General features: G+C 42.8%; 380 protein-coding genes, 2 tRNA genes, 1 pseudogene and 1 riboswitch (2 of these 384 cut by a window edge). Of the genes and pseudogenes, 198 read left to right on the forward strand and 185 right to left on the reverse strand.

Annotated elements, in window-relative coordinates; genetic code table 11:
• The 3 genes in view from ACNURT_RS08045 to bshB1 are tightly spaced (at most 14 nt apart) and all read left to right on the forward strand, a layout consistent with a single transcriptional unit that may run on beyond the window.
• A protein-coding gene (locus ACNURT_RS08045) for a DUF4294 domain-containing protein (protein WP_370997636.1) crosses the window boundary here: on the forward strand, positions 1-416 show its 3' portion. Its footprint begins 202 nt before the window's first position; only the last 416 of its 618 coding nucleotides appear in the window; the start codon falls outside the window, past its left edge; it ends in the stop codon at positions 414-416.
• Positions 417-418: 2 nt separating this feature from the next.
• Positions 419-919, forward strand: coding sequence for a glutathione peroxidase (locus ACNURT_RS08050; RefSeq protein ID WP_419701284.1), 501 nt, complete (start codon positions 419-421; stop codon positions 917-919).
• A gap of 14 nt (positions 920-933) precedes the next feature.
• Complete coding sequence (gene bshB1 / locus ACNURT_RS08055; protein ID WP_419701285.1) at positions 934-1,656, forward strand: bacillithiol biosynthesis deacetylase BshB1; 723 nt, start codon at positions 934-936, stop codon at positions 1,654-1,656.
• An 80-nt stretch (positions 1,657-1,736) separates the two neighbouring features.
• Here bshB1 and ACNURT_RS08060 read toward each other — a convergent pair whose 3' ends face one another.
• Positions 1,737-2,174 (reverse strand): hypothetical protein, encoded by a 438-nt coding sequence (locus ACNURT_RS08060; RefSeq protein WP_370997640.1) that lies wholly within the window; start codon positions 2,172-2,174, stop codon positions 1,737-1,739.
• Positions 2,175-2,413: 239 nt separating this feature from the next.
• On the reverse strand, positions 2,414-3,745 hold the full coding sequence (lat, locus tag ACNURT_RS08065) for an L-lysine 6-transaminase (protein WP_419701286.1): 1,332 nt from the start codon (positions 3,743-3,745) through the stop codon (positions 2,414-2,416).
• An 868-nt stretch (positions 3,746-4,613) separates the two neighbouring features.
• Here lat and ACNURT_RS08070 point away from each other — a divergent pair.
• On the forward strand, positions 4,614-6,974 hold the full coding sequence (locus ACNURT_RS08070) for an ABC transporter permease (RefSeq protein ID WP_419701287.1): 2,361 nt from the start codon (positions 4,614-4,616) through the stop codon (positions 6,972-6,974).
• A gap of 450 nt (positions 6,975-7,424) precedes the next feature.
• A complete protein-coding gene (locus ACNURT_RS08075; protein WP_419701288.1) occupies positions 7,425-8,075 on the forward strand; it encodes a hypothetical protein in 651 nt (216 codons plus the stop codon).
• A gap of 626 nt (positions 8,076-8,701) precedes the next feature.
• On the opposite strand, the gene ACNURT_RS08080 is transcribed toward ACNURT_RS08075, so the two are convergent.
• The 13 genes from ACNURT_RS08080 to ACNURT_RS08140 form a co-directional block, all read right to left on the reverse strand.
• A complete protein-coding gene (locus ACNURT_RS08080; RefSeq protein ID WP_419701289.1) occupies positions 8,702-9,586 on the reverse strand; it encodes an SDR family oxidoreductase in 885 nt (294 codons plus the stop codon).
• Between the two features lie 25 nt (positions 9,587-9,611).
• Positions 9,612-10,094, reverse strand: coding sequence for a hypothetical protein (locus ACNURT_RS08085; protein ID WP_419701290.1), 483 nt, complete (start codon positions 10,092-10,094; stop codon positions 9,612-9,614).
• A 267-nt stretch (positions 10,095-10,361) separates the two neighbouring features.
• Positions 10,362-11,135 (reverse strand): enoyl-CoA hydratase/isomerase family protein, encoded by a 774-nt coding sequence (locus tag ACNURT_RS08090; RefSeq protein WP_419701291.1) that lies wholly within the window; start codon positions 11,133-11,135, stop codon positions 10,362-10,364.
• A gap of 63 nt (positions 11,136-11,198) precedes the next feature.
• Complete coding sequence (locus ACNURT_RS08095) at positions 11,199-13,031, reverse strand: AMP-dependent synthetase/ligase (RefSeq protein ID WP_419701292.1); 1,833 nt, start codon at positions 13,029-13,031, stop codon at positions 11,199-11,201.
• 112 nt (positions 13,032-13,143) lie between these two features.
• Positions 13,144-14,319: an acetyl-CoA C-acyltransferase gene (locus tag ACNURT_RS08100; protein ID WP_419701293.1), complete on the reverse strand. Its 1,176-nt coding sequence runs from the start codon at positions 14,317-14,319 to the stop codon at positions 13,144-13,146.
• Positions 14,320-14,422: 103 nt separating this feature from the next.
• Positions 14,423-16,798, reverse strand: a complete 2,376-nt coding sequence (locus ACNURT_RS08105; RefSeq protein WP_419702120.1) for a 3-hydroxyacyl-CoA dehydrogenase/enoyl-CoA hydratase family protein — start codon at positions 16,796-16,798, stop codon at positions 14,423-14,425.
• A gap of 107 nt (positions 16,799-16,905) precedes the next feature.
• The gene (locus ACNURT_RS08110) at positions 16,906-17,358 is read right to left on the reverse strand and encodes a DUF2147 domain-containing protein (protein ID WP_419701294.1); all 453 of its coding nucleotides are present in this window, start codon (positions 17,356-17,358) and stop codon (positions 16,906-16,908) included.
• A gap of 390 nt (positions 17,359-17,748) precedes the next feature.
• Entirely contained in the window at positions 17,749-18,009 is a 261-nt protein-coding gene (locus ACNURT_RS08115) for an acyl-CoA-binding protein (RefSeq protein ID WP_419701295.1), read from the reverse strand.
• A 2-nt stretch (positions 18,010-18,011) separates the two neighbouring features.
• Complete coding sequence (locus tag ACNURT_RS08120; protein WP_419701296.1) at positions 18,012-18,470, reverse strand: acyl-CoA thioesterase; 459 nt, start codon at positions 18,468-18,470, stop codon at positions 18,012-18,014.
• Between the two features lie 156 nt (positions 18,471-18,626).
• Positions 18,627-19,601 carry an electron transfer flavoprotein subunit alpha/FixB family protein gene (locus tag ACNURT_RS08125; protein ID WP_419701297.1) on the reverse strand — a complete coding sequence of 325 codons (975 nt, stop codon included), beginning with the start codon at positions 19,599-19,601 and terminating at the stop codon, positions 18,627-18,629.
• 134 nt (positions 19,602-19,735) lie between these two features.
• Positions 19,736-20,479 (reverse strand): electron transfer flavoprotein subunit beta/FixA family protein, encoded by a 744-nt coding sequence (locus ACNURT_RS08130; protein WP_419701298.1) that lies wholly within the window; start codon positions 20,477-20,479, stop codon positions 19,736-19,738.
• A gap of 239 nt (positions 20,480-20,718) precedes the next feature.
• Positions 20,719-22,515 carry an acyl-CoA dehydrogenase family protein gene (locus tag ACNURT_RS08135; protein WP_419701299.1) on the reverse strand — a complete coding sequence of 599 codons (1,797 nt, stop codon included), beginning with the start codon at positions 22,513-22,515 and terminating at the stop codon, positions 20,719-20,721.
• A gap of 527 nt (positions 22,516-23,042) precedes the next feature.
• Positions 23,043-23,951: a helix-turn-helix domain-containing protein gene (locus ACNURT_RS08140; RefSeq protein WP_370997665.1), complete on the reverse strand. Its 909-nt coding sequence runs from the start codon at positions 23,949-23,951 to the stop codon at positions 23,043-23,045.
• Positions 23,952-24,196: 245 nt separating this feature from the next.
• Between ACNURT_RS08140 and ACNURT_RS08145 the strand changes: the two genes are divergently transcribed.
• The 4 genes from ACNURT_RS08145 to ACNURT_RS08160 all read left to right on the forward strand — a co-directional run bounded on the left by ACNURT_RS08145 (position 24,197) and on the right by ACNURT_RS08160 (position 30,412).
• Positions 24,197-25,420, forward strand: a complete 1,224-nt coding sequence (locus ACNURT_RS08145; protein WP_419701300.1) for an OmpP1/FadL family transporter — start codon at positions 24,197-24,199, stop codon at positions 25,418-25,420.
• Between the two features lie 19 nt (positions 25,421-25,439).
• Positions 25,440-26,765 (forward strand): G-D-S-L family lipolytic protein, encoded by a 1,326-nt coding sequence (locus tag ACNURT_RS08150; protein WP_419701301.1) that lies wholly within the window; start codon positions 25,440-25,442, stop codon positions 26,763-26,765.
• Positions 26,766-27,514: 749 nt separating this feature from the next.
• Positions 27,515-28,933, forward strand: coding sequence for a glycosyl hydrolase family 18 protein (locus ACNURT_RS08155; RefSeq protein ID WP_419701302.1), 1,419 nt, complete (start codon positions 27,515-27,517; stop codon positions 28,931-28,933).
• Positions 28,934-29,014: 81 nt separating this feature from the next.
• Complete coding sequence (locus tag ACNURT_RS08160) at positions 29,015-30,412, forward strand: glycosyl hydrolase family 18 protein (protein WP_419701303.1); 1,398 nt, start codon at positions 29,015-29,017, stop codon at positions 30,410-30,412.
• A gap of 60 nt (positions 30,413-30,472) precedes the next feature.
• Here ACNURT_RS08160 and ACNURT_RS08165 read toward each other — a convergent pair whose 3' ends face one another.
• A complete protein-coding gene (locus tag ACNURT_RS08165) occupies positions 30,473-31,360 on the reverse strand; it encodes a 1-aminocyclopropane-1-carboxylate deaminase/D-cysteine desulfhydrase (RefSeq protein ID WP_419701304.1) in 888 nt (295 codons plus the stop codon).
• 334 nt (positions 31,361-31,694) lie between these two features.
• On the opposite strand from ACNURT_RS08165, the gene ACNURT_RS08170 reads away from it, so the two are divergent.
• Positions 31,695-32,753 (forward strand): RluA family pseudouridine synthase, encoded by a 1,059-nt coding sequence (locus ACNURT_RS08170; protein ID WP_419701305.1) that lies wholly within the window; start codon positions 31,695-31,697, stop codon positions 32,751-32,753.
• Between the two features lie 144 nt (positions 32,754-32,897).
• Positions 32,898-33,734 (forward strand): aminotransferase class IV, encoded by an 837-nt coding sequence (locus ACNURT_RS08175; protein ID WP_419701306.1) that lies wholly within the window; start codon positions 32,898-32,900, stop codon positions 33,732-33,734.
• Between the two features lie 39 nt (positions 33,735-33,773).
• Here the strand turns inward: ACNURT_RS08175 and ACNURT_RS08180 are convergent, their stop codons facing one another.
• The 6 genes from ACNURT_RS08180 to ACNURT_RS08205 form a co-directional block, all read right to left on the reverse strand.
• Positions 33,774-34,571 carry a DUF3050 domain-containing protein gene (locus tag ACNURT_RS08180; RefSeq protein ID WP_419701307.1) on the reverse strand — a complete coding sequence of 266 codons (798 nt, stop codon included), beginning with the start codon at positions 34,569-34,571 and terminating at the stop codon, positions 33,774-33,776.
• A 491-nt stretch (positions 34,572-35,062) separates the two neighbouring features.
• Positions 35,063-35,380, reverse strand: a complete 318-nt coding sequence (gene tnpA / locus ACNURT_RS08185) for an IS200/IS605 family transposase (RefSeq protein ID WP_419701308.1) — start codon at positions 35,378-35,380, stop codon at positions 35,063-35,065.
• 85 nt (positions 35,381-35,465) lie between these two features.
• Positions 35,466-35,708: a hypothetical protein gene (locus ACNURT_RS08190; protein ID WP_419701309.1), complete on the reverse strand. Its 243-nt coding sequence runs from the start codon at positions 35,706-35,708 to the stop codon at positions 35,466-35,468.
• Positions 35,709-35,775: 67 nt separating this feature from the next.
• The gene (locus tag ACNURT_RS08195) at positions 35,776-36,438 is read right to left on the reverse strand and encodes a hypothetical protein (RefSeq protein ID WP_419701310.1); all 663 of its coding nucleotides are present in this window, start codon (positions 36,436-36,438) and stop codon (positions 35,776-35,778) included.
• 25 nt (positions 36,439-36,463) lie between these two features.
• On the reverse strand, positions 36,464-37,381 hold the full coding sequence (gene fmt, locus ACNURT_RS08200) for a methionyl-tRNA formyltransferase (protein WP_419701311.1): 918 nt from the start codon (positions 37,379-37,381) through the stop codon (positions 36,464-36,466).
• A gap of 130 nt (positions 37,382-37,511) precedes the next feature.
• On the reverse strand, positions 37,512-38,762 hold the full coding sequence (locus ACNURT_RS08205) for an exo-beta-N-acetylmuramidase NamZ domain-containing protein (RefSeq protein ID WP_419701312.1): 1,251 nt from the start codon (positions 38,760-38,762) through the stop codon (positions 37,512-37,514).
• 85 nt (positions 38,763-38,847) lie between these two features.
• Here ACNURT_RS08205 and ACNURT_RS08210 point away from each other — a divergent pair, with 85 nt between their 5' ends.
• Positions 38,848-40,068, forward strand: coding sequence for an ABC transporter permease (locus ACNURT_RS08210; RefSeq protein WP_419701313.1), 1,221 nt, complete (start codon positions 38,848-38,850; stop codon positions 40,066-40,068).
• 3 nt (positions 40,069-40,071) lie between these two features.
• On the opposite strand, the gene ACNURT_RS08215 is transcribed toward ACNURT_RS08210, so the two are convergent.
• The 9 genes from ACNURT_RS08215 to ACNURT_RS08255 form a co-directional block, all read right to left on the reverse strand.
• Positions 40,072-41,076: a hypothetical protein gene (locus ACNURT_RS08215; protein ID WP_419701314.1), complete on the reverse strand. Its 1,005-nt coding sequence runs from the start codon at positions 41,074-41,076 to the stop codon at positions 40,072-40,074.
• A 56-nt stretch (positions 41,077-41,132) separates the two neighbouring features.
• Positions 41,133-42,644: a hypothetical protein gene (locus ACNURT_RS08220; protein WP_419701315.1), complete on the reverse strand. Its 1,512-nt coding sequence runs from the start codon at positions 42,642-42,644 to the stop codon at positions 41,133-41,135.
• On the reverse strand, positions 42,637-43,191 hold the full coding sequence (locus ACNURT_RS08225; protein ID WP_419701316.1) for an RNA polymerase sigma factor: 555 nt from the start codon (positions 43,189-43,191) through the stop codon (positions 42,637-42,639). Before ACNURT_RS08225 ends, ACNURT_RS08220 begins: the two co-directional genes overlap by 8 nt.
• A gap of 242 nt (positions 43,192-43,433) precedes the next feature.
• The gene (locus tag ACNURT_RS08230; RefSeq protein ID WP_370997687.1) at positions 43,434-43,895 is read right to left on the reverse strand and encodes a hypothetical protein; all 462 of its coding nucleotides are present in this window, start codon (positions 43,893-43,895) and stop codon (positions 43,434-43,436) included.
• 62 nt (positions 43,896-43,957) lie between these two features.
• A complete protein-coding gene (gene mazG / locus ACNURT_RS08235) occupies positions 43,958-44,761 on the reverse strand; it encodes a nucleoside triphosphate pyrophosphohydrolase (protein WP_419701317.1) in 804 nt (267 codons plus the stop codon).
• A gap of 296 nt (positions 44,762-45,057) precedes the next feature.
• The gene (gene mnmD / locus ACNURT_RS08240; RefSeq protein ID WP_419701318.1) at positions 45,058-45,750 is read right to left on the reverse strand and encodes a tRNA (5-methylaminomethyl-2-thiouridine)(34)-methyltransferase MnmD; all 693 of its coding nucleotides are present in this window, start codon (positions 45,748-45,750) and stop codon (positions 45,058-45,060) included.
• Positions 45,751-45,872: 122 nt separating this feature from the next.
• Positions 45,873-47,207: a rhodanese-like domain-containing protein gene (locus ACNURT_RS08245; RefSeq protein WP_419701319.1), complete on the reverse strand. Its 1,335-nt coding sequence runs from the start codon at positions 47,205-47,207 to the stop codon at positions 45,873-45,875.
• 250 nt (positions 47,208-47,457) lie between these two features.
• The gene (locus ACNURT_RS08250) at positions 47,458-47,808 is read right to left on the reverse strand and encodes a DUF2200 domain-containing protein (RefSeq protein ID WP_419701320.1); all 351 of its coding nucleotides are present in this window, start codon (positions 47,806-47,808) and stop codon (positions 47,458-47,460) included.
• A 529-nt stretch (positions 47,809-48,337) separates the two neighbouring features.
• Complete coding sequence (locus ACNURT_RS08255) at positions 48,338-50,410, reverse strand: M13 family metallopeptidase (RefSeq protein WP_419701321.1); 2,073 nt, start codon at positions 50,408-50,410, stop codon at positions 48,338-48,340.
• Between the two features lie 842 nt (positions 50,411-51,252).
• Between ACNURT_RS08255 and ACNURT_RS08260 the strand changes: the two genes are divergently transcribed.
• Positions 51,253-53,925 carry a valine--tRNA ligase gene (locus ACNURT_RS08260; RefSeq protein ID WP_419701322.1) on the forward strand — a complete coding sequence of 891 codons (2,673 nt, stop codon included), beginning with the start codon at positions 51,253-51,255 and terminating at the stop codon, positions 53,923-53,925.
• Between the two features lie 91 nt (positions 53,926-54,016).
• The gene (locus ACNURT_RS08265; protein ID WP_419701323.1) at positions 54,017-55,816 is read left to right on the forward strand and encodes an ATP-binding protein; all 1,800 of its coding nucleotides are present in this window, start codon (positions 54,017-54,019) and stop codon (positions 55,814-55,816) included.
• Here the strand turns inward: ACNURT_RS08265 and ACNURT_RS08270 are convergent.
• Positions 55,813-56,274: a type I restriction enzyme HsdR N-terminal domain-containing protein gene (locus tag ACNURT_RS08270; RefSeq protein ID WP_419701324.1), complete on the reverse strand. Its 462-nt coding sequence runs from the start codon at positions 56,272-56,274 to the stop codon at positions 55,813-55,815. The genes ACNURT_RS08265 and ACNURT_RS08270 overlap by 4 nt on opposite strands.
• Positions 56,275-56,438: 164 nt before the next feature.
• Here ACNURT_RS08270 and holA point away from each other — a divergent pair, with 164 nt between their 5' ends.
• From holA to ACNURT_RS08285, 3 genes are all read left to right on the forward strand, one after another.
• The gene (holA, locus tag ACNURT_RS08275) at positions 56,439-57,461 is read left to right on the forward strand and encodes a DNA polymerase III subunit delta (protein ID WP_419701325.1); all 1,023 of its coding nucleotides are present in this window, start codon (positions 56,439-56,441) and stop codon (positions 57,459-57,461) included.
• 289 nt (positions 57,462-57,750) lie between these two features.
• Positions 57,751-58,314: an adenylyl-sulfate kinase gene (gene cysC / locus ACNURT_RS08280; RefSeq protein ID WP_419701326.1), complete on the forward strand. Its 564-nt coding sequence runs from the start codon at positions 57,751-57,753 to the stop codon at positions 58,312-58,314.
• Positions 58,315-58,363: 49 nt separating this feature from the next.
• A complete protein-coding gene (locus ACNURT_RS08285) occupies positions 58,364-59,194 on the forward strand; it encodes a sulfotransferase (protein WP_419701327.1) in 831 nt (276 codons plus the stop codon).
• A 6-nt stretch (positions 59,195-59,200) separates the two neighbouring features.
• Here ACNURT_RS08285 and ACNURT_RS08290 read toward each other — a convergent pair whose 3' ends face one another.
• Complete coding sequence (locus ACNURT_RS08290) at positions 59,201-59,797, reverse strand: TetR/AcrR family transcriptional regulator (RefSeq protein WP_419701328.1); 597 nt, start codon at positions 59,795-59,797, stop codon at positions 59,201-59,203.
• A gap of 88 nt (positions 59,798-59,885) precedes the next feature.
• Here ACNURT_RS08290 and ACNURT_RS08295 point away from each other — a divergent pair, with 88 nt between their 5' ends.
• Entirely contained in the window at positions 59,886-60,680 is a 795-nt protein-coding gene (locus ACNURT_RS08295; RefSeq protein WP_419701329.1) for an alpha/beta fold hydrolase, read from the forward strand.
• Between the two features lie 27 nt (positions 60,681-60,707).
• Here ACNURT_RS08295 and ACNURT_RS08300 read toward each other — a convergent pair whose 3' ends face one another.
• Together ACNURT_RS08300 and ACNURT_RS08305 are read right to left on the reverse strand one after the other, a co-directional pair.
• Positions 60,708-63,638: a PAS domain-containing protein gene (locus ACNURT_RS08300; RefSeq protein ID WP_419701330.1), complete on the reverse strand. Its 2,931-nt coding sequence runs from the start codon at positions 63,636-63,638 to the stop codon at positions 60,708-60,710.
• 268 nt (positions 63,639-63,906) lie between these two features.
• A complete protein-coding gene (locus ACNURT_RS08305; RefSeq protein ID WP_419701331.1) occupies positions 63,907-64,548 on the reverse strand; it encodes an RDD family protein in 642 nt (213 codons plus the stop codon).
• A 232-nt stretch (positions 64,549-64,780) separates the two neighbouring features.
• Between ACNURT_RS08305 and ACNURT_RS08310 the strand changes: the two genes are divergently transcribed.
• The 4 genes from ACNURT_RS08310 to ACNURT_RS08325 all read left to right on the forward strand — a co-directional run bounded on the left by ACNURT_RS08310 (position 64,781) and on the right by ACNURT_RS08325 (position 69,945).
• Complete coding sequence (locus ACNURT_RS08310; RefSeq protein WP_419701332.1) at positions 64,781-65,749, forward strand: alpha/beta fold hydrolase; 969 nt, start codon at positions 64,781-64,783, stop codon at positions 65,747-65,749.
• A 736-nt stretch (positions 65,750-66,485) separates the two neighbouring features.
• Positions 66,486-68,312, forward strand: a complete 1,827-nt coding sequence (locus ACNURT_RS08315; RefSeq protein ID WP_419701333.1) for a glycoside hydrolase family 9 protein — start codon at positions 66,486-66,488, stop codon at positions 68,310-68,312.
• Positions 68,313-68,328: 16 nt separating this feature from the next.
• A complete protein-coding gene (locus tag ACNURT_RS08320) occupies positions 68,329-69,453 on the forward strand; it encodes a redoxin family protein (protein WP_419701334.1) in 1,125 nt (374 codons plus the stop codon).
• 189 nt (positions 69,454-69,642) lie between these two features.
• Positions 69,643-69,945, forward strand: a complete 303-nt coding sequence (locus ACNURT_RS08325) for a GIY-YIG nuclease family protein (protein WP_419701335.1) — start codon at positions 69,643-69,645, stop codon at positions 69,943-69,945.
• A gap of 4 nt (positions 69,946-69,949) precedes the next feature.
• Here ACNURT_RS08325 and ACNURT_RS08330 read toward each other — a convergent pair whose 3' ends face one another.
• Both ACNURT_RS08330 and ACNURT_RS08335 read right to left on the reverse strand, forming a co-directional pair.
• Positions 69,950-72,868, reverse strand: a complete 2,919-nt coding sequence (locus tag ACNURT_RS08330; protein WP_419701336.1) for a triple tyrosine motif-containing protein — start codon at positions 72,866-72,868, stop codon at positions 69,950-69,952.
• Between the two features lie 963 nt (positions 72,869-73,831).
• Complete coding sequence (locus ACNURT_RS08335) at positions 73,832-74,602, reverse strand: ThuA domain-containing protein (RefSeq protein ID WP_419701337.1); 771 nt, start codon at positions 74,600-74,602, stop codon at positions 73,832-73,834.
• Positions 74,603-74,776: 174 nt separating this feature from the next.
• Here ACNURT_RS08335 and ACNURT_RS08340 point away from each other — a divergent pair, with 174 nt between their 5' ends.
• From ACNURT_RS08340 to ACNURT_RS08350, 3 genes are read left to right on the forward strand one after another with little or no spacing between them, the layout of a single operon-like run.
• Positions 74,777-75,319: a DUF4468 domain-containing protein gene (locus ACNURT_RS08340; protein ID WP_419701338.1), complete on the forward strand. Its 543-nt coding sequence runs from the start codon at positions 74,777-74,779 to the stop codon at positions 75,317-75,319.
• Between the two features lie 18 nt (positions 75,320-75,337).
• Positions 75,338-76,093: a ThuA domain-containing protein gene (locus ACNURT_RS08345; protein WP_419701339.1), complete on the forward strand. Its 756-nt coding sequence runs from the start codon at positions 75,338-75,340 to the stop codon at positions 76,091-76,093.
• A 20-nt stretch (positions 76,094-76,113) separates the two neighbouring features.
• On the forward strand, positions 76,114-76,866 hold the full coding sequence (locus ACNURT_RS08350) for a ThuA domain-containing protein (protein WP_419701340.1): 753 nt from the start codon (positions 76,114-76,116) through the stop codon (positions 76,864-76,866).
• A gap of 166 nt (positions 76,867-77,032) precedes the next feature.
• On the opposite strand, the gene ACNURT_RS08355 is transcribed toward ACNURT_RS08350, so the two are convergent.
• From ACNURT_RS08355 to ACNURT_RS08365, 3 genes are all read right to left on the reverse strand, one after another.
• Complete coding sequence (locus ACNURT_RS08355) at positions 77,033-78,196, reverse strand: glycoside hydrolase family 18 protein (protein ID WP_419701341.1); 1,164 nt, start codon at positions 78,194-78,196, stop codon at positions 77,033-77,035.
• Between the two features lie 35 nt (positions 78,197-78,231).
• Positions 78,232-79,404: a DUF5009 domain-containing protein gene (locus ACNURT_RS08360; RefSeq protein WP_419701342.1), complete on the reverse strand. Its 1,173-nt coding sequence runs from the start codon at positions 79,402-79,404 to the stop codon at positions 78,232-78,234.
• Positions 79,405-79,753: 349 nt separating this feature from the next.
• Positions 79,754-80,146, reverse strand: a complete 393-nt coding sequence (locus tag ACNURT_RS08365) for a hypothetical protein (RefSeq protein ID WP_419701343.1) — start codon at positions 80,144-80,146, stop codon at positions 79,754-79,756.
• Between the two features lie 340 nt (positions 80,147-80,486).
• On the opposite strand from ACNURT_RS08365, the gene ACNURT_RS08370 reads away from it, so the two are divergent.
• Both ACNURT_RS08370 and rlmF read left to right on the forward strand, forming a co-directional pair.
• A complete protein-coding gene (locus ACNURT_RS08370; RefSeq protein WP_419701344.1) occupies positions 80,487-80,957 on the forward strand; it encodes a hypothetical protein in 471 nt (156 codons plus the stop codon).
• A gap of 19 nt (positions 80,958-80,976) precedes the next feature.
• A complete protein-coding gene (gene rlmF, locus ACNURT_RS08375) occupies positions 80,977-81,942 on the forward strand; it encodes a 23S rRNA (adenine(1618)-N(6))-methyltransferase RlmF (RefSeq protein WP_419701345.1) in 966 nt (321 codons plus the stop codon).
• Positions 81,943-82,073: 131 nt separating this feature from the next.
• Here the strand turns inward: rlmF and ACNURT_RS08380 are convergent, their stop codons facing one another.
• Positions 82,074-83,219, reverse strand: a complete 1,146-nt coding sequence (locus tag ACNURT_RS08380; protein WP_419701346.1) for an acyltransferase family protein — start codon at positions 83,217-83,219, stop codon at positions 82,074-82,076.
• Positions 83,220-83,353: 134 nt separating this feature from the next.
• On the opposite strand from ACNURT_RS08380, the gene ACNURT_RS08385 reads away from it, so the two are divergent.
• The 4 genes from ACNURT_RS08385 to ACNURT_RS08400 all read left to right on the forward strand — a co-directional run bounded on the left by ACNURT_RS08385 (position 83,354) and on the right by ACNURT_RS08400 (position 86,225).
• The gene (locus ACNURT_RS08385) at positions 83,354-84,031 is read left to right on the forward strand and encodes a pseudouridine synthase (RefSeq protein ID WP_419701347.1); all 678 of its coding nucleotides are present in this window, start codon (positions 83,354-83,356) and stop codon (positions 84,029-84,031) included.
• A 75-nt stretch (positions 84,032-84,106) separates the two neighbouring features.
• On the forward strand, positions 84,107-84,388 hold the full coding sequence (locus ACNURT_RS08390; protein ID WP_419701348.1) for a hypothetical protein: 282 nt from the start codon (positions 84,107-84,109) through the stop codon (positions 84,386-84,388).
• A 268-nt stretch (positions 84,389-84,656) separates the two neighbouring features.
• Positions 84,657-85,958, forward strand: coding sequence for a DEAD/DEAH box helicase (locus ACNURT_RS08395; RefSeq protein WP_419701349.1), 1,302 nt, complete (start codon positions 84,657-84,659; stop codon positions 85,956-85,958).
• Positions 85,959-85,973: 15 nt separating this feature from the next.
• Positions 85,974-86,225, forward strand: a complete 252-nt coding sequence (locus tag ACNURT_RS08400; RefSeq protein WP_419701350.1) for a DUF1456 family protein — start codon at positions 85,974-85,976, stop codon at positions 86,223-86,225.
• 83 nt (positions 86,226-86,308) lie between these two features.
• Here ACNURT_RS08400 and ACNURT_RS08405 read toward each other — a convergent pair whose 3' ends face one another.
• The 3 genes from ACNURT_RS08405 to ACNURT_RS08415 all read right to left on the reverse strand — a co-directional run bounded on the left by ACNURT_RS08405 (position 86,309) and on the right by ACNURT_RS08415 (position 90,272).
• Positions 86,309-86,686: a hypothetical protein gene (locus ACNURT_RS08405; protein ID WP_370998697.1), complete on the reverse strand. Its 378-nt coding sequence runs from the start codon at positions 86,684-86,686 to the stop codon at positions 86,309-86,311.
• A gap of 283 nt (positions 86,687-86,969) precedes the next feature.
• Entirely contained in the window at positions 86,970-87,647 is a 678-nt protein-coding gene (locus ACNURT_RS08410; protein WP_419701351.1) for a LolA family protein, read from the reverse strand.
• A gap of 69 nt (positions 87,648-87,716) precedes the next feature.
• Complete coding sequence (locus tag ACNURT_RS08415; protein ID WP_419702121.1) at positions 87,717-90,272, reverse strand: DNA translocase FtsK 4TM domain-containing protein; 2,556 nt, start codon at positions 90,270-90,272, stop codon at positions 87,717-87,719.
• 349 nt (positions 90,273-90,621) lie between these two features.
• Between ACNURT_RS08415 and ACNURT_RS08420 the strand changes: the two genes are divergently transcribed.
• The gene (locus ACNURT_RS08420) at positions 90,622-91,269 is read left to right on the forward strand and encodes an ankyrin repeat domain-containing protein (protein ID WP_419701352.1); all 648 of its coding nucleotides are present in this window, start codon (positions 90,622-90,624) and stop codon (positions 91,267-91,269) included.
• A gap of 486 nt (positions 91,270-91,755) precedes the next feature.
• Here ACNURT_RS08420 and ACNURT_RS08425 read toward each other — a convergent pair whose 3' ends face one another.
• From ACNURT_RS08425 to ACNURT_RS08450, 6 genes are all read right to left on the reverse strand, one after another.
• Entirely contained in the window at positions 91,756-92,247 is a 492-nt protein-coding gene (locus ACNURT_RS08425; RefSeq protein WP_419701353.1) for a molybdopterin-binding protein, read from the reverse strand.
• A 10-nt stretch (positions 92,248-92,257) separates the two neighbouring features.
• Positions 92,258-93,400, reverse strand: coding sequence for a cytochrome-c peroxidase (locus ACNURT_RS08430; protein ID WP_419701354.1), 1,143 nt, complete (start codon positions 93,398-93,400; stop codon positions 92,258-92,260).
• A gap of 394 nt (positions 93,401-93,794) precedes the next feature.
• Positions 93,795-95,798: a TonB-dependent receptor plug domain-containing protein gene (locus tag ACNURT_RS08435; protein ID WP_419701355.1), complete on the reverse strand. Its 2,004-nt coding sequence runs from the start codon at positions 95,796-95,798 to the stop codon at positions 93,795-93,797.
• Between the two features lie 107 nt (positions 95,799-95,905).
• The gene (locus tag ACNURT_RS08440; protein WP_419701356.1) at positions 95,906-96,250 is read right to left on the reverse strand and encodes a winged helix-turn-helix domain-containing protein; all 345 of its coding nucleotides are present in this window, start codon (positions 96,248-96,250) and stop codon (positions 95,906-95,908) included.
• A gap of 272 nt (positions 96,251-96,522) precedes the next feature.
• Positions 96,523-97,581, reverse strand: coding sequence for a sterol desaturase family protein (locus ACNURT_RS08445; RefSeq protein ID WP_419701357.1), 1,059 nt, complete (start codon positions 97,579-97,581; stop codon positions 96,523-96,525).
• 522 nt (positions 97,582-98,103) lie between these two features.
• Entirely contained in the window at positions 98,104-99,969 is a 1,866-nt protein-coding gene (locus ACNURT_RS08450; RefSeq protein WP_419701358.1) for a M1 family metallopeptidase, read from the reverse strand.
• A 141-nt stretch (positions 99,970-100,110) separates the two neighbouring features.
• On the opposite strand from ACNURT_RS08450, the gene ACNURT_RS08455 reads away from it, so the two are divergent.
• Positions 100,111-100,350 (forward strand): hypothetical protein, encoded by a 240-nt coding sequence (locus ACNURT_RS08455; RefSeq protein WP_419701359.1) that lies wholly within the window; start codon positions 100,111-100,113, stop codon positions 100,348-100,350.
• A 74-nt stretch (positions 100,351-100,424) separates the two neighbouring features.
• Here ACNURT_RS08455 and ACNURT_RS08460 read toward each other — a convergent pair whose 3' ends face one another.
• Positions 100,425-101,186, reverse strand: a complete 762-nt coding sequence (locus tag ACNURT_RS08460; RefSeq protein ID WP_419701360.1) for an NUDIX hydrolase — start codon at positions 101,184-101,186, stop codon at positions 100,425-100,427.
• Positions 101,187-101,385: 199 nt separating this feature from the next.
• Here ACNURT_RS08460 and bglX point away from each other — a divergent pair, with 199 nt between their 5' ends.
• The 8 genes from bglX to ACNURT_RS08500 all read left to right on the forward strand — a co-directional run bounded on the left by bglX (position 101,386) and on the right by ACNURT_RS08500 (position 119,591).
• The gene (gene bglX, locus ACNURT_RS08465; protein WP_419701361.1) at positions 101,386-103,698 is read left to right on the forward strand and encodes a beta-glucosidase BglX; all 2,313 of its coding nucleotides are present in this window, start codon (positions 101,386-101,388) and stop codon (positions 103,696-103,698) included.
• An 860-nt stretch (positions 103,699-104,558) separates the two neighbouring features.
• Positions 104,559-107,843 carry a SusC/RagA family TonB-linked outer membrane protein gene (locus ACNURT_RS08470; protein ID WP_370998685.1) on the forward strand — a complete coding sequence of 1,095 codons (3,285 nt, stop codon included), beginning with the start codon at positions 104,559-104,561 and terminating at the stop codon, positions 107,841-107,843.
• 28 nt (positions 107,844-107,871) lie between these two features.
• Complete coding sequence (locus ACNURT_RS08475) at positions 107,872-109,692, forward strand: RagB/SusD family nutrient uptake outer membrane protein (protein WP_419701362.1); 1,821 nt, start codon at positions 107,872-107,874, stop codon at positions 109,690-109,692.
• A gap of 84 nt (positions 109,693-109,776) precedes the next feature.
• Positions 109,777-113,397, forward strand: coding sequence for a VCBS repeat-containing protein (locus ACNURT_RS08480; RefSeq protein ID WP_419701363.1), 3,621 nt, complete (start codon positions 109,777-109,779; stop codon positions 113,395-113,397).
• Between the two features lie 6 nt (positions 113,398-113,403).
• Complete coding sequence (locus ACNURT_RS08485; protein ID WP_370998682.1) at positions 113,404-114,723, forward strand: vanadium-dependent haloperoxidase; 1,320 nt, start codon at positions 113,404-113,406, stop codon at positions 114,721-114,723.
• 15 nt (positions 114,724-114,738) lie between these two features.
• Positions 114,739-116,292 carry an FG-GAP repeat domain-containing protein gene (locus ACNURT_RS08490; protein ID WP_419701364.1) on the forward strand — a complete coding sequence of 518 codons (1,554 nt, stop codon included), beginning with the start codon at positions 114,739-114,741 and terminating at the stop codon, positions 116,290-116,292.
• A gap of 47 nt (positions 116,293-116,339) precedes the next feature.
• Positions 116,340-117,917: an FG-GAP-like repeat-containing protein gene (locus tag ACNURT_RS08495; protein ID WP_419701365.1), complete on the forward strand. Its 1,578-nt coding sequence runs from the start codon at positions 116,340-116,342 to the stop codon at positions 117,915-117,917.
• Between the two features lie 363 nt (positions 117,918-118,280).
• Positions 118,281-119,591, forward strand: a complete 1,311-nt coding sequence (locus tag ACNURT_RS08500; protein ID WP_419701366.1) for a flavin monoamine oxidase family protein — start codon at positions 118,281-118,283, stop codon at positions 119,589-119,591.
• Positions 119,592-119,683: 92 nt separating this feature from the next.
• On the opposite strand, the gene ACNURT_RS08505 is transcribed toward ACNURT_RS08500, so the two are convergent.
• On the reverse strand, positions 119,684-120,862 hold the full coding sequence (locus ACNURT_RS08505) for a glycosyl hydrolase family 8 (protein WP_419701367.1): 1,179 nt from the start codon (positions 120,860-120,862) through the stop codon (positions 119,684-119,686).
• Positions 120,863-121,154: 292 nt separating this feature from the next.
• Positions 121,155-122,099: a LysR family transcriptional regulator gene (locus ACNURT_RS08510; protein ID WP_419701368.1), complete on the reverse strand. Its 945-nt coding sequence runs from the start codon at positions 122,097-122,099 to the stop codon at positions 121,155-121,157.
• Positions 122,100-122,188: 89 nt separating this feature from the next.
• On the opposite strand from ACNURT_RS08510, the gene ACNURT_RS08515 reads away from it, so the two are divergent.
• From ACNURT_RS08515 to ACNURT_RS08525, 3 genes are read left to right on the forward strand one after another with little or no spacing between them, the layout of a single operon-like run.
• The gene (locus ACNURT_RS08515; RefSeq protein ID WP_419701369.1) at positions 122,189-123,589 is read left to right on the forward strand and encodes a TolC family protein; all 1,401 of its coding nucleotides are present in this window, start codon (positions 122,189-122,191) and stop codon (positions 123,587-123,589) included.
• A gap of 21 nt (positions 123,590-123,610) precedes the next feature.
• Positions 123,611-126,862, forward strand: coding sequence for an efflux RND transporter permease subunit (locus ACNURT_RS08520; protein WP_419701370.1), 3,252 nt, complete (start codon positions 123,611-123,613; stop codon positions 126,860-126,862).
• Positions 126,849-127,970 carry an efflux RND transporter periplasmic adaptor subunit gene (locus ACNURT_RS08525; protein WP_370998674.1) on the forward strand — a complete coding sequence of 374 codons (1,122 nt, stop codon included), beginning with the start codon at positions 126,849-126,851 and terminating at the stop codon, positions 127,968-127,970. Before ACNURT_RS08520 ends, ACNURT_RS08525 begins: the two co-directional genes overlap by 14 nt.
• Positions 127,971-128,986: 1,016 nt before the next feature.
• On the opposite strand, the gene ACNURT_RS08530 is transcribed toward ACNURT_RS08525, so the two are convergent.
• The 8 genes from ACNURT_RS08530 to ACNURT_RS08565 form a co-directional block, all read right to left on the reverse strand.
• Positions 128,987-130,375: a serine hydrolase domain-containing protein gene (locus ACNURT_RS08530; protein ID WP_419701371.1), complete on the reverse strand. Its 1,389-nt coding sequence runs from the start codon at positions 130,373-130,375 to the stop codon at positions 128,987-128,989.
• A 38-nt stretch (positions 130,376-130,413) separates the two neighbouring features.
• The gene (locus ACNURT_RS08535) at positions 130,414-130,845 is read right to left on the reverse strand and encodes a hypothetical protein (protein WP_419701372.1); all 432 of its coding nucleotides are present in this window, start codon (positions 130,843-130,845) and stop codon (positions 130,414-130,416) included.
• Positions 130,846-130,949: 104 nt separating this feature from the next.
• On the reverse strand, positions 130,950-131,876 hold the full coding sequence (locus ACNURT_RS08540; protein WP_090467170.1) for an aspartate carbamoyltransferase catalytic subunit: 927 nt from the start codon (positions 131,874-131,876) through the stop codon (positions 130,950-130,952).
• Positions 131,877-131,966: 90 nt separating this feature from the next.
• Positions 131,967-132,338, reverse strand: a complete 372-nt coding sequence (locus tag ACNURT_RS08545) for a four helix bundle protein (RefSeq protein WP_419701373.1) — start codon at positions 132,336-132,338, stop codon at positions 131,967-131,969.
• Positions 132,339-132,401: 63 nt separating this feature from the next.
• Positions 132,402-132,950 carry a bifunctional pyr operon transcriptional regulator/uracil phosphoribosyltransferase PyrR gene (gene pyrR, locus ACNURT_RS08550; RefSeq protein ID WP_419701374.1) on the reverse strand — a complete coding sequence of 183 codons (549 nt, stop codon included), beginning with the start codon at positions 132,948-132,950 and terminating at the stop codon, positions 132,402-132,404.
• A gap of 200 nt (positions 132,951-133,150) precedes the next feature.
• Positions 133,151-133,543, reverse strand: a complete 393-nt coding sequence (locus ACNURT_RS08555; protein ID WP_419701375.1) for an ACT domain-containing protein — start codon at positions 133,541-133,543, stop codon at positions 133,151-133,153.
• Between the two features lie 228 nt (positions 133,544-133,771).
• On the reverse strand, positions 133,772-135,748 hold the full coding sequence (rpsA, locus tag ACNURT_RS08560) for a 30S ribosomal protein S1 (RefSeq protein ID WP_370998670.1): 1,977 nt from the start codon (positions 135,746-135,748) through the stop codon (positions 133,772-133,774).
• A 213-nt stretch (positions 135,749-135,961) separates the two neighbouring features.
• The gene (locus ACNURT_RS08565; RefSeq protein WP_419701376.1) at positions 135,962-136,633 is read right to left on the reverse strand and encodes a hypothetical protein; all 672 of its coding nucleotides are present in this window, start codon (positions 136,631-136,633) and stop codon (positions 135,962-135,964) included.
• 158 nt (positions 136,634-136,791) lie between these two features.
• Here ACNURT_RS08565 and tyrS point away from each other — a divergent pair, with 158 nt between their 5' ends.
• The 3 genes from tyrS to ACNURT_RS08580 all read left to right on the forward strand — a co-directional run bounded on the left by tyrS (position 136,792) and on the right by ACNURT_RS08580 (position 139,132).
• Positions 136,792-138,075 (forward strand): tyrosine--tRNA ligase, encoded by a 1,284-nt coding sequence (gene tyrS, locus ACNURT_RS08570; protein WP_419701377.1) that lies wholly within the window; start codon positions 136,792-136,794, stop codon positions 138,073-138,075.
• A 104-nt stretch (positions 138,076-138,179) separates the two neighbouring features.
• Positions 138,180-138,677 (forward strand): antitoxin Xre-like helix-turn-helix domain-containing protein, encoded by a 498-nt coding sequence (locus ACNURT_RS08575; protein ID WP_419701378.1) that lies wholly within the window; start codon positions 138,180-138,182, stop codon positions 138,675-138,677.
• Positions 138,677-139,132: an RES family NAD+ phosphorylase gene (locus ACNURT_RS08580; protein WP_419701379.1), complete on the forward strand. Its 456-nt coding sequence runs from the start codon at positions 138,677-138,679 to the stop codon at positions 139,130-139,132. The genes ACNURT_RS08575 and ACNURT_RS08580 overlap by 1 nt, the downstream gene beginning before the upstream one ends.
• Positions 139,133-139,209: 77 nt before the next feature.
• On the opposite strand, the gene ACNURT_RS08585 is transcribed toward ACNURT_RS08580, so the two are convergent.
• Both ACNURT_RS08585 and ACNURT_RS08590 read right to left on the reverse strand, forming a co-directional pair.
• A complete protein-coding gene (locus ACNURT_RS08585) occupies positions 139,210-139,902 on the reverse strand; it encodes a PH domain-containing protein (RefSeq protein WP_419701380.1) in 693 nt (230 codons plus the stop codon).
• A gap of 157 nt (positions 139,903-140,059) precedes the next feature.
• The gene (locus ACNURT_RS08590; protein WP_419701381.1) at positions 140,060-141,046 is read right to left on the reverse strand and encodes an acyl transferase; all 987 of its coding nucleotides are present in this window, start codon (positions 141,044-141,046) and stop codon (positions 140,060-140,062) included.
• Between the two features lie 218 nt (positions 141,047-141,264).
• Between ACNURT_RS08590 and ACNURT_RS08595 the strand changes: the two genes are divergently transcribed.
• Positions 141,265-141,936, forward strand: coding sequence for a lipid-binding SYLF domain-containing protein (locus ACNURT_RS08595; RefSeq protein ID WP_419701382.1), 672 nt, complete (start codon positions 141,265-141,267; stop codon positions 141,934-141,936).
• Between the two features lie 113 nt (positions 141,937-142,049).
• Here the strand turns inward: ACNURT_RS08595 and ACNURT_RS08600 are convergent, their stop codons facing one another.
• The 5 genes from ACNURT_RS08600 to ACNURT_RS08620 all read right to left on the reverse strand — a co-directional run bounded on the left by ACNURT_RS08600 (position 142,050) and on the right by ACNURT_RS08620 (position 146,554).
• On the reverse strand, positions 142,050-142,388 hold the full coding sequence (locus ACNURT_RS08600) for a hypothetical protein (protein WP_419701383.1): 339 nt from the start codon (positions 142,386-142,388) through the stop codon (positions 142,050-142,052).
• Positions 142,389-142,505: 117 nt separating this feature from the next.
• Positions 142,506-144,944 carry a penicillin acylase family protein gene (locus tag ACNURT_RS08605; protein ID WP_419701384.1) on the reverse strand — a complete coding sequence of 813 codons (2,439 nt, stop codon included), beginning with the start codon at positions 144,942-144,944 and terminating at the stop codon, positions 142,506-142,508.
• Between the two features lie 131 nt (positions 144,945-145,075).
• A complete protein-coding gene (locus ACNURT_RS08610) occupies positions 145,076-145,624 on the reverse strand; it encodes a thermonuclease family protein (protein ID WP_419701385.1) in 549 nt (182 codons plus the stop codon).
• 95 nt (positions 145,625-145,719) lie between these two features.
• A complete protein-coding gene (locus ACNURT_RS08615; protein WP_419701386.1) occupies positions 145,720-146,073 on the reverse strand; it encodes a VOC family protein in 354 nt (117 codons plus the stop codon).
• Between the two features lie 37 nt (positions 146,074-146,110).
• Positions 146,111-146,554, reverse strand: a complete 444-nt coding sequence (locus tag ACNURT_RS08620) for an SRPBCC family protein (protein WP_419701387.1) — start codon at positions 146,552-146,554, stop codon at positions 146,111-146,113.
• A 130-nt stretch (positions 146,555-146,684) separates the two neighbouring features.
• Here ACNURT_RS08620 and ACNURT_RS08625 point away from each other — a divergent pair, with 130 nt between their 5' ends.
• Positions 146,685-147,275 (forward strand): DUF6624 domain-containing protein, encoded by a 591-nt coding sequence (locus ACNURT_RS08625; RefSeq protein WP_419701388.1) that lies wholly within the window; start codon positions 146,685-146,687, stop codon positions 147,273-147,275.
• A 75-nt stretch (positions 147,276-147,350) separates the two neighbouring features.
• Positions 147,351-147,608: a (2Fe-2S) ferredoxin domain-containing protein gene (locus ACNURT_RS08630; RefSeq protein ID WP_370998650.1), complete on the forward strand. Its 258-nt coding sequence runs from the start codon at positions 147,351-147,353 to the stop codon at positions 147,606-147,608.
• A 796-nt stretch (positions 147,609-148,404) separates the two neighbouring features.
• Here the strand turns inward: ACNURT_RS08630 and ACNURT_RS08635 are convergent.
• Together ACNURT_RS08635 and ACNURT_RS08640 are read right to left on the reverse strand one after the other, a co-directional pair.
• Positions 148,405-148,935, reverse strand: coding sequence for a ferritin (locus tag ACNURT_RS08635; RefSeq protein WP_370998649.1), 531 nt, complete (start codon positions 148,933-148,935; stop codon positions 148,405-148,407).
• Between the two features lie 107 nt (positions 148,936-149,042).
• Entirely contained in the window at positions 149,043-149,405 is a 363-nt protein-coding gene (locus ACNURT_RS08640; protein ID WP_419701389.1) for a hypothetical protein, read from the reverse strand.
• A 216-nt stretch (positions 149,406-149,621) separates the two neighbouring features.
• On the opposite strand from ACNURT_RS08640, the gene pgmB reads away from it, so the two are divergent.
• The 10 genes from pgmB to ACNURT_RS08690 all read left to right on the forward strand — a co-directional run bounded on the left by pgmB (position 149,622) and on the right by ACNURT_RS08690 (position 165,925).
• Complete coding sequence (gene pgmB / locus ACNURT_RS08645; protein WP_419701390.1) at positions 149,622-150,263, forward strand: beta-phosphoglucomutase; 642 nt, start codon at positions 149,622-149,624, stop codon at positions 150,261-150,263.
• Between the two features lie 142 nt (positions 150,264-150,405).
• Positions 150,406-152,715: a glycoside hydrolase family 65 protein gene (locus ACNURT_RS08650; RefSeq protein WP_419701391.1), complete on the forward strand. Its 2,310-nt coding sequence runs from the start codon at positions 150,406-150,408 to the stop codon at positions 152,713-152,715.
• Positions 152,716-152,917: 202 nt separating this feature from the next.
• Positions 152,918-153,484 (forward strand): REP-associated tyrosine transposase, encoded by a 567-nt coding sequence (locus ACNURT_RS08655; protein WP_419701392.1) that lies wholly within the window; start codon positions 152,918-152,920, stop codon positions 153,482-153,484.
• Positions 153,485-153,820: 336 nt separating this feature from the next.
• Positions 153,821-155,524: an alpha-amylase family glycosyl hydrolase gene (locus ACNURT_RS08660; protein ID WP_419701393.1), complete on the forward strand. Its 1,704-nt coding sequence runs from the start codon at positions 153,821-153,823 to the stop codon at positions 155,522-155,524.
• Positions 155,525-155,937: 413 nt separating this feature from the next.
• On the forward strand, positions 155,938-158,415 hold the full coding sequence (locus tag ACNURT_RS08665; RefSeq protein WP_419701394.1) for a glycoside hydrolase family 31 protein: 2,478 nt from the start codon (positions 155,938-155,940) through the stop codon (positions 158,413-158,415).
• 904 nt (positions 158,416-159,319) lie between these two features.
• Entirely contained in the window at positions 159,320-161,263 is a 1,944-nt protein-coding gene (gene glgB / locus ACNURT_RS08670; RefSeq protein WP_419702122.1) for a 1,4-alpha-glucan branching protein GlgB, read from the forward strand.
• Between the two features lie 80 nt (positions 161,264-161,343).
• Entirely contained in the window at positions 161,344-161,535 is a 192-nt protein-coding gene (locus tag ACNURT_RS08675) for a hypothetical protein (protein ID WP_370994811.1), read from the forward strand.
• Between the two features lie 182 nt (positions 161,536-161,717).
• Positions 161,718-164,096 carry an FtsX-like permease family protein gene (locus tag ACNURT_RS08680; RefSeq protein WP_419701395.1) on the forward strand — a complete coding sequence of 793 codons (2,379 nt, stop codon included), beginning with the start codon at positions 161,718-161,720 and terminating at the stop codon, positions 164,094-164,096.
• Between the two features lie 146 nt (positions 164,097-164,242).
• Positions 164,243-165,148: an AraC family transcriptional regulator gene (locus ACNURT_RS08685; protein WP_419701396.1), complete on the forward strand. Its 906-nt coding sequence runs from the start codon at positions 164,243-164,245 to the stop codon at positions 165,146-165,148.
• Positions 165,149-165,199: 51 nt separating this feature from the next.
• The gene (locus ACNURT_RS08690; RefSeq protein WP_419701397.1) at positions 165,200-165,925 is read left to right on the forward strand and encodes an SDR family NAD(P)-dependent oxidoreductase; all 726 of its coding nucleotides are present in this window, start codon (positions 165,200-165,202) and stop codon (positions 165,923-165,925) included.
• 207 nt (positions 165,926-166,132) lie between these two features.
• Here ACNURT_RS08690 and gap read toward each other — a convergent pair whose 3' ends face one another.
• From gap to pfkA, 3 genes are read right to left on the reverse strand one after another with little or no spacing between them, the layout of a single operon-like run.
• Entirely contained in the window at positions 166,133-167,128 is a 996-nt protein-coding gene (gap, locus tag ACNURT_RS08695) for a type I glyceraldehyde-3-phosphate dehydrogenase (RefSeq protein WP_370994807.1), read from the reverse strand.
• A 7-nt stretch (positions 167,129-167,135) separates the two neighbouring features.
• Positions 167,136-167,984, reverse strand: coding sequence for a hypothetical protein (locus ACNURT_RS08700; protein ID WP_419701398.1), 849 nt, complete (start codon positions 167,982-167,984; stop codon positions 167,136-167,138).
• Between the two features lie 3 nt (positions 167,985-167,987).
• Positions 167,988-168,974: a 6-phosphofructokinase gene (pfkA, locus tag ACNURT_RS08705; RefSeq protein ID WP_370994805.1), complete on the reverse strand. Its 987-nt coding sequence runs from the start codon at positions 168,972-168,974 to the stop codon at positions 167,988-167,990.
• Positions 168,975-169,104: 130 nt separating this feature from the next.
• On the opposite strand from pfkA, the gene ACNURT_RS08710 reads away from it, so the two are divergent.
• The gene (locus ACNURT_RS08710) at positions 169,105-169,797 is read left to right on the forward strand and encodes an NUDIX hydrolase (protein WP_076374039.1); all 693 of its coding nucleotides are present in this window, start codon (positions 169,105-169,107) and stop codon (positions 169,795-169,797) included.
• A 177-nt stretch (positions 169,798-169,974) separates the two neighbouring features.
• On the opposite strand, the gene ACNURT_RS08715 is transcribed toward ACNURT_RS08710, so the two are convergent.
• A complete protein-coding gene (locus ACNURT_RS08715) occupies positions 169,975-170,835 on the reverse strand; it encodes an N-acetylglucosamine kinase (RefSeq protein ID WP_370994804.1) in 861 nt (286 codons plus the stop codon).
• Between the two features lie 321 nt (positions 170,836-171,156).
• On the reverse strand, positions 171,157-172,092 hold the full coding sequence (locus ACNURT_RS08720) for a Nif3-like dinuclear metal center hexameric protein (RefSeq protein ID WP_419701399.1): 936 nt from the start codon (positions 172,090-172,092) through the stop codon (positions 171,157-171,159).
• A gap of 267 nt (positions 172,093-172,359) precedes the next feature.
• Here ACNURT_RS08720 and ACNURT_RS08725 point away from each other — a divergent pair, with 267 nt between their 5' ends.
• The 3 genes from ACNURT_RS08725 (at position 172,360) to ACNURT_RS08735 (ending at position 173,819) form a co-directional block, all read left to right on the forward strand.
• Positions 172,360-173,217, forward strand: coding sequence for a hypothetical protein (locus ACNURT_RS08725; RefSeq protein ID WP_419701400.1), 858 nt, complete (start codon positions 172,360-172,362; stop codon positions 173,215-173,217).
• Between the two features lie 134 nt (positions 173,218-173,351).
• Positions 173,352-173,425 (forward strand) — tRNA-Arg (locus ACNURT_RS08730).
• Positions 173,426-173,531: 106 nt separating this feature from the next.
• Complete coding sequence (locus ACNURT_RS08735) at positions 173,532-173,819, forward strand: hypothetical protein (RefSeq protein ID WP_419701401.1); 288 nt, start codon at positions 173,532-173,534, stop codon at positions 173,817-173,819.
• Positions 173,820-173,913: 94 nt separating this feature from the next.
• Here ACNURT_RS08735 and ACNURT_RS08740 read toward each other — a convergent pair whose 3' ends face one another.
• The 3 genes from ACNURT_RS08740 to ACNURT_RS08750 form a co-directional block, all read right to left on the reverse strand.
• Positions 173,914-175,368, reverse strand: coding sequence for an alpha-L-fucosidase (locus ACNURT_RS08740; RefSeq protein WP_419701402.1), 1,455 nt, complete (start codon positions 175,366-175,368; stop codon positions 173,914-173,916).
• A 161-nt stretch (positions 175,369-175,529) separates the two neighbouring features.
• The gene (locus ACNURT_RS08745; RefSeq protein WP_419701403.1) at positions 175,530-176,252 is read right to left on the reverse strand and encodes a hypothetical protein; all 723 of its coding nucleotides are present in this window, start codon (positions 176,250-176,252) and stop codon (positions 175,530-175,532) included.
• Positions 176,253-176,406: 154 nt separating this feature from the next.
• A complete protein-coding gene (locus tag ACNURT_RS08750; protein ID WP_419701404.1) occupies positions 176,407-177,126 on the reverse strand; it encodes a DUF4397 domain-containing protein in 720 nt (239 codons plus the stop codon).
• Positions 177,127-177,331: 205 nt separating this feature from the next.
• Here ACNURT_RS08750 and ACNURT_RS08755 point away from each other — a divergent pair, with 205 nt between their 5' ends.
• A complete protein-coding gene (locus ACNURT_RS08755) occupies positions 177,332-178,297 on the forward strand; it encodes a quinone oxidoreductase family protein (RefSeq protein WP_419701405.1) in 966 nt (321 codons plus the stop codon).
• Positions 178,298-178,594: 297 nt separating this feature from the next.
• A complete protein-coding gene (locus ACNURT_RS08760; protein ID WP_419701406.1) occupies positions 178,595-181,720 on the forward strand; it encodes an AsmA family protein in 3,126 nt (1,041 codons plus the stop codon).
• Positions 181,721-181,768: 48 nt separating this feature from the next.
• On the opposite strand, the gene ACNURT_RS08765 is transcribed toward ACNURT_RS08760, so the two are convergent.
• Both ACNURT_RS08765 and ACNURT_RS08770 read right to left on the reverse strand, forming a co-directional pair.
• A complete protein-coding gene (locus ACNURT_RS08765; protein WP_419701407.1) occupies positions 181,769-182,233 on the reverse strand; it encodes a DUF417 family protein in 465 nt (154 codons plus the stop codon).
• A 230-nt stretch (positions 182,234-182,463) separates the two neighbouring features.
• Complete coding sequence (locus ACNURT_RS08770) at positions 182,464-182,853, reverse strand: energy transducer TonB (RefSeq protein WP_419701408.1); 390 nt, start codon at positions 182,851-182,853, stop codon at positions 182,464-182,466.
• Between the two features lie 141 nt (positions 182,854-182,994).
• Between ACNURT_RS08770 and ACNURT_RS08775 the strand changes: the two genes are divergently transcribed.
• A complete protein-coding gene (locus ACNURT_RS08775; protein WP_419701409.1) occupies positions 182,995-183,624 on the forward strand; it encodes a hypothetical protein in 630 nt (209 codons plus the stop codon).
• A 9-nt stretch (positions 183,625-183,633) separates the two neighbouring features.
• On the opposite strand, the gene ACNURT_RS08780 is transcribed toward ACNURT_RS08775, so the two are convergent.
• Complete coding sequence (locus ACNURT_RS08780) at positions 183,634-185,616, reverse strand: phosphatidylinositol-specific phospholipase C domain-containing protein (protein WP_419701410.1); 1,983 nt, start codon at positions 185,614-185,616, stop codon at positions 183,634-183,636.
• Between the two features lie 118 nt (positions 185,617-185,734).
• Here ACNURT_RS08780 and ACNURT_RS08785 point away from each other — a divergent pair, with 118 nt between their 5' ends.
• From ACNURT_RS08785 to lysA, 4 genes are all read left to right on the forward strand, one after another.
• Positions 185,735-187,165: a hypothetical protein gene (locus ACNURT_RS08785; RefSeq protein ID WP_370994793.1), complete on the forward strand. Its 1,431-nt coding sequence runs from the start codon at positions 185,735-185,737 to the stop codon at positions 187,163-187,165.
• A 185-nt stretch (positions 187,166-187,350) separates the two neighbouring features.
• Positions 187,351-188,640 (forward strand): BamA/TamA family outer membrane protein, encoded by a 1,290-nt coding sequence (locus ACNURT_RS08790; protein ID WP_419701411.1) that lies wholly within the window; start codon positions 187,351-187,353, stop codon positions 188,638-188,640.
• Between the two features lie 219 nt (positions 188,641-188,859).
• Complete coding sequence (locus ACNURT_RS08795) at positions 188,860-190,170, forward strand: aspartate kinase (RefSeq protein WP_419701412.1); 1,311 nt, start codon at positions 188,860-188,862, stop codon at positions 190,168-190,170.
• A 219-nt stretch (positions 190,171-190,389) separates the two neighbouring features.
• Complete coding sequence (lysA, locus tag ACNURT_RS08800) at positions 190,390-191,565, forward strand: diaminopimelate decarboxylase (RefSeq protein ID WP_419701413.1); 1,176 nt, start codon at positions 190,390-190,392, stop codon at positions 191,563-191,565.
• Between the two features lie 109 nt (positions 191,566-191,674).
• Here lysA and ACNURT_RS08805 read toward each other — a convergent pair whose 3' ends face one another.
• Positions 191,675-192,328, reverse strand: a complete 654-nt coding sequence (locus ACNURT_RS08805; protein ID WP_370994790.1) for an HAD family hydrolase — start codon at positions 192,326-192,328, stop codon at positions 191,675-191,677.
• Positions 192,329-192,528: 200 nt separating this feature from the next.
• Here ACNURT_RS08805 and ACNURT_RS08810 point away from each other — a divergent pair, with 200 nt between their 5' ends.
• Together ACNURT_RS08810 and ACNURT_RS08815 are read left to right on the forward strand one after the other, a co-directional pair.
• The gene (locus ACNURT_RS08810) at positions 192,529-192,723 is read left to right on the forward strand and encodes a cold-shock protein (RefSeq protein ID WP_076377605.1); all 195 of its coding nucleotides are present in this window, start codon (positions 192,529-192,531) and stop codon (positions 192,721-192,723) included.
• A 385-nt stretch (positions 192,724-193,108) separates the two neighbouring features.
• Complete coding sequence (locus tag ACNURT_RS08815) at positions 193,109-193,507, forward strand: YtxH domain-containing protein (protein WP_419701414.1); 399 nt, start codon at positions 193,109-193,111, stop codon at positions 193,505-193,507.
• Between the two features lie 324 nt (positions 193,508-193,831).
• Here the strand turns inward: ACNURT_RS08815 and ACNURT_RS08820 are convergent, their stop codons facing one another.
• Both ACNURT_RS08820 and ACNURT_RS08825 read right to left on the reverse strand, forming a co-directional pair.
• On the reverse strand, positions 193,832-195,709 hold the full coding sequence (locus ACNURT_RS08820) for a M1 family metallopeptidase (RefSeq protein WP_419701415.1): 1,878 nt from the start codon (positions 195,707-195,709) through the stop codon (positions 193,832-193,834).
• A gap of 472 nt (positions 195,710-196,181) precedes the next feature.
• Positions 196,182-196,688 carry a DUF892 family protein gene (locus ACNURT_RS08825; RefSeq protein ID WP_419701416.1) on the reverse strand — a complete coding sequence of 169 codons (507 nt, stop codon included), beginning with the start codon at positions 196,686-196,688 and terminating at the stop codon, positions 196,182-196,184.
• Between the two features lie 142 nt (positions 196,689-196,830).
• On the opposite strand from ACNURT_RS08825, the gene ACNURT_RS08830 reads away from it, so the two are divergent.
• Positions 196,831-197,778 (forward strand): Smr/MutS family protein, encoded by a 948-nt coding sequence (locus tag ACNURT_RS08830; protein WP_419701417.1) that lies wholly within the window; start codon positions 196,831-196,833, stop codon positions 197,776-197,778.
• Positions 197,779-198,172: 394 nt separating this feature from the next.
• Here ACNURT_RS08830 and ACNURT_RS08835 read toward each other — a convergent pair whose 3' ends face one another.
• The 5 genes from ACNURT_RS08835 to ACNURT_RS08855 all read right to left on the reverse strand — a co-directional run bounded on the left by ACNURT_RS08835 (position 198,173) and on the right by ACNURT_RS08855 (position 204,316).
• Entirely contained in the window at positions 198,173-199,348 is a 1,176-nt protein-coding gene (locus ACNURT_RS08835; protein ID WP_419699657.1) for an IS4 family transposase, read from the reverse strand.
• Between the two features lie 206 nt (positions 199,349-199,554).
• Positions 199,555-200,427: a creatininase family protein gene (locus tag ACNURT_RS08840; protein ID WP_419701418.1), complete on the reverse strand. Its 873-nt coding sequence runs from the start codon at positions 200,425-200,427 to the stop codon at positions 199,555-199,557.
• Positions 200,428-201,197: 770 nt separating this feature from the next.
• Positions 201,198-203,066 carry a tetratricopeptide repeat-containing sensor histidine kinase gene (locus ACNURT_RS08845; protein ID WP_419701419.1) on the reverse strand — a complete coding sequence of 623 codons (1,869 nt, stop codon included), beginning with the start codon at positions 203,064-203,066 and terminating at the stop codon, positions 201,198-201,200.
• Between the two features lie 158 nt (positions 203,067-203,224).
• The gene (locus ACNURT_RS08850) at positions 203,225-203,647 is read right to left on the reverse strand and encodes a secondary thiamine-phosphate synthase enzyme YjbQ (RefSeq protein ID WP_370994783.1); all 423 of its coding nucleotides are present in this window, start codon (positions 203,645-203,647) and stop codon (positions 203,225-203,227) included.
• A 192-nt stretch (positions 203,648-203,839) separates the two neighbouring features.
• On the reverse strand, positions 203,840-204,316 hold the full coding sequence (locus ACNURT_RS08855) for a GNAT family N-acetyltransferase (RefSeq protein ID WP_419701420.1): 477 nt from the start codon (positions 204,314-204,316) through the stop codon (positions 203,840-203,842).
• Positions 204,317-204,470: 154 nt separating this feature from the next.
• Between ACNURT_RS08855 and ACNURT_RS08860 the strand changes: the two genes are divergently transcribed.
• Positions 204,471-204,812: a YciI family protein gene (locus ACNURT_RS08860; RefSeq protein ID WP_419701421.1), complete on the forward strand. Its 342-nt coding sequence runs from the start codon at positions 204,471-204,473 to the stop codon at positions 204,810-204,812.
• A gap of 329 nt (positions 204,813-205,141) precedes the next feature.
• Here ACNURT_RS08860 and ACNURT_RS08865 read toward each other — a convergent pair whose 3' ends face one another.
• Positions 205,142-206,002 carry a hypothetical protein gene (locus ACNURT_RS08865; protein WP_419701422.1) on the reverse strand — a complete coding sequence of 287 codons (861 nt, stop codon included), beginning with the start codon at positions 206,000-206,002 and terminating at the stop codon, positions 205,142-205,144.
• Positions 206,003-206,403: 401 nt separating this feature from the next.
• Here ACNURT_RS08865 and ACNURT_RS08870 point away from each other — a divergent pair, with 401 nt between their 5' ends.
• The 23 genes from ACNURT_RS08870 to ACNURT_RS08980 all read left to right on the forward strand — a co-directional run bounded on the left by ACNURT_RS08870 (position 206,404) and on the right by ACNURT_RS08980 (position 237,783).
• Entirely contained in the window at positions 206,404-208,065 is a 1,662-nt protein-coding gene (locus ACNURT_RS08870; RefSeq protein ID WP_419701423.1) for a capsule assembly Wzi family protein, read from the forward strand.
• Positions 208,066-208,302: 237 nt separating this feature from the next.
• Positions 208,303-209,283: a D-glycero-beta-D-manno-heptose-7-phosphate kinase gene (rfaE1, locus tag ACNURT_RS08875; protein ID WP_419701424.1), complete on the forward strand. Its 981-nt coding sequence runs from the start codon at positions 208,303-208,305 to the stop codon at positions 209,281-209,283.
• A 79-nt stretch (positions 209,284-209,362) separates the two neighbouring features.
• Positions 209,363-209,920 (forward strand): D-sedoheptulose 7-phosphate isomerase, encoded by a 558-nt coding sequence (locus tag ACNURT_RS08880; protein WP_419701425.1) that lies wholly within the window; start codon positions 209,363-209,365, stop codon positions 209,918-209,920.
• A 55-nt stretch (positions 209,921-209,975) separates the two neighbouring features.
• Entirely contained in the window at positions 209,976-210,488 is a 513-nt protein-coding gene (gene rfaE2, locus ACNURT_RS08885; protein WP_419701426.1) for a D-glycero-beta-D-manno-heptose 1-phosphate adenylyltransferase, read from the forward strand.
• A gap of 185 nt (positions 210,489-210,673) precedes the next feature.
• On the forward strand, positions 210,674-213,157 hold the full coding sequence (locus ACNURT_RS08890; RefSeq protein WP_419701427.1) for an SLBB domain-containing protein: 2,484 nt from the start codon (positions 210,674-210,676) through the stop codon (positions 213,155-213,157).
• 41 nt (positions 213,158-213,198) lie between these two features.
• Positions 213,199-214,260 carry a Wzz/FepE/Etk N-terminal domain-containing protein gene (locus ACNURT_RS08895; RefSeq protein ID WP_419701428.1) on the forward strand — a complete coding sequence of 354 codons (1,062 nt, stop codon included), beginning with the start codon at positions 213,199-213,201 and terminating at the stop codon, positions 214,258-214,260.
• Positions 214,261-214,468: 208 nt separating this feature from the next.
• A complete protein-coding gene (locus tag ACNURT_RS08900; protein ID WP_370994771.1) occupies positions 214,469-215,803 on the forward strand; it encodes a hypothetical protein in 1,335 nt (444 codons plus the stop codon).
• Positions 215,804-215,826: 23 nt separating this feature from the next.
• Positions 215,827-216,744, forward strand: coding sequence for a glycosyltransferase family 2 protein (locus ACNURT_RS08905; RefSeq protein ID WP_419701429.1), 918 nt, complete (start codon positions 215,827-215,829; stop codon positions 216,742-216,744).
• A 12-nt stretch (positions 216,745-216,756) separates the two neighbouring features.
• Positions 216,757-217,392 (forward strand): DapH/DapD/GlmU-related protein, encoded by a 636-nt coding sequence (locus tag ACNURT_RS08910; protein WP_370994769.1) that lies wholly within the window; start codon positions 216,757-216,759, stop codon positions 217,390-217,392.
• Entirely contained in the window at positions 217,389-218,612 is a 1,224-nt protein-coding gene (locus ACNURT_RS08915) for a hypothetical protein (protein WP_370994767.1), read from the forward strand. The genes ACNURT_RS08910 and ACNURT_RS08915 overlap by 4 nt, the downstream gene beginning before the upstream one ends.
• Positions 218,613-218,677: 65 nt before the next feature.
• Positions 218,678-219,799 carry a glycosyltransferase family 4 protein gene (locus ACNURT_RS08920; RefSeq protein ID WP_370994766.1) on the forward strand — a complete coding sequence of 374 codons (1,122 nt, stop codon included), beginning with the start codon at positions 218,678-218,680 and terminating at the stop codon, positions 219,797-219,799.
• An 11-nt stretch (positions 219,800-219,810) separates the two neighbouring features.
• Entirely contained in the window at positions 219,811-221,154 is a 1,344-nt protein-coding gene (locus tag ACNURT_RS08925) for an O-antigen polymerase (protein WP_419701430.1), read from the forward strand.
• A 321-nt stretch (positions 221,155-221,475) separates the two neighbouring features.
• Positions 221,476-222,336 (forward strand): hypothetical protein, encoded by an 861-nt coding sequence (locus tag ACNURT_RS08930; protein WP_419701431.1) that lies wholly within the window; start codon positions 221,476-221,478, stop codon positions 222,334-222,336.
• 206 nt (positions 222,337-222,542) lie between these two features.
• Entirely contained in the window at positions 222,543-223,457 is a 915-nt protein-coding gene (locus ACNURT_RS08935) for a glycosyltransferase (protein ID WP_370994763.1), read from the forward strand.
• 342 nt (positions 223,458-223,799) lie between these two features.
• Positions 223,800-225,149: a sugar transferase gene (locus tag ACNURT_RS08940; protein WP_419701432.1), complete on the forward strand. Its 1,350-nt coding sequence runs from the start codon at positions 223,800-223,802 to the stop codon at positions 225,147-225,149.
• 165 nt (positions 225,150-225,314) lie between these two features.
• The gene (locus tag ACNURT_RS08945; protein WP_419701433.1) at positions 225,315-225,902 is read left to right on the forward strand and encodes an RNA polymerase sigma-70 factor; all 588 of its coding nucleotides are present in this window, start codon (positions 225,315-225,317) and stop codon (positions 225,900-225,902) included.
• A gap of 75 nt (positions 225,903-225,977) precedes the next feature.
• Entirely contained in the window at positions 225,978-226,949 is a 972-nt protein-coding gene (locus tag ACNURT_RS08950) for a FecR family protein (RefSeq protein WP_419701434.1), read from the forward strand.
• Positions 226,950-227,137: 188 nt separating this feature from the next.
• Positions 227,138-229,819: a TonB-dependent receptor gene (locus tag ACNURT_RS08955; RefSeq protein ID WP_419701435.1), complete on the forward strand. Its 2,682-nt coding sequence runs from the start codon at positions 227,138-227,140 to the stop codon at positions 229,817-229,819.
• A 3-nt stretch (positions 229,820-229,822) separates the two neighbouring features.
• Positions 229,823-230,647 (forward strand): DUF4249 domain-containing protein, encoded by an 825-nt coding sequence (locus ACNURT_RS08960; RefSeq protein ID WP_370994757.1) that lies wholly within the window; start codon positions 229,823-229,825, stop codon positions 230,645-230,647.
• 284 nt (positions 230,648-230,931) lie between these two features.
• Positions 230,932-231,537 (forward strand): RNA polymerase sigma factor, encoded by a 606-nt coding sequence (locus ACNURT_RS08965; protein WP_419701436.1) that lies wholly within the window; start codon positions 230,932-230,934, stop codon positions 231,535-231,537.
• A 207-nt stretch (positions 231,538-231,744) separates the two neighbouring features.
• Positions 231,745-232,725: a FecR family protein gene (locus ACNURT_RS08970; protein WP_419701437.1), complete on the forward strand. Its 981-nt coding sequence runs from the start codon at positions 231,745-231,747 to the stop codon at positions 232,723-232,725.
• A 130-nt stretch (positions 232,726-232,855) separates the two neighbouring features.
• Entirely contained in the window at positions 232,856-236,257 is a 3,402-nt protein-coding gene (locus tag ACNURT_RS08975; protein WP_419701438.1) for a SusC/RagA family TonB-linked outer membrane protein, read from the forward strand.
• Between the two features lie 11 nt (positions 236,258-236,268).
• Entirely contained in the window at positions 236,269-237,783 is a 1,515-nt protein-coding gene (locus ACNURT_RS08980; RefSeq protein WP_419701439.1) for a RagB/SusD family nutrient uptake outer membrane protein, read from the forward strand.
• A gap of 462 nt (positions 237,784-238,245) precedes the next feature.
• Here the strand turns inward: ACNURT_RS08980 and ACNURT_RS08985 are convergent, their stop codons facing one another.
• Positions 238,246-239,862: a Na+/H+ antiporter gene (locus ACNURT_RS08985; RefSeq protein ID WP_419701440.1), complete on the reverse strand. Its 1,617-nt coding sequence runs from the start codon at positions 239,860-239,862 to the stop codon at positions 238,246-238,248.
• Positions 239,863-240,476: 614 nt separating this feature from the next.
• The gene (locus ACNURT_RS08990; protein ID WP_419701441.1) at positions 240,477-242,027 is read right to left on the reverse strand and encodes a DHA2 family efflux MFS transporter permease subunit; all 1,551 of its coding nucleotides are present in this window, start codon (positions 242,025-242,027) and stop codon (positions 240,477-240,479) included.
• 297 nt (positions 242,028-242,324) lie between these two features.
• Here ACNURT_RS08990 and ACNURT_RS08995 point away from each other — a divergent pair, with 297 nt between their 5' ends.
• A complete protein-coding gene (locus tag ACNURT_RS08995) occupies positions 242,325-243,665 on the forward strand; it encodes a sugar porter family MFS transporter (protein WP_419701442.1) in 1,341 nt (446 codons plus the stop codon).
• Between the two features lie 269 nt (positions 243,666-243,934).
• On the forward strand, positions 243,935-246,775 hold the full coding sequence (locus tag ACNURT_RS09000) for a hypothetical protein (protein ID WP_419701443.1): 2,841 nt from the start codon (positions 243,935-243,937) through the stop codon (positions 246,773-246,775).
• A 119-nt stretch (positions 246,776-246,894) separates the two neighbouring features.
• Here ACNURT_RS09000 and ACNURT_RS09005 read toward each other — a convergent pair whose 3' ends face one another.
• A complete protein-coding gene (locus tag ACNURT_RS09005; RefSeq protein WP_419701444.1) occupies positions 246,895-247,245 on the reverse strand; it encodes an RNA recognition motif domain-containing protein in 351 nt (116 codons plus the stop codon).
• Positions 247,246-247,640: 395 nt separating this feature from the next.
• Here ACNURT_RS09005 and ACNURT_RS09010 point away from each other — a divergent pair, with 395 nt between their 5' ends.
• The 6 genes from ACNURT_RS09010 (at position 247,641) to ACNURT_RS09035 (ending at position 251,580) form a co-directional block, all read left to right on the forward strand.
• Positions 247,641-249,203, forward strand: a complete 1,563-nt coding sequence (locus tag ACNURT_RS09010) for a M20/M25/M40 family metallo-hydrolase (RefSeq protein ID WP_419701445.1) — start codon at positions 247,641-247,643, stop codon at positions 249,201-249,203.
• Positions 249,204-249,308: 105 nt separating this feature from the next.
• On the forward strand, positions 249,309-249,773 hold the full coding sequence (locus ACNURT_RS09015) for a RidA family protein (RefSeq protein ID WP_419701446.1): 465 nt from the start codon (positions 249,309-249,311) through the stop codon (positions 249,771-249,773).
• A gap of 107 nt (positions 249,774-249,880) precedes the next feature.
• Positions 249,881-250,045, forward strand: coding sequence for a hypothetical protein (locus ACNURT_RS09020; RefSeq protein WP_419701447.1), 165 nt, complete (start codon positions 249,881-249,883; stop codon positions 250,043-250,045).
• A complete protein-coding gene (locus ACNURT_RS09025; protein WP_419701448.1) occupies positions 250,042-250,245 on the forward strand; it encodes a hypothetical protein in 204 nt (67 codons plus the stop codon). The genes ACNURT_RS09020 and ACNURT_RS09025 overlap by 4 nt, the downstream gene beginning before the upstream one ends.
• A 136-nt stretch (positions 250,246-250,381) precedes the next feature.
• The gene (locus ACNURT_RS09030) at positions 250,382-250,750 is read left to right on the forward strand and encodes a nuclear transport factor 2 family protein (RefSeq protein WP_419701449.1); all 369 of its coding nucleotides are present in this window, start codon (positions 250,382-250,384) and stop codon (positions 250,748-250,750) included.
• 53 nt (positions 250,751-250,803) lie between these two features.
• Positions 250,804-251,580: an SDR family oxidoreductase gene (locus ACNURT_RS09035; protein ID WP_419701450.1), complete on the forward strand. Its 777-nt coding sequence runs from the start codon at positions 250,804-250,806 to the stop codon at positions 251,578-251,580.
• 22 nt (positions 251,581-251,602) lie between these two features.
• Here the strand turns inward: ACNURT_RS09035 and ACNURT_RS09040 are convergent, their stop codons facing one another.
• Positions 251,603-252,763: a trans-sulfuration enzyme family protein gene (locus ACNURT_RS09040; protein ID WP_419701451.1), complete on the reverse strand. Its 1,161-nt coding sequence runs from the start codon at positions 252,761-252,763 to the stop codon at positions 251,603-251,605.
• 2 nt (positions 252,764-252,765) lie between these two features.
• Positions 252,766-254,103 (reverse strand): APC family permease, encoded by a 1,338-nt coding sequence (locus ACNURT_RS09045; protein WP_419701452.1) that lies wholly within the window; start codon positions 254,101-254,103, stop codon positions 252,766-252,768.
• 276 nt (positions 254,104-254,379) lie between these two features.
• Between ACNURT_RS09045 and ACNURT_RS09050 the strand changes: the two genes are divergently transcribed.
• The 4 genes from ACNURT_RS09050 to ACNURT_RS09065 all read left to right on the forward strand — a co-directional run bounded on the left by ACNURT_RS09050 (position 254,380) and on the right by ACNURT_RS09065 (position 261,051).
• A complete protein-coding gene (locus tag ACNURT_RS09050) occupies positions 254,380-255,426 on the forward strand; it encodes a LacI family DNA-binding transcriptional regulator (protein ID WP_370994739.1) in 1,047 nt (348 codons plus the stop codon).
• 253 nt (positions 255,427-255,679) lie between these two features.
• Positions 255,680-256,360 (forward strand): basic secretory protein-like protein, encoded by a 681-nt coding sequence (locus ACNURT_RS09055; protein ID WP_419701453.1) that lies wholly within the window; start codon positions 255,680-255,682, stop codon positions 256,358-256,360.
• Positions 256,361-256,464: 104 nt separating this feature from the next.
• Positions 256,465-258,750 carry a GH92 family glycosyl hydrolase gene (locus ACNURT_RS09060; RefSeq protein ID WP_419701454.1) on the forward strand — a complete coding sequence of 762 codons (2,286 nt, stop codon included), beginning with the start codon at positions 256,465-256,467 and terminating at the stop codon, positions 258,748-258,750.
• Positions 258,751-258,759: 9 nt separating this feature from the next.
• The gene (locus tag ACNURT_RS09065; RefSeq protein ID WP_419701455.1) at positions 258,760-261,051 is read left to right on the forward strand and encodes a GH92 family glycosyl hydrolase; all 2,292 of its coding nucleotides are present in this window, start codon (positions 258,760-258,762) and stop codon (positions 261,049-261,051) included.
• Between the two features lie 385 nt (positions 261,052-261,436).
• Here ACNURT_RS09065 and ACNURT_RS09070 read toward each other — a convergent pair whose 3' ends face one another.
• Complete coding sequence (locus tag ACNURT_RS09070) at positions 261,437-264,352, reverse strand: glycoside hydrolase family 38 C-terminal domain-containing protein (protein WP_419701456.1); 2,916 nt, start codon at positions 264,350-264,352, stop codon at positions 261,437-261,439.
• Positions 264,353-264,719: 367 nt separating this feature from the next.
• On the reverse strand, positions 264,720-267,044 hold the full coding sequence (locus ACNURT_RS09075; protein WP_419701457.1) for a family 20 glycosylhydrolase: 2,325 nt from the start codon (positions 267,042-267,044) through the stop codon (positions 264,720-264,722).
• Between the two features lie 243 nt (positions 267,045-267,287).
• Here ACNURT_RS09075 and ACNURT_RS09080 point away from each other — a divergent pair, with 243 nt between their 5' ends.
• Positions 267,288-267,656, forward strand: a complete 369-nt coding sequence (locus tag ACNURT_RS09080; protein ID WP_419701458.1) for a SnoaL-like domain-containing protein — start codon at positions 267,288-267,290, stop codon at positions 267,654-267,656.
• 87 nt (positions 267,657-267,743) lie between these two features.
• Here ACNURT_RS09080 and ACNURT_RS09085 read toward each other — a convergent pair whose 3' ends face one another.
• On the reverse strand, positions 267,744-268,571 hold the full coding sequence (locus tag ACNURT_RS09085; protein ID WP_419701459.1) for a hypothetical protein: 828 nt from the start codon (positions 268,569-268,571) through the stop codon (positions 267,744-267,746).
• Between the two features lie 143 nt (positions 268,572-268,714).
• Between ACNURT_RS09085 and ACNURT_RS09090 the strand changes: the two genes are divergently transcribed.
• The 4 genes from ACNURT_RS09090 to ACNURT_RS09105 all read left to right on the forward strand — a co-directional run bounded on the left by ACNURT_RS09090 (position 268,715) and on the right by ACNURT_RS09105 (position 272,420).
• The gene (locus ACNURT_RS09090; protein ID WP_419701460.1) at positions 268,715-269,119 is read left to right on the forward strand and encodes an EVE domain-containing protein; all 405 of its coding nucleotides are present in this window, start codon (positions 268,715-268,717) and stop codon (positions 269,117-269,119) included.
• Positions 269,119-270,264, forward strand: coding sequence for a carbohydrate-binding family 9-like protein (locus tag ACNURT_RS09095; protein ID WP_419701461.1), 1,146 nt, complete (start codon positions 269,119-269,121; stop codon positions 270,262-270,264). Before ACNURT_RS09090 ends, ACNURT_RS09095 begins: the two co-directional genes overlap by 1 nt.
• A gap of 5 nt (positions 270,265-270,269) precedes the next feature.
• Positions 270,270-271,349 (forward strand): family 10 glycosylhydrolase, encoded by a 1,080-nt coding sequence (locus ACNURT_RS09100; RefSeq protein WP_419701462.1) that lies wholly within the window; start codon positions 270,270-270,272, stop codon positions 271,347-271,349.
• An 87-nt stretch (positions 271,350-271,436) separates the two neighbouring features.
• Positions 271,437-272,420 (forward strand): aldo/keto reductase, encoded by a 984-nt coding sequence (locus tag ACNURT_RS09105; protein ID WP_419701463.1) that lies wholly within the window; start codon positions 271,437-271,439, stop codon positions 272,418-272,420.
• Positions 272,421-272,595: 175 nt separating this feature from the next.
• Here the strand turns inward: ACNURT_RS09105 and ACNURT_RS09110 are convergent, their stop codons facing one another.
• The 4 genes from ACNURT_RS09110 to coaE form a co-directional block, all read right to left on the reverse strand.
• The gene (locus ACNURT_RS09110; protein WP_419701464.1) at positions 272,596-273,045 is read right to left on the reverse strand and encodes a MarR family winged helix-turn-helix transcriptional regulator; all 450 of its coding nucleotides are present in this window, start codon (positions 273,043-273,045) and stop codon (positions 272,596-272,598) included.
• Between the two features lie 84 nt (positions 273,046-273,129).
• Positions 273,130-273,306, reverse strand: a complete 177-nt coding sequence (locus ACNURT_RS09115) for a DUF5522 domain-containing protein (RefSeq protein WP_419701465.1) — start codon at positions 273,304-273,306, stop codon at positions 273,130-273,132.
• 349 nt (positions 273,307-273,655) lie between these two features.
• On the reverse strand, positions 273,656-274,591 hold the full coding sequence (locus ACNURT_RS09120) for an MBL fold metallo-hydrolase (protein ID WP_419701466.1): 936 nt from the start codon (positions 274,589-274,591) through the stop codon (positions 273,656-273,658).
• Positions 274,592-274,679: 88 nt separating this feature from the next.
• The gene (coaE, locus tag ACNURT_RS09125; protein WP_419701467.1) at positions 274,680-275,321 is read right to left on the reverse strand and encodes a dephospho-CoA kinase; all 642 of its coding nucleotides are present in this window, start codon (positions 275,319-275,321) and stop codon (positions 274,680-274,682) included.
• Positions 275,322-275,510: 189 nt separating this feature from the next.
• Here coaE and ACNURT_RS09130 point away from each other — a divergent pair, with 189 nt between their 5' ends.
• Positions 275,511-275,864: a four helix bundle protein gene (locus ACNURT_RS09130; protein WP_419701468.1), complete on the forward strand. Its 354-nt coding sequence runs from the start codon at positions 275,511-275,513 to the stop codon at positions 275,862-275,864.
• 83 nt (positions 275,865-275,947) lie between these two features.
• Here the strand turns inward: ACNURT_RS09130 and ACNURT_RS09135 are convergent, their stop codons facing one another.
• From ACNURT_RS09135 to ACNURT_RS09155, 5 genes are all read right to left on the reverse strand, one after another.
• Positions 275,948-276,895: a YbbR-like domain-containing protein gene (locus tag ACNURT_RS09135; RefSeq protein WP_419701469.1), complete on the reverse strand. Its 948-nt coding sequence runs from the start codon at positions 276,893-276,895 to the stop codon at positions 275,948-275,950.
• Between the two features lie 175 nt (positions 276,896-277,070).
• Entirely contained in the window at positions 277,071-277,400 is a 330-nt protein-coding gene (gene yajC / locus ACNURT_RS09140; RefSeq protein ID WP_419701470.1) for a preprotein translocase subunit YajC, read from the reverse strand.
• 15 nt (positions 277,401-277,415) lie between these two features.
• The gene (locus ACNURT_RS09145; RefSeq protein ID WP_419701471.1) at positions 277,416-277,868 is read right to left on the reverse strand and encodes a DUF1573 domain-containing protein; all 453 of its coding nucleotides are present in this window, start codon (positions 277,866-277,868) and stop codon (positions 277,416-277,418) included.
• An 11-nt stretch (positions 277,869-277,879) separates the two neighbouring features.
• Positions 277,880-278,827, reverse strand: coding sequence for a transcription antitermination protein NusB (locus ACNURT_RS09150; RefSeq protein WP_370994718.1), 948 nt, complete (start codon positions 278,825-278,827; stop codon positions 277,880-277,882).
• A gap of 48 nt (positions 278,828-278,875) precedes the next feature.
• On the reverse strand, positions 278,876-279,961 hold the full coding sequence (locus ACNURT_RS09155; protein WP_419701472.1) for a Glu/Leu/Phe/Val family dehydrogenase: 1,086 nt from the start codon (positions 279,959-279,961) through the stop codon (positions 278,876-278,878).
• 256 nt (positions 279,962-280,217) lie between these two features.
• On the opposite strand from ACNURT_RS09155, the gene ACNURT_RS09160 reads away from it, so the two are divergent.
• On the forward strand, positions 280,218-282,005 hold the full coding sequence (locus tag ACNURT_RS09160; RefSeq protein WP_419701473.1) for an ABC transporter ATP-binding protein: 1,788 nt from the start codon (positions 280,218-280,220) through the stop codon (positions 282,003-282,005).
• A gap of 130 nt (positions 282,006-282,135) precedes the next feature.
• Positions 282,136-282,471, forward strand: a complete 336-nt coding sequence (locus ACNURT_RS09165) for a DUF3276 family protein (protein WP_370994814.1) — start codon at positions 282,136-282,138, stop codon at positions 282,469-282,471.
• 145 nt (positions 282,472-282,616) lie between these two features.
• On the opposite strand, the pseudogene sucC reads toward ACNURT_RS09165, so the two are convergent.
• Positions 282,617-283,813: pseudogene (sucC, locus tag ACNURT_RS09170) on the reverse strand (ADP-forming succinate--CoA ligase subunit beta); the annotation flags it as partial.
• Between the two features lie 236 nt (positions 283,814-284,049).
• Here sucC and ACNURT_RS09175 point away from each other — a divergent pair.
• The 4 genes from ACNURT_RS09175 to ACNURT_RS09190 all read left to right on the forward strand — a co-directional run bounded on the left by ACNURT_RS09175 (position 284,050) and on the right by ACNURT_RS09190 (position 287,318).
• Entirely contained in the window at positions 284,050-284,709 is a 660-nt protein-coding gene (locus ACNURT_RS09175) for an ABC transporter ATP-binding protein (RefSeq protein WP_419701474.1), read from the forward strand.
• A 7-nt stretch (positions 284,710-284,716) separates the two neighbouring features.
• Positions 284,717-285,016, forward strand: coding sequence for a hypothetical protein (locus ACNURT_RS09180; protein ID WP_419701475.1), 300 nt, complete (start codon positions 284,717-284,719; stop codon positions 285,014-285,016).
• Between the two features lie 67 nt (positions 285,017-285,083).
• Positions 285,084-285,692 (forward strand): HAD family hydrolase, encoded by a 609-nt coding sequence (locus ACNURT_RS09185; protein WP_419701476.1) that lies wholly within the window; start codon positions 285,084-285,086, stop codon positions 285,690-285,692.
• Between the two features lie 57 nt (positions 285,693-285,749).
• Entirely contained in the window at positions 285,750-287,318 is a 1,569-nt protein-coding gene (locus ACNURT_RS09190) for a S41 family peptidase (RefSeq protein WP_419701477.1), read from the forward strand.
• Positions 287,319-287,385: 67 nt separating this feature from the next.
• On the opposite strand, the gene ACNURT_RS09195 is transcribed toward ACNURT_RS09190, so the two are convergent.
• The 10 genes from ACNURT_RS09195 to lpdA all read right to left on the reverse strand — a co-directional run bounded on the left by ACNURT_RS09195 (position 287,386) and on the right by lpdA (position 300,527).
• Complete coding sequence (locus ACNURT_RS09195; RefSeq protein ID WP_419701478.1) at positions 287,386-288,387, reverse strand: type I glyceraldehyde-3-phosphate dehydrogenase; 1,002 nt, start codon at positions 288,385-288,387, stop codon at positions 287,386-287,388.
• A 268-nt stretch (positions 288,388-288,655) separates the two neighbouring features.
• Positions 288,656-292,198, reverse strand: coding sequence for a chromosome segregation protein SMC (gene smc, locus ACNURT_RS09200; RefSeq protein ID WP_419701479.1), 3,543 nt, complete (start codon positions 292,196-292,198; stop codon positions 288,656-288,658).
• Positions 292,199-292,700: 502 nt separating this feature from the next.
• Positions 292,701-293,492, reverse strand: coding sequence for a PhzF family phenazine biosynthesis protein (locus ACNURT_RS09205; RefSeq protein ID WP_419701480.1), 792 nt, complete (start codon positions 293,490-293,492; stop codon positions 292,701-292,703).
• A gap of 258 nt (positions 293,493-293,750) precedes the next feature.
• The gene (locus ACNURT_RS09210; RefSeq protein ID WP_419701481.1) at positions 293,751-294,416 is read right to left on the reverse strand and encodes an ATP-binding cassette domain-containing protein; all 666 of its coding nucleotides are present in this window, start codon (positions 294,414-294,416) and stop codon (positions 293,751-293,753) included.
• Positions 294,391-294,732, reverse strand: coding sequence for a hypothetical protein (locus ACNURT_RS09215; protein ID WP_419701482.1), 342 nt, complete (start codon positions 294,730-294,732; stop codon positions 294,391-294,393). Before ACNURT_RS09215 ends, ACNURT_RS09210 begins: the two co-directional genes overlap by 26 nt.
• A gap of 22 nt (positions 294,733-294,754) precedes the next feature.
• A complete protein-coding gene (gene nfi / locus ACNURT_RS09220) occupies positions 294,755-295,459 on the reverse strand; it encodes a deoxyribonuclease V (protein WP_419701483.1) in 705 nt (234 codons plus the stop codon).
• A 99-nt stretch (positions 295,460-295,558) separates the two neighbouring features.
• On the reverse strand, positions 295,559-296,764 hold the full coding sequence (locus ACNURT_RS09225; RefSeq protein WP_419701484.1) for a DUF4932 domain-containing protein: 1,206 nt from the start codon (positions 296,762-296,764) through the stop codon (positions 295,559-295,561).
• Positions 296,765-296,960: 196 nt separating this feature from the next.
• Complete coding sequence (locus tag ACNURT_RS09230) at positions 296,961-297,821, reverse strand: sigma-70 family RNA polymerase sigma factor (protein WP_090466905.1); 861 nt, start codon at positions 297,819-297,821, stop codon at positions 296,961-296,963.
• Between the two features lie 238 nt (positions 297,822-298,059).
• Positions 298,060-298,899 (reverse strand): MBL fold metallo-hydrolase, encoded by an 840-nt coding sequence (locus tag ACNURT_RS09235; RefSeq protein ID WP_419701485.1) that lies wholly within the window; start codon positions 298,897-298,899, stop codon positions 298,060-298,062.
• Between the two features lie 236 nt (positions 298,900-299,135).
• On the reverse strand, positions 299,136-300,527 hold the full coding sequence (gene lpdA, locus ACNURT_RS09240; protein ID WP_419701486.1) for a dihydrolipoyl dehydrogenase: 1,392 nt from the start codon (positions 300,525-300,527) through the stop codon (positions 299,136-299,138).
• Positions 300,528-300,890: 363 nt separating this feature from the next.
• On the opposite strand from lpdA, the gene ACNURT_RS09245 reads away from it, so the two are divergent.
• On the forward strand, positions 300,891-304,238 hold the full coding sequence (locus ACNURT_RS09245) for a carboxypeptidase regulatory-like domain-containing protein (protein WP_419701487.1): 3,348 nt from the start codon (positions 300,891-300,893) through the stop codon (positions 304,236-304,238).
• Between the two features lie 115 nt (positions 304,239-304,353).
• Here ACNURT_RS09245 and ACNURT_RS09250 read toward each other — a convergent pair whose 3' ends face one another.
• The 3 genes from ACNURT_RS09250 to ACNURT_RS09260 form a co-directional block, all read right to left on the reverse strand.
• Positions 304,354-305,043, reverse strand: a complete 690-nt coding sequence (locus tag ACNURT_RS09250) for a sterol desaturase family protein (protein ID WP_419701488.1) — start codon at positions 305,041-305,043, stop codon at positions 304,354-304,356.
• A 155-nt stretch (positions 305,044-305,198) separates the two neighbouring features.
• The gene (locus ACNURT_RS09255; RefSeq protein WP_419701489.1) at positions 305,199-306,377 is read right to left on the reverse strand and encodes an AIR synthase related protein; all 1,179 of its coding nucleotides are present in this window, start codon (positions 306,375-306,377) and stop codon (positions 305,199-305,201) included.
• Between the two features lie 312 nt (positions 306,378-306,689).
• Positions 306,690-308,864, reverse strand: a complete 2,175-nt coding sequence (locus ACNURT_RS09260; RefSeq protein WP_419701490.1) for a glutamine synthetase III — start codon at positions 308,862-308,864, stop codon at positions 306,690-306,692.
• Positions 308,865-309,690: 826 nt separating this feature from the next.
• On the opposite strand from ACNURT_RS09260, the gene ACNURT_RS09265 reads away from it, so the two are divergent.
• The 3 genes from ACNURT_RS09265 to ACNURT_RS09275 all read left to right on the forward strand — a co-directional run bounded on the left by ACNURT_RS09265 (position 309,691) and on the right by ACNURT_RS09275 (position 313,401).
• Positions 309,691-311,313: an ammonium transporter gene (locus ACNURT_RS09265; protein ID WP_370994697.1), complete on the forward strand. Its 1,623-nt coding sequence runs from the start codon at positions 309,691-309,693 to the stop codon at positions 311,311-311,313.
• Positions 311,314-311,524: 211 nt separating this feature from the next.
• On the forward strand, positions 311,525-312,562 hold the full coding sequence (locus ACNURT_RS09270; protein ID WP_370994696.1) for a porin: 1,038 nt from the start codon (positions 311,525-311,527) through the stop codon (positions 312,560-312,562).
• Between the two features lie 245 nt (positions 312,563-312,807).
• Positions 312,808-313,401, forward strand: a complete 594-nt coding sequence (locus tag ACNURT_RS09275) for a DUF4468 domain-containing protein (RefSeq protein ID WP_419701491.1) — start codon at positions 312,808-312,810, stop codon at positions 313,399-313,401.
• 491 nt (positions 313,402-313,892) lie between these two features.
• On the opposite strand, the gene ACNURT_RS09280 is transcribed toward ACNURT_RS09275, so the two are convergent.
• Together ACNURT_RS09280 and ACNURT_RS09285 are read right to left on the reverse strand one after the other, a co-directional pair.
• Positions 313,893-315,200, reverse strand: a complete 1,308-nt coding sequence (locus tag ACNURT_RS09280) for an ammonium transporter (RefSeq protein WP_370994694.1) — start codon at positions 315,198-315,200, stop codon at positions 313,893-313,895.
• Positions 315,201-315,526: 326 nt separating this feature from the next.
• Positions 315,527-315,883, reverse strand: coding sequence for a hypothetical protein (locus tag ACNURT_RS09285; protein ID WP_370994693.1), 357 nt, complete (start codon positions 315,881-315,883; stop codon positions 315,527-315,529).
• Between the two features lie 441 nt (positions 315,884-316,324).
• On the opposite strand from ACNURT_RS09285, the gene ACNURT_RS09290 reads away from it, so the two are divergent.
• The 3 genes from ACNURT_RS09290 (at position 316,325) to ACNURT_RS09300 (ending at position 319,158) form a co-directional block, all read left to right on the forward strand.
• On the forward strand, positions 316,325-317,158 hold the full coding sequence (locus tag ACNURT_RS09290) for an energy transducer TonB (RefSeq protein ID WP_419701492.1): 834 nt from the start codon (positions 316,325-316,327) through the stop codon (positions 317,156-317,158).
• A 493-nt stretch (positions 317,159-317,651) separates the two neighbouring features.
• The gene (locus ACNURT_RS09295; protein ID WP_419701493.1) at positions 317,652-318,509 is read left to right on the forward strand and encodes a helix-turn-helix domain-containing protein; all 858 of its coding nucleotides are present in this window, start codon (positions 317,652-317,654) and stop codon (positions 318,507-318,509) included.
• A gap of 58 nt (positions 318,510-318,567) precedes the next feature.
• A complete protein-coding gene (locus tag ACNURT_RS09300) occupies positions 318,568-319,158 on the forward strand; it encodes a cysteine hydrolase family protein (protein WP_419701494.1) in 591 nt (196 codons plus the stop codon).
• A 218-nt stretch (positions 319,159-319,376) separates the two neighbouring features.
• Here ACNURT_RS09300 and ACNURT_RS09305 read toward each other — a convergent pair whose 3' ends face one another.
• Positions 319,377-320,396, reverse strand: a complete 1,020-nt coding sequence (locus tag ACNURT_RS09305; RefSeq protein WP_419701495.1) for an LLM class flavin-dependent oxidoreductase — start codon at positions 320,394-320,396, stop codon at positions 319,377-319,379.
• A 472-nt stretch (positions 320,397-320,868) separates the two neighbouring features.
• On the opposite strand from ACNURT_RS09305, the gene ACNURT_RS09310 reads away from it, so the two are divergent.
• From ACNURT_RS09310 to ACNURT_RS09335, 6 genes are all read left to right on the forward strand, one after another.
• Positions 320,869-321,246, forward strand: a complete 378-nt coding sequence (locus tag ACNURT_RS09310; RefSeq protein WP_419701496.1) for a hypothetical protein — start codon at positions 320,869-320,871, stop codon at positions 321,244-321,246.
• Positions 321,247-321,687: 441 nt separating this feature from the next.
• Positions 321,688-323,910, forward strand: coding sequence for a phosphoribosylformylglycinamidine synthase subunit PurL (purL, locus tag ACNURT_RS09315; protein WP_419701497.1), 2,223 nt, complete (start codon positions 321,688-321,690; stop codon positions 323,908-323,910).
• Positions 323,910-324,299 (forward strand): VOC family protein, encoded by a 390-nt coding sequence (locus ACNURT_RS09320; RefSeq protein WP_419701498.1) that lies wholly within the window; start codon positions 323,910-323,912, stop codon positions 324,297-324,299. The genes purL and ACNURT_RS09320 overlap by 1 nt, the downstream gene beginning before the upstream one ends.
• A 56-nt stretch (positions 324,300-324,355) precedes the next feature.
• On the forward strand, positions 324,356-325,015 hold the full coding sequence (locus ACNURT_RS09325) for a tRNA1(Val) (adenine(37)-N6)-methyltransferase (RefSeq protein ID WP_419701499.1): 660 nt from the start codon (positions 324,356-324,358) through the stop codon (positions 325,013-325,015).
• Between the two features lie 144 nt (positions 325,016-325,159).
• Positions 325,160-325,888: a hypothetical protein gene (locus ACNURT_RS09330; protein WP_419701500.1), complete on the forward strand. Its 729-nt coding sequence runs from the start codon at positions 325,160-325,162 to the stop codon at positions 325,886-325,888.
• Positions 325,889-326,209: 321 nt separating this feature from the next.
• Entirely contained in the window at positions 326,210-326,707 is a 498-nt protein-coding gene (locus ACNURT_RS09335; RefSeq protein WP_419701501.1) for a metallophosphoesterase family protein, read from the forward strand.
• 67 nt (positions 326,708-326,774) lie between these two features.
• Here ACNURT_RS09335 and rnhA read toward each other — a convergent pair whose 3' ends face one another.
• From rnhA to ACNURT_RS09350, 3 genes are all read right to left on the reverse strand, one after another.
• Positions 326,775-327,245: a ribonuclease HI gene (rnhA, locus tag ACNURT_RS09340; protein ID WP_419701502.1), complete on the reverse strand. Its 471-nt coding sequence runs from the start codon at positions 327,243-327,245 to the stop codon at positions 326,775-326,777.
• 112 nt (positions 327,246-327,357) lie between these two features.
• Positions 327,358-328,110, reverse strand: a complete 753-nt coding sequence (locus ACNURT_RS09345; protein ID WP_419701503.1) for a hypothetical protein — start codon at positions 328,108-328,110, stop codon at positions 327,358-327,360.
• Between the two features lie 93 nt (positions 328,111-328,203).
• Positions 328,204-330,294: a heavy metal translocating P-type ATPase gene (locus ACNURT_RS09350; protein WP_419701504.1), complete on the reverse strand. Its 2,091-nt coding sequence runs from the start codon at positions 330,292-330,294 to the stop codon at positions 328,204-328,206.
• 116 nt (positions 330,295-330,410) lie between these two features.
• Between ACNURT_RS09350 and ACNURT_RS09355 the strand changes: the two genes are divergently transcribed.
• Positions 330,411-330,484, forward strand: a tRNA-His gene (locus ACNURT_RS09355).
• Positions 330,485-330,548: 64 nt separating this feature from the next.
• On the opposite strand, the gene ACNURT_RS09360 is transcribed toward ACNURT_RS09355, so the two are convergent.
• Positions 330,549-331,253: a LytR/AlgR family response regulator transcription factor gene (locus tag ACNURT_RS09360; RefSeq protein ID WP_419701505.1), complete on the reverse strand. Its 705-nt coding sequence runs from the start codon at positions 331,251-331,253 to the stop codon at positions 330,549-330,551.
• A complete protein-coding gene (locus ACNURT_RS09365) occupies positions 331,250-332,350 on the reverse strand; it encodes a sensor histidine kinase (RefSeq protein ID WP_419701506.1) in 1,101 nt (366 codons plus the stop codon). Before ACNURT_RS09365 ends, ACNURT_RS09360 begins: the two co-directional genes overlap by 4 nt.
• A 200-nt stretch (positions 332,351-332,550) precedes the next feature.
• Between ACNURT_RS09365 and ACNURT_RS09370 the strand changes: the two genes are divergently transcribed.
• Positions 332,551-335,001, forward strand: a complete 2,451-nt coding sequence (locus ACNURT_RS09370; RefSeq protein WP_419701507.1) for an outer membrane beta-barrel protein — start codon at positions 332,551-332,553, stop codon at positions 334,999-335,001.
• A gap of 1,178 nt (positions 335,002-336,179) precedes the next feature.
• Here ACNURT_RS09370 and ACNURT_RS09375 read toward each other — a convergent pair.
• Positions 336,180-336,887 carry a Crp/Fnr family transcriptional regulator gene (locus ACNURT_RS09375; RefSeq protein ID WP_419701508.1) on the reverse strand — a complete coding sequence of 236 codons (708 nt, stop codon included), beginning with the start codon at positions 336,885-336,887 and terminating at the stop codon, positions 336,180-336,182.
• Positions 336,888-337,069: 182 nt separating this feature from the next.
• Between ACNURT_RS09375 and ACNURT_RS09380 the strand changes: the two genes are divergently transcribed.
• The 4 genes from ACNURT_RS09380 to ACNURT_RS09395 are packed head-to-tail and all read left to right on the forward strand — an operon-like array spanning position 337,070 to position 340,093.
• Positions 337,070-337,204, forward strand: a complete 135-nt coding sequence (locus ACNURT_RS09380) for a hypothetical protein (RefSeq protein ID WP_419701509.1) — start codon at positions 337,070-337,072, stop codon at positions 337,202-337,204.
• A gap of 58 nt (positions 337,205-337,262) precedes the next feature.
• Entirely contained in the window at positions 337,263-337,922 is a 660-nt protein-coding gene (locus ACNURT_RS09385; protein ID WP_419701510.1) for a class I SAM-dependent methyltransferase, read from the forward strand.
• 60 nt (positions 337,923-337,982) lie between these two features.
• The gene (locus tag ACNURT_RS09390; RefSeq protein ID WP_419701511.1) at positions 337,983-338,408 is read left to right on the forward strand and encodes a DUF983 domain-containing protein; all 426 of its coding nucleotides are present in this window, start codon (positions 337,983-337,985) and stop codon (positions 338,406-338,408) included.
• Positions 338,409-338,416: 8 nt separating this feature from the next.
• Positions 338,417-340,093, forward strand: coding sequence for a SulP family inorganic anion transporter (locus tag ACNURT_RS09395; RefSeq protein ID WP_419701512.1), 1,677 nt, complete (start codon positions 338,417-338,419; stop codon positions 340,091-340,093).
• 114 nt (positions 340,094-340,207) lie between these two features.
• Here the strand turns inward: ACNURT_RS09395 and ACNURT_RS09400 are convergent, their stop codons facing one another.
• The 6 genes from ACNURT_RS09400 to ACNURT_RS09425 form a co-directional block, all read right to left on the reverse strand.
• The gene (locus tag ACNURT_RS09400) at positions 340,208-340,444 is read right to left on the reverse strand and encodes a hypothetical protein (protein WP_419701513.1); all 237 of its coding nucleotides are present in this window, start codon (positions 340,442-340,444) and stop codon (positions 340,208-340,210) included.
• A 121-nt stretch (positions 340,445-340,565) separates the two neighbouring features.
• Positions 340,566-340,910, reverse strand: a complete 345-nt coding sequence (locus tag ACNURT_RS09405; protein ID WP_419701514.1) for a hypothetical protein — start codon at positions 340,908-340,910, stop codon at positions 340,566-340,568.
• Positions 340,911-341,125: 215 nt separating this feature from the next.
• Positions 341,126-341,302 (reverse strand): histone H1, encoded by a 177-nt coding sequence (locus ACNURT_RS09410; RefSeq protein WP_419701515.1) that lies wholly within the window; start codon positions 341,300-341,302, stop codon positions 341,126-341,128.
• Between the two features lie 285 nt (positions 341,303-341,587).
• Positions 341,588-342,181 (reverse strand): class I SAM-dependent methyltransferase, encoded by a 594-nt coding sequence (locus ACNURT_RS09415; RefSeq protein WP_419701516.1) that lies wholly within the window; start codon positions 342,179-342,181, stop codon positions 341,588-341,590.
• Between the two features lie 34 nt (positions 342,182-342,215).
• Positions 342,216-342,881 (reverse strand): methyltransferase domain-containing protein, encoded by a 666-nt coding sequence (locus ACNURT_RS09420; protein ID WP_419701517.1) that lies wholly within the window; start codon positions 342,879-342,881, stop codon positions 342,216-342,218.
• Between the two features lie 250 nt (positions 342,882-343,131).
• Positions 343,132-343,419 carry a hypothetical protein gene (locus ACNURT_RS09425; RefSeq protein ID WP_419701518.1) on the reverse strand — a complete coding sequence of 96 codons (288 nt, stop codon included), beginning with the start codon at positions 343,417-343,419 and terminating at the stop codon, positions 343,132-343,134.
• Between the two features lie 337 nt (positions 343,420-343,756).
• On the opposite strand from ACNURT_RS09425, the gene ACNURT_RS09430 reads away from it, so the two are divergent.
• The 4 genes from ACNURT_RS09430 to ACNURT_RS09445 are packed head-to-tail and all read left to right on the forward strand — an operon-like array spanning position 343,757 to position 346,607.
• Positions 343,757-344,194: a thioredoxin family protein gene (locus ACNURT_RS09430; protein WP_419701519.1), complete on the forward strand. Its 438-nt coding sequence runs from the start codon at positions 343,757-343,759 to the stop codon at positions 344,192-344,194.
• Complete coding sequence (locus ACNURT_RS09435; protein ID WP_419701520.1) at positions 344,181-345,137, forward strand: FAD:protein FMN transferase; 957 nt, start codon at positions 344,181-344,183, stop codon at positions 345,135-345,137. The genes ACNURT_RS09430 and ACNURT_RS09435 overlap by 14 nt, the downstream gene beginning before the upstream one ends.
• A gap of 3 nt (positions 345,138-345,140) precedes the next feature.
• Entirely contained in the window at positions 345,141-345,368 is a 228-nt protein-coding gene (locus ACNURT_RS09440; RefSeq protein WP_419701521.1) for a DUF4266 domain-containing protein, read from the forward strand.
• Between the two features lie 15 nt (positions 345,369-345,383).
• Entirely contained in the window at positions 345,384-346,607 is a 1,224-nt protein-coding gene (locus ACNURT_RS09445) for a DUF3570 domain-containing protein (RefSeq protein ID WP_419701522.1), read from the forward strand.
• A 122-nt stretch (positions 346,608-346,729) separates the two neighbouring features.
• Here ACNURT_RS09445 and ACNURT_RS09450 read toward each other — a convergent pair whose 3' ends face one another.
• Positions 346,730-347,407, reverse strand: coding sequence for a cytochrome b/b6 domain-containing protein (locus tag ACNURT_RS09450; protein WP_419701523.1), 678 nt, complete (start codon positions 347,405-347,407; stop codon positions 346,730-346,732).
• A 205-nt stretch (positions 347,408-347,612) separates the two neighbouring features.
• Here ACNURT_RS09450 and ACNURT_RS09455 point away from each other — a divergent pair, with 205 nt between their 5' ends.
• From ACNURT_RS09455 to ACNURT_RS09475, 5 genes are all read left to right on the forward strand, one after another.
• The gene (locus ACNURT_RS09455; protein WP_419701524.1) at positions 347,613-348,287 is read left to right on the forward strand and encodes a response regulator transcription factor; all 675 of its coding nucleotides are present in this window, start codon (positions 347,613-347,615) and stop codon (positions 348,285-348,287) included.
• The gene (locus ACNURT_RS09460) at positions 348,287-349,537 is read left to right on the forward strand and encodes a sensor histidine kinase (protein ID WP_419701525.1); all 1,251 of its coding nucleotides are present in this window, start codon (positions 348,287-348,289) and stop codon (positions 349,535-349,537) included. Before ACNURT_RS09455 ends, ACNURT_RS09460 begins: the two co-directional genes overlap by 1 nt.
• Positions 349,538-349,714: 177 nt before the next feature.
• Positions 349,715-350,449, forward strand: a complete 735-nt coding sequence (locus ACNURT_RS09465; protein ID WP_419701526.1) for a hypothetical protein — start codon at positions 349,715-349,717, stop codon at positions 350,447-350,449.
• 78 nt (positions 350,450-350,527) lie between these two features.
• The gene (locus ACNURT_RS09470) at positions 350,528-351,829 is read left to right on the forward strand and encodes an NRAMP family divalent metal transporter (protein ID WP_419701527.1); all 1,302 of its coding nucleotides are present in this window, start codon (positions 350,528-350,530) and stop codon (positions 351,827-351,829) included.
• A 268-nt stretch (positions 351,830-352,097) separates the two neighbouring features.
• The gene (locus ACNURT_RS09475; protein WP_419701528.1) at positions 352,098-352,964 is read left to right on the forward strand and encodes a universal stress protein; all 867 of its coding nucleotides are present in this window, start codon (positions 352,098-352,100) and stop codon (positions 352,962-352,964) included.
• A 103-nt stretch (positions 352,965-353,067) separates the two neighbouring features.
• Here the strand turns inward: ACNURT_RS09475 and ACNURT_RS09480 are convergent, their stop codons facing one another.
• The 3 genes from ACNURT_RS09480 to ACNURT_RS09490 all read right to left on the reverse strand — a co-directional run bounded on the left by ACNURT_RS09480 (position 353,068) and on the right by ACNURT_RS09490 (position 357,571).
• Entirely contained in the window at positions 353,068-355,554 is a 2,487-nt protein-coding gene (locus ACNURT_RS09480) for a cation-translocating P-type ATPase (RefSeq protein ID WP_419701529.1), read from the reverse strand.
• 112 nt (positions 355,555-355,666) lie between these two features.
• Positions 355,667-356,551 (reverse strand): universal stress protein, encoded by an 885-nt coding sequence (locus ACNURT_RS09485; RefSeq protein WP_419701530.1) that lies wholly within the window; start codon positions 356,549-356,551, stop codon positions 355,667-355,669.
• Between the two features lie 261 nt (positions 356,552-356,812).
• The gene (locus ACNURT_RS09490; protein ID WP_419701531.1) at positions 356,813-357,571 is read right to left on the reverse strand and encodes a CHAD domain-containing protein; all 759 of its coding nucleotides are present in this window, start codon (positions 357,569-357,571) and stop codon (positions 356,813-356,815) included.
• Between the two features lie 341 nt (positions 357,572-357,912).
• Here ACNURT_RS09490 and ACNURT_RS09495 point away from each other — a divergent pair, with 341 nt between their 5' ends.
• The 4 genes from ACNURT_RS09495 to ACNURT_RS09510 all read left to right on the forward strand — a co-directional run bounded on the left by ACNURT_RS09495 (position 357,913) and on the right by ACNURT_RS09510 (position 360,840).
• On the forward strand, positions 357,913-358,362 hold the full coding sequence (locus ACNURT_RS09495) for a pyridoxamine 5'-phosphate oxidase family protein (RefSeq protein WP_419701532.1): 450 nt from the start codon (positions 357,913-357,915) through the stop codon (positions 358,360-358,362).
• A gap of 308 nt (positions 358,363-358,670) precedes the next feature.
• On the forward strand, positions 358,671-359,534 hold the full coding sequence (locus tag ACNURT_RS09500) for a universal stress protein (RefSeq protein WP_419701533.1): 864 nt from the start codon (positions 358,671-358,673) through the stop codon (positions 359,532-359,534).
• Between the two features lie 24 nt (positions 359,535-359,558).
• A complete protein-coding gene (locus ACNURT_RS09505) occupies positions 359,559-359,978 on the forward strand; it encodes a hypothetical protein (protein ID WP_419701534.1) in 420 nt (139 codons plus the stop codon).
• A 16-nt stretch (positions 359,979-359,994) separates the two neighbouring features.
• Positions 359,995-360,840 carry a universal stress protein gene (locus ACNURT_RS09510; RefSeq protein ID WP_419701535.1) on the forward strand — a complete coding sequence of 282 codons (846 nt, stop codon included), beginning with the start codon at positions 359,995-359,997 and terminating at the stop codon, positions 360,838-360,840.
• Positions 360,841-360,899: 59 nt separating this feature from the next.
• On the opposite strand, the gene ACNURT_RS09515 is transcribed toward ACNURT_RS09510, so the two are convergent.
• Positions 360,900-362,681: a hypothetical protein gene (locus tag ACNURT_RS09515; RefSeq protein WP_419701536.1), complete on the reverse strand. Its 1,782-nt coding sequence runs from the start codon at positions 362,679-362,681 to the stop codon at positions 360,900-360,902.
• A gap of 48 nt (positions 362,682-362,729) precedes the next feature.
• The gene (locus ACNURT_RS09520) at positions 362,730-363,701 is read right to left on the reverse strand and encodes a DUF542 domain-containing protein (RefSeq protein ID WP_419701537.1); all 972 of its coding nucleotides are present in this window, start codon (positions 363,699-363,701) and stop codon (positions 362,730-362,732) included.
• A gap of 158 nt (positions 363,702-363,859) precedes the next feature.
• On the opposite strand from ACNURT_RS09520, the gene ACNURT_RS09525 reads away from it, so the two are divergent.
• The 12 genes from ACNURT_RS09525 to hemH all read left to right on the forward strand — a co-directional run bounded on the left by ACNURT_RS09525 (position 363,860) and on the right by hemH (position 375,151).
• Positions 363,860-366,250 carry a heavy metal translocating P-type ATPase gene (locus ACNURT_RS09525; protein WP_419701538.1) on the forward strand — a complete coding sequence of 797 codons (2,391 nt, stop codon included), beginning with the start codon at positions 363,860-363,862 and terminating at the stop codon, positions 366,248-366,250.
• Positions 366,247-366,408: a cbb3-type cytochrome oxidase assembly protein CcoS gene (gene ccoS / locus ACNURT_RS09530; RefSeq protein ID WP_419701539.1), complete on the forward strand. Its 162-nt coding sequence runs from the start codon at positions 366,247-366,249 to the stop codon at positions 366,406-366,408. Before ACNURT_RS09525 ends, ccoS begins: the two co-directional genes overlap by 4 nt.
• 85 nt (positions 366,409-366,493) lie before the next feature.
• On the forward strand, positions 366,494-368,626 hold the full coding sequence (gene ccoN / locus ACNURT_RS09535) for a cytochrome-c oxidase, cbb3-type subunit I (RefSeq protein WP_419701540.1): 2,133 nt from the start codon (positions 366,494-366,496) through the stop codon (positions 368,624-368,626).
• 8 nt (positions 368,627-368,634) lie between these two features.
• The gene (locus tag ACNURT_RS09540) at positions 368,635-368,826 is read left to right on the forward strand and encodes a hypothetical protein (RefSeq protein ID WP_419701541.1); all 192 of its coding nucleotides are present in this window, start codon (positions 368,635-368,637) and stop codon (positions 368,824-368,826) included.
• A complete protein-coding gene (locus tag ACNURT_RS09545; protein ID WP_419701542.1) occupies positions 368,823-369,731 on the forward strand; it encodes a cbb3-type cytochrome c oxidase N-terminal domain-containing protein in 909 nt (302 codons plus the stop codon). The genes ACNURT_RS09540 and ACNURT_RS09545 overlap by 4 nt, the downstream gene beginning before the upstream one ends.
• A gap of 3 nt (positions 369,732-369,734) precedes the next feature.
• Complete coding sequence (ccoG, locus tag ACNURT_RS09550; RefSeq protein WP_419701543.1) at positions 369,735-371,111, forward strand: cytochrome c oxidase accessory protein CcoG; 1,377 nt, start codon at positions 369,735-369,737, stop codon at positions 371,109-371,111.
• Positions 371,112-371,115: 4 nt separating this feature from the next.
• The gene (locus ACNURT_RS09555; protein ID WP_419701544.1) at positions 371,116-371,538 is read left to right on the forward strand and encodes a FixH family protein; all 423 of its coding nucleotides are present in this window, start codon (positions 371,116-371,118) and stop codon (positions 371,536-371,538) included.
• Positions 371,535-372,224, forward strand: a complete 690-nt coding sequence (locus ACNURT_RS09560) for a sulfite exporter TauE/SafE family protein (protein WP_419701545.1) — start codon at positions 371,535-371,537, stop codon at positions 372,222-372,224. The genes ACNURT_RS09555 and ACNURT_RS09560 overlap by 4 nt, the downstream gene beginning before the upstream one ends.
• A gap of 58 nt (positions 372,225-372,282) precedes the next feature.
• Complete coding sequence (locus tag ACNURT_RS09565; protein ID WP_419701546.1) at positions 372,283-372,468, forward strand: hypothetical protein; 186 nt, start codon at positions 372,283-372,285, stop codon at positions 372,466-372,468.
• A 254-nt stretch (positions 372,469-372,722) separates the two neighbouring features.
• Positions 372,723-373,067 (forward strand): hypothetical protein, encoded by a 345-nt coding sequence (locus ACNURT_RS09570; RefSeq protein ID WP_419701547.1) that lies wholly within the window; start codon positions 372,723-372,725, stop codon positions 373,065-373,067.
• Between the two features lie 26 nt (positions 373,068-373,093).
• Complete coding sequence (adhP, locus tag ACNURT_RS09575) at positions 373,094-374,128, forward strand: alcohol dehydrogenase AdhP (RefSeq protein ID WP_419701548.1); 1,035 nt, start codon at positions 373,094-373,096, stop codon at positions 374,126-374,128.
• A 12-nt stretch (positions 374,129-374,140) separates the two neighbouring features.
• Complete coding sequence (hemH, locus tag ACNURT_RS09580; RefSeq protein WP_419701549.1) at positions 374,141-375,151, forward strand: ferrochelatase; 1,011 nt, start codon at positions 374,141-374,143, stop codon at positions 375,149-375,151.
• 20 nt (positions 375,152-375,171) lie between these two features.
• Here the strand turns inward: hemH and hemN are convergent, their stop codons facing one another.
• The 4 genes from hemN to ACNURT_RS09600 form a co-directional block, all read right to left on the reverse strand.
• Positions 375,172-376,542, reverse strand: coding sequence for an oxygen-independent coproporphyrinogen III oxidase (hemN, locus tag ACNURT_RS09585; protein WP_419701550.1), 1,371 nt, complete (start codon positions 376,540-376,542; stop codon positions 375,172-375,174).
• 3 nt (positions 376,543-376,545) lie between these two features.
• On the reverse strand, positions 376,546-377,577 hold the full coding sequence (locus ACNURT_RS09590) for a 2-hydroxyacid dehydrogenase (protein WP_419701551.1): 1,032 nt from the start codon (positions 377,575-377,577) through the stop codon (positions 376,546-376,548).
• A gap of 81 nt (positions 377,578-377,658) precedes the next feature.
• Positions 377,659-378,711, reverse strand: a complete 1,053-nt coding sequence (locus ACNURT_RS09595; protein ID WP_419701552.1) for a response regulator — start codon at positions 378,709-378,711, stop codon at positions 377,659-377,661.
• Complete coding sequence (locus ACNURT_RS09600) at positions 378,708-379,895, reverse strand: PAS domain S-box protein (RefSeq protein ID WP_419701553.1); 1,188 nt, start codon at positions 379,893-379,895, stop codon at positions 378,708-378,710. The genes ACNURT_RS09595 and ACNURT_RS09600 overlap by 4 nt, the downstream gene beginning before the upstream one ends.
• A gap of 394 nt (positions 379,896-380,289) precedes the next feature.
• Between ACNURT_RS09600 and ACNURT_RS09605 the strand changes: the two genes are divergently transcribed.
• The 5 genes from ACNURT_RS09605 (at position 380,290) to ACNURT_RS09625 (ending at position 384,799) form a co-directional block, all read left to right on the forward strand.
• Complete coding sequence (locus ACNURT_RS09605) at positions 380,290-381,009, forward strand: TIGR00730 family Rossman fold protein (protein ID WP_419701554.1); 720 nt, start codon at positions 380,290-380,292, stop codon at positions 381,007-381,009.
• A 241-nt stretch (positions 381,010-381,250) separates the two neighbouring features.
• Entirely contained in the window at positions 381,251-381,475 is a 225-nt protein-coding gene (locus ACNURT_RS09610) for a sensor histidine kinase (RefSeq protein ID WP_419702123.1), read from the forward strand.
• Positions 381,476-381,619: 144 nt separating this feature from the next.
• On the forward strand, positions 381,620-382,729 hold the full coding sequence (locus ACNURT_RS09615) for a sensor histidine kinase (protein WP_419701555.1): 1,110 nt from the start codon (positions 381,620-381,622) through the stop codon (positions 382,727-382,729).
• Positions 382,726-383,160 carry a response regulator gene (locus ACNURT_RS09620; RefSeq protein WP_419701556.1) on the forward strand — a complete coding sequence of 145 codons (435 nt, stop codon included), beginning with the start codon at positions 382,726-382,728 and terminating at the stop codon, positions 383,158-383,160. Before ACNURT_RS09615 ends, ACNURT_RS09620 begins: the two co-directional genes overlap by 4 nt.
• 178 nt (positions 383,161-383,338) lie before the next feature.
• Positions 383,339-384,799: a L,D-transpeptidase family protein gene (locus ACNURT_RS09625; RefSeq protein ID WP_419701557.1), complete on the forward strand. Its 1,461-nt coding sequence runs from the start codon at positions 383,339-383,341 to the stop codon at positions 384,797-384,799.
• A 1,046-nt stretch (positions 384,800-385,845) separates the two neighbouring features.
• Here ACNURT_RS09625 and ACNURT_RS09630 read toward each other — a convergent pair.
• From ACNURT_RS09630 to ACNURT_RS09640, 3 genes are all read right to left on the reverse strand, one after another.
• Entirely contained in the window at positions 385,846-386,931 is a 1,086-nt protein-coding gene (locus tag ACNURT_RS09630) for an alkene reductase (protein WP_419701558.1), read from the reverse strand.
• A gap of 75 nt (positions 386,932-387,006) precedes the next feature.
• On the reverse strand, positions 387,007-387,933 hold the full coding sequence (locus ACNURT_RS09635; RefSeq protein ID WP_419701559.1) for an NADP-dependent oxidoreductase: 927 nt from the start codon (positions 387,931-387,933) through the stop codon (positions 387,007-387,009).
• A 127-nt stretch (positions 387,934-388,060) separates the two neighbouring features.
• A complete protein-coding gene (locus tag ACNURT_RS09640; protein WP_419701560.1) occupies positions 388,061-389,044 on the reverse strand; it encodes a helix-turn-helix domain-containing protein in 984 nt (327 codons plus the stop codon).
• A 525-nt stretch (positions 389,045-389,569) separates the two neighbouring features.
• Here ACNURT_RS09640 and ACNURT_RS09645 point away from each other — a divergent pair.
• From ACNURT_RS09645 to ACNURT_RS09655, 3 genes are read left to right on the forward strand one after another with little or no spacing between them, the layout of a single operon-like run.
• Positions 389,570-390,421: an NEW3 domain-containing protein gene (locus ACNURT_RS09645; RefSeq protein ID WP_419701561.1), complete on the forward strand. Its 852-nt coding sequence runs from the start codon at positions 389,570-389,572 to the stop codon at positions 390,419-390,421.
• 23 nt (positions 390,422-390,444) lie between these two features.
• On the forward strand, positions 390,445-391,416 hold the full coding sequence (locus tag ACNURT_RS09650) for an ABC transporter ATP-binding protein (RefSeq protein WP_419701562.1): 972 nt from the start codon (positions 390,445-390,447) through the stop codon (positions 391,414-391,416).
• Positions 391,406-392,374, forward strand: a complete 969-nt coding sequence (locus ACNURT_RS09655; RefSeq protein WP_419701563.1) for an ABC transporter permease — start codon at positions 391,406-391,408, stop codon at positions 392,372-392,374. Before ACNURT_RS09650 ends, ACNURT_RS09655 begins: the two co-directional genes overlap by 11 nt.
• 168 nt (positions 392,375-392,542) lie before the next feature.
• On the opposite strand, the gene ACNURT_RS09660 is transcribed toward ACNURT_RS09655, so the two are convergent.
• A complete protein-coding gene (locus ACNURT_RS09660) occupies positions 392,543-392,812 on the reverse strand; it encodes a hypothetical protein (protein WP_370994670.1) in 270 nt (89 codons plus the stop codon).
• A 278-nt stretch (positions 392,813-393,090) separates the two neighbouring features.
• Between ACNURT_RS09660 and ACNURT_RS09665 the strand changes: the two genes are divergently transcribed.
• Genes ACNURT_RS09665 through ACNURT_RS09675 form a run of 3 tightly spaced genes read left to right on the forward strand, consistent with a single transcriptional unit; the run spans position 393,091 to position 396,777 of the window.
• A complete protein-coding gene (locus ACNURT_RS09665) occupies positions 393,091-394,869 on the forward strand; it encodes a carbamoyltransferase (RefSeq protein ID WP_419701564.1) in 1,779 nt (592 codons plus the stop codon).
• A complete protein-coding gene (locus tag ACNURT_RS09670; RefSeq protein WP_419701565.1) occupies positions 394,811-395,782 on the forward strand; it encodes a glycosyltransferase family 2 protein in 972 nt (323 codons plus the stop codon). The genes ACNURT_RS09665 and ACNURT_RS09670 overlap by 59 nt, the downstream gene beginning before the upstream one ends.
• Positions 395,779-396,777, forward strand: coding sequence for a glycosyltransferase family 9 protein (locus tag ACNURT_RS09675; RefSeq protein ID WP_419701566.1), 999 nt, complete (start codon positions 395,779-395,781; stop codon positions 396,775-396,777). The genes ACNURT_RS09670 and ACNURT_RS09675 overlap by 4 nt, the downstream gene beginning before the upstream one ends.
• On the opposite strand, the gene ACNURT_RS09680 is transcribed toward ACNURT_RS09675, so the two are convergent.
• The 5 genes from ACNURT_RS09680 to ACNURT_RS09700 all read right to left on the reverse strand — a co-directional run bounded on the left by ACNURT_RS09680 (position 396,751) and on the right by ACNURT_RS09700 (position 402,345).
• Complete coding sequence (locus ACNURT_RS09680; RefSeq protein ID WP_419701567.1) at positions 396,751-397,842, reverse strand: glycosyltransferase family 9 protein; 1,092 nt, start codon at positions 397,840-397,842, stop codon at positions 396,751-396,753. The two genes, ACNURT_RS09675 and ACNURT_RS09680, sit on opposite strands and share 27 nt — an antisense overlap.
• On the reverse strand, positions 397,817-398,398 hold the full coding sequence (locus ACNURT_RS09685) for a D-glycero-alpha-D-manno-heptose-1,7-bisphosphate 7-phosphatase (protein ID WP_419701568.1): 582 nt from the start codon (positions 398,396-398,398) through the stop codon (positions 397,817-397,819). The genes ACNURT_RS09680 and ACNURT_RS09685 overlap by 26 nt, the downstream gene beginning before the upstream one ends.
• A gap of 11 nt (positions 398,399-398,409) precedes the next feature.
• Positions 398,410-399,681 (reverse strand): glycosyltransferase, encoded by a 1,272-nt coding sequence (locus ACNURT_RS09690; protein WP_419701569.1) that lies wholly within the window; start codon positions 399,679-399,681, stop codon positions 398,410-398,412.
• Positions 399,682-399,687: 6 nt separating this feature from the next.
• Positions 399,688-400,659, reverse strand: a complete 972-nt coding sequence (locus tag ACNURT_RS09695) for a glycosyltransferase (protein WP_419701570.1) — start codon at positions 400,657-400,659, stop codon at positions 399,688-399,690.
• 162 nt (positions 400,660-400,821) lie between these two features.
• Positions 400,822-402,345, reverse strand: coding sequence for an MFS transporter (locus tag ACNURT_RS09700; protein ID WP_419701571.1), 1,524 nt, complete (start codon positions 402,343-402,345; stop codon positions 400,822-400,824).
• 516 nt (positions 402,346-402,861) lie between these two features.
• Between ACNURT_RS09700 and ACNURT_RS09705 the strand changes: the two genes are divergently transcribed.
• The 6 genes from ACNURT_RS09705 to ACNURT_RS09730 all read left to right on the forward strand — a co-directional run bounded on the left by ACNURT_RS09705 (position 402,862) and on the right by ACNURT_RS09730 (position 410,050).
• Positions 402,862-405,804 (forward strand): CheR family methyltransferase, encoded by a 2,943-nt coding sequence (locus ACNURT_RS09705; protein ID WP_419701572.1) that lies wholly within the window; start codon positions 402,862-402,864, stop codon positions 405,802-405,804.
• A 5-nt stretch (positions 405,805-405,809) separates the two neighbouring features.
• The gene (locus tag ACNURT_RS09710) at positions 405,810-407,417 is read left to right on the forward strand and encodes a PAS domain-containing sensor histidine kinase (RefSeq protein ID WP_419701573.1); all 1,608 of its coding nucleotides are present in this window, start codon (positions 405,810-405,812) and stop codon (positions 407,415-407,417) included.
• 23 nt (positions 407,418-407,440) lie between these two features.
• Positions 407,441-408,454, forward strand: a complete 1,014-nt coding sequence (locus ACNURT_RS09715; protein WP_419701574.1) for a chemotaxis protein CheB — start codon at positions 407,441-407,443, stop codon at positions 408,452-408,454.
• Between the two features lie 54 nt (positions 408,455-408,508).
• Complete coding sequence (locus ACNURT_RS09720) at positions 408,509-409,159, forward strand: response regulator (protein WP_419701575.1); 651 nt, start codon at positions 408,509-408,511, stop codon at positions 409,157-409,159.
• Positions 409,160-409,332: 173 nt separating this feature from the next.
• A complete protein-coding gene (locus ACNURT_RS09725) occupies positions 409,333-409,710 on the forward strand; it encodes a response regulator (RefSeq protein ID WP_370994657.1) in 378 nt (125 codons plus the stop codon).
• Positions 409,711-409,729: 19 nt separating this feature from the next.
• Positions 409,730-410,050, forward strand: coding sequence for a single-stranded DNA-binding protein (locus ACNURT_RS09730; protein WP_370994656.1), 321 nt, complete (start codon positions 409,730-409,732; stop codon positions 410,048-410,050).
• A 59-nt stretch (positions 410,051-410,109) separates the two neighbouring features.
• Here the strand turns inward: ACNURT_RS09730 and ACNURT_RS09735 are convergent, their stop codons facing one another.
• A complete protein-coding gene (locus ACNURT_RS09735; protein WP_419701576.1) occupies positions 410,110-410,703 on the reverse strand; it encodes a DUF4142 domain-containing protein in 594 nt (197 codons plus the stop codon).
• 1,040 nt (positions 410,704-411,743) lie between these two features.
• Positions 411,744-412,469 (reverse strand): isochorismatase family protein, encoded by a 726-nt coding sequence (locus ACNURT_RS09740; RefSeq protein WP_419701577.1) that lies wholly within the window; start codon positions 412,467-412,469, stop codon positions 411,744-411,746.
• 106 nt (positions 412,470-412,575) lie between these two features.
• On the opposite strand from ACNURT_RS09740, the gene ACNURT_RS09745 reads away from it, so the two are divergent.
• From ACNURT_RS09745 to ACNURT_RS09755, 3 genes are all read left to right on the forward strand, one after another.
• Entirely contained in the window at positions 412,576-413,202 is a 627-nt protein-coding gene (locus ACNURT_RS09745) for a Crp/Fnr family transcriptional regulator (protein WP_419701578.1), read from the forward strand.
• A 520-nt stretch (positions 413,203-413,722) separates the two neighbouring features.
• A complete protein-coding gene (locus ACNURT_RS09750) occupies positions 413,723-414,538 on the forward strand; it encodes a DUF6597 domain-containing transcriptional factor (RefSeq protein ID WP_419701579.1) in 816 nt (271 codons plus the stop codon).
• A 79-nt stretch (positions 414,539-414,617) separates the two neighbouring features.
• Positions 414,618-415,094 (forward strand): YybH family protein, encoded by a 477-nt coding sequence (locus ACNURT_RS09755; RefSeq protein WP_419701580.1) that lies wholly within the window; start codon positions 414,618-414,620, stop codon positions 415,092-415,094.
• Between the two features lie 53 nt (positions 415,095-415,147).
• Here the strand turns inward: ACNURT_RS09755 and ACNURT_RS09760 are convergent, their stop codons facing one another.
• From ACNURT_RS09760 to ACNURT_RS09810, 11 genes are all read right to left on the reverse strand, one after another.
• Positions 415,148-416,653, reverse strand: coding sequence for a lipase maturation factor family protein (locus ACNURT_RS09760; protein WP_419701581.1), 1,506 nt, complete (start codon positions 416,651-416,653; stop codon positions 415,148-415,150).
• A 182-nt stretch (positions 416,654-416,835) separates the two neighbouring features.
• Positions 416,836-417,945 carry an XdhC family protein gene (locus ACNURT_RS09765; RefSeq protein WP_419701582.1) on the reverse strand — a complete coding sequence of 370 codons (1,110 nt, stop codon included), beginning with the start codon at positions 417,943-417,945 and terminating at the stop codon, positions 416,836-416,838.
• A gap of 28 nt (positions 417,946-417,973) precedes the next feature.
• Complete coding sequence (locus tag ACNURT_RS09770; RefSeq protein WP_419701583.1) at positions 417,974-420,124, reverse strand: molybdopterin cofactor-binding domain-containing protein; 2,151 nt, start codon at positions 420,122-420,124, stop codon at positions 417,974-417,976.
• A gap of 29 nt (positions 420,125-420,153) precedes the next feature.
• Positions 420,154-420,762 (reverse strand): hypothetical protein, encoded by a 609-nt coding sequence (locus ACNURT_RS09775; protein ID WP_419701584.1) that lies wholly within the window; start codon positions 420,760-420,762, stop codon positions 420,154-420,156.
• Positions 420,759-421,229 (reverse strand): (2Fe-2S)-binding protein, encoded by a 471-nt coding sequence (locus ACNURT_RS09780; protein WP_370994646.1) that lies wholly within the window; start codon positions 421,227-421,229, stop codon positions 420,759-420,761. Before ACNURT_RS09780 ends, ACNURT_RS09775 begins: the two co-directional genes overlap by 4 nt.
• A gap of 307 nt (positions 421,230-421,536) precedes the next feature.
• A complete protein-coding gene (locus ACNURT_RS09785; RefSeq protein WP_370994645.1) occupies positions 421,537-421,968 on the reverse strand; it encodes a MarR family winged helix-turn-helix transcriptional regulator in 432 nt (143 codons plus the stop codon).
• An 11-nt stretch (positions 421,969-421,979) separates the two neighbouring features.
• Complete coding sequence (locus tag ACNURT_RS09790; RefSeq protein WP_419701585.1) at positions 421,980-425,264, reverse strand: efflux RND transporter permease subunit; 3,285 nt, start codon at positions 425,262-425,264, stop codon at positions 421,980-421,982.
• Positions 425,265-425,269: 5 nt separating this feature from the next.
• Positions 425,270-428,521 (reverse strand): efflux RND transporter permease subunit, encoded by a 3,252-nt coding sequence (locus tag ACNURT_RS09795; RefSeq protein ID WP_419701586.1) that lies wholly within the window; start codon positions 428,519-428,521, stop codon positions 425,270-425,272.
• Positions 428,522-428,569: 48 nt separating this feature from the next.
• Complete coding sequence (locus ACNURT_RS09800; protein ID WP_419701587.1) at positions 428,570-429,754, reverse strand: efflux RND transporter periplasmic adaptor subunit; 1,185 nt, start codon at positions 429,752-429,754, stop codon at positions 428,570-428,572.
• Between the two features lie 17 nt (positions 429,755-429,771).
• Positions 429,772-431,259, reverse strand: a complete 1,488-nt coding sequence (locus ACNURT_RS09805) for a TolC family protein (RefSeq protein ID WP_419701588.1) — start codon at positions 431,257-431,259, stop codon at positions 429,772-429,774.
• 687 nt (positions 431,260-431,946) lie between these two features.
• Positions 431,947-432,828 (reverse strand): glutamate--tRNA ligase family protein, encoded by an 882-nt coding sequence (locus ACNURT_RS09810; RefSeq protein ID WP_419701589.1) that lies wholly within the window; start codon positions 432,826-432,828, stop codon positions 431,947-431,949.
• Between the two features lie 136 nt (positions 432,829-432,964).
• Here ACNURT_RS09810 and ACNURT_RS09815 point away from each other — a divergent pair, with 136 nt between their 5' ends.
• A complete protein-coding gene (locus tag ACNURT_RS09815) occupies positions 432,965-433,666 on the forward strand; it encodes a head GIN domain-containing protein (protein ID WP_419701590.1) in 702 nt (233 codons plus the stop codon).
• An 85-nt stretch (positions 433,667-433,751) separates the two neighbouring features.
• On the opposite strand, the gene ACNURT_RS09820 is transcribed toward ACNURT_RS09815, so the two are convergent.
• Complete coding sequence (locus ACNURT_RS09820) at positions 433,752-434,093, reverse strand: YciI family protein (RefSeq protein WP_419701591.1); 342 nt, start codon at positions 434,091-434,093, stop codon at positions 433,752-433,754.
• 148 nt (positions 434,094-434,241) lie between these two features.
• Complete coding sequence (locus ACNURT_RS09825) at positions 434,242-434,748, reverse strand: DUF6265 family protein (protein WP_419701592.1); 507 nt, start codon at positions 434,746-434,748, stop codon at positions 434,242-434,244.
• Positions 434,749-434,945: 197 nt separating this feature from the next.
• On the opposite strand from ACNURT_RS09825, the gene ACNURT_RS09830 reads away from it, so the two are divergent.
• Entirely contained in the window at positions 434,946-435,791 is an 846-nt protein-coding gene (locus ACNURT_RS09830; protein WP_419701593.1) for an SDR family NAD(P)-dependent oxidoreductase, read from the forward strand.
• Here ACNURT_RS09830 and ACNURT_RS09835 read toward each other — a convergent pair.
• The 5 genes from ACNURT_RS09835 to ACNURT_RS09855 form a co-directional block, all read right to left on the reverse strand.
• The gene (locus tag ACNURT_RS09835) at positions 435,775-436,266 is read right to left on the reverse strand and encodes a nuclear transport factor 2 family protein (RefSeq protein WP_419701594.1); all 492 of its coding nucleotides are present in this window, start codon (positions 436,264-436,266) and stop codon (positions 435,775-435,777) included. The two genes, ACNURT_RS09830 and ACNURT_RS09835, sit on opposite strands and share 17 nt — an antisense overlap.
• A gap of 47 nt (positions 436,267-436,313) precedes the next feature.
• Positions 436,314-437,216: a glycoside hydrolase family 25 protein gene (locus tag ACNURT_RS09840; RefSeq protein WP_419701595.1), complete on the reverse strand. Its 903-nt coding sequence runs from the start codon at positions 437,214-437,216 to the stop codon at positions 436,314-436,316.
• Positions 437,217-437,258: 42 nt separating this feature from the next.
• Positions 437,259-437,651 carry a group III truncated hemoglobin gene (locus tag ACNURT_RS09845; protein WP_419701596.1) on the reverse strand — a complete coding sequence of 131 codons (393 nt, stop codon included), beginning with the start codon at positions 437,649-437,651 and terminating at the stop codon, positions 437,259-437,261.
• Between the two features lie 388 nt (positions 437,652-438,039).
• Positions 438,040-439,158: an epoxide hydrolase family protein gene (locus tag ACNURT_RS09850; protein ID WP_419701597.1), complete on the reverse strand. Its 1,119-nt coding sequence runs from the start codon at positions 439,156-439,158 to the stop codon at positions 438,040-438,042.
• A 569-nt stretch (positions 439,159-439,727) separates the two neighbouring features.
• Entirely contained in the window at positions 439,728-440,633 is a 906-nt protein-coding gene (locus ACNURT_RS09855; RefSeq protein WP_419701598.1) for a DUF2268 domain-containing putative Zn-dependent protease, read from the reverse strand.
• A gap of 292 nt (positions 440,634-440,925) precedes the next feature.
• Between ACNURT_RS09855 and ACNURT_RS09860 the strand changes: the two genes are divergently transcribed.
• From ACNURT_RS09860 to ACNURT_RS09890, 7 genes are all read left to right on the forward strand, one after another.
• Positions 440,926-441,363, forward strand: coding sequence for a MarR family winged helix-turn-helix transcriptional regulator (locus tag ACNURT_RS09860; protein ID WP_419701599.1), 438 nt, complete (start codon positions 440,926-440,928; stop codon positions 441,361-441,363).
• A gap of 63 nt (positions 441,364-441,426) precedes the next feature.
• Positions 441,427-442,686 carry an MFS transporter gene (locus tag ACNURT_RS09865; protein WP_419701600.1) on the forward strand — a complete coding sequence of 420 codons (1,260 nt, stop codon included), beginning with the start codon at positions 441,427-441,429 and terminating at the stop codon, positions 442,684-442,686.
• A gap of 543 nt (positions 442,687-443,229) precedes the next feature.
• Entirely contained in the window at positions 443,230-444,066 is an 837-nt protein-coding gene (locus ACNURT_RS09870; RefSeq protein ID WP_419701601.1) for a hypothetical protein, read from the forward strand.
• 246 nt (positions 444,067-444,312) lie between these two features.
• The gene (locus ACNURT_RS09875; protein ID WP_419701602.1) at positions 444,313-444,990 is read left to right on the forward strand and encodes a hypothetical protein; all 678 of its coding nucleotides are present in this window, start codon (positions 444,313-444,315) and stop codon (positions 444,988-444,990) included.
• A gap of 133 nt (positions 444,991-445,123) precedes the next feature.
• The gene (locus ACNURT_RS09880) at positions 445,124-445,708 is read left to right on the forward strand and encodes a Crp/Fnr family transcriptional regulator (protein WP_419701603.1); all 585 of its coding nucleotides are present in this window, start codon (positions 445,124-445,126) and stop codon (positions 445,706-445,708) included.
• 114 nt (positions 445,709-445,822) lie between these two features.
• Entirely contained in the window at positions 445,823-446,791 is a 969-nt protein-coding gene (locus ACNURT_RS09885; RefSeq protein ID WP_419701604.1) for a zinc-binding alcohol dehydrogenase family protein, read from the forward strand.
• An 80-nt stretch (positions 446,792-446,871) separates the two neighbouring features.
• A complete protein-coding gene (locus tag ACNURT_RS09890) occupies positions 446,872-447,291 on the forward strand; it encodes a DUF1003 domain-containing protein (protein ID WP_419701605.1) in 420 nt (139 codons plus the stop codon).
• Positions 447,292-447,312: 21 nt separating this feature from the next.
• On the opposite strand, the gene ACNURT_RS09895 is transcribed toward ACNURT_RS09890, so the two are convergent.
• Together ACNURT_RS09895 and ACNURT_RS09900 are read right to left on the reverse strand one after the other, a co-directional pair.
• Positions 447,313-448,359 carry a YncE family protein gene (locus ACNURT_RS09895; RefSeq protein WP_419701606.1) on the reverse strand — a complete coding sequence of 349 codons (1,047 nt, stop codon included), beginning with the start codon at positions 448,357-448,359 and terminating at the stop codon, positions 447,313-447,315.
• Positions 448,360-448,533: 174 nt separating this feature from the next.
• Positions 448,534-448,944, reverse strand: coding sequence for a cupin domain-containing protein (locus ACNURT_RS09900; RefSeq protein ID WP_419701607.1), 411 nt, complete (start codon positions 448,942-448,944; stop codon positions 448,534-448,536).
• Positions 448,945-449,182: 238 nt separating this feature from the next.
• Between ACNURT_RS09900 and ACNURT_RS09905 the strand changes: the two genes are divergently transcribed.
• Both ACNURT_RS09905 and ACNURT_RS09910 read left to right on the forward strand, forming a co-directional pair.
• Entirely contained in the window at positions 449,183-450,370 is a 1,188-nt protein-coding gene (locus tag ACNURT_RS09905; RefSeq protein ID WP_419701608.1) for an MFS transporter, read from the forward strand.
• Between the two features lie 36 nt (positions 450,371-450,406).
• A complete protein-coding gene (locus ACNURT_RS09910) occupies positions 450,407-450,760 on the forward strand; it encodes a YybH family protein (protein ID WP_419701609.1) in 354 nt (117 codons plus the stop codon).
• 237 nt (positions 450,761-450,997) lie between these two features.
• Here ACNURT_RS09910 and ACNURT_RS09915 read toward each other — a convergent pair whose 3' ends face one another.
• From ACNURT_RS09915 to ACNURT_RS09950, 8 genes are all read right to left on the reverse strand, one after another.
• Entirely contained in the window at positions 450,998-451,813 is an 816-nt protein-coding gene (locus ACNURT_RS09915; protein WP_370994618.1) for a DUF6597 domain-containing transcriptional factor, read from the reverse strand.
• A gap of 617 nt (positions 451,814-452,430) precedes the next feature.
• Positions 452,431-453,471, reverse strand: a complete 1,041-nt coding sequence (locus ACNURT_RS09920; protein WP_419701610.1) for an NAD(P)-dependent alcohol dehydrogenase — start codon at positions 453,469-453,471, stop codon at positions 452,431-452,433.
• A gap of 88 nt (positions 453,472-453,559) precedes the next feature.
• Positions 453,560-454,447 (reverse strand): helix-turn-helix domain-containing protein, encoded by an 888-nt coding sequence (locus ACNURT_RS09925; protein WP_419701611.1) that lies wholly within the window; start codon positions 454,445-454,447, stop codon positions 453,560-453,562.
• Between the two features lie 237 nt (positions 454,448-454,684).
• Entirely contained in the window at positions 454,685-455,026 is a 342-nt protein-coding gene (locus ACNURT_RS09930; protein ID WP_370994615.1) for a YciI family protein, read from the reverse strand.
• Between the two features lie 496 nt (positions 455,027-455,522).
• On the reverse strand, positions 455,523-457,781 hold the full coding sequence (katG, locus tag ACNURT_RS09935) for a catalase/peroxidase HPI (RefSeq protein ID WP_419701612.1): 2,259 nt from the start codon (positions 457,779-457,781) through the stop codon (positions 455,523-455,525).
• Positions 457,782-457,941: 160 nt separating this feature from the next.
• A complete protein-coding gene (locus tag ACNURT_RS09940; protein WP_419701613.1) occupies positions 457,942-458,064 on the reverse strand; it encodes a hypothetical protein in 123 nt (40 codons plus the stop codon).
• A gap of 48 nt (positions 458,065-458,112) precedes the next feature.
• Positions 458,113-458,292 carry a winged helix-turn-helix transcriptional regulator gene (locus ACNURT_RS09945; RefSeq protein WP_419701614.1) on the reverse strand — a complete coding sequence of 60 codons (180 nt, stop codon included), beginning with the start codon at positions 458,290-458,292 and terminating at the stop codon, positions 458,113-458,115.
• A 126-nt stretch (positions 458,293-458,418) separates the two neighbouring features.
• Positions 458,419-458,700 (reverse strand): 2Fe-2S iron-sulfur cluster-binding protein, encoded by a 282-nt coding sequence (locus ACNURT_RS09950; protein ID WP_419701615.1) that lies wholly within the window; start codon positions 458,698-458,700, stop codon positions 458,419-458,421.
• 157 nt (positions 458,701-458,857) lie between these two features.
• A riboswitch (cobalamin riboswitch) is annotated at positions 458,858-459,061 on the forward strand.
• 165 nt (positions 459,062-459,226) lie between these two features.
• Between ACNURT_RS09950 and metE the strand changes: the two genes are divergently transcribed.
• Positions 459,227-461,373 carry the 5' portion of a 5-methyltetrahydropteroyltriglutamate--homocysteine S-methyltransferase gene (metE, locus tag ACNURT_RS09955; RefSeq protein ID WP_419702124.1) on the forward strand. The gene runs 160 nt beyond the window's last position, so 2,147 of the gene's 2,307 nt are visible here — the first part of the coding sequence; the start codon lies at positions 459,227-459,229; its stop codon lies beyond the right edge, outside the window.

The raw sequence follows: 461,373 nt of genomic DNA on the forward strand, positions 1-461,373 counted from the left end.
CCGACCGGATGGCTTATAACAGGTTACGGTACAATGTGTTCAAAGTGTTGCCTTACGCGCGTTTTGCGGGGCAGCGTTACCGCCAGTTGCAACGCGACCTGGCACTTACAGGCGATAAGCACAAACAGAAAGAGTTGGTAGCCGCCTGTGAAACCGAAATAAAAACATTGTTTAACAAGGAAATAAAAAATCTGACAATTAGTCAGGGTGAGGTATTGATCAAGCTGATTGACCGTGAAACCGGAACCACCAGCTATACGATGGTTAAAGAGCTTAAGGGTGGTTTTAAGGCCTTTATGTTTCAATCTGTAGCCAGCATATTCGGCCATAACCTAAAGGAAACCTACGACCCTGAGGAGCAGAAAGATATCGAGGCTATATTGAAGCAAGCCGGATATAATTCCACTAACAATTAATAATGGATAACAATAGTATCTACAAGTTTAATGTGCAAACATTAAACGGGGAAGAGATTAGCCTGTCGGCTTATAAAAATAAAGTTCTTTTAGTAGTTAACACCGCCTCTCAATGTGGTTTTACCCCTCAGCTTAAGGACCTGGCCAACCTAAAGGACCAGTTTAAGAATACGGATTTCGAAATACTTGCTTTCCCCTCAAACGACTTTGGCGGACAAGAACCATTGGAAGGCGAGGCGATAGCCACTTTTTGCGAAAATGCAGGAGCCAATTATCCCGTATTTGAAAAGATAAGAGTACGGGGCCCCTACGCTCATCCTCTATACCAGTTTTTTGCTAATAAAAAAGATAACGGTAACCTGAAATCTGTTCCGCGGTGGAACTTTCATAAATTTTTGGTAGATCGTACCGGGCATGTAACCGACTTTTTTTATCCTTTTACCAAGCCCACATCTTCAAAGATCAGGAAAAAGATCGAACGCCTTTTACAGGCCTCTTTATAATTCAACCCATATTTATGCTTAAATTAGATATATTAGTTTTATCGGTTCATCCCGACGATGCCGAACTTGGATGTTCCGGTACTATTTTAAAACACATTGCCCTGGGTAAAAAGGTAGGTATTGTTGACCTTACCCGTGGCGAATTAGGTACCCGTGGTTCGGCCGAGATCCGAGACCAGGAAGCAGCAGCATCGGCAAAAATATTAGGTTTAGCTGTAAGAGAAAACCTGGGTTTACCCGATGGATTTTTTGAAAACACAAAGGAATACCAGTTACAGGTAATAGCCGCTATACGTAAATATCAGCCTTCTATAGTAATAACCAATGCTTATCATGACCGTCACCCTGATCATAAGCGCGCTGGTGAACTGGTAGAAACAGCCGCTTTTTTATCGGGCTTACGAAAGATTGAAACTAAAGCAGATGGAGTTTTGCAGGAAGCCTGGAGACCTGAGCTTGTTTTGCATTTTATACAGGACAATTATATAAAACCCGATATTTTGATCGATGTAACCGATTACTGGGATAAAAAGATTGAAAGTATCCATGCGTTCGGATCGCAATTCTTTAACCCGGAATGGGAAGGTGAACCCCAAACCTACATATCATCGCCTGAGTTTATTAACGTTGTGGCGGCCCGTGCTATGGAATTTGGCAAAAGCATCTCTGTTAAATATGCTGAAGGCTTTACCAGTAGAAAAATTTTAGGTGTAGATAATTTATTTTCGTTGAAATAATATCTTTATTAATCTATAATAAATAAGCCGCGGGTTATATAACACCGCGGCTTACTAATAATATGTAAGTAGTTTAATTATTAGGCTTTTATGTATTCAAAGCGATTGTTCTCATGGCTTCTTTCTCTTCTTAGCTTGTTTTCATTAGCCAGTTTTAACAAGATGCCCGAAAGTTCGGATGTTTTAAAATCAGAGTCAAACTGTTCTTTGCAGTAGCTCGCGATAGCTGATATAGAACGCGAAACATCAAAAAAGTCAGTACCCAATAACTGGTTGAGTATTTTGGTGGCTCCTGGCTTTTTACGGCCTGGTATACCAAAATTTTCATCATCTGAACGTATTCTGCGCCCTTTTTTAAGGAATAGTTCAGCTCCGTCCGTATCCACTCTGTCAGATTCAATCATTACATCTAATAACCGATCGATAATCCGAACCTGTACAGATTCTGATTGGAATGAATTAACAACTTCCGCTACTTCAACAAGTTGTTTTTTTAATTTCTCTATGTGTTTGCTCATGACGTAAAAAGGATTGATCTGTACTCTTTTAATAGGGGGATATTACAAAAGTAACGGAAATAATAATTAAAAATATAGCGTATTTTGTCTAAAAAATAGTATATATTAATATATCACTCTTCTTTGCCCTCCAAAAGTATCATTTCACCCTCTCTGGTGCATGGTTGACCACATATTAAATACAAAAAGCCTTTATTCTATAGAATAACTAATTTGCCTGTAACGATATTATTGGAGTATTATAAGGTACGCGATATTTTTTCGAGCATATCCAATCCAAGGTCAATGTGTTCTTTTTCAATGATCAGCGCCGGCCTGAAACGTATACTTTTTTCACCGCATCCCAGGTACATGATATTATTTTGCAGTCCTTGCTGTATAAAAGTATCCCGCTTGTTTTTATCCGGAAAATCAAAAGCGGTTAATAAGCCTTTGCCTCGTACGTTACTGATAATTGAAGTACGGGAGGCGATATCACCCAACTGCTCCTGTAAATACTCACCCATTTTGGTGGCATTATCGCAAAGGTTATCTTCTTCCATGATCTCCATGATCTTTGATGACCGTACCATATCAACCAAGCTGCCGCCCCAGGTGGAGTTGATGCGGGACGATACCCGGAAAACATTATTTTCTACCTCATCAACCCGGTTACTGGCCAATATGCCGCATACCTGCATCTTTTTGCCAAAGGCTAAAATATCCGGACGCGCCTTTTCGCCAAAATGCTCATGACACCAGAATTTGCCGGTAAGGCCAACACCTGTTTGCACTTCGTCATATATCAGCATGGCTTCGTATTCATCAGCCAGTTCCCTTAGTTTTTCCAGAAACTCCCTGCGCACATGATTATCGCCGCCTTCTGATTGTATGGGCTCAATAATAATGGCGCATATATCATCCTTATTCTCGGCAAAGGCAGTCCGGATCTGGGAAATGGAGAATTGCTCTCTTTGTACCAGGTCATCATGATTGGCATCACTGTACGGAAAGTTTATTTGGGGTACTGATACCCGCGGCCAATCGAATTTGGCAAACCATTTTGTTTTGTTGGGTTGGGTATTGGTTAAACTTAAAGTATAGCCGGAGCGACCGTGAAAGGCCTGCTCAAAATGCAGTATTTTGTGCCCTTTTTCTTTCGTATAGCCCTTAGCGAAGTTTTTCTGTACTTTCCAGTCCATGGCAACCTTAAGCGCGTTCTCGATAGCCAGTGAGCCTCCTGCAATAAAAAATGCGTGCGGCAGGTAATCAGGTATGCCTACCCGCGAAAATGTTTCAACAAACTGCGCGTACTGCGTGGTATAGATATCGGAGTTTGAGGGGTTGGTTAACGCGGCCAGCATCAGGTTTTTTTTAAACTCTTCGTCGTTGATCATTTTAGGGTGGTTATAGCCCAAAGGAACGGAAGCGAAGCAGGTAAAAAAATCAAGCAGTGTCCGGTTATATTTAGCATCGTAAATATAAACACCCTTACTTTTTTCCATATCAAACGTAAGATCAAAGCCATCGGCAAGCACATGCTTCTGTAGGGAAGCCTGCACATTTTCGGGAGAAACAAGTAGGTTGTACATATAAATTTGGTTTAAACAAATTTACTAAAATGTGCCTAAAAATAAAAATTAGGCGGTTTTTGAACCGATTGGCAAAAAAGTAACTTTAAACAATTTAAAGTTACTTTTTGTACCAAAGCTAAAAGTAGTATACCGGAATCACCGGCAAATTTTGTTATCCGCACCTCCGAATTATTCCTAAAACCGACGTATTTGGGGAGGTAAGCGCAAAATAATTTATGACAAAATGAACAATATGATAAGCCTTGATCACGCCCTGTCTTATTCATTATCCGCTCCCAAAAACTTTTTAAACCTTAAATTTTAACACTTTTCGTTCCGAACCGAGGAAAAAACGCGTGAAAAATGTTCAAAAAAGTCTCGTTTTAACACTTTTTAACAAATTTTAACCCGGTTTTAAACAGTTTTTAAAACTTTAAAAAGTATTAGGTAATTGACTATCACATAGCAACATATCGAACGGTCGGTTCTTGGAATTTAATTCTCCTTAACCAAACAGCCCGGCTATCTTTTTAAAAGATAGCCGGGCCGCTTACCTTACAATGTACGAAAATTTATTGGGACAATCAAATGAGCTCTTGCAGTTAACAGGGAAAATCGCTTTAAACGACTGATAGGAGGCATCCCCCGGAGCCTTTGAACTAATGTGTTCTGCCTATAAATATGTTATTCCTCCGGAGTTGTGTTTGTGGTGAAAGTTAAGTTATGCTTATTTTGCCAGCCAGATCATCTTTGTAATACAATCGCACGCAACTGTCCGCTTATGAACGGCCAGCGAAACAATAAAGTTAGTAAGATATTGCTAATCAATTAATTGTAAAAATGGCATGATTTTATACTATGATCAATTCAATAACATACTGTTGCCATGCTTAAAAACTACTTTAAAACCGCCTGGCGAAATTTATTTCGCAACAAATTCTATTCATTTATCAATATTGCCGGACTCACTGCCGGGCTGGCCATTGGTATATTGATTTTGCTTTGGGTACAGGATGAGTTAAGTTTTGATAGCTTCCATAAAAACGGCGATAACATTTACCGCGTAGAACTTTTTGGCGGCACAGGCGCCAGCAGGCAGATCTGGGGAACTACGGTAGCCCCAATAGGTCCGCTGGCTAAGCAGGAGCTCCCTGAGGTGCAGGACCAGGTACGCATAACTGGCAACTGGTATTTCTCGTTATATAAATACAAGGAAAAAGTTTTTGGCGAACAAAACGTAGCCTTTGCCGATCCTTCCCTTTTCAAGATCTTTGATTTTCCCCTGGTGGAAGGTAATACTGCAAAGCCTTTTACAAATGATAACTCTGTTGTTATCACCAAAAAAACGGCGCGAAAATATTTTGGCACCGATGATGCCATTGGTAAAGTGCTTGTAGCCGACGGTAAGGAAAACTTTACGGTAAGCGGGGTTATCAATGATTTTCCGCTTAACTCCAGCATCAACTTTGATATGATCATGCCCATGAGTTACCAGGTTAAATCAATGCTGGTAAATAGCAAGGTGGATGCGAATGCTGATTTCGGTAGCTACAATTATCAAACCTATTTTAAAGTAAAACCGGGCACATCGTTAAAAAAGCTCTCGGCCGATTTGTTTAAGATCCACATTAAGCACAAAGCCGAAGACACCGATGCCGATTACCTGCTGCTGCCCATCCATAAAATGCACCTGTACAATGCGGATGGTACCGATCGCGGTATCCAAACGGTGCGCATTTTTATCATTATAGCCCTGGTTATTTTATTAATAGCCTGTATCAATTATGTAAACCTTTCAACAGCACGCGCGTTGCTGCGCGCCAAAGAGATCAGCATGCGTAAAATTATAGGGGCGGCCAAAATGCAGCTGTTTATGCAGTTCCTGGTGGAGACAGCCTTACTGTTTTTTTTCGCCACGATATTGGCATTATTCGCCATTTACCTGCTGATGCCGGTATTTAACCAACTGGCAGGCAAGCAACTGGTGTTTAGCCTGCTTAATCCGCACATCTGGCTCATTATAGCCACCACGGTAACAGCTACACTGGCTTTATCCAGCATTTATCCGGCCATGCTGCTATCGTCCTTCGAGCCTTTAAAAGCGCTGAAGGGTAAAATAAACAGCAGCATTGGCGATGCCCTTTTCCGTAAAATACTGGTGGTGGTACAGTTTACCTTTTCGGTAGTGCTTATTGTGAGCACTTTGGTTATTACCCAGCAACTCAAATATATCCAATCAAAAAATTTAGGGTACGATAAAAGTCGTGTTTTCGGTGTCTGGATGCGCGATGCCGCAAAACATTACGATGCCGTAAGGGCCGAGCTTTTAAAGCAACCCGGTGTAGAGGGCGTAACCCGGGCAACCGGCAACATCATTAGCAGCGGCATGATCTCGGGCGATAATTCATGGGATGGCAAAGCGCCGGGCCAAACCTTTATCCTGCATCCGATGGGGATAGATAAGGATTTCATCCGTTTTTTTAAACTCAAAATGCAGCAAGGTAACGGCTTTAGCGGCGCCGTAGCCGATTCGACCCATTTTATACTTAACGAAGCCGCCGTAAGGGAAATCGGGATGAAAAATCCTATTGGTAAGCATTTCCGTTTCCAAAAAACAAATGGCACCATCATAGGCGTGGTTAAAGACTTTCATTATAACAGCATGCGCGAAAAAATTGCACCTGCTATTTACTTTTATCGCCCGGCTGTTTACCAAACTTTATATATAAAAACCAGTACTAATAATGCCGCAGCTGCCATAGCCGCGGCGGGTAGGCAGTTTAAACAATACAACGGCGAGTTTCCTTTTTCTTATAACTTCCTGGACGAGATATTCAACAACCTTTACCAGGGCGAACAGCGCGAAAGTACCTTGTTTAATTATTTTGCAGGCATGGCCATACTCATCTCATGCCTGGGACTGTTAGGGCTGGCAACCTATACCGCACAAGTACGCACCCGCGAAATTGGCGTGCGCAAGGTATTGGGAGCATCGGTTACAGGCGTTATTGGTCTGTTGGCTAAGGATTTTATTAAGCTGGTACTCATGGGCATTATTGTAGCCACCCCTATAGCGTGGTACGCCATGACCAGCTGGTTGGGTGCCTTTGCTTATCGCATATCCATCCACTGGACGGTTTTTGTACTGGCCGCGGGTATAGCTATCGTTATCGCATTTGTTACCATCAGCTTCCAATCTATCAAAGCAGCGCTGGCCAACCCGGTGAAAAGTTTGAGGAGCGAATAGGAACGCGTTAAGCGTGTGAGCAAGTAGATTATTGGACGTGCATTTGCGCCTGATGAAATAGCGGTCGTACATCCACTTTTGTCCACGCAGGGTCTCTCGTAGAGGACCCTGCGTTATATTATTGACTCCTGGCAACCTCAGGGTCTCCTGAGAGGACGAAACGACACATGATGTGTTTTTGGATGATAAGATATATCGTAAATTAGCGTAAACGCTATGGTATGAAAATTGAATACCAATTTTGTCCACGCAGGGTCTCTCGTAGAGGACCCTGCGTTATATTATTGAGTCCAGGCAACCTCAGGATCTCCTGGAAGGGGCCCTGAGGGGACGAAATAATAGTAATGGAAAGATAGCGTTTATTACCTGGGTTCGACGGCTCATAAGCCTGATTTATACACCGAATGCCGGTGAAAGACCCGAAGGGGCATATCCTGGAGATAGGCCATAATGCCAATTGCGATTAAAAAATACGCTATGCTGCAAAACCGTGTAGACCCGCAAGGAAATATCATTAAAACAAGTGCCCGTGGCGCCTGGCTGGGTAACCGCGGACAGCTGCATGGTGATACCCAAACCATATTGCGTCCCTTTAAACTGAAAGCCTGGTTAATTTGTGTGCTGCAATTTAAAGACAGGCACAGGCAAGTGATGGCGCCCAATTTATATACCGAATTATTTTTTTATGATGAAGCCACCGCGTTTTCGGCAGGGCACCGGCCCTGTTTTGAATGCCGCCGGGACGATGCCAACCGTTTTAAAGCAGCCTGGCTTAAAGGCAACCCCGAATATGGCTTTGACCATAAAGTACTCATCGGAAAAATAGATGAGATCATACACGAGGAACGGATAGATAAAAATGGCCATAAAGTAATGTTTGACGCTGCTATTGAAGATCTGCCGGATGGTGTATTTATACAGGTGAGTGGTGAGCCCTATCTTTTAGCCAACAATATGATCAGGCATTGGACACCCTTTGGTTACGAGCGGGGCGCTCCACTTTTGGCATTGGCAAAGATTACGGTGTTAACGCCAAAATCGGTTGTTAACGCTTTCCGTTCTGGTTATCGGCCGCAGATGGGAATTGATGGTTTGGAATGAAGACCTGGTTATCATTTGACAGATAGGGGTTCATTCGTGATACCTGTCGTATAAACCCCTCCCTGCTTTTGCGCACAGCCGGTCGCACCCCTCCCGTGGAGAGAGAATTGAAATTTAATTGATCTTGAACCAAATTTAAAAAGCCAGGGACAGTGTAATTCCTTCCCTCGGGAAGGGCCAATGTCATTAAGTTAAGGAATTTTGCAAACCCCAGGGGGGTAAAGCTTTGTAGAAAAAAGGCAATTTCCAATTCAGTGCCGTAGGTACTGCACTCAGGTTGCATACCTACGGCATGCTGAATACTTATTTTTGCTTTCTACAAAGCTTTTACTCCTACGGAGTATCCTTATTTAAGTAAACGCCGTAGGTGTTAAAGGTCGGTAGCAGAAAAATAAACCAAAAATTCGTGCCATCAGGTACGAAACTTGTCGAATTGCGTACCTGACGGCACGCTATAATTCTTGTACCTATCTTTTCTACCGACATTTTGCACCTACTGCGCATCCGTTATCGATTAAATAATAACATTGCGGGAAGGAGAGGAGAGGATTTCTTCTCATACCTCCTTAGAAAGGACAGCTTAGTTTTTTTAGAGTTTAGAATTTAGTTTTTAAAGTTTAAATAACCTACTGCGCTTTGCGGGTTGCTTGTTCGATACTATCCCACATTTGATCGGGAACCATTTCCAGGCCGCTGAATTGGCCTGCGCCCTGCAGCCATTCGCCGCCGTCTATGGTAATCACTTCGCCATTGATATAACCCGAAAAATCAGATACGAGGAACGCGGCCAGGTTAGCCAGTTCCTGGTGTTCGCCTACCCGTTTCAGGGGCACTCGGTTTTTGAAATCAAACTTTTGCGCCATGTCGCCTGGGAGCAAACGTTCCCAAGCTCCTTTGGTGGGGAAGGGGCCCGGGGCTATGGCATTGGTACGGATACCGTGACGCCCCCATTCCACCGCCAACGAGCGGGTCATGGCCAGTACGCCGCCTTTGGCACAAGCCGACGGTACCACGTAGGCCGAGCCGGTAAAGGCATAAGTGGTAATAATATTGAGGATGCTGCCGGGCATTTTTTCGGCTATCCAGTATTTGCCCAGGGCGAGCGAACAGTTGACCGAGCCTTTCAGCACAATATCAATAACCGCCGAAAACGCGTTTGCCGAGAGCCGCTCTGTTGGCGAAATGAAATTGCCCGCCGCGTTGTTCAGCAGGGCATCAACCCGACCGAAAGTGGCAATGGATTGCTCCAGCATCTTTTGCACATCATCATAATTGCGTACATCGCAGGAAATGGCTAAAACTTTGCCGCCGGTTTCGGTTTCCATTTCGGCCGCTGTTTTTTGCAGCACCTCCAACTTACGACTGGTGATCACCAAATTGGCGCCCAGTTTTAAAAAGTAGGTACCCATGGCTTTCCCCAAACCTGTACCGCCACCGGTTACAATAATAGTTTTTCCTTTCAGGGCATCATCCCTTAACATACCTGTGGTTACTGCTGTGCTATTGCTCATGATGTTTTTTTTAAGAGAGTATTATTTAAAATGGGTTTTGGCCACTTAAGAGTCGTAATAATTGGTTATCTATAAATTCGGATAATTGTACATTATTATTCAAGCAGTGAATCCATCCTGTTGTTTTATCATACAAAACCGCTTCATACACTAAGGGATCATCTCCTTCATCCAGATAAACAAAAAGAAACTGGTTACTTCCATTATAAACATCTATTACAAAAAATGGTCTGTTAATAGTTTTATTATGCTTTACTAACCATTTTCTACCATCTTCCTGCATTTCTTCTTGGGAATCGCTTAGTCCATAGTCTAATACGTAACAATCATTACCAGCCAAATACAACAGCTCCCGTAACGCGGCAGGGAAGGTTTTTTCATCATTGTATCTGACTTCCAGACTAACAATTTCTGCTTCGGTTAAAGGTTTAAGCTTGTTTACATAATCAGTGCTCTTTTCTTTTATTGTGGGATGGTTCTTTAATTGTATCAAATACTTGATATCCATAACTTGTTTAGCGATTGAATTTTATTTGTAAGATAAAGCATTCTTCTATTTTTTAAATCCCCTCTTGAGAGGGGGCGCGTCTGGCTGAGTAGCGGCAGGGGTGTGTTATTACGCTTAATAAACACACCCCTCAGCCCCTCTCAAGAGGGGAATCGCACAATCCAGCCACCACATCGACTACTTTTTTCTTATGTCAGTTTAAGCGTCTACACTTAAATATGCGATTAATTATTCTCTTGATTCTTGACTCTTATCTCTTGATTCTTTTTAAGCGGCTGTTGTTTTTGATTTTAAATTCTGGATAAGCATTTGCAGCCCTTTGCGTACTTCGGGTGCCCACCATTGTGCCAACATGTGGTTTAGGGCGGTGCTTTGGTCGGCGCTGAGCTTGGTTATAAGTTCATGGCGCAGGTTTAGTTTGCTTTGGCTCCAGGTTACCTGGTTTAGCTGCATATAGGTCCTGATCTTTCTTTCGGCGGTGGTAAGCAAGCTTTCGGGCGCGCTGGCCTCGTCTATCAAACCAACCTCCAGCGCTTCATTAACTTTCAGGAGCTTACCTTCCATGAGGTATTGGTAAGCCCTGCGTTGCCCCAGCCAAAAGGAATAAAGCGTAGCCACGCTATCGGGCACAATGATACCTACAGGAATCTCATTTAAACCGATAATAAAGGAGCCTTCGGCCATGACACGATAGTCGGCACAAATGGCCAGTACGCAGCCCCCTGCCGGACTATGGCCACTAATGGCCGCTACCATCGGTTTCTTAAAAGCTACCAAGGATCGCTGCAGCGACAGGAAATCGGTCCACAAGCCGCGACTTTGTTCCTCGTTATATTCATAAGCCTCAATCAGGTCGATGCCTGATGAAAAGAAGCCCGGTTTGCCGGTGATGATAAGGCCGCCTACGCTCGTGTCATTTTCCAGCGTTTGTACGGCCATGATCAGTTCCTTGACCATCTGGTGGTTAATAGCATTTGACCGGCCACGATCCAGTGTTAAAATAGCCAGACCGTTGTTTATGGTTAATTGGAAGGTTGTCATGCTGTGAGTGGTGAGTGGTGAATAGTGAGTGGTGAATGGGGAACTGTGAGCAGTGAGTTTCCGTTATTTTTTCAAAAGCTCACCACTCACAGCTGACAACTCACCACCATGTTCTTCGCCTGAATAGATCTTATCAATTTCGGTTTTATATTTTTCCATGATCACTTTGCGTTTCATTTTGCCGGTAGGAGTAAGTTCGCCGCTGTCTATCGACCATTCTTCGGGCAGGAGGGTTAGCTTTTTTACCTGCTCCACATGGTTAAACTCGGGGTTAAAGCCATCAATGATGGATTGGTAAAGTTCAATAACCCGGGGATTGCTGATTACATCCCGATGTGAGGTAAAGGGGATATCGTTTTTTTCGCACCATGGTTTTAAGTTGGTGTATGACGGAACGATAAGGGCCGCGGTGAATTTCCGTTCGGGGCCAACTACCATCATCTGCTCAATAAAATGATTTTCCTTCATCTTATTTTCAATAGGCATGGGGGCCACATACTTTCCACCTGATGTTTTGAAGATCTCCTTTTTACGGTCGGTTATTTTCAGGAAACCATCCTTATCCAGTTCACCTATATCACCGGTGTAAAACCAGCCGTCTTTGATCACTTCGGCAGTCATTTCGGGGTTTTTATAATAGCCCACGGTAATGTTTGGTCCTTTGCAAAGGATCTCGCCATCCTCGGCAATTTTAACCTGTACACCACTGATCAGCTTACCTACGGTGCCAAATTTACGGCCGGTATTATAACAGTTAACCGCAATTACCGGTGATGTTTCTGTAAGGCCATAACCTTCCATCACCGTCATGCCGGCGGCAGTAAATATTTTTTCGAGCTTGATGGGGCAGGCGGAGCTGCCAATAACGATGGCCTTTACATTACCGCCCACAGCTTCACGCCATTTGCTGTAAACCAGTTTATCGGCAATTGCCCGTTTTATTTTATACCACAGACTTTGATTTTCGATCTCGAACTCTTCGGCCACCTTGATAGACCAGGTAAAAATTTTCTTTTTAATGCCGGTGAGTTGCTGCCCTGCCGCCATGATCTTTTCGAACACTTTTTCCAGCAGGCGCGGCACAGCGGTAAAAATGTAAGGTTTGGCCTCTTTCATATTGGCGCCTATAGTATCCATGCTTTCGGCATAGGAAATGGAGAAACCATAGAAGAGATAAATATAAGTACACATTTTTTCGAAAATGTGATTAAGCGGCAAAAAGCTCAGGGCCCGTTTTTGTTCAATAGGGATCTGCCCGAGCACTTCGCCGGAGGCAACGACATTGCTCACGATATTTTTGTGGGTGAGCATTACGCCTTTAGGTCTGCCGGTGGTGCCCGATGTGTAAATAATGGTGGTTACATCATCCTCGTTAATGGTTTTGCTAATGGCTGATAGCCTGTCGCGATAGCCATCTGGCAGGGGTTTTAACAATACCGACCAGTGGGGGCAGTTGTCCAGGTGGTCAAAAGTATAAATAGCTTTTAATGTTGGTATATTAGCATATACGGCATTTACCTTATCATACAAGTCCTGACTGCTTACAAACAGGTATTTTACTTCGGCCTCGTTCAATATCTGTTCCAGTTCCTTCGGGTTGCTGTTGGGATACAGGGGTACCAGGATAGCGCCGGTTTGCTGTACAGCCAGATCGGTAATAAGCCATTCGGGCCGGCCATTGCTGATGAGCCCTATTTTGTCGCGGCCCTCGGTTGTGCCATCGCCGCCAGAAACACCCAGATCCAACAGGGCCATGGCTAACTGGTAGATGAGAGTATGCGTTTCCTGCGTGCTATATGCCCGCCATACACCATTCTCCTTGGCATTTAACAGATCGGCCCTGGGCTCGCGGGCCTGAATCTCCATGCAATCAAACAATCTTGCCACTTTTTCCATGTTCTTTTTGGTTAGTGGTGAGTAGTGAGTAGTGAGTGATGAGTGGTTGTCAAATAATTAAATAAAATTTGATATTCACCACTCACTACTCACCATTCACCGCTCACCGTCCTTATAATAATTCAAAAATGCCAGCGGCGCCTTGTCCGGTACCTACGCACATGGTGACCATACCGTATTTTTTATCCCTGCGTTTCAACTCGTTAAACAACTGTACAGATAGCTTAGCACCGGTACAACCCAGTGGGTGACCCAATGCTATGGCGCCGCCATTAACGTTGATACGATCGATATCCAGATCCAAACCTTTGATAACCGCCAGCGATTGCGATGCAAAGGCTTCGTTGAGTTCAATCAGATCAATGTCCTGCTGTTTCATCCCAGCCTGTTTTAAAGCTTTAGGAATAGCCACCAGCGGACCGATACCCATAATACGTGGCGGTACACCAGCAACGGCATAGTTTACCAGGCGGGCAATTGGCTTCAGGTTATTGGCTTTTAAAAAGCGCTCACTTACTACCATCACAAAGGCCGCACCATCGCTTGTTTGGGAGGAATTACCGGCAGTTACTACACCCCTGGCATCAAATACGGGTTTCAGTTTGGCTAAAGCCTCTAACGAGGTATCCGCGCGCGGGCCTTCGTCGGTATCTACTTTAAAGTCGCGGTTTTTCTTTTTGCCGGTTTCGTCAACGTAGGTTTCGGTAACATTTACGGCCACTATCTCGTCTTTAAACTTGCCCTCTTTGATAGCGTTGATGGCTTTCTGATGTGAGTTATAGGCAAACTGGTCCTGCTCTTCGCGGCCAACTTTATATTCTTTGGCTACGGCTTCGGCGGTTAAACCCATGCCCCAGTAATAATCTGGGTGGGCCAGGGCTATATCGGCATTGGGCACCACTCGCCAGCCACCCATAGGCAGTAGGCTCATGCTTTCAACACCGCCGGCAATAATACAATCGGCAATGCCGCTGTGTACTTTTGCCGATGCAATGGCGATGGTTTCCAAGCCCGAGGCACAATAACGGTTCACGGTCATGCCGGGTACTTTATCGGTATCCAGGGCCATGAGCGATATCAGTCTGCCCACGTTTAAGCCTTGCTCAGCTTCTGGGGTAGCGTTGCCTACAATTACATCCTCTATCTGATCCTTATCCACATTGGGTACCGATGCCATGAGATGTTTGATCACATCTGCGGCAAGGGTATCCGGCCGGGTAAACCTGAAGCCTCCCCGGGTAGCTTTTCCAACTGCGCTGCGGCTTGCAGCCACTATGTATGCGTTCATTTCTTTTCTGTTTAGTTTGTTATGGTTCGGGTTTCGAGGGTCGGGTTTCGGGTATTTTAATCTCTCGTACCCGGAGCCACGCAACGCGAACCCCACCACACATTTAATTCCTTAACACTTTACCACCTGTTATGATCGACTGGATGCGTTCCAGCGTTTTGCGTTCGGTGCAGAGGGAAACAAAGGCCTCCCGTTCTAAGCCCAGCAAATATTCTTCACTTACGAGTGAGGGCAGCGACAGATCGCCACCAGCCAGTACGTAGGCCAGTTTTTGCGAAATTTTCACATCGTGCTCGCTTATATAATTGCCGCTGTACATGGTGTTGGCGCCTACATAACCCAAACCCAAAGCCTGTTTGCCCAGTACCCGTATATCGGTACGCTGTACGGGTTGTACATAGCCTTCATTAGCCAATTGTAGGCAATGCTGTTTGGCTTCGGCCAGCAGGCGGTTTTGTGATACTACTACTACGTCGCGACCTTTTTTCAGGTAGCCAAACTCAAAGGCTTCATATGCCGAAGTGGAAACTTTAGCCTGACCAATGGTCAGGAACCTGTCACGGAAATTGTTGAGTTCGATGTCGCCATCCTGTAATTCATCCGATAGGCGAAGGGCAAATTCTTTAGTACCGCCGCCGCCGGGGATCAGGCCAACGCCAAATTCCACCAGGCCCATATATAATTCGGCATGGGCAACTACTTTATCGGCATGCAGGCAAAGCTCACAGCCGCCGCCCAATGCCATCTGGTGAGGTGCAGCTACAACCGGAATGGATGAATAGCGAATCCGCATCATAGCGGTTTGGAAGGCTTTGATCACCATATTCAGTTCGTCAAACTCCTGCTCAACGGCCATCATAAATATCATACCTACGTTGGCACCCGCGCTGAAATTGGCGCCTTCATTAGAGATCACCAGACCTTTGTAGCTTTTTTCGGCCAGGGTAATGGCTTTATTGATACCTTCTATCACGTCGCCGCCAATGGTATTCATTTTAGTATGGAACTCCAGGTTGATGATGCCATCGCCAATATCGGTAATGGTAGTACCGGTGTTTTTCCAGATGGTATTGGCTTCGCGGATATTGCTCAGCAGTATAAAATTCTCGGTACCCGGAATTACCTTATAAGTTTTGGAGGCGATATCATAATACTGACGTTTCCCGTCGGCTATTTTGTAAAAGCTATCGGCACCGGAGGCCAGCATGTCATATACCCATTGGGCAGGTTTGCTGCCCGCGGCTTCCATGTCTTTCACGGTGTCTGCAACGCCAAGGGCATCCCATTTTTCAAAGGGACCTATTTCCCAACCGAAGCCGGCGGTAACGGCCGCATCTATTTTGTAAAACTCATCGGCAATTTCGGGAATGCGGTTGCTGGCATAGGCAAAAAGCTGATAAAAAGTGGAGCGATAAAAATCGCCAGCCTTATCTTTTGCCGCAATCAGGACCTTTAAACGTTCTTTTAGGCTATCTATATTTTTGGTAATATCTAAAACCGGGAATTTTACTTTTTGCGATGGTTTGTATTCCAGGGTCTTGAGATCGAGCGCGAAGAACTGATTGGCTCCATCTACCTTTTCCTTTTTATAAAATCCCTGCCCGGTTTTGCTGCCCAGCCAGTTGTTTTTGAGCATACTGTTCACAAACTCTGGAATAGCGAATAATTCCTTCGCTTCATCATCGGGGGCGTTTTTGCTGAGGCCATTGGCTACATGCACCATGGTATCCAAACCTACCACATCGTTGGTACGGAAGGTAGCTGACTTGGGGTGACCGATCACCGGGCCCGTCAGCTTGTCGATCTCTTCTACCGTCATGCCGGTTTTTTCTACATAATGCAGTATACTCATGATGGCGAACACGCCAATACGGTTGCCGATGAAAGCTGGCGTGTCTTTAGCCAGTACGGTTGTTTTACCCAGAAATTTTTCCCCGTATTCCATCAGGAAATCGACCACTTCTGGTGAAGTATCTTTTGTGGGGATGATCTCCAATAATTTTAAATACCTCGGCGGATTAAAAAAGTGAGTACCGCAGAAATGCTTCTTGAAATCATCGCTTCGGCCTTCAGTCATCAAATGGATAGGAATACCCGAGGTGTTGGAGGTAATGAGCGTACCTGGTTTGCGGTGTTTTTCGACCGTTTCAAATACCTGTTGTTTGATATCCAGTCGCTCTACTACCACTTCGATCACCCAGTCGTACTCAGCAATTTTGGCCATGTCATCCTCAAAATTCCCGGTACTGATGCGCCGGGCAAATGATTTGAGGTAGATAGGCGAGGGGTTTGACTTTAAAGCGAAATCAAGCGCGTCGTTAACAATTTTATTGCGGGCTTTTTTATCGCCTGCAGGGGCATCTTTTGGTACAATATCCAATAGCAGCACCTGTACCCCGATATTGGCGAAATGACAAGCAATACGGCTGCCCATTACACCCGAGCCCAGAACGGCTACTTTTTTTATAGTTCGTTTCATCATGTTAGATAGTTAGTGGTGAGTTGTGAGTGGTGAGTAATTAGTTGGAATTGATCGTTCTTAAAACTTTTATTCAACTCACTACTCCCCATTCACTACTCCCCAATTTATTCCGTCCGTTCCCAAACGGTTGTGCGGCCAAACAGCGATACGCCGATGTAGCCGCGGATTGATAATGTTTTGCCTTTGTAAGTGATATTGCAGGAGTAGGTTTTTCCGTTTTTAGGATCATAGATCTTGCCATCGGTATATTTGTTGTCACCATCGGGTACAAAGCCTTCCAATATGTGCAAGCCTATAATAGGCCTGGTACGCAGCTTTTCGTCCTTGTTTTCTTCGTCTACTTTAGGCTTGCCATTTTTAAGCGGCTCCTTAAGCCATACTATTTTACCGTTAAATTTGCCGTCGGTACCTTTACTGATCTGTATTTTGGCGCTTTTGATATCATTGTACCAAAGTCCCTCAATTTTATCGGTCTGGGCTTTGGCCGCGATATTCACGGATACTACAGTAAGCAGGATAAGTACAAAACGGGCGAAATACTTTTTAGGTGATGACATGGCTTTTTTTGATGCTATTGCCGACTAATTAAATATGTCTTTTTAAAGCTGCCAAATCACGATGTATACAACGGCGAATCAGCATCTCTTTTGCAGGAGACAAACAGAATTAAGCGACAGGGTTAAAAAATAATTTAGTATTGGTTTATTTAAAGAATCAAGATATTAGAATCAAGGATTAAGACAAACAGTAACTGCTGTTATATCTTGCTCTTGATTCCTGGCTCTTAATTCCCGGCTCTCATTTATAGTAAACAAATATCCTTTTTAGCGAAGCATAACAAAGGGCCAAATGGCGGAAACATTTGTCAAAATTTCGGAATTCTATTTATATTACTATAAAATGGTCTATTTAAAGATAAGTGTTTTTTGCGATTATATAGTAACCCTTTACTTTCCTGACAATTCCCTTACCAGATCGATATATTGCTGGCGCGCATCATTGGCCACAACACCTTTTAAGTTTAACCAGGCATCATATTTAGCCTTGGCCACAAAATCAAACATTCCTGGAGGATTATCCGTGTTGATATCGCCTTCGGTGGCTTGTTTGTATAGGCTGTATAAACGCAGCAGCGTTTCATTATCGGGTTTGGTGGGCAAAGTTTTACTATCCGCTACTGCTTTTTCAAAAACTTCTTTTTGATCCATATTTATTTGCTTTGATTTTGTGATTTTGGAAGCTCTTCTACATAATCGTCGCTTTTGGGCGCTTTGATGAACAGTTTGCTTAATTCGGCAGGTAATGGGGTTAGTTTGCGTTTTACGGTATCGATCCAGGCACCCTGTACAATGATCACAGCGGCTTTAACACCGTCACCACGATACACTTCCTGTCTGAACGTCCAGCGCGAACTATCAGCCCGGGAACTGATCACTTCGCAGGTTACTTTGATATGATCGTTAATAGTGATCTCGCGCAGGTAATTAAGCTCTTCCTTAAACAGTACCGGGCCTATTTTAAGTTCAAAAAGTTTGGCGGGCATCGATCCGAGGCTTTCCAGCAAATTTAACCTGGCTTGCGCGGCAACATCAGCATAAGCCGAATGTCGCATGTGTTGGTTGGCGTCCAACTGCGCCCATATCACCTGACCTTCGTAATAAACATTCATCGTTTTTTAGCTTAAGGCTTAAAGCACAAAGCTTAAAGCGTTTTACCTACTATATTGAGGCTAAAAGCAAAATGCGAAAAGCTTAAAGCCAACTATCTATATGTCAAATTTATTTTATTAATAAACTCTACATAAACGTCTGGTAGCTCTCGGCTTTCAGCTTTTAGCTTTTAGCTTTTTCACCGCTTCGGTAAGGCGTGGTAAAATTTCCAGCGCATCGCCTACTACGCCATAGTTAGCCGCCTTAAAAAATGGCGCTTCGGGATCTTTGTTAATCACCACAATGGTTTTGGAACCGTTTACTCCCGCCAGATGCTGTATCGCGCCAGAAATACCTACGGCTATATACAGATTGGGCCTTACGGTGCCACCGGTTTGACCCACGTGCTCATGGTGCGGGCGCCAGTGCGCATCGGCCACGGGGCGAGAGCAAGCGGTACCCGCGCCTAATTCTTTGGCCAGGTTTTCGATCAGTCCCCAGTTTTCAGGACCTTTCATACCACGACCACCAGATACTACCAGCTGTGCATCAGCCAGCGGGATCTCACCTTTGATCAGGTTAACTTCCTTAACTTTTATCCCAAAATCTTTATCACCAAAGCTTACTTCCAGTTTTTCGATAGTGGCTTTGCCTTCACCTTTGTTTAACTGAAAGGTATTAGGCATCAGCGTGATCACTTTTAAATCGCTGGTGATATTCACAAAGGCAAACGCCTTACCCGAAAATACTGCCTTCTTGATCACAAAACCTTTGTCCAGATCGGGATAGGAGAGTGCGCCTGCTACCAAACCTGCCTTTAATTTGGCAGATAGGCGTGGTGCAACCGCACGGCCATTAATATCATGCAAAGCGATGATGATCTTGCTACCTTCTTTTTGCGCGGCGGCCAGCAGGGCGGTAGTATAGGCCCGGGCGTGGAGTTCATCCAAACGGGTATCTGCAACGTGTAATACTTTTTGCGCGCCATATTGACCCAGGCTTTCCATTTCGCTATCGGCAAGTGTGCCTAATACCACTGCGCTTACGGTTGTCCCGGTTTTTTGGGCGATGCCGGCAGCATACTGCACAGCCTCCAGACTCTTCTTTTTTATATTTCCTTCGGTATGTTCTACCAATACGATTACAGACATTTTTATAGGTTTTAAGCCTCACCCTGCCCTCTCCAAAGGAGAGGGTTCTATGAAATTTGTTTTTAAAGTCCTCTCCTTTGGAGAGGATTATTACATGAAGACTTCGTCGTTTAGGTGAGGCGATTAATAATTAATTAAATAACCTTGGCTTCGGTATGAAGCAGCTCCACGAGTTCATCCATATTATCCGGACTAACCATTTTTATACCGGCTTTCGCTGGTGGCAGTTCGTAGGATGAAATTTCGGTTACAGAATCAACAGCCGCTGGTGCAACCACTTTAAGCGGACGGGTACGGGCGGCCATAATACCACGCATATTGGGTATCCGGGCTTCTGCAACACCTTTCTGACAGGCAATCACTACCGGCAGGCTGCAGGTATCTGTTTCTTCGCCGCCTTCTATCTCACGTTTAACAGTAGCGGTATTTCCATCTACCTGAATATCGGTAGCAAAGCCGATGTAATCGGTATCCAGCAGTTCAGCCAGCATGGCGCCAACGGCTCCGTTGTTATAATCTATAGATTCCTTGCCGCAGAGGATCAGGTCGTATCCCACGGTTTTGGCATATTCGGCTATGTAATTGGCGGTTTCGTAAGGGTCATGGCTGTCGGCATCTATCCGGATAGCTTCATCTCCACCCAATGCCAGCGCTTTGCGGATCACCGGCTCAGTATCTGCCTTGCCCACGGTTATCAGGTGTATATCGCTGGCAATTCCTGCTTCTTTCAGTTCCAAAGCACGTACCAGGGCGTACCATTCGTCGTAAGGATTTATTACATAAGTAACACCCTGGTTATTGATAGCTGTGTTGTTATCTTTCAGTACAATTTTGGTGCTGGTATCCGGCACCTGGCTTATACACACTAATATCTTCATGTTTTTATTTTAGGTTACGTAAGTAAGATGAGAATCAAGAGACAAGAGTCAAGAATCAGGAAAAAATTTCTATAATATGTTTGCGGAAGCTGTCTTGATTCTTAAATCTTGACTCTCATGTCTAATCGAAGCCCCTGCGAGTCTCCCCACCGGCCTGGTGGAGGAGACTCCTGAATCCTCTTGTCGGGAAGCGTCGAGTGCAGAGCACTCCCTTTCCTCTGGAGAGGTCGGGGTTTTCGTTAATAGCAATATTTATTTTCTTCGATCAGTTTGGCCGCTATGTTTCTGCGGGCCTGGGTGGTATTGATATCTTCGGTTTTGGTGAAGCGTTTAAGTCCCATCAGCATCATGCGGCGTTCGTCGCCATCGGCAAATGAATTGATAGCTTCGCGGCCCGCTTTGGCTATGTTACCGGCTGCATCGTTGATGTAAACCCGCATAATGTCCAGTTGCTCTTTAACCGCATCTTCACCTTTCAGGTTTACCAGTTTTTCAACACGCAGCTGTAATGATTCGCTAACGTAAAGTTCAATCAGCATATCGGCCAGATACATCAGCACTTCCTGCTCCTTACCCAGTTGGGTCATTAGTTTTTGTACTGCCGCGCCGGCAACCATTAAAATAGCTTTTTTGAAATTGGCAATATATTTTTTCTCGCGGGTGAACAAACCGTCATCATCAGATCCGCCAAAATCGGGTACGCTCACCAGTTCGCCGGCTACTTTCTGGGCTGGGCCCATCAGGTCGAGCTCACCTTTCATAGCGCGTTTCAGCATCATATCTACGGTAAGCATCCGGTTAATTTCGTTGGTGCCTTCAAATATGCGGTTGATGCGCGAATCGCGGTACGCGCGGTCCATCGGCGCTTCGGCGCTGTAACCCATGCCGCCGTAGATCTGTACACCTTCGTCAACCACATAATCCAGTGTTTCCGAAGCATGTACTTTGATAATGGCCGCTTCAATAGCGAATTGCTCGGTACCTTTAAGTTTAGCCTGGATGGCATCCATGCCCGATGCTTCGTACATTTCGGTAGCCTCTTCCATATTCTGACTGGCACGGTATATAGCCGATTCAGAAGCATAAGTGCGGATGGCCTGTTGTGCCAGTTTATAACGAATAGCGCCATATTTAGAGATCGGCCGGCCAAATTGCTCACGCTCATTGGCATAACGGATAGCCGAGGTAATTACTTCTTTACTGGCCCCCACAGTGGCGCCGCCCAGTTTAATACGACCGAGGTTGAGGATGTTAACCGCTATTTTAAAGCCATTCTGCCTTTCTGATAACAGATTTTCAACCGGTACTTTGCAGTCGTTAAAAAACACCTGGCGGGTTGAGCTGCCCTTGATACCCATTTTATGTTCTTCGGTATTCAGGGATAGTCCTTCAAAACCTTTCTCTACTATAAAAGCGCTCAGGTTTTCGTCATTATCGATCTTGGCGAACACGGTAAAAATATCGGCAAAACCAGCGTTGGTGATCCACATTTTTTGACCGGTGAGCAGATAATATTTGCCATCGGCCGAAAGTTTTGCACGTGCCTTGCCCGAGTTGGCATCGGAGCCTGCACCGGGTTCGGTAAGGCAATAGGCGCCTTTCCACTCGCCGCTGGCCAGTTTGGGGATGTATTTTTCTTTCTGGGCATCGGTGCCATAATATAAAATGGGCAGGGTACCAATGCCGGTATGGGCCGAAAATGCTACGGAAAATGAATTGCCCGCGCCCAGTTTTTCGGTAACCAGCATAGATGTTTTAAAGTCTTTACCAAAGCCGCCATATTCTTCGGGAATGGAAATGCTCAGCAAACCTAAAGCGCCGGCTTCTTCCATCAGATGGGGCATCAAACCTTCTTCCTGATCGTCAATACGAGTTAAATTGGGTGCTACGTTTTGGGCCAGAAAATTGGTGCAGGTTTCCGCGATCATCAATTGCTCTTCGTTCCATTCTTCCGGAATAAAAACACTATCAGCCTGTGTTTCCCTGATCAGGAATTCACCTCCTTTTAAGGCTTTTATTGATTCGGTCTCACTCATAGTTATGAAGTTTTACAGTGTTGGTATCAAGTAGTGAGTATCAAGTATCAAGACTGCTGCATTTGTTTATGCTGCTTTTAAAAATCGTGATACTTGATACTCGCTACTTGATACTATAATAGATACTCGTTTTTATTGGTTTTATAATCAGGAGTAAAATTAGAAGCGTTATTGGTCGAAAAAAAGGGCAGCAATGCGGAGGTATTGGTCAAAAAGTCGGAAAGGCGCGGGGATCGGGGTTCGGGATAGGTGACGGGTGTGAGAGCCGGTGTCAGATCTTTGGAATTGGGCTACCTTTATTGGCGCAAGTCTTGTGTGATAGGTTGAGGGTAAAGGCTGACTTGTGATCTCGACGCATTGTACACAAGCACAAGTCATCAACCCACCAGCAGCCGCACAAGACTTGCGCTAAAAGCGGTGTATTGGACGAGGTTCGGGATAGGTGACGGGTGTGAGAGCCGGTGTCAGATCTTTGGAATTGGGCTACACACTCCCGCCCTCACACTCCACACTCGCTCTTAATTAAATCAATGTCCTGTAACCACCCTATAATCAGATGGCGACATCCCGGTGTGCTTTTTAAAATATTTACCAAAGGATGATTGATCGGGGAAATGGATGTCTTCGGCTACACGGGCAATGCTGATATCGTGATTGCGGAGCAGTACTTTGGCTTCGAGTACTACGGCATCATCTATCCATTCGCCGGCCGTACGACCGGTTACTTCCTTGATAGTTTCCGTAAGATGCTTGGGCGATACATACAGCGAATCGGCATAGTATTGTACGTTGCGGTGTTCTTTATAATGATGAAAAACCAGGTCCTGAAACAGCATGTTTAGTTCCTGCTTGCGGGTTTGCTTTCCCTTGATCATCACGTGCTGTTTTTCGTAGATCGACTCCACCTCATACAGCATAGTGGTAAGCATGCTCCGGGATATTTCCATCCGGTAAGGATGATGCTCACGTTCCAGCTTTTGCTGCATAAGCAGGTAAATATCCAGCAGCATTTTAGCGTCTTCATGATCCGGATAGATCACCGGGAGCGAGGCGCTTTTAAAATAACTGAACGACTCCAGGAAATGGCTGCTCACATTGTTTTCGGTTAAAAAAGCTTTGGAGAAAACAATGAACCGGCATAAAAAATCGTCGCTGCTGTTATAGATCCTTAAGATATGAAAAGGGGTGGCCAATAGCATGGCATCAGGTTTGGCCTCATAAACTTGTAAATTGGCCTCAACAAGGGCATGGCCGCGGGTACAGATGCCTATAATATAACCGTCGGAACGGTAGGGGTATTCACTTAAACTGAGTAACTGCTTTTCGTCGGCAATAAAAAATTCAGGGCTTACCAGTTTATCTGCATAGAGGTCGGCAAATTTGGAAAGGCTAAGCTGAGCGATCTTCTTGCTCACGTATCTGGCATTCTTATTCATGTACGGAAAGATATAATTTTATTGTCTAATAATTGATGAAAACTGTTAATTAAACGGTAATAATATTTAATAGTATCGGTATTAATTATACTATCAATTAAGCTTTCTCCGACTTTTTGACCAATACCTCCGCATTATAGCCCTTTTTTTCCTTTCAAAGCCTCCTAATTTTATTTTTTAAATAAATACTGTCTTCTTGCTCTCTCAAAGCAGCTGGCATATTATAAACCAATTATATTTTACTCATGAGAAAACTTATACTATTGCTACTTGCAATAATGCCCGCTATTGCATTTGGCCAGGGTTTCCAGGTTAATCTTCACGGACAGAAACAGATCGGTATGGGCCATACCGGAACCGGCTTGCTGCAGGATGGTGCCTCCGTATTATTTAACCCTGGCGCTGTTGCTATGCTGCCGCAAAATTATGTACAGGCCGGCATGAGTCCGCTGTTGTTTAAGTCGGACTTTAACCCAAGTGGCTCCACAGATCAGTATCGTACCAAAAACAAAATAGCTACGCCATTTACGGCTTATGGTGTTTGGGGGCCAAAAGGCGCCCGATGGAAGATTGGTTTAGGCGTTTATACCCCGTACGGTGGTTTAACCGACTGGGGACAAGACTGGGCAGGAAAATATACACTGGAAAGCCTTAATCTGAAAGCCATTTATTTTCAGCCCACATTGAGCTATAGAGTAACCGATTTCCTGAGCCTGGGTGCTGGTTTTGTTTACAACCATGGTACAGTCGATCTGACAAGGGCCATTCCGGTGACGAATGCATCTGGTCAGGATGGGCAGGCTCAATTGAAGGGCAACGGTCACGGATTTGGCTGGAATGCGGGTGCTTTTATAAAAACAAATGTAGGTTTAACCATTGGGCTTGATTACCGCTCGCAGGTAAATACTACCGTGAAAAATGGCGATGCTATTTTTAAAGTGGCAAGCTCTATACAACCTAATTTTCCGCAACCCAATACCTTTACCACTACGCTTCCTTTGCCTTCCACATCATCTATTGGTTTAGGCTACAAGCCATCAAACAAATGGACAGTAGCTGTAGATGTGAACTTTACCAAGTGGGATGTGTACAAAACGCTTGGGTTTGATTATGCCAAAAACACCCCGACATTACAGGATACCTATTCGCCGCGTAATTATAAGAACGGGTGGAGCTACCGTGCAGGTGCCGAATATAAAGCCACGGATAAAATATTTGTGCGTGGTGGTGGTGGCTACGTAACTACCGCGGTTAGGGATGGCTATGTTACCCCGGAAGCACCGGATGCTAATCGTTATTATTTAACAGCCGGTTTAGGTTATAAAGTGACCAAAAATCTGGACCTGGATGTTTCATTTGAGTACGAACATCTTGATGCGCGCACGCAAACAAATATCGAGTCGCAGTTATCGGGAACGTTTAAAACTAATGTTTATATCCCCGGTTTATCGCTTGCTTATCACTGGTAATATTTAAAATTCTAATCAAATGAAAACTTACAGATCATATTTACATATATTTTTAGTAACGGGTTTATTGGGCTTTGGCGCCTGTAAAACCAGTATCAATACACCAGCGCCTTCGCGCGGAACGGCCGATTTTACCAGGTACATTGCAGTAGGTAATTCACTTACCGCAGGTTATGCCGATGGCGGCTTATACCGGGAAGGTCAATTAAATTCCTATCCAAGCATTATAGCGGCCCAAATGCAAAAAGTGGGTGGCGGTACATTTACCCAACCCTTGTTCAGCACCGATCAGGCTAATGGATCAGGTTATTTAAAACTAACAGCCCTCACCAATGGTGTGCCCACTACCGAAATGCAGCCTGCTACAGGTAAGCGCGGCGAAGCTACAGTGCCAGGTTTTGGTACCGTAACGTTATATACCAAATACAAAGGCGACATCAATAACTATGGTGTACCGTTGATTAAGCTACAGCAGATAACTTTTGGGCAACTGGGAAACTTGAATGGATATTTTGAAAGAATGCTGCCTACTGATTTTCCGACAAATGTAAATTCAACCTACCTTGATTTTGTTACGGCCAAGCCCTACACGTTTTTTACCGACTGGTTGGGTAATAATGATGCCCTGCTGTATGCCATTACTGGCGGCGCTGATCCCAACCTTAGACTGACTGATAAAGCACAATTTTCGCAACTGTACAACCTGTCTATTACCCAACTGACCAAAAGTGGTCAAAAAGGTGCGGTAGCTACCATTCCGGATGTTGTCGCAGTGCCTTATTTTAACACCGTAACGGTTGGCGCTATTTTGGCCGGAGTACAAAAGGTAAACCCGGCAGCAAAGGCTTTGTATGTTAACGCGCTTAATGCGGATGGTTCTCATTCGGCAAGGATAGCTACGGCGGCAGATCTTATCATTCTTAGTTTTCCAACCAGTATGATGGGGCAGCCAGTTGCCGCGGCCGGGAACCTGCCTTATGGCTTAACGCCACTTACCCCTATTGAGGATAAATATGTGCTTGACCAGGGCGAAGTAGCAATGACCCAGGATTATGTGAATGCTTACAATGCAACCATTAAGTCTGTGGCCTCATCAAAAGGCCTGGCCATTTTTGATGCCTATGCCTTTTTGAACGATGTAAAAGCCCATGGCCTGGTAGTTGACGGCGTGAATCTGAGCTCAGCCTTTATCAGTGGCGGTATATTTTCATTGGACGGGATACACCTCACTCCACGTGGTTATGCTGTTGTGGCCAATGAATTTATTAAAGCTATTAATAAGCAATATAACGCGTCGATACCGCTGGCTAATGTTTCCAGTTATAGAGGAGTTAAATTTCCGTAAAAAATATTCAAATAACTATTACTGATCTTACTTGCAGGCCGCTCTCTGAAAAGGGGGCGGCTTTTTTGTTGTTATGGATTTAGCCGAACCAATTCGTCTCCTGAACGAAAAGGCTTTTCATGTGGCATAGAATACCCTGACGTCTCCGTCAGCTGGCGGATTGTCACCCCTCTCGCCGCTTCGCGCATAGAGGGGACTTTGCACATCATAAAAATGCGTCATTGCGAGGCACGAAGCAATCTCTATGCTGTACAGAGCAACCATAAAAGCTCGATCTGCCTGTGTAGAGATTGCTTCGTGCCTCGCAATGACGTTTGAAGAAAAGGGATGTCGGGTGAATCAACTACCTATCCAAGTTTTTGTCTATGTCTTTTTGATAGGCTATTACTCTTAGAAGCCATTGCCTTCCCAATATCCATGTACTTAACTAAAAAGTAACTGTGAGCTAAGCGTATCAGGAAAAATATTTTTCATTAATATTCATAATATACTTATCATAATGATACCCTACAAAAGCACTACAATACTTGTTATTAAAGCGTATTGTGCTGTTTTTAAGCTATTTATAACAAAATATTACATTAGCTTTACTTTTATAAAACATACCCTGAATTTCTTATTACTATAACTATTGATATCATTATTTGATATTATAAGCATGCAAAACGGCCTGTTAACGGGATGCTTTTTTGTTGAAATAGCTTAACAAATCAATCATAAATACATATTAACCAATTAACATTTAACTTATGAAATTAAATTTTAACTCTTTTCTCCTTTTCGTGGTGTGCTCGGTATTATTTGCCTTATCATCTTGTAAAAAAGATAACCGGGCCGATTTTGCTCCCATAAATGATAATAATGCTGCGGTAAATAATAAGCAAAACACAAACGCGGTAACTGCTGCCACATTTAAGGTAGTAGCCTATTTACCCAGCTGGGAGGGCGATGTAAATGCTGTTCAGTACACCAAATTAACCCATATTATTTATGCCTTCATTTCGCCTACAACAAGCGGAGGCTTAACCTCTATCGATAACCCAGGCAAGTTGGCCAGTATGGTTACGCTGGCGCATAATAACGGTATAAAGGCGCTTATCGCTGTTGGCGGTGGTGGCGGCGGCGATGCTTTTCATACCATCGTAGCAAGCTCCAGCTTACGCACCGCCTTTGTGAATACCATGGTTAACTATGTAAATCAGAATAATTTGGATGGTGTGGATATCGACTGGGAGTTCCCTTCTGCCGGTACCGAAGCCAATAACTTTGCTTTGATGATGCAGTCGCTGGCTAATGCCATGCACGGCATCGGAAAATTATGCAGTGCCGCTGTTATTTCAACCGGGGCAACTTATGTAACCAGTACCACTATGACTTCTGTCGACTGGCTGAATATTATGGATTATGATGATAATAACTTTCAGCATTCTACCTATCAATCTGCAGTTGATTGCCTGAACTATTGGAGCGGCAGAGGTTTAGCGCTTGAAAAAACTGTTTTGGGTGTGCCTTTTTACGCACGCGACAACAGGGGCGATTACATCACCAAAAACTATAATGATGTATTGGCCCTTGGCGGCAGTCCAAATTCAGATACTTTTCAAAACTATGGTTATAACGGTATCCCAACAATTACCAATAAAACCAACCTGTCATTTGACCGTGGTATAGCCGGTATGATGATATGGGAGCTGGCCGGTGATGCAACAGGGTCAAACTCCCTGCTGTCAACCATTCATAATGTGATTGTGGCTCATGGTGGTACTACCCCGCCAACCGGCAGCAATCCGCCCATAGGTTCCGTAATATCCCTCAAAGGGTTTAACAACGCGTTTGTAAGCGGTGAGAATGGCACACAAGCCATGACCTGCACCCGCACCACAGCCGGCGACTGGGAGCACTTTACCGTGATTGACGCCGGTGGAGGCAAAATCTATTTGCGCAGCATGGGTAAATATGTATCGTCAGAGAATGGAACTATGGCCATTACCTGTAACCGTACCACCGCCAGCGATTGGGAAAAGTTTGACTGGATTACCACGTCTGATGGCAAAGTAACCCTGCGGGGCAATAACGGTTTATTCATCAGCAGCGAAAACGGTACCAAGGCCATGACCTGTACCCGCGCCACCGCTTCGGGATGGGAAGCCTTTACCGTAGGTAATTAATCAAACTACTCATAATGAATACCGGCGACTCGCCGCCGGTATTCATTAACTATATCTAACTAACCACTAATCTATTCATTTATGAAAACAAAGTTTAACTCGTTCCTGCTGCTTTGTGTGGCGGTGGTGCTTCTGGCACTTTCTTCTTGTCGAAAAGACAACAACCTATCACCTTCTGCTCCAACACCCTCACCTGATGTGCCCAACAGGCCAATGGGCACTTCGGCCATTCCTGCTGGCTTTAAAGTAGTGGGTTATTTGCCCAGCTGGGCCGGGGCTGTTAACCAGGTTCAATATTCCAAGCTTACCCACATTAATTACGCGTTTGTGATACCAACCGCTTCGGGTGGTCTGGGCGCCATTGATAATGTTTCAAAACTACAAAGCCTGGTAAGCACCGCTCATGCCAACGGCGTTAAAGTATCGATCTCAATAGGTGGATGGAATAATGGCGACGACAGCGCTTTTGAATCGTTGGCTGCTAACTCAGGTTCCCGTACCGCTTTTGTGAATAACCTGGTTAATATGGTTAATCAGTATAACCTGGATGGAGCGGATATTGACTGGGAATATCCTAACGACGGCGCTTCGGCCAATAATTATTCAGCCCTGATGCTGGCGCTTAGCAATGCTTTGCATGCCCAGGGAAAATTGTTAACCGCGGCTGTAATTTCAAGCGATGGTTCATCCATCAACGCTAATGTTTTTGGTTATGTTGACTTCCTGAACCTGATGGCTTATGATGGCGACGGACCTAATCACTCTCCATATTCGTTGGCTCAAACCTCTTTGAACTATTGGATTGGCCGTGGCTTGCCCAAAGCAAAAGCCATATTAGGTGTGCCTTTTTATGGCAGGGAGCCGTACACCTCTTATGCCGATATCCTGGCAGGCGGCGGTAGTCCCAATTCAGATACCTGGAATGGTATAGGCTACAACGGTATCCCTACTATTAAAAGCAAAACTTCATTGGCCCTTAGCCAGGGTGGCGGTATCATGATGTGGGAGCTATCGCAGGATGCTACCGGGGCCAATTCGTTGCTTTCGGCTATTTATACCCAGCTTTCGGGCGGTACTACGCCTCCAACCGGCAGCAATCCGCCAATAGGCTCGGTGATATCGCTTAAAGGGTTTAATAATGCTTATGTAAGTGGCGAAAACGGTGTCCAGGCCATGACCTGTACCCGCACCACTGCCGGTGACTGGGAGCATTTTACAGTGATTGATGCGGGTGGGGGCAAAATATCATTACGCAGCATGGGCAAATATGTATCGTCAGAAAACGGAACCCAGGCTATTACCTGTAACCGTGCAACTGCCAGCGACTGGGAAAAATTCGACTGGATAGTTGCAGCCGATGGTAAAGTAACCCTGCGCGGCAATAACGGCAAATTTATCAGCAGCGAAAACGGAACCCAGGCCATGACCTGTAACCGTGCTACAGCCTCGGGATGGGAAGCCTTTACAGCAGGCAACTAAACCATCCCATATTAATTCTAAATTGAATGCCTGGTTTCGGAGCCAGGCATTTTTTTGTGATTAGAATTTATCTTTCATGCCCAGCAAGCCCCAGATACCCCCGCTATGAACAACCAGGATCTTGCTGCCCGGTTCAAAATGACCTTTGCTTATGAGGTCATAAAGCGCGTACATCATTTTACCGGTATATACGGGTTCGATCACGATGCCGGTAGCAGCTACAAACTCTTTTATAAAACCAATCAGTTCGGCATCGGCTTTGCCATAACCACCAAAGTGATAATCAGTATGCAGATCATAATCTACAGGAGTTATCAGGAAACGGTTAATCTCATCCCGGATGAAAGAGCCATTTTTAAATACCGGAACTGCGTGGAAGTGGGTTTTAAGTTGATTTTTGCTCAATCCATTGATAATCCCCGCAGCCGTAGTACCCGTACCACAGGCACAAAAAACGTGATCATAAGTTTCGGTAAGCTCACCAACCAGTTCGGCGCAACCCAGAGCGGCTTCTGTTGATGCGCCCCCTTCGTCAATAAAAAAGGCGTCGTTATCGTCTCCAAAATATTGCGCGAACAAGGTTGGTTTATCGCGATAGCTATCCCTGTCGGTAAATATTAATTGCATGTCATGCAGTTTGCATAAAAACAGGGTATCGTTATTCACCTCTTCGCCCCGTACAATGCCGGTAGCTTTAAATCCGAATTTTGCAGCGGCGGCTGCAGTAGCCAGTAAGTGATTGGAGTAAGCCCCGCCAAAAGTTACCAGGTGGTTTTTGCCCTGGCTCTGCGCGGTTTTAAGCAGGTATTTTAATTTACGCCATTTGTTACCTGATATCATAGGGTGTATCAGGTCGTCGCGCTTGAGAAAAACTTTTACGCCGTGCGCATCAAACAGCGGGTTGCTGATAGCTTGAACCGGACTAAAAATTTCGAGATTGATATTCATTGTTTAATATCTTTTTAGTATCAAGTAGTTAGTATCAAGTATCAAGATATTTTCTTTGCCAGTTTAAGTGTCTGAGCCAGTTCAAGGGTCTACACTTGAACTTTATTTTTAGGTGAGCGTCGACGCTCACCTGTTTGGTATTTAAGCGTGGACGCTTAAATATGCGATATTAAAAGTCGTGATACTTGATACTCGCTACTTAATACTGATTAATTATCAAATATGAGAATTTTCTGATAAGGACACTCAAGCCGCTAATAATCGTGATACTTGATACTAACTACTTGATACTCCCTATTACTATTAACGTAAAAACGATTACTTTTGCCCTCAAATGGCAGACGATACCGAGTTTATAGAGCAGGAAGAACAGGACTTATATGAGCATTTACGCGTTGTGGTTGACAAAGGACAATCCCTGCTGCGTATTGATAAATTTTTGATGCACCGCGTGGAAAACGCATCACGCAATCGCATCCAGAACGCTATTGAGCTGGAAAATGTGTTGGTGAATGATAAGCCTGTAAAATCGAGCTACCGGGTAAAGCCACTTGACGTGATATCGGTAGTATTGCCGCACCCGCCGCGTGATACCGAGGTTTATCCGGAAAATATCCCCATTAATATTGTTTACGAAGATGACGATGTGCTGGTGGTTGATAAAGCCGCAGGCATGGTGGTGCATCCGGGTTATAATAATTATACTGGTACACTGGTTAATGCGCTGGTTTATCACTTTCAGCAATTGCCTACATTGCCGGGCAACGACGGTCGTCCGGGCCTGGTTCACCGGATTGATAAGGATACTTCGGGCTTATTGCTTATCAGCAAGAACGAACGCTCCATGAACTGGCTGGCCAAGCAGTTTTTTGATCATACCATTACCCGTAAATATGTGGCCCTGGCCTGGGGTGACCTGCCCGAAGATGGCACCGTGACAGGCTATATTGGTCGCAGTGTGAACGACCGCCGGGTAATGTCGATATATGATGATCCGGAAAAAGGGAAATGGTCGGTAACGCATTATAAGGTGTTGGAGCGCATGGGCTATGTTACGCTGATCGAATGTCAGCTGGAAACCGGGCGTACCCACCAGATCAGGGCGCATATGAAACATATCGGGCACCCGCTGTTCAGTGATGCCACCTATGGCGGCGATAAGATATTGAAGGGTACGGTATTCAGCAAATACAAGCAGTTTGTTGAAAATTGCTTTGAATTGATGCCCCGGCAGGCCCTGCACGCGCAAACATTGGGTTTTTTACATCCGACACTAAAAAAACAGATCGCCTTTGAATCACCTTTACCTGCCGATTTTGAAAGCGTATTGCAAAAATGGCGGAAATATACTGCTATTGCTAATCAAACAAATACAGATTCCGAAGAGTTATAGATAACTTAACGTGTACACTAAGCATGATTTTTGCACCAGATGCCATGCTATGATTTTACACGAGTATCACACATGAATTACGCTATAAGTATTTCCGCATCTAAAAAATCCGCACATTTGCACATCTGATATCTGCACATCTACATGACACCCGTTTTAATCAATTTTAATGGAAATATAATTCCGGCAAACAGCCAGCTGCTTACCATAGCCAACCGCGGTTTTAAATATGGCGACGGCTTGTTTGAAAGTATGCGCTTAATGAAGGGACAACTTAAATTTGCCGACCAGCACGCCGACCGTCTGCAGCGGGGAATGAAAGCGCTTAAAATTGACGGCTATTCGCAAATGGATGCCTGGTTTTTAAAGGATATTTCAGAAGAGCTGGCCAAAAGGAATAAGGTAAAACATGGTCGCCTGCGTCTTACCGTTTATCGCGATGCCGAAGGTTTGTACACCCCATCGCAAAATAAAATGGCTTATTGCCTGGAACTTACCGCGTCTGAAGAACCGCGCTACTTTTTGAACGAAAAGGGACTTATTATGGATGTATTCAGTGAGCTACCCAAACCGTTAAACTACCTGTCGAACATAAAAACCTGCAACTCGCTTATTTATGTAATGGCGGGTATCTATAAAACCCAAAACAAGCTGGACGATGTATTTTTGCTCAACCAGAACGGTTTTTTGTGCGAAGCCAGTAGCTCCAATATATTCGTCTATTATCAGAATCATTTATATACCCCTGCTTTAAGCGAAGGCTGTGTGGAGGGGGTGATGCGCCAGATAGTGATCAAGCTGGCACAGGATAACCATATTGACATTACCGAAGCACAGATAAATCCCGACATTTTATACGAGGCCGATGAGGTGTTTTTAACCAATGCCACCCGGGGCATCCAAACCGTAATGGGCTTTGGGGTACGGCGGTATTTTAACCGCATCAGCAAGGTATTGATGGATGAGCTGAATAAGCTGTAGGTTAAATAAACAGTAAAAACAGGAGTGGGAAATTTAAACTTATAACTCCGAAGACACCGGTGCTTTAATCGCGGCCAAAATACCATCCCAAAGGGCAATTCTGGTTTGCAAAGCTTCTTTTACAGCTTCGGTGGCTTCCTGCCATTTACTGTCGTCGTCGCCGCAAAGTTCGGCGGTCATTTGGTAGGCTAATTGGGAGTGATGATCTCCATCAACCTCAATATGGCGCTCCAGGTAGTAAAGCAAAATATCAACCTTGCCGGGCAATTGCCGGCTCAGCTCTTTTACAATACTCACAAACATTTCAGGGATCAGATCCTCGCGGCCAAATGTAAATACCGCGGCCTGCACATGATTTTTAGGACTTTCGATCACCTCAAAGGTATGCTGTACAAAGTTGCGTGCCGCTACCGGGATATCGGCAATGATGAGTGCCTCGTCAATATGTTTACCAAAGTTAAGCTCATTAAACAAGTCATTGATAGCAACAGCCTGACTGCCGGCCTGATGCATGGCACGCAGGTACAGCTCAAAATGACTGGTACGGTTACCCGCTTCGTCCACATCGCTTTCTTCGCCGGTAACAATCTCATTGATCAGATAGCGCGTGTTAGAGTTACCTGTAGGCATCCATGGCGTAACCGTACAGGTTAATTTTTGTTGCAGCGATTTTAACAGCGACATAAAATCCCACACCGCAAATACATGATGATCCATAAAAACGGTAAGCTCCTCTAAGGAGTTGATATTTTTATAAAGCTCGTGCTGTATCAGTTGCTTACGCAAAGGCTGGATCTCGGATTTAAGCAGGGTGATTCTGTCGCTGTAATTGGCCATGGATAGTAAAATTTGTGGCTGCAAAAATAGCAAACATGGTGATTGTTAACGAAGTGTTTGTTTTATTTTGACTTTGGGTTGATGGGAGCGATTTTGAATTTTAAAAAAATAGGAGATGGGTTGAGCACCTACGGAGCTCATTCGTTTATATTGTATTTTCTACAAAGCTTTTGTTCCTCCGGAACAGGATGGTGCAGTGTGCATTCCTTTTAGAAGGTAAGCTTTGTTGGAAAGTAGCTTTTGTTCCTCTGGAACAGGATGGTGCAGTGTGCATTCCCCGTAGGGGAATAAGCTTTGTAGAAAAATTGTCTAATTGATTTTTGCTCCATAGGAGCAAAACTTAGCCGTTATTCGGGTAACTTGAAAATGTACTGTTCTTCAAACGCAATACCAAAACTTTTCAAGAGTTGCTGGTATTCATCTATAAATGTTTTCTTTTGGTGATGTTCCTCCTGGGTTAATATGTAATTTACCACTTTATCAACTTGCGATCAACTGTGGCTAAAAGCGCCGTATCCTTCCTGCCATTGAAATTTGCCATGGGTTAATTTTTCTTTATTGATCCATTCTGAAGAGTCACTTTTTATTATGCGTATCAGATCGGAAATTGCTTGTTTGGGATTTAAGCCAACGAATAGATGTAAATGATCGGGCATGTTATTAATAGCGATAACTTTATGCCCATGATTTTGAGTAATCGCTGTAATATACAACCGTAACCGGTCATCCCAATCTTTGTTAAGTAAGGATGCCCGATATTTAACCGCGAATACAAAATGGATATATAATTGTGTATAGGTGTTAGGCATAAAAAGGTTGTGCACCTATGGCGCACAATCAAATTTAATATTATTTTCTACAAAGCTTTTGTTCCTACGGAACAAATATAGTTTACTAACAGGAAAGCTCTCTGTATCTGGATTTTAATACCGATAAAGAAATCAGATCAGATTCATCTTCACTTTCTTCATAAGCAGTTAAAACGTCTTGTTGTTGTTTCGGGGTTAAACCTTGCCAAACAGAGTTTTTAGGTTGCAAGGATTGAGTTATCACATCATAAAATTGCGAAAGCATTTCAAGATCATCTATTTGATCTATGAGGTTTTGAAATTCTGATTTTAACTCTGCAAGTTTCATATTATAAATTTATGATTATTATTAAAGATTTGCAATCTGATCAATCTGCTTACTAAGAAATAATAAGCTACGCAACAACCACATTAAATCTCAATATCTTTTTCCATTGACCGTTGACCAATCTGAAAATATATAAAGCACTTGCGTCGCTGCCGCCCAGCCTGATTAAAACATATTGATGATCTTTTGAAAAAATAGGTTTTGAGAACTTGAAGCTTTGTTTCTCTTCGATGGGTCGGCTTTCGTATTTGAGGTTGGCTTTGTCCTGGGTTTGATTGATCTGTTTTTGAGTCATACCCTTTTTTATTGGAACAGGTACCACACCTTCGTCGTTCAATTTTTTGAGTTCGGCCTGGCTGGTGTTGTAAGGCACCAGTTTAAAGATTCTTATCTGATCGGTATATTTAGGCAAATGAGCTTTATTTACAACGCGTGCATGTAGTAAGTGATAGTCGCGCCAGTTAATTTCTCCAGTATCGCTTTTAATACCCTCAATAAAGTCTTTTAGTGGAACATCTTTTAAAACATCATTCCTACTAACCAGTTCATATTTGATGTCATCCTCATCAAAAATGGGAACGCGGCCAAATTCCTGCAGATAGTAATACTTTGCAGCAGTATCTACAACTTCCAGGTAAACAGCATTGATCAGTTTGGTAGTGAGGGTATCGGTTGCCCCGGCCCGAAAGCATATCAGGATAAATAGAAGCGTATAAAAAATGAATTTCATAGAGGCTGTTTTAATTAATCTTCCCTTACAACCTCATTCCCCTCAAAAAATCTTCAATACCCATGCGTTTTTTACCTTCCAACTGAATATCGGTAACACTGATAAAACCATCTTTGGCGGCAAATTTCAGGTAGGTTTTGTTATCAGTGAGGAAACCGCCGGGCTGTATAGCCGGTTCAGTTAGTTCCAGCTCCGAACCATATATTTTAAGCACCTTACCATTTAGTTCTGCATATGCCGTTGGGATAGGACTAAGCCCGCGGATTTTGTTATAAATGTTTTGTGCCGGTTGTGTCCAGTCTATAAGGCAATCTTCTTTAAAAATTTTAGGCGCATGTTTCAGTTCTTCGCCGGTTAACAAGGCTGTTTGCGGGTGCTCATGGTAGCGGCCGCTTTCCACCGCTTTTACGGTTTTAACCAGCAGACCGGCACCTTTGTTCATGAGCCAGTCATGCAGCATGCCAGCTGTTTCATGGCCATTCAGCGTTACCTTTTCGGTAAACAGCACATCGCCGGTGTCTATCTCGTGTTTCAGAAAGAAGGTGGTAGCGCCGGTTTCTTTTTCGCCGTTGATGAGCACCCAGTTAATGGGCGCCGCGCCGCGGTATTGCGGCAAAAGCGAAGCATGTAAATTGATGGTACCCCTTGGCGGCATGGCCCAAACTACCTCGGGCAGCATCCGGAATGCTACCACCACCTGCAGATCGGCATGTAGGGCTTTCAACTCGGCCAAAAAATCCTGGTTTTTTAACTTTTCGGGCTGCAGTACTTTCAGTCCGTTGGCTACCGCGTATTGTTTTACCGCCGATTCACTTACCTTTTGACCACGGCCCGCTGGTTTATCAGGAGCCGTAACCACGCCTACAATATTGCTGCCTGCTTTAATCAATGCATCTAATGATGCAACCGCAAATTCGGGCGTACCCATAAATACAATTCTCATGCTATTTCTTTAAGTAGTGAGTTGTGAGTGGAGAGTAGTGAGTAACTGGATTTGATTAATGATTTTATTCATTGTTTTTAAAAATCTTAAAAATCAAATACTACCTACTCACAACTCACCGCTAACTAAACTATTCGTATAATAAATATTTGCGCCTTATCGTTTTAAACTTATTTAAACCAGGTTCCCAGCTTTTGCGTATTTCTTCTTCGCTTTTACCCGCTTCAATTTGTTTCCTTAATTCGGGGGTGCCTGCCAGTTTGGTAAAATAGGCGTTGAAAAAATGCGCTTTATCAGGAAAAGCTTTGTATAGTTCCATCAGCAACGACAGATCAAGCCGACCTTTCTTGCGGATCATATCAGTACTCCGTTCTTTTAAATCCACCCCGAAACATTCCTTGTCTTTCTGCGGCGGATCCTCGCTCATGCCTTTGATACTTACGGGAGTGAACGAAAATGTATATTTCCCTTTTAACAAGGGATGACCCACCTCCAGGAAAGGAAAAAATGTGCCACGCCCCAGGCTAAACGTGGTGCCTTCAAACAAACACACGCTTGGGTAAAGGATGATGGATTGATCGGTGTTTAAATTGGGCGACGGATTTACGGGCAATCTGTAAGGTAAGGCGTGTTTGTAATTAGCCACCTTAATGATTTTTAATTTACACTTCAGGCCACCCCTTAACCAGCCTTCGCCATTGATCATCTGGGCATATTCGGCAATGGTCATGCCATGGCTGATGGGGATAGGGTGCATAGCTACAAAGGCACGGGGCACATTGGCCGTATCCAGTATGGGCCCATCAATCAGGTAGCCGTTAGGATTGGGCCTGTCCAGTATCATAAGTTCGATATTATTTTCGGCACAAGCCTCCATTACATAGTGCAGGGTTGATATGTAAGTATAAAAGCGAACCCCAACATCCTGAAGATCAAATATCATCAAGTCGAGGCCCTTCAGGTCTTCAGGTGTAGGTTTATAGTGTTTATTGCCATACAGGGATATTACAGGCAAGCCCGTTTTGGTATCTACAGCATCATTTACGCTGGCGCCGTTGCTGGCATTCCCCCTAAAACCATGTTCAGGACCGAATACTTTTTTTATAGTAATACCGGCATGCAGTAAACTATCCACGCTTGACTTTAAATTTTTGCCAATAACAGAAGTTTGATTTACCACCATCCCAATATTTTTTCCCTTAAGATAGTTAATATACAGCGGAATTTGATCGGCACCGGTAATTATTCCGGGGATTATTTTTTCGACTGAATTGATTTTTGATGAGTCGCAATTGGTGCAAACAGCCGGGCTACCGCAAGCCGTACTTGTCCATAAAACCGTTATAAAAGCACATTGCAAAAAAATACGTGTTCTTAGCATAAAATATTATGGTTAAACAATTTTTAAAGTAGCAGGTTTAGCAGCAAAACCGCATATTTGCGAAGGTACAAAAAATCATTCTGCATTGAGTTTCGCCTCTTTTATATCAGCCCGGATAACATTTAAGTCAAAACGCACCTTTTCAAAACTGATTGTGCGCATTGCCATTATTGGTATTATGCTGGGTTTGGGGGTGATGATACTTTCGCTGGCCATTGTGAAAGGCTTTAAGCGCGAGATCCGCGAAAAGATCCGTGGTTTTGCCGGCGATATCCGGGTGGTGAAATTTGATCTGAACAGTTCCTACGAAAGCTCACCTTTCATGGCCGACCCTAAATTTGAAGGCCGGGCGATGAAAAGTCCGCTGATTACCCGGGTAATGCCCTTTGCTACCAAACCGGGAATTATTAAAGCCAATAATGAAATAGAAGGCGTGGTGCTGAAGGGCGTTGATAAAAACTACGACTGGGACTATTTTAAAAAAACTATGGTAGCCGGCGATGTGATCAACTTTACCGATTCTGTCGAGGCGCAAAAAGAGATCATGCTATCGCAAACCACGGCAAACCGCCTCAAATTAAAGGTAGGCGATAAGCTGCTGATGTATTTTGTTCAGGAGCCATTGCGTAAACGGCAGTTTAAAATTAAGGGCATTTTCAGTATCGGGGTAGAAGAGGTGGATAAAACCTTCGTGATTGGCTCGCTATCACTGATCAATAGGCTTAACGACTGGAAGCCCGGCGAAATTGGCGAGTATGAACTACATGTGTCTGATTTTAACCAGGTAGATTATGCCGCCAACAAGCTAGATGAGATACTGCCGGTGAAATTACGTTCCTATACCGTTGGTGAAGACTATCCGGCCATATTTGAATGGCTTAACCTGCTGGATGTAAATTCGGTGGTGATGTTGGTGCTGATGGTAATTGTAGCGGTGATCAATATGATATCGGCATTGCTCATCATGATCCTGGAGCGCACCTCCATGATAGGTATGTTCAAAGCCATGGGCGCCACCAACTGGAATATACAAAAAGTGTTTTTATTTAACGCAACTTACCTTATCGGCTTAGGATTGCTGTTGGGTAACGCCTTAGGTTTGGGCCTGGGTTTCTTTCAGCAGCAAACCCATTTTTTTAAGCTCGACCAGGCATCCTATTATATGACCTTTGTTCCCGTAGAGTTTAGTTTTTCCGATATTTTCCTGCTGAATTTAGGCACGCTGGTTATTTGCCTGCTGGTGCTTATTATCCCCTCTATGCTGGTGAGTAAAATATCGCCGGTAAAAGCAATCAGGTTTAAGTAGAGGCTAAAGTTCCTCTAAAAAAGTGTAATGATAACCATTATGCGCAAATACGTAGTTATCCCAAAAAGCCTCGTCGTCCATAGTGCATGATGAGTCAAGAAAACCGATATCATCCCAATGGGATATTTGTTTAAGATCTTCAATGATAAGCTGTCCGTAAAAGAAACTAAAATCGAAACTGATAGGAGTAAAGTAGGTCCATTTGTAAAACTTTCGTATCCGGTTGTCAAAAAGAAAGTAATAAAGAGCATAATTCTTATCTGCATCTTTAACCAGGCTGCAAAACAGGGTGTAGCTTTTATGTTCTGGAAATATCGTTGTATATCCAACACGTAGGGCCTCAAATTCTTGATATCGTTGCGAATAATTAATCCTTAGCCGTTCAAAAAATGGGATAATAAACTCAGCTTCAATGTAATTATTATAAAGGCGATTTATCTTTTCTTTTTTCTCTTGTTTTAAAAGAGCAACCAGACTCGGGTTATCTTTAAACTCTTCCATCTCAACGCGGCGTATGGTAATTGTTTCACCATCGCGGTTAATGGTGAGTGGTTCCTGTGGTCTGAAAATTGATTGCTCCCAAAAATCTTCATATTCAGATTTTTTTATTATGCTTTCTTTTATGGCCTGTTCTGATTTTAAATCACCATAAAAACATAATTCTTTTATAATGAACCACTGCTGTTCAAAATAGATGCCTGTAAATATTATGGAAAAATACCGGTAAATGCCTTCTTCGATACATTCCTCAACTGACTTGTTGTGCCATGAATTATTTGAAATGTAATTCCTGGTTAATTCAGGATCAAAGTTTGTAATGGAGCGCCCATTTACTTGTTCATGTAAATAAGCGAAATCGTCATAATCAATAGTGCTTATATCAACCAGTGTGGCTGCATAAAATTTATCATTTTTTTGGCTGAAAGCGCCGCCTAAATAACCGACTAAAAGATTTGCATTTACTCTTGATAATAAAATCGCTTCTAAGTCGCTATTGTAATTAAACATAATAGATGATTATGCTTAAAGATAACTGCTTATGCCGGAAATAAAGGCGGTAATGTCTATTTTTTCTGGGTCGTAAAATTAAATTTCAAATTCAAACCTGCCGAACCGAATTGGATCTGTTGTGAACCCAGGCCATCAATAGGGTATTTTAAGAATGGCTCGATGATCAAACGGTTGCCTTTACCCACAGGGGTACCTATACCGAAAGACACATTGAGGGTTTTGGCAAAATAGAAACTGTTGAAGCTTTTACGGCTTACATCTTCTGTTGTTTGTGTAGAAGCCCCGGCCGAATAACCATAAACGGAGGTATAGGCCTCGTTGATAAATGTACCTGAACTTAGGCCGGCCGAAACATAAGCATCGGTTTTTTGCGGGTTAAATTCATATTTGATATTTATAGGAATATCCAAACCAACTAAGCTGGCATTGTAATTTTTAAGCACCGGGAACGACGAGTTTGCAGAAAACAAGGTCTGCTTGTCAAAAGGGGCAAAAGCCTGGGGGGCTTTGGCTAAAGCGTCAAGGCTGGAGGTTGGAGGGGCACTCCCATTATAACTCAATGTATTTTGGGCCAGCATTACACCGGTTGATAATTTTAAGTTTTTAGTCAGTTTGATATCTGAGGTAACACCCGCGCCGGCATTTACCTGATTACGGCTGCCTTTGGCGTAGTTAAAAAACGTAGCTGCGTACACGCCGAAACGTACTTTTTTATCCGCTGTATAATCCTGTTTGTTTTTCTCTGGTTGTTGGGCTTGTTCCTTTGCAAACAATGCCTCCATACCCTTTTTAGGTGTTTGTACCTGCTGCTGATTTAACATGATCGACCCTTTGGTGGCTGCAGGAGCCGTAACAGGGGGTTGCTGCGTATTAATTTTCGCTATAACAGTTTTAGCGCTATCAACGGGTTGGGTTTTTTTAGCAGGCTGAGTGACAGCTGTATTGGTATTGGAATTCTTTGTAACCGCTATATACTGCTGCGCATTTGTTTTGGCTGCCACATTTTTAGTGCTGTCAACAGTCTGTTGGGTTTTAAACGCAGATGCAGCCGGCGTATTACCAGGGATCTGTGAAGGCTGGTTTACGCCGGTTCTGGCATAAACAGGTGCCTGTGCCTGTGATATTGCTGCACCCGGCACAGGGGGTACCACGTTAGGCTTATAAGGTGCTGCTTTCCGGATAACGAGTCTTTTTGTACCGGCTAAAGGGGCTGCACCAGTATCAAGAGCATTGTTTTTATTAGCCGGAGTTTTTGTTGTAGTCAGTAATGCAGCGCTATCGGCAGTTATAGTTTGTTCTGTATGCTTTTTTATCGGTTTTAAGGCCAGTGTATCAATGGGTTGTTTTTTAAACGTCATCCAAAGGCCAATGCTTAAAAATAACAGTATAGCGGCGGCCGCGCTTGCCCACCATAGCCAGGCAACCGGACGTTTCTTTTCCGTTTCAGGAAATTTTTCCCTGAGCAATAACCAGCCTTCATCAGCAGAAGGAAATGAGGTGTCGTCAAAATTATCAAACACCTCCCTGATGCGGTTGCTTAAGTCGTTATCCAACTGCTCATCCATGGTTTTGTGTCTCTTTTCTTAACATTTTTCTTAATCTTTCTTTTGCCCGGCTCAGGTAAACCCTTGATGAGCTTACCGGAATAGCGAGCATGTTTGCAATTTCGTCGTGATTATATCCGTCTATTTCGTATAAATTAAAGATGGTAAGCTGAATTGCAGGCAGCTCATTCATCAGTTTTAAAATATCCTGCACATTTAAATTATCAACTGTGCCCACATTGCTGCTAAGAGGGGCAGCATTATCCAGATCAACATTAAGCTGAAATTTAAGATCCTTACGCCTGCGGTCAATGGCGGTATTAACCACTATGGTGCGTAACCAAGCTTTAAAAGGTTTATCAATGTTATAATTATGTATAGCATTAAAAACCTTTATAAAGGCGTCATTTACAGCTTCTAAGGCATCATCCCGGTTTAAACTATAACGCAGACTTATACCCATGGCATAGCCATAGAATAGCTTATACAGCATTTCCTGGTACTTTAAGCTGCCTGTTTTGCATTGGCTGATGATCTCTTCTTCAGTAATGCGAGGGGGTGAATGCATTAAATATATTTAATTCCGCCTATAAACGTTGTTGTTGATCTATAGTACCTTACGTGATAAGGAACTTTATTGATACACCTAAAAATAATAAATTTTCAGCTGACCAGTTTTTTGACCCGGTATTTAACGATTAAAAGACCAGCAGTACTTGTTACCACTGGTCTTTACCGTTAAGATAGGTAGATGGTTAATGTAAAAAGCTGCCACCCCTAAAAGCGACAGCAGTTAAATTAAAACAATAATTAATTTGAAGTTTTTTTAAGGTCGTAGAAAAATATAGTGTCCTGTGTTGTGCTGTTATTTGGACGTATAAACTGAAGCTGTGTGGTATTCATCCGGTATTGATAATCACCTGCTAAATGATAACTGGTTTGAGGTCCCGGTACATAAGTGCTGTCAATAAAACGTATAATCTGTCCATAGGGATCATATTGAAAAAGCCCCCTGCTAAGCGCGTGTATGCTCGGAGTAGAGCTGGTTACAACATATTTGCTTGGCGCGGTTATGGTCACAGCGAAAAGAGGATCGTTTTTTACGGTATCGTAACCTGAGCCTGTTGTTTTTTTGACAAGCAGCTTGAATTTTCCACTATAAGAGCCAGTCGGTGCTGCCGGTACAGGAACGGGATCACTTTTAGTTGAGCAGGCTTCACTTAATACAACTAATGCTAACAATGGTAATACTAAAAATAAATTTCGCTTCATAATCTTCATCTTTTTAAACATTACGTGTGCATTTACTGAAACGATACATCAGGTAAAAATTTTTACAGTTTTTTTGCCTCGTCCCAAAATATATCCATCTCAGCCAGGCTCATGTCCTGTAGTTGTTTTCCGTTCTCTTTGGCTTTAAGTTCCAGGTACTGAAAACGTTTGATGAATTTTTTGTTTGTTTTTTCCAAGGCGTTCTCGGGGTTGATATTGATAAAACGGGCATAGTTGATGAGCGAGAATAACAGATCGCCAAACTCGCCTTCGGCTTTTTCATGGTCGATGGTGCTTTCATCCTCAGCATTAAACTCGTTCCTGAATTCCTGCATCTCTTCTTCAACCTTAGCCCATACCTGGCTTTTTTCTTCCCAGTCGAAACCCACACCGCGTGCTTTTTCCTGTATGCGTGATGCTTTTACCAATGCCGGTAAGGAAGCCGGCACGCCACCCAGTACCGATTTGTTGCCTTCTTTCAGTTTGATCTGTTCCCAGTTGCGTTTCACATCCTCCTCGTTTTGTACCTCTACATCGCCATAAATATGCGGGTGCCGGTTGATGAGTTTTTCGCATACGCTGTTGAGCACATCTGTAATGGTGAAATCATTAGTTTCCGAAGCTATTTTGGCGTAAAACACCAGGTGCAGCATAATATCGCCCAGTTCCTTTTTTATTTCGGGCATGTCGGCGCCTAAAATAGCGTCACTCAGCTCATAGGTTTCTTCTATAGTAAGGTGCCGCAGGCTTTCCAGTGTTTGTTTTTTATCCCATGGACAGTTGGCCCTTAGATCATCCATAATATGGAGCAGGCGTTCAAATCCGGTGGCAGGGGTATTGGCGGTAGCTGGTGCTTGTAGCGGCATATGTTTTTGTTTTTATGCTGCAAAGATAGGGGTTTTGGGATGCAAGAGGTAAGAATCAGAAATCAAGATAGAAAAGGAAATTAATGCGTAGTTCGAAGTCAGAGACTTCGAACTACTATGCCTGTAGTTTATAACTACAGTAATGATGGTTTGTATTGATTATGCCTGTAGTCTGAAGACTACAAGCATAATCGTCCAAAGTCGGAGACTTCGGACAGCGCACGGTTTGAGCAGTGAAAAAAATGCATAATAAGTTAAGCAAATTCTGAAAATTTTAAAATTCTGTTAATTCTGATTCAGACAATACTCACTGCTTCCTTCACTCCGCGCAGCATTTCGCGTTTGCCGGGAGCGCCGGGTATTTTTTGTATGCTAAAGCCTAAGCTTTTCAGCATCCGTTTCAAATTACCGGTTATGGCGTAGGTAACAAATACGCCGCCGGGTTTTAAAAATTGGGTAACATGGCTTATAGCAGGCAGTTCCCACATTTCGGGCTGATGTATGGCGGCAAAGGCGTCGAAATAAATAATATCGTACTGATGGGTTGTGGTAAAGTCCATCAGTTTGCAGTGTGCTATTTGCAATTGGGTATCAGCATCGATACTTACCTCATTTTTTAAAGCATCCGGATAATGTTGCAGATAGGCATCCCATAGTGTGGCAGGGATATACTGCTCGTAGCCTGTTTGAGCCATCATATCCGTTGTAAGCGGATAGGCTTCGATCCCGGTGTATTGCAGATTTATTTGTCGATCGATACAGTAAGCTGCGCTCAACAGAAAGTTAAGTCCGGTACCGAAACCAACTTCCAGTATGCTGGCTTCGTGAACATTGTTTTGAGCTAAAAAATAATCCAGACCGGCATTTACAAATACATGTAAACTCTCCTGCAAAGCACCATGCCGCGAGTGGTAATGCTCGCCCACAGCGGCATTATAAATGGTTTTGGAGCCATCGGCTGTGGTTACTATTTTTAGTTCATGGTTCATGGGTAATAGATCATGGTTCATAGTGTTTTTAGGCACCGGAAATTATTAATTTTTAGTGCCAAATTAGCTAATAGGTTGATGTTCAAAAACCATGATCTATGAACCATGAACTATCAACTTCTTTACGCAAACTCCACAATCACCTCGCCCAGGTCATAAACAGGTACCTGTTTTATTTTGGCGGCTACTATGCTGGCTGCTGCTGCCGAGCGATAACCCGCGGCACAATGTATCACTACGGGTTTATCGGTTGGTATTTCGTTGATTCGTTCGCGCAATTCGGGCAGGGGTATGGTGATGGAATCTTTAAATACCTTGCCATCGTTTACCTCACCCCGGTTGCGTACATCAACAATATGATAGTTGTTGGGGTTGGTCCTGAAATCGTCCAGGTCAAGCGTGGCAGATATTTCGGAAGCATTAACTGGTGCCAATAACGCTGCCTTGATATTTTTTTCGTAGCCTATTTTAGCTGCTTTTTTGATGAGGGTGTTTAAACTGTCCTCGTTTTCAGCTATCAGGTAAAAAGTTTCATCCGGACCTAATATTGAACCCAGCCAGGTTTCAAATTTTTCGCCATCCTGCAGGTTAATTGCGCCTTTAAGATGACCGTTTCTGAATTGTTGTTTTGGACGTGCGTCGATCAACAGTATATCTTTTTCAAGCCTTGTTTCAGGACTTATCCTGGGGATAGTATCTATACTTTGCTGCAATAGCGGCGCGCCACTTTTATTCAAATCAACATCATAACCAAAATATTTGGGCATGAAAGGCTGATCGGTAGTGAGGGTTTTAACAAAGGTCATTTCGTCCATCAATTGCAGGGCGTAGTTTTCGCGCAGCTCGCGACCGATGGTGCTCTCCAGGTCCGGACTCATGTTTTTACCGCACAATGAACCAGGCCCATGTGCCGGGTAAACCACCACGCTTTTAGGCAGGGTCATCAATTTATGACGGGTGCTCTGGTACATTTGTTTGGCCAGTTCTTCTTTTTTAGCGGTAATGTTGCCCACATTCTCGCGCAGGTCGGGTCGGCCTACATCACCTACAAACAAGGTATCGCCGGTAAAAATCGCGGCGTCCTTGCTCTGTTCGTCTTCCAGTAAAATGCAAATGGAATCGGGTGAGTGACCGGGGGTATTGATGGCTTTCAGTTTGATATCGTTCAGCTGTATCACATCGCCATCGTCAAATGTTTCGTGCGGATAGGTAGCACCTGTTAACTTACTGCAATAAATTACGGCATTGGTAGCCTGGTGAATTTCCAGGTGCGAGCTTACAAAATCGGCATGGGGGTGCGTTTCAATAACGCCTACAATATCGGCATCGTGCTGACGTGCAAAGTCATAATAAGGCTGGGGATTACGTGCCGGATCAATAACGATCATTTTACCTGTACGGATCACGGCGTACGATGCATGCGCCAATCCTTTATCGTAGAACTGTTGAATTATCATATTATAAGCACAAAGATAAAGGTTTTGGCGGGTTGTTTTACGGCTGAAATGTTTACGCGCTGTAAATATTAATACGATTAATACGATGGAATATGCAGTAATTCAGATGTTTTTGAAGGAAGAATGGAGCTAGTCTTCATTTTTTTTTGTCATCCTGAGCGGAGCGAAGGATCTTCTTCAGTAGATACATTGCAAAACAGATGCTTCACTCGTTCCTCGACAAAACCTTGTTACGTTCAGTAATCTTTCACTATTTTCTCAAAATCTTTTCCATCGCTTTTCCCTTCGCCAGTTCATCAACTAACTTATCCAAATAGCGAACCTTCTGCATTAGTTTATCTTCGATCTCTTCCACACGATACCCGCAAATCACCCCCGTGATCTTGGAAATATTCGGGTTAATTTGTGGTGCCCGGGCGAAAAAAGTTTCAAAATCAGTTTTATTGTCGATGAGTTGTTGCAAGGTTTGTTGATCATATCCTGTCAGCCAGAATATAATTTCATCTACCTCTTCTTTAGTGCGGTCTTTCCTTTCGACTTTTTTGATATAGAGCGGATAAACACTTGCAAAAGACATTCTGTAAACTCTTGTATTATCCATGGTATTGGTTATTAATAGGTATGTAAAGTTACAAAATCGGTGAACATTGACCATAGGCTGAAAGCGCTGGACTGGTGCGATTCCCCCCTGGAGGGTAATAGCCCATGAGTAGACATAACGGAAAAATAATATTAAAAAGGGAGCTGTCACCCTGAGCTCCGTCGAAGGGTCGCGCGCAGAGGCCTGCCCACCATGCTTCGACGAGCTCAGCATGACACCCTTTTTTGAACAAATGTCTAATGATGGGCAATTACTCTCGGGAGGGGGTAGGGGGTATTCGTGATGCATGTCGTATACCCGCTCTTGGCCGCGGGAGGGTGGGGAATATGTAAAAAATAACGTCATTTGCGAGCGCAGCGTGGCAATCTCCTACTTACAGAGCGGACCTGCCTTTCGGGGATTGCTTCGTACCTCAATGACGGGTGGAGAGAGGGTTGGGTGAGGCATAAAACAAACAAAGCCCGGCTTTCACCAGGCTTTGTTTTATACTTAGTACTCAAGACTAACAACTTAAGATTCAAACCCAGCACTACCAAACCTTGATCCGGTCTTCGGGTTTTTTGTACATTTTGTCGCCGGCTTGCACGTTAAAAGCCTTGTACCAGGCATCGATATTGGTGAGCGGCGCGTTGGTGCGGAACTGTTCGGGCGAGTGCGGATCGGTCAGGATGCGTTGCGCTGCCGACTCGGGGCGTTGCCTGCTGCGCCATACTTGTGCCCATGATAAAAAGAAACGCTGATCGGCAGTAAAACCGTCAATTTTTTTATTTTCCTGACCCTGTTTGGTTTTTTTGTAGGCTTCGTAAGCTATGTTTAAGCCGCCCAAATCGGCCAGGTTTTCGCCAAGGGTTAGTTTGCCGTTCACATGCAAGGTATCTATCACGGTAAAGGCATTGTATTGGTCAACTACCTGGTTGGCACGCACTTTAAATTTATCGGCATCGGTTTTTGTCCACCAGTCGCGCAGGGTGCCATCGGCATCATATTGGCGGCCCTGATCATCAAAACCGTGAGTCATTTCATGACCTATTACCGCGCCTATGCCACCATAGTTTACCGCGTCATCAGCCTTAAAATCAAAGAAAGGGAACTGCAGGATACCAGCCGGGAAAACGATCTCGTTGTTGGTTGGATTGTAATATGCGTTCACGGTTGGCGGTGTCATACCCCAGCGGGTTTTATCAACCGGTTTGCCCAGGCGGCTCAGGTTAAAATTATAGCGCCATATAGATAAGGCTTTCAGGTTACCGGCATAATCGTTACGGTCAATCACCAAACCTTCATAAAGTTCCCATTTATCTGGATAGCCTATTTTTACAGTAAACGCGGCCAGTTTTTTAAGCGCGCGGTCTTTGGTCTCGGGGCTCATCCACTCCAGGCGTTTAATACGGTCGCCCAGGGTGCCTTTCAGGTTATTCACCAGGTTGATCATGTATTGTTTGGCGGCCGGTGTAAAGTATTTTTCTACAAAAAGCTGACCTAACAATTCGCCAATGCTGCCATCAACCAGGCCGCTCATGCGTTCGTTACGCGGCGTTTGTACTTTTTGGCCAGTTAATACCTTGCTGAAATCAAAAGTAGCGTTTACAAACGGCGAGCTTAGTGATGATGAAGCTCCTTTCAGGATGCTCCATTTGAGGTAAACTTTCCAGCTATCAACAGGGGCGGCTACCAGCAGCGAATCGGCCGCTTTAAAAAAACCGGGCTGGCCAACCAAAACCGTATCCTGTCCGCTGGCTTTTAGCTGCGGTAATAAAGTGTTCCAGTTTAAATGCGGGGTGATCTTGCTGAAACCATCAACCGAAAATTTGTTGTAGGTAACGTTAGGATCGCGCATGGCCACACGGCTCAGTTGTGCTTTGGCCAGGCTGGTTTCCATGCTAAAAATAACATCGGCATTTTTAACAGCTTCTTCGTTACTCGTACCGGTTAAGGTAAACAGCGCAACGATATATTTTTTGTAAGCATCCTGGATGCCTTTGGTGCGGCTATCAGCTTTCAGATAATAGTCGCGATCGGGCAAACTGGTACCGCCCTGGTTAAAACCCACCACGTATTTGTTTACGTTTTTCTCGTCCTGCCCAACACCGAACCGGAAAAGCGGGCTGCCTTCGCCATTAACACGCTGATAGGTCATCTCGCCGATCACGCCGTCGAGGTTATTGATTTGGTCGATACGTTGCAGATCGGGTTTTATAGGATCATAACCACGTTTTTCGATAGCCAGGCTATCCATGCCGCTGGCATACAGGTCGCCAACACGCTGTCTTAAGCTGCCCTTAGGCTGTGAGGCCGATGTTTTGCTCACTTCATTAAGCAATCCTAATAATTTATCGGTATTTTCCTGCCGCAGGATGTTAAAGCTTCCCCAGCGGGTTTCTTTGGCAGGTATGGCGTTTTGTTTGATCCAGTTGCCATTGGCGTAATCAAAAAAATCATCGCCAGGTTTTACACTGAGGTCCATATTGGCCGGATCAATGAATTTTTTAGGGACTGCAGGTTTGTGTTTTGGTTTGGGAGATGTGCCGCCACCGGCAGCGAAACTGTTGGCCGACAAGGCTAATGCGCCCGCCAACATTACATAGGACAACTTTAATTTCATGTTAATTGTTAAAAATTAAAGTTAATAAATTATGCCAGACATACGCAAACCGGCTAATGAAATGCTTAGCGATTAAACCAGTTGATGAAAAAGGAAAGCTTTGATTTTTTCAGAATATCAAGCCAAAAGCGATGCAAGTCCATTGATTTCATGGCCATTTACGGTTGTTCTTATACTAAACGCCTCTATTGTAAAATTATTGTGATGAAGCGGAGTAAGGATAGAAGGAGCAAAGACAGAAGTAGTCAACTCACCCCGCCTACGCTTCGCTGGGTGACCCTCTCTTCCGCTTTGCGGTAAAGAGGGTTAGAAAATTCTTTTTTATAGTCCCTCTTTGCGCCGAAGGCGGAGAGAGGGATGTCGAGCGAAGTGATGACAGAGTCGACTCCGCGCTTGACAATTAGAATTGCAGGCATCAAATAATTTCTGTATATTTCAGTAAGCCGACGCGGCATTCTGCCCTGTTTGAAAAACATAATTTTATCCCTCAACTAAAGAATAAAAAAACCGACCGTTAAGTAGGTTAGCTATTTTAATAGCTGTTATTCGATACTTTTTAAAGTTTTAAAAACCGCCGAAAATTTGTTAAAAAGTGTTAAAATAGATGGTTTTAATCAAATTTCAAGCAGTTTTTGATCGGTTTTTACCCTATTTTTGAGCCGAAAAGTGTTAAAATTGAGACTTTAATAAGTTTTTGCTATTTGAATTTTATAATTTTCTGTCTGATATGAAGAGCCGGTCATGGCAAAAAAACGTGGGAGTATATCGATACTAAAAATGGTTATATAATCCCTGAACTATCGGCTATGAACTAAGCGGGCAAATCCCTATTTTTGCGCGTTATGAGTATTGCTAAAACATATTTGCCCAAAGAAACCGAAGAGAAGTGGTATAGTTACTGGTTAAAGCACGATTTTTTTAAATCGGTGCCCGATGAGCGTGAGCCTTATACCATAGTCATTCCGCCGCCCAATGTTACTGGCGTTCTGCACATGGGCCATATGTTGAATAATACCATACAGGATGTATTGGTTCGTCGCGCCCGCATGAAGGGCAAAAATGCCTGCTGGGTTCCCGGCACCGATCATGCCAGTATAGCTACCGAAGCAAAAGTAGTAGCCATGCTCAAAGAACGCGGCATCAGCAAAGCTGATTTGACCCGGCCCGAGTTTTTGGCTTATGCCTGGGAGTGGAAAGAGAAATACGGTGGCATTATCCTGGAGCAGCTTAAAAAATTAGGCGCATCCTGCGATTGGGACCGCACCAAATTCACAATGGATGAGGACCTGTCCGAAGCGGTAATAGATACCTTTATCCACCTGTACAAAAAAGGCTTGATCTATCGCGGTATCCGCATGGTGAACTGGGATCCGCAGAGTAAAACGGCTGTATCCGACGAGGAAGTTATCCGTAAGGAAGTTAATCAGAAACTGTATTATATACGGTATGTAGTTGCGGGTAGCGAGTTGCCGGGTTCGGGTGAAGCTGCAGGAACCACGCAACACGCTACAGGCAACTATCTTACCATCGCTACCACCCGTCCGGAAACTATTATGGCCGACGCGGCTATCTGTATCAATCCGAATGATGAGCGCTATGTGCATCTGCATGGTAAAAGTGTTTATATTCCCTTAATCCACCGTACTATCCCGGTTATCCTGGACGAATACGTGACCATGGATTTTGGTACCGGTTGTTTGAAAGTAACTCCGGCGCATGATTTAAATGACTACGAACTGGGTCAAAAACATAAGCTGCCCGTTATTGATATTTTAAATGACGACGGTACCCTGAACGATAAAGCCCAGATCCTGATCGGGGTTGACCGTTTTGCAGCCCGTAAAAAGATAGCGGTGTTGCTGGAAGAAGCCGGCGCGCTGGAAAAAGTAGAGGACTATAAATCGCAGATCGGTTTCTCGGAACGTACGGATGCGGTTATCGAGCCAAAACTATCTATGCAATGGTTCTGCAAGATGGGTGAAATGGCCAAACCCGCGCTTGACTATGTGCTGAACGGCGACATTAAATTGATACCTGATAAGTTTATCAATACCTACCGCCATTGGATGGAGAATGTAAGGGACTGGAATATCAGTCGCCAGTTATGGTGGGGGCAGCAGATCCCGGCCTGGTATTTACCAAACGGTGAGTTTGTTATCGCCAAAAATGCCGAAGAAGCATTGGTTGAAGCTAAGCTCAAGAATCCTGCATTCACTGCTCAGGATCTCACACAAGATCCTGACGTTGTTGATACCTGGTTTTCGTCATGGTTATGGCCTATATCAGTATTCGGCGGATTTAAAGATCCCAACAATGCCGATATCAATTATTATTACCCAACCAACGACCTGGTGACAGCACCTGAGATCCTGTTTTTCTGGGTAGCCAGGATGATCATGGCCGGGCATGAGTTCAGGGGCGAAGCGCCATTCCGGAATGTATATCTTACCGGTATTGTGAGGGATAAACTGGGCCGTAAAATGTCAAAACAATTGGGCAATTCCCCCGATCCGCTCGACCTGATAGCTCAGTACGGTGCCGATGGTGTACGTGTGGGTATGCTGCTTTGCTCGCCTGCAGGTAACGATCTGATGTTCGATGAAAGCTACTGCAAACAAGGCAGCGGCTTCGCCAACAAAATATGGAACGCGTTTAAGCTGGTAAAAGGCTGGGAGGTTGATGATACCCTTGCCAATCCCAATACCATAGCGATAGATTGGTTTGCCAGTCGCTTTGACCAGGCATTGGGCCAGATAGAAGATAACTTTGCACAGTATCGTTTGTCGGAAGCCTTAATGGATACCTACAAACTGGTATGGGACGATTTCTGTGCCTGGTACCTGGAAATGATCAAACCGGTTTATCAACACCCTATCGACCGGGCTACTTATACCGCTACGATACAATTCTTTGAAAATATACTGAAGGTTTTGCATCCTTTTATGCCTTTCCTGACCGAAGAATTATGGCATGATGAGCTGTTTGGTGAACGTGCCGAAAAAGAGTGCTGTATTGTTGCACAATTGCCAGTTATTGGGGAAATTAATGCACGGCTACTAAGCGAAGTAGAAACGGTGAAAGAAGTTATTGGAGCAGTAAGGAATACTCGGCAAACAAAACATATTGCTGATAAAGAACCGCTTGAGCTTTTAGTAAAAACAAACTCTGGTATAAATTATCTGCATTATCAGGCTATTATAGCCCGGCTTGGAAATATAAGCCGGTTTTCGGAAGTTACTGATAAAGTAGAAGGGGCTATTAGCTTTTTAGCTTCAACGGATGAGTTTTATATCCCTTATAAAGAAGAAATTGATCCGGTAGCAGAGCGCGCCCGTCTTGAAAAGGAGAAGGAATACCTTTTAGGTTTTTTAAAATCGGTAAATGCAAAGCTCACTAACGAACGCTTTATGAGCAATGCCAAACCTGAAATTATTGAAATTGAACAGCGTAAAAAAGCTGATGCCGAAGCCAAATTACAGATCATTCAAAAGGCACTTGACGATTTGGCTGGTTAATTGCATGTAAAAGTTCGCTGCAAACAGCGGTAAGCTAAAACGATACTACCCGGTTAGCTTACCGCATTAGTAAAATGTTTGCTGCCCTGATATGTGCCCAAAAGCGAGTTTTTTTAACTTCTCCATCTACAAAATCATTTCAAAGGAGCAATCCTTTCTTGATCAGGCACGTATACGCTTGTTATATTATGGTTTCTTCCTGGTGTTTGTGGCTTCGGCTGCATTACTAACCAGTGTTTATTTCCAGGGACAGATGATGCTGGCCTACACCTGTGTATTTTTAATGCTTAGCATCGTTGTGCTGTTTAAAGCCTTAACGTATAAGCCCAACTGGCTTGCCATATCACATGCCTTGCTCATTGTAGGTACATTGGTCAATGTGAGTATTGTATATTTATCCTTGCAAAGCATCAATATAGTTACAGTGCAGGTGGTTATCATTGTAATTGTATTTAGTTATTATATGCTGGGCCAAAAATGGGGCTTGATATACTCCTTGCTAAATACGGTACCCATATTGCTTTTTTTGTTTATTGAGCGCAATTACAATTATGCCATACGCATAAAGCCCGATAAGATAGACCAGTCAACCATCGTGATCAGTCTGTTTGCCAATTTTATCATACTCATTTTTATCCACAGCCACCTATATAACGCGTTTGTAAAAAATCTGCGGCAGCTAAGAGAAAGCGCTCATGAACAAAAGACCCTCAATCAAAAATTAAAAAAGGCCATTGAGAAGGCTGAAAAATCGGCACATGCTCAATCGGAGTTTTTATCAACCATGTCGCACGAGATCCGTACACCCTTAAACGCAGTGATCGGAATGAGCAATCTGCTGATGATGGGTAATCCAAGACCAGAACAAAAAGAGAACCTGGAGATATTAAAATTTTCGGCAAATAACCTGCTGGCTGTAGTAAATGACGTGCTCGACTTTAACAAAATTGAATCAGGAAAGCTGGTATTTGAAAACGTTCGCTTTGACCTGGTTGAGCTGATGTATAATATTTGCGGAGGGCAGATGTTAAAGGCACATGAAAAAGGTTTGCAGTTTACGCTTACTGTTGACAATGCCTTAAAAAGCAAAGTTTTTTTTGGCGATCCTACCCGTATCACCCAGGTGATTTTTAACCTGGTTAATAATGCTATAAAATTTACACCCAAAGGGAATGTATGGGTCAATGTTACCTGCCTGGAGGATAGACATAATAACCTGATCGTTAGATTTTCGGTAAAGGATACCGGTATAGGTATTAAAGAAAGTGGCCTGAAGAATATATTTGAACCTTTTACCCAGGAGTCGTTAAACACCACACGGGAGTATGGAGGTACCGGTTTAGGTTTGGCCATTGTAAAACGCCTGCTCGAATTGCAGGGCACCCATATTGAGGCGATCAGTAAAATTGGTGAAGGGTCTGAGTTTTTATTTAATATGGAGCTTTCCGTGTCAACAGAGGTGATTGCCGAAGGGATGACCAAGCACCCGGAAATAGGCGAAGAAGAGAGTTTGGAATGCTTAAAAGTACTTATTGCCGAGGACAACATGGTGAACGTTATGCTGATGAAGAAGCTGTTATCAAAATGGAAAATAGTACCCACTATTGCCGAAAATGGCGAACGTGCTGTTGAATTTATGCAATACGGTAACTTTGATATTATACTGATGGACCTGCAGATGCCGGTAATGAACGGATTTGACGCGGCCCGGGAGATCAGAAAAATGGCCGACCCTAAAAAGGCAAAGGTTCCCATCATCGCGCTTACCGCCTCGGCGTTGGTTGATATCAAGGACCGGGTATTTAGGGTAGGGATGAATGATTATGTATCAAAACCATTTAAACCTGACGAGTTACTGGAGAAGATCCAAAACCTGATAACCCTGATTTAAATAGTTCCGGGGTAAACAGGCATATCCTCTAAAAACAGATATTTTTTGTTGATGTGGTCAATACGGCAATAGTAATGCTGCAAACCATTGCTAACTGCCAATAGCGAAACCTGGTGGACCATATTGTACCGGGCTATCTGGTCAAATGTTTTCTGATCAATGGCTATTGATGGGGCCTTGCATTCCACAATCAATATTCTTTTGCCTTCGGCATTAAATACAACAATATCTGTGCGTTTTTGCAGGCCGTTAAGCTTCATACCCCCCTCCAGCTTAATTAATGCGCGCGGATAGTTTTTATGTTTAATCAAATATTGTACAAAATGCTGGCGTACCCATTCTTCGGGGGTTATAATAATATTTTTCTTCCTGATTTCGTCAAACAAACTGAGCTGCCCGTTTTGATCGGTAATTTTAAAAGCATAAGGCGGAAGATTAAGCGGCTGCAGCAGATCCATTCTTTAAATTCAAAATTCAAAAGTAAAAATTCAAAAGGATAAGCAGGCTGTCTCGTAGTGTTTATTTTCGTTTTGTAGTTCAAGAGTGCCCGGCAATTTTTACTTTTGAAGCCTAAATTGAAAAGTATTTTTGACTTTTTAATTTTTAATTTTGACTTACCAACATGTCCGCAGCAGAGTTATTAAAAGATATTAAGAACCGTAAGTACAAACCCCTGTATCTGTTGCATGGTGAGGAGCCTTATTTTATTGACCTGGTAAGCAATTATATTGAACACAGCCTGTTGTCCAATGCCGAGAAAGGGTTTAATCAAACTGTAGTATATGGTAAGGACACCGATATGATGACAGTGCTCAACGCCGCCAAACGTTACCCCATGATGGCCGATTACCAGGTTGTACTGGTAAAAGAGGCCCAGGAGATGAAATGGGGTAAGGATGATGACGGAAAAAAAGGTATAGATCCGGTGTTAAGCTATCTTGAAAACCCATTGCCAAGTACTATACTGGTGTTCTGCTACAAATATGGCAAGTTTGATAAGCGGAAAAAAACATATAAGGCCATCGAAAAAAATGGGATCGTTTTTGAATCGGCTCCTTTGTATGATAATAAAATACCGGCCTGGATAGAGGGCTATATCAGCGAAAAGGGCTACAAGATCAACGCGCAGGCATCGGCCATGCTTTCGGAATACCTGGGCAATGATCTTTCAAAAATTGCCAATGAGCTCGAAAAACTGATGCTCAATGTAACTGCCGGTCAAGAAATTACCCTTAAACATATCCAGGATAATATAGGCATCAGCAAGGAGTATAACGTATTTGAACTGCAGGCGGCCCTGAGTAAAAAGGATGCCTATAAAGTTAACCAGATCATCAATTACTTTGAAGCTAACCCCAAGGCCAATCCCATTGTACTGGTGCTGGGCAACCTGAATAATTATTTTAGCAAGGTGCTGGCCTATCATTATGTGAAAGATAAATCGCAGCAAAACCTGGCCCGGGAGCTGGGGGTGAACCCGTTTTTTGTAAAAGATTATGAACAGGCCGGTCGTAGCTATAATTATCAAAAAACTATGCGGATCATCAGCTATCTGCGCGAGTATGATTTGAAAAGCAAAGGTGTGGAATCAAACGCCCCGCATGGCGAATTGATGAAAGAATTGATGTTTAAAATTCTTCATTAAGCAACCCTTATTGTTTACAGCCTGGTAAATGCACGTAACATTTCTGTTAGGTGTATCAATCTGCCATTGTTGTTCGTAGTGATCAGGGTTGCATAAAAACCGCCTTTAAAGCACTTCTGTACAATTTTAAGTATCCTGAAATTACCTCCAACGAAAGTATTGTACCTGATTGTAAATAATCTTTTACAATCACACGCCTCCTAACAGGTAAGATATTTTATAAGTTCACGTTCAGAAAGTGTCCTGCAAAACTTTCGCAAGATGATGTTTATTAACTTAATTAACGGGTATGATACTTTTATTTTGCGGTCTGTCAGGAGCCGGCAAAACAACATTAGCCAAAAATGTTGCTGCCGAATTAACAGAACTTGGCATAAAGATCGAGATTATTGATGGTGATGAATATCGGCAGGAAATCTGTAGAGATCTTGGATTTTCAAGGGAACACAGGAGCGAAAACATCAGAAGGCTGGGATTTGTGGCCAGTCGTTTCTCAAACCAGGGTATAGTTACCATTATCAGTGCCATAAATCCATACGAGGATGTTAGGCGGGAATTGGTTAACCGGTATGACGATGTAAGTATAGTACACATTGATTGCCCGGTTAACAAACTAATTAGCCGCGATACCAAAGGCCTTTACCAGCGGGCACTTTTACCAGAAGGCCATCCCAGTAAACTTTTAAACTTAACGGGTATCAATGATCGGTTTGATGTACCGTATGATGCCGATCTTTATATTAACACCAGCGAAAATTCTATACAGCAAAGCACCTCTTTATTGGTTTATTTTATACTAAATAATCTTTACGCTACCGAAAAAGCTTCTAATAAAATGACAGATAATTTTTAAGCTGACTACCTGCTTAAGCATTTTAAAACGATCGTCCTTTTATAAAACTATGCAAAAAAGAACCCTTATCATTGCCGGAATGCACCGGTCCGGTACCTCACTTATCTCTAATTGGCTTACCAAATGCGGTTTGCAACTTGGCGAACAAATGGTTGGTCCGGGTTGGGGAAATGAAGATGGCCATTTTGAGGATGTTGAATTTTTAAAAATTCACGAAGAGGTTTTGACCAACAATAACCTGCCATCCTCGGGTTTAACGGATGTACAAATTGATCACTTTTCTATATATGAAAAAGAAAAGTTGAAAAGCATCATCAAAATTAAACAGCAGTTGTATGATCAATGGGGATGGAAGGATCCGCGTACATGTTTGTTTTTAGATGTTTACCAGGAATTGCTGCCGGATGCCTTTTACCTGATCATCCTGCGCGATTATCAATCTGTAGTAAGTTCACTACTCCGGCGGGAATTTAAAGATGTAGAGCAAAAATACATGAGCCGTACTTATGTATCCAGACTGATATGGCAGAAATTCAGGAGATCACGTAAGCTTAAAAAATTTTACGCTGATTCCGCATCAAAGTTTTTAAAGGTTTGGATAGCCTATAATCAGGATATTTTAAACTGTGTTAAAAAGCTTAACAGTAATTCATTTATTGTAGTTAACTATTCCTTGTTGAATAAAGCTGACACCCAACTTTTCTCGTTTCTTGAAAATAATTGGAACTTTACATTAAAGTATTTCAAATTTAAAGATGTGTTTAAAGAAAGTCACATTGGTAAAGATATTGACATTGACCTGCATATTGCTGACAAGGAGCTTATTGAAACTGCAAAACAATTGCAGGATGAATTAAAGAAATATATACAGTTTTCGTGATAATGTTTAATCTTTAAAAAACACAATACGATTTACCGACCATTTCCAGGTTTGTAATATTTCATCGTTGGTTAACCGGCATACATCCTTTAAAACGGTTATAGATTCGATGCCAAAAAATATACTCAATGAATTAACCATGTGATTAAAAACAGCCGGAGTTAATGTTGATTGTAATGGTTTAAGAGCCTCCCTGATCAGCAGGACGCGCCGGCCAGCTCTTGATGGTGCCTCCTTCCTGATAACTGATTCACCAATGATCGAGCTCAAAAAAAGACGAAACTCGATCTCATTGTTAATAAATAAATTAAAATGATAGTCAATTAACCGGTCCAGTCTTCCGTTCAGGTCGGTAGTACTTAAATCTGCAAAAAGGTCATCGTTTGTTTTGGCCTTTAGCTGCAGCGATGCTTCGCGCTTTAAAGCCTCCGAACTGGAGAAGTACCTGTAGGCTGTAGCTTTTGAAACACCGGCTTCGCGGGCTACCATATCAACACTGATCTCGGTGCGTTGCTTTAATAATTCATTTGCTTTTAAAAGAAGAACCTCGCGGGTTTTCATTTTTTGGTTAATTCTTCCCTTGTCTAAAGATAATTTTCCCATTGTGATACTTTTTTCTCATAAGATTCTCTGATAAGATTAAAATTAATATTTTTGTGAGATATTAGTATCATAAACGTAACATAAAGTAATGGCAAGCAGATTAAGGATTCGGGGCATTAACCTGGTGTATGAAGATCGGGGTGTAGGCGACGTTGTTGTATTTATACATGGACAGCCCTTTAACCGGAGCATGTGGAATTATCAGTCGCTGGTATTTAGTAAAACAAACCGGCTCATTGTTCCTGATCTGCGGGGATATGGTGAAAGCGTCACTACAGAATCCATAGTGCTTTTAGATGAGCTCGCATTGGATATTATATATCTGCTTAATGAATTATCCATTGATAAAGCCGTATTGGTAGGCTTGTCCATGGGCGGACAGATAGCGCTTGAAATATACAGGCTTGCCCCCCACTTAGTGAAAGGCCTGGTACTGGCCGATACTGATGCCAGAGCCGAAACTGCTGTCAGTTATTTAAACCGGAAGGCGCTTGCAAAAAGGCTGTTAGCGGATGGGATGGAAAGTTATACTGCCGAAAATATAGCGCATTATCTTTGTAAAAACACTTTTGATACTAAACAAGAGGTAGTTGATCATCTTAGTAAGATGATGGCAGGTACAGATGCGGCTGGAGCTGTGGCTGTTCAGTTAGGCCGGGCCGAAAGGAGGGATCATTCTGGTATTCTTTCAAATATTGATTTCCCGGTGCTGATCATCGTTGGAGACCAGGACGCATTTACTCCTGTTGCTACCGCTGAATATATACAAGCGCGCATAAACGGAGCAGAGCTTGCCGTTATAAAAGATGCAGGTCATATGCCTAATATGGAGCAGCCAGAACAGTTTAATCAATTATTAAAGGATTATCTGGATAAGGTTTAGCAGAAAAAGGATAAGGATTAAGAAAAGCTATTGTTCATTTATCCATGCTTCGGCTGTTATTACATCAGTAAAAAATCTGATGGCTATTTTGTTTGGAAGGGTGTTCACACTTTTACGGGCCGATAGCTGGCTGAATACACTTGGGGAGTTAACCCATGCAAAATATTTTAAACCGGCTTTGTACATGGCCGGGAACCATTCTTCGGCAACCCATTCAACAGCTTCAGACCAGTTGCCCAATACATGAATGTTATTATTAAGTACTTTGTGAACATGATTTTTTACCATCATGTTTAACAAACGGTGACAGCCCTGCTGCACCGATTCCAGGTTTTGAAAACCAGTCCAGTCGGCATCAATACGAGAATGGACGTTATTATAGCTGAGGGTAATGGCGCTGTCATGATAATACAGGTCGCCTTGTATAATAGCCGCCTGTTTTTGGATCTGATGCGTTAGTAACCTAAAAAAGAAAGTAGATCCTTTGCCAGGCACACTCTCTATCCAAAAACTACCATTGTGGCGTTTTAAGATCTCGGCCGAAATAAATAATCCCAAACCCAGGCCTTCAAATCGCATTGCCGTGTTATCTACCCGATAATACCGCTCAAACAAACGGCTCAGGTTTTTTTCTTCGATACCAATACCAAAATCCTGTACAGATACGATCAAACTGTTATCCTCATGTATTGCACAGGTAACTATCACCTTATTAGCTTCGGGCGAATATTTGATGGCATTTGTTAGTAAATTGTTTACTACCTGCTCAAGCCTGAAACGGTCGCCGGTATAGGTTATATTTTCCGCGCTTTTCAGAATGATCTGATGAGATGCTGTGGTATGCTGTACACTATCAATAGTATCTTTGAGCATTTCATAAAAATTGAAACTCTCCATGTTATAATCCATTTTCCCGGCGTTGATGCGTGAAACATCCAGCAGATTGCTGATCAGTTTTTCTAACCGTAATACATGCGCGGCCGACTTTTGGATAAGATCATTTAGTTTTTGTGGCTCATTAATACGCATCATAAGCTGGTTAAAAGCCTTAATGCTGGTAAGTGGTGTTTTTAATTCATGACTGGCAATAGAAAGGAATTCGTCCTTTTTTTGTTCATTGTTTTTTTGAATATCAATATTGGTATTGGTGCCTAACCATAGTTTGATCTCGCCATTTTCAATCAAGGGTACTGCCCGGGCAAGGTGCCAGCGGTATTGCCCATCCTGAAACTTTAAGCGAAACTCCACCAGGTACTCATGGCCTGTTCTTAAAGCATTAAGCCATTTTTTCAAGCAACTTTGCTGATCATCAGGGTGTATGAAAGCCTGCCAACCCTGGCCAATGATATCTTCAGCACTTCGTCCAAAGTCTTCACAGATCACTTCATTTACATAGTCGAGCTTACCACTGGGGCGGGCGGTCCATACCTGCTGTGGCATAGCATTCAGTAAAAAACGAAAACGCTCTTCATTTTCCTTTTCTTTTTGCCTTACCAGCACAGCCTCGGTAACTTCAAAAGCAAAAACCATTATACCATCTACTTTATCGTTAGCATCATATCTGGCCTGGTAAACAAAGGTAAAATAACGGTCTTCTAATGGGCCGTTTGCCTCACGTGCCATGGGCATCAGTAACTCTTTGCCTTCAAAAGTGTTGCCGGTTTTATATACATTTTTTAAAATATCATATATCAGCTGGTCTTTAAGTTCTGGTAATGCTTCCAGTAACGGCTTCCCGGTAAGTTTACGTCCGGGAAAGAGCTTTTGATAAGATGGGTTAACCAATTCAAATACAAAATCGGGCCCATCAAGTATACAAATACCGGCAGGGGCCTGCATAAAAAATCTTTTCAGCCGCTCGGTTTGGCCAGAAGCATCCGCTTTCGCGGTTAACAGTTCAAGCGTACGCTGCTCAACCCGGCTTTCTAATTCGTTATTTAATTTAAGCAAGTTTTGCTGCGCCTGAAACAATTCTTCATTGGTGGTACTTAACTCTTCATTAGCCGATTGTATTTCCTCGCTGGTAACCTGTATTTCTTCGTTGGCATGAGCCAGACCTTCATTAAGTGCTAACAATTCTTTACTGGTTTGCTCCAGACGTTTTCTGGCCAAAACCAACTCGGTTATATCATATTTAAAACTTAAAACGCCGGTGATGTTATCTTTTTCATCTCGGATAGCCTGGTAAATAAAATTAAAATAATGATCATCAGGCGGGCCGCCAATTTCGCTGACCAATGGTACACAGATCTCATTGCCAACATAGGTTTTACCTGTTTTATAAACTTGTTGAAGTGCATCCCAAACAGGCAGAGCCGCGATTTCTGGCATAGCCATAAGTAAAGGCTTGCCCAGTATTTTACGTGCCGGGAAAAATTCTTTTTCGTACAGTGGATTTATAAATTCATATACCAGGTCGGGGCCCATAAAAATGGCAATTTGGGCGGGTATCTCGTCAAACAAATTCTCCATTTGCCTGCTTAACTGACCCGCTCGGGCCGCTGCTGCCTTTTCTTTTTCTACGCTGGCAATCAGGTTCCGTTCTGCGATAACTTTTTCGGTAACATCCTGGGTATGGTGTATGATGTAACAGATATCTCCATCAGGGTCAAGTACCGGTGTATGCGCAGTATCCCAATAACGTTCCTGCAATTTACCTTCATGATCAGGAATATCAAAGCGTGTTATTGGTAACTGATGGGGTTTATTGGTTTCTAATACCTGTTCTAATGAAAAAGCTATGCCTCCTTCGTTTGTTGCCCAATCCGGTTTTTTGGGGAAAACATCAAACAGATGCTTTTCAAGCAGTTCGGCCCGCATTTTGCCCGTTAATTGCAAATAAGCATTGCTGGCAGTAAGTATATACAGTTCCTTCGAAAGAATAAGATAAGGGTGAGGTAAGGTCTCAAAAACCCTTAACATTTCTGGTGGTAAAGCGGAACTGTGTTTAATGGGCATGGGGATACAAAATGAACAAAAGCAAGATTACTAAACCTTTGGTAATTATTACAATATTATCTTATAGGAAAATGTTTTGAATGAAAATAAATTAAATGCTGCATCTGTCATTATTTAAGCATGCACCGGTTTACTATCAGGGAACAAAAAAATGGCCCAACGGGCTTAAAATATTTACTTTTATTTATAATGCCTGATTACCTGGAAAGCGTTAAAATAATTTACCAGAAGCATTTACCGATGAATTTCGGAGGATAAAGATAAACCGTTACTTTGGTTTTTTGACCACATAGGTTTTGGCCCGTTGGTCATGCCAGCATTGTTTCATCGGGCTCCATAGCATTGCAAAATAACCAATACAAAAGAAAAAGCTGGATAGAATTTTAAATAGATTACGCGATAATGAGGTGCCAAAACTTAATCTTTCACCATTAGCGTTAACTACTACCAGCCTGCAAATAAACTTACCAATACTCCCCTGCATTTTAGTGGCCTCGAAAGCTGAGTTATACGAAATTAAAATCAGCAGGAAAATGAGCCTGAACAAAAAATCACCTTCGGCAGATGAAGTAGATGATAAAGAATCGTCGCTTATGGTACTGGATGCCAACCGCCCGGTAGCAACAAATATACCAGCTATTACCCCTAAGCCAATGGTTATGATGACATAGTCGATAACAAAAGCCAGTAACCGCCATCCAAAATTAGCTACGTTCTGTTGGGTGGGTACATATATCCCAATCGATTTAAAATATTCATCCAATTCTGGCAATTCAGCGGCCTCCTGCCAATCGGTAGCTAATGGTGATAATACCAGCTCAGTAGCATTTACTTCCATATCCATTAACTCGGTATGACTGTAAGGGCCGTGTTTTTCGTTGTCTCTTAAAATGTAGTACTCGTTGATCATGATATGCAGGTTTGAGGTATTGAAAAATAAAGAAAATATCTGTTTTGAGCAACAGTAAAATGAATAAAAGCAAGATTGCTAAATCCAAAGTAATTATTAAGATATTATCTTATAGGGAAATTTTTGGGTGCAATAAGAATACTTATTTTGGCTAATGCCAGAGCAAGTGTGGTGCGTATAATTTGTAACAATGCCTGTATCGTTAAATCTAAAACATCATATAAGATAGTAAATGAAATATAATACCCTTTATAGCGTAATTCTGTTTATGGCCTTAATAGTTCCTGGTTATACAACCTGTGCGCAACAGATAAGGCTTAAAATGGGAGAGCAAATCATTGTAACATCTGATGGTATTAAACTGGCGATTAAAGTAGCGGGAAAAGGACCGGTATGTATATATATACATGGCGGCCCCGGGCAGGATTACCTGTCGTTTGAAAAAATGGGTGGCTCCAATCTTGAAAAAAAACTAACCATGGTTTACCTTGACCAGCGGGGCTCTGGCCATTCTCAAAACGCGAAAGATTATAGTTTGAACCGGCTGGTTAATGATATTGAAGAAACCCGGAAACAATTGGGTGCTGGTAAAATTTATCTGCTCAGCCATTCATTTGGTGGAGTATTGGTGGTTAATTATGCTCAAAAATATCAGGAACATGTGTCTGGATTAATATTAGCCAATTCAACACTCCACTTTTTTAATAACAGTTCATTAAGAGAACAGATCATGTATTCTTATCGCCTGTTGCATAAAGATACTATCATTACCAGCGATAATACCCAGGTGCTGTTGCGGCAAAATTCCATCGTAAGGAAAAAGTTAAACAAGGTACATCTGGGGTATAAATTATTGGCGGATAGCGTAAACACTATCGAAAAAATGGATAGCATAGAATCAAGTTATAAACGCACCTCTGATTTTGGTTATGCCGTTATAGCCCATCTGATAGATACGACCAAACAAAACCGCTATCCGGAATACTGGAAAGATTATGCTACGATCAGCAGTCAGATCCATGTGCCTGTACTGGTTATTACCGGTACCCGCGATTATGCTATCGGAACGGCACATTATAAAACTTTCAGGTTCCCTGATCAGCACGTAATGAAGCTGGATGGATCACACATGCTTTATTATGAAAAGAATGCTGCCTTTACAGCCGCTGTATTTAGATTCATTTGTAAACAGAGCGAATAATTTAAGCCTGATGTACAGATTTCTTTCCATGAACAAAAAAGTCTTACAACAATTGTTATAAGACTTTATGATAAAGGTTTAGGGTGGGAAAATCTTTAAAAATTATAACCCCGTTGTTTCACGCGTTCATGTATCAAGGGTGTAGCTGTACTACCGATGCAGTATGTGGGTAGTTATGGGGCCTAAAATGGCTTGTTCAATAAAATCCGGACTTTATGGGTACCCTTAGCTATCAATATCTGCAGATATGCATAATATTTTTCATACCGCGAGTTAGGCCACCCCATACAGTATGTTCCGGCACTTGTGTTTCGCGATGTCGAAAGCGGTTCCTAACACGCCGCCGGTAATAATATCGGGAGTGGAAGAAGCGGGGATGGCAAACTTTATATACAAGGTATATCGCTCTGCTCTTTGTAACTAATTTGATATAATATCCGAGTATGGATATCCGTAGTGGTGATGTAGTGTTATTAAAATAGCACTTGGGAAAACTAATATCGAGCTTTGTTCAGATATGATAGCACTGATAAACAGATCAGTGTAATCAAAGTACCGGAACGTTCAACATCCATTGCTTTTAGTAGGGATGGGAAAACGTTGTATGTTACAGGGCATAATGCTTTGTATGCGGTGGTTGTTAATTAAAAAAGACATTGTGCGCTGTCCGAAGTCAGAGACTTCGGACAGCGCGATTGTTTTTATAAATTTATATAACGTATTAATACCCTGATCTATGAATAAAACGAAACTGAAGTTTTTGATCCCGATGGTTCTGCTACCCATAATAACCTTTGCCCAGCAAGTTAAAGTGGTAACCAACCAGGTAGGTTACGAAGATACGAAAGCTAAAAAGGCCATCGTAGTGACGGATAAAGCTTACCCCATTACAACATTTCAATTACTTGATGCGGATGGTAAAGTGGTATTCTCTGATAAACCTGTATATAACGGTAACGTAAAAGGATGGAAAAACCGGGAGTTTTATACGCTTGACTTTAGTGGTTTTACTACTACTGGTACATATCAGGTACAGGTAAGTTTATCAGGTAAAAAAATAAATTCCTATCCGTTTAAAATAGGGAAGAACGTGCTGGAGCAGGCTACGCTATCAGATGTAGTGTATTACTTTAAAGGGCAGCGCGCAGCCGGCGAAATTGATAAGGCCGATCGTCATTTACTGTTGGCTGGCAGAACCCAGGATACGATTGATGCCCACGGTGGCTGGTATGATGCTACGGGCGATTACGGCAAACATTTTTCGCACCTGTCGTTCTCCAATTATTTCAATCCGCAACAGATACCGCTGGTGGTATGGAGCCTGTTAAAAACTAAAGAGATCCTCGACAAAAAAACAACCACAGATTTCAGGCAGATCAACCGCCGTATTTTGGATGAGGCTACTTATGGCGCCGATTACCTGGTACGGATGCAGTCCAAAAACGGTTCCTTTTACCGTTCGGTATCGGCGCCCGGCCCGGGCAAGCTGGCAAAGGATAGGGTGATCCGCGCCGAGGATGCGTCTTATCGCATCAAGCAAACCAAAGATCAACCTTTTAGTAATAGCTCTGCAAATAAGGATTGGCACCGCTACCAAACAAGCTACCGCTCAGGTGGCGGCATAGCCATTGCCGCATTGGCCATGGCATCAACCATCAAAGTAAATGGCGATTTTACCAGCGAACAGTATTTGAAGGCTGCCGAAAGCGCTTTCCAATTCCTGGAAGCTAATAACAAGCTTATGACCTTTGACGGCCGCGAGAATATCCTCGATGATTATTGCGCCTTAAGCGCTGCCACCGAATTATACAAGGCCACAAAAAAAGCAGAATATTTAGCGGTAGCAACCAAAAGGGCTACCAACCTCATTGGTCGGCTATCAACCTGGAAAAACTATCAGAACTACTGGAAAGCCGATAGCACCGACAGGCCATTCTTCCATCCATCAGATGCGGGCTTGCCGGTTACCAGCCTGATCTATTTTTATCCCTATGCCGATCAGGCTATGCAGGCATCTATCAAAATGGCCATTAAAGTTTCGTTTGATTTTGAGCTGAGGGTTACGCATGAAGTTAATAACCCATTTGGCTATAGTCGCCAATTGGTGCAGGATACCTTGGGCAACAGGCGTACATCGTTCTTCTTCCCGCAGGGTAGCGATGCTTCGCCGTGGTGGCAAGGTGAAAATGCCCGATTATCTTCTATGGCTACAGCGGCTCGATTGGCAGCTGGTTTGTTTGCTGATGATAAAGCTTACCATGATCAGCTGGAAGATTTCGCGGTTGATCAGCTCAATTGGATACTGGGCCTGAACCCTTTTGATGCCTGTATGTTGCAGGGTACGGGGCATAATAACCCGGCCTACGGGTTCTTTGGTACGTTTGAGTATACCAATGCGCCCGGCGGTATTGTAAACGGTGTAACCGGCGGACTGAACGACGAAAATGACATCGACTTTAATTTATCCTATGCCCAGATCCATAAAGATTACGACTGGCGCTGGGCCGAGCAATGGCTGCCGCACACCGCCTGGTACTTATTGGCAGTGGCCGTACATGAATAATTAGCTGAAGAAGCATATGAAAAAGTTTTGTTTAATAACCCTGGCCGCTTTACTAACCCTGCCGGGGTTTACTTTTGCGCAGGTTACGCATACCACCTTAGCTACAGGCGCACAGGCACCTGATTTTAGATTGCCTGGTATCGATGGGAAAATATATACACTGCAATCATTCAAAGATGCAAAAGTGCTGGCTGTAGTGTTTATTTGCAATCATTGCCCAACGTCGCAGGCTTATGAGGATAGGTTGGTTAAGCTTACCAGCGATTATGCTCCTAAAGGTGTAAGGGTAGTGGCCATTAATCCCAATAACCCTGCTTCGCTGCGTTTGGATGAATTGGGTTATAGCGATGTGGGTGATTCGTTTGAGGATATGAAAGTGCGTGCCAAAGATCGTCATTTTAATTTCCCTTATTTGTATGACGGCGAAACGGAGATAACCAGTAATAAATATGGTCCGGTAGCTACGCCGCACATTTTTATATTTGATAAAGACAGGAAACTGCGTTACAACGGCCGTATTGATGATATGGAGAACCCCGCCAAAACACCACAGTCTTTAGATGCCCGCAACGCGATTGATGCTGTATTAGCCGGCAAGGAAGTAGCCGTACCGGTAACCAAAACTTTTGGCTGTTCCATCAAATGGGCCGAAAAACAGGACTGGATCCAGAAGGCGGCTGTAACCTGGGCCAATGAGCCGGTAAAAATTGATACTATCGATGCCGCTGGCGTAGCCAACCTGGTAAAAAATAAAAGCGATAAACTAAGATTGATCAATTTGTGGGCCACCTGGTGCGGCCCTTGTGTGGCAGAGTTTCCGGAACTGGTAACCATCATGCACCTGTATCGTGATCGTGGGCTTGAACTGGTGACCATCAGCGCCGACGATCCATCCCGCAAAGATAAAGCGCTGAGCTTTTTAAAAGGTAAACAGGCATCTGGTCCTAACTATATTTATACCGGCGATGATAAATACAAAATGATCGAAGCGGTTGACCCAAAATGGGATGGCGCGCTCCCATACACCATGCTGGTTGATCCGGATGGCAAAGTGATTTACAGCAAACAAGGTATCATCAATCCCGAGGAACTCAAAAAGATTATTTGGGATGACCCTACTATGGGGAGGATTTATAAGTAGAGCCCCTGATTATCTGCTAAAAATAACCACCACGTCATTGCGAGGCACGAAGCAATCTCTTTAAGTAAGTTCTCCACCATACAAGTGTGATTTGCATGAGGAGATTGCTTCGTGCCTCGCAATGACGCATTTTTTTATTAAGGTTAATGAAAAAAATCTCTAAAGATTATTTTCTTATTTTGCATTATTATGGTAGCACAAAGAGGTGGATGTGTTTACATTATGATCAATAAGATCAATTCGGTTTTATACACAGGCGTTACTTCGGATTTGGTAAGTCGGATTTGGGAGCATAAAAATAAAGTGTACCCAGAAAGTTTCACTGCTAAATACAACTGTGAAAAATTGGTTTATTACTTTTTCTATCATCATATAGAAGAGGCTATTGCAGCAGAAAAAGTAATCAAAGGGAGTAGCCGTAAAAGCAAAATTGATTTAATTGAGAGCATTAATAAACCGTGGGCGGATTTGTACGATTCTTTAATAGACTAAATTTCTACTTCGTTATATCGATCAAAAAATCATACAAATTAACCTCCGTGGCTAAGCCCAGTTTTTTGCGTACCCGGTACCGGCTGATCTCAACGCCTTTGAGTGAGATATTCATGAGCTGCGCTATTTCTTTAGAAGTAAGGTTAAGCCGCAGATAAGCACACAATTTCAGATCGGTAGGACTGAGGCCCGGGAAACGGGTTTTCATGATAGAAAGGAAATTGTTGTGCACCTGGTCAAAGTAAATGGCGAAATGGTTCCAGTCGTCGTCCTTTTTTTCGGTATCGGTTACCAGTTTAAATACATTCCGGAATTCATGGGTCAGATCGGGCATGTTCACTTTTTTGATGGCTGCTACCAACTCCTCGCGGATGTTGAGGAGGATCCGGCCGCGCTCCACCAGGTGCATGGTGATGGTAGCCAGTTCCTTATTCTTATAGTTTAGTTCCGATTCCAGGTTATTATTTTTCAGGGCGATGATCTCTTTTTCGTTCCGGTCGAGCTCCAGGTTGTGCAGATAACTCAGGCGGCGCTGTTCTTCCTCATGTTTCTGCTGGTGCAGATCAAAGCGTTTTTGCTGTTCTTTCATCGCTAAGTAAATGGCGCAAATCACCAGCAAAAGATAGAAAAGGTAAGCCCATATAGTTTGATACCAGGCGGGATCTACCACAAAGGTATAACTAACGGGTGCTGAAGCATTACCCAGGTTGTTGCGTACCCTTACCGAAAAAGTGTATTGCCCATAAGGTAAATTAGTATAATCCTTTTCTGTCCTTACAGACCATTTCGACCATTCATTATCAAAGCCTTCCAGCTTGTAGGAAAACTCTTCGTTACTTTTTTGCGCAAACAGGGTTGAAGAGTATTCAAAATGAAAGGAATTCCAATGGTTGGATAAGGTAACAATCTGCTTTTTACCCTGAACACCGGCCACATCATTATCCTTCATAAAATAACCGCCAAAAATCAGGCTGTCCTTTTCGGCAATAGCTTTTACCGTAGTCAGGAGTACGTTCAGTTTAGTTTCCGATTGTACGTATTGCCTGTAATTTAAATGAAACACACCATTGTTGGAGCCTATGAAGATGTTTTCCTTATTATAGGGATAAATGTAACCGGCGCCCTTTACGGTTTGCCCGGCAAGCTCCGGGAAATAGATCACGGTATAAGGTTTACCTCCCGATGGTTTGCTAAAATCTACGACCCCAACCCGCTGATCACTGATGAACCAGATATTGCCCGTGGAATCGGCAGTCAAATACTCTACATAGCTATTATCAAAAACAGGTTTATAAAACGGCGATGGCTCAAATCTGTTTTGATGGACATTATATTCATAAACACCTTTTTCGGTAGCTGCCAGGATTTTACCCCTGATAAAGTAGACATGGTTATTCAATACCGAAGGTAGTCCGTTACGATCGGTATACTGTGTATAACGGATGATCTTTCTCCTGTCGGCGGATAGCTGGATCTTATAAACACCCCGATAGGAGTGTGAAGCCCATATCACATGATCATCATTGTCTTTCGCCAACGTGGGTAACGACTCGTACAGGGCGTCCATTTTAACATCTGCCTTAAAATCATTATTATTATTTTTGATCAGTTGTAAACCTGTATAGGTGCCGGCTATAATATCTGGCGATGATGGTATAGGTACAAACCTCCAGGCACCTTCGCGGTTGGTGATCTGTTTTACACGGTTGTTATCAACCACTAAAGCGCCGTCCTCATGCCCAACTAACAAGTTATGATTTATTTCGCGCAGGCTCCATACCTGGCCCTTGGTATTTTCTACCTCGGTAAATACTCCTTTAGTATTGCTGATATCCGTTTGCCGGGCATCAAGCGGAACGCTGTATAGCCCGTTGGAAGTACCAATGAACAGCTTGTTGTTAAACACGCTTACCGCATTGCTTTTTAGCTGATTATCTTTGTTAGCATAAATACGCTTAACCGAAGTGTTATAATTAATGAAATCAATGCCACTTTCCAGCCCGAGCCAGAGGTTCTTATCACGATCCAGCAAGAGCCCGAGCACGTTGTTATTTTGCAGGCCCTCGTTGTTGGAGAATCGTTCTACCACGTTGCCCTTGCCATCAATAATGATCAGGCCACGGGCTTTTGTGCCGATAGCATAACGGTCGTCGCCTATTTTTTTGGCGCAGTTTACCAGGTCGTTCTGTAAAATAGGGTCAATGGCGGTAGGTTTTTTGATCAGGGTTGATCCGGTGAATAAAAACAAACCTTGTTTCAGGGTAGTCAACAGCACCGTATCGCGATTGTAATCCATCACCCCGGTAATGTGCAAACTGGCTGTTGGCAATTGAGTATGGCAAAGCTGCCATTGATGATCTTTAAAAAACACGAGCCCCTCGTCCTTATCCTCGGCAAACAATTGTGATCCCGCATTTGATAACAGTCGCCAACCACCTGGCGCGTCAAATGTTTTGATCTCGTTGTTATTATATTCAAAAACACACTCAATGGTACGAAAGAACACCTCGTTTTTGAACAGTACAATGCTCCATATATCAGCAAACTGCCTGGCCTTCTGTGGCATGAGCTGTTTAATGGAATGATATTTCAAGATGCCGTTCGCATCCGGGAAAAAGTAGCCTATCTCATCCTGTCCGCCAACAAATATCTTTCCCTCTGGATCAATAGCCAAAGCCTTGATGGTGCCCTTGTTGGGTAAGGGGTATATTTTCCAGTAACTGCCGTCAAACGTTAAAAGTCCGTCGTTATTGGCAAAATAAAGTATGCCGTTACGGTCTTGTTTTACATCCCATACTTCGGTACTGGCGTTATAATCTGTATGGGTGTAATTTTTGATAGCCGGTACACCGATGGTGGTTTGTGCTGTGGCCGTAAAAACCAAGGCACGGCAAATAATAATCAATAGAATGATTTTCTTCATCAACAAAGCTTTCCCCGCAGGGTATTTTTAAAATGTTTTATAAAACCGGCAGTATCAGGCGGGCACGGTAATTGGATTAAAAAGGTAATTTAAAAAACATTTTAATATAAAGGGTAAATGTTTTGTTTGTAGTGGGAGAGATAAATTGATTATGGGCAGTATTTAAGTTGTTTGAAGGTTTCTGTAGTGTTAATGTAGAGGTAGCACATATTGGTATTGGTATTGGTAAGGGATGCTATTTTGTGGGCTGGGTCTAAATGGATTTAGTGGCATATACCCACGCGTCATTGCGAGGAACGAAGCAATCTCTAAACTATATAGAGTGTCTCTACAAGGCGTATACCCGCTCTTGGCCGCGGGAGGGCCAGTTACTTTGTAGCCACAAAGTAACCAAAAGGCTGTCAGCAGAAATGCTTCTTTGCCGCACATGGCCTTTGCCCTGCAAACCGGGCAGAACCAGGGCTGCAATTATTTTGCTCCACGTTGTTCGCACAGTCCCTCGCTTCAGCAAAAACTTGCTATGCCCCACATCCGCACCGCCCACCATCGTTCTGCCCGTTTTCGTCCGAAGCTTATCTGCTGACGGAAAAGAAGGATTCACTAATTCACTAAATCATTAATTCAAAATCATGGTAATCCCTTAACGGTGGAGCCCTCTTAGATACCAATGAAAATAAACGATAAGTGAAAAATTAAGGTTCAGACAAAATTATCGTGAACTATTATGCTCTTTTGGGAAGTAATAAATTATGGTTTACACTGTAAATCGTTTTTTTATGACAAATAAATAGCAGTTAATTGATTATCAGTTAATTGAAAAAATGTAACCATAAAAAGTGTAAACCATGTAAACCACTTTTGTAACCTATCAAGCAGTTCTGTTCAGGTTATACCCAAAGCTTATCTGTTGAAAAAAAAGAAAAAAATTGTTCCCAATCACTAATTCACTAAATCAATAATTCACTAATTAAGTTTCGCCACCCAAAATATCGTATTCCTCACTAATGTAGTAAAATTGCTGTCCTGGAAAAGCTCGGGGAAGTGCCCCATGGCAATGTATATGTTTTTGGCTTTGATATGCTCGTTGGTCCATATTACGGGGTGATCGCCCATTTTAATGGGCTTATCAGGGACGTAGGTACTTTCGTCAATACTGGCCAACACGTGCACATTGGGGCGCGGACTTTTATTGTAAGTATACCATTCGTCTTTGGTAGTGAATGATGCCGGTAATCCGGCCATAATGAGGTGGTTTTTATCCTCAACGGTAAGCAGCGCGGTTGTGCCGCCGTGTATGGTATCCTTAAACTCAATGCCGCCCATAAACTGGCAGTACCATTGCCACATTGGGTAGCCATCAAACACACCCAGCAGGGTAGGATGGTGAAAACCCATCCAGCCACCTTTGCCTTGCTCCAGATATTCGGTAAAAGCTGCCTGTGCTTCTGGTCCCCATGGATAGGGCGGGTAATCCAGTTGGATAAACAATTGGTATTGTTTCAGAAAGTCTTTAGTTATGGGTTGGGTATCGGTAATATAGTCAATCGTGAAATTACTATCGATGGCCAGCTTATCCAGCCATATTTTGGCCGCGGCATCAAACAGGGCATGGCCCCCGCCAACTTCGGCAATGGCAATAGCTTTGAAACGCGGATGCTTATTTTGTGCAAGACTGATCATGGTATTGCCAACCATGATCAACATAATAATAGAAATAATTTTAAATGTTTTCATAGCACGACCTTCGGTTTAGGCCGGGCAATTATAGGGGAAACTTTTTGTTCAGAAATGGCAATCGGCTTATCGTAGTGGTAAAGTAGGGCAGCTATAAAGGCTTTATATAGGTTCAAATTAAGATATTTGGTTGTTGTAGTGCTGCTGACGTACTGCGCTCTATTTACCGCTTACATGAAAAGAAACCCTCTTGTGATCCTCTGCTTTATGGTATGCTGCTTAGTGCTGCCCGCCGTTGCATTTGCGCAAACAGATACTGCTAAAATTGCTATCCCCATGAAAAAAGGGAAAGTAAATTATGAAAGCATCTCAAAAAATATAGCAGGCAAAGCCGAACTGTTTAAGCGGGCAAATAAGTGGTTCAGCACGGTGTTTCCGGATCAGTCGGAAGGCAAAGCGGTTGTTGATCAGCAGGCAGGAACTATCAACGGTTTTGGACTGTTTAAAGTGGTCACCAGCGACTCAGGCAACTACTACTGGTTAAAATTCAATGTAAGCATTACGGTGACCGACACCGGGTATATCTACCGTACCTATAATTACTATGAAAAACCGATAGAGAAAGGCATCACCAACGAATACTCCAAAATTGAATATCGTTGGTGGGATTATCGCCAGGGCCACCCATGGTCGGCAGAGGATAAGCGATTGTTTACCGGCTTAAATAACAACTCACGCACGCTGCTAACCTCGTTTAAAACCATTATGGACAAATAAGATCTTACTCAAAAACATATGAAAAAAATACTGCTGTTCATTTGCCTTGGCCTATTTATCTGCTTTAACCTCAACGCGCAAACCAAAGATTTTAAAGTACTGGCCCTGTATGAGAATGGCGGGCACCATATTGAGTTTTCCAAACGCGCCAAAGTATGGCTGGATAAGCTGGCCGCGGAAAAAGGGTTTACTATCGATTATATACAAAACACCGATAAAATTGACGATGCCTTTTTAAGCCGGTACCAATTGTTTTTGCAGCTGGATTACGTTCCTTATGCCTGGACTGATAAGGCTATGACTGCTTTTCAAAAATATATTGATGAGGGTAAGGGTGGCTGGGTAGGTTTTCATCATGCTACACTTTTAGGCGAATTTGATGGGTATCACGAGTGGCAATGGTTCTCGAACTTTATGGGCGGTATCACCTACAAAAATTACATTGCCACCTTCGCTAAGGGCAAGGTGAACGTAGAAGATAAAAAACACCCGGTAATGAAAGGGATTCCGGCATCATTCCTGATACAACAAGAGGAGTGGTATACCTATGATAAAAGCCCGCGCCCTAATGTGCATGTATTGGCCAGTGTTGACGAATCAACCTACGATCCGCAAGGCGATATCAAAATGGGTGATCACCCGGTAGTTTGGACAAACGAGCATAAAAAAGCCCGTAATGTTTATATTTTCATGGGCCATTCGTCAAATCTGCTGGATAACCCGGCCTGGGTAAAACTGGTAACTAACGCCATTTTTTGGGCTGCGGGTAAATAATATCGATATTAAATAACCATATGATGTTTAAAAAACTGTTTTGTCTACTGATAGCCATTGTTTTCTGTACCTCGGTGTTTGCCCAGAGCTCTAAATTTAAAATGCTGGCGCTTTATACTACCACGGTTGAATCAGACCATGTTGACTTTGCTAATGATGCCATTAAATACTTTACCGATCTGGCAGCTAAAGATGGTTTTGCTTTTGAGGCTACCACCAATTGGAAAGATCTAAATGATGATAACCTAAAAAACTACCAGCTTATCATCTGGCTGAACGATTTCCCGCAGAATGAAGAACAGCGTGCCGCTTTTGTAAAATACATGGATAATGGCGGCGCCTGGATCGGTTTTCACGTGGCAGGGTATAACGATAAGTATACTAAATGGCCCTGGTTTGTGAGTTTTTTGGGCAGCGCAGTTTTTTATAATAACAGCTGGCCGCCACTACCCGCAAAGTTGGTGGTTGATGATAGTAAACATGCGGTGACTAAGGGTGTCCCGGCTCATTTTGTATCGCCTATTAATGAGTGGTATGGATGGAAACCAAGTCCGCGGTTAAATAGGGATATTAAAGTTTTGGTAACGCTTGACCCGGCAAATTACCCTCTGGGCAAAAAGGATATCATCCGCGAAGGTGACATCCCCGTAGTGTGGACAAATACCAAATACAAGATGTTGTACATTAACATGGGCCACGGTGATCAGATATTTACCTCGGATACCCAAAACAAACTGTTTGAGAACGCAGTGCTGTGGTTGGTCGGGAAGTAGATGTGCAGATGTGCGGATTTCAGATGTGCAGATGAGCGTAATTAACTAACTACAAAAAGTGCGTCATTGCGAGGTACGAAGCAATCTCTAAACTATACAGGGCGACTCTGCAAATCGGGGATTGCTTCGTACCTCGCAATGACGTGTTTGAATAGTAGAAGGTCAATTACCTCGTTATCAACCTTGCATCAATCTCATTTAGCAGGTATTCCTTTTTGTCGTCAGCATACTCCCAAAACATCACCCCGGCCATTTTATGTTTGATGAGATAATGACATTTGGCTTTTATCGACCATTCGTCATCGTATGATATAAATTGCTTGGTAGCTGCATTAAATAGGTAAGGAGCCTCGGCATTGCGGTCGCGGTAATATTTAAAACCGTTGCGGTTCAGCAGGCTGTCTTTGATCAGCGTGTAACCACCCACATGTACGTATTCGCCACGTTTCATTCCCAGTCCGTTTTGGGCAATATCCAGCACTTTTGATGAACGACCATAGAAAGCCACACCTAATACCAATTTACTGGCAGGCACACCGGCAGCCATAAAATCGGATGCGGCCTTATCGGCATAATTTTCTGTTTGGTATTGTTTGGAGGCATACAGGTTGGTATGATGAACAGCAATACCTGATCCATCCTGGAAGTAATCATACGTCATGAGGTTGATGTAATCCAGATACTGTTGCACTTTGTCCATTTCGGTGTGATCTAAAAAACGCTTAAAACCTCCAACAGCCGTAGTAAGCAGCAACTTTTTGCCGCTCTGTTTTTCCAATATATCCAGGTGATGTCGCAGAGCCTTAAACATCAGGGTATAATTTACTTTATCTTCAGGGCGATAGATGTTGCCAGTGTTGCCCGCGATACCGGGGTACTCCCAGTCGATATCAATGCCGTCAAGATCAAATTTTTTAATAATGGCTACAGCGCTTGCCGAAAAAGCTTCGCGGGCGGTATCGGTTAAAACAGCGTCAGAAAAGTTGCCGCTCCAGGTCCACCCACCTATGGATATAAGTACCTTAAGGGCCGGATTACGCTTTTTAAGCTGTACCAGGTTCCTGAAATTAATGGTATCGGTTCTTTCGTGACTTAAAAAGGCCCGGTTGTTTTTTACGTTTACAAAAGCGTAGTTAATGTGGGTAAGTTTTTCTGGATTTACCATTTCCATATTGGCTACACCCTTGTAACCGCCTACATATCCAATAATTACATATTTGGGTTTTTTAGCTGCTTTTTGTGCCTGGAGTGTAACCGCTGATGATAAAAAGGGTAATAAACAAAGCATGGCTTTGGCCGCTGCTTGTTTATGAAGTTTTAGGTTGATCATTTTATAATAAGGTTTAAGTATGGTATAATTAGGTATTAAATTTTAAGCCTGATCCGCTTTTTTTCCATGAGTCCAACCAGTGCGATCAATATAAACGCGGTAGCCATAGAACGGGCCAGACCAATGATGCCTGAGTTAAAAACATCGGGATAGTTAATGTGGAAAAGCATCAGCAGGAAAACCTGGAAATAAGGCATCAGGTAACAGGTAAGCGTGCTGGTGCCTGCCGGCCAGATCCATTTGAACCAGTCTTTCTTGCCTTTTACATCAACCAGGTAAATCATCAACTCAAATACCAGGATGGTGATACCGCTGCAAATAAATATCCATGCAGGTGTAGAGCGGATCTTGGAGATGCCTTGCGTATAAGGCCGTATTGCCAGTCCCAATACAATCAACAATACCCCTATAAGTCCGAAAATAAACCACATACGCTGCGTTTTGCCCAACGAAACCAGGCGCGCGTATAACTCTGATATCACTATGCCACCCATGGTTAAACACAGGGAGGATGCATCGCCGATGAGGAATAATCTTTTATGGATAACGCCGGTATGCCGTGCTATATTGATGGCTACAAATAACAGGAGTACCGGAAAAAGGATATTCAATTTTCCTTTGGCCAGCAGGTAAACAATAGCGCATATGAGGTAAGCCCAGCCAATGATGCCCAGTATTCCCCACCACTCGGGGCGCATACCTGTAATTTCGCCGTCATCATTTCCTTTATATACAATAGCCATGGCAATCAGTATGGCTATGCCCAAACCCTGTAAAGTGTATCTTTTAGCTTTGGTCGCGGTTTCGGGATAATCCAGCCATATCAGGAAAAAAGCCAGGGAGATGAGTATAGCCCATAAAGCTTTAGATAACAGCGAGGTATTGCTGTAACTTTCCAGGTTCACATGATAAAACCCCATGATCAAAAGCGCCGCGCTCCGGGTAAGTATATAAACTAAAATAGAGGTAAAAGAATCACCTTTATTAAGCCTGTTTTTGATAGCAAAGGGTAAGGACAAGCCTACGATAAATAAAAATGCCGGAAATATGGTATCGGCAAAGCCCATGGCATCAGCCTTACCAGGCGCATGATCTATCCATTCGGGGATATTTTTTACACCACTGGCGTCATTAACAAATATCATCAATAGCATGGTGATGGCTCGCAGCACATCGATGGATAAAAGGCGCTTGGGCAGCTGTTGCATTTAAAAGGGTTTAACTGTGAAATATGAATAAGGTATGGTACCTCTCTGAATTTCCAGCAATGCAGGCTTGCTTTCGGCAGATAAATACACGAGTTTAAGTTAAGCAAATTTGTTTTATTGCCTGTAAGCAAAACTAAAAGGGAAACCGGCCGGATTATATTAATGAGGCACTACTTTACCACTACGATAGATAAAAACAAGCGGAATGCGAGAAATAAACAGGTTTAATCGTTGGTATCCGGAAATAAATAGTTTGATGATGACCTAAGATTGAAATTGTGCAAAAAAAATAAGCAAGACACTTTGGGGTCTTGCTTATTTTTTTGCATAAGTATGCTATATATACAACTTATGCCTTAGGCGTTGTTACCTTTTTAGCTGCTGGTTTGGCTGGAGCTGACTTTGCAGGAGCTGGTGTTACTGCTGGCTTTGTAGCTGCGGCAACTTTCGGTGCGGCTGCTTTAGCCGCTGCTGCGGCAGGTGCTTCTTTAACAGCAAGTGCAGTTGTGTTTTTTGCTTTCACGGCTTTCACGGCAGGAGCCGGGCTCTCTGCACCTATTTTTGCGGCTAATGTTTTGGCCAGGTTTTTAGCCGCTTTTTCAATGGCCTTGTTCACTTTTTTCTGATCGGATTCAAATTCGGCTACCACAGCTTTGATCTGGGCAAACAGTTTATCGTTCAATTGTTTTTTAAGAGCCTTACGGGCTTCCTTAGCGGCGGTTTTATTTTTATCGTTTTTCATATTATTGGACAAGGGAATTCTGAATTATTTTTCGGCACAAAGCTAAGTTAATAAACAGTGATTTTAATATTATGTTTATGTTAATAAAGATAATCAATGTTAACTAAGCATTAACAAAATAATTGAACTATTCCGTTCATTCTTAGGGCTCTAATATTAATTTTTAATATTAATTGTGTATTATCAATACGATTATTTAGGTCTGGTGCCGATTAAATGGGTGAATATGTATGGCAGTGTTTTTAAAAATACAGTAACCATCTACGTTTTAAACACAATCATTTTTTGAAAGCTTTTGGGTTAATTGATAACTTAGCAGCGCTTATATTGCTTTAATATCATGATCAAAGATTTAAACTCGTTAAACCAGGTAGCCGAATTTCATACCACCTTTAAACATCCTATAGTTGCCCAACCGGCTATCCCGTCAAAAGAACGCAGTCAATTACGTATTGAATTACTGGCCGAAGAATTAAAAGAGCTTCAGCAAGCGGTTAATGACAATAACCTGGTAGAGATAGCCGATGCTCTTTGCGATCTGCAATACGTACTATCTGGCGCGGTACTGGAATTTGGACTGGGCGAAAAGTTTAAAGAGTTGTTTGATGAGGTACACCGCTCCAACATGAGCAAGGCCTGTAAAACTATTGAGGAAGCTAACCAAACCATTGAGCATTACCGCAATACAGCTGGTACCGAATCGCACTATAAAGAGATCGACGGATTATTTTTAGTTTACCGCACCACGGATAATAAAACCCTGAAATCAATAAACTATTCACCTGCCGATTTGGGCAGCATTGTAGGATAATTCATCAATAAATAAGAACTTGCCAGAATCAGCCCCAAACCAGCCCGAAGCGAAAGAAACCATGCATCCGCGTAACCAGCACCGCCTGGGATACGATTTTAAAGCACTGATGAGGGCCACGCCAGCTTTACGGCCTTTTGTTACGGTGAATAAATATGATAACCAAACTATCAATTTTGCCAATCCTGATGCGGTAAAAATGCTTAATAAGGCATTGTTAAAGCATCACTACCAAGTTGTTAGTTGGGATATTCCTGAGGGCTATTTGTGCCCACCTATACCGGGTCGGGCCGATTATATCCATTATGTGGCCGATCTTTTGGCGACATCAAACGGAGGCGTTATTAGAAAAGGTAAAAAAGTGCGGGTGCTGGATATTGGTGTAGGCGCCAATTGTGTTTATCCTATTATTGGCGTACAGGAATATGGCTGGAGTTTTGTTGGGGTAGATATTGATGAAGCCGCTATTGAATCGGCACAAAAGATCATTGATAATAATGATCAGTTAAAAAATGCGGTTGAATTGCGCCTGCAAAAGCATCGTGCCGATATTTTTACATTTGCCATAAAGCCGGGTGAGGTTTTTGATTTGACCATTTGCAATCCACCGTTTCATGCCTCTATCAAAGAGGCCGCCGAAGGATCGCGCCGTAAATGGAATAACCTGGGCTTACAGAAAGCAAAAGGTAAAGAGGAGCCTTTATTGAATTTTGGCGGCCAAAATACCGAACTATGGTACCCTGGTGGCGAGGCCTCATTTTTAAAGGTGATGGCTACGCAAAGTACCCGCTTTGCCAAACAATGTTTATGGTTCACCTCACTGGTATCAAAAAAAGAAAATCTTCGTGTTTTATACAACGCCCTGCAAAAGGCCGGAGCAAAAGAAGTGCAAACCATAAACATGTCGCAGGGCCAAAAAGTAAGCCGAATCATGGCCTGGACATTTTTTACCCCCGAAGAGCAGCAGCAGTGGCTTAACCGTTGATTATTTTTTGATGACGTTGATTTCGCTGATATCTTTGCTTCAACCGAGCTTAAATTCCTGATCAGGTATAATCCTATAAATCAGGTTTCAGACAATCAACGAAATCAACGTCATCAAAAAATAATCAACGGTCACACCCGCAAGAATGTCTTTTTCTGATACAGATAGTAAAGGAAGATCCATTTCACCAGAACAAAACAAACAGCCATCACCACAATATTATACGGGTCGCCAACCAGCTGACCTACCCATCCAAAAAAGCCGTTGGTGGTATATTGCCATTTAATGAATTTTCCGGAGATATAGATCAGGATGGAGTTCATGCCAATAACCTTAAAAAAGAAGGCCCACTTTTTATAACCCAGCACATCAATAATATAATAAAACAGGGCCATCAATAATAAACTGATGCCGCCTACATGCATCACAAATGAGCTTGTCCACAGGTTTTTATTGATCGGGAAATCAAGGTTCCAGATCTGGGCTATGATCAGGAATATGACCCCGGTAACCGCCATAATAACTACTTTTCGGGTTTGGGCAATACCCGTTTTTTTCAGAAGCTGACCAGTTAATATACCCAGCAAGCCGGTGCTGATGGCCGGTATGGTGGAGAATAAACCTTCGGGGTCATGGATGCCCAAATACAACCTGCCTGGTAATATCAAACGGTCCATATAGGATGCAAAATTGCCTTGCATGGTCAAATCGCCATGTGGAAAACCTGGTGCCGAGGTAAATTTGAGCAGCAGCCAATAGCCGATTATGAATACCCAGAACCATACCATTTGCATGCGTTCCCTGCTGTACAGATAAATGATGTTGGCAAACATATAAGCGATACCAATACGGCCAAGCACGCTGGCAAAGCGAATTTGCGATATGGGCATAATGTTTAACCCATTGTTAACCACCAGGCCCAGCAATACCAGTATAGCCGCTCTTTTGATAACACGCCAGGTTAATTGGCCGCGACTTTTACCTTTTTCCAGTTCGCGGCCTACCGAAAACGGGGTGGATACACCGGCCATGAACAGGAACAGCGGAAATATCAGGTCGTACAGGTGAAAGCCGTTCCAATCGGGGTGGGTAAATTGTAAGGCTATGGCCTCCCAAAATGGCGATTTGGTGCTTTTGGCCAGCGTATGGAAAATCTCTTCGCCGCCCATTATCCAAAACATATCAAACCCGCGCAGGGCATCTAATGAAAATAGGCGGGTTGATGCTTTATTGATATCATCAGCAGGAGCACCCTCTGCGGTTGCGGTAGTGGCCATATTGCAAAAAGATTTTAGTTTGGTACTAAAGATATAAAAAGCGCACTATTTAAAATATTTTTTTTAGTTAACCATACTTTATAAAATGAAATTGTTACATAGGGTTGTACCTTCGCGTTTTGAATAAGTGCTGCATGTTAGAGATCATATACCGCGATGAACACCTTATCGCCATTAATAAACCACACGGATTGTTGGTACACCGGTCGCCCATAGCTGCCGATGCATCGGAATTTGCCCTGCAGTTACTACGCGACCAGATAGGTCAAAAGGTAAACCCTGCTCACCGCATCGACCGTAAAACCGGTGGGATACTGCTGTTCGCACTGGATAAACCCACTGAAATAGCCATGCAGCAACAATTTATGGAAAACCGGGTGCACAAAAAATACCTGGCCATTGTTCGCGGCCATACACCTGATCAGGAAGATATTGATTATCCGTTACGCAAAGAGAATGGCACCTTGCAGGATGCTTTTACCCAATATGCTACTTTAAAACGGGCTGAACTGGATATACCATTAGGCAAGCATCCCACGTCCCGCTATTCGCTGGTAGAGGCGGTACCGACTACCGGCCGCATGCACCAGTTACGCAAGCATTTTAGTCATATTTTTCATCCCATTATAGGCGACCGTACCCACGGCTGCAATAAGCAGAACAAATTGTTTAAAGAAACCTGGGATATGGAAACCATGCTGCTGCATGCTTCGCACCTGGAATTTACCCACCCGGTTACCGGCGAAACCATACAAATTGATGCAGGCCTGCAGCCCGAATTTAACCGGGTAATGCAAATTATGGGCTGGTAAAAGCTTCATTTTTAGGTTGATAAAATAAACAAAATCGTATTATGATTGTCTTCTTGTACGTAAATACATAAAGAGATGATCAAACCGGCAGAATATAAGTTATACACCGCAGATGGCGAACGCGTTGTCACCATAAAATCTGTAAATCAAACAATACCGGGCGGGACAGTATATATAACCGGTGTATTTAAACTGAGTGAGGGTGAAGTAGGCTTGGGCGACATTGTTTTTGACGATGATCTGCGCGAATGGGAATACACCGGCTTTGGCGACCTAACCCATGAACAAGCGGCGGAAATAGCCGAATATATTCAAGACAAAACCCGACAGGAACTGGAAGAAGAGAAGATGGGGTAAACAAAATTGGCCTGTCTGATATAGACCACGCACTCCGTTGGCGCGCTTCGCTGAACGTTTGAAGTCATTAACACAGGCGTCATTGAGGATAGCGTGGCAATCCCTAAAATACAGAGCGGCTCTACAAATCGGGGATTGCCACGTCGTTCCTCCTCCTATGACGCGGTTTTTATTAGTCGTAAATAGAGTCACCTTCACTCCGTTCAGCATGACAAAATTTAAAGCCCCGCTTATTTAGCTTATCTTTGCGCATACTCCAGCACCAATAATGATCAAGCAAGCCCTTCTGAATCTTAAGATAAACGCCCTTAACCCCATGCAGGAGGCCGCCATCAGCGCCGCCAAAAAAAGCGATGTAATATTATTGTCGCCTACAGGCTCGGGCAAAACGCTGGGTTTTTTGTTGCCATTGTTGAGTTTGCTGGATGCTAAGATCCCAACTGTGCAGGCGCTTATCATGGTGCCATCGCGCGAGCTGGCTTTGCAGATTGAGCAGGTTTTTAAGGCTATAGGCAGTGGTTTTAAAGTGAACTGTTGCTATGGAGGTCACGCCGTAAAAATTGAGCGCAACAACCTGTCCCAACCACCAGCGGTATTGATCGGTACGCCTGGCCGTATCGCGCATCACCTGCGCCGGGAAAGCTTTAGTACAGATACCATCCACACCCTGATATTGGACGAATTTGATAAAGCCCTGGAATTTGGTTTCCAGGAGGATATGACCTACATCATTAAACAGATGCCGGCCATAAAAAAGCGCATCCTGACATCGGCCACCAAAATGGATGAGATCCCGGCTTTTACAGGAATGATAAGGCCCACGACGCTGGATTATCTCACTAACGCTACCTCGGTGCCTGATATCAAACAAAAAGCTGTTATAGCCGAAGCCGCGGATAAGCTGGATGCCTTGTTTGCCCTTATTTGTAAAATAGGCGATAATGCCACGCTGGTTTTCTGCAATCATCGTGATGCCGTTGAACGCATCAGCGATCTGCTGTTTGACCGTGGTCTGCCGCATGATATATTTCATGGTGGTATGGAACAGGAAGACCGTGAACGGGCGCTGTTAAAATTCAGGAATGGCAGTCACCGTCTGCTGATCACTACCGACCTGGCATCACGCGGGCTGGATATCCCCGAGATTGACCATGTGATCCATTATCAACTACCGCATAATGAAGAAGCCTATACGCATCGTAATGGTCGTACCGCACGTATGCATGCCAAAGGAACATCATACCTGATCCTGGCGCCAGATGAAAGACCATCTTATTTAAAGGAAATGCCCGAGATAGAAGAATTGCCGGAAAATCCGGTGATACCGCCACTATCGCCATGGGCCACGCTCTATATAGCCGCGGGTAAAAAAGATAAGGTGAACAAGATTGATATCGTAGGCTTGCTGCTCAAAAAAGGTGGATTGGATAAGGAGGATGTAGGCCTGATTGAAGTACATGATTACGCATCATACGCGGCGGTAAAACGCAATCGCATTGAGCGCGCAGTACAAGCTGTAAAGGGCGAGAAGATCAAAAACAAAAAAGTTAAAATAGATATTTCAAGATAATAAAGAGAGAAGAGCATGAGCAATAATGATATCATGAAAAAGCTACGCGTAGCAATGAAATTTACCGATGATGATATTATAAAAGTTTTGGAACTGGTTAACTTCCGTATCACCAAAACGGAACTGGGTGCCATTTTCCGCGCAGATGACCATCCTAATTTTAAGCCCTGTGGAGACCAGATCCTGCGCAATTTTTTGAATGGGCTAATCATTCATCAACGAGGTCCCATGCCCGATAAAAGGGCGCCGAAGGAGGAAGGGAAGTAGGTTTTACATTTTACGTGATACGTTTTTTATAATACGATTCCGCCGTCACTCGACTGGAGCCAAGCGACTGCATTGAGTTTTCTTTAATCTAATTGTAATTCAATTTCTTTCTTGTCTAAGTCAAGCTTAACCCAATTTAATGATCGATCATCTGGCAGGCAATCATTTAGACTTAGTCCTTGACGGCATTTCTCTGTTGAGCATTGGCCGAATTTAATAGTCATTGTATATATGTCCTGTCCACTGGTGCCTATCCAGGCTTCTGTTACAAGTTTTTGTTTTTCAATTATATGTTGTTTTAGAAGCTGATCTTCCATAAAAGGAACCTTAATCCCATCACACCAAAGCCATTTGAACTCTTTATTTAATGAGTTTGTAAATGCTCTTGACAAGTGATATTCCAATTGAGTGCAAAAATCTTCGTTAAATGATTTTTTTATATTGTTTTGATCTTCCGGCATAATTAAAAATAAGATAAAAGTATTGAATGTAAAGAGCTCCCTCCCGTTGGCTGTGTCCCCACAGACAACTACCTGCATCAATGCAAATCGCCTGTGTCCTCACAGGCGATAGGAGAAACTATAAAAGAAAAAGAGGCTGTCTCCTAAGTATGAGAACAGCCTCTTTTTCTTTAATTTATTCGGGTAGGTGGTGGAGAACGTTTTCATATAGACAATTCTCAGAGCCTCCATTTTACTTATGAGACAGCCTCTTCTTATTTTATATCAAACGTCCAACATAATTTTATCGCAGGTCAACCAGTTCCACACCGGGGTGGCCTTTTGCGTCCCATGCAAATGTGGCATCGGCAACCGGAGCATTAGGTGTAAAGCTGCGTACGGTGTAGGTGTACTTATTGCCGTTTTTGTCAAACAGTTGCGCACTGTAGATCTGTTTTTTTACCTTGTCTATCAGCAGGCGAACCTTGAAAATATTTTGTTTTTCGTTCTCCGGTGTCAGATCAATGGCCTGGTATACTTTGCCGGCTATTTTTTGTTCGCCGGTGTACAGGTATTTGTAGCCATGCTCATAAATGGTAAAAATTTGCGATGGGTTGTTGATACCGTCGGCACCTTTAGGCGCGTCGCTTACCTGTACCTCTTTATCTTTTTTGAGGTAGGTCCACTGGGTTTTGCCATCGTTAATGATCTCTTTGTCTACATCTTTACCAGCGGCAGAAGTGTAAAGCGTTACCCGGTATTTGCCCGATTTGGCTCTTGAAATTAAAGTACCGCTCTGGGTTTCTTTAACGCCGGCTTGTGGATTATCCAAAGTAAAAGAAAAATCGGTTTTGATCACATCGTACGATTTGTACTTCTGACTTACCTGGTTTAATATAGCTTTAGCTTGCGTATCTTTTTGGGCGAAAGCGGTGCTGCAAGTGCTTATTGCTAAAATGGAATATAAAAATAATTTCTTCATTGTGTTTTTTACGTCAACAACTATCAGGGGGAATAGTTACTGGTTTAGAGCAAATAAATTTGAATAGGTTTAATCTTTTGGTTTTTGAAGGGTTTCCAGGTAGCGCTCCAGACTGTACTCATCAGGGTAAAGTACATCACGGGCTTTGCTGCCTTCAAAGGCGCCAACAATGCCTGCGGCCTCCAGTTGATCAATGATCCTGCCGGCACGGTTATAGCCCAGTTTCATTTTACGCTGAATGAGCGAGGTTGAGCCCTGCTGGTGCATCACGATAAGACGGGCAGCGTCTTCAAACATCGGGTCGCGATCATCCGGGTCATATTCTTTAGCGCTGCTGGCTTCGCCTTCACCCACATATTCGGGCAGGAACATGGCGGTTGGATAACCTTTTTGGTTGCCTATAAAGTCTGAAATGGCTTCAACCTCCGGTGTATCCACAAAGGCACATTGCAGGCGGATCAGGTCGCTACCGGTTGAGAACAACATATCCCCGCGACCGATTAATTGATCAGCGCCACCTGCATCCAGGATGGTGCGTGAATCGATCTTGGACAATACCCTGAATGCCAGTCTTGATGGGAAGTTGGCTTTGATGGTACCCGTAATGATATTAACCGATGGCCTCTGCGTGGCGATAACCAGGTGTATACCCACCGCACGGGCCAGCTGAGCGATACGGGCAATCGGCATTTCTACCTCTTTACCGGCGGTCATCATCAAATCGGCAAACTCGTCAATTACCAGTACAATGAATGGCAGGTAACGGTGTTTTTCAGGATCGCTGATCTTACGGTTTACAAATTTGGCATTGTACTCTTTCAGGTTACGTACCTGCGCGTCTTTCAGCAGGTCATAACGCTGATCCATCTCGATACAAAGCGAATTGAGGGTATTTACTACCTTTTTAGTATCGGTAATAATGGCATCACCTTCATCGGGAAGTTTAGCCAGGAAATGCCTTTCAATTTTGCGGAAAAGCGTTAGCTCCACCTTTTTAGGGTCTACCAGTACAAACTTTAATTCGGACGGGTGTTTTTTGTACAGCAGCGAAACCAATATGGCGTTGATACCAACTGATTTACCCTGACCAGTAGCACCAGCTACCAGTAAGTGAGGCATCTTGGCCAGATCGGCAATGAATACCTCGTTGGAGATGGTTTTACCCAGGGCGATGGGTAGGTCCATTGTAGTATTCTGGAATTTCTCGGTCGATAGTATAGAGCGCATCGATACCATCTCGGGGTTCTGGTTGGGTACCTCGATACCGATAGTTCCCTTGCCCGGCATTGGCGCTATGATACGGATACCTAAGGCTGCCAGACTCAGGGCGATGTCATCCTCCAGGTTCTTGATCTTGGAGATACGCACACCCGGCGCCGGGATGATCTCGTATAACGTAACCGTTGGTCCGATGGTAGCCTTGATCTTATCTATCTCGATATTATAATGGTTCAGCGTTTCAACAATTTTGTTCTTGTTGGCTTCCAGTTCTTCGGCGTTAACCGATATTTTGTTCGATCCATGATTCTCCAGCAATTCCAGGTGAGGCATTTTATAGGTTGCCAGATCGAGCTTATGGTCATAGATACCAAACTGGCTTACCAGGTCTTTGGCCTTGTCGTCGTCGGTCTTTTCCACATTCAGCTCAGGCATCGGACGGTTGGTATCAATCGTGAGCGGTATCTCCGTTTCCTCCTCGGGTTCATGTGATGGCTTAAGCACCACAGGTTCATGATAAATGGGCGTTTGTTCCAAAGGCTGTTGCTGCTGCCTGGGCTCCGGCATAATTGCGTTCACATGCGTTTCTTTAATGCGGTTATTGCCCCGCGGCCATTCGAGTGGGATAGATGGCTCTTCCTCTGTCATTTCAACCGGCTCGGGCGATACCTCGTCAACGGCTATTTGTGCTGCCGGTCTGTTTTTACGCTGCGGCAGTTTAAAATCAATATTATAGGCAATTACCAGTACGGTAAGCGCGGCAAACACCAGGAAGCCACCTGTACCTGCCGGACCGATCTGTGCATCCAGCAAACGATTGGTCCAGTAACCAAAGCCACCTTCCAGGTAATGCGGATAATCGATAATAAAAGCGTGAAAATAGGCTATGGTGGTTGATATAAACACAATACCAAACAAGGTATAGCCTAATGTTTTGATCATGGAGAACAACCTTACCTTGAACAGCAGGCGGTAACCGATCACAAAAAATATGAACACAAACAGGAACGAGGCCACGCCAAACCATTCATAAATAAATTGGTTGCTGAGCAGTGCGCCAAATTTACCCAGCCAGTTCTGCGCTATTTGCGGGTTGCCGGTATCGGCAATTTCCTGTACGGTTTTGCCGGTGGCCAGGTTGTGCCAGCCGCCGTTGGTGGTTGATATATAACTCTGGTCTTCCTGCCAGGTGAACAGGTAAGAAGTGAAGGCTATCAGGAAAAAGATAGACATTAAAAGCGACAGCAAACCTGCTATCTTAACTGCCTTGCCATTCTCCATATCCAATCGCGGCATGCTGGGCATCCTGCGCTTCGTCACACGTTCCTTTTCAGCTTTTCCCGTTTGGCGGGGCTGATTATCGTCCTTAAAACTATTTGATTTAAATTGATTTCCTTTTACCGGCATCGCTGATGTAACATCCTTTAAGTGCAAACTTACATAAAATTTCACGGGATTTGGACTTGGAATTTCGGATGTCGGATGTTCGATTCGGGATTTAAGTGAATGTAAAAAGGGTGCTCAACATCTTCAAACCTGATAAATCCGAAATCGAACATCCGACGTCCCAAATCAAAGTAAATCCGAAATCGAACATCCGATATCCGAAATCCTTTCCCATAAAGTTAGTAGATTAAACAATTAATTAATCGTATTTTTATTTTTTAGTATTATTGAAAACCATCTGGTACCATCCTCGTAAAAGAACCTTATTAAAAGCATAGCCTGCGTAATTGCGGCTTGCGCCTTGTAACCTATGAGTATAGAAAAGCTGGAACAATACATCACTACCGCCGATCTGGGTAAGCTGGAAGCTTTACTGATGCAAAGCCCCGCGCTTGCTACCACCATAACCAGTCACCATGTTTCGCCCCTAATGTTATCGTGTTATTATAAAAAGCCGGAAGTTACCGACGTATTGTTAAAATATGTTAACCAGATTACGCTGTTTGAAGCTGCGGCTGCCGGGAAGTTGGAAGTAGTAAGTCATTTTGTGGAAACTGCTCCCGATACCATTAACGATCATGCCAGTGATGGTTTTACACCGCTGGGTTTGGCCTGTTATTTTGGTCACGAAGCAGTTGCCCGTTACCTGGTAAGCAATGGCGCCGATGTAAACCAGCCGTCAAACAATGGTTTCCAGGTTTATCCCATACACTCGGCCTGTGCCGGAAATTACACTGCTATTGCCCGCTTGCTGGTCGAAAACGGTGCCGGGGTAAATGTAAAACAACAGGCGGGCGCCACGCCGCTGCATACTGCTGCTCAAAATGGTAATATCGATTTATTGGTATTACTGCTGGAGCATGGCGCCCTTACTAATGTGCGCATGGAAGGCGGCAAGCTTCCCGCCGATTTGGCACGTGAAAAGGGCTTTGAGGAGATTGCGGAAATTTTAGGCTGATTTCTTTAAACGCGTCATTGCGAAGTACGAAGACAACCGACCGAAGGGAGCTCATTAATACCGATAAAAAACAATTCAAATATTAATAATCCCCTTTATACAGAGCGAATAAGGCATATCGTAGAGCGCTCAATTTCCACTGTGGCTGTCACTTTTGTCGCCACAAAAGTAACCAAAAAGGCTGTCAGCAGAAATGCTTCTTTGCGCTCCTGGCCTTTGCCCTGCAAATCCGGCAGAACCACGGGCTGCTAAACCTTACCTCCACTTCGTTCGCTTTATCCCAGACTTCGGCAAGGTTTGCTAATGCCCCTCCGGTAGCACAATGCCAACATATTCTGCTTGATTTCGCCCGAAGCTGTTCTGCTGACGGGGAAAAGAAAGATTATAAATACAAAAAAGTTTATCATTCTGAGCGGAGCGAAGAATCTGTTAATTGATTGCTAAGTTCACGAATAGATTCTTCGCTCCGCTCAGAATGACAATCCTTTACTTCACAAAATGTACCTGCATGGCGGTTACCTGTTTAATACAACGGGCGGGTTTCTTTTCGTCCTGTACAATAATGCGGTAGGGGCCATCGGCAGTGGCAAGAGGGGCTCCGTCCACCTTATCTGCCAGGATAATGGTTCTGTCTGTAAAACTTTTATCCAGCTCTGCCAAGGCGAAGATCACCTGGTAACCGTCGCTGGCTTCTACCAGCAGATATTTGGTGAGGTTTTCACCTTTTAATTCCGGCCCCAAGGTAACGCCGGCAGCTTTCAATATCTCCGATAGGATAACCCCGCTGTAGGTATGATCTTTCCTGTCCTTGTCTTTACGCGTTACGGTGGTTTGGGTGAATTTTTGCAGATAAGCGGCATCAATAGTTAAGGGTGTGCTTACCTCGCCGCTTATTTTAATGGTTTGCGCCTGCGATATAAAGCAGATGCTTGTAAAGCTTAATAAGGCCATACAGGCTATCAGGAGTTGTTTTTTCATGTATATAAATTTAATATTTTTTGTTGTTGGTACTGATTAAATGCGGATTCGAAAATGCGGGATTAGTGATAAATGCTGAATCTGTAAGCATGTTCAGAAAGGCGATCAACTGTTTTTTCTCCACCGGCAGTAGCTTTAGGCTTTTACCCCCAGCTTCGTTGGATTCGCCCCGCAGAAAGGAACTTAATGCGGCTGACTGCCGGAGATGTTCGCTGTAATGATCAACTATCTCTTCCAATGTTTTAAAACGGCCGTCGTGCATATATGGGGCTGTAAGGGCTATGTTGCGTAGGGTGGGGACTTTAAAACGGCCCCGATCGGCTGGTAAACCGCTCAGTTTTTCCATGCCGGAGTCTTTGGGCAGGCTGTCCAGTCCGTTATTATGAAACAGTTCCATATAAGTTTTGGGCCCGCCATGGCAATGACTGCAATTGGCCCCGCGGATGCCTTTTTCTGGCTGTGGACCTGTATTAAACAACTCCATGCCTTTCAATTCATCTGGTGTAGGCTGATAAGCACCACGCAGGTACTGGTCATACCTCGAATTGGCTGATATCAGCGTACGCTCAAATTGCGATATGGCCTTTACTATCCTGTCGCCGGTAATCCGCTCATCGCTATAAACCAATTTAAACAGGGTAGGGTAATTGGTTGTTTGCGTGAGTTTTTGTGCTGATGTAGTTAACGATTGACCCATTTCATGCGGACTGGTAAGGGGGGTAACAGCCTGTTCTTCCAAACCATTGGCCCGGCCATCCCAAAAGAATTTACGCCCCCAAAGCAAGTTGACCAGCGACATAGAATTGCGCGGCGTCAATACACCATCCACTCCCGGACTAAACGCCCGTCCATCAGTAAAAGCTTTATCCTGCTGATGGCAACTGCTGCAGGCAAGCTTGTTATTAGCCGAGAGCTTAGTCTCATAAAAAAGCATCCGCCCCAGGTAAACACCCTGTTTGGTGGTAGGGTTATCGGCCGGAATATTAATACGACTGCCAAAGTTGGCCGGATAAACCAGGTTGTACGGGCCGGTTTCAATGGTATCGCCATCTACGTAACACCAGCCCGATAGGATCGTGAAAATCAACAGCAAAAACATAACCCTGGCTTTTTTAAGCTGGTTTAAAAGCGGATTATGTTTGTGATGGTTCATATACAAATTTAATAAATAATGGCCTTGCGTGGTTCCCCTCTTGAGAGGGGTGGAGGGGTGTGTTCTGTTAATAGGATAACACACTCTTGCTATCGCACTATATTTTCGCACCCCTTCCCAAGAGTAAATAGCCCATGAAGAGGAAGCGTTGAAACCTACAAGGTTAAAAACAAGTCGCATAGCCGACTCACCCGGTCTACGCTTCGCTGGACCACCCTCTCTGCGGCTTTGCCGCAAAGAGGGTAAAGAAAAAAAGAATTAAAAATCCCCTCTATGCGCGAAGCGGAGAGAGGGGTGACGAGCGCAGCGATGTCGGGGTGAGTCGATAGGTGCCTAATTTTCGCCTTATGTCTTTTCATGGGCTATTACTCTCTAAAGAGGATCTGAAAATATATCAATAACTAAATATCACATTAGCAAAATAGTTACGCCCGGCTTCCGGGAAACCTTCAACCAGGGTATAGTTCTTATCAAACAGGTTGTTTACGCCGCCCTCGATCGAAAATCCTTTAACCAGTGTTAAATGTGCTTTTACATTGGTAAGGGCAAATTCGCCGGATACCGTGCCATAGCTGGTACTGTACCTTTTGGAATTATACTCTTCCGATGCCATCACGTACAGCTTTTTGATCGGCGTATACTGTATCGAACCAAATACCTTGTTTTGAGGTACATCGGTTAGGTAAATGGATGGGCTCGAGAGGTTCTTGCGTTTAAGGTAAGTGTAATTGGCGTCTATCCGCAGCTCGTCGGCAATAGGATAACCAATGGCCAGTTCGGCGCCATAATATTCCGCGCGACCCACGTTTTGTACTTGCGACAAATTAGTGCCTGTTTTGGGATCAACCTGCACATTGTTTACCGTTTGTATCAGGTTGCCGATTTTGCTGTAAAACAATGATGCCTGTACCGATAATTTACCCATAAGTAGGGTATGATAGCTCAGATCATAATTTAAAGCGTTCTCGGCTTTCAGATCAGGGTTCGGGATAAACGTGCCGAATTTGTAAGAGTACCTGTCTTTAATGGTAGCGAAACGGGTTTTGCGCGCTACCGAAAGCATAATGGCGTTGGTACTGTCGATATCATACTGTAACAAACCTTGCAGGTTCCAGGCGCTGTTGCTGTTGGCTGGCAGCTGGCTTACCACGTTGTTGGTGTATTGCTGTGCATCGATGCTGTGCCTGTTCATATAGCTTACACCGGCATTGGCTTTTAAGGCCGATGTTAAATGATAAGTATCCTCGGCACCAACGGTGAAGTTATTATCCGCATCGCGACGAACGGGTTCACCTATATTGTGTTCGCGGTGCACATCCTGTTTAAAATGACCAGCTACGCTAAAGCTGTTATTTTTCAAGTCGGTGTTTTCAAACATGATGCTGCTGCCCAGGGTATAGTCATTATAAATGCTGGTGAAGGCATAGGGTTTGGTCATGCTGTTATAGGAAGCGTTGTCAAAACTTTGCAGGTTGTTTTTAAACTGATCATAGTACCAGCGGGTTTTAATTACGTTGGTGCTATTGATGCGGTTATTGCTGATGAGATAAAGGCTTTGTGTATCCCAGTTGGGCCATTTCCAAAACCGCGGACTTTTAAACAAGGCATTTGCAGCATCGTTGCCGGCGTAAACAGGTGTGCCTTTGCTACCATGCTGATAGCTGTAACCTACGGCATATTCTTGGTTAGCGGTTGGGGTAAAGCCAACTTTGCCGCTTACGGCTATGTCATTATTATAGGAATTATCGCGGTGTCCGCCATCCTCGTTCTTGGTAGGCGCAAAATCATGCGACAGCGGGTACCAGTTGCGTTTTAACTGTGAAGCCGAAATTTCATAATAAACCTTGCCCAGGTTAGAGCCTATATTGGTATTTAACCGGTAGCCGCCGCTTAACCAGCCGGAAATGGCACTCAGCTCAAATGGTTTTACCGGTTTACGGCTGATAAGATTAATAGCGCCGCCCTCGGCATTTGGACCGTATAAAACGGAAGAGTAGCCCTTGGCAACCTGTATTTCTGATAAGTTAAAGGTATTGAAACGTGCCAGATCTACATAACCATCATAAGGCACATACAAAGGCACGCCATCCAGGTAAATGGGAACCGAACGTACATCGAACCCACGAATGCTCACCGCCGATTCATTCCGGGGACCTACAGCGGTAAGTGTTACCCCGGGCAATAGGTTTAAGGCGCTTGATACAGTTAAGCGATTATACCGGTTGATGGTACCCGAGCTCAACTTATCAGATCGTAAACTATCTTTTGTACCGATGATATTAACTTGCCCCAGCTGGAAAACATGTTTGGATGTGTCCTTATCCTGGGCATTTACGGTAAAATGAAACGAAGTAATGGAGATTAGAACGGTGATAAAGAAAGGTAGAAGTTTTTTCATGTGTATTTTGCGTTATATAAAATAAAATATAACGCAAAATGACAATTTAAGCTGATTTTTGAAAGTGAAATCAAAGATTTTATTATCTGTGTAAGAATTTCGAACAGTTAAAGTATAAGGTCTGTTGAATTTTCTTTCAAAAACTCCTGTAGCTTTTGGTGCAGTAAATGAAACTGGGTGATAACCCTTATACCATACTCCGTTACCACCGCTTTGCCGCCGCCCTTACCACCGCGATGCGATACCACCAGCGGTTGACCAAAGTGCTCATTCATGTGGTTTACCAGATCCCAGGCTTGTTTGTATGACATTTTCATTTGCAGGGCCGCCTGCCTGATGGAACCGGAGGCCTGGATGCGTCCCAGCAGTTCCACACGCCCGTGACCGAGGATTTTTTCGTCCCCGGTCTCTATCCAAACCCTGCCATTCAATTTAAAAATAGGATCACTCATTATTAATAATGAAAGTAAGGCTATTTTAATAAAAAGGCAAACGAGGAGCAAATTACCGGTGGTATTTTGCTGATTGTCATATGCCCTCAGTTTGGCTAAAGCCCTGGTTTTATATTATTTGTTACCCGTTGGCTAAAGCCAACGGCAATGAATAAACAGGACATGTAAATTCATTGCCATCCCATTTATGGGGCGGGTGAATAATAGCGGATTAGGGCTTTAGCCCAAGTTGGATGCTGAAAATATTTCGATTTGCATTCTGGCAAGCCTATTTATGACAACACAGGTTCGTTGCTTTGGGTACCCGCCTTATCTGTATCATTTACAGGGTTGGCTTGTTGTTGCTGCTGGAGCTCTTCAAAGTATTTCTTTTTTACAACGGTAGTCATTTTATGGTCGCCGGTATGGCTCCATCCCGGAGGCATTACTATATACAGAAATTTGTTCTTGATGCCCGGCGCTTTGTAAACATCCTTGGCAAGAGCCACTATTTCACCAAAATAAGCGTCCAGAAAGCTGTTTTTGATCATCGGGCGACTGATCCCGTATTCGATAGGTATATTACGGTCTTCCACCTGATAAGTACCAAAAACCTTATCCCAGATGTTGAGCAGGTTGCAAAAATTGGTATCCATATAAAGTGGATTGCGGGCGTGGTGTACCCGGTGGTGCGAAGGGGTAAGGATGATATTGTTCAAAAATCCCAGGCGGCCATCATGTACCAGGTTTTCGCCAATGTGGATCATACCACCCCAAAAACCATCAATAAACATGATCACAAACAGCATGGCTGGCGGAACGCCCAGTAAGATACAGGTAGTGGTACGGATGAAATCGGCATAGGGGCCTTCTAAAAAGAAGTGGGCGTAACTTACCGAAAGGTTCATGCTTTCGGGCGCGTGGTGGGTGGAGTGCAGGCACCAGAACAGCCTTACTTTGTGCCCAAAATAATGATATAAAAAATGGCCGAATTCCCACACAATATAACCATAAATAAACCAGTACCAGGTAAATGATAGTTTAAAAATAGCGTACTTTTCAAACAGGCCAATACAAATACCTACCATGGCAATGGATATTACCCGGCCAATAAAGGCGTTGAACACATACGAGAAAAAAGTTAGCTTATAACTGATCACCTTAAAACGCTTGTAAAACGCCGCGCGGATAATTTCGATCACCAGTAAAAAAGGCATAACAGGAACCAGCAAAGCGGTAAAACCCTCGTAAGTAAGCAGTTTGTCATAATCACCCGATTTAAGGATCTGCAGTAAATGATTAAAGCCAAAGAAGCCGGTGAATTGATGCCATACAGCGTTTAAGAAGTCCATCCGTTAAGTTTTTATGCTTGGTTTATAAATGTAAAACGTAATTAATATGTAATTATGTATGTACATAGAAATTTTTTATAAAAGTCCGCAAAATAAATTTACCCTGCAAGTTAAAATCTAAATTTCATGGGCCGACTTTTAAAGATCGAAAAGTAATCGTCATCCCGAACGTGGCACGAGGAGAGGTATTTTGAGAGGGGAATGGTAATTGCTATAGAACTATGCCAGCAGACATTATTGTAATTTTTCGTATATTTATATCAACCAACAGCCCGGTTCCTTTTTTAGGAAAACCGGGCTGTTTTGTTAATACCAAAGCAAGGCCAAAAACTGGTCGCTTGGTATGTAGTTTATTTGACAATCAGAAAATTAATACTTTTTAAAGTTTTAAAAACAGCTCAAAAACCGTGTTTAAATTTGTTAAAAAGTGTTAAAACGAGAGTTTTTCAAACGTTTTTCATTTGTTTTTGCCCTCTTTTTGGCCAGGAAAATGTTAAATTTATAGTTTAAAAAGTTTTTTGATCAGGGTTTCCAGATGTTATCTTTCTTATCAGTATCCGGATCATAAGTTGTGCCTAACACCAATTGCTTCACCGGTTTTTTGGCCACGAAGGTAACATTGGTAGTTTTGTTGCCTTTGGCCCAGCAGGCAATACTTTGATGCAGCAATTGCGAGCTGCCATCTTTGTAATATACGGTGAGGTTTATGGGTACAGGCTTGTTGCCAATACTGTTGATGGTCACACTATATTTTTGCAACTGATGGCTTACCTTGCCAATAGCCAGGTTGGGCTGCCCGTTATCAAAAAACCAGCTCTTCCAAAACCAATTGAGGTTGATGCCCGAGCCGGTATTGATACAGTTGAAAAAGTCATAAGGCATAGGGTGTTTACCATGCCATTGGCTAATGTAGTAGTGTAATGCCTTGGTAAACAGCTCATCGCCCAGCATGTCTTTTACGTATAAATAGCCCAGGGCAGGTTTAGGGTAGGTGTCAATAAATTTAGCCACGCCAATAAGCTGCGGGGTAAGGGTCATGATAGGTACATCCTGCTCGATGCCGGCGGCGTTCTCGGTTGTAGATACGCCATAAGGGTCCACAATACTGGGATCTATAACCGGACTGATGAGCCATTCGCCAATGGTGGCCCAGCCTTCATCCATCCAGCCGTACTTAGTTTCGTTAACGCCCATGTAGAAAGGGAACATGGTATGAAATATTTCGTGGTCGGTAAGTTCAATGGCATCAGTTGTATTTTCGAGCGGGTTATCGTTCACCATCATGGGGTATTCCATCTGGTCGAGCCCGTCAAATACGGTTTCATGTGGGTAAGGATACGGCCATTTAGGGAATTGGTAGCTCATGGTTTCTACCGTTTTACGAGCATAATTGATTACCTCCAGATAGTCCTTATGCGCGGGATTAAAAACGGCATCAACGCACGTACGGCGATTGGTTTTGGGATCGACCACTAAACTTGATGCCTTCCAGATGTAATGGTTGCTGGTGGCAAAAACAAGATCGGTAACGCTGTCAGCCTCAAATTTCCAGGTATTGGTAGGGTTGTTCCTGGTGATATCGGCGGCCTCAATATCGGCTTTGGTAATAATATCGGTTACCTTATCGCTGATGCCGGCTTGGTTGATCAGTTTTACGTATTTGGGGTTATAAACCTGTTCTGGGTTCTTTAAGTTCCCCGTGGCCCAAACCTGGTAATTGCCAGGCACGGTGATCTCTGCGTTGAAATGGCAAAAATCATTGTAGAATTCCTGCGAACCGAGATAAGGAAGTTCGTTCCAACCGTCAATATCATCATAAACGGCTATCCTCGGGAAAAAATAAGCTATAAAGAAAGCACCAGTGTCGATTTGTCCGGTACGTATGTGCGATGTTTGATTGAGCGTATAAGCGTATTCGATATCAAAATGAGCTTTTTGCCCGGGTGATAAAGGAACAGCCAATGTCATGTTAGTACCTTCTATATGGTGTTTGGCACTGTCCTGTAATTGATTATTAACACTGATTGATCTGATGTGTACGCCATCGGTCAGGTCATTAGCAGATACAGGCATATCACGAATGGCGCCTTTTTTATATAAATTAGGGTAAAGCTTAAATAATATCGTGTTAAGCGTATCCGGACTGTTGTTGGTATAGTCAATGGTTACTGTACCCGCAAGATTGCGATTTTGAGGATTAAAACTTATTTTAATGTGATAGTCGGCGGTATTTTGCCAGTAATTTTTACCGGGGGCGCCCGCTTTAGTACGCGTACCTTTGGTATATGTATTTTGCAGATTTGCAGCCATAGGCAGGTTAACCTGCGCATAAGAGATTGTACTGGCGGATAGTAGTGCTATCGTGAGTAATTTTTTGAGGTTAAGCATTAAGCGAAATTATATCAGTTATATTTGAAGGTAAATATAATAAACTCAACAGGCAGCAATATACATCAGGCAAATAAGTGATTTTAGCATGTTTAGGATTAACAACTCAATACCACCCTTATATTCTATATAAACAAACCAATGACCGCAGAAAAAATGATTATGATAACAGGTAAGCAATACCTGGAACTAAAGCAAAAGCTGGAAAGTGGCGAAGGCCTTACCTATAATATAGGCACGGACAAACATCCGGAGGAGGTGAAAATTATTAATATGTATATGGATACCGATCCTGATTTTACGCGTAACCCACGCCAGTTTGCCAAAATGCACGAAGATTTAAATATACAGGTAAAAATGGAGTATATAATTGAGTCTTAAGTCCCAAGTCGGAGTTCAAGGCCTCAAGTGTTTTTTTGACTTAAAATTTAGAAGCTTAAGGCTTCACCTTAAAACTACCATCCGCCTTTAAAGCCTTCGGTTAAGGCATTTTGGTATTTCTCCAGATCAAAAGAATACAGGTATGGAGCTTTATGGGCTCCTCCTTTGCGGGGTTGCTCGGCCCGGTTCAGAATGCCAAAACCTAATATACGGCGCTGAAAGTTACGTCGGTCCAACTTTTTGTCCAGTATGGTTTCATATAGTTTTTGCAATTCGGGCATCGTAAACTCTCCAGGCATTAGGTTATAACCTATAGGCTGGTAATTTAGCTGAAGTCGTAGTGTATCCAGGGCGGTTTTAAATATAAGTTCGTGATCAAGCAGAAGTGCAGGCATATCGTCCAGATCACGCCAGGTACAAAGTTCAGAAAACTCATCGGCTTGTGGCACCACACCAAAAAAATCAACCAGGGCATAATAACCAATCGATAAAAAACGGTTGGCAAACCAGTTTTGCTCATCGGGTAGGGTATCTCTGTACAGGTCGTGATGGAATTTTGCGCGATCAGGATCGCCAAAAACGTGAAACTGTTGCAAAAATATTTTATCAAGACCGGTACGTTCTTTCAATATACGATTTGCGGCCATTTCAATAGGTTCTTGTTTTTGCACAAAACCACCAGGCAATAACCACTTAGTTTCATCATGGGGTTGCAGCAGTAATACCTTCATTTGCCCTTCATGAAAACCAAAAACAACGCAATCGATAGAAATATTACCGAGATAATTTTTACGCGCGTCTTCGCTATATTCAAAAAGTTGTTCTTTAGTTAACATTTGTGCTATTGTACAAATAAAGTTTGATTATTTAATTATAATAATTACAATTGTGTACTTTATACACCATTGTTTTTGTTTTATTGCAACCAATTTTTATCTGTAACTTTTTATTGAAATAAGCAATTAGTATTCAGTTACAATGGCTTTTATTTTGTTGATATTTGTTTATCAATTCTCTTATATCTAAATTAAAAAAATGAAAAAGTGTTTTTCAGCCCGAATCACCAATAAGGTTATTCCGCTTTGTTTTGTGGCATTGATCGCCTTTTATAAAGCATCTGCCCAAACCAAAACCGAAGATGCCAAAATGAATACTTATGTTACCGGTTTGATGAGTAAGATGACCCTTGATGAAAAAATTGGGCAGCTTAATCTGGTAACTATAGGCGCGGCAACTACAGGTTCGGTAGTAAATAAAGGTGTTGAAGAAAAGATAAAAAATGGCGCAATTGGCGGGGTGTTTGGTATATGGGGCGCCGATCAGGTAAAACAGATCCAGGACCTGGCGGTAAAAAGCACCAGGCTTCATATCCCGCTTATTTTTGGATTGGATGTGATTCACGGGCACCGTACCATTTTCCCTATTCCATTAGGGCTTTCGGCTACCTGGGATATGGGCTTGATTAAGCGTTCGGCGCAAATAGCAGCTAAGGAGGCTACTGCCGAAGGTTTAAATTGGGTATATTCACCCATGGTTGATATCGCGCGTGATCCGCGCTGGGGCCGTATCTCAGAGGGCTCGGGTGAGGATCCGTGGTATGGTTCGCAGGTGGCTAAGGCTATGGTACAGGGCTACCAGGGTAGCAGCATGAAAAATGCTGATGCGGTGATGGCCTGTGTAAAACACTTTGCCTTATACGGCGGCGCCGAAGCTGGTCGTGAATACAATACTGTTGATATGAGCCGTATAAAAATGTACCAGGATTACCTGCCGCCCTATAAGGCCGCAGTTGATGCAGGCGCAGGTAGTTTTATGAGCTCATTTAATACCGTTGATGGAGTGCCGGCTACCGGTAACCAATGGTTGTTAACCGATGTATTGCGTAAACAATGGGGGTTTAAAGGTTTTGTGGTATCTGATTATACCGCTGTTAATGAAATGACCGCGCATGGATTGGGCGACCTGCAAACCGTATCGGCACTGGCTCTTAAGGCCGGCCTGGATATGGATATGGTAGGCGAAGGCTTTTTAACCACGCTGAAAAAGTCACTAACCGCTGGTAAAGTAACACAGCAGGAAATTGACCTGGCCTGCCGCCGTGTGCTGGAAGCCAAATACAAATTAGGATTATTTGACAATCCTTATAAATCAATTGATGCAAGCCGAGAAACCAAAGATGTGCTGACAACAGAAAACCGTACGGAAGCACGCAATATCACCAGGCGTTCATTTGTACTGTTAAAAAATAGTAATCAAACTCTGCCCCTTAAAAAAACAGGTTCAATTGCCTTAGTTGGCCCGCTGGCCAATAACCAGCGAGATATGTTGGGTACCTGGGTAGTTGCCGGCGACTGGCAAAAATCAATCAGTGTGATGCAGGGTATTAAAAATGTAGTAGGTGATGGCGTTACAATTAACTATGCTAAAGGAGCCAACATTACAGAAGATAGCTTATTTATTCAGCGACTGAATTTTTTTGGCCAGCAAATGGTAACGGTTGATCCTAAGCCTGCCGATGAATTGCTGAAAGAAGCAATTGAAGCCGCTAAAAAATCAGATGTGATTGTGGCTGTGGTTGGTGAATCACAAAGTATGTCGGGCGAATCATCAAGCCGCTCAGATATCGATATTCCCGAAAGTCAAAAAAATATGCTGAAAGAACTGGCTAAGCTGGGTAAGCCGTTGGTTATTGTATTATTTAATGGCCGTCCTCTTACTTTAACCTGGGAGGATAAACACGCCAGTGCCATACTTGATGTTTGGGCTCCGGGAACCGAGGCGGGCAATGCGGTAGCCGATGTATTGTTCGGTGATTATAACCCTGCCGGGAAAATCACAGCTACCTTTCCGCGCAGCGTAGGTCAGATACCTATTTATTATAACCACAAAAACACGGGCAGACCATACACCGGCGGCCCGTCAAAATTCAAATCAAATTATCTTGACATTTCAAACGACCCGCTTTATCCTTTTGGTTATGGTTTAAGCTACACCACTTTTGGATACAGTGATGTTAAACTTAGCAAAACAATACTAAAGGGTAATGAGAGCCTCACAGCAACCGTTACCGTTACTAATACAGGTAAATATGCAGGCGAAGAAGTAGTTCAGCTTTATATCAGCGACCCTGTAGCCAGCATTAGCCGGTCGGTAAAAGAATTGAAAGATTTTAAAAAGATAAGCCTGCAGCCAGGAGAACAAAAAGAAGTGTCATTTACGGTTACTCCAGATGAGCTTAAGTTTTATAACAGCCAGCTTAAATATGATTGGGAAGCGGGTAAATTCGTTATCCAGATAGGTACAAATTCCAGTGATACACACAATGCTTCAGTACAATGGAATAAGTAATGAATTAAGCATTTTTAATGAACTACAAAGAGCGGAGATATTATAATATCTCCGCTCTTTGTAGTTTTATGGAATAAGGATTTTAAATGCTGATAATTGTTTTATTGACAATTATATAAAATTGTAAAAAGTTGTAAATGTTTGTATAACAGTTATATATAATTTTTTATAAATGTAATAATGACATTATTAGCGATTTTAAGGATATTTTTAACACTTAAAAATGAAATCGATTGCGTGAAAAACCAGATGGCTCAGCGCCGAAAAAAATATAGTTTTTATACTCGTCTATTAATAATTATTGTTCTTCATCAATTTTTGGAGGTATAGAATCGTTAGTAGCAACAATTTTACATTGTTATATTTTTATAGAAATAAGTATTTTATTGATGATTTGTTAATAAAGGTATCTCAAATCATCATGTTTTACTGCTATAATGATTTACTAATAATTAATTTGCAAATCTGTATTTTTCACTTGTGTAAACAATACACTCTCATTACATTAGATGAATAGCCAATATAAATTTCTGAGGCATCAGAAATCACACTGAATCTAATATTATTATAACATTTTAGTCTTAAATAACTCAACCCAAAAGGGCGAGCAAAAGTGGATGATAGCGGGGAATAAGTTTAAAATTTATTACGGGAAGATCATATGATAAAACTTTTACACTCATTATTTTTCGAATCTTTAAAATTTAGTTGTCGCTATTTTAAAAGCCACATTACTAAGTTTTCTGTTTCCGGCCAGCAATTCATCCCAGAATATTTTATAGTCCCATTATTAACTTAAAACTTCATTTATCGACTTACAATCTTAAATCAAATATATTAATCAACTAAATCTCAATCTCATGTTTAAAAGTTTACTCCTAAAAGGAAGATTCCTTGGTGTGCTGTTATGCTGCCTGGTTTCTTCGTTGGTAGTTACAGCACAAACAAAGTACAAGGGTAAGGTTATCGGCAGCGACGATAAACTACCCGTAGTAGGTGCGTCGGTACGCATCAAAGGTACTACTACAGGTTCTGTAACAGACGTTAACGGCGAATTTACGCTAAGCCTAAGCCCGGGCAATACGCTGGTAATTTCATACATCGGTTATCAAACAACCGAAGTAAAAGTGGGTACTGATGCTAATATCAGGATCACGCTGCAAGCGGGCAGCAATTCACTGAACGAAGTTGTGGTTACCGGTTACGGCTCTCAACGTAAAAAAGACATCACCGGTTCGGTAGCTATTGTTAACGTGGCCACCATGAAATCGGTACCTGCAGGTAATACATCTTCTTTATTGCAAGGACAGGCATCAGGCGTAACGGTTACCAACTCTGGTCAGCCGGGCGCTGCAACCTCGGTAAATATTCGTGGTGTGGGCTCAATTTTTAGCACAGCACCATTAGTTATTATTGACGGTACGCCTGGTAAATTAGATGATATCAACGTAAACGATATCGAATCTTTACAAGTGTTAAAAGATGCAGGTTCGGCATCTATCTATGGTGTACGTGGTTCAAATGGTGTAATTGTTGTTACAACAAAAAAAGGTAAATCAGGTAAGGCTACCATTACTTATGACGGTTTTTATGGTACCACAAGACCACTAAAAGATGGTTTTAAACTGGCGGATACCAAAACCTACATGGAGGCCGAGTTTGAGTCGTACAGAAATGATGGAAAAATAGGTGGTGGGCCGAAAGGCAATCCGAGCGCCCAATTTGATCCACAGGGAACAGGTACATGGACTATTCCTGACTTTATTTCTCCTGCAGGTGCCAAAATAGGTGATCCAGGTACTACGGCGGCAGATTATACCTTAAACCCTTTAACCGGCGTAGGTAACCAGGTAACTATGGCTAATAAACAAGGCACCGACTGGTTTCATGAAGTATTTAAACCTGCTCCAACCACTATACATAATATTACAGCCAGTGGAGGTAATGATAAATCAACCTATTTAATGTCTGTTGGTTATTTAAACCAACAGGGTACATTGATTGGTACATACGAAAAACGTTACTCTACAAGGATCAATACCAACTTTAACCTTGGAGATCGCGTACGTGTAGGCGAAAATGCTTATTTGTTTAACAAGAACAACCCTACAATGGGTACTGCTAACCAGAATGAAGGTAACCTGGTTTCTTATATTTATCGTGAACCACCTATAATCCCGGTTTATGATATTAAAGGTAATTATGCAGGGTCAAGATCAACCGGGTTAAGTAACTCTTCAAATCCTGTTGCTATTGCTCAGCGTAGCCTGGCCAATAGCAAGTTGAGAGGTAATAACCAAGACTGGCAAATACAGGGTAATCTTTTTGCAGAGGTAGACATAGCTAAGCATTTTACTGCCCGTACACAATTTGGCGGTACTGTTGATAACTATTATAATCGTTATTTTAACCCAACACCGTATGAAAATGCTGAAGGTAATACAGGAGCAAATTCATACCAGGAAATTTCAGGGTACCGTAGCAGCTACACCTGGACTAATACTTTAAATTATAACCAACAATTTGGCAAACATAGCTTAAAGGTATTATTAGGAGAGGAGTCGATCAATAACTATGGCCGTCAGGTACAGGCTGGCCGGGGTAATTACAATATAATCGATCCGGATTATATACAATTAAATACAGGTTCGCCTTCCGGGCAAACAAATACCAATAATTTCCTGGATTATAACGTGTTTTTCTCCAATACTATCCAATCATATTTTGCAAGGTTAGATTATGCATTTGATGATAAGTATTTGTTAAGTAGCACAATAAGACGAGATGGTTCGTCTTATTTCGCTCCGGGTTACAGATACGGAACTTTCCCTTCAGTAACTTTAGGCTGGAGAATTTCAAAAGAAGATTTCCTGAAAGGTGTTAGTTGGATAAATGATCTGAAATTACGCGGTGGTTATGGTTCATTAGGGTCACTGAGCGGAGTGGCAACGCAGCCTTATAATGCATACGATCTATATACAGCAGGGCCGGGTACACAATATTATGATATTAATGGTACAGGTAACATCGCAAATTTAGGATACTCACTTACACAAAAAGGTAATAAACAAACTACCTGGGAAACTGATAAAGAGTTAAATATTGGTATTGATGGAACAATCCTGAATAATGCGATTGATTTTTCATTTGAGTATTATAAAAAAACAACTTCAGGGTTATTATTTAGATCACAAAAACCTGCCCCTGCCGGTATTCCAAATCCTCCTTATATCAATGCTGGAAATTTAGTAAACAAAGGTTTTGATGCCAGTGTAAATTATCATGGTAATATTGACCAGCTCAAATTTACGGTTGGGCTTAATTTTAGCCATTACAGTAATTTAGTGAAGTCGCTAAATTCAGGTGTGCCTTATCTTGATGTTAATAGTGCAGGCTCAACCCGTTTGCAAAATTTTGTACGCTTGCAGCCAGGTCAACCGGTTGGGGAATTTTTTGGCTATCAGGTATTAGGATTATATCAAAGTCAGGCCGATGTTGATAATTCTCCTGGATATAGCGGTGCTAAACCTGGTTTATTCAAATTAAAAGATGTTAATGGCGATGGAAAAGTAAACCAGGATGATCGTACATTTATTGGAAATCCAAACCCTAAATTTACAGGAGGCTTAAACTTAGGCGCCAGCTATAAAGGGTTTGATTTTAGCGCCTTCTTCTACGGTGTTTACGGTAATAAAGTAGCTAACTATGTTAAATACTGGACCAGCTTCCCGGCCGTATTTGATGGTAACGTAAGTGCCAACATCTTGACTGATTCATGGCATGCGGGTGCTGATAACAGTAAAGCCACTATCCCGGTTCTAACCAGGGCCGCTAATATTGGTAACACTGGTGCGTTTAACTCATTTTATATTGAAAATGGTTCGTTCCTTAGGTTAAAATCATTACAAATTGGCTACACCCTATCTCCTGAAGCATTAAGAAAAATTGGTTTATCCAAGGTACGGGTGTTCGTATTAGGAAATAATCTTTTTACAATTACCAAGTATACTGGTTTGGATCCTGAATTACAGAATTCAGCTCTTAACAACAGTACTGCAGGTGATAACACCAGTTTTGGTATCGACTTCGGAAATTATCCGGCAAACGAAAAGAGATACAGTATAGGTGTACAGGCGACGTTTTAATGTTTAATGTTTTTAGCGAAAAGAAATTATGAAAAAAATACATTTAAAAGTCATAGTACCTCTGGTTTTAGTGGCGCTATGCTTAGCATATAGTTGTAAAAAGAATCTATTAAGTCAAACACCACAGGGGCAATTACTACCGGCCCAAATTTCAAATGCTGCGGGTGTAAACGGTATTTTAATTGGGGCTTACTCCTTATTAGATGGTGTAGGTGGTATAGGAGGTGGTTCAAACGCTTCCGGCTCAAACTGGATGTTCGGTAGTATAGCTGCAGGAGACGCCTATAAAGGTTCACAACCATCAGATGGTGGTCAGGATGCATTACCTGTAGGTAATTTTACAGCAAATACCTCCAATGTTTATGTAAGAGACAGATATACTTTACTGTTTGACGGTGTTGCCAGATCAAATGACGTGTTGCGCACTATTCCTCTGGCTAAGGATTTGGCTGCTTCTGATGCTAAAACTATAGCAGCAGAAGCTAAGTTCCTCCGTGGTTTTTATTATCTGGAATTGAGAAAAATGTATGGTCAGGTACCTTATGCGGATGAAACAACAACCGATTACAATTTGCCCAATACTGCCGAAATCTGGCCAAAAATAGAAGCCGATTTTAAAGCAGCAATAGCGGATCTGCCTGCTACTCAACCGCAAAAAGGCCGTGCGAACAGTTGGGCTGCCATGGCATATTTAGCAAAAACCTACATGTTTGAGCATAAATATGACGATGCGTTACCATTGTTTCACCAGTTGATTTCAAGCGGTGTGACAGCACGTGGCCAAAAATATGCGTTAAACCCAATTTTTCAGACAAACTTTAGTCCGGAAGGCTCGCAAAAAAACAGTGCAGAGTCAGTATTTGCTGCTCAAAACTCTGTAAATGATGGCTCAAACGGTCAAAATGGTAATGCAGGTGATGACCTGAACTTTCCATACGGTGGCCCGGGCGGTTGCTGCGGTTGGTTTAACCCTTCACAATCATTAGGTAATTCATTTAAAACCGATGTCAATGGTTTACCTTTATTTGACACCTTTGATACAGTGGGCCAGGATGTAAGTAATGGTGCCACTCCCTGGACCGGGAATGTTGACCCTCGTTTAGATATCACTGTTGGCCGTCCTGGTATTCCTTTCCTTGATTGGGGCAACCCAGCTCCGGGATGGATCCGTGACCCTACAGATGGTGTGTTTAATCCGCGTAAGAATGTTTATTCACAATCTGAAAAAGGATCTAACTCAGATAATACTCCGGGTGTATGGAACAACGTACAGTTAACATCAAATAATATTAACCTGATGCGTTATTCAGACATCCTTTTAATGGCAGCCGAAGCTGAAATTGAAGCTACTACAGGCGGAAACCCAGCCACTGCATTAGATGATGTTAACCAGGTTAGAACAAGAGCTGCCAACCCAGCCGGTTGGGTTTATAAAAATTCAACTTATGCACCAGGGACATCAACCTATACGGTGAATGGTACGCCTGCTGATAAGTATAAAGTTAGCCCATATCCGGCAGGTGCTTTTGCTGATAAAGCTTATGCCCGTAAAGCTATCCGTTTTGAAAGAAAAATTGAACTGGCTATGGAAGGCATGCGTTTCTTTGATTTACAACGCTGGGATGGCACTTCTGTTGCCCTGCCTAACGGTGCAGCTACGGGCGACGGTAGCATGGCTGCCGAGATCAATGCATTTTTTACTTATGACGTGAGAATTAACTCACAATTACAGGGAGCTAAATTTACCAAAGGGGTAAATGAATACTATTTTATCCCTCAGTCGCAGATTGACTTGTCAAAATCGTTAGCCGGCGGTAAAGGTGTATTGGTTCAAAATAAAGGTTATTAACTTAAACCTGTTATAAATTTATAATTGTAATTTTAGGTGGAGATATTTATCTCCACCTTTTTTATAGCCTGATCGTAAAATTTCATGAAGTACAGCGCCCCATTTTTATGTCTTTTCCTTTGTGCGTTTATGGCCTGTAAAAAGCCAACTCTATTTGAAAAAATACCCTCATCATATTCAGGGATCACCTTTAGTAATACCATAGTTGAAAACGAGAAAATAAACCCGCTCACCATGCTTAATATTTATAATGGCGGCGGTGTAGGCATAGGCGATTTTAACAACGATGGTCTCCCGGATATTTATTTTATAGGTAATGCCGTGCCTAACCGTTTATACCTCAATAAAGATAATATGAAATTTGAGGATGTTACTGTAAAAGCAGGGGTAGGCGGCAAAGGCGGCTGGGGGCGTGGTGTTGCTGTTGTGGATATAAACAATGATGGGCTGCCCGATATCTATGTATGCAATACTTTATTGGATGACTCTGTTAAAAGAACCAACCTTTTATATGTAAACCAGGGAGTTGGTACCGATGGTATACCCCGGTTTAAAGAGATGGCCAAAGAGTACGGCCTGGATATTAATATACACTCCACCATGGCCTCATTTTTTGATTATGATAATGATGGCGACCTGGATATGTATCTTACCGTTAATGAAGCCGTAGCCAGTGATAACCAGAGCACTTTCAGGCCAATTATAACAGATGGTAGTCATCGCAGTACCGGCAGGCTTTATCGAAACGACTGGAACCCGGTATTAAAGCACGGTGTATTTACCAATGTATCTAAACAGGCGGGTATCACAATTGAAGGCTATGGACATGCCGCAAGCATAGCCGATATTAATAACGATGGCTGGAAAGACATTTACGTAACCAATGACTTTTTACCCAATAACATATTATACATCAATAATCACGATGGTACCTTTACCGATAAAACGAAGGAATATTTTAAACATACTTCTTTCAGTTCGATGGGTCAGGATATTGAAGATGTAAATAATGATGGGCTGCCCGATGTGTTTGAGGTTGACATGAATCCCGAAGATAATTACCGGAAAAAGATGTTCATGCCGCCAAATAATTACCAGATATTTCAAAACTTCGACCGGTATAAATACCAGTATCAATATACACGCAATACCTTACAAATCAATCAGGGATCACGGTTAGGACAAAATGACTCTATTGGTGATCCTGTTTTTAGTGAAACGGCCTTTCTTAGCGGTGTAGGACAAACAGACTGGAGCTGGGGACCCATGCTTACAGATTTTGATAACGATGGCTATCGTGATTTGGTGATAACAAATGGTTATCCACGTGATGTAACCGATCATGATTTTATTGTATTCAGGCAGCAGGCCTATTCCGTAGCATCAACCAAACAAGTACTTGATCAAATACCCATTGTTAAAATACCTAATTACGCATTTAAAAATACTAATGGCTTACAGTTTGAAGATGTAACCAAAAGCTGGGGTTTGGATCTACCGTCATTTTCAAACGGAGCGGCCTATGCCGATCTTGATAATGACGGCACCATGGATATGATCATCAATAACATTGACGATGAGGCATTCATCTATAAAAACACCGCACGTGAAAAAGATAAAAGCAATAATCACTATTTACACATACAGTTTCATGGCGGCAGTCAAAACCTGGGTGGTATAGGAGCCAAAGCCAATATTTATTATGATCATGGTAAACAGCAGGTGTATGAAAATATACCTTACCGGGGTTATTTGTCAACCATACAAAATATCGCTCATTTTGGTTTGGGTAAGATAACCCGGCTCGATTCGGTTGTGATCAGATGGGATAATGGCAAAAAGCAGGTATTGTTAAATGTAAAAGCCGATCAAACATTGAAGGTAAACATTGCCGATGCTAAAGAGAACTATAATTATAACCATCCGGTCATCAATAAATCATCTTTGTTTAAAGAGGTAACTACATCCGCGGGTATCACCTACAAGCATCAGGATAAGGACTATGTAGATTTTAACGTCCAGAAGCTGATACCTCATAAGTTATCAGAATACACACCCGCAGTGGCAGTTGGCGATGTAGATGGCAATGGTTTTGACGATATGGTGATTGGAGGCACAACCCAATATCCGGCCCAGGTATTATTGCAGCAGGCCAATGGCAAATTTATACAGCGTGATCTGCTGCCGCGAACAATGGATGTGCCGTTAACTGTCAATTCAATCTCGGCTCATAACGACTTTTTATCGCAAAAGGTTAGGGTTAGGGATGAAGGGATCCTGCTTTTTGACGCCGATGGAGATGGTCACCCCGATTTATATATTGCCAGCGGAGGTTTTGAAAGTGAACCCGGGTCGGCAAATTATCAGGACAGGGTGTATCTGAACGATGGTAAAGGAAATTTCAAACTGCAGCCAGATGCGCTGCCAAAAAACTTCACCAGCAAATTATGTGTTAAAGCTGCTGATTTTAACAGGGATGGCAAACTTGATCTTTTTGTATCCGGTCGTGTTGATCCCTGGAACTATCCCAAACCTGTTTCAAGTTTTGTTTTACGTAACGACAGTAAAAAAGGCGCTATAAAATTTACAGATGTATCGGCAACAGTTGCCCAGGCATTAAAAAACGTTGGTTTGGTATGCGATGCCACCTTTACCGACTTTAATAATGATGGCTGGCCCGATCTGATGCTTACCGGGGAATGGATGCCTGTCACTTTCCTGAAAAACGATCATGGCACTTTCAAAAATGTAACCAATAATACCGGGGTTGAAAATAAACTGGGTTGGTGGAACACCATTGCTGCCGGCGATTTTGATCATGATGGTGATATTGATTATATAGTAGGTAATACAGGCTTAAATACTTTTTATAAGGCTACCGATCAGTATCCAATATTTATTACCGCGAAAGACTTTGATAATAACGGCAGTTACGATGCTTTTCCATCCGTTTTTCTGAAAGATCAGCAGGGAGAAATGAAAGAATTTCCGGTTAATGGGCGCGATGATATTGTAAAACAAATGATCAGTATGCGTATCCGGTATCAGAATTACAGATCTTTAGCAGTAGCGACAATGGATTCGGTGATAACCCCCGAAATGCGGAAGGGCGCTATAAGGGTAAAAGCAAATTACCTGCAGTCATGCTACTTGCGTAATGATGGTAATGGTAAGTTTACTCTTATACCGTTACCACTGGAAGCCCAAATGTCTGAACTATGTGGTATTACGGTTGATGATTTTGATGGTGATAGTAACCTGGATGTGGCCATCAGCGGTAATGATTTTGGCACAGAGGTTACCACCGGCCGTTATGATGCCTTTAATGGTTTGATACTCAAAGGTGATGGCAAAGGCGGCTTTAAACCGCTTACATTACAGCAAAGCGGTCTTTACATACCAGGTAATGGCAAAGCATTGGTAAAGCTAAAAGGGGCAAGGGGTAATTATTTGCTGGCCGCCACCCAAAACCGTGATGTGATGAAACTATTTGAATTAAAACGACCGGTTAAAACGGTTACCCTGCAGCCATTGGATATGTATGCGGTTATTAAATACAAAAATGGCAAAATGAGCAGGCTGGAGTTTTACAACGGTAGTTCTTTCTTGTCGCAGTCTGGCAGATTTTTTAATATTGAGAACAATATGGCATCGGTGACTATAACTGATAGCAATGGTCACCAAAGAAACATACAGCTTAATTAACCATACATGAAGTGCTTTAAAATAGTAACAGTCTTAGCCGGTATTTTTTTACTTTTTAGTTGCAGCGATAAAAAGAAAGCCGCGTTAATGAAAGATGCCGATGTAATACATCAAAACGTTGACCAGTTAACGCAAATAATCATATATGATGTATTTACCCCACCGGTAGCCAGTCGTATTTATGGTTATACTACGCTTGCAGCTTATGAAGCTGTACGTTATGAAAACCCCGATTATAACTCAATTACCGCGCAGCTTAGAGGTTTTGGTGAACCACCTAAGCCGCAAAAGAATAAAAAGTACAATTTTACCCTGGCCGCTACAAAGGCATTTTTTACGGTAGCACATAAGGTTACCTTTTCTGTTGATACACTGAAAAAGTATGAGAATAAGGTATTTACCAGTTACAAAGACAACCTTGACGATTCCACTTATGCGCGTTCTATAGCATTTGGCGAGCAAATTGGTAAATACATATTAAAGCGGGCCTCTGTTGACAATTACCCCCAAACACGCGGCAAACCACGTTTTTTAGGCAACGATAACCCTGGCCAATGGCACCCAACTCCTCCAGACTACCTGGATGGGGTAGAGTTTTGCTGGGGCACCATGCACACTTTTGCGGTGGATACCTCAACCAATTTCCCGCTGCCGCCTCCTCCGCCATTTAGCGAGGATAAAAACAGCGCCTATTTTAAACAGAATGTAGAGGTATATCAGCAAAGTAAAAATCTGACTAAAGAACAGATCGATATAGCCAAGTTTTGGGATGATAATCCCTTCGTAATTCAGCATAGCGGGCATGTGATGTTTGCCAATAAAAAAATTACACCCGGGGGGCACTGGATAGGCATTACCGCCATTGCCTGTAAACAAACACATGCCGATGTGGTGAAAACAGCACAAGCCTATGCTTTAACATCCATAGCGCTTTTTGACGCGTTTATATGTGGCTGGCAGGTGAAATATGATCTTAACTATATCAGACCGGTAACTGTTATTAACGATAAAATCGATCCTAATTGGTTACCCATGCTGCAAACGCCTCCGTTCCCTGAATTCCCAAGTGGGCATAGCGATATCAGTGGTGCATCGGCAGTGATATTAACCCACATTTTTGGCGATAACTTCGCTTACCAGGATACCAGCGACTTGCGATATATTGGTATGCAGCGCCATTTTGATTCGTTTTTAAAAGCTTCTGACGAAACTTCAATCAGCCGTTTTTATGGAGGCATACACTATCGTTACAGTGTTGACCAGGGCGCGGTGCAAGGCCGTCAGGTTGGTGAATACATCTGGAAAAAACTAAAACTTAAAAAATAGCTGGCAGACAATTCTATGAGAAAAAGCTATTATGTAACATTTTATATGGTGTTGTTTATTGCAGTGTTGTCTGGTATAACTTTAATGAACAGCTGCAAAAATAAAACCAAACAGCCTTATCAATTAACGGGTAATGTACTGGTAGATGGGCAAAACCTGGCCCAGGCAAAATGTACAAGATGTCATGCTTTAGTACCCGCCAATGCCTTGAGTAAAGATGTTTGGGAAAGGCATGTGTTGCCTTATATGGCAAGTTTTATGCATATTTCTATTTATGGGTCAACCTATTTTAAACAGAATATGACCGATACTTCTGGTGCATCCTTACAGGAATGGCTTGCTTTGGTTGCCTATTATAAAAAAGCCGCACCTGATACGGTTGTTTCTGCACCAAAGCCCACTCCATTGATCAGTGATTGGGCAGGGTTTACGCTAAAAAAACCAGAGCCTGTAAATTATAACAGCTTTACCACCATGGTAGCGGTAAATCCTTACACGCATAAACTGTACAGCGCCGATTTTACTAACAATAAACTACTTAGCTGGGATAATAGTTTAAAACCAGATTCGCTGGGTACATTACCGTCACCTGCGGTCAGTGTGAATTTTACAAAAGATACGGCGGGTAACAATGCCGGTTATTTTACTTGTGTTGGCCGGTTGGAGCCAGCCGATTTCCCCAACGGTAAAATTGTAAAAGTAAATCTGGATGCCAAAGAACTAAACAGCGATCAAACCTTTGTAGCGTCGGACTTACCCCGGCCCCAGCAAACCGCGTTTGCCGATTTTAATAAGGATGGGCTTACCGATATGGTAATTTGTGGGGCAGGCAAGCTGAAAGGTGGTGTATTCCTGTTGAAACAGAATGCAGATCACACTTATGATCAGGAGACAATTTATGATAAACCTGGGGCTGTTCAGGCCATTACAGGCGATTTTAATAAAGATGGCTGGCCCGATGTTATGATACTCATCGGTAGCGGTGATGAAGGCCTATGGCAGTTTTTAAACGATCATAACGGGGGCTTTACTAAAAGAAACCTGCTGCGTTTTCCGCCTGTATATGGATCCTCCGGCTTTCAGCTGGCTGATATGGATCATGATGGCAATCCAGACCTGATCTATACCTGTGGCTATAACTATCGCGACTCCCGGCGGATAAAACCCTTTCATGGCCTGTATATCTATACTAATACCGGCGACTGGAATTTTAAACAGCGCTGGTTTTATCCTATCAATGGTTGTACTAAAGCCATAGCTACGGATTTTGATGGTGACGGCGACCTGGACATTGCCACCATAGCCTTCTTCGCCGATATGAAGAATATCCCTGCCGAAGAATTTATATATTTTGAACAGGTTAAACCTTTTGATTTTAAACCACATGCCATTCCGGTAAGCCAGTACGGTCATTGGATGTGTATGGAAGTAGCCGATCAGAATAACGACGGAAAGCCTGACATTATATTGGGCAATTATTCGAGCGGATTTTTATTTATACCAGGATTTAAACCCACATGGGATAAAAAGTTACCTTTGATAGTGCTCGAAAATCACATCAAAAAATAAGTATAAAAGCTGCACCCTGCTTGTGTTTGCCAAATGGAAATGTGTACATGACTAAAAACTACAGGATGCCGGTAAACAGGTTGTGTTTACTGCCAACTATAATGCTATGCCTAACGCTGCTAACCAACGGCTGTTCGAACAATAACAATACCACCACCCAAAGTAATAACAAATACTTAGCCGAAGGGAAAAAGCTGGCCGCAACGCATTGCGCAAGTTGCCACCAGCTTCCGGATCCCTCACTATTAGACAGTGCAACCTGGGAAACAGGCGTTATGCCCGCCATGGCCCCAAAATTTGGTTTCAAAAGCTTTATGGGTAACTACCTGGTATCGGCAAACACCAGCATATCCAAGGAAGATTGGTATAAGATACTGGCTTATTATAAAAACACCTCTCCCAAAAAACTGGTCATACCCAAGCCTAATGCAGTAAAGGATTGGGCTTTATTTAGTCTCAGGCAACCACAGAACGCAGATCGCAAAGGATTGCAGGCTATGACAACCATGGTTGCTTACAATCCCAATGATGATTTCATTTACACAGGCGGTGCAGGCAATAACCTGTACAAATGGAACAGCAACCTACAACCTACTTTGGTCAAAAAGTTTCAATCGCCGGTTACGGATATCAATTTTTTTAAATCAAAGAACGAACCCAACGGGGCTGTTATTACCTGCATTGGTATACTGCCGCCTAATGATGCCCTGAAAGGAAAGCTGATCAATATCAACCTTGACAAGCCTGCCAAAAACGACTCAACCCTAATTACCGATAGTTTACCCAGACCTGTAAAAAGTGCTTATGCTGATTTTAACCGGGATGGACTTACCGACTACGTATCCTGCGGTTTCGGGCGCGATCGTGGCGGTTTGTATGTGATGCAACAACAGGCCGGGGGCAAATTCAGCAAGAAAATATTACGGGCATTACCCGGCGCTACACAGGTTTTTACCGGTGATTTTAACCATGATGGCTGGCCCGATATTGCCTGCCTGTTTGCCCAGGCCGACGAAGGGATCTGGATGTTCCTGAATGATAAAAAAGGTGGTTTTACCAGTCAGAATTTATTGCGTTTTCCCTCAGTATATGGCTCCAGTAGTTTTCAACTCATTGATATAAATCATGATGGCCTGCTGGATATTGTATATACCTGCGGCGATAACAACGATTTTTCGCCGGTATTTAAACCTTACCATGGCGTGTATATTTTTACCAACCAGGGTAACTGGAAATTTAAGCAAACCTATTTTTACCATATCAATGGCTGCTCAAAAGCCATTGCCGCCGATTTTGACCATGATGGCGACCTCGACATCGCGGTGATCGCTTTTTTTCCTGATTTTAAGTATCATCCCGAAGAAGGTTTTACCTATCATGAGCAAATCGCTTCAGGGAAGTTTAAGGTTCATGCTATACCGATTAACCAATACGGCCGCTGGATAGCTATGGATGTAAATGATATAGACCATGATGGTTACCCGGATATCATCCTGGGGAATTTTTCATTTGGAACGAAGGGACTGATGGTACAAAAAGATGTGGAACCCAGTTGGGACCTTTACCAGCCTTTTATCGTGCTGCACAATAATGCCGGAAGCAGTATGATGCCAAAGTATAAGTAAAAAACTTTTTAAACCTTTAATTTTAACAATTTTCTGTCCAAAACCGGGCTAAAAATGCTTGAAAATTGATCCAAAACCATCGGTTTTAACACTTTTTAACAAATTTTGATCCCGTTTTGGAGCGTTTTTAAAACTTTAAAAAGTATTAACTTATTGATTGTCAAATAAAGCGTGAAAATGGCCGGTTTTGGCCTTGTTTTCTCTTAGCACAACGGCCCGGTTTGCTCATAAAAAAGAGCAAACCGGGCCGTTGTATTGATATAAAAGTACGAAAATTTATGGTCAAAAGCAAATAGAGTAGTACCCAAACCGACGTATTGCCATCACCAATACAAAGCCTAACTTTGCCTGTAAAATAATTGAATGAACACTGCTGATATACTGATCATAGGCGCCGGCGCCGCAGGTCTGATGGCTGCCCGCGAACTGGCCATCACCGGTAAAAAAATAATCGTACTGGAAGCAGATAACCGTATAGGAGGTAGGATCTATACAAAACATGATGCTATTACAGGAAAATATATGGAGCTGGGGGCTGAGTTTGTACATGGCGACCTGCCGGTTACCCTCGGTTTATTAAATGAAGCCGGTATTAAATACCGTTCCGCTTCAGCAGAAATGGTGCAGTATGCCAATGGCGCATTTTTGGAAGATGAATCATTTATAGAACATTGGGACCTGCTCATCGACAGATTGAACAGTTTGCAGCAGGATATCAGTATCGAGGAATTTATGCAGAAGGGGTTTCCCGGAGATAAGTATGCCCGGATGCGGACCTCGGTACGGCAATTTGTATCGGGTTATGATACCGGTGATCCGCAGAAGGCCAGTTGCTTTGCCCTGCGCAAGGAGTGGCAACATGAGGATGACAGCGCCCAGCACCGTGTGGAAGGAGGGTATGTAAGCCTGATGAATTACCTTGCTGCCGAATGCAAAGCTCATGATGGCGAAATATTGTTGCATAGCATTGCAAAAGACATTTACTGGGAACCCGGGAAGGTGAGCGTAATCACGGTTGACGGTACAGCCTACCACGCCCAACAGATGATACTGGCTGTACCGCTTGGCGTTTTAAAAGCAAGCGAAGGGCAAACCGGCGCGATAACTTTTCATCCGCCGCTTAAAGCGCACGCAGAGGCTATACAGCGGATGGGTTTTGGCGCGGTGATCAAAATATTATTGGAGTTTGACGAGCCTTTCTGGTATAGTGAACAAACCAAAGAACGTATTGGCCGGAGTCTTGACAATATAGGCTATCTGCTTTCGCAGGAAGAGATACCCACCTGGTGGACACAGTTTCCTGAACGCTCCAGCGTATTTACCGGTTGGATAGGCGGCCCAGATGCCGAAGCCAAAAAGGACATGACCGATGAGGACATATTGCAGCAAAGCCTACAATCGCTGGCCAATATTTTTAAGTTGGGGGTAGACGAATTGCAGCAACGACTTAAAACCTGGCAGGTAATGAACTGGACAGCCAAACCATTTACGCGGGGCTCATACGCTTATGATACGGTTAATGCATCTGCCTGTCGCCATACGCTGAATGCCCCGGTTGATAATACCCTGTTCTTCGCCGGCGAATACCTTTACGAAGGCACAGCCATGGGGACGGTGGAGGCAGCGCTAACAAGTGGAAAGGGCGTAGCGGGGGTAATATCACAAGTGCACTGAAGGATACCAGCAGAGGCCTCACCCAACCCTCTCCAAAGAGTAATAGCCAAACCGACGCGTTAAATCCGAAATCAAACATCCGATATCCAAAATCAGGATGCTTTCCAATAATTGCCCGATACGATGATCATGTTCAGCATTTTAATACTGTTATCATAATAGTCGTAGTCCTTCAATTTAAAGGACACCAGATAATCCCACAGTTTATTGAGCCATTGTTGGTTGCTTTTATCAACCGTGGCAGATACGGCAAAGGGCGCTATAAAGCTCAGCGCTTCAAAATAGCGCCCTTTAATATCATTACCAGCCAGCGTGTATCCCGCCGAAATATTATCGGGATTGCCTTGGGTGGTTGCGCGGATCCAGTGGTTTATTTTATCGGCGAAAGTCTTGGCCCTTTTATCGCCGTAAAGAAGATAGTCACTGGCTACGCGCCAGGGTACACGGCAGGCATTGTAATTATAAGAGCCATCATACGGTGATTCGAGGTAATTGCGCTGTGCTGGGTGAGGGGTTTTATTGATGCTGCGGATAAAGTCGGGCACCAGGCCTGCATCGGGACTGTATTGGGCTTGCATAGCCGCAAAGAGGCGATAAGTATTGTCGGTTACTGATTTCCATTTGCCAGTATGCAAAGTGGCCTCAAAGGCTTTAAAATGGCTCGGCATAAAGTCGGATGAGCGCATGTCAAAGTAATCGGCACTATCGTATTCAATGGCATCGCTCAGCAAAACAGAATAGGTTTTCTGGTTGATCTCATGCTGCATGATGGCCGCTATGATGCGCTGGGCTTCGTGCAGGTAATTGATTATTCCGGTATTGCCCCATTGCCTGGCGGCCAGCAGCAGGGAATAAGCAATGTCCATATCGCCGTCGGTGGCGGTGCTGCGGTCCAGATCCTTGCAGCCTTTTACCTGCGCCCAGGCCATGATGTAAGGCGATGTTTTGGCGGGATGAGCTTTGTAATAGTGGTAAAGACCATTGAATGTATTCTGAGCGGTTTTGTCGTAACCGGCCATCAGTACCGTGATGATCATACCATAACCCTGGCCTTCAGATACACATTCCTTACCCTTTCTTTCAAACCAGATGTAATACTGACCAGGGGTACAGCCGGGTTTTACATAGCGCTTTTTCCATTGGTTATAAAATACTTCCACCTGTTTGTCCAGTTGCTGCCGGGACAGGTGGTTAGGCCTGATGGTTCCTTTGGTGTAGGAATAATGCTGGGGGAAGGGTCGACTCACCCGACCATCGCTGCGCTCGGTCACTCTCTCTTCGCCTGCTGCGGAAAGAGGGGATTTGAGAATGATCGTAGAAAAAAGGAAAAACAGACAAATTCCCAACCCGCTATGCCGCGAAGCGGGAGAGAGGGGAAACATGGTGGGTCGACTCACCCGACCATCGCTGCACTCGGTCACCCTCTCTTCGCCTGCGGCGGAAAGAGGGTGTTGGAAAATAGAAAAAAATAAGAGCAGACCAGTTTTACACCCTCTATGCCGCGAAGCGGGAGAGAGGGTCGTCCAGCGAAGCGCAGACGGGGTGAGTCGTCTGCGTGTTGTATTAAACCACCTGTTCCAGTAATTCTTCAAAATGTTCGTCTTCCATGCACATTTGGTTCTCGGCAAAATACACTTTTAAGCAAGTCAGGAAGTTCTGTATCACCGGGTTATCCTTGCAGGTTGCGGCATACCAGGTTCTTTTGGCTACGCTGTGGTGAAGGGGTTTAGCTACTACATTTCTGTTGGCCAGGTAAGGTTTCACAATCCAATCGGCCATTACACTGATGCCTAAACCGGCGTTTACCATTTCGATGGTGGCATCGGTGTAGTGGATGCGGTTGAGCGTTTTGGGTTTTACATGCTGTTCCTGGATCAGTGTTTCAATCAACGGGGTATCCTGGTAACTGGGATCGTAAAGGGCCAGGATCAGGTCCTGATCCTGAAAATCGCAGATATTGATCACGTCCTTTTTAGCAAGGGGATGATCTGCCGGTAAAATGGCATTCAGGCGGTCCTCAAAAATGGGTTCATAGGTTATTTTGGTGTTCACCATTTGGGTACGTACGATGCCCAGATCCAAGTCACCACGCATTAAATATTCCAGCGGGCGGCGGGTAGCGTCTGATACGATATTGATATGGATATCGGGCCATTGGCTTTTAAAATCCTTAATAACACCAGGCAGCCAATGGTAGGCCGTATAACACTGCATGCTGATATTAAGCTTGCCGGTTTTGCCATTTTTATAGTTGCGGATATCCTCTTCCATCGAACGTATTTCGGCAATGATCTTTTCAGAACTGCGCAAAAAACGGTAGCCAATTTCAGACAAATGTAATTTTTTGCCTTCGCGATGAAAAACTTCAATATCCAGCTCTTTTTCCAGCTCCTTTAACTGGTGGCTCAGCGCCGATTGTGTGAGGTGCAGCGTTTCGGCCGCTTTAGTTAAAGTACCCTCTTTTGATATGGTATCAACTAAGCGGAAGTGGTGGAGTGCTATATTCATTATGAATTTTACTAATGATTATGACAAAATTAATTCATTTTTTTCATACATCCTATAGGCCTACCTTTGCCGTGTATAAAATACACGTTATGTATAAGCTACCTTCAAAACAATTACTTCTGTTTTTAGGTGTTTTATTTGTCTTCCAGGCTCAGGCTCAGCAAAAAGTTTTAAATATTAAAGATGCTGAACAAATGGCACTCGCTAACTACGGTACCATCAAATCCAAAGCTAACCAGTTAAACGCTGCTAAGGCATTTCTAAAAGAAACACGCACAGAATATTTACCAGATGTAAGCATCTCGGCACAACAGGATTACGGAACGGCCAACGGTCAAAACGGGCCTTTGTATGGTTACCGCGGTTTATCTGTGGCCTCATCCGGCCCGGCCCAGGCCAAACAAAACTGGAACGCGGCATTCGGTTCCTTGTATCTAAGTAACGTAAGCTGGGATTTTTTCAGCTTTGGCAAATCACATGAGCGCATCAAAGTACAAAAGAACATCGTTAACCGTGAAGAGACCGACCTGACACAGGAGCAATTTCAGCACGAAGTTCGCGTGGCCAGCACGTATCTGAATTTACTGGCAGCCCAGCAACTGGCAAAAGCCCAGCAGGATAACCTGAACCGGGCTATGGAGCTGCAAAAGGTGGTAGTTGCCCGTGTAAAGAACGGTCTGAACCCGGGAGTCGACTCGGCTTTGGCCAACGCGGAAGTATCCAACGCGAAAATTTCGCTGACCAATACGCAGCAAACTGTTCAGGATCAGAGTAATCAGCTTTCTGTATATTTAGGCATCCCTGCGCAGGATTTTTTGCTGGATAGCGCCTTTGTTACCAAGCTGCCTGCAACGCTTGATGCCGCGAGCTCGGTACAACTGGCAGATCACCCGCAATTACGCTATCTGCAAAATCGCATCGGCGTAAGCGACGAACAGGCCAAATATTTAAAAACCTTCAGCTACCCTACATTTACCTTGTTTGGTGTGTACCAGGGCAGGGGCTCGGGCTTTAACTATGACTACACCACCAACCCTAACAGCATTAACAGCAGTTACGGCGCCGGTGCCAACCCAACGCGGTACAATTACCTGTTTGGTGTGGCTATGGTTTGGAACATTACCAGCCCGTTCAGGGTGCATTACCAGGTACAATCGCAAAAGTATACTTCGGAACAGTTTAAAAATGATTATGACCTGGTGGAGCAGCAACTGACAGCACAGCTGGCATTGGCTCAAACCCGTATCGGTAACTCGTTAAAAAACTACCGCGAGGTACCGGTTGAGGTTTCTGCCGCGAGCGATGCTTATAAGCAGAAATATACCTTGTATAAAAATGGACTGGCCAATATTGTAGATTTTACTCAGGCCCTTTATACCCTGAACCGTGCCGAGGTTGACCGCTACATTGCCTTAAACAATGTATGGCAGGCGCTGCTGTTTAAATCGGCTGCAACCGGCGATTTTGGCATATTCATTAATAATTTTTAATAACAGTAATACACATTTATAATGGGAATGATCAAAGGGGCGCTACAAAAACCAATTACCATATTGGTTATAGTTGCCGGACTGTTTTTTTTCGGGATCAATGCGGTACGTACCATCAAGATAGATATCTTTCCTGATTTGAACCTGCCGGTTATCTATATATCCCACCCTTACGGAGGTTTTACCCCCGACCAAATGGAGGCTTATTTTGGTAAGCAGTATGTGAACCTGCTGCTTTTTGTTTCGGGTGTTAAAACTATCGAAACCAAAAACGTACAGGGTTTAACACTGATAAAAGTTACTTTTTACGAAGGTACTAATATGGCACAGGCCGCGGCGGAGGTCACGGCGTTCACCAACAGAGCCCAGTCGGCATTCCCGCAGGGCTCGCAGCCTCCGTTTATTTTGAGGTTTGATGCCTCCACGTTACCCGTTGGTCAGCTGGTACTCAGTAGTCCCACCCGATCGAACAACGAATTGCTTGATTTCGCGTTGGTTTACATCAGGTCGGCATTTACATCGGTTCCCGGACTGGTAGCGCCTGCCCCTTTTGGCGGTAATCAGCGTACCGTGGTGATCAAGGTTGATCCAGGACTGTTACGTTCGCACAACTTAACGCCCGACCAGATCGTGGCTGCTTTGCGCGAAAACAACCAGAACACTCCCGCAGGTAACGTGCGTATAGGCGACTATAACTACCTGGCACCATCAAACACTACCATTAAAAAGATCCCCGATTTTGGTAATATCCCATTATACAAAAATGGTGTACAAACCGTTTTTTTACATGATGTAGCTACCGTGGAAGACGGCGCGGATATCACCAATGGTTACGCGCTCATTAACGGCAAACGTTCGGTTTATCTGCCTATCACCAAATCGGCCACGGCTTCGACCTGGGATGTGGTTCAGAATTTAAAAAAGGCGCTTCCCCGTTTCCAGGCTCTCGTTCCGGATGACGTGAAATTGTCGTTCGTGTTTGACCAATCGGTTTATGTAATTAACGCGGTGAAGAGCTTGGCAGAAGAGGGTGCCATAGGCGCGGTACTCACCGGCTTAATGGTATTGCTGTTCCTGGGTGATAAACGCGGGGCGCTCATTGTAATATTAACTATTCCAACCTGTATTATATCGGCAATATTTTTCCTTTCGCTTTTTGGGCAGACGATCAATATCATGACGCTGAGCGGTTTGTCGCTGGCTATTGGTATCCTGGTGGATGAGTCGACAGTGACGATTGAGAATATACACCAGCATTTTGATATGGGTAAACCCAAAGCCCTGGCTATATGGGATGCCTGTAAGGAGATCGCTTTCCCTAAATTGCTGATCCTTTTTTGTATCCTGGCAGTATTTGCACCAGCTTTTACCATGAAGGGTATCCCGGGAGCGTTGTTCCTGCCGCTGGCGCTGGCCATTGGTTTCTCCATGATCGTATCTTACTTCCTGGCGCAAACCTTTGTACCTATTATGGCCAACTGGATCATGGTGAACAAACACGAAGACCACAGCCATGCCGACGGTTTTGCTTTGGAGGATGAAGGCGAACCATGGGAGCAAAAAGAAAAAGCCATGAAAAGAGCTCTGGAGCATACCGGTGCGGAAGTAACCCGTTTTGACAGGTTCAGGGATAGCTTTATGCGCCTGATGGACAGGATGCTGCCCAATCGGAAGATCCTGGTAACGGTTTATGTAATTGTTGCCTGCGGTTTAGCTTTTATACTCCTGAACATTATTGGCCGCGACGTATTGCCGAAAGTAAACTCCGGAACTTTTCAGGTTCGTTTACGTGCACCGGATGGTACCCGTTTGGAACGTACCGAAATAGAGGTGGTAAAAGCACAGCGTATATTAGGTAACATTGTGGGTAAAAACCACATTGCTATTACCTCAACCATGGTAGGCACGCACCCTTCGTCGTTCTCTACCAACCCAATATATATGTTCATGGCTGGTCCGCAGGAAGCGGTGATGCAGGTGAGCTTAACAGAAGATTATAAAGTGAACCTGGACGATCTGAAAGAAAAATTCAGGGATTCCATCGCTCAAAAAATGCCCGGCATCCGGATCTCATTTGAGCCGATAGAATTGACCGATAAGATCCTGAGCCAGGGATCGCCTACACCGATTGAGATCGCATTAACCGGCAAAAACAAAAAACAAAACCAGGAGTATGCTTTTAAGGTGCTGGATAAATTAAAACAGATCAAATATTTACGCGACGCACAAATAGGCCAGTCATTCAATTATCCGTCCTTAGATATTACTATCGACAGGCAACGTGCCGCACAACTGGGTGTGGGTTTAAACGATATTTCCCGCTCGTTGATCGCCTCCACTTCATCATCAAGGTTTACCGAAAAAAATAACTGGATAGATGAACGTGCCGGTTTAAGCTACCTGGTACAGGTGCAGGTGCCCGAATACCAAATGGCCAGCCTGAACGATGTAAAGGAGATCCCGGTATTAGCTAATCAGGCACGCCCAACATTGGGCGATGTGGCCGATGTAAAAACCGGCGTAACCAATGGCGAAAATGATAACATCGGCGCTATACCCACCTTATCGGTAACGGCGAACATCAACAAAAAGGATCTGGGTACGGCTACACATGACGTGCAGAAAGCTATTGAATCCATTGGTAAGTTACCGCATGGATTAACGATAGAAATGCGCGGCCTGAGTCAAACACTAACCGATACACTGGACAGTTTGCAGTCGGGTTTGATAGTAGCTATTATCGTAATATTCCTGATGCTGGCAGCCAACTTCCAGTCGTTCAAAATGTCGTTTGTGGTATTATCAACGGTGCCGGCGGTATTGTTCGGATCGTTGTTTTTAGTGAAAATAACCGGGGCAACGCTTAACCTGCAATCCTACATGGGTATGATCATGTCGGTAGGTGTATCCATATCCAACGCGGTATTGCTGATTACCAACGCCGAAGAGTTACGTAAACATAACGGCGACGCGTTAAAAGCTGCCCGTGAAGCTGTAGCCTTGCGTTTGCGCCCCATATTAATGACCAGTTTAGCGATGGTTGTAGGTATGATCCCGATGGCATCAGGCCTGGGTGAAGGTGGCGACCAAACATCGCCACTTGGCCGCGCGGTTATTGGCGGGCTTATTGCTTCAACATTTGCAGCCCTGTTAATATTACCATTGGTTTTTGCCTGGGTACAAGGCAATGCCAGCACACAATCCGTATCATTAGACCCAGAAGATAAAGAAAGTAAATTTTATGTCCCTTTGCATCATCATGAAAAAGCTTAAAAATAGATCCACTATTATGCTTGCCGTATTAGCGGTAGCCATAAGTTTCCTGAGTGCTTGCCATTCAGAGGAAAAAGAAAAAGAAAGCGCCGAAGAGCAACAGCAGGAAGCGGTAGAAACACCGTCGGTTGATCTGGTTGCGGTAAAAAAAGGAAAATTAAGCGGCTCGGTTACTATTCCCGGCGAACTTATCCCTTATCAACAGGTTGACCTGTATGCCAAGGTGAACAGTTATGTGAAAAAACTATTGGTTGATATCGGTTCCGAAGTTCACCAGGGACAGTTACTGGTTGTTTTAGAAGCACCGGAAATCAACTCCCAATTGGCAGGGGCGCAATCCAGAATAAAACAGCAGGAGGCCATCTATTATGCCAGCAAAGCTACTTACGACAGATTGCTGAGCACCAGCAAAACTCCCGGCACCGTATCACAAAATGACCTGGAGCAGGCCGAAGCCAAAAAGAATTCTGATCTGGCTAATGTTGAAGCTGCAAAATCTTCCTATAAAGAAGTTGCCGCTAACCTGGCTTATTTGGAAATACGCGCTCCGTTTGATGGGGTAATTACCAGTCGTAATGTAAACCTGGGTGCTTATGTAGGTCCAGGCGGTAAAAGCGCCGATCCGCTGTTCACCTTGCAGGATCAGAAAAGACTGCGTTTGGTAGTATCGATACCAGAAAGCTCTACCGGCTCATTAAGTAATAAAAGCGAAGTGGATTTTACAGTGAAAGCATTACCTAACCAGAAATTTACCGCGCAGGTGAAACGTTTAGCCGGCGCTTTGGATGAAAAACTAAGATCTGAGCGTTTGGAAATGGATGTTTACAATAAAGATAAAAAGCTTTTGCCCCACATGTTTGCCGAAGTAAATGTACCACTGCCAGGAGGCGATAGCGCTTATGTAGTGCCCAAAACCGCTGTTTACACTTCAACCGAAAAGGTGTTTGTAATTAAGGTGGTAAACCATAAAGCCATATGGGTTGATGCTAAAAAAGGCTTAACATCGGGCGATATGATGGAAGTTTACGGAGACATTAAGCCTGATGATAAACTGGTGAAAGTAGCTTCGGACGAGATCAGGAACGGATCAACAGTAAAAGATAAATAATTAGTTGATAGGATAAAGATTGAGTTAATTCAGTTGACTGATTACTTTTGTTTGCATCCCGCTTTGCTATAGCAAGGTGGGATGTTTTTTTAAGCTATAGTCTGAACGATGCCATTTCGAACGAACAGCAGTGGCAAAAAGAGCGGAGCGAGGAGAAATCTTTGCCCGCCATCTGTAATATATGGCGCAAAAGATTTCTCCTCACCCCAAAGCTTGATCCCGCCCTTGTTCGTTCGAAATGACATCGTTTTTTGGCGCAAGTCTTGTGTTGTGGGTTTGTGAGCAATGGCTGACTTGTGACATTTAAACAAGCACAAGTCTTCAACGCGCTAACAGCCGCACAAGACTTGCGCTAAAGGCGCAATGGGAGTGGGCGAGGAGAATTTTTTTGTTTTTGCTGCCGCGGGCTTCCAGCCCGTGGTTCCCATGGCTTCAGCTTTTAGCTGAACAAAAGCTGAAAGCTTTAACCATGCCACCCACGAGATACGCTGCGCTAATCTCGCGGGAGTGATGTTTAAAAGCGAGGGTGTCAGCCTGAGCTTGTCGAAGGACAAGCGCAGAGGCCCGCCCACCATGCTTTGACGGGCATAACACCCCTTTGAAACAAGTTAGACATAAAGTATTTAACCGTTTTTTGGCGCAAGTCTTGTGTTGTGGGTTTGTGAGCAATGGCTGACTTGTGACATTTAAACAAGCACAAGTCTTCAATGCGCTAACAGTCGCACAAGACTTGCGCTAAAGGCGCAATGGGAGTGGGCGAGGAGAAATTTTGTCCCCTCAAATTTTGTCCCCTCAGGGTCTCTCGCAGAGGACCCTGAGGTTTGATCCTGTCATGTACATACGGGATGTAAGCAGCCTCAGGGTCCCTTTCAGGAGACCCTGAGGGGACGAAATGTTTAAAAGCGATGTGTCACCCTGAGCTTGTCGAAGGGCCGAGCGCAGAGGCCCGCCTACCATGCTTCGACGGGCATAACACCCCTTTAAAACAAGTTAGACATAAAGTATTTAACCTAATCTTATTTCTGCAAGGCTTGCAGCATTTTAACACCAATGGCATCTGTATTTTCGGCCGCGTTGGATAATATCACTACCGCCAGGCCTTTTTGAGCGTTAAAAGCCAGGAAACTGCTGCTGCCATAGGTGCCCCCGTTATGAAAGTAATATTCCACGCCATCAATAACAATAATATGCCAGGCCAGGCCCATTTTGGCATCTTTGCTGAAGGTGATCTGGTGGGTTAGCTCAAAGGCTTTTCCGAGCTTGTCAGGAGCCGGAGCCATATTGGCCTTTGCATATACCAACAGATCATTTACAGAGGAACGTAGGGCTCCGCAAGGGGCTAAAACGTCAAAATCCCAGGCGGGGGTTTCGTTGCCGGTAGCGTTATAAACTGTTGCAAAGTTGTTTAGCCTTGCCGGACTTAGTTGCTGGGTAGTACTCGACATTACCAAAGGACGGCAGATGATCTCGAGTACCATTTGCTCAAATGTTTTACCGCTTACTTTTGACAGGATGGTACCAAGCAGCCCAACGCCTAAATTGGAATAATCATATCTTTCGCCTGTTGGGTTGTTAAGCTTACAGGTCTTCAGGTAGGCAAACAGCTGTTGTTTGGTATAATCTTTATAGGGATTAAGCTCATACGTGGCGCTGGCCTCCAGGTTGTCGGGGATACGGGCCAAACCCGAGGTATGATTGCTTAATGACTGAAGCGTGATCAGCTTTAATTCAGGGTTTTTGGCGACAGAATCCGGCAGATATTTGGTAACGGGATCGCTCAGTTTTACTTTACCCTCGTTTACATAATAAGCCAGTAATGTGGCAGTAAACGTTTTAGTGATAGAACCTATTTCATAAATGGTATGGAGTGTAGGTAGTTGCTTGTTGCCTTTGGTAGTTTCGCCATAGTTGTAAGTGCTTATTTTACCATCTTTTAAAACGCCTACACTTAAGCCTACGGTATTGGCTTTTTGGATGTAGGGGCGTACAGCAGATTCGATCACTTTGTCCATGGAGGTTAATAGCTTATTGGTTGAGGCAACCTGACTCAATTTATCAGCGGTTACCTGGGTAAATGGTTGAAACAGGAAAAGATCCAATTTATTGTCCTGATCAAGACTCATTTGCAGTTGTAAAGTAACTGCCCCAAATATCAGTTTATAGGTACTTACTTTGTTATTCACGAAACTAACCAGCGATGAGCCTTTAATATCGCCCAATGGAAAAAGCTGCTGGGTGGCCACCGACCGGAAGCCTTCGGGCGTTAAGGTTCTTTTGAATAATTCGCCGCCAAGGGAATAAAGAGAATCGGCTTTTTGAGCATTAAAATATTTTTGAACCAATGCGAACACCGAATCCGTTTTTACCTGCTGGCGGCTTTGGGCCCGGACTGATGAAAATGCCATAATAAGAATGGCACCGGTGAAAAGAAAATGATTAAACTTCATGAATGATTTATCAGGAGAGGATCGGTTAAACGTATAAACTTACGCTGGTTATACGGCCATAAAACTCTGTTTATTATAACGCCGATAATAGCTCCTGCTATATAATTATAGCCAATAAAACCGAACATGTTACCCGGATCATCAACCAGGGTTTGAAGTTTAATTATCGATGTGGCAATAAGCAGTATACTGATAATTAACCACAAATATGCCCCAAGAATTATTCCACCATCATTAATGCAATAGCGCCAGATCCCTTTTTCACGGATTTCTTGCCATTTTTTTACAAAACGGATATTGTGTATATCTTCTTCGGTAAGGCCTTTGTTTTTTAACTGATATTGCTTAATCGTCCAGGTTTTTCTTCGTTCTGTAAGAGCTGCAAGAAAAAGAAGTGTACCAATACTCCTGGTTATTTCTATACTCATGGAAAAAAATACATTTAACAGAAATGCAATCACACCACAGCTTACAAGTATGGAAAGTAGATTGCCTTTTATAAACTTGATAGCCCTGTCCATGATAAACAAAGTTAAGGTGTTTGCCCCGCCAGCAAGTACAGCACCGCCATACGTACAGCCACGCCATTTTCTACCTGGTCAAGGATGATGGATTGTTTGCTGTCGGCCACATCGCTGGTGATCTCCACACCGCGGTTGATAGGCCCGGGGTGCATTACGGTGATCTCTTTATCCAGGGAATCCAGAATGGTTTTATTGAGACCGAAGAGCATGGTATACTCCCGTAGGGAAGGGAAATATTTAATGTCCTGGCGTTCCAGCTGTATGCGCAGCATATTGGCTACATCGCACCAGTTAAGGGCTTTAATGAGGTTATGCTCAACTTTTACACCTAAGGAGCCGATGTATTTCGGGATCAGCGTAGTAGGGCCGCAAACCATTACTTCGGCGCCCAGTTGTTTGAGACAAAGTATGTTGGAAAGCGCTACCCGCGAATGCAGTATATCACCCACGATCACCACTTTTTTACCGGCCACATCGCCATATTTTTCACGGATAGAGAAAGCATCCAGCAGGGCTTGCGTTGGGTGCTCATGTGCACCGTCTCCGGCATTCACAATCTGGGCCTTTACATGTTTTGACAGGAAGATGCCCGCGCCTGCATAGGGATGGCGCATCACCACCATATCCACCTTCATGGCCAGGATGTTGTTCACCGTATCTATCAGTGTTTCGCCTTTGCTTACCGATGAGGATGATGCCGCAAAGTTCACCACATCCGCCGAAAGGCGTTTTTCGGCCAGTTCAAACGACAGACGTGTACGGGTGGAGTTTTCAAAGAATATATTGGCAATAGTTACATCACGCAACGAAGGCACTTTCTTGATCGGCCGGTTCAAAACCGATTTAAAAGTATCGGCAGTTTCAAATATCAGTTCAATATCTGCCCGGTTCAAATCTTTTATGCCTAATAAATGCCTTGTGCTTAGTCCTGCCATGATTTTTTAATAATATCGAACACTGAATTTTGAATGTCGAATAATGAAGTAAGTAAGAAGTGCTTTACTATTCGATATCTCTTTGTTTCGTTATTGTGGTTTTAAATTGTTCTTCTTAGCTGTTTCTATACTTTTTACAAAAATTGCTATCAGCTGATTGCATTCGTTTATTGCTGCTTCAGTATTATCCAAGTTATGTATATCCCGCCTTTTAATAATTTTGAGGGAAACCATTGACTCTCGTAATTCTTTCAATATGATTTTCATTTTATGAATGAAATCGTTCCTTGATTCAGCAGATTGAGCTTCACCATAATTCAAGGCAGGTGAGCATCCTGATCGTACTAATTGTCCGGCAATGTAATTACCAAGTCGTGTATTAGGTAAAGCTTCAATAATATCAGCAATAGTAACAGCAAAATCAATGAGCCTTTCCTCTAAATCATACTTGCTGTTGTTCATCCACTCCTTATTTAAACTTCAATATTCGACATTCAACATTCAGTGTTCGATATTATCAAACCCTTATTCCGCTGCTTCCGATACCAGCACAATTTTATCTTCGCCGTCGGTATCTTTCCAGCTTACTACTACTTTTTGCGATGCGATGGAATCCACTTCTATACCTACATAATCTGCCGATACCGGTATATGGCGCGAATAACGGCGATCAACCAGGGCCAGTAATTCTACCTTCTCCGGCCTGCCAAAAGCCTGCATAGCATCCATAGCGGCACGAATGGTTCTGCCGGTCCAGAGCACATCATCCATCATGATCACTTTTTTGCCTTCAATAATAAAATCTATCTTGGTTTGATTCGGTACCAGCTGCGATTCGCGCCTGCGAAAATCGTCGCGGTAAAAGGTAATGTCCAGATCGCCCTGTAAAATGGTTTTGCCGGATAATATTTTTCTGAGTTCCTCGGCTACACGTTTGGCCAGATATATGCCTCGGGGCTGAATACCAATCAACACCGATCCTGAAAAATCATCGTGATTTTCAATCAACTGGCGACATAAACGTTGTATGGTGATCTGAAACTTTTGTCCGTCGAGCAGTGTAAGATTTTGCATCGTATGGGTGGATTTGGGCAAAAATAGTAAATAGTTTTGAGTTTTCGGTGATGAGTTTTAAAAGCGGTTAATGGAAGTATGGTAAGTAAAGCAGTAGTCGTCCCGAATTTATTTCGGAATCTCATCAGAAAAGCAGCCAATATACTTTTATAAACCTTGCAAATTAGATGCTGAAACAAGTTCAGCATGACTCATCATGTTTAAATTGATAACTTTTTAAGCGCGTCCATGGCCCTGTCTGCATCCGCTTTCGCCACAAAAATATGATCATGATAATAGGCGGCAACCACATTACAGCTGACCCCTTCGTGTGCCAGCGCTGTAGCAAATGCAGCGGTTAACCCAGTAGCCGCTAATGAGGAATGTATAGTAAGTGTGATCCAGGCGGCAATATAACTATACTCCAGTTGAAGCTGATCGGCGATCTCTTTTTTAAGAATAACGGTAAACCCTTCCGCTTCTTTAAAAAGACCTAAAATATCATCAGGATCGATGGATTGGAGGGATGATACAGTACAATAAACATAATCGCCTTCGTTTAATACGGGTGTCATGTTTTTGAGTAAGGTAGTGAGGTTGGTTTCGCCGGTCATGGTGTAAATATAAAAATTAAAGAATGCTTGCTTTGGAGATTAATGATCTATGGGGATAACTGCAGTCCCCAAAAGGGTGTCACCCTGAGCTCCGTCGAAGGGTAGAGCGTAAAGGCCGGCCCACCATACTTCGACGATGCTCAGCATAACAACCTGTTTTAAAGAGGCAACAAAAAAGCCCTTCCGAATAAACGGAAGGGCTTTGTGAGAATATGTTTCAGTTAAAGCTTATGCTTCTTCTTCAGATCCTTCAGCTTTTTTAGCGGCTGGTGCAGCCTTGCGGGCTTTGTTTTCAGCACCTTCCATTTGCTCTTTTAACTGAGCTAATACGCTAAGATCGCCTAAGGTTGATTTTTCAACTGATTCTTTCACTTTTTTCACCGCGTTACTTGCAGATTTTGCTTCTTTTTTGCGGTTTTCAAATTCCTGTACACGAGCGTCAGCGCGAGCTTCTTCCCAGATACGTGAGTGTGAAATAACGATACGTTTGTTCTCTTTGTTAAATTCAATGATCTTGAATTCAGCGGTTTCTTCAGCTTTTACTGATTTACCATCTTCTTTAACCAGGTGTTTGGTTGGCGCGAAGCCTTCAACACCGTAAGGTAAAGCTACGATAGCACCTTTGTCTGTTACTTTCAATACAGTACCTTCATGAATTGAATCAATGGTAAATACAGTTTCGAAAGTATCCCAAGGGTTTTCTTCCAGCTGTTTGTGACCTAAGCTTAATTTACGGTTCTCGATATCAAGTTCTAAAACAACCACGTCTAATTTCTCACCAACTTTAGTGAATTCGTTAGGGTGATTTACTTTTTTAGACCAAGAAAGATCAGAGATGTGGATTAAGCCGTCGATGCCATCTTCCAGTTCAACAAACACACCAAAGTTGGTCATGTTTTTAACTGTAGCGATGTGCTGAGTGCCGATAGCGTATTTTTCGCCAGCATTTTGCCATGGATCAGGAGTTAATTGCTTAACACCTAATGACATTTTGCGTTCTTCGCGGTCAAGTGTTAACACTTGTGCTTCGATCTCATCACCAACTTTCAGGAATTCCTGAGGGTTGCGCAGGTTTTGTGACCATGACATTTCTGATACGTGGATCAAACCTTCAACACCAGGGATGATTTCAAGGAATGCGCCGTAATCAGCGACGGTAACAATTTTACCTTTAACCTTTGAACCAACCTGAATATCTTCAGAAAGGCTTTGCCAAGGGTGAGGAGTTAATTGTTTTAAGCCCAGAGCAATACGTTTTTTCTCGTCATCAAAGTCAAGCACAACAACGTTGATTTTTTGATCCAATGCCAGAATTTCGCGTGGATGCTCGATACGGCCCCAAGATATATCAGTAATGTGCAGTAAGCCGTCAACACCACCAAGGTCAATAAATACACCAAAGTCGGTAATGTTTTTAACGGTACCTTCCAATACCTGTCCTTTTTCAAGGCGTGCAACAATTTCTGTTTTTTGGTTTTCCAAATCGTCTTCGATCAGCACTTTGTGTGATACCACTACGTTTTTAAACTCATGGTTGATCTTAACAACTTTGAATTCCATTGTTTTACCTACGTACACATCGTAATCACGGATAGGTTTGATATCGATTTGTGAGCCAGGTAAGAAGGCTTCAACACCCATGATGTCAACAATTAAACCACCTTTAGTTCTGCTCTTCACAAAACCAGTGATGATCTCATCATTGTCAAGGGCTGAATTAATGCGCTCCCATGATTTTTGAGTTTTTGCACGTTTACGTGAAAGTACTAACTGACCGTTAGCATCTTCCTGTGACTCTACAAATACGTCAACTTTGTCACCGATCTTCAGATCAGGTGTATCACGGAATTCTGATACTGAAACTAAACCGTCTGATTTAAACCCTACGTTCAATACCACATCTTTGTTGTTAACATTAACAACAGTACCGGTGATGATTTCGCCTTTGGTGATAGAGCTGAAAGTTCCATCATACATTTTCTCGAATTTCTCACGGTCGCTATCGGTATAGTTACCAAATTTTTTGTCATCTGCATCCCAGTCGAAATCCGCACTTGGAGTAGCTGCAATTTTTGATTTGATCTCTTCGATAGATATTGAATCAGCTTCTGATTCAATGGTTTCTTTTTCGCCAGATGCGGTAACTGTGTCCAGTTCAGCTTCTTTCGCTTTTAATTCTTTTTCTGCTTCTTGTTTTTTTGCCATTAAATAATTTTTCTCCTTTTCCCAATTTGTTAATTGGGACTGCAAAGGTAGGTATATAATTTTATTAAATAAAAGAATTTTTAAATGTTAATTGCTGATATTTAAGCCTTTTTGATATAAACAGGGCCTTTGTCATGGGGTTTTTACCATTTGAACTCTGAAAAAGACTTGGGTAGATGGGTTTTAACGATAGATCAAATAATAACCCAGCTGTTAAATAGCTATGAGTTTATTGGCTATCTCTTCAAATATCGACATGAAATCGGGGAGCAGATAGTCGCGGTAATCGTTCAATACCTCGTTCATTTGAGCCTCATGCTCCGGGGTAAATGGGTTTTGCCATATGCGCATGCAAATGCGTTTTAAGGCGTAGGCTATCTGGTGTGTTTCGGCGTAGGTATGCAGGTACTGACTGCTTTTAAAATCGTCAAAAAAATTTAAGAAAACAGTGCTGTCCGGTAATCCAGAAAAGGTTAAAAACTCGTCGATCACCGATGTTTTACAGCCAGCCAGGTGTGCATAAAAATCATCAACCTGTATTTTGCCGGTGGTGAGCAGCAAGTTATCAATGATCAGTTCTAACGCTACATGCCCCAGGAAAAACGGCTTTACCGGCGAACCTTCAATGGCAGGCAATAATAGTTTTTTTAACCGGTGCGAATGGATGGTGAAAAAATCGGAGGAGTGAAAATAACGGTCGACCGCGAGGTGTTTATTCCAGCCTGCAATGATGGAATTGATGTTTTTATCGGTATGGTGCAGTTTTTCTGGATGAAGAATGATGTTTTTATCGGCATTTTTTAAAAGATCGGGTAAAACGATACCTAATATATGGTAACAGTTGTTTATATCACGATCAAAGTAATAATGCGATAAAAAATTCATAGGCGCTGCTGTGCAAAATAGTGGCTTTTGCTCAAGGTACAAAAAATAAGTAATTATTTGAAATGGATTTTACCTTTAGTTAACCCTGCTTTGGCATAATATAGCTATTCGGCTCAGCCAATTATTCTCTTATATTTGCAGCCTTTGAAATATTGAATATGAACTTTGTTGAAGAATTACGCTGGCGCGGTATGCTGCATACCGAAATGCCGGGTACCGAAGAAAAGCTGAATAAAGGCATGACTTCGGGATATATAGGATTTGATCCAACCGCCGATTCCTTGCATGTGGGCCACTTAACCCAGATCATGACACTGATCCATTTTCAGCGCGCTGGTCATAAACCTTATGCTTTGGTGGGGGGCGCTACCGGTATGGTTGGCGATCCGTCGGGTAAATCGCAGGAGCGTAATTTATTGTCGGAAGATGTTTTGCAACATAACCTGGAGTCGGTTAAAAAGCAATTGACCCGTTTTCTGGATTTTAACAGCGGTGTCAATAGCGCCGAAATGGTGAATAACTACGACTGGTTCAAGAACTTTACTTTCCTTGATTTCATCCGTGATGTAGGTAAGCATATCACCGTTAATTATATGATGGCCAAAGACTCGGTAAAAAAACGGCTGGAAGGTGATACCGGGATGTCATTCACCGAATTTACCTATCAGTTGGTGCAGGGATACGATTTTTATTACCTGTGGAAACATCATAACTGTAGTATCCAGATGGGAGGCAGCGACCAGTGGGGTAATATTGTTACCGGTACCGAGCTCATCCGTCGTAAAGATAGCGGCGAGGCATTTGCCTTAACCACCAACCTGATCAAAAAGGCCGATGGTACCAAATTTGGAAAAACTGAAAGCGGCGCGGTTTGGCTGGATGCCGAGCGCACATCGCCATATCAGTTTTACCAGTTCTGGTTAAACACCACCGATGTTGATGCGAAGGCATATATCCGCATATTCACCCTGTTTGAACGTGATGTAATTGAAGCTTTGGAAGTGGAGCACGATGCAGCGCCGCATACACGGATATTACAAAAAGCACTGGCAAAGGATATCAGCATACGCGTACACGGCGAAGCTGAGTATGAAAAAGCCATTAAATCGTCTGAATTTTTATTTGGTAACGTAGGCATTGAGTTTTTAAATGAGTTGAATGATACCGAAGTACTGGACTTATTTGCGGGTGTGCCTAATTTTACAGTGGCTTTAACGGAGTTACAACAAGGTATCAATGTTAGCGATCTGCTGGCTGTTAAAACAGCTATATTCTCATCAAAGGGTGAAGCTAAAAAAATGATACAGGGTGGAGGTTCGGCAATTAATAAAGTTAAAATAGGTACCGCCGATGATGTTTATACCATTGATTCACTGATCAATAACAAATTCCTGGTGGTACAAAAAGGCAAAAAGAACTATTTTTTAATTATTGCTGAATAAGAAGGCATTAAATTAATAATCTGGAAGCGATGTGTTTTACACTCATCGCTTTTTTTGTTGTTATAAATTTTGAAATACGACAAATGGTAATTATATTTGTATATATGTCGTACAAAACAAAAGTTGATAGCAAAAAAAATGAGGTAAATGAGCCCATGGCAGCGTACGTTGTTCAGGCTCCGGTTCCTTCATTTTACCATTTACTGGAGGGGGCAAAGTCTGTCAAATTCTCTACAGATTTTGATATCATTAATCTGGCACGTAAAGGTTTCCCAAAAAGCGTTTTACTTTCATTAGCCAAAAAAATATCCCTCAATATACAGGAGCTGGCCAATATATTACATATCTCGGAGCGCACCTTACAGCGTTATGATGATAACGCCATCATTAAAACAGAGTACGCCGAAAAGGCCGTTGAGCTTGCCCGTCTGTATACCCGCGGCGAGGAAGTTTTTGGTTCCATGGATAAATTTAAAATTTGGGTAAAAACGCCGGGTTATGTGTTTAAAGGCGAGGCACCAGTAACTATCCTGGATACTTCCGCCGGTTTTGATATGGTTTTCAGGGAGTTGGGGCGTATTGAACACGGTATTTTTGCCTGATGGTTTTATATCGTATTGCAAAATGCCATTATGCCGATGACCTGAGCGGAACGGGTGCCCGTTTGTATGGCGGCCGCTGGAACAGTGAGGGCAAGCCAATGCTTTACCTGGCATCATCGAGGTCACTGGCGATTTTGGAAGTACTGGTGCATTTGGATCCCCTGATTGTCCCGGCCAATTTTTGCATTGCGCAAATTGATGTGCCAGATTATAGTTTCACACAATTAAACCACGCTTTGCTGCCTGATAACTGGCAGGATGTTTCGGGTCCGGTAGCATTAAGAAAACTGGGCGACGAGTTTCTGAAAAAACAAGAATACCTGGCTATGCGGGTACCATCGGCTATTGTACCGGCAGAGTTTAATTACATCCTTAACCCTTTGCACCCCGAAGCCAGGAATATCAAAATAGTGAATAAAGAATCTTTTAGTTTTGACGACCGGCTTTTAAATTGAGAATAGCTCAAATTATTTATAACAGAAAAGGCGATGGATTTTAATCCATCGCCTTTTCTGTTATGCTTTAATGATAATTACAAATCGCTCAACAGGTCGAGTTTTTTGTGATTGTACTCTTCCTGGGATATCAGGCCGTTATCAAACAATGTTTTTAATTTTTTTAGTTTTTCGGTAAGTTCATCTGGCTTTGGCGCTTCGTGCATAACAGGGGCCGGTGCTGGCGCTGGCGGCGCAACGGGAGCTGGTTGTTGCGTTACTACTGGAGCTGGTGCAGTATAAGTTTGTTGTGCTGTAGCAGCATGCGCAGCAGCAGCAGGATTATCAAACTGGATAGAACCAGATTCGGCACGTTTTTGTTCCAGATCGCGTTGGCGACGGGCCTCACGTTCAATTTCCTTACGTTCCTGTGCGTATTGATATAATTTACGACCCTGGATCTTTGGCAGGTAATCAACAGCCATTTCGGCGCCGTTGGTTGTTTTTACACTGAATACAGCACCAATGATCTCTTCCTTGGTATGTACATCAACAATATCTTTCCAAACAAAATCAACAAACTTGATGGATAAACCCAGGTTTGCCGGGGTAAAAAACAATACCCGTTTGTTGGTAATGGCAATACAATCCGGAAATAAGTTTACCAATGGCTTTTTTTGAACCGCTATATAAATGATCTCTTCGCCAGAAGATAGCAGATCCACCAGGCGGGAATATACTTTTTCAACTGCTTTAGGATCTTGTTCCTCGTTTAAAAATTTCTCAATCATGTTTTTAGCATTTATGATGCGTGCAAAAATAATAATAATACCTGTCAAAAGACAAGATTTTAGTATTGAGTATCAAGTATCAAGATTTTTTGAAAACCGATCTGGTCACAAGGGAAAGTCGTGATACTCGATACTAATTACTTGATACTAAAATGGACTAAGCAATCAGCAAATTACATCCGCGAATGTCTGACTGGTCAAACCTGCCCAATACTTCAAATGCGCCATCGCTGTTGATCTTGCCCAGATCCTGCGTAGCAATAAATGAGCAGGAGTTGATATTAGCCAGATCGATCACATTGATGCCGCCTGTTTTGCCCTTTGCTAACGTACTGATGGGATCATTAGTATCGCGAATGATAATTTTCATCCAGGGAGGGCATTCAAAAATACCATCACCTTTGGAATAGGCCTGTGATAGCAGTTCGGTCATGCCATATTCTGAATGGATATGGCTTACACCGAAGCCTTTACATAAAGTATTATGCAGTTCCTCGCGAATCATCTCTTTACGCCGGCCTTTCATGCCGCCGGTTTCCATCACAATCAATTCCGGGAAATTAATCTGATAGGTTTCGATAAAATCAAGCAGGCCAAAGGTAACACCTATTAAAAGGATAGGTCTGTTAGCTGCCTGTTGTTTTTGTAGTTGCTGGTATAGTTCGTTGTGGTTATATAAAAAAAAACCACTGTCGGGGTTTTCGGATTGTTTGATCAGATCATCAACCATGTAAATAAGCGATGAACCTTCGCGCTCCAGGTAAGATGGTAGCAGGGCCAGCACGGTATAATCCCTGATATCGCCATAAAACAATTGGAATGCATCGCGGAAACTATTCTCATACCAGGTTTTATCGCTTACCAAATGGCTGCTGGTAACCATGCCTGTGGTGCCAGAGCTGGTAAAGATTAATTGAACCGGGGCTCCGGTACTCAGTATCTGGTGCGATTTAAAAAATTCTATGGGTAGAAATGGAATCTGCTCCACCGAAGTGATTTTATCTGCATTTAACCTTAGTCCCGAAATAAATTGCCGGTAAACGTTGCAATTTTTAGCCTGGTGGCGAAAGATCTGCAGGGCTGTTTGATCAAAATCGTCGGTGCTGTTAATAGAAAATACCTGCTGTTTAGTCGGTGTGCTCATTGTTAGCAAAGATAGTTTATTAGATGTGCGGATTTCAAATTTCAGATGTGCAGATTATCCAAATCTTCATTGTTAAAGAATTCTGAAATTCGCTAATTCTGTTAATTCTGATTCACACAAAAAACAAATGACCATGCGCTTGCACAATTATGTAAACAAGTATGCGTTTTGGGGGTTAGTAATTAATATAACATTGTACAAATTGTAATTTTACCCCCATGAAAACATTAAAATTTTTGAGGTTCCCACTAATCCTGAGCTTGTTTTTTGTCCTGATATCGGCCAAAGCAGGCGATAAGGAAACGGAACGCGTACATAATGCAGCAAACGTATTAAAAGAGTTCAGCAAAATGAGTGAAACCATTCCGCATCAGTTGATGGAGCAGTCGGAAGGAATTGTTGTTATCCCTAAAATGATCAATGCCGGTTTTGGCATTGGCGGTAAACGGGGCAGAGGCGTTGCCATGGTAAAACTGGCAAGCGGCAAATGGAGCGACCCGGTGTTTGTAACTTTAACTGGTGGTAGTTTTGGTTTGCAGATTGGTGTGCAATCTGTCGATCTGATCCTGGTATTTCATCACAAGGGTGTATTGACTAAGGTTGAAAATGGCGACTTTACCATTGGTGGCGACATTTCGGCGGCGGCAGGCCCGGTTGGCCGAAGCTCATCTGCCAGTACCGATTATAAGCTGGAGGCCGAAGTTTACTCGTATTCACGCAGCCGCGGTTTATTTGCCGGTATAACTATTAATGGTTCAAACCTGGCTATTGATAAAAATGCCATCGCTAATTTTTATGGCGATAAATCAACTTCGCAGGAAATCTTTGCTTCATCAAAAAGTGATAAAGATGGAGTTGCTGTGTTGAAAGAGGCTGTAAGCGCATTCTAAGATTATGCACGAATTCCATGATGTAACACTAATTTCACGAATTTTTTCGAATTTCACGAATTATACTTTTCAATTCGTGTTAATTGATTCGAAGTAATTCGTGTAATTGGTGTTCATTCTTTTCCGAAGGCTTTTTGTAGCAGCACGCCCGAGAGCGCTGCGAAGCCACTCACCAACCCGCCGATTATCCCGGTGATCACCAGCAAATAACCCCAGCCCGGTAAATGTAATAATACAGCCACTTTTTTAGCCAGCATATGATCATTAGGGATGCTTTTAAATAGTGCCAATACTATCCACACAGTAAACACCGCTAAAAAACCCGACCAAAACGCCTGGCCTGATGTTTTGCCAATAAAAAATGCTGCCGAAAATGCCGCTATAGCCACTACCCACCAAGGCAAAAAGAAACCGCTTGCAAATGATAGTATGAGTATGATGAGGAATAACATAATCTTTTATTTTTAGTTTTGGGTATCAAGTAGTTAGTATCAAGTATCAAGATACTTGTATTTGTTGATAGTTTTTCAAAAGTCGTGATACTTGATACTAACTACTTGATACTTTTTTTATTTACTGCCTATTGTTAGTGTTGTTTTGATACGGTTTGACATTTCATCGGGCGACTGCAGGAACAATAGTTCTTTTAGTTGGCCTTTTTGCCAGGTTTTTAGCATATCGTCATAAAAAAAGCTGCCTGGATTGCCCGATTCGCCGCCGGGTAAAATGCCATAGCCTTTTACTGTTGGCCCCATTTGTACCACCATGCGCCAAGATGGGCCGTGCCCGTTGTTCAACGCGTTAATGGTTGAGCCTGTACCGCCTGTAGCAAAATTGCCAGAGCTGAATGCTTCCTGGCGGGTGAGGTGCTTGATCTCCATTTTTTTGACCGAACCCCACTGCCATTTTTCGCCCGGTTTACCGTATTCATGAGTTAGATCATTTATAGCGGTTTTAAAGGCCAGGGTTACTATATCGGTACGGGTTTCTTTTGTTGGGGTACGGATATCATCAAACCATTTGGAATTGGGCTCTTTTAGTAAAAGTTGCTCAGTACGGTCAACCGATGGATAGTTTTCCTGCAGGTCTTTAGCCGCAAAATCATCGCTCCAGATCATTTTGTACATTTTAATCCACCAGGCATTAAATATAGAGGCCCCGGTTGAATTGATGCTAAAATCTTTGTTCCAGCTTTTGATCATACTGAGAGCTTCAGACTGGGTTTGATCAAGTTTGGAGGCGTCGACATATTTTAGCATAGCAGGTAAAATATCCTGCGCCCGGATGCTGTAAGTATCGGTTTGCAGGATCCGCATACTATCAACGGTAGCTTTTTGCATTATGGTAAGCCGGTCATTAATGCGCTTGCCACGCTCATACTGAGCAAACGACCAGTTGATATAATATGGATAGGTTGAATCTGTTGAGGATTGATTGGCCGAGCTTACAAAACCACGTGGCGGGTTTTTGACGGTAGGATCCTGTTCAAAGGGAATCCAGCCATGCCAGTCATCGGCCGGGTCGGTACCATCTAATATAAATTTACCCTGATCACGATATTTCAAAGGGTATTTACCGTTAGGGGTGATGGCGATGTCGTTATCCTTACTGGCAAATACAAAGTTGGATGCAGGAGCGTTAAAATATGTAAGCGCCTTACGGTAATCGGCATAATTTTTTCCCTTGTTTAAAATATACATGGTCATTAGCTCGTCCGATTCATCATGCGCAATCCATCTTAGCGCGGCGCCTACAGGTGCAAAATCATATGAGTCTGAAGTTTTTTTGGTTTTATCTTCATAAACCACCGGGCCGTGATGAGTGTATATAACCGTGTCATATAAAGGTTGTTGCCCGCGGATGTTGATCACTTCCACCCGTCTGTTGGTTTTGTTCCATTGGTTATTGTACCAATATTCTTCCTTTTTATTATCTCTGAACTTTACCTGGTACCAATCCAACACATCGGCATCTACATTGGTAATGCCCCAGCTAATATTATTGTTAAAACCTAATATAACGGCGGGCGAGCCCGGTAACGAAACCCCATAAACATTTACAGATGGCGCCGAAAGCTGTATTTGGTACCATATGGATGGGAAAGTAAGATTTAAGTGTGGGTCGTTGGCTAAAATAGGATAACCATTGGCTGTTTTACTGCCAGATACCGCCCAGTTATTACTACCAATGCCTTCTTCCTTTATCACGCTTTTAACACTATCATTCATCAAAGCCATAAAATTTGCCGACGGTTTGGGAATGGGCAGCGGTTTAAAATCCCATTTGGTACCCACCGGAATGATCGGATCCTCGTGCATGGGGTAATCCGGAAACAGATCATTAGTAGTTTTAGCCCCAAAGCGTTTTAAAATATTGGTCATGGCAAACTCGTTGGAGCCACCGGCCAGGGTTTCGCTCATGAGTTTGAGCAAAAAGGCACAGTTGATCGGTTTCCAGTCTTCTGGTGCATAATCCAGCAGTTTAAATTCAATGGGATACTGGCGTGGGTGCAGGCGATGGATGTAAGCGTTAATACCGTCGGTATAAGCCAGTATCATCTGGCGTACGGCCGGTTCGCTCATCATGGCTTTTAAAGTTTTTTCGGCGCCATAAACCATACCCATACGGCGGTGATAACGGTCGACCTCCAGTAATTGCGGGCCAAGTACCTCTGCCAGTCTGCCTGCGGCCTGTCTGGTTTGTATATCCATTTGCCAAAGGCGTTCTGTAGCAGTTATATAGCCCTGTGCATAATACAGGTCGTGCTCGTTATCGGCAAAAATGTGCGGGATACGGTTCTCATCGTACTTAATGGTTACCTTATCCGTAAGGCCCGGAAGCATTAAATGGGTGGTTGATAAAATATTTTTGCTTTCGGCATTTTGCCAAAATCCATCCGCCGGACTTAAAAAATCGCCGAATGGTGGTACCGGGCCAAATTTATGTTGCAATGCCCAAATCAATACAAGGGTAAAGGCGATGGATAAAAACGCTTTTGTAAACTTCATGTGGTTTCAGTATCAAGTAGTTGGGCAGTGAGCGGGGACTGGTGAATAATGAGTAGAAAATTATGACTATTAATAATCATGATGTTAACTACTCACCACTCACTACTCACCACTTAACCAAAGTTAATGTTTTAATATACATCCTCAAGTTTTGGTTTATGCTTATAGTGTTTTTTGTAGGGATTATTATCATAACCGGATGAGCGACCTTCTTTACGATACTCCCAGGGTGGGGTAGGATTGGCATCCTGCCATAGGCCCAGCTTATTTTCGCGGGCATTTTGCTCCAGGCTGGCTAATTCGGCGCTTTGGGAATAGGCTTTGTATTGCCACGCGAAACCATTTTTTACCAGCTGATAATTTACATTGGTGCCATCGGTCAAAATAACCATAGCAACGGTGCGGCCATAACGGTCTTTAGTGTTGCCTATCAGGGTAACATCCTTGCCAAAGCAAAGATCGGAAGTGAATTTTTTGGCCGCTTTACCAAAGGCTTGCGATTTTTCGGGGCAATCTATTTCGGCCAGGCGAACGGTAATTTGCTGGTTCTCGTTACTGAGCAGGCCCAGCGTATCACCATCTTTTATTTTAACTACTTTATACTGATTCGCAGGCTTGGGGTTACAGCCCCATAGTATGAACAGACAGATGAGAAGGCAGGTGTGATACTTTTTGAACATTTTTCAAATGTGCAGATTTTTTGTCTGAATCAGAATTAACTTCGTTGAGGGCTTCGCTGTTTACATGATTGTCAAAATTCTGATTCAGATACTCTTTATTCCGCATGCAGGCTCATCACATTACCATCCGGGTCTTTTACGGCCAAAAACTTCCCCCATGGGGTCTCATCAATTGTACCCAGTTCAATGCCTTTGGCGGTGAGATCTTTAATATCGGCATCCAGGTTATCGGTTTTAATCACAAAGCCACGGATGCAGCCGGGTATCATTTCAGGGAACCATGTAACCAGCGTAATAGAAACCGGCGAACCGGGGAAACCCAACTGCACCCATTGCTGACCCGGAGCAAAAGGGGCATCGACTAAGATTTCGAAACCCAGTTTTTGATAAAACTCCTTGGCCCTGGTTTGGTCGGTAACCGGGATAGAGATAACTTCAATTGCTTTCATTTGAGTTGGTTTTATGTTGGTGTTTAAAAGCTAATGTCTAAGCTCCTGGCATTTCATTTAATATTTGAATCATTCTGCGGGTAATACCTTTTTTCCATCCGGATTCCATAAATATACTGGAGAACATATTTTTAAGCCCTTTGAAGCCACTATGTTCCAATACCAGACGGGTGCCATCGCCATCGGGGGTTAACGTCCAGGTAAGTAAAGTATCCAAACCTATAACACCAGGCCGGGGACCGCCTTTCCAGGTATATACAAGCCTTTGATTAAGTATCACTTCCAGTACCTCGCAATAAACAATACCATCCCAACCCATTTTGGGCAGTGGTTTGCTATGAAACTGAAACTGATGACCAACTACAGGCTTAAAATCATTTTTCATGAGCCACTGGCTAACCAGATCGGGGTTGGTGAGGCATTCCCAAACCTTTTCAGGAGCATGGGGAAAATGCCACTTGATAACAAGATCTCTTTTCATTTATGTGTAACCTTTGGGTTACGTAAATATATAAGTAACTTTTGGGTTACGCAAATAAAATTTATTTTATTTGAAAAGTTAAATTGTAACTATATCTTTAGTTATATATTATCTTATGAAAATATTATTGATGAAAACATTCCTTATCATAGCGCTTCTTTCAGGATACTTCGCTATAGCTCCTTCAGCACAGATTGTTAAAAAGGATACCGCCTTAATAAAACAGATCGACTCCATGTTTAAAACCGATCAGTTTTGGCGTAAAGAATTTGCGAAAACGCAGCGAAAGGAAAAATCGGTCTATAGTGATGAAACTATCCAAAGCAAATGGGAAGAAGCGGATCGTATCAACGAGTTAAAAGCCAAGGCTATTATCAAAAAGTACGGCTATCCGGGTTATGACCTGGTTGGCGGTTCAAGCGATAGCTTTTGGGCCATTGTACAACATTGCGATGATGATATCCCCTTCCAGGAACAGGTGCTTATTTTGATGAAGAAGGAGGTAGATAAGAATAACGCCGACAAAGAAAATTATGCTTTACTGACCGATAGGGTACTTGTTGGTAAACATCAAAAGCAAATTTACGGTACCCAGGTAAATGTTGATCCGAAAACACATAAAGCCACACCCTTCCCTCTGAAATACCCCAAATCTGTTGATAAGCTTCGTAAGGAGGTTGGTCTTGAGCCACTTGCTGCCTATCTTAAAAGTTTTGAATAACCCGTAGATTATTCAAGTGGAACTTTATTAGCTTATCTTTGTTGCTTTAATGTTAACCATAAATTAAGTATCCTGATGGGGAAATTTACCATACCAGACAAAGTACTGTATGTATGCGTTGGTAGCAAATGCGGCAAGAGGGGTGGCAAGGATATGTTTAAGCTGGCTAAATCATATGCCAAACATCATCACGGTCCCGAAGAGATAGAAGTGATAGAAACAGAATGTACCGACAGGTGTAAATATGCCCCTGTTTGTAGTATCCAGCCGGGTAATACCTGGTTGAAAGAATATCACCCTAAGGACGTATTGAAGCTGATGGATCTGATATAGGCTCTATCCAATCCTTCCCGCAAGTTAAGGATACTCCGGAGGAGTAAAAGCTTTATAGGAAACAAACAACAATCATGTAGCATGCCGAAGGTATGCAACCGGGTACAGTACCGATGGCACTGAATGGTAACCGAATTTTTCTACAGTTTTAACCCCCATGGAGTTTGTAAAATTACTTACTGAATGACATTGAACCCTCCCCTGAAGAGTAATAGCCCATGAAGGCGGGGTTTAAACCTGCAAGATTAAAAACAAAGTCGCATAGCCGACTCACCCGGTCTACGCTTCGCTGGACCACCCTCTCTGCGGCTTTGCCGCAAAGAGGGTAAAGAAGAAAATCCCCTCTATGCGCGCAGCGTAGAGAGGGGTGACGAGCGCAGCGATGTCGGGGTGAGTCGATAGATGCTTAATTTGCGCCTTATGCTTTTCATGGGCTATTACTCCCCTGAAGGGGAAGGGTTTAATAATTAGAAAGCCCCTCGCTAAATGGAGGGCACTGAAAAAGTGGCTATTTATCAAAAGAGGTCGTTTTCAAAATTGAAAACAACCTCTTTTTCGTTGGCGTATTCGGGTAGGTGGTGGAGAATGATTTCGTACAGGCGATTCTCAGCGCCTCCATTTTATCTGTAAAACTACCTCTTTAATTTTAAAGGACTTTTTCAGTGCCCTCGCTAAATGCAAGGGGCTTTCTAATTTTCAATTTTGCTTATCAAAAGTCTCACCCTTTAGGGGCAGATTATTCACAATATTATTTGTTTTGGCGTTCATGAGGACTACGCCATTTAGAGAGCGCTTTTTACGCTTCGCTGTCATATTTGATCTGACCAACGTGTTTGTCGATCTGCCATCTGCCGGTACCTTCTTCGCCAATAACTTCAAACAGTTCAAGGGCACGACGGGCTTTGTATTCTTCTTCACGTTGTTCTTTCAGGAACCAGTTCAGGAACTCCATAGTCACAAAATCCTGCTCTTTCATGCAACGGGCATAAATGTTTTTGATAGATTGTGTAACGCTGATCTCCTGGTCCAAAGCTTCTTCAAACACTTCGCGAAAAGAGTTATATTCCTGTTTGATGCCGGTAACTTCCGGAGATATAGCGTTGCCGCCCATATCCAGAATGTATTTATAAAATTTTAACTGGTGAACCCTTTCCTCTTCAGCCTGTTTAAAAAAATAGTCGGACGAAAAATCATAACCATTACGGTTACACCAGGAAGCCATGGATAAATATATAGATGAAGACAAAGCTTCTTTTCTAACCTGTTGATTTAAAAGCGCTTCAATTTCTGTTGAAATAAGGCTTTTTATGCGGAGCAGATCTTTCATAGTTTTAAATTAATAACTTGTTGCAGGTATTATGATGCAATAATAGTGCTATATGTTAATATAACTATAATTTAAAGATAATATGAATTTAGTATTAGTCTAAATAGTTAACTAACTATGTTACAGAGACGTTCGTGCAGAATATGATTTAACTCCAGCATCACAAAAGTGCCTTCCAATAATTCTTTCAGGGCTATGATTTGTATGAGTGATAATACATAGCAATGATCGCAGGCGCAGATAAAGATGATCTCTACATCGGGATCTTTAGTAGTATTGAGCAGGGCTTGCTCAATATCGATATGATAAACCGACTTGCGCAGCTTTAACAGGCAACGATAATCGAATTTGGCCACCTTACCCGCAAAATCAACATACCAGCAACGCTCGGCGTCGCATTGGTAAATGGCCCCTGCCGATGTTTTAAAAACATCTGTCCATGGAGTGCTTGTTGTAATGGTGCTGATCATATCTGGGCACAAAGATTATTATTATTTATAATTAATCCAAATAAAGTACTCGATTTTTTATTAACATGGCTCGGGGTGGTATGGAAAGCTGATGCCGGATGCTGGACTTTAGGATTTTTGGAGCAGGGAACAATAAAAGAATCTTTGTTCCTTGCTCCAAAAATCCTTATTCCAAAAAAGTTTTTAATACTTTAGGGTCCACATACTCAGTATAAAATGAACAACATTAAAGCCTGTATTTTTGACCTCGACGGTGTAATTGTTGATACAGCCATATACCATTATAAAGCCTGGCGTCGCCTGGCCAATTCCCTGGGTTTTGATTTTAGCGAACAGCAGAACGAACAATTGAAAGGTGTAAGCCGGGTGCGGTCGTTAGAGATTGTGCTGCAAGCGGGAGGGATAACAAAAACTGATGCCGAAAAGGATCAATTAGCCGCGCAAAAGAATGCCTGGTATGTTGAAATGATCAATCAGATGACCACTGACGAAATATTGCCCGGCGCACGCGAGTTTGTGCAAAGCTGCCGTGATGCGGGCATCAAAACTGCCCTGGGTTCGGCCAGTAAAAATTCCATGACCATTTTGGAGAAACTACAGATAGTAAACCTGTTTGATGCTATTATCGACGGCAACAAAGTGACCAAGGCCAAACCCGATCCGGAGGTTTTTTTAAAAGGAGCGGAAGCGCTGGGCATCGAACCGCAATATTGCGTGGTATTTGAGGATGCTATTGCCGGTGTGGAGGCCGCCAAAGCAGGCGAGATGAAAGCCATCGGCATAGGCGACCCTAAGGTACTATATGAGGCGGATCTGGTGGTGAGCGGGCTTAACGAGATGACTTTAGACAAATTATAATAAAACGCGTCATTGCGTAGCAAGAGCCCCACTAAATCTCCCCCAAAGGAGGAGACTTTAAAAAAACGCTTTAAGCCCTCTCCTTTGGAGAGGGTTGGGTGAGGCTCCAGCCTCGCAATGACGGTCGTGAAAATTGCATCAAATGAAAAACTACATAAAACCTGCTGAGTGGAGCATTATTGAAGAAGGCTTCGACCCACAGCATCATCAAATATCGGAGAGTATATTTAGTCTGGGCAATGGCCGCATGGGTCAGCGGGCTAATTTTGAAGAAGCTTACAGCGGACAATCGTTGCTGGGCAACTATGTAGCGGGGGTTTATTATCCCGATAAAACCCGTGTAGGCTGGTGGAAGAATGGCTATCCCGAATACTTTGCCAAAGTGCTCAACGCCGCAAACTGGACGATCATCGACGTAAGCATCGACGGCGAACAGCTTGACCTGGCTAAGTGCGAAGTAAGCAACTTTCGCCGGGAACTGAATATGAAGGAGGGATACCTGAAAAGAAACTTCAGCGCTAAAACAGTCGGTGGCAAAGCGGTAAAGGTAGAAGCCATTCGCTTTTGCAGTATGGTTGACGATGAGGCAGCGGCTATAAAATATACCATCACCCCGGTAAACTTCAGCGGAACCATTACGCTGACACCCGCTATCGACGGCGATGTGGTAAACAAAGACTCCAACTACGACGAAAAATTTTGGGACGAGGTAAGCAAAGCCAACCAACCCGATGGTGGCTACGTGGTGATGCGTACCAAGAAAACAGGCTTTGAGGTTGCCACAGGCATGAAGTTCAGTCTTTTGCAGAATGAGCAGCCTGTGCTGGCCCATGCAGAAGCCATCACTAAAGAAAAATATGTGGCTTCGGCTATAACTGTACAAGTGCAGCAGGGCCAAAGCATCAGCCTGATAAAATATGTGGCTAACTTATCCTCCCAAAATCACAAATCCGGGGAATTGGTAGCCCATTTGAACGATACCCTTAACCGGGTAGCCTCTAAAGGCTTTAACACCCTGCTGGCCGAACAAGCCGCTGCCTGGGCCAAAAAATGGGAACATAATGATATCATTATCGAAGGCGATGTATCGGCGCAACAAGCCATCCGCTTTAACATATTCCAGCTCAACCAAACCTATACGGGTGAGGACGACCGGCTCAACATCGGCCCTAAAGGTTTTACCGGCGAAAAATATGGCGGCTCTACCTATTGGGATACCGAAGCCTATTGTGTGCCATTTTACCTCGCCACTGCCGATCAAAAAGTAACCCGTAACCTGCTCCTGTACCGCTATAAACAATTGGGTAAAGCTATTGAGAATGCCACCCTGCTGGGTTTTAAGGATGGCGCGGCTTTGTACCCCATGGTCACCATGGATGGCACCGAATGCCATAATGAGTGGGAGATCACATTTGAAGAGATCCACCGCAATGGAGCCATCGCCTATGCCATTTTTAATTATGTGCGTTACACTGCTGATGAAGCCTACCTGGCCGATTATGGCCTGGAAGTATTGATAGCCATTGCCCGTTTCTGGTCGCAGAGGGTGAGCTGGTCGCAGGCAAAGCAGCAATATGTAATGCTGGGTGTAACCGGGCCAAACGAGTATGAAAATAACATCAATAACAATTGGTATACCAGCACGCTGGCTACCTGGTGCATGGGCTATGCTATAGAAGTTATTGAAAAAGTAAAAGCTGCTGATAAAGCCAAATATGACGCCTTAGCTGCCAGGATCAATTTTGACGAAGCTACCGAAACATCCAGGTACAAACATATCATCGAAAAAATGTACTATGGTTACGACGAAAAGCTGCAGGTGTTTTTACAGCAGGACGGTTATCTTGACAAAGAACAGATCCTGGTAAAAGATCTGCCCGCGGCCGACCGTCCGCTCAACCAGAAATGGAGTTGGGACAGGATCCTGCGATCGTGCTATATTAAACAGGCTGATGTGCTGCAAGGCATTTACTTTTTTGAGGACAGGTATGATCTGGAGACCATCCGCCGCAATTTTGATTTTTATGAACCACGTACTGTGCATGAGTCATCATTATCGCCCTGTGTGCACGCCATATTAGCCGCCAAATTGGGCGATGAGGCCCGTGCCTATGAGTTTTACCTGCGCACGGCCCGCCTGGATCTGGACGATTATAATAATGATACCGAGGATGGCTGCCACATCACCTCGATGGCCGGCACCTGGATGTCGGTAGTAGAAGGTTTTGGGGGGATGCGTGTTCGTGATGGTAAGCTGTCGTTCCAGCCTTTTATCCCCGCAAAGTGGTCGTCGTTCTCGTTCCATATCGGTTTCCGTGGGGCATTGCTGAATATTAAAGTGAGTAAGGATGGCATACAGATCAAAAATGCATCGGATAAGGAAACAAGTGTGGTGGTTTATGGGAAGGAGCAAGTGGTAGAAGCTGGTAGTGAGGTGTTGATTGAAAAGTAGATTGATTACTGTAGTCTGAAGACTACAGGTATAGTCGTTCGAAGTCAGAGACTTCGAACAGCAACCTTTTGATATTAGATAATAAATTATGGGCTGTCCAAACAAATTCAGCGCTGTCCGAAGTCTCTGACTTCGGACGACTATGCCTGTAGTTTGCAACTACAGTAATGCTTTGATATATTTAAACAAAGCTTATAACTATATGACGCGAAAAGGCTATATCATTCACGATCAACAAGCCATTTATTATATGACATTTACGGTAGTTGGTTGGATAGATGTCTTTTCCAGGCAGCAATACCGAGATATAATAATTGAATCGCTAAAATACTGTCAAACGCACAAAGGGTTGCATTTACATGCTTACGTAATCATGTCGAATCATATGCACCTTGTAGTTTCTGTAGATGAGAAATTTACCATAAGTGATTTTGTGAGAGATTGCAAAAAGTTTACGGCCAAACGTATCCTGGATGATATAGAAGTAAATGATGACGAGAGTCGTCGTGAATGGATGTTGCACCAGTTTAAATATTATGCCTCAAGACATAGCCGTAATGAACGGTATCAGCTATGGGAGCATGATAATCATTTTATTGAACTGAGTTCACCGGCTTTTATGCAGCAAAAGATTGATTACATTCACCAGAATCCGGTTAAAGCAGGCCTGGTTTATCGGGCTGAAGATTATGTTTATTCAAGTGCCTCAAATTATGCTGAAGTTGACAAGATCATAGACGTAGATTGTTTGTATTTGAATATACTATAGTCTGAAGACTACGGGCATAGTGGTTCGAAGTCAGAGACTTCGAACAGCGCTATTAAACAATATAAACAAAAAAGCGCTTGCGCTATTCGAAGTCTCTGTAGTCTGAAGACTACAGGCATAGTAGTTCGAAGTCAGATACTTCGAACGGCGCCTGACTTTTAATGATATAAGCTAAGAAAATAATTATACATGCGCTGTCCGTAGTCTCTGACTTCGGACGACTATGTCCGTAGTTTGCAACTACAGTAAACGCCGAACAACAAAACAATCATTTTAAACAAAATCCCGGAAAAAAGTCTTGATACCTGATACTAACTACCTGATGCTAAAAGAAAAATGAACAAACTCATCATATATCAACTATTGCCCCGCCTGTTTGGCAATACCCAAACGCGCAATAAAGTCAATGGTTCTATCGAAGAAAACGGCGTAGGCAAACTGAACGATATCAACGACAAAGCCCTGCAGGAAATTAAGGCCATGGGTTTTACCCATGTATGGTATACCGGCGTTATTGAGCACGCCACCATGACAGATTATACTGCCCATGACATCGCCAATGATGATCCGGATATTGTAAAGGGCAGGGCAGGATCACCTTACGCCATTAAGGATTATTATGACATCGCACCCGATCTGGCTGTTGAGGTGAACAACCGAATGGCCGAATATGAGGCTTTGATACAACGAACCCATAATAATGGATTAAAGGTGATCATGGACCTGGTGCCCAACCATGTGGCCCGTACCTACGCTTCGGATGTAAAACCACCCGATGTTCGCGATTTTGGGCAGGATGACAACAAGGGCAAAGCTTTCGATCCACGGAACGATTTTTACTATATCCCCGGTCAGCCTTTTGTAGTGCCGGCTGGTTATAACCCAGGCGGGGATGAATTCCACAGTCCCTTGAAAGATGGCCGTTTTGACGAGAATCCCGCAAAAGCTACAGGTAATGATGTATTCAGCGCCACGCCATCTATAAACGATTGGTTCGAGACCATGAAACTGAATTACGGGGTCGACTATATGAACGGCCGCTATGGTCATTTCGACCCTATACCTCCGTTGTGGAACAAGATCTATGATATCCTGATCTACTGGAGCCGGAAAGGCGTTGATGGTTACCGCTGCGATATGGTAGAGATGGTGCCCACCGAGTTTTGGGCCTGGGTTATTCCTAAGTTAAAAGCGGCTTATCCCGGCACTATATTCATCGGCGAAGCCTATGATAAAAACAAATACGGCGACTATATTTCCAGAGGCGGATTTGATTACCTGTATGATAAGGTTGGTTTGTACGATGCCATACGGCGCTTAACCCGTAACGACTATGGCGCCAGCACCTGGGAGATCAACAATGTATGGAATACCCACTGTCATGGTATCGACCAGCACATGCTGCGCTTTATGGAAAATCACGATGAGCAGCGCATTGCCTCCCGCTATTTTGCCGGTGATGCCTGGCTGGCCGTGCCCGGCATGATTGTAACCGCTACCATGAACACCGGTCCGGTCATGATCTATTCGGGTCAGGAAGTGGGCGAACCGGCCCTGGGTAATCAGGGTTTCAGCGGTGATGACGGTCGTACTTCCATCTTTGATTATTGCAGTATACCCTATCATCAAAAATGGCTCAATAATGGGGCATTTGATGGCGCAAACCTTTCCGAAAGCCAAAATAACCTGCGTGGTTTCTATCAAAAATTATTGGTCACTGTAAGCAATAACGAAGCTTTAAGCAACGGACTTTTTTATGAACTGATGATGGCCAATGAGCATCAGCCCGGCTTTGACCAATTATTATATATCTATCTGCGCTACACCGACCAACAACGTGTACTGGTCATCACCAACTTTAACCGTGCCGAACGTAGGCTGGTTGTTAAACTACCCGATGACCTGCTTGGTAAACTAAACGTAAACGGTAAAACAGCATTTACCGATCTGCTTAGCGAAGCAAAGTTCAATACCGATGATATCAGAAATGGCGTCGATGTAAAAATACAGGCCTCAGGTGGCCTGTTGCTGGCGTTTTAGTGGTACGATACTCCCCAAATCCCCTTTATGTCATTGCGAGGTACGACGAAGCAATCTCGTAGCTATTCTTGCCGATGAGAACGCGAGGGGATTGCCGCGCTACGCTCGCAATGACATATTTTTTATTTTGTTTCAGCCCCCTCTTTCAGCCTTGTGCTCGTTTGCAACGAGTGCTTATTGTGGAGAGGCGATTGCATCGCCCTTGCGTTTTAAACGCGAACCCATGTTAAGCACTCGTTGCAAACGAGCGCAAGTAACCTCCCACCAATAAAAAATCGATATGAAAATTTAATTAAATTTATGAGAAATCACGTTGAATGGCACGGTTAATGATTTTTCATTAATTCAATAGTCGTATATTGCGTAGTAAGTACACTTTATACATATTTGTAGCAGACCCCTAATAGATTTGAATGGAAAGTAATATACCAAATGAGGAGCTGATACCTCGCAAATTAGTTGAAGCCGAGCACATACTTGAAGAAGAAGACGAAGAGTTTCACCATCTCAATAACCCGGCTGATGCTATAAAACCCATCATCAAGAAGTACCTCGGTACGCCTAATCATGCCGATCAGCTGGGGAATAAATTCTACTTTACCGATGGCGACGCGAAAGTGGAGGTGGTAGTAGTAACGGACGAGATCATCCGGATCAGGGTTGCTCCACACGGCGTTTTCCTCGAAGATTTTTCCTACGCGGTTCCAAAACTGGAACATAAAGCCGCGGAATTTACGCTGTTTGAAGATGAGCTGGAATTTCGCGTAGCCACTAAATCGATAAACTGTCATATCCGTAAAAAGGATTTCTTTATATCATTTTCTGATAGCAATAACCACGTAACCAGTACCGATGCTGTACCTATGCACTGGGAAGAGAATGTCAAGTTTGGCGGTTATTATGTTTTTTGTACGAAAACCTGCCATCCCGAGGAAAGCTTTTTTGGACTTGGAGATAAGCCAACCGAGTTTAACCTGCGGGGCAAACGCCTGAAAAACTGGAATACTGATGCTTATTCTTTTCAGTGGAACCAGGACCCGCTTTACCGTAGTATCCCCTTTTACATCAGTGTAAATGAAGGTATTGCGCATGGTATTTTCTTTGATAATACCTTTAAGGCGCAGTTTGATTTTGGAGGCGAGGATACCACCAAAACAAGTTTCTGGGCCGATGGAGGCGAACTGCAATACTACTACATCCACGGTCCGCATATGATGGACGTGGTAAAAAGTTATCATATTTTAACCGGAACCCATCCTATGCCGCCGCTTTGGGCACTGGGCTATCACCAATGCCGCTGGAGCTATTATCCCGAGGCTAAGGTGAAAAAGATCACTCGTGGTTTCCGTGATAATAAAATTCCCTGCGATGGTATCTACCTGGATATTGATTACATGGATGGCTATCGCTGTTTCACCTGGAACCGCAAATATTTTCCTGATCCTAAAAAAATGATCAGCGAACTGGCGGCCGATGGTTTTAAAACCGTGGTGATCATTGATCCGGGGATCCGGGTTGACGATAATTATGCGGTGTTTAAGGAAGGTAAGGAGAAAAGATATTTCTGCCGCCGCAGCGACGATTACTTTATGGAGGGCCACGTTTGGCCGGGCCGTTGCCAGTTCCCCGATTTTACCAACCCCGAGGTACGTACCTGGTGGGGTGGTTTGTTTGACGAACTGGTACAGATGGGCGTAGCCGGTGTTTGGAACGATATGAATGAGCCTGCCGTGTTTGGCGCCGGTACTTTCCCCGATGATGTACGCCACCAGTACGATGGTTTCCGCGGATCGCACCGTAAGGCACATAATATATATGGTATGCAAATGGTACGCTCAACCTATGAGGGTTTACGTAGCATCATGAAAAATAAGCGTCCTTTCACCATTACCAGGGCAGGCTACTCGGGCGTGCAGCGTTTCTCATCCGTTTGGACGGGCGATAACGTAGCCTCCTGGGAGCATCTTAAATTGGGTAATATCCAATGCCAGCGCCTCTCTGTATCGGGTATACCTTTTTGCGGTACCGATATCGGCGGCTTTAGCGGTGAGCCCGATGGCGAACTGTTTACCCGCTGGATCCAGATGGGAACATTTTCACCTTTCATGCGTGCACATTCGGCAGGTGATACCAAGGAGCGGGAGCCCTGGAGCTTTGGCGAACCATTTACAGCCATCAACCGTAAGTTTATCGAGCTGCGCTATAAGCTGATGCCATACTTTTACTCTACCTTTTGGGAGCATCATCGTTATGGCTTCCCGATATTAAGGCCCATAGTAATGCATGAGCAGGATGTGAAACTCAACCATTTCCGCCAGGATGAGTTTACTTATGGCGATAAGATTTTGGTTTGCCCCGTAATGGAGCCAGGCCAAACCAACCGCAACGTGTATTTGCCAAAAGGCAAATGGTTTAACTTTTGGACCCACGAAGTTGTAGAGGGAGGCAAAGAAGTAAACGTAGCCACGCCGCTGGAAACTATACCCTTGTTTGTAAAAGCCGGTTCGGTAATACCCGAATACCCGGTAATGCAATACGTTGGTGAGCACGAAATAGAAGAGGTTAAACAGAACATCTATTATTCAGACTATGAAGTAAACTCCTTCCTGTTTGAAGACTACGGCGAAACCTTTGCTTACGAGCAGGATATTTACCTCGAGAAAAAGTTTGTGGTCAATGGCAATTCCCGCCAGATGACTATTCACCAGAGCATGGAAGGTCTGTATACCCCGCGTTATGAAGGCTATCACCTCAACATTATCGGCTTGCCATTTAAACCCGGCAAAATACTGGCCGATGGCAAAGTGGTAAGCGATTTCATCATCAATACCGATGGAACGGTAGAGTTTAAGTTCAGCAAGAATTTCAAGCACATCGAAATTTTAAAATAAAGCAAAAGGCCCCAAACGGGGCCTTTTGCTTTACATGGCTTTTCTCTCCCCTTTTCGATACGTCATTGCGAGGTACGAAGCAATCTCTTTACTGTACAGAACCCTCTGCTAATCGGGGATTGCTTCGTACCTCGCAATGACGCGTGAAGAAAAATACTCGGCGCTGTCCGAATGTCTCCGACTTCGGACTACTATGCTGGTAGTCTTCAGACTACATAAAAGGCAGCCATTTAAACTTCCAACTTCCAACTAAATTTCGTATCTTTATACAAACACCAGCCCGGTTTCCTCAAAAAGAGAAAACCGGGCTGGTTTGTTAAGACCAAAACAAGGCCAAAAACCGATCGTGTTGTATGTAGTTCTTTGATAGTCAGAAAATTAATACTTTTTAAAGTTTTTAAAATCACTCAAAACCGGATTGAAATTTGTTAAAAAGTGTTAAAATCGATGGTTTTGAATGAATTTTCGAACGTTTTTACGCTGTTTTTGAGCAGAAAAGTGTTAAAATTTAAGGTTTAAAAAGTTTTTCAGGTCATCGGATGGTGAGGGGTGGTGGATTAAAATCATGGATCAAAGTATAATCTTTTAAATCCAATCAAAATCTTGTAAATCCTGTTATATTTGATAGTATATAAACCAAACATTCCCGTACATTGGGTTATTCTAACATGCCTTAACAGGTTATTATATCATGGCTAAACAAACAAAGAAAACCGAAACCCCGTTACCGGAAACAAAACCTGTAAAAGAGAAGAAAGTCGTAAAAGCGGCTGATAAAAAGGTAGTTACACTGGCAGAAAAACCTGCAACGGCTAAAAAAACTGCTCCAAAACCAAAAGCTGCAACCACCGAAACGGCGAAGCCAGTTGCAAAAGCAAAGCCATCCACGCCTAAAACTCATATAATGCTGAATGCGGTAGAACCCTACAGCCGTTTTACTGATTTTGATATCAGTTTGTTTAAATCGGGCAAGCATTATAAGCTGTATGAAAAATTTGGCTCGCACGTGCTGGAGCATAATGGAGTTATCGGTACCTATTTTTCTGTTTGGGCGCCAAATGCGCAGTATGTATCAGTTATAGCCAACTTTAACGGCTGGAACCGGGGTTCGCACAGCTTAAATGCCCGCTGGGATTCGTCGGGTATCTGGGAAGGGTTTATCCCGAATGTGGGCGTGGGCGAAACCTATAAATATTATATCAAGGCATCAACAGGGGAGGACCTGGAAAAGGCCGATCCCTTTGCGCTTCGCTGGGAAGTGCCCCCAAGCACGGCTTCTATTGTGGCCGATACTTTTTACGAATGGAAAGATGCCGATTGGATGGCCACCCGGCAGGAACATAATGGCCTGGATAGGCCATACAGCGTTTATGAGGTGCATCCGGGTTCATGGGCACGCAGCCTGGAGAGCCCAGATGAGTTTTTAACCTATACCCAACTGGCCGATAAGCTGGTACCTTACGTTAAAGAAATGGGCTTTACCCATGTGGAGCTTATGCCGATCATGGAATCGCCGTTTTACCCAAGCTGGGGCTACCAGATCAGCGGGTATTTTGCGGCCGCATCACGTTATGGCGATCCAAAAGGGCTAATGTACCTGATTGAAGAATTTCATAAGGCAGGCATTGGCGTAATACTGGACTGGGTTCCTTCACATTTCCCGGGCGACGCCCATGCCTTGTACAAGTTTGATGGTACACACCTGTATGAACATGCCGACGACCGCAAAGGCTTTCATCCGGATTGGAAATCGTACATATTCAATTATGGTCGTAACGAAGTAAGGGCATTCCTGATCAGCAACGCGCTGTTCTGGCTCGATCGTTATCATGCCGATGGTTTGCGTGTGGATGCGGTAGCCTCCATGCTGTACCTGGATTACTCCCGTAAACATGGGGAGTGGGAACCTAATATTTACGGTGGAAATGAGAACCTGGAAGCTGTTTCATTCCTGAAAGAGTTTAATGAGGCCGTTTACAGTCATTTCCCATCGGTACAAACTATTGCCGAAGAATCTACCTCATTCACTGGGGTTAGTCGCCCGGTTTATTTGGGCGGATTAGGCTTTGGTATGAAATGGATGATGGGCTGGATGCACGATACCATCGGCTACTTTAAGGAAGATCCGATCAACCGTAAATACCATCACAACGAAATTACTTTTAGTACCATATATGCCTTTACCGAAAACTTTATGCTGCCTTTTTCGCATGACGAGGTGGTATATGGCAAGGGATCTATGCTGCGTAAAATGCCTGGCGACGAGTGGCAGCAGTTTGCCAACCTGCGTTTAATGTACAGCTATATGTTTACACACCCAGGTACCAAGTTACTGTTTATGGGCGCCGAATTTGGCCAGGGCGACGAGTGGAACTTTGCGCAATCCTTACAATGGCATGTACTGGAATATGCCAACCACCAGGGCATGAGCGAAACGGTAAAAGCGCTGAATCATTTGTATCGTGATGAACCGGCCCTATATCAAAAAGCTTTTGATTTTAGCGGCTTTGAATGGATAGACGGCGGTAATGCCAACGATTCTGTATTGGTTTACAGACGTATGGGCCATAATGAAAAAGATGATCTGGTTATCATTTTAAATATGACACCCGTGCCTCGTCATAATTATCGCATAGGTGTACCCGCAGGTGGCCAATGGAAAGAGATATTTAACTCCGATGCCGAAAAATTCTGGGGCAGTGGCTTAACCAACGCGCCCGAGGTAACAGCCGAAACCGTAAAATGGCATGGCAAGGATAATTCAATTATTATTACGCTGCCGCCGCTTGGCGCTACCGTGTTTAAGATAGCTAAGGACGCGCCGGCCAAATATGAGCTGAAACGGTAACAGATTAAATTTCGATCAACAATGTAACCATTAACCGGAAATACCCGTTTAGCTTGGTTACATTGTTAATTGAATACCTTATGAATCCTAAATTCCGTTACCTGTACATCGCTATTGGCAGTTTGCTGTTCATATCATTAATAGTGCAGGTGATCATAACTTATCCCGAGGTCAGTGCTCAAAATGTATTGCTGAACGCTATACCGTCCTTATTGTTTTTTTACCTCGCTTACAAAACCTATCACGAAAAAAAGGACAGCGAGCTGATGTGAATAAGCTTTAAGTGATTGATATCGAGTGATATGTAACTTTGTTTCCCTGTTCAATACTGAACAATAATTGTAACGAATTCGAACAGTTATTAAAACGGAGTTTATTATAAATTATTGAATTTCAGTAAATTATAATCAGGGTATACTTTTGGCTGTAATTGCGACATAAAACCTGATTGATTATGTTGAAAAACTACCTGCTTGTAGCTTTTAGAAATCTCTCTAAAAACAAGGCCTTCTCATTTATTAATATTGTTGGTTTGGCAATAGGTATGACAGCCTGTTTCCTGATCTATATCAATATAAAGTTCGAGCTGAGCTATGATAGTTTTAACAAAAAATTTGATCAGATCTATCGTGTTTCAACTGATATAAAACATACAACATTCGCTATTAAAACACCGTCATCATTTTTGCAAATGGGGCCGTCGCTGCAGCAGGATTATCCGGAAGTAAAAGCTAACACACGGATAAGTAACGGACATTTTTTAGTGCAGTATGGTGAAGTAAAATTCCAGGAAGACAACGGGATATTTGCTGACCCATCCCTGTTTACCGTATTTACCTTACCGGTTGTAAAAGGTGATGTTAAAAAGGGATTTAAAGCGCCATTTACAGTGGTAATAACCGAAACCACGGCCAAAAAGTATTTTGGCCGTACCAACCCTATTGGTAAATCTTTATTGCTTAATGATAAATACGCCGTTTTGGTTGCCGCAGTGGTAAAAGATATGCCGCCCAACTCTCATTTTAAATTCGATATGGCAATTTCCTTCGCCACACGCGAAAAGCTATATCCCAACAGTGCAGATGTTTGGGCGGATATAGGTTGCGTTACCTATATCGAACTGCCAAAAGGATATGACTATCGCAAATTGCAAAGCCTGCTACCTGCTTTCGCAAGCAAGCATTATACCCAGACTGATAAAAAGGAAGGTACTGAGTATAGTTTTCTTTTGCAACCTTTAAAGGATGTTTACATGGATGCTGAAAGAGGAGGGGCAGGTGACTTGCATAACATCCGTATCTTTTCAATTATAGCCTTATTTATTCTGCTGATAGCATGTATCAACTTTATCAATTTAACCACGGCAAGGGCTACAGAAAGAGCTAAAGAGGTAGGTATTCGTAAGGTGATCGGTGCAGCAAGAAAGCAGCTGATCGTCCAGTTTTTAAGTGAGTCTGTAATTATTTGTTTGATCGCTTTTCTGTTTTCAACGCTGTTTAGCTACTTATTGTTGCCATTGTTCAACCAATTATCGGGCAAAGTAATCAGTATCAGCATTTTTTCGCATAGTTATGTGTTCCGGTTTTTTATACTATCCTGTGGCATAGGTGTTATTGCCGGTTTATATCCGGCATTGGTGCTTTCGGGCTTTAAACCCATAACTACCCTAAGAGGGAGGTTTAGTAAATCGAGCGTTGGTGTTTTACTTCGTAAAGGGCTGGTGATAACACAGTTTACAATATCTATAGTGCTTATTATTGGTACTATAATAGTTTATTATCAGCTACATTACATGCGCAGCCAGGCGCTTGGTTTTCAGAAGAATCAAATGCTCGTTATTGATTTTCACATGAACAAAGCAATACAAAATAGCGCAGAACTAATAAAGAACGAACTAAAAAAGGTGCCTAATGTGGTATCTGCTACGGCATCCATGGGGATTCCGGGCTTCGGTTATAACAATCGCGATTGCAAGATAGAGAATAGCGCAGGTACTATGCAGCAGATGCTTATTAATTTGTACGAGGTGGATTATGATTTTATTCCGCAGTTTGAAATGAAGCTGATGGCCGGGCGCATATTTTCAAAATCATTTGGTACCGATACTGCACAGGCCATAGTAATTAACGAGACAGCCTCTAAAATACTTGGCTACCGTACCCCAGCCGAAGCCATAGGTCAAAATTTTTCGCAGGATGAACGAACAGGTAAAATAATTGGGGTATTGAAAGACTTTCACTATGAATCATTGAAAACAACAGTACAACCTTTATGTATGCGCATTAATCCAGCACGAACCGTTGCGTTTACTATTAAAATTAAGTCAAAAAATATACCCGAAACTATAGCTGGCATCCAAAGCAAGTGGAAGGCCCTGGCGCCTGAACGTCCTTTTAACTATGCGTTTGTTGATGAAACATTTAACAAGCAATATGCAGCACAGGAAACTTTCGGTAATCTGTTTCTTTATTTTGCTGTGCTTGCTATACTTATTTCATGCATGGGCTTGTTTGGTTTAGCATCATACAGCACCATTCAACGTAGCCGCGAAATCGGCATTCGCAAAGTCTTCGGAGCTTCTGTAACCGGTATCGTAAATATGCTGTCTGTTGAATTTTTACGATTGGTGATCATATCATCACTAATAGCATTCCCGTTAGCATGGTTTGCAATGAGCAAATGGCTGCAGGATTTTGCCTACCGCATAACTATAGACTGGTGGGTTTTTGCATTGGCAGGAGTAATGGCACTTATTATAGCCTTTACTACGGTGAGCTTTCAGGCGATTAAAGCTGCGCTTGCTAATCCCGTTGATAGTTTAAGAAGCGAATAGTTGATGTATAAGATAAATATCAGTAAATGGTATTGTTATACTGAATGTAGTAAAGCCTTCCATGCTGCAAAGTATGCCTGTTTACGGATAGAGCCTTTGTACCTTAGGATGACCGATTTTTATTGGTAATTCCGTTATTTTGCGGTATGTCAGTTTTAACTACGCCCGAGAAACCAGCAATACCAACCTATTCACTGCTACAAAACAGCTCCATTGGCAGCAGCATGATCGAAGTACGTGAGGCCAGCGAAAATTGTGGTGTGTTTAAGCTTGATCCGGCTTTCCTGTTACCTCACCGAAAGGATTATTACCTGTTTGTTTTAGTAAAGAAAGGGGATAACCGCCATTGGGTAGATTTTACGCCTTACACCATTAAGCCAGATACTTTTTACTTTACCGTGCCCCAACAGGTGCATCTTAAGGAACATGCAGGACAAATGGAAGGCTTTATGGCCAGCTTTACCGATGAGTTTTTGCAGTTAGAAGAGAATCGTACCTTAAAGCAGCTTCCTATTATCCAAAACCCTGCCGGGGCCCATGAACTGCTGCTGACCACCGCCGATGTAGACTTTATTGAGGATGTAATGCGCAAAATGGTGGCAGAATTTAATGCTGATGGCACCTGGCGCAACCAGATGCTTACCTCATGGCTTAGGGTATTGGTGATATATCTGAGCAGGCTATACGCAGAACAATTCAGCGAAAGCTGCCTCACCCTGAGCTATTGCCTGTTGAAAAGCTTCCAGGAGTTTATTGGCAAGCACTATGATACCCTGCATGAGGTTGCCGATTACGCAAATTTGTTAAACCTTACACCAGGCTATCTGAACGATGTAATAAAGCAGCAAAGCGGTAAAACAGCTATTACGCACATCCATGAACGCCTTATTGTTGAGGCCAAGCGCCGTTTATTGCATACCGAACTTTCGGTAAAGCAAATAGCCGATGAGCTTGGGTTTGATGACGCGGCCTATTTTAATCGTTTCTTTAAACGTATTGCAGGTACGCCGCCAGCAGGCTACCGGGAGCAAATCCGGGAAATGTACAGTTAATGCCCGGCAATGTGCAGCAGCTATTTAAACCGGCCTCAATAGCTTTGCTTTATGAATAAACAAACAGTTTTAATAACCGGCGCCAATAAAGGAATTGGTCTGGAAACCGCACGCCAGCTGGCCAAAGCGGGCTATCATATATTTTTAGGCAGCAGGGATAAAGACAACGGCGACAGGGCCGTGGAGCAGCTAAAAACCGAAGGTTTTAACGATGTTGAATTGTTGCTGATAGATGTTACAAGCGAATCTTCTGTTCAGCAGGCTCATGATGATCTGATCAAACGCGTTGACAAATTAGATGTGCTGATCAATAACGCCGGCATTCCGGGGGCTTTCCCGCAAACACCTTCAAATGCCGATGATGAAACGCTGCACAACGTTTTTGAGGTGAATTTTTTCGGTCCGATCCGTACGGTAAGGATTTTTATTGATCTGCTGAAGAGGGCCGAAAACCCAAGGATAGTGAATGTGACATCCGATCTGGGCTCGCTTACCTTGCATAACGATCCTAACTGGGAGCATTACCATTTTAAATCAGCCGCTTATGGTCCGTCAAAAACAGCTCTGAATGCTTACACCGTTGCTTTAGCCGCTGAGTTGAAGGACTCTTTTAAAGTAAACGCGATAAACCCCGGCTATACCAATACCGAATTTAACCACAATCAGGGTCCTAAACCGGTAGAAGACGGCGCCGCACCAATTGTAGCCTACGCCATGCTGGATAAGGACGGCCCTACAGGCAAATACATCAGCGACTATGGAGAGACGCCCTGGTAGGTTTTGGGGAGTAAGGATTTTAGGAGTAAGGAGCAAGGATAAAAATAGGGGGATTGTCAGTCTGAGCTTATCGAAGACTCGTGTGTAGAGGCCTGCCCACCATGCTTCGACGGTGCTCAGCATAACAGTCTTTTATAGGCTACAAAACAACAAAGCCCGCGGTAAACCGCAGGCTTTGTTATATAAATTAAAATTGATGAGTCAGGATTAGAACTTACCCAATTCCTGTACCAGGTCGATCAGTTTGTTTGAATAACCCCATTCGTTATCGTACCAAGATACTACTTTAACAAAGTTATCATTCAGACCGATACCTGCTTTTGCATCAAAAATTGAAGTGCGTGCATCACCTTTGAAATCTTCAGACACAACTTCATCTTCGGTATAACCTAAAATGCCTTTTAATTCGCCTTCAGATGCAGCTTTCATAGCAGCTTTGATAGCCTCGTACGAAGCACCTTTTTTCAAACGTACAGTTAAGTCAACTACAGATACGTCGGCAACTGGTACGCGTAAAGACATACCTGTTAATTTACCTTTTAACTGAGGTAAAACTAAGCCAACCGCTTTAGCAGCACCGGTTGATGAAGGGATGATGTTTTGGTAAGCACCGCGGCCACCTCTCCAGTCTTTAGCCGATGGGCCGTCAACTGTTTTTTGAGTAGCTGTAACAGCATGTACGGTGGTCATCAAACCTTCTTCGATACCAAAGTTATCATCCAATACTTTAGCGATAGGTGCTAAACAGTTAGTAGTACATGAAGCGTTTGATACGATAGTTTGATCGGCTTTCAGTTCTTTATGGTTAACACCCATTACAAAGGTAGGGGTGTCATCTTTTGCTGGCGCGCTCATTACAACTTTTTTAGCACCGGCATCGATATGTTTTTGTGCGGTTTCCTGAGTTAAGAAAAGGCCGGTTGATTCGATAACCACCTCGGCACCTACTTCGCTCCATTTAAGGTTGGCAGGATCTTTTTCAGCAGTAACACGGATGGTTTTACCGTTTACAACCAAATGTCCGCCTTCAACAGCAATAGTGCCTTTGAATTGGCCGTGAGTTGAATCGTATTTCAACATGTAAGCCATATAATCAGGCTCAACAAGGTCATTAATACCAACAACTTCAATGTCGGGTCTTTCAATTGCGGCTCTGAATGCCAGGCGTCCAATACGGCCGAAACCGTTAATTCCTATTTTCATGATTTTTTTAATTTTTATTAGAATAGTAGGTTAATAAATTATTTATAGGTTCTTTAATGATATTTGCTATTTGAAGGTGTGCCTCAGATGCAGCTTCATGTAAATACTCCTGAAAGTTGGCAGCTACCGTGCCTGCAAAATGAATAGAGGCACCCGGATGTTGCTTTGATAAAGGTAGTAAATATGTTGAAATTAGCTTGCTAAAACCTTTTTTTATGACGTTTTGCAGATAGTGGTCGTGCAGGTTATCCTGGTAAAATTCGGTGAACGAACTTAAAAACAAAGCGGGTTGTTTTTGCCGGTAAACTTTCTCTAACAAGGTTTTTCTGTCTACATCATACTTGCTTACAAACTTCTTTTTGAGGTTAGGCGGCAGGGTTTCGTTCATATAGCCTTTGATGAGCTGTCGCCCCAGCCAGTTACCAGAACCTTCATCGGCCAGGATATAACCCAGGCCATAATTGTTGTCCAATACCTTTTTGCCATCGTACCAGGCCGCGTTGGAGCCACTGCCGCAAATGCTGATAATGCCTGGCGAGTTTTTACAACAGGCAATTGCTGCTGCCGTAATATCATGCTCCACTACTACTTTGCCAAATTTAAAAAAGGCCGATAGCGCGTTATATACAATTTGCCTGCGCTCGTTGGAGGAGGCGCCGGCGCCAAAAAAATAAATGCGTTTTATTTCTTCGGCATGGTGTATCAGGTTAATGTTTTTGTTGAGCAGCTGCAGGATATACTTTTCGTCGTTAAAATAGGGATTGATGCCATTGGTTTTAAAGGAAGCAATAGTTCGGCCTTTATCGGCAAGCCGCCAATGTGCAAAGTACGATCCGCTATATACAACTGCAATCATTAATTATATCGATAATATATCTGCCATTTCCAAAAGATCGGCCTCCAGCTTAAATTCATGTTGGTTAAGGGCTTCTTCTAAACTGGTAAGCAGAATATGGTTGGCCTGCAAACCTACCATTTTTTGTGTTTCGCCCGCAATTAACGCATTTACAGCGGCATAGCCAAGCCGGCTACCCAAAATACGGTCAAAACTTGATGGACTGCCACCTCTTTGCAAGTGGCCTAATATAGTTACTTTAATATCGTAATCTTTAACTTCTTTTTGCACAGCCTTGGCCACATCATACACCCCTCCATTTTTATCGCCCTCGGCCACAATAACAATGCTTGATGATTTTTTGTTAGATGAACCATCCTTCAGATTCTTGATCAGGTCTTCAATAGCGGTTTGTTTTTCAGGAAGCAGGATAGCCTCTGCACCGCAGGATATACCCGCGCGTAAGGCTATAGCGCCAGAATCGCGACCCATTACTTCAATAAAAAATAAGCGGTCATGTGCGTCGGCTGTATCACGTATCTTATCAATGGCTTCAATAACCGTGTTGGTAGCCGTGTCAAAACCCAGGGTATAGGTGGAGCCGCACAAATCGTTATCAATGGTGCCCGGTACGCCCATAACAGCAATGTCCGGATATTTTTTTGAGAAACGCAGCGCACCGGTAAATGTACCATCGCCTCCAATAACCACCAGGGCATCAATGCCGTGTTCTTTCAGGTGTTTATAGGCGGTGGCCATGCCTTCGTCCTCCTTAAAAGGTAAACAACGGGCTGTTTTTAAAATAGTACCCCCCAAATTAAGTATGTTACTTACCGAACGTTTGTCCATATCGTACATATCGTTCTCAATAAGTCCTTTGTAACCCTGCCTGATACCAACAACCTCAAGGCCATTGTATAGTGCTGTTCTAACAACCGCCCTGATACAGGGATTCATTCCGGGAGCATCACCGCCAGAAGTTAAAACCGCAATTTTTGAAATTTTCTGCATTTTTACATTACTTAGATTTGCGCTACGAAGATAGTGTGTGTAAATTACACCATTAAATTTTATTTGTTTTTTTTTGGATTAGGAATTAAGGTCATATATTTAACAATTAAACTTAAATCCCAGTACCGTTTTGGAAGTAATGCTACCCAAGTTTGATTCCGTATTCTCTATTGACTGCGTAATTTTTGGTTTTGAAGCCGGTGAGCTTAAAATCTTGCTTATTGAGCGTAACGAAGAGCCCTATAAAGATGAACTCGCGTTGCCTGGTTATATTGTGGAACAAGACGAAAGTATTGACGATGCTGCCGAGCGTATTTTGTATGAGCTTACCGGCTTGCGCGATCTGCACATGCAGCAGTTTCATACTTTTGGCGAAGTGAACAGGCATCCCCAGGGCCGGGTTATCACCGTGGCTTATTATGCGCTGATCCGTATAAATGGGCAAAAAGAACTACGACCGGTTACCCAGTATGCAAAAAAGGCTTTCTGGCACCCTGTTAACGAGCTGCCAAAGCTCGCGTTTGACCACAGCGAGATATTTAATACCGGTTTTAACAAGATCCGCAGGAGGCTACACTATCAGCCGATCGCGTTTGAGTTATTACCCGAAAAATTCACATTAACCCAATTACAATCCCTTTACGAGGCAGTGCTGAGTAAAAAGCTGGATAAACGCAATTTTAGAAAGAAAATGCTGAGCTATGGATTTTTAAAGGAGCTTGATGAAAAACAAAAAGGAGTATCCTACCGCGCCGCTAAATTATATAAGTTCGACAAGCGTAAATACGGCAAAATATTCCAGGGCGAAATGAATATTGGATAAGGGGGCATGGAGCAAGGATTTTTGGAACAAGGAGCAATGATAAAGAGCTGATAAATCATTCTAATCTCTGAATTTTACTAATCAAAGGTCCGAGATTTAAAAGTAAAATATAAAGGGCCGGAAAAAATTTCCGGCCCTTCTTTTTGTCCTTTATCCTTGTTCCAAAAATCTTTATTCCTACAAAGAGCTCGGAGCCAGTTCCAGGTGGTATTTTACCAGGTTATCTATGGGCGAGCGGATAATGCTGCCTACTACCATGCCATTTTCTGTAGCTACTTCTTCCAGAACGTTTCTGAAATTGTAACCTACTGAACCAATACAGTTAAAGGTGTATTTTTGATAATCGGGATAATGCGTTACCAGGTTGCGGAAAAAATCTTCAAATGAGGTACGTACCAGGTTGCGCGAGTATTCGATATGTACGTTGTTATCATAAACAAACTTGCTGAAGCTGGCGCAAAAACGATTGGCACGCGGCTGTGTATAAACCTGTTCGTTTATATCATCAGGTGTAAGTTTAAATGTTTCCCAGAAAAGGTTACGTACCGGCTCGGGCATATAACCGCGCAGATAGTCAACTAAAAGCTTTTTGCCTATGTAGCAACCACTGCCTTCATCGCCTAAAATGTAAGCGCCAGAGTCGATATTGTTGATCACTTCTTTACCATCGTAAATACAGGTATTGGTACCGGTGCCTAAAATAGCGGCGAAGCCTTCTTTGTTACCTAACAGGGCACGGGCAGCAGCAAGCAGGTCATGACCAATGTTCACCTTTGCTTTGGTAAAAACCACTTTCATGGCTTCCTCAACAATTTTACGCATCTCGGGTGTCGAACAGCCGGCGCCGTAATAATTTACTTCGGTTATTTCATCCTTCTCCAGGTCGGTTGGCAAACTTTCATTTAAAGATTGTATGATATATTCCGTACTTGAAAAATAAGGGTTATAACCCTCAGTGTTAAAATACACTTTTTTACCTTCTTCGGTAACCAGACACCAATTTGTTTTAGTTGAGCCACCGTCAGCAATTATGATCATAAATTAAGTTTTATTAAAAAAATTGGGTTAAAAGTATGATTAACTTATTGTAAAAAAAACACTTTCCATTTTAAAAAACAAAAATTGCGATTTTCAAGTCAATCAGGCTTTGTTTTTACATAAATTATCGCTTAAAAACACATTAAATATTAATGTTGATACATGTTTAATCAAAAAGACCATTAATTATAACAAGTGTATGATTAACATGTAATTAGCACACCGGTAATTAAAGTACTTAATTTGCAATTGTACGTAATGTTAAATTATTTAGCAACAAATAATGTTTACTTCTGCTTTATTATTCATTGTGCCTAACAACTACAAAAATGAAAGAGAATTGTTGGATAATAAGTGTGTTATTTTCATACCAGGTAACTTTTCTTTTAACCAGTTTGCCATAAATTCAGAACCGGGCTCTTCGCTGGCAATATGTCCCAGTACGATGAGCGATAGTTTTTGGCCTTTAGCTTGCGCATCACGAACATATTCGGCAGTTTCCCATTCCTGTATCTCGCCGCATATCAACACATCTGGTTTTTCTTTGCCCATGGCTTGTATTTGCCTTGTGCCGCCTGCAGCGCCGGGCATCAGCAATATTTTTTGACAGTTTTGCTTCAGATCGCCAATATATCTCACCTTATCAATAAATAATTTCTGCTTTAAATGATCAATTAACGAGCTTAAAGAGGTTGTTGGAAGCATCAACACATTAGTGGCGACCGGATTATAATAGCTCTGCCAGCCCAATTGTTTCAATAGCCCCATCCTAACGCCATCGGGATTAATACTGTGTATATAGTCATGATTACGCCATACGGCTATGTTATGTTGTTGAAGCAGGTCTGCTTTATAACGATAAACCTCGTCATTAGCCAGCCAGGCTGTTTGGTCCTGATGATTGTAAAAAGTAGGTTCATGGGCAATAATAAAATTGGCTCCCAAAGCAATACTTTTCCTGATCACTTCAATGGTAGCAAACATGGTGGTAACAATACCGGTAACCTGAATGTCGCGGTTGCCAGCTTTCAGTGTATCAACGGTACTGTTGAAAGGAGCGCCGGGTACCTGATTGATGAACATATCCATAACTTCCCCAACAGTTACGGGGGCAGGTGGAACAAAAAAACTATCAGCATGGCTTATTACAGGAGAGGTTAATAGAGTGGCAACGCCGGCTGCTTTAGTAAAATTATAAATGAATTTGCGCCTGGACTGATCCTGACCCAGCTGGAATGGATAATTGTTTGTGCTCATGATATTTGGTTGTGGTAATAGTCAAATATAAAGAATAGACAAAGGGTTTATGCGTAATATTTTGCCCGATGTTTTCCCCATAGTCCATTGTTTTACTCATGTCAGGAGTAACTTCAGCATTTAGTAAACCGGCACATCATTGCTTTACGGTTAAATTGACTTTTTTGTTTGGTTAACCGGTAAACGGCATTTCAATTGCTTGCTTCGCGATAAATCCACAAATATCAAATCGTAACATATTAAGAAAAATCTACACCTTACCTTATCATGAAACTAAAGTTCAAAAGCCTTCTTATTGTATTAGCGGGTGCCGCGCTATTTTATACTGCCTGCAAGAAAGAAGTGAAACTAAATCCAAACAATAAACCACCGGTATCTACTACAGACACGGCAAGCCTTGCTACCAACCAGATCATCAAAAATATAACACAAACCCTGTCTGGTGCTTATGGAGGTGTGGACATTAATAAGGGGCTGATCCTACCCGATCTTACTACCATTAAACAATCAAAACCACTCATAATAGGCCTTGTCAACCTCTGTTCTTTCTTTCCGGATACGGTGGTGAATTATAAAACAGTTATAGGTGATACCACTACCTCGCAAACCACCGGATTGTTCAAATTTTATTTTAGCTGTGATACTGTAAGACTTCCGGGAAAAAAATACCCTGATTTTACAGGTTTAAACGGATACGTAGCTTATGACTCTCTGGCAACAATGGGCCAAACCCCCAGCGGACTTTTTATTCATAATATAAAAGCTTTTTATCAGGCAAAGGCTTTTGATAGTAATGTGCCTCTGGCTATTAATGGCAGCAGTAGCAAACTTATTTCTTTTAATGGAAGCATTAAATCATTTGTTGATACCGCGTCGACTAAGAAAACGCTGATCCCATCATCTGTACATGCTTATTATACGTTGAAGGATGTAAGTATTGATCTGTCAAAAAATAATGATATCACAAGAGGCACCATAACTTTTGCAGCTGTAGGCGAGGCCAATAGTATCAAGTGGTATTATGAAGGTCTTGTTACTTTTTTAGGTGACCACAAAGCAAGTGTAGTTATTAAAAATAAAACCTATAATGTTGATTTGCGTACGGGCAAAATAACCAAAGCGTAGATATTCAAAATACCGGAACGTTTTATAAAAGGAAAGGAATAAGCAGTATTCCGACCCAAATGGTAACTGAATTCAAAAATTTGATTGATATTTTCGTATAATTTTGCATCTTTGCACCGCGAAAAACTCGCGATGGTCCCATAGCTCAGCTGGATAGAGCAACTGATTTCTAATCAGTAGGTCTCAGGTTCGAATCCTGATGGGATCACTTTTAAGTCAGAAGCCTCAAGTCGAAAGTCTTGAGGCTTTTTATTTTTATACACCATCTGATTTTTTTATTTTAGATCGAAGACTGTCAAAGAAATTAATGCCCTATGAAAACTTTAAACGAATTTAAAGAATCATTAACTTTAGAACAACCCGTGAGCGGGCTTTCGGTGCAGTTGAAAAGCCTTTGGTATGATGGCAAAGGCGATTGGCACCAGGCGCATGCCCAGGTTGATCAGCTCAATGATCAGGCATCGGCCTGGGTCCATGCCTACCTGCACCGTAAGGAAGGCGATATTTGGAATGCCGATTACTGGTACGGCAAAGCAAGACAAATTCGCCCAGGTCTGCCTTTGGAGGAGGAGTGGGAGCAGTTGGTATTACAATTTCTTTGATTGTGTACCTGCCCTTTGGGTTTTAAAACAATAGACTGAGACTAATTTATATCAAGATCTTTAATTTCGGGTGGTAAAGCTCATTTGAAACGATCTATAAAGCATCCTTGATCTTCAGTACCAGGAGCTCAGCTGGAACTTCCCCCGGCTTCAAGCCAGAGAGATCAATGATGCAATCATTACCGGCATTTTTTATCACCAATGACTTTTTACTTCCTAAAATAGTAACTGCCGCCTTTGCCGGAACATGGATATTTTGCAAACGTATTTGTGGTACATAGGCGGGAAGTATACAAAACAGATCTTTTCCTTTTTTTGTAAAAAAGGCTGCTATAGATGCCGTATCTTTTTTAGGTACAACCAACTCCGCGATGCTGTAGCCGGCCATGTAACTTTCTTTCTTTTTTTGTGGTTTTGGTCCTGCACTCCATTGATACGGATATTGGTACGCGGTAGTGCCATATATCGCTTCTCCGTTAATTTTTAACCAATTGCCTATATCGGTCAATCGCTGCTGCATAATTACCGGGATACGCCCGTCGGCAGTAGGCCCGATATCGAGCAGTAAATTACCGCCTCTGGAAACAATATCAATCAGCATTAAGATAAGGTCGTGACTGCTTTTATAGTCTTCCAGCTTCTCATTCCGGTTGTATCCGTAGGAATGACCGATGCCCTGGCTTTCTTCCCAGATAACACTGGCATCCATACCACTGCCATATTCGGAAGTGGTATAAGTGGCCCCGTTGTTTTTTCCGCGGGTATTGCTGCCCCAGCGATCATCGACAACTACCTCCTTGGCTACCGGCGACTCATTGAACAACCAGGCCAGTAATTCGGGGCTATGCCAGGCGGTATCGGGCAATTCCCATTCGCCGTCAGAAAAAATAATAGAGGGTTTATATTTTGTTATCAGGTCCTTAAACTGTGGGAACATGTGTTCCGAAACAAAGCGTTTCTTGTCTTTCAGCCACAGGGGATTGAACCATTCGTACAAAGAATAATAGTATCCCATTTTTAGTCCTTCAGCCCTTACGGCATTGGTAAGGTCGCCTAACAGATCACGTTTTGGTGTGCCTGTTACCGCGTTCCATGGACGCCCCCAGTCACGGTCGGCTTCAGCGCTGTTCCATAAACAATATCCTTCATGATGCTTTGAGGTAAGCACCACATAGCGTGCGCCTGATTTTTTTAAAACATTGGCCCATTGTTGGGGATCAAACATCTCTGCTTTAAACATTGGCTCAAACTGCGGATACAAAAAATCGGTGCCATAATTTTTATCGTGAAATGCTACATAATCTTTTTGTTTATCCTGCTGTACGCGGTACCAGTACCATTCGGCATAGCTGTCGCCGCTGTTGGGTATTACCGGCGCGTAGGAGGGTACCGCATACAGCCCCCAATGAATAAAAATTCCAAACTTATCGTTATGAAACCATTCAGGCATTTTTCGTTTATTGAGCGATTCCCAATTGGGCTCAAACTTTTGTGCGGCGGCCATATTAATATTGAAAAGGAGAAGGAGCAAAAACAATAAATTTTTCATAAAAGCATTTTTAAGCAGGAGTGATAACAAATTTAATGATTGGAATGGTGTCTTTATCTTACTACGGGAAAGAATTATATCTGCATAAAAAAAGCACCTGCCAGATAGCGTTGATAGGTGCTGATAATTAAAGAAGATAGTTTTGCCGGTTTAAATTAAATTTAGTTAGGTATCTTAATATAAAAATGATCGCCCCGGTTATCACCAAAGTTCGAGAAATTCTCAGGACCCAGGGATGACCTGAAGGCCTCTGAAACATAAAAATCGTTCTGATAAGTAATAAGCTTTTGCACATTGTTATTAAGGGTGTACAAAGTTAAATAGCTTTTGAAAAACAAGGGACTATTCTCCTTTTCAAACCTGGCTATTTTTACTTTGAGATCGCTGCCGCCATAACCCGATGGCACTTTTGATTTAGTAAAAAGCGTATCGGCAATATATTGGAATTCCCGGCTATCAACATTGGTAATGGTTTTACTAACCTGGGAATGCGGAGGAATAAAAGCTACATTTTGCGGCAGGGTTACCTGTGCGCTGATATTTTCATCAGAATAACGGATCCCCCGCCCTATGGATGTTGAGGACACTGTACCATTTACCTGTAAAACACCATCGGCATAACTGGTGCTTTTTTTGTCCATAACAAAGGCCGAGCGTTCCCAATCCGCATAAATAGGCTCGTTGAGCTTGTTATAAATGCTTACGTGGATAGGCACATTTTCACCTGCAAAAGAGTAGGTGATCTTTACAGAATCGTTTTCCAGTTTAAACTCACCGGTTTGCTCGTTATGAGCAGTGTTGGTACTGCTGAGGGTGTTCATTTGGTAGGTACTGCATGACGATAATAAAGCAATAGCCATGCTAATGATAAGTAATGTTTTCATAGGTTGAAGTTTTGTACGCGTTTGACTTAAAAGTCGCTATGGGGTTTAATCAAAACCGGAATTTTTATGGGGCAGAAGACGAATACATTTCAAAACCAAAAGCCCCTGCAATACATTGCAGGGGCTTTTGGTTTTGAAAAACGATACTTAATAATCAATAATAATATGCGTTGGTTTGTACGTTGGCGCTCAATTTCTTTTGATCGGTGGCAGCAGCCAATCCCTGCAACCATATGGTATACACCGATCCACTGTTTAGTTTTAAGTCTGCCAAGGTAACCAAAACCGTGGTAGTTCCTTTTTTGCGGACTTCCAGTGTATACGTGCTGTTACCCTGTACCGGTACAAAAGCCGAGGCTCCTTTATAAGCCTGGTTACCGGCCAGTAAGGCACCGGCTTTTATCCCCAGGTCAACCGCGCCGGCATCCGGACTAACATTCACCAGGCGAATAGTAGCTTTTCCTGCATCCGGTCGACTGATAGAGTCGGTGGTTAATATCATATCCGGAGTAGCGGTTACATTGGATAAGTACATAGAATAAAATTTTTGGGCAGTAAGGTTTATGGTATCTGCTTTAAGCTTTTGCTGCGTACCCGCTACATAAAAGCTGGCTACCCGTTTACCAGGGAATGCCCTGATATAATCAATCCCATGCCCATAATTGATGGGGAAATCATTGGCACGGTTCTGATCCAAAAAGAAATTTACGGGTTGTGAGTCAGGCGAAGCATTGATCACCGAAAGATATGCTACCGGTGGTTCAACATAGTCATTATCGTGATTTTTTAAGCAGGATGTAAGCAGCCCAGCCAGCAAACACATCATCCCGACAATGCCTGCCCGCCTTTTTAAATTTTGTTGAACGTATTTCATAAAATTAGTTATTGTAGAGATCATCATATACTTAACCTTACGTATACCGCTGGTAAGAATGCTACAGATACCCCAAATTTTATCTGTAAATTAAATGTTACGTTCATAGTGTGGTTGTTTTTCAAAGTATCATGCTAATGTCTGTTTATATTGAATTATTCGCCATGTTAAATAGGTGACCCAAAAAAGATTGATATTAGATGATATGAAAGCATTAACATTTTCCACATTCGGAGACCCCGGAGTTCTTCAATATCAAGAGATCGCTCCGCCTGTATTAAAGGCCGGGGATATACTGGTAGAAATGAAAGCCATCGGTCTTAATTTTTCTGATACGGAGCGGCGTAAAGGGAATTACCACCTGCTGGGAAAACCTCCTTATATTGCTGGCTATGAGGGCGCTGGGATAGTAGCCGATAATAATGGTCATCCTGATTTTAAGCCAGGTGACAGGGTGAGTTTTGGCGATGTACCCTTTGCCAATGCCGAGCTGGTTGCCGTACCGGTAACACACGCTATCCCATTACCTGCCGAAATAAGCTTTGAAACCGCTGCCGCTATACTTTTACAAGGCATGACGGCGCATTATCTGGCAACAGACAGCCATTTGGTTAAACCCTGCGAAACGGTGCTATTGCATGCAGTGGCTGGAGGCGTTGGTCAGTTGCTTACACAAATATGCAAGTTGCTGGGTGCAAAAGTTATAGGCCTTACCTCTTCTGAAGCTAAAAGAACTGCCGCGGTCGCTGCCGGAGCCGACGTGGTTTTTTTATACCAGGACAATTGGAAAAAACAGGTATTAGATTATACAGGAGGTAAAGGTGCAGATGTAACCTACGATAGCGTAGCAAGCACCTTGAATGACAGTCTTGCGGTAACCAGGATATTAGGCACGGTAGTATTATATGGTAAAGCTGGTGGATTACCTGAGCCGCCACCATCTTTAGAGCTCCTGATGGATCGTTCGCAAACCATTACCGGCGGCGACCTTTGGAGTTATCTGGATTCAAAAGAAGAACGGATCAAACGAGCGGGCGTATTGTTTAACTGGATAACCTCGAGACAGCTGGTGTTACAAGCTCCAAAATCTTTTAAGCTTTCCGACGGCAAATTGGCCCATGAGTACATGGAAAGCAAACAAAGTACCGGGAAGATCATTTTAATTCCCTGATCAAGGGCTGTTATTTTCGGGCTTTTACCCTGGGCTAAAATGTAAAATAGTTTGTTATAAAAATATCCCTGCCCCCGGGCCCTTTAGAGGGGCCCGTAATGGGGACAAGGAACTTATAGTACCGACATTATACATTACGCCGCTACCCGTGTATTTGATACACCCCATTAATAATATTTCTGCATTTAATCATCAGTTAAAACATTTTACCAACAAAGCTTAATAATAATTTTACCCGCGGCATTTGGCTTTTATCCTTATCTTCATTGCGCCCTATCTGCAATTATTTTTATGCCGATGCCGATTAAAAAAATCATATTTAAAACACTTAAAATAAGTGGTATAACACTGGTAAGCTTACTGGCGCTGATGTTTCTGTTGCCGTATCTTTTTCCGCAAACTATAACCAACAAGATCAAACAGTGGGCGGGAGGCAGTATCAACGGTAAACTCAATTTTACAAGTACGCGCTTATCATTCTTTAAAAGGTTCCCGGCGCTTACCCTTACGTTAAATGATTTTTTGTTGAATGGCAGTGCACCTTTCCAGAATGATACGCTGGTAGCTGCTAAGGAAGTTTCATTGGCTATAGATCTTTCGTCGGTGTTTAAAAGCAAGATCAATATCAATAAAATATACCTGAGCCAGGCGCTTATCAATATTAAGGTTGATAGCAGTGGCAAGGCCAATTACAACGTATATAAATCAAAAGACAGCAAACCTGCGAACGCGGCTGACACCAGCAGCGCATCTTTAGGTATTGAACAGATACTGGTTGAAAAAAGCCGGTTGGTGTATGATGATAAGTCGGTACCAACGCAAATCAGTGCCAGCGATTTTAACTATAAAGGAAGCGGCGATTTGAGCAAGGATATTTTTGATCTGTCGAGCCATATCGCGGCAGCCTCTGTCGATTTTATTTATGCCGGCAAAAGCTATGTTCATCATAAAAAAGTAAATGCCGACCTGGTCACCAGCATCAATACCAAATCCCTGGCTTTTGCCTTTCAGAAAAACGACCTGCTCATTAATAAACTCCCGGTTAAGTTTAAGGGCAGGTTTGAGTTCCTGAAAGATGGCTATGATATGGATTTCCGGATCACTTCTGATCAGAACGACCTGGGTGATATTTTTACCGCCCTGCCCGCCGAGTATGAGAAATATGTTGATGATACCGATATCAGCGGCAACGGTAATATCCAGATTGCGCTTACCGGCAAATACATTGCCTCCAAAAACATTATGCCCGATCTTACTTTCAATATGAAGGTACGCGATGGTTCCGTAGTAAATAAAAATACACCAGAACCGGTGAAAAACCTGTTTATCAATATGGATGCTAAACTGCCGGGCCTTAACCCGGATAGTTTAAATCTTAATATCGATTCGATCTATTTTAACATTGGTAAAGATTATTTTGGCTCGGTGATCAAAGTAAAAGGGATCAAAGAACCGCAGATCTTCGCCAAGATCAATACCGAGATCGACCTGCAGAAATGGAACCGCGCCTTTGGCGTTAAAGCAGTTGATCTGAAAGGGCGCTATTCGCTGCACCTGCTGGCCGAGGGCAAATATGCCAAAGGACTGAAAAGAACCGGCGGGTTAAGACCAAAGACAGAAACGGTGATCACCAGCATCCCTAAATTTACGCTGCATTCCTCTTTTACCAATGGGTATATCAAATACGCCAATCTGCCGGAAGCGTTAAAAAATATCAGCTTTAACCTGAATGCTGCCTGTCCAGATCACGATATAGCTCATGCCACCCTGCAGGTAGATAACCTGAACGCCATTGCCCTTAATAACTATATAAAAGGGTATTTGAAACTAAGCAACACGGCCGGCGCGATGATCGACGCGGGTCTTCAAACCAAATTTCACCTGAGTGACGTGAAACAGTTTTTGCCAGCTGACAGCGGTATGGATGTGCGCGGCGATCTGGATGCGAATTTGCAGATCAAAGGCCGGTATATCCCCCAACGCGGGATCTTCCCGGTTACCGATGCCAAACTGGAGCTGAAGAACGGTTATGTGCAAACCAAATACTACCCGCACCCGGTGCAGGATATACAGGTGAGCGCGGATATCACCAACAATACCAGCTCATTAAAAGGACTGAAAGTAAACATTAAACCGGTGTCCTTTAATTTTGAAGGGCAACCTTTTATGCTGAAAGCCGATCTGCATAATTTTGATGATCTCAACTATCGCATAGCCTCACGCGGCCAATTGGATATTGGTAAGATATATAAAGTATTTGCGATGAAAGGGTATGATGTAAAGGGCTTTATCAGTACCAATTTTTCATTAAAAGGTAAACAAAGCGATGCCCTTGCCGGGCGGTATAATCTATTGGCTAATTCTGGCACCATGAAAGTAAGGGATATTACGCTTCGGTCGGAGTTATTTCCCAAACCATTTCTGATCAAGACAGGTCTGTTTAGCTTTAACCAGGATAAAATGAAGTTCGATCAGTTTACGGCCAACTATGGTAAATCGGTGATCGTTTTGAATGGTGCGTTATCAAACGCGATCGATTATGCCGTCAAACCAAATTCGACATTGAAAGGGCAGTTTAATCTGCAAAGCGACCTCATCATTGCCGATGACTTTATGGCCTTTGCAGGAACTCCGGCATCGGCTAAACCTACCCCTACCAAATCAAACGGGGTTATCCTGGTACCCGCCAACCTCGATCTTGATTTTACCGCCGATGTAAAAAAGGTAAAATACATGGGACTCGACATTAGCGATGCCAAGGGGCAAATGAGCATCAGCAAGGGGCAGATCATACTGAAACAAACCGGCTTTACCCTGATAGGCGCGCCTGTAGTTATGGATGCAACTTATGGCAGCACCACACCGCAAAAAGCTTATTTTGATTACCACATCAACGCCAAAGAGTTTGATATACAGCGCGCTTATAAAGAAGTAAAAATGTTTCATGACATGGCTTCGTCAGCGGCGCATGTGCAGGGTATTGTATCATTGGATTATAAATTGAATGGTAAACTCAACGGTGATATGAGGCCCATTTATCCTTCCATAAAAGGAGGCGGCGTGCTTTCGGTTAAGAAGGTAAAACTGTATGGTTTTAAACTGTTCAGCGCCGTAGGTAAACAAACCGGGCACGACAGTCTGGCCAAAGGCGATGTATCCAAAGTGGATATCAAAAGCACCATTGCCAATAATATTATGACCATTGAACGTACTAAAATGCGTATGGCGGGTTTCAGGCCGAGGTTTGAAGGCCAGGTAAGTTTGGATGGTAAGCTGAATCTGCAATTCAGGCTGGGACTACCACCATTTGGTATATTCGGCATCCCAATGACCATTACCGGCACACAGGAAAACCCAAAAATAAAAATGGGCAAGGCCAAGAAAGAAGACGAGCTGAAGGAAACGGCGGAGGATGATAAGTAATAAAAAGGGGCGCTTAAAATCAGGAGCGCCCCTTTTTATTACACCTAATTATGCGATCTTCCTGCTGAAATGCCCTGCTAAAAATAAAGACGCGCCCAGGATGCTGATATCTTTAACAAGGAAGGAGCCAACGCCTGATGGTACTACCAAACCATCCACATGTTCAACTACACCGGGTGTGCTTAATAAAAACGTGCTGGTTACAAAAAAGATAAGCACACACAACAAACTGCCCCATAAACCTGCTTTTGGTAAAAAGTTGCCCAGCAATATACCCAGGGCCGCGGCAATTTCCAATATACCAATGATGGCTGATGTTGTTCTGATACTGAAAATGGAATACATCCAGCTCATGAGCGGACTATTTTTTACCAGTCCGGCAATGCCGTTGCTTTCTGTTGGGGTAAATTTAAAGGCGCCTATCCATAGGAGTATCAAAGCGATACCGAAACTTGATACAATAAATGCGATGTTGTTGTCATTGAGCCATTTGGCAAATTTTAATACTTTCATTTTGATTATTTTAATGATGATTTGGTTAACGAACTGCCTGATGACATTTGCCTGGGCAATTCAAAAGGCTTAGTCGCAAGGGAGAAAACATCCTTACAATGTTTTGTGGTAATTTTTGGGGTGAGTGTTGAAGCCGAAGATGGATTTGCGACAATTTTATCTAACCTTGGTTAAAGGCAAACAGATTGGTGTAAAATGGCTTGGATAATATCCGGTTAACTATAGCTGCGTTATTCTGCTTCCCAGGTGAAATTTATAGGCATGGTATAAATCATTTCAACAGGCTTCCCTTTAATATATGCTGGTATCCATTTGGGCATCAGCTTGATGACCCTTAAGGCTTCTGCATCAACAGACTCATATAGTTTCCTGATAATGCGGGACTGCTTTATTTCGCCGGTTTTAGTCACTGTAAATTGTATTATCACCTTACCTCGTACATCTATCTCCCGCTCAGGGTAACGTAAATTCCTTGCTAGGAATGAAGCTAAACTATCCTGGCCGCCTGGAAATTGAGGAGGGGAGTTTTCTTTTTTAGAGCTCATCTGTGCTACACTTGTCAGTGTGGTGAGCAGGCTACTGATCAAGAGTACGATAGTAATGGGCTTTGGTACTTTCATACTTAACGTATGTAAAAGTAATATAAAATTAGCATTTAAAAAATAAAATTCTGTTAAAATTGATTTAACGAAATAAAATTTCAAACTAAATATTAATGCGTTGTTGGGAAATATGTTACTTTAGATTTTAATCTTATCACGATGAGCATACTGATTAGTATTTTAGTTTTTGTATTGGTTATTTTCTTAATATCGAAATTTAAAGGCATTAAGTTTGGTGCTGAACCTTCAGATAACACCTCGAGGCCGGATGCGGGTGCAAAGCCAACTACGGAGAAAGATAATGATAAGCTTATTGTTGTAAGTAATGTAAATCGGGATGATATAGAGCTTGCCTTAACCAGGTTTTGTAATACCTATAATAAGGCAGATTATGCAGCTTTGCCAAGATTGTCGAATGTTTCGCCAGATACATTTGCTATAACTTTCCCTTACGATATTGACTTTGTTACTTTTTGCTTTGCCATAAACTTTATAAAATATCCAACGGATATTAAATGGAATGCAAAAGTAACGGCCTGGACAACGGCTAATAGTGGAGAGGCTTGGATAGCCGATTCCAGTGTAGGGAAAAGGATAATGCTGTTTATACCAGACGATGATAAAGAGTATGATAATGTGTTTTTTACCACGGCTGATAATACTGGATATAAGCTTGATTTTGCTGCCAGAAAAGCCAAACCACCGCTTAATATACCCAAAATGCAATTTGCAGAATCATCGGTTGATTTGGATAGCCTGAAACAGCTTCAATTTAAAGATATTGAGTGATCTCTTTTTTTAATTATAAATCGGCGTCCCGTTCAGCTCAATACAATAATCGGTTATCCAGGCTCCGGCCACGTCAACATATAAAATATTGGGTTTATTGCTTTTGTTGATGGTACCTGTGCTTATCCATTCATTCAATTTTGCTGGAAGATATTTATTGCCAAACATGGCCAGGTCTGTTATGCTTTGGTTTTTTTTGATCACATTGGTGAGCAGCATCATGCCGTTAATTACAGGGTTTACCTTTTCATCCTGAAAATCATTACACACCAGCGCTGCCTCGTCGCTGCTTTGGGTAAGCTGCCAGTCGAGCCGTACCAGGTCGTTACCATTTATACCGTTCTTCATCGAATTGAAAAATAGCTCCTCCGTACTCAACAATCTGTTGATCTGGTTGGTAGCGGCATAGGCCCTGCGGATATTAAGAAAAGTTTTCCCTTTGTCAGCCATGGAGTTGGAGTCGATGAGTTTATCGGGATTGGCGTATTGCTCAAAAGTTACGATCACCTTGCCCGCCAGTTCGTTCAGTTTAATACGGTCAATGCTTTTCGATTGGTTATTATAGATGCGCTCCTTACCCAGGACCTGAAAAATAGAGTCGGCAACTTTACTTGCCGACGCCTCTTTTGGGCAGAAATGACTGAATGTTAAAATAATGAACTCCTTTTTATTACGATTGAGGAAGGTTTTAATGGAATCAAGGATATCCTTAAAACGCTCGCCATATCCGCCACCCATGGCATCGGCCATGCAATCGGAAGAGCTGTGCTTGGTGTAAATGCTGTTTTTAAATGACCCCACCCGCAGATCGAACATCCGGATACCAGCATTGAGCTGCTTGCCAATATTTTGTTTCTGGGTAAGCGTATTGCAGGGGTTGATGGAGCTTGCGTGCTGCCCTCCTGTACCGTTTAACGCCGACATACCAGCATCATGCGAGCCAGGTATCACGATATCTTTAAGGGTAAGGTTTCCTTTGGCCGGAAACAGTGTATCCTCCATCCACCGGGCAGGATTGTAATTGGAAAAGTAGCTTAGATAAAGTTTTTGATCTTCGCTAATAAAGGCCATGATGAATTTTTTGGTATCTACATTACAAACAGACACGGGATAAGGTGTTTTAAAATAGTCGGGTAAAGTATGCCCGGCAGCCGATCTGGTTTGTTCATCACCGGTAACATAGTAAATACGGTTATCCTTTTTATTGCCCTTCCAGATATAAAACAGGCGGGTAGTATTAAACAGGTGATAAACGGCCGGAGAGGCTTTGGTTTTTGAGCCGGATACAGGAAATTGATCTGTCCATATCCCGGTATCCGTATTAAGATCAGTATAATAAATACCCTGATCGTTATAATAGCATAATCTTACCGTATTATTGGAAAGCGTGACTATAAAAGGATAGTCCGGGCTCTTTTTATTGGGTACTGTTTGCAGCGTAGCCGGTTTAAGTACCCCACTGTCATCTGCATCGATCAGGGCTACTACCATATCATTCTTATTATCGGCATGTGAGGCAATCATCATCCGGTTGTTTATAACCGTGGCTGTAATGCCCGATCTTAGTTTAGGTGAATTTTCGAAGTTTACTGTACTTATAGCTTGCGTATTAAAAGTAGTATCGCTGTTATTAATAATATATTTTAATGATCCATCCGTGCCCAGCCATAAAACGTATATATGGTTGTTAACCACTCTTAATACCGGTGCAAAGGCGCTTTTCTCGGTGCCTGCTGTGGTCTCGTTTTGCGAAAACCGGGTATCATGCTGTTTACCCAGATAACATACATGGATATTGCCGATTGGGCCGGTATCTTTCCAGGTAACAAAATAGCCACCTTTAAAATTAGTAATGTCAATTGCCTTATCGGTACGGGCAGCTGGCAAAAAATTAATAGGCTGGCTAAAGCTCAGGTTTTGTGCCTGTGTTTTTTTTGACACGGAGAGGATCAAAAATAAAATGAGTGCTGTGTTAAGAAACAGAGACTTCATAATAGCAGGTTTAGAGGGGTTAGTAGGGGCATATTTAATAATTTCAATATTATAAATTTTCAGCTAATATTTTTCTTTACAGTGAATTTATAATATTTTTATTTGAAAAAACTAACCTATGCTAAAAACACTTATCATTTTTTTAGGTGTGATTTTATTCCTGCAGGAAGTAAAAGCACAAGACGCCAACTATTGGTCGTCGAGTTATAACCCAGCCGGCTACCTAACCCCCGGGGCAGTGATCGCTTTCAACCGTGACAGCGGAGTGATGTTTTTGAACCCGGCTTTACTGGCTTACAACAGTAAAAGTTCGGCTTCCATCAGCGGGTCAATTTACCAGTACGGTACTATCAAAATAAAGAATGGGGTTGGCACCGGGCTCGATCTTAAATCAACATCGGCCAGTATCATCCCGCAAATGATATCGGCAACAATATCTTTAAAGGGTAAACACCCCTTTACGGTTGGTTATGCGCTTACCCATAACCCGGTTATGAGCTACCAGGCTACACAGCAGCGCGATGGTAAGTTCAATGTGCTTGATGATTCTTATAGTCCTGGTAATGAAACATTTCTGGGGCAATTTAAAAGACTGAACAGTATCAATGAAACTACGGGCATTATAAGCGGTGGTTTTAAAGTATCAGATCATTTTGCATTGGGTATATCGGCAGAGGCACAGCTGCGTAAGCAAAGTTTCAATTCCGATTTCAGTTCAAGGGCTTTGTATAATACCAGTAGCCTTACAAGTCTGCCACCAGTTGCAAATGCCGAAGAGTCATACCTGGCATCGTATTTTCATGCGGGAATAAGGTTTAAGATGGGGTTGGCTTATGATGCGGATAAGAGCCACCTGGGGCTTACGGTATCGTCACCGCTGTTACATGTAACCGGCAGCGCAAGCATACTAAGTGATAATGTGGCCAGTAATATAAGACTTGCCGGCGATACACTTAATATTTTAGCTAATACGAGGCAGGATAAGCTTAAGGCAACCTACAAAATGCCGTTGAGTATAGGTTTTGGCTATGCCTATGATTTAAAAAACGGGCAAATTTATTTTGCTGCCGAGTATTTTAACAAACTGAATGAATATAACCTGATAACCCCGCGTGATGTAAGCTTTGTAAGAGGAGACATACCTGATATTGCAACTTCGTCATTACTTAAACTTAAAGATGTAAGGAAATCAGTGTTCAATTTTGGGATAGGGCTAAGCTATTTGCTGCAACCAGATGTAACCGGCTTTGTATCATTACATACCGACTTTAACTATGCCGATAATGCTTTGTATAAAAACGATGATGGCCATACTGCTAATACGGCCTATTACAATATTTACCATTGCCAGTTAGGCGCCAACCTAAAGAAACGGAAATTCAACTTCCGTACCGGGTTATTGCTATCCTATGGTACAACCAATAAATACATGCAGTATATTAATTTTGATAATCCAAGCGAAAGTAATGTATTGGCTGGCCAGCCAATAAACACCAGTGCTTCTCATTTTTCAGTAGGTGTAATGCTGTCATATATTCATAATTTGTAAAACCGGAGCCAATACAGGTAAGTTTACAATAGAGGTTTGCCAAACATTTCGAGGATTTTAGGGTTTAAATTTTGATTTAACTAATCACAACGGGTTTATTAGTAATTGAAAATTAAATATTTATCATCCTGGAAACGAAATATATAACCAAGCGAAAATTTTATTTAGCATTTAATATTTTATTATTGGCGCTATGTGCAGGCTTAGCCAATAATGCCTACGGTCAGGCAGTTGGCGCCGATTCTTTAAAAAAAGATTCTGTACAAAAACATGCCCTGAAACTGCAACGCAAGGAAGCGGTTGCGCTATCCAAACAATATGATGTGGGCGATCTGGCAAATGCTATTTTTCATCCGCATAAAAGGCCAGATTCTGTTCTGAAAAAATCATCAGGTATTACCGTTATCCCCAATGTGGCGGCAAACCCTACTATCGGTTCGCAGATCGGGATCAAGGCTGTGGCCGGCCGTAAATTAGGGAACGACCCGAACACGCTGTTATCAGTAGCCGCTACGTCGGCTTCCATTACCACCAAGGGCATTATTTATTTTTATGTAAATCATAACGTGTATACGCCGGGCAATAAATGGAACTTTCAGGGAAGTTTGGTTGCTGCTAAAACCGTTACGCCCGATTTTGGCCTGGGTATCGGCCGTCAAAATGTGGAAGGCAGCGAAGCGGATAAAATACTGGCCGATCCGCAGCGCAAAGTGTATACGCTTAAATCGTTGTATTTCAATTTCAGGGAGAAGGCTTATAAGGAGATTCAGAAAGGCCTTTTTGTTGGGGCTGGAGTATCGTTTGATATCAGGCGAAATATTGAAGCTAAGGACACCACCAATAAATTAACCCCATCGCGTATCTATAACGAACAGCATGGGCTTCCGCAGGACCGGTATTCGGCCAACGGACTACTTTTTAATGTGCAGTACACTACCCGCGATAACCAGAACCGCGCTTACAAGGGTATTTATGCCGATGCCGGTTTCCGTATCAATCAAACCTGGATGGGCAGTACCAAAAGCGCGGTACAATTCACCACCGATTTCAGGAAATATTTTAGTCTTTCCGAAAGTCATCCCGAGCATGTGATCGCATTCTGGAACTGGGGCTCGTATTTGCTCGGTGGCACATTGCCTTACCTGGAGATCCCGGGAACAGGCCGCGATGGCAGCTTCCGCAGCGGCAGGGGGTATACGTCTACCTATTTTAAAGGTACCCAATATAATTACTCCGAAGTGGAATACCGTTTCCCGATACTGAACAATAAGTTTGTAAGCGGGGTGACTTTTTTTAACCTGCAAACAGCCAATGATGGGTTGGGCACCAAATTATTCCGGGTATGGCAGCCGGGTGGCGGTGGCGGCTTACGGGTGCTGTTTAACAAGGCCACGCGAACCAACCTGTGTCTGGATTATGCCTGGGGTAAATATGGCTCCAAAGGTTTCTTTTTGGGTTTGAATGAGGCGTTTTAAAGGCGGGATAAGGTATAATCAAATTCATGCTTTAAAAATTGGATTTTCTTAACTTAATATCATTGATGATACCACAGACGGTATAAAACAGTGAATTCATTTTATAAAAGATTTAATTTGACCTGATATAGGCTATAAGTATTTTAAAATCTTATTTTTAGCGCCTCAAATACCGGTGCCTGTTTAACGCCGGTATGCAATGGAAAATACAGCTAAAAAATGAAAGTTTTAAAATTTGGCGGAACATCGGTGGGTAGCCCCGCACGCATGAAAAATCTGCTCGACATCATCAATCCCTCCGAACGGCAGATCGTTGTGCTTTCGGCAGTATCAGGCACCACCAATAGCCTGGTTGAAATTGGACAAGCTTATCTCACCGGCGATAAGCAAAAGGCCATAACCCTTATTAAGCTGCTGAAGGACAAGTACGAACTGTTTATTAAGGAATTGTTTACCGATGACGAATTTTTAAAACAAGGCAAAGAAGTTATCGATTACCATTTTTCGGTACTCAGCAACCTGGCTAATGACCTGTTTACGACTATTGAAGACAAGGTCATCCTGGCGCAGGGCGAATTACTGTCGACCACGCTATACCATGTTTACCTGAAACAGATCGGCGTGCCATCGGTACTGTTACCCGCGCTCGATTTTATGAAGATAGATGAGGATAACGAGCCTGTTGTTGATCATATCACTGAAAAGTTAACTCCTTTGCTTGATAAGCATCCCGAAGTAAACCTGTTTATTACTCAGGGCTTTATTTGCCGCAATTCCTTTGGCGAGGTAGATAACCTGCGCCGCGGCGGCAGTGACTATACCGCGTCATTAATAGGCGCAGGTATCCGCAGCGAAGAGGTACAGATCTGGACAGACATCGATGGCATGCACAACAATGATCCGCGCATTGTAAAAGGTACGCAACCCATTGCACAGCTGTCATTTGATGAGGCTGCCGAGCTGGCTTACTTCGGCGCTAAAATATTGCACCCGCAGAGCGTATTCCCGGCACAAAAATATAAGATCCCGGTTCGTTTGCTCAATACTATGGATCCCAAAGCGCAAGGTACGCTCATCACCAACACCAGCGAAAAGGACAAGATCAAATCCATTGCCGCTAAGGATGGTATCACGGCTATCAAGATCCAATCAAGCCGGATGTTATTGGCACATGGTTTTTTACGTAAGGTGTTCGAGGTATTTGAGCGTTACAAAACATCTATCGATATGATCACCACCTCGGAAGTGGCCGTGTCCTTAACCATTGACGATACCACTTACCTGGGCGAGATCACTACGGAGCTTAACGCCTTTGGTTCGGTAGAGCTGGATGTGAACCACACCATCATTTGTGTGGTAGGCGATTTTGGTGCCGAAAAACATGGTTACGCGGCCAGGGTGCTGGAAGCCGTAAAACATATTCCGTTGAGGATGATATCATACGGCGGCAGCGATCATAACCTGTCGTTATTGGTAAAAACCGAGGATAAGATAGAAACATTGAGGAGCCTGCATAACAGGTTGTTTTAAGATTTCGGATGCCGGAGTTTCGATTTCGGATTTGAAAACGGGATTTACCTCGATAAAAAGTAAATACCAATAATAGCAAATACAGCCGCTATACCGGTATTTAGGAGTAAAAGTTTTAAAGTAAGTTTTCTGTCGTGGTATAATTTATAGCTGGATAAAAGGCCAAAAAGTACAGAAACGGATAAACACAATATAACAGACAGATTATTGATCATTGCTATGTTTAGTAAAGCTAATATAAATAAATTTCAAGATTTAGATACACCGTTCTACTACTACGATCTGGAGGTGTTGCGTCAAACGCTTACTGCCGCCAGCGATGCTTCGGCTAAGCATGGTTTTCATGTGCATTATGCCATGAAGGCCAATTTTAACCCACGGGTGCTGGATATGATCCAGTCATTTGGGTTTGGTGCCGATTGTGTGAGTGGTAACGAGGTAAAAGCAGCTATTGACCGTGGTTTTGACAAAGGCAAGATCGTATTTGCCGGCGTAGGCAAATCAGACAGGGAAATAAACCTGGGTCTTGATACCGATATTTTTTGCTTTAATGTGGAGTCGGTACAGGAACTGAATATTATTGACGGCCTGGCTGCTGCTAAAGGAAAAAAAGCCAAGGTGGCTATCCGCATTAACCCTAATGTTGATGCCCATACCCACCATTTTATTACCACCGGTCTCGACGAAAATAAATTCGGTATCAATATATGGCAACTGCCCGATGTGGCCACTGCTTTGCGCCAGTGCAAAAACCTGGAGTTTTTAGGCATCCATTTCCACATCGGTTCCCAGATTACCGATCTGGAAGTATACAAAAATCTGTGCACCCGTATTAACGAGATGCAGGATTGGTTTGAAGATCACGGTTTCCTGGTTAAGGTACTTAACACTGGCGGCGGCCTGGGTGTGGATTATTATAACCCCGATGGCAATATTGCCGATTTTGAGAACTATTTCCAGGTGTTCAAGAATTTCCTAAATGTAAAACCTGGTCAGGAAGTCCATTTTGAATTAGGGCGTGCCCTGGTGGCCCAAAGCGCGTCGCTCATATCAAGAGTGTTGTACGTGAAAAATGGTTTGAAGAAAAACTTCCTGGTACTGGATGCGGGCATGACAGAACTTATGCGCCCCATGCTTTATCAGGCTTATCATCAGATAGAAAACTTGAGCCGGGAGTCCGAAAGTCCGAAAGTCCAAAAGTCCGCAACTCCCAACTTAAAATACGACGTAGTTGGTCCTATCTGCGAAAGTACCGATTGTTTCCAGAAGGATGTGGCGTTTCCCGAATCATTCCGTGGAGATCTGATCGCCATACGTACAGCCGGTGCTTATGGCGAAGTAATGGCATCGGGCTATAACCTGCGCGATAGGGTAGGGAGTATATATTCGGAATAACACCCCTCCCAAACCTCCCCAAAGGAGAGGGCTTTGATAAAATTTACCAAGCTGCCTGTGTCCTCACAGGCGGCTTTTGTCCTTTTATCTTTATTCCTTGCTCCGATCCTTACCCCAACAGCTCCTTAAAATACCCATCTGTAAAATCTGCCGCGAAATGCAGTACATTGGATAGCTTTTCAAATTCATGTTGTTCATGGGTGGTAGTGATCACCACGGCATTCATCCCGGCGTTCGCAGCCGCTTCGACACCTTTAGGTACGTCTTCAAATACGATACAGTCGTTAGGGTTGGTATCAAGCTGGGCTGCTGCCTTTAAAAAGGTTTCGGGATGTGGTTTGCTTAACAATACATCGTCGGCGCTTACAATGGCCTTAAAATAGTGCCTGATGTTCAGGTTATCTAACACAAAGTCGATGTTAAAAGGAATAGCCGCCGAGCCAATCGCCATTGGGATACCCCGCTGATAAGCCGCTTCTAAAAATTCAGATAAACCGGGCAAAAGGGCCAGGTGCGGTAAGAATTCCTGCTGATATTTTTCCTCTTTCTGGTACGATAGCTTGTTCATTTCGTCTAAAGTGAACTTGTCGGGGCCAAACATCCGTACCAGTACTTCGGGGTTTTTGCCATACATCTGCTGCTTTACTTCGTTCCAGGTAAAACTGCCCCCCAATTGGTCATTCAGTAAGGTTTGCCAGGCTTTGGTATGGTAAGGCATATCATTGATCATGGTTCCGTTAAGGTCGAATATAAAGGCTTTCATGCACGTGAATTTTTTTGGCAAACATAGCCATTTTAGAAAATAACCCGGATAAAGGATGGCTCATGGCCCGGTAATTTTTTTTAGACAATATTGCGATCTGTAAATGAGGTGGTTAGCTATCTATAGCAATGATGCATTGGCTCCCCAGACTTGGGTTTATAAAATATTGTTGTACCTTGCGGCCTTTAATAAATAAAATAATGCAAAAAGAAGGAACAGTAAAATTTTTCAATGAAACAAAAGGTTTTGGTTTTATTACACCAGCAGGTGGTGGTCAAGACATCTTTGTTCATTCAACAGGCCTGATCGATGAAATCCGTGAAAATGATAAAGTAGAGTTTGAAGTAGAGAACGGAAGAAAAGGCTTAAATGCGGTAAATGTAAAAGTTATTTAATTATAATATAACCATTAAGCATACAGGCATCCACTTAGTGGATGCCTTTTTTTGTGAGTTGAAAATGGATGTGGGGCCTCCTTATCTCCATTATGTCATTGCGGAGGAACTACGAAGCAATCTCCTCGATGGTTTCAATGCGATGAGATTGCCACGCTACGTTCAATGACATAACTTTATTTTTTGTTAAAGATTTTCAAACCCCCTCTTTCCGCCGCAGGCGAAGAGAGGGATGTCGAGCGAAGCGATGACAGGGTGAGTCGATTCGCGCAAGACCCGGACCCAAATCTTTGTTCCTTGCTCCCCTAATCCTTCTATCTCCAGAAAACTGGCATTGTTGTTGTTTATATCATTCAGATTAAATCATCTAACTAAAAAATTGAACATGAAAGATCAAGCAAAAATTATAGCAGCACTTTTAGTAGGCGCGGCAGCAGGTGCTGCATTAGGCTTATTACTGGCTCCTGAAAAAGGCGGAGACCTGAGAGAAGACATTGCCGATTATATCAATGACCTGGTTGGTACCGCAAAAAATAAAGCGCAAACAACCGCTCATGATCTTAAAGAATATGGCAATAATGCCGTCGATAAGGCAAAATCAAGGTTTAGCGGTACTGTTAATGATTTGCGCGAGAGAGGCGAACATGCGGTTGACGCTGTGCGCTCAAAGGTGAATGATGTAGCGGGTAAAGCAAAAGAAGCTGGTGATGACGCTGTAAATGAGGCTAAATCAAAAGTAAAAAATACTGCCGACAACTGGAACGATTCTGTACAGGGCGCATAATTTTTAGGACTATATTATAGAAGTTGAAAGGTAAAAGGCGAAAGGCAAAAGGTTGGAAAATACCTTTTTTACCTTTCGCCTTATTTTTTTAATACTATAGAAGGTTAAAGGCGATGGGCGAAAGATGGAAAGGCACCTTTCATCTCTTCACCTTTAACCTTTCGCCTTTTCCTTTCGACTTTGACCTTTTGACCCTGTTTTAATAATTAAAGGCGAAAGGCAAGGGCTAAAAAAAGCCTTTAACCTTTCGCCTTTCACTTTTTACCTTATTTTAAAGATGTGAACTGAAAAAAGCCTTTCACCCTTCGCCTTTCACCTTTTACCCTACTTCTTCACTAAAAATTTATTGTTGCTTACATCGGCATCCATAAATATGCCGCCGTCTAATTCGGCCGATTGTATAGCCTTGGTAGTTTTGATATTTACACTTACCTGTTTTTGATTTTTTTCCCAAATACCTGGTGTTTGGTGTATGCTTTCGGTTGTGCCATCGGCATAAGTAACCTTCACATCAAACGGAACGGCAAAACCGCCAATGTTTTTGATAGATGCGGTATAACCACCATTGGCTTTGCTGATGTTTAACAGGGCCAGGTCGATATAATAATTGGTAAAAAACCAGTTATTAAAAAACCAGTTGAGGTTGCGGCCAGATACACTGCTCATGGAATTGAAATAGTCCCATGGAATTGGGTGTTTGCCATGCCAGCGATCCATGTAACCATGCAAGGCTTTTTTAAACAGGGCATCGCCCAGCATATCTTTTAACGCGAAATAGCTTAAGGATGGTTTACCGTAAGAATTATTACCATAACCGCCCCGTAACTCGCTCGATGGGGTTATTACCGGCAGATCTTCGGCTGTGGAAGCGTCATTGATCCATCTTTCAACCCTGAAGTTTTTATACAGGGCGTCGGCTTTTTCCTGGCCAACTTCGGCAGCGCCTATCAAACGCTCAAAAGTAGTAGCCCAACCTTCGTCCATAAAGGCGTAACGGCTCTCGTTGATACCCATGTAAAAAGGGAAATAGGTATGTGCTATTTCATGATCCTGTACAAATTGCGAAAACTGGTTGTCGGCATTATGACTGTCGTTCACCATCATTGGGTACTCCATATCGGCAAAACCCTGAAAAGAGGTCATTTTAGGGAAAGGATAAGGCACGCCCGGCCAGTTACGCGATAACCAGCTTAGGGAGTTCCGGCCATTTTGAACCGCATGATGAAAATCGTCGGCATTATCCAAAAAAGCCGCCTGCATACTGGCCCTGCGATGGGTAGCATCATCAACAATAGCGCTGGCAGCATCCCAAACATAATGATCGCTGATACCTACAGCCATATCACTAATGTCATTGGCTTTCCATATCCAGGTATTTACATCGTTTTGAGCCGTGATGTTTTTACCGGCCAGGTCGGCAGCGGTAGCTACGTGGATTGTGGAGTCGCTGGTCATGGATGCCTGCAAACGCTTGGCATACTCGGACTGCAGTACCTGGTTTGGGTTTTGCAGGGTTCCGGTAGCCCAAACAATGTAGTTTTTAGGCGCTTTTACCTGCAGGGTATAATCGTTAAAGTCGTTATAAAATTCCTGAGCATCTATAAACGGAAGCCTGTCCCAGCCATTATAATCATCATAAACAGATACCCGTGGATAAAAATAAGCCAGATAATAGGTGGTAGAATCGATCATCCCTTCACGACCGCTCTCTTTGGAGATCTCAAAATGCCAGGCAATTTGAAGCTTAACCGAATCATGAGGCATCAATGGTTTTAGTAAACCAACCATTTGGTTTGTGGAGGCTGTGGCGTTGTTTACCTTTTTTACCTTGCCGTTAATCAGGAAGGTATCAATTTGTAGGCCCGGGGTTAAATAATCGGGCTGGGCATTGCCCATACGGGCGGCACCGGGTTTGTGAATGTTTAATATGAGCTTCATATTAAGCGACTTCAAGGTATCCGGACTGTTATTAATGTAAGTGATTTGCTCGGTGCCCCTAATTTCCCTGCTGGGTGGCAGGGCGGTAATGGTGATGTTATACCGGCCATAGTTTTGCCAGTAATTTTTTCCGGGTTTGCCATCGGCAGAGCGGGTTCCTTTTTTATAGGCTTGCTGTATATCGCGCGGCATATACAAACTTTGCGCCTGTACCTGTGCCAGCATCAGGCAGGCAAAAGCTGATAGTAGTATGGATTTGATCATGTTGTTAGTTAATTCAAATGCAAATTAATGTAAATCAATTGATAATTAATAAGCGATTATCATGAATTTAAAATGCGGATATACACGATCCGGAAATGCCGGCTAAACCCAGTATTTATGATTTCGTAACAAATTTGTAACAAAGGTTAATTTCACACTAAATCGGTTGCACAGGTAGGGTATATTTTTTTACCTTTGTTTAAGTTATTTTAATAGGGGTATTAAATAACTAATATTTAAGCCATCTGCTTTAGTGCGGATGGCTTTTTTTATATGATCAAGCTCATATAAACTCATGAGCTACTAAAATTCTAATGAAGCTTTATCGACGCTGACAAACGTTAAAAAATAGCGCCATTGCGAGCGCAGCGTGGCAATCCCCGATTTACAGAACGGCTCTGCCTATTAGGGATTGCCACGTCGTTCCTCCACAATGACGCGTGTAATAATTTTATTTTCCCGCTTTCTCCCATCAGTTTTCTGTCAAGTATTCCTTAGATATCAGCATAAAAAGCTGGTCGTTATCAATGGATTCGTCAAAGCATTCGGTCAATAATTGCCGGGCATCGTCATATTTTAACAGTTTGGCTACCATCATGAGCATACGGCAGGAGGTGATGTTGATATGCTCCAGCAATTGCAGGTACATGATAAGGTCCATATCACTAAGAATAGACATGCTTTGCTTTTCATCCAGACAAAACTCATCCTTCACGATTGATTTGATAGGGTTACAGTTTTTGTCGGACGGGGTTTCGTTAATCAACTTGTATACCTCCTCCATCCGGGCTATGTGTTTTTTTACATCGTCCCAAAATTCCTGTATGGCTTGTTCCAAAGCAGTAAATGATGCCAGTTTTATCAGATGGGCCAGGCTTTTGTCCAGATAGCGTTTGCCAAAATATATCCGGTTAAGGTTGTGTACAAATACCTGTTTTAATAATTGCGGTTCTAAAGGTTTAGTGCTCGAGTTATCCATGATATGAATGAGTTTTAATTGTTGCGGTAATCAACCTAAAAAAGGCCAAATTGTTTAGGGTAAAGCGATATTAACTCACATTGTTTTATTTATATATCCGTTTGGAGATATACAGTAACTTTGCAGCCAGATACATACTGCTATGAAATATAAATTGGGCGACTTTGTACGCTTTGTTGACGAAAAAATGGAGGGTTTTGTAACCCGGATAATTGACGACCAGATGATAGGGGTTACCGGCGAGGATGAGTTTGAGATACCCGTGCTGGCCAGCAAAGTTACCTCGGTACATGGTTATGAACCTGCCGGCGCAAAAAAAGCCGCTATTGATAATGAAACACCGGTACCTGCCGGCGAATTTGAAAAGAAAGGGATTTACCTGGGTGTGATTGCCGATGCCAAAGCCAACTCGGTAGTACATTTACATTTGGTGAATACTACCTCGTTCCAATTGCTGGCAGCGCTTACCACCGAAAAACAACAGGTGTTTAAAGGTGAATTTGCAGAAGCAATAGCGCCGGGATCGGCCATAAAGATCTACTCGGCTCAATTGGCCGATCTGCAGTTGTGGCCCACTTTTATTTTTAATGTGATTTACAGCACCAAACAAAATATAGAACCGCCCGCGCCATTGGTGCTGCGCGAAAAGTTTAAGGCTAAAGATTTTTCGACCGCCAAAAAGCAGATCCCTTTACTAAAAGATGCCGGTTGGCTTATTCGCCTGGATGAGCCTGATCTGGTGATCGACGCGCAAAAACTGAAGGAAAGCTTTTTTAAATCGCCCGAGGAAAAAGTGGTATTGGACAAGCCATCCAATGAGGTGGATCTGCATATTGAAAAGCTGCGTGATGACTACCAGTTTTTACAAAACAGCGAAATGCTGAACATACAACTGGCGCACTTTCATAAAACCCTCGACGCGGCCATTGTACACCAATTGCCCGATATGGTATTTATCCACGGAGCCGGGAACGGTGTATTGCGCAGCGAACTGCATAAAGCCCTGGGCAAACACCCCAAAGTACAAACCTTTATGGATGCCCGTAAAGAAAAGTTTGGCTACGGCGCTACTAAGGTGATATTTAAGTAGATTTTGAGTCTTGAGTTTGAAGTTCTGAGTCGGCAAAAATAAAACTTCGCAGTCGCTCGGCTCCAGCCCACAGGTGTTGGGGAGACTGTTTTTGGGCTAAAGCCAGGAAATACAGCTATTATCCGTCCCATAAATGGGACGGCAATGAATAAAAAAACAGTTAATTATCTTTCATTTGCCGTTGGTTTTAACCAACGGACTGCAAGGATACAGTTATTGGCTTTAGCCTAACCTTGTATCCTGCTCTTATTTTATCTCTTCCCAACACTTGTGGGCTCCAGCCGAGTGATCGATATTACCCGGCCTCCGGCCGATCTGTTGTACCGTTTATTTCGCAGGCCAGAGGCCTGGAGATAGTCGTCACTCGGCTCCAGCCCACAGGTGTTGGGAAGAGTTACCAGAAAGGGGTATGATGGCCGTTCGGAGGCGGTTTGTCAGGGTCTCCACCATAAAGTCTTACAATAAACTTCATGAGTTCGGCCTCCATTTCCAGGGCAAACTGTTGTTTGGCAGACTTGCTGCTTTTGATCTGATTTAACTTTTGATAAGTTATGATCAACAGCGATAATATCATCCTGACATATAATACAGACTTGATACCATTGATACTTCTGGATAGTAAATGAGAAAAGTTAAGTTCCTGTTTAATGAACTTGAAAAACACTTCGATATCCCACCGTTTTTTATACAGTCCAGCAATCTCATGAGCTTGAAGATCAAAGATATTACTCAGGAAAGCAAGGGTTGTATTATCAGGTTTGACCGCCTCGATATAGCGATAAGCATTCTTTGTCTTTTTGCCGTTCCTGTTATATAAGTAAACCTTACGGTCTGCTATCAATTGTAATCCGTTGGCTTGTGGATTGGCTTCGGGTAAGCTGTTTTCTTCGATAACTACACTTCTCGGGTTAGGATTGACCCGGGTAATGAAACTGATACCCTGGTCGAAAAGCTGGTCATAAGCATCCCTTGACTGTAAGCCGGCATCGACAACAACAATACATTTATCCGATATAGGACAGTTCAGAATAGCCGGTTTCAAAGCCACGTTTTCGCTGTTAAACGTAGCTTCGTGATGAAAGGACACATATTCAGGTAGTTCTGAAAAACCGACGGTGAATTTGAGCTGCTTTACATGTTCCTGACTGCCTCCTGAACGGAATCCGATCTTGATCAGCTTAGAAGAAAGCGATATCAGGGTTGAATCAAAACGCAATAATTGATGTCGCTTATTACCTTTTGGAGGTAATTGTGCTGAAAAACGTTCGAGACAATCCGTGTATAAAGCTTCGAAAAAGCTCGCATCTGCGCGGCTTAGGCGTTCACTTATAGAACTATAGTGTATCTTTTGCGTTGTCGGTTTGTCAGATAGATGACTGAATGCATAAGAGTTAAAAATATTCTCCATTACTCTCAGACTGTTCTGTTTTACCTCGAACTGACTGTAAAGCAATAATTTAAAAAGTAAAGAAGCCGGCAGCTTCTTTACTTTGTGGTCGGTTTTATGATGGTCAACCAAAAAAGAAAGACGTTCCTCCGGAATCAACTTCAACAAGTCGGGTACTCGCATATACCCCTAAAGTTAAGGTTATCCATTCGTCTTCCCAACACCTGTGGGCTCCAGCCAAGTGACTGCGTATAGTGTTATTGTTAAGCATGTCAAAATTGGGCTGTCACCCTGAGCTCCGTCGAAGGGTGGAGCGCAGAGGCCCACCCACCATGCTTTGACGGGTCTTAGTATGACAGACTTAAGACTCAAAACTCCGAACTTAAAACTTACTTATTCAGCTTATCAACCCGGTCAAAAAACTCGTTTTGTAATTGCAGGGTAGCCGTATCAGCTTTGATCATTTTTAGGGCTTTTACAAAGGTTGCTATCTCATGCTCGGCTATAAACTTGCCAAATTCTGGTGTGGCCTTAGCGCCTTCGCCGGCGTAATGATTGGAGAAACCCGCATACCACCAGATAGGGGTATATACATTTTGTAAATTCAGGCGGTGTTGGTTAGCTCCTGATTCAGACGCGGCGCGATCCATCCGCATCAGATCGGGTCGGTAGTATAAAAGGGTAGAGGTTTCGTCCTCGCCGGCATGCATATCATTGCGAGGGTCCGATTTATGCATTTTAGCATATTGTTTTTCAAATTCCTCATCGTTGCGGGGCGTATAAAAATATACGGCGTAGTTATGCCTTTTATTCAGCAGCGATTGCATAAAAAACTGGATAAACTCCGGGTTGCCACCATGGCCGTTCAAGATCACTATTTTTTCGAAGCCGTTGCGGGCTATTTCATCGCAGGTAGCCTCCAGCAGGTCCCAGATGAGTTTGCTGGGCAGGGCGAAGGTGCCGGGCTGGTGACGTGCCTCATTGATCTGCCCATAAAAATAATCTGGGAATACCACGGCATATTCCGATTTAACCGCATGGGCTGCCCATTCCCTAACGTGTATCAGGTCGGTACCGATGGGTGAGTGAGGGCCATGTTTTTCGAGGATGCCAAAAGGCAGGATGCAGGTTTTAGCGGATTTTTGAAGTGCCTGCGGAAAATCAGATGCTACCAGTTCGTCCCAGCGGGCCGGCAACTGCTGCTGGGCGCGTGCAAAAGCTGTTAATAATATTAAGCAAAATAAAAGCAAATAAGGTTTCATCGCTGTACAAATTATAGGTTAATGGAAGGGTGTTTATTGATGCTGAAATTTACACATTTATATAGCAGCATAAAGCGTTATTTGCCAGTAAGTAATAAGGATTTTACATGCGAAAATTATAAACGTAAATAATATATTATTTTATTATCGTTAATATTGATATTATAAAACCAATTTATAAACCGAATATTTAGCTTGTATGAAAAAAATGCAAATGAATGCCTTGAATATTGGCAGAGCTCTATCAAGAGAACAAATGAGAAAAGTGGCAGGTGGTGGATTTCTGCCATGCAAAAGCCAATGTGTTACAGATGTTGATTGTGTGCAAAGTGGGGGCGGTAGCCAATGTGTGGTAGCACCTGACCAAAATTGTCATAACAGGGACGGTTCAATTCAGTCTGTCGGATCCTGCGTGTAGTTGTAATTTCGTAGGTATCATATTTCATACCCCTTGAAAAGAGGTTTTGAAACTTTTATCCCACTAAAAAAATCGGTATATTTGTATACACAACGGCCCGGTTTTCCTGTAAAAAAGGAGAACCGGGCCGTTGTGTTAAGGATAAAACAATCCAAAAATCGGTCGTTTTCCATGCAGTTATTTGACAATCAAAAAAATAATACTTTTTAAAGTTTTTAAAACTGCTCAAAATTGTACTGAAATTTGTTAAAAAGTGTTAAAATCGATGGTTTTGAATCAATTTTAAAGCGTTTTTAACCCGTTGTTGCCCCGAAAAGTGTTAAAATTTAAGGTTTAAAAAGTTTTTGGTGAGCTATTTTAAGCTGGGGAGGGAGTAGCAAAACGCGGCGCCTTTTTGGTTGCCATTTTCTACCCAGATGCGACCGCTCATTTTTTCGATAAAATCTTTGCAGATCATCAGGGCTACACCGGCACCTTTTTCTTTTTCGTTGCTGTAATGCATAGTGGCTTTGAAATTGAATATCGATGTCATTTTTTCCGGAGAGATGCCCTTGCCTTCATCCAGGATGCAAAGCGTAGTTTCGCCTGAATGCGTCGACGCCGAAATAGAGATAGTGGAATAGCGCGGCGAAAACTTGATGGCGTTGTGTATAAAGTTGCGATGGATAAATTGTACCAGTTCTTTATCGGCATGTATTACAATGTCGCTATCTATATTGTTCTGAAACTTAAGCTGGTATTCCTCCCCGATGACATTAAAAGGCTGGAGGGCTTCATCAATCAGTTCTTTTAATTTTAAAGGTTTGGGCTCATAGTTAAAGCCCGAAAGCTGTTGTTTTATCCACTGCAAAATATTCTCGAATATTTCGAGCGAGATAGTGGAGGAATGTTCCATGGTATCAACCAGTTCCATGAGCTCCTCGCGGGTTAACGCGTCGGTATCTTTTAAAACCGCGGCCAAAGTTTTAAGGGTGCCTATCGGTTGCCTGAAATCATGCGCCAGGATAGATACCAGGCGGTTGTTAAACTCATGGTCTATCTCCAGCTTTTCGTTACGCAATAATACCGACCGGTTGAGCGCTTCGAGTGTGCCCGCATGTTTCTTTTTCAGACGGTATAAGCGGTAAATGAAAAGCACGGTTACTACAGTGAGTAAAAAAAGTACGCCCAATATAATAGCCACTATCTGCCGGTTTTTACTCCTGATGGTTATGGCTTCCAACTGTTGGTCTTTTAAGGCATAATCAATATAGTCAAAACCCGAGGTATTGTTGAATTGCTCTTCATCTTCATACAGCTTAAGCAGTTTTTCGCCATATCGATGAACTTCTGGGAGGTTGTTACGGGCTATGTATATATCGTACAGGTGCTTGCCAAATATCTTTTGATACATATGATAGCCCCTTGCATCGGCAATATCAAGCCCTCGTTTGTAATGGGCGATAGCCTTAGCAGTATCCGTATTGTTGTACAGTTCGCCGAGGGACTGGATAATGTCGAGGCTCAGATAATTCAGGTCCATGGCTATGCCCTCAGCGGCAGTTTTTTCCAGCAAACTGATGCCCTTTTCGCGCTGCTTGTTCTTTAAATAGAGTTGTGCCTGTATTTGGTCGGTAACCAGCAACGACCGGTGGTCATTATATTTGGAAGCTATTTGCCGGGCTTTGGCTAAGTAAATTGGAATAGAATCTTTTGGGATACGATTTGGATATAGCAGCAAATAATCACAAAGCACAAGCGACATGATCGAATCTTTTTTTAGCGTGTTGCCTAAATTTAAAGCTCTTCTAAATATCTCGATGGATTTTTTTTCTTCATTATTTTCGCTGAAAACAAGCCCTATATTCATCAGGGTTTGCACCACATTTGATGAATCATGTATGGCCATGTAATGGTTACGGGCGTCATTATAGTATCGCAGTGATAGTTGAAGGTTACCCCTCAGGTCATAAACTATACCCAATGTGTTCAAGGCATCGGCAATGCCCTGTTTATATTTTAACCGCTCAGAGATGGACCTGGCATGTTTGGCGTAATAAAAAGTGCTGTCGAGGTTGCTTTCATACATTAATATGGCTAACCGGTTAAGGGCATCGGCATACTTAACACTATCCGTAATATGAGGGAGCGCCTTTTTAATTTTAGCAATATCACTTACCTGGCTATAACTACAAATAGCGGCAAGCAATAGGAGTATAAAAAAAAATGTGCGTTTTTGCATTAAGCCGATATTATATTACTAACCACTTTTGGTGATGTTGAGACCTATAATCTAATCTATAAATATAATGTATACGAAATAAACTACGCAGAGTTGAAAATATATTAAATAAAAATAAAGAGGATGAATTGAATGGCCTATATCTATAAAACAAAGGGTTATTCGCCCCAGGCGGTGATGATCAGGTTACGCTGGCCGCCGTAATTGCGATGTTCGCACAGATAAATGCCCTGCCACATACCCAGGGCAAGTCTGCCGTTACGGATGGGGATCATGACCGAACTGCCCAGTAAAGCAGCTTTTAAATGCGCGGGCATATCGTCAGGGCCTTCATCATCATGATGGTAGTCCGGATCATTTTCGGGTACGGTTTTGCTGAAGTACATTTCAAAATCACGCCTGACGGTGGGGTCGGCATTTTCATTGATCGTTAAAGAGGCCGAAGTATGCTGAATAAAAACCTGCATGATACCGGTTTTAATCAGGGCCAGTTGCGGCAGGGCATGTACTACTTCGGCAGTGATCAAATGGAAGCCCCTTTTCCGTTCTTTGAGCAGAAGCATTTGCTGGTGTATTTGCATGGGATATAATGGGGGGGTATATCGGAATTGTTATTAAAGATGCTTAATATAGTATATTTTTTAATGAGCCCCAGTTTTACTTTACAAATGCCCTCTACTAATACCGATTATATTTCCAATAAAACGGTTGCAGATAAAAAAGGCCGCCTATCTGGATTGAGCACCGTGAAAAAATTAAGAAAGAACAATAGTTTAATTCTTTTCATCCTCTAAACCCAATCGCATGGTGAGCATGTGTGGTGTAAACCCTACCTTTTCGTAGGCTTTTAACGCAGCAGTGTTAACGGCATAAACCTCCAGCCGTATTTCGGTAATACTCTGTTGTTGCGACCATTTTTTAAGCGCGTTTATGATTAATTTGTTTACACCTTTACCCCTATGTTCAGGCATTACATACATAAAACCCAGGTTAGCATGCTGTTGATGTTTTAAATAAGGTTTGGAATCAACAATGCGGGCGTAACCACAGCCGATTACGTTTGAAGCGGTTTCAGCTACTACTACGCGTGCATCAGCTGCTTCAATTAACTCGGGAATGTTATAATAGTAAAGCGGCCCTGGTTTTAAGGTTGGGTCAAAAGGGCGTTCAGATTCTACTAAGGCCTGTTTAAATTCAAACAACACATCCAGATCTTTTAATTCCGCTTTCCTGATATTTATTTGCTCCATTTTATGGTCTCGATATCTGGTAAAATTATAAGTTTGTTTTGAAATTCGGGATCACTCCATGATTTTCCATTGTCCTGAAAATATTTTAACCAACTTGTCCAGTTTTGAAAATGATGTTCGTCATCTGTTTTTAAAACTTTAAAACTTAATAAAAATGAAAGATTTCCTATTTGTATTCAGAAACGATTTTGTTGGCGCGCCACAAGGTTCACCAGAAGAAATGCAGGCCGTTACTCAAAGATGGATGGATTGGGTTGGTGGTATAGCTGCCCAAAACAAACTGGCTGATCGCGGAAACCGTCTGTTCGGAGATGGTAAAGTAGTAAGAGGCAATAATATTGTTACGGATGGCCCTTACACCGAAATTAAAGAATTGATTGGTGGTTACACCATGGTTAAAGCCGATTCATTAGAAGAGGCTGCCGAATTGGCCAAAGGTTGCCCCATTTTAGATTTTGGCGGCAATGTAGAAGTAAGAGAAGTTAACCCTTTATAAGTATATAACTGGGTTAAAACTAAAAGCCTTTATAAAAGTGAAGGCTTTTAGTTTTTAGTAGTCGCCTGCCCAATATCCAGGCGGCTGATCTTTCCTTCAGGGTTAATGATAAACCTGAAGTACGTTTTAAAATCGCTCTATTGATCCACAGTATTAACCATAAGTGCCCACACTTGGGATAGGTTCAAACCTGTGCCCAATGCCATTGGCCAGATAGGCCAGTCGGATAGTTTCATATGCAAAATAGATTGGTAGGTGAATACACTTTTAAGCGTAATAAAAAAAGCGGATAAGAATGTTCTTACCCGCTTTTTTATCAGGAAATTAAATTAATTAGGTGCAACGGCTGAAGTAGCGTTAACATAAGGCCATATACCCGGAGTTGGGACAGATACACCTTTATTATTACCACGCTGGTTGTTATCGGCACCGAAGTAATATAAGGGCCAGCCTTTATAAACCAGTTGTGTTTTTCCGAATACTGTTATGGTTTGAAACTGGGTTTTATCCAAAACAGAAGGGACATTCAATACTGCTTTAACCGCCGTATCGATAGGCCATACTTTGTTATTGCTGAAAGTAGAGTTAGTAAAATTGTTAATTTTAAACTTATCATGGCTGAATGAATATAAGGTTTGACCACGATCATCAACAATGTACTGGGTTACGCCATCACCGGCTTTAAGATCACTGTTATATTTAACGCCATCATTGCCAATTAACTGGCTGTTGCTTACCATAACAGTATAATCGGGTTTGGCAACAAACCAGGTGTTGCCTACTTTATCACCATTGATATCACCGGCATTGGCATCATTTTGATAGTAATAGAGCGGCCAGCCTTTATAAGTGGTTTGTTTGGATCCATCGGTACGGGTTATAGTACCAAAATCCTTACTGTCCAAACCTTTATCTAAAGTGAGATCTGCCTGGTAAAAAGTAGGCCAAGCAACCGAACATCCGCCGCTGCAACCTGAGCTGCCGTTGGCATCAATGGCAAAAAAGTAAAGGGCTTTTCCTTTGGAATCAGTTAGTACATTGCCAAATTTTGCATTGGCTGATAACCTAACGGCATTAGCCGGAGCAGGCTGGTTTGGGGTGTTGTTACTGTTATTTTTGGAGCATGACCAGCTGGCAAACATAACCGCAATGCCTGTAATTGCGAGGGGCAGATTTTTAAGTAAATTCATTGTACTGGTTAAAAATGATTAATAATAATTCTTTATAACTCCAATACGTTGTGAAAATGGCATTTGGTTGCCTGCAATAAAAAATAATATCGCTAAAAAAATAAATGTTAATTTATTGTAAATAGTAAGGTCAAATTTGGGTTTCTCTGTTATCAGCCAGGGCGAAGTAAACCACCCCGATAATTTAATGCCTTATCGTTAATTTGTTAATAGCCAGGTGTTAATATTTACATCCTTTTATCTTTTGTGACAGATTAGTGTAATTTTGTTCCCATCATGTCGTTTAATCGGCAAATACTTTAAACTTTATAGCTGCATTTATACTAATAGAGCAATGGTTTTTATCAGAAAAAAATGGCTTTGTTATATTTAGATGATTTACTATGTCCTTATCAATAATTATGAAGAAAATTTTACTATTACCCATTGCCTTGCTGTGTTTAAGTATAAAAACTTTTTCACAAACTATACCAGTAGGGAGTTATACAGAAGATGTTGCCAGGAGAAACCAACTATTAGGCAAAAGTGATAATACATCATCTTTTACTGTAAGGCCGGTAAATGGCGATTGGACTGATACCGACTCATCTTTTAAACAATTGGTAGCCAGCAAACCATACGCCAGTTTTCAGTTTATGGGAAAACCATCTGGTATTCAAATATTACCTTTTAACTGGCTAAATGATTATAATGTTAAAAGACCTTATGGATATAATAACTCTTCATTGTACCCGGCCGCAGGATACCAGACCAGGGTTAGCGGAGGTTTTTTATTAAAAGCCAGTATATTTAGGGTGCAGATAAAACCAGAGTTTGTATATGCACAAAACAAAAGCTTTAACACGTTTGCCGACATACAGTCCAATAGTACCAATATACAACTATTAAGGGCTTATTATACCAACATCAACGGTATCGATGCTCCGGAAAGATTCGGTAATAAATCATTACAGCATTTGTATCCGGGACAATCAAAAATAACGGTCAACTTTAAAAATATGGAAGCAGGTGTTTCAACAGAAAATATGTGGTGGGGCCCGAGTGTTCAAAACTCCATTATGATGAGTAACTCGGCACCTGGTTTTTTGCATTGGACATTTAATTCAGTTAAACCTATTAAAACTATAATAGGGTCATTTGAATGGCAGATAATAGGGGGGAATTTAAAACAGTCGGGCTATCTTCCAATTGATACTAACAGAATAGTGAATGGAAAAGGTTTATTTAAACCCAAGCCGGAAATTACCCGCTATATATCAGCTTATACGGTTAACTGGCAGCCCAAGTGGTTAAAAGGTTTGTATCTGGGAGTTACAGGATACGATTATTTGGATAAAGACTCACTTTATCATAACAAGAATATTTTCCGGAAATTATTTCCGGTAATTACCGGTTCATCCATTAAGGCTAACGATGCTTCTAATAGTACTGGTGGAGATAGGCAAGATTTTGCCTTTGCACTTAATGTACGACAATTATTACCTCTATATAACGCCGAACTTTACTTTGAATGGGCAAGGAATGATCGAACCGGTAGTATTAACGACTTCTTGCAGGAGCCCGGTCATTCGGTTGCTATCACTTTAGGTGGCCGTAAATTATTCGAATTATCTAAAGATAGATACATACAAATAAAAGCCGAGTTAACCCAATTACAATGGTCACCTACTTTTTTACTAAGAGATGAACCTACCTGGTATACGCATATCATAAGCCCGAGGGATGGGTATACTAATGAAGGAAGATATATTGGTGCCGGTATTGGACCGGGGGGCAACAGCTTTATGTTTGATATCAGTTATCTAAAGGGGATGAATTCCTATGGCTTAACATTGGAACGGCAACTTCATAATAATGATCTGTATTATAGCGCCTTTAGCGGTACAGGTAATTTTAATTCGCATTGGGTAGATATTAACAGCACTTTTTACACTAATATCAAATTGAAAAAATACCTGATCTCGGGCGAATTAACTCCTGTTTACTCTTTAAACTACCAGTATAATCACGGTAATAGTTTTAATTTACATGCAAGGCTCAATCTTACCTATTACTTTGAATAATTGACCAGAGTAAATTTATTGAAAATAATATGTTATGTTTTGTTTTTACGTTACGTAGTGTAACTAACATGTTTTTAAAAATCAGATGAATGACTGCCGAAATATTATTAGCTCAAAAAAATAGCCTTAAAAAATTATCTTTGCGAAATTTTTACCAACTTTTAATAATACTACATTATTAAAACAAACTGTTAATAAATGGTTATTAATAGTTAACGGTCTGCGAATTTTAAATAAATGATAAACAAGATATATTCTATACAATCGTCTACCCATAAACCAAATATACTCGTTATCGGTGATCTGATGATTGATCATTATATTACCGGCAGCGCATCCCGATTATCGCCAGAAGCACCTGTGCCTATTGTAAATGTGAAAAATGAGTCGGTTACCCTGGGAGGTGCGGGTAACGTTGTACAAAACCTGGTAGCTTTAGGTGCGCAAGTGGCTGTTGCCGGCGTAATAGGTAATGACACTGCGGGTGCTCAGTTAATAGAGATACTTAGCAGCGAAGGGGTACAAACACATACTATAATTAAAGATGAATTTCGGCCTACTACCGTTAAAACCCGGGTGCTTGCGGGCAGCCATCAACTGGTTCGGATAGATCGTGAAATTACCGATGCAGTATCTGAGGCTATTGCTGATAAGCTGCTTAATGAATTGGTTAGTCACTTTGAAGAAGCTGATATTGTAGTCCTGTCAGACTATAATAAGGGTTTGTTTTCCCCGTCTCTTACCCAAAAACTAATCCAGGAAGCTACACGTTATGGTAAAAGAGTGATCATTGATCCCAAGGGATTAAATTACGACAAATACAAAGGTGCATATATCATCAAACCCAATCGTAAGGAACTGGCTGAAGCGGCCCAGCTTGAAAAGGTTGATTCCCTGGAAAGCCTGCAACACGCGGCAAAAATTATTTTAAAACAAACAGGAGCTGCTTATTTGGTTGTAACACTCTCAGAAGAAGGCATGCTGATATTAAGTGAATCAGGATATAAGTTATTACCGGTAAAAGCCACAGAAGTATTTGATGTTACAGGTGCCGGCGATACAGTGCTGGCTACGATGGCTTATTTTATTGCAGCGGGTTTAAGTATTGAGGAAGCTGGCGAACTGGCTAACCATGCCGCTGCTATAGTAATACGCCAGGTAGGGAGCGCCACAACAACCATTGATGAGATCATTCTTGATATGAAAAGGGAAAGCTAAGCTTTATACTAAAACAAATAATAAAGGAAAGGACAATAAGTTGTATAAGTACAACATATTGCAACTAACATAAACAATAATGATTTTAGAAGCATTAAAGGATCATCAGCATACAACGCAAAAAGTAATAGATACACTTACTGGAGATATTGAGCAAGCTTGTAAAATGATATCGGATACCATAAAAAGTGGCAATAAGGTTTTACTGGCCGGTAATGGTGGCAGCGCTGCAGATGCCCAGCATATTGCTGCCGAGTTAAGCGGAAGATTTGTTAAAGAACGAAGAGCTTTGCCAGGTATAGCTTTAACGGTTGATACATCGGCGCTTACGGCCATAGCTAATGATTACGGCTACAATCATGTATTTTCGCGCCAGGTAGAGGCTTTTGCACAGAAGGGTGATTTGTTTATAGGTATATCAACCAGCGGCAATAGCCAGGGCATACTTAACGCCTTTGAAACCGCCGCAAAATTTAATTGCAAAACATTAGGATTATCTGGGCGCGACGGCGGAAAAATGAACGGTATATGCGATCTGAATATCGTTATACCATCAAATGTAACCGCACGGATACAAGAAATGCATATACTGATAGGGCATATTCTTTGTCAATCAGTTGATGCCTTGTTTGAATAGTATATTTTCAGCATAATCATAAATTGAATCGTATAGAGACAATAAAAACAAACAGATGAGGATCAACCTTGAAAAGACATTAGTAGACAAAATAACTACCATTCCTTTGCTTAAAGCACAAGTACAAAGCTGGCAAAGTATGGGTCAAAAAGTTGTTTTTACCAATGGCGTATTTGATCTGCTGCATATTGGTCATATCACTTATCTGGCTAAAGCAGCAGAACTTGGCGAAAAGCTCATCATTGGTCTTAATGCAGATAGTTCAGTTAGGCGTATCAAAGGCGAAAGCCGGCCGGTTAATGATCAAAATAGCCGGGCCGCTATATTGGCCGCCATGTTTTTTGTTGATGCCATTGTAGTTTTTGAAGAAGATACGCCGCTTAACCTCATCAGTACTTTATTGCCTAATATCCTGGTAAAAGGTGCCGATTATTCTGTTGAGAATATTGTGGGAAGCAAGGAAGTACTGGCCAATGGCGGTGAGGTAAAAACCATCGATTTTGTGAAAGGCTATTCGTCAACTTCAATTATTGAAAAAATCAAGCATCAAATTCCAGGTAAGGGATAGAGAATAAAAATACTGGTTCCCTTTTATCGAGGATATGGTTGGTTTAAATGCGTGATTAATAAAACGATAAGGATATATTAAATAATATAAAATTTTACGGCTGTCTTCAATAGCAAATTGATTTACCTTTGCAAAAAACCTAAATTAATTTATTGCAGGATTTTAGGCTCCGATATTTTTCAAATATGATTAAAACTAACTTTCTTATATTTCTGTTTATTGTTGCGTTTTGTTGCGGGGTAATTAACCATGCGGCTGCTCAAACCAGTATTAATCCCCAAAACCTCTCTACTATCAACGTTGATGCTTTAAGTGATCAGCAGATAAAGCAGTTAATGCAGCAAGCCCAAAGTTCCGGATTGAGTGATGATGATTTGATTCAACAAGCTCGCGGACGGGGTATGCCTGATGCTCAGATCCAGAAATTGCAGGCCCGTGTTGATCTGATCAGAAAAAGTGGGGGCGTGGGGCTGACCAATAGCGCTGATAGTAGTGTATCTGGCAAACGAAGCTTAAATTATAGGGTCGACTCGCTTGAGAACGCAAAACCAATTCTGAACGTTAATTATCCTGGCCCCAAAATATTTGGTTTGGATATATTCCAAAACAAAAGTTTAAAGTTTGAACCCAATTTAAAAATAGCCACACCTTTGAACTATATTGTTGGTCCTGAAGACCAGCTTGTTATTAATGTGTACGGAAACTCTCAGGTAAACTGGAAACTGGACGTCTCGCCCGATGGTAATATTAATATTCCGGGAGTAGGGATAGTTAACGTTGGCGGTAAAACTATTGAGCAAGCATCAGCCACTATAAAGGGCAGGCTGCAAGCCAGTAATTATGCTATAGGGCGAGGTACAAATGTACAGATTACGTTAGGTAACATTCGTAGTATTAAAGTGATCATGGTAGGGCAAGTGACCAAACCGGGTACATATACTTTATCATCATTGTCTACTGTTTTTAATGCACTTTATGCCGCGGGCGGCCCAAACCGTATAGGCAGTTTAAGGCAGATAGAAATCATCAGGAACAATCGTATGATCAGGCATCTGGATGTTTATGATTTTTTGGTTAAGGGAAGTCAAAAAGATAATATAACCTTGCAGGATCAGGATATTGTGAGGGTACCTACCTACAGAACACGCGTTGAAATGGCCGGACAGATTAAAATACCTGCACTGTTTGAGGTTCTGCCAGGTGAGAACCTGCAAAATGTAATTGATTTTGCCGGTGGTTTTACGGATAGTGCCTATACAGCACGTATTAAGGTAATGCAGGTGAGCGATCAGCAACATCGTTTAACTGATGTTTTGGAAGCGGATTATAAAAATTACATACCATTAAGGGGCGACAAGTATACAGTAGAATCGGTTTTAAGCCGCTTTGAAAACCGGGTGGTTATTAATGGAGCGGTTTTCAGGCCCGGAGAGTATGAACTGCAGAATGGGTTAACACTGGCACAGCTGATTGAGAAAGCGTCTGGATTAAAAGAAGACGCTTTTATGGAACGTGGAAATATTATCAGGTTAAAACCCGATAATACAACGGAGCTTATTTCATTTAACGTAAAGGATATCATTAGTAAAAAGTCTTCTATTGCTTTACAGCGTGAGGATATCATAACTATATCGTCAATTTTTGATTTGCGCGATATATACCAGGTTACTATTAATGGCTCGGTGCGGAAACCGGGTGTATTTGCTTATGCAGAGCATCAAACAGTAGCCGATCTGATTCAAAAGGCGGGTGGTTTTGCCGAAGGCGCCAGCACTAACAGGATTGAAGTGGCCAGGAGAATAAACAACGGCGATCCATCATCAAGAAATAGTGCGGTTGCACAAGTATATAGCGTTAATATAGATGGCCCTTTAAGCGCAATCGATACTGGTTTTGTGTTAAAACCTTATGATATTGTATCGGTTTATAATTTACCAGGGTTTGAGAAACAGAAGATCGTGCACGTAGAGGGCGAAGTTCTATATCCGGGGTCTTATACTATTAAAAATAAAAATGAAAAAATATCTGACCTGGTTGCGAGAGCCGGCGGCTTAACCGCCTCAGCAGATGCAGACGGCGGATCATTAAAAAGGAATTACATAGCCATCTTAGGTATCGACAAAAATAAATCAGATACGGCTGCTATAGCCCGTGAACGAAGCGAGCAATTGAACAGGCTTAAAAGAACCTATAGTGACTCTACCGGTGTTAATAATGACGCACAACAGCGGAATAATTATGTGGGGATAGATCTTACCAATATTTTAAAATCTCCGGGTTCAAAAAGTGATCTTTTGCTGGAAGATGGTGATGTGCTGCGTGTGCCTAAACAGCAACAGGTGGTACGTGTTAACGGCGAGGTATTATACCCAAGCGCCGTGGTTTACAATAATTCAAAATCTTTTAATGATTATATTTACAATGCGGGTGGTTATTCGCCGCGGTCATTAAGAAGAGGTGCATACGTTGTTTACCCTAACGGTACGGTAAAAGGAACACGTAAATTCCTGTTCTTTAACAATCACCCCGTTGTAAAACCCGGATCTGAAATATATGTACCTAAAAAGCCTGAACCAAAAGGCGGCGGAATACAGAATTTTATTGGATTAGCAACAGGATTGGCCTCCTTAGGTGCAATTATTTTTGGAATAGTTAGTTTGAACAAATAAGCTGTTGTTTATTGAATTTTCACCACTTTATCGGATACTAAATGGATAAACCTGAAACAACTGAGCCTGATGAATTATCTTTAAAGGATGTTCTGTTGAAATACAAGTTAGTTGTCAAATATCTTAAAACCAAGATATTAATTATTGCTGTCTTTGGTGTTTTAGGCGGAGCCTTGGGGCTTACCTATGCCTTTATAAAGAAACCTGTTTATACGGCCACATGCACATTTGTTTTAGATGAAGGTAAGGCTGGAGGGGGCCTAAGTCAGGTTGCTGGGCTTGCTTCGCTGGCAGGTATAGATCTGGGTGGAGCTACAGGTGGGGGTGGCGTTTTTCAGGGCGATAATATTATGGAGCTTTACAAGTCCAGAAATATGATCGAGAAAGTGCTTCTAAGCGAAATAACAGTTAACAATAATAAACAGTTATTAATTGACAGGTATATCAAGGTATTAGGGCTTAGAAGGAAGTGGAAACAAGATGATATAGATACTATCAATTTCCAAGGGGCATCAGGTAGCTTTAGCCGAAAGCAGGATAGTATTATAACTGATATAGCCAAAACCATTAATAAAAAGGTATTAAAAATAAGTAAGCCAGATAAAAAACTAACTATTATAGAAGTTGATATTTCGTTTGTTGATGAAATCTTTGCGAAAGAGTTTAACGATAAACTAGTTACAACAGTAAATGACTTTTATATTAAAACTAAAACAAAAAAAACATTAACTAATGTAAATATCCTTCAGCGCCAGGCCGATAGTGTAAAAAATGTTTTAAATAACAGTTTAGGTGGCGTAGCTTCATCTATTGATGCTATTCCTAATGCCAATCCATTGCAAACTATTCTTAAAGTACCATCTCAGCGAAAGCAGATAGATGTGCAGGCAAGCTCAGCTATTTATGCAGAAATAGTTAAGAACTTAGAATTGTCTAAAATCACACTTAGGCAGGAGGCTCCTTTAATACAAGTAATAGATAATCCTGTATTACCACTTGTTGTAACTAAAATAGGTAAAATAGCAGCAGCTATTATTGGTTTGTTTTTGGGCGCTTTCTTGACTTCGTTAGTATTAGCCACTAAAAAGCTATTTGGGAATTAATTACAACTTCAACAGAATAGCAAATTATTGTTATTCCTTCTTTAATTAAAGAAACCCACCAATCAACTGGCATTTAATACAACTTGGAAAATCAAAAAATGAATAAATCAAACATTATTATTGCTTATGCAGGGGGCCAACTTCAAACTGATAGCGGCGGGCCATATAAATTTAAATCAGAAGTAAGTTAGGTTCTCAATAAAAAGCAATGGTTAAAGAAAAGAGCAGTTATACATTTTACCTTTATAAGATAAAACAATTTCTTAATTTAGATTCTACCGTATACTTGTCAATAGGTTCAAAGGCTTGGAGTGTAATCAAAACACCTTTATCGGTTATATTTATTACCAGATATCTGAGCCCAGAATATCAAGGCTATTGGTATACGTTCTTAAGTATGGCTGCTCTTACTGTATTTGCCGAGTTAGGATTTACTTCTATAGTCATTCAGTACGTTAGCCATGAATTTGCTCATTTACAGTTGAATGAAGATAATACAGTATCTGGAGATAGTTTAAAACTTGAAAAGTTTATTGGTTTAATAAAATTTTGCATAAACAGATATCTAATAATCATACCTATAGGTGTGCTCATCGTTTTATTAGTAGGTTTTATATTTTTTAAAAATGCATTGTATAACACTCACTTAATTACAGTTTGGATCATTTATGCTGTTTCAGGAGGACTTACCCTTTTCACCTCTTTGCTTTCGTCCATTATACAAGGGATCAATAAGGTTAAACATGTACTTCAAATTAATTTGTACGCTAATATTGTAAGTACAATAACTATATGGGTAGTATTAATTAGTGGAGGCGGTATTTGGGCGCTAACTATTAGTAGTTTAATGCTTTGTGCAGTTTCATTTTCGTTTTTCTTTAGTAAATACTATCATTTTTTTTCCCAGGTTTATTCGTACCCCATAATCAATAAATTCAACTGGGGTAAAGAGGTTTATAGTTTACAGATGCGTTATTCTATTAGTTGGATAGCCGGATACTTTGTTTTTAATTTCGTAACACCTGTAACCCTATATTTCTTAGGACCGGTTATGGCTGGAAAGGTAGGGATTACCTTTACCTCAACCTCCGCAATTTTGCAAATGTCGTATTCCTGGGTATCGAATAAGATACCAGAACTTAATATGAACATTTCGTTAGGCAAAAAAAATGAAGCTAAAAATCTTTTTAGATCCCTGAATAAAAGCAGCTTGTTTTTCTTCCTTCTATGTTCAGCTATAGTATTGATAGTTTTACAAGTTAATTTATTTAATTTAAGCATTAAATTTTTACCGGTATGGGTTACAGCTATTGTTCTGATATCAGAGTTTGCAAAGTTGTTATTTGGCAATTGGGCAGTTTATTTAAGGGCATATAAATCAGAACCCTATTTATTTTTATCGGTTGCTAATGGCTTGTTAACACTGGTAACTTTCCTTGTATGTTTAAAATTTTATCATTCTTTCAACGCTGCGATTATTATTTTTACTATCCTTCAGCTCGTTACATTGCTTGTTGGGAGAAAAAAGTATGTTCAAAAATAAATTGATATCATTAAAAATAAAAGATGAGTATTTGCCTTTCTATATGTATTCCCACTAAGGGTAGGTTAGAAATTTTGAAAAATACATTAGACAGTATTTATTCGGATTACGAGGGTAATTACGATGAATTTGAAGTCGTGATTTCGGATAATTCAACCGACGAATTATTACCCCAAATGTTGAATGCATATAAACGGCATCCTAATATTGTTTATGAAAAAACCAATGTGGAAGGTTTTTTAAATTCAATAAATGCTTTAAAAATGGGAAAGGGACTATTTCTAAAGCTTCACAATGATTATACAATATTAAAAAAAGGAGCTTTAGCCGAAATTATATCATTTGTCAAGACTGAAGCAGAAAAAAAACCTTTAATCTTTTTTTCTAACTACGAGCGAAGGCGAAATGATATAGCCAGATATGATTCATTTGATTCATTTATTTACGATTTGTCTTTTTTGAATACCTGGAGTACCGGTTTTGCTATTTGGAAAGAAGATTTTAATGTTTATTCAAAAATGGATCTAAATGAAGTATTCCCACATACATCATTATTCTTATTTCAACATGAAAAAAGGTCATTCGTCATCAATGATATATTATTATTCAACAACTACGAGGTTAATAAAAAAGGGGGATATAATCTATTCAATGCCTTTGCTGTTCAATATTTAAGTATGGTTGAAGATTGCCTAAAGAAAAATCAAATTACCCAGCATACTTTCAATCATATTAAACAAGATCTGTTCAAGAATTTCCTTGTGGTATGGTACTATAACACCAAAGTGGCAATCAACCAATACACATTTGATTTATCAGGTATCAAGGCCTCAATAAAAGTATATTATTCCGAACTCTGTTATTATCAGATGATTATATTGGCATATAAAAGAGCTTTTCTTAAAAATGCAAAAAAACGTTTTTTTGCATTATTGAAATGAAACTAAAATAATATGTTAAAAAAAGCAGTTATAAACATAGCTTCTTCCGTTGGGTACATAGCTTCATTTCTTTTAACAAAGAAACTATTTTGGTTTTTTGACTTAGTTAAAAATGCTATTTATTCTGGTTGGATCAAATCATCATTAAAAAAAGTAGGTGAAAATTTTTCTGTACAATATCCCATGAACCATGTTGGATTGAAATTTATTTCTATTGATAATAATTTTAGTTGTTTTTCTCGTTTAAGGCTTGAGGCTTTTGATAAGCATTTGGATAATTCTTATACACCGATTGTTAATATTGGGGCTAACGTTAGTATCAATTTTGATTGTCATATCGCGTGTATAAATAATATCGAAATTGGCAATAACGTATTGATAGCAAGTAAGGTTTTTATCACTGACCACTCCCACGGTGAAATTAACACTTTGGCGCTTGAAACTCCGCCTTCCGCAAGAAAGGTTGTATCAAAAGGACCTGTAATAATTGAAGATAATGTATGGATTGGAGAAGGAGTTGCCATATTGTCTAATGTTACAATAGGGAAAAATTCTATTATTGGTGCCAATGCTGTAGTTACCAAAAGCTTCCCTGAAAACTCATTGATCGGTGGGAACCCAGCTAAACTCATAAAAACTATTGAATGAAAAATGCAATATTTACAATTTGCGCTAAAAATTACATGGCTCATGCAAAAACACTGGCCGATTCTGCAAAGAAATTCCATCCTGAATGTGATTTTTTTATTTTACTATCTGACGAATTGGATGGAAACGATTTAAATTGTGATTATAAAGTTATCGAATCAAAAGATATCGGAATAGTGGGATTTGAAAAAATGGCTTTTCAATACGACGTTATTGAGTTTAGCACATCTATCAAGCCTTATTTCATTAGTAAGCTTTTTAACGAGGGGTATGATAAAGTACTTTACATAGATCCAGACATGGTTGTTTACAGCAGCCTTAATTTTATATTTGATCATTTGAATGATTATGATGCTGTTTTAACACCACATTTATTAAAGCCCTATATAAAGTATACCGGAGCTACATCAGAAGAGGAGTTATTATTTGTTGGCATATACAACCTCGGCTTTTTTGCTATAAAAAACTCAGTGACAGGTAATCATATAACTAATTGGTGGATTGAGAAGTTAAGTAACCAGTGTTACGCCGACAAGGAAGATGCATTACATGTTGACCAAAGATGGATGGATTTTCTGCCATCGTTATATACTCGCGAAGTATTAATATTAAGACATCCTGGGATTAACCTTGCATTTTGGAATTTTCATGAGAGAAAACTTAGCAAAGTAAATAACGACTATTTTGTGGATGAAGATTACCCCTTAGTGATCCTGCATTTTTCGGGCTTAGAGGCACACAATGTTGAAGCTGTGTGTAAAAAACAAACAAAGTATACCCTGTCAATTATTCCTGAATATAGGGCCTTGTTTGAAGCTTATGTTGAATGTCTGAAAAATAATGATTTGAACAGGCTAAGTCAATTAAGTTACAAATACAATGAATTTGATAACGGAAATAGCATTTTAAAATATCATAGACGATTATTTAGAGGATTAGTAGAAGAAGGTCACATTTTCCATGATCTTTTTTCAACAACTAATGAAAATTCGTATTACCAATTATTGGTAAGAAATAAAGCAATGCTATTTGATAAAGAAGGCAAATTCAAAACTCTAAAGAAAACATATGGCAGTCAGCCTCCAATATTCAATAAAGTTTTTAAACTACTCCGTATTTTCAAGTTTTTATTTGGCATAGAAAAGTATTACCTGATGATGCGTTTCTTTTCAATATATAACAGGTTTGAAAAGCAAACATTTATTTTAAAAAACAAATAGATTATATTTTAGTAACTGTGATGATTGGTTTAACAATCATAATAGTTTGCATGATGGTGTGAAGTATGAGAATAGCAGTGGATGGGGTCCGTTTATCCAGAAAACCGTCGGGAGTAACATTTATTGTAATCTCGATTATTAAACAATTGGCAATTCAATGTCCATCATGGAATATTTATGTTTTGCTACGCGCCGAAATTCACCCCCTGTTGAAAGGTGTTTTAGTTGAAGATAATATCAAATTTATTATTAGTCGCCCGTCTCTTCTTAATAGTAAGAGCTTATTTTGGTCACTGTTTCAGCTTAATAGAATGATAAACAATCTAAACCCCGATTATTTTATCGCTCCTAATACGCTACTTTATCCATTCTTCGCAAATAAAAAGGTAAAAAAAATAATTTTTGTACATGATTTAGTTTTCAAAACCTGGCCGGCAACAATGTCTTTTTTGAATAAAATCCAATTGATTATCTTATTCAAATATTCGATAAAGAAGGCCGCCATAATATGGTGTAACTCGAATTACACCAAACGAGAGTTATTGAATTACTATCATTCTCAAACCGATACAAAGCCAATCTTCGTAGGCGCAGGCTTAAATATTGATTTTAAATTAGCGTTGGCTAAATATAACACTACAAATGCAGCAGCAGTAAAAAACAGTGTGAAGCCCTATATTATATTTGTTGGGACCATTGAACCAAGAAAAAACATACCATTTCTGCTTACGGTTTTTAAAAAACTATCAAATCAATTTGATTTAATAATTTTAGGCGGTAAAGGATGGGGCAATGCAGAAAATAAAATATCGAGTATTCTTAATGCCGAGGACTATCCGAAAAACAATGTAAGGGTTATTAGCAATATTGATACTGATCATTTAATAGCGTTATATAAAAATGCTGCACTTTATTTAACAACTTCATTTAATGAAGGCCTGGGACTACCATTGCTTGAAGCAATGGCTTGTGGCTGTCCCGTTGTTTGCTCGCATAACTCCGCAATGATTGAAGTTGTACAAGGTGTGGGAATAACTGTAAATTCATGGGATGTTAATGATTGGCTAAATGCTATATCAGAAGTTAAATCAAATAGGGAATATTATGTTGACCGTGGTTATAAAAGAGTAGATAATTTTAATTGGGAAAAAGTTATAACATCATTTGTGAAATTGTTAAATAGTTAGATGAACAAAGAATGTTTACAGAATTTGCCATAGGTATTAGCCTTAGTGTTTTCCTGGTAGGAACATATCTAATATGGTTCAGCAAAAAAAACATTTTCAATCATTCTGTATTGGGGTTGTGTTTTGTTGCTTACCTGGTTCCAGCTTTTGTAATTAAATATGATGATTATTCAACACCTGATGTAATACGCCTATATGTAATAATTAACCTTTTGGGGTGTTTCACCTATCTTAGCGGTATGCTATTAGGGTATCGAATAAAAACGCTCATAGCTGTTAATACCTTACTACAATTTCGCTTTTTAAGCACGGTACATGATAATGAACACGGTATACAAAAGATTAGAAAGGTATCATCTATTATATACGTTGCGGCCCTTGGTGGTATTATCATAAGTTATATTTTGATGGGTTTTGTTCCGTTGTTTGCAGCCAATCCTTTTATGGCCAAATTTTTTAAGGGCGAATATCAAGCCCCCTATGAAAGGGTTGCATTTTTATACAGAACGGCAAGACAATTACTTGAATTCTTAATGCCTTTACGAATATTGGAACTTTTTATAAACTTTAATCTCAAGAGCGTTATTTTGGTTTTATCGGGCATTCTACTAATTGCCGTAAGTTTAAATAGAGGGCCAATTTTATCGGGATTTTTGGTAGCTATTTCCATATTTGTCGCTTTGAAAAAGAACAATGGACCGTTTTGGATATATTTGATAATAGTGTTCTCATCCTATATATTGGGAAGTGGCGTATACTATTTACTCGGGTTGGCCTTTCCTGACAGTTTTTTTGGCGATGCCGCAAATGTCGGGTTTTTTGAAGCCGTAGCTATGGGAGCACCAGATATAACTGATCAATTATCATTTTTAAGTGCATTTTTAGATTCTGGCAGCCACTACTCATACGGTTTAACTTTTTTTGGGGGGCTTATACCCTTTAACTTTCCCTGGAACCCCTCTGTATATACATTAACCATTTTAAATAGCAGTAATGATATTTCCGAAGTAGCGTCAGGCGGCTTAAGATTACCTGTTTCACTTTGGGGCTACGTAAGCTTTGGATGGATTGGAGTAGCCTTGGTTCCATTTTTTTCCGGCGTCTTTACGGGCTATATTGTAAAAAAAGTCAAAAGAATCATTAATACCCTACGTGCAAATGAGAGCGGCTATGTCTCATTCTTTTTAATTCAGTTTGTGTTTAGCAATATTGCCGTTGTATTTACGAATTTTTATTTCCTTTCTATTTATTCTCTTCCAGCCTTTGTGTTGTTCTATACAATTATAATGGCAGGTAAAACAAAAAACAAGGAATTAACTGGCAGTAGTATTGTAACGTATCATAATAAACAATAATTTATGTAAAAATTAATCTTCAATATTGAAAGCCGATAATATTATTTGTAATCTTAAAAGTATGGAAGCGCTGTTAATGAGTATTCTATAAAAAACCAGTTTAAACAGAGTTAAAAAAAGTGGTTTCAAAGGTTAAAAATTGTTTCGGTATGAAGAGTGTCTTTGAATACAATTATGCCCTACATCATTATTGAAATCGTGATCCTTACTCAGTCCAGGTATTAAAGTCCGATTACAGTCAATATAAAATTTAATATGCAAGTTATTTTGTATTAAATATAAAGGACAGATTGTAAGGCATCAATGTTTATAATTTAGTTAATGAATACATTTTATTTACCCATACGATCATTTGGCGATTTTATAATTACAGCATCAGTTGTAAAACATAACTTTGTTAATAAAATTCCTATCATATTGCCTGATTACTTTAAAGAAATATTCAGTGCCATCAATGCAGAAAGCCTTTTTGAGATACGGAGTACAAATAATTATAAAAATCAGCCAGCCTTTTTTGAATTATACAAGGTAAAAGATTTTAAAAACTTTACAAGGCTTATTAATGACATAAAGATACTTATTTCTACTGTTAATCATAATGATAGGTACCTTGTTGACTATAGTAGTAAAAGGCTTGCATTTACGAGAGCTAATTTAGTTTGGCCCAAAAAAAAACTAAATGCTTATGAAGGAAGGTTGAAATTATTTTCGGATTTAAATCTGATTCGTGATAATTCGTCAGCAGACCTGATAAATACGGTTGACCCTGATAAATTAACGAGAATACTTATCTTGCCTGATAGCAGGATAGAAATAAAAAGCATAAGCCCTGATCTGGTACAATTGATCAGAAACGAATTTAAAAGCATTGTTACCAACGTAGCACATTTTTCTACAAATAATAATAGAGTTAATAATGACTGTTTATACTACTCAAGTTTTAATGAACTGATAACACTAATTTCATCATATGATTTAATTATAAGTGCCGAAAGCTTACCCTATCATTTGGCTAGCCATTTAAAAAAGGCACATTTTGTTATTTATAACCAATCACGCCATTTCGATGCCAAATTCATGACGCCTTTTATGGTTGCGAATAATTATTATTCATTGTTTACTGGTTCCAATGCCAAATCAATTATAGGTGATTTAAGTAAAATCTTACTTGGAAATGCTTGATTCAATAAACAAATTGCATTTAAATGCATCTGCTAAGCAAACGACTTCGATGGGTATCCTTTGCTATAATTTTAAGCTTTATTTATAGCATTCAAAATTTACAAAAAGTACGTATAAATCCTATGCTATAAGCAAATCATTAACAAGAACTATCAACCATATGTGTATTTCATTTCTAACCAACAAACAATTCGGCCAAATAAATTATGAATTATAAAGTTGCCATCTTAATTCCTACATTAAATGCAGACCAGCACTGGCTTAACACGCTTGAAAGTATTAGCAACCAAACATATAACTTAATTGATAAAGTTATTATTGATTCTGGCTCAACAGATAATACGATACCGTTGGCACATAGGTTTGGATTTAAGATAGTTGAAATTAATAAAAGTGATTTTAATCATGGTAAAACCCGGCAACAGCTTATTGATCTTTCAGATGAACCTGATATATGCATTTTTTTAACACAAGATGCGATTTTAGCTTCGCAGGACAGTATATCAAATCTTGTTAAGGTCTTTAATGATTCGGAAATAGGTATGGCCTATGGCAGACAATTACCACATAAAAATGCTAAAACACTGGAAAGCCATGCCCGTTTATATAATTATCCGGATCAAAGTAATGTACGCTCTTATAATGATAAAGACCGACTTGGTTTTAAGGTTTTTTTCTGTTCAAATTCGTTTGCTGCATACAGGCATAGTGCATTGATGGCTGTAGGGGGCTTCCCATCTGATTCAATTATGGGGGAAGATGCTATCGTGGCCGCAAAGATGTTAAAAGCAGGCTTTAAAAAAGCATATGTAGCCAATGCTACGGTTTATCATTCACATAGTTATAAACTAAAAGAAGAATTTGAACGATATTTTGATACCCGAGTTTTTCATGAACAAAATAAATGGTTGATTGAAACCTATGGGAAACCTATTGGAGAAGGTATTAAATTTATGAAATCGGAATTAAAGTATGTATTTAAAAATGATTTAAAGGCTGTTTTTAAATCCACATTTTCATTGGGTGCCAAATGGTTAGGATATAAAGCTGGAGGCCTCTATAAAAAAATGCCATTATGGCTCCTCAGAAAATTTTCAATGCATAAGTTTTATTGGAAATAAAGTCTTATGTTTTATTCAATTTTTCATACAAAAGAATCTGATTTTAGACTATTAATATCATGGTGTGATATTAATTTATTGTTATTTAATTATAAATATTAAAAGAGATCGGATCCTAATCATTCTTTGGGAATAGTTTTTAAAAGAAGATTTTTTTAAAAAAAATAACGGATTGCAAAACAAAAAGCAGGTTTAAAGCCTTTACTATAGTAAGTAAATGTGGAAAAAATAATTTATGGTGTAGCGTTTTTTATTTAATCATCGTATTGGTATTAAAACGCAATGTTTATCGTTATGTAAATAATATAACAGATAAAGTGCTATATTTGCAAAACTATACCTATGGCAATACGATACTCCAAATTTCTACCGCCCGTTACTTTTATAAGTGATTTAATAGTATTAAATATTGCTTTACAGTGTGCACATACGCTGGTATTTACATACTACTCATCCCAGATACAATCTGTAAATTTTACGCTACTTGTTAATTTGGTTTGGGTATCGGTTTCAACCATTACCAAAAATTATATTATCTCCAGACCGTTGGTATTAAAGGATAACCTGAACCGGTTTTTATCGTCCTTGCTTTATCATCTGCTTGTGGTTCTCGGGGTTATCTACTTTTTCAAGCTGTACGAGGTTAGCCGCTGGGAAATGTTTTTCACTTATTCCCTGTTCTTCTTTTTCATTATTATACAGCGATCAGTTATATTCTTTATCCTGGATTATATCCGGAAAAAGGGATACAACAGAAGGCATGTACTGGTTATAGGAGATCAGGACATTGCCAATCGTCTCATCAGGTCATTCTCCAAACATCCGGAATACGGTTACTACTTTACCGATTTTATTTCGGAGGATATGATAAAGGACTTTCCTGAACAGGTTTTGATGGAGAAATTGATTGACAAAAGCCCGGATGAGATATTTGTATGTTATAAATACCTTCACCCATTATTACTGCAAAAGCTGGTTGATTTTGGTGAACAGAACGCGGTTAAAATTAAATTGGTGTCAGATCTGATATTAAATAATAACTATGCCAGTATAGTTAATTATGAAAACCTTCCGGTTATTCAGCTGTCTGCCAATCCTGAGCTTAGCTTTAAAGTAATATTTTTTAAGCGGAGTTTTGATATCATATTTTCGTTATGTGTAATGATTGTTGGCTTCCCGGTATTCCTTTTATTGATGTTAATTACAAAACTCACATCAAAAGGCCCGGTTTTTTATAAGCAGGAAAGAATAGGCCGGAATCATCGACCATTTACCATATACAAGTTCAGAAGTATGTATGTAAATGCCGAAAAGGCTGGTCCGCAGCTATCAAGCGAGTGGGATCCGCGCATAACTGGATGGGGTAGGATATTAAGAAAATCGAGGCTGGATGAGCTGCCCCAATTCTGGAACGTGCTTAAAGGCGAAATGTCTGTAGTAGGTCCGAGACCAGAGCGGCAGCATTTTATTGAACAGCTTATCGAAAAATCGCCCAGTTATAAAAAATTGTTACGTATTAAACCCGGTCTTACCTCTATTGGCCAGGTATCTTACGGCTATGCCGAAAATCTGGATCAAATGCACAGCCGCATCCGTTATGACCTCATCTATCTCAACAATATCAATTTCAACAGTGATATGGGGATAATTTTAAAAACCATCAGGGTAATGGTACAGCTAAAAGGCAAATAACCCCGTACGTTATCTGTACTTGTTATTTTGGCAATGTTGTTTTAAAATAAAGTATCGAAATACTTAACAAGGTACTCTCCTGTATACAATATAATCAGATGATTTCTTGTAAACTTGCATACTTGCTATGTAACGAATACAGGAATTGATCGTCATAGTTTATATATGGAGCGCTACCAACCAGAAACAGCAACAGATAGCCGGTTATTGGAATTGATCCGCAAGGATGACCGTGTAGCCTTTACAGAACTCTATAATCGTTATTGGGATAAACTGTTCACCGTAGCCATACATCGCTTAAATGATGAACAGGAGGCCGAAGAAGTAGTACAGGAAATTTTTTTGAGCCTTTGGCAGCGGCGCGCAACTATCCAACTTACCCATAGTTTAAATACCTATTTATCGGTTGCTGTTAAATACCGCATCATTAATCATCTGGATAAGCAGTTTCGTAAAAAGCAGCATATTGACCACCTGACTATTCACGAGCCGCGTGAGGCGGATAGTACCAGCCAATGGTTATCTGAAAAGGAACTTCGTATACAGCTTGAACAAAGCATCAGCCGCTTACCCGAAAAGTGCAGGATAGTATTTTTACTAAGCCGTGAACAAAACAAAACAAACGCCGAAATTGCCGCCGAACTCAACATTGCCGAAAAAACGGTAGAGGCACATATGACCAAAGCATTAAGCACGCTTAGGCAAACATTAAACATCACCATTCCGCTGCTGCTTTACCTGCTCGAAAAATAATTTATTTTTTTTCATCTACCACTAAGGGTAAACCGCACTATAGCTGACTATATGTGTAAACATACCAGATAAACCATGGATAGTAATAGCTTTAACCCTGAAGAGCTGGCCCATAAATGGCTGACAGGAACACTTACGCCCGACGAAAAGTCGCGGTTTGAGCAGTGGTATGCCGATTTTAATGATGAAGAACTATTGCTTTCAAATGGTCGGTATACATCAACCGAACAGATCAGGGAAACTATATTAAACCGGATTAACGCCGGTATAAATGAACAGCCGGCACCTCCAGTGAAAATATATAAGCTATGGCGCAATTTGGCCGCCGCGGCAGCCGTTGTTGTTGCCATAGGCATAGCGGTATTATACAGGGCGCCCATACTCAACCTGGTTGATCCGGTAAAACAATTAAAAATGACTACCAACCCGGGAGAATACAAACAGATATTCCTGGCCGATGGTACCCATATCTGGCTTAGTCCTGCAACTACGCTTAGTTATCCCGAAAAATTCAGAGGCAAATTGCGTGATGTAAGTATCGATGGCGAAGCTTATTTTGAGGTTAAGCACGATACCGGTCATCCCTTTGTGATACAATCCGGAGCTGTAAAAACGGTGGTACTGGGTACCAGTTTTGATATTCAGGCTTATGCACACGCTAAATCTATCGATGTAACGGTAGTGAGCGGTAAGGTAGGGGTATCTGCAAAAGCAAGTGCTAACACAGCCATGGTAACCGCCAATCAAAGAACGATATACCAAAAGGCTACAGCCAGGCTGGTAAAGGAAAACTATCCAAACGCTGCCAAATTTCTTGACAGGCGCAAAGGGATCTTTGATTTTAGCGGCGCCTCATTGGCCGAAGTTGTTCGTGATCTCGAAATTCAATATGGCATTCCCATCAATTTGGGCCCCGGTTTAACCTCAAAAACTTTTTATGGCCGTTTACAAACTACCGAGCCAATTAACCGTACGCTTGAAAAATTAAGTACAGTTATGGAGATACGCTGGGAAAAACAAAACGGAACTTACCTGCTTCACCCTTAGTATAAATATGATTTATTTACCCCTATTACCCCACAAAACTGCAACCATGATGTCTTAATTTCGCCCCTGCACACGTACCTATGAAAAAAAGCCCGGCTCAGGGAAACAGAACCGGGCTTGTATTTAAAACCTTTGATCAGTCATGGCCTTTGAAACTAACGACTGATTATTTTAAACCTGTTAAATTTATGAAAAAAAAAGAACCTCTGTGGTTCCCTAACCCGATTTATCCATTAAAGAGATTATACCAAGTTTTACGTGTATTTTTTTACATAAACCTTATCATTGCGTTTGGCAGCTTACAAACTTTCGCCCAATCGCCGCTTGATAAAACCGTTACCATCAATTTAAATAACGTACCATTAAGGCAGGCCCTGGACATGATCACCTCGGCTACCGGCGTACGCTTTACCTATAACGAAGCTGTAGCTGCCAGCAATATCAAATTAACCATTAAAGCAAAGTTGCAAAGCCTGAAGCAGGTACTTGATGCAGTCCTGGCCAATTATCCATATAGTTATTCCCAGCTTGATCAGGATATACTGATCCGCTATGACGCTGCGAAGCTAAAAAAGCCGGTCGCCGAACCGGCGGCAAAACCGGCAGCAGGAAAGTTCACCATCAGCGGAACAGTGACATCAAAACAGTCTGGGGAGACGATAATAGGAGCCAGTATACGACTGGTAGATGGGGCTCAGGGCACTTCAACCAATGGTTATGGCTTCTACTCGATAACACTGCCGGCCGGTGACCATCAGTTGCTCATCAGCGCTATCGGGCAGAAAAGCCTGATTGTACCGGTTGCGCTGACAAGCGATCAGCGGTTGAATATTACTATGGACGATAATGCGCAGGAGCTGCAAACGGTAATTATAACCGCCACGCAAAAAGGCGCCCGCGATTTAAAAAGCCCGCAAATGGGTGTCGAAAAATTAAACATCCGTGAAATAAATGATGTGCCCGTATTATTGGGCGAACATGATGTGATGAAAACCATACAGCTGTTCCCTGGTATTAAATCGGCAGGGGAGGGCAGTGGCGGTTTTTATGTACGCGGCGGCGCTACCGATCAAAACCTACTGATGCTGGATGAAGCTACCGTATATAATGCCTATCACCTGTTAGGTTTCTTTTCCACGTTTAATTCCGATGCGATTAAAAACGTAAGCATTTACAAAGGCGATATGCCCGCGCAGTACGGCGGCAGGCTATCATCGGTAATTGATGTGAAGATGAACGATGGTAACAACCAAAAGTTTGGCGTGAGCGGCGGTGTGGGCATGATAGCAGCCCGTTTAAATGTAGAAGGTCCTATCCAGAAGGGTAAATCATCCTTCCTGATTTCGGCCCGGCGTACTTATGCCGATGCTTTCCTGAAACTGTCAAAAGATACTGTGGTTAAAAACAGCCGGCTTTATTTTTACGATATTAACGCCAAGGCCAATTTGGTTTTGGGTGATAAAGACCGGGTTTATATTTCGGGATATTTGGGCAAGGATGTGCTTTCGGCAAATAATGTGAACGGCATCAATTGGGGCAATACCACGGCAACCCTGCGCTGGAACCACATTTTTAACAATCGTTTTTTCTCAAACACCTCTTTCATCTATAGTAATTACGACTATGAGATCAAAGTAAAGCAGGATGTAAATACCTATAATATTACATCGCGCATTAAAGACTGGAATTTTAAGGAAGATATGCAATATGATATCGGTGCGGATCATTCCCTGAGTTTTGGTGTCAACAGTGTTTATCATACCATTAAACCCGGTGAGATATCGGCCACGGGCAACTCAGGTTTTATATCCCAAAAGCTCGAAACCCGGTATGCCTGGGATAATGCCGCCTATGTAAGTGATACCTGGAAAGTTACAGACCGCTTTAGTTTGACCTATGGTACACGGCTTTCTGCCTTTTCGGTAATAGGACCCGGTTCATATTATGACGTGAATGCCGATGGCGATATAACCGGCTCAAAACATTATAACTCTGGCCAGATAGTTAAAAACTATGTAAACCTGGAACCCCGTGTAGCTGCTGCTTTTCAACTCAATGATATCAGCTCGGTAAAGGCTTCTTATGCCCGCAACGCGCAAAATCTGCACCTCATCAGCAACTCCACACCGGGTTCGCCAACTGATAAATGGGTAGCCAGTACCAATTTGATCAAGCCGGAACTAGCCGATCAGTTTTCTGTTGGATACTATCGCGACTTGGCCGGGCATAAATATGAGTTCACGTTTGAAACCTACTATAAAAAACTGCAAAATCAGTTAGATTATCGTAACGATGCCAATATTTTCACCAATCAGCCAATTGAAACGCAGTTGTTGTATGGTAAGGGGCGTGCTTATGGCGCCGAGTTTTTGCTGCGGAAAAAGACAGGCCGTTTAACCGGCTGGATCAGTTATACGCTATCCAAATCAGAACGGCTGATTGATGGTATCAATAATAATCAATGGTATAATGCACGCCAGGACCGTACCCATGACTTGGCCGTAGTAGGTGTTTATAAGCTGAACGACAAATGGACGTTATCCGCCAATTTTGTATTCTACACCGGCGACGCGGTTACTTACCCAAGCGGTAAATACCAGATAGATGGGGCTACCTATTATTATTATACCAATCGTAATGCCTCAAGGCTGCCTGCCTACCACCGGCTCGACCTGGGCGCTACCAAGCAGCTTAAGAAAACCAAAAAATACAGCTCGGAGCTTAACTTTAGCTTGTATAACGCTTATGGTAACCGCAACGCTTACCGTATATATTTCAGAGATAACAAAACAGATCCTAACAAAACAGAGGCCGTGCGTACCACTTTATTTACCTATGTGCCTTCTATTACTTATAACTTTAAATTTTAACAGATGCATACCATACGTTTTTCGGCCATATTGATGATCCTGCTGGGGCTGCTGAGCTCCTGCGAAAAGGTTATCGACCTGAAATTGAATAACAGCGCCCCTCAAACGGTGATAGAGGGTACGGTGAGTAATGAAGCTGGCGGCGCCAAAGTATCTATAAGCTTGTCTAAAAAATTTACCGACGACAGTTCCTTTGACGGTATTGGCGGCGCGCTGGTAAGCGTGGAGGCTGATGGTACGGTTTATAATTTTGATCCTACCGCTACAGGTGTTTACCAAAACAGCATCCTTGTGGGTATACCGGGGCATACTTATCATTTAACCGTTAAGCTGAATGATAAAACTTATACCTCAACCAGTACTATGCCCCAGATTACTAAGCTGGATAGTATTTATGTTGTTGACGATGAGTTGGGTACCAATAAAGACAAAACCAAACTGCGGGTGGCTGCGGTAAAGTATCAGGATCCTGCGAATGAAAAAAACTATTACCGCTTTATTCAATATATTGACGGTAGAAAGGAAAAGAGTTTAATGATAGATGATGATGAGTTTACCAATGGTCAAACCGTAAACAGCCGCATTAATTTCAATAATGATAATGATGATCCCGCTCGCGAGATCAGGACCGGCAAACAGCTCATGGTAGAGATGGAATGTATTGATGCCGCGGTTTACAAATACTTTTTTAGCTTAAATTCCGGCTCAACAGGTAATGGCAACAACGCTGCGCCATCCAACCCCACCAGTAATATTACCGGCGGGGTGCTGGGTTATTTCAGCGCCTATCCCATCACACGTAAAACCATAACGGTACCGGCTAATTAAAGCTGACTGCAAAAAGCCTCCTTCAATTGAAGGAGGCTTTTTGTTTGAGGGTATACAGCCAGGGTGACGAGTCTACTCACCCGGTCTACGCTTCGCTGGACCACCCTCTCTGCGGCTTTGCCGCAAAGAGGGTTAGAGGAGAATAAAGAAAGAAATAAAAATTCCCTCTATGCGCGAAGCGGAGAGAGGGGTGACGAGCGTAGCGATGTCGGGGTGAGTGGAAAAACCGTGATATTTTATGCTGAGCTAACATTGAGTTAAAGGTGTAAATATAAGTTTGCGCCATGATGCGTGGCAGGTTTATTTCGGATACTGATTTACTGGCCCGGCTTCAGGACGATGACGAACAGGCCCTGCTGGCGCTGATGCAGCGGTACGATAAAGCCCTTTTTCGATATATACTCTCCAAAACCAACTCGCTCGAAACTGCGGAAGAAGCCGTTCAGGATATTTTTATTTCCCTTTGGCATAACCGCTACGCCGTGGCTATAAACGACACGCTTTCGCCCTATCTATTTAAGGCCGCCAAAAATAAAACCATTGATTTTTACCTGGCAGGTAATAAAAAATTAGCTCATTTTGAAACGCTGCTGCCTGATTATGAGCACCTGGTATCCCCATCGCCAGAAAATGAAGTTATTGAAGCCGAACTGGAAGACTGGCTAAGCTCCGAAGTAGATAAAATGCCCGACAATATGCGGGATGTATTTAAACTAAGCCGGTTAGAGCAATTGCCGGTTAAGGAAATCGCCGGTCGGTTGGCCTTGTCTGAGCAAACCGTAAAAAATAATCTCACCATAGCACTCAAGCGTCTCCAGCTAAGGTTGAAACGGATGGAAAGTTTTCCATTGTTTTTAATTGTGGTAAAGATCATGCTTCATCTCAAGTGATCGATTTTAGATTATGGGATTTTAAGACTATAAGACTTGGGGATTATGGAACTGTCTTTGCTCAATCTCCAAAAAATATAGCTCCTTGTTCTCTCAATCACATAGTCCAAAAATCTCATAATCTAAAATTTGGGTAACATTGATTTAATAAACACTTGATGATTATTTAACGGTACCATTTTCGGTAAGCACCGATTATATGGGCAGATGAACACAAAAGAATCTGCAGAGATCAAAGCATTATTACAAAAGTACCAGAAGGACGAATGTACACCCGACGAACGGGCACGGGTAGAAGCCTGGCTCAATAAATTAAACAATCCATCACAAACCGGTATTACGTCATCGGCAGAAGACCGCATCTTAAACCGGATCAGGAAACGCGTGCTCAAAGGCATACCATCACGATCGGCCGGGCGAAAGGTATATGTACTCCAATATCTTAAAGTAGCAGCGCTGTTGTTACTGGCACCCGGCGGCTTTTTACTGTATTCTAAATTGAAACAGCCAGTTCCGCAGGCTTTGCAGCAATATTCCACAGCACGAGGTGAGCGTAAAGTGCTAACCCTGCCCGATAGTACGGTAGTAACCCTGAATTCCTCATCTGTTTTAACCCTCAGTGCCGATTTTGGCGAAAAGAAGAGAATAGTGAAACTCACCGGCGAAGGCTTTTTTCATGTAAAGCACGATGCTGCCAAACCCTTCATCGTGACCACCGGGGACATACAAACCCAGGTACTGGGAACCCAGTTTAATGTGCACGCCTATAATAACGAAAGCGAATATAAGATAGCCGTAGTAAGCGGTATGGTAAGCGTTGGCGAAAAGAAGGCATCCGATAAAGTGGTAACCATCGGCAAAGTGCTTACACGCAACTTAATGCTGGTTTACAACCGCCAGGCACATCAGCATTATACTAAAACTGCCGATGCCGACAAGTTAAGCGCCTGGCAAAACGGCGGGCTTTATTTTGACGAGGCCACCATACCCGAAATAAGCTCAACACTATCCAGAATGTATAATATAGATGTTCAGCTGCAGGATAAACCCGGTCGCAACTGTAAATATACCATTGGTTTTAACAGCCAGCCTTTAGATAAAGTGCTCCGGGTGTTAAGTCAGCTTACAGGCATTACCTATCAGTACACCAACCATAAAATTTTTATCCAATCACAAAATTGCCGTTAAGCTATGTAACCGTTCCCCCCAAACAAAAAACAGGCAGATGCGCGAACACCTGCCTGCTATATGGCTGCTGTAGCAGCAGACCATGTCATTTTTAACGATTCTTTTTATCACATAAAATAACATTATAAAAATGAGAAATCTATTACACATATTATCATTAAAAAATCACCTCAAATGGCTGGCAACCTACTGCATTGTTCTGGTTATTATTGGAGCCTGCTCAACCCCGTCATTTTCGGCGGCGGCACAAACCATGAATACTGTACGTATCAGTCTTACAGCTAAAAATCTAAGCATCAAAAGTGTTTTTAGACTGATAGAACAAAAAACGTCTTTTAAAATAGGTTACAACTCTACCAGCTTTGACGCTGATAAAGAAATTTCCATATCAGCCAATAATGAGTTGCTGATTGATGTGCTAAAAGAACTGATTAAAGGCTACAAAGGTAACATCAGGCAGGTTGATGAGGAGCACATTTTATTACAGGTTGAAAAACAACAACCGGTAGTAAAAACCAAAGAAAAAGAGCTGGTGGTAAAGGCCATCACCGTTACGGGAAAAGTAACCGACGAAAGCGGTGAAGCCCTGATCGGCGTGAGCGTTGCCGTAAAAGGAACAAGCACCGGTACCATGACCAATACCGAAGGCAAGTATTCCCTGAGTACCGATGAAACTTCGATCCTGGTTTTTAAATACATTGGTTATGACAGCCAGGAGGTAGCGGTAAAGGGCCAGCAGAATATTGATGTGGTGCTGAAGGCCAACAGCCAATCGTTAAAAGAGGTGGTAGTTGTAGGTTACGGTACACAAACCCGTTCAACCTTATCTGGAGCGGTATCAACCGTTGGTTTGGATAAAGTATCATCACGTTCATTCAATAATCTGCAGGAAGCTTTACAAGGTAAAGCCGCCGGTGTAGTAGTTAATAACAATGGCGGCGACCCTACCAATGCACCGCAGGTAAACATCCGCGGCCTGGGTGGTATCAACGGCGAACAACCGCTGTATGTTATTGATGGTTCGGTTTTTTATCCGGGTACACCTGTAGTTAACCCGAATGATATAGAAGCTATTTCGGTATTGAAAGATGCTTCGGCTGCTATTTATGGCGCCCGTGCATCTGGCGGTGTTATCCTCATCACTACTAAAAAGGGTACCAAAGGCAAAATGAACATCTCTTTTGATGCCAAGCAAGGTTTTGCCAATGCCTGGAGAAAACTGGAAGCATTGGATGCCAAGGAATATGCCGATGTATATAACACAGCTGCGGATAACGCCGGCAAGCCACGCCTCCCGGCTTTTGATGCTACCAAATATCCCGACGGACAAATAACCCGCACCAATTGGGTAGACGCGGTGTTCAGAACAGGGCATACCCAGGATTATAGTGTGAACCTGAACGGAGGCAACGATAAATCCAGCTACTTCATGAGTTTCAACTACCGCAAAGGAACCGGTATATTATTGAATACCTATTCTGAGCGTTATGCTTACCGTATCAACTCCACCCATCAGTTAAATAGCTGGTTAAAAGTTGGTGAAAATTTATCATATACCTACTCAGATGGGCGCGGTACCAACACATTCAGCGGTTATACCGGCGCTATCCAGGCTGCCATATTTTATCCGCCAAGTATTACGGTACGTACCCCATCTGGCGCTTATTCAGGTTTGCCTTTAAATTATGCAGGTTCATACGGCGATGTAGTTAACCCCGTTGCCAACCTGGAGCGTATTGATACCAGCAACCCGGTAAACACCATTATTGCCAATCCTTATTTTGAGGCCAGCATTATTCCCGGTCTTAAATTCAGATCGAACTATTCGGTTACCAAAAGCTTCTATTATTTTAAAGGTTTTTCACCTATCGTACCCGAGGTTGGTAAACCCAGCTTAACCAATACCCTTAACGAGTCATCATCGCAGGATTCAAGGTTTCTGACCGAGCAAACCTTAAATTATAAAAAATCATTAGGTAAAAACAACCTGGATGTGCTGGCTGGTTACACTTATCAGAAAAACAGCAGCATGGGTTTGTCGGCTTCCCTTTCTGGTTTTAGCAATGAAGATCCCTTGTTTCGCTATTTTGTAAACGGTACCGGTACCCCGGTTCCAAAACCTGGCGATTATAGGACCGATGAGGCTCTGATCTCCTACCTCGCCCGTGTTAATTATGATTACGATGGCAAGTATCTGTTATCATTTACCGGTCGTAGAGATGGTACATCACTGGTGGCCCCCAAAAACAGGTTCCAGAACTTTGGCTCGGTATCTGCTGGATGGGTAGTAAGCCGCGAGAATTTTATGCAAAACCTAACCTGGCTGAGCAATTTAAAGATCAGGGGCAGCTATGGTGTATTGGGTAACTTATCATCTGTTAGTACAACAGCTGTGAGTCCTAACCTGAGTGTAGGTAGTGTTTATCTGGGTTCAGACCCGGCACAACTAAACGGTTATTACAGCTATGACAGGGCCAGCCCGAACCTGACCTGGGCCCGTTCAAAACAAACTGATATTGGTTTAGACCTGGGTTTCCTAAATGAACGTATCACCTTAACCGCCGACTATTTTGTTAAAAAAACCGAGAACATGCTGATGAACATACCTGCAGGTATTGGCCTGGGTAATGTATGGGTTAACGGTGGCGAGGCACGTGATAATGGTATTGAAGTAAGTCTGGGTTATAATAGCGATCCTAAAAAAGCATTCCGTTATGGTATCAATGCCAATGTGAGCACACTCACCAATAAATTACTGTCATTACCTAATGGCAATACCACCATCCCGGGGGTAAGCCCAAGCGTACGTGGCTTGCTGGCACCGGCCTGGGTGCAGGTTGGTCAGCCGCTTTATTCGTACTACGCTATCAAAACCAATGGTTTGTTCCAGAACCAGGCAGAGGTGGATGCTTACAAAGGCCCGAACGGTACACCTATCCAGCCAAATGCCAAACCAGGTGATATCCGTTTTGTGGATGCCAACGGCGATGGCAAAATTAATGATAGCGACCGTCAGTTCCTGGGTAGCGCGTATCCTAAATTCACCTATGGCCTAAGCCTGAACGCCAGCTACAAAGGTTTCGATCTGAACATTTTTCTGCAAGGCGTGCAGGGTAACAAGCTGTACAATGCTTTAAAATATACCAGCTTAAATGCAGGTGGTTTGGGTCAAAACTATAACCTGTTGAAAGATGTGCTGAACGCCTGGACACCACAGCATACCAACGCCACTATTCCGCGTGTAACCGCCAGCGATGCCAATGGCAACTTTGGTACTAACTCCGATTTTTATATCGAGAATGGCTCATACCTGCGGTTTAAGAACGTAACCCTGGGTTATACCTTTTCGCCCGCGTTGTTAACCCGTGCCGGTATCAGCAGTCTGCGTATATACACCACATCAAACAACCTGTTCACCATTACCAAATACAAAGGTTTTGATCCGGAGGTTGGTTTTGATAACTACGGTATCGACGTAGGTAGGTACCCGCAATCGCGCTCATTTATTTTCGGTATCAATTTAAATCTGTAAGTAAAGCAATCATGAAAAAGATCAGCAATATTATATTAGCAATATCGGCAAGCATGCTTTTGGGTGCCTGCTCCAAAAATCTGGATATCAAGCCACAAGGCGCGGTGTCTGAAATTAATTTCTGGCAAACCGGTGACGATGCCCTGTTGGGAGTAAACGCCATGTATGAGCCTTTTGACGGCGAAGAGTTTTACGGTCGTGGTTATATGTGGTTCATTAACGCCAGCGACGATATGGTGACCGGCCGTATCAATACCAATGCCGATGCTATCAAAAATTTCAGTCCTACTTATTACTCAGGGGGGTACACGGTTGATCAATGGAATATGCGTTACTCCGTGATCAGGCGCGCTAACGACGTGATTAACAAGGTGCCTGCTATTAGCATGGATGCCTCTTTGAAAAACCGTTACCTGGGCGAGGCTTATTTTTTAAGCGGATTGATGTACTTTCAAATGGCTTATAACTATGGCGACGATCGCGCCGGGTTACCCATCATTACCCGTGCCAACAATAACGACCCCAACCCTACACCAAGGGCGGCCAACGTTGGCGAAAACTATACCTACATTGAAGGCGAACTGAAGAAAGCGGCTAACTTATTGCCATATTTTGATCAACTGAGCCCAGCAGATCAGGGCAGGCCACACAAGGTGGCCGCCTGGGCTTATCTTTCAAAAATGTACCTGTTTAAAAAGGATTATGCCAATGCTCAAAAATATGCCGACTCGGTGATTAATCAGGGCAAACGTGCTTTGTTGCCAAACTTTGCTGACGTTTTTAAAGCGGCCAATAACTTCAGCTCAGAATATATCTGGTCGGCAGTGAGCACAGCGAAAGGTGCAAGTGGCTGGGGCAGTATCCTGCCGGGCGTAATGCTCGAGAACAAAGGCTGGGGATTTTATAACGGCTGGGGCTACTATCAGCCAACCAAAGAACTGTATGATGCCTTTGAAGCCGGCGACAAACGCCGTGAAGCCACTATTCTGAAACCGGGAGATGTGTTTCAGTTTTTCGGCACCTCAAGAACTTATTCTTCGGTAAACAGTCTTTCGGGTTACCAGTTCAATAAATACATGGAGCCATTTTCGTATGCGAGTCCGGTAGGGGCTTCTATCAGTCCAAATGGTGATCATCCTACAACCAATCTGAATGTACCATTAATGCGTTATGCCGAGGTTATCCTGATCAAGGCGGAGGCCGAACTGATGCAGGGCAAAAATGCCGATGCGGAGATCAACATGATCCGTCAGCGTGCCGGCTTGAAAGTTATTCAGGGCGCTACCATGGCCGATCTGAAAAACCAGCGCCGTTGTGAACTGGCCGGCGAATGGTCCGACCGTCACCGCGACCTGGTACGCTGGGGCGATGCCGCCGCAACCTATGCCAAACCATTGCATGGTTACAGTGGCTCGGTAATATGGCCTGCACGTAACTTTAACCCGGCTGTAAACGGTGTTTGGGCTGTGCCTCAAAAAGAAATTGACCGCAGCAACGGCGTTATTAAACAAAATGCTGGCTGGTAATAAATAAAAAAGGAGGGGTTGTGTGTGGATCCCCTCTGGAGAGGGGGCAGGGGTGTGTTATTATGCTTACATAAATACACCCCGCCACCGCTCAAGCTCACGCGCCTCTCTCAAGAGGGGAATTGAAACATAACAAGAAAGGCCACCGGTTATCCGGCGGCCTTTCTTGTTTAATAGCCGGCTGTCATGCTGAGCCGGTCGAAGCATGGCGGGTTAGCCTCTGCACGCGTCCTTCGACAAGCTCAAGGATGACAGGCCTTCACCTTCGGCGGAAAGAGGAGATTTGAACTTTTTATCCCACACGTCATTGCGAGCGCAGCGTGGCAATCCCCTACTTACAGAGACGCTCTGCCTATCGGGGATTGCCACGTCGTTCCTCCTCGGCAATGACGCGCGAAGAAAAGCTACCCTCTTTACGCTTGCGTAAAGAGGGTCAACAAGCGCAGCGATGCCGGGATGAGTCTACTCCTCCTCGAAAGAAAAATGCTGGCGCAGCTTCTCCTGTTCCAGGTCGAGCAGGGCGAGTTGCTGCTTGATGATATCGTCGTTGATGTTTTCTTTCTTATTCAGTGTTTTCAGCAGATTACGTTGTTCCTGCATCATATCTTCCAGTATCATAATATAATCGCGGTAAAACTCTTCAGCACGTCCTTTGCCATCGGCTTTGTCCCAATCGGCCAGCAGTTCCATATCGGCATCAATTTTTATCTTGATGGCCTTTACCATATCATTTTCTTTGAGGTGTTTGGGGTATTTATTTTGGAGCAGATCCAATGTTACCATCGAAAGTTTTTTACGTACCAGCTGCCTTTGCTGTTCGAAAGAAACAGTATAATCCGGGTCGGGCATATTAACCCATTTGATGAGCAGGGGCAGGGTAAGTCCCTGTAATATCAGTGTAACCAGGATAACCGAAAAGGTAATGAACAAAATAAGGCTCCGGTTAGGGAAAGGTGCTCCTGATTGAAGCGTTACCGGAATACTGAGCGCCGCCGCCAGAGATACCACACCGCGCATACCCGCCCAGCCCAATAACAAAGGACCCCTCCAGCCGGGGCGGTTATCGGCAGTGGTAATATACCGGCTGATGAATACCGTAAATACCCCTGCGCCAAAGGTACTGGCCAAACGGGTAACGATCAAAACCCCCGAAATAATAGCGCTGTAACGGATGGCAGGCTCTAAACCATTTGGTCCAAGGTCTTTGATCACCACCGGGAATTCCAGCCCGATGAGTATAAATACAAAACCGTTCAGCACAAAAGCCACGGCTTCCCAAACATTAATACCCTGCAGCCGGCTGCTGTAGGTTAAAAAGCTATCGCGCCTGATAGAAAGGAACAATCCCCCGCTTACCACCGCCAGTACGCCCGAAAAATTAAAGGCCTCTGCCGCCATATACATAGCATAGGGTGTAATAAACGTAAGGATGATATCAATATTGGTAGTAGTTGGCAGCCAGCGGTGAATGACGTAGAATACTATGGCCACGGCCAGGCCTATGAATATGCCCATTACAATCACCAGCACAAAACTCAGGGCAGCCTGGCCAAAGGCAAAGGAGCCCGTAACTATGGCGGCGGCGGCAAACCTGAAAATCACCAAACTGGCCGCATCGTTCAGCAAGCTTTCGCCTTCCAGTATAGTGGTCAGTCTTTTGGGTACTTTTACATTTTTGAGGATTGCAGTGGCCGATACCGCGTCGGGCGGTGATATAATGCCGCCCAGCAAAAAGCCCGCGGCCAGTGTAAAACCCGGAATAACATTACTGGATACCAAAGCCACCACACCTGCGGTCAAAATAACGATAACGAACGCGAAACTGCTGATCACCCGCCGCCATTTCCAGAAATCTTTCCAGGAAGTTGTCCATGCCGCCTCGTATAACAGCGGCGGCAAAAAGATCACAAATATCATGTCGGGCTCTATCTCAATGCCCCTTAAGCCGGGTACAAAACCCAGGCCCAATCCGGCTATCACCAGTAATATGGGATAAGCAATCTTGATTTTCTGGGCCAGCATCACTATGGCTATAATGATGGCCAGCAAGCAGGTATATTGAATAACGAGATGATGCATGCCAGTTTAGATGAATTACTAAAATACAATAATATCTTAAAGGTACACCTGTATAGGCTGATGAAATAAAACCCATGTGGTATCGAGGGTAAAGTAAAAGGCAAAAAAAACACGTCATTGAGGAACGAAGCAATCTCTACATAGGCAGATCGACAATGCTTGTTTGCTCTGTACAGCATAGGGATTGCTTCGTACCTCGCAATGACGCGCGTAGATGATTAGTTCGCGCTGTCCGAATGTCTCCGACTTAAGACTACTATGCCGGTAATCTTAAGACTGTATAAGAAGCAGCCACTTAAAACTAAAGACTTCCGAATCCTGACTATTTTTCGTATCTTTATACAATCACCAGCCCGGTTATCCCATAAAAAGGATAACCGGGCTGTTTTGTTAAAGCCCAAACAAGGTCAAAAAACAACCGTTTGGTATGTAGTTATTTGACAGTTAATAAATTAATACTTTTTAAAGTTTTTAAAACCGCTTAAAACCGCGTTAAAATTTGTTAAAAAGTGTTAAAATGAGGTTTTTCCAATAGATTTTCACCCGTTTTTACCTCGTTTTTGAGCCGAAAAGTGTTAAAATTCATGGTTTAAAAAGTTTTTTGGCCCTAAATGTTAATGATCTGAGGATGGGATAACCAGGGGTTTCTTCTTATCGCGTTTAGCCACAAAAAGCAACAGCGGCAGCACGATCGCGAAAAAGGACCCGATCAGGAAAAAGCTATCGAGGTAGCTGGAAAAAGATGATTGCTGCACTACTACTTTTTCTACCAGCAACATGGCTTTCTGTTTGGCATCCAATAAACCGAATCCTTTTTGCATAAAGGCTGTGGCATAGCCGTTTATACGATTAATAAAGGCAGGATTATCGGGCGTAATATGGGTGATAAGATCCATCCGGTGCGAGGCAATGCGCCGGGCCACATAAGTATTGATGATCGAGATTCCGAACGAGCCGCCCAGTTGCCGCATCATATTGTTGAGGGCCGTTCCCTGGGGCATATCTTTAAGCTCCAGGGATGATACAGCCAGCGTACCCAAAGGCACGGTTAACAAAGCCATGCCTATTGCCCTGAAAATGAGGTTCAAAGTAAGATCAATAGCCGACGATTCCAGGTTGATCCTTGACATCGACCAGTTGAAATAGATAAAGCACAGAAAGCCCAAAAACACGATCAGCGCCGCCGGAACGCCCTTTTGCAATAGCTTACCGGTGATCACCAAAGCCAATACCGCCACAATGGAACCGGGTAAAAGCAAGAGCCCGGATTGGGTAGGGGTAAAATTAAGCAGACGCTGTGCTACCACGGGGGTAAGATAAATGGAGGTATACATACCCATGCCGGTGATAAAAGTAAGCACAGCCGCTATGCTTAACGATCTGAACCGAAGGATGCGCAGGTTCACCACGGGATTTTCGGTATACAGCTCCCAGATGATAAAAGCAGTAAGGGCAAGGGTAGCCACCACGGTTAAAAAAACAATATAGCCGGCTGCAAACCAATCGTCCGTTTGGCCGCGTTCCAGTACTACTTGTAAGGAGCCTATGCCGATGATGAGCAGGATGATACCCGCCCAGTCTACGTGTTTGATCTTTTGCCTGATGGCGGGTTCGTGCAGCAGGAAATAGCAGGAAATGGCAGCTGCCACGCCAATGGGAATGTTGATATAAAAGATCCAGGGCCAGGAGAAGTTCTCAGTGATATAGCCACCCAGTGTAGGGCCTATAGTTGGCCCGATGAATACACCAATACCAAACAGGGCGCTCGCAGTAGCTTGTTTCTCCTTCGGAAAAAGCTCATAAACCACGGTTGCAGAAACAGAAAGCAAGGCACCGCCACCCAAACCCTGCAAAAACCGGAAGCTCACCAGCTCCCATATATTGGTAGCGTTACCGCACATAAAAGAGCAAAAGGTAAACAGGATGATAGAGCCGATATAATAATTCCTGCGCCCCAGGTTGTTCACCAAAAAGCTAGTCATGGGAATGATGATCACATTGGCAATGGCATAGGAGGTGATCACCCAGGAAATATCTTCGAGGGTGGCGCCCAGGTTGCCGCTCATATAGTTGAGGGCTACATTTACAATGGAGGTATCAATCAGTTCCATAATAGCGGCGGCTATTACCGTGATCAGGAGGATTTGTCGTTTGATGGGGTTCATAATATATTATACCAATCGGTATATTTTATGGTAAATTTTTTTATGTTTGAATTATACAAATAGATGGAGCATATGACCAGATCTCATTCATGAAGCAAATATATACCAATCGGTATATTTTAATGCACTTCATCGGGTTAAATAACAATTTACTGACAAAAAGCGGGTGACGGAAAATGAACGGCTTAAATATGCCAGGGAATTATATATTTGTAAAGCAGCGAATTTAGTGTTGCTAAATCGAGTTTATAAACCAATTATCCCGGCTTGGGACTTTACTGTTAACCGATCTGCTTTATGAAAAGTTATACCATTTTAATTTCCATCGTAGCTGCCTTAGGCGGACTATTGTTTGGTTTCGATACCGCCGTAATTGCGGGCTCCTTACAATACCTGAAACCCGTTTTTCATTTGAATGATGCCGAAATAGGTTTGGTAGTAGCGGCTGCCTCGATAGGCTGTATCCCCGGAGCCCTGTTTGCCGGTGGACTGGCCGATAAGTTCGGGCGTAAAAACCTTATGATCGTGACTTCGATATTGTATATTATAGCGGCTTTGGGAAGTGGTGTCGCGGGCAGCTATGTTCAGTTGGTGGTATATCGCTTTATAGGCGGAGTTGCTATAGGCATGGCATCAACCCTGGCACCTATTTATATATCAGAAGTAGCTCCGCCAAAATTTCGGGGCAGGCTGGGGATGCTGCAGCAGCTGGCTATTGTAACCGGTATTTTGCTATCGTTCATATCTAATTATATTATAGCCAAAGCACCTTTTGCGTTTTTAAACGATGGCAATATCTGGCGTTATATGCTGGCCGCGGCGGTTGTGCCTTCGGTTGTTTTCTTCATCCTGCTGCTGCTGGTACCCGAAAGTCCGCGTTGGCTCATTGCTAAAAACAAGATCAAAGATGCCCAAAGGGTATTTGATCATATCTATTCAAAAACAGAAAGTATAGAACAGGTTGACCTCGTTACAAAGGACATCGCGTCGGAAGAGAGCCCCGCGCTGAGGGAAGTATTTACGCCGCGCTACCGTAAAGTAGTGATCATCGGCCTGGTATTTGCCTCCATAGCCCAGCTTACGGGTATCAATATTGTGTTTTACTACGCCCCATTGATATTTGAGAAAGTGCATGTGGGCGGCAGCGTTTTGTTTCAAACCATGCTTACCGGGGTGGTTAACCTAATATTCACCATCCTGGCTTTCCCGCTGATCGATAGGTTGGGCCGTAAAAAGCTGCTGCTCATCGGTTCGGTAATCATGGGGCTTTGCATGTTTGTGCTGGCTGCCCTGTTTCACTTTAACCTGCTGCAAAACTACTTTGTGCTGGTCACTATATTTGTTTACATAGGCGGTTTTGCCTGTACATGGGGCGTGGTATTGTGGGTTTACGTGGCCGAGATATTCCCTAACAGGGTTCGCGGCACGGCCACATCTATAGCGGTGTTTGGCAATTGGGTGGCCAATTCTATCGTTTCACTGACGTTCCCGGTAATGCTTGCGCAACTGGGGCCGGTGTATACGTTTGGAGTTTATGGTATTATCAATATCAGCATGATCCTGTTTGTGAGCCGTTATGTGTTTGAAACTAAAGGCGTTCCGCTTGAAAAAATAGAGGAGTTGTATGCTAAGGTTTAATAGTCTTAGCCTTCTCTTCACGCGTCATTGCGAACGTAGTGTGGCAATCCCCAAGTAGTAGAGCCGCTCTGTAAGTAGAGGATTGCCACGTCGTTCCCTCCTCGCAATGACGCATGGAGAAAATAAAAGCCCCTCTATGCGCGAAGCGGAGAGAGGGGTGACGAGCGCAGCGATGTCGGGGTGAGTCGAAACCTTGAGACAATTTAAAATACACCCAAGTAACTCCGTGATCATTCTTTTTTCTGTAACTTTAAATTATTCACATTTATATGTTCCGGCGTTTACAGAATTGGGTCAACCGTCATTTTTCGTCTGTTTTTTCACTATTGCTGATGGCCTTATTGGTTATCGGCAGTATGACGCTGAAGGATAATTACCTTATTGTAACCAAGTATACCCCTTCGGGCATCATCAATTGGGAGATCAATGCCAGCAATGCCCGCAGGGATTCCATCTTAAAAGAATGGCAGGCCGGATTTAAGAAAAACCAGATCTATACCCGCGAAACCACTTATCCAGAAACCGTCACCGGTATCGAAACCGCGGTTTTCCGGAACAATGCCGACTATACTTTCATCGGGATTTATGTAGGTATCCTGCTCATTCTCATCTTCCGGATAGGGAGCCAAAAGGCCAATCGTCGCCGCCGGGTGATATCACAACGCTCAGTTGCCATATTAAGCGCATTAGTGCTCTTTGCGGCACTGCTGGATGTGTTTGAGAATATCATGACCAACCGGGCTCTGCAGCATTTTAAACTGAAACTGCCTTTGCCCGATGCCTGGCTTATCGGCCTGCCGGCTTGTATTAAATATCTGCTGCTGGCGTTTGTATTTGGAAAACTGCTGTATGAGGGTTTTAAATTGGGTAAACCCCGGTTTTGGCTCGACTATACAACGGCCTGGATAGGGCGCCTGCTAACCTATTCCTGGCGTTTTCGTATTGTATTGATCACGCTGTTAATTTTTTTCCTGGGACTTTTTATCAGCGCGCAGATCCAGGATATGCTGCTCTCTATCAATACCTCCCGCTGGGCCAGTTTTTACTTCCTGGTGGCCATAACTTTGCTGGCGCTCATGTGCTGGCATTTGCCCAAGGCTATTGATAATTCCCTCAGAATAAGTTATAAGTGCTTTTTTATAGGCCCGATTGATTTTGACACCAGTCGTTTGCCCGCTGGTTCCAGACCATCGCTCAAGGTAGATACGGCCAGGCTATTCGGGGCTGCCGCTTTCCTGATACCGGCCACAGGCATCCTGCAAACCATGAATGCCTACCAGATTGATTATATGCTGAAAGATGTGCCCCCGCTGATACTATTGCTGGCTTCCATTATTTTTTATAAGATCATTTTGCGCTATAAATGGATAGATAAGCTATTTAAATCGGATGGTAAAGTAGTTGTATGGCGTTTTTGGCTAAGCATGGCAGCTTTAATATTGCCTATGATCATCTGGGGTAGTATTTATGGAAAGCGTAACCGCGAACCACATTTTTTGGCCTATTTATCGCTCGACCTGTTCTTTTTATCGGCCATGTTTGTGATCACTGCGGCTTTGCGTACAGGCATCCCGGGCATACGCAAATGGCACGTGGCACCCTGGATAACCTTTTGTGGAATGGTAGCTATGCTGTTTTTTATTCTATGCAACTTTCCGCCATTTTTAAATGAACTAACCAGCGGCAACCGCTACTATACGATGCCTATTGTATTATGCGCGGCCGCGGGCTATCTGTTGTTCTTTTCGTTTTTATTATTCGCCGGTAAAAAAACAGGTTTTAGTTTGATCACCTTTTTGCTGGTGTTTACGCTGTACCGGTCCATAAGTACAATAACAGCTTATCATGAGGCCTATATCCAGAAACAAGACAACTATCACAAATCGCTGGACTCTTTAGACCACTATACCGAAAACTGGCTCAAAAGCCGTAAACAGGAAATTAAAGCCTTTGTTGCCCGGAATCCAGGTACACCTTACCCGGTGTTTTTTGTAAACGCTTATGGCGGAGGACTAAGGGCAACGGTTTGGACAACCATGGTGATGGGAACGCTGGATAGCCTGGTAAAGGAACGTTATGATAATGGGCCAAACACCCACGACTTTCAGCATTATGTTTTTTCCTATTCCGGAGCATCAGGAGGTACTATTGGGCTATCGCTGCTTTGCAATGCCCGGTATCAGCATCAACAAAATATGGCAGGCGATACCGTGTTTTACCCGGCTAACTCACTGGCCATCTATCGTAATGATTATCTTACCTCAAACATTGTGGCTTTATTAGGCAGGGATATGCTGGCCTCGTCATTAGGGATTGCTCCCTGGGCCGATAGGGCACGATTGATGGAGGAAGATTGGGAAAGGCATACCCACGCACATCACCTCAATATGAAAGTTACTATGGGAAGGATGTGGAAAGGCGGACATTATGAAATACCCTTACTTTTTGCCAATACCTTTGATGTAGATAGTGGTAAAAAGGGTATATCAGCCCCGGTATTACTGGATAGCCTTGATTTTCCTTCAACCATATTTTTAGAGCAGGAAATTGAAGATCCCGGCGATCTGCGCCTGAGTACAGCTACTTTTTTGAGTGCCCGGTTCCCATATGTAAGTCCTACAGCTAAACTTAATGGAAAACATCATTTTACGGATGGGGGTACCTGGGATAATTCGGGCGCTGAAACCTCGTTGGGCGTACTTACGGTGTTTGAACGGGTGCGTAATAAACTGATCAGGGAAGATACTATATTTAGCCATATTCAGCCGCAATTCCTATCGCTGCCCAACTCGGTTAAGCAGACAGAAGATGCGGGTAAACCCGGTAATTTATTTGAACCATTGGCGCCGCCCGTAGGAATATTGAATAGCCGCGTGGGGTACATGAAAAAATCAGAAGATTGGAATTACTCCATTTCGAGAATAAAGCATTATGGATTTTACCTGTTCCGCCCAACTGCCGAAAGGGTGCCAAATACGCGGATCTGGCCTGTGTTGCCTCTCGGCTGGCAAATATCAGACTATGCTATGACCCGGATGAGGCTAAGCGTATTGCGCGACAGTGTTACCATTAACAAAGTATTGGACCGCTTTGGTACTGCAAAAAAATAAAGCGGGGGAGCCTGTCATCCTGAGCTTGTCGAAGGGCCTTGCATAGGCCAACCCACCATGCTTCGACGGAGCTCAGCATGACAGACTTTTTGAACAAAGTCTTTTAATGGGCAATTACGCTATATCCTAGGCCGCTTTTTAGCCACAAAATCTTTTTCCGGCCTGGGACTGGCATAGCCTCCTTGTTGCGGGCGAAAACTACGCTGCGGCATTGGAGGTTTGGCGGCAGGTTTATCAGCAGCTTGTTTTACACTGAGTACGCGGTCGCCCATTGGGGTACCATCAAGTCCTTCAATGGCGCGGTCGGCCCCGGCTTGGTCGGTCATTTCCAGGAAGGCGTATCCTTTGCATTTACGGGTTTTTTTATCCCGCACTATCTTGATGGTATTAACCGTGCCATAGGAATTGAATATTTTAACTAATTCAATCTCTGCTATATCAAGAGGAAAGCCGCCGACAAATAATTTCATGGTAAATTTTGATGTTTGGAATTAACAAATATAGGTTATCCGGACTAAAAAGTATGATAAGCTACAAATTGTTTGCCCCAAAGTTAATTTATAGTCAAAAAAACTTATTAATTAAGTAAAGAAAATGCCAAAATATTCGACAAAAGTCGGTATGTCGGCGACCGACTTACCCCGCCTGCGCTTCGCTGGGCCACCCCCTCTGCGGCTACGCCGTAAGAGGGTAAAAAGCTTTCTCAGACCCACTTTATCGCTTGCGGAAGAGAGGATGGTAGAGCGAAGCAACGACAGGTGAGTTACTATACAAGTACAAGCGATGGGTTGCGAAATTTATTTTGAAAACTTCCCATTAAGAACAAAATTATAAAGGGCTGTTCAAATTTTTATAAATTAGGTTTATGAAAACAACTGATCTTAATCTACTCACTAATTGTTGGCGTAAAGCCGTTCCGCTTATGGTAAGCGCTTTGCTTTGCTGCGGTATGAGCCAGGCACAATCCAGCAAAGCGGTCATTGACGGCATGATGCAGGAAGAAACCAATAATTCGCAACTTGAAAAACTGGCTCATGAGCTTTTTGATGGCATTGGCCCCCGTTTGGTTGGCACACCCCAAATGAAACAGGCCAATGACTGGGCGGTTGCCAAGTATAAAAGCTGGAATATAGATGCCCATAACGAAAAATGGGGCGAATGGCGCGGGTGGGAGCGGGGTATATCACACATTGATATGGTATCGCCACGGGTAAAATCATTGGAGGGTACGCAATTGGCATGGAGTCCGGGTATGGGTAAAAAGACGGTAAGTGCCGAGGTGATCATCATTCCCGATCTGGCCGATTCTGTAGCTTTTCAGCAATGGCTGCCTAATGTAAAAGGTAAATTTGTAATGATATCCATGTGCCAGCCAACCGGCCGGCCGGATTATAACTGGCAGGAATTTGCCCTCAAAGAGTCATTTGAAAAGATGAAAGCCGAGCGTATAGCAGCAACCGATGCCTGGCGTAAACGCATCAGCAAAACGGGATATACAACGCGTACGCTTCCTGTAGCGCTCGAAAAAGCGGGGGCAGCTGGTATCCTGACCAACAACTGGTCGGCGGGTTTTGGGGTTGATAAAATATTTGGCGCTTATACCAAAATAATCCCTACGGTTGATATCGCGCTGGAAGATTATGGGATGTTGTACAGATTGAGTGAATCTGGCGGTAAGCCGGTAATCAGCATGCATACTGAATCGAAGGAGCTGGGTGTGGTGCCTACATTTAATACTATTGCCGAAATAAAAGGCAGCGAAAAACCAAATGAATATGTGATGCTATCCGCCCACTTTGATTCCTGGGATGGCGGTACCGGTGCTACAGATAATGGTACCGGAACGTTGACAATGATGGAAGCCATGCGTTTACTGAAAAAATATTACCCTCACCCAAAACGTACCATATTGGTTGGTCACTGGGGCAGTGAAGAAGAAGGCCTGAATGGCTCGCGTGCTTTTGTGGAGGATCATCCTGAAATTGTACAGAATCTGCAAGCCCTGTTTAACCAGGACAATGGTACCGGCAGGGTTGTAAACCTATCGGGACAGGGTTTTGTGGAGGCTAAGGATTATTTAACTCGTTGGTTAGCAGCCGTGCCCGATACTATTAAAAACCGCATCAAAACAAACTTCCCCGGTCAGCCCGGAGGCGGTGGATCTGATTTTGCTTCATTTGTAGCTGTTGGGGCGCCTGGCTTTTCGTTAAGTTCACTGAATTGGTCGTACGGCTCTTATACCTGGCATACCAACCGCGATACCTATGACAAAGTAGTTTTTGACGATCTGAAGAATAACGCCATACTGGCCGCCGTTATGGCCTACATGGCCAGCGAAGACCCGGCTAAAACAACCAATACAAAAACAGAAGGCATTAAATGGCCTGTCCAGGTTAAGGCGACCCGCCGTGGTGGACTGGATAAATAAACCTGAAAGAATAATCATTGGTTGGCATCCTGAATAGAAGGATGTCAACCAGTTTTGCTAAGCTCAATTACCACAATAAGCAAATAATTGTCAAATACTTACGCTATGAAAAAACATCTTTATTTATTCCTGCTATTCATCTCATCAGCAGGTTTCGCCCAAACAAATAATATCACATTTATAAACCCCTCATCGGTAAGCACACCTAAAGGATATTCGCAAGCGGTTACCGTTGATCTGGGAAAAAGTACTATGCTCATTCTTTCCGGGCAGGTGGCTTTAGATAAAAGTGGCCAACTTGTAGGTAAGGATGATATCACGGCTCAAATTCAGCAGGTATTTACCAATATCAAAAATATAGTTGAAGCTGCGGGAGGATCTATGAGTGATGTAGTAAAGCTTAATTATTATATGACCGATGTTTCGCAGGTACAAGTGCTACGTGGTATCAGGGATAAATTTGTGAATACCACTCACCCGCCTGCCAGTACCTTGGTGCAGGTTAGCAAACTATTCAGGGATGATATTCTGATCGAGATAGAGGCTACCGCTGTTATCCCAAAGAAATAACATCGTCTATGTTCTTTATTTGTTTGTCTACATAGTTTCCTGTTTAGTCTATTCTATGTCTGTGTAAATTTTTATGCGGGTAGCTTTACATCATAACAAGCTATCTATTGTATGAAAAAGCCAGCACCACCCCTCGTTTATTATATGGCATCATTGCTTTTCTATCGCTCATTGGAATTGCTATTGTAGTGCGCCGAATGCTGACCTTAATACCTGTGCTGATCAATGACTATCATCCATCATCATACGGATATTGTTTATTACCTGTATGATATTTATTATCGGTTATGTTTTTGGTGAGTTTTCAAAAAAGCCTGCTTTAACCATCATTACAAAGGTGGCCGCTATTTTGGTTATTGTACTCTTTATTGCTGCTAATATGCCGTTTATGATAAACAGATTTGAGTATTTAGGAGGTAAAGATCGCAGGCAGCGGTGCGATACTGTTTACAGGCAGGGGAAACATCCTTAACAAACCTAACTTCTTCATAACAAGTTAATATTGGGTATGTTAATGTTTAGGCATTAACATACCCTTTTTGTTTTTTATGAAACATTAAGGGTGTTTTATTTATTGTTATATAATAATGATTTGTCTGAATAATAATATGGAAAAAGATACAGTAGAATTAACCAGGAATGCTAAAGAAGTGGTACTGGCTTTTATAGATGCAATGAATAAAGAGGATTTTGCCACTGCCCGCAAATATTTAGCAACAGATATGACCTTTAAAGGCGTACTGGGGTCACGTGATGGGGCCGAGGCGTATATGAACGATATGGAGAAGATGAAGTTTAAATACGACCTGAAAAAGGTCATTGCTGATGGAGATGATGTATGCTTGTTTTATGATATTGATATGGGGCGTGTTGCCATATTCAGTTGTGGGTGGTACCAGGTTAAAGACGATAAAATAAGCTCTTTTAGAGTGATATTTGATCCTCGTCCTGTTTTGGAGCAATCCAACAAAAACTAAAATAATTTATCGAACCTATACCTTATCAATTATTTATAAGAAAAGCTTAACAGATGAAGAACGTATTAGTAACGGGAGGTACCGGCCTGCTGGGAAAAGAAGTTGTAGATCAGTTACTATCCATTAATTATGGAGTTACTGTATTAAGCTCAAAAAAAAATGCTATTGTCCCCACCGGTGTGCAGTTGGTAAAAGGTGACCTGGCTTCGAACAGAGGTCTGGAAGAAGCCACAAGGGATGCTGATATTATTATCCACTGCGCAAGTAATCCTAAAGACACTCAAAGCGTGGATATCAAAGGCACACAAAACTTGTTGGACGCAATAGACCGGGATAGAACCCTGCATTTTATTTATATCTCCATTATTAATGTCGATAAAAGTAATTATGCTTATTATCAAACTAAAATAAGGGTTGAACAAATGATTGCCGCCAGCGGCATACCATTTTCTGTTTTACGCACTACCCAGTTTCACAATTATGTACTCTCTATTTTAAAATCATTTGATAAAAAAAATGGCACCCTGGCTATTCCCGATGGTATGCATTTTCAATCTATAGAAGTAAAAGAAGCCGCAACATTGCTGGTTGATTTAGCGCAAAGAGAACCTGTAGGATTGGTTCGTGGAGTAGGGGGGCCTGAACTGCTTAAATTTGAGGAAATGGTAAAAACATATCTCCATGTACTTAGCCGTACGGATGAACTAAAAGTACGGCCACTTCAGAGCGAAGAATACGACCGGTATCGTTCTGAAAATAATATCTGGCCAACCAATAGTTACGGGCGGATAACCTGGGAAGCTTTTTTACGGCACGATCTGGCGAGTTAATATGATTTGGAGGCGCTGATAACTAAATTTTGGCCAATGCCTGCTGAAGATCCTGAATCAGGTATGCAGTATCTTCTAAGCCAACATACATCCTGATCAATTGAAGGCGCTCATCTGTTGCAGTATACTCCTGCTCTGAAATAGCGGCGATTGATGGTAGCATTAAACTCTCGTGCCCACCCCAGGAAACGGCCAGTAATATATGTTGGAGACTATTGCAAAATGTCTCTATTTTTTTAAATGAAGAATTTTTCAAACAGAAGCTGAATAACCCGCCACAACCCTGCATTTGCTCATGTGCCAGTTGTGTTTGTTTAAAGTCCGTGCTGAAAGGCCATATCACCTGGTGAACGTGTTCATGTTCTTGTAGCCATTTGGTAATAACCCCGGTACTTTCAGAGCTGCGTTGTAAACGCAAGGGCAAAGTTCTTAATCCTCTGAGCAGTAACCATGCAGAATGTGGCGAAATGGCAGGACCCAGGTTCATGAATTCATGATCAAATATCTGTCTGATCAGCTCTTTGCTACCTGTAAGCACACCCGCTACTACATCAGAGTGCCCTCCGATATACTTGGTGGCCGATTGGGCTACCAGGTCGATACCCATACTGATAGGTTGCTGATATATAGGACTACAGTAGCTGTTATCGATCATGGTTACAATACCATGCGATCTGGCAAATTTGGCGATCCTTTTAATATCCTGTAGCTCGTAACTAAAAGTATTAGGACTTTCTAAAAATATCAACCGTGTTTGGGAGGTAACGGCAGTTTCAAAATTGTCATAAATGGTGCCGTCAATAAAAGTGGTGTTAATGCCAAATTTGGGAAAAAATTCTTTGAAAAGTTTTATGGTCCAGCTATAAGGATTCTCTACAGCCACAATATGATCGCCGGATTTAAGCAGGGAAAGTAAAGGAACACTTATGGCTCCAATACCGCTGCTAAATACCAAAGCATCGTCGGCACCATCAAGCGCGGCCAGTTTTTTTCGTAAGATGCTTAGTGTTGGATTTTGCCCCCTGGAGTACAGATTGGTATCAAATTCATCGGCCATAGCCTGCCTGAGCCCGGTTACGGTATTAAAAGTGAAATTACTTGATTGTATGATGGGAGGCGAAACCGCGTTAAAGTAATTTTCTCTTTCTTCTCCCAATTCATTTAATATAAATGAAAGCTCCATAGTTAAGGTATTATAATGGTGTTCTGGCTGTTTTTAGTAATAAAATATATAATGAGGCCGGTAACAAAAGCGCAAAGACAGATCAATGCAGCCATTGGATTTTCGATAAATATGCTTATAGTAACAAACCAATAAGCGGCAATAAAAATAATAGGGATGGCAGGGTACCATTTCATGGTGTAAATACCCGTTCTGTCAAGATGTCTGGTTTTTCTTCTTAAAATGAAAATGGTGACTGCTGCTGTAGAAAGTCCTATGGTATCAAAAAACATCACGTAGCTGAGTATCTTTTGAAATGAACTTATAAAAAACAATATAAGGAGTATCGCAGTTACAAAAAAGCTTAGGCCAAACTCTTGTACCTGTGTTTTTTGGTTAACACGCTTAAAACGATGTGGTAAAATTCCATCTTCGGCCATGGCATAGTAAACTCTGGGATTGGCCATAATGTTAACATTGATGAAGGCGAGCACAGAAACAAACATCAGCAATGAGATGATCTTATAGCCAACGGCGCCAAAAATAGCACCCGCCAGAGTAGCTGCCAGTGCGGTTTTATGTTGCAAGCCCTTGATGCCTAATACGGAATAATAAGCAAAGTTAATAAGCAGGTATAGAAGTATAACGGTTATCATCCCTGTAAAAATTGCTTTAGGGATGTTGGTCTTGGCGTTAATGATGTCTCCTCCAAAATTAATGGTTTGTTGATAACCGCCATACGTGAAGAATACAGCCACTAAACTTATCCCGAACGCGCTCAAATCATAATTATTATTATCAGGTGGTACAATAACTCTGTAAGCACCGGGTGTTATATGACTTTTGAATACGGCGGTACAAAGAATAAGGATCATGCTTATTTTAAATATGGTAAGTGCATTTTGAGTTCGTGCACTCATTTTAATGCCTAATAAATTTATGATATATAAGATAAGTACCGACGTGATAGTCGTGATCTTAATACCCATGCCATTTTGCAGACTGGCAGGCATAATTACAGGGTTTATATACTCGGCACCTATGAGTGCCACAGCAGCTACCGAGGCGGCATTGCTGATCACCAATATCCAGTTGATCATAAAAGCGAATGCCGGGTGAAAGCAATAGGAGAAAACCTTGTAAAACCCCCCGGTAGTGGGATAGCGTGCCCCTATTTCTGCAAAAGTAAGGGCCCCGCATAAGCTAATAGCCCCCCCAAAAAACCAGGCGCCAAAATATAGGAAAGGATTACTTGAATTAATAGCTACTTCTCCGGGTGTTGCAAAAATACCCATTCCAATCACCAGACTGATAACGATCATCGAGAGATCAAAACGGGTAAGTTTGGGCGTAATGCTCATAGCAATTTTTGTCTGTCAGTGTTTAATTATTAAAGGGACGTCAATTTAAAATGGTAAATTAAGCATATTTATTAACTATATCCGTATCACTAAAAGGATTTAGTAAACAGCAACAAGTATATTATTTATAGAAAAAAACGTTTATCAATAACGCCTATAATCATAAGTAATAGATGTAGCAACATTGTTGTAAATTTATATTTTTGATAAACTGGGTATTTACCTAAATTGTTGCGGATTATACAATAAGCCTAAAATCACGAGAGACTACAAATAATGATAAATAAAAAAATATCCATAAAGGATATCGCAAAACTAACCAATACCTCTATTACAACGGTATCATTTGTTTTAAACGGCAAAGGCCGTATTAGTAAAGAAATAACCAAAAAAATCCTGGATGTAGCCGCCAAAAATGGATATGAGCCTAACAGGATGGCAGTGGGTCTTCGTACAGGTGTTTCAAAAGTAATAGGCTTGGTAGTTGAAACCATTGGAGGTCCATTTTTTGGGGCTATGGCCAAAGTAATAGAAGAAGAAGCTGAAAAAGAGGGCTATAGAATTATTTATTGCAGCACTAACAATAATGTTCAGAAGGGAAAAGATGTGATCAGAATGCTTTCGCAGCAATTGGTTGATGGTTATATCATTACCCCCATGAAAGGATTAGAAAAAGATATACAAAATCTTATCGCCAATGAAAAACCAGTAGTATTAATTGACGGTTATTTCCCTGGGCTGGATATTCCACATGTGCTGGTTGATAATCATGAAGGCGCTTTTAGTGCGGTTAGTCATCTTTTAAAGGCAGGGTATAAAAAGATCGGCCTGGTAACGGCTGATCTTGACCTTATTCAATTACAGGATCGTACGAGGGGATATAAAGATGCTTTAAAGATGAATAACATAAAGGAGGATAAAAAACTACTATTCAAATTGCCTTTTGATACTGATAAGGATAAAGCCATAGAAGCTATAAAGGCTTTTATAAAACAGCAAAAGCAAATGGATGCTATATTTTTTACCACCAACTATTTAGGTACAATGGGTCTGGAAGGTATTAAACAGCTCGGGCTAAATATTCCTAAAGACCTGGCTATGGTAAGTTTTGATGATAATGAAATATTTAGTTTGTATCCGCCAGGAATCACAACCATACAACAACCTACTTATGAAATAGCAAAGTCGGCTATTGACCTTCTGTTGGCAGGAATAGGAGGAGACAAGAAGAGTAATTCAAAAATCCAATATCAAATACCATCCAAACTTATAGAAAGAGGATCGACACCTCTAAAAAATAATGCCATTATTGAAGTAAATTAAATTCATTAAATCAAATAAAAGTGAGTTTTAAGGTAATTTGACGCAACATGTGCTTAATTGTATGTGGTTTTATCGATTTTTTAACTCTTTAATAATTAGTACTCAAAGCGTTTATCGAATAAGCGATGAACGCTTATTAAAATCATAATTGTTACAATCAAAAAAGATAAATAATACTATATATATTGGTAAAACGTTTTACTTTTGGAAAAACATCTAAATAATCATTATCGCAACATTAACCAAAGCATCCATGAAAAGAATCTTACTTCTAAATTTCCTGATCATTTTAGGGCTTTCAAGCAACAGCAATGCACAGCCAACCGAAGTGTTTAACAAAAAAGGTTACCAATTAACCTTTGAAAACCAGGATGCCAATTTCAGTCCCGAGCTTAAGAATAAATTGGTTGAAACGTTTTACACCGTTTATCCTAAACTGGCAAAAGCATACAATAAAAAAACCTTAAAAAGCGTAATTTTTGTTATTGATACCGCTTATAATGGTGTTGCTGCCACAGATAACGGCCGTGTTGTTTTTAGTTCAAAATACATGACCAAGCACCCGCATGACATTGATGTGGTTACGCATGAAGTAATGCATATTGTGCAGGATTATGGTAGCAATAACAACGGACCCGGCTGGTTAACCGAAGGCATTGCCGATTATGCCCGCTATAAATTTGGAGTCGATAACGAAGGCGCCAAATGGGCATTACCTGCGTTTAAAGCAACCCAAAGCTATGAAAACAGCTATCGTATTACCGCCCGTTTCCTGGTGTGGATAGAGAAAAACATTAAACCGGGGCTGGTAAAAAATTTGGATGCCCAACTACGCAACCATACCTTTACTAATGATAGCTGGAAAAAAGAAACCGGCAAAACATTAGATGAACTTTGGGCAGCCTATGCGGCCAATCCGGTTATTGCAGCGTAACCTATTCACACCATCATATATATGAAATTAAGTAATAGTACAAAAGCAATTTGCCTGGGATTGTTATGCAGCCCTGCAGTTTCATCACAACTAAATTATAACTAATGAAAGCACTTTTTAGCGCCATTTTGGTTTCACTTTGCCTGAGTACCTATGCACAACAAACTGGAAAGATCAGCAGTCCTGTTGATTATATTAATCCCTTGATGGGCACTGATTCTAAACCCGATCTGTCAAACGGAAATACTTATCCGGCTATAGCATTGCCCTGGGGGATGAATACCTGGACACCGCAAACCGGCAAAATGGGCGATGGCTGGCAATACACTTATGCGGCCGATAAAATACGAGGCTTTAAACAAACCCACCAACCAAGTCCCTGGATGAATGATTACGGGCAATTTGTAATTATGCCGGTAACCGGCAAACTGCGTTTTGACCAGGACGAGCGTGCCAGTTGGTTTTCGCATAAATCAGAAACGGCCAAACCTTATTACTATAGTGTTTATCTGGCCGATGCTGATGTGACTACAGAGATAACCCCGACAGAACGAGCCGCCCAATTTAGGTTCACTTTCCCTAAATCTGATAGCTCATTCATTGTAGTTGATGCTTTTAACCGGGCGTCATACATCAAAATATTGCCTAAGGAGCAAAAGATCATCGGTTATAGTACCCGCTATGCACGCGGTAAAATGACCAATTTTAAAAACTACTTTGTTATTTATATAGATAAACCTTTTACATTGGCCAAAGCATGGCATGATAAAACACTTGCTCATGATTCATTAGAGATCAACAGTGCTCATTCCGGAGCAGTTATTGGTTTTAAAACAACCAAAGGTGAAAAGGTACATCTGAAAGTAGCCTCCTCATTTGTAAGCTTTGAACAGGCTGAACTGAACCTGAAACGCGAACTGGCAAACGATAATTTTGATGCTACCTGCCAAAAAGCTAAAGCGGTATGGAATAAAACCCTGAGCCGTATTAATATAGAAGGCGGCAGCATTGACCAAACCCGCACTTTTTATAGCTGCATGTACCGCATGCTGTTTTTTCCGAACAAGCTGTATGAGCTGGATGCGCAGAATAAGATAGTGCATTACAGTCCCTATAATGGAAAGGTAATGCCAGGCTATTTGTTTGGCGGTACCGGCTTTTGGGATACTTTCAGGGCGCTTTACCCATTCCTGAACCTGGTTTATCCGTCCATCAACAAAGAGATGCAGGAAGGTTTGATCAACGACTATAAAGAAGGTGGCTGGCTACCAGAGTGGTCGAGTCCGGGTTATGCTGATATCATGGTGGGCAATAACTCAGCCTCGGTTGTTGCCGAAGCTTATCTGAAAGGCTTGCGCGGGTATGATATTAATACTTTATATGATGCCCTGGTACACGGCGCTAATAACGAAGGCCCGATATCTGCCACAGGCCGTTACGGCGTAAAATATTATAACGAATTGGGTTATGTTCCTTATGATGTAAAGATCAATGAAAACGCAGCCCGCACATTGGAATATGCTTATGATGATTTTGCCATTTACCAATTGGGCAAAGCCCTGGGCAAACCAGAATCTGAAATTGGCATCTACAAAAAACGCAGCCAAAATTACCGTAATCTGTTTGATCCATCAACCGGTTTAATGCGTGGCAAAAACAAGGATGGATCTTTCGAAACACCTTTTAACCCTTTCAAATGGGGCGATGCTTTTACCGAGGGTAACAGCTGGCATTACAGCTGGAGCGTTTTTCATGATATTCAGGGACTCATTAACCTGATGGGCGGCAAACAAAAATTTGTGACCAAGCTTGATTCGGTATTTACCATACCGCCGGTATTTGACGATAGTTATTATGGTGGAGTGATCCACGAGATTCGTGAAATGCAGATAGCTAATATGGGTCAATACGCTCATGGCAACCAGCCTATCCAGCATATGATATATCTGTATAACTATGCTGGTGAACCCTGGAAAACGCAGTACTGGGCTCGTGAAACCATGAACCGGATGTACAAGGCTACACCAGATGGTTATTGCGGTGATGAAGATAATGGTCAAACATCGGCCTGGTATGTGTTCTCGGCTATGGGTTTTTACCCGGTTTGCCCTGCCAGCGACCAATATGTGCTGGGCGCACCATTGTTTAAAAAACTAACCCTTACATTAGAGAACGGCAAGCAGGTAGTGATTAACGCCCCTGCCAACAGTGCGCAAAACCGCTATGTTCAAACTTTTAATGTTAACGGTAAAACATATACTCCAAACTGGTTGAGTCACGAAGCGCTGATGCAGGGTGCGGTGATCAATGTTGGTATGGGAGCGACACCAAACAAAAGCAGAGGTACGCAAGACAAGGATTTTCCATTTTCTCTGTCAGAGAAAAACTAATTATATCATATGAAACATTTATTCACTGTTTTTTTATTGGGCACCGCTTTTATAGCAGGTGCACAAACACATCCGGCAGAAAAACTGGTACAGTACGTTAATCCCATTATAGGTACCCAACGTATGGGGCACACTTATCCTGGAGCTACCGTGCCTTTTGGTATGGTGCAGTTAAGTCCCGAAACAGATACGGCCAGCTATGAACTCAACGGTCATTATAATCCTGATGTATATAAATACTGTGCGGGTTATCAGTATGATGATAAAACCATTGTTGGTTTTAGCCATACCCATTTCAGCGGAACAGGGCACTCCGATTTGGGCGATTTCCTGATCATGCCTACCGTTGGCGCTTTAAAACTGAATCCGGGTACTGCAGACAAACCCGGTAGCGGTTACCGTTCTGCGTTTTCACACCAAAATGAGGTTACCGAGGCCAACTACTACAAAGTGAAGCTGGATGCCAGTAACATCATTGCCGAAATGACCACCACCACGCGCGTGGGTTTTCACCAATACACTTTCCCGAAGTCGGATCAATCACACATTATTTTGGACCTGATGGCGGGCATCTATAACTATCCCGACAAAAACGTGTGGACTTACCTGCGAGTATTGAATGACTCCACCGTGATAGGCTATCGCCAAACTAATGGTTGGGCACGTACCCGCTCACTGTACTTTGCTATGAGCTTTTCAAAACCGTTCTATCAGCATGGTTACAAAAAATACGATAAACGTGAAGTTTACGGAGGTTTCTGGGGTAAGTTCAATCAAACCAAAAACTTTCCTGAAATAGCGGGTCGCCAAATTAGAAGTTACTTTGATTTTAAAACCGAAGAAGGCGAAAAAATCAAGATCAAATTTGCCATATCGCCGGTAAGCATGGATGGCGCACTCAACAATATGCGTACCGAGCTACCAGGCTGGGATTTTGAGAAGGTGAAAAACGACGGGCAACAACAATGGGAGCAGGAACTGCACAAAATTGTGATACAAGGCAATAAAGAAACTAAAGAGAACTTTTATACCTCGATGTACCACGCCATGATCAACCCAACCATTTATATGGATGTGGATGGCCAATACAAGGGCCTTGATCAGAACGTTCATAAAGCCGATGGTTTTACCAATTATACCACCTTCTCTATGTGGGATACTTACCGTGCCTTGCACCCGCTTTTCAATATCATTGACCCTAAGCGGAATGCGGATATGATACAATCCATGATGGTGCACTTTGATCAAAGTCCGGAGAAGATGCTGCCCATATGGTCAAACTCTGGGAACGAAAACTGGTGTATGAGTGGTTACCACAGCGTAACGGTATTGGCCGATGCGGTTGTAAAAGGTAATGCTCCATTTGATGCCAACAAAGCGCTGGATGCCTGCATTGCAACTGCCCGCCATCGCGATTATGAAGGTATAGGTGAATACATAGATAGGGGATATATTCCGGATGAAAAAAGTGGTGTATCGGTATCATCAACCCTGGAATATGCTTTTGACGACTGGGCTATTGCACAGATGGCTAAAAAGTTGAACCGCAACGATATTTACGAAGAGTTTATCAAACGCTCTCAAAACTACAAGAATGTATACGATGCCAAAGCAGGCTTTATGCGCCCCAAACTGGCTGATGGTACCTTCCGTCAAAAATTTGATCCATTGAGTACCATTAACGAAGGATTTATTGAAGGTAATTCCTGGAACTACACCCTGTTTGCCCCACAAGACCCGGAAGGACTGATCAAGCTGATGGGCGGTAATAAACGCTTTGTAGGTTACCTGGATTCCTTATTCACTATGAACCTGCCTGATAAGTACTTTGCCGAAACCGAGGATATTACCCGCGATGGGATCATCGGCAATTATGTACATGGTAACGAGCCATCACACCACGTGGCTTATTTGTACAACTGGACAGATAAACCATGGAAAACACAGGAACGCATCCGGATGATATTACCGCGCATGTACAAACCAACACCAGATGGTTTAGGCGGTAACGACGATACCGGCCAGATGAGTGCCTGGTACATTTTCAGCTCATTGGGTTTTTATCCGGTAGCGCCTGGGTCTGACCAATATTCAACCGGCAGCCCGGCGGTGAATGGCGCGATGATCAACTTGGATAATGGCAAAACGTTTACCATCAATGTTAAAAACCAAAGCCCTAAAAATGTATATGTACAAAAAATGGAACTGAATGGTAAGGTACTTAACGGTCTTTTCATAAGCCATGCCGATATCATGAACGGTGGCGAGATCACTTTTTATATGGGATCAAAACATCAATAAAACCATAGATCGTGATATAAAAAAGAGGCTGTATCATACATCATGATCAGCCTCTTTTTCTTGATCCATCCGGATACTCAATTAACAAAAAAAGTGGGTTGGTCAATGTCATTATTTAAGGATCGACCCCAGTGGGGCAAATGTCGGTAGAAAAATAGCATGTAAAATACCGTGCCATCGGTACGCAACTTGGCGAGTTGCGTACCGATGGCACGCTAAAATGTTAAAAAACTTCGCTGTTCGAAGTCTCCGACTTCGGACGACTATGCCTGTAGTTTAAAACTACAGAAAGCCGGTTGGTTCTATGTTCTCCTGTAGTCTTAAGACTACAAGCATAATGGTTCGAAGTCAGAGACTTCAAACAGCGCGAGCAACTTGAAGATAATTATTTATCTATCCGAATACTCAATACTCCTTTGGCTGGAATAGTAAAATGATTCCCTAACTCCTTTAGCCTGTCTTCCATCAAATTACTTTCCCAAACTTTAATAATGGATACTGTATTTAGAGTGATGCCCGCTTGACTATCGGTATCGCTACTATTCACTAATTGAGCTATCACGCCTTGTCCGTCGTCAGTTGGTTTGATAGCTTCTACATAAATGTTATCACCAGTGATCTTAAAGAATAAGCCTTTTCCCGGCGCGCCTGTGGCTGCGGATACGACCAGTGGTTGATGATTATTCAGGCCGGTTTGGTCAGCTTTAAAGCTGTTAAAACCGCTTTCATGAACCTGCATAAAGTAGTGGAAAGTAGCTTTACCTTCCTGATCTGCGCGGAAATTGGTATGCCACAGGTTGTTCATCACCCAGGAATACAAAACTGATGACTGTGGAGTGAAGGAAAGCCATTGCGGCGCATGATGCAAACCACCCAACAGATTGCCGGTAGTAATGTTACCTATCTCAAATAAAGGCGCGTCCGGGCTCGACCAGGTAATGCCATAGTTACTGTTAGATACATCAACCCAGCGCTGCATGGTAAACCAGTTGTGATTGGCGTAGGGTAACTGATCGGCTTCCACACGGGCGCTGCCCCAGGGAATACTGTAACGCACTTGTGCACCCGGTACATTAAACGGAAATGCAAAATGTACGCTCTCTTTACGCCTGATAGCTGTTTTATCGATCGTGTTGATGAGTTCCACCTGATCCAGTCCGCTTACCAGTCTAACCTCACGGATAAGACCTTTAGTGCCAGGAGCATCCGAAGTAATGAGCATACTTACTACCAGCGGCCCATTTTCTTTGATGCTGATATGGGTATTGGAAGTACTCACGAGTTTCTTTAATGAATCACCCGGCATATACATATATTGGTTTAGCCCGACAGAATCCGCAGCAACATAATTACGACCAGATGTTCCCTTGGTAAGCTTTACAATATTGCCGCTTTTGGTATCCACAGCGAGGGTATAAATACCATTGCTTAAGCTATTCCCTGTGATTTTAGCCTGACCATTGCTGAAGGCTTTGCCTGCATAAATGGTATAGGTTTTTTTACCCAGGGCTGGTACGGCATCCGCCACAAAAGCCAGCTCGCCGCTGCTTAAACGTTGTGAGGGGATCTTTTTACCCGTAGCATCCTTAACCAGGTCGCCGGTTTTGCTGAGATTGGCAGGTATATAAACTACGTCTGTACGGGGCCAGTTGGTGGTGTTGTAGATATCAATGTCATTGGCTTGCGTTGCAGTTGGTTTTAAGGCCTCGGTCATTAAAGAATCCACCTGTTTTTCGGCGCGCAGTACATAGCCCTGCTTTACATTCCATTCGCTTTTTACCTTTTCGTTATCGGGTTCGCCTACGCTGTTATAGGCCCCCCAGGTATGTTCGTTATAAAGCAGTAGGTTTTTCCAGGTATCATCGAAAGCAATAGCGGGGTAGGCTGGCGTATTACGGATGGCCCAGATAGCTCCTGCTTGTTTCAACCTGTCGGATGTAACCCGGCTCAAAGCGGTTTCCCGTGCGGCAGACGATACCCCGTCTGTCCAGTACTCGGTATAATCGCCGGTAAAAGATGGGATCTCATTTTTGTATTGCTTTTCCAGGTCATTAAAAAACTGTTTTACCGAGGTGATGATCAGTTTGGGTGAAGTATAATGCTCGTTCCAGGCTTTTACCGCATCGGGTAGTTCCGGGTCGATAGGTGCGTTATCGCTCATGGCCCAGGTAAGTATGGTCATGTTGTATGGGAAATTGTTTTGTTCCAGATCGCCCAGGTATTGGAAAAGGTATGGGTTCAGGAAGTTTTCTTCGGGATGACCGGTATAATAAGGTTTGGGATCATCAATGGTAAAAAAGTTGGGTATTTTGCTGCCTTTAAGCCGATAACCGATGGAATAAGGCTGGCATTGCCAGAACAGCAATTTCTGCTTACCGGATGGGGATAACCAGTAAAAAGGTTTATCCTGCCATTTGGCCAGGTTACCGATCCGGTCAGACGCGTTAGGGCCTGATAAAAAGTAACGGATGCGCGTTTGCTCAGCCTGGGCCGCCAATCCCCAGGAAGCCCCCGGCACATCGCCCTGGAACATGGTATGGATCCCGATACCCTGCTCACGCGCCAGTTTTTGCGATTTGGCAAACATCTGCATCAGCTGCCGGGAATCGGTCATGCTGGTATTGATATTACCGTAAGCGCCATCCAGATTTATCCAACCTTTTTTGACGGCGTTCCAGAAGCGGGCTTTCTTTTCGGCATTGGCTTGTTTCAGATAATTATCTACTACCCATATGGCTTCGGTTGTCCATTTAAAACGGGCCTCAGTAGGGTAGTTCTGTGTTTTTTCGGCCAGGTCAATAGATTCGTCAATATTATCTATATGCAGTTTAAGCACCTTGACTTGTGTATTGGTATAGCCAATATCAACATGCGAGTGGGGCAACACATACACACTCCAATTATCGCGGGCTGGTTCCATAATGCAGCGGGCCGTATAAGTTTGCCCCTTATATGCTAAAGTAACAGTAGCCTGGGTAGCTATTTTAATAGCAGGGCCAGGCAGGGGCACTTCAAAAACTTCCAAGCCAGCAGTACTGGCGGGAATGACGATATTGTCTGTATGGTTATTAAATGAAACCGACAAGGTACCGGCATTATAACTTTTGCCATTCCTGAACAGTAACCTGGCTATTCGCCTGTTTTCGCCATGATATTTTACATAAGCCACCGTAGGCTGCAAGGTTATGGAGGTAAAAGCAGGTTGCGCTTTTTGACCATAAGCGCCTGTAACCACGGTGCTCAGTAAAAACAGAATAGTGATAAGGCAGAAGCTTTTTATACCGAATTGTCGTCTTTTCATTATAATGAGGATGATTAAAATCTAACGGGATAACTCAATATGTTATAATGTACAAACATATAATATAAAATGAATAAATCAAGATACTTAGCCATAAAATTATAGGCTAAGAACAAAGCCCTTACCGGGGGCTTTGTGATTGCCATCGCCCATTCAGGCGTCCACGCTTGAATGTAAGACGAGTGAGCGTCCACGCTCGCGAAACCCACTATTTATTCAGTAACGGCTTCATATGATCTTCTATTTGAAAAACGATTTCCCTGACGTTTTGGGTAGCTGTGAGCGTAGACGCTCACAGTTTTGTTAGTTCAAGCGTGGACGCTTGAACTGGCGTTTTTCTAATCACTTTTTATAATGGGTAACCGTATCAATTAAACAGCATACCCGGCATAATTTCCTTTTTGCCTGCCGAACCCGGCGGCGCTATAAAAACGCGTAACGGGGTTTGCCTTATCCGGTATGATCCGGGAACGGGTACTGGAGCATTGTAAATATATTTTACCTTGATAGTATGGAAGCCCTTAGCCAATGGAAGAGCGGGTTCGCTTTCGGTTATTTTTTCGCCATCAATAAATACCTGGGTATCTGTGTAAGATGCCGTACTGAAATTGTAAGCCCCATCTGCGGGGATGTTGATATAACCGCTGTACACTATACCAAAGCTGGGGTTATCCTTTTTAAAGGTTTCGGCATTTAACCTATCGGTAATGGCCGAATCCGGCGCGCTGGTATAATCCAGTTGCTCGGGCACGGTGAATTTGCTTTTGATGAGTTTATAGCTTAAGCCGGGTTTATTGGCGGTATAATTTACCCCTGGCATCAAGGCACGATTGTACATCAATATGCGGGTAGCTATACTGCGCCGACCTGTTGGCGTGATCACACGTGTTTTAAACTCGCGCTTTTCATTAGGCGGTACTACAATAGTTACGGGTGACGTATATTCCCAATCGGTATCCAACGGGTCGCGGCCGTTATAGGTAATAAAGATCCGGGCACCCGGTACTACAGATTTGGGCGTAAAGGTAAATTTATCGCCAAAAACCATCGTGTCAATAACCGGCAGTGCGGTAGGTACACGGTAGTTATAGTGCATAGCCTCTAAACGTGCAAAATGTTTGGCCAGTCGTACCTCGGCAAAATTGGTATAGTCTTTATTTTTAGGCTGACTCCAGGCTACTTCTGACAGCGCAAATAAACGTGGCAATATCTGGTATTGTAATTTGGCCACGGTGGGTACATATTCTGTCCACAGGTTACCCTGGGTACCTATCACATATTTTTGTTCATCAGGTGTTAATTCCTTGGATACGGGATCGTAATTATAAGTTTCATCCAACGCCGCATAACGACCAAACGAAACCGGCTCCTGCGGTGATCCGCTTTGATAATGGTCAAAGTAGTTGCCGGTGGTTTGCGGCGTCATGATCACGTTATGTTTTTGATGCGCGGCGGCAATGCCACCGGCTTCGCCCGTCCAGCTCATCACGGTGGCGTTAGGGGCCAGTCCGCCTTCCAATATCTCATCCCAGCCAATAATACTGCGGCCCTTGGAGTTCAGGAATTTTTCAATGCGTTGTATAAAATAGCTTTGAAGTTCGTGCTCGTCCTTTAACCCCTTTTCCTTGATCAGCGCCTGGCAAAAGGCCGACTCTTTCCAGGGTTGTTTGCCAGCCTCGTCTCCGCCTATATGAATATATTTGCTCGGAAAAAGTTCCATTACCTCGGTCAGTACATTCTCCAGGAAAGTAAAAGTTTCTTCGGTAGGGCAATAGATATTGTTGATGTCACGCGCGGGGATCTTGGTATCGGCGGGTGGCTCGCATTTGAGTTCGGGATAGGCCCGCAAGGCAGCTTCGGAGTGTGCGGGCATTTCAATTTCAGGGATCACATTGATATAGCGCTGGGCTGCAAATTTAACCACATCGCGAATATCATCCTGGGTATAAAAACCGCCATAAGATAATGAATCGGGCCAATCGCGGTTAGTACCAAAGGAAGTTTGCATCCTGTAGGCGCCAACTTGGGTTAGCTTAGGATATTTCTTGATCTCGATGCGCCAACCCTGACCGTCAACCAAATGCCAGTGGAAGTTGTTCAGTTTATAGGCCGCCATCAGCTCAATAACCTTTTTAACCTGGGGTACGGTAAAAAAATGACGCGATACATCCAGCATCATACCCCGGTAGCCAAATCTGGGACTGTCTTCAATGGTTATGCAACTAAATTTTTCGGTTCCCGAAGTCTCCACCGGGAATAATTGCATGAGGGTTTGAATGCCATAAAACATGCCGGCATCCTTACCAATAATAGTAATGCGGTGCGGGGTGATGGTTAACTTATAACCTTCTTTAGGCAAGGTGGCAGCTCCTTTAGCGGTTAATATGAGGGTAGTTCCTTTGGTAGATTTTACTTTAGAATTGTATTTAGACAGTTTGTTATTAAAATGCCGGCTGTTCAACAGAAAATCTTTCAAAAAAGCAACGTTCCTGTCTTTGATATTGTCCGCTTTGATCTGGGTTAGCTGGCTGAATATAAATGTACCCTGGACTTTTGTTATGGAAGCCGGCGCCGGGATGATCCCCAAATGTGGGTCATCAACGGGTGTTTGTGCCCTTGCCTGGAATGTTAACATCAGGAAGCTTAAAAAGGTTAACAGGAAGTTTAGTCGTGCGGTATAATTTTGATTCATGACAAAGGTAAAATGATGAATAAACCGGGTTGTTCCCCGCTAAAATAGTTCATATTAATTTAATCATCAGTATAATGCCGGATGTAACAGATTATTGACAATTAAAACCAGATGTATCTGCGGATGAAACGTGTCGCATAAAATTGAGCAAAAGGTAATCTAAATTTAAAATACCTGCTCTGCATAATGAACAGATTATTAATAACTTTAACATAACGAACCACCAATTAAAATCATTCAATTATGAACACACAAGAAGTAGCTAACGCATTAGTACAGTTTTGCCGTGAGGGTAAAAACTTTGACGCCATGAATGAACTGTATGCCGATAATATAGTAAGTCAGGAACCAAAAGGGGCCTATGAGGAATTTACAAATGGCAAAGAAGCTGTGATAGAGAAATCAAAACAGTGGTTTGAATCGGTAGAAGAGATCCACGGTGGCACTGTTTCCGATCCAATTGTAAGCGCAAACTTTTTTGCAATCACCATGGATACGGATGTCACCTTTAAAGGAATGGGGAGAGTAAATATGCAGGAGATCTGCGTATATGAAGTTAAAGACGGTAAAATTGTTTTTGAAAGATTTTTTTACAGTATACCTGAGCAATAAACGAATCAGACCAATTATAAAGCTAAAACCCCGCAACATCTGTCGCGGGGTTTTTTGTTGGAATTTTGTATTTTAAGGACTTGCCTTTTACCTGTAGATAATTTCTCTTTTGAAAAGCTTGTTAAGTTGCCTTTCCTTTTTACCATTTGATTTTAGGGTAATTATATATGTTTTTTGTTCAATCCAATTACCGGTTTTATCATATCGGTATTCGCATTCATAAAGATTTACCGAACCATTTAAATTTTTTGTGGAATAACTAATAGCATCATTATATTGATTATAGTTGCTTTTATCCTCTTCGCTTATAGTAGCAGGAGTAAAACGAATCTTTGCTGTGTCGGAACTAAGCTTTGTTCCATCATTTTTAAATACAGAGGTCACCACTGTGTTTTTATCATAGTTATATTCAGCTGTCTCTTTTCCGAATGGATTATTATTGGCATCAAAAAGAACCAGTTCAATAGGATCACCTTTGCCGTTATTAACTATTTTCACCACATCAATGATCTTTCCATGCGCAGTACTATCAATGGTTCCTATCAGAAAGCCGTGTTCATCATATTGATTAGTAGCGATTTCTTTGCCGCGGCCGTATTTTAACCACCTTTCAAAGATCCTGGAGAGCTTAAGGTGCCTGGTCGTATCATTGACATAGGTGAGTTTAGCAGTTAATATCCCATCCGGAGTGTACCGTTCTTCTGTCAATAACATCCCGGCGGCATCAAATACTTTTATATTTTTAGCTGTCTCCGTATGGCTTGACGAATAAAAGGTGTTTTCCTCAATGATCTGCTTCGGCCTCCCAAACTTATATTCTTTACCATCATTCATATGCAAAGCCGTATAAAGACTTTGGGAGTAACAAATTGTTGAAACAGAGAGTAAGAATAGTAATACTATAGATTTTGTCATGTATCAAATTTAAACAATAATTTATCTAATGTATGATACCATTCAAATTCTTGTCCCTCCATGTTTTTTACAAAATGCTGTTTTAGTTTATCGGTGTATTTTAACATCTTTACGGTTACAAAATATATAATTCAGAAACATTTATGCAGCACTGGTTAGTCAAATCGGAACCCGTAAAATACAGTTGGGAAAAGTTTAACAAGGATGGACGTACTTTTTGGGACGGCGTGCGTAATTATCAAGCCCGGAATAATTTACGATTGATGAAGGAAGGTGACCTGGTGCTGTTTTATCATAGTAACGATGGTAAAGCCGTGGTAGGCATTGCTAAAGTAGTAAAAGAGGCCTATCAGGATCCAACAACTTCAGACCCTAACTGGGTAGTGGTTGATCTGTCGCCGGTTGAGACCCTAAAGAAACCAGTGACCCTGGAAACCATTAAAGCTGATGAACAATTAAAAGATGTAGGTTTGGTTAGGCAAGGCCGCCTGTCGGTAATGGGTTTAAAACGCGAGGAGTTTGACCGTATATTAGAACTGGGCAGTTAATGAAAATCTATATCGTTACTTCCAATTTATTAAAAAGCCGTCGTAAAATGATGGCTTTTACTGTTTTTGTGATTTTAATGCCCTGGCAGCTCAAGGCCCAGGATGTTTTTAAAGGCTTTGAAAACCTGTTTACCGTTCCCGAAAGTTATGTGGTAAAACATACCAGTAAGGCTCCCGCAATTGATGGGGATATTGACGAACAAATATGGCAACAGGCCAAATGGACGAAGGATTTTGTAGATATTGAAGGCAGCCTGAAACCGAACCCTCCATTGCAAACCAATGTGAAAATGCTTTGGGACGATAGCTGTTTGTATATCGCCGCCAGGATATACGATCCGCATGTGTGGGCTAACTTAAAAAAACATGATGAGGTTGTATACCGGGAGAATGATTTTGAATTGTTTGTTGATCCCATGAATACCGGGCATCAATACTATGAAATAGAAGTTAATGCTCTGAACACCATTTTCGATTTATTTTTGACAAAGCCCTATCGTAACCAGGGCGCCGCCATCTCTGGTTGGGATGCTCCTGGTTTGCGTACCGCTGTAAAAGTACAGGGCACGCTCAATAATGCTGCCGATACAGACAAGGGCTGGACAGTTGAAATGGCTATTCCATATAAAGCTATTAATCCCGGTTTCCGGAGAACGGTGCCGCAGAATGGAACTGTATGGCGGATCAATTTTTCGCGGGTTGAATATGATACAAACATTCAGAATGGTCAATACATTAAAGTAAAAGATGCAGCCACGGGTCGTGATCTGCTGGAACATAACTGGGTATGGTCGGCCCAGGGCTTGATCAACATGCATTATCCGGAGCGTTGGGGTTATCTGTTGTTCAGCGATCATCAGGCTGATGATGTGGTGTTTGAAATGCCTTACGCCGAACTGCAGAAAAGATATTTATGGCTCGTTTATTTCAAGCAAAAGGAATGGCAAAGGCAAAACCATAGTTACGCGCAATCATTAAAAGAATTGGGATTGGAAAGTAGTTATAACATTTTAAAAAAATTTAATAACTTACAGCTCGAAGCTACTAAACATCAGTTTATGGCTTTAATTAACGATGAGGAAAATAAAATAACATATACCATTAACCAGGATGGATTTGTTGAACCCTTAACCACCAATCACTAAACGCCATGAATAAGCGCGAATTTTTAAAAGCTGGTTTAGTAGCCACCGTTGCCGCTCAATTACCTGTAAAAGGGCAGGCAAAACCTATTGCTGTAAATAAGAAAAAAGCCATGAAAAACTGGATCTGGATCAATCCTAACCTAAAGGATACGGATGAGGATCTGAAAACCAGTTACACGGCTTACAAAGCAGCCGGTATTACCGGGATATTTTTCGAGAATGATAGCGAAAGACACTTCCGCGCCGCGAAAGCTGCTGGTATTGAGGCTCACCGCTGGATCTGGACTTTTAACCGTGCCGAAAAAGTAGCTGATCATCCGGAATGGTACAGCAAAAGCCGCAATGGTGATTCCTGTGCCGATAAACCACCTTATGTTCAATATTACCGCTGGCTTTGCCCATCGCGCCCGGAAGTTCAGGATTATCTGACCAGTACCGTTAATGATATATTGACCAAGGACTATGTGGATGGCATCCACCTGGATTACGTGCGTTATTGCGATGTGATACTTCCTGTAAACCTGTGGGATAAATACAAAATTGAACAAACTAAAGAACTACCCGAATATGATTTTTGCTATTGCGAAGTTTGCCAGGCTAAGTTTAAAGAACAATACGGTAAGGATATTAAGGCCATCCAATACCCGGATGCCAGTCTTTCCTGGCGCTTGTTCAGGTATGGTAATATCATCAGGGTGGTGAATGCGATATCGGCAGTAGCCCATCAGCATAAAAAACCGATCACCGCAGCCGTTTTCCCAACGCCTGAGGTGGCACGCCGTAATGTACGCCAGGACTGGACAAACTTTAAATTGGATGGCGTTTGCCCTATGATATATCACGGCTTCTACAAAGAAAGCGTAAGCTGGATAGGCGATGCCGTTGCCGAAGGGATTCACGTGCTTGATGGTAAATTCCCGTTGTACGCAGGCCTTTATCTTTCTGATTTTAATAATGATGAAGAAGTGCGTTCGGGTATTCAGTATGCCTTAAAAAACGGAGCATCCGGAGTATCCTTCTTTGGCCGGGTTACACCATCGGTATTGGATATTTTGAAACAGGAGAGCGCGGCATTTAAAGCATAAGTCAAAGAATATTTCGATCATACTATCTGCAAAGCCGTTTTGTTTATCCGAACGGCTTTGTACTTTTACAGCATAGCAAACTACACGATGAACTACAGGGATTTTAAAGGCACAGCCATTGCCGAAGTTGGATTAGGTACCTGGCAACTGGGCAGCGCAGACTGGGGCAATGTAAACGAATATGAAGCCATCAATATTTTAAAAGCTTATACCGATGCTGGCGGCAACTTTTTGGATACTGCCGATGTATATGGTATGGGGGTTAGCGAAACCGTGATCGGCAAGTTTTTAAAAATTGTTGATCATAAAGTATATGTTGCCACCAAGCTGGGTCGTCGTGGTGATGACCCAAATGGCTGGCCCCAGAATTTTACTTATGATGCCATGAAACGTCAGGTAGAAGATTCGCTTCGCCACCTGGATATCCCCCGTATATTCCTGGAGCAGCTTCATTGTATACCTACCGAAGAAATGCGCTCGGGGAAAGTGTTTGATCATCTGCGCCAGTTACAGGAACAAGGTCTCATTACTCATTTCGGCGCCAGTGTGGAAACATCCGAGGAAGCACTGATCTGCCTGGACCAGGAGGGTTTGGCTTCGTTACAGATCATCTTTAACCTGTTTAGGCAGCATGTAGCCGATGAGGTGTTTGCCAAAGCCGCTGAAAAAGGCGTGGCTATCATTGCGCGCGTACCATTGGCCAGTGGTTTATTATCCGGTAAGTTCACGACACAAACCCAGTTTAGCCAGAACGATCATCGTCATTATAATGCCAATGGCGAAGCGTTTAACGCCGGTGAAACATTCTCGGGCATTGAATTTAGCGAAGGTGTAAAATTAGCAGGTAAAATAAAAAGCATGTTTCCTGATGACAGAATGCCGCAATGGGCCATTCGTTGGATCTTGGATCATCCGGAGGTTACTACTGTAATACCCGGGGCATCCAAAGTAACGCAGGTTAACAGCAATGTAGAGGCGGTAAAACTGCCTCATTTATCAACAGAGGTTCATCAGCAATTAAGATCATTGTATGATGCTGAGATAGTTGATAAAATAAGAGGGCATTTTTAAAATATAACGATCAACTATTAGTACTTGTCATTCTGAGCGGAGCGAAGAATCTGTTTTAAAGTATGCAAAGTTCGCGAATAGATCCTTCGCTTCGCTCAGGATGACAAATAAAGTTTTTGAAGTTTCCCCTTCAGGGGGAGATTATTACATGAGGGCTTCGCCGTTTAGAGGGGGCTTACCCTCTCAGCTTATCCAGCAGGTCGCTGAGTATAGCGGCTTCCTCTTCGGTCATATGATCTTTCAGCATATCTTTGGTTTTAAACTCCTTATCCATTTTTTCCAGAATTTGTAAACCCAGCTCGCTGATGCGGATATCAACCGCGCGCCTGTCTTTATTATTGGTACAACGCGAAACCAGTTCCTTTTGGATCAATCGGTCAACAATACGCGATGCATCCGACATTTTATCAACCATGCGTTCTTTCAGCAGATTGATAGTTGCTGGTTTAGGATACTGTCCTCTTAATATCCGCAGGATATTAAATTGTTGTTGGGTGATATTATATTTATCAAAGCTGCATTTGAAAGCGTTGGTTAACCAACTTGCTGTATACGCAATGTTAATTACCGCTTTATGATAGTTATCTTCAAAGTTTGAACTTTGTATTTCGTCGTCAATGCGCATAATTGGTAACAATCAATAAGAATGTAAATATGTTTAATTATTTTTAATTTGAGCTAAGTCTATACGTATGCCGGGGACTATTCATTACAGCTCGTTTTTATTTAATTCATTTTGAGTATCAGTAATATCTGTTTTTCCATAATTCCAGGGGCAGTGCAGGCATTTATTTTTACAACAATAGCCCCGTTTTAAATGATACTCTTTTGTGAAAACAAAATTGCCATCCTCATTGATGTAATAATCTATCCCTTCCTGTAACATTTATTTAAGCTGTTTAGCATAGCTCTTTAACAAGCCATGCCATTTTTAACACTTGCTGCCGCGATAAAACTTTTTAAACCTTAAATTTTAACATTTTTCGGTTCAAAAACGGGGTAAAAATAGTTTAAAAACGCTCAAAAGGCGCCAATTTTAACAATTTTCAACACGGTTTTGACGTGTTTTGGATAGTTTAAAAAGTTGCTAATTGGTTGATAGTTTATATAAATATTACCCTTCTTTTTGATCGTATTTATGCTTAGTTCAACAATCAGCCTCCTCTGAAAAAGAGCGTTAGGGCTATCGTTTATACAAATTTACTAAAAAAATTGGTAATCGTAAACGTTTTGCTTTAAAGCAGTTTTACAAAAATATCATTGTTAAAATGCGCTTTTAAATGCCGGCCATCGCCATGGAGGGTCCATATTTGTTTGGGCTGAGTGCGGGCTATGGTTTCCAGGATATCGTTCCAATCCACGTGGTCTGATATAAATAAGGTGTCGCGCTGGTTAACCTGCAGGTTTTTCCAGCCTGAGGCAAAAAGTCGGGTTACACCTGTAGCCCTGATATAGCTATCAAACGTAAACGGCGGAACGATATAAACAAACTCATCTTGCACCTTCATCAGCTTGCGGCCATAAATTTGATGCGGTCCCAGTACAATACCCATTTTTTGATAAATAGCGTTGATAGGCATAATGCGGTGATGCACTAGTATCTTTTTTTGAGGTGCATGGGTACTGATGAGGTTGATAAGCCGCTGACTTTTCCCCAGGCCATAAGCACCCAGCAGGATATTGGTTTTGATGGAATTGATCTTCTGTATTTCGGCAACCGGGTCGGGGTGTATCACTTCAGGATCGGCAAAAGTGCTTTCGGTGATCAGTACATCGGTGGTTACCCATTCAATAGGTTCGCAGGTATCATCAGGCTGTAGTTTATAGTCGCCGGTGTACAGGTATCGGGTGCCTTCATATTCCATCAATACCTGGGCCGAACCCAGCATGTGACCAGCCGGTATCAGGGTTATAGTTACCTTACCAATAGTAAAGGGTTCATTAAAGCCTACTATATTAAAAACCTTAGCCGCGGTACGGTCATAACGCAGCTGCATAACGCTGGCCGTTGCACGGGTACAATAAACATCATAGTTCCCGCTTACCGCATGATCGGCATGGCCATGGGTTATCACCGCTGTTTTGGCGGGTAGTTTTGGGTCCAGATAAAAATCACCGTATTTACAATACAATCCCTTTTCATCTATTTGTACAAAATCATCAAGTATCATTGGAGCAAGGAGCAAAGATTTATGGAGCAAGGATTTACAGAGTAAGGAGCAAGGATTTTTTGTTGTGCATTCATTTTTACTCTTTGTTCTAAAAATCCTTGTTCTTTGTTCCAAAAATCTTGGTTCCTGATTCTTGACCTGCGGCGAGGGCTAAATATTGCTGGTGTAGAGTCAGTATTTGCGGAATCACCAGCTGTCGGCCGTCATTAACGATCACATCATTGGCCAGTTGTTTCTTTTTTTCTTCGGTAAGCTGGCGTGCTTCGCGGCTTTCCACTTCCGTACGTGAAATATGGTCACGCTGTATAACACGTGCTATGCGGTTCTCTAAAGGGGCTGATACAAGCAAGCTGCGGTCGCACATTTTATAGGAGGCACTTTCAAACAACAAAGCGGCTTCTTTGATCACATAAGGCGCCGCATGGATGCTGGCTATCCAGTTATCAAAAGCCCTGAAAGTTGCCGGATGTACCAGCGCGTTTAGCTTTTTAAGTTCGGCTTCGTTATTAAAAACTATACCGGCAATATATTTACGGTTCAGGCTGCCATCATCAAAATAAGATGCGGCTCCAAAGGTTTGTTTTAAGGCATCAATTAATATGGCATCGGTCACCATTACTTTTTTTGCCTCATCGTCGGCATAAAAAACGGGTATACCCAAAAGCTCAAAAACTTTGGCTACCGTAGTTTTACCGCTACCTATATTACCTGTTAAACCTATTTTAAGCATTTTTTTGTTTTGGGAGCAAGGATTTTTGGAGCAAAGATAAAGGATTTTTCTTTGGAGCAAGGACAAGGGGAGCAAGGAGCAAAGACTTTTATTTAGGGCAAAGGTAGGGGATTTTTGGAGCCGGGAGCAATGATTCTTGGGATGGTTTGGTAAAAGGAGTATCTTGAGATAAATTTATAGGATAAGTTTATGCATAATTTCAGACAACTAAGAATTTGGATAGATTCTGTTGAATTGGCAAAAGATATTTATTCGCTTACCCAGAAATTTTCGAATGAGCATAAGTTTGGAATTGCAAGTCAGTTATACAGGGCGGCTGTTTCTATTCCTTCAAACATTGCCGAAGGATCAGCAAGAAAATCTGAAAAGGATTTCCGCCATTTTTTATCAATGAGTTTAGGCTCCACATTTGAATTAGAAACACAATTGATTATTGCTGAACAATGTAATTTAGCTGCGCATAATGATTTTGAGAATTTACTTGCCAGAATCCAATCCCTACAAAAGCAAATAAAAGCATTTTCAAATACGATATCGCCATAATTACTGGTCCCAAAATCTTTTCCCCAAATCCACACTCCAAAGAAAGTCCTTACTCCTTGCTCCAAAAGTCCTTATTCCCAAAATCACTTTTTAATAATAAAATCAATATTAGTTGGACTCACCTTTACAATTTTACAAAACGGGGGTACCCGGGTCAACTTTACCGGGAGGGTAGTATAGCCATGGTCACGCCACAGGTCAAGATCGGCTGTAGCTTCAAACAGGTCCTCGTTCATATCCGGATACCTGCTCAGCGAGGTGGTAAAAGTAACCTTAACCCGTTGCGGAAACACTTTTACATTATCGTAATTATGATTGTTGATGAGCTTAACCGGCAGATCCAATGTTTTTTCGGTAAATTCATCAACCGGTATGATCACCTGTACCGTTTTGGGATAAACATTTAAATTTCCTTCTTTAACCGCTTGCAGGTTTACACGGGTATTCACGGTTTCGCCCACATCATTTCTCAGCAGCGAATCTGTTTTCCATACGTTTATTTGTTTTAAACGTTCGGTAGGGCCACTTACGGTTACGTATGCAGGTTTAATGATCAAATTGCCAGATATAGCGAACTGCTTGCGATATTTGATGCCCAGCATCAGCTGTACCGGCACCTTTTTTACCAAACGGTTCGAAAAATCAAAATACAGTGTATCCGGGTCGATAGATATGATCTGCTGCGTAATATCCTTGTTAAGATTGATCTGTTTGAGCTGAGAATTAAGCACCACGTAATTACGGTTTTCCAGCGTCGAAAGATCAATGGTAATGGGCTTGCTTTCTTTATTCATGCTCGAAAAAAGCATTTGCCAGCCGGTACCCTGTACGGTAGCGTTCACCGTATCTGGCTGCAGGGAGTGAAAAGCGCGTTTTTGAGGCGCGTTTTTATAAGTAAGTACTTCCTGAATAGTATAGGGTTGTGGAGTAGAGAGCGTAGTAAACAACCAGGCCAAAACAGCCAGCACCAGGCAGGTGAAAAATGCCGATAACCGCCTGCGTTCCGTAGCCGATAATTTTACTATTGCCATTCTTTTAGATTAAGGAGCAAAGATAAAAAGACAAAAGATTATTCAGAATGAAAAGATAAAGGCGAAAGAATAAAGGTAAATACCAGTTATCTTTCGCCCTTTTATCTTTTTTATAGCAGTAAAGAACTTTCGGTCCTTTGTCTTTGTTCCATTTGTCTTTTATCAACAAAAAGTTTTAGCTTTTTGTTACAGCCGGAGGTGTGTTTAGTGCTTTTGAGGCATCTAAAGAAACGGCTGATTTGTCAAAACGGATTTTGCCGTTCTCTACTTCCACTAAAAAAGTAGTCTCGTTCAAATCAATGATACGGCCATGTATACCGGCAGTGGTAACTACCTTATCGCCTTTTTTTAGTTCCTCAACATATTTCTTTTGATCTTTTTGCTTTTTAACCTGCGGACGGATCATGAAAAAGTAAAACACCACGATGATCAATACCATTGGTATCAACATCCCGAACTGACTTGAACCACCTGCTGGTGCCTGTAATAAAATAGTAGCTATCATTTTTTTAATTAATTGTTATTTTGTTAATACCTCGCCAATCAAATGTACCATAGTTTGGGCGGGTACGGTATTGGCGGTAATGGTTATTTGTTTATCCTGCAAACCTGTTTTACCGGCGCTGTTAAATACCACCTTAATTAAACCGCTTTCGCCTGGTTTAATTGGGGTTTTAGGCCACTCGGGAGTGGTACAGCCGCAGCTGGCAACCGCGTCGGTGATAATCAATGGCGATTTGCCTTCATTCGTGAACTTAAAATCATAACCAACTTTATCGCCCTGTTTGATCTTGCCAAAATCATGGCTTTCTTTTTCAAACTTCATAACAGGGGCAGTAGCGGCGTTTGCCGTAGTAGCAGCTGTTTTGGTTGCAGAACTGTCGGCTGTGGTTGCTGCCGCGCTATTGGCGGGTGTTTGGTTACAGGCCGATAATACGCCTGCGGTTAATAAGCTTAAAAATAATCGTTTCATCGGTTAAAATATTATTCTATTAATCCTCGTCCTATTTTTTTGATTTTTTGCTCGGCTTTCAGGTCAATTAAAATCTTGTCTAAGATACCGTTTATAAATGAATTACTTTTAGGAGTGCTAAACTCTTTGGAGATCTCCAGGTACTCATTAATAGTTACTTTAACCGGGATGGAGGTGAAGTTAATAAACTCGGTAATAGCCATTTTCATGAGCAGGGTATCCATCATAGCAATACGCTCAGGCTCCCAGTTTTGGGTTTTGGCGGCTATAAGTTCCTGGTAAGGCTTATCAAACCTGATGCTTTGATCAAAAAGGGTTACCACAAAATCGCGGTCCTCTATCCAGTTGCCGGTAATTTCGGCCAGGTGGTTCTGCTTGGCATCTTCTGATGCAAAGTTTTTGAATGTTTTAGCGATCAAAGCCTGCAATACATCGCGGTCAACCGGCCAAAAAATAAATTTATCTTCAAAAACCTGTTCGGCTAATGACGATTTCAGGATCACTTTTTTGAAAATGAATTTGATGATGTCTTTATCTGTATGGATAGTGTCGTCGGTTTTAGCCAGGTATTCGGCGTATTCCGGAGAATTTTTAAGCGTGATGAACAGCGTTTTAGCCAGCTCGGGCTCAAAGTGCCATTCTACTTTGTATTTTTTTAAAGCGATGAGGTAATCGCGGTTATCATTAAGGGTAACGATAAACCTGTTGCTCAATATTTTACGATTAGCATTCAGGTCTTCGGCGGTTGGCAAATGTTTATTGGCGCGTTCTTCGGCATCATTAGCCGCGTAATTCGCCACTTCTGAAATTAAGGATAGCATCCAGATATACATTTCAAATACCTGGTCAATGCCATGCAGCATGTTTTTTTCGTGTAGCCTTACGTCTTTAGTATCTGACTGATGATACGCGTAGAGTGCCTGTAATACCTTTACCCGGAGGTGCCTTCTGTTTAACATGTGTAAGAACGATTTGATCCGTCAGCTGGCGGATGGTTAAGTATGATTTTAATAAGACGATTTTACTTTTTTAATATCCGCTATCCGTTTTTCTGCTATTTTATTGGCAGCATTTACGGTAGAAATGTTTTCTGATTTAGAAAGTTTTAAAATATTACGTGTTACCTCGTAAATGTTCTCGGTAAGCTGCATGGTGCGTTTTTTGCTAAAACTCATCAGCTCCGAATAGCAATTGATAATACCTCCCGCGTTAATCACATAATCGGGCGCAAACAATATTCCTTTTTCCAAAAGCATGGCGCCATGTTCGGCTTCATCAAGCAGCTGGTTATTGGCCGAGCCTGCTATAATGCTGCATTTGAGCTTATTGATGGTTTGTGTATTGATAGTACCACCCAAAGCGCATGGCGCGTAAATATCGGCATCGATATCAAATATACTATTATTTGATACAGCTTCGGCACCGTATCTTTTGGCTATCTGGCCAATGCGCTCTTCCTGGATATCGCTCACGTAAACTTTTACATTTTCATCCCGAAGCAAACGTACCAGGTGTTCACCAACATGGCCAACGCCCTGCACAATAACCGATTTGCCGGTAAGGCTATCGCTGCCGAATTGTTCTTTTACACAAGCTTTGATGCCCTGAAAAACACCTTGCGCAGCCACAGGCGATGGATCGCCGCTGCCACCCAGGCTTTCTGGTATACCGGTAACGTGTTCGGTTTCCATGCGGATGTATTCCATATCGCGCGGGCTGGTACCTACATCTTCGGAAGTGATAAACTCGCCATTCAGGTTTTTGATGAAACGGCCAAACTTGCGCATGAGCGCTTCTGATTTGTCCTTGCGCGAATCGCCTATAATTACAGAGTAACCGCCGCCCATGTTCAAACCGGCGATGGCACATTTATAGGTCATGCTTTTTGAAAGGCGCAATACATCGTTTAACGCATCAGCCTCGGTTCTGTAACTCCACATACGGGTACTGCCAAATGCAGGGCCCAGCGTAGTATCATGAATAGCTATAATGGCTTTTAAACCCGTGTCCGGATCGCTGCAGAATACAACTTTTTTGTGGCCAAAGGCGTCGAGCTGATTGAATATGGATTCCGGTTGTTGTTGAACGGGCATTAGTTATACGATAGTAAATGTTTTAAGGCGTGGACAAAAGTAGAGGTTTTTTTTATTCTGACAAAGTTTATTAGCGGGGAAGTGGGCAAAGTAATAAGCCCGGCAGGTTTTGGGCTGCGATTTTATCACTTTAAGACTTTTAACTGACTTTCTGGTTAATCCACTCTGCCAACTTTTTAATACTTTTGATTGAAAGATATCTGGCAACGATATCCTCCGGATTTTTGGGGTTCCCGGCTATCCGGACAACATAAATATGAAAGACCTTGCTTACCTTAATAAATTCTTTTACAAATATCGCTGGCGGCTGATACCCGGTGTGCTGTTTGTGATCATCTCTAACATTTTCGCGGTGCTGCCGGCACAGGTGATCAGGGTGGCGTTTGACCTGGTGACCGAAAACATTGGAGCCTACCAGCTTTTTGCCGGTTTTAACAGGCAAAACATGATCTATGATATTTTTGGCAGCAGCCTGATGCTTTTTGGTGTGCTGGTATTGGTGCTGGCGCTTTTACGCGGTTTGTTCCTGTTTTTTATGCGGCAAACTATTATCCTGATGTCGCGGCATATCGAGTATGATCTGAAGAACGAGATCTATCATCATTACCAAAAACTTTCCCTGGCTTTTTACCGCCGCCACAATACCGGCGATCTGATGAACCGCGTTACCGAAGATGTGAGCCGGGTGCGTATGTACCTGGGGCCAGGCATTATGTACACCGTTAATACGGTGGTGCTGTTTGTATTGGTGATATATGCCATGCTTACCGTGAATGTAAGGCTGGCCATTCTTTCCGTATTACCTTTACCCATACTGGCGGGCGTTATATATTATGTAAATAATGTGATCAATCAGCGCAGCGAGCAAATCCAGGAGCGGCTATCGGCCTTGTCGAGTTTTGTGCAGGAGAATTTTTCGGGTATCCGGGTTATCAAATCGTACGTGCGGGAGGGCTTTGTACGTAAGAATTTTGCCGCTGAGAGCGAAAACTACAAGACACACTCTATGGACCTGGTTAAGGTACAGGCTATGTTTTATCCAGCTATGCTGTTGCTGGTGGGTTTAAGTACCGTGATCACCATTTATGTTGGAGGGGTTGAGGTGATGAAAGGAAATATTACTTCTGGCAACATAGCGGAGTTTATTGTATACCTGAACATGCTTTCTATGCCGGTGATATCACTGGGTTGGGTAACATCATTAATTCAACGTGCTGCGGCCTCACAAAAGCGTATCAACGAGTTTTTGCATGAAAAGCCTGAGATCATATCTCCCGATGTGCCGGTGCGTACGGTTGAAGGGGGCATCGCGTTTAGTAATGTATCATTTACCTACCCCGATACGGGCATAGAAGCTTTAAAAGATGTGTCGTTTACGGTGGAGCCGGGGCAAATGGTGGCTATTATCGGTCGTACGGGGTCCGGGAAATCAACTATCGCCAATTTGGTAATGCGCATGTATGATACTACGGCCGGAGAAATTACTATCGATGGTGCCCCGGTAAAACAACTGAACCTGGAAAGTTATCGTTCGCAGGTTGGCTTTGTGCCGCAGGAGGTTTTCCTGTTTTCGGATACCATTGCCAATAACATCGCGTTTAGCGCCGATGTGCTTAATCTGCCATTGGTAGAACAGGCGGCTAAAGATGCCGCGGTATATGATAATATCGTAGAACTGGAGCAGGGTTTTGAAACCCTGATAGGGGAGCGCGGTGTAACTTTATCAGGCGGGCAAAAGCAGCGTGTATCCATAGCCCGTGCAATTTTTAAGCACCCGCAGATATTGATCTTTGACGATTGCCTCTCGGCAGTAGATACCCGTACCGAGGAGGAGATATTAAACAACCTGGGTAGGGTAATGCAAAACAAAACCAGTATTATTATAGCTCACCGCATATCAACCATTAAAAATGCCGACAAAATTCTGGTAATGGATAATGGCCGGATTATTGAACACGGCAACCACGACCACCTGATGCAATTGAAAGGCACCTACTTTGAGTTGTACGAAAAACAATTGCTGGAAGAAGAACAAGACGCCTGATTTTTTTGCGTAAACACAATAAAATGACGAAAATGTTTCAAAAAGTTCAATAAAATTGAATAAAATACTTGCACTTTCAAATTTTGATTTATATTTATGCCAACCAAAACTAATTACAGGTATATTCATTATGGGAGATTTTGACAATAGAGAGCGAGAAGAGGTTTTTTCAAAGAAGGTGAGAGCCGGGAAGAGGACTTATTTTTTTGATGTGAAAGCAACCCGTTCAAACGATTATTATGTTACAATAACTGAAAGCAAAAAACGTTTGGAGGATGGTGTTTTTATTAAACACAAAATATTTTTATACAAAGAAGACTTCGAAAAATTTGCCGAAGGTTTAAAAGAAACCGTTGAGTATATCAAAGCGAATCAGGAAGTAGTTGAAAAACGCTACGAATACAGCGAAGGCTCTGAAGTGGCCAAAACTGCCGGCGCCGATGATGACTTCTCATTCGAGATATAGAATAGAACAAAACTAAATTAATACCATAAAGAAAAACCTGCTTTTTACCAGAAGCAGGTTTTCTTGTTTTATTCTATTAGGAACAGGAAATAAAAAAAGCGATAGGTAAACCCATCGCTTTTTTTATGTTAAATGTCAGCTTTAATTACAAAGCCAATACTTCTTTTACTCTTTCGGCAGCTTCTTTTAACAGGATAGCTGAGTATACTTTCAAACCTGAATTATCGATCAGTGCTTTGGCTTCGGCAGCGTTGGTGCCTTGCAAACGAACGATGATAGGTACAGGGATGTTGCCAATTTCTTTATAAGCATCAATAACACCTTGTGCCACACGGTCGCAACGTACTATACCGCCAAAAATATTGATCAGGATAGCTTTTACGTTCGGGTCGCTCAGGATGATGTTAAAACCAGCTTTAACAGTTTGCGCGTTTGCGGTACCGCCTACGTCCAAAAAGTTAGCAGGCTCACCACCGGCCAGTTTAATGATGTCCATAGTAGCCATAGCTAAACCGGCACCATTAACCATACAACCTACGTTGCCATCAAGTTTTACATAGTTAAGGTTTGATTTACCGGCTTCTACTTCTGTTGGATCTTCCTCATCGGTATCACGCATAGCGGCGTAATCCGGGTGACGGTATAATGCGTTATCATCCAGGTTCACCTTAGCATCAACCGCTAAAATTTTATTGTCAGATGTTTTTAATACCGGGTTAATTTCAAATTGTGAAGAATCGGTAGCATCATAAGCTTTGTATAAAGCGGTGATGAATTTTACCATATCCTTAAAAGCATCGCCGCTTACACCCAGGTTAAACGCGATTTTGCGCGCCTGGAATGGCTGCAGACCAACTTTAGGATCAATTTCTTCTTTAAATATTAATTCGGGGGTTGAGTGCGCAACTTCTTCAATGTCCATACCACCTTCGGTGCTGTACATGATAATGTTACGGCCTTTAGCGCGATCAAGCAATACGCTCATGTAAAACTCTTTTGTTTCACTTTCGCCCGGGTAGTAAACATCCTGTGCTACTAAAACCTTTTTTACTTTTTTACCTTCTGGTCCGGTTTGCGGAGTAACCAGTTGCATACCTATAATATTACCGGCGATCTCTTTAACCTGATCGTGGTTTTTGGCCACTTTTACGCCGCCGCCTTTTCCACGGCCACCGGCATGTATTTGTGCTTTTATAACTACCCAGTCAGACCCAAAGTCTTCCTTCATTTTTTGCGCAGCCGCAACAGCCTCTTCAGGATTGTCGGCAACAATGCCTTCCTGAACTCTAACGCCAAAGCTCTTTAATATAGCTTTACCCTGATATTCGTGAATATTCATGTTTTTTGAAGAATTTGCGGTAAAGCTACAATTTTGTTTGAAAGGTTAATACCCTAAATGGAGTTTATTTACCCTTAATACTTTTATTAACATTGTCTTTACAATAGGGGGAAGTATCAAGTAGTTAGTATCAAGTATCCCGACCGTTTTTCTATATATCAGTTGTTAGATTTGAATTCCTTTGTAAAAAATCTTGATACTTGATACTAACTACTTGATACTAATTCTACATTTGTAAAATGCTTAAAGCTACATCTATCCATAAATCATACGGGCAGCTGCAAATATTAAAAGGGGTTGACCTGGATGTACAGCAAGGCGAAATTGTAACCATTGTTGGCGCATCCGGCGCGGGTAAAAGTTCATTGCTTAATATTTTAGGTACGCTTGACAGGCCCGATTCCGGTCAGTTGTTTATCAATAATATTGAACTAAGTAAGCTAAGCAACCGGCAGTTGAGCGATTTTCGGAACCGTAAAATCGGCTTTATATTCCAGTTTCATCATTTACTGGCCGAGTTTACGGCTGTAGAAAATGTGTGTATTCCCGCGTTTATAGCCGGCTTTTCGCGTCCCGACGCCGAAAAAAAGGCCACGGAGTTGCTGGAACGCCTGGGTTTGGCTGATAGGGTGAACCATAAACCCAATGAACTATCAGGCGGCGAACAGCAAAGGGTAGCCGTAGCACGCGCGCTTATCAATAACCCGGCCTTGATATTTGCCGATGAGCCATCGGGCAACCTCGACTCGGTAAACGCGCTTGAACTGCATGAATTGTTCATCAAACTACGGAAAGATTTTAATCAAACCTTTGTGATCGTAACGCATAACGAGGATCTGGCTAATCTGTCCGACCGTACAATTTTAATGAAAGATGGTTTAATTGCCGAACAACCTTAGCTTAAACGTGAGTATACTGATAACCGCGGCCAACTCCGCACCCGCTTATAAATTAAAAAACCTGCTGAACGGCGATAATGTGGTCATGGGTGATCATATGGACCTGCCCGATTTTATGCTGAAACCGGGTAAGTTTATTCGCCTACCCGATCCAAAATCAGTAAGTTATACGCATGAAATGCTTACCTTATGCCTGGATATGGGGGTTGAAGCGGTTTATCTGTTTCGCCAGGCAGAAATTGACCTGTTAATAAAGGTCGAGACATTATTTAATGAGTACAATATAAAGATCGTGGTGGAGAAGTAATGCGCGAATGTGCAGATATGCGGATGTGCAAGATTATCCGCATCCTGACCAATGAACTAATGAACCAATGAACTATAAGGACATCGACGGGCGCAAGAGCGCTTTTATTTTTGAACTGGATAATGTACTTTATCCTGAAAAAGATTATTTATATCAGGTTTATTACCTGTTTGCCAATTTACTGGAATATACCGAATTAGTTGACGCGAAACAGACAACCGATATCATGGTTGATACGTATACATCCGTAGGAAAAGATTCGGTTTTTAATAAAGTGGCCGAAGCTTTCCCGATTGCTGAAAAGTACAGGGACAAATTTGAAAATCTGCTGGTTACGGCCAAGCTGCCTTTGAAGCTGTTGTTGTATCAGAATATATTGACGCTGATGCAGGAAATCGTTGTTGATCGTAAAAAACTGTTTATCGTAACCAACGGACACATTTCGCAGCAGATAAATAAAATTAAACAAACAGAATGGCATGGGTTGGAAAAGTACCTGGCCTGCTATTTTGCCGAAGAAACTGCCTTAAAACCTGAACCGGACGTTTTGCACCTGCTTATGCAAGACCATAATTTACAGAGAAGGGATATTGTGATGATCGAAAACTCCGAAGTTGACCGGATGTGTGCCGAAGTAGTAGGAATAGATTCTATCAATATCGATAAATTTTTATAAAACCAATGTAACATAGTTGGTTATATGGCGTTAAGCATTTAAATAAACTGATCCTATATGAAAAAATTATTTTACCCAATACTTTTTTCCTGCATAATGGTTGTTGTTTCGGCATGTAAAAAAAGCAGTCCCGATAATAATAAACCTACCGATAATACCAAGTTTCAACTTACCCAGGACTCCATTTATATGATAGCCCAGGAAGATTATTACTGGAATAGTTCTTTGCCTTCCTATAATGATTTTAATCCAAGGAAATATACCAAGCAGAGCACGGATCTGCTTAATTTTGGCGACGAAATTGATCATTATACCCAGTTATCGGCAAACGCTGCAGATCATAACCTGCCTTATGAATACGATCCTTTTAATCCGGGCAGCTCCAAATATTCATTTATTGATGATGGTACTATTAACGGCGAGTTAAATGCTGTAAAAGGTGATTTTGGTTTCAATTACTTTTATACATACGCTAATGTGATCAGGGTAAGCCTGGTTTATCCGGGTTCGCCGGCGGCTGTGGCCGGATTGCAACGTAGCGATCAGATCACTGGCATTAATGGCCAAACAGGTAATAGTATCTACATTACTAATCTTAAAGACCCGGCAAATGATGCGGGCTACAAATTTGTAAGTAACGCGGTTAATAATGGCAGCACCATAACGCTTCAGATCCGTAAGGCAAACGGTACCGAGAAAACGGTTACTATAAATGCCAAAAGTTATACGGTTAACCCAATTGTTTATACCAATACCTATGCGCTTAGTGGTGGTAAAACAGCCGGCTATATGGTGTTTAACAGTTTTGTAACTTTGGAAAAAAATCCAGATGTACAGGCCAGACTTGATTCTGTTTTTAATGCTTTTAAGAATAAAAATGTGACCGACCTGATCATCGACCTACGCTATAACGGCGGGGGTGATGTAGATATGAGCGTTTACCTAACCAACCTTATAGCACCGGCAAGCGTAACCGGTAGTGTAATGAATACTACTTATTGGACAGCCAATATGCAGAATGATAAATACCCCATTATCCAAAAAAAATTAGGCCCGTTTTCTGCCGGATATTTTAAGCCGACTAATGCGGCACAGATAGAAAAATTTGATAAAAAAGGGCCTTTAAACGTAAATCGCGTTTTCTTTTTAGTAACAGGTAATACGGCATCGGCCAGTGAGCTTACCATCAATAATCTGAGGCCTAAAATGAATGTTCAGTTAGTGGGTGATACCACTTTTGGTAAACCAGTAGGCTTTCTGTCAGATCTTAAGGTGAACGGATATTATTTTTATACACCAGAGTTTGAAACAAAAAATTCAAATGGCGAAGGCGGTTATTATACCGGTATGCCGCCTGTAGGCAGTTTATCAGGCGGTGGAACATTCCAGGGTAAAAGGATCTTAGAAAATATTCAGAATGATTTTGGTGATACCAATGAAACTTTATTGGCCAACGCCCTGGGTTATATTGAAAATGGAATTTATCCGTCAAGTACCACATTAAAGGTTCAAAGCCTGGCTACCAATGCCATAACGATGAGCGATTATCAGCGGAGAGTACTTTCGGTAAACAAACAGTCGTCCCGTAAGAACTCGATGTTCCTGACGTTAAAAGGAAGGAAATAAAAGAGCTGTGGTATACAGAGAAGGAGCAACCAATAAATCGGTTGCTCCTTCTTATATTTAAACATTTTTAAATTTTCGAGGCAATAAATTGGGTTACTTCCGCCAGCCTGTTGCTAAATCCCCATTCATTGTCGTACCATGAGGCGATGGAGAGCAGATCTCCCTGTTTGATTGTCAATGGAAGGTCCATTATAGCGGAGTGGGTGTCTCCAACTACTCTTGCTGATGACCATTCATCTTCGAGCACATCCAGCACTCCATGCAGTTCTCCTTCGGCTGATGCTTTGCGAAACGCATCATTTACCTCTTCCACGGTACAGGGCTTCGTTGTGATCAGATTCAATTCGGCAATACTTCCTGTTCTTGTCGGAACGCGGTAGGCTTTGCCGGTCACCTTCAGATCATTCCAAATGAATTGGAGGGCTTTCGCCGCACCTGAAGAAGAGGGTATAATGTTTTCCGCAGCTGCCCAGGAGTCGCGACGATCCTTCATGGGCTGATCGGTTAACGATTGAGAATTTGTATAAGAGTGAACAGTTGAGAACAAGCCATATTCTATACCGAATGCCTCGCGTATAACCTTGATTGGTGCAGCCAGTGCATTGGTGGTGCAACTCCCCATGCTAACGATATGATGTTTTTCTGCATCGAAATGATCCAGGTTAATGCCTTTCAAAAGAACAGCATCGCAGTCGGCCAGCGATTTGCTGGGTGCGCTAACCAGGACATATTTTGCGCCTTTATCCAAATGGGCCTGCGCGCCTTCCCTTTTAGTTGCGCGACCTGAGCAATCCACCACCAAGTCGACGTTTAAAGATTCCCAGTCAGGTACACCCGCCGCGGAATCCACATAAGCTATTTCGTGGTCATTCAATACAAAACCATTATTATTTGAAGCTGCCTTGCCTTTCCAGTGTCCATAATTTGTATCGACGCTGAATAAGGCGGTAAGTGTTTTCAGATCTTTCACATCGGCAACCGCAGACGGAACAAAAAGATTCCGGTCGAGTCCAATCCGTAACAATTGGCGGCCAATCCGTCCAAAGCCATAAATTGCAATTTTTTTCATAAACAGAAATTTAAGTTATCGTTCTATAAAGTTAAAGCCGAGGTATCTGGAAATGTTTCCATCATTTCAGGATAATTACTAAGAAATGTTAAATCGATGACAGATTTGTTCGGTATCAATAGCCTATTAAAGACAATAGTCTTGGTTGGAGTATGGGAATTTCAGATGTTGTGCGGTAAAAGCTTCTTGTGGTCTGAAGACTACAGACATATTCGTTCGAAGTCAGAGAATACGAACAGCGCATACCTTCTAAAAGTAAGTTAAAAACCTAATCGGCCAATTCCCGGAGGTCAACAGGAACCACGCGTGAGATACCTTGTTCAACCATAGTCACCCCGTAAATTACATCGGTGCTGGCTATGGTTCTTTTGTTATGGGATACGATGATGAACTGTGAATCTTTGGAGAAAGTGCGGATGATATTATTGAATTTATCAATATTGGTATCGTCCAACGGCGCGTCAACCTCATCAAAAATACAGAAAGGGGCAGGCTTCAGCAGGTAAAGCGAAAACAGGATAGCCGTTGCGGTCAGTGTTTTTTCGCCACCAGATAGCTGGTTGATAGACAGCGGACGTTTACCTTTTGGCTTGGCAATAATATCGATGTCAGATTCCAGCGGATGATCTGGGTCGGTAAGCACCAGATCGCAGGAATCCTCTTCGTTAAACAACGAGCGGAATACCTTAATAAAGTTTTCACGAACCATAATAAAGGCCGTCATGAACTTTTCTTTGGCGGTATCATCAATCTCCTGTATGGTGGCCAGTAAAGATGCCTTAGCTTCGCTCAGATCCTTTTTTTGCGCCTGGATGAACGTATAACGTTCATTCATTTCGTTATAAGCTTCTACCGCCATGGGGTTGATGGCGCCAAAATCATCCAGCTGGCGTTTCAGCTTTTCGGCTCTTTCGCGTAGATCGTGCTCGCTTTCGTCAGCCGGGGTCTCGGTTTCGGGAAGGTCCTCAATATCGATGTTAAACTCTACCGAAAGTCGCTCTTTCAGGGCGTTCAGTTCCAGTTTCAGGTTGTTGCGCTCTTCCCGCAGCTCGTTCTCAATAACCTCGCTGTTATCTTTTTTACGACGCAGGGCAGTTATTTCATTCTCGTTCTCGGTAATAACGCCGCGCCATTGGTAATATTCCTGTTCGGCCTGTTGGGTGGCTTTTTCCAGGGCTTCTTTTTGCTCATACATTTCCAGCAGGCCTTCATCGGAATTGTCGGCCTGTTTCAGGTTTTCCTGTATGGCTATTTTTACGTTTTCAAATTCGGCGCTGTTCTGCCTGATGCGTGCTTCCAGGCTTTCCTGCTGAGTATCGCGATAATCAAGATCTTTTACTAAACCGGATACCTTATTTTGCTGCTGATGAAAGCGGATATTCTCCTGGTTGTAAGCATTTGATTGTACCGATACATACTCATTCAGTTCATTAAAAGCGGCTTGCTTTTCGACTAACAGATCGTTCTGGATCTGTTTTTGTGTTTTAAGTTCGGCCAGCAGGGGGTGTAGGTTCTGCATCTCCTCGGTAATAGTGGCTATTTTACGGGCGATATCCTCCTTGCGGTTCAGACTGTTTTCAATAAAGGTCTGGTATTGCTCCTGCCGGGTTTTAACCGTAATAAGCTCCGTATTTAAGCGATTGATGATCAATTGCTGCTCATTCAACTCCGCTGTTTTGGTAGATGCTTTGAGGGCGGCCAGTTTGCTCTGCAGATCATCAACGCGGGTTTTTAAGCCATTCACCTGGTTCTCGATCCCTTTGATCTCCTTGGCCAGGTTCTCGAGATTTTTAGCCCGGCCTATTCTTTTACCCTCAAACAAACCTACCGAGCCACCGGCCATGGTATATTTTGATTTGTTGAACTTGCCGCTTTTACCAATCAATACCACGCCCTCGGGCAGCTGTGCATTATTGATCTGCTGGTCTTTATCGTCATCAACCAGGTACACATTTTTAAGCAGATGGTTACACAGGTTGGTGTAGCGTTTATCTACCTCGATCACCTTGAGAGCAGATACCGCGCCGGCATTTTCAAACGCGGGCTCGGTTGGTGTGGTTTCGCTGTAATTTTCGAGGATAAAAAAATGCGCCCTTCCCCTTGACGCGGTGCTGAGTAAATTGATGGCCTTTATAGCCTCGTCATAACTTTCAACCACATAATGGTTCATCAGTGGTTCCAGATAGTTTTCGATGGCTACACGGAACTCCTCGCGGCAAAACAGTACATCGCTAAACAGCGGCGCGTTTTTGGCCCAGTCGGTATTTTTTTTCAAAAAGCGGATCGACTCCGGGAAACCTTCCAGGTTATCGACCATACTTTTGGTGAGGTTATATTCGTTTTGCTTGGCGTCCAGCTTGCGGCTTTCCTTAATAATGGTATCCTTTATCTCGGTAAGTTCGGTTTCCGTTACCGTGATCTGCTCCTTTAACTTATTTTCAGCCTCCAACGATGACTGGTATTCATCATCAAGCGTTTCCTTGCGGGTTTGCAGCTCAGCAACCACCTGGTTAAAATGCGAAAGTTCAACCTCCTTATTGGTGGTATCCTCCATATTGCGCTGGCTTTCCTGCTCCAGGGCCTGCTGCTGGATCTGTAAAATATCAATATCCTTTTCGGCTTTGTACGCCTGATTTTGTAACCGGGTATTTATATTGGTGAGCTCATTGAGCTCGTTACGGGCCTCGGTTTGTTGCTGCCGCAGCTCATCAACCGCCTCTTTGAGGTCGGTTACCTTGCTTTGGATGGCCTGCAGGTTCTCGTCCTCGATAGCCTTCTCTTCGCTCAGGCGCTTGATGTTGTATAGTACGTGGTTCAGTTGGTTCTTATCGCGTTCCAGTTCTTCACTTAAACGAGCTTCTTTATCTTGCTGAAATTTAAGCTGCTCGTTCTTGATCTTTTTCTCGCTCTCATAAGCGCGGATCTTGGATACAAACTCATTAGTAGTTTTTTGCTGAACCGACAGGTTTTTTTCTTTGGTGATACTATCCAGCTTTTGTTGTTGCAGGGCAGCCTCCAAAGTATCTATCTGGGCAACAATACCGCCTTTTTCGGCTTTTTGCTGTTGCTCCTGGTCTTCAATTTTCTTTAACGATTCGCTGAACGATACAATGCGGAACGAGGCCAGCATAATGCTGAGCGTTTTATACTGCTCCTTAATGCGGTAATAGCGCTCGGTTTTTTTTGCCTGGTTCTCCAGCGATTTCAGGTTCTTTTCGATCTCGAACAGCAGGTCTTCCACGCGTTCCAGGTCGGCCTCGGTGTCTTTAAGCTTACTAAAAGTTTGCTTTTTGCGGAGCTTGTATTTAGATATGCCTGATGCTTCTTCAAACAGGTTTCGGCGCGAGCCTTCCTTGTTGGTAATGATCTCGTCGATCATCCGCAGCTCGATAATGGAGTAGGAGTCGGATCCGATACCGGTATCCAGGAACAGATCGGTAATATCTTTCAAGCGGCACTGTACATCATTCAGGCGGTACTCGCTTTCGCCGGTGCGGTAAAGCTTGCGGGTTAGGGTAACCTGCGAGTAATCGGTAGGCAGTACATTCTTTGTATTATCAAAGGTGAGGGAAACCTCGGCCAGGTTGGCCGACTTCCGGCTCTTGGTTCCGTTAAAAATAACGTTGTCCATCTTTTCGGAACGGAGCATCCGGGTGCTCTGTTCGCCCAAAACCCAGCGTATGGAGTCGACCACATTTGATTTTCCACAGCCATTTGGCCCCACAATAGCAGTTACACCCTCATTAAAATTAATGGTGATCTTATCTCCAAAACTTTTAAAGCCCTTGATTTCTAAGCGGGTAAGCTGCATTTATATTATTGTGTCCGTATAAAAGATCGAACCTTCAAAGTAATCATAAAAAAATGATTTTATTAAACTTTTTTTGAGGATGTAGACCGAAAGTTGGGAAGACCGGAAGTCGCGAACCGACGGGTTAGTTTATCTTGCGTCATTGCGAGGTACGAAGCAATCTCTAAGCTATACAGGGTGAATAAGTATATCGTAGAGCGCTCAATTGCCGCTGGGGCTGTTACTTTGTCTTGATACAAAGTAACCAAAGATCAAGTCAGCAGAAATGCTTCTTTGCCGCTCATGGCCTTTACCCAGCAAACCGGACAGAACCACGAACTGCAATTATTTTGCCCTACTTCGTTCGCGCGTTTTCCTACGCTTCAGCAAAAACTTGCTATGTCCCTGCAACCGCACAGGCCAGCATTGTTCTGCCCGCTTTCACCCGAAGCTGTTCTGCTGACGGGGAAGGAAAAAACTAAAACTTTTCAGCGTTACTCAGTTTTCCTAATGAACTAATGAACTAATGAACAATCCTGATCTCGCCTTTTAGATAAGTAACCGCTTTGCCGCTCATTTGAACGCGGTCGCCTTTGAGTTCGCACCAGAGTTCGCCTCTGCGGGCCGAGATCTGGTAGGCGTGCAGGCTGTTCTTGCCCAATATTTTCGCCCAGTAGGGTATCAGGTTGCAATGTGCCGATCCTGTTACCGGATCTTCTGGTATACCTGCGCCGGGTGCGAAGAACCGCGATACAAAATCGGCATTATCACCGCGGGCGGTTACAATAACGCCAACGGTGTCCATTTTTGATAGGGCAAAAAAATCAGGAGTAATATCTTTGATATCCTGCTCGCTTTCATAAACCAGGAAATAATCCCTCGACCTTAAAAAGGCTACAGGTTGCTTATCACCAAGGGCTTCGGCCAATCCCATCGGTTGTTCAATGGGTATAGGCGGCCTGGACGGGAAATCCATGGTGTATTTATCGCCGTCTTTTTTTACGGTTAATGTGCCCGCTTTTACGGTTTCAAATTGCAGGGTATCGCCCGCAAAGCCCAGTTCAGTAAACAGTATATGTGCCGATGCCAGGGTGGCATGGCCGCAAAGATCAATTTCATATTCGGGGGTAAACCAGCGCAGTTTGTAACCGGTAGCGGTTTTCACGAAAAAGGCGGTTTCAGCCAGGTTATTTTCGATGGCTATTTTTTGCATAACCTCATCGGGTAGCCACTCGGTAAGCGGACAAATAGCCGCGGGATTGCCGCCAAATAATTTATCGGTAAACGCGTCGGCCTGGTATATGGGAATGGTCATAATTGATATTCTAATGAAGCTAAATTACTTTTTTATTATGTGAATATTAAATCATGGGAATGTAAATCAAATTGTCGCGCTGTGCCGACTCACCCTGTCATCGCTCGCTCGACATCCCTCTCTTCACCTTCGGTGTAAAGAGGGACTTGAAAAAGAATTTCCCAGCCCTCTTTGCCGCAAAGCGGGAGAGAGGGCCGCCCAGCGAAGCGTAGGCGGGGTGAGTCGACACCGTGCGGCAATTGAATTATTCTAAGAACGCTAATCTAAATGACTCACGTAACCCCAGGTGATCAGATCATCTTTGCTTTTAACGTGTTTGGTGCTGCCATCTCTGATGAGGATGATCCGGTCACTTACATCAATAATATTGCGGTATTGGTGGTCGGTAATAATAAAACCTTTGTGTTGGGCGCATCTTTTGATGATAGGTTTGAACTGTGCGGCCTGTATGGGCGAAATGTGTGTGAAAGGTTCGTCAAGCAGGATAAAATCGGCTTTGTTGTAAATGATCATCAGGGTTTCCAACTGCCGCAGTTCACCACCAGATAATTGCCCGACGGTTTTGTTGAAATGATCCTTGTATATATCCAAACTGCTAAACTCATCCCAGAAAAAGGGATCGATAAAATTTTTGGCCAGTTTTTTTATCGAAATGCCGTGGGGCAGATAATTGTGCTGGGGCAGATAAGCTATCCAGGTATGGTGATAGCCTTTAGCTATGTACTGATCATTGATACTTACATACTTAAAGCCAGGTGTCAAAATGCCAAATATGATACGCAACAGGGATGATTTTCCGCAACCATTACGGCCCAACAGACCAACGATCTCACCCTGCTTACAGTCGAGGTAAACATCCTGCAGGATCATCCTGCCATTAAATTCCAGCTGAACGCTGTCAACCTTTAAGGTGGAGGGCTGCATATAATATGATTTTGAATAAGATGATCAATAATACACAGACAGAAAGATCAATGACAAAAGCACTGATGAACATACGCTTCATACCATAGCCGGCATTGCGGAAATAGAAATAGTTTTCTTTAGCCGAAAAATAATGAAGGACTAATGCACACATGAACCCTATAATTTTGGCAGGTATTAATAAAAGTACAGTTGCTCCGGGGTTAATAGTTCCCGCATTGAAAATTAAAAGAAACAGCGCCAGTACGGTGAACGCTATATTATACAGCAGGAGCAACCAGTAAAACTGAAAGGTAATAGTGCCTAAACGTTTCAATGCGATAATAGATAGGTAACAGCTAATCAAACAGATTAATCTGCCGATTATTGTTGTCGCCATCATCAATTCGTATTTTATTTACCAGCAGGTGTGCCTGGCGTGTAGGTTCGGGGATGCGATAACCCCGGATGCAGGTTTTGATGATATCCACGCTTTGCTCCATGCTCACCCGATGCCCGGGCGAAATATAGATGGGATTACAGTTGGCTTTGCTGCGCAGGGCAATGCCAATCACTTCGCCTTTATCATACATGAAACTTTGGTCAAATGGATGGTTACCGGGCTCGTCATAGCGCCCCGTAAGGCGGCTTTTGGCACTGCCTATGGATGGTGTATTGGTAATAAGGCCGAAATGTGTAGCAATGCCGGTTCGGCGTTCATGAGCGATGCCCTGACCGTCCAAAACCATCAGATCGGGTTTTATTTCCAGTTTGTTCCAGGCTTCCAGCAGGGCGGGCACTTCGCGAAAGGCGAGCAGGCCTGATATATAAGGGAATTTGGTTTTACTGATGGCTGTTGCTGTACCGATAACTTTCAACTCCGGATAATTGAACAGGACGATACCTGCGTAAACCACCTCTGAGTATTTGTTGAATGAAATATCAGCACCGCCAATAATTTTAATGGATTTATCCAGTGGTGTAAGATCGATCTGCCTGCACAATTCATGCTGATAGGCGATGGCCTGTGCCGCTGTAAGGTTTTCATACTGGGAGGATTGCATGGTTTAAGAACGCAGGTAGATGTTGGTTTGTTTGTATGAGGCCATGTATGTTCTCTACTGTTAATGAGTCTCCAATTGCTCAAAATTCCTACTGTCATTTCAATTGAACTTTTTAACCTGCTCATTAATTATAGCAGGCGTTAATGAGTGGAAATAAGAAATAAGTTGTGGAACATAGCTCTCAAAAGTAGGGTACTGCTTACGATTAAGTTCATAACCCCTGATCTGAGTTTCAAGCAGCGGAATTAACACGCATTTTTCACTGTAAATATGCAGCTTGCGTAAGCGTTCTGCTTCCTTCAAATCTTTCATAGATACTGCCGTGCGGATTTCGCCTAACCGTACCAGGTGTTCTATCACGCATACATACCAGTTATTAATATAATGAGGGGCGAGTATTTGTTTAAGCTCGGGGGTAAATAAGGCCGAGTCTTTTTGAAGCTGGGCTGAATACTTTTCAATGACAGGATTGACAAAAGAGTGGCCAATTTCATGTTTAGTTAAAAAATGGGTGACCGCGGGGTTATCAAAGCCGAAATGTTTATAAGATGCCAAGCCAGGTTCTGGTAGCAACATTTGGTCAGAACTCATGATCATAGCAGGAATAGTGCCCTCGGAAGAGAGGATGTTTGGGCCAAATCCACGGTAATTGTCTTCGCCTTTGGTAATTGGCATTGCAGGTGTTAAATAGATGCAATATTGCGGGAACCTTTTACCATACCATTTTTCCAAAGCCGGAAAAGAAGGAACATCTATGTCTTTCTCCACTTCTTTTAATGCACCTTGATAAAATGGAGCATTCTCTTTAAGGAACTCACCTACTTTGGCTAAATGATAAAAACTGTTCAAGCTATCGGTAAGTTCAGCAAATAAAACTGACGTTTCGGGATGATTTGGGTTGTTTGGAAGACCTTTAAACAAATGTCCTCTGGAGGGGAATTCTTTTTCATTTAGCAAATAGTTCATAATAGAGCCATTATCATGATAAGTGTCCTTTATTTGTTTAAGCAGATCTGCGATTCTTAATATAACCGGAGTATTTACGTAGCGATTAAAATGCAGAAAGCCATAATGAACAATTGGTTGATGTGCGTAATCGCCTCCTTTTTGATCAAACACATAATCGTTGATGTGTTCAACAGCAAGCTTTTCGGCAAAAAAATAGGTTTCGAGATTGGTATTGATGATGACAGAGACTTTTGGTGATAACTGGTCTTTATATTGAGCAAAAGAACATGGAGCATAAAAAAAGAAGATGAGTAAAAGGAGGTTTTTCAAGCCATGTATTTTGTATTGTGAAGCCATAAGAATCTGATTAAAGGTAAATAAGTTTGAGTATTATCGATGACGCATTTAAACCTATAATTGTTGCACTAATCATGTAACCATAATGATTATACGCGTTCGCGCTTGATTGGTCAAAGGATAGTTATGGTAGGTAAATAACAAAAAAAGCCACCAGGATCACCGGTGGCTTTTCAATAGGATTGGGGTTTATAGATTAACCCAGGTATGATTTTAATATTTTGCTTCTGGAGGTATGACGTAAACGTTGTAATGCTTTGTCCTTAATTTGACGTACACGTTCACGGGTAAGATTAAATTTTTCACCGATCTCTTCTAATGAAAGTGGGTGGTTGGTTCCTAAACCGAAGAATAACACGATGATCTCGCGTTCACGTTCTGTTAAGGTTGAGAGCGACCGTTTGATCTCTTCAGATAACGATTCGTTGATCAGGATGGAGTCGGTATTGGGCTCTTGATTTTCCAGTACGTCAAGCAGGGTGTTTTCTTCGCCTTGTACAAATGGCGCATCCATAGATACGTGACGACCGGAGTTGCTCAACGTGTCAGAGATCTTATCGACAGTAGTTTCCAGAATATCGGCCAACTCTTCTGGTGAAGGTTCACGCTCATATTCCTGCTCCAGTTTGGAGAATGCTTTACTGATCTTGCTCAATGAGCCCACCTGGTTCAGTGGTAAACGCACAATACGTGATTGCTCGGCAATAGCCTGCAGGATCGACTGACGGATCCACCATACCGCGTAGGAGATGAATTTAAAACCTTTGGTTTCGTCAAAACGTTTAGCGGCCTTGATCAAACCAAGGTTGCCCTCGTTAATCAAATCGCCGAGCGTTAAACCCTGATTTTGATATTGTTTAGCAACAGACACCACAAAGCGTAAGTTAGTTTTGGTCAATCGTTCCAAAGCTGCCTGGTCGCCCTCGCGTATTTTTTGAGCTAATATTACTTCTTCTTCGGCAGTTATCAGATCAACTTTACCAATCTCGTGAAGATATTTGTCCAGCGATTGTGACTCGCGATTGGTAATGGATTGCGTTATTTTGAGTTGTCTCATTTATTTAATAAACCTTCGGTACTTTCTATTTAGTACAGAACGTGCAAAGTTATAAAATTGTTCTAAAAAAATATAATTGCAAATTGTATTTCGAAAAAAAGCACGTCATAAATTGCATTTATAAGTGGTTGATTATGAGTTATTAACTATTTTAATGTTAACAAATTGTTCGTTTTTGCATTATTAATTGTTTAAACCTGCAAGCGGTATGATTTTTGTGGCATTCCTGAAATACCTATTAAATATCACTTAATTTAAACGCCTCTTTTAGCCTTGGTCCCCTTTCTGTTTGCTGCAATGTACAGCATTCATTAACAGGATCGTGTTCAAAATACAAAATATAATTCTGTTCTACGGCTTCGTTCAAAAATAGTTTCTTTTCGCCCAAAGTTTTAAGCGGAAACATGTCATAAGCCATCACATAAGGGAGCGGCAGGTGCCCCACAGATGGCAGCAGGTCTGCCATATATAGTATCTTTTTGTCTTTATAACCAATCAATGGCAGCATCATGGCATCGGTATGGCCATAAACAAAACGTATATGAAAGTTTTCTGTGAATTGTACGCCGTCCGTACTATCCACAAATTGTAATTGGCCGCTTTGCTGTATGGGCAGTATATTTTCTTTCAGGAATGATGCTTTTTCGCGTTCATTGGGGTTTACTGCCCACTCCCAGTGTTGGGGGTTGCTCCAGTAAACAGCATTTTTAAAGGCCGGGGTCAGGTTATCACCATCGCGTATCACCGCGCCGCCAACATGGTCAAAATGTAAATGGGTTAAAAATACATCGGTAATATCGTCACGGTGAAAGCCAAGGGCCGCCAGCGAACTGTCTAAAGTGGCAGTGCCATGCAGATAATAATGGCTGAAGAATTTTTCGTCCTGTTTATTGCCGATGCCGGTGTCGATCAGTATCAGCCGTTTGCCATCCTCTACCAGCAGGCAGCGCATGGCCCAGGTACACAAATTATTATCATCGGCAGGATTGGTTTTGATCCAGATGGTTTTAGGCACTACGCCAAACATAGCGCCGCCATCTAATTTAAAAAAACCGGTATCTATTGTGTGGAGTTTCATGTTTTAGTTCATGGTTGATGGTTCATAGATCATGGTAGTCGGTAGGGAAGCCATATCATCAAAAGCTAAAATAACACAATCTTTTTAAGTTGGTGTGTGGATAGTTCAAGTTTTATGATCAGATAAAAAGAAAATCGCCATAAATTAAATGTTATGCATTCATTTTATGACGATTAAGAATAATAACAGATCTGATTTCAGCTATGAACCATTAACCATGATCTATGAGCTAAAAATTACAAGTGTATACACTCACCGTAAGCTTCGGCAGCAGCTTCCATTACGGCTTCGCTCATTGTTGGGTGCGGGTGTACCGATTTAATGATCTCGTGACCGGTAGCTTCCAGTTTGCGGGCGGTAACTACTTCGGCAATCATTTCGGTAACGTTATAGCCCAGCATGTGCGCGCCCAGGAACTCGCCGTATTTGGCATCAAATATCAGTTTTACAAAACCATCTTTGGCTCCGGCAGCGCTTGCCTTACCCGATGCCGAGAATGGAAATTTACCAACCTTAATTTCGTATCCGGCTTCTTTAGCCGCTTTTTCGGTATAACCTACAGAGGCTATTTCCGGTGAACAATAAGTACAACCCGGGATGTTGTTATAATTTAACGGCTCAGGGCTATGACCTGCAATTTTCTCTACGCAAATGATGCCCTCGGCCGATGCTACGTGTGCCAGTGCCTGACCTTTTACGATATCGCCAATGGCATAAACACCTTCCACATTGGTACGGTAAAAATCATCAACCAGCACCTTGCCTTTATCGGTTTTTACTCCGGTTTCTTCCAGGCCAATACCCTCAATGTTAGTGGAGATACCAACGGCTGACAATACAACCTCGGCCTCCAGTACTTCAATCCCCGATGCAGTTTTAACGTTTACTTTGCAAAGTTCACCGCTGCTGTCAACAGATTCCACATTGGCGCTGGTCATAATGGTGATGCCTTGTTTTTTCAGGATACGGTTCAATCCTTTTGAAACTTCTTCATCCTCTAAGGGAACAATGTTATCAAGGTACTCCACCACGGTAACTTTAGTACCTATGGAGTTGTAGAAATAGGCAAATTCGATACCAATAGCGCCGGAACCTACAACCACTATTGATTTTGGCTGTTTGGGTAATGACATGGCCTCGCGGTAACCAATTACTTTTTTGCCGTCCTGTTTCAGGTTTGGCAATTCGCGTGAACGACCGCCTGTGGCCACAATAATATGTTTAGCGGTGATCTGTTTAGTTGAGCCATCAGCGGCTTTTACTTCAACAACACCTTTTGATTTTAATTTACCAAAACCAAGTACTACATCGATCTTGTTTTTCTTCATTAAAAACTGAACGCCTTTGCTCATGCCATCGGCAACACCACGGCTGCGTTTGATAACCGATTCAAAATTTACCTCGCCGTTGCCGTTTACGTTAATGCCATAATCGGCAGCATGATTGATATACTCAAACACCTGCGCGCTTTTTAATAAGGCTTTAGTAGGAATACAGCCCCAGTTAAGACATATACCGCCTAATGATTCTTTTTCAATGATGGCCGTTTTTAAACCAAGTTGGGAAGCGCGGATTGCTGCTACGTAACCACCCGGGCCTGATCCTATAACAATTAAATCGTAGTCCATATTTTTAATGATGTATAATTTAAATTTTCGCTTTGTACGGATTAAAGCTAAACCGTGTTGTTAGCACCGGCCTTAATTTTAATTGGCCCAAAGCTAAGTAAAAGGGCTGAAAAGCAAAAATGGAATAAGGCACCCCGTAGGCATCGTGTTATTATTTACAATTAAATGCCATTTACCGGATTAAGTGTACGGATTATTATAAATATTATATAATATCTATCAATTTACTTGTAATTAATGTTATGTATGAATGAAAGTGTTGAAAAATATATAATAATTGTTAACATAAAATTAACATTGACAATCAGGCTATTACTTATCTTTGCGGCTAATCAACAGAAAGTATAATTAAAAAAGCAATTTATGAGGAAGCCTTTACTTCTTTTATTATTATTGGCCGGTTTTATGTTCCTTAACAGGAATGCCTTTGCACAGGGTGTAACAACAGCCAGTGTAAACGGTATTGTTACCGATGCCAAGGGTGCCATTCCGGGTGCTACCGTAACCATTACCCACGTGCCAACGGGTACTGTATACTCTACAGTAAGCCGTGCAGATGGCCGTTATAACATCCCAAACTTAAGAGTAGGTGGTCCATACACCTTTAAAGTAAGCTTTGTTGGCTACAAAAACTTTGTTCAGGAAGGTATCACCCTTTCCATCGGTCAGGATCAAAAGATCAATACCAAACTGGAGGATAATCTGACTGCATTAAAAGAGGTAGTAATTACCGGTTCGCAAGGTAAAGTGATCAACTCATCACGTACCGGCGCGCGCGAAACTATCAGCCGCCAGCAAATTGAAAACCTGCCTACTGTGGCCCGTTCATTACAGGATTTTACCAAATTAACTCCTTCTGCAAACGGTTTAGCCTTTGGTGGTCGTAGCAGTAACTTTAATAACGTTACTGTTGACGGTGCATTGTTCAACAACTCTTTTGGTTTATCAGGTACTTTAGGCGGACAAGCCAGTTCACAGCCTATATCATTAGACGCGATCGATCAGATCCAGGTTGATATTGCCCCTTATGACGTACGTCAGGGTAACTTTACCGGTGCAGGTGTTAATACCGTAGTAAAATCAGGTACTAACCAGGTAAAAGGTACAGCTTACTATTATGGCCGTGGTGTAAGATTAACCGGCTACCATGCGGGTACAACTAATCTTCCTATCACCCCATTTGATTACCATACTGATGGTGTTGCCGTTGGTGGCCCGATCATCAAAAATAAATTATTCTTATTCGTATCAGGTGAGCAGGAAAGAGTTAGCGCGCCACCAGCAACCGCTTATGTTGCCGGTCGTCCGGGTTTAAGTGGTGCAAACGTTTCAAACGTTCAGGCAAGTACTTTGGATGCCCTTAAAACTAAATTGGCAAGCTATGGTTATGATCCGGGAGCTTATGAAAACTATGTTTACAGAACTTCAAGTAACAAATTAACCGCTAAATTAGACTGGAACATAGACAAGAATAATACCTTGAGCGCCAAATATTTCTACTTAAAGTCATATAAAGATCAGCCTGCAAGTAACTCTGGTATTACCAATGCTGGTGTAGGTTACGGTACAACCCGTACTCCTGGTCAAAATACTTTACCTTTCTACGGTTCGGGTTATACCATTAACAATAACTTTAATATTGGTATAGTAGAGTTGAATACTCGTATCAGTAACTCTATGTCCAATAAACTTACAGTGGGTTATTCAGCACTGAGAGATTATCGCGCGTTTTTAGGAAATGGTTCATTACCAATGGTTGATATTGGAAATGGCTCTAATATCTATAATGAGGCTGGTGTACTTACAGGCTCAACTACAGCTTCAGCTACTGCCACCAGTTTTGGTTCTGAGCTTTACACTGCCGGTAACTTGTTAAATACTAACATCTGGCAGTTTGCTGATGACTTTACCATTTATTCAGGCAAACATGAGTTTACTTTCGGTACCAGCAACCAGATCCAGAGTTACACTAACGGTTTTGCTCCTGATTATAACGGTTTATATACTTATAACTCGGCCGATGACTTTATTAAGGGCTTGCCTGCACAGGCTTATACCTTACGCTATTCGGCCGTAGGCAGCGGGTTTCCATTCGCTAAGATCAAAGCATCTATCTACAGCGTATATGTACAAGATAAATACCATGTTACTGATAACTTCAGGTTAACTTATGGTTTAAGGGCCGATTATAACGTATTCCCAACTTCATTGGCACCTAACGCTAATGCAGCAGCGCTTACTTTCCAGGGAGGTACACATGTGGATGTATCTAAACTGCCAAAAAACAGGGTACAACTTTCACCTCGTGTAGGTTTTAACTGGGATGTAAATGGCGATCAGTCTACCCAGGTACGTGGTGGTTCTGGTTTATTTACCGGTCCGGTACCATTTGTGTGGATATCTAACCAGGCTTCAAACAACGGGTTGTTATTTGGCGCAAATACTATTGTAAATGGTGTTAAAACAAATACTCCTGAACAAAACCAGCAGTTAATATTTAACCCTAATGTTAATGCCAACCGCCCTGCTGCCGGAGCTGCCAGTACATCTTATGAATTAGATGTTGCTGATCCGAACCTGAAATATCCAAAGATATGGAGAACCAACTTAGCTGTTGACCAGAAATTACCTGGTGGTATTATCGGTACCATCGAAGGTGCTTATACCAAAGATATTCGTGCCATTTATCACCAGAACCTTGTATTGTCTGACGGCTTTAGCACACTTCCAGGTGTTGAAGGTCAAATTCAGTACGACTCTAAAAACACTACGCCGGCAGCTGCTAACTCGACTGCTCAAAACCCATCAATTACCGGTTTATATTATATGAAAAACACCAACAAAGGTTTCTCATACTTTGTTACCGGTCAGTTACAAAAAAGCTTTACTAATGGCTTTGCCGCCAGTGTAGCTTATACTTACACCAAATCAAAAGATGTTAATGATGGCGGTTCAACTGCTGCAACCATCTGGAACACCCGTTATGTTGCCGGTAACCCCAATGCAGATAACCTGTCAAACAGTACATATGTGCAGCCAAACCGTATCATCGCAACCGTATCATACCGTAAAGAGTATGCTAAAAACTTAGCTACCACTATCGGTTTAGTATTTGAAGCATCAAACAACGGTGCTCAATCATATATTACGGCCAATGACCCCAATAATGACGGTGCCACCAACGATTTGATGTACATTCCTAAAACTCAAAATGATCTTATCCTGGTTGCAGCCCCTAAGGCACAAAACGGAACTTTAGATACACGTACACCTGCTCAGATCTGGACTCAGTTAAACAACTTTATTAACCAGGATTCATACCTGAGCCAACACAGAGGTCAGTATGCTCAAAGGAATGGTGCTATATTGCCTACTTATAAAAGACTTGACTTACACTTTGCACAAGACTTTTATGTAAAAGCAGGCAAAACCAAAAACACCATTGAAGTTACTTTTGATGTAATTAACTTTACTAACCTGTTGAACCGTAACTGGGGTAATTACCAGGTATCAGCAATTAGTGGTAATAACTTTGGAGCAGCAACTGTGTTAAGGTATATGGGTAAAGATGCTACTACAGGTAAAGCTACTTATTCATTCCCTTATCTTGATGCCAATAACCAGATACCTGTTACCAACTCATATAAAACAGATATCAGTCAGTTCTCTCGTTTCCAAGCTCAGATCGGTGTTAGATATATATTTAACTAATCCGTTTCTTTCCTGAAACAGGGATATAAAAGAAAAAGACCGGCCAATTTGGCCGGTCTTTTTCTTTTTATCTGGAAATCCTTGCTCCTTGTTCTCCAAATCCTTACTCCCAAAATCATCCTTTATAAGTTCCAAAAATCTTATCCCAAATGTTGGTATAAAAGCCGTAATTGTGATGAATATCCGAATGATGCCGGTGATGAAAGGAAGAGGTGCCTAAATATTTAAAAGGCACCGTATTTCTGATACCTGCCGGAATAGGCTCTATCCCTAAATGCCCCATGATGCCAAAAAATACATTAACGACGAGGTAAATAAAGACAGCATATAAGTTAAAGTTGAATAATACGATGATCATGATCCATAAAGTGCCAAAGCCTACTGTTTCGAGCGGATGCAATACAAACAGGTCAATAGGGATAGGATCTGCATAGTGATGATGGAATTGGTGAATGGCTTTATACAATACAGAACGGTGTATGGCGTAATGAAACAGGAACATGGCCAGGTCCATCAACATAAAAAGCGCTAAAAAATCAAAAATTATGCGCCAGGATACGGAATAACTAAACCGGATATAGCCATGTTGCCATAGCCAGAAGCCTGCGTAGGTTATAACCGTATTAATTACGTTGGTTAAAATACAAATGAATACTTCCTGACGGGAAGCGGCTTTAATAGGCTTGTGGTTTAATTTGAGTACCAACCAGCCAAATAGCAAAGCCAGTAAGGTAACCAGCAGATTCTCAGCCAAAAATATCACCCAAAGGTTAAAGGATGATTGTGCCAACAGGAACCTGAGCATAAGCGGGGGAATATGTATGTTGTTTAGGAGTCAAGATATAAGAGGCAAGATGCAAGAAAAATAACAGTAGTTGGTAGTTTTTAAAACGCAACCTTTGAAACATGGTGTTATGTGCAGATAATTTTCCTGTCCTGATTCTTGACTCTTGATTCTTATTAGTATTCAAATACCCCGAATTCTGATGTTACGGTTACTTTTTTGGTATCAGCTTTTTCAACGCGACCGATGATCTGAGCAGCTACACCAAAGCTTTGGGATATAGCTATCAGCTCGGCGGCTATTTCCTGGGGTACATAAAGCTCCATGCGGTGACCCATATTGAAAACTTTGTACATTTCCTGCCAGCTGGTTTTTGATTCTTCCTGGATGAGCTTAAACAACGGAGGAACCGGAAAAAGGTTATCCTTAATGATATGCAGATTATCAATAAAATGCAGCACTTTGGTTTGCGCGCCGCCGCTGCAATGTACCATGCCATGCATCTGGCTGCGGTAAGCATCGAGCATTTTTTTAATGATGGGGGCGTAGGTACGGGTAGCGCTCAATACCAGTTTACCTGCGGTAATACTTTGTCCATTGCCAATATCAACCAGATCAGTCAGGTTTTTACTGCCGCTGAAGATCAGTTCATAAGGAATGGCCGCATCATAGCTTTCCGGATATTTATCGGCTATGGTTTTGTTAAATACATCATGACGGGCAGATGTAAGGCCGTTAGAGCCCATGCCGCCGTTATATTCTTTTTCGTAATTGGCCTGTCCGTAGCTGGCTAAACCAACTATCACATCGCCAGGTTGAATGCGGTGATTGGATATCACATCCTCCCGTTTCATCCGACAGGTAACGGTGGAATCGACAATGATGGTACGCACCAGGTCGCCCACATCAGCGGTTTCGCCGCCGGTGGAGTATATGCCAATGCCTGCATCACGTAATTCGCTCAATATTTCTTCGGTACCATTAATAATGGCGGCAATCACCTCGCCGGGTATCAGGTTTTTGTTGCGGCCAATGGTTGATGACAGCAGGATATTATCAATAGCGCCTACACAAAGCAGGTCGTCCAGGTTCATGATAATGGCATCCTGCGCGATGCCGCGCCATACAGATATGTCGCCGGTTTCTTTCCAGTAAGTATAAGCTAAGGATGATTTGGTACCCGCGCCATCAGCATGCATAATATTACAGTACGCGTCGTCGCCGGTTAATATATCAGGTACAATTTTACAGAAGGCTTGGGGGAAAATACCTTTGTCGATATTTTTTATTGCATTGTGTACATCATCCTTGGAGGCAGATACGCCACGTTGATCATAACGTTGTGAAGAAACCATGGCGCAAAACTAATTATTTTAACACGAATTGCACGAATTTTAGCGAATTACACGAATTGTGCGCGCGCTGTCGACTCACCCCGCCCACGCTTCGCTGGGCGACCCTCTCTCCCGCTTTGCTGCAAAGAGGGTAGGGAACTTTTTTCAAATTCCCTCTTTACGCCAAAGGCGGAGAGAGGGATGTCGAGCATACCGATGACAGAGTGAGTCGACACCGCGTGCTGATCCGAATAATTTTAAACGAAAAGGAGTCAGCCATGGCCGACTCCTTCAAAAATTAGTGGAATTCGTACTAATCAGTGTAATCCGTACTTATTTTATAAATAACAGCTCCCTGAATTTTGGCAGCGGCCAAAGGGTGTCATCAACCAGTTGTTCCAGTTTATCTACATGGTAGCGGATAGGCTGGAAGAATGTTTTTACCTTTTCGTCATAATCAATGGCGCGTTGGCGTAAGTCTTCGATCACGTTGGCTTTTTTGCGCTCATTAACCATTTGTTCTACATTGGTTTTAATAAAGTTCACGTGCTCGGATATCTTGTTAATAATATCCAGTTGTGCAGCGTAAGTGGTATCGGCCAAACCAAGGTCTTTAAGCCCTTTTACATTCTCGATCAGTTTAGATTGATAGGCAATAGCCGATGGGATGATCACATTGAGTACCAGTTCGCCAATAACGCGGGCTTCTATCTGTAGTTTCTTATAAAAGGCATCCAGCAAAATTTCATGGCGGGCATGTGCTTCGCGTGGAGTAAATATGCCGGTTTCTGCAAAAAGGATATCTGTTTTTTCAGAAAGCATAGCATCCAATGCCTTTGGCGTGGTTTTTTCGTTTGCTAAACCTCTTGCCTCTGCCTCTTTTTCCCAAGCCTCGCTATAGCCGTTGCCCTCGAAGCGGATATTTTTCGACTCTTTGATGTATTTTTTGATCACCATTAATAAGGCCACATCTTTTTTCTCGCCTTTTTTGATCAGCTTATCTACATCATACTTGAATTTTTTAAGCTGATCAGCCACAATCAGGTTTAATACTGTCATCGGGCTGGCAGAGTTTGCTGATGAACCAACGGCACGCAGCTCAAACTTGTTACCGGTAAAGGCAAAAGGCGAGGTACGGTTGCGGTCGGTATTATCAGGCAATATTTGCGGTATTTTAGGAATACCTTGCCATAACAGGTTATCTTCTTTGATCTTTTTACTGATCCTCGATGTTTCTATCTCATCCAGTACATCATTCAGCTGGCTGCCCAGGAAAATAGAGATAATAGCAGGAGGGGCCTCATTAGCACCTAAGCGGTGATCGTTATTTACCGAAGCGATAGATGCACGTAACAGATCGGCATGTTCATAAACCGCTTTGATGGTATTTACAAAGAAAGTGAGGAACATCAGGTTGTTCTTAGGCGTTTTGCCTGGCGACAACAGGTTTTTACCCGTGTTAGTTATTAACGACCAGTTATTGTGCTTACCCGAGCCATTGATGCCGGCATAAGGTTTCTCATGCAATAATACCTTAAAGTTATGTCGGCGGGCAACACGGTCCATCAGGTCCATTAACAATTGGTTGTGGTCAATGGCCAGGTTTATTTCTTCATAAATAGGAGCACACTCAAATTGCGAAGGTGCAACCTCATTATGGCGTGTTTTTAAAGGTATCCCTAATAATAATGCTTCAGCTTCCATATCCTGCATGTAAGCATATACCCGTTCAGGTATGGATCCAAAATAATGATCTTCCAGTTGCTGGTTTTTGGCAGATATGTGGCCAAACAAAGTACGACCGGTTAAATACAGATCGGGACGGGCATTAAATAAAGCGATATCAACCAGGAAATACTCTTGTTCGATACCTAATGATGCGTTTACTTTTTCAATGCCTTTATCAAAATAATGACAAACATCTACAGCGGCCTTATCTAAAACGCTTAATGCTTTTAATAAAGGTACCTTATAATCCAGGGCCTCGCCGGTGTAAGATACAAATACGGTTGGTATACATAAGGTACGTGCCATCAAAAATGCAGGTGACGATGGGTCCCAGGCAGTATAACCACGGGCCTCAAAAGTATTGCGGATGCCGCCGCTCGGAAAGCTTGAAGCATCAGGCTCCTGTTGTGCCAGGGCATCGCCCGAAAAACGTTCGATAGCGCCCCCGTCGGCGGTGGGTTCAAAAAAAGCGTCATGTTTTTCGGCGGTAGTGCCGGTAAGCGGCTGAAACCAGTGCGTATAGTGCGTTGCCCCTTTACCCAATGCCCATGATTTCATGGCAGCGGCAATTTGCTCGGCCAGGTCGCGTGGAATTGGTTCACCTTTTTCAATAGAGTTAATAATTCCCTGGTAAGCCTCGGTAGAAAGGTACTCCTTCATTTTCTTTTTATCGAAAACATTGGCGCCAAAGTAATCTGAAATTTTTGAAGAAGGTGGTTTCACTTCCGGGATGGTCCTGCCCAGGACGTCCTGTAGTGCTTTAAATCGGATGTTAGACATAAGATATGCGGTTTAAATAAAGGTCAACTTTCAAAAATAGAACTATCATTTAAAATATACACAAAAATTAAAGGAAATATGATATAAGTAGCAAATAATGCAAGTAAAACGCCTTTTTTTCAAAGAAAAACGCGTAACGCCGAATTTATTTCGGCACCCGACAGGATATTTACACTTGTCGGGTCAGGAATTTGCCTGTTATGGAACGTATTTGCAAGTGAGATGCCAAAATATCCGGCATAATCTCCGCCATTTAGCTTTCGTCCCCTTTTCAGCCAATAAAAAACACAATGGGCTTTAAAAAGCAATTGCCCCCCAATCAATAAAAAGTTAGTTGCTGAATATTTCAAGAAAAGTATGGTTTTAATGTGCTGAGCTTAGCTAAAATTGAATTTTTATAGGCTTTTTAGTTGATTTTTGCTCTTAAATACCTAAAAATTGACTTTTTTTCTAAAAAATGCCTCTAATTTTTATGTTGATAGAATTTATTTGGATTTACAAAGAAATAAAATTTCAAAATCATCAATAAATGGTACAAAATTTAGTTTTGATTTACAATTTTCGTAAATATTTCATTTTTTAACGTTATTTTTTTGTTAAAAATTTGTTATTGTTAAAATAACTACATAATTTCAGAAAATAATTTACAGAAACATCATAATTATTGTATTTTTTATAAAAATGTCAATAATTAAAAGACTAAAAGAGGGGATTTGTGAGTGAATGTGGTGTTTTTGTTAAATTTTAAACCTGCAATCAAGCTTAATTAAATAAACAATCAAACTAAATTAAACTTTTAAAAACAATCAAACTAAATTAAAGACAAATGAAAGTAAGTTCAACAAAACACAACCTCCTGAGTGCAGTCCGACAACTGTCACGTGAAAAATGGGCGCTGGGAGCCACCATTTTAACAGGAAAGATGATTGGTTTAGGGTTGGTGCTCGTGGCTATGTTCACTTTACCTGGTCTATTAGGTACATCTGCACACGCTGCCGACACTTATACCGCTCATGAAACAGCACTCATCAATACCGTTAATACGGTATGGACCTTGGTTGCTGCCTTTTTGGTTTTCGGTATGCAGGCTGGTTTTGTGATGCTTGAAGCTGGCTTTGCCCGTAAAAGAGAAACGGTTAACGTTTTAATGGAGTGTATTTTTGATACATGCCTATGCGGGTTATTGTTTTATGCAATAGGTTATGCCTTTATGTTTGGTAACGGTAATGGCTTTATTGGCTGGGGCGGCTTAGGCGCCGATGGCAAAACCATTACTAACTGGTTCTTTTTACAAAATACCCCTGCTACTTATGGCGCAACGGGTATCCCGATCCTGGCACACTGGATATTCCAGTACGCGTTTGCCGATACCTGCTCAACCATTGTATCTGGTGCTATGATCGGTCGTACCAGTTTCCGTGGCGATATATTGTACAGTATAGGTATTACAGGTTTTATTTATCCAATAATTGGTCACTGGGCTTGGGGGCCTGATGGTTTCCTGGCTACCATGGGTACTTCAGGAGTTTTCGCTCACTTAACCGCTCAGCCTTTCCGTGACTTTGCCGGTTCAACCGTGGTGCATACCATAGGTGGTGTGGCTTCATTGGCTGGTGCCATGGTGTTAGGGCCACGGTTAGGCCGGATCTTCGCCCGAGATGATAAAGAAAAAGGCGGATTACCTGCTGGTCATAACTTATTGGTAGCTGCTGTAGGTGGTTTTATATTATGGTTTGGCTGGTATGGTTTCAACCCGGGATCAACCCTGTCTGCAATGGATATGCAGGGAATTGGCCGTGTTGCCGCTAATACTACCCTTGCTGCCTGTGCCGGTGGTTTTGCCGCTATGCTTGCCGCCCTTTGGTGGGGCCCAACAAAAGGCAAGTTCGATCTGGCCTTTACTATCAATGGCTTTTTAGGTGGTTTGGTTGCAATTACCTGTCCATGTTACTGGGTAAGCCCGCTTGGCGCTATTTTGCTTGGCGCGGTTGCCGGCTTCGTGATTTTTGCAGGTGTTTATATTATTGAGTGGTTCCGTATCGACGATCCGGTTGGCGCGGTTTCTGTTCACGGCCTTTGCGGTATCTGGGGCACTTTATCATTAGGTTTATTTGCATCTGGTCAGTTTGGCGCTACAAGCCCAACAGGTGCCGATAATTCGGCCCCGGTTGCCGGTTTATTCTACGGTGGTGGTTTTGGCGTGTTGAAGGCCCAATTCATTGGCAGCTTTGCTATTACAGCTTCGGTTTTTGTGGTAACCTTTATTATGATGTATGTGCTTAACAAATTGCCAAATCCATGGAGACTGCGTGTTGAAGAACATGGAGAAGCTGGTTTAGGTGGTCTTGACGTGTTTGATCACGGTATTGAGGTTTACCCAGCCCAGGAAGAAGAGATCAGCTTAAGCGGTCTTTTTGACAAAGGGGTTAAGTCGACTTCTGAAGTTTAAGACGAATAAATAATAATAAAAAGATCCCTCATGGGGATCGGTAATACCTTGTGTGGTTGGTGTGTGGCTTTAATGTAATGGCATCGCCAACTGCACAGGGATTTTTTATGCCGACAATAAAAGATCCTATAAGGTAATAACTATTTGTATATCAGTATTTTAAATCAAAAAAATTAACAAACCCAATTTTATTAACAATTAAATCGTTATCATGAAAAAAACAGCTTTACTATTATGTTTCTTTTCTATCGCGGCTTTTACAGTGAAAGCACAGGACACCACAAAAACAGCAGCGCCAGATCCGCCGCTAACTATTACCGGATCTGTTGACGCTTATTATAAGTATGATTTTTCTAAACGTGCCAACATACCAACCAGCTTCGCCACAGATCAAAATTCGGTTTCGATAGGTATGATCGATCTTGGTTTGAAGAAAAAGGTAGGGAAAGCATCGTTTGTAGGTGAATTGTCTTTTGGTCCGCGAAATGATCAGTCCATCCCCAACCCAAATTACCACATTCAAAATCTGTATGTGTCTTACGATGTTACCAGTCAGTTTAATTTAACAGCTGGTTATATGGCTACATTTGTGGGTTATGAGGTAATAGCGCCAACAGGCAACTATAACTATTCAACCTCGTACCTGTTTACTAATGGGCCGTTCCAGAACGCGGGTTTCAAAGCCACTTATGCTTTTTCTGATAAAGTGAGCTTAATGGCCGGTATCTTTAATAACTACTGGAATACTTATTCCTCTTTCAGAACAGTAGGCGAGGGCGCCACAACCTCGGGTGATGTGTCAACCTTTGGCGCGCAATTAATGGTTGCTCCGGTTAAAGGCTGGACAGCTTATCTGAACGTATTAACCGGCTCATACTCCGGAACAGAATTTGACCTTACAACTGCCTATCAGATAACCGATGCCTTTAAATTAGGTTTAAATGGCGCTACCTTCTCTGCTCCTAATGATGGCGGCGGCTTTGAAGGCGTCGCGCTTTATCCACAGTATGCGGTATCAAAAGCGGTTAGCTTTGGTTTAAGAGGTGAGTATTTTAAAGTTAAAAAGGATGGTGGCGATGTAAAAGCGATCACTATAACTTCAAATATCAAGGCGGGTCCGCTAACACTGATACCTGAGCTTAGGTTTGATAATAAGAGCGATAAATTCTATGCGCCATTTGTTAACAGCAGCGGTGTATCAACCAATAAAGCTTCGCAGTTTGTGTTAGCTGCGGTTTACGCGTTCTAAAGAAAAAAATAAATTCCAAATCTTTTTATGAAAGCCGTTCCTATTACCGGAACGGCTTTTATCTTTGTTTTCAGGGAGCAAGGATTTTGGGAGTAATGAACAAGGACTTTTGATTAAAGATAAAAGGAATAAAGAGCAAGGACTTTGTCTACTCGGATTTGATTTTTTTTATCCTTGCTCCTTGTTCTCAAAATCCTTGCTCTCAAACAAAAATCCTTGCTCATTTAATTTAATAAAGTATAAAAATGAAAAATATATTGATAGCGCTTGTTTGTGTGTTGTTTGTGAAAAGCGCTTCGGCTCAGACAGATTCGCTGGCTTTTGATGAAAATGACAAGTATATCTACTATCAAACGGTAGCCCAGGAAGGTCTGAGCGCCGATACTTTGTATAGCCGCGGACTTTATTTTTTTAAGTCGGCATACCCCAAAGGCAAACTAAAGCTGTCAACCGCCGATAAGGCCCAGGGTGTGCTGGTGGGTACCAGCGGTTTCTTGGTATCCAAAAAGTCGTTTGTTACCACCCATGAAGATGGGGAGATAACCTACACCCTGCGGGTTGAAGTAAAGGATAATAAATATCGCTACTGGTTTACCGATTTTGTGTATGTGCCGTATCAGCGCAATCGGTATAATGTGTATGAGGCTGTACCGGGTGTTACTATCCCCATGGAAAAAGCCAAAGATAAACTGGATAAGCGCGACGTAACCGAGTTTTTGAACCGCATGCTATTGAATAGCCGTAAAGTAGGAGCTGTACTGAGATCATACATGCTCAAAATATCTGCCCTGCCCAAAGAGCAGAAAAAGATCAATAAGATATCGACGAAGGAGTGGTGAGTGGTGAGTGGTGAGTAGTGAGTAGTGAGTTGTGAGTGGTGAGTGGTGAGTGGTGAGTGGTGAGTGGTGAGTGGTGAGTGGTGAGTGGTGAGTGGTGAGTGGTGAGTGGTGAGTGGTGAGTGGTGAGTGGTGAGTGGTGAGTGGTGAGTGGTGAGTGGTGAGTGGTGAGTGGTGAGTGGTGAGTGGTGAGTGGTGAGTGGTTTGAAAAAATGACGTGCAATTTAATCAAATTCTGAAGATTTTTGAATTATGAAAACGCTTAGCCCTCAAATGGAGTTAATTCTTATTCGGACAAAAAAATTCCGAAAATTCTTTAATTCTATAAATTCGGGTTCAGACAAATAATCCTGCAAATCAAGGTTCAGACAAGCAAATCACTAATTCACTAATTCACTAAATCAATAATTCAATAATTAAAAAAAGCTGCATCTTTAAAAATGCAGCTTTAGTTTTTTCTTGTTGTTTGGTTTGATAGATAGTGTAATGCCGGATTAAAGACCTTCGTCGTGCTGACTTACATCAAGACCGGCGAGTTCTTCCTCTGGACTAACACGTAAAGTGCTGATCATATCTGTGATCTTTAGTAATAATAGTGAGCCAAAAAAAGCAAAGGCCGAAACACCTACCAGCGTAATAAGGTGGATGAAAAATAAATGGGTTTCGCCATAATATAAGCCATTGCCGGTAGTATTACCCGCGTTTACATTTTGATGCGCGAATACACCGGTTAATAACATGCCCACCATGCCGCCTACGCCATGGCAAGGAAATACATCAAGGGTATCATCAATGCTGGTTGATGTTCTCCAGATCACGACAAGGTTACTTACTACAGCGGCCACAATACCGATGATCAAAGAGTGGGGTATGGTTACAAAACCCGCTGCCGGTGTAATAGCTACCAGGCCTACTACCGCGCCAATACAAGCACCCATAACGCCTGGTTTTTTGCCGCGTAATATGTCAAAAAACATCCAGGCCATAGCTGCAGCTGCAGATGCGGTGGTTGTTGTAGCCAAAGCTGTGGCGGCTAATGTACCCGAGCCTAAAGCCGAACCCGCGTTAAAACCGAACCAGCCGAACCACAATAAACCTGTACCTAATAATACATAGCTGATACGTGCCGGTGAATGTGCTTGATCGTTACGTTGTTTTAAATATAATGCCGAAGCTAACGCAGCCCAACCTGCCGACATGTGTACTACCGTGCCACCGGCAAAATCCAATACGCCTTTGCCAAACAGGAAACCATCCGGGTGCCAGGTAGAGTGTGCCAGCGGAGCGTATATAAATATCATGAACAGGCAAAGGAAAATCACATAGGAGTTGAAACGGATACGCTCGGCAAAAGCGCCGGTGATCAAGGCGGGTGTAATTACCGCGAATTTTAACTGGAACATAGCGAATAATACCAATGGTATAGTTGGCGCCAGTTTCCAGGTGGCATTACCCAGTGTACCTTTCATCATAAAAAAGGTACGCGGATCGCCAATAAAACCGCCAATAGAATCGCCAAAAGCCAGGCTAAAGCCAAATATCACCCATATAACGGTAATTACGCCCATACAAACAAAGCTTTGCAGCATGGTTGATAGTACATTTTTTTTGCTCACCATGCCGCCATAAAAGAATGCCAGTCCGGGAGTCATGATTAGTACAAGGGCGGTACTTACTAATAGCCAGGCGGTATCGCCGGTATCAATTTTACTGTCTTTTATAGTAGTGAGGGTAACCGAGGGGTATACAAGCGCAAGTATAATTACCAGGATAAGTACGCCAAAGGGTATGAATTTTTTCATGTTTCGGGTTTAAGGGAGTTTTAATAAAGTTGATAAGTACTGCCTGGTACCCAATCAAAATACCAGGCAGTATGAAGAGTCAAGATTTTAGAATCAAGAGCTAAGAAAACAGCAATAGCTTAATGTTATCCCTGATTTGAAGAATGAACATTCAAACGAAGGATTTTAAAATCAACTATTTTTTTGTCTTGACTCCTGATTCTTGGCTCATGATTCAAATAATCTCCCGGCACCCAATCAAAATGCCGGGGTATTAAACTAAATTTTTAAAAACAATAAAATACCGCTTGCCTAATCAGGGCAGCGGGATAGCATTGTTTTTTCTACTACCAAAAAGCGTGAAACGGAAAAAGGATGAGTTTGCGGAAACGCGACAGCTGACTTGTGCCGCGGCCGCAAGTAAAGGTGATGTATTTGATCCCTATCGAGAAAAAATTGGGACTGTGATCAAAGCCTTGTAATGAATGCGCCCCGCGGTGTTGTTGAATATTGATAACCGGCAGGGGTACATTATTAAGACTGTATTCGTAATTGGATGGGCGATGATTAGGGCTTGCGGTTTTAAAAGAAGCTTTTTTTTCGTTCTGATGATTAATATGGTATGATCCTCCCCGTCCGGATGCTACAAATCCGGAAAAAAGGAAAAAAATTAAGGCAGTAAATTGATAAATCCTGCTAACCATGTTTAAAAGTAGTAAAAAATTAAAATAAACACACTTTTTTTATAAATATTTTAACTTTTTGTTTGTTTATGTAGTAAATATATAAGTAAAGTGTTTTTTAAATTATGCTTTTAATTGAAAATGCAAGAAAAAGTATTCGTATTGATGTTTATATAGAATGTTTGCTCGGTATTTTGAAAAATATCATAATTCCTGGCCGCGGTTAGCGCGAGAAATAAAAGATTTCTCTTAGTTCCTCGTCGAAATGACATTGTTTTTGGGTTAACAATGATTGTTTTCAATTGCTAAATACTTTCAGCAAAAAAGCTCTTATTTGAAAATTTAAATTTTACCGGGTTTGGCGCAGCGTAATACGAATGAAAATTATTTTTAAAATAATTCTTGTTTTGTAAAATATTATATATGTATATTCGTTTAATTAGAAATTTAATTCTGAAAATTATGAGTATTGCCAAATTTGATTTGTACAACGCCGAGTGGCTCGACCTTGTATTTGACCATCGTAACAAAGAGTACGGTGCTTATGATCTGAGAAAGAATTATGGCCGCACCATGGGCAAAGCCATAGGATTTGCCCTTACAGGCGTGGCTATTTTGGTTGTGGCAAGCATTATATTCAAACCCAAAATTGATCATACCAGAATAATCGCAGATATTCCAATAATTGACATGAAGACAATTAAGACGGAAAAAATCATAGAAAAGCCCAAACAGGCTGAACCTGCAAAGCCTGCGGCTCCTGTAAAACCTGCTGCACCTATACAAACAACAGCATTTACAACTCCGCATATTGTTCCAACAGATCCACCGGTTGATCCTCCTGTGATTAAAAATATTACTGGGGCAATAGGTCCCGAAACAGTTAAAGGGCCTGTGGGTGGTGATAATGCTACCGCTAAAACTGAAACGGGATCTGGTGGTAACGGTACTGCGGCTGCAAATCCAGGTATAATTGATGCCAACGAGGGTACACTCGAAGTAATGCCCGAACCGATTGGCGGAGCGGCAGCCTGGGGGAAATTTCTGCAAAAAAACCTTCGCTTTCCGGCTGTTGCGCAGGAACAGGGGGTATCAGGAAGAGTGATCATGAGTTTTATTATTGAGAAAGATGGTTCTTTGTCCAATATCAAAGTTGAGCGTGGCGCAGGGTATGGGTTTGATGAAGAGGCCCTGCGCGTGCTTAAGCTGGCCAAAGCCTGGAAACCCGGTATCCAGAACGGTCAGCCGGTACGGGTACGGTATAATATCCCTATCAATTTTCAGCTAAGTGAGTAATAGGCACTCAAGATAAAGTGGTTGTATAGCGTCTCCGGGGGGACAGAAATCGTTAGATGACCACCGTGGGCAAGCGAATATTTTTCGTTTGCCCTTTTTTTGTTTGTATAAAGTTGTTGTAACTCTTTTTGCGGATGATAGCCCATAGGTAGACATGTATCTCAAATTCTGACGAGCAATAGGATGAAGCATAGCAGACTCACCCGGTCTGCGCTTTCGCTGGACCACCCTCTCTGCGGCTTCGCCGCAAAGAGGGTAAAGAAAAAAAGATTAAAAATCCCCTCTTTGCCCAAAGGGCAGAGAGGGGTGACAAGCGCAGCGACGTCGGGGTGAGTCAATAACGCGCGTTTGATCCTTGCATCCTGCCTACTCACGGACTATTACTCTCAAGAGGGATTAGTAAGCGACCTTTTATCATCGTTTTGTTACAATTACCCCAAAAGCTAAAAAAACCGCCCTACAACCCGTAGCTTAGTGTGAATAAATTGTAAAGATGATACAAATTCCTAAGGATCTGGTTGGTTATCACGCGCATGTGAAGCTGCGCATGTGCGAAATGTATGGTTTTGTTATTGACAAAAAACGGCCTTTCGGCTGTGACGATACCCTGCAAACCATGCATTGCCTCGAAGTGGTTTTAACCGGATGTATCGATGTTTGGTATGGCGGTTATGTGCAACATTTAAAGGCCGGTGATATTCAGTTCAGGAGGCGGGGCAATTACCAGATATTCCCGTCTGATGATTACACCAGCATGCTCATTTTTATGGAAAACGAGTTTGTGGATTACTTTCTGGAAAGTCATGTACCTGAGTTTAGACAGGAAAAACTGAGCGACGATCTGCTACCTTTTATTTTTAAAACATCCGAATTTATAAACGCCAACATAGCACAGGCCATTCACCATATTTTACATCCGCAGGATTACTCGCGTTGCATTGTGAAATTTATAACGCACCAGGTATTGCTTCAAATTTTATCGAACGACAGTTCGAAAACCTTTGTTTCGTTTTTAAAACATATGGTAAGCGAAAATAAGATAGACCTGGCCTATTTTATGGAGCAAAACTTTAACCGGCAGCTTTCATTACAGGATATGGCTAAACTGACCGGTAGAAGCGTGAGTGCTTTTAAAAAGGAATTTACCGAGCGCTTTAATACCACGCCTGTAAAATGGCAGATTAACCGCCGGCTGGAGTATGCCGCCTACCAGCTCAAAAACTCCAACGACTCCGTTTCGAGGATAGCATACAGTAGTGGGTTTGAAAATATCTCGCATTTTTCAAAAGTGTATAAGCAAAAGTTTGGCGCGCCACCCAGCAGCGAGCGTAACGAACCGGTGTTATCATAACAAACAAATAAAGCCTCACAGCAAAAACCGGGTGCCGGTAAAGCTGCAATTTTGAGGTATGAAAACATTAACAAATACCAACCCGGCGCTGATACTGATTGATATACAGCAGGGTTTTGACGATATTCCTTACTGGGGCGGCGAACGCAACAACCCGGATGCCGAAGCAAATGCCCGTAAACTGCTTGATCACTGGCGGGCAAACAACCTGCCGCTTTTTCACATTCAGCATTGCTCCACCAACCCCAACTCCCTGCTGGTAGAAGGTAACCCAGGCAATATCCATAAAGAAATTGTAAAACCTTTGCCCGGCGAGCCGGTGATCAAAAAATCGGTGAACAGCTCTTTTATCGGTACCGATCTGCAACAGCGACTGGATGCTGCCGGTATTGATACCCTGGTTATCGTGGGCCTCACCACCGAACATTGTGTATCAACCACCGCAAGAATGGCAGGCAATTTTGGGTACAACACCTTTGTAGTAGCCGATGCCACAGCTGCCTTTGCCAAAACAGGCATCAAGGGGGAACATTACGATGCGGAAACCATCCACTTAACTGCCCTGGCACAGATAAACGAGGAATTTGCCACTGTATTAAATACCGATGAGGTGATCAATGCTTTAAAAAAAAACGATGATTTTCTTTAGCAAGTTTGTCAGGAAACTTTTAGCACCCTATTTGCCGGTTGCGCAGGTGCTTGCGGTAATGAAGTAAGTTAGAGAGTCAAGAGGTTAGAATCAAGAATCAGGATAAAAGAATTAAAAAGGTGTCATTTCTTCTCGTTCGAAATGACACCTTTTTATTGAGCTTCTGCGCACGAGTCTTCGACAGGGCTCAGACTGACAGGCCTTTTATATCCTTTAGCTTATGATGCATTCACCAACGGCATCACTTTCTTTCCGATCAGTTCAATGGAACTCATTAACTGGGTATGGGTTAAACCTGCGTTATCCATCTGAAAAGTAAAACGATCCACACCGCCCAATGCTTCGCTATGGCGCAATAGTTTTTCGGCTACCTGTTCTGGCCCGCCTACTACCAATACACCTTTTGGTGCTACCAGACTGTCGAATTGTGCTTTGGTTACCGGCGGCCAGCCACGTTCCCGGCCTAATTTTGTCCAGAGTTCGGCATAGCCTGGATAATAATCGGCAACAGCCTGTTCATTGGTCGTGGCAACATAGCCCGGCGAATGCAGCCCAACTTTTAACTGATCGGGTGTAAAACCTGCTCTTTTTCCGGCTTCGCGATACAGATCTATCAGTGGTCGGAAGCGATGTGTTTCGCCGCCTATCACGGCTACCATTAAGGGTAAGCCCAATGTTCCGGCACGGGCGAATGATTCAGGCGTGCCGCCAACACCCAGCCAAATGGGCAGTTTTTGCTGTAAGGCCCTTGGGTATACAGGCCTGTTATTTAAAGGCGCGCGGAATTTACCAGACCAGGTTACAAATTCATTATCGCGTACTTTGAGCAATAAGTCCAGCTTTTCTTTGAACAGCGCGTCGTAATCGTCCAGGTTAAAACCAAACAGGGGATAGGCTTCAATAGATGATCCCCGGCCAACAACCATTTCGGCGCGACCTTTAGATATGAGGTCTAAGGTGGCAAAACTCTGGTATACACGTACCGGATCGGCAGCGCTGAGTACCGTTACCGCGCTGGTTAATTTAATATTTTTGGTTCGTGCCGCGGCAGCAGCCAGGATCACAGCTGTTGCCGAATCCAGGAACTCCTTTTTATGGTGTTCACCGATACCGAAAACATCCAGCCCAACCTCATCGGCAAAGGCAATGCGGTCAAGCAATTGTTCCATGGCATCCACGCTGCTCAATTCCTTACTGCCGTACATCGCCGAGGCGAAACTATCTATTCCTATTTCCATCTTGTTATTTCCAAATAAATGTTTAAACATCTAATTCAAAGATCGGAACAAACTTTCGCCTAAACAAATATACACCGTCATAGATGTGTTATTTCCTATAGTGCGTTTTATTATCAAAATATAGATGTCAGGATGGCTTTAAAGTCGGGGATATGTGCGACTCCTTCCTTGGAGAAGAGGCAATGGCATTAAGTAAGGTACTCCGTAGGAGTAAAAGCTTTGTAGCAAACAAAAAACACGCATTAAGCATGCCGTAGGTATGCAACCTGAGTATAGTACCTACGGCACTGATTGGATAATCTGCATTTTTCTACAAAGCTTTGACCCCGATGGGGTTTGCAAAATTCCTTAATTTAATGACATTGGAGAAAGAAGGGGTTTCGACGGCTTAGGAGTCTAATACTGACTCATTCAGGCGGAGGACTCCTAAACTGATAGCGATTATGTGTATATTTAAATGAACCTTTTAGCCATGAAAACTCTTTATCTGATCCTGATCATATGTAGTTTAACCCTTGCCAAAGCAGCTGCCCAGGATGCAGTGGGGGCGAACAGCCAGGAGAAGAAAGTATTAAAACTGATCAATTCCTTACCTGAAATTATTTCATCAAACCAGCAGAGACCGAAGGAAAGACAAGTAAGTGCCTATGTAGAAAGTACACCAACGCCAACGCATAAATATTACGCCGTATTTGTATGTGATTCTTCCGCCAATAGGTTATTTACCTATTATAGGTTTAGGGTATATCTGCCTAACTATACTATTTACTATGATGATTTTGATACCGGGAAATTAGTGTCCTTAAAAAAATGGCAAAAGCATCCTTATGGGATTTACAGTAAATTATAATTAATAACAATCCGTCTTTAACCGCATAATAGGTGTTCGGAAAGCTTTTAAAAGTGGAGGAATGTGAGATCCTTCCTTTGGGGAATGGCGTAGGGAAGTGGCCTCTGCAGCTCACATACTTTTTAAAGTTTTAAAACCCATCAAAAATTTGTTAAAAAGTGTTAAAATTGATGGTTTTGATCAAGTTTTGAGCGTTTTTTAACTCGTTTTTTACCCAATTTTGAATAGAAAAGTGTTAAAATTCAAGATTTAAGAAGTTCTTATTGGGTGAATTATATAAGCTGAATTTTTAGGCGATGAAAGTTAGTGAAGCATTCCGGCACTGGGACACGCAACCCGTAACCCGAACCCAATACAAGTCAAAACCTTTCGCCTTTTACCTTTCAGCTTTCAGCCTTTTTTCCTACTTTTGCGCATCCTTTCAAATAAAACAATAGTACATTGGAGCACCAGGAATTAACCACCGTTGAAACCGCCAAAGATTTAGGCTTATTACCCGAAGAATTTGAACGTATAAAAGAAATATTGGGCCGCGTACCCAATTTTACCGAGCTCTCTATATTCTCGGTCATGTGGAGCGAGCACTGTTCCTATAAAAATTCCATCACCTGGTTAAAAACTTTGCCAAAGGATAGTCCGCGGATGCTGGCTAAGGCGGGTGAAGAAAATGCCGGTCTGGTTGACCTGGGCGATGGCATCGGCTGCGCTTTCAAGATCGAGTCGCACAACCACCCATCGGCGTTAGAACCTTACCAGGGCGCTGCAACCGGTGTAGGTGGTATTAACCGTGATATTTTCACCATGGGTGCACGTCCTATCGCGCAACTCAATTCTTTGCGTTTCGGCGATCTGAGCCTGGATAAAACCAAATGGCTGGTAAAAGGTGTGGTAAAAGGTATCAGTCACTACGGTAATGCCTTTGGCATTCCAACTGTAGGCGGCGAGCTGTTTTTTGACGATTGTTATAATGTAAACCCGCTGGTCAACGCCATGTCGGCAGGTATTGTAAAAGCGGGCGAAACCGTTTCGGCAACCTCCTATGGCGTAGGTAACCCGGTATATATAGTAGGTTCTGCAACCGGTAAAGACGGTATCCACGGCGCGGCTTTCGCATCCAAAGATATCACTGCCGATTCTGTGAACGATCTTCCTGCTGTTCAGGTAGGCGACCCTTTCCAGGAAAAACTGTTGCTGGAAGCTACCTTAGAAGTAATTAAAACCGGCGCCGTGGTAGGTATGCAGGATATGGGCGCTGCCGGTATCATCTGCTCCAACTCCGAAATGAGCGCTAAAGGCGAGCATGGTATGCGTATCCACCTGGATAAAGTGCCGACCCGCCAGGATCATATGAAACCTTACGAAATTTTGCTGTCTGAATCACAGGAGCGTATGCTGATTGTGGTTCATAAAGGTCGCGAAAAAGACGTAGAGGCAGTTTTTGACAAATGGGATCTTAACTGCGCTGTTATTGGTGAGGTGACCGATACCAAACGCCTGGAATATTTTGTGAACGGCGAATTGGTTGCCGATGTACCTGCAGATGACCTTGTTTTAGGCGGCGGCGCACCGGTTTACCAGCGCGAATACCGCGAGCCTGCTTACTTTGCCGAAAATCAAAAGTTCAACATCGATGATGTAAAAGAGCCTGAAAACCTTGTTGAAGTGGCCGAGCATCTGGCTGCACACCCTAACCTGGCTTCTAAACGTTGGGTAACCGACCAATACGATAGCATGGTAGGTGTACAAACCATGACCGCCAACCTGGCCTGCGATGCAGCTGTTGTGGCGGTTAAGAATACAGATAAAGCTATTGTATTAACAACAGATTGCAATTCGCGCTACGTATATGCCGATCCTTATAAAGGTACCGCAATAGCTGTTGCCGAAGCTGCACGTAATATTACCTGTGCCGGCGGCGAGCCAGTGGCTATCACCAACTGCTTAAATTTTGGTAACCCTTATAATCCAGAGGTTTACTGGCAGTTTGTAAGCGCTATAAAGGGTATGGGCGACGCCTGCCGCAAGTTTGAAACCCCGGTTACGGGTGGTAATGTGAGCTTTTACAACCAATCGGCAGATGGTGGTTCGGTATTCCCGACGCCGACTATCGGTATGCTGGGCGTAATGGACGATGTAGAAAACATCATGACCGCTGATTTTAAACAACCCGGCGACCTGATCTACCTGATTGGTGAATCGGTTAATGATATCGCTTCGTCACAGTACCTGGCTTCATGGCACAAAATACTAAAAGCACCTGCTCCGCATTTTGATATCGACCAGGAATACGAGGTACAGCAAGCTATCAAAGGCCTGATCAAACACCGGGTGATCGAGTCGGCACATGATGTGGCCGATGGCGGTTTATATATCGCGCTGCTGGAGTCATCTATGCCGAATGGACTTGGTTTTGACATTGAAACAGATGACGATATCCGTAAAGATGCCTTCCTTTTTGGTGAAGCGCAAGGCAGGGTAGTGGTAACCGTGGCTCCAGAAGAGCAGGAGCGCTTTATTGAATTTATGGCTACCAGCGATGTTGAATTCAGCTTACTGGGTACCGTAAATAATGGTTTCCTGAATGTTGACGAAGTGCCATTTGGCCACGTTACCGACTTGAAAATGGTTCATAGCAACGTATTACACTCTATTTTAGGCGAATAATGCTGAAGCTGAACCGGGTACATCATATCGCTATTATTTGTTCCGATTACCAAAAGTCGAAGCATTTTTATAGCGAGATACTGGGTTTCAAAATATTATTGGAAGTATACCGCGAAGAGCGGCAATCCTATAAACTCGATCTGGAAGTGGGTAACCAGTACCAGATCGAGCTTTTCTCTTTCCCGGAGCCGCCTACCCGTTTATCCCGGCCCGAAGCTGCCGGTTTACGCCATCTGGCTTTTGAGGTTGACGATATTGATGAGGCGGTCTATAGTTTGCAAGCTAATAGCGTAATTACAGAACCTATCCGCATTGATGAATTTACCGGCAAACGCTTTACCTTTTTTGCAGATCCGGATGGTTTACCGCTGGAGCTTTACGAAAAGTAGTCATGGCGAATATGTTTCGCTTTAAACAATTCAGCGTCGACCAAACCGGTTGTGCCATGAAAATCAATACCGATGGTGTTTTGCTGGGTGCTTTGGCCGATGCTGATAAACCATTATCCATATTAGACATAGGCACCGGTACCGGCGTAATTGCCCTCATGCTGGCCCAGCGCTTTACAGATGCCCAGATTGACGCGGCGGAGATTGATGAAAGCGCGGCTAAAACTGCCGGGAGCAATTTTAAGAATTCGCCTTTTGCTGATCGACTTACGCTGTTTCCGGTTGGGTTTGAGGATTTTTTCGCCGGCCATCCCGATAAAAAATATGACCGGATCGTATCCAATCCGCCCTTCTACATTAATTCCCTGCAATCGCCGGGCGTGAAGAAGAACTTGGCTAAACATGCCGGGGAAGGATTTTTTGAAGAATTGATAAAAACGGTTTCCAATCATTTAACAGAGAATGGAACTTGCTGGTTGGTGTTACCAATTGATACCGCCGAGGTCGTGAAAGCTTTCGCTGTGCAGCATCAGCTTCATTTACAGAAAGTAATAAAGGTGTACTCTTTTAAGAATGATGAACCACATCGGGAAATATTGGCACTGGGTTTTTATGCCATCGAATCGGACGAAGAGAGATTGGTTATCTATGATGAACCTAAAGTTTACAGCAGGCAGTACCAGGAAGTATTAAAGGGCTTTTTGACGATATTTTAATCTCAGTAGTTTGTCATCCTGACAAGATTTATACTGATTCCTAAGACTCTAATATCAGTAGGCCATTTGTTGGCGCTCGATATGAGATTGTATGATTCTGAACGTAAGAGAATTAGTCCCGACTTATTAAGTTATATTTAGACCATGAAAATAGCATTTGTCTTTTTATTATGCCTTCTTTCGTTGAATTGTTATGCAACATGCATAATTATTGCAATAACGAAAGATGGTATTTATGTTGCGGCAGATGGTAGAAGAAACCTTCATCAATATAATTCTCAAGGAATATTGACCACTCTTCCTCAGACTGTATGCAAAATACACAACGTTGGCAAAGATTATTTTGTTGTGGCAGGAGTAGATGATTCACAACTTGCCAGAGAAATAACTCATGAGCTAGATACAAAGCGGAGTTGGGATGACATAACGAATTCGTTCCAATTACAAATGAAGTTACATTATAACAAGTTGTTTATTGATGACCGTAAAGATTTCAAAAAAATCCTACTTGAAAGTAAGGGTAAGTTAGCTGAAGTTGCTTTTTTTTGCTATTTCGGTAATCAACCGTCAGTTAGGAAGATTACTATTTCTGGCAAATTAAACTCTATAGGGCAACTGATTATTTCCAGTAAATTGGTTGAGCCTAAAGGTCAAATAATCTTAATCGGTATATACGGTAATCTTCTTTTTAAAACCCCACCGAGTTATTTTGCTCACGTTAATCAGAATGACATACCCGCATTAATAGAGGCCATGGTAAACTATGAAGCTAAATTTCACCCTAATGATATAGCAGGGCCAGTAGATGTCCTGTTGTTGACACAGAATGGTTCTCACTGGATTAAGAAAAATAACAACATAGTATCATATTAATTTAACTATATTCAATCTTCAGTTAAATGTATCATCAGTTGCGTAATCCCCCTCCCGTCGCAAGTCTTGTTTTATCAGTTTTTTGCGCAATGGCCGACTTACGATATTTGACCAAAAACAAGCCCAAAGTCGGTTAACATAAAATAAGGCTTGTAAGCATTTAAACTATTGATTATCAATTAAATAAATCAATGTTAACCATGAAAAGTGTAAACCATGTAAACCCACTTTTTTAACTTTACTCAGGTGTTTTTGTGGGCAATGACAGATTTATTACCTCCCTATTCTTGACTCTTACCTCTTGTATCTATATTTGCTCCGATGACCCGCATAGGCTTAATATCCGACACCCACAGTTACCTTGACGACGCTGTTTTTAAGCATTTTGAAAATTGCGACGAGATCTGGCATGCCGGCGATTTCGGCACCCTGGAATTGGCCGATAAACTGGCCGCTTTTAAGCCATTAAAAGGCGTATACGGCAACATCGATGGTAAGGACGTACGATTGGTATACCCGGAAAATATGCGTTTTAACTGCGAAGGCGTTGATGTATGGATGACGCACATTGGAGGCTATCCAGGTAAATATAGTCCGGCGGTAAAAAAGGAGATTTACTTAAATCCGCCTAAGCTGTTTATCTCGGGGCATTCGCACATACTGAAAGTAATGCCCGATAAAACGATAGGCTGCCTGCATCTTAACCCTGGTGCGGCAGGGCAGCAGGGCTGGCATAAAGTACGCACCCTGATGCGGTTTAATATCGATGAAGATAAAATTCAGGATCTGCAGATTATAGAACTGGCGGGGAGGTTTTAATTATTGAGTTATTGATTTATTGAATTACTGAATAAGCCCAGCCAATTTAAAATTTAGCTTTTAGAATTTAGAGATTAACCCCCTTCGCATTCTCCACTTCAAAAACAGAATCTATCAACAGGGGTTTCTGCTTGCCGGCTGCTACAGCCAGTTCATCGCAACGCTCATTTTCGGGGTGACCGTTGTGGCCCCGTACCCAGGTGAATTTGATCTGGTGGTGTTTGCTGACATCGAGATAACGCAGCCACAGATCCTTGTTCTTTTTACCGGCGAAGCCTTTTTGCAGCCAGCCATTTACCCAGCGTTTCTCGATGGCATCGATCACATATTTAGAGTCGGAAAAGATCATGACCTGCTGATTGGGGGTCTTCAGCGCTTCCAACCCCTTTATTACAGCCAATAGTTCCATGCGGTTATTAGTGGTTTTGCGAAAGCCCTCGGAAAGCTCTTTATAATGTTTGCCCGAACGCAGAATTACCCCGTAACCTCCCGGACCCGGATTTCCGCTTGATGCACCGTCTGTGTAAATTTCGATCATAAGCCCCCTAACCCCCTAAAGGGGGAACAAAAGTAGCATAAGTTACATTAATTGCCGATAAGATTTTCAAAAATTCCCCCTTCAGGGAGGTAGGGGGATATATTTAATAGAACTAAATGGATTTTAATTGTGGTTTTACTTTGGCGTAGAAGTCCTTATAACTCTGATGTTGCCGGAAAGCAGAGTCGCCAGGAAAGCCACAGTTTTCCATACATATCCTCAGATAGTCAATAAAGGTTGTTTCGTTGGGCTCGTTTAAAAATAAACTGTCTATGCTCTCATTGCGAGTGATCTGCAAGGAATAAGCCGGACCTCCACTAATATTGTCTTTATGTAAGTAATCAGCTGCCAATTCTAAAGTAGGTACTTCATCTTCGTTATATTCAAGGGATTCCCTTATGTATTCTTTCCAGTCATCAGTAGTCACATAAACTACAAGATCATCGAGACTATCAATTTGTATCGGGTCTGCGCCTTCCCATAGCAAATCAGGTTGGCTTTCGTAATCCCATGCAAAGTTACATGTGCCCACAATTTTATAAAATAACTTTAACGAAAGTGGGATTTTTCCGAAATCGGCAACTGCATTTTCAAGATCTGAAATTAAATTATCAGAGTTGGGTAAAGGAGCTACTAACGGTTTGTCGGAATTATTTGTAAAAGTAGTTTTGAATACATAATTGATTTTATTCAATTCGTGATAAATTACCTGAAGATTAAAAGCTACTCTGTTAAAGGTCTCAATAAGTACTGCCTGTACATCATCAAAATGTTCAATGCCAAAGGCTTTTTTCCCTAAACCATAAATGTCATCATATACAGCAGTACTATCTTCGCCGCCTAAATAACGCTCAATAAATTTCATAATAGCCGAATATCAATATAGGGCTATATTAACGAAAAAAATGAAATCGTTACCGTCACATTTATCAAAAGCTCTCCCTTCGGGGGCTGGGGGTTAATCAACCTTTTTAATTTTCAACCTCAGTGAGTTCCCAATTACTATAACATCAGAAAAGGCCATAGTAAATGCGCCGATCATCGGGTTTAGAAAGCCTAAAGCAGCAAGGGGAATGGCGATGATATTGTAGGCAAATGCCCAGAACAGGTTTTGTTTAATGGTGAGCAGGGTATGCTTACTAATCTGTAAAAACTTAATAACCGAGTGCAGATCGGTATTCAACAGTACCACGCTGGCTGATTGTATGGCTACCTGGCTGGCATCGTTCATGGATACGCCTACATCGGCTTTGGTTAATGCGGGTGCATCATTTATACCGTCGCCTATCATGATAGTTTTACCCTTCTGCTTGTACCTATCAATTACGTTGAGCTTTTCGTCGGGCAGTTTTTCGGCATGTACCTCTTTAATACCAATGGTGGCTGCTACTTTTAAACACCGGTCTTTTTTATCGCCACTCAGCAATATAGGTTTAATGCCCATTTTTTTGAGTTGGGTTATTAAGGCAGCGGTTTCGGGTTTTATTTCATCGTCAATGGCTACTTGTGCCAGCAACTGCTGATTTTTATAGAGCGAGAGATTAAAATGATCGTCCTTATTTAGTTTAGCCGTACCGAGAAAATAGTTGTTGCCTTCCACGTCTTCTGCGCGCATACCCAGGCCTTTTTCTTCCTTGGCTACTTTAAGTATCACCTTTTGCCGGGGTAGATTTTTTAGTCCACTTACTAACGATCGGGCTATCGGATGATTTGAGCGCTCTTCAATGGCGATAATGATGCCGCGAATCAATTCTATATCGATGCCGGATTCAGCCTTGATCTCATTGATGTTGAATTTGCCGGTGGTTAAGGTGCCTGTTTTGTCGAATACTACATATTTGGTATGAGCTACGGCTTCAATGGTATCACCTCCTTTGATGAGGATGCCGTTCTTAGCCGCACGGCCCAGTCCTACCATCACAGCGGTAGGGGTAGCCAAACCCATGGCACAAGGGCACGATATCACCAGTACGGCAATAGCATTCAGCAAGGAGTGCTGTAAGCCTGCCTGGCCTACGTAAAAAGTAAGTGCAAAAGTAAGCAGAGAGATACCCAGCACTGTCGGTACAAATATAGAAGCAACCTTATCACCCAGTTTTTGAATAGGAGGCTTTGCAGCCTGGGCTTTCTTCATCAGTTCGATGATCTGCGATAGTATAGTATTGGAACCAACCTTGGTAGCCAGCATATGTACATTGCCGTTTACTAATATAGTGCCGCCTATCACTCTATCGTATTTTTTCTTTTCAACTGGTAAACTTTCGCCGGTAAGCATGGCCTCATCAACGGAGGCGCTGCCGGATAGAATCTCGCCATCAACGGGTATTTTATCGCCCTGGTTTACTAATAAGGTATCACCCGGACGTACTTCTTTGGCGCTGATCACTTCTACGCCGCCGTTAACAACACGGTTGGCGTTTACCTGCTGAAACCTGATCAGATCTTTTACTGCGGATGTAGTTTGGGTTACGGAACGTTTTTCGAACACATTGCCCAATAGTACCAGGGTTATAATAGTAGCACAGGTTTCGTAAAACTGATATTTGGGACCTAAGTGCTGCAGCGTACCTGTGAGGCTATATACAAATGCCGATGTTGAACCGATAAATATGAGCACATCCATATTGGGTACACCTCCTTTTACCGAACTCCAGGCACTTTTACTAAAATGCAGGCAGCCCACAATAAATACTGGCAAGCATAATAATAGTTGTACAATAGGTTGATGTAATACATGCCACAGCAACCACATGCCGAGCAAAAGAGGTACGGTAAACAGTGCACAAAAGATAAATTTGTTCTCTACTTTATCATAAAATGAAGGCTGATGTTGTGAAATATCGTCAATCACTCTAAAACCTAAGCTTTCTATTCCTTTTTTTATTTCGGGGAGTTTGGTTGTGTCGCTGGTTGAAAATTTTACCTCTTCGCTGGCAAAGTCGACCAGTATGTTGTGTAAGCCCCTTTTTTCAAGTAGTTTATGTACAGATAAAGCGCAATTATTACAATGCATCCCTGTCACATTCAATTCAATTAATTGCTCAGTCATAAATACAAATCTAATAATTAATTAAAATCGTTCTAAATTAAACAGGTAAGCCAAATGTAATTTTAAAAAGAGTTTGCAAATAGCCGTAAGATTTCTATTTTTGCACTCTCCAAACGGTAGATGTAGCTCAGTTGGTTAGAGCATCGGTTTGTGGTACCGAGGGTCGTGGGTTCGAGCCCCATCATTTACCCGGATGTAGCTGGCTATAAAGTAGCCAGCTACATTTTACATAACCCTTAAGTCATTCGCATCACTCAAAAATTTCCTAGTATTTTTAATACAACAGCTTTATAACTTTCGCCTATTGGTATTTCAGTCGTACCGATCATAATGTCATTCGCATTAAAAGCGGCAATATTTTTAAGGTTGACGATAAAAGAGCGATGTGTCCGCAAGAAGCCCTTGCCGGATAGTTCGGTTTCGATGTCGCTGATCTTGTACTTTGCAGTGATCTCCTTTTGCCGGGTATGCAACCTGATATAATCCTTTACGCTTTCAATGTACAATATATCAGCAAGTTCAATTTTTACCTGGTTATAACCCGATTTGATAAAAATAAAGCCAGTTTCCGTATTTGGAGGTACAGGGGTTGTATTTGGACTGCTACTGCGCAGATAACGCTCAATGGCCTTAAAGAACCGGTCAAAAGTTATGGGTTTTAACAGGTAATCTATGATGTCCAGGTCATAACCATCCAATGCAAATTCCCGGTAGGCGGTCGTAATAATGGTTTTTGGAGCATTCCTAAAGGTTTTTAAAAAATCGATTCCGGTAATGTCAGGCATTTGAATATCCAGGAAAAGCAGGTCAATCTCCTGCTGTCTTAAGGCATTCATAGCTTTCGTTGCGTCGGGACAGGTCGCCGATACTTCCAGGAAGTCCAGTTTGCCGATATGGTTTTCCAGCAAGCTGATAGCCAGCGGTTCATCATCTACCAGTAAGCAACGGATGTTTTTCATATTTGCCTTTGATTTGCCTTTAGCGCAATTTGTAAAAATACGGCAAATTGTTTTTCTGTTTGCTCAATTTCCAGCCGGTAGTTGCTCCCGTAAATTAACCCGAGCTGCTGCCGGAGATTATTCAGGCCGATCTTTTCCTGCTTTTCACCAGCCTCTTGCGGGCGGCGGGTAGCCGAATTGACCACCCGGAAATTCAAAAACAATTGATCCGCCGTCAGGTCAATCCTGATAAACGGATTGCCGGAATCCCTGGCGGCACCGTGCTTGAAAGCATTTTCCACGATGTTCAGCATGATCAGCGGCGCAATTTCGATGTTTTGGTCAGCTTCTACATTAAAAGTTACCTTCAGCCGTTCATCATACCTTAACTTTTCCAGTCCGATGTAATTATTCAATAACGCGATCTCCGAGCATAAGGGTACAAATTCTGTATTACAGCGGTACAGGATATGATCCAGTATTTCTGCCAGCCTTGCAATAGATGGCGAGGTCGCGGGCGATGCCGTTATGGACAGGGAATAAATATTATTAAGGGTGTTGAACAGGAAATGAGGGTTCAGTTGGGTCTTCAGCAATTTGAGTTCTGCCTCCGCCTTTTGCTTTTCCAGGGTCAATGTGCGTTTCTGGATGTCCAGTTGGTCTTTGAGCAGCTTGATGAACATGAAGACAAAAGCCAGGGAAAAAATATTGAAGAAGTACCTGTAAAATAGCTTGGAAAGGTCGGTCAGGATCTCCCGGTTGGTTTCAAAGGCTGCGGGTGGCATCCCGGCAAGCGGCTCTGCCACTCTTACCATTAAAAAACGGGCTAATACGCAGGTGAGATAACTGCCCGCAAAAAAACTGCCCAGGGCCAGCACGTATTTTTTACGGAAAAAAAATTGCGGAATAACCCAATAGGTCAAAAGATATGAGGCTACGATCTGCGGAACCAGGTACAAGGCATTACCTGTGAAAGCAAAGCCATAACTAAATTCTTTTCCGTCCTCATATTTGCTAAGGTTGACACTGATCAGCAGCACTGCAAGCCAGAACAACACATGGCTCAGCACCCGGTTCGTCTTTTGATAATAGAATATCTTTTCAAAAAAGCGCGTCATAAAACAATATTAACCATTTTAAATATCCTTTTCCGCAACTGTCGATGAACAGGCCAAACTGCCCCCTGAATATCGTTGAAGTCCCGCCCGGCAGGGTCTGACAGGCAGTTTAGCCTGTTTGCCGATGAGGCTAGCCTTTCCGGCGACGATCCAAATTTCGTGTCCGTTCCTGCCTGATTATTGGGTAAAACAAAGAAATCATGAGCAAATATATTACCCGTACAGGGATGATCATTGCGGGGCTGCTGCTTTCCGCCAGCCTGATAAAAGCCCAGGCTCCGGCGAACCGGGTGATCAAAGGCCGCATTGTAGACGAAAAGAAAGCCGCGCTGCCTTTTGCAACGCTCGTCTTAAAAAACGAGCAGGATACCACCCTGGTAAAAGCTGCCTTAAGTAGTGATAAAGGCTTCTTTTCTTTTAATAATATAAAGCCGGGGACTTACCGGATGGCAATCAGCATGGTCGGTTTCCAGACCCTGAACAAAGTGAATATCGTTGTGGATTCCGGCGGCAAGCCCGTTGACCTGGGGGCTTTGGTATTAACCGCGTCGGCAAAGATGCTGAACAGTGTCACCATCAGGGGAAAAACGCCGCTGGTGGAAAGGCTGATCGACAAAACGGTGGTCAATGTTAACCAGAACATCACCAATGCAGGTTTAAGCGTTTTAGAAGTGATAAAGAAATTGCCGGGCGTTCAAATCACCGATGACGGCCAGGTGTTTCTAAACGGGAAGGCTGGCATCAATGTGCTGGTAGACGGCAAGCCGACGTATTTGTCCGCGCAGGACCTGGCTTCGCTTTTGAGAGGGATGCCTTCCTCCAATGTTCAGAAAATAGAGATCATGACCAATCCTTCGGCCAAATATGATGCTTCCGGTAACGCCGGAATAATCAATATCGTCAAAAAGCGAAATCACCGGGAAGGTTTTACGGGCAGTGTAAATGGGAACCTCGCGCAAGGATACTATGGCAGTTATGACGGCGGGATCAACCTGGGTTACAAAACAGAAGCCTATAATCTCACCCTCTCCAACAGTTATACTTTTAACAAGGACTTTTTCAATCGCTCGGTGACAACCGATGCGCTTGGTAACAATAACGCGCTGTCGACCGAAAAAGCCTCCAATAATAATAATATCAGCAGCAACCGGACTTATTCGCCATCGCTGGGACTTGACCTGTATTTATCCAGGCAAACCACTTTGTCCCTTACGGGTAATGCGAGTGTCCAGTCAGGCAGCGACCTGACCATTTCGAATATGAACATTCTCAATGGGAACCGCGCGCTGACGAATACAGAGCAATTCTCGGCCCTAAATAAAGATAAGCCCTTTAATTATACGACCGGCTTGTCGCTGGTTCATAAGCTAGATACGCTTGGAAGGGAGTTTTCGATTGACCTGGATTATTCCAATTACCGGAATAACCCGCGACAATTCAATTATACCATGCTAAATGATGCCTCCGGGAGTTTTTTGAGCCAATCAAACGTATTCCTTGATCAAAGCAGGCGACTGCATATTTATGCAATTAAAGCCGATTATACGCAGCCTTTAAGCGGCAAAGGCCGCCTGGAAGCAGGGTTAAAGTCCAGTTACGTCAAAGCCAATAATAACAATACTTATTATAAGCAGTTAAATGGCCAGAACCTCGTTGATTCCACGCAAAGCGATTATTCCATCAATTCCGAAAATATCAATGCCGCATATATTAATGTCACCAAACCTTATAAAAAGTTGACGGTAGAGGCTGGCCTGCGTGCCGAGCAAACCGTTACCAAAGGACAACAAAAGCTGACGGGGCAATCGGTCGATCAGAATTTCCTGTCATTATTTCCGACCACCTTTTTTGATTACAAACTGAACGATAACTATGGGTTTACGTTTCGTTTCGGCAGAAGAATAGAACGGGCCAATTACCATGAACTGGTTCCGTTCCGCCGCCCGCTGACACCCACGCTTTATTTTGAAGGCAACCCCAATTTAAAACCTCAACTTACCTGGCATTCTGAATTAACCTGGTCATGGCACCAGGAACTATCCGTTACCTTCGGCTATGACATCGATCGTAATTATGTAAAGACCCTGCCCTATCTCGACAGCAATAAAGTGACCGTTACCAGGATACCCACCAATATCCAGCACTCCGGTTCCTGGAACATCGACTTTAACTATTCAAAAAAACTGGTCAAATGGTGGTCTACTGACAATATCGTTTCGTTCTATCGGAATCATTTCAGCGGGCAGGCGGGAAACTTCAGCCTGAACAACCCGGGGATCGTTTCCGTTTATTTCACATCCAACAATAGTTTCCCTTTAACGGATAATTTATCTGCCGAAGCCGATTTTGAATATGATTCGAGGCGTCAACTGATCACTTCCTCTTTTGGTGCTTACTCTGTGGCAAGTGTCGGCGTCAGGCAGCAACTGTTTGGTGGACGGGGTTCCATCTCTCTTAACGCCCGCAACATCTTCCAAAGTGAAAATCACAATGTGATTGACCGGTATGAGAGCTTATACCAGTATTCCTATTTCAACTTTTATACACGCGCTGTCAGGTTGAATTTCAGCTACCGCTTCGGGAGCGGAAAGACGGCTAAATCGCGCACTGAATCAGGCTCAGCGGATGAACAAAAGCGGGCAGGCAGTTGAAACATACAATATCTTACTTTTATTTTAATAGCATACCAATACAAGTAGAATGGAAATTACACGAAGATTATAACTTTGGAAAAGCCGCGAACACCAGCTACACCATTTTCAAGCCTGAAAAAATTGTTACCTTTTAGCAAGTTGGTCAAAGTGCATTGGTCATTTATGATTTATGGAATAAAAATAACGCTGATCGGGGGTAAACGTGTATTTATAAACCGTTACGAAATACCTATGGCAAAAATAGAGGATTAATTTTTTAAACCGACTGAGGATAACCAAATAAGTCAACAAAGAGCTAGCATTGGTATTTGAATAAATATTTTGTAATCGGTTCGAGTTTGCCCCATGACTGTACTCATATTCGAGCAATTTTTTGTAAATCAGCTATAAACTGGTTCGAAATTTGACCCATGATCGACCCATTTCTAAAAAGCCTTTTTACAGCAGTAAAAGGGCTTTTTTTATGCCATTAAGGCAGTTTTTCGATAAAAAATGAAGTTCGTCGGTTGAAAACTGATGCGTTGTGTTTAACACGAAAAACTGCCCAACTTGACGAAAATGTTTTCCAAATGTTTTACAACGGATTTCGTCAGGATGGCTACAATCAAGGAAGTGGTTCTCAAACACCACAAAAAAGAAGACGGTACTTACAACATTAAGTTTCGATTGACTCACAATCGAAAGGTTACTTACATTAACACAAACCATTTCGCCGGTGAAAAGCAACTTAAAAAAGATTTTACTGTAAAAGACAGGTTTTTGCTCTCAGTGATTTCAACCGAAATCGCAAAATACCGAATGAGGTTGCTGGAGTTGGACCGTATGCTGATGCATTTGGACATAAAGCGATAATATCAATTACGGCGTTTTCATCGGGTTGAACTAAACGATTTGCCAATTGCTTTATTAAAGAAATGGAGATAAGCATTAACGTGGATATTGTTAGTAGCTGGACATGCCATTGTCGATTTTGTTATTCATTATATACTGTTGCAATGTTTAAAGTTAATATACTGAAGAGGATCATCCGTCTCTGCTTCTTACGATTACATATCTATTGCATTGAATAACTTCTGGCATTTTACCATAGTATATCCCTTTGTCCGAAGTATCCTAATAAATAGACAATCCATGCATTTTCATAGGTTTGATATCACTTCTTTATGAGGCAGGTACTATGCATAGTTTGATATCTTAACCAATCGCTTAATATCTTTGATCCATATTTTCCGGCCATCCGTTTCCAAAATATCATCTTCTTTAAATTCTTTTAACAGGCGGATCACATTTTCCTGTGCGATCCCGGCCAGACTGGCCAAATCCATCCTGGATATATTTAAAATAATCTCTTGTTCACCAGATCCTTCATCCTTAAACTTTTCCCTCAATACGATCAGCGCAATGGCAAGCCGTTCTGTCGCGGTTCTTTGCGAAATTACAGAAATACCATTGGCCAATACACTAAACTCATGGCTCAATGTTTTCAATAAGCGCCGGGCAAAAAGCGGCGATTTATCCAGAATAGTTAAGAAATCCTCTTTCGGAATAAAACTAATCAGGCTATCTTCCAATGTAGCAGCAGAATCAGGGCAACGTTCTTCGGCTAATATCGCATGGTACCCGATCAGTTCACCTTTATTGGCTACATAGATAATCTGCTCTCTGCCACTCTTGTCAACTTTATACTTTTTTATCTTCCCATGGTGAATAAAATAAATACCGGATGGCACAACACCTTCCTTGAAAATAATTTCCCCTTTTTGATATTTCTGCGCTCCTTGCCGGGAGATCAAAAAATGGTAATCTTCTTCTGAGAGGGTATTAAGAACAGACTGCGTTGTGAATTCCCATTTGTCAATCGGAAAAATTCCAGATAGGCTCATATTACAAAGATACGAATTTATTAAGGCCTATCTTATAAGCTCCTGCACACTGCATGAGCCAAAAGTGAGACTCGCCGGGAAGATATAAAGCTCCTGTTTATTGGCAAAAACTGATAAATATCAGCCCGTATGCTGATGTCATACCATGACATTGCAGCTGCTATGGCCTAAATTTGTATACGATGAAATATGATCCATTTTCGCCCGCACCATTCCGCCTACAGGATCAGATCAAGCCAGAAATAACCAGATCGCCGGAAAACATCCCGGTCAATAAACACGACAGTTTAGGACAGGAGATCCCACCGGATCATTAGCTGACAAGTGCCTCCTATAATACTTTGCTAAAAATGTGTATAAGGGAATGAAATCCAAATGAATGTGTTCAAATTTTTAACCGCTCCCTTCAGGAGTCTTGAAACAGATAAAAAAAACGGCAGCATGCTTCATGATACTTTAAGTCAGTCCCTTTTCCGTAAAGACCATGTTTTTGATGAGCTGTACCCCGAGCATATCCAGGCTTTGTCAGCCATGCACTGGACCTCGGTTGACATCGCCAAAAGAGCGGGTGAGTTCCTGGCCATTCCCAACGCCAAAGTCCTGGACCTCGGGAGCGGAGTCGGAAAGTTTTGCCTGGTAGCCGGCTTTTTTCATCCGGAAACAACATTTTACGGTATTGAACAGCGAAGCGAGCTATTTACTATTGCAGAAACGGCCAGGGAAGAGATTGATTTACCCAATGTGAATTTCATTCATGGCAATCTGACCGAGCTGGATTTCGATGATTATGATCATTTTTATTTTTATAATCCTTTTTATGAAAACATCGAACCCGACAGCCGGATCGATTATGCAGTAAAAACATCCTTTGAGCTTTATGATCGTTATAGCCGGTTTGTATATGAAATGCTGGACAAAAAGCCTCCGGAAACAAGGCTGGTGACATTCCATGGGGCTGATAGCCAGGTTCCATCGGGTTACCAGTTGGTCAGTAATTCTTATAGCAGGTTTCTGAAAATGTGGATCAAGGAATGAGTTACTGATCAGCATCGAAATTCAAGGATTTAAAAGAACACCGTATTGATAAAATAAATCATGGTAAAAACACAAAAATCATGGGCCATGTTGCACGCCAAATGCCCGCGCTGCCGCAGGGGGAATATGTTTGAGGGGGCAACATACAGCCTGGTCTCCAACAGGATCAATCTGAATTGCCCGCATTGCCAGATGGTCTTTGAGATTGAACCAGGTTATTTCTATGCGGCGATGTATGTGAGCTATGCCATGAATGTAGCTGAGGGTGGATTTTTATGGGTGGCTACCTTTCTGATCACCCACAATAACGACTCACCCTGGTTATATCTCGCCACCATCCTGGGCGGGCTGTTCATCCTTTCACCCATAAATTTCCGGTACTCCCGGGTTATATTGCTTTACTGGCTGTCACCCAAGGTGCATTATCATCCCGAACTGGATACGGATATGCCGGTTGACGGTAATAAATATAAATGGTTTAAATAATGAGCAGTATGACAAATTTGTTCAGACCAAAGCTGATTGATACACTGAAAAATTACACCCTGGCGCAATTTTATAAAGATATTGTTGCCGGTATAATTGTAGGTATCGTGGCCTTACCTTTAGCTATTGCTTTTGCCATAGCCTCTGGTGTATCCCCTGAAAAAGGGATTTTTACCGCTATTATTGCCGGGCTGGTCATATCGGCTTTAGGTGGCAGCCGGGTGCAGATCGGCGGACCCACGGGGGCTTTTATCGTCATCGTTTACGGCATCGTTCAGCAGTTTGGCGTCAGCGGTTTGGTTATCGCCACCTTTATGGCCGGAATCCTCCTGGTCATTATGGGCGTTGTCAAATTGGGCAATACCATCAAATACATTCCTTATCCCCTGATCATTGGTTTTACCACCGGGATAGCTGTGATCATTTTCTCCTCTGAGATCAAAGACTTTTTAGGTTTGAAAATGGGAAGCGTTCCTGCTGATTTTATCAGCAAATGGATAACATATAGTCAGCACCTGGCCTCGGTGAACCTATATGCCTTGTTCATTGGGGTTTTTACCGTACTGGTTGTTTTGCTGTGGCCTAAAATAACACACAAAGTCCCAGGATCGTTATTAGCCATTATCATGACCACTTTTGCCGTTAATTTTTTCCACATTCCCATAGAAACCATTGGCAGCCGCTTTGGGGCGATCCCATCGTCTTTACCATACCCGGTTATTCCAGGCGTCAGCCTGGCAACCGTCCAGCAATTGATTCGGCCAGCTTTTACCATCGCATTGCTGGGTAGTATTGAGTCTTTATTATCAGCAGTTGTCGCAGATGGCATGATCAGTGGAAACCACCGGTCTAACACAGAACTGATCGCTCAGGGACTGGCGAATATATGTTCTTCACTTTTTGGAGGCATCCCAGCAACCGGCGCGATTGCCAGAACGGCCACAAATGTTAAAAACGGTGGTCGAACACCCATTGCCGGGATCATCCATGCCCTCACCCTGCTCCTGATCATGCTTTTTGTAGGCAAATGGGCGGCGCTGATCCCGATGGCAACACTTGCCGGGATATTGATCGTGGTCGCCTGGAACATGAGCGAACTGGGAAACTTTATAGCCGTCTTAAAAGGATCCAAAAGTGATGCCGCTGTTTTACTGACCACTTTTGGACTGACCGTGCTGGTGGACCTGACCGTAGCTATTGAAATTGGAATGATCCTGGCTGCCTTTCTGTTTATGCGCAAAATAATGCAAACAAGTTCTGTACAGCAGACTGTTTTTTCCGCAGACCAGTTCCCTGACCAAGAACTTACCCCGGAAATTATCCCTGCAGGAGTTGATGTCTTTGAGATTAATGGTCCCTTGTTTTTTGGTGCCGCCTATAAATTTAAGGACGCGATGAAAGTGCTGGAGAAGCCGGCCAGAATATTGATCATCCGGATGCGGAACGTACCGGTTATTGACGCGACCGGTATCCGCGTATTAAGGGATGTTCAGCAGGAAATAAAAAGAAAAGGAACTAAACTCATCCTTTCTGAGGTGAATAGTGAACAGGTAATCGGGGAGTTAAAAAAAGCTCGTTTGTTATTCCAAATAGGGAAAGGTAATATTACTAATACGTTTGAAAAAGCTTTAAAAAGGGCGAACGATGTTTTATCAGAAGCGATCATTTATCAGATACATAAATAGCACAAGCATAATTTATTCTCAACATTCTTCTTGTACAACAGACCATAAATGGGTTAGTTAGGGCGGAATTTGGTTAAAAAAAGTCATGCAGGGCCAGTACCATGGTTCCCGAAATTAAATAGGATAGCGCAAGGTTACAGCCCGGCTAATGGCCAGGATCAATCCGGGTTCGAGCGATCTGTTTTCTTCGGGCTCTTTTTCGATCCACAATTTATGCTCATCCAGGATAAGAGTGTAGTTTTTTGAATCTAAAAGAATTTCAATGATCTTGTTCTTTTTACTCGGTGCAGAAATAATGTAATAGACATAGTCCTGCTGATTATAATTTAAGCGCAAAGGAAATCCGATCATAGGCAAATAGGAATAATATTAAATCTGTAATTACGTAAAGTAAGCAAGTGGATAGAACAATTCTGATTGCAATCTTTATCAGGAAAAGCTGTTGATATGATTTCGGTGATGACAGGCATAATCAATGATTAAAAGATTCGTCAAATAATTCATTAAACAGGTGACTTCCTCTACGGGTTACTTTCCCTGCTATAGCCCTTTTTTTATCGAGAGACAAGACCACAATAAAATCGTCCCCGTTAACCGATGGTAAAAGTTTAAGTAGCTCAGCTATGATGTCGTCTTTATGGATATTAACCCCCGCTCGGGAAGTAGACACTTTTACAAAATCAGCTGCAACGTCACACAATAAGCCCAGATTAAAATTACAGGTTATATGAGGCGGCTCAAAAATAAATCCGGCTTTATGCAAATCATACCCCATAAAGAAATGATCCTTGATGTCACCGTCTTTTAATAAACTCATTAGTTTTTTTATATCCGGTTCTCCTTATTACCTTCAATGGCTTCAGTTTCCCGTAGTCAAAAGTACTTCAAACACCACCCGCTATAGGAATAAAATATCAGCGTCAATACTGATATTTATCAGTATATGTTATCTGTTAAGCACTTGAATCACCATCATAAATAAGCCCGGTCAGTTTTGACCGGGCTTATTTTCCCAAAACAATTTTTAAACTATTATTGATTGTTTTTCTTTTCTGTTACTTCTTTACGAATGTCCGTTGCAATAACTTTTAATTGTTGCATGGCATTTCTAACCCTTGTCCCGGCCGCTTTATTGCCTTTTTCGTAAAAGCTGACCACGTCGCTTTCTATAGATGCTACCAGATCTTTTAATGATTTGAATTTTTCCATATGTTTTTTATTAAGTAAATAAATAATGTTTGTTTTTCATTCCTTTCTGAAAACAAACGCACAAAACTAAGATTTTTCGATATAAATAGCTTTTCTGACAGTCATTGACCGCTTTTGCGATCGTTGGGCCTAATTCTTATCAGCAAGTTACTGGGTTGAATGGATGTTATTTTATTTGACTTCGCAAAGGATATCTTGCGGATGCAAGCGCTCAGCAACTGGCCCCAAGTATCTATCCGTGCCGCTGTTCTTCGTGCCGCGGCGTCCCGGAAACATAGTCCGCCTTTACTCCTTGACCCACATTTTCAAAACACTATTGTAGGAATTGTCCATTAATTGATAACTGGCCGGAACTTGATTATCCGGAGCATGAAAAGTTACCAGTTTGGTCCCGGCCGGTCTTTTGTTCAGCATCCCGTAAATGAATAAGGTATAGCGACGATATAATTCAGACGAGGTCCAGACCGTATGATCGATCCGGCTTCTTGGTTCTATATTTTCATAAAAAGGATTGTAAAAGTAAAAATGATCATACAAGTCATAATCCAGATCCATGAGGTTACCATAGATAAACTGGACGTTAGAAACGCCAATCTGTTCTTTAGCTATTTGGGCATGATGGAACAGTTCCTCCCTTTGTTCAACGCCATAAAAAGTAGCTTCCGGATGATATACACCAGCAGAGATACAAAATTTACCTACGCCGCTGCCGATATCCAGGATCCGGGCCCCAGGTGTCGCCAAAAAGTTGCTGGCTTCCAGGGAAACATCCAGAGTGGTCCAGTGCATTTCTGACAATTCACGTATATGCTGAGGATATAGGGTATCGAAGGCTGCGTCTTTGCGGAAATAGGAAATATTTAAGGTATCGCTGTACATTTAAAGAAGGTGTGTTAGATTTTGTTGATGTTAATTATTCCTTGATCCATAACCGCAACAAGGAATCATATGACAAATCAATGAGTTTATAATCTGAAGGGATAACTTCTCCAAGACTTTGGTAGGTTACCACCCGGGTGCCTGGCGGCTTTTCATTTAATCCCGACATTAAATATTGCGAATAATAAGCATAAAGGCTGTAGGAGGTTGCAATGGTGTCGTCAATGGCGTTCTTATGGTCTATATTCTCGTAAAAGGAATTATAGAAATAGAAATGATCAAATTCGCGAAAGTTGACCTGGGTCATGTTGGCATGCAGAAAGTTGGCGTTATCAATGCCCAGGTATTTTTTGACGGTCCTGGCGTAATATACCAGTTCATGCCGCTGCTCAACCCCGAAATAAAAAGAATCGGGATTAAAATGTGCGGCGGTCAGGCAGAATTTTCCGATGCCACTACCTACATCCAGGATTTTTGCCCCTTTTACAGCTAAATATTCAGCAGCTTTTCTGGCAATGGCAACAGGTGTCCACTGCTTGAGCGACATCAATTGAAAATGCTCCGGATAAAGCCAGTCAAATTCCGCATCATTACGAAAAAAACAATCGTTGGGATTCTTTTTTTGGAAAGGTAAGACGATACCATGCTGCCGCTCTTCCGGCTCAGGGGGAAATGATGAAAACGGATATGGAGTAAGCACATACAAATATATGCGCCCATATGAGGGTTTTTACCCGCAAGAAATCAATAGGAGAGGTGATATTTATCAGTTTTTACCCAGTTATAACCGCATAATGTGCTTGATTTAGCGCCGTAATAATTGATTCGTACCTGGGTATGGCCAGTAACAGGCATCATATACCACAAAGTTAGCAAACCACTAAATCGCAGGGAATCCTTTCCGACTGTCCGTATACCTTAGGTGCTTTTAAGCGGCCTAATGGTGATGATTATAAGATAATGAGATTAGGGGCTGTTCTATAAAAATGTTTATTATAATTCAGCGATATTTTTTCAATAAGACCAGCGCCCACCAGTTTTTTCAACCTGGTATTAAATGAACTGATGCTCATGTTACTCCCTTGATCCTTCATTCCAAACCAAAGTGTTTCCGCATCTTTTGCCTCGTTAATACTCTTTATATATTCGAGTATTTGGGTATTTATACGATTCCAGTTTTCTTGCTGGTTGGTAATTCGAGATTTAGAAGACCTGTATTGGGGGATAATCTTCATCATTTTAAACTGTTTGTCTACGATTACTTGCTCAAAATGGCATAAGCTCACAAATTTAGCAAGCAAATTTGAAGGAAATCTGAAGTTGTGTCCAGCTAATATTTTTCATTTTTCAATTCCAAATCGACTGGAAATAATTCTTTACCTGGTTTTGGCTGATTAGTCTTTTTTATAATCTAAACGACGGATGAATCTTGTTAAAATCTGTTAAACGAAGGCAATTTCATGTCAACTACAGAATCTCCTGATATTATTGTTCCTATAGTGATATACAGGCTCCCGCGCATCAAACTATTTTAACGGGAACACCGCTGATGGGCCTCTCTTAAAACTGATAAAAATGAAACTATTAACCATTTTTCTTTTCTTATTGACCAGCAATCTCCCTATATGGCTTGGCGATTTTAACAAAGCTCAAACTGAAGCAGCAGCAGCACATAAACTAATCCTGGTGAATTTCTCCGGATCCGATTGGTGCGGACCATGCATAAGGCTGAGGAAGGAGATCCTGGAATCGGAAAAATTCAATGAGTTTGCCACAGATCACCTGGTGTTGGTTCGTGCCGATTTCCCCCGGCAAAAGAAAAATCAACTGAGCAAAGAGCAGGTAAAACTAAATGAAGCTCTCGCCGAAAAATATAATCCTGATGGTAAGTTTCCATTTACCCTGCTAGTTGATGACCATGGCAAAGTATTAAAAGAATGGGACGGATACCCTGACGAAACGCCTGACCAGTTTATTAATCAAATCAAACCTTTTGCAAATGCCGGTCATTGAAACAATAGAAAAAATCGCAACTGTTCATAAGCGGATACTGAAGCTGATGGGCAATCGCTTCGAGATCAGCGTAGTGAGCGATAATATTGATTGGGCAAATAGCCGTATTGATATGGCTGTTGCCGAGATAAGCCGGATTGAGAAATTGCTGACTACTTTCAGCGATGATAGCCAAACCAACCAGATCAATGCAGCCGCAGGTATTCGCCCGGTAAAAGTTGATCAGGAAGTTTACCAGTTGATAGAACGTTCGCTGAAAATATCTGAGCTTACTCAGGGGGCATTCGATATCACGTACGGTTCGATAGATAAAAGCCTCTGGAACTTCGATGTTAACATGAAAAGCTTACCAGATGCAGAAACAGCTCGTGAAGCAGTACGCCTGATCAATTACAAAAATGTAATCATGGATGCAGTGAATACCGCCGTTATGCTCAAGGAAAAAGGTATGCGGATAGGTTTTGGAGGAATAGGGAAGGGTTATGCGGCTGATCGTGCTAAAGCTATACTGCAGCAAGACGGCGTTAACAGCGGGATTGTAAATGCAGCCGGCGACCTGATCACCTGGGGAACACAGCCTAATGGCAACCCCTGGACGATAGCTATTGCCGACCCCGATAAGCAAATGACGCCGTTTTCTACACTTAATATCAGCAATATGGCCATTGCTACATCCGGAAACTATGAGAAGTATGCCATGATCAACGGTAAAAAATATTCCCATACCATTGATCCTAAGACCGGCCTACCGGTAAGCGGCATTAAAAGCGTAAGTATCATTTGCCCCAGCGCCGAGTTTGCTGATGCCATGGCCACACCTGTAATGGTAATGGGTATCTGCGTGGGGTTGGATCTGGTAAACCAACTACAACAACTCGGCTGCGTCATTATTGATGAGGATAACCGCCTTTACACGTCCAGAAATATAAACGTTAAAAATTAACACATGAAAAAGTTTCCCCTGATTAAATTATTGCTGGTCGGCAGTATACCGGCTCTTGGATTGAGTTCTTGCTCATCAGTAAAAGCGTATCAAAAGAACAGGTTAAACGACGCGGAAATGGAGCTTTCGGCCCGTAAGTCACAGAAGTTTGAACAAAGTTTTCAATTGTATCGCGAAGGCGGTTCGGGAGCTAATGGTGGAAAAAGCGGCGGCGGCTGTGGATGTAACTAAAAGCGTGTTACTTATATGAGGAAAATATACCTGTGTGTTGCCGCCCTATATTTAGGGATAGTTGCTTCACATGCGCAAACCAAAGCATTACCGGTTAAGGATACCAGTAACTATGAAGCCCGCAAACTTAAAATTGAAGAGATCAACATCATCTCGGCTTACTATCACCAGGATGGGAATAACTCTGCAGTTACCGGCGGTATAGGTACTGAAAAGCTGACTGATTTTGCCAATACCTTTGATCTGCAATTATCAAAATATGGCGCCAGTGGTAAGAAACACACCTTTACCTTTGAACTGGGTGTGGATCATTATACTTCAGCATCGTCAGATAAAATTGACCCGAACAGTATCTCCTCAGCTTCCAGGCAGGATACCCGTGTATACCCATCTTTGAACTGGACGGTTTCAAACGATAAAACCGGTAATGCTTTCGGACTAACAGGATCTTATTCGCACGAGTTCGATTACCAGTCTTTCGGCGGTGGAATAAATCTTACACGGGTATCTAAAGATAAAAATACGCAGTTTGATTTTAAGGGCATGGTTTTCCTGGATACCTGGAAAGTGATATTACCGGTTGAACTGCGACCGCCGGGCTACGGTTCGGGATCTGATCGGGAAGGTAAAGGACCGGTTGACCACAGTCCGCGGAATTCATTCAGTACTTCGTTCTCCCTGTCGCAGGTGCTGACCTCACGGCTGCAGGCCTTACTGATCATCGAGCCTTCTTATCAGCATGGTTTGCTGGCCACCAAATACCAGCGTGATTATTTTACCGATGGATCTGAACGGGTAGAAAATCTGCCAGGTAGCCGGTATAAGCTTCCTATAGCTGTACGGTTTAATTACTTCCTGGATGACCATTTTGTGATCAGGACATTTTACCGGTATTATATGGATAACTGGGGTATACGCGCCCATACGGCGGAAGTGGAAATACCTGTTAAGCTGACTTCATTTGTATCAGTGAGCCCTTATTACCGGTATAATAACCAACAAGGTACACGCTATTTCGCTCCATACGGACAGCACAATCCTACGGATACCTATTACACCAGCGATTATGATCTGTCTACGCTACACAGCAATTTTGTTGGGGCTAATATCAGATTGTCTCCACCAACGGGTGTGTTTGGCTGGCAGCATTTCAATTCGCTGGAGATCAGGGCCGGCCACTATATGCGTTCTACAGGGTTGAATTCGAATATTGTAACCCTGGCCATGAAGTTCAAATAGGGATTGGTATTCAAATACAAGATTAATTGCACGACACTCTGGCAACCCATTTAAAACCATCAGGAATATTGTAATTAATATGTCTGATGGTTTTTCCGTTTTAATTGGTTGCTGTAAAATGATTACGGATGACTTCCTCCGCCATTGATCATATCAGAAACAATACCTTTATTGTCCCCGCGTTCGGCTAAAAAGACACCAGCCAGATGAACAAAGATAAAAGCAAGGATCAGGTACATGCAAAAGCCATGAACTTCTTTAACGCTGTGCCTGATAGATTTGAAAGATGCTAAAAGGTCTTCAAATGCCAAAAATAGTCCGGTTACAGCCATGATGATGAGCAAAATATAAAACGCGGCGTAAATAGCTTTTACAGTAAGCTCATGTTTGGCCAGTTCTCTTTCTTTTTTGATAGATTGGAATTGCCGGTAAGCGCTTTTCATCTTACGGATGAATTTTTGATCGGCGAGCTGAAAAGACTCAAGCCCTAAACGAAATAAAAGTAAACCAATTAATACATATCCAAAATAGATGTGTATGCTCCAGACGCTATCGCCAAGCGCGTGTGCAACTGAACCAGCCTGCTCATCGCTAACTGCGGCACCAGCATTCTTTAATTCGGTTTTGACCAAGGCTGATATTGGCCTTTCATCCGTTATAGTTGAATTGATCAGTACTGTAAGCAGTGAGCCGCTGATAACGATGGTATTGGCCCAATGCCATAGACGTAGGGAAGCTGAATATTTTTTAATACGCCCATGGTGCTGGACATCTTTACGAACAGGTGTTATAATTGCCATAGCGAGTTTAATAAGTACAGGCGTCCAATATTGTTTTGAGGTTAATCAGATTTGATAAGTTAGTCATGATCAATTGTTTGTAAATTACGGAATAAATATGAAGTAAATCTGTAGTTGCATCATGGTTACCCATTAATAAATTAACAGAATGCATTTACTTCAAGTTCTCTTCAATTTTGAGTTTTATATTTGAATAAAAGCAGATTTGAAAATCCTGGTAATAGAAGACGAGCAAAGTTTACGTGAAAACATCACAAACTATTTGAATGTAGATGGTAACATCTGCGAGAGCTGTGGCGCACTAAATCCGGCCCTGCAGAAATTATCAGACTATGACTATGATTGTGTTTTGCTGGATATCGGACTGCCTGACGGAGAAGGGCTCGACGTACTGGAATACCTTCGGACCAGCCAGAAGAACGAAGGGGTATTGATCATCTCTGCCCGGAACTCCCTGGAAGATAAATTAAAGGGACTGGATGTTGGAGCCGACGACTACCTGACCAAACCCTTTCATTTAGCAGAACTCAAAGCCCGTCTGATGGCAGTTTATCGCCGAAAGGCCTTAAATACCAATAATAAGTTAATATTTAACGAGATTGCCATCGATGTACAGGGCCGGACGGTTGAAGTTAATGGAATCGCTATTATCCTCACCAGGAAGGAATATGACATGTTATTGTATTTTATTGCCAATAAGGGAAAGGTTATTTCAAAAAATGCTATTGCTGAGCACTTATGGGGCGATGAGATGGATATGCATGATAACTTTGATTTTATTTATACGCATGTCAAAAATCTGCGTAGGAAGTTATTGGATGCAGGTGGTAAGGACTATTTAACTTCCATTTATGGGATTGGTTATAAATTTATAGGTTAATGAAATTATCGGCACATTATACCAGGACAAGTATTTATATAACCTTGTCTGTCTTATTAGCGGGTGCCGCCATTTATTATTTTGCTATTAATTACATTGCCCAGCAACAACTGGATCAGGGACTTCAGCAGCAGTTGATAGAAGCAGAAGAGTATGTGAGGAGCAGTAACCGGGGCCCGCAACAGTATGATCTTGACCGGGATCATGCCGTATTTACCAGAACCAATAAACAGGAACTGAAGAAGCGTTTTTTTGATACCACTTATTTCAACCCGAAAGAGCAGCGGAAAGAAGCAGGACGTGCCGTTGAAGACCTGGTCAAATTAAAGGACACGAATTACAAAGTCGTTATCACCATTTCCAGAGCAGGGCAAAAATATCTCATAGAAGTTATTACCATCATTACATTGGTGTTGCTTGCTGGCCTGTTATTGGTGCTATTTATCATCAATAAGTATATGCTGAACGGCCTTTGGAAACCATTTCAACTTACATTAAAAGAGATCAAGCAATTCAATATAGCGGATGTTGACCAGTTTAAAGGAAAACCAAGTAAGGTGGATGAATTCACTGAACTCAACGAAGCTATTAGAGAAATGTCGTTAAGGGTAACCTATGATTACCTGAACCTGAAGCAATTTACCGAGAATGCCTCTCACGAAATGATGACCCCTTTGGCTGTAGTGACCACCAAGCTGGATACCCTGATCCAGGATGAAACATTAAGTGCCGGGCAATTGGAGCAGATCGCGGACATTTACGGCTCGATCAATAAATCCACCCGACTTAACCAATCGTTATTATTGCTGGCTAAACTGGAAAATAAATTGATTACCGATAACGAGTCAATTAATCTGGAGGTTTTGCTGCCCGAAAAAATGCTGCAGTTTCAGGAACTGATGCAAACTAAAGCCCTTTCGTTTGAGCATAACTTACAACCCAAACAGATGCTGGTAAGTAAATATCTGATCGATATCTTATTAAATAATCTCTTTAGTAATGCGATAAGGCATAATAACCCTGGCGGCCTAATTATTATTGAATTGAACGAAGAGCAATTACTCATTAAAAATACCGGAACGAATCAGTCATTAAATGAGCAGTTGATTTTCGAGCGTTTTCAAAAAGGGAAGGAATCGCAGGGGACTGGCCTTGGGTTAACGCTGGTTAAAAATATCTGCCAACATTATGGTTACGGTATTCACTATGCGTATGATTCAGGGTGGCACACTTTTATCCTCAAGTTCTGAGGAACCTTAGATAATCCAAGATTAAAAGTCCCTGTTTTGTCAATTTTTTAATACAATTAAGATCTGCCATCCAACTACAATTTTGCTTCAGATTGCGGGAATAGTTTTAAGGCGAATGTGATTTTACATGCGTTTTAAAGCTGAATACTAATGAAATATCTATGCTTGCTAATCCTTATGTTTCCTATCCTGAAACTTAAAGCACAGGACAATTACGAAATCCAGGTTTATGGTTCTGAAACAGTTGAAAAGGGTAGAACAATGTTGGAGCTGCACAGTAATTTTACCCTGAATGGAAGTAAAAATATCACCAATGACGAGCTTCCAACAAACCATGTAGAACATGAAACGATTGAGATAACCCATGGCTGGACTACCTGGTTCGAAACAGGTTTCTATTTCTTTAATTCTGTGGGAGATGCCGGACGCACGGCCTATGTTGGCTCACATATCAGACCAAGAGTCGCCGCACCGCAGCGTTGGAACTGGCCGGTAGGGGTTAGTATTTCAACCGAATTTGGCTTTCAGAAAAGTGCATTTTCGGCAAATACCAGCACGTTAGAAATAAGACCTATAGTAGATAAAAAATGGAATAAATTATATATTTCTGTTAACCCAACACTGGAGAAAAGCTTCAAAGGCCCTGATGAGCGTAGAGGATTTACTTTTTCGCCAAATGTTAAAGGTAGTTATGACGTAACCAAAATTGTTGCCCTTGGATTGGAATATTATGGGAGTACGGGCCCTTTCTTTCACTATGATGCCTTTAAACAACAGGATCATCAGTTATTCATAGCAACAGATTTGAATTTTGACCCTAAATGGGAGTTTAATGGTGGGGTAGGTTATGGTTTTACACAAAATGCGGATAAGGCCATCGTTAAAATTATCGTGGGTAGGCGGTTTGAGTGACGGCATACTATTATATGATAATTGTCACCATTTGATGAACACTTATACTTTATTTTTACAGAAAACTAATAAAGCGGAATGAACCTAAAGCCGATCATCAAACGACCTAAAAATAAACTGATCCGGTTTCTAAGGATTTTAGGACCTGGTTTGACAACGGGTGCAGCCGATGACGATCCTTCTGGTATAGCTACCTATTCTCAAACTGGTGCGCAGTTTGGCTATGGGCAATTGTGGACCGCCCTGTATATGCTCCCATTTATGATTGCGGTTCAGGAGGCCTGCGCGCGCATCGGGATGGTAACAGGCAGAGGCATTGCCTCTGTTGTTAAATTACATTATAATAAAACGGTGTTATACGGGGTTGTGACTTTGGTACTTGTTGCCAATGTGATCAATATCGGCGCCGATATTGGTGCGATGGCATCGGCCGCACGGCTGTTAGTGCCGCTCCCTTTTGTGGTACTGACCTTGTTTTTTACGATCATTATTCTTTTATTAGAGATTTTTACCAATTACCATACGTATTCGAGGATATTGAAATGGCTTGCGCTGGCTTTACTGGCTTATCCTATAACTCTGTTCATTGTACACCAGCCCTGGGCTACGGTTATGAAAGCGACGTTTATTCCTCATTTTGAATTTACATTTAGTTTTCTCTTCATCATTACCGGAGTTTTAGGGACAACGATATCACCCTATATGTTCTTTTGGGAGGCGTCGCAAGAAGTGGAGGAGGAAAAGGAACACAACAAACTGGTCGATGGAAAGCCGCTGATCAGTAATGCTGCTATCCGGAATATGCGCATTGATAACGGTTCAGGGATGTTGTTTTCTGAGTTTGCTACCTGGAGCATTATTGTTGTTGGTGCAACAGTCCTGCATCAAAGCGGTATCACGGATGTAAAGACGGCTGCCGATGCCGCTAAGGCGTTGGAGCCACTGGTGCATAGCTTCCCCCATGCCGGATTCCTGGCTAAACTGATTTTTTCTGTCGGGATCATTGGTTTGGGTCTGTTGGCGGTACCTGTTTTGTCGGGCTCCGCGGCATATGCTGTCTGTGAGGCTTTTGCCTGGAAATCTGGTCTGAATCTTAAATGGAACCGTGCCAAAGCATTTTACCTGGTCATTTGTATAGCTACGCTCATCGGCATGCTGATCAATTTTATTGGGATTGACCCAGTGAAGGCATTGGTTTATGCTGCCGTATTAAACGGAGTTGCCGCTGTGCCTTTATTATTTTTAGTTGTCAGAATTTCAAGCAATAAAACGATCATGGGTAACTATACAAACGGCCATCTATCCAATACACTGCTTTGGTTTACCTTTTTCGCTATGGGCGCGGCAGCAATCGCGATGTTTTATACCATATTTAGATAACCGGGAATCCTGCGTGCCAAAAATTGCTTCTTCGTGCGCCTCTTCTTTGGAGAAAACTTAGTTTTTCCACGCTTATGCAGCGGGTGCCGGGGTTACCGATTTTATTGTTGTCGAGATCCCAGCCCTGAATTATTCATGCCAAAAGTGCCGTAAATCAGTTTTCAGGGTGATACCAGTCATGGACTGTGGATAGACGATTGATCATTTTTGTTATAGGTACCTCAGCTATGAGGAAAAACACAAATTTAACGTTTAATACATTTTGATCATGAAAAAGATTCTGGTGCTAACCGACCATACGGATAACGCGGATCATGCCGCTGCCGTAGCTGTTCCGCTGTGCGCTAAATTGAATGCAAATATTTTATTGTTCAATACTTTTATCAGTCAGCCCGTTCTGTCCGAGTTTGGCGGGGCACCTTATGCCGTGGAGCGGATGATCTGGGTGGACGAAAGCAAGAGGAAAATTATTTATCTGAAGGAGAACCTGGAGAAACTTTGTGCGGAAGTCCCGCATGGAGCACACCGGCCAAGCATTAGTTGCCAGCGGGAGGAGGGAAGCCTGCAGTATCAACTGGAGTTCTTGCTGGAAAGAAGAGATATCGAACTTATTGTTATGGGAGCCCGGTCTGGAACAACCATGGAACATTTATTGATCGGCAGTGATACCAACATGGTAATCAATGAGACAAACAGGCCGATTTTGATTGTTCCTGAAAGTGCGGATCTAAGGGAGATAAAGAAGGTCACCATTGCCTGTGACTTTGACGAAGGCGACCTGCATGCTGTACATTATCTCACCAAACTCGGCCGCCTTTTTAATTTTCACCTGGAAATTCTTCATGTATCCCTTTGGGGCCATGATGACACCCGCGAAATAGAAATGAGAAATAAGTTTTCCAACCGGGTGAAAAGATACCGGTATCCTGATATATCGTATCAGAACATCTCAGGCAAGGAATTGCCCGCCCGCCTGAACCGACATTGTGAAGAGAATAGGTCAGACCTGCTTGTCCTGGTACATGACCAACATAGTTTTTTAAACCGCGTATTTAAAGGCAGTCATACCAGTGAGCAGTTAAAACACCAGCAGATACCGATGATGGTGATCCCTGCTGGTATGAAAGACAGGTAAACTATCAAAATATCTTGGAAGGCCGTGGACAACTTAGCTTCTGCGGCTTTTTTATGGATCATGATTTAATCTGTCATACTCCGTCTTGATCTTCATCATTTAATTATTGATTTGCCTTTGAAGCAAGAACAGCTCTTTTGCCAAGTTTCAATAGCTCAACCCAGATTACCGATAGTATGCCCACTCCAGAACTAAGCGACAGCCGGGCAAGGCTTAAGGGTTCAAATCCAAAAAAAGTTGACAAAGGATGGATATAGAACAATGATCCGGAAACTATGATCGTGATGCCGAGCACAACGGGCACGAGGTTATTCCTGTACTTAATGGTAGTTAACAGTGAATAATAAAAAGAACGGTTTACCAAAGTCAGCAGAATATTGGCGACGATCATGGTACTGAATACCATAGTACGCGTAGTGGTTTCATTGAAATGCCGGGATACGGCAAACAGGTAAATACTTAAGGTACCCGCCGTGATAACCAGTCCCTGAATGACACTTGTCAGGAGTTCCTTTCCGTTAAAAAAGGTTTGGGTAAATGCCCTGGGTTGCTGCATCATGGTATTCTTTTCCATAGGCTCATTTTCATAAACGATGGAACAGGTGGGCCCCATGATCAGCTCGAGAAAAATGATATGTACTGGTGAAAAGATATTGGGATATATCCAGCCGAGGAACAATGGAATAAATACAGTAAGGATAATAGGGATATGGATGGAAATAATATACTGGATGGCCTTTTTAAGATTAGCGTATATCCTTCTGCCCATGGCTATCGCATTTGTCATTTTTGACAGGTCATCATCGGCAAGGACCAGGGAGGCGGCTTGTTTGGCAATCTCTGTTCCTTTTTTGCCCATTGCAATGCCAATATGTGCCGCTTTTAATGCGGGCCCGTCATTTACGCCATCTCCGGTCATGGCCACAATCTGGTTGTTAGTTTTCAAAGCCTGAACGACCCTCAGTTTCGCCTCTGGGAACATTCGCGTAAATATGTTGGTGTTGAGAGCGGTTTTCTGTATTTCTTCATCGCTCTGTATCATTAGGGCCGCACCATCGATACATTTATCATATCCCTTGAATCCGATCTTTCCGGCGATGGATGCAGTTGTCGCCGCATTGTCACCGGTAATGATTTTAACCGCTAAACCCGCTTGATAGAATGCTTTTAGCACATCTGTAATATTTGCTTTTGGGGGATCGTAAAAAGCAACGATCCCTTTAAATGTAAATCTGAATTCCTGCTGGTTGGTTGGGTACTCCTCTTTTCCGAAGATGGCCTCTGCAACGCCTAAAACCCGGTATCCGTCATTAGCAAACGTGGCAATGGCAGCCAGGGTACGCTGGTGCTCCTCTTCGCTCAACACGCTTACATGGATGATGGCTTCCGGCGCTCCTTTGGCGGCAATGATCCGGCGCCCCGAACCATCAGCGAAAATATGAGTCATCATAGGAGGTTTGCCGCCCAGCGGATATTCATGGATCATGTGGTAAAATGGCCTTTCATCAGTCGCAAATAGTTGCGTATAAGCATGATGCAGGGCAATCTCCATCGGGTCAAAGGGCATAGGCTCACTGGCCCACATGGCCATTCTGATCAAATCCTGTTCATTTGGATCAAACAAAGCTACATCCTTAGCAACCCGATTTGATCGCAAGGCGAAGACACCGGCCAGGCTCATCCTGTTCTCGGTGATCGTTCCCGTTTTGTCTGTACAGATCACCGTTGCGCTGCCGAGGGTCTCCACCGTTTTCATTTGTTTGACCACCACCCCCATCTTCATCAGACGCCAGGCGCCGATGGCCATAAAGGTGGTAAATGCCACTGGTATTTCTTCCGGTAAAATACTCATTGCCAGCGTAAGCCCTTTCAACAGGCTATCCAAAATGAGAGCCGAACGGTAATAATTGATCGCCCAGACAATCAGGAATATGATGGCGCCGGCGATCACCATCTTCCTGACAAAGCTACCGATCTGCAGCTCGAGCGGCGTCTGCTCCTCGGGTATGGTTTCCAGACTTTTACCAATTTTTCCCAGCCTTGTTTCATGGGCAATAGCTGTTACCGTAGCAATCGCAAGTCCGCTGGCGACCGTTGTTCCCTGGTAAATAAAGTGGTCACTTTGTTCCGGATCTTTATAAACGGGTAGCGATTCCCCGGTGAGAATGGATTCATTCACCGAGAAATCATTGGCTTGAACAATTACAGCATCGGCCATAATAGCCGCCCCCTCTTCGATAACCAGGCTGTCACCTACGACCAGTTCCTCGGACCTTATACGTACTGTTTTACTATTCCGGATAACATCGCAGCCGGTTTGTGTGTAGTGCCTGAGTTGTTCCATGGCATTGCGACTCCGGGAGTCCTGATACAGGGAAATAGCAGAAACTAATATAATCGCAAAAGCGAGGAAAAAACCATCCCCGGTATTGCCAGTGACAAAATAAATTCCTGAGGTGGCCAGCAGCAACATGACCATAGGCTCTTTGAACAGGCTTTTGACCGCATCAAAAAAGCGATTCTCCTTTTTATGAACCAACTGGTTAAGACCGAATTGTTTTCGGGCTTCGATTACCTGTGCATCATTCAATCCCTTTATGCCGACTATTTTTGCAGTTGGAGATTCGAGACGGAGAGTAATTGGAGTAGCTTCCATCATTTATTTTTAAGTATTGATGTGACTTGTTTGCTATGCACATGTTTTAAATAGGCGTGCAGCAATCGGGCGGGAATACCAGTAATGGAATGGTAATATGTTTAGCCAGCCGCTGCGTATGACTGCCGCCGATCAGTTTCGAAAGGAAGTGACGAGGACGATGGACCATAGCCAACATATCAATCTGGCTGTGTTCATAAAGCCAGTTCAGGCCGAGATCCACATCGATACTCTTGACATGGCGGTAATAGATTTTTGGATAATTGACCTTATCCGACACTTCAGCCAGGAAATCGTCGATCTCACGTTGTTCCGCATGTTTTTCATATTTTTCGTCAGTAATATGATTAACGAGAATCTCCGCGTTAAAATAGCGCGCCATGCCGGCCAGGGAATGAATCACTTCAATATCCCCCTTGCTCAAATCGGTGGCAAAGGCGATCTTTTTTATAGGTTGGTAAATAAAATCTCCCGGAATAAGCAAAATTGGGAACGTGGCTTTTTCAATCATGTCACGGCTATTACTGCCCAGAAAAAAACGACTGAAGCCGCCTGCTCCCGACATACCCATTACAACCAGCGACATTTTCTGTTCATCCATTGTATTTCTGATCACCTCGGTTACCGAGCCAACTTCACTGCTGTAACCAATGGCAGGTTGATAACCTGGAGACAGACCCTCCACTTGTTCTTCCAGTTTTTGCTCGAGCTTTTCGACAGACAGTTCCAATTGCTCTGTTACAAAACTTTTTATAGAGGTGTAATCTTCCAGCGGCCATGCAACCTGTGGTGCCATCGGGGCCTCTGCAGGCACTGTAATCGCGCTGCATAACCGGATGCCGGTTTTCATGCTTTTAGCCAGATGCAGGGCGTAGCATGCGGCATTGCTTGCAGGCGCGGAAAAATCGGTGGGAACTAATATCGTTTTCATATAGGGTGGTTTTAAAGTTTTATCCTGTACAAAGTTTGCTTTTTCCTCCTTACCCATACGTGCCCCTGGTCACCTGAATAAATGATATCGGACACAAACCTTTGATGCCGGTTTGGCCTATTATTCACGCTGTTTCAATCAGCATCAGACAATGAGCTGAGCATATGATTTTTTAAGATCACAGGAGACTGCAATTTTGGTGGACCGATCAAAAAATCAATTGAGTTACGGAAACAGATAAAGAAATCCCAAAACTTAGTTTCACATCCCTGCAGTAGTTGCCCGATAATAAAAATCATGGGTGAGGCTGATGATATCCTCTTTAAGTTTCTGTTGTTGCTTATTCATAACATTTACGGTGGTATCTGTTGTATGATCTCCTGACAGACGAGTTGGGGACAATAAGTAATCGTGCCAGTTGCCGATTGCTTCCTGTAGCTGTTTCAGGTAATCTTCATTCAGTGTTATGCCAAGCGTTGCTTGAACAAGTTGATAATTGTAGAGCAGAACTTTAATCCGTTTCCGGCACTCATGTAATTTTTCGTTGAACTGAAGCGGCGCTAATGCACCTGCAATTTGTTGAAGCTGGTCTTCGTAAAATTGATGGACAGACGAGTTTTTGATGGATTTTATATTCTTTTTAAGTACTCCATGTACACTTTGGGTCTTTTTTAAATATTTGAGGACTTTCAACCTGAATTTTCTGCTTGCCTTTGCTATCGGCAAATCCGGAGATGTTCTTGTATTGGGCTCTGGTCTGTCAGCTAATTTATGTTTGATATAGGTGTTTCGCAACTTGCCGGCTTCTTTAAAGATTTTCTTTACCAGCTTGAACTTTTTGTTCATATTGGAATGAGGAGACAGGGTATCGGATAAGGTGAAGAAAGCCCTTAGCTTTTTTACCTGTACCCGGAACCGATGCAAATCTTCCTGTTGCCCTTTCTTTAAGTAGGATTTAAGATATGCCTTCATCCTCTTCCATTCCTCTTTGAAATATTTAATACCGTTCTTCTTTTTCATGTGGCGAGACCAAATTTCTATAAGATTATTTTATAAAACTAACGAACGGGTAAGGGTCCTCCTATGACTATGATCATCCTGGTCTCCCGCTCAGGTCACCTATTGAAGTGATGATTATCATTTTATGGCGAGGCTTCTTTCATAATCTTTGTAATGAGCGTTTACGGGATACTAAAGAACCACCGGATGAACCATATAGTAAAAATAAGAAAGAAGGGGACAGGAAGGATAAATCCTTATGTACTATTTCTGTTGGTCGAATTACTGCTGCTCATTCTTTTGGTGATCTTCCACTTTTTTAACCCGTCAGGCTTTTAACTATAATCATTAATAGGCAAAAAATGTTAGGTAAATTGACAACAAAGGAAACAGAGGACTTGTTAAGGCAACAGGTCACCGGTCGTATCGCCTGTTACGCGGATAGTCGTCTTTATATCGTCCCGATTAACTACGTGTACGACGGTGTACATATATACGGCCATGCCGCCCAGGGAAAGAAAATTGACATGATGCGCAAGAATCCTGAAGTGTGCTTTGAGGTTGATGATATCCAAAGTATATTCCGCTGGAAAAGTGTGATCGCCTGGGGACGGTTTAAAGAAATAACTGATATAGATGAAAAGCAGCAGGCGATGCAGTCCATTATCCACCGGATCATGCCGCTGGCTGAAAATGCACCTGATCACCCGTCTCATGGTATCACAGAGAAGGAAAGTGATGTGGGTATAAAGGTGGAACTAATTGTTTATAAAATAACCTTGACAGAAAAGAGCGGGCGATATGAGTATTGAATCTTATATTTAGTTAACGGGGCCGGTCTGCTTATTGCATTTGCCGCTCTGTACTAACAAATGCGGGGGCAAAGCCGAATGTTTCGGAATTTATTTACCGCGCTTATCCTTACTTCGGGATATTGTTTTTCAATACGGCAAAAACGCAGCGAACGGCTGCTTTTCATGATGAGCCTGGTTTTTAATAAAGACCCTAATATCAGCATCACCACTTTTCTGATGTAGGATCACCATAATATATGACCATTGTCAGTTTTTTACTGCGTGCTATTGGCCAGCTTTACATCACAAATTAGAAGTGTAAAGTCATGAGAGCAATAGTAATTACCACTGATTTTTCGGACGGTTCAAAACAGGTAGCCCGCTTTGGGTTTGAGCTTGCCAAACAACTAAGAACCGATGTGACGCTATGCAATGCCATGATCATTCCGGCAGAGATCCCTCAGGCAGGGATTGTAGCCTGGCCAGTGGATGTTTATGATGATTTAATGGAAGACAGTACAAAGGAATTAAGTCATCTCAAAGAGACCTTGCTTTCTGGTAATCAACCAAAAGATGCATTTAAACCGACAATTACCTGTTTCATTGAGTCGGGTACTGTATGTGATGTTGTTAACCATGCTGTTGATCTTCAGTCCCCTGGTTTAACGGTTGTCGGTTCTCATCAGCATGAGGGTTTAGGTCAATGGATGATCGGTAATCATGTCCGGGGGGTAATTGACACCAGTAAAATTCCCTTGTTGCTGGTTCCGGCTGGAACTCATTTTAAAAAAGTCAAAAAAATAGCGTTTGCCACTGATTTTAGTGATATGCGGCAGGATTTGAATTGCATTCGTAAACTGGTTACGATAGCCGAACGGTTGAATGCCGGCATTTTGTTGATACATGTGAATAATGAAGATCAAAACACGCCTCAGCATTACCTTACTCAAATATTAAAGGAACTGACAGAGAAAGCAAGTTACCCGAAAATCGATTATCAGCTGATTAAGGATAGCCGTGTGGTAGCAGGTCTGGATTGGCTGATCGAACACGGCGATATTGAAATGCTGGCAATGGTACATCATACACACGGCTTTTTTACCGGCTTGTTAAAAGGCAGCCATACTCAGAAAATGGCTGGACATATACAGATCCCCTTGCTGATTTTTCCCGATACTCTATTTGTTTAAATTCAACACTTATTAAATATTATTATGAACACAGCACCAACCGATAGCCAACTGGAGTATGAACTACAGGAGCTGTATATTCTAAGCGAGCACTGGCTGCAAGACATTTCTTTTTTGGAGGATGAATTGCGGTTTTTTAACCATATTCTAAGCGAATACCGGGAGCCTGGAATGTCATCAACAGTGGTGGACTTTACAACAAAAGTTCAGGAGCAGGAAAAGCATGTGAATTTCCTTAAGATAAAGATTCCGGAGTTTCTTCATTTTCTAAAGCCGTTTATCAGCGACCAGAAAAAAGGTATGGATCTTGGTTTTCTTGAAAAATACAATAAACTGGAAACTGAATTACGGCTTTTATTTGCTGCGGTTAAAGCGACTAAGAAAGAGCTGTTCAGACACACGGAAGCGATCATGACCACGGACAAAACATTACAAACGAGGTAAACTTCCATCCATTGATATGAATACGATCGCTGTACTGACTGATTTTTCAGAAAGATCTGTCCACGCCACACGTTTTACTTTGCATATGGCAAAAAAAATGAAGGCAAAAGTATTATTGTTCAGCATGAATACTGTTCCTGCAAACCGGCGGCTGGTAACAGCCGATGGACCGCCATATTTAATCAACTCCTGCAATGAGCTGGCAGATTTTACCCGGTGTATGGAACTTGACCTGCAAAACAAGTCATTTCCGGGTGCTTATTTACCCGGATTGACGTTCCAGGATGTAGGCCCTGAACTGGTGGACATCATGACCGCCATCATGAAAAATGAAGAGGTAAATATGATCGTTACTTTCCCACCCGGAGCGGACGACCTGGCAACTTACATACTCAGCGATGTCTGTACCCGGATCATCGATTGGGCCGCTGTTCCGGTGCTTGTCATACCTGAAAACGCGGTAATCAAAAATTTTGAAAAGATTGCTTTTGCGTCGCAACTCCACGAGGAGGATATTCATTCTGTTGCCGAATTGGGTGAACTGATAGAAGGTTTCGCTGCGGAACTCATGATTGCCCACCTGAATGAGGATCCTTCGGACGTTTGGGTGCAAAAGGATGAAGAGCAACTTAACCGTGATTTATATCAAAAACTGAATTGCGGCGGGTTTTATTTTCGCAGTATTCCCGATATGGGAGTGCAAAAAGATTGGGGCTGGTTGAATGCCAATAAGAAAACGGATCTGCTCGCTGTTGTCCAGCAACCGGGAGAACAAATGACCAGGTTTTTTAAAAGAGGGCAGCATAGCCAGGTGACCTATCATATTGCGATCCCGGTGATCATTCTTCCTAAGCGACCCTGAAACACAAAAAGATATATCAAAGGGGCTTTACCTGAAGTACCGCCCCTTCGTCTTTTAGCTCATATCGCTATCCCGCTTAATTTCGCTTCTGAATGGGTTAGCTCCCTGATCCAATCCAGGAAAAAGAGGTTCGTTTGGCTGGCGGACTCAGTGAAAAGCGTTTTATAATAGTCGATACCATCCTGTAACTGCAGCTTGAACTTGGTCAGTTGTTTCTTCTTCTTATCGCTCAACTCCTTTAATTGAGATTGGAGGTCACGCTGCAGGTAGTCGATATACAGGTTCAACTCCTTGATAAACATATGAGGCCTCCTGACCTTATCCAACAGGTCCACTGTACCATAAATATGCCTGATCATTTCTTCCAGCGTATAAGTTCTGGAGAAATAGGCCAGGTTAGGGCCGGGGCAGATGGCAACCGCGTTGTTTTCCCTGGGTTTCAGCATATCATACTTGATATACGCGGAAGCACAAAGTCCTTCGCAAAGGCATATTTTTTCAACTACGGATTGGTATTGTTGTTCATACTCCGGCTTTGGAAGATCCTGGGTACGTAGTTGTGCTATTTTTAGCTGCTGATATTTCCGGGAAGCAGTGCAGATGGGCTTTTCAGTGAATTCTGTGTTTGTGCATAAATATTTTTTGGTACATGGGCTGCCTGGCCGATTATTGTCAAGGCGCTTTTGGCGGAGTATTTCAGACGTACTCTTTCCAAAATTATTGAACAAAATGCCAAGAGGAGACGCGCCACTTAGATAATAATCTTCTTCCTCCGCCTGTTCCAGTTGCTCCAGGGTTTCTTTGTCCACATTCGTGACTTCCGGGACCAGTAAAAAAGGGCTGCCCCAGCCGGTCGCGTCCAATTCGTAATGGTCAAGCAGAAAATCGTTTTCTAAAGCTGTGCCGATCCCGCCCTGAACACTCAGCCGTTGTATAGGGGCTTCAGCACAGGTAATCCCTTTTTCCAACAGTGCGTTTTGGTAACTCTTAAAAAGCTCTTCTGCCATTTCCTGTCGCTTCTGCCTGAATTCTTCCAGGATAGGTCCAAGCAGGTATCCTTCCGTCGCAAATGCATGGCCGCCGCAATTAAGCCCGGATTCCACCCGGAACTCGGATATCCAAATCCCTTTTTTAGCCAAAAATCTGGCCTGGATAAATGCGGAACGAAAATCACTCACCTTCAAGATAACCTTTTTATGGAGTAGTCCGTTTTCGTCAGGATAAAAATCCGCAAAAGTTTCCAGGTAACTGTATAACCGCGGGTTCATGCCTGCGGACAGGATCACTGAAGATTGCAGGTTGCTGATGGCAAAGCCGCGAAGGGCAGCTAATGCATCTGTATTCAGGTCACCACTGGAATCTCCGTTTGCAGCATAATTCATTTTGTCGACTTTAGACATGATATTGACATCAATGGCGCCCGGTTTCATTTCCTGTTTGAGTAATCCCTGAAGGTGTTTTTTTTGCCAATTATCCTGGAGTTCCAACATCAGATCATAACCCTGTCTTAAACGCGAATATTCGGGAAGCAACTCAAAATAACGACATAGATCGTTCCCTGTTTCAAATGGTAAAGCTTTCAATTCTTCGAACTGTCTGTTAATCAGACGGTCAACCAGGTTCAGGTAAGCTGTGATTCTCCTGGCTCTTGCATCATCCTCTTTTTTTAAAATAGGGGTAAATGTTTCACCGGCGAGCCGGGTATGATATTGGCGCATTCTTTCGATCAGTTCATCGTCGACAATAGACAAGGTAGAGGATATGCCGTAACGGGCAATTTTTAAAGGTGTATCAATAGAATAACCTAATCCTAAAACAGGGATATGAAACGTATGGCTCATGGTGATATAAATTAACTTGCTTTTATTAAATTTTAAATATTCGGTTTATTAATAAATCATTTGTTTTCCCCACAACAGATCCTCCATTTCCTGGGCTTTCGGAAACAGGATATTATTTTTCAGGTGGAAATGAAGAACAGCATCAGCTTCATACTCAGCCAGCAACTTGTACAATATCGGGCAGGTACTGGACGTATAGGCAGGGGCAATATAACCGTTGGTTAACAACCTTATTTGCTTTAGATTTTCTGCCACTTTTGCGCTGTCAGCCTGTAGCGGGTATAACAAGCTGGCTATTGGCCCAAAATCAGCAGCGCTTATTTTTACCTCGGTTTTACAAGCTGTATTTAACTGGATTATATAAGGAAACAGCATGGCTTGTTCATGGGCACTTTTCAACTCGAGTAGTCTGCCGGTGCTGGAAAATAGATCTGCGATCTGCTTAATTTCGGGATGGCGCACCCGGTCAGATTCAGCGACTTTATGCGCCAGCTCGGTAATGAACCTGGTTTGTGTATTGATAAAACGATGATGAAACTCGATGATATAATTGATCAGAAAAGCAATGTCCCAGCTGATGTAGTTTGTTTCTTTTTCAGGTACAATGGCGTTTATTTTGGCCAATTGCGAAAAAACCTTTTCATAGGGTAGTCCATTTTCTCCACAGGCTTGTCGGAGCGTTTTATATCCAGCGAAACTAAAATCGATATTCAAGCTTCTGAGCACATGAGCTTTACGGTAATCTTCTGAAATGATCTTTCCTAACGTTTCTTCCTGGTAGCTTATCTCATTTTTTATAATTTCTACGCTCCAGATGGCCGGGCCATTTTCAAGCATCTTCCATTGAAAAGCCGCCGCGCCGTGCCTGGCCAGTAGCGGGGGATAAAGCTGCGATGGTTCATGATCATCGGTAACAATCATGGCATTTTTCGGTCTTAGGACATCAAACTTTTTGAAGATGACCTGGTATTTTAAACCGGGGGTAATGTTAGCTATATCTATTATCTCGGGTGTGTCCATCAAAAGAATTTGACTGCAAAGCTATTCCGTGACGGTTGTTCAATAAATGATCAAGGTCATATATCACTGAAAGTGATGGGAATCACTTTTTTAACTAATTCCAATCATTCCAGGGGGATTGGATATCCTTCATTTTTGGGCAAGAAAATGAAGGAAAAATGCCGGAAATTATAACCCACGTCAAAGCCAGCTGCTATCATTGCGGTGACGAATGCCTGACCACCTCCTATAAAATAGAAGAAAAACAATTCTGCTGTCAGGGTTGCCAGAGCGTCTATGAAATATTGTCCGGCGCCGGGCTTTGCAGCTATTATAATTATAATGCCCACCCTGGTACCACGCGTATAAGATCGGATAAAAGGTTTGATTACCTGAGTGATCCGGTGATCCTGGCGGAGCTGCTGGATTACACGGATGAACATTTATCGATTATTACGCTGTATATTCCGCAGATCCATTGCAGTTCCTGTCTTTGGTTATTGGAACAATTGAACCGTTTTAATCCGGCCATCTATTATTCAAGGGTGGATTTTCTAAAGAAGCAGCTGATTGTACGGTTCGATCCCAGGGAGTTCAGCCTGCAGCAACTGGTGGAACTCCTGTATGACGTAGGTTATGAACCCCTGATCAGTCTGCAGGATATTATCCAAAAGCAAAACAAAGCAGAAAAAGGCGACCTTGTACAAAAGATCGCTGTGGCGGGTTTTTGTTTTGGTAATGTCATGCTGCTCAGCTTTCCGGAATATTTCGGACTTTCAGGCTATGAACAGACATTCAGGCATTTTTTTGGTTACCTGAACATCCTGTTTACCTTGCCGGCCGTATTTTTTAGTGGTCGCGGTTACTTTATTTCTGCCTGGCATAACTTAAAAAATGGGATACTGAATATCGATTTTCCGCTGGCGCTGGGTATTGCCGTACTGTTTCTGCGAACTGCCATAGAAATTATTACCTATACGGGGGCGGGCTTTGCGGATACTTTGTGCGGGTTGGTGTTTTTCCTGCTGGTCGGAAGATTTGTCCAGCAGAAAACCTATCATCATATTTCCTTTGAAAGGGACTACCGTTCCTTCTTTCCGGTAGCGGTTCAAATCGTCAAAGAGGGGGGAGAGAAACCTGTACCGCTTTCCGGCCTGACAACCGGGCATCGCATGGTGATCCGCCACAATGAGATCATTCCTGCTGATGCGATCCTGCTGAAGGGACAGGGCCTGATCGATTTCAGCTTCGTAACCGGGGAATCGGTACCTGTCAATAAAACATTAGGTGAGATCATTTACGCAGGGGGGCGACAGACCGGCGAGGCTATTGAACTGGAAGTGGTCAAGCCTGTATCTCAAAGCTACCTGACCCAACTGTGGAATAATGAGGCGTTTACCCGCAGACAGGATAACCGCATGAAAACCTTTAATGAAACCGTCAGTAAATATTTTACGATCGTTTTGATCACTATTGCGGTTGGCTCTCTGCTGGCCTGGTTGCCGTTTAACTACAGGCGCGGGATTGACGCTTTTACCGCTGTGCTCATTGTGGCTTGCCCCTGTGCGTTGGCATTAAGTACCCCATTCACCATGTCGGCTGCGCTAAGCATTTTTGACCGCAACCTTTTTTACCTCAAAAATACCACGGTGGTGGAACAAATGGCCCTTATCGACACGCTGGTTATGGATAAAACGGGCACGATCACTACCGGCCGCGGCAAGCGTATCGATTTATCCGGAGCGTTGACGACGGATCAGCAACAATTGATCTACAGCGCCTGTGTTAATTCGATCCATCCCCTGAGCCGTATGATCTGCAAATACTTCGGCGCTTTGGAAAAACTTCCCGTGACGTATTATCAGGAATTACCAGGGAAAGGGATTACGGCCATCATCAACGGACATCTGCTGCGCATTGGCAGCGGTAAGTTTGTCTTCGGCTGTTTTGAAGAAACCAAACTGATGACCCGGGTTCATTTAATGATGGATGGGAGCTATCTGGGCTATTTTACCTTTTTACAGGAATATCGTGAGGGTATGGAACGGATAGGGCAGTTAAAGTCTGCCTATTCCCTTTATCTGCTGTCCGGCGATCAGGACCATGAACACGACCAACTGCTCCGGTTCTTTCCTGATGAGGGACACCTGTACTTCAGCCAAACCCCACAACAGAAACTCGACCGGATTGAAGGGCTCCAGCGGCAGGGTCACAAAGTCATGATGCTGGGTGACGGTTTGAATGACTCCGGGGCTTTGAAACAAAGCGACCTGGGTGTAGCAGTCACGGATGATGTAAATAATTTTTCGCCAGGTAGTGACGCGATTCTTGACGGTCGTTCTTTTCACAAATTGCCTGCATTTCTGCGTTTTTCAAAAGACACCGTTCACATCATCCATACCTCTTTCCTGATCTCACTTATGTATAACCTGGTCGGTCTGAGTTACGCGGTCACCGGCCGCCTGTCACCTCTGGTGGCAGCGGTACTGATGCCGCTAAGCACCGTGACCATCATCTCATTTACCACGCTCGCCACTCATTTTGCCGCGAAAAGGAGAAAACTCCTATGAACATCATCTATTTCCTGATCAGCTGCAGCGTCTTGCTTGCCTTGATCTTCCTCTGCGCATTTTTCTGGGCCCAGCGCAGTGGACAAAATGATGACCTCTATACACCATCGATGCGGATCCTGCTGGATGATGACGAGCCGAAAGCCGACGAAAAATGATTTCAATCATTTTTTAAACCCACCGCCGTCATGCGGTCACCCAATAAGCCTTAATAATTTTACCACCATAAACAGAGAACAATTTATGCAACCCGAAAATTTTTACTATGACAACAAAATCGTCCGGAATTTTGGTATTGCTACCGTAGTTTGGGGGATCATCGGTATGACTGTCGGCCTCGTCGCGGCCATCCAGCTATTCCACCCAGGGGCCAATATGCACAACCAGTACACCACTTTTGGGCGCATACGGCCACTGCACACCAACGCGGTAATTTTTGCTTTTGTGGGCAACGCTATTTTTATGGGCGTGTATTATTCCCTGCAGCGATTGTTGAAGGCAAGAATGTTTAGTGATGTGCTTAGCCAGATCCATTTCTGGGGTTGGCAGCTGATCATCGTTTCCGCCGTCATTACCCTGCCGCTCGGTTTTACCACTTCACATGAATACGCGGAACTGGAATGGCCCATAGATATCGCCATTACCATCATTTGGGTGGTGTTTGGCTGGAATATGTTCGGCACCATTTTTAAACGCCGCGAAAGACATCTTTACGTAGCGATCTGGTTTTACATCGCCACGTTTGTTACCATTGCAGTGCTGCACATCGTCAACTCTTTTGAGTTGCCGGTGTCTCCCCTTAAAAGTTATATGGTGTACGCTGGTGTGCAGGACGCGCTGGTACAATGGTGGTACGGCCATAATGCCGTTGCATTTTTCCTGACTACACCTTATTTGGGTATGATGTATTATTTCCTGCCGAAAATGGCTAATCGTCCGATCTATTCTTATAAACTAAGCATCCTGCATTTCTGGGCGCTGATTTTTATTTATATATGGGCCGGCCCTCACCACTTGCTGTATACCACACTGCCAGGCTGGGCCCAATCATTGGGTGTCGCCTTTTCCATCATGCTGATCGCTCCAAGTTGGGGCGGTATGATCAATGGTTTATTGACCCTTCGCGGAGCCTGGGATAAGGTAAGAGATGACGTGATCTTGAAATTTATGGTTGTCGGGCTGACAGCCTATGGTATGGCCACCTTCGAAGGGCCGATGCTTTCCCTAAAGCAGGTGAACGGTATCGCGCATTTCAGCGACTGGATCATTGCCCACGTGCACGTCGGTGCCCTGGGTTGGAATGGTTTCCTAACTTTTGCTATCCTGTACTGGCTCATACCCCGTATTTATAAAACAGAATTGTTCTCCAAAAAGATGGCTTCCTTCCATTTCTGGATCGGGACGCTTGGCATCCTTTTCTACGCCATCCCGATGTACTGGGCAGGTTTTACGCAAAGCCTGATGCTGAAGGAGTTTACCCCCGAAGGTATGTTAAAATATCCCAACTTTTTAGAAACGACCCTCCAGATCCTGCCCATGCATATGATGCGCGCTGCCGGGGGAGCCATGTACCTGTTGGGTGTTATCGTAATGGGATATAACCTTACACGTACCGCCTTACAGGGTAAACTGGTGGCTAATGAAGCAGCGCAAGCCATGCCGCTGGTACCTGCTCACGAGATCGTCCCGGAAAGCAGCTGGCACCGCAGGCTGGAGCGCAGACCCGTCCAGATGCTGATCGCGGCACTACTCGTTATCCTTGTCGGAACCTTTGTGGAGCTGATGCCCACCTTAACGATTTCTTCTAATATTCCGACTATCGCAGCGGTTAAACCTTATACACCACTGGAATTGCAGGGTAGGGACCTCTATATCCGGGAAGGCTGTTCTAACTGTCACTCGCAAACAGTCAGGCCGTTCCGCTCAGAAACAGAACGCTACGGAGAATACAGTAAGGCGGGCGAGTTTGTTTATGATCACCCGTTTTTATGGGGGTCCAAACGTACAGGACCTGATTTGGCCAGGGAAGGACAGAAATATGGTAATGCCTGGCACTATAATCACCTGATGGACCCGCGCCTGATGTCTCCAGGTAGTGTTATGCCGCAATATGACTGGCTGATCTCGCAGAAACTAGATACGACCACGACACGGTCCAAAATACATGCCATGCGCATGTTAGGCGTCCCTTATCCTTTAGGTTATGAAAATACGGCTAACCGGGATCTGGATAAACAGGCAAAACAGATCAGTGAGAACCTGTATCTGGACAAAATCAAGGTTAAAAACAACCGGGAGATCATAGCGCTTATTGCCTATCTACAAAGATTAGGAACAGATATCAAAGCCAATAAAACAGCCGATAACGCTAAATAAGAAAGACCATGTTTAAGCAATTTACCGAAAATATCAACGCCAACCAAGCCTACCTGCTTTTCTCCTTAGGGATATTCTTTGTGTTCTTTATTGTTGTAACGGTCATGCTGATCCGCATCCGGAAACAACATGTGGATCACATGCGTGATCTTCCCCTGCACGATAGTTTAACGGATTCAACACAACCTTTACAATCATGAAATACCACCGGATACTCTTATTTGCCGTTTTGTTGCTGTTTGCTATGCAGCCGGCCATGGCCAACGATGACAGCCTGATACCCGGGAATGTTATGAACTATATCGGATTTGGTGCCATTGTAACCATGTTGCTGCTCTTCGTTATCGTCATGCTGGTGTTGCTAAAAACCTTTAAGATACTGACCCGGGTCGTATTAAAGCAGCAGGGTTTGACAGCGGCAGAAATAGACGCCGAAATGAACCCGGTAAGACCTAAAAAGGAAAAGAAACCAGGGACGGAGGTATGGCAAAAGCTTTTATCCCTCAAGCCATTGACCGAAGAGCAGGAACTGCTGATCGCTCATGATTATGATGGCATCCAGGAGCTCGATAACCCGATCCCGGCGTGGTTTATGTACCTGTTTTACGGCACGATCATTTTCGCTGCAGGCTACCTGTTGAACTATCATGTAGTTAAAACCGGGCAGCTGCAATATGCAGAATACCGGACGGAAATGGCGCAGGCAGACATTGAAAAGAAAGCCTTTTTAAGTAAAGCGGCGAACCGGGTGGATGAAAATACAGTGAAGCTGGTGCACGATCCGGCGGTGATCGCTTCAGGGCGGGCTATTTTCAAAAATACTTGTGCCCCCTGCCATGGTGACCACGCCCAGGGAAACGTGGGGCCTAACCTGACCGACGATTACTGGTTGCATGGCGGAAAGATCAATGACCTCTTTAAAACCATTAAGTACGGGGTTTTATCTAAAGGTATGCCAACCTGGGAAAAGCAACTATCACCCAAACAAATTTCGGATGTAGCCAATTACATCGAATCGCTGCATGATTCTAAGCCCGCAGGGGCCAAGGCACCTCAGGGAATCAAAGAAGCAGATAAAGATCAAAAACTCGTTGCCAATAAATAAATCATGGACGGACTACTGGTAGCAAAAGAAACCCAAAAACGTCAATGGCTTTATCCGCTTATCCGGAAAGGCAAGCTGTATCATTGGCGTTCCCGGATCAGCTATGTTTATCTGGCCTTGTTTTTTGCCGGCCCGTTTTTGCGCATCAACGGGCAGCCGTTTTTGTTGCTGGACTTTATAGACCGCCGGTTTGTTATTCTTGGACAGGTTTTCTGGCCTCAGGATATTTTCCTGTTTGTACTCGCGTCTCTTGTCTTTTTTGTATGCATTGTCTTATTTACCATCGCGTTCGGCCGGATATTTTGTGGCTGGATCTGCCCGCAAACCATTTTTATGGAGCTGGTATTCCGGAAAATTGAGGTCTGGATCGAGGGCAGTCCAGCGAAAGCTAAAAAACTGGATGTCGGCCCCTGGACAAAGGAGAAAGTTTTTAAAAAAGGTTCAAAGCATATCCTGTTTATTTTTATTTCTTTTTTGATCTCCAATACTTTCCTCGCCTATATCATTGGCAGCGGGAGTTTGATCCGGATCATTATTGAACCAATAAACGTCCATTGGGTAGGGTTTATGAGCATCTGGGTGTTTACGCTGGTCTTTTATTTGATTTACAGCCGGGTACGCGAACAGGTATGTACGCTGTTCTGTCCCTATGGACGTTTACAGGGCGTCATGATCGATCAGCATACGCTGGTTGTTGCTTATGATGAGGGCAGGGGCGAACCCCGTGGGAAATTAAGCAAAAAGAACCAGCCCCTACGTCAGCAAAAAGGGGATTGTGTGGATTGCGGCCTATGTGTGGATGTTTGCCCGACGGGTATCGACATCCGGAAGGGCACCCAGCTGGAATGTATCAATTGCACGGCCTGTATTGATGTTTGTAATGAGGTGATGATCAAAATAAACAGGCACCCAAACCTGATTGGCTTCTACTCTGAAAATATGATCCGGGAAAAGGAAAAACCATCCTTTACCGGGAGAATGATGGGATATGGAGGGGTTATCGTCGTGATGATGGCGGTATTGTGTTATTTTATTTTCAGCCGGGGCGACATGGACCTGACTATTTTACGCAGTGCGGGGATGCTTTACCAGGAGCAACCTGGTCATTATATCAGTAATATCTACAATGCAGAAATTATCAATAAATCCAATAGTAGGAGGAGGGTTTCCATTGTTCCGGCTGACCCGGCGATTAAAGTGAAGTATATCCAGGCACCAGGAGAGGTTAACGCAGGTGCCTCAGCAAAAACGGTCTTTTTCCTGATTATTCAGGACAAGAATATTAAGGCCGAAAAAACGAATGTGAAAATTAACCTGGTCTTCAATAAGAGAATTATACAAACGGTCAGTACCACCTTTGTAGGACCATCAAACGATTAAAGAAATGAACTGGGGAAAAGGAATTATGTTGGGCATGGCCCTGTTTATGCTGTTCATCATCGGTATGTGTATACACATGTTTAGGATGCCTGCCGATGAATATGATCATCACTATTATGAAAAGGGCCTGAATTTCGATCAGGATTATAATAAAGAAAGGCAGGTCGTCATGGATAAGGCCTGGCCACAAATCAGGATGAACGGGAATTCTGTCCGCATTGACTTTAAGAAATCCGCAGAGGGAAACATCCGGTTTATCAGGCCTTCGAGTGAGGGGCTTGACAAAGTATTTCCCCTGAATACCACTGCCGGGAAAACAGCGACGTTTTCTGTCGCCGCGCTCGTTAAAGGACGCTGGCAGCTGGTTTTGCAATGGAAGAGCGGCCAAAAGAACTATTTATATGAAGAGGAGGTGGATCTTCGGTGAGCAGCAATCAGATCGCTTTTTTTATTGGCCTGTTTGGCAGCGTGCATTGCATCGGTATGTGCGGACCGCTGGCTTTCGCGATACCTTCGTTTGATATACGCTGGTGGCGGATCATCATCGACAAAGTGATTTATAACGCCGGGCGGGTGCTTACATACTCTTTTTTGGGTTTGCTGATCGGTTTGCTGGGGCACCAGCTTTGGCTGGCCGGATTGCAACAAGGTGTCAGCATGATCAGTGGCCTGCTGATTATGGGCGCCGGCTTTTCCAGGCTGATCAAAATCAGATTTTCCAAAAGCCGGCTGGTGTCTGGATTTCTGGCACCGGTTAACCGGCTGATCAGTTATGCATTAAAACATAAAGCAGGGCACTTCGCTGTAGGTGTGCTGAACGGATTCCTGCCCTGCGGTTTTGTTTATCTGGCATTGATCGGCGCGGTCAATACTTCCTCGCCTTATTCATCAGCTTCATATATGTTCTGGTTCGGAGCAGGTACCTTTCCCCTGATGCTGCTGGCTACGGCCGGTTCAGGATTTATCGGCCCGCGGGTCCGCCGGCGGATCAATGGCGCCATGCCTTACCTGATGGTTTGCCTGGGCTGCTGGTTTGTACTGCGCGGCCTGGGCATGGATATCCCTTACCTGAGCCCGGCAAAGCAAGCGTCCGGTATCACCAGCTGTCACTAACGTTATCCGGCAGCTGAAAATGACAATGCCTGAAGTTTTTAAATTAATATGATCCCCTATGAAAATCCCAGGTAAAGAAGAATCCAAATTTAACAAGGAATGGCACCAGGCAAACCTGATGCCTAAAAATGCAACATTTGCACAAAGGGTGAACTGGCACCTGGAACATCTGAAAAATTGTTCATGCAGGCCTATACCGGAAAAACTGCTTGGGGAAATGAAGCAAAAGGGTATGAGCTTCTAATTGCTGCGTGGTTTTTAAAACGATTATCCCTGCAGAGACCGGTGATAGATCCTAATGGCCTTTTCCTTGGCGGATTTTAAAAACGACCTCTTTTATACGCCTCCACCAGGCGGTCCTGTTCGTCATTGAAACGCCATACCAACAGCTTACCAGTAGATCGGATGAAAGGTGATCCATATCATATTTATACAGGACCTTCATCAGGGAATGGTCCTGAGCCGCAACTGATATTTGTACTATTAAAAATATCAGTTATGGCAACCTTAACAGCATCTGCCCAATGGAATACCAAAGCGGCAGTAAAATCTAACTCCAATAACCTCTACAGTAAATGGACCGCTTTTATGGAAAGTCAGTCCGGAAATAAAACGCTATGGTTCCTGGTATCCCTGGTTGTTCAGGGTATCTTTTTCCTCCCGGTTCCGGCGGTACTCATTTACTATTATGACGCTTCCATACTGGTGCTGACAGTTACACTGACGCTCTTTTTTGCGAATATTATTGCAGGAATGGGCGGAGCCGGAATCAAGACATTGCTCCGGTTGTTTGCAGGCAGTATCATCATTCATATCCTGATGGTGCTGATCTGTATCTTATAAATCATAAATTTTCTAATAACTCCCGTATGATACCTCAGAAAATGAAAGCGGCAGTGATCCATCAGTTTGGTGCGCCCTTACAAATAGAAGAAGTGGAAGTTAAAACACCACATAGTAATCAGCTATTGGTAAAAGTAATCGCCTGTGGCGTTTGCCATACTGATCTGCACGCCTGTAATGGCGACTGGCCTGTAAAACCCAAACTTCCGCTGATACCTGGACATGAAGCCATCGGTTATGTTGTCGCGATGGGCGCTGATGTAAAAGACATTAAAGAAGGTGACATCGTTGGTGTCCCCTGGCTTTACAGCGCCTGCGGTTGCTGTGAATTTTGTATCACCGGCTGGGAAACGCTGTGCGGGACTCAGCAGAACGGCGGTTATAGTGTTGACGGCGGTTTCGCGGAATATGTCCTGGCTGATCCCAGGTATGTAGCACGCTTTCCGGAAGGGATCAATTTTACAGAAATGGCGCCGATCATCTGTGCCGGCGTAACGGTTTATAAGGGACTGAAGGAAACAGAGGTTAAGCCGGGAGAATGGGTCGCCATCTCCGGCGTTGGGGGGCTGGGGCATCTGGCCGTTCAATATGCGAAAGCGATGGGCATGCATGTTGCTGCCATAGATATCACCGATGATAAGCTGAACCTGGCCAAAAAATTGGGCGCCGATCTCATCGTAAATGCGGGAGAAGAAGATCCCGGAGCTTTTCTTCAAAAAGAAACAGGAGGGATGCACGGGGTGTTGGTTACCGCAGTTTCCCCGATAGCCTTTCAGCAGGGTATTTCGGCGCTGCGCAGAAAAGGCACTATCGCCCTGAACGGATTGCCCAAAGGAAATTTCGATCTTTCGATATTTGACACGGTATTGAACCGCTATACGGTCCGCGGATCCATTGTCGGAACCCGTAAGGATATGCAGGAAGCTATTGCCTTTGCCGTAGAGGGCAAGGTGAAAGCAACGGTGCATACCGCAAAACTGGAGGATATCAATATGGTATTCGATGATATGAAAAAAGGTCTGATCGACGGACGTGTGGTGCTGGAAATCGCCAAACCCTGAACCGGTACACATATGCGAAAAGGAATTTTACTGGTCAATTTAGGTACGCCAGATAGTCCGGCAGTCGGTGATGTACGGAAATACCTGGCCGAGTTTTTAATGGATAAAAGGGTGATCGATATTCACCCTTTTTTTCGCTTTTTACTGGTGCGGGGGATCATTGTACCCTTTCGCGCACCCAAATCTGCCGCGCTCTACCAGCAGATCTGGGATAACCGGAACGGTTCACCCTTACTCCACTTTAGTAAACTCCAGCAACAGATGCTCAAACTGGCGCTGGGTGACGATTACGTCGTCGAACTGGGCATGAGGTATCAATACCCGTCTATTGAACTGGCATTGAATAAACTGAAAGCCGCTGCTGTTCATAGTATCCTGGTCATTCCGCTTTTTCCACAATATGCTTCGGCTACCACGGGCTCAGTAGTTTCCGAAGTGATGCGGGTGATGCGCAGGTGGCCGAATATTTTACCGCTTGTTGTTAAGGGAACATTCTATAATCGTCCGCTATTCATTAATGCTTTCAAAGAAAAGGTGCAACGTTACAGCCGAAGTTCTTATGATCATTTACTCTTCAGTTTTCATGGCTTGCCGGAAAGGCAGTTGAAAGCCTGTGATGCCTCAAAAATGTATTGTCTGACGAAGAAAAATTGCTGTGAACTATTAACAGAAACAAACGAGAACTGCTATGCGGCTCAATGCTATGAAACAGCCAGGCTGATCGCGGCGGAACTGAACCTGTCGCGGGCGGATTATAGCGTGTGCTTTCAATCGCGGCTCGGAAAACGCGAATGGATAAAACCGTACACTTCTTCGACTATTCAACAAATAGCGAAAGCGGGTAAAAGAAGATTACTGGTGGTGTGCCCGGCCTTTGTTTCCGATTGCCTGGAAACCCTCCAGGAGATCGCCGTGGAATACCGGCAAGAATTTACTGCAGCCGGCGGTAATGAACTGTTATTGGTGGAAAGCCTGAACGATTCGCCGTTATTGATCAAGGCGTTGCAGGAAATAGCAACGTAAAAGCCGGTCTGACCGCTCGTTTAAATAGCCATACTAAATAACCGGGAGGATGGTTTATCCGCCCACAGCCTGGTATCAAAGCACATACAGATATTGCGCAGAAATCGTTTACCCAATGGCGTTACCGTTAGCCCCCAAAAATCCAGGATCACCAGGCCATCCTTTGCCAGTGGGTGCAGCCGGAGCAATATCTTTGAGAATTCGTCGTCAGCTCCATGAAATTGTTTCCAGGTGGTATATCCCTTGCACATCATATTTAAAATCTGCCGGCGGATAGCCAGGTCCGTTTCATTAAGCAGGTGCCCTTTAACAACCGGGAGGTCATCCTTGAGGATCGTCTCTGTATATTCTTCTACTGTCTTTGCATTTTGCGCAAACCCATACCAGGAATCACTGATAGCGGAAACTCCCAGGCCGATGAGCAATTGAGTATGCTGTGGGGTATATCCCATAAAGTTCCGGTGCAACGTTCCCTGCTTCTCGGCATGGAATAATTCATCTTCCGGCAGTGCAAAGTGATCCATACCGATCTCCTGGTAGCCATAGCCAGTGAGCAGATCCCTGCCGGTCTCCTGCAGCTTGCTTTTCATTTCCGGGTCAGGAAGGTCGTCTTCCGTAAATTTACGTTGCCCGGGTTTGATCCAGGGAACATGTGCATAGCTGTAAAAGGCGATCCTGTCTGGTTTTAGCTCAGCGGTTATGCTCATAGTTTTGCGCAGCCCGTCCATGGTTTGTAGCGGCAGGCCATAGATAAGGTCATAATTGATGGACGTATAGCCGATTCTCCGCGCTTGCAGGGTAACCGTCTGCACCTGTTCAAAAGTCTGTCGCCGATTGATCATCAATTGTACCTGAGGGTCGAAATCCTGAATGCCGAGACTAAGCCTGCGAAAACCCAGGTCGAATAAAGTTTGGAGATGGTCCACTGTCGTGTTCGCTGGATGTGCTTCAAAACTAAAATCCGCTTTTTCGTGAATATGGACGTCCTTCAGCAAACCGTTGATCAGCTTATGCAGGTTGTGTACGCTAAAAAATGTCGGCGTGCCGCCGCCCAGATGTATTTCCCGGATAAGGGGTGTTTTTTTGAAAATGTCGCGGTATAACTGCCATTCCTTTAATACCGCGGCGATATAAGGTTCTTCGACCCGGTGATTTTTGGTGATTCGCGTATTGCAACCACAATAGGTACATAAATTTTCGCAGAAAGGGAGATGAATATATAAACTGATGCCGGAAGCTTCATTGCTTTCATCAAATGAACACTTAACGGATTCTTTCCAGGATGCAGTGTTAAAAGTATGACTGTCCCAATAGGGCATCGTCGGATAACTGGTATAGCGCGGCACCGCGACATTATATTTATCGCTGAGTTTTTTTAATCGGTTTTCCATAATTCAGGAATGAACGGAATCTTCGGATTTGGTTGTTTTATCGCAATCATGGGCACAGGCGCAGGCCTTTCCCACACATTTGTTTTGTTGCCAGAGGTCCAGGCTTTTGATGGTTTGATCAGCGATCTCCTGCAAAGCTTCTTTGGTTAAATAGGCCTGGTGTGGGGTGATCAATACATTCGGGAAACTCATCAGGTTCTTTAGTAAAGGATCTTTAACCATGTCTTTCTGATGGTCCCCGAAAAACAGGCCGTGTTCAAATTCATAAACGTCCAGTCCGAGGTAACCCAGCTTTCCGCTGTTCAGGGCCGAAAGTATATCTGTTGTATTTAACAGCTCTCCCCTGGCAGTGTTGATCAACATCACTCCATCTTTCATCTGGTTAAGTGTCTTCTCCTGAATCAGGTGCTTGCTTGAAGGAGTAAGCGGTATATGGAGGGAAATAATATCAGAACTGTTTAACAGGGTTTCCAGGGCAACAGGTTTTATAAAACGGTTATGATGAACATTGTTGACATCGTAACCAATGACATGGCAACCCATGCCATGATAGATCGTTGCCGCTGCCTGACCGGTCTGCCCCATGCCGATGATACCAACGGTTTTGCCTGAGAAGTTGAAACCGATCAGGCCATCATTAGAGAAGTTAAATTCATGACCACGCAGATCGGCCTTGATCAAATGGCGGCTGAGTGCAAGGGCCAGTGCTACAGAGTGCTCTGCAATCGCTTGTGGAGAATATGCAGGTACACTGGCTATTTTGATGCCATATCCGGCGGCTGCCTCTTTGTCGATATGATCCGTCCCGGCAGAACGGGTAATGATATATTTAACGCCCAGCATTGCGAGTATATCGATAACAGGACGGGAAACATCATCATTAATAAACACGATCACCGCATCCTTTCCCTCCGCGTAAGTGGCCGTATCCTGACTTAACGGGTTTGAAATGAGCGTAATGTCGTGTTTTTTCTGGTTGGCTTTCGCCAGATATTCCTTTTCAAATGGCTTGATACTATAGGCTACTGCTTTCATCAGTTATCGTTTATGAAAACAAAATTACCGCAAAGCCTGGCAGCCTGGTATGAGCGGCGTCAGCAATAATAATGATCTGTGTCAGTTTTTCATTTTTGCCAGTTTATCCGGATTAAGAACCTGGATCAGGCTGCCTTTCTTCTCGATGAGTCCTTCCTCTTTAAAATCGGACAGGGTTCGGCTTACTGTTTCGGTCGCCATTCCTGCCATGGCGGCGAGGTCTTCCCTGGTTATTTTAAAACCGTCATTTTCATTGCTCTGCTGCCGGTATAAGCGGGATAAAGCCTCTGCCATCCGTTTCCGGACAGAATGGTACGCCAGTTGCATCAGCTGATCTTCCTTATCGCGGATATCATTGGCCAGCAGTTTAATAAATTCACGTGCTACTTCCGGATACAAATGCAATAATTGCTCTAACTGGTCTTTGGGGATCAGGCAAAGGGTGCTGTCTTCCAAAGCTGTAGCGGTGTCGGTATAAACTTCGTTGGCTAACAGCGCATTGACACCCAGGTATTCATCTGTACCGTAAATTCCGGTCATGAGTTCACGGCCGTCTTCGGCCAGTTTAATCGTTTTGATCTTTCCGCCGGTAACGAGATAAAGGCCGTTGCCCTTATCGCCATCATAGTATATCACCTGGTTCTTTTTGAACGGCCTCACCTTACGATCCTGAATGATCTTTTTAAGTTCCGCCAATCCATCGTTTTTCCCGATCAGGTTGTTTAAACGGTCCAGGGATTTACTGTAGAAATTCTTTTGTACCTCCTGTTTCTTCAGCCGGCTTTCGATCGCGTTCAATAAGTCCATGTCATCAAATGGTTTGGTCAGGTAATCATCCGCGCCCATTTCCATGCCTTTTCGCAAATCCACCCGTTCGGCCTTGGCTGTCAGAAATATGAAAGGTATGGCGCTGATTTCAGGATTCTTATTCAGCATATATAAAACACCATAGCCATCCAATTCCGGCATCATGATATCGCATAAAATAATATCGGGTGGATTTTTAAGTGCGAGTTCCACTCCTGTTTTACCATTGTTGGCCCCGGCTACTTCGTAACCGGCCAGTTCCAGTATTTCAATCACGTTTTCACGGATGTCATTGTTGTCTTCAATGATCAATACTTTTTTGCTCATGATAAGGGAAATTTAATGGTGAATATGGTGCCTTTGTTAATGTCACTTTTAAATTCGATCTGGCCGTTCATCAGATTGCTATACCGGGCTACGATATTCAGACCCAATCCTGTTCCCGGGATATTGCCGGTGTTATGTGCACGGAAAAATGCTTCAAACATGTGTTTCTGATCGCTTTCCGGGATGCCTATGCCATTATCTTTGACCGCAATCAGGCAAAATTGCTCATTGATCTCCGTGTTGAATTCTATGAACGTATTTTCCCCAGAGTATTTAATGGCATTGCCAATGAGATTGATCACACAGTTCCTGATAAGGTTCTGGTCGAGTATGGCCAGGCTGCTGATGCCGGTATGCTGGTAAATAATATTTTGATTCTGCTTGGCTACCATTTGCATTTCCTCGGTAATTTCTTCCGAAAGCTTCACCAGGTCGAAGGCCTCGAACGAGGGGGTAACTTTTCCTGCTTCCAGTTTTTCCAATGATAAAAAATCATTCAGGATAGCCGTAAGGTTGCCGATCGCGGTTTTGATCTTACCCACATGCTTGCTTATATTCGGATTATCAAAAGGCTGAGCGTATTTTTCTATTAAGGAGGATGACAACTGTATGGTGCTCAGCGGTGTGCGGAACTCATGGGATGCCATGGATACAAACCGGCTTTTTAACTGACCCAATTCCTTTTCTTTTTCAAGGGAAAGGCTGACTTCCTCTTTGGCCTCCTGTAAGGCCGCTACCGTTTTCTTCAGGGACAGGGTCCGTTCCTCAACCAGGTCTTCCAGATGGGCGGCATATTCCTTTAACTGTTCTTCCGCCTCCATTTCGCGGCTAAGATCATGGATAAAACCGGCATAAATCTTTCTGCCGGAAAACGGGACATCGCTCACGCCCAGCTTGAACGGGAACGTAGTGCCGTCTTTGCGCAGGCCGGTCACTACCCGGCCGATGCCGATGATATGCTGTTCGCCAGTTCGCTGGTACCTGTTGATATACTCATCGTGCTGCTCCTTGTATGGTGGCGGCATCAATGTCGAGATATTTTGGCCGATCACTTCTTCCTGTGTACAAAGAAATAGTTTGCAGGCTGCAGGGTTAATGCTCTCTACAATGCCTTTTCCGTCGATCGTAATAATACCATCGATGGCGTTTTCAATGATTGCTTTTAACAGGGCGGTGTTTTCCATATGCTGGTTTTATCAAATACTGATTGTGATCACAAATATTGGTAATCAGAACCGGATAAAATATAATTCTTTTCACGCAGAAAAGTGACGATGGTCATTTTTTACCCATGGCAGTTCATAAGAGCCATCATGATCACAAACGTGACCAGGATCAGCTTTGCAGTGAACGGTAGGCATTTACCAGGCGACGGCTTGACCGTAGCTTAGTCCTGGCTTAAAGCGTGTTTAATCAGTGTAAATTATGACAACATGGGTAATGGCTTCTTTTATTGCTGGATGTTACTGATCATTGTTTGCTATATGTTCAGCGCTGAGCTGGCTAAATATTGGTTTTACCATGGAACTCAGTGCCTTTTGAAAAAGCGGCGCTTTAATCTATTTTAATTTTTTTGTCATGAATCAAACTGAAATCCGTTTCCTGGAAGGACCGCATTCGCGCCTGCAGGAGTTGAAGTTCACCTTACAAACCATGATCGACCTGATCCATGGTTTGCGGGCGCTGCATTTTATTGGCCCTTGTATTACCATATTTGGTTCCGCAAGGTTCAAAGAAGATCACCCGTATTATGAGCTGACGAGGCGTGCGGGTGCGGCATTTGCCGGTTTGGGTTTTACCATTTTAACCGGAGGAGGCCCCGGTTTAATGGAGGCCGCCAACAGGGGTGCAAAGGATGTGGGAGGCCGCTCCGTTGGCTGTAATATACAGCTACCGGTGGAACAGTTGCCTAATGTGTACCTCGACAAGTGGGTATATATGAAGCATTTTTTCCTGCGTAAGGTATTGCTGGTTAAGTATTCCTTTGCTTTTGTGGTGATGCCCGGAGGATATGGAACGCTGGATGAGTTTTTTGAAGCCCTGACGCTGATACAGACCCACAAGATCCATAATTTTCCGGTCATCATATTTGGGAAGGAATATCATCGGGAGTTGCTTAATCACATTGCGGTGATGAAAAAGGATGCGACGATAGGCAATCTGGACGCACTCCTTTATCTGGTTACCGATGATATCGAAGAAGCGGTAAATCTGATCAGGGAAAAAAGCATCCGGCAGTACGGATTGAAACCCAAACGCCTGGCAAAACCAAGGAAATGGTTGTTTGAGGTTGATTGATGTCCGGTTGGATTGTCGTCCTCTGCGGGCGCCAACGTGACTAAGGTCAATTGGAACAGGTCTGCGTCAATTTTGATACGCATCCAGGAGCTCATTTGAAAAGACTGATCTGACATCCCGGATAAGAAATCGCTCCCTGAACACTATTTTATTAAAGATGACCATGAAAGAAAGTAATCAGCCTTTGGACAGCAATGCATAGGCACTGCAAGAGGTACAAGAAGAGTTTATTTCCTATGCCATTAAATATTCTCCGGAAAAAGAACAGTCCCGGTTGTTTGAAACTTTTTTCCGGGCGGATAACGTGAAGGATATACAGGGGACAGGGTTGGGCCTGGACATTGTGAAACGTTATGTGGAACTCATGAACGGTACTGTCTGCTTCAGCAGCATGGAAAATGCGGGAAGGGAATTTATGTTGAGGTTTCCGAGACTGTCGGATGATTTGAATCAGTCCAGAAAGTGATATATATCATTATTGAGGCGCTTACTTGATTTGATATTAGCATATGCATTTGCTAACCAGGAAGAACACAAAATCAAACTTGATACTGTATAACAGCTCGACAAAGTTGATTATAAGCTCATTAAACCGGTAAAAATAAACCCCATGGACCCTCGCAGTAAACAATTGCAGTTATTAAAATTAGTGGAAGAAATTGAGGGATATGCCATCTTAGCTTTGGACACCAAAGGAAATATTGAAAGCTGGAACAAGGGGGCGGAAAAAATCAAAGGCTACCAGGCTGAGGAGATCATCGGTCAGCATATCAGCGTCTTTTACACCGAGCTTGACCTCATAATCGGTCTGCCGGAAAAGCTGCTGGCGGAAGCAAGCCTGAAGGGAACGGCTTATAATGAAAGCTGGCGGGTAAGAAAAGATAAAACCATGTTCTGGGGTTCCGTAACCATTACAGCACTGCATGACGATGACGGTAATATCACCGGCTATGCCAAAGTAACGCGCGACCTTACTGAGAGAATGCTCGCCGAGACGACCATCAGGCGACATGCGGAGGACCTGGAAATCAAAAATAAGGAGATCGAGCAATTCGTTTATATCGCCTCTCATGATCTTCAGGAACCTTTATTCACCGTTAATAGTTTTGTCGAATTCTTTCAGACCGAATACCATCATTTGTTTGATGAAAATGCTAAAACCTATTTGAATTTTATTGTCCAGGCAACTGACCGGATGAAAAACCTCATCAAAAACCTCCTGGACTATTCCCATTTAGGCTCGGAAAAAACGGTGGCGAACATAGATTGTAACCAGCTTTTAAATACCCTGACAGCCGATCTGGCAAACCAGATCAAAAAATCAGGAGCGAAGGTTTTATATAACGATCTGCCAGTCATCAAAGGTTATCCGACAGAATTAAGCCAGTTATTCCAGAACCTGATCAGCAATGCTATCAAATTCAGGGACAAAAGAGAGCTTCCGGAAATTGAGATTTCGGCGATAAAAGAATCGGCATGCTGGCGTTTTAAAATAAAGGATAATGGAATAGGTATAGACCCCAGGTTCCGGGAAAAGATCTTTTTGATCTTTCAACGGTTACATGGCCGCAGCGAGTACGAAGGTAACGGCATAGGCCTGGCTCACTGTAAAAAAATAGTGGAGCTGCACGGGGGCAGAATTTCCGTGGAGCCGAACGATGGCCAAGGATGTTCCTTTGTCTTTACCATACCTTTTAAACTTAATCTAGTTACCGCATGAAAAGATACGAAGGCCTTGAAGGTATCCTGCTCATTGATGATGATCTTCCCACCAATTTTATACATAAAAAAATAATTGAAAGGGTTTCGGTGGATGCAGCGGTAAAGTCGATCACTAACGTACAGGAGGCTTTGGACTTTATTACCTATTCCGGTATTTATGAGGACACCCCTGAAATCCCAAGGCCCGGGCTGATTTTCCTGGACATCAATATGCCCGGTTTAAACGGATGGGATTTTATGGACACCTATAACAGGCTGGACAAACATTTTAAAGCAAGGCTGATCATCATCATGCTGTCGACTTCACCCGATCCCGAAGATAAGGAAATGGCACTCGTTGACAACGAGGTGGTGGCCTTCCTGAGTAAACCCCTGAGACCCGAAATGGTGACCTCGTTATTAGATCGGTATTTTAAGGAAGTAGGGTAAAGAGACGATAGTTCAGGATGAATTGGGAATGGGTGACAGGAAAGCGGCGGTAATTACCGCCGCTTTCCTGTTTAAAGGCTTAGATATTGGCAGATGTGCCGACGATCAAAAATTCAGATGAGTCCCGTCATTATTTAAGAGGCCGCCTTCATCGACCTTTAGATCATAATTCAATGTTATGAAAACCAGATCCCTCCAATATTTATTATCCTTTGGGGTAGTGATATTAAGTGTATGCAATTTACAAAACTGTAATGCCCAAACAAGGTTTGTGCAAAAGACCGGCGCCCTTGCACCTGATACCGGGTTGAGCCCGGAGATCAGAAAGCAGGTCGGGGGTGGGCGCCTGGATGTACAGCTATATTATCCAAAATCTGTACAGCGCTTTTACCAGCAAAACAGGTTTAAACCGGCCTGGATCAAACCGCAAAGTGGGACCGGGCCGGCCTGGCAAACCATGCTGATGCTGGATTGTGTATTACAGTTTGGGTTGTCACATGCGGATTATCATCCGCAGGAACTGCAGTACAGCCGCTTGCATGATATATTGGATATCCCGGGAAAGGTAAAACCGGATCTTCAGGCTCGTTTTGATATCATGCTTACGGACGCGGCGATCACTTTCATGAACTATCTGCATTACGGAAAACTGAACCCTGAGTTCTCCGCAAGCCGGATCGATAAGGGGATTGACATGGAATTTGAAGCAGTTTCCTATTTAAGCACGGTCCTCAAAGGAAAAGATGTCATGGCCGCTATGGCCAATGTCCAGCCCAAAGCAAAAGAATATAAAGCCATGCAATACCAGATGCATCTGATGGAAGGACTTTACCAGGGCGATTGTTACGAAATACCACAGGAGAAAGTAAGAAAGGTCGCCATCAATATGGAACGTTTACGCTGGGCCAATACAGGGGATAGTGTTTATGTGCAGATCAATATACCATCATGCAGCTTAAAATTAAGTTTTCCCGATTCTACATACCAGTTTAAAGTTATCGTAGGCAAGCCGGAAAATCCGACACCAACCTTATTAAGCAAAATTACTTACTTTACCACCGCGCCAGAATGGAAGATCCCTGCCAGAATATTCAAATACGAAGTGCTGCCTAAAGCACTTGCCGATAATGTATATCTTGAAAATAGTCACTTCGCGATCTATGACCAAAAGGGGAACTATGTAGAACCGCTTAAAGCCAACCTGGCAAATGTCAAACGCAACCCGGATTCGTATTATGCCAGACAGTCTGCCGGATGTGATAATGCGCTGGGTTTGCTCGTTTTTCGGTTCCCTAATATTTATGACATCTATCTCCACGATACTCCCGAACAATCACTTTTTAAAAAGGCGGAACGGGCGCTTAGTCATGGCTGCATCAGGGTTGAACAGGCAGAGCGACTGGCCACTCTTTTATTGAAACATGATGGCTCAGCAGCAAAGATCACTGCCTTGCATAACGGCATGACCAAATACATCAGACAGGATATCTATTTGAAAAAACCGGTGGCCATTAAAATTACCTACCTGACCTGCGAGATAAAAGAAGGGGAGTATATCACTTACAATGATATTTATAACCTTGATCAAAGCCTGGAAATGGCTTTGTATGGCGTGGATCAGCCCTTGAGCATGCGATAGCGCGGTTTATCAAATCTGGGCGTTTTATTTTCAGATAGTTACACTTACTTTAAACAACGTTCTTTTTAACCCTTTAGTTATAATGATCTTTATTGTACATCAATAGTAAAGCTAGATATGTTATCTCTCCTATAACGGCGTACCACGGTAACAATACTATCGCCCTGTACTGTTGTTTGGTTTGTATATCCAATGGCCTTTATCTAATATCTTCCCGGTGTCAGGTTACTGAAAGCAGCAACTCCACCGCCGCTTGCAGTGAGGATGCCATCATACTGGTTCCGTATTATTTATGTAAGGAGGAATTGAATATTTGGGCGATATGTAACACTTTAGACATTCGGCCGGAAATACGACATCGTTTTTAAAATATAGTTTACTTTAATACCAAAACATTTATGGGCAGCTCAGCTATAAGAATATGCGTTATAAGCCCCCTTGTTAAACGTCAACCATTCGATGTATTCTACATCGGGAATGCTTCGCATCATCGAATTGATCCATGGACTGCGTCCTGGCATGATGCTGCTGCCACTTCTATGTGGAATTGTCTCCAGGCTATCCCGGATAATACTGTCTATAAAGCCCATGATGCAATTGTAGATGTCAATCAACGGAACACTGCATGGAATAAGGAAGCTAAACAATCGGCATTATTTAACTTTGCCAAGCAGATGCGGTTCCGGACTGACTGCTAAATGAAGTTATCTGAAAAGTGATAAAAGGATCACAAAGCCGAATGCCTGAACCACGAAAGAGTGTCTATAAAGTTATCCTCAATTAAAGAGGATGATGATTAAGTTTGATTTTCTATTCTGTTAACATTTTGATCAAGAATTTTTGAAAAGCCGCCTATTTCAATCAATTCGTCAATAAAATGGTGCGGATTCTGCACCGTTATCCACCCGAAAGCCTCTCATGAAAATGAGAGGCTTTTTTATGTAAATAGTAGTTTTAGCTAAGCTGATAAAAAGCAATGACAAGGTATCATAACAATCCTTGTCATTTAATTTGCTAAGATTACCATTATTTCAGGCAATGTAATTTTATTGTATTTCTGTTAAGAATGGATAATCGGTATATCCTTTTTCTCCTCCACCATACATAGTTGCTCCGTCCGGTACATTCAACTCAGCATTTAATTCAAACCGTTTAGGCAAATCTGGATTGGCCAAAAATAATGAACCGTAAGAAACCATTTTGGCGATCCCCTTTTTCAATTCGGCTTCCCCGCTTTCTTTATTGAACCCGGCATTGGCCATGACCAGGTGTTTACTTATGCTGCCAAATGTTTCAATTGCATTTTTAGGATAGCTTGGGTAATTATCCAAAGGTAAAGTTCCATTCATCAGGTGGATAAAGGCCAATGGCATATCGTTCAATGCTTCGATCAGAGGTATGAATTGTGCCACCGGATCTCTGTTTTCGATATTGTTGTAATAGATAGTTGGCGATAGTTTAATGCCGACCTTATCGTTGCCTAAGGCATTAACCAGTTCCTGCATTACTTCTAACACAAAGCGGTTCCTATTTTCAATGCTGCCGCCATATTCGTCAGTTCGGAGGTTTGCACTTTCTGATAAAAATTGGTTTGGCAAATACCCAAATGCCGCATGTAGTTCAACGCCATCAAAACCGGCCTCTATAGCATTGCTTGCAGCCTGGCCGTAATCCTTTACTATTTGTTTGATCTCTTGGGTAGTTAATTCCTGGGGTGTTTCGTAATCTTTCAATCCCTGGGAGGTATAATGCTGCTGCCCTTTTATCCCAATTGCCGATGGCGCTACAGGGACATTTTCTTTTCTATCTACCGAATGCCCAACGCGGCCGGTATGCCAAAGCTGGGCATAAATCACACCTCCCTTATCATGAACGGACCTGGTTACTTTCTTCCAGGCATCAATTTGCTCCCTGCTGTATAGGCCTGGTGTATAGGGGCTACCCAGCGCCTGCTCAGAAATGTTTATGGCCTCGGTAATGATCAGCCCTGCACTTGCACGCTGTGTATAGTATAATACGGTCAGGTCGGTTACCACACCTTCGCCGTTAGCTCTGCTACGTGTCATTGGCGCCATCGCAATGGCATTCTTCAATGTTTCTTTTCCTAATATTATATTTTCTAATAATTTCATGATGTTTTTATTGTTTTTTGGGTAGTTGTAAACTGTATTGTTTGATTTCTTTAAATGAGCTGCTAATCGATTCTGTTATTGAGCGACCACAAGAACAACTTTACCGTTAGCTCCACCAGCCGACAAAAAGTCTTGAGCTTGCGCGGCTTCCTCTAATGGGAAAGTTTTTGCAACAATGGGGCGTAGTTTTCCTTCATTGACCAAAGCCAAGCCAGTGGTCAAACTATCCGCTGATATATTGGAACGGATAAATCGTGCATCAACTTTATGTTTTTCTGCCAATTCTGTAGACGGTGAGGCTGCTATGCTGAATAATTTACCTCCGGCCTTTACTACTTCAAAAAGCTTATTTTGAGATTCACCGCCGGCGCAATCCGCCACCAGGTCAACATCTTTAACCAGCGCCGTAACATCATGCAGTTTATAATCTATTACTTCATCTGCACCGAGGCTTTTTACCAGGGCTATTCCTTGACCGGATGCTGTACCTATAACATAGGCTCTGGCACTTTTTGCCATTTGTACCATGGTGGCCCCTGTTGCGCCAGCCGCTCCCTGAATTAAAACTTTCTGGCCTCTCTCTAATTTTCCTTCATTGAATAATACAGACTGGGCAGTTCCGATATTGACAACCAATGAGGTTGCTTCTTCGAATGAGGTATTGACGGGTTTTATGGCAGCATTGCTCTCATTTACCAACGCATACTCTGCATAACCGCCTGCTGAAGTCACACCGATCACCTGATCGCCCGCTTTAAATTGGGTTACCTTTTCTCCGGTGGCAACAACAATCCCCGATACATCTGCACCTGGTATAAAAGGCAGAATGACAGGACGGATCTGTTGCATAATACCGCTGCGTAATTTGATATCCAAAGGATTTACGCTGGCTGCCTTAACTTGAATTAAAATCTGGTTTTCATTGCTGATTTCAGGCTGAATGGTTTCTGTCACCTCTATCACATCGGAATTACCAAATGCCTTATATTGTATTGCTTTCATTATTTTTTATTTTGTCATATTTAATTATATGACAAATGTAGAGGTTGATAAATGGGTAAAATAGCCGAAAAAGACACAAGAATAGCTCTATCCGGCAATTGGCATTTAATATGAAAGAAAAGAGGTTTTATGAAGTGTAAGAGAACTTCTTTGGGGTAATGCCATACTGCTTGGCGAATAATCTGCTGAAGTGGCTGAGGTTTGAAAATCCTAACTCATAACCAACCGCAGAAACGGAATGTTTGGCCTGTTTTAACAGAAAAGCGGCCTCTTCCATTCTTACCTTCTGATAATAATTATAGATGGTATCTCCAAACGTTTGCTTAAACAGTTGCTTAAGTTTCGTCTCGCTCATGGAAGCGATAATAGCTAGTTCGCTTAAAACCGGCGGAGTACTCAGATCATTCAATATTTCGTTGCGAATGACCAAAAGTTTTTCCGCATCGTTACTATTTATATTCTTAAAAGTGATATGCTCCCTGAGCGACAGCTTACTAAAAAGCAGGTACATCAATTCCTGTACCTTAATTTGTACATAGAAATTATTCAAGGAGTTATTCATATCAACGGATACAATATTTTTAAGCAGCAATTGCATTTCCGCATCCAAACTCTCGAAAAATAGAAAGGAAGTGTTTTCTGCTGTAATGGTTTTTAAGTTACCGTTAGGCTTTTCAATAGATAGGACTGAGCGCAATCGGTTAGCGGTAATCCCAACTACTACATATTGAATATTGCTGCCGGCAGGGAAACGGATCTCCGTGCGCAAATCATTTGATGACAGGAGTATAGAAGAATCATTTTTTTGTGAGCCTGGTATGTTTGCTTCATTATGATATTTAACTTCAAGATCTTCCCTGTCGTTATAAAAGAAAATGGTACGGACATCATTAGCTATCGCAGCCGGATTGCGTTTAACAATCAGGTCTTCTTTCAATCTATAACGGTGGATCGTCAATTTGAAATCATCTCCAAACCCAATTTTACGTACATAACCTTCTCCAAGTGTCTTGGGTATTTCCAATACATTATCCCTTACTGGCGCATTGATCTGCTTTGAAAACAGTGTTATAAAGTCAAAACCAGGGGCTGTGGTAAATTCAAAAATCATTGCAGGAAATAAATGGTTAACATGTCTAAGATTAAGTAAATCTTTTAAATTTCAATTCAGTATTTACATAATATCTTGCTTTACATCGCAGGAGAGACATAAGGTATAAAACCTCCATGTTAGGAGATATTAAAACGCTCTATTATAGATATCAATTTTTGTGATTTAATGATGTTCCAAATTATGTAAAAAATCTGAATTATTGCCTATTGGGAGTTCGTCATATTCCTTGATTTTTTATGAAAATCAGTCAGCCGCTTTACACGAACAATTGCCCAACTTGATGGAGAAGCTATCAGTTTTGACATATAGATCTTTGTAAATTTTTCTAACATCATCAGCCGGCTGATATAATTCGGAATAGTTGGGCTTACGCAATTTCATGTCCCAATTGTTAAAAAATGTTAAAGGCATTTGAAAATTTCATTTTGCTTTTTTTATTTGAACCATCAATTTTTAAACATTAAACAATTATCGAAAAAGCATTTTTTGAAAGCTATCATTAATTATTTTAGTTATTAGATCATGTTACCCCAATTCACTATCACCCGCTTCAGCGCAGCGCGCAGCTTTACAGTTCTTTTATTATTTCTGACATTCGCATCACAGGCACAGCAGCAGCCAGTCACCTGGCCGGTTGGTAAATCAGGCTTTACCGCTAAACTGATGAACATCGAAGCTGCCACCAATGAAACCTTCCGTTACAGTACAACGCTGCATAACGGTTCGGCCAGTGCCAGGATATACGAACTCAAAGCCGATCTTCCGGTTGGCTGGATGATCGCTTATAAAGTGGACGGCAGCCAGGTTACTTCGATCAGCGTAGATGCAGGAAAAATGCAGGACATTGCCATCGAGATCAATGCCACAGCCATGGCCTCTCCAAAAAAATACACGATCCCGGTCAAAGCCATAGCTGGTTCTGATACCTTGTCGCTAAACCTTGAGGCTGTAGTCAAAGGTTCTTATGGTCTGACGCTGAGTACACCAACCGGAAGAGTGAGCGACGAGGTAACCTCCGGCAGTCAAAAAGAACTGCAATTGACTGTCAGGAACAGTGGTGCCCTGCCATTGAACGACCTGCAAGTCACCGCTCAGCTGCCTACCGGCTGGGAATCTACTTTTGAACCGGCCAGCATTAAACAACTGGAAGCAGGGAAATCGATGGATATTAAAGTAACTGTAAAAGTACCTGACAAGACCATCTCCGGTGATTATGCCGCCAATTTTACGGCAACAAACAGCAACACCAATTCACAAATCGCCTTCCGGTTGCTGGTAAAAACATCTCTGCTCTCGGGTTGGGTAGGTTTTTTAGTCATTCTGGTGGCTATTGGTGTGGTATATTACCTCATTCGTAAATATGGCAGAAGGTAACATATTCATTCCAGTTATTACAAATGAAAGATCCTATCATACAATTAAATGGTTTAACCAAAAACTATGGTTCCCGTAAAGCAGTTGATGATCTGACCCTTGATGTTTATAAAGGCGAGATCTTTGGATTGCTGGGACCTAACGGCGCAGGCAAAACTACCACTATATTAATGATGCTGGGGCTTACTGACCCAACAAGCGGAACAGCTTTTGTTTGCGGGTATAACGCTACCAGCAGCCCTATTAAGGTTAAGAAAAGAGTAGGCTATATGCCCGACAGCGTTGGTTTTTATGATAATATGACAGCGTTAGAAAACCTGGTATACATTGGCAGGTTAAATAGAATGCCTGAAAATGAGCTTAAAACACGATCGGCAAAGGTACTGGAAATAGTAGGGCTTACCGCAGACAGCCACAAAAAAACGGCTGCCTTTTCCCGGGGAATGAAACAGCGGTTGGGCCTGGCCGATGTGTTGATCAAGAACCCCGATGTTATTATCCTTGATGAGCCGACACTGGGCATCGACCCCACAGGAGTTAGAGAATTTTTAGCGCTGATCAGGCAGTTAAGCAGGCAACAAGGACTTACTGTTTTACTTTCATCGCATCATTTGCACCACGTGCAGCAAGTGTGCGACCGGGTAGGGATTTTTGTTAACGGAAAATTGCTGGCACAGGGAAATGTCGGCGCGCTGTCCAGTCAGGTATTCGGCACCGATAGTTATGTCACTACTATCAGGGTAGCACAACCCATACAGAGGCCTTGGTTACTCGAACCTACACTTCAGGCATGGGAAGCGATCAACCAAATCACCATCAATAAAAATGAGCTGGAATTTACCTGCAGCCATGATGTGACGGCCTCCCTGGTTCGATTTCTGGTTGAAAAAGGCTATGACGTTATCGGCGTAAATCAAAAAAATTATGGACTGGATGATATCTATCAAAAATATTTTGAATCCAACAGCACTGAAAATACAAGCTATGAAAAGTAAATCTGTTGCAACGGGGCCTTTTGGTGTCATCGTTCACAAAGAAATAACGGATCACATACGCAGCTGGCGCTTTGCAATATTGATTGCGCTCATCGTTCTTACTTTTATTGCTGCCATGTATGTATCGTTGACGAACATCAAATCAGCTATTGGCAATACAAAAGATCCAGACCATCTGTTTTTATACTTGAAGCTACTAACAACAACAGACAATTCTATTCCGCCGTTTCATGTATTTCTGAGTTTTCTGGCTCCTTTGCTGGGCATCAGTTTAGGATTTGACGCGATCAATTCAGAACAAAATAGCGGCACATTAACCCGCCTGATGGCACAACCGATCTACCGGGACAATTTGTTGCTGGCTAAATTTGTAAGCGCCCTGGTTATGGTGAGCAGCTTGTTTTTAGCATTGGCTTTGTTGATGATAGGAAGCGGACTGATCCTGACAGGGGTGCGCATGGAACCTCAGGAATTGCTCCGGATATTGGGATTCATTGTGATCACGATCGCTTATGTGGCTTTTTGGTTAAGCTTATCCATCATGCTGTCCATTTTGTTTAAGCAAGCGGCAACTTCCGCGCTTACGGCAATCGGGATTTGGCTGTTCTTTACGATATTTTATCAGATCATAATAAACCTCGTTATTAAATCTTTCTTACCTGATCCGGCTTATCTAACCCCAGCCGAAATTATCAGTTATAACGATCTGATTTTGAATCTGCAACGTATAGCGCCAAACCAGCTTTACTCAGACACAGTCACCACCCTGCTGATGCCTTCCATCCGCAGCCTTGGCCCTGTAACCATGGAACAAATGGCGGGTGCAATACCAGCTCCATTGCCTTTTAAAGAGAGTGTAATGCTCGTTTGGCCGCAGGTAAGTGGTTTGATGGCATCAACGGTAGGATGTTTTGCTCTTGCTTATTATTTTTTTATGCGCCGTGAAATACGTAGCTGATAAAAACATAATGCGCTAAGTAGGTTAGATATCGTATTCAAGGAACTTGCAGATCAAGTTAATATGATATCACTTTGAGTTTATAAGTCATCCTACTTACCCGTCATTCATTAGTAAGGAGACTGAAAGCAGCCGGCTTTAAACCTGATAAATGTAAGGATTCGTAATCTATTTTTTGGGTGAATTTCCGGATGTATGTCCAGAAGGATCGACGTTTCCTTTGCTCATCGAGTCGCTCGCCGGCCGGTTAGTCGAATCGCGGCGGTCTTTGTTGATGGTTGCAGTATCCTGAATAGAAGGGCCACCCCCTTTGTTTACACTGCTGGTATCCTGACTATTGCCGACCTTTTTATGACTATCGGTTGGGTTACAGGCCGCAAGCATTACTATGAACGCCATTGAAAAGCCGAGGTAAGAGATGCTCATTTGATTTTTCATAGGTTTATCATCATAAACAGCCGGCTTTTAACCGGCTGTTCCGGTTTATAAAATTTAAAATTTCCGACTTGATTTTTGCCTTTCAGGAATCAATACAATATATGAATTTGATAATTAATTTCTTAAAAGTAAATATCATTGTATTTAATAACTTGAAATAACGAGTGATGTTTTAAATATGGTTAAAAAATAGATTTTTAGTTTCATAAAACTATAATTTATTTCCTCTGTTGAAACTAAGAAAAAACTATAACAACGGGCAGTTAAATCAAAAGAGGATGATCTACACATTAGGCATAAATGCAGCTTTTCACGACTCGGCTGCATGTATATTAAAAGATGGTAAGCTGTTAGCAGCTACTGAAGAGGAGCGTTTCACTCATTTCAAGCACGGTAAACGTCCGGTTCCTTTCTCTACCTGGGAACTGCCTTTCCATGCTATTGATTACTGTTTAAAAGTGGCTGGTATCCATTTAAGGGATGTAAATCATGTTGCGTATTCATTTGATCCGTATTTACTTTTGGGTGATGAGCACGCAGGCATGTCAACCATAGCCATACCTTTAGAGGATACTGGTGATCAATTGTCAAAGAAATGGGATAATCCATGGGATCCATTATTTTTAAGTTCTATTGTGAATGCGCCTCGCCAGCTGGTTGATGGTTATCCACATCACTTGCAGCAACGGTTTATAGGCGCCTCGGTCAACGACTTTGAATGGCATTTTGTTGAACATCACATTGCTCATGCTGCAAGCGCCTTCCATTGTTCGCCTTATAACAGCGCAGCGGTGATGACCATGGATGGCAGGGGAGAAAAAGCAACTACATCTTATTTTACGGGAAATGGTAAAGACTTAACCTTGATAGATCAGGTATATCTGCCTAATTCGTTGGGGCTGCTTTATGAGCAGGTAACAACCCACCTTGGATTTCTGCATTCTTCGGATGAATATAAAGTGATGGCGCTGGCTTCATACGGTAAACCTGAATTTGTGAATGACTTCCGGGAGATGATCAGGTTAGATAAAAACGGTCATTACACCATAACAGATCAAAACCTGGAACAGCGCTTTGGGCCAAAGCGGTTACGGCACGAGGAATTCACCAGTCATCATTTTAATATTGCCCATTCTCTGCAAGTAGTACTTGAGGAAACGGTTCTGAAAATAACAGATTGGCTATACCATAAAACGGGTGAAAAAAACTTATGCATGGCCGGCGGCGTGGCCCTTAACTGTGTGTTGAATGCCCGCATTCGCGATCAGGGGCTATTTGAAAATATCTGGGTTCAGCCTGCCTCTGGTGATGATGGTACCGCGCTGGGCGCCGCCATATGGGTTGATGCACAGCAGAGGCAAAACTACAATAAAGACTTTGTTATGGATCATGCCTATTGGGGCCCTGAATATAGTGATGAAGAAATTGAGAAATTTATGATTTGGGCTAAAGTGCCTTATAAAAAACTGAATAATATTGCCGAAGAAACCGCGGAGATCCTGGCGCAGGACAAGATCATTGGGTGGTATCAGGGACGGATGGAATTTGGTCCGCGTGCTTTAGGAAGCAGGTCAATTTTGGCTTCGCCTATCAACCCAGCCATGCAGGCACGGTTAAACGAAGTAAAAGACAGGGAAGATTTCAGGCCGGTGGCCCCGGTAGTACTGGAGGAAGAAGCCGCTAACTGGTTTGAAAATGCAGGCTATTCACCTTTTATGTTATTTATTTATAATGTAAGACCGGAAAAGGCAGACCAGATACCGGCTGTAAGGCACACAGATGGCACTGCACGGATACAAACCATTAATGAACACCAGCATAAAAATTATTACGAATTGTTAAAAGCCTTTCAACGTAAAACTGGGGTACCCGTACTGGTGAACACTTCCTTTAACACTTTAAGCAAGCCTATCGTTTGCTCACCGCGTGATGCGATCGAGTGTTTCTGGACTTCGCCATTTGATGCTTTAGTGATCGGATCTTTTTTAATTGAAAAAAATGGAGATAAAACTGTCAGTCGTGATTCCTACCTACAGGCGTCCGAAATTACTGCTTAATTGTTTAAATGCTTTAACCGCACAGAATTTTGATCCTGGTGCTTTTGAGGTCATTGTAGTTAGCGATGGGCCCGATAAGCTTACAGAAACAATGTTGACTAATTGGAGTAAGTTGAATTACCCACTGGTAAGATATTTTCATACCGATGAAAAGAAAGGGCCTGCAGCTGCCCGTAATTACGGTTGGTTAAATGCCAGAGCTAAATTGGTTGCTTTTACCGATGATGACTGCTTACCGGATGAAAACTGGCTGCAGGCTTTTTATAGCCACTATCAACAGGAGCATATAGCAGCTTTTAGCGGGAAAACCATAGTGCCGTTACCCGAAAAACCTACCGATTACGAATTGAATACCGCCGGTTTACAAAGCGCCGATTTTATAACAGCCAACTGCTGTTGTACAAAAAAAGCTCTTGCACTTGCAGGCGGTTTTGATGAACAATTTACTATGGCTTGGCGGGAAGACAGCGATCTGGAATTTAAGCTGATCCAGGCCAATATACCCATAATTAAGGTTAACGGCGCAATAGTTACCCATCCGGTAAGGGAAGCCCCCTGGGGCATTAGTATTAAAGAACAGCGGAAAACATTATATAATGCATTATTGTATAAAAAATATCCCGCACTCTATCGGCAAAAAATTCAGCCAGTTCCACCAGTTCACTATTATACAGTTGTAGTTTCTTTTCTGATCATGATTATTGGATTGGCTTTTCGTCAGAATACTATGCTGTATGGAGGATTGCTTTTCTGGGCAGTTTTATCATTGTGGTTCGTCTTTCAACGGCTTCGGGCTACTACGTTGCAGCCCCGGCACGTGTTGGAAATGATGGTGACATCATTGTTTATTCCTTTTTTATCGCTCTACTGGCAATGGTATGGCGCCATCAAATACCGCGTTTTTTTGCTATGAAATTACCAACAGATATCAAAAAGATCATTGTGTTTCGGGCTTTGCAACTTGGCGATATGCTTTGTCATGTGCCGGCGATGCGTGCCTTGCGTCATGCTTATCCCAATGCCAGTATTACCCTGGCAGGTTTGCCCTGGGCTAAATCATTCACAGAACGTTTTAATAATTATTTCGACGATTTTATTTGGTTTCCAGGATATCCGGGTTTACCAGAGCAGCCTGTTGACCCGGTGCTCTTTGCTTCCTTTTTGAATAAAGTGCAAAACCGGCATTTTGATTTGGCTTTGCAGATGCAGGGTAATGGCACTATTGTGAACGCCATGATAGCGCTTTTTGAAGCGCATTATACTGCAGGATTTTTTCTTCCGGATGATTACGCGCCTAATCTGGAATATTTTTTGGCTTATCCTGACTATGGATCAGAGATTGAAAGACATTTGCTGTTAATGGACTACCTGGGTATTCCATCACAGGGAACCCAACTCGAATTTCCAATAACTCCCCAGGATCAACACGATTATGAGACATTACAATTAGCGCTTGCACCCAAACAGTATGTATGCATCCATCCCGGATCTCGTGGTGCCTGGCGGCAATGGCCCATAGCACATTTTGCCGCCCTGGCTGATTATGCCGTAGAATGCGGTTTTAAAGCGGCTATTACCGGTACCAGGGAGGAGGCTGATATTGTAGCGGCAGTTATCGGTCAAATGCGTGAACCAGCCATTAACCTCGCCGGCCTTACCAATTTAGGTGCTATGGGTATCCTGATAAAAAATGCTTATGCACTCATCTCCAATTGTACAGGTGTATCTCATATGGCGGCTGCATTTCAAACCCCCAGCATTGTGATCAGTATGGATGGCGAACCGCAAAGGTGGGGACCGCTGAATAAGAAGCTCCATCGCACTATAAACTGGCTCGAAAATGATGATTTTGATGCGGTCAAGAAACAAGCTATCGACCTGCTATCGGTAAGCCAGGTTAGTTTGTAAAAGCGTTTTCACCGCCTTCAGGACCTGCTCGCTGTCGGGAATAGGTACAAAGTCCTTATATAACTGTTCGTGAACAAACCTGATCACCTCGTTGCTGCTTTGCAAATTCTGTGGAACGCTAAAAGGTAATACGCAGTTTGGTACTTTCCAGGGGGTATGCTGGGGATTAGTTTGAGCATAAAGGACCACGCAAGGTGTTCCGGATGCAGCAGCAATATGAACAGTGCCCGTATTAACAGAGACCACCGCGACGGCCATTTCTATTAAAGCAATGAACTCTTCTAAAGTAAATAAGCCGCCCGTTGCATAGCTGCCTTTGCCGATTGCTTTTTGCAAATCTTCAGTGAGTTGCTTTTCACCTGTTGAGCCGGTAATAAGAAGTTGGTATCCCAGTTCATTCACCAGGCTGTGTCCCGTATCTACCCAGTTTTTTTTAGGGTACTGACGTTTAACTTCACTAACGCCGGGATGCAAGATAAGCCAGGGCTTATCGGTGTTGATAGCCTTTTGTTGGAGTTTACTTATAACTCTTTCTTTTGCATCCGTCGCAATTTTTAAGTTTAAGCTTTCATCCTCTGTGCTGGCACCAACACTCCCGACAAGATCAAGATCCCGCCTCACCTGGTGCTTAATTATTGAATAGGGCTCTTTATCCGGCACCCATTCGGTTAACAGTAGGTATGGATTTTCACGGCAATAAGCCAAACGCCTGGGAATACCGGCCAGGTAAGCCAGCATAACGGTTGGCAAAGGGTTTTGACTGTAAACGGTAAAGATAACCGCGGCATCAAATTGTTTTTGTTTAAGCAATGCAACAGTTTGTTCAAATATCGATATGTCAACTGGCGATTCAGTTTTAACCCAGGGAAGATCACAGGTGATAACTTCATCAATTTCAGGCATAAAACGAGCAATGCCGGCCGCCATAGAGGAAGTTAATACAGTGATCTTTGCTCCAAAAGATGTTTTTAACGCACGTAATGCCGGGCCGGTCATGAGTAGGTCGCCCATATTATCCGGGCGGATGCATAAAATATGTTTACAATCCTGCCAGTTGTTGAACATGGGTGAGTATATGCGCTGCCGCTTCGTTGATGTTGTTGACCTTTATTTCCGGTTCACGTATTTCGTTCAGGTGCCATTCTGTTTCATTGCCATTATCGATCAGGATACTTTTACAACCCGCCCGGTTACCGGCTTCAATGTCATTCAGAATGTCGCCAATCATCCAGGAGGAATTTAAATCGATAGCTAATTCCGCTGCCGCGCGATGCAGCAAACCCGGCGCTGGCTTGCGACAGTCGCAGTCAACAGCCCATGTTTTAACGATCCCCTCAGGATGATGAGGACAATAATAAAAACCACTTAACTGGATGTTTGCCTGGGCCAGCATCGACCTGAGTGTATTTTCGACCACCATGAGTGCTTTTTCATTGAAGTAGCCACGGGCCACGCCGGCCTGGTTGGATATAACAACCAATAAATAGCCTTCGGCTTGTAAGCGATGCAAGCCGGTCAGACAATGGTCGCTCAATACAATCAGCCCTGGGTTTACATTGTAGGGGATATCAACAATCAAAGTACCATCCTTATCCAGAAATACCGCTTTATTCTTGTTCATTCTTATCGCGATTAGCCAGCTTTCCTTAGTTTTTTTTCGGTTGCTGTTTCTATGATCTTCTGATAAAGACTACTTACCCTGCGGGCTACGCTGGCCCATGTAAAATAAGCATTGACCCGGTTTATAGCGTTTAAACTTAACTCAGCTATCTTGGTTTGATCAAAAATTAATTCGTCTACCTTTTGCGCCAGTTCAGCAGGGTTATCCGGCGATACCAGTGCTCCGGTTTGACCATCCAGTACAGAATATTTAATTCCACCTACATTAGCTCCTATCACAGGCGTACCACAGGCCATGGCTTCTAACGGAGTTATCCCAAAAGGTTCATACCATGGGGTGGTTACAAAAATATCAGCGGCGGCATAATAATATTTAAGCGCTTCCCGTTGTTTACGGCCGGCAAAATGGATCTGCTCAGCTACATCACTCTCGCAAGCAATCTGGTAAAGCCTGTTGAGTTCCGGACATTGTTTAAGATCAGCACGTTCATTTTCCCCGCCAACAACCAGCAGACGAACCTTTTTGCCTTTTTTCTTTAATTGTCCCAAGGCTTTAACAACATTATCCACACCCTTACGCGGCACCATGCGCCCTAATTGCAGTAATATGGGCTCATTTGGATGCAGCTGCAATTTTTTACGGGCTTCTTTCTTTTTAATCGGGTAAAATTCGTCCTGACTAAAACCGCAGGGAATTATAGTGATCTTATTCGCAGGCACCTCATAGTAATTGATCAGATCCTCCTTGTCCTGCGGACATTCAGCGATCACCCAATCGGCTGACTCTGCTACATGTTTTTCGATCCTTAAACGTTCCGGCGGAAATTTGTCGTTATTACCCTGATGCAATTGGCGGATGTAACCTAATGCATGAAAAGTTATAGTGTAAGGGATACCCAATATAGATTTAACTTCCGCTGCTACCCAGCCCGACATGAAAAAGTTGGCATGAATCAGTTGGTAGTCGATTCCTTGTTCAGCAATAAATGCTAACATATTATCCCTGAACTCTGGCATAAAGGGTAATATTTCTTCTTTGGGTAAAACCCGTGCAGGACCGGCTTTGACATGGATCACCCGGATCCCTGGCAGCCAGTTTACGATTTGTTGCTGCCCTGCGTCTTCCAGCCTGGTGTAAATATCGATCTGATAATTTTCATTGGCCAGGCATTTAGCCAGTTGTGCCACATAAACATTTTGTCCGCCGGTATCTACGCCTCCCAGATCAGCTAACGGAGAGGCATGTTCGCTAATGAAAGCAACGTGATGCATGGATTTATTCATAATGGTTTATTTTTCAGTAATTAATAAAGATTGTTGTTTATTGATTACGGCTAAAAAGAGTTGTTCCCATTGCTGGGTGAATCGGCTGATATTGAATTTTTGGCTGGCTATTTCCCTGCCTTTTTCGCCCAGTTGCCTGGCATGTTCTACATCCCTAAGCAGTAACTTCATTTGAGCGATCAGATAATTGATATCGGTATGAATATATCCGGAGTGACCGTTTTCGATAACGGTAGCCAGCTCTGTGGTAGCCAGACCTACTACCGGAATTCCCATCATCATGGCCTCACATACGGCCAGCCCTAAACTGGTGTAGCGGATAGGATTAAAGAAAAATCGGTACTGACTGATAAATTCCGGTAGTTGAGGATGCAAAACTTCGCCAAGGCCAAGCTCTCCGGTTCCCATACCTACCAGATCAAGCGGGATATGTTTGCGCACTTCAAGAAAAACATCAAGGCCAAGCAAACGGCCGCGTGAGGGCAGGTTATTGATCACCACAATACCTTTATCCAGTTTTCCGGTATAGGTAGTTTCAGGTTGTATAACACCGTGTTCAATAACTGTAGCAGATACTTCGTTATTATCCCACATTAGCTTATTGAAATGAGTTACATGAACCAGGGTAATCGTTGGATCTTGCACAATATGCCTGGTATCCGTTGGATGCCCGCGCGGCGGGTCGTGTTCCAGATAGATCTTTGGTAAATTTCTTTGTTCCTCCGATAGAATTTCGAACTGGTCAACCAGATAATTCTGATTGGTTTGAAAAAGAATACAGTCAAATTGTTGATATTTTACCAATTCTGCAGGAACTTCGATAACGTTTGGACCGAAAGGGAACGTTTCCCCACGGCCATAGTACCCCTCCGTTTTTTCTTTGTTGGTAGGAATATAAATATCATAATTACCCTGTGATAAATAAAAAAGATAACTGCCGTGAATGTGCCACGCAAATATTTTAGGCCTTTGTTTCATAAATAGATGTTTATGACCCAAACGTTTCAAAAATAAAACCAAAATGTCAGAAGCGTTTTAATCTTTTGAAACACTGCTGACAACATTGCAGGAGTGTTTACATACCTCTACAAGGTGTATAGTAAAATGCACTTTTATGATAATTTATTTCTTTAAAAGAAATTAAGTTAGATTTTTGTCTGGTAAAACAGGAAAAGCGGAGTACCGTTTTTGTTTGAGTAGTTTTTTACTTCTACGTCTGGCAATAATAGCTGGTAGGTATACATGGTCGGCCACCTGGCGGCCAAAACGGTTTCGCAATGTTTTTCTGAAATCGGCCCGCAGATGGATGATTGCTCGCATCTTATCAACTTCTCCGTGTTCTTTAACCAGCTTAAGCAATCTTAGCGAAAGCAAGGCCAACAGCCCGCCGAAAATAAAAAAGTAGTTCCATCCCCGGAGATTAACCAAGGTGAAATTTGTAACGGAGGTGGTACTGATAAACTGCATATTCCAATTAAATTGATGGCTGGAAAAAAAGTCGGCCAGCAAACCGCCAACAAGCGGTGCTATAGTTGAAAAAAAAGCCGCAAACATATTTTTTACAGACAAGTAGGCAATAGCCTCATTCTTTGAGGCCAATTTCAATCCGATATTACTTAAAGCGAGATTTATCCCTGCGACAGACCAACCGCTTACCAGGTAGATGAACACCAATAAACCGAGCCGGCCTAACCAGGTAGTTGGCATGGCCGTAAAAGCGAAAAACAGGATACAAAAGGCATATAAAGGGGCACATATGCTGAGGATGGTCTTATTACTAAAACGGTCGGTATATTGTCCCCATAATTTAAAGGACAGGATGCCGCTGAGTTGACTCAAAATACCCAGAGATATCACATATGACAACGGCATCCCGAGGGTTTTGAGCAGGTAAACCGAAAAAAATGGCGTAGCTAAATTTAAAGCAAATGCCCAAACTGAGTTAAATGCCAATAGGTTTTTAAAATTCCGGTTTCTTAAAGGCAATGTAAATAAGGTGAGCAGTTTGCGGTTTATTTTTTTTGCCCGTGGTTCCGGGGTACGTAATAAAAAACCTACGCTTAATAAACCAAGCCCGCCGCCAATCAGAAATAAAATATTATAGGTGATGATCTCCTGGGAAGGATAATGTGCTTTGATATAGTCTATACCAAAAGCGGTTGCCAGGCTTAGGGTAACGTTCAGGGTTTGGGCCATCCGGCTTCGCCGGGAAAAAAATACGCCCAGCTGTTTTTCGGGCACCAGGTCTTTGACCCACGAATTCCAGCTGGCTCCGGCAATATCTCCAAAAATATGCTGAAAGAACAGCAATAGAAGTAATACCTGTACGCTGGTACCGCCGGTAAACAAAAAAGGCATCAGGCCAATGGATATAATGGGCAGCCGGGCCAGCAGATTAAATATGGATGTGATAACCCTGCGGTTGTTGAAACGTTGAACCAGCCAGATGGCCACCAGCTGAAAAATGGTGGTAAAAGTAGGCAATGCGGCAAAAAGACCTAACTGGAAATTTGTTGCGCCTAAACTGATAGCCATGGCCGTAAGAAAAGTACCGCTGGTAAAAACCACCATAGCTTCGGCAGTCATACCGTCAGCGATCACCAATTTCAGTCCGGATTCGGTTTGATCTTTGGTTAACGATTTTGACGGCTGTAATTTCATCATATCGATCGGCTACTTTAACAAAACCCTATTAAACTCAAAAAGTTTATATTATTACTCATCCAATTTTATTCCACTTAAATAGCCGCAGCAGTTTCGGGTTAATTTAATAAAGACAAATTATGCACTACCATGTACTGACAACGGATTATGACAGAACGCTCACCAGAGCTTTTATGCAAAAGCTAAGGGAGCAAAATACACAGCCGCCTGGCCGTACGCACTGTGCAAATTGAGGATAAAGAAAAAAATGCGTAAAACATTTTGCAACTCATCAGGAAGCTTTATACAGCGCTGGCTTAGTTAAAATAGGGATGTTGTTAACGCGGTTAACATTATTATATTTACATACCGTTTAATAACGGCAACAGGGAGACCAGCCCTTGCTTTATTATATAAGCCGATACATCAAAGTTCTTCCGGGGCGAACCATGCGTTCGCCCTTTTTAATATTTTAATTGCTCTTTCCCATTTATAACTATTTTTGAAAATCTACCCGTTATTTTTATTTGATCTGTCATGCCAGAAAAACCTGTTAAGCCTTTAAAAAAAACTAAGCCAGCTGTTATTGCCGTTGATGATAACGCCGTTAAAAATAAAGGCAGATCATTTCCTGTAGTCGCGATTGGAGGTTCTGCCGGAGCATTCGCCTCCTTTAAGCTTTTCTTCACCCACATGTCTGCCGAAAGCGGGATGGCATTTGTCATCATCATTCATCTCGATCCTAACCATAAGGGCCACGTTGCCGATTTAATAAAAACTTTTACCGTTATGCCTGTCATTGAAGCAGCTGATGGTATGCAGTTGGAAGAAAACAAGGTTTATGTGATACCTGCTAATAAGGACATGGGACTGCACAACCGCCGGCTGCTGCTGCTTAACCCAACAATGCCCAACGGTTACCGGCAGCCTATAGATTATTTTTTGCAAAGTCTTGCCGATGATCAGTGGAACAGAGCGGTAGGCATCATATTCTCGGGAATGGGATCAGACGGTGAGACGGGTGTACGCATGATCAAAGAAAAGCTGGGAATGGTGATGGTGCAGGATCCGCAAACCGCTCAGTATAACAGCATGCCGCTAGCGGCGATCAGCACCAACCTTGTAGATTACGTATTATCGCCCGAAGAAATGCCGGTTAAGCTGATCCAGTATATGAACCACCCGGTTTTAGCAGAAGAAGCCTCTGAACATGTTCGGCAGGCCATCCAAAATTCCAATGCTATTCAAAAGATCCTGATGCTGCTGCGTTCGCATACCGGGCATGATTTTTCCCTTTATAAAAAAAGTACCATCACCCGCAGGATCGACCGCAGGATCGCTTATCACCAGATTGCTGATTACGCAACGTACGTGACGTTTTTAAGAGAAAACCCCCAGGAAACGGACGTATTATTCAACGAATTACTAATAGGCGTTACCAAATTTTTTCGCGACTCGGCAGCCTTTGATTCCCTTAAAAAACGGTTGAACCTGCTGATGAAGGATAAAAAGAGCAATGAGCCTGTAAGGATCTGGGTGGCGGGATGTTCTACCGGTGAAGAGGCTTATTCTATCGCCATGCTCCTGATGGAAAGTCTTGACGAAATTGAAAAAAATGATTGGCCAAAACTGCAGCTCTTTGCCACCGATCTTGACGCGGAAGCTATTGACCATGCCCGCGCAGGTTATTATTATGATAATATCGCGGCTGATGTTTCACCGGAACGCCTTGGGAAATACTTTATTAAAAATGAACACACTTACCAGGTAAGAAAAGAACTGCGGGAAATGATCGTATTCGCGCAGCATAACCTCATTAAGGATGCACCCTTTACCCGTCTTGATCTGCTTTGCTGCCGCAATGTGATGATCTACCTGACTACCGAACTTCAACGAAAAATCATCCCGGTATTTCATTATGCTATTAACCCCAAAGGCCTGATGTTCATGGGGCCGGCCGAAACCATTGGCGGCTTTACAGATATGTTTACCTCGGTTGATCCCAAATGGAAAATTTACGAGCGGAAGGGTAGTAATGTTTCACCGGGAAAAATGATCGATTTCCCGTTTAACGTAGCCAGGCAGCTGCCTGCCCAGGCTGTAAAAGCAGATGACATGGATAAAATAATAATCAAAAGATCTGTAGCAGATACTTTTAATAAGATCCTTTTGGAACATCACACGCCTGCGGCCGTTTTGGTGAATGACCGGGGGGATATCTTATACAGCAACGGTAAAACAGGGAGATTCCTGGAATTGCCGCATGGTGAAGCAATAATGAACATACACCGTATGGCGCGCGAGGAGCTGCGTTATGTTATTGGTAACGTAATACACCGGGCGCGGGGCCAAAAAGAGCCTGTTGTTGTTGATGATGTCAAATTGAAAGAAGAAAGACAGATCAGGCTGGTATCCTTGAAAGCAAGTGTGCTGGAAGATACCGGGCTGCAAGGGTTGGTGTTGCTTGTTTTTGATGATAAAGGCTTGCTAAAAAGAAAGAAGAAAGCCCGTGCAGGTGGCGAGCAAAAAGATGTGGCGGTAGAGGAGCTGGAGAAAGAACTGGTATATACCAAACAACAGCTTAACAGTACCATTGAGCAAATGGAAACCTCCGTTGAAGAACTGAAATCAACCAACGAGGAATTACAAAGCACTAACGAAGAGCTACAGAGTACCAATGAAGAATCATTGACTACCAAGGAAGAAATGCAATCGCTGAATGAGGAGCTGATGACCATCAATATGCAGTATCAGGCCAAAACAGATGAACTGACAAGGATCAACAATGACATGAAAAACCTGTTGGATTCTACAGAGATCGGCACCATATTCCTGGATAATAACCTCGATATCCTGCGTTATACACCCCAGGTCCGGAAGCTATTTAACCTGATTCCTACAGATATTGGCCGGCCGATATTGCATGTGGTATCCAATTTTGATAACTCCAATATTGAAGACGACATTAATGAAGTAATTGAAAAGTTAGTAGTTAAGGAGCTGGAGGTAAAAACAAAAAACGATGAATGGTACCGTGTACGTATTATGCCGTACCGCACACTTGATAACTTTATATCGGGGGCCGTTATTACCTTCACACTGATTACCCAATACAAGGAATTAGAACAAAACCTTCAGTTACTCCGGAAATATGCGGACAATTTCGTAGATATTTTGGAAGTTCCAATTGCTGTTACAGATCAAATGTTAAAGATAACGCATGCAAATGCCGCGTTTTTACAGCTTACTAAGCTGCGCGCCGAAGAAGCTATACAAAAACCGGTTATAGGATTGTTAAATAATTATTTCAAAAACGAAAAACAGATTGGGTTGTTCAACTCTATAGTAGGAACAGATGACCAGGAAATTGTAGAGTTGGAATTTGACAATGGGCTTTATCGGCTTACTGTGAGTCAATTGAAAGGTCCTGACAGAAGTGATTCAAAACAATTTGTGGTCACCTTAATAAAATCCAGTTAATACAGATGAAAGATGAAGTTTCATTCAGCAATTTGCGTAACCAGGCAGAAAAAGTACTGCAAAAGGTAGGCGATGGGGCAACCGCATTGAATGAAACGGATATGCAGGTCCTTTTTCAGGAGCTGCAGGTGCACCAGATTGAGCTGGAAATGCAAAACGATGAATTGAATCTTGCAAATGAAGAGCTTGAGCGCCATCAAGCCCGTTTCGCTGATATTTATGACCTGGCTCCGCTCGGTTACTTTATACTCACACATGCCTGTGTTATTGAGGAAGTCAATTATGCAGGTACTGTATTGCTGGAAGCAGGACGGTTTAGTCTGATCGGAAAGCCCTTTAATATTTTTATAAGTGCCGACCAACAGGAAATTTTCCGGAATTTTTATAAAGCTATGCAATCCGGCGAACGCCAGCGCTGCCAGTTAAAAATGATCACCAAAACGGCTTCGCCGTTTTATGCGCAACTGGAAGGCATCCTTACTAAGAGATACGCAGAGCATTCCCAACAATATTATATTGCGGTAATAGATATCACTGAACGAATCAAGACTGAAAAGGACCTGGCGGAAGTTAAGGAAAGACTGGAGCTTTCGTTGGAGGCTTCTTCCGCTGGCACATGGGAGCTTGATCTGGAAACCATGAAGTTTTACCTTGATGAATTCAATTACCGCATTTGCGCGATACCCGGTGGTAAATTTGACGGCCAGTACCAAACCTTCATCAACCTGATCCATCCGGATGACAGGGAAATGGCCGATCAGCAATTTCGCAACTCTATTAACCAGGAAAAAGAAATAGACCTGGTATGCAGGATGATCAACAGCAAAGGGGAAACCTGTTATGCGGCTATAAGGGGGCATGTAATTGATGAGCCTGGCCCCCAAAAACGTTTGGTTGGTATCATGATGGATATCACGGAGAAAAAAAGGCTGGAAGACGCTGCTTCAAAGTTGGAGCAAAATCAGCAAAGAGCCATCACACTGGCCACCTTAGCCGCCGGAGAAAGTGAGCGCCGGCGTATCAGCGACGCGTTACATGACAGCGTTAGCCAGTTACTTTATGGGATTAAAATTAAATTGGGTATGCTTGATCAAAGCGCTGCTATGAAACCAATTCATGAGATTAATGAATTGCTTGCTATGGCCATCCGCGAAACGCGAAATATATCCTTTGAGCTTGCACCGTCCATTTTAATTGATTTCGGCCTTCCGGCTACGATAGATGAATTGGCCAAGCGGCTTTCAGGGAAAAACATGGTTATTAAAGCCAAAGCATCCGGTTTTAATGAACGCATGGACCTGCTTTTGGAAACAAGTATTTTCCGGATCATACAGGAGCTCATCAATAATTGTATGAAACATGCCGAAGCGAGTTTGGTAAAACTGGAAATAAAAAAAGGCAAAGATATATACATAGAAGTAAGGGATAATGGCAAAGGTTTTGATGTTGCTGAACAGGAACGTTCTCCGGCAGGTGCTGGTTTAAGCAGCATAAGGAACAGGTTAAGCCTTTACAATGGTCAAATGAAGATGTTATCTGAACCCGGAATGGGAACAGCAGTTATGATTAGCTTACAATACAATACAATACAATACAATACAATACGTAGGTAGGTGAAGGTAGAAAAGCGGTAAATATGGAATTAAAACAGATCATTGTTATTGGATCATCGGCAGGAGGTATCAAAGCGGTAGACCAACTGATCGGCAAACTATCACCGGATCTGCCAGTAGCCATATTTATCGTCATTCACATGTCCATAAAATCACAGGCCGAAGTTTTGTGCAGGCAATTTCAACGGAAAACATCGTATGAATGCCTTATTGCGGCAGATGGCCAACCAATAACAGTTGGTAAAGTTTACCTTGCACCGGCCGACAGGCATTTGTTCATAAAGCGGGACATCGTCCGCTTAACCCACGGCCCCCACGAAAACCGCTGGCGGCCTTCTATTGATGTTTTATTCAGATCGGCAGCGGCAGCATATGATTCAAAAGTAATAGGGATTATACTAAGTGGTCTGCTGGATGATGGAACCTCTGGTATGTCGGCCATAAAAAGGAGCGGTGGTGTGTGTATTGTGCAGGAACCTGATGAAGCCGAGTTTGATGATATGCCAAGAAGTGTGCTCAATAATGTAGATGTAGATTACCGGGTATTGATTGACGATATGGGTTATATTATCAACGAGATAATTTCCAAACCTCCAACCGGGATGTTACCAATACCGGAGGATGTGAAAATTGAAGCCGAAATCACCGAGAGAATGATTAGCAGTATTCAGGAGATGGAAAAAATAGGCACCCACAGCAACTTCACCTGCCCTGATTGTGGTGGTGGGCTTTGGAAAATAAAAAATGAGGATCTGGCAAGGTACCGTTGTCACACCGGGCATGTATATACCGAAAATGCATTGGTTGAAAAACAGAATGAAGCACTGGAAGAATCATTATGGGTATCTGTGCGAATATTGGAAGAGCGTCGAAACCTGTTTCTGAATATTGGCGGCCGGGAGAAGGGACTGCATGAAGGTGAGCTCTCATCTACCTATCGGCAAAAAGCAAAACAATTATCAGTGCATATCGAACGTTTAAAAGCTTTACTGGTGGCTATCAGCAAAACCGGGCCATTAGATGAAGGCTATCTTTAATAGTCTAAAGTATTCGTTTTAAGGTCAAATGAATAAGACATAGATAACAGCAACATGATTCAGATTATCCTGGCAGAAGACCACAATATCGTAAGGAATGGCATCCGGTCTCTTTTAGAGAAAGAGAATGACTTTGAGGTAACCGGCGAGGCCGTTAATGGGAGGGAGGTTTTAGAATTACTTGAAAAGGGAATCCCTGCCGACATTGTATTGGCTGATATGAATATGCCTGAACTGTCTGGCATAGAGCTAATTTCAAGGCTGAAAGATCAAGGGGCTTTTTGCAAGGTTATTGTTTTAAGTGCACTTGATCATGAAAAATATGTAGTACAGGCCTTTCATACCGGCACAAGCGGTTACCTGCTGAAAAGCGCAAGTCCAGACGAGTTAATTTTTGCCATCAGACATATATATGCCGGTTCACAATACATTTGTTCAGAACTTACCTCACGTTTTTTAAACCGGTTATTATCCATTCCAGATGTGGCGCTTACCGAATTTTCTGAGGGGATAGAGTTTTCAAGCCGGGAAATAGAAATATTGGGCCTCGTAGCAGAAGGTTACACCAACCAGGAAATTGCAGATAAAATATTTACCAGTAAACGAACCGTGGAAGGGCACCGCCAGGCGCTTATTGATAAAACCGGTGCCCGTAATACGGCCGCATTGATCCGCTTTGCGTTGGTAAACGGCATTATCAATTAATATTTATCATATCGTTTATATTTTTTCGGAAAAATAGTACTTATTCCTCTCTATTATAAGTATTAATACTTAGTGGTTAAAAATACCGCTCGCTATTTTTGAATAATCAGAGTTGCCCGCATGAAATAATTTACTGTTTTTAAAGGGTACCTGCGAAAATTCAACAATAAGTTATGGAAGAACTGAAAAAAGTAATGATTATTGATAATGATCTTGATGTACTTGATATAATGCAGGAAGCGCTTGTTTATGAGGGTTTTACTGTAACCGCTTACGAGCATACCAATAATATACTTTCTATAGTTGAACAGGAGAAGCCTGATGTGATTCTGATAGACTATTTATTGGAAGGAATCAATGGCGGCGAGATATGCCATCAAATGAAAGTTAATCCCACTACGAGTGACTTGCCCGTGATTATAATCTCTGCCTATCCTAAAGTGATCCTGTCACTTGGAACCTATGGTTGTGATAAATTTATCGCCAAACCTTTTGACCTCGATGAGTTGGTATCCAGTATAAAAGATCTTCTTGTACCATTCCGGAATTAAAGTTTGCATTTTGATAAGTATGGGAATCAATAAGGTAATTTTAGTAGGATATGTTCATGACAGGGCACAATCAGGGTATCAAAATGATAATAGTAAACTTTTCCGGTTTCAATTTAAAACGCTTGAAAAAATATCAAAAAAATCAGGGGATGAATCCCATGAGGAATATCATATAATTCAAATCCCAACGCATCTGTTATTTGATGAAAAGGGCCTTTTCGGAGAAGATCAACTGATATGGATCGAGGGCAAACTTCAAACGAAAAGAAATGTTGGAATAGACGGGGTTAAAAGATATAGTACCGAAATAATGGTAACCCGTTATAACCTCATTGGTTAAACAAACTAAATGTACATCCAGTTCTAAAACCGTATAGACGGTAACTATTCAATAGCCGCCTACCTTTTGTTCATTTTTTTGCTGATGCTTTCTATAGCCTGCAGATGTTTTTTAAGCATAGGGAGCGATTTATCAATGAATGCCGTCATTTCTGGATATTTTACCTTTCCACGCGCCTCCTCAAAAGCAGCTATATCTTTCTGATGATCCTTAACCATAGCATCCACATAAGCCTTATCAAAATCGGATCCTGATTTGGCTAACAATTGTGTTTTAAGCTTCTGCTCTTCGGAGTTGATAGAATCGGGCAGGGTTATCCTTTTACTTGAAGCTAATTCTTTCATTTCCATGTTAGCCATTGAATGATCTTTGACCATCATAGCCCCAAAGCTTTTAACCTGGGGATCAAGCGCTTTCTCCTGTGCCAGTTTACCGAGTTCAACTTCGGTCATGCCGCCGTTGGCCGCTTCTACAGCAAACTTTGCGTCAGCCCCACTGAGTTCCTTGTCGCCGGTCCCGCCATTTTTATTATTCAATGAATCAAATTTATTATTTACACTATCCGCTTTTTCGGTGCTATCTTTATTTGCGCCATGGCAAGCTGAAAGCAATGCAATAGCAGCCACCCAGATGATTTGTTTATATCTATTCATAACTACAATTTTTTATATCAAATACTGTATATAATCACAACTATAATAAGAACACTGTTGATTTAAAGTGGTTTTTAAAATATTAAATTATTTAATTTATAATTAAATTACGTTGCTCCTTTTTTAATTTTTTCAACCTTCGATAATAAGGTTCAAGATCATTTAGCATTTCAGCACCATTGCGATTTTTACGTATTTACCACGCTGCCACGTGGTATTAATACTTTGAGGGGATTTATCACAAAATATACTTTTGTAATGCACCAATGTCTTATCTTATGAAAGTAAAAGGAGTGCGAAACGCCACTTTGAAATGCGATGGCGAATGGTATAAGATTGTTATCAGAGAAGTTGATTTTATAAATGGTTATAAACTTGTCAAACTGCTGGTTAACAATCGCAGATACTGGGCGATAAAGAGTAGTAACAGCTGGAGGTTGATGTCTGATTACCCTGTTTCAAATACGCTTAGGGAAGCCTTATTGAAAAAAGTGGGTTCAAAAGATACCCCTGCATTGCGAATTGTATATAAATCCTCAAATTTAATATAGCCGGAACCCTTCTGGGGCATTAGCACTTTGTTAATGAAACAGCATACCGATTTATCTTTCAGCTCCAATTGGAAAAGTGGCTATTTGTAATGCATTGCGGTTACGCCGTTATAGGTCCCCCCTGCTTGTGGTAGGGTGCAGAGCTTGATAAACCATGTGCTGATTAAAGCTTAAAATTGGGTTTACATGGTTTATACTTTTTATGGTTTATATTTATATATTTAATTGTTAATCAAATAGTTAATTTTTATTTGTGTCATTTTGTGGGTTTACACTGTAAACCATCTTTGGGGGCATCTGAGCTTGATTCTGGCTCAACTTTATAAATGTCTTATTGAATAAATCGTAATGTCATAGTTTTGAGGGGCATGGGTTTGAGGCTCATCATTTACACAAAAACCTCTCATGAAAATGGGAGGTTTTTGTGGCTGGTGCGGTGATAACACCGACCAAAGGCTGAATGTATCATTAGGATACAAGGGCCACGTGTTATTTTTCTGATTTTGCAACTTCCTGGGCTTTATAGTATTGTTCAATAACAGCCTGGAAATTAGGCACCATTTCTGCCAGAAGTTTGGCAAAATCTCCTGCTTCTTTCCTTCTCCAATCTTTCATCAATTCAGGAAGCACGGCGCCGCAGGTTACAGGGATAGCGCCTGCCTGGGTAAGGCGGAGCATAGCCAGGTTATGAGCTTCAGGCGTGATATCTCCGCTGGCATCAGCAACTGCATAAACAGTATAACCTTCTCCAAGGGCAGACAAGGCAGGATACACCACACATACGCTGGTCCACATGCCGGAGATAATGAGGGTCTTCTTACCTGTAGCTTTAACTGCATTAACGAATTCTTTGCTATCCCAGGCGTTAATTTCTCCTTGTCGGATAATATACTTTGCATTTGGTGCATTGTCTTTTACCTCAGGAAGTGTAGGACCGTTTGGTCCTGTCGGAACGGATGCAGTATAAATGGCAGGGATATGCAACAATTGGGACGCTTTCGCAAGAGTGGCAAGATTTTTCCTTAATTCTCCAACCGGCATACTGTGAATGGTTTGAACTAAACCACTTTGATGATCGACAAATAAAAAAACAGCATCATCCGGATTGATCAGCGTAGTTTTTTTCTGCTGTGCGTTAGTTACTGTAAAACACACGCTTAAAACGATTATGATAGATAGCGCTTTTAGAACTGATGATTTGATTAATTTTTTCATAAATTTATTTTAAAAAGTTATAGTTATTTACTGGCTCAAAATTAGACCTTCGCATGCGTCACTGAAATAATGTACCTTATTGAATTGACTTAATCTACATTAAGAAATGACTAAACTTACCCTGACGACTGGTTCAAAAATTGACACCGCTTCACTCGAAAACCATGTTAAAACCTATGTGAGTTTGAGCGAGAATGAAATCCTGGCGCTAAATTCCCTGGCTCAGTATAAAAAGGTAAAAAAGAATCAATACCTCATCCATGAGGGTGGAATAGCAGCTATCAGTTGCTATGTATTGAGCGGGTGCCTTAGGACTTACCTATTAGACAATAAAGGGATAGAGCACATTCTTGGATTTGCGACACCTGGCTGGTGGACAGGAAGTTTGCAAAACTTCTACAATGACAAACCGAGCCAGCTGAACATCCAGGCCACAGTTGATACGGAAATCTTATTCTTTACAAAGGAGACTAAAGAAAAGTTATTGTTATCAGGTTCAGTTTTCGAACGATACTTCCGGATTTTGACTGAACGTTCATTAATTGATTTTCAGGCACGCACGATGGAAATTCTCAGCCTCAGTGCAGAAGAGCGATATTGGAATTTCTATCACAAATATCCTGACCTGATGATTAAATTGCCACAAAAGTACATCGCCGGTTATATAGGTGTCACACCTGAATTCTTAAGCAAGATGAAAAGCAATGGCTTACGCGCCCAGTCAACAATTTAAAGATCAAAATATACCAATTAAAAAAAGCTGCTCATTTTCTAACTCAAAATAACATTTAGGTGCATGACAACGAAGCCAGTATTGTTTTAGATTTCTTTATCCTGTTGCTAAATTTAGTAAAAAGCTGACGATAGAATGCCTATTGATCTCCACTACCGCAAGCGTCCCGCCATAAGTGTTCGAAACCTTAGAATAACTAATAACTGGCTTTTTGGGCTAAAGCCAATAGCTGATCATTTAAAATTCGTTGGTTAAAACCAATGAAAGGTAAATGAATTCGTCGTCTATTCATTGCCGTCCCATTTATGGGACGGATAATGGAAAGATTTGCTGGCTTCAGCCGAAAAAACAAGGTTTCGAACACTTATGGCGTCCCGCTTGTGGTAAATGTGCAAGGGTTTCACTTACTTGGTATGAGAACCGCGAGCGGGACGCTTGCGGTAACGGCGAGCTTCAAAATGTTAACTTTATTTAAAATGCCTCGGTTTTATATTAACTTAGATATAGCTATTGCTTATATATGCGCTACAGAGAATTTAGTCCGAATAGCTTTTTAAAGGATTATGTACAATGTTACTTTGTATGTGAAACAGATACTGCTGTACTTACCCAGGATAAAGTTTTCGCGACAGGTTTCATCGAGATCATGTTTAATTTGGGAACGGATAGTCCGCAACAACTCATTAACGGTGATCTAATAACTCAGCCCGATGTCCAGCTGTGGGGGCAAACTATCCAGCCATTTACTTTTACCTCTTTCGGAAAGCATACTATGTTTGGCGTTCGGTTCTTTCCACATACTGCGGCTTGCTTTTTTAATGAACCGATAGAAGAGTTTAATGATCAGGTAATTGATTTTAAAGACATAGCAGGGAAGGAGGCCGTTTGGCTGCATTCGAAATTATGGGAAGCTAAGTCTATAGATCGGAGAATTGAATTAATAGAAAAGTTTTTACTGCAAAAGCTTTCGCTTTCCCGGAATAAATATACCAGATTAGCGCTGGTTAACAGTATTATGCATGATTTAAACCAAGATAACTTTTTTGAAAATATGAATTCAGTGGCGTCCAGATATGGTATCTCATCGCGTTACCTGCAAAAAATATTTTTAAATTATTCTGGTCTTACCCCAAATCTGTTTAGTAAGATAGCCCGGTTTCAGAAAAGTATTCATCTGGTTGCCGGCAAAGATTCATCGCTTACAGCAATCGCGCATCAATGTGGCTATTTCGATCAGTCGCATTTTATAAAGGACTTTAAGTTTTTTACGGGTTCAACACCCTCTCAGTTTTCTCCTGAAAGCTCAAGCGATTTTTTTGTAACTCTCCATAATTGACTGTTCCGTTTTTTACAATTTATATTCTTTTTGTGGTGGTAGTTTTGTTTTAATTATTTAATCAATTAATTGAAAGATCATGAAACAAAACAACCTGGTATTAGCTATTGCATGTATTGTCCTTTTTTTCGTTTATGACAATTGCCGGGCTCAGATCGCCGCAAGCCCAGGTTTAGTTGCAGTTAAAAAGGCCATTGAAAACACCAACACGCTTTATTTTAACCTGTTTGAAAAAAACGACAAATCCATCGTGAACCTTTATACCGAAGACGCAAGTTTGTTAGCCCCAAACACGCCTCCTATAGCTGGTAGAAAAGCGCTTGAAAAAGATTTTGAAGACACGTTTGCAGCAGGAAAGGTTAAAGGTGTAAAGTTTCAAACCAGTAATGTTTATGGCGACAGCAAGGAATATGTGACCGAGGAAGGTACCTGGCAGGTTTTTGATCTGCAGGGAAAACTTCTGGACGATGGTAAATACTTAAAACTGTGGAGAAGAACCAAGGTGGGCTGGAAGATATTCAGAGATTTGTTTAACAGTAACCACAAGGCGCAGTAAATTTCTGTAGTCGAGTACATTCTGAATCAGAAAGAGTTGAGGATCCCCTAAATTCAGGGAAGCCAACGCTGTCCTCTCAGAAAAGCGATCAGCTGTTTATTGTCCGCAGTTAAAACCGGCATCCAATCGCCAATGCGTTCCCGGGTCCAGTATTGCCCCTGTGGATTGCCATTCCCTGCAAACCGGTAACGGTACAATACTGCGCGGATGTAGCGGGGCGGCTTTTCTGGAAAAGGATTGTTGGCAAATAAATCAACCGCCTCCGGGTCATTGTGCAGCAGCTTCCATACCAGGTTATAGGTCCAGGGATACTGTTCAGCTGTGGACATCGAAGCAAACCACATTTGCCAGTCCAATCGTAATTGGTAAGGTGCAATCTGGGGCGGCCGCTTATTCAGCAATACCGGCAGACCCTTATAAATATAGGATTTCCAGTGTGCTTTATTATTAAGAGTATCATCCATCGTTCCTTCAAATACCACGTTCAGTCGTTCCTGTCCTACGCTGCCAAACGCGCCATAGGTATTTACCAGATCAAGCGGGTCAAACGATGTGTTCATGACCTGGTTTGGTGATAACATGTTGAGTGCCGGCTGTAGGCTGAGCAGCACTACCAAACTGGTAACAATCCAGACAGTGACCTGCATGGGTTTGGATTCTTCGGCCTTGCTCGCGGCAGCCTCGCTTTTACGGACGAGCTTGCCTGGCAGAAGTTTCGACCAAAAGCTATCATCAAAACAAGCTAAAGCCGGTATAATCGTTAGCCAGTTTAAAAACGAAAGATTACCGCTTAGAATAATAGCGAACTGAAACAATACAATTATTGATCCGGCAATATGTCGCGATAGCCGTGGCCACCAGATAAACCAGGGGGCCACCAGCTCGGCCAGCCAGTTAAACCAGACGCCGATTCTCAATAACGCATGAGGTAAAAAATGGAACCACCGGGTCAGCGGACCGGGAATGGGTTGTGTTTCAAAATAGTAATAAAGCGCGGTTGCATTACGCCAGGTCGCATCACCACGAAACTTGATCAGCCCGGCACCAAACATGATGCGGAAGATAAGCCACCGGAATAAAATAATAATGAGTACAGGAGGCGGCCGGTTAGGGAATGGCCGCAAATCCCATAGCGGGGAAAGAAAGATTGCCAGAAAACCGGTCTCCGTTAGCTGGATTTCCCAGCCATAGCCATACCAGTCTTGCCCTATGTGAACGATGCTCAGGTAAATGAACCACAAAATACCCAGCAAAGGCGCATTGGCATAGCCTGCCACCACAATAAGCGAGAGAATAAAACCCGTCCAGGCCGCCATTAGAAGGGCCGTATCTGAATGCCAGAACCAAAACAAGGAGGGCAAGCGTATAAAACCAGCGCCTATTGAACCGAGCGCTGTACTTACTTGCTTCAGATAGAGATCTGCTGGAAGCAAGCCCTTAGACCCTATTAACGGAACGAGTTGATTAATGGCGATCAGAAACGCTACTGCATAAACCAGCCCCAGTAAGCGGAGTATCATAAAACGGGTAAGCCAGTAGGAGGGTGCTCGGTTTTCCATGCCTTGAGCAGTTAGCCATTTTAATATAATACAAAAAAATGAGCTGATTGTTATTTCTTCACTGCATAACCCTTGTATGAATATTCATATCGTTGTTCTCAACTAAAAGAAAATTTTCACCAAACTCAGCAGAGCTGGGTCAATTTATTTCTGTTGGAAGTATAGGCATTAGGTAATGCCATTTAAATGCTATGAATAAGGGTGGTTTTATATTTTAATGATCTGCCATTTCGCTTGGTGAATACGGCTTTGATTTCTGCGATAATGGATAGCGCGATCTCTTCGGCAGTTTCAGATCCTATATCCAGACCTACAGGGCCGTGGATAGTTTCCAGGTTGCGTTCTGTTATGACAGATCCATTCTCCTCCAGTTCATCCAGCATGCGTTCCAGTTTTTTCCTGGGACCCAAAATTCCAATATAGGAAGGGTTTACAGGTAAAAGGTCTTTCATAAACGCAATCTCATAGTTATAGTTGTGAGTCATCAGTACAAAAGCCGTCCACTCGTTTACTTCCAGGTTCTCCAAAACTTTTTCCGGTTTGGCAATCACCAGTTTTTGGGCTGATGGGAAGCGTTCAACGGATGCATAATTAGGTCTGCCGTCAACAACTGTGATATTCCAGCCCAATATGGCGGCCATCCGGGTTAAGGGAATAGCATCATTCCCGGCTCCAAGTATTACCAACGAGATCAAGGGTTTAACACACTCTACAAATGCGGTATAACCTTGGTAAGCCCTAATAACAGAACGCCGGCTGTTCAATGCGTTTTTGGCGTCTTCCAGTAATTCATTTTTATAGGGCAAAATCGCTAAGCCATTTGGCAGAATTTGATCATTTGTGAGGTATAAACAGGAGCCCGGCTGTGGTGCTTTTCGGTCTTCAAGAGAAAATAAAGTAACCAGAACGGCGTTATCCCTCGCGGTTATTGCGGCTTTTAACAGGATGATCGGGTTTATCTTATGATCATTAACAGGCTCGATGAGGATATGTATAATGCCATTACAGCCCAGGCCAACACCCAGTTTGGCGTCATCATCGTCCATTGTATCATAAGTAACCAACAAAGGCTCCTGCTGCATGATCACCATTCTGGCTTTGCGCAAAGCATCGCCTTCCAGGCATCCACCGCTAATAGCACCTGTTAATTGTCCGTCTTCTGTGATCAGCATCCTGGCCCCGGCTCTGCGATAGGCAGATCCTTCCACAAGCACAACAGTGGCTAACGCGGTTTTTTTTCCCTCTTTTACAGCGATTTCATAAGCCGCTACAATGTCTATAATTTCTTTCATTCTTAAACCGGCCGACCTATCGATTAATTTAAACAGCGTTTAAATTAAATGGCAGCTTCCTTATTCTTTTGCCCGTCAAATCATAAATGGCATCTGTAAGTGCTGGTGCAAATGGCGGCAGGCCTGGTTCGCCTACACCCCCGGCATCCGCAGTATTATCCATAATGTGTACCTCCACAAGCGGCATGTCACTCATGCGTGGCATCAGGTAGTCGTAAAAATTATTTTGCTCAACTAAACCGTTTTTAAAAGTGATTTCATGTATGGTTGCTGCGCCAAGAGCCATCACGATGGAACCTTCTACCTGTGCTTTGATGATATCCGGATTAACGTACCAACCGCAATCCATCACCGCCCAAACTTTGTCGATCTTAATTTTTCCTTCCGGATTTCTTGATACCTTTACCACATGCCCAACGGTAGTTTCAAAACATTCGGTAATCGCTACGCCGTATCCCTGGTTCTTTTGCCTTGATTTCCAGCCCGAAACTTCCTCTATTCTGTCAATAAGTTGTTGGCAACGCTCATCTTTCAGATATTTTCTGCGAAAATCAAGCTGATCCTGTCCTGCTAAAACCGCCATCTCATTCATGAAACTTTCATAAGCAAAGCCATTGGTTGATGCATAAACCGAACGCCACCACATATTGGGTAGGGGCATTTCATAAGGTACATCGGCAAAACTGATATTTTTAATGCTATCATAATAAGGCTTTAAAAAGCCTTCCGATGTACTTCCATTCGCTTTACCTCTTGCAGGCCCATTCCAATGATCGATATTTTGCCCTGCCATTTTAAATTTTAAGGCAGTGATGTCGCCATTTTCAATGGCTCCCTGGCTCCTGTAGGAGATACCTGCACGATAAGGGCCTTGTTTTATATCATCTTCCCTGCTCCAGACAACCTGAACGGGTGCGCCAATTTCTTTTGATATCAAGACAGCCTCGTAGGGATAATCCAGGAAAGCTTTTCGTCCAAATCCACCGCCCAAAAAAGTCATATTAACGATCACTTTTTCCTTTGGCATATTGAATTTGCTGGTAATATTACCCAATACCCAATCGGGGGCCTGTATTGGTCCCCATATCTCAATTTTATCGGGTTGGTAATGGGCCACGCAATTTAATGGTTCCATAGCGGCATGCGACTGATATGGGGTTTGATAGATCACATCTATCTTTTTTGTAGCCTGCGTTAAGATACTATCCGGATCGCCCTGCTTTTTTAAAAAAAGCCCCTCTTCTTTTTTAAGCAATTCCTCGTGGGCTTTATAAATATCACTGGTATTTACATGCTCAAAGCCGGTGTCGTCCCATTCAACATGTAATGCTTTTCTGCCCTGCATAGCTGCCCATGTTGAATCGGCAATTACCACCACGCCATCACGGGTAGTATTAAAAACCATCATTTGTATTTTAAATACCCGTTTAACGCCCGGAACTTTTAACGCAGCTGAATCATCAAAGCTTTTTACCTTTCCGCGCAGCCTGGGATTGCGTTCAACCGATGCATATAACATTCCGGGTAGTTTTTTATCTAAGCCGAAGATAGCGCCGCCATTGGTTTTCATAGGGGTATCGAGCCTCTGAAGCGGTTTGCGGATCAGTTTATATTCCGAAATATTTTTGAGTTTCACCTCTTTTGGCGGTGAAAGCTTTGATGCATCAGTTACCAGTTCGCCATAATTGAATTTTTTGCCCGAAGGCTTATGGATCACGTGCCCTGATTCGGCATAGCACTCACTCGCAGGAACATTCCATTTATTTGCTGCTGCAGTGATGAGCATTTCACGAGCGGTTGCACTTAGTTTTAATAGCTTTTTATAAGAACCTCTGATAGTAGAACTGCCGCCGGTGATCTGACTTCCATATTTAGTAGGATCGCCTATGGCAAATATAACATCGATATCTTTAAGGTCAACTTCCAGTTCTTCTGCAATAATTTGCGGCACAGACTGATAGGAACCTTGTCCCATTTCTGCACGATGGTCCGTCAGGGTAACCTTACCATTCGTGTCGATACGCATCCAGGCATTGAATTCAAACGCTGACTGGTCTGCTGCCGATATTAACTGTTCCTTTTTCGCATTCGCTGGAAAATAAAAACCTAAGCAAAGCGCGGTTCCGGCAAAACCGGATACTCTTAGGAAATTTCTTCTTGATATTGCCTTAGTTTCCATAATGGCTACTGTGTTTTGTTTGAATCCTTTTATTTTGCTTTAGCCGGTGGGGCATAAGCGCCCTTAGCTATCCATAAACGTACCTGCGCGGCAAAAGCCGGCCTGCTCATTGGCGGTAGAGTACGGCCATCGCCCGGATGCCAGGCCCAACCAACCAGATCATCATTGGCCATATGGTCAATTAGCTGTGTTTTGCTGCGTCCGCCATTCTGTTTGGGGTCAAGAAGCTGTAATGCTAACTGACGCGGTGTACGCCCCTGGAATACCATACGCATATTAGCAGGCGGCAGCCCCCATTTAGGATTTCCAGGAGGCATGTGCAGCCCTGCCGTATTTTCTGCCTGGTGGCAATTGCTGCAACGTACTGAATAAAGACCTTTTCCATCAACCCCCCGCTTAACATTCATTGTATGGATGTGGCTATCGTCACCTTGTAAAGGTGCATCACCGGCCGGGTGACAATTCATACAGCGCGCACTTTTCAAAACTCTATAAACAGACATAAACGCTTTTACCGAGCCAATACTGTCTTTGGGTAAAGCGGGATATGTGTTAGTTTTTACCGCTTCTGTTTTGAATGATAACTCCGCAATAGCTGCAATAGCCAGTACCATACCTAAAAAGATGAGTTTTTTCATAACCGGGCTCCTTCTGTTTGCATTGCGGCAGCTTTATGTATAGCAGCACGGATACGCTGATAAGTTCCGCAACGGCAGATATTTCCCGACATGGCATCATCAATATCCTGATCGGTAGGGTCGGGTTTTTCGCGTAGCAACACCGCTGCTGACATGATTTGCCCGGATTGGCAATATCCGCACTGCGGAACGTTCATCTCATTCCAGGCCAGTTGTAATGGATGATTATTATTCGCTGAAAGCCCCTCAATAGTTACAATGTTTTGCCCTGCTGCCCGGTTTACTTTGGTTACGCAGGAGCGTACAGCTTCCCCGTTCAAGTGTACCGTGCAGGCTCCACATTGTGCGGCCCCGCATCCATATTTTGTACCGGTTAAACCAAGAATATCCCGAATTACCCAAAGGAGCGGCATGTTTGGGTCAGCATCTACATCGTGGTGTTGACCATTAACTGTAATATTGATCATAAGCAAATGGTTAGTTAAGTAAAATTAACCTAAAAATTCCAATATAAATATCGATTGATTTATGTTTTTCTGATAATGATATTCAAATAAAAAATTAAGCTTTTCAAAGAGCTTTTAGCTCAACCTTAAAAGCGTCGCCGGATTGCGCATATACTTGCGCATGTCCAATAAACAGGAGGACATTTATTAAGGATAGAAGCAGGGCTTTTTGTGGAATTTTAAATCTGCTGTTAAATATTCATGGTGGATATTTTAAACCACGACACATTTAACAGCAGATAATTTTGACTATGATCTGGAAAATACTTCAGTGCTTGTTTTTTGTCAGGTTTTGCATTATCGCCTCAGCTACTTCGAAAAAAGTATCCAGTTTTTCTTCGCTGATGCCGGTATTAGCTAATTCATTTACCTGTTTTATTTTTGTTTCGATAAAAGGAATTGAAACTAAGGCATGAGGGGACAAAGAAATATAGTGCTGACGCCTGTCGGCCGGATTAGTTTTTACGATCAGCATTTTTCTTTGCTCCAATGAAAAAACAATATTGACTACTCTTGATTTATCTACATGCAGCAGTTCTGCCAGTTTATTTTGTGTGATAGGTCCCTTCTGTTTAGCCAGGATCAATAATACCTCAAAGTGATGATTTACTTTAATAGGTGATAACTCTTTAGCAAGGTTCTTGTTATATAAATTATTGATCAGTCTTAAATTTTCTGATATCAGCTGGGTGTTTTTCATGGGTTGCTACACTAATGGTTGTTTTCCTTTCCTGTTTGTTTGTCTGCATTATGTTTGGCGTTAGCTTCGGCTATATCGTATTCCAATTCGGGATCGATGTTCTGAGCCTCTACTTTCCGGGCTTTTTCCATTAATTCTTCATGATGCTCCTGCAAATACGCCAGTTGTTTTTTTCCGTAAGAGAAACGGGTAAATAACACAAAGAGCACCGGTACAATAAATATAGAAATGGTCGACGATGCGATCATACCTCCCAAAACGGTTACCCCTATGGTATTCCTTGATTCGGCGCCGGCGCCTGTTGCCAAAACGAGTGGTAACACCCCTAAAATAAACGCTAAAGAGGTCATGATGATGGGCCGCAGGCGTAAGCGTACGGCTTCAAGTGTCGATTTGATCAGTTCCTCTCCGCGGTCGACCCGTATTTTGGCAAATTCAACAATCAGGATCGCGTTTTTTGCCGAAAGACCAATTAAGGTGATCAATCCAATCTGTGCATATACGTTATTGGTGATCGTAGGCACTATGGTAAGCGCCAGGATAGCGCCAAAGGCACTGATAGGCACCGCAAGCATCACCGAAAAAGGAACCGACCAGCTTTCGTACAACGCAGCCAGGAATAAGAACACAAAAACGATGGAAAAGAGGAAGATATACACCGTAGTTGAACCCGCTTTGATCTCCTCATAACTTAAGCCCGAAAATTCATAGGTGTAACCACGCGGTAACGTTTTTGCAGCTAATTCTTTTAACGCCTCAATAGCCTGCCCGCTGCTGTAGCCTGTAGGTATAGAACCATCAACCTCGGCCGAACGGAAGATATTAAAGTGCGTTATCAACGGTGCCGCTACGATGGGTTTGTAACTGATCACGGTACTTAAAGGCAACATTTGTCCGGCAGAGTTATGTACATAGTACTTATTCATATTGGATATAAGCGCGCGGTAAGCCGTATCGGCCTGTACAACTACGTGGTAGGTACGGTTATATAAGGTAAAGTTATTGACGAATAAACTACCCATATAAGCCTGCATGGTTGAAAAAACATCCGAAATATTGATACCCAGCTTTTCGCACTTTTCACGATCGACATTCAACTCGTAACTTGGCGTATGTGCCGAAAAATAGCTATAAGCGCCTGCAGTGGCCGGATTGGTCTTTGCCGCTGCTACAAACTTTTTAACCACTTTTTCAAAAGCATAAATATCGTCGGTGGTATTTCCCTGCTCAATCTGCATACTAAAGCCGGCTGCCTGACCAATACCCCTGATGGGCGGAGGCTGAGCCACCACTACGTTGGCGTTCTTGATACCCGCTTTAGCGATCTTTTGTTTGATCACATTCATGAGTCCGGGCACCCGGGTATTCGGGGTGGTACGATCATCCCATGGGGTAAGCATACAGAACATGGATCCGTTGTTGGAGTTGGCCCCACCATTCAATATGTTAAAACCAGATATGGCTGTATAATGCAATATACCAGGCGTTGAAGCTACTATTTTCATCAACTTCTCCATCACATTAACGGATTGAATAGTTGATGATGCCTCGGGCAGTTGATAGGTCACATATAAACGTCCGCCATCCTCTGCGGGTACAAACCCTGATGGTTTAAGTCTGAACATGATATAAGTGCCCGCGCAAATACACACCAGTATGATCACAATATACCTTGCCCCTTTAATGCTACGGTGAACACCGTTGGTATACTTGAGCGTTGCTTTTTCAAATACATGGTTAAAGCGATCAAAGAACTTTGTGAGCCAGTTTGATTTGTCCGTTACCGGAGGAGTTGGCCTTAAGAGCAAGGTACAAAGCGCCGGTGTTAATGATAATGCAACAAAAGCCGAAAGAATAACAGATATTGCGATAGTGATGGCGAATTGCTGGTACAAACGACCCACAATACCCGGAATAAAGCCTACCGGTACAAATACCGATGCCAGGATCAATGCTATCGCAATTACGGGCGCCGCGATCTCCTTCATAGCCTGATAGGTAGCTTCCTTTGGCGACAAGCCCTTTTCGTCTATATAATGCTGTACCGCCTCCACCACAATAATGGCATCATCTACCACAATACCAATGGCCAGTACAAAGCCAAACATGGTTAATGTGTTGATAGTGAACCCCAGCGGTATAAAAAATATAAAGGTTGCCAGGATTGATACCGGAATGGCCAGTATAGGTATCAGCGTTGAACGCCAGTTTTGAAGAAATAAGAATACCACAATAGCCACCAAAGCCAATGCTTTAACCAGGGTGCCTATTACTTCCTGCATCGATACCTTAATAATGGTTATCGATTCGAAAGGCACCACATAATCCACATCTTTTGGGAAGGATTTTTTTAGTTTGGCAAGCGCCGCGTAAACATTCTCGGCGGTTTGCAGTGCATTACTTCCTGGCGATTGATATACCTGTATAGTTGATGCCCGGTTTCCATCCACAAACGCGTTGCTGGAAAAAGTGAACTTGCCCAGTTCAACCCTGGCCACATCTTTGAGGTAAACTAACTGACCGGTTCCAGGTATGCTTTTTACCACAATTTTTTCATAGTCCGAAACTTTATTCAGCATTCCGTTAACCAAAATGCCTGTTTCAAAAGTTTGCGACGATTGTTGTGGCGGAGCGCCGACTGAACCTGCGGCAACATAAACATTCTGGGCGTTCAGCGCTGCTGTAACATCGGCAGGAGTTAAACTGTAAGATGCCATTTTATCCGGATTCATCCAGATCCGCATACTGAAATTATCAGTACGTGCACTAACATCGCCCACACCAGGAACACGGAGTATAGCATCCTGAATAAACGTATTGGTATAATTATCCAGGAAGGTAATGTTGTGGGTACGTTTTGGTGAGTAAATCGCCACCAACATTAATTGATCGGGATTACTTGCACGTACGGTAAGGCCCAGCTTACTTACTACCGAAGGTAATAAAGGAGCGGCTATGCCAACCCTGTTTTGAACGTTAAGGGCCGCGATATGTACGTTGGTGCCTATTTTAAAGGTAACCCTTATACCCATGCTGCCACTGTTGGTATTGGTACTGGTCATGTATTCCATACCGGGCGTACCGTTTACCTGCTCTTCGATAGGCGTAGCTAAATTTTGTTCAACTGTTTGAGCATCGGCACCAGTATACGATCCGTTTACCGATACGCTTGGCGGCGATATATTGGGATATTGATCAACCGCGAGGTTGAACAGGCAGATCAATCCCGCTATCATTAAAACTAATGAAATAACAATTGCGGTTACCGGCCTTTTTATAAATGTATTTGAAACCATCCTTGTTAGCTTTTATGTAATTCACGGGATTTTTCAATCTCATATTCCAGTTCCGGATCAATGTTTTGAGCTTCAACTTTTCTTGCTTTTTCCCGCAGGTTTTCTTTATGCGTTTGCAGGTATTCGAGCTTTTCTTTACCGTAAGAAAAACGGGTTATCAATACAAAAAGAACAGGGACGATAAATATAGCCAGCGTTGAAGCTGCGATCATACCGCCTAAAACGGTAAAACCAATGGTTCTTCGCGCTACCGCGCCTGCACCTGTAGCCAATACCAAAGGCAATACACCCAAAACAAAGGCAAGCGAGGTCATGATGATCGGGCGTAAACGAAGGCTCACGGCTTCCAGCGTTGATTTGATCAGCTCTTCGCCCATATCTACCCTTACTTTGGCAAACTCCACAATCAGGATCGCGTTTTTGGCCGCGAGACCGATCAACGTGATGAGACCAATTTGAGCGTATACGTTATTGGTTAAACTCGGCACCAGTATCAAGGCAAGAATTGCTCCCATAGCACCCACAGGTACGGCCAGCAGTACGGAAAAAGGAACCGACCAGCTTTCATACAATGCCGCCAGGAAGAGGAATACGAAAGTGATAGAAAAGAGGAATATATAAATGGTGGTTGAACCCGCCTTGATCTCCTCATAACTCAGACCCGAAAACTCGTACTCGTAACCTTGCGGTAAAACTCTTTTAGCCAGTTCCTGCATGGCTGCAATGGCTTCGCCGCTGCTATGACCAGGTGCTGCTGAGCCATCAACCTCCGCGGTACGGAAGATATTAAAATGCGATATCAGCGGTGGCGCGTCAACAGGTTTATAACTGATGAGCGTTCCCAGCGGAACCATATCGCCGGCCTGGTTACGTACATAGTATTTGTCCATATTGCCAACCACTTTTCTAAAGGCGGTATCAGCCTGTACCACCACGTGAAATGTGCGGTTGTAGGTAGTGAAGTCATTGATATAGAGGCTACCCATATACGCCTGGATAGTAGTAAACACATCAGCTACATTTACACCCAGCTTTTCACATTTTTCCCGGTCAACGGTTAAACTATAATTAGGGGTATGGGCAGTGTAAAAGCTGAAAGCTTTGCTGATGACCGGATTTTTATTGGCCTCGGCAACAAAGTTTTTCACCACTTTTTCAAAATCCTGCAGGTTATCCGAGGTGTTACGCTGTTCTATCTGCAAACTAAAGCCTACAGTTGTACCAATACCCGGAAGGGGAGATGGTTGGATAACCTCTACGTTTGCATCTCTTATACCGGCATCGGCAATACGTTTTTGCAACTCGCCGATAATTCCGGGCACTTGTTCGGTGGATTTGCTACGCTCGTCCCAGGGGGCAAGCTGGCAATAAATGGTGCCGTTGTTGGAGTTACTGGCGTTGGTTACCACGTTGAGGCCTGATAGCGCTGCGTAATGGGCTACACCGGGCGTCGATCCGATCACTTTCATGAGTTTCGACATCACATCAACGGATGCAGCTGTAGAAGATGCCGGCGGTAGTTGGAAGGTCACATACAAATTGCCATCATCTTCAGACGGAATAAAGCCTGATGGTTTATGCTGAAACATAAAATAAGTCCCAATACAAATACACACCAAAATGATCACCACAAAGCGCGATGCTTTGATGCTCTTTCGCACACCCTCGGTATAACTGGCCGTTACCCGGTCAAACCAACTGTTAAATTTAAAGAACCATTTATTGATACCTTTTGCTTCTTTGTCAATATGTGATGGTTTCAGTAACAGGGTACACAGTGCCGGCGTTAATGACAATGCGATAAATGCCGATATGATCACCGATATGGCGATGGTAATAGCGAATTGCTGGTACAAACGGCCCACAATGCCTGGGATAAACCCAACCGGGACAAACACCGCCGCCAATATCAGCGCGATGGCAATTACCGGTGCCGAGATATCCTTCATGGCCTGGTAGGTAGCTTCTTTAGCTGACATGCCATCATGATCGATGTAGTGTTGCACAGCTTCCACCACAATAATGGCGTCATCTACCACAATACCAATCGCCAGTACAAACCCAAACATAGTTAAGGTATTGATCGTGAATCCTAAGGGGATGAAGAAACAGAATGTGCCAAAAATAGATACCGGGATAGCCAATACCGGGATTAGTGTCGATCGCCAGTTTTGCAGGAAAAGGAATACCACAACAGCAACCAATGCCAGGGTTTTTAATAGTGTGCCCACTACGTCTTCCATAGATACCTTAACCACGGTAACCGATTCAAATGGAACTTTGTATTCTACATCCGAAGGGAAATTGGTTTTTAATTTGGCCAGGGCGGCGTACACACCATTGGCGGTTTCCAACGCATTGCTGCCCGGTGCCTGGTAAATCTGCAGATAGGATGCTTTATGCCCATCGACAAATGAGTTACTTGAAAAAGTAAATTTGCCCAGCTCAACCCGGGCAACATCTTTCAGGTAAACCAATTGGCCTGTTGCCGGTACCGTTTTTACAATAACTTTTTCAAACTCCGATACTTTACTTAAGCGACCGTTAACCAGGATACCCAACTCATAGGTCTGGCTTGATGCTTGGGGTGGCACACCTGCCGTACCCGCTGCTACCTGCACGTTTTGGGCGTTAAGCGCATTAATCACGTCTTGCGGGGTTAAGCTGTAAGCCGCCATTTTATCCGGATTCATCCAGATCCGCATACTGAAATCATCAGTAAACCGGTTGATACTGCCTACGCCTGGTACGCGCAATAAAGCATCCTGTATAAATATATTAGTGTAGTTATCCAGAAAGGTGATGTTATGTGTTCCTTTCGGGGCATAAATGGCTACCATCATCAGCATACTGGGATTAACTGCCCGTACAGTAAGTCCGAGCCGACTTACTACGGCCGGTAGCAAGGGAGTAGCGATACTTACCCTGTTTTGAACATCAAGCGCGGCAACGTCAATGTCCGTTCCCATTTTAAAGGTTACATTCATGCTCATTTGCCCGTTATTGGTGTTATTACTTTGCATATATTCCATGCCTGGAGTTCCGTTTACCTGTTCTTCAATAGGGGTGGCCACGGTTTGTTCAACGGTTTGCGCATCGGCACCGGTAAACTGACCGTTCACCTGTACAATAGGCGGCGTAATATCCGGATATTGATCTATCGGTAAAAGCAGTATACTTACTGTACCGGTAATGATCAGTACAATAGATATAACTATAGCAGTTACAGGTCTTTTAATGAAGGTATTAGCAATCATACAATACTTTGTCTAAAAAATTTCAGATTGTGTTTTTTGGCGATGCGATTAGCGTCCGCCCTTACCACCTGCTGATGGTGCAATCTTATTAGCAGTTGTGATCCGCGAGCCGTCATGTAACAGCTGCACACCGTCAACCACGATCCGTTCTCCACTGTTAATGCCGCTTTTAATGATCATGTTAGGTCCAATAGTTTGACCAACCTGAACCTTTTTCTGTACGGCTATCAGTTTCTTTATTTTCCTTTTAGCTGAATCGGCACCGGCTTTTGGGTTATTCATCAGGCTGTCTTTCGCGGTATATACAAAGTACTCGCCCATTTGCTCAACCACAGCTTTGCCGGGAACCAGCAACTGAGGCCCTTTCTCCTGGTTATGAACCCGCACCACGCAGCTCATACCAACCCTAAGCATCCCTTTAGGATTTGGAAATACCAACCTGATAGTAATAGAGCCCGTTTGCGAATTAACCGCACGATCTATCACCGAAATTTTTCCGTTGATTGGGTAAAGTGAATTATCGGCTAACAGAATAGTGAAAAGCGAATCGGTAGTTTGATGTTTGTTTTGCTGTAACAGCTCAAAGCGGGGCAGTTGCTTTTCGTTGATCACAAAATCAACGGCCATCGGGTCATCTGTGGATATCGTGTTCAGCACAGTAGATCCGCTTGTAACCACATTGCCCAGTTTTACCTGACTAAAACCTATGGTGCCATCAAAAGGGGCGTATACGGTTGCATAGTTTAAATTTGTTTTGGCCGTTTTTACCGCCTGATCTGCCGATTTAACCTGGCTCTGCGCGTTTTGCAGCGTAATTACCGCATGGTCGTAAAGTTGTTTGGCAACAGCATTATACTTATTTAAGTACTCATAACGGTCGGCATCCTGTTGCGACTGTATCAAAGTTCCTTCGGTTACCTTACGGTTGGCTACCGCGGCATCATAGCTGTCCTGGTATATGCGCCTGTCTATTTCATACAGTTTCTGTCCTTTTTTAACGTGACTACCTTCTGTGAAAAATATACCTGTTACAGCACCCTGTACCTGCGGAAGCAGCGTAACCTGACTAAGTGCAGCCGTGGTTGAAGGGTATTGATCGTAATACAACACATGTTTTTCCTTAACCTTAAATAAGTTAACAGGAACTTCAGAATTAACAGGTGGTTGTTTTTTATTGCACGCTGCCAGAATAATAAGGCTTATAAAAATGGCATTTAAAAATACTCTTTTCATGGAGTTGGTTTTTTATATTAATAAGTGATATCTCCCATTGCTTTTTCCAGGTCAATTTTGCTCGATAGCAGCTGGAACAGCGCGTTGGTATAATTTATTTCGGCGGTAATTAAGTTCGATTCGGCGGTGATTACATTCAGGTAAGCCACAATGCCCTGCTTGTATTGAAGATCGACCACAAAGTATACCCGTTTGGCCATAGCCACATTTTTCTGCTGAACATTAAAGTTGTAAAGGTTGCTCCGGTAATCGGCTAATCCTGTGGCGTACTCTTTATGTAATTGCAGCTTCAGATCAGCTTCATCCCAACCGATCAGCTGTTCTTGCAAATGCGATTTGTGCAGATTATGCAAACGGGCAAAACCGGTAAATATGGGTATGCTAACTGACAGTCCCACCAACGAACTTGGATAAGCTTTGGATAAAAGACTCGGAAAATTATTGTTAGCGAACTGCGCACTGTAATTAAAGAATCCAGATACTGTAGGTAAAAACTGATATTTGTAATAGCTGCTTAATTTGGTTTGCAGATCTTTCCGGGTTTCTATCTGCTGATACTCTATCCGTTTTTCATATTGTAATTGCTTTGTGGTATCAATCTGTATATCGCTCATCATTTGCGCCGTATCAATACTTACATTGAAATCCTTATCAGGCTCATAGCCCATCAGCTGTTTTAAGGCAGCATACTGAGGCACTACATTTTCATTGGCCTGCTTAAGCTGAGCCCTGGAGTTGTTGAGAGTAATGGTAGCTTGCAGGTAATCTGTTTCGTCAACAATGCCACCTTTATATTGGTGGTAAGTATCGCGAAGGTTTTTACCCAGGCGGGTGGTATCTTCCTTTAAAACATTGATCTGCTGCAGCGTAAGTAATACATTATAAAACGACTTGCTTACTGCCGATACCAGAAATATTTTCGTGCTATCGGTTACTTGCTGGGCTTGTTTAACCAACAGAGGGGCAGTTTTAGCGGCATATAATAAATTAGGGCTCACTATGGCTTGTGTAACCGCCAACTCGGGAATAAATGTATTGGAATAGCTTGAACGCACATTAGTGGTTGAGCCGGTACCCGTACCGGTACTGCCGGTAGTGGTACCACCAGTACCTACGCCTGTTGATATATTGGCGTTGGATTGCTGTATATAATGGATCAGGTTACCATTGGCATTGGCCTGGGGCAACCATGCCGATAAATTAATAGCGTTGGTTGTTTTGGCAATATCGACATTGATCAGCGATTTGTTTAAAGCCGGTTGATGGATCATAGCATAGTCGATGCACTGTTTGAGTGTCAGATACTGATCAGTGCTGTTGCCTGGATTTGTGGCATTCGGTATAACAGGAAAGCCAACTTTATTGGTGTCCGGGATATTATCCGGAACGGGGTACGATTTGGGTTTAGGTTTACCGTTTTGCGCATGAACGCTCAACGATAAAAATAACATACCCGCGAGTACAACGAAAGGGTTGCGGTTTATATTAAACTGTATTTTATTCATTTCAAAACATGTTGTTTGTGTTTTTCAACACATCCGTATTTAGTTTTATCAGGAAGAGGGTTCGATCGATAATTTTTCCTGTTTGTTTGGAGTAACAAATTTTTGAACTATATGAACGAACCGGATATGCCGCATTGCTCTGCGAAAAGTGAGAAAACAGACATATCATGGACCGGAACTTCTATCAATTTAGAAGCTTCAATCAATATAGCAGGAAATAGCAGGAGATGGTCAGATTCTAAGCGTGCACAATCTCAGATATGAACTCTGTAATAGAATGCCCGGCTGACTTAAATGAGTGTTACGCTTTTTAATTATAGCCAACGAGATAAGGCTAACTAAAAAGAATGAAAAAATAAGGGAAAAAGCCTTATTCGGAGGAGTTATTAAAGCTCTGCGGTGGTTTTCGATGCCTCGCTGAAAAGGTGTCCTTACATTACCCGCGCTGTGATTTTTATGAAGAAGATCTATACTTGAAGACAATTGGGATTTGTTGATCGGGGTATAGAACTTAGGCATAGACGCGATGTGGATCAAAGATACAGCCTGTAATATCACTAAGAGTGATAAAACAATACATTGCCTTATGATTTGTTTCCGCGTTTTCACAACATAACTTTAACTGCTGTAAAAATACAGTTTTAACTATCAACTGTTTTGTAATTATTTAGATACAGAAAATAATAACTAAAATAAAGCTAAGGCCCCTTCGGCCAGTTGTTCCCATTTGCTGATGGTTGTATCCATTCCCAGCATATTCGCTATCATAGTATAAATTTCAGTTGGGGTTTTACCGTTTTGGCGTAGGTAACGTACCGAAGTTGCTCCTGCCGACTTGGACAGTTTTTGGTTCAGCTCATCTGTAAGTAATGGATGATGGTAAAAAGTAATGTTCTGAAATTCTTTTTTGCCAAGAGCCAGTGCCAGTTCATGTTGAGCCAGGGTTGATGGCCAAAGATCCTGCCCGCGAATGATCAGATCGACCCCATAATGCATGTCATCTACTACCGAAGTAAGCTGATAGGCAGGATACCCATCCTTTTTCCTGATCACAAAATTTTGCATATCTGCCGGTAAAATGGTGTTAACGGTTTGGTTGTTATAACCCTGAATGGTTAGTCCGCGGGTGTTATGGGTATGCAGGCGCCATGCAGTATCTTTTGTATCCATGGAAATTTTACGGTCAAAACAGGTACAGGTTTCCTTTTCGAGCTGTTTGCGCGAACAGGTGCAGGCAAATAGCGATCCATTATTTCTTAGTTGCTTAATAACCTCCGAGTAAAGTTCCAGCCGGTGTATTTGCGAGTAAACGTTCTTAAATTCTTCGGCGTTACGGGGGCCTTCGTCCCAAGGTATCTCTAAAAAGTTCAGCGTGTCAAAAATGTCCTGTATATACGCTTGTTCTGCACGGGCCTGGTCCATATCATCAATCCTTAAAAATACTTTAGCTCCATGCAGCTTCGCCAGTGCAGCTGTAAGGGTAAACGACAGTACATTACCCAAATGTAAAAAACCACTTGGAGTAGGGGCTATGCGGGTTTTGTGAAAACGAACAAGCTGATCAGGCATTTAAAATATGAACTTTATATATTAACTTCATCCAAAATAATACAAATAAACCCGTTCCGGAAAGAAAATACTTATCCCTTATTATTTGTTGCAACTATTTACCAAGATATAGCGTCTCCTAAAAAACAATCGAATTATGAAAAGAAAAATCTTTATCCTGTTTGTGTCAGCTATATTCATGCTGACCTTAAATACCTTCGCCCAAAGTGGGCAAACCAGGTCTGTTTCTGGCTTTAACAGTATTGAATCAGGAGGCCCCTTTAATGTACACGTTAAAATTACCGGCACCGAAAGTGTTCGTCTGGACATTGATGATGATGTGGTAAATGATGTTAAAACCGAGGTTGAAGGCGGTGTTTTAAAAATAGGTTTCCGCCATAATTTTTCGTTACGCAACCATAACATCAAACGTGGCGACATTTATGTTACCGCCAAGTCACTCAGTGCCCTGGCCAACAGTGGTTCAGGAAATCTCGACCTTGATGGAGTTTTAACAGGCCAAAATGTATCAGTTATCTTAAGCGGATCGGGCAATATGCGTGCCGCCGTAAAAGCATCTACACTGGAATCGCGCATTAGTGGTTCAGGTGGTATTGACCTTAAAGGTAGCACTGATGCTGCGAAATTTCGTATCAGTGGTTCGGGCGAGATCAATGGTAAAGGTTTAACTACCGAAACGCTTACTGCTACCATTAGCGGTTCAGGCGGTATATCAGTGGTAGCTAATAAAACCCTATCCGCACGTATTACCGGCTCTGGAGGAGTAACTTACTCCGGCAACGCTACCATTGCCGAAACCAGGTACACCGGCTCGGGGAGGGTCAATAAAGTGAACTAATCTCCCTTAATTTATAGCAACAGAAAACCGTTGGCAATGTGCCAGCGGTTTTTCTGTTTTGATGCCTGTCAAATTAATTACTTTATCAGTGATGGGCAATTGTTCTTACCTCAACGGTATTTCCTTCTCCCTGTAATACTGGGCAGCCTTTTGCAAATTCGACGGCCTCATCAACATCATCTGCTTTTACAATAATGTAGCCACCTAAGGTTTCTTTAATTTCACCAAATGGGCCATTGGTAACCGTTTTGTCAGCGTGCACAACCCGTGCATCATTAAAGGGCAGGCCGGTGCCGCTTACAAATTTATTTTTGGCGGCAATGGTGGCTATCCAGTCCATGGTTTGTTTCATCCAGATTTGTATTTGCTCTGGTGAGGCCACTTTTTGGCCGTCTTCATGTCTGAAAATTAATGCGTACTCTTTCATTTTCTTAATTTTTAAAGGTTGATTGATCAATGAATTATACAACGATATCAAACGGACTTTCATTAATTGGACATCTTTTCAAAAAAATAAAAAAAATAAATTATGCCGATGCAATACCGAGAATTACAGCGCGGTTCTGAGATACAATTTATTTGACCCTACCCATTGGGAATTTTATGGCGCGTTGCTTCCCTTTGTATGTCCCCGAAATTTCGGCCATCAGGCTGTCTTTGCCGATGAGGTTATAGCTGATCTTTTGCGGAAAATCATGTTCCGGGTTCTCGAAAACAAAGCCCTCTGCCGATGCCGTGGTCATGGTAAAAATTACCGGTTTTCCCTCATTCTGATTTTTGACGGTAGGAATATAAAGCAGGTTATCATGACGCTCTTCCAGCCGAATGTGTTCGGCAGATACCGTATCCGTGCCTCTTAATACATAGCTTTTACCCAGGAAGGTGGAATCGTTCAGCTTTTTCCAGCTTTCGGTGCTTATGCCCCTTGCTGTTTTGTTTTGCCAGTCACCCAATAGCCAGACAGCCTTTTTAATGTGCTGCTGCTTTTTGTGGCCATTGGTACCTGGCTGCGCCAACGCTATATTGGCTGTAATAACTCCTAAGCCGAGTAGCGAAAGAGCAAATTTTAAAAAAATGTTCATGATTGCAGATATTTAGAGGGTTGTGATAATTTAATTGTACTATAAAGATAATATCCTCACCAGGTAATATATCGGTGATGGACACTTTTATATTGAATTATAGTTGATTAGTTTAGGTTTATTAGGATTTAAGATGTTATATATTAGTATATTAGATGGACAATTGTCAGCTCAATAAACCTAACAACCTATTCACTATGTACAACAATTACTACCTGCATAAAATTATTTTAGTAACCGGTGGGGGCTCGGGTATGGGCCGGGCGCTATGTGAAAAGCTTGCCAAAGTTGGGGCTACAGTGATTTGTACCGACATCAATACCCAAAACGCCGATGAAACCGTAAGCTTGATAACACAAAGTGGGAAAAACGCTGTCGCCCGCAAACTGGATGTTGCTCAATTATCCGATTTTGAAGCGATAATAGCCGATGTTGTAAAAGAACATGGCCGCGTGGATATGATATTTAACAACGCGGGAATAGCCATAACCGGCGAATTGCGCGATATCAGTATCGACCAATGGAAAAAGGTGCTTGATATCAATTTTTATGGTGTGCTCTATGGCTCACAAACAGCTTATCAATACATGATAAAGCAGGGTAGCGGCCATATTGTTAATACATCCTCCCTGGCTGGTGTGGTGGGGTATATCCCTTTGATTACGCCTTATAGCGTATCCAAACACGCTGTTGTAAACTATACCCGTTGCCTGCGGCAGGAAGCAAAGCTGTTTAATATTAAAGCAAGCATCGTTTGCCCCGGACTGATCGACACGCCCATCATCGGCAGCTTGCCTGCAGTTAACGCCGATCCAAGCTGGAACCGCGACTCGATAAAACAATTTGAACCCGGAATGCCTGCAGAAGAGGCGGCTCATCATATTTTAAAGGGTGTAGCTCAAAATAAAGAGATTATACTGTTTCCGCAGATGGCCCGTACCATTTTTCTTTTTGCCCGCTACTTAAAACCGGGCTACCTGAAAATGGCATTAAAAGAATTGAAAAGATTTAGGGAGAATTACCGTTTTAATGGTCATAACTGATTATCCGTGTAATTTTCCATTCATTGTTTTTGTATTGCCATACATGTAAAAATTTCATCAGGCCCACTACTTCTTTACCATTTTCCATATGGGTGAATCTGTGCATGCCTACCTCAATAGCGCCATAATCTTTAATGGGATAAACTTCCAGGCTGCCTTTTACCAGCTCTCTTTTTAAGCCCGAATTGTTATTGTTGGCAAAGTTTTTTTCAAAAGCCTGTATATTTTGCTCATAATTGGTTAGGCCTCCCAGGTCATGGTAAAACTCTAAGCTTGGGGAAAATACCTTTTTTAGCGTTTCCAGATCCCGGGTATTATAAGCGTCGAAACAAACGCTGTCCATATGCAAAATGGTATTATACAGTTTTTGGTCTATATGTTTTTGGGTGGCTTGAGCTTGTACATTATTGCCCAAAAATGTGCAGGATAGCAAAAAAGTGATGGCTATCAGGAAACGGTATATCCGTATTTTCATGTTTTTTATTTTATTGACGTTTGTAACTGTTTACCCGTTACAAAAAATCATGGATTGATAAGCAGTTTCCGGAAAGCCGTACTATCGCCCCTGAATATATTAAAATCAACTTTTTGATTGATGCCGTTAATGCGCGCTTTATCAGAGTGTTGCCAAAATTGCCAGTTGGTTTTGTTGCTGATATTTAACACAGGCTGGTAATAATGTGCTATCCAAAGTGTGTAATCATCAAAATAGCCCTGCAGGTAATCCTGGTAAAAGCTGATGTTGGTATAAATAATGGGTTTTACACCCGTTTTATTTTCAATCTGATTTACAAACGACATCAGCTGCTCGCGCATTTTAGCCGGCGGGGTTCTGTAAAGCTGCTCTACATCAACCACCATAGGCAGATCGCCTTTTTCCATCTTTACGGTTTGCAGAAAGAACCTGGCCTGCCATATGCCGCTTTTCTGCGGCAGAAAGTAATGATACGCCCCGCATATGATCCCCGCTTTAGGCGCTTCGCGCCAGTTACGCTGAAAGTAGGGATCTACACTTAAAACCCCCTCTGTGGCCTTTATAAAGGCAAAAGTGATATGCACATCGTCATCATTCATGGCTTTTACCTTTTGCCAGTTTATTTTGCCCTGGTACGATGACACATCGATGCCGTGAACGGTAAAACCTGCCGGGATACGTACGTTGAAGTTTTTGTAGGTACGATAACGGGTATCCTGCCCTATATCCAATACCCAGCGCCAGGTAGCGCTAAAACTCCGTAAAACATAGCCATAATAAAAAGGTGAAAGCAGGATGAGTAACAGTCCGACTATAGCTATTCGCCAGTATATGGTGGTTTTTTGATCCTTTTTCTTTTGGGCCACGGTTTTTCTTTTAGCAGGAGCTTTCTTTTTCACCGGGACAAAGGGGTTGGGAATTTCGGTAACTTTTTTTTCGGTAGGTGGCACGGCACAAATTTACAAAAATGCCGGTATGCCATAGTCAATTCGCTATAATATATTGCGTGGGTTGTTTTTAATGTGCGCTATTTTAAGCTGGAACATCTGGGCCATTTTACCTGCCCGCCATTTGGCCTCATCCGCTTTTTCGCCCTGGAACAAGCTATCTACCGTGGCCGAGAATAAGTTAAGCCAGGCTTCAAAATGCTGCTCATCTACCGGTAAACGGGCATGGGGCGGAAAAGGCGCGCCGTTATAGGTATATTGCTCCAGCAGTACGGTTTGCCAAAAGGTATACATTTTTTCGAGATGGGGTAGCCAGTGCCCGCCCAAACGTTCGGTAAATATAGGGGCGAGTAAAGGATCAGCAGCTACGTGGGTATAAAAAGTATCTACCAGTAGTTTGATATCATCCAATGTGGCTATGTCGTGTTTGGGTTCCATAATTACTCGATACAAAAGTGGTGTTTTGAGGCGACAAATATTTAATGACGAAGTAATTTTTGACGCCTCGGTTTTTTTATGATAATGCTGTCCAAAAACTTTTTAAACCTTAAATTTTAACACTTTTCCGCTCAAAAGCGGACTAAAAACGCTTAAAAATTGATCCAAAACCATCGATTTTAACACTTTTTAACAAATTTTAATGCGGTTATGATCGGTTTTGAAAACTTTAAAAAGTGGTAACCTTATTTTTTATCAAACGATCGATTTTTGGTCTTGTTTTATCCTTAACAAACAGCCTGGTGCCCTTGATAAATGAGCACCGGGCCGCGGTTTTATACGATATACGAAAATTGAGGTGGAGTAGCAAATGGCGGATCTATTACCACTAATTGATACTGTAAAAGAAGCTTCTTAATTCATCAGCAAAAACATCCGGTACTTCCAGGGCGGCAAAATGCCCTCCTTCGTTCATTTTTTTAAAGCTGGTCACATGCACAAAACGTTCTGCCCATTCTTTGGGAAATTGTGCTTCCCTCGGGAATACCGATACACCCGCGGGTACATTGCTTTTTTGCAGAGGTTTTGCACTACCCCATTGTGCTATTGCATCCACCTTGTACATTTTAACGGAGGTAGCTATGGTTTGTGTAGTCCAGTAGATCATGATATTGGTTAGCAATTCATCCCTGCCGCCAAATGCTTTTTCCAGGATCTCTGGAGAGGCCCCCGAGTTACCGAAACTGAGTATCCAGGCAGCAAGTGCTGCGGGCGAGTCATTCAGGCCGTAAGCCAGCGATTGTGGTTTTGTGCCTTGCACCATGGCATATGCGCCTTCGCTGTACCACCACTGCTGCACAATCTGTGCAAATTGCTTTTCGGCTTCGGTCATGGTGTTGGGGTCTTCCTGGCCCATGGGGTAACCAATATCTGTAAAATGCACGCCCCCCACCGCATCAGGATATTTTGATGCAAGGGCCTTGGTAACGCCCATGCCTACATCGCCACCAGCCGCGTAAAATTGGCTATAGCCCAGGTTTTCGGTCATCAGTACCTTCCACAGATCGGCAACTGCTTCGCTGGTGATAGCCGTTTTTTCGGAGAAGCCGAAGCCCGGGATAGATGGAATAACCAGATCGAAACTTTGATCGCCCTGGGTTAATAAAGGGATGATCTTGTGGAAACGATAATAGCTATCCGGCCAGCCATGGGTTAACAAAAGCGGCCTGGAGTTTTTGCCCTCGCCCTTAATGTATTGAAAATGAATTTTTACACCATTTACATCAGTTGTGTATTGCGGATACTTGTTCAACTCTGCTTCTTGTTTGCGCCAATCGTAATGATTGATCCAGTAATTTACCAGCTCTTTCAGATAAGTTTCGCTGGTACCGAAGTTCCAGCCGGAGCCCTCTGCTTCACCGGGCCAACGGGTGTTTTTTAAACGGTTTTCCAGATCATCTAACACGGATTGAGGTACAGATACCTTAAATGTTGTTGTGTTTTTCATTGTTGATATTTTAGGAGTTTGTGAATGGCAGATTGTTGCGCCGCATAATAGCGACGCGAAAAAGAGTTTGAAATTTGCTCATAGCAGTTTATGTTTTGTTTGAACAAAATATATTCAATGAATGTCACTCCACCCCGAGCCTGTACCACTTTCTCAAATACGTATAATGCTCCCTAAATGTAACAAACGCGATACAAATAATTTAAAGAATAAGCTTTTTGGGCAAAGTAGGGGAGAGAGTCAAGATATAAGAGTCAAGAGTCAAGAGTCGAGAATCAAGACAAAACACACGCGTTATTGCGAGGTATAAAGCAATCTCTAAGCTATACAGGACGTTTTGCATGGCGTATATCCGCTCTTGGCCGTGGGAGGGCAAAGTGGGCAGAACCACGGGCTGCAATTATTTTGCTCCATTTCGTTAACACAATCCCGGGCTGCAGCAAAAACTTGCAATGCCCCTGCAACCGCACATGACCACCATTGTTCTGCCCGCTTTCGCCCGAAGCTGTTCTGCTGACTGGGAAGGAAAAAATGGTTGTTCTTAATCAATAATTCACTAAATCACTAATTCAATAATTAAGATACTTATCCAGGTAACCGCTTTTTTTCAGAAAATCTGGATAGTCTTTAATATTCAGGATTTCATAGATGGCCTGTTTTTTATCTTTTGCCTTTGCATAATAGTGGGCGCAGATCTGGTAGCCCATCCAATAGCCCAGGTCGTTCGGACGATCATCTTTTTTAGAAGTTCCGTAAAGCCAGTCGTTACGCTCGGTGCCGTTCATGATGGAAACAAACTCTTTGCAAAGCCGGGCGGTATTCGCATTACCATAGTTGTTCGCGGCATCGTCGCCACGGGTTCCGGATATCAGTTCACCTATAAAGTCGGCACTGCCCTCTATTATGCTTTGTTGTAGTAAGGTCGGGTTTTCGCTGGTTAGGTTCTGTTGAAAATGGATGAGTTCATGCGCTACAATGCCCGGTAAGCCATCAATATTGTTTTGCATTTCGGCACCAATAAATAATCCTTGATCGCCGGAAGTCCCGCCTGAATTATACGCACCGATCACAAAGTAAACCGGTGGGAATTTGGCCTGCGGATATAAATATTTTAAAGCATAAAAAGTGCTCCGGCATTGTTTTTCCTTTTCTTTTATGCGTAAAGTGTTTGCCCTTACTTTTTCATAATCAGCCTGCCGCTTCTTTACCATTTTGTATAAGTTATCGGCACTGCGGATGCGGTAAGGGGTAAAGCCTTTTACGCCCTCGCTGCCAATGTCGATGTATTCTTTGCCAAATGTGTTTTGAGAAGTATCCTTTTTAAAATGGTCAAAAGCTTTCCAGAAATTATCAATATCGCCGGTCACAAAGCGCGCGCTGTCGGGCAAATTGGAAAAACCGTTTTGCGCGAAGCCATGGATGTAAAAATTGAGCAGTAAGGCTGTAAGGATGATGGATTTCAGGTGTTGACGCATGTTGAGATAATAGTTTTGTATGCAAGACGCAAAAGGAATAAAAAAGGTTGCATTTTTTTGATTGAATTATTTTAGGCTTCTTTTTTCTTAACACGTCATTGCGAGGAACGACGTGGCAATCCCTCAATTACAGAGCGAACCTGCATATCGGGGATTGCCACGCTGCGCTCGCAATGACGGGTGTATTAATAGTATGAGTTGGATAAGCCAGCCCTTCTTTTCTTTATGACTTTCTGTAGATAAAACAATTCTTAACTTTGTAAGGTAAACTTACAAGTTTACTTGATGAATTATGACAGAGCAAAAAGATATCCTGCTGGCTTCTGAGCTGCGTACCGTGGTAACACGGCTGATCAAAAAACTGCGTAAACAATCATCCACAGCCGATAAACTATCGCTCACTGAGCGGTCGATCATCGCGCTTTTGGATAAACATGTGGAACTGCTGCCCAATGAACTGGCCGCGATGGAGAAGATCACCACGCAAAGCATGTCGCAAATACTGAGCAAGCTGCAGCAGATGGATTTGATCAAAAGGCGTATTTCTGAAACGGATAAACGCAAGGCCATCATCTCCTTATCCGATCTTGGTCGTACCCTGCTTTACCAGGTACGGAGCGAGCGCAACGAATGGCTTAACAAAGCCTTAGATGCCACCTGCACAGCAGAGGAAAAAGCATTGCTGAAACAAGCCATTGGCCCCCTAACCAAATTAGTTGATTTTGATTGATGAAAGATCAAAGCTGAAAAAAATCACTAATTCAATAATTCACTAATTCAATCATTGCAAAGGATGAACATAAGCACATTTAATGCCTTTAAGAGCCGCAACTACCGGTTGTATTTTGCCGGGCAGTCCATATCGTTAGTTGGTACCTGGATGCAGAAAACCGCGGTAAGCTGGGTTATCTACTCGCTTACCCACTCGGAGTTTATGCTGGGGCTCACCCTGTTTGCCAGTTTGTTCCCCTCGTTTTTATTCTCGTTCCTGGGCGGCGTAGTGGCCGACCGTTATAACCGTTACCGTTTGCTGCTGCTCACACAGGCGGCATCCATGATACAGGCGCTGCTGCTTACCGCGCTGATATTCTGGGGGTATTATGTGGTGTGGGAGATCATCGCGCTGAGTGCAGTGCTGGGTTTTATCAACGCGTTCGACGTGCCAGCCCGGCAATCATTGGTGTATGAGATGGTGGATAACAAAGCTGATCTGCCTAATGCCCTCGCCCTCAATTCATCCATGGTTAACCTTTCCAGACTTATCGGCCCCGGTATAGCCGGACTTGTGCTGGAGAAATTTGGCGATACCGTATGTTTTGGCGCAAATGCCTTCAGCTTTATAGCTGTAATCGGTTCCTTACTGATGATGCGCTTACCCAAAATGGAGACCAAGAAACACGATAAAAATATTTTCTCCGAACTGAAGGAAGGTTTTGTTTATATCAGCAATACGCCGTCTATCAAATCCATACTCATTATGCTGGCGGCTATCAGCTTACTGGTACTGCCCTTTAGTACGCTAATACCGGTGTATGCCAAGGATATTTTTAAAGGCACTGCATCCACCTTTGGTGTTTTGGATAGTTTGATAGGTTTGGGCGCGTTTTCGGGAGCTATTTACCTGGCCTCGCTTAAACCCGGCCATAACCTCAAAAAGATCCTGGCTGTTAACACGCTGATATTTGGCGGCGGACTGGTAGTATTTTCGCACATGCCCAATTATCCGTTGGCTCTGCTGTTCGCGGCGGTTACCGGTTTCGGGATGATGTCGCAGATCACCATCAGCAACACGCTGATCCAAACTACGGTGGCGCCGGATATGCGCGGCCGGGTGATCAGCTTTTACGCCATGGCATTTTTTGGCATGCAACCACTGGGTGGTTTGCTGGTAGGGGCGGTGTCGCAATGGATAGGTACGGCCGATACCGTGATGCTGGAAGGTATAGTAGCCCTCATCATTGGTATACTGCATTTTCGTTTCCTGCGCAAAACACAACTCCACAAAGATACCGTGCATACGCTGGAACAGCAGCCTATTAATACGCTTGCATAGTTTAGCAGTTTAGTATCAAGTAGCGAGTATCAAGTATCACGACTGAATGATGATTTGCGCTGTCCGATTGACTTACCTCTGATTGACTATGTTTGTTTTTTCTGCGACTACAGTAAAGTGACAACAGCGTTTGCTGCAGGTACCGGTAGTTGAAAACTACCGGCATAATCGTCCGAAGTCAGAGACTTCGGACAGCGGGGTTCTCTGACTTTGGATTAACTATGTTTGTTTCTGAGACTTCAGTAAAACGGCAACAAAGTTTGCTTCAGGTACCGGTAGTTGAAAACTACCGGCATAATCGTCAGAAGTCAGAGAATCGGATAGCGGGCTCATGACAGGGTACTTGCGGAAGTAAACACCCTGTTAGTAGTTTAAATTACCCTTTAAACTATTTCAAATCTGTAACATTTTTTAATGGAAATGAAATTGATTTGCTTTTAGTGAAAGCCCGAATTATTTCTTCAACTTTAATTGATTTAAATATGTAAAGTGCTTGTAATCTGATGAGTATATGTTATATTTATATAACTAAACTCTTATCAAATGAAAAAAATATTAATACTGATCGCGTTGATCCAGGCATCAACCATCGTATGCGCTCAAGACTCTCCAACTGTAGGTGCGTTATACAAGTTTATATCCCCGATGACGCTTGCCAAATGTGATGAAAATGGTAAAGCAGTAGCCGACACCTCGCATCATTCAGTTGCAATTGGCTGGCAGTTTATCGTACAAAAAGTTGTTCCAAAAGGTATCATTATTTCATTTGCCCAATGGCGTGTATCTGATGTTTCGGCAAAAGGTGGCGAAACTGCGAGAGACAAATCTAATAAAAGCCTTAATGATAAGTATTTTGGTTCAACTGATGTTCCTATTTACTTTCTGATTTCAGCTGCCGATTTAAAAAGCGCCGTAAGATTACAACATGCAGGTACTGTTTCGTTGGTTACCGGCGCCAGCTTTATAAAATTCAGACCGGGAAGCGGCAAACCCATATCTAAGGATGGAAAGGATTATTACAAAAACACGGATATAAGTAATGATTTTACGCTTTCATTACTCGCTTCGGTTAAACTGAGTAAGGCAGGAGCAAATACAGATTTCTTTGGCTTGTTTGGTGTTAATTTCAGTTCTATAAAAGTTACTCCGGCCACCTCTCAGGGTTTTTTAGCTTCTGAAACCAATGTGGGCTCAATAGCGCCAACAATAGGGTTTGAATACCAGATAGACAGGGTTCAATTTGGCTTGTTATCTGGTATTGATGTATTGACCGGAGACGTAAACCGATATTTTGTTTACAGAGGCCGGCCATGGATATCTTTAGGTATTGGATTTTCCATTTTAAAGGGATATGGCACTTCTGCCGATAACAAGAATTAATTATACTGTATCCTAAATATTTTTGCCTGCCATTCAGGTAGTTACTTTGAATCAACCGGAGAATCTTTTGCGGTGTACCAATCTCAGCGGTATACGGCAGAAGATTTTTTGCTATAGAGTAATTCACTATAATTCACTTAAGAACCGGTATAAATAAATACCAAAATGTAGGTATAGATACATAGTTGGAAGCTATATACTTTTGAACTCCCCTGAAAGTACATTAATATCATAACTCATTTACCTATGAAAAATTTATTAGTTCTGTTGTATTTACTATCTGCTGTGATGATAGTTTCCTGTTCAAAAAGTGATAAAGTAAACCCAAGCCCACAAGATATTTTAAATAAGAAAATCTCTGACATCCTACCTCAGCAATACATTGATACCCTGGCAAAATTGGGCCTGACGGTAAATCAGGGTACAACGCCGCCCAATGTGGAGGGCGCTTTTAGTATCGCGCCATTAATATTGAAAAACAGTAATATCAAAACCGATTATCCTGGTAAAAGCTTTCATGATGCCAGCGTAAAATTCTTTGAACAAAGCACCAAGGACTTTGGAATAAAATTAGTCGGAAAGTTTTTCCTTAATGCTGCGGATACCAGTATCACTACAGCTATCTCCGGTAGCGGCAATAATTTTACTGTTTATGGAAAGGTAAAGTCTGTTTCTGCTGATAAAAGTAAATTTGCTTATTTCGGGATACTACTGTCCGGAACAAAAGATGGTACAGATTTAAAAAACGTTACTTACGGTATCATCAATATCGACAACAAAAACGGAACTGGCGTATTCATCAACGAAGGGCAGGGCAGGGTTGCTTATGATAAGGACCTGGTTTCGGGATCCATAAACTTTGATGCTGTTTCGTCGCTTAAAAACCGAGAAAGGGTGTTTCTTGCAGCGCCATCCAAACCGTAGTTGTTTACCCTGCTGCAACAAGTGTCCTGCATCATAATCACAGGGCACTTGCGTTGGCGCAGTCTTTTTATTGAAGTTTATTTATAGATTTAGCTTCCGTTTATACCGGAACGGGTTCTATCGAAGAATAAGCATGCAGTCATTAAATCAACTTTTTACTCATTTTGAAAATTATCTTCCGCTTGATGATGTAGAAAAAAAGGAATTGAGCCATCGTGCAGTGGAACGAAACATTAAGCGCCGGCAATTTATTTTGCAGGAAGGGGATGTTTGCAAGTATTTCACCTTTGTAATTTCCGGCTGTTTTAAGATGTATGGGGTTGATAAAAACGGGACCGATCATATTATTCAATTCGCCTCAGAAAATGAATGGATAGCGGAGATAGGCAGCTTTTATTCCAATAAACCCAGTCGGCTTTATATTGAGGCTATGGAGCCTTCGGTGATTTTGCAGATAGAAAGATTGAATTTGTTTCATCTGTACAGCAACTTCCCCAAGTTCGACCGTAACTTCCGGGTGATCATGGAGAATAAGGTGATTGATCTGGAGAACAGGATATTGCAAAACATCAGTTCCACAGCAGAAGAAAGATATCAAAGCTTTTTAGAACAATACCCCCGGCTTGCAAACCGGATCCCCAATACACAAATTGCCTCCTATCTGGGTATAACGCCCGAATTTTTAAGCAAGATCCGTAATAACATCGCCAAAAAGTAACACCCTTAAACTACATTAAGGGTATTTCTTAAACTTGTTTGTAGGTGACTCCTTTCTTATTGCATCATTTTTGCACTGTTATTAAACAATAAGCAGTTGAAAATAATCAGCACCATGAAAGCAGCAGTAACCCCTAAAGCGGGTAACCCCGACGTAATAGAAATACAGGAGAAACCAAAACCCGAAGTGAAACCAGGCTGGATCCTGATCAGGATAAAAGCGTTTGGCATCAACCGGTCGGAGATATTTACGAGACAGGGACATTCGCCAAATGTAAAGTTCCCCAGGATACAGGGCATCGAATGTGTAGGCGAAGTGGAAGAAGATGCTTCCGGAACCTATAAAAAAGGACAGAAAGTAGCCGCGTTGATGGGCGGTATGGGTCGTGATTTTGACGGAGGCTATGCCGAATATGCCGCGGTTCCTTTGGAAATTACTTTTCCTTTTGAAAGCGATCTGCCCTGGAATGTATTGGGGGCTATACCTGAGATGTTCCAGACGGTATCCGGATCGCTTACCCAGGCTTTGGAAGTTCAAAAAGGCGAAACACTATTAATTCGTGGCGGAACGTCATCTATCGGGATGCTGGCCTGCCAGTTAGCCAAACACTATGGATTAACAGTGATTGCCACCACCCGAAACCCTGATAAAGAACAGCATCTGAAAGCAAATGGCGCCGACTATGTTTTAATTGACAACGGTGGGATTAACGGCAAACTAAAAAGCTTGTTTCCGCAGGGTGTTGATAAGGTGCTCGAGCTCATTGGTACGGTAACACTCAAAGATTCACTGAAATGTATCCGGGAAAAAGGTACGGTTTGTATGACCGGGATATTAGGTAACGAGTGGACGATGAAGGAGTTTACACCAATGGGGGATATTCCTTCTTTAGGCCGGTTAACGATTTATGGTGGCGATGCGGGCAATTTAAATCAGGATCTGCTGCAGGATTTTATCAATACAGTGGCCAAAGGCGAGATCAATTTAAACATTGATAAAGTATTTAAACTAAATGAGATCGTAGCGGCGCATACTTATATGGAAAGTAACCAGGCTAAGGGGAAAATAGTAGTAGAAATATAAGCACTTGCGGGAGCTATAAGGAGAGATGGCTCAGCCAATTAATTTTTTATATTTATCATTAAAAGCTTAACCCCTTAAAAATGGCAAACGGTAAAAAAAATTGGTATCAAAGGCATACAGAATCGCTTGCCTTCGGGCAACGCCTGGCTGATTCTGTGGCAAGCGGCATGGGGTCATGGCGATTTATCATCATTCAAACCATCATTGTGGCCGTGTGGATGTTGCTAAACGTTGTGGCTCTTGTCGGTCACTGGGATCCATATCCTTATATTTTATTAAACCTGTTGTTTTCTACCCAGGCAGCCTATGCCGCGCCGATCATTATGATGGCCCAAAACCGTCAGAATGAACGCGACCGCGCCCAGGCCAATGAGGATTTCCGTACCAATGTGGAGGCCAAAAAGGAAATTGAGGAATTACAGCTGCGCCTGAATGCCATAGAAGCAGATAAGCTCGACAAGATTCTGGCCCTGTTGGAAAAATTGGATAAAAATAGTTGAGTAATTGGCGCGAGTACGAACTTACGGCCTAACCGCCCAGGCCAGGCCATCGGCTCCGCGTATATCAATATGTCCGGTTACGGTTAAGGTTTTGAGATCTATTACCGCTACGTAGTTATCGCCGGTGCAGCCAATAAAGGCACGTGACCCGTCGTCGTCTATCAGGATACCCGCGGCGCCATGGCCGGTGTTGATGCGCTTTAACTCTTTATGCGATGCGGCATCATAAACGAACAGATCGCCGGTTCTGAGGCTGCTCACCAGCACCCGCTTGCCATCGGGCGTAAACTGGAGCCGGTTTGCGCCTACAGCCTTCGCGTCGATTGTGCCGGTTAACTTTTTGGTAGTCAAGTCGATGATAGAAATAGCTCCGTCGGCGGCACCAGCGGTCCATAGTTCACGGCCATTGGGCGATACATCAAAGCCCTCAGAGCCTTTGGCCACCGGGATAACGGTTTGTACCCATTCATGATAGGCCGGGCCTGTAGCGTTGTCCTCCAAAATGCTCACCGTTGCCGCGTTAACGTTGGTGGTATAAGCCTTTTTCCCATCGCGGGTTACATAGATCATGTGCGTTCTGTCCTGACCGGTTCCCATGGCCCAATCGAATTTGGCGCTTGCCGGATCATAACTTCCAACCGCTTTGGAGCCCTCTGCCGAGAACCATACCTTACCATTGGCAAAAGCTAAGCCATGCGGCCCCATGAGCGGCCTGGTATCCAGGGAGGGCAGGGGCTTTTGCGCCATCAGATCGATCACACTGAGCTCATGAAGGCTCCCGCCGCCATAGATGGAAATATAAGCTGTTTTTCCATCCGCCGAAGCGATAACCTCATGCGGATCAGATCCCACCGGGATGCGTGCGAGCACTTTGAGGCTAACCGGATCAATTATGGCCAGAATATGATCGCTTTTGGAAAGTGCCAGCAGGGAACGAGCCGGGGTAGATTGCGCGGCACATCCTGTCGCAGCAAAAACTAAAGGTAGGCATAAAAAGCTTACCATAAATAATTTGATCAGGCTCAATTTTACGGTTTTAGAGATCGGGTTGTGCGCTGCTTTTTTCATTAGCTTACAGATTGAAGGAACAGATGATCATTCGTTTATTTATATGTAGACCAATTTAGGCAATATTATGTTTTAAGTTGAGGCGATTATCCCGCTAAATTCGGCCATAAGCACAAAATCCCTGTTCCTGTAGGTTTGAAGCCTAAAGGAGCAGAGGAGACTAAAAGCATGTTCTTAGTTAACCGGCACCACAAGCGGCTTTCCTTTTTCAACCACATAGGTGGCCAATTCTTTCGCGTTACCGGTGCCCACGTTTTTGGCTGAATGGGCCGTACCGGCAGGGATAAACAATACATCGCCGGCCTTGAGGGTTACGGGTGGTTTATCAGCTACATGGTATTCCAGTAAACCTTCCAGTACATAAATGATCTCTTCGCCGGGGTGTTTGTGTTTAACGGCCAGGGCTCCCGGTTCAAAGTCGATGCGTGCCTGTACGGTCTCGTGTCCCGGAATACTGAGATCATGGCGCTGCAGATCGTTACGCTTAACCCCCTGCTGCTGTGCCGGGGCGGAGGTTGAGATAGTTAATAAAGCCAGTGCAACTATAATAATGATACCGGCAAAGATGTCTTTTTTCGTTTCCATGGTTTGAATTTTTGTTTATTGATACAAAGGTGTGCTTAGTACAGTCTCCATTCAACCATTAAATAGGGCAAATGGACAATGAGAAAGCCGGATTAGTCATTCTCCGGTTTGAACGGGCTTGTAGTAACTAAGTTGCTTTTTTAAAATAATTGCAAAATATTGCACATTAAATGCAATTATTTGCTTTTAATTGCATAATATTGCAGTGTTAAATCAATCACCTTTAAAAATTTGAATGATGAGCAATCTTAGAAAAGCCAGAATAGCCAATTCGTTAATGTTTTTAGTTTGCGGCTTAGGTGTAGCCAGCTGGGCGCCGCTGGTACCATTAGCTAAAACCAGACTCGGGCTGGATAATGGCAGCCTGGGGCTTTTACTCTTGTTTTTTGGCGTAGGCGCTATGATCACCATGCCGCTTACTGGCAAACTGGTTACCCTCTTTGGGAGTAAACGGGTTATCGTGGTTTCGGGTACTTTGATCGCGGCCATATTGCCTTTGTTGTTGATCCTGGATCATACCTATCAAATGAGTATATGCCTGCTCATCTTCGGGGCATCAACCGGGGGTATTAATGTGGCCATGAACGCGCAAGCCATCAAAGTGCAGCAATCATACGGAAAACATATCATGTCGTCATTTCATGGTTTATATAGTATAGGTGGTTTGGTTGGCTCGCTGGGTTTTGGCTTACTGCTTAAAGCGGGCCTGGATGCCATGACTACCATCATCTTTATATCTATTTTACTGGTGCTCATTACTTATTCGCAGTTCTCCAGCTTAATGAGTGATGATCCGGCAAAAACACCGGAGAAAGCCCGCAAAGGTTTTACGCTGCCATCGGCCGCATTGCTGATCCTGGGTGCTATCTGCTTTATATCGGCCCTGGCCGAAGGAGCCATGTTGGATTGGAGCGCTGTTTTTTTAACCGCAAACCGGCATTTAAGTATCGAATTTGCGGGCGTAGGTTATGCCATGTTCTCGGTAGCCATGGCTATAATGCGTTTGACAGGCGACAGCGTTATCGCCGCCGTGGGGAGACTGAAGGTGGTGATATGGGGCAGCATCATCGCTTCGGTGGGATTGATCCTTGCTGTTTGTTTTCCGTATGTGAGTTTGGCCCTGGTGGGTTTTCTGATGGTAGGTCTGGGTTGCGCCAATATCATCCCCATTTTGTTTTCAACGGCTGGTAATATGCCAGGGCTTGCGCCGGCTTACGCGCTCCCGGTGGTTACTTCTATGGCTTATGCGGGTATACTGGCCGGCCCGGCGCTTATCGGCTTTATAGCGCAACTGCTTACCCTGCCGGTGGCATTGGGTATCATAGGGGTATGTATTTTATTTGCCGGCCTGATCTTTAAAATAAACGACGGCAGGATTAAGACCAACCAGTCGCCAAAGGAGGTTGAGGAAGTATTCTTTGAATAACTAAAACCGTATATTTATATATCATAAATAAACCAAATGGATACGCAAGCCATAGCGCTGGATTGGATAGATGCCTGGAATAAACGGGACATTGATCGGATCATGACGCACTACACCAATGATATTGTATTTTATTCACTCACCGTTACCAAACGCTGGGGCATTGCTGATGGAAAGATTAGCGGGAAAGAAAATCTAAAGGCACATTTTTTAAAAGGCCTGGAACTGGCCCCAAACCTGTATTTTGAGTTTATTGAGGTATTGAGCGGAACGGATGGCATCACCATTATTTACAAACGGGAAACAGGAGCTATGGTAGCCGATGTAGCCGTTTTGGACAGCTATGGTAAAGCTACGCTGGTAAAAGCTTATTATGGGCAGGTGAAATAAGCGCCGATCTGTAAAATACAAGATGCTTTCATTATGGATTCGGAAGATGGTGGTTTGGCTAAAGCCTGTAATTGTTTAATTATAGCTCGTTGGTTAAAACCAGCGGCAATGAAGGACGAATCAACTTTTTTATATTCATTGCCGTCCATTTATGGGACGGATAATAAAAATACTTGGAGGCTTTAGCCAAACCCCATATATAGTTTTTATTTTGATTATTCTGAACACCTTTGGTGCTTACACTACTTTCTCATAAAAATTCTCCACCTGCCGCATGGATTGCTTTTGATATTGCAGGGGCGAACAGCCGGCAAATTCTTTAAATGAGCGTATAAAGTGCGATTGATCGGCATAGTCGTTTTCATAGGCCAGATCGGTAAGGCGGTTGTGCTGGCCAAGGCGGATCTGGTTGAGCACAGCCTGGAACCGGGAGATCCGGGAATACAATTTAGGTGAGATACCTACATATTGCTTAAACCTGCGTTCAAAACTCCGTTCCGAAAGCTGCAGATAATCTTGCAACTCTTTGAGGGAGATATTTCCTTTTGATTGTACAATACGTGTTATGGCAAATTGCATGGCCTCATCTTCATACCGGGTATTTCTTTGCAGCTTAAAAAACAGATAGGCGCACAATACTTCTATACGATCGGCCAGCGAATCAGTCTCCAGTAGCTGTTCCGATAGTAAAACGCCGTCAGAGCGGGCTATCAGGTCAAGGCAGGTACAATCGTCGGTGAGTTCATTGGCATCAAACCCGAATATGGCTTTGAGCGCGTTGGGAAAAAAACAAACGCCAATGGTACTGAAAACGGTGCCAAACTGGATGTCGGCGTGGCGGGTTGATTGCCCGTAGATGAAAATATGGGGCAGCTTTTTATCAAACTGGTACATAGGTCCTTTATCCGGCGACTGAAAGATCAGGCCCGGACAGCCTTCGGCCATGGTTCTGAAGGAACGTGTAAACACAGCCGAATCATCGCTTTCCAGTGTCCAGAAAAAGCGGATGTGATTTTTTAGATAGTCAGGCGGTGATAACTGACGGTAGTTCATTATGGTTTCAAGCAGGTGATATGCAAATATAAATATATTCTTTATCAGATGTTTATGCGAAAATCTTCTTTTTTGAAGATAGTGGAAACGATCGGATTTGTCATCCTGAGGGGAGCGAAGGATCTATTCTTCAGTAGGCATGGCGCATACCCGCTCTTGGCCGCGGGAGGGCCAGTTACTTTGTAGCCACAAAGTAACCAAAGGGCTTGTCACCAGAAATGCTTCTTTGCCACACAAGGCCTTTACCCTGCAAACCGGACAGAACCACGGGCTGCAATTATTTGCCCTGCTTCGCACCCTCAATTCCGCCTCTTCTGCAAAACTTGCTATGCCCTTCCCTGCCGCACCACCCATCATCGTTCTGCCCGCTTTCACCTGAAGCTTATCTGCTGACGGAGAAGAAGAACGTATTGTTTAATCACTAATTCACTAAATCAGTAATTCACTAAAACAAAAAGCGCCCCTGGAAAACCAGAAAGGCGCTTTTTGTTTTAGTTTAGTTATAGTTAATCAATTACAGTGTTACCATATGTTTTAATCAATGAATCAATAATTAAAATGTTTACCTGCCGACGTTGAAAGAAATTCAATAATTCACTAAATCAATAATTCACTAATTACAAGGTTGCTATATCAATCACAAAGCGGTAACGTACGTCGCCTTTTAGCATGCGCTCGTATGACGCGGTGATGTCTTTGATATCGATCAGTTCAATGTCAGAAACGATATTATGTTCGGCGCAGAAATCAAGCATTTCCTGAGTTTCGGGGATACCGCCGATACCGGAACCTGCCATGCTTTTACGACCAGCCAGTAATGAGAATGGGTGAATGGAGTAAGGTTGCGATGGTACACCTACGCCAATCAATGTGCCGTTTGTTCTTAATAACGACAGGTACAGGTTCATATCATGCTCTGCCGAAACGGTATCCAGGATAAAATCAAAAGATCCTTTTACTGCTTTTAATTGCTCAGGATTAGAAGTAACCACAAAATGGTGTGCGCCCAATGCTTTAGCTTCTGCTTCTTTTGATGGTGATGTGCTCAGTACAGTTACTTCGGCACCAAAAGCCGCGCCAAATTTAACGCCCATGTGGCCAAGGCCGCCTAAACCTAAAACGGCTAATTTATGGCCTTTGCCCACTTTCCAGTGGCGTAATGGCGAGTAGGTAGTAATACCGGCGCAAAGTAGTGGAGCAGTTGCCGCCAGCGGTAATTTATCAGAAATGTGCAGTACAAATTCTTCCCGAACCACAATGGTGTTGGAGTAACCGCCATAGGTAGGTATTCCGCTGCGGTCTTTGTTGTTATAGGTTTGGGTATTGCCTTCTAAACAATATTGTTCCAAACCATCTTTACAGTTTTCGCAAACCTGACAGGAGTCAACCAAACAGCCAACACCGGCAAGATCATCTACTTTGAATTTTTTAACGTGATCGCCTACTTTAACCACTTTGCCCACAATTTCGTGGCCCGGCACCATTGGGAATATCCCCGGAAACCAATCGTTTTTGATCTGGTGCAGATCGGAGTGACATACACCGCAATATTGTATTTCTATCTGTACATCATGCGGCCCTACTTCACGGCGTTCAAAATCCCATGGCGCCAGGTCAGTTTCCGGCGTTTGAGCGGCATACGCTTTTGCTTGTATCATAATATGTTGCTTTTATGTTTTCGTTAAACAAAGTTAAAACGGAAGCCCTGAACGCCTGTTAAAGGTTTCAAAGTAATAATTATACTTTTCAAAGAGTTTTGCGCAAAGCCATAGGCGTGAGTCCGGTATGTTTTTTAAAAAAATTATTAAAATAAGATGCGTAATCAAATCCCAGGCTGCGCGCGATGTCGGCAACGCTCCAGTCGGTATGCGTTAATAATGATTTGGCCTCGTTCAAAATCCTGTCGTTAATATGCGCGGTGGTCGACCGGCCGGTTATTTCCCGTACTGCTGCATTTAAATGGTTTACATGTACAGATAGCTTATCGGCATAGTCCCCTGCTTTTTTTAACGCCAGCATATACCTGGGCGACTCCACCGGGAATTGTTTTTCGAGCAAACCTAAAAACAGGTTGGCTATGCGCGACGCGGCGTTTTGTGGTGTAAAATAGGCTATGGCCGGCTGCATTTTAATCGCTTCGTGGATGATGAGGTTGAGGTGATTGCGCAGCAGCTCATACCGGTAAGTATACTCACTGTCAAATTCCTGCAGCATGCGTTGAAAGATACTTTGGAGGTACTGTACCTGGGTTTCATCAAGGAAATATACCGGGTCGCCACCGGGTTTAAACAGGGTTGATTCTTCCAGGCTTTCTGTGCGGTTACCGGTTTGTAAAAACTCATCCGTAAAAAGACAGAAATATCCGGTACTGTGTGCATGGTCGCAGTCCCAGGCATAAGGTACCAGCGGATTGGTAAACACCAGGACGGGTTTATTGATGACGATAGCTCTGTTGGCATAGTTCAATTGACTGCTGCCGCCCAGCCACAGGGTAATCTTGTAAAAATCGCGGCGGTTATAGGCGCTCAGATCGCAGCTGGATTGGCAAATTTCTGCAACCCTAAACTGAACAGCTTCGCTGGTGATGGTGTCGTGATTATAAAAATTGTTTTGGGTTAACTCAGACGTTGGCATATCCAAAGTTAAACATTTCAAAGAAAAGAAATGGGGCAACGCTCAATGGCGGGTAATGCCCCATGAAAGGTCATGTCGACTCACCCCGACATCGCTGCGCTCGTCACCCCTCTCTCCGCTTCGCGCATAGAGGGGGTTTTAATTCTTTTTTTCTTTACCCTCTTTGCGGCAAAGCCGCAGAGGGGGTGGTCCAGCGAAGCGCAGATCGGTGAGTCGGCTCTGTGGCATGACTTTACGTTACGATTGATTTTGCAATTCGCGCACTTCGGCGTAGCCGCCAAACTCATAAATAGGGCAGGAGGCAGCTATCTGTGTAGCCTCATCTATATTGTCTGCTTTGAGCAGAAGGTAGCCTCCTATTATTTCGGTACCCACGCGGTGAATATCTGTTACAATACTGCCATTTTCTTTAATGATGCGGCCTTCCAGGGTTAACCCGCTGCCGCCGGCCAGTTTGCCCGCCGCACCCCATTGCTTGAACCAGGCAGCCCAGTTTTCCTGGTGTTGTTTAATGGCTTCGGCCGGATGTTCATCAACACGGCCATCCGGTTCTCTGAACAATACGATGTAATTTTTCATGATAGCTTATAATTTTACAATTATAAAATGAAACCTGTATAAATACAACGAATAGCGGTAGTAATGATCGACAATAATGACATTAAACAGACTGGTAAATGACATTTAGCTGACTTTTTATCCCATCGGGTTAAAAGATTATTTTTCAAAACACTTGCATCTATTGTATTATACCCGTTACATTTATGAAAATTATAAACCCAAATGCCGAAACACATCCTGATCGTTTATCTTCTGGTTACCTGTAGTGTGGCAGGTATCCTGTTCACGTCCTTTATTAAAAGCAGATATTTTAAAAAGGGCTAATTTAAAACCTGCCCATGTGTATGCGTAATAGCATGTACATGGGCACAAAGTTTTCCTCTGATTCTTACTGTTGCTCTTTCTGCTGCATCTTATACCTACAGACCTCTATTTATAACAAAGGCACCGCCCACAACTTTATTCAGTTGTAAGCGATGCCCATAAAGCCATCTGTAAAGATAATCAGACCAGATTAAAACCTGTCCAGATTCATTACTTTATTCCAGGCAGCTACAAAGTCATTTATAAATTTGTCCTGAGCGTCGGAGCTGGCATATAGCTCGGCAACGGCTCTCAGTTCTGAGTTGGAGCCAAATACCAGGTCGGCACGGGTGGCAGTCCATTTTACTTCGCCGGTAGTGCGGTTGCTGCCTTCATAAATTTCCTTATCTGCAGATGCGGCCTTCCATGCGGTGCCCATATCCAGCAGGTTTACAAAGAAATCATTGGTAAGCTGCCCTGCACGTGAGGTGAAAACGCCATGTTTAGAGCCATCAAAGTTAATATTCAATACACGCAAGCCACCTAATAATACGGTTAGCTCGGGTGCGGTAAGCGTAAGCAGGTGCGCTTTATCTATCAGTAATTCTTCGGTAGATACCGCGGCTTTGGTTTTACGATAATTGCGGAAACCATCGGCAGCAGGCTCCAGGTAACCGAACGATTCTACATCGGTTTGTTCCTGCGAAGCATCCATACGGCCCGGTTTAAAAGGAACGGTGATGGTATGACCACCATCTTTAGCTGCTTTCTCAATCCCTGCATTACCGGCCAGTACGATTAAGTCGGCCAGCGAAACTTTTTTACCACCCGCGTTAAATTCCTTTTGAATACCCTCCAGCACGCCTAATACATTTTGCAATTGCGCCGGGTTGTTCACCTGCCAGTATTTTTGCGGAGCCAGGCGAATACGGGCACCATTGGCACCACCGCGCTTATCAGAACCACGGAAAGTAGAGGCTGAGGCCCATGCTGTAGAAACCAGTTCGGATATGCTTAAGCCCGATGCCAGTATTTTCGCTTTCAAAGCGGCAACATCACTATCAGTTACCAATGGGTGATCAACCGCTGGGATAGGATCCTGCCAAAGCAGTTCTTCCTGTGGTACATCCGGACCCAGGTAACGTTCGCGGGGACCCATATCGCGATGTGTTAACTTGTACCATGCACGCGCGAAAGCATCGGCAAATTGATCCGGATTTTCCAGAAAGCGCCTTGATATTTTTTCGTAAGCGGGATCAAACCTTAAGGCAAGATCGGTGGTCAACATGGCAGGCTTATGTTTTTTAGAGCTATCATAAGCATCAGGAATAATATCTTCTGCGTCTTTAGCTACCCATTGGTGTGCGCCGGCTGGGCTTTTTGTTAGTTGCCATTCAAAGCCAAACAGGTTCTCAAAAAAGTCATTGCTCCATTTGGTTGGCGTTTTGGTCCATATTACTTCCAGTCCGCTGGTAATGGTATCGGCGCCTTTACCAGAGCCATAGCTGTTGCTCCAGCCAAAGCCCTGCTGTTCGATGCCTGCGGCTTCCGGTTCTTTGCCTACATTGTCGGCAGAGGCAGCGCCATGGGTTTTGCCAAAGCTGTGGCCACCGGCTATCAGCGCAACCGTTTCCTCATCATTCATGGCCATGCGACCAAAGGTATCGCGGATGTCTTTGGCGGCAGCAACGGGGTCGGGATTACCATCGGGGCCTTCTGGATTTACATAGATCAATCCCATCTGTACGGCTGCAAGCGGCTTTTCGAGGTTGCGGGAGTGGACATCGCCATCGGCATCCTCGTCTGTCACCAACACGCCATGACCTTCCTGTACGCCAGGAGAACCATGTGCATAGCGCAGGTCGCCGCCCAGCCAGGTAGTTTCGGCACCCCAGTATACTGATTCATCTGCCTCCCATGCGTCTTCACGACCACCGGCAAAGCCAAAAGTTTTAAAGCCCATTGATTCCAGCGCTATATTGCCAGTCAGGATCAACAGATCGGCCCATGAAATTTTGCGGCCATATTTTTGTTTGATAGGCCAAAGCAACCTGCGGGCTTTATCCAGGCTCACATTATCGGGCCAGCTGTTCAATGGTGCAAAACGCTGCAGACCAGCGCCAGCGCCTCCACGCCCGTCGCCTACGCGATAGGTTCCGGCACTGTGCCATGCCATACGGATAAACAAACCACCGTAATGACCAAAATCTGCCGGCCACCAATCCTGAGAGTCGGTCATCAGGGCATGAAGGTCTTTTTTCACTGCTTCCAGGTCGAGGCTTTTAAAGGCTTCGGCATAATTAAAGTCTTCACCCATGGGGTTTGATAACGAAGAGTGCTGACGGAGGATATTCAGTTTTAACTGATTGGGCCACCAATTATGGTTCCTGGTGCCGCCGCCACCAACATTATTCTTCATGCTGCCATTATGAAAGGGGCATTTACTGATGTCATTTGATTCGTTTTCCATTTTTATAAGTTTATGGTATCGGATTTAATTTCAAGAGGTATTCCTGACGATGATAAAATTAGGATATTGAAGTCAACAATCACAATCGATTAATTCTATAATCAATAGGTAAAATCTATGAGGACAGTACCTTGCTAAACACCTACTTACCTATGATCGTTCATAAGGTAACAACCAATTCCCAACCTTTTGAGAACCGTTCCCGGTATTGTAACAAACGGGCATGTACTTGTTTCAGCGCGTTAACCATGTTTGCCGGTAATTTATTATTACGGCAGGCCATAAATTCGTCTGTTCGGGTTATGCGGATGTTGGTTTCTTAGTATAATTATTATTGTACCTCATCTAATTCCTGAAGCTTTTCTTTTACGAATGCTGAGTGCTCTGTTCCCCATTTATCAATTTGGGATAAAATGGGGAGGATGCTTTTACCAAGATCGGTAAGCCGGTATTCGGTTTTCTTTGGATACACATCTTCGGAATATTTATCAACAACATCAAAGGACAGCAATTTTAAGCGAACGGCGTAAGAATTATCCCGATGAGACACGTAGAAAGAAAGGCACGCCAGGATGGCTTGCTTTTTTGTTTTCTTATACTCAGGACGACAAACTTCTTTATAGCTTAGATAAATTCTTTAAAACACACCTGCTATGGTAACAAGGGCGTTGGCCAGTTCATCATTAACGCTTACGGCGCAGGCCAGTACGTTTTTAACGCCATGATGATAGCCGTTGCTGATCTGCACCAGGCAGGTGCCGCAGCTGCCCATGCCACAGCATAAACCAAAACCAGGGATGGCCAGCTGATCGGAGATCAGTGTCATCAAGCTATAGTACTGGTTAGGGTAGGTCTGTACCTCGGTAATGTGACCCTGGTAGGCTACTTTGAATCGGATAGTGTTTTCTGTTACCGGCATCTTTGGGAAAATGACTATTCAAAAGAAAAACTATTTTGTGATTTAACCTAATTGATGCAAATTTTACTCCCATCCAAAACTTATCCTATGGCAATTTCCTATTGCATCTTAACAAGCTGTTGCATTAAAGCCTATATTTGTTGTAATAAAGTTCTTTACTTTTTTTCAGCAGTGTGGTTTCCTGCCTTTACCGGGCAGGGATTAATAAGGAACCGTGTGCAAATCACGGGCTGTCGCGCAACTGTAAGTAACTATAAAAAATTGATGCCCTTTACCAGGTCCATTGACCGCCAGCCGGCGGTTGAGAAGGATGGCAGCAATGTTACAAGCCAGGATACTTGCCCCACTGTATAAAAGACAATGCTTTCGCGTTTTGAAGCAGTAGTCAAAGAAAAAGAATAGCACTATGGGCAATCATCGCCTGTGGGCTGTGCTTTTGCCTTTTATTACCATTTCCCGAAAGCATACCGAAAACCGTAAGGAGCATTAATTCCATTTAATGTTTAACCAAAAAAGTTTTATGCGTATGCTCAAAAACAATCTCGGGTATCCTCGTGTAGGTGCCCTCCGTGAACTCAAAAAGGCCAGTGAAGTATACTGGGCCGGTCAATCCACCCGTGATGAGCTGTTTGCCGTTGCCCGTAAACTACGTATTAGTCATTGGCAAACCCAGGTTGATGCCGGTATCGACCTTATTCCCTGTAACGATTTTAGCTTTTATGACCAGGTATTGGATACTTCGCTCATGCTGGGTGTTATCCCAGAGCGTTATACCCCGGTTTTAACCCAGAACAAGGCCAATGCCGAGATCGACCTGTATTTTGCCATGGCCCGCGGTTATCAAAAAGACGGCCTGGATGTAACCGCCATGGAAATGACCAAATGGTTTGATACCAATTACCACTACATTGTACCCGAGTTTGTACAGAACCAGCAGTTCAGGTTGTTTTCTGAAAAGGTATTTGATGAATTTACGCTTGCCAAACAACATACCGGTACCACACCCAAGCCGGTGCTGATCGGTCCGGTAAGTTACCTGTTACTGGGTAAAGAGAAACAGGCGGGTTTTAACAAGATCGACCTGATCAAAAAACTGGTACCGGTTTATATCGAAGTATTGAAACGCCTGAAAGAATACGGCGCGGTTTGGGTACAGCTGGATGAGCCTTTCCTTGCCCTTGATTTGACTCAGCAGGAAAAAGAAGCTTTTGCGTATGCCTACGCCGAGATCAGCAAAAATACTCCGGGTATTAAAATATTGCTTACTACTTATTTTGAAAGCCTGAAAGATAATACCCAGCTGGCGGTAAACCTGCCGGTAAGTGCGTTGCATATCGACCTGGTGCGCGCCCCGCAGCAACTGGACGAAGTACTTACCCTGCTTCCCGAAAAACTGAGCCTGTCATTAGGTGTGATTGACGGCCGCAATATCTGGAAAAACGATTACATCAAATCCATATCGCACATTAAAAAAGCTATTACGGTATTGGGTAAAGACAGGGTGATGGTAGCGCCAAGCTGCTCCCTGCTGCATACCCCGTTTGACCTCGACCTGGAAACCACCATCAACACCGAAATCAAAAATTGGATGGCCTTTGCCAAACAGAAGCTGAACGAGGTGAACGAGCTGGCTCAGATCATCGAAGGTAATAACGATATGCTGCAGGCCAATATTCAGGCTATCAGCAGTCGTAACCTGTCAAAACTGATCCATAAGCAGGAGGTTAAACAACGCACAGCCGCTATCACTGATGCCGACGCACGCCGGGACAGTCCGTTCAGTGATCGCCAAAAAATACAACAGCAGCGTTTTAAGCTACCCCTGTACCCTACAACTACCATAGGCTCGTTTCCGCAAACTAACGATATCCGCACGCTGCGTGCACGCCTCAAAAAAGGCGAGCTAACCGAAGCCGAGTACGACGAGCAAATAGAAAAGGCCACCATAGAAGCCATTCGCTGGCAGGAAGAGATTGATCTTGATGTATTGGTGCATGGTGAATTTGAACGTAACGACATGGTAGAATACTTTGGTGAGCGTTTGGAGGGGTTCCTGTTCACCAAAAACGGTTGGGTGCAAAGCTACGGCAGCCGCTGTGTTAAACCGCCGGTTATTTATGGCGATGTAAGCCGCCCGGCAGATATGACGGTGCGCTGGAGCAGCTTTGCACAGGCCAATACCGACAGGCTGATGAAGGGTATGCTTACCGGTCCGGTTACCATACTGCAATGGTCGTTTGTGCGTGATGATCAACCCCGTTCCGAAACCACTTACCAGATAGCTCTGGCCATTCGCGATGAAGTGGTCGCCCTGGAGCAAGCCGGCATTAAAGTGATCCAGATAGATGAACCCGCCATACGCGAAGGTTTGCCGCTGCGCAAAAAAGATTGGGAAAACTACCTGAACTGGGCGGTACAGGCATTCCGTATATCGGCCAGCGGCGTAAAGGACGAAACACAGATCCATACCCACATGTGTTATAGCGAGTTTAATGACATTATTGGAAACATCGCCGATATGGACGCCGATGTGATCACTATAGAGACTTCACGTTCGCAAATGGAACTGCTTAACGCCTTTGCCGATTTTAAATATCCCAACGAAATTGGTCCCGGTGTTTATGATATTCATTCACCACGCGTACCCACGGTTGATGAGATGGCGGCGCTGCT

Source organism: Mucilaginibacter sp. NFX135 (assembly GCF_048565145.1).
In the GTDB taxonomy this organism is placed as follows: Bacteria; Bacteroidota; Bacteroidia; order Sphingobacteriales; family Sphingobacteriaceae; genus Mucilaginibacter.

Excerpts from the sequence above, each read along its gene's own strand:
- hemN (WP_419701550.1), bottom strand. The coding sequence starts at position 376,542 with ATGGAAAACCGATTAAAAAAACTCAGCGATAAATATAATGTCGCGGTG.
- ACNURT_RS09830 (WP_419701593.1), top strand. The coding sequence starts at position 434,946 with ATGTACAACAATTACTACCTGCATAAAATTATTTTAGTAACCGGTGGG.
- ACNURT_RS09320 (WP_419701498.1), top strand. The coding sequence starts at position 323,910 with ATGCTGAAGCTGAACCGGGTACATCATATCGCTATTATTTGTTCCGAT.
- ACNURT_RS08725 (WP_419701400.1), top strand. The coding sequence starts at position 172,360 with ATGAAACTAAAGTTCAAAAGCCTTCTTATTGTATTAGCGGGTGCCGCG.
- ACNURT_RS08110 (WP_419701294.1), bottom strand. The coding sequence starts at position 17,358 with ATGTCATCACCTAAAAAGTATTTCGCCCGTTTTGTACTTATCCTGCTT.
- ACNURT_RS08780 (WP_419701410.1), bottom strand. The coding sequence starts at position 185,616 with ATGAAGTCTCTGTTTCTTAACACAGCACTCATTTTATTTTTGATCCTC.
- ACNURT_RS08540 (WP_090467170.1), bottom strand. The coding sequence starts at position 131,876 with ATGGCAGGACTAAGCACAAGGCATTTATTAGGCATAAAAGATTTGAAC.
- ACNURT_RS09720 (WP_419701575.1), top strand. The coding sequence starts at position 408,509 with ATGATTCAGATTATCCTGGCAGAAGACCACAATATCGTAAGGAATGGC.
- ACNURT_RS09515 (WP_419701536.1), bottom strand. The coding sequence starts at position 362,681 with ATGAGCCATACGTTTCATATCCCTGTTTTAGGATTAGGTTATTCTATT.
- ACNURT_RS08765 (WP_419701407.1), bottom strand. The coding sequence starts at position 182,233 with ATGAAAGTATTAAAATTTGCCAAATGGCTCAATGACAACAACATCGCA.
- ACNURT_RS09525 (WP_419701538.1), top strand. The coding sequence starts at position 363,860 with ATGCCGGAAATTATAACCCACGTCAAAGCCAGCTGCTATCATTGCGGT.
- ACNURT_RS09260 (WP_419701490.1), bottom strand. The coding sequence starts at position 308,864 with ATGTCTAACATCCGATTTAAAGCACTACAGGACGTCCTGGGCAGGACC.
- ACNURT_RS08230 (WP_370997687.1), bottom strand. The coding sequence starts at position 43,895 with ATGAAGCGAAATTTATTTTTAGTATTACCATTGTTAGCATTAGTTGTA.
- ACNURT_RS08215 (WP_419701314.1), bottom strand. The coding sequence starts at position 41,076 with ATGTTTAATTACAATAGCGACTTAGAAGCGATTTTATTATCAAGAGTA.
- ACNURT_RS09695 (WP_419701570.1), bottom strand. The coding sequence starts at position 400,659 with ATGAAACAAAGGCCTAAAATATTTGCGTGGCACATTCACGGCAGTTAT.
- ACNURT_RS09055 (WP_419701453.1), top strand. The coding sequence starts at position 255,680 with ATGAAAAGAATCTTACTTCTAAATTTCCTGATCATTTTAGGGCTTTCA.
- ACNURT_RS09375 (WP_419701508.1), bottom strand. The coding sequence starts at position 336,887 with ATGAGCCTATCTGGAATTTTTCCGATTGACAAATGGGAATTCACAACG.
- ACNURT_RS09070 (WP_419701456.1), bottom strand. The coding sequence starts at position 264,352 with ATGAAAAGACGACAATTCGGTATAAAAAGCTTCTGCCTTATCACTATT.
- ACNURT_RS09310 (WP_419701496.1), top strand. The coding sequence starts at position 320,869 with ATGAAAACTCTTTATCTGATCCTGATCATATGTAGTTTAACCCTTGCC.
- ACNURT_RS09620 (WP_419701556.1), top strand. The coding sequence starts at position 382,726 with ATGAAAAGATACGAAGGCCTTGAAGGTATCCTGCTCATTGATGATGAT.
- ACNURT_RS09730 (WP_370994656.1), top strand. The coding sequence starts at position 409,730 with ATGGGAATCAATAAGGTAATTTTAGTAGGATATGTTCATGACAGGGCA.
- ACNURT_RS09460 (WP_419701525.1), top strand. The coding sequence starts at position 348,287 with ATGAAATTATCGGCACATTATACCAGGACAAGTATTTATATAACCTTG.
- ACNURT_RS08250 (WP_419701320.1), bottom strand. The coding sequence starts at position 47,808 with ATGGATAATACAAGAGTTTACAGAATGTCTTTTGCAAGTGTTTATCCG.
- ACNURT_RS09405 (WP_419701514.1), bottom strand. The coding sequence starts at position 340,910 with ATGAGTTTATTAAAAGACGGTGACATCAAGGATCATTTCTTTATGGGG.
- fmt (WP_419701311.1), bottom strand. The coding sequence starts at position 37,381 with ATGAGAATTGTATTTATGGGTACGCCCGAATTTGCGGTTGCATCATTA.
- smc (WP_419701479.1), bottom strand. The coding sequence starts at position 292,198 with ATGCAGCTTACCCGCTTAGAAATCAAGGGCTTTAAAAGTTTTGGAGAT.
- ACNURT_RS08555 (WP_419701375.1), bottom strand. The coding sequence starts at position 133,543 with ATGACCGGCGAAACCAACCTCACTACCTTACTCAAAAACATGACACCC.
- ACNURT_RS08245 (WP_419701319.1), bottom strand. The coding sequence starts at position 47,207 with ATGATAATTCAACAGTTCTACGATAAAGGATTGGCGCATGCATCGTAC.
- ACNURT_RS09275 (WP_419701491.1), top strand. The coding sequence starts at position 312,808 with ATGAAAAATATATTGATAGCGCTTGTTTGTGTGTTGTTTGTGAAAAGC.
- ACNURT_RS09715 (WP_419701574.1), top strand. The coding sequence starts at position 407,441 with ATGGAATTAAAACAGATCATTGTTATTGGATCATCGGCAGGAGGTATC.
- ACNURT_RS08500 (WP_419701366.1), top strand. The coding sequence starts at position 118,281 with ATGAACACTGCTGATATACTGATCATAGGCGCCGGCGCCGCAGGTCTG.
- ACNURT_RS09645 (WP_419701561.1), top strand. The coding sequence starts at position 389,570 with ATGTTACCCCAATTCACTATCACCCGCTTCAGCGCAGCGCGCAGCTTT.
- ACNURT_RS08265 (WP_419701323.1), top strand. The coding sequence starts at position 54,017 with ATGTGCCCAAAAGCGAGTTTTTTTAACTTCTCCATCTACAAAATCATT.
- ACNURT_RS09305 (WP_419701495.1), bottom strand. The coding sequence starts at position 320,396 with ATGGAAATAGGAATAGATAGTTTCGCCTCGGCGATGTACGGCAGTAAG.
- ACNURT_RS08105 (WP_419702120.1), bottom strand. The coding sequence starts at position 16,798 with ATGAAACGAACTATAAAAAAAGTAGCCGTTCTGGGCTCGGGTGTAATG.
- ACNURT_RS08075 (WP_419701288.1), top strand. The coding sequence starts at position 7,425 with ATGCCAATTGCGATTAAAAAATACGCTATGCTGCAAAACCGTGTAGAC.
- ACNURT_RS08225 (WP_419701316.1), bottom strand. The coding sequence starts at position 43,191 with ATGCATTCACCCCCTCGCATTACTGAAGAAGAGATCATCAGCCAATGC.
- ACNURT_RS08395 (WP_419701349.1), top strand. The coding sequence starts at position 84,657 with ATGATCAAGCAAGCCCTTCTGAATCTTAAGATAAACGCCCTTAACCCC.
- ACNURT_RS08140 (WP_370997665.1), bottom strand. The coding sequence starts at position 23,951 with ATGAATAAGAATGCCAGATACGTGAGCAAGAAGATCGCTCAGCTTAGC.
- ACNURT_RS08170 (WP_419701305.1), top strand. The coding sequence starts at position 31,695 with ATGGCAGACGATACCGAGTTTATAGAGCAGGAAGAACAGGACTTATAT.
- ACNURT_RS08485 (WP_370998682.1), top strand. The coding sequence starts at position 113,404 with ATGAAGTGCTTTAAAATAGTAACAGTCTTAGCCGGTATTTTTTTACTT.
- ACNURT_RS09205 (WP_419701480.1), bottom strand. The coding sequence starts at position 293,492 with ATGACCATTCCCATATACCAGGCCGACGCGTTTACCGATAAATTATTT.
- ACNURT_RS09835 (WP_419701594.1), bottom strand. The coding sequence starts at position 436,266 with ATGAAAATACGGATATACCGTTTCCTGATAGCCATCACTTTTTTGCTA.
- ACNURT_RS09360 (WP_419701505.1), bottom strand. The coding sequence starts at position 331,253 with ATGAAAAACATCCGTTGCTTACTGGTAGATGATGAACCGCTGGCTATC.
- ACNURT_RS09465 (WP_419701526.1), top strand. The coding sequence starts at position 349,715 with ATGTTTCCTATCCTGAAACTTAAAGCACAGGACAATTACGAAATCCAG.
- ACNURT_RS08070 (WP_419701287.1), top strand. The coding sequence starts at position 4,614 with ATGCTTAAAAACTACTTTAAAACCGCCTGGCGAAATTTATTTCGCAAC.
- ACNURT_RS09115 (WP_419701465.1), bottom strand. The coding sequence starts at position 273,306 with ATGTTACAGGAAGGGATAGATTATTACATCAATGAGGATGGCAATTTT.
- ACNURT_RS09165 (WP_370994814.1), top strand. The coding sequence starts at position 282,136 with ATGGGAGATTTTGACAATAGAGAGCGAGAAGAGGTTTTTTCAAAGAAG.
- ACNURT_RS09145 (WP_419701471.1), bottom strand. The coding sequence starts at position 277,868 with ATGAAACGATTATTTTTAAGCTTATTAACCGCAGGCGTATTATCGGCC.
- ACNURT_RS08050 (WP_419701284.1), top strand. The coding sequence starts at position 419 with ATGGATAACAATAGTATCTACAAGTTTAATGTGCAAACATTAAACGGG.
- ACNURT_RS08360 (WP_419701342.1), bottom strand. The coding sequence starts at position 79,404 with ATGCAACAGCTGCCCAAGCGCCTTTTATCCATCGATGTGCTGCGAGCC.
- ACNURT_RS09770 (WP_419701583.1), bottom strand. The coding sequence starts at position 420,124 with ATGGAAACTAAGGCAATATCAAGAAGAAATTTCCTAAGAGTATCCGGT.
- ACNURT_RS08335 (WP_419701337.1), bottom strand. The coding sequence starts at position 74,602 with ATGAAAACATTTAAAATTATTTCTATTATTATGTTGATCATGGTTGGC.
- ACNURT_RS09370 (WP_419701507.1), top strand. The coding sequence starts at position 332,551 with ATGAGCAAATATATTACCCGTACAGGGATGATCATTGCGGGGCTGCTG.
- pgmB (WP_419701390.1), top strand. The coding sequence starts at position 149,622 with ATGAACAACATTAAAGCCTGTATTTTTGACCTCGACGGTGTAATTGTT.
- ACNURT_RS09035 (WP_419701450.1), top strand. The coding sequence starts at position 250,804 with ATGAAGAACGTATTAGTAACGGGAGGTACCGGCCTGCTGGGAAAAGAA.
- ACNURT_RS08700 (WP_419701398.1), bottom strand. The coding sequence starts at position 167,984 with ATGATTGCAGTTGTATATAGCGGATCGTACTTTGCACATTGGCGGCTT.
- ACNURT_RS08945 (WP_419701433.1), top strand. The coding sequence starts at position 225,315 with ATGGAGCGCTACCAACCAGAAACAGCAACAGATAGCCGGTTATTGGAA.
- gap (WP_370994807.1), bottom strand. The coding sequence starts at position 167,128 with ATGAAAATAGGAATTAACGGTTTCGGCCGTATTGGACGCCTGGCATTC.
- bshB1 (WP_419701285.1), top strand. The coding sequence starts at position 934 with ATGCTTAAATTAGATATATTAGTTTTATCGGTTCATCCCGACGATGCC.
- ACNURT_RS08450 (WP_419701358.1), bottom strand. The coding sequence starts at position 99,969 with ATGCTTAACCTCAAAAAATTACTCACGATAGCACTACTATCCGCCAGT.
- ACNURT_RS08720 (WP_419701399.1), bottom strand. The coding sequence starts at position 172,092 with ATGAGCACAAACAATTATCCATTCCAGCTGGGTCAGGATCAGTCCAGG.
- ACNURT_RS09235 (WP_419701485.1), bottom strand. The coding sequence starts at position 298,899 with ATGAAACTCCACACAATAGATACCGGTTTTTTTAAATTAGATGGCGGC.
- ACNURT_RS08080 (WP_419701289.1), bottom strand. The coding sequence starts at position 9,586 with ATGAGCAATAGCACAGCAGTAACCACAGGTATGTTAAGGGATGATGCC.
- ACNURT_RS08315 (WP_419701333.1), top strand. The coding sequence starts at position 66,486 with ATGAATAAAACGAAACTGAAGTTTTTGATCCCGATGGTTCTGCTACCC.
- ACNURT_RS08925 (WP_419701430.1), top strand. The coding sequence starts at position 219,811 with ATGTTTACAGAATTTGCCATAGGTATTAGCCTTAGTGTTTTCCTGGTA.
- ACNURT_RS09685 (WP_419701568.1), bottom strand. The coding sequence starts at position 398,398 with ATGAACAAGAATAAAGCGGTATTTCTGGATAAGGATGGTACTTTGATT.
- ACNURT_RS09870 (WP_419701601.1), top strand. The coding sequence starts at position 443,230 with ATGAAAAAAATATTAATACTGATCGCGTTGATCCAGGCATCAACCATC.
- ACNURT_RS08350 (WP_419701340.1), top strand. The coding sequence starts at position 76,114 with ATGATGTTTAAAAAACTGTTTTGTCTACTGATAGCCATTGTTTTCTGT.
- ACNURT_RS08490 (WP_419701364.1), top strand. The coding sequence starts at position 114,739 with ATGAGAAAAAGCTATTATGTAACATTTTATATGGTGTTGTTTATTGCA.
- ACNURT_RS08430 (WP_419701354.1), bottom strand. The coding sequence starts at position 93,400 with ATGAACCATCACAAACATAATCCGCTTTTAAACCAGCTTAAAAAAGCC.
- ccoS (WP_419701539.1), top strand. The coding sequence starts at position 366,247 with ATGAACATCATCTATTTCCTGATCAGCTGCAGCGTCTTGCTTGCCTTG.
- ACNURT_RS08190 (WP_419701309.1), bottom strand. The coding sequence starts at position 35,708 with ATGAAACTTGCAGAGTTAAAATCAGAATTTCAAAACCTCATAGATCAA.
- ACNURT_RS08935 (WP_370994763.1), top strand. The coding sequence starts at position 222,543 with ATGAATTATAAAGTTGCCATCTTAATTCCTACATTAAATGCAGACCAG.
- glgB (WP_419702122.1), top strand. The coding sequence starts at position 159,320 with ATGCTGAATGCGGTAGAACCCTACAGCCGTTTTACTGATTTTGATATC.
- bglX (WP_419701361.1), top strand. The coding sequence starts at position 101,386 with ATGAAAAAGTGTTTTTCAGCCCGAATCACCAATAAGGTTATTCCGCTT.
- ACNURT_RS09625 (WP_419701557.1), top strand. The coding sequence starts at position 383,339 with ATGAAAACCAGATCCCTCCAATATTTATTATCCTTTGGGGTAGTGATA.
- ACNURT_RS09185 (WP_419701476.1), top strand. The coding sequence starts at position 285,084 with ATGAACTATAAGGACATCGACGGGCGCAAGAGCGCTTTTATTTTTGAA.
- ACNURT_RS09930 (WP_370994615.1), bottom strand. The coding sequence starts at position 455,026 with ATGAAAAATTACATCGTATTGTTCAGAGAACCGGATGGCCGTGTTGAT.
- ACNURT_RS08125 (WP_419701297.1), bottom strand. The coding sequence starts at position 19,601 with ATGTCTGTAATCGTATTGGTAGAACATACCGAAGGAAATATAAAAAAG.
- ACNURT_RS08880 (WP_419701425.1), top strand. The coding sequence starts at position 209,363 with ATGATTTTAGAAGCATTAAAGGATCATCAGCATACAACGCAAAAAGTA.
- lysA (WP_419701413.1), top strand. The coding sequence starts at position 190,390 with ATGTTTAGTAAAGCTAATATAAATAAATTTCAAGATTTAGATACACCG.
- ACNURT_RS08095 (WP_419701292.1), bottom strand. The coding sequence starts at position 13,031 with ATGGAAAAAGTGGCAAGATTGTTTGATTGCATGGAGATTCAGGCCCGC.
- ACNURT_RS09440 (WP_419701521.1), top strand. The coding sequence starts at position 345,141 with ATGAAAAAGTTTCCCCTGATTAAATTATTGCTGGTCGGCAGTATACCG.
- ACNURT_RS09195 (WP_419701478.1), bottom strand. The coding sequence starts at position 288,387 with ATGAAAAAAATTGCAATTTATGGCTTTGGACGGATTGGCCGCCAATTG.
- ACNURT_RS09845 (WP_419701596.1), bottom strand. The coding sequence starts at position 437,651 with ATGGAACCCAAACACGACATAGCCACATTGGATGATATCAAACTACTG.
- ACNURT_RS08995 (WP_419701442.1), top strand. The coding sequence starts at position 242,325 with ATGAAAAGTTATACCATTTTAATTTCCATCGTAGCTGCCTTAGGCGGA.
- ACNURT_RS09630 (WP_419701558.1), bottom strand. The coding sequence starts at position 386,931 with ATGAAATTATTAGAAAATATAATATTAGGAAAAGAAACATTGAAGAAT.
- ACNURT_RS09155 (WP_419701472.1), bottom strand. The coding sequence starts at position 279,961 with ATGCCCGTTCAACAACAACCGGAATCCATATTCAATCAGCTCGACGCC.
- ACNURT_RS09230 (WP_090466905.1), bottom strand. The coding sequence starts at position 297,821 with ATGAGACAACTCAAAATAACGCAATCCATTACCAATCGCGAGTCACAA.
- ACNURT_RS09280 (WP_370994694.1), bottom strand. The coding sequence starts at position 315,200 with ATGAAAAAATTCATACCCTTTGGCGTACTTATCCTGGTAATTATACTT.
- ACNURT_RS08740 (WP_419701402.1), bottom strand. The coding sequence starts at position 175,368 with ATGAAAAATTTATTGTTTTTGCTCCTTCTCCTTTTCAATATTAATATG.
- ACNURT_RS09860 (WP_419701599.1), top strand. The coding sequence starts at position 440,926 with ATGACAGAGCAAAAAGATATCCTGCTGGCTTCTGAGCTGCGTACCGTG.
- ACNURT_RS09090 (WP_419701460.1), top strand. The coding sequence starts at position 268,715 with ATGCAGCACTGGTTAGTCAAATCGGAACCCGTAAAATACAGTTGGGAA.
- ACNURT_RS08370 (WP_419701344.1), top strand. The coding sequence starts at position 80,487 with ATGATCAAAGATTTAAACTCGTTAAACCAGGTAGCCGAATTTCATACC.
- ACNURT_RS08460 (WP_419701360.1), bottom strand. The coding sequence starts at position 101,186 with ATGTTAACTAAAGAACAACTTTTTGAATATAGCGAAGACGCGCGTAAA.
- ACNURT_RS09100 (WP_419701462.1), top strand. The coding sequence starts at position 270,270 with ATGAATAAGCGCGAATTTTTAAAAGCTGGTTTAGTAGCCACCGTTGCC.
- ACNURT_RS08620 (WP_419701387.1), bottom strand. The coding sequence starts at position 146,554 with ATGAAAAGAGATCTTGTTATCAAGTGGCATTTTCCCCATGCTCCTGAA.
- ACNURT_RS09855 (WP_419701598.1), bottom strand. The coding sequence starts at position 440,633 with ATGCGTCAACACCTGAAATCCATCATCCTTACAGCCTTACTGCTCAAT.
- ACNURT_RS09640 (WP_419701560.1), bottom strand. The coding sequence starts at position 389,044 with ATGATTTTTGAATTTACCACAGCCCCTGGTTTTGACTTTATAACACTG.
- ACNURT_RS08640 (WP_419701389.1), bottom strand. The coding sequence starts at position 149,405 with ATGATCAGCACCATTACAACAAGCACTCCATGGACAGATGTTTTTAAA.
- ACNURT_RS08285 (WP_419701327.1), top strand. The coding sequence starts at position 58,364 with ATGCAAAAAAGAACCCTTATCATTGCCGGAATGCACCGGTCCGGTACC.
- tnpA (WP_419701308.1), bottom strand. The coding sequence starts at position 35,380 with ATGCCTAACACCTATACACAATTATATATCCATTTTGTATTCGCGGTT.
- ACNURT_RS08330 (WP_419701336.1), bottom strand. The coding sequence starts at position 72,868 with ATGAAGAAAATCATTCTATTGATTATTATTTGCCGTGCCTTGGTTTTT.
- ACNURT_RS09785 (WP_370994645.1), bottom strand. The coding sequence starts at position 421,968 with ATGAAAAACACCCAGCTGATATCAGAAAATTTAAGACTGATCAATAAT.
- ACNURT_RS09880 (WP_419701603.1), top strand. The coding sequence starts at position 445,124 with ATGCAGTCATTAAATCAACTTTTTACTCATTTTGAAAATTATCTTCCG.
- yajC (WP_419701470.1), bottom strand. The coding sequence starts at position 277,400 with ATGATAGCTACTATTTTATTACAGGCACCAGCAGGTGGTTCAAGTCAG.
- ACNURT_RS08405 (WP_370998697.1), bottom strand. The coding sequence starts at position 86,686 with ATGCCGGAAGATCAAAACAATATAAAAAAATCATTTAACGAAGATTTT.
- ACNURT_RS08180 (WP_419701307.1), bottom strand. The coding sequence starts at position 34,571 with ATGGCCAATTACAGCGACAGAATCACCCTGCTTAAATCCGAGATCCAG.
- ACNURT_RS08860 (WP_419701421.1), top strand. The coding sequence starts at position 204,471 with ATGAAAGATTTCCTATTTGTATTCAGAAACGATTTTGTTGGCGCGCCA.
- ACNURT_RS09025 (WP_419701448.1), top strand. The coding sequence starts at position 250,042 with ATGATATTTATTATCGGTTATGTTTTTGGTGAGTTTTCAAAAAAGCCT.
- ACNURT_RS08420 (WP_419701352.1), top strand. The coding sequence starts at position 90,622 with ATGAGTATAGAAAAGCTGGAACAATACATCACTACCGCCGATCTGGGT.
- ACNURT_RS09245 (WP_419701487.1), top strand. The coding sequence starts at position 300,891 with ATGAGGAAGCCTTTACTTCTTTTATTATTATTGGCCGGTTTTATGTTC.
- ACNURT_RS09615 (WP_419701555.1), top strand. The coding sequence starts at position 381,620 with ATGGACCCTCGCAGTAAACAATTGCAGTTATTAAAATTAGTGGAAGAA.
- ACNURT_RS08835 (WP_419699657.1), bottom strand. The coding sequence starts at position 199,348 with ATGCGAGTACCCGACTTGTTGAAGTTGATTCCGGAGGAACGTCTTTCT.
- ACNURT_RS09130 (WP_419701468.1), top strand. The coding sequence starts at position 275,511 with ATGCATAATTTCAGACAACTAAGAATTTGGATAGATTCTGTTGAATTG.
- ACNURT_RS08520 (WP_419701370.1), top strand. The coding sequence starts at position 123,611 with ATGGGAATGATCAAAGGGGCGCTACAAAAACCAATTACCATATTGGTT.
- ACNURT_RS09800 (WP_419701587.1), bottom strand. The coding sequence starts at position 429,754 with ATGAAAAGAGTATTTTTAAATGCCATTTTTATAAGCCTTATTATTCTG.
- ACNURT_RS09795 (WP_419701586.1), bottom strand. The coding sequence starts at position 428,521 with ATGATTGCTAATACCTTCATTAAAAGACCTGTAACTGCTATAGTTATA.
- ACNURT_RS08295 (WP_419701329.1), top strand. The coding sequence starts at position 59,886 with ATGGCAAGCAGATTAAGGATTCGGGGCATTAACCTGGTGTATGAAGAT.
- ACNURT_RS08425 (WP_419701353.1), bottom strand. The coding sequence starts at position 92,247 with ATGAAAAAACAACTCCTGATAGCCTGTATGGCCTTATTAAGCTTTACA.
- ACNURT_RS09225 (WP_419701484.1), bottom strand. The coding sequence starts at position 296,764 with ATGGCTTCACAATACAAAATACATGGCTTGAAAAACCTCCTTTTACTC.
- ACNURT_RS08530 (WP_419701371.1), bottom strand. The coding sequence starts at position 130,375 with ATGGCATTTTCATCAGTCCGGGCCCAAAGCCGCCAGCAGGTAAAAACG.
- ACNURT_RS09350 (WP_419701504.1), bottom strand. The coding sequence starts at position 330,294 with ATGACTGAGCAATTAATTGAATTGAATGTGACAGGGATGCATTGTAAT.
- ACNURT_RS09175 (WP_419701474.1), top strand. The coding sequence starts at position 284,050 with ATGCTTAAAGCTACATCTATCCATAAATCATACGGGCAGCTGCAAATA.
- ACNURT_RS08300 (WP_419701330.1), bottom strand. The coding sequence starts at position 63,638 with ATGCCCATTAAACACAGTTCCGCTTTACCACCAGAAATGTTAAGGGTT.
- ACNURT_RS09395 (WP_419701512.1), top strand. The coding sequence starts at position 338,417 with ATGACAAATTTGTTCAGACCAAAGCTGATTGATACACTGAAAAATTAC.
- ACNURT_RS08525 (WP_370998674.1), top strand. The coding sequence starts at position 126,849 with ATGAAAAAGCTTAAAAATAGATCCACTATTATGCTTGCCGTATTAGCG.
- ACNURT_RS08410 (WP_419701351.1), bottom strand. The coding sequence starts at position 87,647 with ATGAAGAAATTATTTTTATATTCCATTTTAGCAATAAGCACTTGCAGC.
- ACNURT_RS08955 (WP_419701435.1), top strand. The coding sequence starts at position 227,138 with ATGAAAAAAAAAGAACCTCTGTGGTTCCCTAACCCGATTTATCCATTA.
- tyrS (WP_419701377.1), top strand. The coding sequence starts at position 136,792 with ATGAACTTTGTTGAAGAATTACGCTGGCGCGGTATGCTGCATACCGAA.
- ACNURT_RS09600 (WP_419701553.1), bottom strand. The coding sequence starts at position 379,895 with ATGGAAAACACCGCCCTGTTAAAAGCAATCATTGAAAACGCCATCGAT.
- ACNURT_RS09700 (WP_419701571.1), bottom strand. The coding sequence starts at position 402,345 with ATGATGAAATTACAGCCGTCAAAATCGTTAACCAAAGATCAAACCGAA.
- ACNURT_RS08985 (WP_419701440.1), bottom strand. The coding sequence starts at position 239,862 with ATGCATCATCTCGTTATTCAATATACCTGCTTGCTGGCCATCATTATA.
- ACNURT_RS08735 (WP_419701401.1), top strand. The coding sequence starts at position 173,532 with ATGAAAACTTTAAACGAATTTAAAGAATCATTAACTTTAGAACAACCC.
- ACNURT_RS09760 (WP_419701581.1), bottom strand. The coding sequence starts at position 416,653 with ATGGAAAACCGAGCACCCTCCTACTGGCTTACCCGTTTTATGATACTC.
- ACNURT_RS09895 (WP_419701606.1), bottom strand. The coding sequence starts at position 448,359 with ATGAAAAAAGCAGCGCACAACCCGATCTCTAAAACCGTAAAATTGAGC.
- ACNURT_RS08340 (WP_419701338.1), top strand. The coding sequence starts at position 74,777 with ATGAAAAGAAACCCTCTTGTGATCCTCTGCTTTATGGTATGCTGCTTA.
- ACNURT_RS09765 (WP_419701582.1), bottom strand. The coding sequence starts at position 417,945 with ATGAAAGAAATTATAGACATTGTAGCGGCTTATGAAATCGCTGTAAAA.
- ACNURT_RS09745 (WP_419701578.1), top strand. The coding sequence starts at position 412,576 with ATGACTAAACTTACCCTGACGACTGGTTCAAAAATTGACACCGCTTCA.
- ACNURT_RS09655 (WP_419701563.1), top strand. The coding sequence starts at position 391,406 with ATGAAAAGTAAATCTGTTGCAACGGGGCCTTTTGGTGTCATCGTTCAC.
- ACNURT_RS09485 (WP_419701530.1), bottom strand. The coding sequence starts at position 356,551 with ATGAAAACGATATTAGTTCCCACCGATTTTTCCGCGCCTGCAAGCAAT.
- ACNURT_RS08650 (WP_419701391.1), top strand. The coding sequence starts at position 150,406 with ATGAAAAACTACATAAAACCTGCTGAGTGGAGCATTATTGAAGAAGGC.
- ACNURT_RS09285 (WP_370994693.1), bottom strand. The coding sequence starts at position 315,883 with ATGGTTAGCAGGATTTATCAATTTACTGCCTTAATTTTTTTCCTTTTT.
- ACNURT_RS08690 (WP_419701397.1), top strand. The coding sequence starts at position 165,200 with ATGAATAAACAAACAGTTTTAATAACCGGCGCCAATAAAGGAATTGGT.
- ACNURT_RS09295 (WP_419701493.1), top strand. The coding sequence starts at position 317,652 with ATGATACAAATTCCTAAGGATCTGGTTGGTTATCACGCGCATGTGAAG.
- ACNURT_RS08760 (WP_419701406.1), top strand. The coding sequence starts at position 178,595 with ATGCCGATTAAAAAAATCATATTTAAAACACTTAAAATAAGTGGTATA.
- ACNURT_RS08980 (WP_419701439.1), top strand. The coding sequence starts at position 236,269 with ATGAAAAAGATCAGCAATATTATATTAGCAATATCGGCAAGCATGCTT.
- ACNURT_RS09435 (WP_419701520.1), top strand. The coding sequence starts at position 344,181 with ATGCCGGTCATTGAAACAATAGAAAAAATCGCAACTGTTCATAAGCGG.
- lat (WP_419701286.1), bottom strand. The coding sequence starts at position 3,745 with ATGTACAACCTACTTGTTTCTCCCGAAAATGTGCAGGCTTCCCTACAG.
- ACNURT_RS08785 (WP_370994793.1), top strand. The coding sequence starts at position 185,735 with ATGCTAAAAACACTTATCATTTTTTTAGGTGTGATTTTATTCCTGCAG.
- ACNURT_RS09290 (WP_419701492.1), top strand. The coding sequence starts at position 316,325 with ATGAGTATTGCCAAATTTGATTTGTACAACGCCGAGTGGCTCGACCTT.
- ACNURT_RS09565 (WP_419701546.1), top strand. The coding sequence starts at position 372,283 with ATGAAAATCCCAGGTAAAGAAGAATCCAAATTTAACAAGGAATGGCAC.
- ACNURT_RS09890 (WP_419701605.1), top strand. The coding sequence starts at position 446,872 with ATGGCAAACGGTAAAAAAAATTGGTATCAAAGGCATACAGAATCGCTT.
- ACNURT_RS09300 (WP_419701494.1), top strand. The coding sequence starts at position 318,568 with ATGAAAACATTAACAAATACCAACCCGGCGCTGATACTGATTGATATA.
- ACNURT_RS08155 (WP_419701302.1), top strand. The coding sequence starts at position 27,515 with ATGAAATTAAATTTTAACTCTTTTCTCCTTTTCGTGGTGTGCTCGGTA.
- ACNURT_RS08585 (WP_419701380.1), bottom strand. The coding sequence starts at position 139,902 with ATGATTGAGAAATTTTTAAACGAGGAACAAGATCCTAAAGCAGTTGAA.
- rfaE2 (WP_419701426.1), top strand. The coding sequence starts at position 209,976 with ATGAGGATCAACCTTGAAAAGACATTAGTAGACAAAATAACTACCATT.
- ACNURT_RS09160 (WP_419701473.1), top strand. The coding sequence starts at position 280,218 with ATGAAAGACCTTGCTTACCTTAATAAATTCTTTTACAAATATCGCTGG.
- ACNURT_RS08830 (WP_419701417.1), top strand. The coding sequence starts at position 196,831 with ATGAAATATAAATTGGGCGACTTTGTACGCTTTGTTGACGAAAAAATG.
- ACNURT_RS08755 (WP_419701405.1), top strand. The coding sequence starts at position 177,332 with ATGAAAGCATTAACATTTTCCACATTCGGAGACCCCGGAGTTCTTCAA.
- ACNURT_RS09135 (WP_419701469.1), bottom strand. The coding sequence starts at position 276,895 with ATGGCAATAGTAAAATTATCGGCTACGGAACGCAGGCGGTTATCGGCA.
- lpdA (WP_419701486.1), bottom strand. The coding sequence starts at position 300,527 with ATGGACTACGATTTAATTGTTATAGGATCAGGCCCGGGTGGTTACGTA.
- ACNURT_RS08115 (WP_419701295.1), bottom strand. The coding sequence starts at position 18,009 with ATGGATCAAAAAGAAGTTTTTGAAAAAGCAGTAGCGGATAGTAAAACT.
- ACNURT_RS09050 (WP_370994739.1), top strand. The coding sequence starts at position 254,380 with ATGATAAATAAAAAAATATCCATAAAGGATATCGCAAAACTAACCAAT.
- ACNURT_RS09650 (WP_419701562.1), top strand. The coding sequence starts at position 390,445 with ATGAAAGATCCTATCATACAATTAAATGGTTTAACCAAAAACTATGGT.
- ACNURT_RS08595 (WP_419701382.1), top strand. The coding sequence starts at position 141,265 with ATGAAAACATTAAAATTTTTGAGGTTCCCACTAATCCTGAGCTTGTTT.
- ACNURT_RS09705 (WP_419701572.1), top strand. The coding sequence starts at position 402,862 with ATGCCAGAAAAACCTGTTAAGCCTTTAAAAAAAACTAAGCCAGCTGTT.
- ACNURT_RS08255 (WP_419701321.1), bottom strand. The coding sequence starts at position 50,410 with ATGAAATTAAAGTTGTCCTATGTAATGTTGGCGGGCGCATTAGCCTTG.
- ACNURT_RS09385 (WP_419701510.1), top strand. The coding sequence starts at position 337,263 with ATGAATGTGTTCAAATTTTTAACCGCTCCCTTCAGGAGTCTTGAAACA.
- ACNURT_RS08870 (WP_419701423.1), top strand. The coding sequence starts at position 206,404 with ATGAAGAAAATTTTACTATTACCCATTGCCTTGCTGTGTTTAAGTATA.
- ACNURT_RS08810 (WP_076377605.1), top strand. The coding sequence starts at position 192,529 with ATGCAAAAAGAAGGAACAGTAAAATTTTTCAATGAAACAAAAGGTTTT.
- ACNURT_RS08130 (WP_419701298.1), bottom strand. The coding sequence starts at position 20,479 with ATGAAGATATTAGTGTGTATAAGCCAGGTGCCGGATACCAGCACCAAA.
- ACNURT_RS08990 (WP_419701441.1), bottom strand. The coding sequence starts at position 242,027 with ATGAACCCCATCAAACGACAAATCCTCCTGATCACGGTAATAGCCGCC.
- ACNURT_RS09005 (WP_419701444.1), bottom strand. The coding sequence starts at position 247,245 with ATGAAATTATTTGTCGGCGGCTTTCCTCTTGATATAGCAGAGATTGAA.
- ACNURT_RS09850 (WP_419701597.1), bottom strand. The coding sequence starts at position 439,158 with ATGAAAAACACAACAACATTTAAGGTATCTGTACCTCAATCCGTGTTA.
- ACNURT_RS09345 (WP_419701503.1), bottom strand. The coding sequence starts at position 328,110 with ATGAAATTTATTGAGCGTTATTTAGGCGGCGAAGATAGTACTGCTGTA.
- ACNURT_RS08480 (WP_419701363.1), top strand. The coding sequence starts at position 109,777 with ATGAAGTACAGCGCCCCATTTTTATGTCTTTTCCTTTGTGCGTTTATG.
- ACNURT_RS08290 (WP_419701328.1), bottom strand. The coding sequence starts at position 59,797 with ATGGGAAAATTATCTTTAGACAAGGGAAGAATTAACCAAAAAATGAAA.
- ACNURT_RS09825 (WP_419701592.1), bottom strand. The coding sequence starts at position 434,748 with ATGAACATTTTTTTAAAATTTGCTCTTTCGCTACTCGGCTTAGGAGTT.
- ACNURT_RS08895 (WP_419701428.1), top strand. The coding sequence starts at position 213,199 with ATGGATAAACCTGAAACAACTGAGCCTGATGAATTATCTTTAAAGGAT.
- ACNURT_RS08205 (WP_419701312.1), bottom strand. The coding sequence starts at position 38,762 with ATGCTAAGAACACGTATTTTTTTGCAATGTGCTTTTATAACGGTTTTA.
- ACNURT_RS08150 (WP_419701301.1), top strand. The coding sequence starts at position 25,440 with ATGAAAACTTACAGATCATATTTACATATATTTTTAGTAACGGGTTTA.
- ACNURT_RS08495 (WP_419701365.1), top strand. The coding sequence starts at position 116,340 with ATGACTAAAAACTACAGGATGCCGGTAAACAGGTTGTGTTTACTGCCA.
- ACNURT_RS09570 (WP_419701547.1), top strand. The coding sequence starts at position 372,723 with ATGGCAACCTTAACAGCATCTGCCCAATGGAATACCAAAGCGGCAGTA.
- ACNURT_RS09470 (WP_419701527.1), top strand. The coding sequence starts at position 350,528 with ATGAACCTAAAGCCGATCATCAAACGACCTAAAAATAAACTGATCCGG.
- ACNURT_RS08590 (WP_419701381.1), bottom strand. The coding sequence starts at position 141,046 with ATGAGCACACCGACTAAACAGCAGGTATTTTCTATTAACAGCACCGAC.
- ACNURT_RS08915 (WP_370994767.1), top strand. The coding sequence starts at position 217,389 with ATGAAAAATGCAATATTTACAATTTGCGCTAAAAATTACATGGCTCAT.
- ACNURT_RS08920 (WP_370994766.1), top strand. The coding sequence starts at position 218,678 with ATGAGAATAGCAGTGGATGGGGTCCGTTTATCCAGAAAACCGTCGGGA.
- ACNURT_RS08910 (WP_370994769.1), top strand. The coding sequence starts at position 216,757 with ATGTTAAAAAAAGCAGTTATAAACATAGCTTCTTCCGTTGGGTACATA.
- rnhA (WP_419701502.1), bottom strand. The coding sequence starts at position 327,245 with ATGATCGAAATTTACACAGACGGTGCATCAAGCGGAAATCCGGGTCCG.
- ACNURT_RS08840 (WP_419701418.1), bottom strand. The coding sequence starts at position 200,427 with ATGAAACCTTATTTGCTTTTATTTTGCTTAATATTATTAACAGCTTTT.
- holA (WP_419701325.1), top strand. The coding sequence starts at position 56,439 with ATGTCCGCAGCAGAGTTATTAAAAGATATTAAGAACCGTAAGTACAAA.
- hemH (WP_419701549.1), top strand. The coding sequence starts at position 374,141 with ATGCGAAAAGGAATTTTACTGGTCAATTTAGGTACGCCAGATAGTCCG.
- ACNURT_RS09710 (WP_419701573.1), top strand. The coding sequence starts at position 405,810 with ATGAAAGATGAAGTTTCATTCAGCAATTTGCGTAACCAGGCAGAAAAA.
- ACNURT_RS09110 (WP_419701464.1), bottom strand. The coding sequence starts at position 273,045 with ATGCGCATTGACGACGAAATACAAAGTTCAAACTTTGAAGATAACTAT.
- ACNURT_RS09105 (WP_419701463.1), top strand. The coding sequence starts at position 271,437 with ATGAACTACAGGGATTTTAAAGGCACAGCCATTGCCGAAGTTGGATTA.
- ACNURT_RS08580 (WP_419701379.1), top strand. The coding sequence starts at position 138,677 with ATGGTTTTATATCGTATTGCAAAATGCCATTATGCCGATGACCTGAGC.
- ACNURT_RS08515 (WP_419701369.1), top strand. The coding sequence starts at position 122,189 with ATGTATAAGCTACCTTCAAAACAATTACTTCTGTTTTTAGGTGTTTTA.
- ACNURT_RS09750 (WP_419701579.1), top strand. The coding sequence starts at position 413,723 with ATGCGCTACAGAGAATTTAGTCCGAATAGCTTTTTAAAGGATTATGTA.
- ACNURT_RS08770 (WP_419701408.1), bottom strand. The coding sequence starts at position 182,853 with ATGAAAGTACCAAAGCCCATTACTATCGTACTCTTGATCAGTAGCCTG.
- ACNURT_RS08865 (WP_419701422.1), bottom strand. The coding sequence starts at position 206,002 with ATGAATTTACTTAAAAATCTGCCCCTCGCAATTACAGGCATTGCGGTT.
- ACNURT_RS09415 (WP_419701516.1), bottom strand. The coding sequence starts at position 342,181 with ATGTACAGCGATACCTTAAATATTTCCTATTTCCGCAAAGACGCAGCC.
- ACNURT_RS09605 (WP_419701554.1), top strand. The coding sequence starts at position 380,290 with ATGAATCAAACTGAAATCCGTTTCCTGGAAGGACCGCATTCGCGCCTG.
- ACNURT_RS08390 (WP_419701348.1), top strand. The coding sequence starts at position 84,107 with ATGATCAAACCGGCAGAATATAAGTTATACACCGCAGATGGCGAACGC.
- ACNURT_RS08660 (WP_419701393.1), top strand. The coding sequence starts at position 153,821 with ATGAACAAACTCATCATATATCAACTATTGCCCCGCCTGTTTGGCAAT.
- ACNURT_RS09210 (WP_419701481.1), bottom strand. The coding sequence starts at position 294,416 with ATGCAGCCCTCCACCTTAAAGGTTGACAGCGTTCAGCTGGAATTTAAT.
- ACNURT_RS08750 (WP_419701404.1), bottom strand. The coding sequence starts at position 177,126 with ATGAAATACGTTCAACAAAATTTAAAAAGGCGGGCAGGCATTGTCGGG.
- ACNURT_RS09390 (WP_419701511.1), top strand. The coding sequence starts at position 337,983 with ATGGTAAAAACACAAAAATCATGGGCCATGTTGCACGCCAAATGCCCG.
- ACNURT_RS09725 (WP_370994657.1), top strand. The coding sequence starts at position 409,333 with ATGGAAGAACTGAAAAAAGTAATGATTATTGATAATGATCTTGATGTA.
- ACNURT_RS08890 (WP_419701427.1), top strand. The coding sequence starts at position 210,674 with ATGATTAAAACTAACTTTCTTATATTTCTGTTTATTGTTGCGTTTTGT.
- ACNURT_RS08975 (WP_419701438.1), top strand. The coding sequence starts at position 232,856 with ATGAGAAATCTATTACACATATTATCATTAAAAAATCACCTCAAATGG.
- ACNURT_RS08965 (WP_419701436.1), top strand. The coding sequence starts at position 230,932 with ATGATGCGTGGCAGGTTTATTTCGGATACTGATTTACTGGCCCGGCTT.
- cysC (WP_419701326.1), top strand. The coding sequence starts at position 57,751 with ATGATACTTTTATTTTGCGGTCTGTCAGGAGCCGGCAAAACAACATTA.
- ACNURT_RS08630 (WP_370998650.1), top strand. The coding sequence starts at position 147,351 with ATGGGGAAATTTACCATACCAGACAAAGTACTGTATGTATGCGTTGGT.
- ACNURT_RS09060 (WP_419701454.1), top strand. The coding sequence starts at position 256,465 with ATGAAAGCACTTTTTAGCGCCATTTTGGTTTCACTTTGCCTGAGTACC.
- ACNURT_RS09780 (WP_370994646.1), bottom strand. The coding sequence starts at position 421,229 with ATGATCAATATTACAGTTAATGGTCAACACCACGATGTAGATGCTGAC.
- ACNURT_RS08120 (WP_419701296.1), bottom strand. The coding sequence starts at position 18,470 with ATGAATGTTTATTACGAAGGTCAGGTGATATGGGCGCAGTTGGACGCC.
- ACNURT_RS08795 (WP_419701412.1), top strand. The coding sequence starts at position 188,860 with ATGAAAGTTTTAAAATTTGGCGGAACATCGGTGGGTAGCCCCGCACGC.
- ACNURT_RS09475 (WP_419701528.1), top strand. The coding sequence starts at position 352,098 with ATGAAAAAGATTCTGGTGCTAACCGACCATACGGATAACGCGGATCAT.
- ACNURT_RS08270 (WP_419701324.1), bottom strand. The coding sequence starts at position 56,274 with ATGGATCTGCTGCAGCCGCTTAATCTTCCGCCTTATGCTTTTAAAATT.
- ACNURT_RS09740 (WP_419701577.1), bottom strand. The coding sequence starts at position 412,469 with ATGAAAAAATTAATCAAATCATCAGTTCTAAAAGCGCTATCTATCATA.
- ACNURT_RS09820 (WP_419701591.1), bottom strand. The coding sequence starts at position 434,093 with ATGAAAGAGTACGCATTAATTTTCAGACATGAAGACGGCCAAAAAGTG.
- ACNURT_RS09085 (WP_419701459.1), bottom strand. The coding sequence starts at position 268,571 with ATGACAAAATCTATAGTATTACTATTCTTACTCTCTGTTTCAACAATT.
- ACNURT_RS09335 (WP_419701501.1), top strand. The coding sequence starts at position 326,210 with ATGACCCGCATAGGCTTAATATCCGACACCCACAGTTACCTTGACGAC.
- ACNURT_RS09010 (WP_419701445.1), top strand. The coding sequence starts at position 247,641 with ATGAAAACAACTGATCTTAATCTACTCACTAATTGTTGGCGTAAAGCC.
- ACNURT_RS09065 (WP_419701455.1), top strand. The coding sequence starts at position 258,760 with ATGAAACATTTATTCACTGTTTTTTTATTGGGCACCGCTTTTATAGCA.
- ACNURT_RS09915 (WP_370994618.1), bottom strand. The coding sequence starts at position 451,813 with ATGAACTACCGTCAGTTATCACCGCCTGACTATCTAAAAAATCACATC.
- ACNURT_RS09545 (WP_419701542.1), top strand. The coding sequence starts at position 368,823 with ATGAAATACCACCGGATACTCTTATTTGCCGTTTTGTTGCTGTTTGCT.
- ACNURT_RS09775 (WP_419701584.1), bottom strand. The coding sequence starts at position 420,762 with ATGAAAAAACTCATCTTTTTAGGTATGGTACTGGCTATTGCAGCTATT.
- ACNURT_RS08905 (WP_419701429.1), top strand. The coding sequence starts at position 215,827 with ATGAGTATTTGCCTTTCTATATGTATTCCCACTAAGGGTAGGTTAGAA.
- ACNURT_RS08445 (WP_419701357.1), bottom strand. The coding sequence starts at position 97,581 with ATGGACTTCTTAAACGCTGTATGGCATCAATTCACCGGCTTCTTTGGC.
- ACNURT_RS09755 (WP_419701580.1), top strand. The coding sequence starts at position 414,618 with ATGAAACAAAACAACCTGGTATTAGCTATTGCATGTATTGTCCTTTTT.
- ACNURT_RS08060 (WP_370997640.1), bottom strand. The coding sequence starts at position 2,174 with ATGAGCAAACACATAGAGAAATTAAAAAAACAACTTGTTGAAGTAGCG.
- ACNURT_RS08165 (WP_419701304.1), bottom strand. The coding sequence starts at position 31,360 with ATGAATATCAATCTCGAAATTTTTAGTCCGGTTCAAGCTATCAGCAAC.
- ACNURT_RS08355 (WP_419701341.1), bottom strand. The coding sequence starts at position 78,196 with ATGATCAACCTAAAACTTCATAAACAAGCAGCGGCCAAAGCCATGCTT.
- ACNURT_RS09250 (WP_419701488.1), bottom strand. The coding sequence starts at position 305,043 with ATGCTCAGGTTCCTGTTGGCACAATCATCCTTTAACCTTTGGGTGATA.
- ACNURT_RS09095 (WP_419701461.1), top strand. The coding sequence starts at position 269,119 with ATGAAAATCTATATCGTTACTTCCAATTTATTAAAAAGCCGTCGTAAA.
- ACNURT_RS09510 (WP_419701535.1), top strand. The coding sequence starts at position 359,995 with ATGAATACGATCGCTGTACTGACTGATTTTTCAGAAAGATCTGTCCAC.
- ACNURT_RS08940 (WP_419701432.1), top strand. The coding sequence starts at position 223,800 with ATGGCAATACGATACTCCAAATTTCTACCGCCCGTTACTTTTATAAGT.
- ACNURT_RS09910 (WP_419701609.1), top strand. The coding sequence starts at position 450,407 with ATGGATACGCAAGCCATAGCGCTGGATTGGATAGATGCCTGGAATAAA.
- ACNURT_RS08950 (WP_419701434.1), top strand. The coding sequence starts at position 225,978 with ATGGATAGTAATAGCTTTAACCCTGAAGAGCTGGCCCATAAATGGCTG.
- ACNURT_RS09425 (WP_419701518.1), bottom strand. The coding sequence starts at position 343,419 with ATGATGAAGATTATCCCCCAATACAGGTCTTCTAAATCTCGAATTACC.
- ACNURT_RS09810 (WP_419701589.1), bottom strand. The coding sequence starts at position 432,828 with ATGCCTGATCAGCTTGTTCGTTTTCACAAAACCCGCATAGCCCCTACT.
- mazG (WP_419701317.1), bottom strand. The coding sequence starts at position 44,761 with ATGCCGCTACAAGCACCAGCTACCGCCAATACCCCTGCCACCGGATTT.
- ACNURT_RS09520 (WP_419701537.1), bottom strand. The coding sequence starts at position 363,701 with ATGGACACACCCGAGATAATAGATATAGCTAACATTACCCCCGGTTTA.
- ACNURT_RS09150 (WP_370994718.1), bottom strand. The coding sequence starts at position 278,827 with ATGTTAAACAGAAGGCACCTCCGGGTAAAGGTATTACAGGCACTCTAC.
- ACNURT_RS09805 (WP_419701588.1), bottom strand. The coding sequence starts at position 431,259 with ATGAATAAAATACAGTTTAATATAAACCGCAACCCTTTCGTTGTACTC.
- ACNURT_RS08545 (WP_419701373.1), bottom strand. The coding sequence starts at position 132,338 with ATGAACAACAGCAAGTATGATTTAGAGGAAAGGCTCATTGATTTTGCT.
- ACNURT_RS09680 (WP_419701567.1), bottom strand. The coding sequence starts at position 397,842 with ATGTTCAACAACTGGCAGGATTGTAAACATATTTTATGCATCCGCCCG.
- ACNURT_RS08100 (WP_419701293.1), bottom strand. The coding sequence starts at position 14,319 with ATGAACGCATACATAGTGGCTGCAAGCCGCAGCGCAGTTGGAAAAGCT.
- ACNURT_RS08510 (WP_419701368.1), bottom strand. The coding sequence starts at position 122,099 with ATGAATATAGCACTCCACCACTTCCGCTTAGTTGATACCATATCAAAA.
- ACNURT_RS09865 (WP_419701600.1), top strand. The coding sequence starts at position 441,427 with ATGAACATAAGCACATTTAATGCCTTTAAGAGCCGCAACTACCGGTTG.
- ACNURT_RS09325 (WP_419701499.1), top strand. The coding sequence starts at position 324,356 with ATGAAAATCAATACCGATGGTGTTTTGCTGGGTGCTTTGGCCGATGCT.
- ACNURT_RS09255 (WP_419701489.1), bottom strand. The coding sequence starts at position 306,377 with ATGGTTTCTTCACAACGTTATGATCAACGTGGCGTATCTGCCTCCAAG.
- ACNURT_RS09450 (WP_419701523.1), bottom strand. The coding sequence starts at position 347,407 with ATGGCAATTATAACACCTGTTCGTAAAGATGTCCAGCACCATGGGCGT.
- ACNURT_RS08220 (WP_419701315.1), bottom strand. The coding sequence starts at position 42,644 with ATGGATGAGCAGTTGGATAACGACTTAAGCAACCGCATCAGGGAGGTG.
- ACNURT_RS09555 (WP_419701544.1), top strand. The coding sequence starts at position 371,116 with ATGAACTGGGGAAAAGGAATTATGTTGGGCATGGCCCTGTTTATGCTG.
- ACNURT_RS08145 (WP_419701300.1), top strand. The coding sequence starts at position 24,197 with ATGAGAAAACTTATACTATTGCTACTTGCAATAATGCCCGCTATTGCA.
- mnmD (WP_419701318.1), bottom strand. The coding sequence starts at position 45,750 with ATGAACCATGAACTAAAAATAGTAACCACAGCCGATGGCTCCAAAACC.
- ACNURT_RS09595 (WP_419701552.1), bottom strand. The coding sequence starts at position 378,711 with ATGAGCAAAAAAGTATTGATCATTGAAGACAACAATGACATCCGTGAA.
- ACNURT_RS09660 (WP_370994670.1), bottom strand. The coding sequence starts at position 392,812 with ATGAAAAATCAAATGAGCATCTCTTACCTCGGCTTTTCAATGGCGTTC.
- ACNURT_RS08400 (WP_419701350.1), top strand. The coding sequence starts at position 85,974 with ATGAGCAATAATGATATCATGAAAAAGCTACGCGTAGCAATGAAATTT.
- ACNURT_RS08440 (WP_419701356.1), bottom strand. The coding sequence starts at position 96,250 with ATGAGTGATCCTATTTTTAAATTGAATGGCAGGGTTTGGATAGAGACC.
- rfaE1 (WP_419701424.1), top strand. The coding sequence starts at position 208,303 with ATGATAAACAAGATATATTCTATACAATCGTCTACCCATAAACCAAAT.
- ACNURT_RS09590 (WP_419701551.1), bottom strand. The coding sequence starts at position 377,577 with ATGAAAGCAGTAGCCTATAGTATCAAGCCATTTGAAAAGGAATATCTG.
- pyrR (WP_419701374.1), bottom strand. The coding sequence starts at position 132,950 with ATGCAAAATCTTACACTGCTCGACGGACAAAAGTTTCAGATCACCATA.
- ACNURT_RS09690 (WP_419701569.1), bottom strand. The coding sequence starts at position 399,681 with ATGAATAAATCCATGCATCACGTTGCTTTCATTAGCGAACATGCCTCT.
- ACNURT_RS09030 (WP_419701449.1), top strand. The coding sequence starts at position 250,382 with ATGGAAAAAGATACAGTAGAATTAACCAGGAATGCTAAAGAAGTGGTA.
- ACNURT_RS08320 (WP_419701334.1), top strand. The coding sequence starts at position 68,329 with ATGAAAAAGTTTTGTTTAATAACCCTGGCCGCTTTACTAACCCTGCCG.
- ACNURT_RS09920 (WP_419701610.1), bottom strand. The coding sequence starts at position 453,471 with ATGATACAAGCAAAAGCGTATGCCGCTCAAACGCCGGAAACTGACCTG.
- ACNURT_RS09120 (WP_419701466.1), bottom strand. The coding sequence starts at position 274,591 with ATGATACTTGATGATTTTGTACAAATAGATGAAAAGGGATTGTATTGT.
- ACNURT_RS09045 (WP_419701452.1), bottom strand. The coding sequence starts at position 254,103 with ATGAGCATTACGCCCAAACTTACCCGTTTTGATCTCTCGATGATCGTT.
- ACNURT_RS09380 (WP_419701509.1), top strand. The coding sequence starts at position 337,070 with ATGAAATATGATCCATTTTCGCCCGCACCATTCCGCCTACAGGATCAG.
- ACNURT_RS08745 (WP_419701403.1), bottom strand. The coding sequence starts at position 176,252 with ATGAAAACATTACTTATCATTAGCATGGCTATTGCTTTATTATCGTCA.
- ACNURT_RS09940 (WP_419701613.1), bottom strand. The coding sequence starts at position 458,064 with ATGGCCTGCCGTAATAATAAATTACCGGCAAACATGGTTAACGCGCTG.
- ACNURT_RS09400 (WP_419701513.1), bottom strand. The coding sequence starts at position 340,444 with ATGATCGGATTTCCTTTGCGCTTAAATTATAATCAGCAGGACTATGTC.
- ACNURT_RS09080 (WP_419701458.1), top strand. The coding sequence starts at position 267,288 with ATGAACACACAAGAAGTAGCTAACGCATTAGTACAGTTTTGCCGTGAG.
- ACNURT_RS09000 (WP_419701443.1), top strand. The coding sequence starts at position 243,935 with ATGTTCCGGCGTTTACAGAATTGGGTCAACCGTCATTTTTCGTCTGTT.
- ACNURT_RS09500 (WP_419701533.1), top strand. The coding sequence starts at position 358,671 with ATGAGAGCAATAGTAATTACCACTGATTTTTCGGACGGTTCAAAACAG.
- ACNURT_RS09875 (WP_419701602.1), top strand. The coding sequence starts at position 444,313 with ATGAAAAATTTATTAGTTCTGTTGTATTTACTATCTGCTGTGATGATA.
- pfkA (WP_370994805.1), bottom strand. The coding sequence starts at position 168,974 with ATGCAGAAAATTTCAAAAATTGCGGTTTTAACTTCTGGCGGTGATGCT.
- ACNURT_RS08455 (WP_419701359.1), top strand. The coding sequence starts at position 100,111 with ATGACCGCAGAAAAAATGATTATGATAACAGGTAAGCAATACCTGGAA.
- ACNURT_RS08845 (WP_419701419.1), bottom strand. The coding sequence starts at position 203,066 with ATGCAAAAACGCACATTTTTTTTTATACTCCTATTGCTTGCCGCTATT.
- ACNURT_RS09330 (WP_419701500.1), top strand. The coding sequence starts at position 325,160 with ATGAAAATAGCATTTGTCTTTTTATTATGCCTTCTTTCGTTGAATTGT.
- ACNURT_RS08260 (WP_419701322.1), top strand. The coding sequence starts at position 51,253 with ATGAGTATTGCTAAAACATATTTGCCCAAAGAAACCGAAGAGAAGTGG.
- ACNURT_RS09635 (WP_419701559.1), bottom strand. The coding sequence starts at position 387,933 with ATGAAAGCAATACAATATAAGGCATTTGGTAATTCCGATGTGATAGAG.
- nfi (WP_419701483.1), bottom strand. The coding sequence starts at position 295,459 with ATGCAATCCTCCCAGTATGAAAACCTTACAGCGGCACAGGCCATCGCC.
- ACNURT_RS09430 (WP_419701519.1), top strand. The coding sequence starts at position 343,757 with ATGAAACTATTAACCATTTTTCTTTTCTTATTGACCAGCAATCTCCCT.
- ACNURT_RS08135 (WP_419701299.1), bottom strand. The coding sequence starts at position 22,515 with ATGAGTGAGACCGAATCAATAAAAGCCTTAAAAGGAGGTGAATTCCTG.
- coaE (WP_419701467.1), bottom strand. The coding sequence starts at position 275,321 with ATGCTTAAAATAGGTTTAACAGGTAATATAGGTAGCGGTAAAACTACG.
- ACNURT_RS09365 (WP_419701506.1), bottom strand. The coding sequence starts at position 332,350 with ATGACGCGCTTTTTTGAAAAGATATTCTATTATCAAAAGACGAACCGG.
- ACNURT_RS08930 (WP_419701431.1), top strand. The coding sequence starts at position 221,476 with ATGAATACATTTTATTTACCCATACGATCATTTGGCGATTTTATAATT.
- ACNURT_RS08365 (WP_419701343.1), bottom strand. The coding sequence starts at position 80,146 with ATGAAAAACGATAAAAATAAAACCGCCGCTAAGGAAGCCCGTAAGGCT.
- ACNURT_RS08475 (WP_419701362.1), top strand. The coding sequence starts at position 107,872 with ATGAAAAAAATACATTTAAAAGTCATAGTACCTCTGGTTTTAGTGGCG.
- ACNURT_RS08415 (WP_419702121.1), bottom strand. The coding sequence starts at position 90,272 with ATGCCGGTAAAAGGAAATCAATTTAAATCAAATAGTTTTAAGGACGAT.
- ACNURT_RS09505 (WP_419701534.1), top strand. The coding sequence starts at position 359,559 with ATGAACACAGCACCAACCGATAGCCAACTGGAGTATGAACTACAGGAG.
- ccoN (WP_419701540.1), top strand. The coding sequence starts at position 366,494 with ATGCAACCCGAAAATTTTTACTATGACAACAAAATCGTCCGGAATTTT.
- ACNURT_RS09670 (WP_419701565.1), top strand. The coding sequence starts at position 394,811 with ATGGAGATAAAACTGTCAGTCGTGATTCCTACCTACAGGCGTCCGAAA.
- ACNURT_RS08675 (WP_370994811.1), top strand. The coding sequence starts at position 161,344 with ATGAATCCTAAATTCCGTTACCTGTACATCGCTATTGGCAGTTTGCTG.
- ACNURT_RS09490 (WP_419701531.1), bottom strand. The coding sequence starts at position 357,571 with ATGAAAAAGAAGAACGGTATTAAATATTTCAAAGAGGAATGGAAGAGG.
- ACNURT_RS09925 (WP_419701611.1), bottom strand. The coding sequence starts at position 454,447 with ATGCCAACGTCTGAGTTAACCCAAAACAATTTTTATAATCACGACACC.
- ACNURT_RS08900 (WP_370994771.1), top strand. The coding sequence starts at position 214,469 with ATGGTTAAAGAAAAGAGCAGTTATACATTTTACCTTTATAAGATAAAA.
- ACNURT_RS08825 (WP_419701416.1), bottom strand. The coding sequence starts at position 196,688 with ATGGATAACTCGAGCACTAAACCTTTAGAACCGCAATTATTAAAACAG.
- ACNURT_RS08815 (WP_419701414.1), top strand. The coding sequence starts at position 193,109 with ATGAAAGATCAAGCAAAAATTATAGCAGCACTTTTAGTAGGCGCGGCA.
- ACNURT_RS08600 (WP_419701383.1), bottom strand. The coding sequence starts at position 142,388 with ATGTTATTCCTCATCATACTCATACTATCATTTGCAAGCGGTTTCTTT.
- ACNURT_RS08535 (WP_419701372.1), bottom strand. The coding sequence starts at position 130,845 with ATGAGTATAGAAATAACCAGGAGTATTGGTACACTTCTTTTTCTTGCA.
- ACNURT_RS09445 (WP_419701522.1), top strand. The coding sequence starts at position 345,384 with ATGAGGAAAATATACCTGTGTGTTGCCGCCCTATATTTAGGGATAGTT.
- ACNURT_RS08615 (WP_419701386.1), bottom strand. The coding sequence starts at position 146,073 with ATGAAAGCAATTGAAGTTATCTCTATCCCGGTTACCGACCAAACCAGG.
- ACNURT_RS09410 (WP_419701515.1), bottom strand. The coding sequence starts at position 341,302 with ATGGAAAAATTCAAATCATTAAAAGATCTGGTAGCATCTATAGAAAGC.
- ACNURT_RS09015 (WP_419701446.1), top strand. The coding sequence starts at position 249,309 with ATGAAAAAACATCTTTATTTATTCCTGCTATTCATCTCATCAGCAGGT.
- ACNURT_RS09495 (WP_419701532.1), top strand. The coding sequence starts at position 357,913 with ATGTTAGGTAAATTGACAACAAAGGAAACAGAGGACTTGTTAAGGCAA.
- ACNURT_RS09735 (WP_419701576.1), bottom strand. The coding sequence starts at position 410,703 with ATGAATAGATATAAACAAATCATCTGGGTGGCTGCTATTGCATTGCTT.
- ACNURT_RS09885 (WP_419701604.1), top strand. The coding sequence starts at position 445,823 with ATGAAAGCAGCAGTAACCCCTAAAGCGGGTAACCCCGACGTAATAGAA.
- ACNURT_RS09540 (WP_419701541.1), top strand. The coding sequence starts at position 368,635 with ATGTTTAAGCAATTTACCGAAAATATCAACGCCAACCAAGCCTACCTG.
- ACNURT_RS08345 (WP_419701339.1), top strand. The coding sequence starts at position 75,338 with ATGAAAAAAATACTGCTGTTCATTTGCCTTGGCCTATTTATCTGCTTT.
- ACNURT_RS08470 (WP_370998685.1), top strand. The coding sequence starts at position 104,559 with ATGTTTAAAAGTTTACTCCTAAAAGGAAGATTCCTTGGTGTGCTGTTA.
- adhP (WP_419701548.1), top strand. The coding sequence starts at position 373,094 with ATGATACCTCAGAAAATGAAAGCGGCAGTGATCCATCAGTTTGGTGCG.
- ACNURT_RS08820 (WP_419701415.1), bottom strand. The coding sequence starts at position 195,709 with ATGATCAAATCCATACTACTATCAGCTTTTGCCTGCCTGATGCTGGCA.
- ACNURT_RS09270 (WP_370994696.1), top strand. The coding sequence starts at position 311,525 with ATGAAAAAAACAGCTTTACTATTATGTTTCTTTTCTATCGCGGCTTTT.
- ACNURT_RS08195 (WP_419701310.1), bottom strand. The coding sequence starts at position 36,438 with ATGAAATTCATTTTTTATACGCTTCTATTTATCCTGATATGCTTTCGG.
- ACNURT_RS08625 (WP_419701388.1), top strand. The coding sequence starts at position 146,685 with ATGAAAACATTCCTTATCATAGCGCTTCTTTCAGGATACTTCGCTATA.
- ACNURT_RS08305 (WP_419701331.1), bottom strand. The coding sequence starts at position 64,548 with ATGATCAACGAGTACTACATTTTAAGAGACAACGAAAAACACGGCCCT.
- ACNURT_RS08775 (WP_419701409.1), top strand. The coding sequence starts at position 182,995 with ATGAGCATACTGATTAGTATTTTAGTTTTTGTATTGGTTATTTTCTTA.
- ccoG (WP_419701543.1), top strand. The coding sequence starts at position 369,735 with ATGGACGGACTACTGGTAGCAAAAGAAACCCAAAAACGTCAATGGCTT.
- ACNURT_RS08680 (WP_419701395.1), top strand. The coding sequence starts at position 161,718 with ATGTTGAAAAACTACCTGCTTGTAGCTTTTAGAAATCTCTCTAAAAAC.
- ACNURT_RS08715 (WP_370994804.1), bottom strand. The coding sequence starts at position 170,835 with ATGATCATAATTGCTGACGGTGGCTCAACTAAAACAAATTGGTGTCTG.
- ACNURT_RS09790 (WP_419701585.1), bottom strand. The coding sequence starts at position 425,264 with ATGGTTTCAAATACATTTATAAAAAGGCCGGTAACCGCAATTGTTATT.
- ACNURT_RS08565 (WP_419701376.1), bottom strand. The coding sequence starts at position 136,633 with ATGAATTTTTTATCGCATTATTACTTTGATCGTGATATAAACAACTGT.
- ACNURT_RS08575 (WP_419701378.1), top strand. The coding sequence starts at position 138,180 with ATGTCGTACAAAACAAAAGTTGATAGCAAAAAAAATGAGGTAAATGAG.
- ACNURT_RS08160 (WP_419701303.1), top strand. The coding sequence starts at position 29,015 with ATGAAAACAAAGTTTAACTCGTTCCTGCTGCTTTGTGTGGCGGTGGTG.
- ACNURT_RS09075 (WP_419701457.1), bottom strand. The coding sequence starts at position 267,044 with ATGAATCAAAATTATACCGCACGACTAAACTTCCTGTTAACCTTTTTA.
- ACNURT_RS08610 (WP_419701385.1), bottom strand. The coding sequence starts at position 145,624 with ATGTTCAAAAAGTATCACACCTGCCTTCTCATCTGTCTGTTCATACTA.
- ACNURT_RS08855 (WP_419701420.1), bottom strand. The coding sequence starts at position 204,316 with ATGGAGCAAATAAATATCAGGAAAGCGGAATTAAAAGATCTGGATGTG.
- ACNURT_RS08090 (WP_419701291.1), bottom strand. The coding sequence starts at position 11,135 with ATGACAACCTTCCAATTAACCATAAACAACGGTCTGGCTATTTTAACA.
- ACNURT_RS09265 (WP_370994697.1), top strand. The coding sequence starts at position 309,691 with ATGAAAGTAAGTTCAACAAAACACAACCTCCTGAGTGCAGTCCGACAA.
- ACNURT_RS08655 (WP_419701392.1), top strand. The coding sequence starts at position 152,918 with ATGACGCGAAAAGGCTATATCATTCACGATCAACAAGCCATTTATTAT.
- ACNURT_RS08665 (WP_419701394.1), top strand. The coding sequence starts at position 155,938 with ATGGAAAGTAATATACCAAATGAGGAGCTGATACCTCGCAAATTAGTT.
- ACNURT_RS08085 (WP_419701290.1), bottom strand. The coding sequence starts at position 10,094 with ATGGATATCAAGTATTTGATACAATTAAAGAACCATCCCACAATAAAA.
- ACNURT_RS09040 (WP_419701451.1), bottom strand. The coding sequence starts at position 252,763 with ATGGAGCTTTCATTTATATTAAATGAATTGGGAGAAGAAAGAGAAAAT.
- ACNURT_RS08310 (WP_419701332.1), top strand. The coding sequence starts at position 64,781 with ATGAAATATAATACCCTTTATAGCGTAATTCTGTTTATGGCCTTAATA.
- ACNURT_RS08970 (WP_419701437.1), top strand. The coding sequence starts at position 231,745 with ATGAACACAAAAGAATCTGCAGAGATCAAAGCATTATTACAAAAGTAC.
- ACNURT_RS09675 (WP_419701566.1), top strand. The coding sequence starts at position 395,779 with ATGAAATTACCAACAGATATCAAAAAGATCATTGTGTTTCGGGCTTTG.
- ACNURT_RS08960 (WP_370994757.1), top strand. The coding sequence starts at position 229,823 with ATGCATACCATACGTTTTTCGGCCATATTGATGATCCTGCTGGGGCTG.
- ACNURT_RS09905 (WP_419701608.1), top strand. The coding sequence starts at position 449,183 with ATGAGCAATCTTAGAAAAGCCAGAATAGCCAATTCGTTAATGTTTTTA.
- ACNURT_RS08685 (WP_419701396.1), top strand. The coding sequence starts at position 164,243 with ATGTCAGTTTTAACTACGCCCGAGAAACCAGCAATACCAACCTATTCA.
- ACNURT_RS09665 (WP_419701564.1), top strand. The coding sequence starts at position 393,091 with ATGATCTACACATTAGGCATAAATGCAGCTTTTCACGACTCGGCTGCA.
- ACNURT_RS09190 (WP_419701477.1), top strand. The coding sequence starts at position 285,750 with ATGAAAAAATTATTTTACCCAATACTTTTTTCCTGCATAATGGTTGTT.
- katG (WP_419701612.1), bottom strand. The coding sequence starts at position 457,781 with ATGGAAAACGAATCAAATGACATCAGTAAATGCCCCTTTCATAATGGC.
- ACNURT_RS08805 (WP_370994790.1), bottom strand. The coding sequence starts at position 192,328 with ATGAAAGCCTTTATATTCGACCTTAACGGAACCATGATCAATGATATG.
- ACNURT_RS08380 (WP_419701346.1), bottom strand. The coding sequence starts at position 83,219 with ATGGCCACTACCGCAACCGCAGAGGGTGCTCCTGCTGATGATATCAAT.
- ACNURT_RS09900 (WP_419701607.1), bottom strand. The coding sequence starts at position 448,944 with ATGGAAACGAAAAAAGACATCTTTGCCGGTATCATTATTATAGTTGCA.
- ACNURT_RS08605 (WP_419701384.1), bottom strand. The coding sequence starts at position 144,944 with ATGAAGTTTACAAAAGCGTTTTTATCCATCGCCTTTACCCTTGTATTG.
- ACNURT_RS08175 (WP_419701306.1), top strand. The coding sequence starts at position 32,898 with ATGACACCCGTTTTAATCAATTTTAATGGAAATATAATTCCGGCAAAC.
- ACNURT_RS08385 (WP_419701347.1), top strand. The coding sequence starts at position 83,354 with ATGTTAGAGATCATATACCGCGATGAACACCTTATCGCCATTAATAAA.
- ACNURT_RS08850 (WP_370994783.1), bottom strand. The coding sequence starts at position 203,647 with ATGCAAATACACCAGCAAATGCTTCTGCTCAAAGAACGGAAAAGGGGC.
- ACNURT_RS08435 (WP_419701355.1), bottom strand. The coding sequence starts at position 95,798 with ATGAAAAAACTTCTACCTTTCTTTATCACCGTTCTAATCTCCATTACT.
- ACNURT_RS08635 (WP_370998649.1), bottom strand. The coding sequence starts at position 148,935 with ATGAAAGATCTGCTCCGCATAAAAAGCCTTATTTCAACAGAAATTGAA.
- ACNURT_RS09815 (WP_419701590.1), top strand. The coding sequence starts at position 432,965 with ATGAAAAGAAAAATCTTTATCCTGTTTGTGTCAGCTATATTCATGCTG.
- ACNURT_RS08325 (WP_419701335.1), top strand. The coding sequence starts at position 69,643 with ATGGTAGCACAAAGAGGTGGATGTGTTTACATTATGATCAATAAGATC.
- ACNURT_RS09950 (WP_419701615.1), bottom strand. The coding sequence starts at position 458,700 with ATGCCGGTAACAGAAAACACTATCCGATTCAAAGTAGCCTACCAGGGT.
- rpsA (WP_370998670.1), bottom strand. The coding sequence starts at position 135,748 with ATGGCAAAAAAACAAGAAGCAGAAAAAGAATTAAAAGCGAAAGAAGCT.